Origin of the sequence: Rhizobium sp. 768_B6_N1_8, assembly GCF_051811225.1 — a bacterium.
In the GTDB taxonomy this organism is placed as follows: Bacteria; Pseudomonadota; Alphaproteobacteria; order Rhizobiales; family Rhizobiaceae; genus Rhizobium.
In genome coordinates, this window is sequence record NZ_JBPWPV010000002.1 from 344,303 (window position 1) to 798,586 (window position 454,284).

The 454,284-nt window shown below is 59.4% G+C and carries 434 protein-coding genes and 16 pseudogenes (2 of these 450 only partly in view); 216 read left to right on the forward strand and 234 right to left on the reverse strand.

Annotated elements, in window-relative coordinates:
• Window positions 1–736, reverse strand: partial view of a LysR substrate-binding domain-containing protein gene (locus tag AB8B33_RS25840; protein ID WP_439017541.1) — the 5' portion only. Its footprint begins 134 nt before the window's first position; only the first 736 of its 870 coding nucleotides appear in the window; the start codon lies at window positions 734–736; the stop codon falls past the left edge of the window.
• A gap of 145 nt (window positions 737–881) precedes the next feature.
• On the opposite strand from AB8B33_RS25840, the gene AB8B33_RS25845 reads away from it, so the two are divergent.
• The gene (locus AB8B33_RS25845; RefSeq protein ID WP_439017542.1) at window positions 882–1,739 is read left to right on the forward strand and encodes an urea carboxylase-associated family protein; all 858 of its coding nucleotides are present in this window, start codon (window positions 882–884) and stop codon (window positions 1,737–1,739) included.
• Between the two features lie 36 nt (window positions 1,740–1,775).
• Here AB8B33_RS25845 and AB8B33_RS25850 read toward each other — a convergent pair whose 3' ends face one another.
• Window positions 1,776–3,041 carry a glycerate kinase type-2 family protein gene (locus tag AB8B33_RS25850; RefSeq protein WP_439017543.1) on the reverse strand — a complete coding sequence of 422 codons (1,266 nt, stop codon included), beginning with the start codon at window positions 3,039–3,041 and terminating at the stop codon, window positions 1,776–1,778.
• Window positions 3,042–3,215: 174 nt separating this feature from the next.
• Between AB8B33_RS25850 and AB8B33_RS25855 the strand changes: the two genes are divergently transcribed.
• Complete coding sequence (locus tag AB8B33_RS25855) at window positions 3,216–4,508, forward strand: MFS transporter (protein ID WP_439017544.1); 1,293 nt, start codon at window positions 3,216–3,218, stop codon at window positions 4,506–4,508.
• 77 nt (window positions 4,509–4,585) lie between these two features.
• On the opposite strand, the gene AB8B33_RS25860 is transcribed toward AB8B33_RS25855, so the two are convergent.
• The 3 genes from AB8B33_RS25860 to AB8B33_RS25870 form a co-directional block, all read right to left on the reverse strand.
• A complete protein-coding gene (locus AB8B33_RS25860) occupies window positions 4,586–6,046 on the reverse strand; it encodes an MFS transporter (protein ID WP_439017545.1) in 1,461 nt (486 codons plus the stop codon).
• A gap of 62 nt (window positions 6,047–6,108) precedes the next feature.
• Window positions 6,109–6,945, reverse strand: coding sequence for an alpha/beta fold hydrolase (locus tag AB8B33_RS25865; protein WP_439017546.1), 837 nt, complete (start codon window positions 6,943–6,945; stop codon window positions 6,109–6,111).
• A 13-nt stretch (window positions 6,946–6,958) separates the two neighbouring features.
• Window positions 6,959–8,119 carry an FAD-dependent monooxygenase gene (locus AB8B33_RS25870; protein WP_439017547.1) on the reverse strand — a complete coding sequence of 387 codons (1,161 nt, stop codon included), beginning with the start codon at window positions 8,117–8,119 and terminating at the stop codon, window positions 6,959–6,961.
• Window positions 8,120–8,230: 111 nt separating this feature from the next.
• Between AB8B33_RS25870 and AB8B33_RS25875 the strand changes: the two genes are divergently transcribed.
• Complete coding sequence (locus tag AB8B33_RS25875) at window positions 8,231–9,163, forward strand: LysR family transcriptional regulator (RefSeq protein WP_439017548.1); 933 nt, start codon at window positions 8,231–8,233, stop codon at window positions 9,161–9,163.
• Between the two features lie 5 nt (window positions 9,164–9,168).
• On the opposite strand, the gene AB8B33_RS25880 is transcribed toward AB8B33_RS25875, so the two are convergent.
• The 3 genes from AB8B33_RS25880 to AB8B33_RS25890 form a co-directional block, all read right to left on the reverse strand.
• Entirely contained in the window at window positions 9,169–9,981 is an 813-nt protein-coding gene (locus AB8B33_RS25880; RefSeq protein ID WP_439017549.1) for an inositol monophosphatase family protein, read from the reverse strand.
• A 20-nt stretch (window positions 9,982–10,001) separates the two neighbouring features.
• Entirely contained in the window at window positions 10,002–11,042 is a 1,041-nt protein-coding gene (locus tag AB8B33_RS25885) for a LacI family DNA-binding transcriptional regulator (protein ID WP_439017550.1), read from the reverse strand.
• Between the two features lie 516 nt (window positions 11,043–11,558).
• Window positions 11,559–11,864 carry a hypothetical protein gene (locus AB8B33_RS25890; protein ID WP_439017551.1) on the reverse strand — a complete coding sequence of 102 codons (306 nt, stop codon included), beginning with the start codon at window positions 11,862–11,864 and terminating at the stop codon, window positions 11,559–11,561.
• Window positions 11,865–12,199: 335 nt separating this feature from the next.
• Here AB8B33_RS25890 and AB8B33_RS25895 point away from each other — a divergent pair.
• Window positions 12,200–12,403, forward strand: a pseudogene (locus AB8B33_RS25895) (hypothetical protein); the annotation flags it as partial.
• A gap of 12 nt (window positions 12,404–12,415) precedes the next feature.
• Here AB8B33_RS25895 and AB8B33_RS25900 read toward each other — a convergent pair.
• A complete protein-coding gene (locus tag AB8B33_RS25900) occupies window positions 12,416–13,372 on the reverse strand; it encodes a formylglycine-generating enzyme family protein (protein ID WP_439017552.1) in 957 nt (318 codons plus the stop codon).
• A 427-nt stretch (window positions 13,373–13,799) separates the two neighbouring features.
• Here AB8B33_RS25900 and AB8B33_RS25905 point away from each other — a divergent pair, with 427 nt between their 5' ends.
• Window positions 13,800–15,473 (forward strand): arylsulfatase, encoded by a 1,674-nt coding sequence (locus AB8B33_RS25905; protein ID WP_439018851.1) that lies wholly within the window; start codon window positions 13,800–13,802, stop codon window positions 15,471–15,473.
• A 19-nt stretch (window positions 15,474–15,492) separates the two neighbouring features.
• Window positions 15,493–15,858, forward strand: a complete 366-nt coding sequence (locus AB8B33_RS25910; RefSeq protein WP_439017553.1) for a hypothetical protein — start codon at window positions 15,493–15,495, stop codon at window positions 15,856–15,858.
• Between the two features lie 56 nt (window positions 15,859–15,914).
• Here AB8B33_RS25910 and AB8B33_RS25915 read toward each other — a convergent pair whose 3' ends face one another.
• The 3 genes from AB8B33_RS25915 to AB8B33_RS25925 all read right to left on the reverse strand — a co-directional run bounded on the left by AB8B33_RS25915 (window position 15,915) and on the right by AB8B33_RS25925 (window position 18,837).
• Window positions 15,915–16,703, reverse strand: a complete 789-nt coding sequence (locus AB8B33_RS25915; protein WP_113325725.1) for a hypothetical protein — start codon at window positions 16,701–16,703, stop codon at window positions 15,915–15,917.
• A gap of 202 nt (window positions 16,704–16,905) precedes the next feature.
• Window positions 16,906–17,733 (reverse strand): hypothetical protein, encoded by an 828-nt coding sequence (locus AB8B33_RS25920; RefSeq protein ID WP_439017554.1) that lies wholly within the window; start codon window positions 17,731–17,733, stop codon window positions 16,906–16,908.
• A gap of 93 nt (window positions 17,734–17,826) precedes the next feature.
• Entirely contained in the window at window positions 17,827–18,837 is a 1,011-nt protein-coding gene (locus tag AB8B33_RS25925; RefSeq protein ID WP_439017555.1) for an HAD family hydrolase, read from the reverse strand.
• Between the two features lie 202 nt (window positions 18,838–19,039).
• Here AB8B33_RS25925 and AB8B33_RS25930 point away from each other — a divergent pair, with 202 nt between their 5' ends.
• The 4 genes from AB8B33_RS25930 (at window position 19,040) to AB8B33_RS25945 (ending at window position 24,230) form a co-directional block, all read left to right on the forward strand.
• Window positions 19,040–20,926: a sensor histidine kinase gene (locus AB8B33_RS25930; RefSeq protein WP_439017556.1), complete on the forward strand. Its 1,887-nt coding sequence runs from the start codon at window positions 19,040–19,042 to the stop codon at window positions 20,924–20,926.
• A complete protein-coding gene (locus tag AB8B33_RS25935; RefSeq protein WP_439017557.1) occupies window positions 20,926–21,543 on the forward strand; it encodes a response regulator transcription factor in 618 nt (205 codons plus the stop codon). Before AB8B33_RS25930 ends, AB8B33_RS25935 begins: the two co-directional genes overlap by 1 nt.
• A 101-nt stretch (window positions 21,544–21,644) precedes the next feature.
• Window positions 21,645–22,016 carry a response regulator gene (locus AB8B33_RS25940; protein WP_113320630.1) on the forward strand — a complete coding sequence of 124 codons (372 nt, stop codon included), beginning with the start codon at window positions 21,645–21,647 and terminating at the stop codon, window positions 22,014–22,016.
• 252 nt (window positions 22,017–22,268) lie between these two features.
• Complete coding sequence (locus AB8B33_RS25945; protein ID WP_439017558.1) at window positions 22,269–24,230, forward strand: elongation factor G; 1,962 nt, start codon at window positions 22,269–22,271, stop codon at window positions 24,228–24,230.
• Window positions 24,231–24,742: 512 nt separating this feature from the next.
• On the opposite strand, the gene AB8B33_RS25950 is transcribed toward AB8B33_RS25945, so the two are convergent.
• From AB8B33_RS25950 to AB8B33_RS25985, 8 genes and pseudogenes are all read right to left on the reverse strand, one after another.
• Window positions 24,743–26,473 (reverse strand): TniQ family protein, encoded by a 1,731-nt coding sequence (locus AB8B33_RS25950; protein WP_439017559.1) that lies wholly within the window; start codon window positions 26,471–26,473, stop codon window positions 24,743–24,745.
• Window positions 26,445–26,828 carry a hypothetical protein gene (locus AB8B33_RS25955; RefSeq protein ID WP_439017560.1) on the reverse strand — a complete coding sequence of 128 codons (384 nt, stop codon included), beginning with the start codon at window positions 26,826–26,828 and terminating at the stop codon, window positions 26,445–26,447. The genes AB8B33_RS25950 and AB8B33_RS25955 overlap by 29 nt, the downstream gene beginning before the upstream one ends.
• Window positions 26,825–26,992, reverse strand: a pseudogene (locus AB8B33_RS25960) (SOS response-associated peptidase); the annotation flags it as partial. The pseudogene AB8B33_RS25960 and the gene AB8B33_RS25955, both read right to left, overlap by 4 nt.
• A 98-nt stretch (window positions 26,993–27,090) precedes the next feature.
• Window positions 27,091–27,615 carry a cytochrome P460 family protein gene (locus tag AB8B33_RS25965; protein WP_439017561.1) on the reverse strand — a complete coding sequence of 175 codons (525 nt, stop codon included), beginning with the start codon at window positions 27,613–27,615 and terminating at the stop codon, window positions 27,091–27,093.
• A 68-nt stretch (window positions 27,616–27,683) separates the two neighbouring features.
• Window positions 27,684–28,382 (reverse strand): aquaporin, encoded by a 699-nt coding sequence (locus AB8B33_RS25970; RefSeq protein WP_439017562.1) that lies wholly within the window; start codon window positions 28,380–28,382, stop codon window positions 27,684–27,686.
• A complete protein-coding gene (locus AB8B33_RS25975) occupies window positions 28,364–28,696 on the reverse strand; it encodes a nitrile hydratase (RefSeq protein WP_439017563.1) in 333 nt (110 codons plus the stop codon). Before AB8B33_RS25975 ends, AB8B33_RS25970 begins: the two co-directional genes overlap by 19 nt.
• Window positions 28,693–29,349, reverse strand: a complete 657-nt coding sequence (locus tag AB8B33_RS25980) for a nitrile hydratase subunit alpha (RefSeq protein ID WP_439017564.1) — start codon at window positions 29,347–29,349, stop codon at window positions 28,693–28,695. The genes AB8B33_RS25975 and AB8B33_RS25980 overlap by 4 nt, the downstream gene beginning before the upstream one ends.
• Entirely contained in the window at window positions 29,346–29,696 is a 351-nt protein-coding gene (locus tag AB8B33_RS25985; protein WP_439017565.1) for an SH3-like domain-containing protein, read from the reverse strand. Before AB8B33_RS25985 ends, AB8B33_RS25980 begins: the two co-directional genes overlap by 4 nt.
• A 187-nt stretch (window positions 29,697–29,883) precedes the next feature.
• Here AB8B33_RS25985 and AB8B33_RS25990 point away from each other — a divergent pair, with 187 nt between their 5' ends.
• The 6 genes from AB8B33_RS25990 (at window position 29,884) to AB8B33_RS26015 (ending at window position 34,938) form a co-directional block, all read left to right on the forward strand.
• On the forward strand, window positions 29,884–30,093 hold the full coding sequence (locus AB8B33_RS25990; protein ID WP_439017566.1) for a CbtB domain-containing protein: 210 nt from the start codon (window positions 29,884–29,886) through the stop codon (window positions 30,091–30,093).
• 10 nt (window positions 30,094–30,103) lie between these two features.
• Window positions 30,104–30,844 carry a CbtA family protein gene (locus AB8B33_RS25995; protein WP_439017567.1) on the forward strand — a complete coding sequence of 247 codons (741 nt, stop codon included), beginning with the start codon at window positions 30,104–30,106 and terminating at the stop codon, window positions 30,842–30,844.
• A 74-nt stretch (window positions 30,845–30,918) separates the two neighbouring features.
• Entirely contained in the window at window positions 30,919–33,288 is a 2,370-nt protein-coding gene (locus AB8B33_RS26000; protein ID WP_439017568.1) for a PAS domain-containing sensor histidine kinase, read from the forward strand.
• A complete protein-coding gene (locus AB8B33_RS26005) occupies window positions 33,269–33,925 on the forward strand; it encodes a response regulator transcription factor (RefSeq protein ID WP_439017569.1) in 657 nt (218 codons plus the stop codon). The genes AB8B33_RS26000 and AB8B33_RS26005 overlap by 20 nt, the downstream gene beginning before the upstream one ends.
• Window positions 33,926–34,005: 80 nt before the next feature.
• On the forward strand, window positions 34,006–34,389 hold the full coding sequence (locus AB8B33_RS26010) for a response regulator transcription factor (protein ID WP_439017570.1): 384 nt from the start codon (window positions 34,006–34,008) through the stop codon (window positions 34,387–34,389).
• A gap of 153 nt (window positions 34,390–34,542) precedes the next feature.
• Window positions 34,543–34,938, forward strand: coding sequence for a DUF6130 family protein (locus AB8B33_RS26015; RefSeq protein ID WP_439017571.1), 396 nt, complete (start codon window positions 34,543–34,545; stop codon window positions 34,936–34,938).
• A gap of 197 nt (window positions 34,939–35,135) precedes the next feature.
• Here AB8B33_RS26015 and AB8B33_RS26020 read toward each other — a convergent pair whose 3' ends face one another.
• The 4 genes from AB8B33_RS26020 to AB8B33_RS26035 all read right to left on the reverse strand — a co-directional run bounded on the left by AB8B33_RS26020 (window position 35,136) and on the right by AB8B33_RS26035 (window position 38,915).
• The gene (locus tag AB8B33_RS26020; protein WP_439017572.1) at window positions 35,136–35,684 is read right to left on the reverse strand and encodes a carboxymuconolactone decarboxylase family protein; all 549 of its coding nucleotides are present in this window, start codon (window positions 35,682–35,684) and stop codon (window positions 35,136–35,138) included.
• 54 nt (window positions 35,685–35,738) lie between these two features.
• Complete coding sequence (locus tag AB8B33_RS26025) at window positions 35,739–36,686, reverse strand: helix-turn-helix domain-containing protein (RefSeq protein WP_439017573.1); 948 nt, start codon at window positions 36,684–36,686, stop codon at window positions 35,739–35,741.
• A gap of 47 nt (window positions 36,687–36,733) precedes the next feature.
• Entirely contained in the window at window positions 36,734–37,507 is a 774-nt protein-coding gene (locus AB8B33_RS26030; RefSeq protein WP_439017574.1) for an alpha/beta fold hydrolase, read from the reverse strand.
• Between the two features lie 580 nt (window positions 37,508–38,087).
• Window positions 38,088–38,915 carry a response regulator gene (locus AB8B33_RS26035; RefSeq protein WP_439017575.1) on the reverse strand — a complete coding sequence of 276 codons (828 nt, stop codon included), beginning with the start codon at window positions 38,913–38,915 and terminating at the stop codon, window positions 38,088–38,090.
• Between the two features lie 309 nt (window positions 38,916–39,224).
• On the opposite strand from AB8B33_RS26035, the gene AB8B33_RS26040 reads away from it, so the two are divergent.
• The 4 genes and pseudogenes from AB8B33_RS26040 (at window position 39,225) to AB8B33_RS26055 (ending at window position 42,430) form a co-directional block, all read left to right on the forward strand.
• A complete protein-coding gene (locus tag AB8B33_RS26040) occupies window positions 39,225–40,214 on the forward strand; it encodes an alpha/beta fold hydrolase (protein WP_439017576.1) in 990 nt (329 codons plus the stop codon).
• A gap of 79 nt (window positions 40,215–40,293) precedes the next feature.
• Window positions 40,294–41,262 carry an MBL fold metallo-hydrolase gene (locus tag AB8B33_RS26045; RefSeq protein WP_439017577.1) on the forward strand — a complete coding sequence of 323 codons (969 nt, stop codon included), beginning with the start codon at window positions 40,294–40,296 and terminating at the stop codon, window positions 41,260–41,262.
• 56 nt (window positions 41,263–41,318) lie between these two features.
• Window positions 41,319–41,951, forward strand: a complete 633-nt coding sequence (locus tag AB8B33_RS26050) for a pyridoxamine 5'-phosphate oxidase family protein (protein WP_439017578.1) — start codon at window positions 41,319–41,321, stop codon at window positions 41,949–41,951.
• A pseudogene (locus AB8B33_RS26055) lies at window positions 41,948–42,430 on the forward strand (DUF1348 family protein). The gene AB8B33_RS26050 and the pseudogene AB8B33_RS26055 overlap by 4 nt, the downstream one beginning before the upstream one ends.
• A gap of 326 nt (window positions 42,431–42,756) precedes the next feature.
• On the opposite strand, the gene AB8B33_RS26060 reads toward AB8B33_RS26055, so the two are convergent.
• The gene (locus tag AB8B33_RS26060) at window positions 42,757–45,087 is read right to left on the reverse strand and encodes a PAS domain S-box protein (RefSeq protein WP_439017579.1); all 2,331 of its coding nucleotides are present in this window, start codon (window positions 45,085–45,087) and stop codon (window positions 42,757–42,759) included.
• 177 nt (window positions 45,088–45,264) lie between these two features.
• Between AB8B33_RS26060 and AB8B33_RS26065 the strand changes: the two genes are divergently transcribed.
• The 5 genes from AB8B33_RS26065 to AB8B33_RS26085 all read left to right on the forward strand — a co-directional run bounded on the left by AB8B33_RS26065 (window position 45,265) and on the right by AB8B33_RS26085 (window position 53,964).
• Window positions 45,265–45,657, forward strand: coding sequence for a DUF983 domain-containing protein (locus AB8B33_RS26065; RefSeq protein WP_439017580.1), 393 nt, complete (start codon window positions 45,265–45,267; stop codon window positions 45,655–45,657).
• 9 nt (window positions 45,658–45,666) lie between these two features.
• Window positions 45,667–46,101 carry a DUF302 domain-containing protein gene (locus AB8B33_RS26070; protein WP_439017581.1) on the forward strand — a complete coding sequence of 145 codons (435 nt, stop codon included), beginning with the start codon at window positions 45,667–45,669 and terminating at the stop codon, window positions 46,099–46,101.
• A gap of 256 nt (window positions 46,102–46,357) precedes the next feature.
• The gene (locus AB8B33_RS26075; protein WP_439018852.1) at window positions 46,358–47,188 is read left to right on the forward strand and encodes an alpha/beta fold hydrolase; all 831 of its coding nucleotides are present in this window, start codon (window positions 46,358–46,360) and stop codon (window positions 47,186–47,188) included.
• Window positions 47,189–47,501: 313 nt separating this feature from the next.
• Complete coding sequence (locus AB8B33_RS26080; protein ID WP_439017582.1) at window positions 47,502–52,970, forward strand: AAA family ATPase; 5,469 nt, start codon at window positions 47,502–47,504, stop codon at window positions 52,968–52,970.
• Between the two features lie 115 nt (window positions 52,971–53,085).
• Entirely contained in the window at window positions 53,086–53,964 is an 879-nt protein-coding gene (locus tag AB8B33_RS26085) for an MBL fold metallo-hydrolase (RefSeq protein WP_439017583.1), read from the forward strand.
• A 38-nt stretch (window positions 53,965–54,002) separates the two neighbouring features.
• On the opposite strand, the gene AB8B33_RS26090 is transcribed toward AB8B33_RS26085, so the two are convergent.
• Window positions 54,003–54,362 carry a winged helix-turn-helix transcriptional regulator gene (locus AB8B33_RS26090; RefSeq protein WP_439017584.1) on the reverse strand — a complete coding sequence of 120 codons (360 nt, stop codon included), beginning with the start codon at window positions 54,360–54,362 and terminating at the stop codon, window positions 54,003–54,005.
• 155 nt (window positions 54,363–54,517) lie between these two features.
• Between AB8B33_RS26090 and AB8B33_RS26095 the strand changes: the two genes are divergently transcribed.
• On the forward strand, window positions 54,518–55,636 hold the full coding sequence (locus tag AB8B33_RS26095) for an alkene reductase (protein WP_439017585.1): 1,119 nt from the start codon (window positions 54,518–54,520) through the stop codon (window positions 55,634–55,636).
• A 72-nt stretch (window positions 55,637–55,708) separates the two neighbouring features.
• Here the strand turns inward: AB8B33_RS26095 and AB8B33_RS26100 are convergent.
• From AB8B33_RS26100 to AB8B33_RS26135, 8 genes and pseudogenes are all read right to left on the reverse strand, one after another.
• Window positions 55,709–55,896, reverse strand: a pseudogene (locus tag AB8B33_RS26100) (alpha/beta hydrolase); the annotation flags it as partial.
• An 81-nt stretch (window positions 55,897–55,977) separates the two neighbouring features.
• On the reverse strand, window positions 55,978–56,748 hold the full coding sequence (locus AB8B33_RS26105) for an SOS response-associated peptidase (protein WP_439017586.1): 771 nt from the start codon (window positions 56,746–56,748) through the stop codon (window positions 55,978–55,980).
• A 446-nt stretch (window positions 56,749–57,194) separates the two neighbouring features.
• A complete protein-coding gene (locus AB8B33_RS26110) occupies window positions 57,195–57,602 on the reverse strand; it encodes a hypothetical protein (RefSeq protein WP_439017587.1) in 408 nt (135 codons plus the stop codon).
• Window positions 57,603–57,955: 353 nt separating this feature from the next.
• Window positions 57,956–58,603 (reverse strand): adenylate/guanylate cyclase domain-containing protein, encoded by a 648-nt coding sequence (locus AB8B33_RS26115; RefSeq protein ID WP_439017588.1) that lies wholly within the window; start codon window positions 58,601–58,603, stop codon window positions 57,956–57,958.
• A 170-nt stretch (window positions 58,604–58,773) separates the two neighbouring features.
• Window positions 58,774–60,348, reverse strand: coding sequence for a S8 family peptidase (locus AB8B33_RS26120; protein ID WP_439018853.1), 1,575 nt, complete (start codon window positions 60,346–60,348; stop codon window positions 58,774–58,776).
• Window positions 60,349–60,369: 21 nt separating this feature from the next.
• On the reverse strand, window positions 60,370–61,407 hold the full coding sequence (locus tag AB8B33_RS26125; RefSeq protein WP_439017589.1) for a hypothetical protein: 1,038 nt from the start codon (window positions 61,405–61,407) through the stop codon (window positions 60,370–60,372).
• A 40-nt stretch (window positions 61,408–61,447) separates the two neighbouring features.
• Window positions 61,448–63,139, reverse strand: a complete 1,692-nt coding sequence (locus AB8B33_RS26130; RefSeq protein ID WP_439017590.1) for a hypothetical protein — start codon at window positions 63,137–63,139, stop codon at window positions 61,448–61,450.
• A 346-nt stretch (window positions 63,140–63,485) separates the two neighbouring features.
• On the reverse strand, window positions 63,486–63,719 hold the full coding sequence (locus AB8B33_RS26135; protein WP_439017591.1) for a hypothetical protein: 234 nt from the start codon (window positions 63,717–63,719) through the stop codon (window positions 63,486–63,488).
• Between the two features lie 629 nt (window positions 63,720–64,348).
• Between AB8B33_RS26135 and AB8B33_RS26140 the strand changes: the two genes are divergently transcribed.
• Genes AB8B33_RS26140 through AB8B33_RS26150 form a run of 3 tightly spaced genes read left to right on the forward strand, consistent with a single transcriptional unit; the run spans window position 64,349 to window position 69,793 of the window.
• The gene (locus AB8B33_RS26140) at window positions 64,349–65,101 is read left to right on the forward strand and encodes an ImuA family protein (RefSeq protein WP_439017592.1); all 753 of its coding nucleotides are present in this window, start codon (window positions 64,349–64,351) and stop codon (window positions 65,099–65,101) included.
• Complete coding sequence (locus tag AB8B33_RS26145) at window positions 65,022–66,533, forward strand: Y-family DNA polymerase (RefSeq protein ID WP_439017593.1); 1,512 nt, start codon at window positions 65,022–65,024, stop codon at window positions 66,531–66,533. Before AB8B33_RS26140 ends, AB8B33_RS26145 begins: the two co-directional genes overlap by 80 nt.
• Complete coding sequence (locus AB8B33_RS26150; RefSeq protein ID WP_439017594.1) at window positions 66,530–69,793, forward strand: error-prone DNA polymerase; 3,264 nt, start codon at window positions 66,530–66,532, stop codon at window positions 69,791–69,793. The genes AB8B33_RS26145 and AB8B33_RS26150 overlap by 4 nt, the downstream gene beginning before the upstream one ends.
• 144 nt (window positions 69,794–69,937) lie before the next feature.
• Here AB8B33_RS26150 and AB8B33_RS26155 read toward each other — a convergent pair whose 3' ends face one another.
• A complete protein-coding gene (locus AB8B33_RS26155; protein WP_439017595.1) occupies window positions 69,938–70,783 on the reverse strand; it encodes a class I SAM-dependent methyltransferase in 846 nt (281 codons plus the stop codon).
• Window positions 70,784–71,261: 478 nt separating this feature from the next.
• Window positions 71,262–71,903, reverse strand: a complete 642-nt coding sequence (locus AB8B33_RS26160) for a hypothetical protein (protein WP_439018854.1) — start codon at window positions 71,901–71,903, stop codon at window positions 71,262–71,264.
• A gap of 84 nt (window positions 71,904–71,987) precedes the next feature.
• Between AB8B33_RS26160 and AB8B33_RS26165 the strand changes: the two genes are divergently transcribed.
• From AB8B33_RS26165 to AB8B33_RS26185, 5 genes and pseudogenes are all read left to right on the forward strand, one after another.
• Window positions 71,988–72,200, forward strand: coding sequence for a hypothetical protein (locus AB8B33_RS26165; RefSeq protein ID WP_439017596.1), 213 nt, complete (start codon window positions 71,988–71,990; stop codon window positions 72,198–72,200).
• Window positions 72,197–72,412, forward strand: a complete 216-nt coding sequence (locus AB8B33_RS26170; protein ID WP_439017597.1) for a hypothetical protein — start codon at window positions 72,197–72,199, stop codon at window positions 72,410–72,412. Before AB8B33_RS26165 ends, AB8B33_RS26170 begins: the two co-directional genes overlap by 4 nt.
• 575 nt (window positions 72,413–72,987) lie before the next feature.
• Entirely contained in the window at window positions 72,988–73,431 is a 444-nt protein-coding gene (locus tag AB8B33_RS26175) for a hypothetical protein (protein WP_439018855.1), read from the forward strand.
• Window positions 73,432–73,476: 45 nt separating this feature from the next.
• Complete coding sequence (locus AB8B33_RS26180) at window positions 73,477–74,388, forward strand: HNH endonuclease (RefSeq protein ID WP_439017598.1); 912 nt, start codon at window positions 73,477–73,479, stop codon at window positions 74,386–74,388.
• 532 nt (window positions 74,389–74,920) lie between these two features.
• A pseudogene (locus tag AB8B33_RS26185) lies at window positions 74,921–75,082 on the forward strand (IS5/IS1182 family transposase); the annotation flags it as partial.
• Between the two features lie 38 nt (window positions 75,083–75,120).
• On the opposite strand, the gene AB8B33_RS26190 reads toward AB8B33_RS26185, so the two are convergent.
• The gene (locus tag AB8B33_RS26190; RefSeq protein WP_439017599.1) at window positions 75,121–75,504 is read right to left on the reverse strand and encodes a hypothetical protein; all 384 of its coding nucleotides are present in this window, start codon (window positions 75,502–75,504) and stop codon (window positions 75,121–75,123) included.
• A gap of 34 nt (window positions 75,505–75,538) precedes the next feature.
• Entirely contained in the window at window positions 75,539–76,330 is a 792-nt protein-coding gene (locus AB8B33_RS26195; protein WP_439017600.1) for a hypothetical protein, read from the reverse strand.
• Between AB8B33_RS26195 and AB8B33_RS26200 the strand changes: the two genes are divergently transcribed.
• Window positions 76,329–76,892: a hypothetical protein gene (locus AB8B33_RS26200; protein WP_439017601.1), complete on the forward strand. Its 564-nt coding sequence runs from the start codon at window positions 76,329–76,331 to the stop codon at window positions 76,890–76,892. The genes AB8B33_RS26195 and AB8B33_RS26200 overlap by 2 nt on opposite strands.
• 360 nt (window positions 76,893–77,252) lie before the next feature.
• Here the strand turns inward: AB8B33_RS26200 and AB8B33_RS26205 are convergent.
• A pseudogene (locus tag AB8B33_RS26205) lies at window positions 77,253–77,495 on the reverse strand (ATP-binding protein); the annotation flags it as partial.
• 256 nt (window positions 77,496–77,751) lie between these two features.
• Here AB8B33_RS26205 and AB8B33_RS26210 point away from each other — a divergent pair.
• Window positions 77,752–79,164, forward strand: a complete 1,413-nt coding sequence (locus AB8B33_RS26210) for a TolB family protein (protein WP_439017602.1) — start codon at window positions 77,752–77,754, stop codon at window positions 79,162–79,164.
• 81 nt (window positions 79,165–79,245) lie between these two features.
• Here the strand turns inward: AB8B33_RS26210 and AB8B33_RS26215 are convergent, their stop codons facing one another.
• Window positions 79,246–79,605 carry a DUF982 domain-containing protein gene (locus AB8B33_RS26215; RefSeq protein ID WP_439017603.1) on the reverse strand — a complete coding sequence of 120 codons (360 nt, stop codon included), beginning with the start codon at window positions 79,603–79,605 and terminating at the stop codon, window positions 79,246–79,248.
• Between AB8B33_RS26215 and AB8B33_RS26220 the strand changes: the two genes are divergently transcribed.
• Window positions 79,590–79,826 carry a hypothetical protein gene (locus AB8B33_RS26220; protein WP_439017604.1) on the forward strand — a complete coding sequence of 79 codons (237 nt, stop codon included), beginning with the start codon at window positions 79,590–79,592 and terminating at the stop codon, window positions 79,824–79,826. The two genes, AB8B33_RS26215 and AB8B33_RS26220, sit on opposite strands and share 16 nt — an antisense overlap.
• A gap of 9 nt (window positions 79,827–79,835) precedes the next feature.
• Here the strand turns inward: AB8B33_RS26220 and AB8B33_RS26225 are convergent, their stop codons facing one another.
• Together AB8B33_RS26225 and AB8B33_RS26230 are read right to left on the reverse strand one after the other, a co-directional pair.
• Window positions 79,836–80,399, reverse strand: a complete 564-nt coding sequence (locus AB8B33_RS26225; RefSeq protein WP_439017605.1) for a hypothetical protein — start codon at window positions 80,397–80,399, stop codon at window positions 79,836–79,838.
• Between the two features lie 909 nt (window positions 80,400–81,308).
• Window positions 81,309–82,325, reverse strand: a complete 1,017-nt coding sequence (locus tag AB8B33_RS26230; RefSeq protein ID WP_439017606.1) for a S1/P1 nuclease — start codon at window positions 82,323–82,325, stop codon at window positions 81,309–81,311.
• Between the two features lie 336 nt (window positions 82,326–82,661).
• On the opposite strand from AB8B33_RS26230, the gene AB8B33_RS26235 reads away from it, so the two are divergent.
• Window positions 82,662–83,060: a hypothetical protein gene (locus AB8B33_RS26235; RefSeq protein ID WP_439017607.1), complete on the forward strand. Its 399-nt coding sequence runs from the start codon at window positions 82,662–82,664 to the stop codon at window positions 83,058–83,060.
• Here AB8B33_RS26235 and AB8B33_RS26240 read toward each other — a convergent pair.
• Both AB8B33_RS26240 and AB8B33_RS26245 read right to left on the reverse strand, forming a co-directional pair.
• Window positions 83,051–83,689 carry a hypothetical protein gene (locus AB8B33_RS26240; protein WP_439017608.1) on the reverse strand — a complete coding sequence of 213 codons (639 nt, stop codon included), beginning with the start codon at window positions 83,687–83,689 and terminating at the stop codon, window positions 83,051–83,053. The two genes, AB8B33_RS26235 and AB8B33_RS26240, sit on opposite strands and share 10 nt — an antisense overlap.
• Window positions 83,690–83,699: 10 nt before the next feature.
• The gene (locus tag AB8B33_RS26245) at window positions 83,700–83,912 is read right to left on the reverse strand and encodes a hypothetical protein (protein WP_439017609.1); all 213 of its coding nucleotides are present in this window, start codon (window positions 83,910–83,912) and stop codon (window positions 83,700–83,702) included.
• Window positions 83,913–84,153: 241 nt separating this feature from the next.
• On the opposite strand from AB8B33_RS26245, the gene AB8B33_RS26250 reads away from it, so the two are divergent.
• Window positions 84,154–84,438, forward strand: a complete 285-nt coding sequence (locus AB8B33_RS26250) for a hypothetical protein (RefSeq protein WP_439017610.1) — start codon at window positions 84,154–84,156, stop codon at window positions 84,436–84,438.
• Between the two features lie 174 nt (window positions 84,439–84,612).
• Here the strand turns inward: AB8B33_RS26250 and AB8B33_RS26255 are convergent, their stop codons facing one another.
• The 4 genes from AB8B33_RS26255 to AB8B33_RS26270 all read right to left on the reverse strand — a co-directional run bounded on the left by AB8B33_RS26255 (window position 84,613) and on the right by AB8B33_RS26270 (window position 86,014).
• Window positions 84,613–85,032, reverse strand: a complete 420-nt coding sequence (locus tag AB8B33_RS26255; RefSeq protein ID WP_439017611.1) for a hypothetical protein — start codon at window positions 85,030–85,032, stop codon at window positions 84,613–84,615.
• Window positions 85,033–85,236: 204 nt separating this feature from the next.
• A complete protein-coding gene (locus AB8B33_RS26260) occupies window positions 85,237–85,449 on the reverse strand; it encodes a DUF6719 family protein (RefSeq protein WP_439017612.1) in 213 nt (70 codons plus the stop codon).
• Window positions 85,450–85,500: 51 nt separating this feature from the next.
• Entirely contained in the window at window positions 85,501–85,764 is a 264-nt protein-coding gene (locus AB8B33_RS26265) for a DUF982 domain-containing protein (protein ID WP_439017613.1), read from the reverse strand.
• Between the two features lie 103 nt (window positions 85,765–85,867).
• Window positions 85,868–86,014 carry a hypothetical protein gene (locus AB8B33_RS26270; protein ID WP_439017614.1) on the reverse strand — a complete coding sequence of 49 codons (147 nt, stop codon included), beginning with the start codon at window positions 86,012–86,014 and terminating at the stop codon, window positions 85,868–85,870.
• Between AB8B33_RS26270 and AB8B33_RS26275 the strand changes: the two genes are divergently transcribed.
• Together AB8B33_RS26275 and AB8B33_RS26280 are read left to right on the forward strand one after the other, a co-directional pair.
• Window positions 86,013–86,399 (forward strand): transposase, encoded by a 387-nt coding sequence (locus AB8B33_RS26275; RefSeq protein ID WP_439017615.1) that lies wholly within the window; start codon window positions 86,013–86,015, stop codon window positions 86,397–86,399. The two genes, AB8B33_RS26270 and AB8B33_RS26275, sit on opposite strands and share 2 nt — an antisense overlap.
• Window positions 86,400–86,551: 152 nt before the next feature.
• A complete protein-coding gene (locus tag AB8B33_RS26280) occupies window positions 86,552–86,812 on the forward strand; it encodes a hypothetical protein (protein ID WP_439017616.1) in 261 nt (86 codons plus the stop codon).
• A 184-nt stretch (window positions 86,813–86,996) separates the two neighbouring features.
• Here the strand turns inward: AB8B33_RS26280 and AB8B33_RS26285 are convergent, their stop codons facing one another.
• Entirely contained in the window at window positions 86,997–87,545 is a 549-nt protein-coding gene (locus AB8B33_RS26285; protein WP_439017617.1) for a hypothetical protein, read from the reverse strand.
• 170 nt (window positions 87,546–87,715) lie between these two features.
• Here AB8B33_RS26285 and AB8B33_RS26290 point away from each other — a divergent pair.
• A pseudogene (locus AB8B33_RS26290) lies at window positions 87,716–87,841 on the forward strand (cold-shock protein); the annotation flags it as partial.
• A gap of 145 nt (window positions 87,842–87,986) precedes the next feature.
• On the opposite strand, the gene AB8B33_RS26295 reads toward AB8B33_RS26290, so the two are convergent.
• The 3 genes from AB8B33_RS26295 to AB8B33_RS26305 form a co-directional block, all read right to left on the reverse strand.
• Window positions 87,987–88,277 carry a hypothetical protein gene (locus AB8B33_RS26295; protein ID WP_439017618.1) on the reverse strand — a complete coding sequence of 97 codons (291 nt, stop codon included), beginning with the start codon at window positions 88,275–88,277 and terminating at the stop codon, window positions 87,987–87,989.
• 474 nt (window positions 88,278–88,751) lie between these two features.
• Complete coding sequence (locus AB8B33_RS26300) at window positions 88,752–90,647, reverse strand: ABC transporter ATP-binding protein (RefSeq protein ID WP_439017619.1); 1,896 nt, start codon at window positions 90,645–90,647, stop codon at window positions 88,752–88,754.
• Between the two features lie 24 nt (window positions 90,648–90,671).
• A complete protein-coding gene (locus AB8B33_RS26305) occupies window positions 90,672–92,525 on the reverse strand; it encodes an ABC transporter ATP-binding protein (RefSeq protein WP_439017620.1) in 1,854 nt (617 codons plus the stop codon).
• A gap of 312 nt (window positions 92,526–92,837) precedes the next feature.
• On the opposite strand from AB8B33_RS26305, the gene AB8B33_RS26310 reads away from it, so the two are divergent.
• The 3 genes from AB8B33_RS26310 (at window position 92,838) to AB8B33_RS26320 (ending at window position 97,395) form a co-directional block, all read left to right on the forward strand.
• Window positions 92,838–93,707, forward strand: a complete 870-nt coding sequence (locus AB8B33_RS26310) for an aldose 1-epimerase family protein (protein WP_439017621.1) — start codon at window positions 92,838–92,840, stop codon at window positions 93,705–93,707.
• 278 nt (window positions 93,708–93,985) lie between these two features.
• Window positions 93,986–95,392, forward strand: a complete 1,407-nt coding sequence (locus AB8B33_RS26315) for an FAD/NAD(P)-binding protein (protein WP_439017622.1) — start codon at window positions 93,986–93,988, stop codon at window positions 95,390–95,392.
• A 77-nt stretch (window positions 95,393–95,469) separates the two neighbouring features.
• Window positions 95,470–97,395 carry a PAS domain S-box protein gene (locus AB8B33_RS26320; protein ID WP_439017623.1) on the forward strand — a complete coding sequence of 642 codons (1,926 nt, stop codon included), beginning with the start codon at window positions 95,470–95,472 and terminating at the stop codon, window positions 97,393–97,395.
• An 8-nt stretch (window positions 97,396–97,403) separates the two neighbouring features.
• On the opposite strand, the gene AB8B33_RS26325 is transcribed toward AB8B33_RS26320, so the two are convergent.
• The 5 genes and pseudogenes from AB8B33_RS26325 to cyoA form a co-directional block, all read right to left on the reverse strand.
• Entirely contained in the window at window positions 97,404–98,162 is a 759-nt protein-coding gene (locus AB8B33_RS26325; RefSeq protein WP_439017624.1) for an SURF1 family protein, read from the reverse strand.
• A 46-nt stretch (window positions 98,163–98,208) separates the two neighbouring features.
• Window positions 98,209–98,610, reverse strand: a complete 402-nt coding sequence (gene cyoD, locus AB8B33_RS26330; RefSeq protein WP_025669824.1) for a cytochrome o ubiquinol oxidase subunit IV — start codon at window positions 98,608–98,610, stop codon at window positions 98,209–98,211.
• The gene (gene cyoC / locus AB8B33_RS26335; protein ID WP_439017625.1) at window positions 98,607–99,227 is read right to left on the reverse strand and encodes a cytochrome o ubiquinol oxidase subunit III; all 621 of its coding nucleotides are present in this window, start codon (window positions 99,225–99,227) and stop codon (window positions 98,607–98,609) included. The genes cyoD and cyoC overlap by 4 nt, the downstream gene beginning before the upstream one ends.
• Before the next feature lie 6 nt (window positions 99,228–99,233).
• The gene (gene cyoB, locus AB8B33_RS26340; RefSeq protein WP_439017626.1) at window positions 99,234–101,237 is read right to left on the reverse strand and encodes a cytochrome o ubiquinol oxidase subunit I; all 2,004 of its coding nucleotides are present in this window, start codon (window positions 101,235–101,237) and stop codon (window positions 99,234–99,236) included.
• A 42-nt stretch (window positions 101,238–101,279) separates the two neighbouring features.
• Window positions 101,280–102,426 (reverse strand): annotated as a pseudogene (gene cyoA / locus AB8B33_RS26345) (ubiquinol oxidase subunit II).
• A 377-nt stretch (window positions 102,427–102,803) separates the two neighbouring features.
• On the opposite strand from cyoA, the gene AB8B33_RS26350 reads away from it, so the two are divergent.
• Window positions 102,804–104,135, forward strand: a complete 1,332-nt coding sequence (locus tag AB8B33_RS26350; RefSeq protein WP_439017627.1) for an MFS transporter — start codon at window positions 102,804–102,806, stop codon at window positions 104,133–104,135.
• A gap of 72 nt (window positions 104,136–104,207) precedes the next feature.
• Here AB8B33_RS26350 and AB8B33_RS26355 read toward each other — a convergent pair whose 3' ends face one another.
• From AB8B33_RS26355 to AB8B33_RS26400, 10 genes are all read right to left on the reverse strand, one after another.
• On the reverse strand, window positions 104,208–104,675 hold the full coding sequence (locus tag AB8B33_RS26355; RefSeq protein WP_025669918.1) for a cyclic nucleotide-binding domain-containing protein: 468 nt from the start codon (window positions 104,673–104,675) through the stop codon (window positions 104,208–104,210).
• Between the two features lie 96 nt (window positions 104,676–104,771).
• Window positions 104,772–107,486 carry an ABC transporter transmembrane domain-containing protein gene (locus tag AB8B33_RS26360; RefSeq protein ID WP_439017628.1) on the reverse strand — a complete coding sequence of 905 codons (2,715 nt, stop codon included), beginning with the start codon at window positions 107,484–107,486 and terminating at the stop codon, window positions 104,772–104,774.
• Between the two features lie 194 nt (window positions 107,487–107,680).
• A complete protein-coding gene (locus tag AB8B33_RS26365) occupies window positions 107,681–108,814 on the reverse strand; it encodes a glycosyltransferase family protein (protein WP_439017629.1) in 1,134 nt (377 codons plus the stop codon).
• Window positions 108,811–110,058 (reverse strand): glycosyltransferase family 4 protein, encoded by a 1,248-nt coding sequence (locus AB8B33_RS26370; RefSeq protein WP_439017630.1) that lies wholly within the window; start codon window positions 110,056–110,058, stop codon window positions 108,811–108,813. Before AB8B33_RS26370 ends, AB8B33_RS26365 begins: the two co-directional genes overlap by 4 nt.
• Before the next feature lie 11 nt (window positions 110,059–110,069).
• Window positions 110,070–111,278 carry a glycosyltransferase family protein gene (locus AB8B33_RS26375; protein ID WP_439017631.1) on the reverse strand — a complete coding sequence of 403 codons (1,209 nt, stop codon included), beginning with the start codon at window positions 111,276–111,278 and terminating at the stop codon, window positions 110,070–110,072.
• 95 nt (window positions 111,279–111,373) lie between these two features.
• Window positions 111,374–112,549 carry an ABC transporter permease gene (locus AB8B33_RS26380; protein WP_310382422.1) on the reverse strand — a complete coding sequence of 392 codons (1,176 nt, stop codon included), beginning with the start codon at window positions 112,547–112,549 and terminating at the stop codon, window positions 111,374–111,376.
• Window positions 112,549–113,547 (reverse strand): ABC transporter permease, encoded by a 999-nt coding sequence (locus AB8B33_RS26385; protein ID WP_439017632.1) that lies wholly within the window; start codon window positions 113,545–113,547, stop codon window positions 112,549–112,551. Before AB8B33_RS26385 ends, AB8B33_RS26380 begins: the two co-directional genes overlap by 1 nt.
• 3 nt (window positions 113,548–113,550) lie before the next feature.
• Window positions 113,551–115,455 (reverse strand): ABC transporter substrate-binding protein, encoded by a 1,905-nt coding sequence (locus AB8B33_RS26390; protein WP_439017633.1) that lies wholly within the window; start codon window positions 115,453–115,455, stop codon window positions 113,551–113,553.
• On the reverse strand, window positions 115,455–117,344 hold the full coding sequence (locus AB8B33_RS26395) for an ABC transporter ATP-binding protein (protein WP_113323664.1): 1,890 nt from the start codon (window positions 117,342–117,344) through the stop codon (window positions 115,455–115,457). Before AB8B33_RS26395 ends, AB8B33_RS26390 begins: the two co-directional genes overlap by 1 nt.
• A 183-nt stretch (window positions 117,345–117,527) precedes the next feature.
• Window positions 117,528–118,868: an adenylate/guanylate cyclase domain-containing protein gene (locus AB8B33_RS26400; RefSeq protein WP_113183851.1), complete on the reverse strand. Its 1,341-nt coding sequence runs from the start codon at window positions 118,866–118,868 to the stop codon at window positions 117,528–117,530.
• Between the two features lie 418 nt (window positions 118,869–119,286).
• On the opposite strand from AB8B33_RS26400, the gene AB8B33_RS26405 reads away from it, so the two are divergent.
• Window positions 119,287–120,636, forward strand: coding sequence for a nucleotide sugar dehydrogenase (locus AB8B33_RS26405; protein ID WP_439017634.1), 1,350 nt, complete (start codon window positions 119,287–119,289; stop codon window positions 120,634–120,636).
• Here AB8B33_RS26405 and AB8B33_RS26410 read toward each other — a convergent pair.
• Entirely contained in the window at window positions 120,626–121,801 is a 1,176-nt protein-coding gene (locus AB8B33_RS26410) for a DUF3095 domain-containing protein (protein WP_310382427.1), read from the reverse strand. The genes AB8B33_RS26405 and AB8B33_RS26410 overlap by 11 nt on opposite strands.
• Before the next feature lie 121 nt (window positions 121,802–121,922).
• Between AB8B33_RS26410 and AB8B33_RS26415 the strand changes: the two genes are divergently transcribed.
• The gene (locus AB8B33_RS26415; RefSeq protein WP_439017635.1) at window positions 121,923–122,402 is read left to right on the forward strand and encodes a class I SAM-dependent methyltransferase; all 480 of its coding nucleotides are present in this window, start codon (window positions 121,923–121,925) and stop codon (window positions 122,400–122,402) included.
• Window positions 122,403–122,409: 7 nt separating this feature from the next.
• Here AB8B33_RS26415 and AB8B33_RS26420 read toward each other — a convergent pair whose 3' ends face one another.
• Window positions 122,410–122,865 (reverse strand): Rrf2 family transcriptional regulator, encoded by a 456-nt coding sequence (locus tag AB8B33_RS26420; protein ID WP_439017636.1) that lies wholly within the window; start codon window positions 122,863–122,865, stop codon window positions 122,410–122,412.
• 136 nt (window positions 122,866–123,001) lie between these two features.
• On the opposite strand from AB8B33_RS26420, the gene AB8B33_RS26425 reads away from it, so the two are divergent.
• Window positions 123,002–123,907 carry an NAD(P)/FAD-dependent oxidoreductase gene (locus AB8B33_RS26425; RefSeq protein ID WP_439017637.1) on the forward strand — a complete coding sequence of 302 codons (906 nt, stop codon included), beginning with the start codon at window positions 123,002–123,004 and terminating at the stop codon, window positions 123,905–123,907.
• 12 nt (window positions 123,908–123,919) lie between these two features.
• Here the strand turns inward: AB8B33_RS26425 and AB8B33_RS26430 are convergent, their stop codons facing one another.
• Both AB8B33_RS26430 and AB8B33_RS26435 read right to left on the reverse strand, forming a co-directional pair.
• Complete coding sequence (locus AB8B33_RS26430) at window positions 123,920–124,798, reverse strand: FkbM family methyltransferase (protein WP_439017638.1); 879 nt, start codon at window positions 124,796–124,798, stop codon at window positions 123,920–123,922.
• On the reverse strand, window positions 124,798–126,513 hold the full coding sequence (locus AB8B33_RS26435) for an adenylate/guanylate cyclase domain-containing protein (protein ID WP_439017639.1): 1,716 nt from the start codon (window positions 126,511–126,513) through the stop codon (window positions 124,798–124,800). The genes AB8B33_RS26430 and AB8B33_RS26435 overlap by 1 nt, the downstream gene beginning before the upstream one ends.
• A 192-nt stretch (window positions 126,514–126,705) precedes the next feature.
• On the opposite strand from AB8B33_RS26435, the gene AB8B33_RS26440 reads away from it, so the two are divergent.
• Together AB8B33_RS26440 and AB8B33_RS26445 are read left to right on the forward strand one after the other, a co-directional pair.
• Window positions 126,706–127,800, forward strand: coding sequence for a glycosyltransferase family 4 protein (locus AB8B33_RS26440; protein WP_439017641.1), 1,095 nt, complete (start codon window positions 126,706–126,708; stop codon window positions 127,798–127,800).
• On the forward strand, window positions 127,790–128,557 hold the full coding sequence (locus AB8B33_RS26445) for a polysaccharide deacetylase family protein (RefSeq protein WP_113323672.1): 768 nt from the start codon (window positions 127,790–127,792) through the stop codon (window positions 128,555–128,557). Before AB8B33_RS26440 ends, AB8B33_RS26445 begins: the two co-directional genes overlap by 11 nt.
• On the opposite strand, the gene AB8B33_RS26450 is transcribed toward AB8B33_RS26445, so the two are convergent.
• Window positions 128,539–129,369, reverse strand: a complete 831-nt coding sequence (locus tag AB8B33_RS26450; RefSeq protein ID WP_113323673.1) for an MBL fold metallo-hydrolase — start codon at window positions 129,367–129,369, stop codon at window positions 128,539–128,541. The genes AB8B33_RS26445 and AB8B33_RS26450 overlap by 19 nt on opposite strands.
• A gap of 509 nt (window positions 129,370–129,878) precedes the next feature.
• On the opposite strand from AB8B33_RS26450, the gene AB8B33_RS26455 reads away from it, so the two are divergent.
• From AB8B33_RS26455 to AB8B33_RS26470, 4 genes are all read left to right on the forward strand, one after another.
• Window positions 129,879–130,994, forward strand: coding sequence for an ABC transporter ATP-binding protein (locus AB8B33_RS26455; protein ID WP_439017642.1), 1,116 nt, complete (start codon window positions 129,879–129,881; stop codon window positions 130,992–130,994).
• Entirely contained in the window at window positions 130,987–131,946 is a 960-nt protein-coding gene (locus AB8B33_RS26460; RefSeq protein WP_439017643.1) for an ABC transporter substrate-binding protein, read from the forward strand. The genes AB8B33_RS26455 and AB8B33_RS26460 overlap by 8 nt, the downstream gene beginning before the upstream one ends.
• 10 nt (window positions 131,947–131,956) lie before the next feature.
• The gene (locus tag AB8B33_RS26465; protein WP_439017644.1) at window positions 131,957–133,636 is read left to right on the forward strand and encodes an ABC transporter permease; all 1,680 of its coding nucleotides are present in this window, start codon (window positions 131,957–131,959) and stop codon (window positions 133,634–133,636) included.
• Between the two features lie 84 nt (window positions 133,637–133,720).
• Window positions 133,721–133,930, forward strand: coding sequence for a hypothetical protein (locus AB8B33_RS26470; protein WP_439017645.1), 210 nt, complete (start codon window positions 133,721–133,723; stop codon window positions 133,928–133,930).
• A 2-nt stretch (window positions 133,931–133,932) separates the two neighbouring features.
• Here AB8B33_RS26470 and AB8B33_RS26475 read toward each other — a convergent pair whose 3' ends face one another.
• The 6 genes from AB8B33_RS26475 to pcaD all read right to left on the reverse strand — a co-directional run bounded on the left by AB8B33_RS26475 (window position 133,933) and on the right by pcaD (window position 138,500).
• Window positions 133,933–134,700: an SDR family oxidoreductase gene (locus AB8B33_RS26475; RefSeq protein ID WP_439017646.1), complete on the reverse strand. Its 768-nt coding sequence runs from the start codon at window positions 134,698–134,700 to the stop codon at window positions 133,933–133,935.
• A gap of 62 nt (window positions 134,701–134,762) precedes the next feature.
• Complete coding sequence (locus AB8B33_RS26480) at window positions 134,763–135,809, reverse strand: 3-carboxy-cis,cis-muconate cycloisomerase (RefSeq protein WP_439017647.1); 1,047 nt, start codon at window positions 135,807–135,809, stop codon at window positions 134,763–134,765.
• A gap of 119 nt (window positions 135,810–135,928) precedes the next feature.
• Window positions 135,929–136,540, reverse strand: coding sequence for a protocatechuate 3,4-dioxygenase subunit alpha (pcaG, locus tag AB8B33_RS26485; protein ID WP_439017648.1), 612 nt, complete (start codon window positions 136,538–136,540; stop codon window positions 135,929–135,931).
• 1 nt (window position 136,541) lies between these two features.
• On the reverse strand, window positions 136,542–137,291 hold the full coding sequence (pcaH, locus tag AB8B33_RS26490; RefSeq protein ID WP_439017649.1) for a protocatechuate 3,4-dioxygenase subunit beta: 750 nt from the start codon (window positions 137,289–137,291) through the stop codon (window positions 136,542–136,544).
• Between the two features lie 10 nt (window positions 137,292–137,301).
• Window positions 137,302–137,700 (reverse strand): 4-carboxymuconolactone decarboxylase, encoded by a 399-nt coding sequence (gene pcaC, locus AB8B33_RS26495; protein ID WP_113323682.1) that lies wholly within the window; start codon window positions 137,698–137,700, stop codon window positions 137,302–137,304.
• Window positions 137,697–138,500 (reverse strand): 3-oxoadipate enol-lactonase, encoded by an 804-nt coding sequence (gene pcaD / locus AB8B33_RS26500; RefSeq protein WP_439017650.1) that lies wholly within the window; start codon window positions 138,498–138,500, stop codon window positions 137,697–137,699. Before pcaD ends, pcaC begins: the two co-directional genes overlap by 4 nt.
• Before the next feature lie 93 nt (window positions 138,501–138,593).
• On the opposite strand from pcaD, the gene pcaQ reads away from it, so the two are divergent.
• The 6 genes from pcaQ to AB8B33_RS26530 all read left to right on the forward strand — a co-directional run bounded on the left by pcaQ (window position 138,594) and on the right by AB8B33_RS26530 (window position 143,765).
• Window positions 138,594–139,532: a pca operon transcription factor PcaQ gene (gene pcaQ / locus AB8B33_RS26505; protein ID WP_439017651.1), complete on the forward strand. Its 939-nt coding sequence runs from the start codon at window positions 138,594–138,596 to the stop codon at window positions 139,530–139,532.
• A gap of 67 nt (window positions 139,533–139,599) precedes the next feature.
• Window positions 139,600–140,493, forward strand: coding sequence for an NAD(P)-dependent oxidoreductase (locus AB8B33_RS26510; RefSeq protein WP_439017652.1), 894 nt, complete (start codon window positions 139,600–139,602; stop codon window positions 140,491–140,493).
• Between the two features lie 81 nt (window positions 140,494–140,574).
• Window positions 140,575–141,252 carry a response regulator transcription factor gene (locus tag AB8B33_RS26515; RefSeq protein WP_007821040.1) on the forward strand — a complete coding sequence of 226 codons (678 nt, stop codon included), beginning with the start codon at window positions 140,575–140,577 and terminating at the stop codon, window positions 141,250–141,252.
• A complete protein-coding gene (locus AB8B33_RS26520) occupies window positions 141,249–142,619 on the forward strand; it encodes a sensor histidine kinase (RefSeq protein ID WP_310382447.1) in 1,371 nt (456 codons plus the stop codon). The genes AB8B33_RS26515 and AB8B33_RS26520 overlap by 4 nt, the downstream gene beginning before the upstream one ends.
• 86 nt (window positions 142,620–142,705) lie before the next feature.
• A complete protein-coding gene (locus tag AB8B33_RS26525) occupies window positions 142,706–143,275 on the forward strand; it encodes a class I SAM-dependent methyltransferase (RefSeq protein ID WP_439017653.1) in 570 nt (189 codons plus the stop codon).
• 4 nt (window positions 143,276–143,279) lie between these two features.
• On the forward strand, window positions 143,280–143,765 hold the full coding sequence (locus tag AB8B33_RS26530; RefSeq protein WP_439017655.1) for a DedA family protein: 486 nt from the start codon (window positions 143,280–143,282) through the stop codon (window positions 143,763–143,765).
• 18 nt (window positions 143,766–143,783) lie between these two features.
• Here the strand turns inward: AB8B33_RS26530 and AB8B33_RS26535 are convergent, their stop codons facing one another.
• Together AB8B33_RS26535 and AB8B33_RS26540 are read right to left on the reverse strand one after the other, a co-directional pair.
• Window positions 143,784–144,539 carry an IclR family transcriptional regulator gene (locus AB8B33_RS26535; RefSeq protein ID WP_439017656.1) on the reverse strand — a complete coding sequence of 252 codons (756 nt, stop codon included), beginning with the start codon at window positions 144,537–144,539 and terminating at the stop codon, window positions 143,784–143,786.
• Window positions 144,540–144,653: 114 nt separating this feature from the next.
• Window positions 144,654–145,565, reverse strand: a complete 912-nt coding sequence (locus AB8B33_RS26540; RefSeq protein WP_310382451.1) for an acetamidase/formamidase family protein — start codon at window positions 145,563–145,565, stop codon at window positions 144,654–144,656.
• 231 nt (window positions 145,566–145,796) lie between these two features.
• On the opposite strand from AB8B33_RS26540, the gene AB8B33_RS26545 reads away from it, so the two are divergent.
• Window positions 145,797–146,210, forward strand: a complete 414-nt coding sequence (locus AB8B33_RS26545; RefSeq protein WP_439018856.1) for a YbaN family protein — start codon at window positions 145,797–145,799, stop codon at window positions 146,208–146,210.
• Window positions 146,211–146,256: 46 nt separating this feature from the next.
• Here AB8B33_RS26545 and AB8B33_RS26550 read toward each other — a convergent pair whose 3' ends face one another.
• The 6 genes and pseudogenes from AB8B33_RS26550 to AB8B33_RS26575 all read right to left on the reverse strand — a co-directional run bounded on the left by AB8B33_RS26550 (window position 146,257) and on the right by AB8B33_RS26575 (window position 152,212).
• Window positions 146,257–146,517 carry a hypothetical protein gene (locus tag AB8B33_RS26550; RefSeq protein WP_439017657.1) on the reverse strand — a complete coding sequence of 87 codons (261 nt, stop codon included), beginning with the start codon at window positions 146,515–146,517 and terminating at the stop codon, window positions 146,257–146,259.
• Between the two features lie 326 nt (window positions 146,518–146,843).
• Window positions 146,844–147,545, reverse strand: coding sequence for a hypothetical protein (locus AB8B33_RS26555; RefSeq protein WP_439017658.1), 702 nt, complete (start codon window positions 147,543–147,545; stop codon window positions 146,844–146,846).
• 98 nt (window positions 147,546–147,643) lie between these two features.
• Window positions 147,644–147,985: pseudogene (locus AB8B33_RS26560) on the reverse strand (transporter); the annotation flags it as partial.
• A 77-nt stretch (window positions 147,986–148,062) separates the two neighbouring features.
• Complete coding sequence (locus AB8B33_RS26565; RefSeq protein ID WP_310382454.1) at window positions 148,063–148,851, reverse strand: hypothetical protein; 789 nt, start codon at window positions 148,849–148,851, stop codon at window positions 148,063–148,065.
• A 114-nt stretch (window positions 148,852–148,965) separates the two neighbouring features.
• On the reverse strand, window positions 148,966–150,198 hold the full coding sequence (locus AB8B33_RS26570) for an alpha/beta hydrolase (RefSeq protein ID WP_310382726.1): 1,233 nt from the start codon (window positions 150,196–150,198) through the stop codon (window positions 148,966–148,968).
• 208 nt (window positions 150,199–150,406) lie between these two features.
• Complete coding sequence (locus tag AB8B33_RS26575) at window positions 150,407–152,212, reverse strand: adenylate cyclase (RefSeq protein WP_439017659.1); 1,806 nt, start codon at window positions 152,210–152,212, stop codon at window positions 150,407–150,409.
• 306 nt (window positions 152,213–152,518) lie between these two features.
• On the opposite strand from AB8B33_RS26575, the gene AB8B33_RS26580 reads away from it, so the two are divergent.
• From AB8B33_RS26580 to pcaF, 12 genes are all read left to right on the forward strand, one after another.
• Window positions 152,519–154,144 carry a DUF1254 domain-containing protein gene (locus AB8B33_RS26580; protein ID WP_439017660.1) on the forward strand — a complete coding sequence of 542 codons (1,626 nt, stop codon included), beginning with the start codon at window positions 152,519–152,521 and terminating at the stop codon, window positions 154,142–154,144.
• Window positions 154,145–154,190: 46 nt separating this feature from the next.
• The gene (locus AB8B33_RS26585) at window positions 154,191–156,398 is read left to right on the forward strand and encodes a DUF3604 domain-containing protein (protein ID WP_439017661.1); all 2,208 of its coding nucleotides are present in this window, start codon (window positions 154,191–154,193) and stop codon (window positions 156,396–156,398) included.
• A gap of 72 nt (window positions 156,399–156,470) precedes the next feature.
• Window positions 156,471–157,391, forward strand: coding sequence for a peptidyl-prolyl cis-trans isomerase (locus tag AB8B33_RS26590; protein WP_439017662.1), 921 nt, complete (start codon window positions 156,471–156,473; stop codon window positions 157,389–157,391).
• Window positions 157,388–158,398 carry a HupE/UreJ family protein gene (locus tag AB8B33_RS26595; RefSeq protein ID WP_439017663.1) on the forward strand — a complete coding sequence of 337 codons (1,011 nt, stop codon included), beginning with the start codon at window positions 157,388–157,390 and terminating at the stop codon, window positions 158,396–158,398. The genes AB8B33_RS26590 and AB8B33_RS26595 overlap by 4 nt, the downstream gene beginning before the upstream one ends.
• 64 nt (window positions 158,399–158,462) lie before the next feature.
• On the forward strand, window positions 158,463–158,732 hold the full coding sequence (locus AB8B33_RS26600; protein WP_439017664.1) for a hypothetical protein: 270 nt from the start codon (window positions 158,463–158,465) through the stop codon (window positions 158,730–158,732).
• Between the two features lie 58 nt (window positions 158,733–158,790).
• On the forward strand, window positions 158,791–159,219 hold the full coding sequence (locus AB8B33_RS26605) for a cysteine rich repeat-containing protein (RefSeq protein ID WP_439017665.1): 429 nt from the start codon (window positions 158,791–158,793) through the stop codon (window positions 159,217–159,219).
• Window positions 159,220–159,246: 27 nt separating this feature from the next.
• Window positions 159,247–159,816 (forward strand): OmpA family protein, encoded by a 570-nt coding sequence (locus AB8B33_RS26610; RefSeq protein WP_310382462.1) that lies wholly within the window; start codon window positions 159,247–159,249, stop codon window positions 159,814–159,816.
• Between the two features lie 28 nt (window positions 159,817–159,844).
• The gene (locus AB8B33_RS26615) at window positions 159,845–160,537 is read left to right on the forward strand and encodes a hypothetical protein (RefSeq protein ID WP_405049706.1); all 693 of its coding nucleotides are present in this window, start codon (window positions 159,845–159,847) and stop codon (window positions 160,535–160,537) included.
• Between the two features lie 94 nt (window positions 160,538–160,631).
• Window positions 160,632–161,123, forward strand: a complete 492-nt coding sequence (locus AB8B33_RS26620; RefSeq protein ID WP_439017666.1) for an ion channel — start codon at window positions 160,632–160,634, stop codon at window positions 161,121–161,123.
• Between the two features lie 574 nt (window positions 161,124–161,697).
• The gene (locus AB8B33_RS26625) at window positions 161,698–162,405 is read left to right on the forward strand and encodes a 3-oxoacid CoA-transferase subunit A (protein WP_439017667.1); all 708 of its coding nucleotides are present in this window, start codon (window positions 161,698–161,700) and stop codon (window positions 162,403–162,405) included.
• A complete protein-coding gene (locus AB8B33_RS26630; protein ID WP_439017668.1) occupies window positions 162,402–163,091 on the forward strand; it encodes a CoA transferase subunit B in 690 nt (229 codons plus the stop codon). The genes AB8B33_RS26625 and AB8B33_RS26630 overlap by 4 nt, the downstream gene beginning before the upstream one ends.
• Window positions 163,092–163,101: 10 nt before the next feature.
• The gene (gene pcaF / locus AB8B33_RS26635) at window positions 163,102–164,304 is read left to right on the forward strand and encodes a 3-oxoadipyl-CoA thiolase (protein ID WP_439017669.1); all 1,203 of its coding nucleotides are present in this window, start codon (window positions 163,102–163,104) and stop codon (window positions 164,302–164,304) included.
• A gap of 7 nt (window positions 164,305–164,311) precedes the next feature.
• Here pcaF and AB8B33_RS26640 read toward each other — a convergent pair whose 3' ends face one another.
• On the reverse strand, window positions 164,312–165,199 hold the full coding sequence (locus AB8B33_RS26640; protein WP_439017670.1) for an amino acid ABC transporter substrate-binding protein: 888 nt from the start codon (window positions 165,197–165,199) through the stop codon (window positions 164,312–164,314).
• Between the two features lie 207 nt (window positions 165,200–165,406).
• Between AB8B33_RS26640 and AB8B33_RS26645 the strand changes: the two genes are divergently transcribed.
• The 3 genes from AB8B33_RS26645 (at window position 165,407) to AB8B33_RS26655 (ending at window position 169,469) form a co-directional block, all read left to right on the forward strand.
• Window positions 165,407–166,201, forward strand: coding sequence for an SDR family oxidoreductase (locus tag AB8B33_RS26645; protein WP_113323697.1), 795 nt, complete (start codon window positions 165,407–165,409; stop codon window positions 166,199–166,201).
• Window positions 166,202–166,284: 83 nt separating this feature from the next.
• Window positions 166,285–168,441, forward strand: coding sequence for a glycogen debranching protein GlgX (gene glgX, locus AB8B33_RS26650; RefSeq protein WP_439017671.1), 2,157 nt, complete (start codon window positions 166,285–166,287; stop codon window positions 168,439–168,441).
• A gap of 17 nt (window positions 168,442–168,458) precedes the next feature.
• Complete coding sequence (locus AB8B33_RS26655) at window positions 168,459–169,469, forward strand: DNA topoisomerase IB (protein ID WP_439017672.1); 1,011 nt, start codon at window positions 168,459–168,461, stop codon at window positions 169,467–169,469.
• A 166-nt stretch (window positions 169,470–169,635) separates the two neighbouring features.
• On the opposite strand, the gene AB8B33_RS26660 is transcribed toward AB8B33_RS26655, so the two are convergent.
• The 6 genes from AB8B33_RS26660 to AB8B33_RS26685 form a co-directional block, all read right to left on the reverse strand.
• Window positions 169,636–170,370: a glutathione S-transferase gene (locus AB8B33_RS26660; protein ID WP_439017673.1), complete on the reverse strand. Its 735-nt coding sequence runs from the start codon at window positions 170,368–170,370 to the stop codon at window positions 169,636–169,638.
• 17 nt (window positions 170,371–170,387) lie between these two features.
• Window positions 170,388–170,678 (reverse strand): DUF3175 domain-containing protein, encoded by a 291-nt coding sequence (locus AB8B33_RS26665; protein WP_439017674.1) that lies wholly within the window; start codon window positions 170,676–170,678, stop codon window positions 170,388–170,390.
• A 67-nt stretch (window positions 170,679–170,745) separates the two neighbouring features.
• Window positions 170,746–171,060 (reverse strand): plasmid stabilization protein, encoded by a 315-nt coding sequence (locus tag AB8B33_RS26670; protein WP_113323702.1) that lies wholly within the window; start codon window positions 171,058–171,060, stop codon window positions 170,746–170,748.
• A 121-nt stretch (window positions 171,061–171,181) separates the two neighbouring features.
• On the reverse strand, window positions 171,182–173,905 hold the full coding sequence (locus AB8B33_RS26675) for a response regulator (protein WP_439017675.1): 2,724 nt from the start codon (window positions 173,903–173,905) through the stop codon (window positions 171,182–171,184).
• Between the two features lie 159 nt (window positions 173,906–174,064).
• Window positions 174,065–174,244, reverse strand: a complete 180-nt coding sequence (locus AB8B33_RS26680; RefSeq protein ID WP_439017676.1) for a hypothetical protein — start codon at window positions 174,242–174,244, stop codon at window positions 174,065–174,067.
• 321 nt (window positions 174,245–174,565) lie between these two features.
• Entirely contained in the window at window positions 174,566–174,901 is a 336-nt protein-coding gene (locus tag AB8B33_RS26685) for a DUF2934 domain-containing protein (RefSeq protein ID WP_439017677.1), read from the reverse strand.
• 171 nt (window positions 174,902–175,072) lie between these two features.
• On the opposite strand from AB8B33_RS26685, the gene AB8B33_RS26690 reads away from it, so the two are divergent.
• The 4 genes from AB8B33_RS26690 (at window position 175,073) to AB8B33_RS26705 (ending at window position 179,556) form a co-directional block, all read left to right on the forward strand.
• The gene (locus tag AB8B33_RS26690) at window positions 175,073–175,264 is read left to right on the forward strand and encodes a hypothetical protein (RefSeq protein WP_439017678.1); all 192 of its coding nucleotides are present in this window, start codon (window positions 175,073–175,075) and stop codon (window positions 175,262–175,264) included.
• Window positions 175,265–175,267: 3 nt separating this feature from the next.
• Complete coding sequence (treZ, locus tag AB8B33_RS26695; protein ID WP_439017679.1) at window positions 175,268–177,097, forward strand: malto-oligosyltrehalose trehalohydrolase; 1,830 nt, start codon at window positions 175,268–175,270, stop codon at window positions 177,095–177,097.
• 76 nt (window positions 177,098–177,173) lie between these two features.
• Window positions 177,174–178,637: a phospholipase D-like domain-containing protein gene (locus AB8B33_RS26700; protein ID WP_439018857.1), complete on the forward strand. Its 1,464-nt coding sequence runs from the start codon at window positions 177,174–177,176 to the stop codon at window positions 178,635–178,637.
• A gap of 94 nt (window positions 178,638–178,731) precedes the next feature.
• Window positions 178,732–179,556 (forward strand): endonuclease/exonuclease/phosphatase family protein, encoded by an 825-nt coding sequence (locus tag AB8B33_RS26705; protein ID WP_439017680.1) that lies wholly within the window; start codon window positions 178,732–178,734, stop codon window positions 179,554–179,556.
• A 14-nt stretch (window positions 179,557–179,570) separates the two neighbouring features.
• Here the strand turns inward: AB8B33_RS26705 and tehA are convergent, their stop codons facing one another.
• Entirely contained in the window at window positions 179,571–180,527 is a 957-nt protein-coding gene (gene tehA / locus AB8B33_RS26710) for a dicarboxylate transporter/tellurite-resistance protein TehA (RefSeq protein WP_439017681.1), read from the reverse strand.
• 70 nt (window positions 180,528–180,597) lie between these two features.
• Window positions 180,598–180,936 (reverse strand): carboxymuconolactone decarboxylase family protein, encoded by a 339-nt coding sequence (locus tag AB8B33_RS26715; protein ID WP_113323707.1) that lies wholly within the window; start codon window positions 180,934–180,936, stop codon window positions 180,598–180,600.
• Window positions 180,937–181,056: 120 nt separating this feature from the next.
• Between AB8B33_RS26715 and AB8B33_RS26720 the strand changes: the two genes are divergently transcribed.
• Window positions 181,057–181,989 carry an AraC family transcriptional regulator gene (locus AB8B33_RS26720; protein WP_439017682.1) on the forward strand — a complete coding sequence of 311 codons (933 nt, stop codon included), beginning with the start codon at window positions 181,057–181,059 and terminating at the stop codon, window positions 181,987–181,989.
• 14 nt (window positions 181,990–182,003) lie between these two features.
• Here the strand turns inward: AB8B33_RS26720 and AB8B33_RS26725 are convergent, their stop codons facing one another.
• Window positions 182,004–182,909: a LysR family transcriptional regulator gene (locus AB8B33_RS26725; protein ID WP_439017683.1), complete on the reverse strand. Its 906-nt coding sequence runs from the start codon at window positions 182,907–182,909 to the stop codon at window positions 182,004–182,006.
• Window positions 182,910–183,019: 110 nt separating this feature from the next.
• Between AB8B33_RS26725 and AB8B33_RS26730 the strand changes: the two genes are divergently transcribed.
• Window positions 183,020–183,850, forward strand: a complete 831-nt coding sequence (locus AB8B33_RS26730; RefSeq protein WP_439017684.1) for an SDR family oxidoreductase — start codon at window positions 183,020–183,022, stop codon at window positions 183,848–183,850.
• A 6-nt stretch (window positions 183,851–183,856) separates the two neighbouring features.
• Here the strand turns inward: AB8B33_RS26730 and AB8B33_RS26735 are convergent, their stop codons facing one another.
• Complete coding sequence (locus AB8B33_RS26735; protein WP_439017685.1) at window positions 183,857–184,846, reverse strand: aldo/keto reductase; 990 nt, start codon at window positions 184,844–184,846, stop codon at window positions 183,857–183,859.
• A gap of 280 nt (window positions 184,847–185,126) precedes the next feature.
• Between AB8B33_RS26735 and AB8B33_RS26740 the strand changes: the two genes are divergently transcribed.
• Window positions 185,127–186,017: a LysR substrate-binding domain-containing protein gene (locus AB8B33_RS26740; protein ID WP_439017686.1), complete on the forward strand. Its 891-nt coding sequence runs from the start codon at window positions 185,127–185,129 to the stop codon at window positions 186,015–186,017.
• A 3-nt stretch (window positions 186,018–186,020) separates the two neighbouring features.
• On the opposite strand, the gene AB8B33_RS26745 is transcribed toward AB8B33_RS26740, so the two are convergent.
• The 9 genes from AB8B33_RS26745 to AB8B33_RS26785 form a co-directional block, all read right to left on the reverse strand.
• On the reverse strand, window positions 186,021–186,563 hold the full coding sequence (locus AB8B33_RS26745) for a 3'-5' exonuclease (RefSeq protein ID WP_439017687.1): 543 nt from the start codon (window positions 186,561–186,563) through the stop codon (window positions 186,021–186,023).
• A 133-nt stretch (window positions 186,564–186,696) separates the two neighbouring features.
• Entirely contained in the window at window positions 186,697–187,776 is a 1,080-nt protein-coding gene (locus AB8B33_RS26750; RefSeq protein WP_439017688.1) for an ABC transporter ATP-binding protein, read from the reverse strand.
• A gap of 1 nt (window position 187,777) precedes the next feature.
• Window positions 187,778–189,706, reverse strand: a complete 1,929-nt coding sequence (locus AB8B33_RS26755; protein ID WP_439017689.1) for a glycoside hydrolase family 127 protein — start codon at window positions 189,704–189,706, stop codon at window positions 187,778–187,780.
• A gap of 27 nt (window positions 189,707–189,733) precedes the next feature.
• Window positions 189,734–190,597, reverse strand: a complete 864-nt coding sequence (locus AB8B33_RS26760) for a carbohydrate ABC transporter permease (protein WP_439017690.1) — start codon at window positions 190,595–190,597, stop codon at window positions 189,734–189,736.
• A complete protein-coding gene (locus AB8B33_RS26765) occupies window positions 190,597–191,508 on the reverse strand; it encodes a carbohydrate ABC transporter permease (protein WP_439017691.1) in 912 nt (303 codons plus the stop codon). The genes AB8B33_RS26760 and AB8B33_RS26765 overlap by 1 nt, the downstream gene beginning before the upstream one ends.
• A gap of 82 nt (window positions 191,509–191,590) precedes the next feature.
• Window positions 191,591–192,829: an ABC transporter substrate-binding protein gene (locus AB8B33_RS26770; RefSeq protein ID WP_439017692.1), complete on the reverse strand. Its 1,239-nt coding sequence runs from the start codon at window positions 192,827–192,829 to the stop codon at window positions 191,591–191,593.
• Between the two features lie 40 nt (window positions 192,830–192,869).
• Window positions 192,870–193,904: a LacI family DNA-binding transcriptional regulator gene (locus AB8B33_RS26775; RefSeq protein WP_439017693.1), complete on the reverse strand. Its 1,035-nt coding sequence runs from the start codon at window positions 193,902–193,904 to the stop codon at window positions 192,870–192,872.
• A 175-nt stretch (window positions 193,905–194,079) separates the two neighbouring features.
• The gene (locus AB8B33_RS26780; RefSeq protein WP_113323718.1) at window positions 194,080–194,433 is read right to left on the reverse strand and encodes a hypothetical protein; all 354 of its coding nucleotides are present in this window, start codon (window positions 194,431–194,433) and stop codon (window positions 194,080–194,082) included.
• Between the two features lie 37 nt (window positions 194,434–194,470).
• On the reverse strand, window positions 194,471–195,418 hold the full coding sequence (locus AB8B33_RS26785) for a GGDEF domain-containing protein (protein WP_439017694.1): 948 nt from the start codon (window positions 195,416–195,418) through the stop codon (window positions 194,471–194,473).
• 260 nt (window positions 195,419–195,678) lie between these two features.
• Here AB8B33_RS26785 and AB8B33_RS26790 point away from each other — a divergent pair, with 260 nt between their 5' ends.
• Entirely contained in the window at window positions 195,679–196,650 is a 972-nt protein-coding gene (locus AB8B33_RS26790) for an alpha/beta fold hydrolase (RefSeq protein WP_439017695.1), read from the forward strand.
• A gap of 56 nt (window positions 196,651–196,706) precedes the next feature.
• Here the strand turns inward: AB8B33_RS26790 and AB8B33_RS26795 are convergent, their stop codons facing one another.
• Both AB8B33_RS26795 and AB8B33_RS26800 read right to left on the reverse strand, forming a co-directional pair.
• The gene (locus AB8B33_RS26795; protein WP_439018858.1) at window positions 196,707–197,603 is read right to left on the reverse strand and encodes a LysR family transcriptional regulator; all 897 of its coding nucleotides are present in this window, start codon (window positions 197,601–197,603) and stop codon (window positions 196,707–196,709) included.
• Window positions 197,604–197,656: 53 nt separating this feature from the next.
• Window positions 197,657–198,040, reverse strand: coding sequence for a hypothetical protein (locus AB8B33_RS26800; protein WP_439017696.1), 384 nt, complete (start codon window positions 198,038–198,040; stop codon window positions 197,657–197,659).
• Between the two features lie 336 nt (window positions 198,041–198,376).
• Here AB8B33_RS26800 and AB8B33_RS26805 point away from each other — a divergent pair, with 336 nt between their 5' ends.
• Both AB8B33_RS26805 and AB8B33_RS26810 read left to right on the forward strand, forming a co-directional pair.
• The gene (locus tag AB8B33_RS26805; RefSeq protein WP_439017697.1) at window positions 198,377–199,480 is read left to right on the forward strand and encodes an NADH:flavin oxidoreductase/NADH oxidase; all 1,104 of its coding nucleotides are present in this window, start codon (window positions 198,377–198,379) and stop codon (window positions 199,478–199,480) included.
• A 119-nt stretch (window positions 199,481–199,599) separates the two neighbouring features.
• A complete protein-coding gene (locus AB8B33_RS26810; RefSeq protein ID WP_439017698.1) occupies window positions 199,600–200,718 on the forward strand; it encodes a flavin-containing monooxygenase in 1,119 nt (372 codons plus the stop codon).
• A gap of 37 nt (window positions 200,719–200,755) precedes the next feature.
• On the opposite strand, the gene AB8B33_RS26815 is transcribed toward AB8B33_RS26810, so the two are convergent.
• Complete coding sequence (locus AB8B33_RS26815; protein ID WP_439017699.1) at window positions 200,756–201,223, reverse strand: GNAT family N-acetyltransferase; 468 nt, start codon at window positions 201,221–201,223, stop codon at window positions 200,756–200,758.
• Entirely contained in the window at window positions 201,220–202,209 is a 990-nt protein-coding gene (locus tag AB8B33_RS26820; RefSeq protein ID WP_439017700.1) for a phosphotransferase family protein, read from the reverse strand. The genes AB8B33_RS26815 and AB8B33_RS26820 overlap by 4 nt, the downstream gene beginning before the upstream one ends.
• A gap of 321 nt (window positions 202,210–202,530) precedes the next feature.
• On the opposite strand from AB8B33_RS26820, the gene msrA reads away from it, so the two are divergent.
• The 4 genes from msrA to AB8B33_RS26840 all read left to right on the forward strand — a co-directional run bounded on the left by msrA (window position 202,531) and on the right by AB8B33_RS26840 (window position 207,725).
• Window positions 202,531–203,043: a peptide-methionine (S)-S-oxide reductase MsrA gene (msrA, locus tag AB8B33_RS26825; RefSeq protein WP_025668763.1), complete on the forward strand. Its 513-nt coding sequence runs from the start codon at window positions 202,531–202,533 to the stop codon at window positions 203,041–203,043.
• Window positions 203,044–203,790: 747 nt separating this feature from the next.
• The gene (locus AB8B33_RS26830; protein WP_439017701.1) at window positions 203,791–205,263 is read left to right on the forward strand and encodes a phenylacetate--CoA ligase family protein; all 1,473 of its coding nucleotides are present in this window, start codon (window positions 203,791–203,793) and stop codon (window positions 205,261–205,263) included.
• Window positions 205,264–205,324: 61 nt separating this feature from the next.
• Window positions 205,325–206,539 (forward strand): aminotransferase class V-fold PLP-dependent enzyme, encoded by a 1,215-nt coding sequence (locus AB8B33_RS26835; RefSeq protein ID WP_439017702.1) that lies wholly within the window; start codon window positions 205,325–205,327, stop codon window positions 206,537–206,539.
• Between the two features lies 1 nt (window position 206,540).
• The gene (locus tag AB8B33_RS26840; protein WP_439017703.1) at window positions 206,541–207,725 is read left to right on the forward strand and encodes an MFS transporter; all 1,185 of its coding nucleotides are present in this window, start codon (window positions 206,541–206,543) and stop codon (window positions 207,723–207,725) included.
• A 190-nt stretch (window positions 207,726–207,915) separates the two neighbouring features.
• On the opposite strand, the pseudogene AB8B33_RS26845 reads toward AB8B33_RS26840, so the two are convergent.
• Window positions 207,916–209,104: pseudogene (locus tag AB8B33_RS26845) on the reverse strand (IS3 family transposase).
• A gap of 95 nt (window positions 209,105–209,199) precedes the next feature.
• Between AB8B33_RS26845 and AB8B33_RS26850 the strand changes: the two are divergent.
• The 5 genes and pseudogenes from AB8B33_RS26850 to AB8B33_RS26870 all read left to right on the forward strand — a co-directional run.
• A pseudogene (locus AB8B33_RS26850) lies at window positions 209,200–209,522 on the forward strand (hypothetical protein); the annotation flags it as partial.
• Between the two features lie 278 nt (window positions 209,523–209,800).
• Window positions 209,801–210,511 carry a 7-cyano-7-deazaguanine synthase QueC gene (gene queC, locus AB8B33_RS26855; protein ID WP_439017704.1) on the forward strand — a complete coding sequence of 237 codons (711 nt, stop codon included), beginning with the start codon at window positions 209,801–209,803 and terminating at the stop codon, window positions 210,509–210,511.
• Window positions 210,511–210,867 carry a 6-carboxytetrahydropterin synthase QueD gene (gene queD / locus AB8B33_RS26860; protein ID WP_310382508.1) on the forward strand — a complete coding sequence of 119 codons (357 nt, stop codon included), beginning with the start codon at window positions 210,511–210,513 and terminating at the stop codon, window positions 210,865–210,867. The genes queC and queD overlap by 1 nt, the downstream gene beginning before the upstream one ends.
• On the forward strand, window positions 210,864–211,592 hold the full coding sequence (gene queE, locus AB8B33_RS26865; protein ID WP_439017705.1) for a 7-carboxy-7-deazaguanine synthase QueE: 729 nt from the start codon (window positions 210,864–210,866) through the stop codon (window positions 211,590–211,592). Before queD ends, queE begins: the two co-directional genes overlap by 4 nt.
• Before the next feature lie 383 nt (window positions 211,593–211,975).
• The gene (locus tag AB8B33_RS26870) at window positions 211,976–212,470 is read left to right on the forward strand and encodes a hypothetical protein (protein WP_439017706.1); all 495 of its coding nucleotides are present in this window, start codon (window positions 211,976–211,978) and stop codon (window positions 212,468–212,470) included.
• Between the two features lie 197 nt (window positions 212,471–212,667).
• On the opposite strand, the gene AB8B33_RS26875 is transcribed toward AB8B33_RS26870, so the two are convergent.
• Window positions 212,668–213,222, reverse strand: coding sequence for a hypothetical protein (locus AB8B33_RS26875; protein ID WP_310382511.1), 555 nt, complete (start codon window positions 213,220–213,222; stop codon window positions 212,668–212,670).
• 291 nt (window positions 213,223–213,513) lie between these two features.
• Between AB8B33_RS26875 and AB8B33_RS26880 the strand changes: the two genes are divergently transcribed.
• Window positions 213,514–213,987, forward strand: a complete 474-nt coding sequence (locus AB8B33_RS26880) for a hypothetical protein (protein ID WP_113323733.1) — start codon at window positions 213,514–213,516, stop codon at window positions 213,985–213,987.
• Between the two features lie 203 nt (window positions 213,988–214,190).
• The gene (locus AB8B33_RS26885; protein ID WP_439017707.1) at window positions 214,191–214,457 is read left to right on the forward strand and encodes a DUF2277 domain-containing protein; all 267 of its coding nucleotides are present in this window, start codon (window positions 214,191–214,193) and stop codon (window positions 214,455–214,457) included.
• A 144-nt stretch (window positions 214,458–214,601) separates the two neighbouring features.
• Here the strand turns inward: AB8B33_RS26885 and AB8B33_RS26890 are convergent, their stop codons facing one another.
• Together AB8B33_RS26890 and AB8B33_RS26895 are read right to left on the reverse strand one after the other, a co-directional pair.
• Complete coding sequence (locus AB8B33_RS26890; RefSeq protein WP_113184684.1) at window positions 214,602–214,805, reverse strand: cold-shock protein; 204 nt, start codon at window positions 214,803–214,805, stop codon at window positions 214,602–214,604.
• Between the two features lie 45 nt (window positions 214,806–214,850).
• Window positions 214,851–215,018 carry a hypothetical protein gene (locus AB8B33_RS26895; protein ID WP_439018925.1) on the reverse strand — a complete coding sequence of 56 codons (168 nt, stop codon included), beginning with the start codon at window positions 215,016–215,018 and terminating at the stop codon, window positions 214,851–214,853.
• Between the two features lie 39 nt (window positions 215,019–215,057).
• On the opposite strand from AB8B33_RS26895, the pseudogene AB8B33_RS26900 reads away from it, so the two are divergent.
• Window positions 215,058–215,250 (forward strand): annotated as a pseudogene (locus AB8B33_RS26900) (TSUP family transporter); the annotation flags it as partial.
• Between the two features lie 138 nt (window positions 215,251–215,388).
• Here the strand turns inward: AB8B33_RS26900 and AB8B33_RS26905 are convergent.
• Window positions 215,389–216,207, reverse strand: coding sequence for an NmrA family NAD(P)-binding protein (locus AB8B33_RS26905; protein ID WP_439017708.1), 819 nt, complete (start codon window positions 216,205–216,207; stop codon window positions 215,389–215,391).
• A gap of 80 nt (window positions 216,208–216,287) precedes the next feature.
• Between AB8B33_RS26905 and AB8B33_RS26910 the strand changes: the two genes are divergently transcribed.
• The 5 genes and pseudogenes from AB8B33_RS26910 to AB8B33_RS26930 all read left to right on the forward strand — a co-directional run.
• Window positions 216,288–216,869 carry a TetR/AcrR family transcriptional regulator gene (locus AB8B33_RS26910; RefSeq protein WP_113325613.1) on the forward strand — a complete coding sequence of 194 codons (582 nt, stop codon included), beginning with the start codon at window positions 216,288–216,290 and terminating at the stop codon, window positions 216,867–216,869.
• Between the two features lie 285 nt (window positions 216,870–217,154).
• Window positions 217,155–217,664 (forward strand): hypothetical protein, encoded by a 510-nt coding sequence (locus tag AB8B33_RS26915; protein ID WP_439017709.1) that lies wholly within the window; start codon window positions 217,155–217,157, stop codon window positions 217,662–217,664.
• A 595-nt stretch (window positions 217,665–218,259) separates the two neighbouring features.
• Complete coding sequence (locus AB8B33_RS26920; protein ID WP_439017710.1) at window positions 218,260–220,707, forward strand: caspase family protein; 2,448 nt, start codon at window positions 218,260–218,262, stop codon at window positions 220,705–220,707.
• Window positions 220,708–220,940: 233 nt separating this feature from the next.
• Complete coding sequence (locus tag AB8B33_RS26925; protein ID WP_439017711.1) at window positions 220,941–222,986, forward strand: acyltransferase family protein; 2,046 nt, start codon at window positions 220,941–220,943, stop codon at window positions 222,984–222,986.
• Window positions 222,987–223,263: 277 nt separating this feature from the next.
• Window positions 223,264–223,374: pseudogene (locus AB8B33_RS26930) on the forward strand (antibiotic biosynthesis monooxygenase); the annotation flags it as partial.
• A gap of 296 nt (window positions 223,375–223,670) precedes the next feature.
• Here the strand turns inward: AB8B33_RS26930 and AB8B33_RS26935 are convergent.
• Window positions 223,671–224,372, reverse strand: coding sequence for a DUF899 family protein (locus AB8B33_RS26935; RefSeq protein ID WP_439017712.1), 702 nt, complete (start codon window positions 224,370–224,372; stop codon window positions 223,671–223,673).
• A 421-nt stretch (window positions 224,373–224,793) separates the two neighbouring features.
• Window positions 224,794–225,204 carry a hypothetical protein gene (locus AB8B33_RS26940; protein ID WP_439017713.1) on the reverse strand — a complete coding sequence of 137 codons (411 nt, stop codon included), beginning with the start codon at window positions 225,202–225,204 and terminating at the stop codon, window positions 224,794–224,796.
• A gap of 422 nt (window positions 225,205–225,626) precedes the next feature.
• Here AB8B33_RS26940 and AB8B33_RS26945 point away from each other — a divergent pair, with 422 nt between their 5' ends.
• From AB8B33_RS26945 to AB8B33_RS26990, 10 genes and pseudogenes are all read left to right on the forward strand, one after another.
• Window positions 225,627–226,103 carry an NUDIX domain-containing protein gene (locus AB8B33_RS26945; RefSeq protein WP_439017714.1) on the forward strand — a complete coding sequence of 159 codons (477 nt, stop codon included), beginning with the start codon at window positions 225,627–225,629 and terminating at the stop codon, window positions 226,101–226,103.
• Between the two features lie 246 nt (window positions 226,104–226,349).
• On the forward strand, window positions 226,350–227,018 hold the full coding sequence (locus AB8B33_RS26950) for a GntR family transcriptional regulator (protein ID WP_439017715.1): 669 nt from the start codon (window positions 226,350–226,352) through the stop codon (window positions 227,016–227,018).
• 245 nt (window positions 227,019–227,263) lie between these two features.
• A complete protein-coding gene (gene bioB / locus AB8B33_RS26955; protein ID WP_113324307.1) occupies window positions 227,264–228,265 on the forward strand; it encodes a biotin synthase BioB in 1,002 nt (333 codons plus the stop codon).
• Window positions 228,262–229,407 (forward strand): 8-amino-7-oxononanoate synthase, encoded by a 1,146-nt coding sequence (locus AB8B33_RS26960; RefSeq protein WP_439017716.1) that lies wholly within the window; start codon window positions 228,262–228,264, stop codon window positions 229,405–229,407. The genes bioB and AB8B33_RS26960 overlap by 4 nt, the downstream gene beginning before the upstream one ends.
• A complete protein-coding gene (gene bioD, locus AB8B33_RS26965; RefSeq protein ID WP_439017717.1) occupies window positions 229,404–230,042 on the forward strand; it encodes a dethiobiotin synthase in 639 nt (212 codons plus the stop codon). Before AB8B33_RS26960 ends, bioD begins: the two co-directional genes overlap by 4 nt.
• Window positions 230,039–231,307, forward strand: coding sequence for an adenosylmethionine--8-amino-7-oxononanoate transaminase (locus AB8B33_RS26970; protein ID WP_439017718.1), 1,269 nt, complete (start codon window positions 230,039–230,041; stop codon window positions 231,305–231,307). The genes bioD and AB8B33_RS26970 overlap by 4 nt, the downstream gene beginning before the upstream one ends.
• Window positions 231,307–232,293, forward strand: coding sequence for a beta-ketoacyl-ACP synthase III (locus AB8B33_RS26975; protein ID WP_439017719.1), 987 nt, complete (start codon window positions 231,307–231,309; stop codon window positions 232,291–232,293). Before AB8B33_RS26970 ends, AB8B33_RS26975 begins: the two co-directional genes overlap by 1 nt.
• 444 nt (window positions 232,294–232,737) lie before the next feature.
• On the forward strand, window positions 232,738–234,144 hold the full coding sequence (locus AB8B33_RS26980; protein ID WP_439017720.1) for an NfeD family protein: 1,407 nt from the start codon (window positions 232,738–232,740) through the stop codon (window positions 234,142–234,144).
• Window positions 234,141–234,914, forward strand: coding sequence for a slipin family protein (locus tag AB8B33_RS26985; protein ID WP_113324302.1), 774 nt, complete (start codon window positions 234,141–234,143; stop codon window positions 234,912–234,914). The genes AB8B33_RS26980 and AB8B33_RS26985 overlap by 4 nt, the downstream gene beginning before the upstream one ends.
• A gap of 3 nt (window positions 234,915–234,917) precedes the next feature.
• Window positions 234,918–235,134: pseudogene (locus AB8B33_RS26990) on the forward strand (8-amino-7-oxononanoate synthase); the annotation flags it as partial.
• 86 nt (window positions 235,135–235,220) lie between these two features.
• Here AB8B33_RS26990 and AB8B33_RS26995 read toward each other — a convergent pair.
• Window positions 235,221–235,790, reverse strand: coding sequence for a nucleoside 2-deoxyribosyltransferase (locus AB8B33_RS26995; RefSeq protein WP_113324301.1), 570 nt, complete (start codon window positions 235,788–235,790; stop codon window positions 235,221–235,223).
• Between the two features lie 621 nt (window positions 235,791–236,411).
• Between AB8B33_RS26995 and AB8B33_RS27000 the strand changes: the two genes are divergently transcribed.
• Complete coding sequence (locus tag AB8B33_RS27000; RefSeq protein WP_439017721.1) at window positions 236,412–236,891, forward strand: ProQ/FINO family protein; 480 nt, start codon at window positions 236,412–236,414, stop codon at window positions 236,889–236,891.
• A 328-nt stretch (window positions 236,892–237,219) separates the two neighbouring features.
• Here the strand turns inward: AB8B33_RS27000 and AB8B33_RS27005 are convergent, their stop codons facing one another.
• Together AB8B33_RS27005 and AB8B33_RS27010 are read right to left on the reverse strand one after the other, a co-directional pair.
• On the reverse strand, window positions 237,220–237,654 hold the full coding sequence (locus tag AB8B33_RS27005) for a hypothetical protein (protein ID WP_439017722.1): 435 nt from the start codon (window positions 237,652–237,654) through the stop codon (window positions 237,220–237,222).
• A 72-nt stretch (window positions 237,655–237,726) separates the two neighbouring features.
• Window positions 237,727–238,341, reverse strand: coding sequence for a L,D-transpeptidase (locus AB8B33_RS27010; protein WP_439017723.1), 615 nt, complete (start codon window positions 238,339–238,341; stop codon window positions 237,727–237,729).
• A 185-nt stretch (window positions 238,342–238,526) separates the two neighbouring features.
• Between AB8B33_RS27010 and AB8B33_RS27015 the strand changes: the two genes are divergently transcribed.
• Window positions 238,527–239,177, forward strand: coding sequence for an alpha/beta fold hydrolase (locus tag AB8B33_RS27015; RefSeq protein WP_439017724.1), 651 nt, complete (start codon window positions 238,527–238,529; stop codon window positions 239,175–239,177).
• Window positions 239,178–239,812: 635 nt separating this feature from the next.
• On the opposite strand, the gene zwf is transcribed toward AB8B33_RS27015, so the two are convergent.
• Together zwf and AB8B33_RS27025 are read right to left on the reverse strand one after the other, a co-directional pair.
• Complete coding sequence (gene zwf / locus AB8B33_RS27020; RefSeq protein ID WP_439017725.1) at window positions 239,813–241,282, reverse strand: glucose-6-phosphate dehydrogenase; 1,470 nt, start codon at window positions 241,280–241,282, stop codon at window positions 239,813–239,815.
• Between the two features lie 686 nt (window positions 241,283–241,968).
• Window positions 241,969–242,115, reverse strand: a complete 147-nt coding sequence (locus AB8B33_RS27025; protein WP_439018859.1) for a helix-turn-helix domain-containing protein — start codon at window positions 242,113–242,115, stop codon at window positions 241,969–241,971.
• A gap of 76 nt (window positions 242,116–242,191) precedes the next feature.
• On the opposite strand from AB8B33_RS27025, the pseudogene AB8B33_RS27030 reads away from it, so the two are divergent.
• From AB8B33_RS27030 to AB8B33_RS27055, 6 genes and pseudogenes are all read left to right on the forward strand, one after another.
• Window positions 242,192–242,335, forward strand: a pseudogene (locus AB8B33_RS27030) (helix-turn-helix domain-containing protein); the annotation flags it as partial.
• A gap of 470 nt (window positions 242,336–242,805) precedes the next feature.
• Entirely contained in the window at window positions 242,806–243,474 is a 669-nt protein-coding gene (locus AB8B33_RS27035; protein ID WP_439017726.1) for a hypothetical protein, read from the forward strand.
• 504 nt (window positions 243,475–243,978) lie between these two features.
• Complete coding sequence (locus tag AB8B33_RS27040; protein WP_037107111.1) at window positions 243,979–244,212, forward strand: hypothetical protein; 234 nt, start codon at window positions 243,979–243,981, stop codon at window positions 244,210–244,212.
• Window positions 244,213–245,118: 906 nt separating this feature from the next.
• Window positions 245,119–246,168 carry an LLM class flavin-dependent oxidoreductase gene (locus AB8B33_RS27045; RefSeq protein ID WP_439017727.1) on the forward strand — a complete coding sequence of 350 codons (1,050 nt, stop codon included), beginning with the start codon at window positions 245,119–245,121 and terminating at the stop codon, window positions 246,166–246,168.
• Window positions 246,169–246,401: 233 nt separating this feature from the next.
• A pseudogene (locus AB8B33_RS27050) lies at window positions 246,402–246,533 on the forward strand (DNA polymerase III subunit epsilon); the annotation flags it as partial.
• Window positions 246,534–246,859: 326 nt separating this feature from the next.
• Entirely contained in the window at window positions 246,860–247,357 is a 498-nt protein-coding gene (locus tag AB8B33_RS27055; RefSeq protein WP_439018860.1) for an N-formylglutamate amidohydrolase, read from the forward strand.
• A 30-nt stretch (window positions 247,358–247,387) separates the two neighbouring features.
• On the opposite strand, the gene AB8B33_RS27060 is transcribed toward AB8B33_RS27055, so the two are convergent.
• A complete protein-coding gene (locus AB8B33_RS27060; protein WP_439017728.1) occupies window positions 247,388–248,188 on the reverse strand; it encodes an alpha/beta fold hydrolase in 801 nt (266 codons plus the stop codon).
• A 136-nt stretch (window positions 248,189–248,324) separates the two neighbouring features.
• On the opposite strand from AB8B33_RS27060, the gene AB8B33_RS27065 reads away from it, so the two are divergent.
• From AB8B33_RS27065 to AB8B33_RS27080, 4 genes are all read left to right on the forward strand, one after another.
• Window positions 248,325–248,957: a GntR family transcriptional regulator gene (locus AB8B33_RS27065; protein ID WP_162748173.1), complete on the forward strand. Its 633-nt coding sequence runs from the start codon at window positions 248,325–248,327 to the stop codon at window positions 248,955–248,957.
• Window positions 248,958–248,970: 13 nt separating this feature from the next.
• A complete protein-coding gene (locus AB8B33_RS27070; RefSeq protein ID WP_439017729.1) occupies window positions 248,971–250,494 on the forward strand; it encodes an aldehyde dehydrogenase in 1,524 nt (507 codons plus the stop codon).
• 69 nt (window positions 250,495–250,563) lie between these two features.
• Window positions 250,564–251,946, forward strand: a complete 1,383-nt coding sequence (locus AB8B33_RS27075) for an MFS transporter (protein ID WP_439017730.1) — start codon at window positions 250,564–250,566, stop codon at window positions 251,944–251,946.
• Between the two features lie 387 nt (window positions 251,947–252,333).
• Entirely contained in the window at window positions 252,334–252,894 is a 561-nt protein-coding gene (locus AB8B33_RS27080) for a hypothetical protein (protein ID WP_439017731.1), read from the forward strand.
• A gap of 181 nt (window positions 252,895–253,075) precedes the next feature.
• Here AB8B33_RS27080 and AB8B33_RS27085 read toward each other — a convergent pair whose 3' ends face one another.
• Window positions 253,076–253,429 (reverse strand): hypothetical protein, encoded by a 354-nt coding sequence (locus AB8B33_RS27085; protein ID WP_439017732.1) that lies wholly within the window; start codon window positions 253,427–253,429, stop codon window positions 253,076–253,078.
• A 567-nt stretch (window positions 253,430–253,996) separates the two neighbouring features.
• On the opposite strand from AB8B33_RS27085, the gene AB8B33_RS27090 reads away from it, so the two are divergent.
• Window positions 253,997–254,353, forward strand: coding sequence for a hypothetical protein (locus AB8B33_RS27090; RefSeq protein ID WP_310381453.1), 357 nt, complete (start codon window positions 253,997–253,999; stop codon window positions 254,351–254,353).
• 442 nt (window positions 254,354–254,795) lie between these two features.
• On the opposite strand, the gene AB8B33_RS27095 is transcribed toward AB8B33_RS27090, so the two are convergent.
• Genes AB8B33_RS27095 through AB8B33_RS27110 form a run of 4 tightly spaced genes read right to left on the reverse strand, consistent with a single transcriptional unit; the run spans window position 254,796 to window position 257,097 of the window.
• Window positions 254,796–254,948 carry a helix-turn-helix domain-containing protein gene (locus AB8B33_RS27095; RefSeq protein ID WP_439018861.1) on the reverse strand — a complete coding sequence of 51 codons (153 nt, stop codon included), beginning with the start codon at window positions 254,946–254,948 and terminating at the stop codon, window positions 254,796–254,798.
• Window positions 254,949–254,983: 35 nt separating this feature from the next.
• Window positions 254,984–255,349, reverse strand: a complete 366-nt coding sequence (locus tag AB8B33_RS27100) for a DUF982 domain-containing protein (protein WP_439017733.1) — start codon at window positions 255,347–255,349, stop codon at window positions 254,984–254,986.
• A 12-nt stretch (window positions 255,350–255,361) separates the two neighbouring features.
• A complete protein-coding gene (locus AB8B33_RS27105; protein ID WP_439017734.1) occupies window positions 255,362–256,177 on the reverse strand; it encodes a Ku protein in 816 nt (271 codons plus the stop codon).
• A gap of 11 nt (window positions 256,178–256,188) precedes the next feature.
• Window positions 256,189–257,097 (reverse strand): Ku protein, encoded by a 909-nt coding sequence (locus AB8B33_RS27110; RefSeq protein ID WP_439017735.1) that lies wholly within the window; start codon window positions 257,095–257,097, stop codon window positions 256,189–256,191.
• Between the two features lie 520 nt (window positions 257,098–257,617).
• On the opposite strand from AB8B33_RS27110, the gene AB8B33_RS27115 reads away from it, so the two are divergent.
• Both AB8B33_RS27115 and AB8B33_RS27120 read left to right on the forward strand, forming a co-directional pair.
• Entirely contained in the window at window positions 257,618–257,938 is a 321-nt protein-coding gene (locus AB8B33_RS27115) for a hypothetical protein (protein ID WP_439017736.1), read from the forward strand.
• 73 nt (window positions 257,939–258,011) lie between these two features.
• Window positions 258,012–258,251: a hypothetical protein gene (locus AB8B33_RS27120; RefSeq protein ID WP_113325434.1), complete on the forward strand. Its 240-nt coding sequence runs from the start codon at window positions 258,012–258,014 to the stop codon at window positions 258,249–258,251.
• A gap of 135 nt (window positions 258,252–258,386) precedes the next feature.
• On the opposite strand, the gene AB8B33_RS27125 is transcribed toward AB8B33_RS27120, so the two are convergent.
• From AB8B33_RS27125 to AB8B33_RS27135, 3 genes are all read right to left on the reverse strand, one after another.
• The gene (locus AB8B33_RS27125) at window positions 258,387–259,268 is read right to left on the reverse strand and encodes an MBL fold metallo-hydrolase (protein WP_439017737.1); all 882 of its coding nucleotides are present in this window, start codon (window positions 259,266–259,268) and stop codon (window positions 258,387–258,389) included.
• Window positions 259,269–259,407: 139 nt separating this feature from the next.
• Complete coding sequence (locus tag AB8B33_RS27130; protein ID WP_439017738.1) at window positions 259,408–259,761, reverse strand: RT0821/Lpp0805 family surface protein; 354 nt, start codon at window positions 259,759–259,761, stop codon at window positions 259,408–259,410.
• A gap of 458 nt (window positions 259,762–260,219) precedes the next feature.
• Entirely contained in the window at window positions 260,220–261,422 is a 1,203-nt protein-coding gene (locus AB8B33_RS27135) for a DUF3422 domain-containing protein (RefSeq protein WP_439017739.1), read from the reverse strand.
• Between the two features lie 564 nt (window positions 261,423–261,986).
• On the opposite strand from AB8B33_RS27135, the gene AB8B33_RS27140 reads away from it, so the two are divergent.
• The 9 genes from AB8B33_RS27140 (at window position 261,987) to pepT (ending at window position 270,769) form a co-directional block, all read left to right on the forward strand.
• Window positions 261,987–262,433 carry a hypothetical protein gene (locus tag AB8B33_RS27140; protein ID WP_439017740.1) on the forward strand — a complete coding sequence of 149 codons (447 nt, stop codon included), beginning with the start codon at window positions 261,987–261,989 and terminating at the stop codon, window positions 262,431–262,433.
• Window positions 262,434–262,524: 91 nt separating this feature from the next.
• Complete coding sequence (locus tag AB8B33_RS27145) at window positions 262,525–263,247, forward strand: FadR/GntR family transcriptional regulator (RefSeq protein WP_439017741.1); 723 nt, start codon at window positions 262,525–262,527, stop codon at window positions 263,245–263,247.
• Entirely contained in the window at window positions 263,244–264,410 is a 1,167-nt protein-coding gene (locus tag AB8B33_RS27150; RefSeq protein ID WP_439017742.1) for a PLP-dependent transferase, read from the forward strand. Before AB8B33_RS27145 ends, AB8B33_RS27150 begins: the two co-directional genes overlap by 4 nt.
• 36 nt (window positions 264,411–264,446) lie before the next feature.
• Window positions 264,447–265,706, forward strand: a complete 1,260-nt coding sequence (locus tag AB8B33_RS27155; protein ID WP_439017743.1) for an ABC transporter substrate-binding protein — start codon at window positions 264,447–264,449, stop codon at window positions 265,704–265,706.
• Between the two features lie 93 nt (window positions 265,707–265,799).
• Window positions 265,800–266,735: a carbohydrate ABC transporter permease gene (locus tag AB8B33_RS27160; RefSeq protein WP_113321479.1), complete on the forward strand. Its 936-nt coding sequence runs from the start codon at window positions 265,800–265,802 to the stop codon at window positions 266,733–266,735.
• A gap of 3 nt (window positions 266,736–266,738) precedes the next feature.
• Window positions 266,739–267,569 carry a carbohydrate ABC transporter permease gene (locus tag AB8B33_RS27165; protein WP_439017744.1) on the forward strand — a complete coding sequence of 277 codons (831 nt, stop codon included), beginning with the start codon at window positions 266,739–266,741 and terminating at the stop codon, window positions 267,567–267,569.
• 4 nt (window positions 267,570–267,573) lie between these two features.
• Window positions 267,574–268,632: an ABC transporter ATP-binding protein gene (locus AB8B33_RS27170; RefSeq protein ID WP_439017745.1), complete on the forward strand. Its 1,059-nt coding sequence runs from the start codon at window positions 267,574–267,576 to the stop codon at window positions 268,630–268,632.
• A 71-nt stretch (window positions 268,633–268,703) separates the two neighbouring features.
• Window positions 268,704–269,453 (forward strand): metallophosphoesterase, encoded by a 750-nt coding sequence (locus tag AB8B33_RS27175; protein ID WP_439017746.1) that lies wholly within the window; start codon window positions 268,704–268,706, stop codon window positions 269,451–269,453.
• An 83-nt stretch (window positions 269,454–269,536) separates the two neighbouring features.
• Window positions 269,537–270,769: a peptidase T gene (gene pepT / locus AB8B33_RS27180; RefSeq protein WP_439017747.1), complete on the forward strand. Its 1,233-nt coding sequence runs from the start codon at window positions 269,537–269,539 to the stop codon at window positions 270,767–270,769.
• Between the two features lie 20 nt (window positions 270,770–270,789).
• Here the strand turns inward: pepT and AB8B33_RS27185 are convergent, their stop codons facing one another.
• The 5 genes from AB8B33_RS27185 to AB8B33_RS27205 all read right to left on the reverse strand — a co-directional run bounded on the left by AB8B33_RS27185 (window position 270,790) and on the right by AB8B33_RS27205 (window position 275,568).
• The gene (locus tag AB8B33_RS27185; protein WP_439017748.1) at window positions 270,790–271,596 is read right to left on the reverse strand and encodes a cell wall hydrolase; all 807 of its coding nucleotides are present in this window, start codon (window positions 271,594–271,596) and stop codon (window positions 270,790–270,792) included.
• Window positions 271,597–271,748: 152 nt separating this feature from the next.
• Window positions 271,749–272,789: a sulfate/molybdate ABC transporter ATP-binding protein gene (locus AB8B33_RS27190; RefSeq protein ID WP_310382520.1), complete on the reverse strand. Its 1,041-nt coding sequence runs from the start codon at window positions 272,787–272,789 to the stop codon at window positions 271,749–271,751.
• A gap of 10 nt (window positions 272,790–272,799) precedes the next feature.
• Window positions 272,800–273,687 (reverse strand): sulfate ABC transporter permease subunit CysW, encoded by an 888-nt coding sequence (gene cysW, locus AB8B33_RS27195; protein WP_439017749.1) that lies wholly within the window; start codon window positions 273,685–273,687, stop codon window positions 272,800–272,802.
• A complete protein-coding gene (gene cysT / locus AB8B33_RS27200; protein WP_025668786.1) occupies window positions 273,677–274,534 on the reverse strand; it encodes a sulfate ABC transporter permease subunit CysT in 858 nt (285 codons plus the stop codon). Before cysT ends, cysW begins: the two co-directional genes overlap by 11 nt.
• A gap of 8 nt (window positions 274,535–274,542) precedes the next feature.
• Window positions 274,543–275,568, reverse strand: a complete 1,026-nt coding sequence (locus AB8B33_RS27205; protein WP_113321472.1) for a sulfate ABC transporter substrate-binding protein — start codon at window positions 275,566–275,568, stop codon at window positions 274,543–274,545.
• A gap of 355 nt (window positions 275,569–275,923) precedes the next feature.
• Here AB8B33_RS27205 and AB8B33_RS27210 point away from each other — a divergent pair, with 355 nt between their 5' ends.
• The gene (locus tag AB8B33_RS27210; protein ID WP_439017750.1) at window positions 275,924–276,958 is read left to right on the forward strand and encodes a porin; all 1,035 of its coding nucleotides are present in this window, start codon (window positions 275,924–275,926) and stop codon (window positions 276,956–276,958) included.
• 90 nt (window positions 276,959–277,048) lie between these two features.
• On the opposite strand, the gene AB8B33_RS27215 is transcribed toward AB8B33_RS27210, so the two are convergent.
• From AB8B33_RS27215 to AB8B33_RS27260, 10 genes are all read right to left on the reverse strand, one after another.
• The gene (locus AB8B33_RS27215) at window positions 277,049–277,504 is read right to left on the reverse strand and encodes a PTS sugar transporter subunit IIA (RefSeq protein WP_439017751.1); all 456 of its coding nucleotides are present in this window, start codon (window positions 277,502–277,504) and stop codon (window positions 277,049–277,051) included.
• A 29-nt stretch (window positions 277,505–277,533) separates the two neighbouring features.
• Entirely contained in the window at window positions 277,534–278,226 is a 693-nt protein-coding gene (locus tag AB8B33_RS27220) for a response regulator transcription factor (protein WP_007820889.1), read from the reverse strand.
• On the reverse strand, window positions 278,223–280,934 hold the full coding sequence (locus tag AB8B33_RS27225) for a DUF4118 domain-containing protein (RefSeq protein WP_439017752.1): 2,712 nt from the start codon (window positions 280,932–280,934) through the stop codon (window positions 278,223–278,225). Before AB8B33_RS27225 ends, AB8B33_RS27220 begins: the two co-directional genes overlap by 4 nt.
• A 64-nt stretch (window positions 280,935–280,998) precedes the next feature.
• Window positions 280,999–281,568 carry a potassium-transporting ATPase subunit KdpC gene (gene kdpC, locus AB8B33_RS27230; protein WP_439017753.1) on the reverse strand — a complete coding sequence of 190 codons (570 nt, stop codon included), beginning with the start codon at window positions 281,566–281,568 and terminating at the stop codon, window positions 280,999–281,001.
• Window positions 281,569–281,580: 12 nt separating this feature from the next.
• Complete coding sequence (gene kdpB / locus AB8B33_RS27235) at window positions 281,581–283,641, reverse strand: potassium-transporting ATPase subunit KdpB (protein WP_439017754.1); 2,061 nt, start codon at window positions 283,639–283,641, stop codon at window positions 281,581–281,583.
• A gap of 45 nt (window positions 283,642–283,686) precedes the next feature.
• Complete coding sequence (locus tag AB8B33_RS27240) at window positions 283,687–283,842, reverse strand: hypothetical protein (protein WP_439017755.1); 156 nt, start codon at window positions 283,840–283,842, stop codon at window positions 283,687–283,689.
• A 10-nt stretch (window positions 283,843–283,852) separates the two neighbouring features.
• Entirely contained in the window at window positions 283,853–285,556 is a 1,704-nt protein-coding gene (kdpA, locus tag AB8B33_RS27245; RefSeq protein ID WP_439017756.1) for a potassium-transporting ATPase subunit KdpA, read from the reverse strand.
• Window positions 285,557–285,606: 50 nt separating this feature from the next.
• Window positions 285,607–285,696 (reverse strand): K(+)-transporting ATPase subunit F, encoded by a 90-nt coding sequence (locus AB8B33_RS27250; RefSeq protein WP_016556800.1) that lies wholly within the window; start codon window positions 285,694–285,696, stop codon window positions 285,607–285,609.
• Between the two features lie 384 nt (window positions 285,697–286,080).
• A complete protein-coding gene (locus AB8B33_RS27255; RefSeq protein ID WP_113321486.1) occupies window positions 286,081–286,443 on the reverse strand; it encodes a copper resistance CopC family protein in 363 nt (120 codons plus the stop codon).
• A gap of 75 nt (window positions 286,444–286,518) precedes the next feature.
• The gene (locus AB8B33_RS27260; RefSeq protein ID WP_439017757.1) at window positions 286,519–286,719 is read right to left on the reverse strand and encodes a hypothetical protein; all 201 of its coding nucleotides are present in this window, start codon (window positions 286,717–286,719) and stop codon (window positions 286,519–286,521) included.
• 240 nt (window positions 286,720–286,959) lie between these two features.
• On the opposite strand from AB8B33_RS27260, the gene AB8B33_RS27265 reads away from it, so the two are divergent.
• On the forward strand, window positions 286,960–288,003 hold the full coding sequence (locus AB8B33_RS27265; protein ID WP_439017758.1) for an NAD(P)-dependent alcohol dehydrogenase: 1,044 nt from the start codon (window positions 286,960–286,962) through the stop codon (window positions 288,001–288,003).
• A 6-nt stretch (window positions 288,004–288,009) separates the two neighbouring features.
• On the opposite strand, the gene AB8B33_RS27270 is transcribed toward AB8B33_RS27265, so the two are convergent.
• From AB8B33_RS27270 to AB8B33_RS27285, 4 genes are all read right to left on the reverse strand, one after another.
• The gene (locus tag AB8B33_RS27270; protein WP_439017759.1) at window positions 288,010–288,579 is read right to left on the reverse strand and encodes a DedA family protein; all 570 of its coding nucleotides are present in this window, start codon (window positions 288,577–288,579) and stop codon (window positions 288,010–288,012) included.
• Between the two features lie 33 nt (window positions 288,580–288,612).
• Window positions 288,613–289,974, reverse strand: coding sequence for an FAD-containing oxidoreductase (locus AB8B33_RS27275; RefSeq protein ID WP_439017760.1), 1,362 nt, complete (start codon window positions 289,972–289,974; stop codon window positions 288,613–288,615).
• Window positions 289,974–290,432, reverse strand: a complete 459-nt coding sequence (locus AB8B33_RS27280) for a DUF4126 family protein (protein ID WP_113321460.1) — start codon at window positions 290,430–290,432, stop codon at window positions 289,974–289,976. The genes AB8B33_RS27275 and AB8B33_RS27280 overlap by 1 nt, the downstream gene beginning before the upstream one ends.
• 96 nt (window positions 290,433–290,528) lie before the next feature.
• Window positions 290,529–291,716 carry an acyl-CoA dehydrogenase gene (locus AB8B33_RS27285; protein ID WP_439017761.1) on the reverse strand — a complete coding sequence of 396 codons (1,188 nt, stop codon included), beginning with the start codon at window positions 291,714–291,716 and terminating at the stop codon, window positions 290,529–290,531.
• Between the two features lie 213 nt (window positions 291,717–291,929).
• Between AB8B33_RS27285 and AB8B33_RS27290 the strand changes: the two genes are divergently transcribed.
• Window positions 291,930–292,268 carry a cupin domain-containing protein gene (locus tag AB8B33_RS27290; protein ID WP_112546239.1) on the forward strand — a complete coding sequence of 113 codons (339 nt, stop codon included), beginning with the start codon at window positions 291,930–291,932 and terminating at the stop codon, window positions 292,266–292,268.
• Here AB8B33_RS27290 and AB8B33_RS27295 read toward each other — a convergent pair whose 3' ends face one another.
• The gene (locus AB8B33_RS27295; protein ID WP_439017762.1) at window positions 292,269–293,213 is read right to left on the reverse strand and encodes a LysR family transcriptional regulator; all 945 of its coding nucleotides are present in this window, start codon (window positions 293,211–293,213) and stop codon (window positions 292,269–292,271) included.
• 252 nt (window positions 293,214–293,465) lie between these two features.
• Between AB8B33_RS27295 and AB8B33_RS27300 the strand changes: the two genes are divergently transcribed.
• The 7 genes from AB8B33_RS27300 (at window position 293,466) to mmsB (ending at window position 300,647) form a co-directional block, all read left to right on the forward strand.
• Window positions 293,466–294,677, forward strand: a complete 1,212-nt coding sequence (locus AB8B33_RS27300) for an ABC transporter substrate-binding protein (RefSeq protein WP_113321456.1) — start codon at window positions 293,466–293,468, stop codon at window positions 294,675–294,677.
• A gap of 3 nt (window positions 294,678–294,680) precedes the next feature.
• The gene (locus AB8B33_RS27305; RefSeq protein ID WP_113321455.1) at window positions 294,681–295,466 is read left to right on the forward strand and encodes an ABC transporter ATP-binding protein; all 786 of its coding nucleotides are present in this window, start codon (window positions 294,681–294,683) and stop codon (window positions 295,464–295,466) included.
• Window positions 295,466–296,167 carry an ABC transporter ATP-binding protein gene (locus AB8B33_RS27310; protein WP_113321454.1) on the forward strand — a complete coding sequence of 234 codons (702 nt, stop codon included), beginning with the start codon at window positions 295,466–295,468 and terminating at the stop codon, window positions 296,165–296,167. The genes AB8B33_RS27305 and AB8B33_RS27310 overlap by 1 nt, the downstream gene beginning before the upstream one ends.
• A gap of 4 nt (window positions 296,168–296,171) precedes the next feature.
• Window positions 296,172–297,059, forward strand: coding sequence for a branched-chain amino acid ABC transporter permease (locus tag AB8B33_RS27315; protein ID WP_439017763.1), 888 nt, complete (start codon window positions 296,172–296,174; stop codon window positions 297,057–297,059).
• Window position 297,060: 1 nt separating this feature from the next.
• Window positions 297,061–298,050: a branched-chain amino acid ABC transporter permease gene (locus tag AB8B33_RS27320; protein WP_439017764.1), complete on the forward strand. Its 990-nt coding sequence runs from the start codon at window positions 297,061–297,063 to the stop codon at window positions 298,048–298,050.
• A gap of 110 nt (window positions 298,051–298,160) precedes the next feature.
• Complete coding sequence (locus AB8B33_RS27325; RefSeq protein ID WP_439017765.1) at window positions 298,161–299,756, forward strand: GMC family oxidoreductase; 1,596 nt, start codon at window positions 298,161–298,163, stop codon at window positions 299,754–299,756.
• Window positions 299,757–299,765: 9 nt separating this feature from the next.
• Window positions 299,766–300,647 carry a 3-hydroxyisobutyrate dehydrogenase gene (gene mmsB, locus AB8B33_RS27330; protein WP_113321450.1) on the forward strand — a complete coding sequence of 294 codons (882 nt, stop codon included), beginning with the start codon at window positions 299,766–299,768 and terminating at the stop codon, window positions 300,645–300,647.
• 7 nt (window positions 300,648–300,654) lie between these two features.
• On the opposite strand, the gene AB8B33_RS27335 is transcribed toward mmsB, so the two are convergent.
• The 14 genes from AB8B33_RS27335 to AB8B33_RS27400 all read right to left on the reverse strand — a co-directional run bounded on the left by AB8B33_RS27335 (window position 300,655) and on the right by AB8B33_RS27400 (window position 316,755).
• A complete protein-coding gene (locus tag AB8B33_RS27335; protein WP_439017766.1) occupies window positions 300,655–301,704 on the reverse strand; it encodes a DUF2218 domain-containing protein in 1,050 nt (349 codons plus the stop codon).
• Window positions 301,701–303,689 carry a Fe(3+)-hydroxamate ABC transporter permease FhuB gene (gene fhuB / locus AB8B33_RS27340; protein ID WP_439018862.1) on the reverse strand — a complete coding sequence of 663 codons (1,989 nt, stop codon included), beginning with the start codon at window positions 303,687–303,689 and terminating at the stop codon, window positions 301,701–301,703. Before fhuB ends, AB8B33_RS27335 begins: the two co-directional genes overlap by 4 nt.
• Entirely contained in the window at window positions 303,682–304,557 is an 876-nt protein-coding gene (locus AB8B33_RS27345; protein ID WP_439017767.1) for an ABC transporter substrate-binding protein, read from the reverse strand. The genes fhuB and AB8B33_RS27345 overlap by 8 nt, the downstream gene beginning before the upstream one ends.
• A 3-nt stretch (window positions 304,558–304,560) precedes the next feature.
• Window positions 304,561–305,340, reverse strand: coding sequence for an ATP-binding cassette domain-containing protein (locus AB8B33_RS27350; RefSeq protein WP_113321446.1), 780 nt, complete (start codon window positions 305,338–305,340; stop codon window positions 304,561–304,563).
• 91 nt (window positions 305,341–305,431) lie between these two features.
• A complete protein-coding gene (locus AB8B33_RS27355; protein ID WP_439017768.1) occupies window positions 305,432–307,606 on the reverse strand; it encodes a TonB-dependent siderophore receptor in 2,175 nt (724 codons plus the stop codon).
• Between the two features lie 162 nt (window positions 307,607–307,768).
• Window positions 307,769–308,653, reverse strand: a complete 885-nt coding sequence (locus tag AB8B33_RS27360; RefSeq protein WP_439017769.1) for a helix-turn-helix domain-containing protein — start codon at window positions 308,651–308,653, stop codon at window positions 307,769–307,771.
• Window positions 308,654–308,769: 116 nt separating this feature from the next.
• Window positions 308,770–309,525 (reverse strand): fumarylacetoacetate hydrolase family protein, encoded by a 756-nt coding sequence (locus AB8B33_RS27365; RefSeq protein WP_439017770.1) that lies wholly within the window; start codon window positions 309,523–309,525, stop codon window positions 308,770–308,772.
• Window positions 309,526–309,603: 78 nt separating this feature from the next.
• The gene (locus AB8B33_RS27370; RefSeq protein WP_439017771.1) at window positions 309,604–310,971 is read right to left on the reverse strand and encodes an FGGY-family carbohydrate kinase; all 1,368 of its coding nucleotides are present in this window, start codon (window positions 310,969–310,971) and stop codon (window positions 309,604–309,606) included.
• The gene (gene rhaM / locus AB8B33_RS27375; RefSeq protein ID WP_113321441.1) at window positions 310,968–311,288 is read right to left on the reverse strand and encodes an L-rhamnose mutarotase; all 321 of its coding nucleotides are present in this window, start codon (window positions 311,286–311,288) and stop codon (window positions 310,968–310,970) included. The genes AB8B33_RS27370 and rhaM overlap by 4 nt, the downstream gene beginning before the upstream one ends.
• Window positions 311,285–312,295 (reverse strand): ABC transporter permease, encoded by a 1,011-nt coding sequence (locus tag AB8B33_RS27380; protein ID WP_439017772.1) that lies wholly within the window; start codon window positions 312,293–312,295, stop codon window positions 311,285–311,287. Before AB8B33_RS27380 ends, rhaM begins: the two co-directional genes overlap by 4 nt.
• A complete protein-coding gene (locus AB8B33_RS27385) occupies window positions 312,292–313,281 on the reverse strand; it encodes an ABC transporter permease (protein ID WP_113321439.1) in 990 nt (329 codons plus the stop codon). The genes AB8B33_RS27380 and AB8B33_RS27385 overlap by 4 nt, the downstream gene beginning before the upstream one ends.
• Window positions 313,282–313,291: 10 nt before the next feature.
• On the reverse strand, window positions 313,292–314,827 hold the full coding sequence (locus tag AB8B33_RS27390) for a sugar ABC transporter ATP-binding protein (protein ID WP_439017773.1): 1,536 nt from the start codon (window positions 314,825–314,827) through the stop codon (window positions 313,292–313,294).
• A gap of 72 nt (window positions 314,828–314,899) precedes the next feature.
• Window positions 314,900–315,895, reverse strand: coding sequence for a rhamnose ABC transporter substrate-binding protein (rhaS, locus tag AB8B33_RS27395; RefSeq protein ID WP_439017774.1), 996 nt, complete (start codon window positions 315,893–315,895; stop codon window positions 314,900–314,902).
• A gap of 47 nt (window positions 315,896–315,942) precedes the next feature.
• Entirely contained in the window at window positions 315,943–316,755 is an 813-nt protein-coding gene (locus AB8B33_RS27400; protein WP_113321437.1) for a DeoR/GlpR family DNA-binding transcription regulator, read from the reverse strand.
• Between the two features lie 209 nt (window positions 316,756–316,964).
• Between AB8B33_RS27400 and AB8B33_RS27405 the strand changes: the two genes are divergently transcribed.
• Complete coding sequence (locus AB8B33_RS27405; RefSeq protein ID WP_439017775.1) at window positions 316,965–319,061, forward strand: bifunctional rhamnulose-1-phosphate aldolase/short-chain dehydrogenase; 2,097 nt, start codon at window positions 316,965–316,967, stop codon at window positions 319,059–319,061.
• Between the two features lie 50 nt (window positions 319,062–319,111).
• The gene (gene rhaI, locus AB8B33_RS27410) at window positions 319,112–320,404 is read left to right on the forward strand and encodes an L-rhamnose catabolism isomerase (RefSeq protein ID WP_439017776.1); all 1,293 of its coding nucleotides are present in this window, start codon (window positions 319,112–319,114) and stop codon (window positions 320,402–320,404) included.
• 18 nt (window positions 320,405–320,422) lie between these two features.
• Here the strand turns inward: rhaI and AB8B33_RS27415 are convergent, their stop codons facing one another.
• The 4 genes from AB8B33_RS27415 to AB8B33_RS27430 all read right to left on the reverse strand — a co-directional run bounded on the left by AB8B33_RS27415 (window position 320,423) and on the right by AB8B33_RS27430 (window position 323,705).
• Window positions 320,423–320,881: a carboxymuconolactone decarboxylase family protein gene (locus AB8B33_RS27415; RefSeq protein WP_113321434.1), complete on the reverse strand. Its 459-nt coding sequence runs from the start codon at window positions 320,879–320,881 to the stop codon at window positions 320,423–320,425.
• A gap of 127 nt (window positions 320,882–321,008) precedes the next feature.
• Entirely contained in the window at window positions 321,009–322,277 is a 1,269-nt protein-coding gene (locus AB8B33_RS27420) for a flavin monoamine oxidase family protein (protein WP_439017777.1), read from the reverse strand.
• A 45-nt stretch (window positions 322,278–322,322) separates the two neighbouring features.
• Window positions 322,323–323,012: a RibD family protein gene (locus AB8B33_RS27425; protein ID WP_439017778.1), complete on the reverse strand. Its 690-nt coding sequence runs from the start codon at window positions 323,010–323,012 to the stop codon at window positions 322,323–322,325.
• Window positions 323,013–323,042: 30 nt separating this feature from the next.
• Window positions 323,043–323,705, reverse strand: coding sequence for an HAD family hydrolase (locus AB8B33_RS27430; protein ID WP_113321431.1), 663 nt, complete (start codon window positions 323,703–323,705; stop codon window positions 323,043–323,045).
• Window positions 323,706–323,869: 164 nt separating this feature from the next.
• Between AB8B33_RS27430 and AB8B33_RS27435 the strand changes: the two genes are divergently transcribed.
• Window positions 323,870–324,739 carry a sigma-70 family RNA polymerase sigma factor gene (locus AB8B33_RS27435; protein WP_439017779.1) on the forward strand — a complete coding sequence of 290 codons (870 nt, stop codon included), beginning with the start codon at window positions 323,870–323,872 and terminating at the stop codon, window positions 324,737–324,739.
• A gap of 266 nt (window positions 324,740–325,005) precedes the next feature.
• Here the strand turns inward: AB8B33_RS27435 and AB8B33_RS27440 are convergent, their stop codons facing one another.
• Together AB8B33_RS27440 and AB8B33_RS27445 are read right to left on the reverse strand one after the other, a co-directional pair.
• A complete protein-coding gene (locus AB8B33_RS27440; protein WP_439017780.1) occupies window positions 325,006–325,839 on the reverse strand; it encodes an IclR family transcriptional regulator in 834 nt (277 codons plus the stop codon).
• A 533-nt stretch (window positions 325,840–326,372) separates the two neighbouring features.
• Window positions 326,373–326,588 (reverse strand): hypothetical protein, encoded by a 216-nt coding sequence (locus AB8B33_RS27445; RefSeq protein ID WP_113301678.1) that lies wholly within the window; start codon window positions 326,586–326,588, stop codon window positions 326,373–326,375.
• A 130-nt stretch (window positions 326,589–326,718) separates the two neighbouring features.
• On the opposite strand from AB8B33_RS27445, the gene AB8B33_RS27450 reads away from it, so the two are divergent.
• Together AB8B33_RS27450 and AB8B33_RS27455 are read left to right on the forward strand one after the other, a co-directional pair.
• Entirely contained in the window at window positions 326,719–327,342 is a 624-nt protein-coding gene (locus AB8B33_RS27450) for a TetR/AcrR family transcriptional regulator (RefSeq protein WP_439017781.1), read from the forward strand.
• Between the two features lie 75 nt (window positions 327,343–327,417).
• The gene (locus AB8B33_RS27455) at window positions 327,418–327,603 is read left to right on the forward strand and encodes a hypothetical protein (protein ID WP_007825756.1); all 186 of its coding nucleotides are present in this window, start codon (window positions 327,418–327,420) and stop codon (window positions 327,601–327,603) included.
• Here AB8B33_RS27455 and AB8B33_RS27460 read toward each other — a convergent pair.
• Both AB8B33_RS27460 and AB8B33_RS27465 read right to left on the reverse strand, forming a co-directional pair.
• Window positions 327,600–328,040: a DUF1810 domain-containing protein gene (locus tag AB8B33_RS27460; RefSeq protein WP_439017782.1), complete on the reverse strand. Its 441-nt coding sequence runs from the start codon at window positions 328,038–328,040 to the stop codon at window positions 327,600–327,602. The genes AB8B33_RS27455 and AB8B33_RS27460 overlap by 4 nt on opposite strands.
• 73 nt (window positions 328,041–328,113) lie before the next feature.
• On the reverse strand, window positions 328,114–328,407 hold the full coding sequence (locus AB8B33_RS27465) for a hypothetical protein (RefSeq protein ID WP_113323296.1): 294 nt from the start codon (window positions 328,405–328,407) through the stop codon (window positions 328,114–328,116).
• 272 nt (window positions 328,408–328,679) lie between these two features.
• On the opposite strand from AB8B33_RS27465, the gene AB8B33_RS27470 reads away from it, so the two are divergent.
• Together AB8B33_RS27470 and AB8B33_RS27475 are read left to right on the forward strand one after the other, a co-directional pair.
• A complete protein-coding gene (locus AB8B33_RS27470) occupies window positions 328,680–330,050 on the forward strand; it encodes an amidase (RefSeq protein ID WP_439017783.1) in 1,371 nt (456 codons plus the stop codon).
• A gap of 70 nt (window positions 330,051–330,120) precedes the next feature.
• A complete protein-coding gene (locus tag AB8B33_RS27475) occupies window positions 330,121–330,981 on the forward strand; it encodes a sugar phosphate isomerase/epimerase family protein (protein WP_439017784.1) in 861 nt (286 codons plus the stop codon).
• On the opposite strand, the gene AB8B33_RS27480 is transcribed toward AB8B33_RS27475, so the two are convergent.
• Window positions 330,978–331,868 carry a helix-turn-helix domain-containing protein gene (locus tag AB8B33_RS27480; RefSeq protein WP_439017785.1) on the reverse strand — a complete coding sequence of 297 codons (891 nt, stop codon included), beginning with the start codon at window positions 331,866–331,868 and terminating at the stop codon, window positions 330,978–330,980. The two genes, AB8B33_RS27475 and AB8B33_RS27480, sit on opposite strands and share 4 nt — an antisense overlap.
• 116 nt (window positions 331,869–331,984) lie before the next feature.
• On the opposite strand from AB8B33_RS27480, the gene pobA reads away from it, so the two are divergent.
• The 4 genes from pobA (at window position 331,985) to AB8B33_RS27500 (ending at window position 337,002) form a co-directional block, all read left to right on the forward strand.
• Window positions 331,985–333,157 (forward strand): 4-hydroxybenzoate 3-monooxygenase, encoded by a 1,173-nt coding sequence (gene pobA / locus AB8B33_RS27485; RefSeq protein WP_439017786.1) that lies wholly within the window; start codon window positions 331,985–331,987, stop codon window positions 333,155–333,157.
• Between the two features lie 397 nt (window positions 333,158–333,554).
• Window positions 333,555–334,682, forward strand: coding sequence for a tartrate dehydrogenase (locus AB8B33_RS27490; RefSeq protein ID WP_439017787.1), 1,128 nt, complete (start codon window positions 333,555–333,557; stop codon window positions 334,680–334,682).
• A 36-nt stretch (window positions 334,683–334,718) separates the two neighbouring features.
• Window positions 334,719–336,197, forward strand: a complete 1,479-nt coding sequence (locus AB8B33_RS27495; protein WP_439017788.1) for an NAD-dependent succinate-semialdehyde dehydrogenase — start codon at window positions 334,719–334,721, stop codon at window positions 336,195–336,197.
• A 10-nt stretch (window positions 336,198–336,207) separates the two neighbouring features.
• Complete coding sequence (locus AB8B33_RS27500) at window positions 336,208–337,002, forward strand: HpcH/HpaI aldolase family protein (RefSeq protein WP_439017789.1); 795 nt, start codon at window positions 336,208–336,210, stop codon at window positions 337,000–337,002.
• A gap of 19 nt (window positions 337,003–337,021) precedes the next feature.
• On the opposite strand, the gene AB8B33_RS27505 is transcribed toward AB8B33_RS27500, so the two are convergent.
• From AB8B33_RS27505 to AB8B33_RS27530, 6 genes are all read right to left on the reverse strand, one after another.
• Window positions 337,022–337,747 carry an SDR family oxidoreductase gene (locus AB8B33_RS27505; RefSeq protein ID WP_439017790.1) on the reverse strand — a complete coding sequence of 242 codons (726 nt, stop codon included), beginning with the start codon at window positions 337,745–337,747 and terminating at the stop codon, window positions 337,022–337,024.
• A 12-nt stretch (window positions 337,748–337,759) separates the two neighbouring features.
• The gene (locus AB8B33_RS27510) at window positions 337,760–338,821 is read right to left on the reverse strand and encodes an ABC transporter ATP-binding protein (protein ID WP_439017791.1); all 1,062 of its coding nucleotides are present in this window, start codon (window positions 338,819–338,821) and stop codon (window positions 337,760–337,762) included.
• A 61-nt stretch (window positions 338,822–338,882) separates the two neighbouring features.
• Window positions 338,883–339,089, reverse strand: a complete 207-nt coding sequence (locus AB8B33_RS27515; RefSeq protein WP_439017792.1) for a DUF2160 family membrane protein — start codon at window positions 339,087–339,089, stop codon at window positions 338,883–338,885.
• Window positions 339,090–339,093: 4 nt separating this feature from the next.
• The gene (locus tag AB8B33_RS27520) at window positions 339,094–339,930 is read right to left on the reverse strand and encodes a carbohydrate ABC transporter permease (protein ID WP_113323263.1); all 837 of its coding nucleotides are present in this window, start codon (window positions 339,928–339,930) and stop codon (window positions 339,094–339,096) included.
• A gap of 4 nt (window positions 339,931–339,934) precedes the next feature.
• Window positions 339,935–340,810, reverse strand: a complete 876-nt coding sequence (locus AB8B33_RS27525) for a carbohydrate ABC transporter permease (RefSeq protein ID WP_439017793.1) — start codon at window positions 340,808–340,810, stop codon at window positions 339,935–339,937.
• 96 nt (window positions 340,811–340,906) lie between these two features.
• A complete protein-coding gene (locus tag AB8B33_RS27530) occupies window positions 340,907–342,340 on the reverse strand; it encodes an extracellular solute-binding protein (protein ID WP_439017794.1) in 1,434 nt (477 codons plus the stop codon).
• A 295-nt stretch (window positions 342,341–342,635) separates the two neighbouring features.
• On the opposite strand from AB8B33_RS27530, the gene AB8B33_RS27535 reads away from it, so the two are divergent.
• The 6 genes from AB8B33_RS27535 (at window position 342,636) to AB8B33_RS27560 (ending at window position 348,612) form a co-directional block, all read left to right on the forward strand.
• Entirely contained in the window at window positions 342,636–343,520 is an 885-nt protein-coding gene (locus AB8B33_RS27535; protein WP_439017795.1) for a sugar phosphate isomerase/epimerase family protein, read from the forward strand.
• Between the two features lie 64 nt (window positions 343,521–343,584).
• Complete coding sequence (locus AB8B33_RS27540) at window positions 343,585–344,799, forward strand: ROK family transcriptional regulator (protein WP_439017796.1); 1,215 nt, start codon at window positions 343,585–343,587, stop codon at window positions 344,797–344,799.
• Window positions 344,800–344,825: 26 nt separating this feature from the next.
• Window positions 344,826–345,803 carry a tagatose kinase gene (locus tag AB8B33_RS27545; RefSeq protein ID WP_439017797.1) on the forward strand — a complete coding sequence of 326 codons (978 nt, stop codon included), beginning with the start codon at window positions 344,826–344,828 and terminating at the stop codon, window positions 345,801–345,803.
• A complete protein-coding gene (locus tag AB8B33_RS27550; RefSeq protein ID WP_439017798.1) occupies window positions 345,803–347,077 on the forward strand; it encodes a D-tagatose-bisphosphate aldolase, class II, non-catalytic subunit in 1,275 nt (424 codons plus the stop codon). Before AB8B33_RS27545 ends, AB8B33_RS27550 begins: the two co-directional genes overlap by 1 nt.
• 24 nt (window positions 347,078–347,101) lie before the next feature.
• Window positions 347,102–347,827 carry an SDR family oxidoreductase gene (locus tag AB8B33_RS27555; RefSeq protein ID WP_439017799.1) on the forward strand — a complete coding sequence of 242 codons (726 nt, stop codon included), beginning with the start codon at window positions 347,102–347,104 and terminating at the stop codon, window positions 347,825–347,827.
• Between the two features lie 11 nt (window positions 347,828–347,838).
• Window positions 347,839–348,612, forward strand: a complete 774-nt coding sequence (locus tag AB8B33_RS27560; protein WP_439017800.1) for an SDR family NAD(P)-dependent oxidoreductase — start codon at window positions 347,839–347,841, stop codon at window positions 348,610–348,612.
• Between the two features lie 89 nt (window positions 348,613–348,701).
• Here the strand turns inward: AB8B33_RS27560 and AB8B33_RS27565 are convergent, their stop codons facing one another.
• Window positions 348,702–349,187: a MarR family winged helix-turn-helix transcriptional regulator gene (locus AB8B33_RS27565; protein WP_439017801.1), complete on the reverse strand. Its 486-nt coding sequence runs from the start codon at window positions 349,185–349,187 to the stop codon at window positions 348,702–348,704.
• Between the two features lie 49 nt (window positions 349,188–349,236).
• On the opposite strand from AB8B33_RS27565, the gene AB8B33_RS27570 reads away from it, so the two are divergent.
• The 6 genes from AB8B33_RS27570 (at window position 349,237) to AB8B33_RS27595 (ending at window position 356,780) form a co-directional block, all read left to right on the forward strand.
• Window positions 349,237–350,751, forward strand: a complete 1,515-nt coding sequence (locus AB8B33_RS27570) for an FAD-dependent oxidoreductase (protein WP_439017802.1) — start codon at window positions 349,237–349,239, stop codon at window positions 350,749–350,751.
• A gap of 190 nt (window positions 350,752–350,941) precedes the next feature.
• Window positions 350,942–352,495, forward strand: a complete 1,554-nt coding sequence (locus tag AB8B33_RS27575) for an ABC transporter substrate-binding protein (RefSeq protein WP_439017803.1) — start codon at window positions 350,942–350,944, stop codon at window positions 352,493–352,495.
• 67 nt (window positions 352,496–352,562) lie between these two features.
• Window positions 352,563–354,338, forward strand: a complete 1,776-nt coding sequence (locus AB8B33_RS27580; protein ID WP_439017804.1) for an ABC transporter ATP-binding protein — start codon at window positions 352,563–352,565, stop codon at window positions 354,336–354,338.
• Window positions 354,335–355,189: an ABC transporter permease gene (locus AB8B33_RS27585; RefSeq protein ID WP_439017805.1), complete on the forward strand. Its 855-nt coding sequence runs from the start codon at window positions 354,335–354,337 to the stop codon at window positions 355,187–355,189. The genes AB8B33_RS27580 and AB8B33_RS27585 overlap by 4 nt, the downstream gene beginning before the upstream one ends.
• A gap of 3 nt (window positions 355,190–355,192) precedes the next feature.
• Window positions 355,193–356,182 carry an ABC transporter permease gene (locus tag AB8B33_RS27590; RefSeq protein ID WP_310382601.1) on the forward strand — a complete coding sequence of 330 codons (990 nt, stop codon included), beginning with the start codon at window positions 355,193–355,195 and terminating at the stop codon, window positions 356,180–356,182.
• A 115-nt stretch (window positions 356,183–356,297) separates the two neighbouring features.
• Complete coding sequence (locus AB8B33_RS27595) at window positions 356,298–356,780, forward strand: helix-turn-helix domain-containing protein (protein ID WP_439017806.1); 483 nt, start codon at window positions 356,298–356,300, stop codon at window positions 356,778–356,780.
• 68 nt (window positions 356,781–356,848) lie between these two features.
• Here AB8B33_RS27595 and AB8B33_RS27600 read toward each other — a convergent pair whose 3' ends face one another.
• From AB8B33_RS27600 to AB8B33_RS27610, 3 genes are all read right to left on the reverse strand, one after another.
• Window positions 356,849–359,128, reverse strand: a complete 2,280-nt coding sequence (locus tag AB8B33_RS27600) for a PAS domain-containing protein (protein WP_439017807.1) — start codon at window positions 359,126–359,128, stop codon at window positions 356,849–356,851.
• Between the two features lie 61 nt (window positions 359,129–359,189).
• Window positions 359,190–359,840, reverse strand: coding sequence for a response regulator transcription factor (locus tag AB8B33_RS27605; RefSeq protein ID WP_439017808.1), 651 nt, complete (start codon window positions 359,838–359,840; stop codon window positions 359,190–359,192).
• A 197-nt stretch (window positions 359,841–360,037) separates the two neighbouring features.
• The gene (locus tag AB8B33_RS27610) at window positions 360,038–360,268 is read right to left on the reverse strand and encodes a hypothetical protein (protein WP_113323280.1); all 231 of its coding nucleotides are present in this window, start codon (window positions 360,266–360,268) and stop codon (window positions 360,038–360,040) included.
• A gap of 457 nt (window positions 360,269–360,725) precedes the next feature.
• On the opposite strand from AB8B33_RS27610, the gene AB8B33_RS27615 reads away from it, so the two are divergent.
• Entirely contained in the window at window positions 360,726–361,373 is a 648-nt protein-coding gene (locus AB8B33_RS27615; RefSeq protein ID WP_439017809.1) for a response regulator transcription factor, read from the forward strand.
• Window positions 361,374–361,424: 51 nt separating this feature from the next.
• Window positions 361,425–361,811, forward strand: a complete 387-nt coding sequence (locus tag AB8B33_RS27620; protein WP_439017810.1) for a response regulator transcription factor — start codon at window positions 361,425–361,427, stop codon at window positions 361,809–361,811.
• A gap of 6 nt (window positions 361,812–361,817) precedes the next feature.
• Here AB8B33_RS27620 and AB8B33_RS27625 read toward each other — a convergent pair whose 3' ends face one another.
• Entirely contained in the window at window positions 361,818–363,353 is a 1,536-nt protein-coding gene (locus tag AB8B33_RS27625; protein ID WP_439017811.1) for a PAS domain-containing sensor histidine kinase, read from the reverse strand.
• Window positions 363,354–363,670: 317 nt separating this feature from the next.
• Between AB8B33_RS27625 and AB8B33_RS27630 the strand changes: the two genes are divergently transcribed.
• The 3 genes from AB8B33_RS27630 (at window position 363,671) to AB8B33_RS27640 (ending at window position 365,829) form a co-directional block, all read left to right on the forward strand.
• On the forward strand, window positions 363,671–364,417 hold the full coding sequence (locus tag AB8B33_RS27630) for a glucose 1-dehydrogenase (RefSeq protein WP_113323284.1): 747 nt from the start codon (window positions 363,671–363,673) through the stop codon (window positions 364,415–364,417).
• Window positions 364,418–364,723: 306 nt separating this feature from the next.
• Window positions 364,724–365,503: an alpha/beta fold hydrolase gene (locus tag AB8B33_RS27635; protein WP_439017812.1), complete on the forward strand. Its 780-nt coding sequence runs from the start codon at window positions 364,724–364,726 to the stop codon at window positions 365,501–365,503.
• Window positions 365,504–365,661: 158 nt separating this feature from the next.
• Entirely contained in the window at window positions 365,662–365,829 is a 168-nt protein-coding gene (locus AB8B33_RS27640; protein ID WP_439017813.1) for a hypothetical protein, read from the forward strand.
• 239 nt (window positions 365,830–366,068) lie between these two features.
• Here the strand turns inward: AB8B33_RS27640 and AB8B33_RS27645 are convergent, their stop codons facing one another.
• Entirely contained in the window at window positions 366,069–366,260 is a 192-nt protein-coding gene (locus tag AB8B33_RS27645) for a hypothetical protein (RefSeq protein ID WP_439017814.1), read from the reverse strand.
• A 674-nt stretch (window positions 366,261–366,934) separates the two neighbouring features.
• Between AB8B33_RS27645 and AB8B33_RS27650 the strand changes: the two genes are divergently transcribed.
• The 4 genes from AB8B33_RS27650 (at window position 366,935) to AB8B33_RS27665 (ending at window position 371,491) form a co-directional block, all read left to right on the forward strand.
• Complete coding sequence (locus AB8B33_RS27650; RefSeq protein ID WP_439017815.1) at window positions 366,935–367,477, forward strand: acyltransferase family protein; 543 nt, start codon at window positions 366,935–366,937, stop codon at window positions 367,475–367,477.
• A 222-nt stretch (window positions 367,478–367,699) separates the two neighbouring features.
• Entirely contained in the window at window positions 367,700–368,035 is a 336-nt protein-coding gene (locus AB8B33_RS27655; RefSeq protein WP_439017816.1) for a hypothetical protein, read from the forward strand.
• 314 nt (window positions 368,036–368,349) lie between these two features.
• Window positions 368,350–370,455: a VCBS domain-containing protein gene (locus AB8B33_RS27660; protein WP_439017817.1), complete on the forward strand. Its 2,106-nt coding sequence runs from the start codon at window positions 368,350–368,352 to the stop codon at window positions 370,453–370,455.
• Window positions 370,456–371,050: 595 nt separating this feature from the next.
• Window positions 371,051–371,491, forward strand: a complete 441-nt coding sequence (locus AB8B33_RS27665; RefSeq protein ID WP_439017818.1) for a hypothetical protein — start codon at window positions 371,051–371,053, stop codon at window positions 371,489–371,491.
• A gap of 84 nt (window positions 371,492–371,575) precedes the next feature.
• On the opposite strand, the gene AB8B33_RS27670 is transcribed toward AB8B33_RS27665, so the two are convergent.
• The 3 genes from AB8B33_RS27670 to AB8B33_RS27680 form a co-directional block, all read right to left on the reverse strand.
• Window positions 371,576–372,331 (reverse strand): SDR family oxidoreductase, encoded by a 756-nt coding sequence (locus AB8B33_RS27670; RefSeq protein ID WP_439017819.1) that lies wholly within the window; start codon window positions 372,329–372,331, stop codon window positions 371,576–371,578.
• Window positions 372,332–372,463: 132 nt separating this feature from the next.
• Window positions 372,464–372,712 (reverse strand): hypothetical protein, encoded by a 249-nt coding sequence (locus AB8B33_RS27675; protein ID WP_439017820.1) that lies wholly within the window; start codon window positions 372,710–372,712, stop codon window positions 372,464–372,466.
• A gap of 140 nt (window positions 372,713–372,852) precedes the next feature.
• The gene (locus tag AB8B33_RS27680; RefSeq protein WP_310382613.1) at window positions 372,853–373,011 is read right to left on the reverse strand and encodes a hypothetical protein; all 159 of its coding nucleotides are present in this window, start codon (window positions 373,009–373,011) and stop codon (window positions 372,853–372,855) included.
• 238 nt (window positions 373,012–373,249) lie between these two features.
• Here AB8B33_RS27680 and AB8B33_RS27685 point away from each other — a divergent pair, with 238 nt between their 5' ends.
• Window positions 373,250–373,888: a response regulator transcription factor gene (locus tag AB8B33_RS27685; protein WP_439017821.1), complete on the forward strand. Its 639-nt coding sequence runs from the start codon at window positions 373,250–373,252 to the stop codon at window positions 373,886–373,888.
• Between the two features lie 419 nt (window positions 373,889–374,307).
• Window positions 374,308–375,069, forward strand: a complete 762-nt coding sequence (locus AB8B33_RS27690) for an SDR family oxidoreductase (RefSeq protein ID WP_439017822.1) — start codon at window positions 374,308–374,310, stop codon at window positions 375,067–375,069.
• 133 nt (window positions 375,070–375,202) lie between these two features.
• Here AB8B33_RS27690 and AB8B33_RS27695 read toward each other — a convergent pair whose 3' ends face one another.
• Complete coding sequence (locus tag AB8B33_RS27695; protein WP_439018863.1) at window positions 375,203–376,039, reverse strand: alpha/beta fold hydrolase; 837 nt, start codon at window positions 376,037–376,039, stop codon at window positions 375,203–375,205.
• Between the two features lie 504 nt (window positions 376,040–376,543).
• Here AB8B33_RS27695 and AB8B33_RS27700 point away from each other — a divergent pair.
• Window positions 376,544–377,266: a winged helix-turn-helix domain-containing protein gene (locus AB8B33_RS27700; protein ID WP_439017823.1), complete on the forward strand. Its 723-nt coding sequence runs from the start codon at window positions 376,544–376,546 to the stop codon at window positions 377,264–377,266.
• Here the strand turns inward: AB8B33_RS27700 and AB8B33_RS27705 are convergent.
• Both AB8B33_RS27705 and AB8B33_RS27710 read right to left on the reverse strand, forming a co-directional pair.
• On the reverse strand, window positions 377,215–378,456 hold the full coding sequence (locus AB8B33_RS27705; RefSeq protein WP_439017824.1) for an adenylate/guanylate cyclase domain-containing protein: 1,242 nt from the start codon (window positions 378,454–378,456) through the stop codon (window positions 377,215–377,217). The genes AB8B33_RS27700 and AB8B33_RS27705 overlap by 52 nt on opposite strands.
• Before the next feature lie 143 nt (window positions 378,457–378,599).
• Window positions 378,600–379,001, reverse strand: coding sequence for a response regulator transcription factor (locus AB8B33_RS27710; protein WP_439017825.1), 402 nt, complete (start codon window positions 378,999–379,001; stop codon window positions 378,600–378,602).
• 755 nt (window positions 379,002–379,756) lie between these two features.
• Here AB8B33_RS27710 and AB8B33_RS27715 point away from each other — a divergent pair.
• From AB8B33_RS27715 to AB8B33_RS27725, 3 genes are all read left to right on the forward strand, one after another.
• Window positions 379,757–381,241 (forward strand): cyclic nucleotide-binding domain-containing protein, encoded by a 1,485-nt coding sequence (locus tag AB8B33_RS27715; protein ID WP_439017827.1) that lies wholly within the window; start codon window positions 379,757–379,759, stop codon window positions 381,239–381,241.
• A gap of 66 nt (window positions 381,242–381,307) precedes the next feature.
• Window positions 381,308–382,204: a LysR family transcriptional regulator gene (locus AB8B33_RS27720; RefSeq protein ID WP_439017828.1), complete on the forward strand. Its 897-nt coding sequence runs from the start codon at window positions 381,308–381,310 to the stop codon at window positions 382,202–382,204.
• 177 nt (window positions 382,205–382,381) lie between these two features.
• Window positions 382,382–382,861 (forward strand): carboxymuconolactone decarboxylase family protein, encoded by a 480-nt coding sequence (locus AB8B33_RS27725; protein ID WP_113320163.1) that lies wholly within the window; start codon window positions 382,382–382,384, stop codon window positions 382,859–382,861.
• Window positions 382,862–382,939: 78 nt separating this feature from the next.
• Here the strand turns inward: AB8B33_RS27725 and AB8B33_RS27730 are convergent, their stop codons facing one another.
• From AB8B33_RS27730 to AB8B33_RS27740, 3 genes are all read right to left on the reverse strand, one after another.
• Entirely contained in the window at window positions 382,940–383,227 is a 288-nt protein-coding gene (locus tag AB8B33_RS27730) for a GNAT family N-acetyltransferase (protein ID WP_439017829.1), read from the reverse strand.
• Window positions 383,228–383,345: 118 nt separating this feature from the next.
• Window positions 383,346–384,032 carry an MgtC/SapB family protein gene (locus AB8B33_RS27735; protein ID WP_439018864.1) on the reverse strand — a complete coding sequence of 229 codons (687 nt, stop codon included), beginning with the start codon at window positions 384,030–384,032 and terminating at the stop codon, window positions 383,346–383,348.
• Between the two features lie 91 nt (window positions 384,033–384,123).
• Window positions 384,124–385,056 (reverse strand): hydrogen peroxide-inducible genes activator, encoded by a 933-nt coding sequence (locus tag AB8B33_RS27740; protein WP_113320161.1) that lies wholly within the window; start codon window positions 385,054–385,056, stop codon window positions 384,124–384,126.
• A gap of 189 nt (window positions 385,057–385,245) precedes the next feature.
• Here AB8B33_RS27740 and katG point away from each other — a divergent pair, with 189 nt between their 5' ends.
• Window positions 385,246–387,429 carry a catalase/peroxidase HPI gene (katG, locus tag AB8B33_RS27745; RefSeq protein ID WP_439017830.1) on the forward strand — a complete coding sequence of 728 codons (2,184 nt, stop codon included), beginning with the start codon at window positions 385,246–385,248 and terminating at the stop codon, window positions 387,427–387,429.
• A 379-nt stretch (window positions 387,430–387,808) separates the two neighbouring features.
• Window positions 387,809–389,614: a diguanylate cyclase gene (locus tag AB8B33_RS27750; RefSeq protein WP_439017831.1), complete on the forward strand. Its 1,806-nt coding sequence runs from the start codon at window positions 387,809–387,811 to the stop codon at window positions 389,612–389,614.
• 24 nt (window positions 389,615–389,638) lie between these two features.
• Here the strand turns inward: AB8B33_RS27750 and AB8B33_RS27755 are convergent, their stop codons facing one another.
• The 4 genes from AB8B33_RS27755 to AB8B33_RS27770 all read right to left on the reverse strand — a co-directional run bounded on the left by AB8B33_RS27755 (window position 389,639) and on the right by AB8B33_RS27770 (window position 392,982).
• Window positions 389,639–389,839, reverse strand: a complete 201-nt coding sequence (locus AB8B33_RS27755; RefSeq protein ID WP_113320158.1) for a hypothetical protein — start codon at window positions 389,837–389,839, stop codon at window positions 389,639–389,641.
• A 139-nt stretch (window positions 389,840–389,978) separates the two neighbouring features.
• Window positions 389,979–390,998, reverse strand: coding sequence for a quaternary amine ABC transporter ATP-binding protein (locus AB8B33_RS27760; RefSeq protein WP_439017832.1), 1,020 nt, complete (start codon window positions 390,996–390,998; stop codon window positions 389,979–389,981).
• Entirely contained in the window at window positions 390,991–391,878 is an 888-nt protein-coding gene (locus tag AB8B33_RS27765; RefSeq protein WP_113320182.1) for an ABC transporter permease, read from the reverse strand. The genes AB8B33_RS27760 and AB8B33_RS27765 overlap by 8 nt, the downstream gene beginning before the upstream one ends.
• Before the next feature lie 105 nt (window positions 391,879–391,983).
• Window positions 391,984–392,982 carry an ABC transporter substrate-binding protein gene (locus AB8B33_RS27770; protein WP_439017833.1) on the reverse strand — a complete coding sequence of 333 codons (999 nt, stop codon included), beginning with the start codon at window positions 392,980–392,982 and terminating at the stop codon, window positions 391,984–391,986.
• A 544-nt stretch (window positions 392,983–393,526) separates the two neighbouring features.
• Here AB8B33_RS27770 and AB8B33_RS27775 point away from each other — a divergent pair.
• The 14 genes from AB8B33_RS27775 (at window position 393,527) to AB8B33_RS27840 (ending at window position 410,525) form a co-directional block, all read left to right on the forward strand.
• Window positions 393,527–394,261, forward strand: a complete 735-nt coding sequence (locus AB8B33_RS27775; RefSeq protein ID WP_439017834.1) for a GntR family transcriptional regulator — start codon at window positions 393,527–393,529, stop codon at window positions 394,259–394,261.
• Window positions 394,251–395,087, forward strand: a complete 837-nt coding sequence (kduI, locus tag AB8B33_RS27780) for a 5-dehydro-4-deoxy-D-glucuronate isomerase (RefSeq protein ID WP_439017835.1) — start codon at window positions 394,251–394,253, stop codon at window positions 395,085–395,087. Before AB8B33_RS27775 ends, kduI begins: the two co-directional genes overlap by 11 nt.
• Window positions 395,088–395,092: 5 nt before the next feature.
• Window positions 395,093–395,848: a 2-dehydro-3-deoxy-D-gluconate 5-dehydrogenase KduD gene (gene kduD / locus AB8B33_RS27785; RefSeq protein ID WP_439017836.1), complete on the forward strand. Its 756-nt coding sequence runs from the start codon at window positions 395,093–395,095 to the stop codon at window positions 395,846–395,848.
• A gap of 87 nt (window positions 395,849–395,935) precedes the next feature.
• Window positions 395,936–396,619: an amino acid ABC transporter permease gene (locus AB8B33_RS27790; RefSeq protein WP_113182982.1), complete on the forward strand. Its 684-nt coding sequence runs from the start codon at window positions 395,936–395,938 to the stop codon at window positions 396,617–396,619.
• Between the two features lie 9 nt (window positions 396,620–396,628).
• A complete protein-coding gene (locus tag AB8B33_RS27795; RefSeq protein ID WP_439017837.1) occupies window positions 396,629–397,282 on the forward strand; it encodes an amino acid ABC transporter permease in 654 nt (217 codons plus the stop codon).
• Window positions 397,266–397,994 carry an amino acid ABC transporter ATP-binding protein gene (locus tag AB8B33_RS27800; protein ID WP_113202056.1) on the forward strand — a complete coding sequence of 243 codons (729 nt, stop codon included), beginning with the start codon at window positions 397,266–397,268 and terminating at the stop codon, window positions 397,992–397,994. Before AB8B33_RS27795 ends, AB8B33_RS27800 begins: the two co-directional genes overlap by 17 nt.
• A 205-nt stretch (window positions 397,995–398,199) precedes the next feature.
• The gene (locus tag AB8B33_RS27805; protein ID WP_310382631.1) at window positions 398,200–398,994 is read left to right on the forward strand and encodes a transporter substrate-binding domain-containing protein; all 795 of its coding nucleotides are present in this window, start codon (window positions 398,200–398,202) and stop codon (window positions 398,992–398,994) included.
• A gap of 227 nt (window positions 398,995–399,221) precedes the next feature.
• Window positions 399,222–402,848, forward strand: coding sequence for a hydantoinase B/oxoprolinase family protein (locus AB8B33_RS27810; RefSeq protein WP_439017838.1), 3,627 nt, complete (start codon window positions 399,222–399,224; stop codon window positions 402,846–402,848).
• A gap of 186 nt (window positions 402,849–403,034) precedes the next feature.
• A complete protein-coding gene (locus AB8B33_RS27815) occupies window positions 403,035–403,565 on the forward strand; it encodes a winged helix DNA-binding protein (protein WP_439017839.1) in 531 nt (176 codons plus the stop codon).
• Entirely contained in the window at window positions 403,562–405,394 is a 1,833-nt protein-coding gene (locus tag AB8B33_RS27820) for an ABC transporter ATP-binding protein (protein WP_439017840.1), read from the forward strand. Before AB8B33_RS27815 ends, AB8B33_RS27820 begins: the two co-directional genes overlap by 4 nt.
• 52 nt (window positions 405,395–405,446) lie before the next feature.
• On the forward strand, window positions 405,447–406,967 hold the full coding sequence (locus AB8B33_RS27825; RefSeq protein ID WP_439017841.1) for an ABC transporter substrate-binding protein: 1,521 nt from the start codon (window positions 405,447–405,449) through the stop codon (window positions 406,965–406,967).
• 61 nt (window positions 406,968–407,028) lie between these two features.
• Window positions 407,029–407,952, forward strand: a complete 924-nt coding sequence (locus AB8B33_RS27830; protein ID WP_439017842.1) for an ABC transporter permease — start codon at window positions 407,029–407,031, stop codon at window positions 407,950–407,952.
• A 3-nt stretch (window positions 407,953–407,955) separates the two neighbouring features.
• Window positions 407,956–408,804 (forward strand): ABC transporter permease, encoded by an 849-nt coding sequence (locus AB8B33_RS27835; protein WP_439017843.1) that lies wholly within the window; start codon window positions 407,956–407,958, stop codon window positions 408,802–408,804.
• A complete protein-coding gene (locus AB8B33_RS27840; RefSeq protein ID WP_439017844.1) occupies window positions 408,801–410,525 on the forward strand; it encodes a M14 family zinc carboxypeptidase in 1,725 nt (574 codons plus the stop codon). The genes AB8B33_RS27835 and AB8B33_RS27840 overlap by 4 nt, the downstream gene beginning before the upstream one ends.
• A gap of 14 nt (window positions 410,526–410,539) precedes the next feature.
• Here the strand turns inward: AB8B33_RS27840 and AB8B33_RS27845 are convergent, their stop codons facing one another.
• The 6 genes from AB8B33_RS27845 to AB8B33_RS27870 all read right to left on the reverse strand — a co-directional run bounded on the left by AB8B33_RS27845 (window position 410,540) and on the right by AB8B33_RS27870 (window position 417,933).
• Window positions 410,540–411,895, reverse strand: coding sequence for an amidase (locus tag AB8B33_RS27845; RefSeq protein ID WP_439017845.1), 1,356 nt, complete (start codon window positions 411,893–411,895; stop codon window positions 410,540–410,542).
• 69 nt (window positions 411,896–411,964) lie between these two features.
• Window positions 411,965–413,479 carry an ABC transporter substrate-binding protein gene (locus AB8B33_RS27850; protein WP_439017846.1) on the reverse strand — a complete coding sequence of 505 codons (1,515 nt, stop codon included), beginning with the start codon at window positions 413,477–413,479 and terminating at the stop codon, window positions 411,965–411,967.
• 19 nt (window positions 413,480–413,498) lie between these two features.
• A complete protein-coding gene (locus AB8B33_RS27855; RefSeq protein ID WP_439017847.1) occupies window positions 413,499–415,208 on the reverse strand; it encodes a dipeptide ABC transporter ATP-binding protein in 1,710 nt (569 codons plus the stop codon).
• A complete protein-coding gene (locus AB8B33_RS27860; RefSeq protein ID WP_439017848.1) occupies window positions 415,205–416,056 on the reverse strand; it encodes an ABC transporter permease in 852 nt (283 codons plus the stop codon). The genes AB8B33_RS27855 and AB8B33_RS27860 overlap by 4 nt, the downstream gene beginning before the upstream one ends.
• Entirely contained in the window at window positions 416,053–416,991 is a 939-nt protein-coding gene (locus AB8B33_RS27865; protein WP_439017849.1) for an ABC transporter permease, read from the reverse strand. The genes AB8B33_RS27860 and AB8B33_RS27865 overlap by 4 nt, the downstream gene beginning before the upstream one ends.
• Window positions 416,992–417,042: 51 nt before the next feature.
• Window positions 417,043–417,933 (reverse strand): proline iminopeptidase-family hydrolase, encoded by an 891-nt coding sequence (locus AB8B33_RS27870; protein ID WP_439017850.1) that lies wholly within the window; start codon window positions 417,931–417,933, stop codon window positions 417,043–417,045.
• Window positions 417,934–418,058: 125 nt separating this feature from the next.
• Between AB8B33_RS27870 and AB8B33_RS27875 the strand changes: the two genes are divergently transcribed.
• Window positions 418,059–418,841 carry a helix-turn-helix transcriptional regulator gene (locus AB8B33_RS27875; protein WP_439017851.1) on the forward strand — a complete coding sequence of 261 codons (783 nt, stop codon included), beginning with the start codon at window positions 418,059–418,061 and terminating at the stop codon, window positions 418,839–418,841.
• A gap of 54 nt (window positions 418,842–418,895) precedes the next feature.
• Entirely contained in the window at window positions 418,896–419,810 is a 915-nt protein-coding gene (locus AB8B33_RS27880) for a proline iminopeptidase-family hydrolase (RefSeq protein WP_439017852.1), read from the forward strand.
• A 42-nt stretch (window positions 419,811–419,852) separates the two neighbouring features.
• On the opposite strand, the gene AB8B33_RS27885 is transcribed toward AB8B33_RS27880, so the two are convergent.
• The 9 genes from AB8B33_RS27885 to AB8B33_RS27925 form a co-directional block, all read right to left on the reverse strand.
• The gene (locus AB8B33_RS27885; RefSeq protein WP_439017853.1) at window positions 419,853–420,764 is read right to left on the reverse strand and encodes an ABC transporter permease; all 912 of its coding nucleotides are present in this window, start codon (window positions 420,762–420,764) and stop codon (window positions 419,853–419,855) included.
• Window positions 420,761–421,861, reverse strand: coding sequence for an ABC transporter permease (locus tag AB8B33_RS27890; RefSeq protein WP_439017854.1), 1,101 nt, complete (start codon window positions 421,859–421,861; stop codon window positions 420,761–420,763). Before AB8B33_RS27890 ends, AB8B33_RS27885 begins: the two co-directional genes overlap by 4 nt.
• Entirely contained in the window at window positions 421,858–423,381 is a 1,524-nt protein-coding gene (locus AB8B33_RS27895; RefSeq protein WP_439017855.1) for an ABC transporter ATP-binding protein, read from the reverse strand. The genes AB8B33_RS27890 and AB8B33_RS27895 overlap by 4 nt, the downstream gene beginning before the upstream one ends.
• A gap of 3 nt (window positions 423,382–423,384) precedes the next feature.
• Window positions 423,385–424,485 (reverse strand): BMP family ABC transporter substrate-binding protein, encoded by a 1,101-nt coding sequence (locus AB8B33_RS27900; protein ID WP_439017856.1) that lies wholly within the window; start codon window positions 424,483–424,485, stop codon window positions 423,385–423,387.
• A gap of 22 nt (window positions 424,486–424,507) precedes the next feature.
• Window positions 424,508–425,887: an amidohydrolase gene (locus AB8B33_RS27905; protein ID WP_439017857.1), complete on the reverse strand. Its 1,380-nt coding sequence runs from the start codon at window positions 425,885–425,887 to the stop codon at window positions 424,508–424,510.
• A gap of 1 nt (window position 425,888) precedes the next feature.
• Window positions 425,889–426,548 carry a glutathione S-transferase family protein gene (locus AB8B33_RS27910; RefSeq protein WP_439017858.1) on the reverse strand — a complete coding sequence of 220 codons (660 nt, stop codon included), beginning with the start codon at window positions 426,546–426,548 and terminating at the stop codon, window positions 425,889–425,891.
• Window positions 426,545–427,390 carry an aromatic ring-hydroxylating dioxygenase subunit alpha gene (locus AB8B33_RS27915; RefSeq protein WP_439018865.1) on the reverse strand — a complete coding sequence of 282 codons (846 nt, stop codon included), beginning with the start codon at window positions 427,388–427,390 and terminating at the stop codon, window positions 426,545–426,547. The genes AB8B33_RS27910 and AB8B33_RS27915 overlap by 4 nt, the downstream gene beginning before the upstream one ends.
• Window positions 427,390–428,031, reverse strand: coding sequence for a Rieske 2Fe-2S domain-containing protein (locus tag AB8B33_RS27920; RefSeq protein WP_439017859.1), 642 nt, complete (start codon window positions 428,029–428,031; stop codon window positions 427,390–427,392). The genes AB8B33_RS27915 and AB8B33_RS27920 overlap by 1 nt, the downstream gene beginning before the upstream one ends.
• 150 nt (window positions 428,032–428,181) lie before the next feature.
• Window positions 428,182–428,466 carry an acylphosphatase gene (locus AB8B33_RS27925; protein WP_439017860.1) on the reverse strand — a complete coding sequence of 95 codons (285 nt, stop codon included), beginning with the start codon at window positions 428,464–428,466 and terminating at the stop codon, window positions 428,182–428,184.
• A 191-nt stretch (window positions 428,467–428,657) separates the two neighbouring features.
• On the opposite strand from AB8B33_RS27925, the gene AB8B33_RS27930 reads away from it, so the two are divergent.
• A complete protein-coding gene (locus tag AB8B33_RS27930; RefSeq protein WP_439017861.1) occupies window positions 428,658–429,215 on the forward strand; it encodes a DsbA family protein in 558 nt (185 codons plus the stop codon).
• Between the two features lie 186 nt (window positions 429,216–429,401).
• Here AB8B33_RS27930 and AB8B33_RS27935 read toward each other — a convergent pair whose 3' ends face one another.
• A complete protein-coding gene (locus AB8B33_RS27935; RefSeq protein ID WP_439017862.1) occupies window positions 429,402–430,664 on the reverse strand; it encodes a DUF763 domain-containing protein in 1,263 nt (420 codons plus the stop codon).
• Between the two features lie 219 nt (window positions 430,665–430,883).
• Here AB8B33_RS27935 and AB8B33_RS27940 point away from each other — a divergent pair, with 219 nt between their 5' ends.
• Together AB8B33_RS27940 and AB8B33_RS27945 are read left to right on the forward strand one after the other, a co-directional pair.
• Complete coding sequence (locus AB8B33_RS27940) at window positions 430,884–431,465, forward strand: BA14K family protein (RefSeq protein WP_439017863.1); 582 nt, start codon at window positions 430,884–430,886, stop codon at window positions 431,463–431,465.
• Window positions 431,466–431,653: 188 nt separating this feature from the next.
• Complete coding sequence (locus tag AB8B33_RS27945) at window positions 431,654–432,196, forward strand: hypothetical protein (protein ID WP_439017864.1); 543 nt, start codon at window positions 431,654–431,656, stop codon at window positions 432,194–432,196.
• Here the strand turns inward: AB8B33_RS27945 and AB8B33_RS27950 are convergent.
• From AB8B33_RS27950 to AB8B33_RS27985, 8 genes are all read right to left on the reverse strand, one after another.
• Entirely contained in the window at window positions 432,193–432,816 is a 624-nt protein-coding gene (locus AB8B33_RS27950; protein ID WP_113320115.1) for a response regulator, read from the reverse strand. The two genes, AB8B33_RS27945 and AB8B33_RS27950, sit on opposite strands and share 4 nt — an antisense overlap.
• A gap of 1 nt (window position 432,817) precedes the next feature.
• Window positions 432,818–434,206, reverse strand: a complete 1,389-nt coding sequence (locus AB8B33_RS27955; protein WP_439017865.1) for a sensor histidine kinase — start codon at window positions 434,204–434,206, stop codon at window positions 432,818–432,820.
• Between the two features lie 58 nt (window positions 434,207–434,264).
• Entirely contained in the window at window positions 434,265–434,435 is a 171-nt protein-coding gene (locus tag AB8B33_RS27960; protein ID WP_439017866.1) for a hypothetical protein, read from the reverse strand.
• Between the two features lie 377 nt (window positions 434,436–434,812).
• Window positions 434,813–435,790 carry a glycosyltransferase gene (locus AB8B33_RS27965; RefSeq protein ID WP_113320112.1) on the reverse strand — a complete coding sequence of 326 codons (978 nt, stop codon included), beginning with the start codon at window positions 435,788–435,790 and terminating at the stop codon, window positions 434,813–434,815.
• A 121-nt stretch (window positions 435,791–435,911) separates the two neighbouring features.
• Window positions 435,912–436,655 carry a hypothetical protein gene (locus AB8B33_RS27970; protein WP_439017867.1) on the reverse strand — a complete coding sequence of 248 codons (744 nt, stop codon included), beginning with the start codon at window positions 436,653–436,655 and terminating at the stop codon, window positions 435,912–435,914.
• Window positions 436,648–438,141, reverse strand: coding sequence for a glycosyltransferase family 2 protein (locus AB8B33_RS27975; RefSeq protein WP_113320111.1), 1,494 nt, complete (start codon window positions 438,139–438,141; stop codon window positions 436,648–436,650). The genes AB8B33_RS27970 and AB8B33_RS27975 overlap by 8 nt, the downstream gene beginning before the upstream one ends.
• A complete protein-coding gene (locus AB8B33_RS27980; RefSeq protein ID WP_007823215.1) occupies window positions 438,138–438,767 on the reverse strand; it encodes an HAD family hydrolase in 630 nt (209 codons plus the stop codon). Before AB8B33_RS27980 ends, AB8B33_RS27975 begins: the two co-directional genes overlap by 4 nt.
• Entirely contained in the window at window positions 438,764–439,438 is a 675-nt protein-coding gene (locus tag AB8B33_RS27985) for a hypothetical protein (RefSeq protein WP_439017868.1), read from the reverse strand. Before AB8B33_RS27985 ends, AB8B33_RS27980 begins: the two co-directional genes overlap by 4 nt.
• Window positions 439,439–439,676: 238 nt before the next feature.
• Between AB8B33_RS27985 and AB8B33_RS27990 the strand changes: the two genes are divergently transcribed.
• Both AB8B33_RS27990 and AB8B33_RS27995 read left to right on the forward strand, forming a co-directional pair.
• Window positions 439,677–441,182, forward strand: a complete 1,506-nt coding sequence (locus tag AB8B33_RS27990; RefSeq protein ID WP_439017869.1) for an oligosaccharide flippase family protein — start codon at window positions 439,677–439,679, stop codon at window positions 441,180–441,182.
• 254 nt (window positions 441,183–441,436) lie between these two features.
• Window positions 441,437–441,823: a hypothetical protein gene (locus AB8B33_RS27995; protein ID WP_439017870.1), complete on the forward strand. Its 387-nt coding sequence runs from the start codon at window positions 441,437–441,439 to the stop codon at window positions 441,821–441,823.
• Window positions 441,824–441,891: 68 nt separating this feature from the next.
• Here AB8B33_RS27995 and AB8B33_RS28000 read toward each other — a convergent pair whose 3' ends face one another.
• Both AB8B33_RS28000 and AB8B33_RS28005 read right to left on the reverse strand, forming a co-directional pair.
• Window positions 441,892–442,266 (reverse strand): GFA family protein, encoded by a 375-nt coding sequence (locus AB8B33_RS28000; RefSeq protein ID WP_439017871.1) that lies wholly within the window; start codon window positions 442,264–442,266, stop codon window positions 441,892–441,894.
• A gap of 12 nt (window positions 442,267–442,278) precedes the next feature.
• Window positions 442,279–442,542 (reverse strand): hypothetical protein, encoded by a 264-nt coding sequence (locus tag AB8B33_RS28005; protein ID WP_113320106.1) that lies wholly within the window; start codon window positions 442,540–442,542, stop codon window positions 442,279–442,281.
• 310 nt (window positions 442,543–442,852) lie between these two features.
• Here AB8B33_RS28005 and AB8B33_RS28010 point away from each other — a divergent pair, with 310 nt between their 5' ends.
• The gene (locus tag AB8B33_RS28010) at window positions 442,853–443,116 is read left to right on the forward strand and encodes a hypothetical protein (RefSeq protein WP_113320105.1); all 264 of its coding nucleotides are present in this window, start codon (window positions 442,853–442,855) and stop codon (window positions 443,114–443,116) included.
• Window positions 443,117–443,188: 72 nt separating this feature from the next.
• Here the strand turns inward: AB8B33_RS28010 and AB8B33_RS28015 are convergent, their stop codons facing one another.
• Window positions 443,189–443,743 (reverse strand): hypothetical protein, encoded by a 555-nt coding sequence (locus tag AB8B33_RS28015; RefSeq protein WP_113320104.1) that lies wholly within the window; start codon window positions 443,741–443,743, stop codon window positions 443,189–443,191.
• Between the two features lie 198 nt (window positions 443,744–443,941).
• Between AB8B33_RS28015 and AB8B33_RS28020 the strand changes: the two genes are divergently transcribed.
• Entirely contained in the window at window positions 443,942–444,238 is a 297-nt protein-coding gene (locus AB8B33_RS28020) for a hypothetical protein (protein WP_113320103.1), read from the forward strand.
• Here the strand turns inward: AB8B33_RS28020 and xth are convergent.
• Window positions 444,192–444,989: an exodeoxyribonuclease III gene (gene xth / locus AB8B33_RS28025; RefSeq protein WP_439018866.1), complete on the reverse strand. Its 798-nt coding sequence runs from the start codon at window positions 444,987–444,989 to the stop codon at window positions 444,192–444,194. The two genes, AB8B33_RS28020 and xth, sit on opposite strands and share 47 nt — an antisense overlap.
• A 496-nt stretch (window positions 444,990–445,485) precedes the next feature.
• Between xth and rpsU the strand changes: the two genes are divergently transcribed.
• Both rpsU and AB8B33_RS28035 read left to right on the forward strand, forming a co-directional pair.
• Window positions 445,486–445,722 (forward strand): 30S ribosomal protein S21, encoded by a 237-nt coding sequence (rpsU, locus tag AB8B33_RS28030; RefSeq protein WP_112545267.1) that lies wholly within the window; start codon window positions 445,486–445,488, stop codon window positions 445,720–445,722.
• A 69-nt stretch (window positions 445,723–445,791) separates the two neighbouring features.
• Window positions 445,792–445,986: a hypothetical protein gene (locus AB8B33_RS28035; protein WP_113320102.1), complete on the forward strand. Its 195-nt coding sequence runs from the start codon at window positions 445,792–445,794 to the stop codon at window positions 445,984–445,986.
• A 72-nt stretch (window positions 445,987–446,058) separates the two neighbouring features.
• Here AB8B33_RS28035 and AB8B33_RS28040 read toward each other — a convergent pair whose 3' ends face one another.
• Both AB8B33_RS28040 and AB8B33_RS28045 read right to left on the reverse strand, forming a co-directional pair.
• Window positions 446,059–447,327 (reverse strand): acyltransferase family protein, encoded by a 1,269-nt coding sequence (locus AB8B33_RS28040; protein ID WP_439017872.1) that lies wholly within the window; start codon window positions 447,325–447,327, stop codon window positions 446,059–446,061.
• A 196-nt stretch (window positions 447,328–447,523) separates the two neighbouring features.
• On the reverse strand, window positions 447,524–448,153 hold the full coding sequence (locus AB8B33_RS28045; RefSeq protein ID WP_113320100.1) for an alpha/beta fold hydrolase: 630 nt from the start codon (window positions 448,151–448,153) through the stop codon (window positions 447,524–447,526).
• 313 nt (window positions 448,154–448,466) lie between these two features.
• Between AB8B33_RS28045 and minC the strand changes: the two genes are divergently transcribed.
• From minC to minE, 3 genes are read left to right on the forward strand one after another with little or no spacing between them, the layout of a single operon-like run.
• Window positions 448,467–449,210, forward strand: coding sequence for a septum site-determining protein MinC (gene minC, locus AB8B33_RS28050; protein WP_439017873.1), 744 nt, complete (start codon window positions 448,467–448,469; stop codon window positions 449,208–449,210).
• Window positions 449,211–449,240: 30 nt separating this feature from the next.
• Entirely contained in the window at window positions 449,241–450,056 is an 816-nt protein-coding gene (minD, locus tag AB8B33_RS28055) for a septum site-determining protein MinD (protein ID WP_113320098.1), read from the forward strand.
• Entirely contained in the window at window positions 450,053–450,310 is a 258-nt protein-coding gene (minE, locus tag AB8B33_RS28060) for a cell division topological specificity factor MinE (protein ID WP_007823242.1), read from the forward strand. The genes minD and minE overlap by 4 nt, the downstream gene beginning before the upstream one ends.
• 88 nt (window positions 450,311–450,398) lie before the next feature.
• Here minE and AB8B33_RS28065 read toward each other — a convergent pair whose 3' ends face one another.
• The 5 genes in view from AB8B33_RS28065 to AB8B33_RS28085 are tightly spaced (at most 50 nt apart) and all read right to left on the reverse strand, a layout consistent with a single transcriptional unit that may run on beyond the window.
• Window positions 450,399–451,286 (reverse strand): MurR/RpiR family transcriptional regulator, encoded by an 888-nt coding sequence (locus AB8B33_RS28065; RefSeq protein WP_439017874.1) that lies wholly within the window; start codon window positions 451,284–451,286, stop codon window positions 450,399–450,401.
• 50 nt (window positions 451,287–451,336) lie between these two features.
• Window positions 451,337–452,383 (reverse strand): ATP-binding cassette domain-containing protein, encoded by a 1,047-nt coding sequence (locus AB8B33_RS28070; protein WP_113320096.1) that lies wholly within the window; start codon window positions 452,381–452,383, stop codon window positions 451,337–451,339.
• On the reverse strand, window positions 452,380–453,129 hold the full coding sequence (locus AB8B33_RS28075) for a glycerophosphodiester phosphodiesterase family protein (protein WP_439017875.1): 750 nt from the start codon (window positions 453,127–453,129) through the stop codon (window positions 452,380–452,382). Before AB8B33_RS28075 ends, AB8B33_RS28070 begins: the two co-directional genes overlap by 4 nt.
• Window positions 453,130–453,152: 23 nt before the next feature.
• Window positions 453,153–453,962 (reverse strand): carbohydrate ABC transporter permease, encoded by an 810-nt coding sequence (locus AB8B33_RS28080; RefSeq protein ID WP_439017876.1) that lies wholly within the window; start codon window positions 453,960–453,962, stop codon window positions 453,153–453,155.
• On the reverse strand, window positions 453,952–454,284 hold the end of the coding sequence (locus AB8B33_RS28085) for a carbohydrate ABC transporter permease (protein ID WP_439017877.1). 537 nt of this gene lie beyond the right edge of the window; 333 of the gene's 870 nt are visible here — the last part of the coding sequence; its start codon lies beyond the right edge, outside the window; the stop codon is at window positions 453,952–453,954. The genes AB8B33_RS28080 and AB8B33_RS28085 overlap by 11 nt, the downstream gene beginning before the upstream one ends.

Consider the following 454,284-nt stretch of genomic DNA (forward strand, 5'->3'; position numbering starts at 1 on the left):
CCGCCGCGATCTCCTCTGCGATCAGCGCGGTTGGGCAAAGTCCGATACCCTGGCCGCTGATCAACGAGCCGATCATGAGATTGAAGTCGGCAAAAACAGGTCCGGCCTTCGGCGCGGAATTGATGCCGGCGCCTGACAACCAGCGCGCCCAGGCATCGATCGTCTCGTCGTGCAGGATTTCACAAGCAAGCAGGTCAGCTGGCTTGTGAAAGGGGCCATGCCGGGCGAGGAATTCCGCAGAACAGGTTGGTCTGGTTGCTGCATCCAGGAGCTTGATGGCGCTGGGGCCTGGTCGCACGCCGTGGCAGACCAGGAGATCGGCACCTGCCGCTTCGGGCGTCCTGGCATCGAGCGCATAGACGATGTTGATCCTGATATCGGGATAAGCAATTCTCAGTCTCGGCAGCTGCGGAATGAGCCATCGCACTGCCATCGAGGGAATGCACGCAACGCTGACCGGGCGGCTGTTTGCTTCCAGCCTCAACTGCCCGGCGGCGACTTCGATATGCGCCAACGCATGCGTGACGGCTGCCCCGAATTCCCTGCCCGCGGCTGTCAGTGTCACGCCCCGGCTATGCCGCAGAAACAAGGGGATGCGGAGCCAATTCTCCATCGCCCTCACGTGCTGGCTGATGCCGGCCGGTTTCAGGTTCAGTTCGGCAGCCGCCCGGACGAAGCTTTCGTGGCGTGCGGCGGCTTCGAATGCCCGCAGTGATGCGAGGGGAAGGTTTCTCATGTCAGGATGACTAAGCAAAACTTGCCCATAGGGCAAGAAACATCTCGGTTGCCCAATGGCGCAACCTCGCTAAGAGTGCTCGGCGACTTATTGTGTGTCACCGGGCGCAGCACCGGAAGATCGCCAGCAGAGCGGAACTAACCGGATGTCGAAGCAGTCGATAGTGCCAATTCCTTCTGACGCAGCCGAGCGGCGGTCAGCACCGCCCGTGGTCGTCTATCCCGTCGAAACGCTGCCGTCTGCGGATCTCGGTCTGCTCGAGGCCGCCCGCGAAACGCTGACGAAGGTCAGCGAGGTGATCGTGCCACCGCGCGAGGCAAGCAGCTTCCACGTTCCGCAGGGGCATTTCTTTCGCATCGTCAGCATCGACGGTCCGCAGGTCGGTGACCTCAATCTGTGGAACGCTGCCGATCTCACCGAACGGTTTTTCAGCGGCAAGACACGGGCTCTGCACGCAACCCATGTCGGTGTCGGCGATCGTCTCTGGAGCACATTGCCGTATCTGCGCCCTATGGCGACGATCACCTATGACAGCCTCGGCTGGTATGGTTGGGATGATGACGGTGCCGGCATTCATGATGTCATCGGCACACGCTGCGATCCTTATACGAACCGATTGCTGAAGGGTAGCGACTACCACCATTGCTGCCATTCGAACCTGACGCGGGCGCTCGCTGCCGACAGCGGCATGCCGCTCGAGCAGGCCGAGATGCATGTGCATGACGTGCTCAACGTCTTCATGTGCACCGGTTTCACCAGGGACACGCACCAGTATTTCATGAAGGCCAGCCCCGTCAGGCCCGGAGATTTCATCGAGTTCTTCGCCGAGATCGATCTTCTCGGCGCCTTGTCGGCCTGCCCGGGTGGCGATTGCGCCGCAAGCCATTCCAGCGATATGGCCGCATGCTATCCGTTGAAGGTCGAGATATGGAAGCCCGATCCCGCGACACTCGCCAACTGGACGCCGCCGGCGCGAAATCTCTATCCGAGGACGCATCGATAAATCGGTAAGTCGCACGGCTCTTTCATCGAAGAGTGGTCAGACGATCAGGATTGCCCTGAAATCATTCACGTTGGTGCCGGTCGGGCCGGTTTCGAAGAGGTCACCGATCGCCTTGAAACCGGAATAGCTGTCATTGCCGTCGAGCACCCGGCGCGGGTCAAAGCCGGCGGCGCGCAGCCGCTTGACGGTACTGCCGTCGGAAAATGCGCCGGCATTGTTTTCCGAGCCGTCGATGCCGTCGGTGTCGGCGGCAAGCACATGGATGGCGTAGTGCCCGTCGATTGCCAATGCGAGCGCCAGCGCGAATTCACCGTTGCGGCCGCCTTTGCCACCCTTGCCACGCAGTGTCACCGTCGTCTCCCCGCCGGAGAGAATGACGGCCGGCTTCGTGAAAGGCCGGTCGCGGCCGGCGACCTCGCGAGCGATCGCCGCATGTACCAGCGCCACGTCGCGCGATTCCCCTTCGACGGAATCCGACAGGATCGCTGGCGTGATTCCCTGCGAACGTGCAAGTTCGGCGGCTGCCTCCAGCGATACGCCGGCCGATGCGATGATGTAGTGCTCATGGCCGGCAAAGGCCGGATCGTCCGGCCGTGGCGCATCGGCCTTTGGGGAGTTCAGATGATCGATAGCCGCCTGCGGCAGCTTGAGGCTGTACTGCTGGATGATCTGAAGCGCATCGTGCCGGGTCGAACCGTCGGGAACGGTCGGGCCTGAGGCAACATGGGCGGGATTGTCGCCGGGAATGTCCGAGACAATCAGGCTGACGACGCGGGCCTTGGTCGCAGCAGCCAGCCGCCCGCCCTTAATGGTCGAGAGGTGTTTGCGCACGACGTTCATGGCCGAGATCGGTGCGCCGGAAGCCAGAAGCAACTCGTTCAAGAGGATCTCGTCCTGCAGCGTCAGCCCTTCGGGTGGGGAAGGCAGGAGCGCCGAGCCGCCGCCGCAGATCAGTGCGATGACGAGATCGTTTTCACCCAGGCCGGCGACGGTTTCCATCAGTCGTCTGGAGGCGGAAAGGCCGGCGGCATCGGGAACCGGATGAGCAGCTTCGATGATCTCTATATGATCGGTCTCGCAACCGTAGCCATAGCGGGTGACCACCACGCCTTCGAGCGGTCCATCCCACACGCTTTCCAGCGCGCGTGCCATCTGCGCGGCCCCCTTGCCGGCGCCGATTACGACTGTCCTACCATCAGGTCTCTCCGGCAAATGCGCGGTAATACCTGTCAGCGGATCGGCGGCGCGCACGGCGGCTGAAAATAGCGAAGTCAGGAAATTGCGGGGGGAGGGCATGGACATGATGATCTCTCTGGAGACACGGGCAGAAAGGATGGCTTCCACGTTTGTAGGCATGGCTGTCGACATATCGCTTGTCAATGCAGGAGCCGTCCCCATCCGTTCGGTGTGATTGATAATCGTCCGGAGGTGGCTATCTATTGGCGAGAAAAGCAACAATCATTTGGAGAATTTGCAATGGTCAACGAACAGCAGTTGATCTCGAAGATTACCTGGCGGCTCATGCCATTCCTCGGAATCCTTTACCTCATTGCCTATATCGATCGTCAGAATGTCAGCTTCGCCAAGCTGGAAATGGTCGGCGCTCTCGGCATGAGCGAATATGCCTATGGCCTTGGCGCCTCGCTCTTCTTTATCGGCTATTTCCTTTTTGAAGTACCGAGCAACCTATTCCTCGACCGGTTCGGCGCACGCGTCTGGTTCGCCCGTATTCTCGTATCCTGGGGCATCGTTACCATCCTGCTCTCCTATACGCAGAATGCGACAATGTTTTACATCCTGCGTTTCCTGCTCGGCGTCTGCGAGGCGGGCTTCTTTCCGGGCGTCCTCTATCTTTTGACGCTCTGGTTCCCCTCGGATTATCGCGGCCGCATGGTGGGTCTCTTCATGATCTTCAGCGCACTTGCCAATGCCGTCGGCGCGCCTGTTGGAGGCATGTTGCTCGATCTCGACGGCTTCCTCGGCCATGCCGGCTGGCAATGGGTCTTTCTGGCGACAGGCATTCCGGCCGTCATTGCTGGTGTCATTACCTTCTTCTACCTCTATGACCGCCCTGAAAACGCGAGGTTCCTCAGCAATGAGGAGAAGGGCTGGCTGGCAGACCGCCTAGCGTCGGAAAATTCCGGCATGGATCACAATGCCGAGAACGGCTTCAGGGCACTCATCGACCCTCGTGTCCTGTTGATGGCTCTCTGCTACATCGCCTTCCCGCTTGCCGCCTATGGTCTCAGCTACTGGCTGCCGACCATCGTGAAAGCCTTCGGCGTCAGCAACACTGTGAACGGTTTGCTCAACATCATTCCGTGGATACTCGTGGCGATTGCGCTCTGGGCGGTGCCGACTGCCGCCGACAAGGCGAAGGCGAAGACGCCTTATATCGTCATCCCCGCCTTCATCGGTGCGGCCTGCCTGCTGCTCTCGGCGCTTGTTCCGAACAACACGCTGCAGTTTATCTTCCTCTGCATTGCCGCGGCCGGCATCTTCGCACCACAGCCGGTCTTCTGGAGCCTGCCGTCCCGCTTCCTTAAGGGCGCGGGTGCTGCGGCGGGCCTGGCAGCCATCAATTCTGTCGGCAATCTCGGCGGCTTCGTCGCTCAGAACGTCGTGCCTTGGATCAAGGACGAAACCGGCAGTACGATTGCGCCGATGTTCTTTCTGGCTGTCTGCCTTGCGGTCGGCGCCCTGCTCGTCTTTGTCGTCGCTACGGTGATCGCGCGCAAGGAGCATGATGCCGTGCCGCACGGCGCCTGAGGCCTTAGAAATGTCGAAGCCCCGGCATCAAAGATACCGGGGCTTCTTTCCGCGAATGCAGCCGGACGGGGCATGAATTAGGAGGAAATCTCCTCGAGCCTGCGTCCACCGGTCTCGATCATCTGCGTTGCCGCAAGCGCGCCGATAACGGCGACGATCCCGAACATGATGAAGACCGACTTGATGCCCTGTGCGCCGACCATGTAGCCGACCGTCGTCGGACCGACGGCTGAGGCGATACGCAGCCATGATGTCGCAAGGCCCGTTCCGACCGCGCGCATGCGCGTCGGGTAAATTTCCGGCGTGTAGAGGTAGAGTACGGCGTTGACGGAGCCGACGACGCCATAGGCAAGTGTAGCCAGCAGAATGAGTGACCAGAGGCTGCTCGCACCACCGGCGGCGAGTGCGGCCAAGAGAACGGCACCGACGAGGAAGGAGACGACGGCCCAGGTGCGTCGCCCGATACGGTCGATGCAGAAGGCGCAGGCGAGCAGTATGACGACCTGTGCGACATTAGTCATCGAGGCTGCCCGCAGCGCACTGCCGAGTTCCAGTGAATAGACGGTGTGATAGAGCGTCGGCATCCAGTTGTTCAGGCTGTTGGCGACAAAGAACGAGCTTGCCCAGAGGATCCAGGCGACGATGGTGCGCATACGGAAGGTCGGTGACAACAGTTCCCGCCAACGGCTGCGTGTCCGGGGCGCAGCGGCCTGGCTTTGACCGCCGAGCGCCAGCGTCGCTTCGTTATAGGCGCGATCGTCGAAGGAATAGCCGGGATCCTTGCGCCGCGCACTTTCCTCGGCCTGGCGGATCACTTTTTCGGCTTCGTCCAACCTGCCCTGGCCGATCAGCCAGCGCGGCGATTCCGGCAGCCGATAGAGCATATAGGCAATCAGCAGACCCGGAATCCCGCCAAGCAGGAACAGTGATTTCCAGCCGAAGACCGGCACGATCAATGTGCCGACCTGGCCGGTCACCATCAGGCCGATCGGAAAGATCAACTCGTAGAGCATGAAGTTGCGCCCGCGACCCTTGGCGCGCAAAAGCTCGCTGATATAGGTGGCCGCGACTGGCATTTCGCCGCCGACCCCGATACCCTGAATCAGACGGCAAATGAACAGCATCTGGAAATCGCCGACCAATATGCAGGCGAGGCTCATGACCGACATCAGCGCGGTCGCCGACGCGGCCATGTGAACGCGGCCGAGCGTCTCCGCAAGGCGGCTGAAGAGGAGGGCGCCGACGAGTTGGCCGATGTAGCTTGCCGCAATCATCCAGCCGATCTGCGCCGGCGTCAGTGCCCAGAGTTTGATCAGGATCGGCAGAACAAATGCCAGCGAAAGAGCATCGAAGGCGTCGAGGAATGTAGCGCTGCCCATGATGATACGCGCCCGGCGGTGCCAGGGCGTAAAGGGGATCGCTTCGAAGCGTGCAGTCAAAACCGCGGCGCGGCCAGCCAACCGCGTCTGCTGCGGGTCGTCGTGCGAGACCTCGCCTGCAACCCGGCCGGCAACCAGTATGCTATTGTTATCGCGCATATCATCCTCCCAGATCAGCACGGTTCAACACGCCGGCGGCGCCCCCTGCCGCCAGCTTTGCCCTAATGGGCGGCAGCTTCAATCATCTTGGCGATCGCATCTGCGATGACATCGCTGCATTCAATTGGCGTCAGGTGCCGGGCGCCCGGCAGGATCGTCAGGGACGCTCCGGGGATTGCCTTTGCAAGCTGGCGCGCACTCTCGACTGGGGTCGCATAGTCTTCTTCGCCGACAATGACGGAGACCGGGAAATGAAAACCGGCAAGCGCGCTGCGAAGATCGGCATCGCCGAGCATGATGCAGGTCGCTTCATAGGCATCGAGATCGTTGCGGACAAAGATCTCCATCATCTCCTGGATCTTGCGCGGATTTTCCGCCCTGAAACGGTCGCCGAACCAGCGGGTTGCCTGGAAGGCGGCCATCGAGGCGAGGCCTTCGGCCCGCGCTTTCTGAGCCCGTGCCCGCCATTCCTGCGGTGCCTTTTCTCCATACCAGGCCGTGGTATCGATAAGGGTCATTGCCGCCACCCGTTTCGGGTGGCGGGCGGCAAAAGCCTGCGCGATGCAGCCGCCCATGGAGCAGCCCGCAACGACCACCTTGTCCCAGCCGACCTTGTCAAGCACCTCGGCGATGTCATTGGCGTAGCGTTCGATTGCTTGGGAAAGGGGCGCGCGGCTGCTCCAGCCATGCCCGCGGCAGTCGATGCAGATTATCTCGGCCTGCGCCTTCAGTCCGGAGACGACATCCGTCCAGATGCTGCCGTCAAGGGCGAGCGAATGGATCAGCAGCAGGCGTGGCTTTCCCGGCGTGCCGTATCGCCGAAAGGCGATAGTTGCCTCATCCGAGACGGTCACGAACTCGTAGTGACCGTCCATCGTGCTGGTTTCTTGCTGCAACATTGCGCTGTTCCGATCAGCCGGCCATAGCCAGTTCGTTTTCGCCGACAAGCGGCACGTTCCAGGCGTCATAGCCGTAGAGCCATGTCGTATCCTCGTTTCCGCCCGACATCCATGTGTTGGCGCTGGAGATGGCCTGAATGCGAGACGTACGCGGCTTGCGGTTGGCCTCGTAACGGCGGAAGGCACTTTCGATGTCGTCATTGTCGACGGCCTCAAGGCAACGCGCCAGCACGGCGGCGTCTTCGATCGAGGTTGCCGCACCCTGCGCCATATAGGGCGTCATTGGATGGCAGGCGTCTCCGAGAAGTGCAACGCGGCCATCGCTCCAGCGCGGCAGCGGTTCGCGTTCGAGAATTGCCCATTTGTGGCAATCCGGGCAGGCGTTGAGTACCATCTGCACTTCCGGATGGAAGCCATCATAGGCAGCTCTCAACTCCTTGACGTCACCCTTTGCCGACCAGGATTCGGCCGTCATCCAGTCGGCCGACTCCGGAACGCTGGTAACGAAATACAGCGAGCTGCGATCTGCGGCTGTGTAATAGATCACGATGTGCCGGTCGACGCCCCACCATTTCGTTCTTGAAGGCGCAATCTTGCCCCCATTCATCAGGCTGGCATCGAAGACTGCGCGATAGGCGATACGTCCCTTGTGCAGCGGCGCATCCGGGCCGACGATGATCTCGCGCACCAGCGAGTGAACGCCATCAGCGGCAATGACCGCATCGGCTTCAACCTTGGTGCCATCGGCGAAGGAAAGGCTGACGCCGCCGTTCTTCTGATCGAGGCCGACGAGCTTCTTGCCGAGATGGACGATCTCAGGCGGAAGCACCGAGTAAAGCGCTTCATGCAGATCGGCACGATGCATGCAGAGGAACGGCGCACCGTAGAGGCTCTCCGGCATCGGCAGCTCGCGCTTGATCTCGCCGGTGTCCCAGACGCGGTTGAGATGGGAATAGGGTTCGAAGGCAATCTTCTTGAGGCGATCCAGCACGCCGATGCCGCGTAGCACATGCGACGAATTGGGCAGCATCTGGATGCCGGCGCCGACGCGCGCGAATTTCGGCGCCTGCTCGTAAACCTGGACGTCGATACCGACCTTGCGCAGTGTCGCCGCAGCGGCAAGTCCGCCCATGCCGGCGCCAATGATTGCGATCTTCGGTTTGCTCTTGGCCATGTCGTCTCCTCCGTGTCTCGGTCAAGTTGGGAAGAGCCTAGAGGCGTGACATCAGCATGTAAAATATTTATATTGTTCAACACATAAACTCTAAAAGTCCCAGGATATCCAGTGGAGCTCAGACATCTCAGATATTTCGTGGCCGTCGCCGAGGAGGGGAGCCTCAATCGCGCTGCCGAGCGCCTGCATATCCAGCAACCGCCCCTCGGCCAGCAGATCCGTGATCTCGAATATGAGCTTGGCGTCCAATTGTTCGACCGGTCTCCGCGCAGGGTCGCACTCAACAGTTCGGGCGAGCTGTTCCTTGAAGAGGCACGCGATATTCTGAGAAGGTCGCAATTGGCGATCGACAATGTACGACGCTTCAGCCAGGGCGAAAGCGGCCGGCTATCGGTCGGCTTTACAAGCTCGGCCTCTCTGCACGTGCTTGCGCCACAGTTCCTCCAGCAGTTTCGCCGGGCCTTCCCGCTTGCCGAGATCGTGGTCGAGGAGAGCGAGACCTATGAGCTCATTCTGGCCCTTCAGCAACAGCGCGTCGATGTCGCGTTGCTGCACATCGACGCGAGGCGCTTTCCCGAGCTGACGGCACGGGCTCTGTCCGAAGAGGATATGCTTGTCGCAGTCCCGCGCAGCCACGCCTATGCAGAGGCGGAAGATGAACCGCTGACGCTCGATATGCTCCACGGTGTCGATATGGTCGTCTACCGGCGCACGGACGGGCCTGGAATATTCGAACGGCTGATGGAAACCTTCCAGACTGCCGGCGTTGCACCGCGGATCGTCGATGAGGTTTCTCGAATCATCGCCGCCATCAATCTGGTGGCCGGCGGCCGTGGCCTGACGGTGGTGCCGGCGTCCATGCGCGTGCTTCATCGGGAGTCTGTGGTCTATCGGCCGCTATTGCCCGGCCAACTACCGCCCCTGCCATTATACGTCGCCCACCGCGCCGATGCGCGGCTTGCCCTCATCCGCAATTTCGTCGATCTGACGGAGAAGATCGCATCAAGTTCATCCGCGACCAGCGAGGCTGGGCGAACAACCTAGTAGGTTTAGGCCAATTCATCCTGCAGAGAGCGGCTGACAAGCGTCAGGAGATCGTCTCTTACCCTGGGCGCTGCGGCGATGACCGGGCCGCCGGTCAAAAGTGTGCCCTTGCCGGGGAAGGCTTCGGTCCAGCCGCCGGCTTCGCGGATCATCAAGAGCCCGGCCGTGCAGTCCCAGGCGTTGATATGCGGTTCATAATAGCCAGCGAGCCGGCCGCAGGCGACCTGCGCCAGCATGAGCGCACCGGAGCCGTTGCGGATGAACATGCCGCCCGCCACCAGCAGCAGGTGGATGAAGATCGACACCTGCTTCAGCGGAATGCGGAAATTGGCGCCCACACCGAGAAGCCCGGTGCCGATGCTGGTGGCCTTGTCGACGCTGATTGCCTTGCCGTTCAGAAAGGCACCTTCGCCTTTCCTCGCCACGAAAAGATCGCCCGATGTCGGCTGGCAGATGAGGCCAAGCACCGTCTCGTCGCCTTTCATGACGGCGATCGAGATGCACCACTGATCGATGCCGTGCACGAAGCAGCTCGTACCGTCGATGGGGTCGACGACCCAGAGGTAGCCCGAGGGGCCTTCCGCCAGTCCTTCCTCCTCCCCGAGCACGCCATCATCGGGAAATGCGGCGGTGATGCGGTCGCGGATCATCGCCTCCACGGCCTTGTCGGCCTGGCTCACCACATCCTGGCCGTTCAGTTTATGGCCGGTTTCCAGTGATGAAAGATCGGAGAAGTAGGAGAGCGCCTTTCCCGCCGCATCGAGGATCACGTCCTTGGCAAGTACGAAGCGGGCATCATCAGGAAATTCGCAGTGCATGGGAATCTTTCGGAAGGGAATCAGGGTCTGAAGCTCTGGCGGATGACGAACTCTGGAATGACGCGTTCATAGCCCGGCGGCAAGTCCGGATTTCCAAGGCGTCGCTCCATCAGTTCGACGGCGCGCATCGCCATGACGAGCGGGTCCTGGCGGAAGGTGGTCAGCTGATAACTGAGCCAGGACGCTTCGGGAACGTCGTCGAAACCGATGATGGCAACATCCTCCGGAATCCGCAGCTTCACCTCCTGCCGCACATAATCCATCAGGCCGAAGGCGATCTGGTCGTTGGCGCAATAGACGGCGTCGGGGCGTACAGAATTCGAAAACAGCGCCCGCCCCGCGGCGATGCCGCTCTCATAGTCGGAATCCGCGCCACGGCCGATGAAGACCTCGGCGCCGAGCCCTTCCGCCGTCGACAGAAAGGCGCTCTCGCGCTCGATAATGCTCGGCGTACCGGTGTTGGAACCGGCAACCGCCAGCCGGCGCCGTCCGGCCTCGAAGAACACCGTCGCCGCCTTGCGGGAGGCTTCCGAATTGCCGGCGCGCACATGGTCTGCATCCGGTTCGGAACGGCCGATGACGACGAGCGGCTGGCCATTACGCTGGGCAAGCTCGAAGAAGCTGGCAGGCGGCGAGCCCGACAGGATGATGATTGCCTCGGCGCGGTGGCCGATCAGCATCTTCTGGGCGGCCAGCAGTTCGTCCTCGGTCTGGCCAGTGTTGATGAGGATCGGTATGCTGCCGCGCTGGATCAGGAATTTGGCAAGGGCGGCGGCAAGATGGGCGCGGAAGCCGATTTCGGGTTTCGTGGCGATGATGCCGACGAGGCGGCTCTGATTGGCCAGCACGCCGCGCGCAAGATCGTTGACGTGGTAGCCGAGCTCCTGGGCCGCACGCAGCACCTTCTCGCGCGTCGCGGGCGCAACGCTAGCTCCCGGCGTAAAGGTGCGTGATACGGCCGAGCGGGAAACGCCGGCAAGCTGCGCCACCTGTTCGGCACTCACGAAGCGCATTCGTTCCTTCTTCGGCGTCTTGCCGTCATTCACAGGACCATCCCTCATCGTTTTCCGTCAATGCCCCGCGCGCGACAAAACATCCGCCTCCCAAAACCGCCCGTATCAGCATTGAAAACTGATGCTGGACGAGCCGCAGAAGGACGGGTGATGCGATCTGGCAGTCTCCGCCAGCACATGTATAGAGGAGCGATGGCAGTAAGTTGACATTGGTCCGCGCCGGAGAGGCTGGCCATGTTTTGCCGTTTCAGGAATCTGTCCCGGTCCATTTCTCTGCCCGTTGCACAGGTGCAATCATGTCGCACAGCCGTGCAATTGCCCGGGCCGACAACTAGCGGCGGTTCTTTGCAGACGCATGACAGATGGAGGATTTTTCCGCCTCGGCGGATGGGTCACAACTGATGTTGCGGACAGCTTTCGTCAATTCTGGGGAGCATGGCCGAGATTGCAACTGCAATCCCGGCCGGGGGGGGCGAAAGGCAGCGGCGATGACCAAGGATCAGGTCAACGCTGCTTCAATGCTGTACGGTATTGGGCTGTACGGTATTGGTTGTCTCGAAGCCGCTAGTCGCAGACCCGGACGGTTTCGGTGTGATATCCGCCGTCGTAACGGTTACGAACGTCACGGTCCTCGTACCAGCATCTCGGCGGCGGCGGGCCTGCATCGTAATAGCGAGGGCCGTCGACATAGCGAGGACCACTATTGACTATCGCGCCACCAATCAGGCCGCCAACGACACCTGCGGCAAGGCCGCCGGCAATGGCACGACCGGTATTGTCGTGGTGATGATGATCGCGCGCCGCAGCAGGCTGAATAGCCGAGCCTATAAGGGCCGTCGCAATCAACAGACTGCTAACAATTCTCTTCATAACATTCTCCTTAGTCGCAAATCGCCCCTATAGAACATAAAATGCTCCACGGCGGCGTTTGTTCGTTCAAATCTTGCACCTTTTGAGGCAAGCCCGCCAAGAAACGATGCGTGGGGCCTCAATTTATGTTTTGCACTGAAATCCTCACGGCGAATTCCACCGAGTCAAACGCGCAATCGCAACTGCGGGCATCAGGAAGTCCGCGAGAGCTGTTCTACGATCCGCCGGATTGCCTCCCACTGATCTCGCCCGTATGGTCCGAAACCGTATTCCGCCCATTGCCCGACGTGGGGCCTTCTTTGCAGGGGCATTCATCTTCAGCCGGAGGAACGGCAATGAGCAAGGATTGGCGTGACGATTTGAGCATGAGGCTGGAAGATTTCGTCGACACATTCGTGGTGAAGGGCGCAAAGGCGCCGGACGTCTTTGACGCCATCCAGAATGCACTCGACGCGCTAAGAGCCGCGTACGACCGCGACCCGGATACCCCGGAGGATCAATCGGATGACGTGATCGAGGAACCATCGAACGACTGGCCAGAATGCCTCGCCTTAGTCCTTCAGGATTCGCTTGACGCATCTGAAGCCAACGTGGCTGGTGGACGTGTCCTCTGGTTCCGCATGGCGGGCGGCGGGACGGTAGCGCCGGCAGTAGTTCGGCGCGCAAAGATGCGATCCGCCTTTCAGCACCCGCCTTGGAATTCGTATTTCCGGCTCGCGGGGATCGAAGCTCGCCTCTCGATCGCCGCCTCGGGGATTCCGCGGAATGCAGCATGATTTCGCCGCAGGCTCCGAATGGCGAGGCGACCAGAAATCCGACGTCCATTCCCAGACGTTGCCGATCATGTCGTGGATGCCGTAGCCGTTCGCCGGGAACGATCCGACAGGTGATGTTCTATCCGCTCCTGTGGGCTTTGTGCTCACTGTGGGAAACGCGCCCTGCCAGATGTTGGCCATGAGCTTTCCGTCAGGGATCAATTCGTCGCCCCATGCGAATTCGGCGTCCTCGAGACCTCCCCGAGCGGCCAGCTCCCATTCGGCCTCGGTCGGCAGGTCCTTCCCGGCCCAGTGGGCATACGCTAGGGCGTCGCTATAGGCAACATGGACGACCGGATGGTCGAGCTTCCCGCGGATATCGCTGCGGCCGCCATAAGGATGCCGCCAGTCGGCGCCGAACTTGAACGCCCACCACTGTCTGATGTCGGCGCCGACGACGGTTTTCGGCTGAGTGAATACGAGCGATCCGGCGCGCAGCATCTTGGGGATCGCGCCGGGATAGTCGGAAGCCTTTGGAGTCTTTTCTGCGACGGTGACATGGCCAGTGGCTTTGACGAACGTGGCGAACTGACGGTTGGTCACGGGCGTCACGTCGATCCAGAAGCCGTCAACCTTCACCGGATGGGCGGGGGCTTCTTCAGGATAGTGCCTGTTCGATCCCATGGCGAACGTTCGGGCAGGCACCCAGGCGAAGCCTTCAAATTCCGTTTCGTGTGCGTCCACTGCACTCATGGTCCTGCCCATCGCTAGAACCTCCGCCTGCGAGCATCTTATGACACGCGGTCGCGGTTGCTGCCTATTGTCCTTTAGGGAGGTCTCGACGCGGGGCGCGGGAAATGCGGCGCGGACGGCTCCCATAACTGGCAACTCTTAGCCCCGACGGATTCCCCAAAGGGCAATATCTGCTCCCGCCAATACAATGTAGAAAATGGATGGAAGAGTGGAAATCCCTCTTCCGCAAGTCGAGGGTCACCGTGCGGGCCGGGGAGCCGCGTCTTTACCGAAAAGATCTGGTCCAATTTGCTGGTCAGTAAACTTGGACGTCGCCGACAAGCCCTCTTTTGCTCTGACTTGTCTTTCAACTAACCTTGGCCGCCAATGCGGCCCCGTGAGGGAGGCATTAGAAATGAGACGGACTACAAAGTTCTTCACAGCAGCAATGGCGGTCGCCGGCAGCCTGCTATCGAGTACCGCTACGATGCACGCGCAGGAGACCAGAAAGCCCAACATCCTGTTCATCATGGGTGATGACATCGGCTGGATGCAGCCGAGCATCTATCACCAAGGTCTCGCGGTCGGTGAAACGCCCAATATCGACCGTATCGGCCGGGAAGGGGCGAAGTTCATGACCTACTATGCCGAGCAGAGCTGCACGGCTGGGCGGACCGCGTTCATCACCGGCATGCAGCCGGTGCGCGTCGGCATGGTTCTGCCGGAGATTCCCGGAAGCCCGTCCTACCTGCGGGCCGGCACGCCTCACCTCGCCAAGTTCCTAAATGATCTCGGCTACTCGACAGGTGAGTTCGGCAAGAACCATCTCGGAGATACCACCGAATCCCTGCCGACGGCACACGGGTTCCAGGAATTTTGGGGCTACCTCTATCACCTCGACGCCATGCAGGGGGTGAGCTTCCCCGACATCAACAAGACCCCAACCGAGCAGGGGATTGCACCACCATGCAGGAACACGCCGATTCCCGGGATAGCGGAAGACCCGGCGGCGGTGGACGCCAAGACCACGACCTGTCTCACCCCGCCGCGCCCAATGCTCGCATGCGCATCCTCCGACGGATCCCCGGCAAATCAATCCTGTAAGGACGAGGGGCCGCTGACGCTGGAGCGCTCAAAAACCATTGACGAGGAGATCTCGGCCAAGGTCATCGACTTCCTAGACAGGAATGACCCGAAGAAGACCAACAAGCCCTTCTTCGTCTGGTACAACCCGGCCCGCATGCATATCACGACAGTGTTGCCCGACAAATATCTGAACATGGTCGGCGAAGTCGGCGGCAAGGACTGGGGCGTCAACGAAGCCGGCATGAAGCAGATGGACGACAACATCGGCTACGTTTTGAAGAAGCTCGAGGAGATAGGAGAACTCGACAACACGATCATCGTCTTCACCACCGACAACGGCGCCGAGACGATCACATTCCCGGACGGCGGCACTACCCCGTTCAAAGGCGGAAAGCTCAGCACTTGGGAAGGCGGCATGCGGGCGCCGCTTGTGGTTCGCTGGCCGGGGCACATCGAGCCCGGTACGGTCAAGAACGACATGTTCTCGGCGCTCGACTGGCTGCCGACGTTTGTGAACATCGCAGGCGGCCCGAAGGGCGATGGTCTTAAGAAAGAGATCGAGGCGGGTACGTATCCCGGGATCGTCAAGACCACGCTCGACGGTATCGACCAGCGTGACTACCTGGAAGGCAAGTCTCCATCCGCGCGCGACAGTTTCTTGTACTATTCTGGCAAGGAGCCGTCGGCTGTGCGCTACAAGAACTGGAAGATGTATTTCGCCATGGTCTCCGACGATCCGGCTGGCTTTATTGGCGGGGTGATGCCGTACGCCTGGACACAGGTCGTCAATATCAAGCGCGACCCGTTCGAGACCTCGGTCGGGCAGCAGATCAAGACACTCTTCGGTATGGGCGGTGCCATCGCTTCGCCGTCCACCGCCTATGTCTATGACTGGAACATCCTGCCCATCGGGCAGCAGTTGTGGCTGAAGCATCTCGAGACCTACATCGACTTCCCGCCGCTTCAGAGCCCTGCAAGCTACAATCTGGAGCAGGTCATGCAGCAGGTCCGGGAGATGAAGACAGGTCACGATTGACGCGGGCGGTAGCGTAACGATGTCGGAGCGGACACCCTTCAGGGCGTCCGCTCCGCGCTTCACCTGTCAGGTCCTTGGCTCCCCCGATCGCCTCTATGCCATCGGCACGCAACGGATTAGGAGCCTCCGCGAGATTGATGAAAACGATGTCGCCCAAGCCTGGCTCGGGGAGCTGACGAAACGAGAACTTCTCTTGAACAGTGCGTTGCACCTGTCTGTTCTGGCCGGAATTGGCGTGACGGTTCTGCTGCTGTTTGGCTTCGGTGTCGCCTTCATGAGATACCGCCACGAACCGGGAGCCGCCGCGCTGTTCATGGGCGGCTCTTTGTTTCCTGGGGGCGTTGCTCTTCCGGCTTCTGCAGGACATCAGGCTGTCGCAAGCTGAGCACGACGACCGTCAGTTGCGATGATCGCCGAATTGCTCAAGGCGCTCTCGCCTCATCAGAAATGGAAGGACACCCCGACGATCGGCCCCTGTTGGACGACGTCGAAGACAAAACCATCGTTTTCGTAGTTGACGCCCAGTGCGCGGTATCCGGCCACTGCCGAGATGGTGTCGTTGAATTTGTAGCCGAGGCCGAGGCCCACGTCCCAGTCGACGTCGGCGCCGCCACCGCCCACCAGACCCCATCCCGTGAGATAGATTTCCGGGGTGAAGAAGTAGTTCCCGCGCAGGCCGACAACGGCATCCACCCACGTGGCACTGTCTTCCCGCTCCACGCCGGCCAGAAGTCCGCCATTGAAGGAGATGTCTGTCTCGACCGACCAGACTTTCACGCCGCCGACCACGTCAAGGTGGCCATTCTGATCTTCGAGCACCGCGTAACCCACGCCGAGAAGTCCTGCGAAGGTCTTCGATGTCACGTCGACGCTGTCGGCGAAGATGCCGCGGGGGGTATGCGCATCCGCACCCAGTTTGGTGTAGATCACGTCACCGACGATGCTGAAGCGATCATATCGTGCTTCGCCTGTCGCCATGAAGGCGAAGTCGAGATTGTCGAGAATGTCACCGAAATCGGCATCGATGTCGACCTCGGGAAGCCCGAATTGCCGTACGTCCCCTGAAATCCCGGCAGCCCAGAAGTATGGAGCGACCGTGAATTCCCAGCCGCTCTGGGTCTCGACCGTTTTCGCTTCGGGCGTGAGCGGTGTGAGATCCGCGGCATTGCCGATCGATGCGGCAGAGACACCGGCCAGCAAGACTATCGCATGCAAGTGAATGGTCTTCATGAGAATCCCCCGATCTCGTTTGAACGCAGCACTGCTTCGAGTGAGGACTGTGTGGCGGGAAATGGATTCCCGCAACATGAAACACCTATTGGGGGTTGCTGGCGAGAAGGGAAAACCTAAGGGTGTGGCCCGCCGGCATCAGGCCTGTCTCCCGCTGGGAGGAGAGGGAAACGCGGCCAAAGTGGCGTTTCCCTGTTGAAGATCAATAGCAAGGCGGGTACGGATAGTAGCCGCATTGCTGGTCGTTGTAGTAGGGATAGTAGGGGCGGGCTGCAGCGGCCCCGATAGCGGCACCGGCGACCACGCCGGCTGCGACCGGAGCACCGCGATACCAGGCGCCGTGGTAGACGGGTGCGTGCCAATAGGTGCCTCCGACACGGTTGATGTTGGTGTCGCCGATATGCACGTCGTCTCCACGGAAGTCGCCGCGGAAATTACTTCCCGCGAAGTCTCCGCCGTGGAATCCGCCGCCCCCGAAGCTGCCGCCGCCATGGAAGCCACCGAAGCCCCCGCCGCCAAATCCTCCTCCACCCCCGAAGTGATCGATGAACAGCGCGGCCGGCCCAGACACACCGCTTAGGGTGCCCTCCAGAATGGTGATGTCGAAGGTCAGCGTCGTGCCATCGAGTTTCGGGGTCTTCAGCGTCACGACGGCGTCGCTGACGTCCGATCCATCGCCGCCCAGCACCGACACAGTCGCATTCGGTGGATCGACTGCGAAATTGTCCTTCCCCTCATCCCATTGCATGATGAACTGTTCGGTTGCCACATGACCGGCGGCTCGCACCGGTCGGTCAGCAAAGACGATCGAGTTTGCGGAGACACCGGTCAGAACGAGCTTGCCGTTTTCGATTTTGGCTCCGGCCGAATTGATGACCGCCAGCGACGGCACCGGGCCGGTTGGCGTGACTATCCCAATAGACTTTTCCAGCGGTACGTGCGGCTTCTTCGGGGTGTCCTGCGCAAAGACCGCGGAGGTCAGCGCAAAACTTCCTGCAAAGATCAGCGTAGCGAAACGATCGATTTTCATGGTGATATCCTCCCAGCGGCGACGGGCGGCATGCCCGTCGCCTGATGAACCCATTTGGAATCTGCTGTCACAAGTCTTTGAGGCGCATCATCCTTAGTCCTTGAACATCTGCTTCCAGTCCGCCTTCATGTCGATGACGGTCCAGCCGGTGATCGCCGCCGCGTCGAGCGCCTTGTCGAGGCGGCCGAATTCGGTATTGCGGTCGTAGGCATATTCGCGCTCCGCATCAGTGTGATGAACGAGCATGCCGAGACGCGCAGGCGCTCCCGCCATCGTCGTCCATTGCAGCATTTCGAGATCGCCGTCGGAATTGCCGAAGGCGGCAATCGGCCGGCGGCCGATCTGCTCGTTGATCCCAACCGGCTTGCCGGCCTTGTCATCGATGAAATTGACCTCTGGCAGGCGCCGCAAAGTCGGCATGTCGTCCTGCATCTTGAACTGCGTCTTGATCGAGGAACCGATGACCTGCTCCGGCGGGACGCCGTATACCTCCTCCGTCCATGGCCGCATGAACTCCACGCCACCACCGGACACGATGAATGTCTTGAAGCCATTGGCGCGCAGATAGGAAAGCAGCTCGACCATCGGCTGGTACACGAGTTCGGTGTAGGGCCGCTTGAACTTCGGGTCGCGTGCCGCCGAAAGCCAGTCGGTGACGACTTTCTGGAAATCGTCGTTCGTCATTCCCGCGTGGGTGACCATGATGAGTTGCAGGAGACCTTTTTCGCCCGATGCGGCAAGCGTTTTCATATCGCCTTCGAGTACCGCCTTGAACGGCTGTACATTTTTCCATTCCGGATGCTGCGGAGCGAGCGTTTTCACGCGGTCCAGGGCGAAGGCAAGCTGCGTGTACATGGGATGCTCGACCCACAGTGTGCCGTCATTATCGAACACTGCGATCCGTTCGGGTTCGGGGACGAAGTCGGGTGAACCCGGTTTGGTTACCTTCTCGACAAAGGCGACGATAGCTGCCTTGGGCGCGGTATCGTTCCACGATGGCAGGGGGTCGCTCTGGGCCTGTGCCGAAGCCGCGAGGAAAAGCGCTGCGATGACAATCGAGATCGCGCTCCGTGCCAAGTTGACGAGGTGGCGGACAGTAAACATTGGTCGTACCCCCTAAGGTGAGAGCCCGCGCCCGGCGGGTTGCACTCTACCCAGCGCTTTCCAAGTCTACCGAATGCGTTCCTCCGCCGATATTGCCCTTTGGGGAATCGAAGAACTCCAGCGGCAATCAACAGTGGTGCTTGCAGCGGATGACGCCACACCAAAAAGGTGTTATCGTCGCGCAGCTTTGGGGGGACGACCAATGGCCTTGGGCCAGGGGGCAGGTCGATTGCGGTGCGCTGGTGTCTTGCTGGCGTGGGTTTTGTTGATCGCTTCGAACTGCTGCGCCATCGCGTCGGAGACGTCGCAGGCAATCGTTGATCGGGTTCCACGGGTTCTCATTCTCTACCCATACGACGAGAGGCTCGTGGCGACGACTGTTGCCGGAGAGGCGTTGCGAAGCCGCTTGCTGCAAGCCACAGACAGCAGGATCGACCTGTTTTCGGAGTTCCTTGATCTGTCGAGGTTCCCGGAATCTGATCACGTCGCGCGCATGGCGCGATACCTTGCGGAGAAGTACGCCAATTACCGCCCGGATGTGGTCGTCGCGCTCGGCAAGGAGTCTGCCAGCTTCATATCGACCAACCGCGCAAGGATCGCTCCCGATGCGAAGATAGTGGCGGCAGGCTTCGGCAACTCCACTGCGGAGAACATCGATCTACCCGATGACGTGATCGGGGCGTTCACGACATTCGACATTCTGAAGACGGCTGAAATGGCCCGCAGCCTGCAGCCCAGTGCCCGTCATCTCTACATCATCGGCGGATCGTCGGAGTTCGACCGAGGATGGCTGGCGACGGCGCGCGCCGATCTCGACAAGTTCTCCAAGTCGTACGAAACGACATACCTCGAAGATTTGACGATCGATGAATTCATCGATCGTGCAGCCCATGTCCCCCCCGACAGCATCATCCTGGCGCTGACGGTGTTTAAAGATCGGGCAGGGCGGAATTTCATCCCGCGTGAGGCGATCAGGCAAATAGCAACAACGGCCAGCGCTCCAGTCTATGCCCCCTATCAGACCTACATCGGCTACGGCGTCGTCGGCGGCAATACCGTCACATTCGACACTTTGGGCGTCACCGTCGGAAATCTTGTCCTCGATCTCATGGCCGGGCGGGTGGTCTCGGATATTCAAGCGCCGCAGACATACGTTGTCGATGCCCGGCAGCTCCGGCGTTGGAGGCTTTCGGAGGGGAACCTGCCTGCGGGCACCGTCCAGATGCATAAGGAGCCAAGTCTTTGGGAGGAGCACTGGCTGGTGGCGACGGGGGCGTTTGCCGTCGTTTTGATGCAGGCGGGCATCATCGCCGCGCTGCTGCTCGAGCGACGCCGTCGCCACGATGCGGAGAGCAGGTCACGCCTTCACCTGCTCGAAGCTGTCCATCTCAACCAGTCCGCAACGGCCGGCGCCTTGTCCTCGTCGGTCGCCCACGAACTGAACCAGCCTCTGGCGGCCATCCGAAACAATGCCGAGGCTGCGTCGGTGCTGCTGCGAAGTGGCAGCCCCGATCTGGAGTTGATCCAGCAGATACTTCTCGACATCCAGGAGGACGATCAGCGTGCGGGCGACATCATTGGCCGGATGAGAGGATTGCTCAAGAAGAGAAGCGAGATCGATTGGCAGGAGTTCGACCTGAACGACGTGGCTTCGAGTGCAATCCATATCATTCATGGCGAGGCCGAACGCAGGGGGATCACGCTCAATACAAATCGACCGACGACGGAGCTGCCGGTGCGGGCGGACAAGGTCCATGTGCAGCAGGTCGTTCTCAATCTGGCTACCAATGCGATGGACGCCATGTCGGACGCTCCAGCCAAAAGAATGCTCACCTTTGCGACAGGAGTGGCGAACGAGAAGGCGGAGCTTTGTGTCGCGGACACAGGCAACGGCATTCCCGAAGACAGGTTGTCCAGCATCTTCGAGCCGTTCTACACGACCAAGCAGGCGGGCACGGGGCTGGGTCTTTCCATAGCGCGCGCCATTGTCGAGACCTATGGCGGCACAATCTCTGCTAACAACCGGCCTGAAGGCGGGGCCATCTTCCGCGTGGTCCTGCCTCTTTCTCGACGAGTGGAACGAGGCTGATGAAACCGGTCGTCCATATCGTCGATGACGACGAATCCTATCGAACGGCGACTGCACGCCTGCTCTCCGCCTTTGGTCTCAAGGTTGAAGCCTATGAGTCCGGAGATCAGTTTCTTGACCGCCTCCCAACTTGCGAGCCCGGCTGCGTTCTCCTTGACTTGCAGATGCCCGGCTTATCCGGACCGCAAGTTCAACATCGACTCTCCGCGCTTGCACCTCTTATCCCGGTCGTATTCCTGACGGGCGAAGGTGACATAAAGGCAGGCGTCGACGCGATGAAAGCAGGCGCACAGGACTTCTTGGAAAAGACCAGCTCGGCGGCGGTGCTGATGGAGGCGATCGAGCGAGCGCTAGCGCAATATGAGAGGCGACGGGCCGAGCACGACCGTCTGCGGAAACTGAGAGCCTTGATTGCGAGCTTGAGCGCGCGTGAAGCCGAAGTCTTTGGGCTGCTCATCCGTGGCCATCTCAACAAGCAGATTGCGTATGCCCTTGGCATATCGGAGCGAACGGTGAAGGTGCATCGCCATCAGGTCATGGAGAAGCTCGGAGCACGCTCGCTGGCGGAGGTCGTATCGATCGCCGCTGACATCGGTCGTACTGCGACCCCGGGGTGATCGGACAATCTTCCCCTTAGGGCAATATCAAGCAACCGCCGACACGCCTACAATGACAGACAATTGCGTATCTCGCGCACTGTCACGCATGGGGGCATGAGGTGGGAAAGCTGCGCCGCACTGTCGCTGTCGTCGACGATGATGCGAGTCTACGTCGAAGCGTCGGGCGGCTCCTCAATGCCTACGGATTTGCGGCTGTCGAATATGCTTCGGCGGAAGCTTTTCACGTCCGCGATCCGAAGACGCCGATCGACTGTCTCGTGCTGGACATCGACCTCGGAGGCATGTCCGGCATCGAACTGCAGCGCAGGCTGAAAGGGGCTGGAGCGAAGCTGCCGATCATCTTCATCACCGCCCTGGAAGACATGCGCCTGCAGACCGAGGCGGAGCAGGCTGGATGTATCGCATATTTGCGGAAGCCCTTCGCGGGATCCGTACTCATCGACGCAATCAAGAAGGCGCTCGGATTGTGAGTTCTTGATCGAGGAGAGACCGCCACGACGGCAGGGCAAAAGGCGGACCAGTTATTCACCTTTGGCAGGGAGGCTGAACATGGAACGGCTCAGACACTGGCGGTCGATGGGACATCAGCCACAGAATGGATCAGCCTCAAATGCAAGTCCAGGTCAAAGTGTTGTGAAACTGAACACCTCTGGCGCCTTGCAGCGGTTCAGGGCATCCTGTGATGGCTGAAAATTGTGTTTATGGCAGTTGGAGGAATGCCGATGCGCTGCTTTACCGTGCTTGGACCCTCGCAGACCGGAAAATCAACAGTCGTGGAAAAGCTCGGCTCCCTGGAGGGGGCGCCGAGAAAATCCAGCTCCCCTTATGGATTGAACCTCACAGAATTCACCTTTGGAAACGAAGCGTGGTGTGCGCTGGATGCGCCAGGACCCAACGAAGCGTTGGCGCATGCACAGCACGCGCTTCTTGCCAGCGACGCCTGCATCCTGTGCGTTTCATCGGCACCCGAGGAAGTTGTACTCGCCGCGCCCTATCTGCGGATAGTCGAAGCCTCGGGGACGCCTTGCATCCTCTTCATCAACCGAATGGACGAACCGAGAGGGCGGCTGAGGGACGTGATCGCCGCGCTTCAAGACTACGCCAACCACACGCTTTTGCTTCGCCAGATCCCGATCCGCGAGGGGGACAGGATCATAGGCAGTTGCGATCTGATTTCGGAACGGGCGTGGCGCTACCGGGAAGGCCAGACTTCGGCGCTGATCGCAATCCCCGAAAGCGCCGCCGAGCGCGAGCACGAAGCGCGCAGCGAGCTCCTGGAACACCTGTCCGAATTCGATGACTGGCTTCTCGAGGAACTGATCGAAGATCGCGAGCCGCCCAGCGACGCGCTCTATGCCATCTCATCGCGGGTTCTCAGGGAAAACAGGATTATCCCGGTCCTGATCGGTGCCGCAAGTCACGGCAACGGCGTGATGAGGCTGATGAAGGCGCTGCGCCACGAGGCGCCGCCGGTAGGGGTTCTTCGGCAGCGTCTCGCTCGTGCAGGCAATGTCGATGAAAACAAGCTGACCGCCGTGAGCTTCCATGCCTACCATCGCCAGAATGTCGGTAAGACAGTGCTCGTGCGCGCGCTTGGCGAGGGATTGCGGCAGGGCGCATCACTGGGCGGCTCCAGCCTCGGCGCAGTACAGGATCTCGCAAACGGGCGGTCCAATTCGGCGGTTCTGCCTGCGCCGGGGGATGTGTTTGCGACGGTCAAGTCCGATCACTTGCACGTCCCTTCGCTCTTGACATCAAACGCGGTGGTTGCCCCACCTGAATGGACGGAGCCACCCACGCCGATGCTTGAAAGGATCCTAGTTCCGGTCAGCGATCGCGATGAGAATAAGCTTTCCGAAACGCTGGCAAAACTTTCCGAGACGGATCGCGGTCTCAAAGTCTTGCAGGAGGAAGGCACCGGCGCTCAACTCGTCCGCGCCCAAGGGCCGGTGCATCTGCGTGATCTCTGCCGGACGCTGTCCGATGTCTTTCACATCGGCGTAACCGATCGAACGCCCAGCCCGATCTACCGCGAGACAATTGCGAAACCATCTGAGGTTCATTACCGTCACCGCAAACAGACCGGCGGTGCCGGACAGTTCGCGGATGTGAAGCTGAGTATTCGCCCCAATGAGCGCGGCCGGGGCTTCACTTTTAGCGAAACGGTCAAGGGTGGCGTCGTTCCGCGCAACTACATCCCTGCCGTCGAAGCGGGTGCGCGCGAAGCGATGGAGAAAGGGCCGCTCGGCTTCCAGGTCATCGATATCGGCGTAACGCTGTACGATGGTCAGCACCATGCCGTCGACAGTTCGGAACACGCCTTCCGGACTGCGTCGAAAATGGGAGTGCGACAGGCGCTTTCCGAAGGGGCGGCCGTTTTAATGCAACCGGTCTTCCGCAGCGAAATTCACATTCCGTCGATCTATTCCGGCAGCCTCGTCCAGATCGTCTCCGCTCTCAAGGGTCAGGTTCTCGGTTTCGACCGGGATGAAACCGCTAAGGGATGGGACATCTTCCGGGCACTTATTCCAGGCGGCGCGCTTGACGATCTGGCGCGGGCACTGCGCTCGGCGACGCAGGGCATTGGTTATTTTTCCAAGACCTTCGATCACTTCGAGGAGCTATATGGCAAGGAAGCGGACGCCATCGTGAAGGCACACGAGAAACCGGGCGTCGCACACTGAAACGTTCGCGCCACTTCATGCTCGTTCGCAAAATGGGGCTCATGTCGTTTGGCAGTTACCCGTGAGAAGCGCCGTTTTTGCCGCGTCTCGAATTAAGTGTCGAGGTATCCTCTTGAAATCGTTGCATTCGCGGCGCTCACCGAAACTTCGCCGCCGATAGACCCGAGCAGGGCTACACGATGGGGCCTGTTGGCGGGAAGCGGGACGAACTCTTCAGCAAAAGCCGGTGAGTGCGAGCTGTTACCGGGCAGGCCCGGAAAATGTCATGTTCGGTGACATTGTGTCAGGTCGCGTGACGCGTGATAGCATCATGACTCGCGACACGGAGTTTGACACCGATCGACGGCAAAACTAGGCCTTTGCAAGCACCAATACGACACGCTTTATGACACATACGACACGATGGATGACATTGCCAACGTGAGGCCGCATCATTGCGTTGCGCGAAACGATTTTCGGATCTGATCGAGGCTAGCGGACGGAGGTTCGGTCCGGCGTAAATAGTCGGTTCGTTAGGGTCTTCTGAGCTGGTCGGTGGGTACACCCGCGTTCTCGCGCATAAGTGCCTCAGCTTCCGTTCGAAGATAGAGCACGAAGTTGTCAGCTCTTACGACCGGCACCTGAAGCTTAAACATACGCCGCGAGACGGCTGCGCTCGATAGATTGTAGTTTTCGCCTAGCTTAGCCGAAGACACATATTTCTCATGGAATGCCCGGACCTCTTGACGATCGAAGAACAGCGTCCTCGATCGGTATCTCGACACTCCAAGTCGATGCCCTTGGATTAGGCCGCTGCGTACAAAAGTGTGAAAGATCGGCACGCCCACTCCCAGCTCGGCCGCCACCTCGTCTGAGGTTACCCAGCGTTCATCGACGGCGCTCAAGGCGCGGATCTCGTTCGGATCTACGAGAATTTGCGCCAGCCCCACGGCACTTCGATCGTAGAAGACAGTGGTCAGCTCCTGCGCCAACAAGAGCTCAACGATGCGGAAGTATTTGATGGTAGCTTGCGACACCGCTGTGGTGAGAGGAGAGAGACCGTTGGGTTCTGCGACAGGCGCGACCTTTTGAGCGGCCTCTACTAACTCATGGAGACTTGCAATGGAGTATCGCTTCAGTGTGCTTGACGTCACCTCTGCGAAAACCTCGTCATGCTTCACGATGCCTGCCTTGGCCAACTGCCGGAAGACTTCACCTGTCACAATGCCAAGCACCTGGGCAGCTTTACCAGCCGGGACAAGGTCTCTAAACATTGCTGCGGCAGCTTCGACCGATGAGGCGTGAAAAATTGACTGCCCGTCGTCAGCATTTTCGATATGTCGAAGTATCGCTCTTAAGTGGGTGCGCGTCTGAGGGACTTGAACCACTGCCGCCTCAAAGGGCACGTGTTTGGCTTCGACCGCCCGTCCGAAGATCTTGACACCCGGGGAAAGGGGCAACGTCTCCTCTGCCATGCGCACAAGTTCATCCCGCACAATATCATATTCAGGGTATGGCCGGGATTTTCCGATCGCCTGGTTGACCGTGCCGAAGATATTGTTGCCGCCCCGCAGCGGGTGGCTGGTGTCGAGATCCCCGACGACTATTTTGCCAAAATCCCGGACACCTTCGAAGTTGCGCTTCAGGAAGTTAAATCCACTCTGCGCGGCAAGATGCCATTGGGTTTCGTCATATGCTTCGAGGTTGGCGAACTTGCCGAACGTTGTGAATATGCCGAAGAGTTCTGATATGTCCCCTGCCGCTGCCAGTGGCAGTTTGTCGAGAAGTTCGCCGTGTCCCTTCTGGCCATTTAGGCGATCGAGCGCAAACTGCTCAAACTCTGAAAATTGCCTGGTCTCTTCAGAAGCGGTCGCCTCCCGAATAATTAGTGCGGACTCGGTGAGTTGGTAGGCAATATCAAAAACCTTGCTGTTAGTCTGGTCCGGCAAGGAGATAATTGGGACGTTGTGAATAGGGCAGGCGCGGATGAAACTAAACTGCCAGTGCACGCGGATATACGCGGCGGCGTTGAGGGGGCCCGTCGAGGTCAGGCGGTCATTCTGGATGCATTTGGGACATAGCCGCGTCCGATATCGCAGCACGATTGGGCTGCGAACTGGTTCGCCGCGGATGATAGCGCGTGACTTGCTCTTGCTGATCAATGCATTCTGATAGAGCTTCTCCGGAGAAACTTGGGCGAATTCGGCAAGCCGCTCTAAAGCAGGGCGCTTGCCGTTAATAACGTCGCTGAGATCGAAGCCCATACCCGGCATAGCTCGACATCGCTGCAAGGTGGTGCAGTTCCTGTAGAAGATCTTCGTACCCCGTCTTCTCTTTCCTCGCCTTCCGGATCTTCATGCGAATGGCGACGGCCATCTCTCGCCACGCTGCAGGCAGCGGCAGATGACGGCGCGCCATGGCATAGCGCTGGTCGGGATCGTCCGTGATGCGGTCAAGGGCATCAGCCCAGAACTCACCGTTCTCGGGAGCTGGCCCTGGAGCTTGCATTATCGTCGTGCCGCCTGGTTCTTGGCGCGTGGCGAAATCCCACATCTGGCGATCGAGCGCTCGCGCTTCTTCGTCGGTTGTCGTTTCGACCCACAGCAGTCCTGCAGTCATAGAAGACTGGCCTGGACGGGTTCACCCTCTTTCGAGATGATGGTGGATCCGTATGGCTCGTGTGACGTGATCATGATTGCATCGTCCGGTGCCGGGCGCGCGAGATGCTGCGCCTCTTCCCACGGCGCATTCATCCAGATATCCGTCTCCTCCTTCGTCATCAGCGCCTCGGCGGTCCCGTCTTCCGTCCAGATGTCGAAACCTTCGTAGTCGGATCGAAGCTTTCCTGCGTTCGGATGTGAAAGTAAAACTTGGCCATCGGTCACGGAGAGTAGTGGCTGAACACGAAGTCCTTCGAACGATCAAGCTTAGTGTGGCATGCAAAACAGGACTTCAATAGTCCTTCATTTTGATTAGCGATGCCATTCTCGAACTGCGCGTAACCCCAGCCGCCGCTATCGGCGAACCTCTTCGAGTCCTTTACGCTTATCTGGACGTTGGTGGGATCTCCGGCAACGAACGATTGCGGCGCAGGGAACACCGCGTCGTTCTCGGGCGACGATTTGTAGACGTACGCCAGGCGAGCGATCACGGATCCGTCAGGAAAGGGCCGCGTGCCTTCGCGAAACGCCTTCACAGCAATGTCATTTCCCAGGATGCCACGGATGTCATTGTTCTTCCCGGCTTCATGGGCCACCGTTATCATCTTCCAATCGCGGTATTCATCAGGGAGACTGACACCGTAGATTGGAGACACGTTCTCCGCGGCGTCGCCGGCGGCAGCCACACCCACGCAGCAAACGATGCAGCCGGAAACAAGGGATCGAAAAGCGTATCTCTTGGGCATTGAGGTCTTCTTCCTTGAGAGAGCTATTGCGACCAAGCCGTTGAACCCGAGTGCCGGAAATGACTGACTCACAGTCGCCGCGGGTTCGGGTAGAACAACGACACCATCTGGGCAGCCAAGCTTCCGCTTGCGACCTGAATCACAATGAAGGTGACTACAGCAAACACTGAAATGTTGCCCGGAGCCGCAAGCAGGCCGATCGCTACTGCGGGATTGGCGATGGATCCTGTAGGCGTGGAAACAATCGCGGCCATCAGCCACAGTCCAACCGCAAACGGTCCGATGAATTTGCTTGTGCTCTTCGTGGAGCAGAAGACGATCGTCATCAGGCCGAAGCTCGCGATCCCTTCGCTTGCCAAAGAGGACAGGCTCGGTGGATCGAACGTAGCGCTGCCGGGTGTCACGCCGAACAGCAGCCCCGAAGCCAAGGCGCCCGCAACGCCTCCAAGGATCTGCGCGGTGACATACCCGACAGTGCAGTCGAGACGCCGTTGGTTCCTCCTCCATTGGACGAGCGTAATCGTCGGATTGAAGTGGCCGCCCGAGACCGCACCGAACGCTAATATCAGAGCTATCAGACTCCCCGATATCGCGATGGAAGACGACATGACGGAGCTTTCCTTCTGAAGTCCGGATCCAACGACCGCGACCATCAGAAGGAATGTTCCGATTCCCTCTGCTGCCGATCGCCGGAGGACGGATACCGTGCTGTCGTCCTCGAAGAAACACGACGATCTCCGGACAGCTCTCAGGTGTCTGCTCTCCATCGCGCTTCCACCTCCGCCATCCTTGCAGCCAACTCTTCCGGCGTGATCAACTGCTTCTGGAACCCGATGTTCGCAAACGCGGCGATCCAGCGCTCGTAGTAGGTCAACTTTCCAACCAACTCCGAGCCGAGAGACTCGACGCCACGCCGCTTCTCCTCGGTGTTGATGATCTTGTGGAAGTCGAGGACGTCCGCAAGTGCGTGGCAGCGCTTCTCCCATGGGAGGAGTTCGTGCTCGACCTTGTCGATCTTCGGAGCTTCCAGACCGCCGATATCGTTAGGCAGACGCTTCACCAGTTGTTCGCTGCCACTCATGCCGGAACTCCCTGAGTTGGCGACTTGATCTGAATGACACCGATCATCGCATCGCGGGTGACGAGGTCAGCAAGCTGTTCCTCGCTAAAATCCACGGTTCCTGACGGGCGCATGGGCAGCACGAGATATCGCTGGATCGCGGTGGAGTCGCTCACCCGGATCTCGACGTCGTCGGGAATGTAGGTGCCGAATTCTTCCAGCACCTTTCGGGGCTCGTACACGGCGCGCGCCCGGTATGGCTTCAACTTGTACCAGTCCGGCGGCAGTCCGAGGACGGGGCGCGGATAGCAGGAACACAGCGTGCAGACGATGAGGTTGTGGACCTTCGAAGTGTTCTCCAGCACGATCAGTTGGGTTTCGTCGTAGAAGCTGATGCCCAACTCCTCACAGGCTGTCCGGCCGTTCGCCAGTAAACGTGCTCTGAACTCCGGATCCGTCCACGCTTTCGCCACCACCTTTGCACCTAGAGCAGGGTTCCTCGAATCGAGAACTTCGATCTGCCTTCTGATCTCGTCGGCTCTGAAATAGCCCCGTTCGATCATGAGTTCCCGGAATGCCGTCTCCATTATGTCGTAGTAGCCTGGCGCTTCGCCCGCAATGATAGGAGCGTGGTCATGATCATGCCCGTGATCGTGGTGTTCGTGTTCGGTCATTCACCTATTCCTTCGAGCCAGGTTTCGAAGACCTCTATGCGTAAGTTGTCGCTTGGCGATCCCGCATAGGCGCTCCAGATTTCGGTCATGGGCACTGCGATGCGGTAGTAGTGCCGGACGGTGCCTGCATTGCGGCCGAAGCCTTCCTCCTCGTTGTTGACGGCCATCGGTTCCATCACTGCTTCGACGACTGCGGTCTTGCCGCGAAGGTACGTCGGCACCCGGTAATGTCCGACGGGCGCGCGGGTCGATACCCTGACGTGCTGGCCAACCGTGAAGACGGCAACCTGTCCCCATGCTGGCACGACGCCTGAAATCTTGCTGACTGGTGTTCGAGCGGACTTCATCCGATCCTCCATGATGTCTGCGAACACTAGGGCCGTTGACGGCATTTCATCTTTCGAAATTGTGCGATCGCGCAGGGACGGGAACACAGGCGCTGTCGTGCGAAATCGTACGCTTTCGATAAACGCGCACTTGGGACGCGGTCATGATGACTGCCGCATTGGTCTTGATCGAAAGAGGAACCCCAAGATGACCCACATCGTCGTCCATCCCGTACCCAGCCCGACGCCCATCTCTGTGGGGGAGCTGCTTCCTTGGACGTTCTTCATGGGGCTGCTTCTCCTGATGGCCCTCTATTTCGTAGGCGCGGAGCAGGGTGCTACTTCGCTGATCCAAGGCGACAGAGTGCATGAGTTCGTTCACGACGGCCGACATCTCCTCGGCTTTCCTTGCCACTGAGGTGACTGTCATGATCCAGCGACTTTTGATCACGGGAATGCTCTCCGGCCTGATCGTAGCCCTTATCGCCTTCTCTTTCGCCCGTGTGTATTCCGAGCCGTCAATCGAGCGCGCGATTGCCCTTGAGGAGACTTCCCACCACCAGCATGCAGACGCCGACGCGGAGAGCGTCGGTCGCAGCGTGCAGCGCAACGCGGGCCTATTCGTGGGCATCGCGAGCTACTGCATTGCGCTGGGAGGTTTCCTCGCCATTGGCGTTTCGTCTCTTCATGGTCGGCTGAGAATGCGTCCGCGCTCAATGGTGTGCACGCTCGCGGCCGCCGGATACATCGCGCTCGTGCTGGTTCCGCAGCTCAAATATCCGGCAAGCCCGCCCGGTGTAGGAACTGCTGAAACCATTGGCATCAGGACGGAATCCTACTTTGTTCTGGTGATGGCGTCGGCTTTATCCATGATACTGGCGGCGTGGATCGCGTACCGCCTCGCGCATCGAGCAACGTTCCCGCTCGCCGTGGGTGCGGGTGCCGCGACGTTTGTCGCGCTCGCGTCGGTATGGATCGCCACGATGCCCGGTGTCTCCGAGGTCCCGCGTGCCCTTCCAAGGGGCTTGCTCCTAGAATTCCGAGTGAACGCCGCAGCACTGCAATTGATCGTTTGGGGCGGGCTTGGCATCGTTTTCGGACAAGTCGCGGAGTATGTGGTCGGCTACGGACGTGCGGACGCATCTCGCCGTATAATCCCAAACGCTTGACCGCAGCTCCGGGTCTGGCTTTCCCTGCTCCGCAGGCATAGCATCTCGCTACTTGAGCGCGGAGCATTCGCATCATGAACGATCTCTCGGAGCAACCAGTTTCGGAGTCGGCGGACGGTGACCCCGCGCTGGGCCGCGATGTTCGTCAGTTCTTGGCGGCTGCATTGCGCTCCGCAACCGGAGCCGCAGTTTATCTGGTGCAGGTCGAGCGAGCCGAGTTTGCTGTGATCGCCGTGGCCCGCTGGATTGACGGTAAAACCGCCGTTAGTCAGGCCTCCAACACCCGAGAGGCCCTATCGGACCTCGACCAAGGGGTCATTCGTCAAGTTATTGCAACGAAATCCACCACCGCCGTTGTCCACGGCGCGAAGGGCGGCTGGATAGTCTGCATCCCGGTTGATCTCCGACATCGGTCGGAGGGAGCTCTGTACGTAATCCATGAGGATTTGCCATCCGCCGATCTCATCGAGCAGCTTGAATGGCTTTCATCGGCTTTCTCAACGTCGCACGGTCCGGACGACCTACGGGAAGAATTTGGATCGGCTCGCGAGGACGCTGTTCAAGTCGAGTGCGAGTTGAGGCGGAATCTCGACATGATCCCGGCTTTGACCTGGGTGGGCGGCCCTGGCGGGGAACTTCAGGAAGCGAGCAGCCAATGGCACGAGTACACGGGAATTAGCCGCGAGGATGCGCTTGGACTGGGCTTCCTTGCCTCCTTCCACCCGGACGATGTCGAAAAGGTAATCAAGGCGTGGACCGAGCTTCTCGTTACCGGGAAGCCGGGTGGCATCGAGGCGCGCATATTGCGGCACGACGGAGTGGCCAGGTATTTCATGCTCAGAGCGGTCCCACATTTCAACGACGATGGCACCATCCGAAAATGGTACGGAGTGAACGCCGACATCGACGACTTGAAGCGAACCCAGTTCGAACTGGCGAAGAGCCGCGCCGCTCTTGCAGAGGGGCAAAGGATGGTCCAGTCGGGCACATGGTCGTGGGATGCCTCGACTGACACTTTCTCATGTTCGCTTGAATGCGCGCGTATCGTCGGACTTGAGCAGGAGACCATAAACGCCGGGGACTTGAGGTCCAAGGTGCACCCCGATGACCTCCCGCTGTTTGACGGTGCCTACGAAGACATGCTTTCGGGCCATGACCTGAACGTGTCCCACAGGATCGTCATGCCAGACGGCGAAGTGCGCTTCGTCCATGGTCGCGGGCGTCTGATCGCCGACGAGAACGGCAACCGTAGCGAATACATCGGAACGATTATCGACATCACGGAATCGAAGCGGGCCGAGGAGCGCATACGCACCACCCTGGCTGAGGCCCAGCGGGCGCAGGCATCGCTTGCCGAAGCACAGATGCTCAGTCACGTCGGAAGCTTCCATATCAAGCCTTTGAAAGGCGAGGCCATGTGGTCGGCAGAGACCTACAACATATTCTGTCTCGATCCGGCCCTGCCTTTGACTCACGAAGCGGTGATGACGAGGGTCCATCCGGACGACCGCGAGCGCATCGAAAAAAACTTAGAAAAGGTTATACGTGACCGTGACCCATGGGAGGCCGAATTCCGGCTGCTGACACCGGACGGTTCGATCAAGCATGTCCACTGTATGACCCGCGTCGAGCCGGACCCCGAGCAGGAGCCCGAGGTGTTCGGGGCGATCATCGATCTGACGGATCGCGTGAACGGTGAGGAGGCGCTCAGGAAGGCCCAGGCCGACGTCGTCAGAATGAACCGCCTGACGGCAATGGGCGCCGTAACCGTGAGCATCGCCCACGAAATGAACCAGCCGCTCATGGCCATCGTCACGAACGCGGCAACCTGTCTGAGCTGGCTCAGCCGTCCGGAACCCGACCTGGAGGAAGCGAAGGTCGCAGCGGAACGGATCGTCAGGGAAGGAAAACGGGCGGGAGACCTCCTTTTGAACGTTCGCAACATGGCCCGCAACTCGCGTCCCTCGATCGCGATGGTCGATATCAACGAAGTCGTTGGCGACGTCCTGACGATGATGCGAAGCGAACTTCGCAGCCGTCAGATCAACGCATCCGTCTCGTTGTCGCCGACCGTCGGCGCGATCCGAGGAGACAAGGTTCAGCTTCAGCAGGTGCTCCTAAACCTCATACTCAACGCGGCAGAGGCGATGACGGAAACCGCGCATGGGAGGACGATCAACGTGATGAGCGTGGACCTCGGTTCCCATCTGGCGGTTCGGGTGGAGGACAACGGCCATGGTCTCGACCCCATTGCGTCAGAGCATATTTTCGAAGCATTCTTCTCCACCAAGCCGGAGGGGACCGGCATGGGGCTGGCGATCTGTCGGTCGATAATCGAGGCGCATAGCGGGACGCTTTCGGCACAGCCGTTGGCGTCAGGGGGAACGGTCTTCGAATTCACGATACCGTATGCAAGGGGGGATCATGAACCAGAAGCAACGTGAAGACGCCTCGGCGCTGGTCGTCGTGATTGAAGACGATGCGGGCGTCCGGGAATCGCTTTTGGGCCTGTTGCGTTCGATGAGATTCAACGTTGCCGCATTTTCGTCAGCGACAGAGTTCTCGTCCAAGGGGCAGTTGGCAAATGTCGGCTGCATGATCCTTGACGTCCGCCTCCCGGGTCAAAGCGGAATTGAGTTCTACGAGGAGGTGAGGGCTGGTGGGTTCCACCGTCCAGTGATCTTCATGAGCGGCCATGCCGACGTGCCGATCGCGGTTAGGGCGATGAAGGCTGGCGCCGTGGAATTCCTGACGAAACCAGTCCGCGAACAGGATCTCCTGGATGCTGTTCATTCGGCGCTGAAGCGAGACAGTCGCTCCACGATGAAGGAGGAAGCAGCGGCGAATGTTCGGGCAGACTTCGAAAAGCTGTCCAAGCGTGAGCAGGAGGTTTTGATCCTTGTCGTGGAAGGCCAACGCAACAAGCAGATCTCCGCGGCGCTGGGCATCACGGAAGCGACGGTCAAGTTGCACCGAGGAAACGTCATGCAGAAGATGCATGTCCAGACGCTACCGGAACTCGTACGTCACTTTGATCTACTCGACCTAGACGAGCGGCGAGAGATCTCGACCAAAGGCTAGGTTCCTGGCATTTTTTCCAGACATAAGTCGCATTGTGAGCATGCTGACGCGATCATAGGATTACAAAAAAGGATCGGTCAATGGTTGAAGCTCCACAGTCCTCTCTCGTGGTTTGCGTCGAGGACGACGAACCAGTTCGCGACGCTCTCCGAGGACTGCTGCGTGCTTCGGGAATGCGGGTTGCAGCGTTTGCTTCGGCGGAAGATTTCCTCGCTTCTTCGGATCTTCAGAGCGCGTCCTGTCTGGTGACGGACATACAGCTTGGCGGCATTTCAGGATTGGATTTATTGGACAAGCTTTCCGGGATGGCGATCACCATACCCTCAATCCTTATCACCGCGCATTCGGATGTCGCCGTCGGCGATCGGGCCCGCAATTCGGGCGCTATCAAAATCTTCCTGAAGCCCGTCAATCCCGCGGATCTTCTCGACGCCATCAGGACTGCGTTGGCTGAAACTCCGTAGACTGCTTCGGCGGACGGCTTTTCCAACCACATCACACCGCATCTCACGCCATCTCGTTCGACTTTATCGGCTTCCAGACGGACAATGGGCGGTGTGGAGGACGGCTCATCTGTCCAAACGCCACCATCGAGGCAATGAGCTTGGAGAGCCGTCATGACGGATGGGTATCCCCTGAGGCCGAGCGCCCGCGAGATCCGTGGTCCATCGCCGCTTATCGGCATAGAGAACGAACCTGAGCCGATCCTCATCGTCGATCCACCGCTCCCGGAGCCTCTGTCGCGAGGTCTCGTATTTATCCAGTACCGGGCGGAGAACGTACGCATCGTCCCGGTCTTCGGTAAAGGCGCGCTACAGGTTTCTCCACGGATTGGGCATGTCCACATCACTGTAGACGATCTTCCATGGCACTTCGTCGATGCCAGCGGCGAGACAATAATCATCGTCGGACTTTCGGCTGGAGAACACAAGGTCATCGTTGAGCTTGCCGATCCGAACCATCACGTGATCACGGCCCAGACGGTCAGTTTCGTGATCCACGAAAGGAAGTAGGTAGAAAGGATTCGACGTCCAAGGGCGATCGCACGCGGACCCGCCATGCCCCCGCGCCGCCTGTACCCTCTCAGGCCGCGATGCCCGAAGAACAGACCCTCGCGCTTTCCCCGCCGCGAGGGTCTGTTTTCTTGGTGAGGCAAATGTTTGCAAGCGTAAGCCCCGTCAGGCGGTTTCACTTGACGGGGCAGAGGATCTCAGGCGGCCTGACGGTCGACCTTCGGGAAATCCACATCGGTCTTGAAGACCTCGTTCATGTAGTTCGTGAAGGTGCTCGCGGCGACGTGAGCCACGATTTCCAACAGCTCGCCGTCGTCGAATCCCGCCGCCTTTACTGCCTCGACTTCCTCGGTGGAGACAGCGCCTCGGGCTTCGGCGACCCTGACGGCAAACTTCACAGCAGCGTCGGCCTTCGCTTCTGATGACCCGCCGCGGCGAGCCGCGAGGATCTCCTCCAGGCTCAACTTCGCCACATGGGTCCCCGTGTATGTGTGCGCTGCGAGGCAGTATTCGCAGCCGTTGATCTGGGCGATGGCCAGCGCGATCCGTTCGCGGATCTTCTTATCGAGCTTCCCCTTGCCGAGCGCGCCATTGAGGGCGGCGTAGGCTTCCAGGACGGCGGGACTGTTCGACATCATCCGGAACACGTTAGGCAAGGCCCCGATCTGCTTCTTGATCGCCTCGAGCGTGGGTTTGGAAGCTTCCGGAGCGACTTCGAGAGTTGCAGGGATAGGTATTCGCGACATGATTCACTTCCTTCCATGGTGTCAGATGCTGCATTTCGCTGCTACGAGCCGACTTCAATGAAGATCGTGCGGCAGGAATCCGTCGGGTTGAGCCTGATGTTCGATGACCGTGCTGGCGCCGACCAATGCGTCCGTCACGCTCGCCAGACTAGCTGCCCGGCGCGATGCCCGCCATTTTCCCGGCGTGACCGAGGTGATCTTGCGGAAGACCGTTGTGAAATGGGGCTGGTTCTGAAACCCCGTCTGAAGTGCGATCTCCACGAGGGACAGATTGGTGCAAGCGAGCAATCTGGCGGCGGCCTGAATTCGCATCCGTAAGAGGAATTCATGTGCGCTCATCGAGGTGGCTGCCTTGAACGTAGCCGCGAAATGCGCGCGCGAAAATCCTGCGACGTCGGCCAGTTCCTCCAGAGATATTCGCCGATCAAGGCGCGACTCCGCGTAGCGTCTCACCCGGTTCAGTCGCCATGCCGAGAGGGGATGAACCCGCGGCAGTGACTGGTAGTGTTCGAACGCCAGCCGAGAGAAGTCCCGCGTGAGTTCACATCGCCGCGCCGGCGAGCTTTCTGAAATCTCGCCAATCAGCTCCGCCAGGCGGATATCGCGAATGTTGAACCTTCCGCCGACGACGGGACATGGGCCTTGATAAGGCTTTCGCAGAAAGGTGAGTACGTACAGGCAGGCGTCGGACTGGAGTTCGACGGCGATTGGATCCGGACCTTCGACGAAGGTCACGCTATCTTCGATCATCACTCCTTGAAACAGGACGTGGCCCTTCTGCTCGAGACGAAGCTCGGAGTCTCGGGCCGCGACGACGAACGTACCGACACCGGAACCCAGCGAGGTCGTAATCGCGCGATTGCCGTTCTCACGCGTCAGCTTCGCTAGCGAGATGTTCGGGTCTGTCACGCTGAAGTGCTCGACATGCAGGCAGTCGTCGATGGTTTCGAAAACGTCACGTATCCGGCCCAAGCTCACCTTGATGGCGATATCGGTCTGCATCGGCTGCTCCTCTCGAAAGGGCGCGAATTGATGTGATGGTCGTGCTGCTATTTGGCGGCCGCGGCCCGCTCGATCATCGCGGACACCAGATCGGGATGGGAGATCATCACTACGTGTGACGCGCCCTTCACGCCGACCGTCTCCTTCGCTCCCGCCCGCTTAGCCATAAACTCGTGAAGCTCACTCGGGATGTTCTTGTCGGCTGTTCCGTAGATGAAACGCGAGGGCAGCTTCTTCCAGGACGGATCTCCGGAAGGATCGTTGAGAGCCTCGGCCGTGACCGGGCGCTGTTCAGCACCCATCAGCGCCGCCTGCTGCTCCGGGACGTCCGCGGCGAACTGCTTCCAGAACTTGCTCTGCAAGATGTAGAGATCATGCTTGCCATCCGGTTGGAGGACGGGGGGAGCAAGAGCGTCGCCGAGTGTCCCGGTGGGGAACTTCTTGCCAAGACCGCCCGCACTCTCACCAGTGTCCGGCGCGAGGCCTGCCACGAAGACGAGAGACTTGACGTTCGTTCCTTCGACCGCGACGTCCGTGATCACTGAGCCGCCATATGAATGACCAACCAGGACGACAGGCCCGTCGATGGACTTCAGGACCGCCGAGACGTAGTCGGAGTCGTATTTCAATCCCCGCAGCGGATTGGCCACCGCGATGACTGGAAACCCATCCTTCACCAGCTTGGCGGCGACGCCGTCCCAGCTCGCTGATTCCGCGAAAGCTCCGTGGACGAGCACGATCGTGGCCTTCGACGCCGCCATTGCGTAATGGCTCACCACGAGAGCCGCGACCATTACTGAACTCGACAGCCACTTTTTCATTGAAGGTTTGTCCCGCTTGGCGCTCAGCATTCGGCAGAGCAGTGTTCCGTTGAGAGAAACCTACTACGCGGTGCTAGACCTATGTTGTGAGATGTCGCGATGCGCTGTGAGAAGTGGTGCGGCAGCGGTGTTGCAGGCAGCATGAAGCTGGGGTTCGATAGATGGCTTGGACTGCCGTTGATGTCTGCGCTCGCGCCCGCGAAGTCGCCTGTCGGGATTTATCATCCAGACGGCAATCACCAGGGTTCTTCAGCCGATGGATTCTTTCAATGTTCCGCAGCAGCTGTGCCACGTGCTGAGCTATGAAGGTCCAACGTCGGAATGGAAACGTGCGTTTTACGCTGACGGAGCAGTACTGGCAGAAGACCGCACCTTATCTAGGCCTTGAGCGGGCCGACGGACACAACATTCCGATATTTGCACCGGCCTCAAAGGAACCGAAGTGCAGACCAAGCTGGAACTCTGGACACCCATCAAGCCCATTAAGATGTGGCTTCGCTAGACAAGATGTCCATCAATACGGGTTTATGGCGAGCTTGAGCAAACATGCGTCGAGCGGCATGTCGAGTATCGCGTCAAACTATAGAGCGTTTACAGCCATATCCACCGCGCTGAGCAGATCCTGATGCCGCACTGGCTTCGTCAGGAACTCGATCGCGCCAGCCTTCATCGCGCGGACCGACATCTGAACGTCTGCATTTCCACTGATAAAGATGATGGGGTAGCGAATTCCCGTCTGCAGAAGGTCCGCCTGGAAGTCCAGGCCGCTCCGACCGGGAAGGCAGACGTCGAGGATCAGGCAGTCTGGTTGGGGGGAGCGTCCACTTTCCTGATAGGCTTTGACGGAATCAAACGCGGCGACGGTGAGGCCGACCGACCGAAGAAGGGTCGAAATCGCGCGGCGGACGCTTTCGTCATCCTCGATCAGGACAATGTAGGGCGCTTCTGGTCTGGTGATCGCTCGCGTGTCGACTTCGTGTACCGCTGGCAAGGGAACCGCGTCGGGCCGAATGCTGCCGCGGGGGATGTCGTCCCTGATCAGCATGTAGCCTCGTCTGACGATGGTCTTGATCATGTCGCCGTGACTGCCCAAGGCACGTCTCAGCGATTTGATTTGGAAGCGGAGGTTGCATTCCTCGACCACCATGGATGGCCAGACCTCGTTTAGGATCTCGTCCTTGCTCACGATGCCGCCATTCGACTTGAGTAGAACCATAAGAAGATCGAAGGCGCGTCCGCCGATCTCCTGCGGCCGCCCGTCCATCAGAAGCTGACGCGAATGCGGTAGGGCGCAGAAGCGGCCGAAGCGAATGGAACCGTGCAGATCGTCACGGGATGCCTCGCCGGAATACCTGGGTGTGTGTGCGTGTGCCGCCTGCTCGAGCGTATCGTTGAACTGGACTTGCATGGCTGTCCCCCCGCCTGCTCCAATTGTTCACTGCACTGCTGATTGCGGAGAAAGCCTAGCTCTGGTTCTAAGCTGCAACAATTCGCCTTAGGTCCATTCGGCCTCGGACAAGGTCGTGAGGAACTAGACCAAGGTCTAGGAAATCGAGGGGGTCGGCGAGTTTCATCCTCATAAAGTCTCACGCGAACTCACCACGCCTTACGACAACTTGCTCGTCCTCCAAGGTCATCAAGCGTAGCAAGTTAACAACGACTGGAGCTCTGCGAGGGCCTGGATCGATTTGATTTCACCATCACCCTGGAGGCTGAAATGAACAGAATGATCTTGAGCCGGACCGTATTGGCACTTGCATTCGCGCTATCTGCGTCAACGGCCGTACCGACCGCATCCTTTGCCGCCAAGAAGGCTGCCGTCACACACAAGCTGGTGGTCCCGCAGGTGACCTATCATACCGTCGATATCGACGGCACAAAGGTCTTCTACCGCGAGGCAGGACCTGCCGATGCTCCGGTCGTGCTCCTGCTGCACGGCTTCCCGACGTCGTCCCACATGTTCCGCAACCTCGTCCCGATCCTTGCGGACAAGTATCACGTGATCGCGCCGGACTATCCCGGCTTCGGGCAGAGCGACGCACCCGATCACACCAAGTTCGAATACACATTCCAGCACTACGCCGACATCGTCGATAGTCTCCTCGGCAAGCTCGATATCAAACAGTACGCCATGTACGTCATGGATTACGGCGCTCCGGTCGGATACCGCCTCGCGCTGAAGCATCCGGACCGGGTGTCGGCCCTGATCGTGCAGAACGGCAACGCGTACGAGGAGGGCCTGAAGGAGTTCTGGGACCCGATCAAGGCGTACTGGAAAAACGATACGCCCGAGAACCGCCAAGCTCTGATGGTTCTCTTCAAGCCGGAAACCACCAAATTCCAGTATACGGACGGCATGAGCGACCTCGCGCACATCGACCCCGACAACTGGGGCCATGATCAGCCGCTGCTCGATCGTCCCGGCAACAACGACATCCAGCTCGACCTCTTCCACGACTACGGCACCAACGTCCCGCTCTATCCGGAATTCCAGAAATTCTTCCGTGAAAGGAAGCCGCCGACGCTGATCGTCTGGGGCAAGAACGACAAGATCTTCCCTGCGGACGGGGCATCGCCATACCTTCGCGACCTGCCGCATGCCGAGATGCATCTCCTCGACACGGGGCACTTTGCCCTGGAGGACAAGCTGCCGGAGATGGCACCGCTCATTCACGATTTCCTCGATCGAAAACTCAGCCGGGATTAGATCGAGGCCTAGCCACCACGCACGCCTCCCTGCGTGGTGGCGCCCTTTTGCGTGACTGTCCAAACAGATGGAGCGGAGAATGAACAAGCACGATTACAATTTGTCACGACGTGGATTCTGCCTTTGCTGCCTCGGCGGCGCAACCTTCGCTGCCACGGGGGGATGGCTGACTCCGTCTGAAGTCTTCGCCGCGGCCAAGAGCCTCGTCGTCCAGATCCGCGAGGCTGCGGCCGCTGCTGACATCACGACGACGAACCTCCGGAGTGGCATCAGCGCATTCTCGGGTTCTGGCGGCAACATGGGTGTTCTGGTCGGCGAAGATGGCAAGTTGCTTGTCGACGCCGGGATTACGGCTACGCGCCCGAAGATCGAGAAGGCCCTCGCTGATCTCGGTCCGCAGCCGATCAAGCACCTGATCAATTCGCACTGGCACTTCGACCATACCGACGGCAACGAATGGCTCAATTCGGAAGGCGCCATGATCATGGCCCACCCGAACTCGCTGAAGCATCTGGCCGTCGCCACGCGTGTCGTGGACTGGGACTTCGACTTCCCGGCGTCGCCGAAGGGCGCGCTTCCCACGATGCTGATGAAGGGCGACGAGGAGACGCTCAAGCAGAACGGTCAGACGATCAAGCTGAAGTATTATGGCCCGGCCCATACCGACAGCGACATCTCTGTCTTTTTCCAGGAGGCGAACGTCGTCCATGTGGCCGATACCTTCTGGAACGGCGTATATCCCTTTATCGACTACTCGACAGGCGGCAGCATCGACGGGCAGATCCAGGCTGCGGAGGCGAACGTCAAGATGGTGGACGACCAGACGATCGTCATTCCGGGCCACGGCGAGATTGGCAACAAGAAGGACCTGATCGCCTGGCGGGACATGCTCGTCGGCATCCGGGAGAATGTCGCCAAGTTGAAGAAGGATGGACGCACCGCCGAAGAAACGATCGCCGCGAAGCCCACGGCGAAATGGGACCCCGTCTTCGGCAACTGGGCGATCTCGCCGGCGCTGTTCACCCGACTTGCCTACGAAGGCGTCTGAGTGGAAACTCCTCGCGGCGGCGCCGGCCGCCGATCCTACAAGGAGGGCAGGCGGCCGTGGACACCGGAAAGCACTTCTCTAGCGATGTTGCCTTTTCGCGCTCGGTGAAGGAGATCCAGGAGCGAAAAGGCTCGCGCCGATCCTATGCTCGGATCGAGGAACGTGGCGGCTGGGCGACAGCCATCACGCCTGAACTCAAGGACTTCATCGAAAAGCAGATTAGCATCTTCATGGCTACTGCGAACAAGGACTGCCAGCCTTACATCCAGCATCGCGGCGGTCCGCCGGGCTTCCTCCGTGTCATCAACGAGAAGACCCTCGGGTTTGTCGACTATGTCGGAAACCGCCAATACATCACGCAGGGCAACCTCGTAGACAATGACAAGGCGCAGCTCTTTCTCATCGATTACGGTAGCCGATCGAGGGTGAAGATCTGGGGCACCGCCAGTGTGGTCGAGGGCGACGCGGAGCTGCTCGAGCAGTTGATGCCAAAGGGATATCAGGCAAGGCCGGAGCAGGTGATGCTGTTCAACGTGGAGACTTGGGATGCAAACTGCCCGCAGCACATTCCGCTCCGGTTCGAGGCCGACGAAGTTCTGAAGGCGATCGAAACAAGAGACGCGCGGATAATGGAGCTGGAAGCCGAGATCGCTCTCTTGAAGGCCGCTCCGCCCACGGACACCCGATAAGTTCGAAAGGATCCAGAAATGTCCGTCCGCCCCTGCCTCCGTTTACGTTGCAGTTCGCGATCGAGAAGGTGCGGCTGGCCGAGGACCGCTGGAACACGCGTGACCCATCTACGGTCGCCTTGGCCCATTGCATCGACAGCCATTGGCGGAACCGCGCAAAGTTCGTCGTTGGGCGCCCGGCGATCGAAGCTCTCCCTGCACGCAAATGGGCGAGGGAACTAGAATACCGCTTGATCAAAGAACTGTGGGCATTTTCCGGGAACCGGATCGCCGAGCTTCGCATGTGAGTTCAATGACGACAGCGACAGCTGCTTCCGAGCTTACTGCAACGAGAACTGGGAATTCGACGCCGATGGCCTCATGAAATTTCGGCATGCCAGCATCAACGAGCACCCTATCAAGCCCGAAGAGCGCGCCTTTAAGTGGCCGCTCGGAAGAAGGCCCGACGGTCACCGAGACTCAGCCACTTCGGATTCTGAGGATTGGTCGCATCCCACGTGATCTCGTCTGAACGTGCTCGTGTCCGCTAAGACGCCAGAAAATCTCGTGGCGACCTTGAGATCCTGGACGCAGCGATGAAAGGCGCGACTGTTACGGAAGCCGCAGGATTGTTCGCCTCGGTGCATGGGGCTGAGATCGTTCTGACTTGGCGGGCTCGATCTTCGAACTGACTACGGCAGTCTCCACTCGGAGGCGGTCTGCGGACCATTCGCTAGCCTGGGGTTCGAGCAGCAGCAGTGCGTCGCCGGATGCGAATTGAATGGCCGCATCCATATCGCTTACACGAGCTTGGACCCACGCCCAGCTATCCTTCAAGAGCATCGGATTGCGCTGTCGAGGATGACGGAGGCCGCAGTGTAAAGCTGAAGGTGCTACCCTTGCCCTTTTCCGTCGCCACCCAGATGTGACCTCCATGTGCCTCGATGATCGAACGACAGATGGACAAACCCATCCCGATCCCAGTCGCCTTCGTCGTGAAGAAGGCTTCGAACGCGCGTTCGGCGGTGTCAGGATCGAGCCCTACGCCGTTGTCCGAAACGCTGACCTCGACTAGGCCGTCGCTCTGCCGCCTAGTGAAGACGTGGAGCAAGCGCCGCCGATCTTCCAGCGTCGCCATTGCGTCCGCGCCGTTCATGACCAAATTGATCAGGACCTGCTGAAGCTGGATGCGATCGCCGTTCACCGCATCTGCTTCGTTTTCGTAGTCGGTTTCCACAACGACGCTTTTTTGGCGGAGCTCGCTCTTCGTCAAGAGAAGCACTTCCTCGATCACGCTGCGGATGCTCAGGGGCTCAACTTTCGGCCGCGAATTTCTTGCCAATGCAAGGATGCCGCTCAGCACCTCACCCGCCCGATGGCCATCCCTGAGAACCCAGTCCATCGCCTGCATTGCCTCGTCGATGTTCGGGGAACTTCCCTTCAGCCAACTCATGGACGCCGCGGCGTTCGTTACGATAGCCATGAGGGGCTGATTCATTTCGTGCGCCACCGATACCGCCAGTTCGCCGATCGCCGTGAGGCGGCCCATTCGCGTCAGATCCTCCTTTGAACGTCGCAATGCTTCGGCGGTTTCGTTTCTATGGGTCACGTCTCTGAAGACGAGCACTGCGCCCTTCATGTCTCCATGGGCGTCAATGATCGGGGCGCCCGAGACTTCGATTGTGAGCACTGATCCGGCTTTCGCCCGAAGCCCGTACTGGTTGCCTATTGCAAGATCGACCTCAAGACCGAGGACTACGGATACCGGGTCGATGATGAGTTGGTTGGTCTCGTCTATCAACTTGAATACGTCTTCAACCGGTCTGTTGGCGGCTTCCTGCAGCGTCCAGCCCGTGAGTTTTTCGGCCACCGGGTTGAGGAATGTTAGGTGTCCTTGGTCGTCTGTCGATATCACGGCGTCGCCAATACTTGAGAGTGTCGCTGCATAGCGCCGCTCGCTTTCTTGAATCCGATCTTCGGCGACCTTGTATTCTGTTAAATCGCGCACGGTCCCTACGTATTCCGTGACCTTGCCTGATGTGTCCAGCACGGCTCGGGTTCGACTTTCCACAAAGGTGGTAGTGCCACCCGGGAGGACTATGCGTCTCTCGGCATATGTGTCGCGCGCGGCACTCGCTCGGGCGGCCCGCAATGGCTCAATGGAGGCCCTGTCCTCCGGATGCACACGTTCCAGCATGGCAGCGAACGTTGGCGGATGAGTCGCGTCCGCAAGCCCGAAGATTCGCGCGCATTCATCAGACCATGCGAACGTATCGGTATCGGGTCGCCAGGACCAGGTGCCCGTGCGGCTCATCTTCTGTCCTTCCGCGAGTGCTGCTGCCGTCCGGGTGATCTCACGTTGCGCCTCTTTTAGGTCTTCAACATCGGTGTTGATCCCATACCAACGGATGACCTTCCCATTCTCGTCGCGAATGGGAACCGTGCGAATTAGGAAAGACCGAGCCTCGCCATCGGCCCGCATCATCCGGGTTTCGACCTCTCCGGGCGTTTCTTCGGATAGGGAGCGCATCCAGACATCCATCACCTTCGGTAGGTCGTCAGGATGGAATACCCGCGTGTATCCGAACCCGGAAGACTCCTCTTCGGTCAGTCCGAAGTACCCGGACCATTCCCGGTTCACAGCCTCTAGGGTCCCATCAGGCCTGCAATGCCATGCATGTGCGGGAAGCATATCCCATGAAAGTCGGAGTTCGCGTTCGGCGAGGCGGGCGTCTTCGCGAGCGCGATCGAGATCTCTCAAGAGTCTTGCCCGATCGACACGCAAGGCCGCGGTAGAAGCTAGGAATTCGAATATATTCGTTCTTTCCGAATCGAATGCAGCCGAGGTAGCGCTCTCAAGCTTCAAGACGCCGAGAACTTCCTTATCGGCCACCAAGGGCACCAGAAGCCCACACATAGCACCAGAGTCATGCCCGTCTTCATCGTTGCTTGCGATTGCCGCAGTCATTCCCGTTTCTAAAACTGACATGATCGGGTCGGGAGTTTCAGCATCGGGGCCGTCTCCTGAGAAGATCACCTCTGCCCGTTCGATATCTTCGAACTTCAGGCACACAGTCGCGAGCGCATCAGCGATACGGCTGCGGTCCGCATCGGCGGATAGCGCTTGCAGCAATCGCATGCCTTCCGTCGCATCCATCGTCCGTTCCGCCCAGATGGAACCCGGACACAGAGTATCAGGACGCGAGAGATCGGCAAGTTGTCCGAAAGTTTCGTCAAAGTACGATCGCGTGCGGACATCCCGCGGATGGTTCTCGACATCGAATGACACGGATGACTTAATAGAGGCCAACGCGGTTCAGCGGGGAAGGCACAGATGGACAACCCTTATCCGCCCCTATCGCCGCTGAAGATAGGGATTCGCGGTCTGTGCCCCAGGTGTGGGCGTGGCCACTTGTTCAACGGCTTCCTCACCTTGCGCAGGGAATGCGAGGTCTGCGGACTAGATTACTCGTTCGCGGATCCTGCCGACGGCCCGGCTTTCTTCGTGATCTGCTTTGCATGCATTCCAACGGTGTTGCTGTCTGTCTGGCTCGAGGTGGCGCACCACGCGTCGATCTGGACGCAGATCTTTATCACCGGTCCGTTTCTGATCTTGACGTGCATTCCGCCCCTGCGTCCGCTCAAAGGCTGGCTCGTCGCCAGCCAGTACTTCTACAAGGCCAAGGAGGGGCGGTTATCCAGAAGTCACGAAACGAGCGAGGATTAAGGAGCAACAATGCCATCGAAGCCCATCGAGCACCGAACGACCCATGCATTCGAAGAGACACTTGAAACCGTTCTGAACGCGATAGCGAAAGCGGGAATGACCGTTTTTACCGAAATAGATCACGCGAGGGCCGCAACGGACAACGGTCTCTCGATGCCCCAGACGCGGGTGATTATCTACGGAAATCCCAGAGGCGGAACGCCTGTCATGCTGGGTTCCCCGCTGACCGCGCTCGATCTGCCATTGAAGATGCTCGTACGAGAGCTGCCCGGCAACAGATCTGCGATCGCTTTTCGACCCGTGGCAGAGGAATTCGAGTCGCTGGGTGTGAAGGCGGAAGCCGCAGCTCGCTTCGACGAGGTCCAGCGGCTGGTCGCCGAAGCTGCGTGCGGCAATTGCCCAACCAGAACTCCGGACGACGCGGCGGTCTCAGGTCGATCATGAACGGCCGATCATCCCAAACAGACTCTTTCGAAAGACCAGTGTCAGCCTCGACGTAACAATCGCGTCGTTCGATGAGGAGCGGCGATGATCCACTCGTCGCAACAGGAGGATCGCTCAGATGACTTCGGAGCCAGCTATTTCCCTCACCAGGCGGGACGCGTTGCTTGTCGGATCGGCCGCCGCCGTTGCCCTCGCAGTCGGGTCGCCTGCTTCTGCCGCCACCAAGCTGAAAGAATCCAGAACGGAGGACAAGTTCATGGGAACAGTGAAAGTAAAGGACGGAACGGAGATCTTCTACAAGGACTGGGGTCCGAAGGACGCCCAACCGATCGTGTTCCACCACGGATGGCCGCTCAGCGGCGACGACTGGGACAACCAGATGCTCTTCTTCCTCGGTGAAGGATTCCGGGTCATCGCCCATGACCGCCGTGGTCACGGCCGCTCGTCGCAGAGCCGGACGGGCCATGAGATGGACACCTACGCGGCTGATGTTGCCGAGGTCGTCGAAGCCCTCGACCTGAAGAATGCCATCCATATCGGCCATTCGACAGGTGGCGGCGAAGTCGTGCACTACGTGGCCCGTGCGAAGCCGGGACGCGTGGCGAGGGCGGTCATAGCCGGAGCGGTTCCACCCGTCATGTTGAAGTCCGACAAGAATCCGGGAGGCCTGCCGCTCGACGTGTTCGACGGTCTGCGTCAGGCGCTCGCCGCCAACCGGGCGCAGTTTTATATCGATGTCCCCACTGGGCCGTTCTATGGCTTCAACCGTCCGGATGCTAAGATTTCGCAGGGGCTCATCAACAACTGGTGGCGGCAAGGCATGATGGGTGCGGCGAACGCGCACTACGAGTGCATCAAGGCATTTTCGGAAACGGACTTCACTGACGATCTGAAGAAGATCGATGTCCCGGTCTACGTCATTCACGGAACCGACGACCAGATCGTTCCCTACAAGGACGCGGCCGAGCTTTCGGTAAAGCTGCTGAAGCACGGCACACTGAAACTGTACGATGGGTATCCGCACGGGATGCTGTCGGTTTATCCCGAGGTTCTGAACCCGGATATCCTGGCGTTCATCAAGGCCTAATCTTAGGAGCCGGGAGCTGGCGTTCGCCGCTCCCGGCTACCTGCCAAAGGCTGAAGTTTTCGATCTCACGCAAACTCACAACATCTCCCTTCAACTTTTTAGCCCGGCCCACACGCACGGAGTACCTTGCCGCTATCATCAACGGTTGCGAGTTGCTCGCAGACGATGATCTGCGCAACAGGGAGAAATGTTTGCGTCGCTACGCGCGAAATGGTCTAGCATCGAGAGTGGCTGACAAGCGGCAGGCGCCTGATCCGCAGGTGCTCGTTGGCACTGGCATTCCACCGACAGTCGGGCCGCCCGGAGCATCGTGATGAAAATGTCTCGATACCAGCCGCAGCTACTTTGCCAGGACGAAATCTTCGCCCTCTATCGCGGCTGGTCAACGGAGAGACAATCTTCCGTTCTGATGGTTACGCCGACCTCCCCCAGTCCCCCGATAAAAACAGTCCAGAAGCTTGAACGCGAGCTCTCTCTCGCGGGAAAACTAGATGAGGCTTGGGCAACCAAGCCGCTCGCACTCGAGCGTAATGAAGGGCGACCTGTCCTGGTCTTGTCCGACCCCGGTGGCGTGCCCTTCGGAACTATGCTCGGAAAGCCCATCGAGGCCGAGCGGTTCATGGTTGTCGCAACCAACGCTGCCGCGACACTCCGGGAGCTTCACGCCGTAGGGCTCGTCCACAAGGATATCAGGCCGGATCATTTGCTCGTCGATGGATCCGGCAAAGTCTGGCTGACGGGGTTAGGGAGAGCTGGCACCGCTGTTCCTAGCGATCAGGCAGAGGGCGGCAGCGATCTCGATGCGTCGGGGCTGCCTTATATCTCGCCCGAACAGACCGGGCGAATAAAGCGGTTGGTGGACGAGCGCAGTGACCTCTACTCGCTTGGCATCGTTCTCTACCAGGCGATGACGGGTGAGCTTCCGTTCGTTGCGATTGACGCCATGGAGTGGATCCATTCGCACGTTGCACGACAGCCCATTCCACCCCGCCAGCGAAACGACGAGGTCCAACCCGTTCTCGAGGCAGTCGTACTGAAGCTTCTCGCAAAGAAGCCTGACGAGCGCTATCAGACCGCCGCGGGTCTGGAGGCGGACCTGAGGCGCTGCTTGCATAGCTGGATCCAGGATGGGCGAATTGTGGATTTTGAAGTTGCATCCGGCAATGCCAACGATCGACTTCGAGTTCCCAGCGGTCTATACGGGCGATCCGATCAGCTAGAGCTGATTGAAGCGGCCTACGACCGGGTGCGGCTGTCGGGGAAGGTGGAGACGATCCTTGTCTCCGGTCCTGCTGGCGTTGGAAAATCGTCCATCGTTCATGAATTGCGAAGAAAGCTTTCACAGACGGGAGGCCTTTTCGCTTCAGGGAAGTTCGACCAATATACTCGCGGTATCCCGTATGCCACGATTGCGCAGGCATTCAGCGATATAGTCCGCCAGATGCTCAGTTCGGGCGACGCAGATCTCGCCCGGTGGCGTCAAGCCCTCCTGGAAGCGCTTGGGCCGAACGGCCAACTGATGATCAACCTCATTCCGGAACTCGCCCTGGTCATCGGGGAGCAGCCCGATGCACCCGATCTCGCTCCGCAGGAAGCGAAGGCACGGTTCCATCTGATCTTCCGGCGTTTCCTTGCGGTGTTCGCCAGGCCTGAGCGACCACTGGTCCTATTCGTCGATGACGTGCAATGGCTCGATGTGGCCACCATCGAAATGCTCGAACAGATCACCGTTGAGCCGGACGTCCGGCATCTTTTGCTCATCTGCGCCTACCGGAACGACGAGGTCTCCGAGGAGCATCCCTTTGCCAAGACACGAAATGCGATGCGCGGCGCCTCGATCAACGTGCACGAGATAACGCTCGCCCCGCTCACCTTGACGGATCTCCAGAACCTCATTGCTGATGCCCTGGGCGCGCCCGCCTCTTCGGTTGCGCCGCTGGCAGCACTCGTATTCGACAAGACCGAGGGAAATCCCTTCTTCGTGCTGCAGTTCCTGACCGCGATGGAGGAGGAGCGGCTAGTAACGTTCGACAGCGCGCTCTCGCGGTGGGTCTGGGATGAGGAAAGGATCAGCAGCAAGGGTATCACCGACAACGTGGCCGAGCTGGTGGCGTCGAAGCTTCAAAGACTTCCTCGCCTTACCCTCGAGACAGTCAAGCTGATGGCCTGTCTGGGCAACGGTGCGTCCTTGCAGACGCTTTGTATCGTAACGGGAAAATCGAAGCAGCAGATACTCGCGGTTTTGTGGGAAGCCATCCAGGCACGGCTTGTTTTGCGTGTGGAAGACGGCTTCGTATTCGCTCACGATCGGGTGCAGGAAGCCGTCTATCGTCTGGTCCCAAAAGACGAGCGACCGATGATCCATCTCCGAATCGGCCGATCCCTGATGTCGATGATGGCTCCGACGCATCTTCGCGACCGGATATTCGAAGTCATCGACCAGATCGACAGGGGCCTGGCACTCATCACCTCGGAGGATGAGCAGGAGCAGGTCGCTGGCCTTCTTCTGGAGGCTGGAATACGTGCGAAGACGTCCGCTGCCTATCCTTCGGCACTTAGATATTTCCGGACAGGCTCTAGCCTGCTGCAAAACGCGGAATGGCAAACGCGGTATCCATTGAAGTTCGCCCTGGAGCTTCATCGCGCCGAGTGCGAGTTCGTTACAGGCGATCACGACGCAGCGGAAGCCCGGCTGGTCGAACTCTACAAGCATGCAACGTCGCGTGTTGACGAGGCCGCAGTCGTGCGTCTCCTCTCTTCCCTTTACGTCGCCCGGGGGGAGCAAACAAAGGCCGTCGATGCCGGATTAGCTTTCCTTCGCAGCATGGGCATCGACTGGTCGGCGCATCCCATGGAGGAGTATCTTCGCAGGGAAGTCGAAACGATGCGAGGACTTCTCGCAGGGCGGCGAATAGAAGAGCTCGTGGATCTGTCCCGCATGTCCGACCCGGACTGGCTCGCGACCATGGATGTTCTTGCATACATGATCCTTCCAGCTCTCCTGACCGATCAGAACCTCGAGGATCTGATTTATGTCCAGATGGTCAACCTTAGCCTGACCTACGGAAACTGCGACGCGTCATGCTATGCATATGTATCCATAATGATTCCCCTCGGCCTTAGGTTTGGCGACTATGAGTCTGGAGGCCGTTTCGGAGACCTCGGGCTCGAACTCGTTGATAGGCACGGCCTGGACCGCTTCAAGACACGCGCGTATACCTGCTATGCTGCATTCGTGGTGCCTTGGGCGCGCCGTATCAGCGTATCCGAGGACTACAGCCGCGCCGCTATCAAGGTGGGGCAGTTGGCGGGCGACCTTGTGTTCATCGTCACGACCGCGCAGCTCCTGGTTTCGCATCTCCTCGTTTCCGGAAGAGATCTCGCCTCGGTTCAACACGAGGCTGAACGGTTTCTGGCTTCAGCGAGGAAGGCTGGTTTTGGTCTCGCCGCCGACTCTGCAATCGGCCAACTGCTCCTTATTCGGTCCCTTCGTGGGTTGGATGAGTTCGAGGGGGCGGGCGACCTCAGCCTGCCCGAAGAAACGGCGTTCCAGCATCACCTGCAGGATGCAGGCGACCAGCTCGCTCTGCCGCTTGCATGGTACTGGATACAGAAGATTCAGGCGCGCTACTTGGCGGGTGACTACTCCGGAGCGATTGAGGCCGAGACCGAGGCCCGCGCCAACCTTCGCGCAGCACGGTCGTTTATCGACGTTGCCGAATATCACTTCTACGGCGCTCTGGCGCATGCCGCTCAGTGTGATGGCGCGACGGAAAGCGAGAGATCCGTACATCTTGATGCGATTAGGCAGCACCAGCTGCAGACCGAGATCTGGGCTAAAAGCTGTCCCGAGAACTTCGACAACCGCCGGGCGTTGATTGCTGCGGAGGTTCTCCGGCTGGAAAGCGACAGTCTCGATGCGCTACGCCTTTATGAAGAAGCGGTTCAGTCCGCACAGCGGTATGACTTCACGCAGAATGAGGCCATCGCAAATGAGCTGGCATCGAAGTTCTGCGCCTCACATGGGTTAACGACCAGCTCGGATGCCTTCCTGATAAACGCCCGGGCTTGCTTTGCGAAATGGGGCGCGGCTGACAAGGTCCGGCAGATCGATCGCTCAAGGCGGGTAGCCGACTTCCAACGAACCCAGCCGTCGAGCGTCAACCAGATCCAGCATCTGGACCTCGCAGCCATCGTTGAGATGTCTCAAGCGGTGTCCGGAGAGATTGTCCTCGACCGCCTCATCGAACGTCTGATGATTACCGTGGTGGAACATTCGGGCGCTGTCCGAGGACTGCTCCTCCTCTCGCTAGAGGAGGGAATGCGGGTCATTTCGGAGGCGATCACCGATCGCAGCGGCGTTTCAGTATCCCTTTATCCGCAGGGTATAGTCGATTTCCCGGAAACCATCGTAAGCTACGTGTCCCACACCCAGGAGGTGATCATCCTCGATGACGCGCAGGATGCGGATCTGTTTTCAGGTGACGATTACATTCGCCGGGTCGGCGCGACATCAATCCTTTGCCTCCCGCTGGTCAAGCAGAAGCAGCTCGTTGGGATTCTGTATCTCGAGAACAGCTTATCCTCACATCTGTTCACCCGGGAACAGGTGACAATCCTACGGCTCCTGGCATCTCAGGCAGCAATTTCTCTGGAGAACGCCGCGTTGTACCGGGACGCCCGAGAAGCCCAAGAGCAGGCTCGACGCGTGGCGGAAGAACTTCGCGTTTCGTACGACATGATCCCGGCACAGGCCTGGAACACGCAACCCGACGGACTTTTCCCGGTATTCAACAAGCAATGGCACGACTACACAGGGGTCTCACCTGAGGCGGCCCGCGAAGGTGGTTGGGTGGACACGTACCATCCCGACGACAGAGAAAAGGTAGTTCGCAAGTGGGCCGAGCTGGTCGCGACCGGAACGGCAGGACAGATCGATGCGAGGATTATGCGTCATGATGGAGTCGCACGCACCTTCCTTGTGCAGGGCACGCCCGTGCGTGACGAGACCGGAGCGATCATAAAATGGTACGGCACCCATACCGACATCGAGGATCTAAAGCGCATCGAAGAAGCTCAGGAGTTGATGGCGCGCGCGGGGCGCCTGACGGCCCTAGGTGAGCTGACGGCATCCATAGCCCACGAGGTTAACCAGCCGCTCATGGCAATCGTCACAAACGCCGCGACGTGCCTGCGATGGCTGAGCGATGACCAACTCGATATCGGCGAAGCTCGGGGGGCTGCGGAACGGATCATTCGGGATGGGCATCGAGCAGGCGATATCATCACGAGCATCAGGGCGCTGGCGAAGAAATCGCCGCTCGCCATGGCGAAAGTCGATGTCAATGGCATGGTGGAGGACGTGCTTGCTCTCACCCGCGCCGAACTTCAGCGGCACGGGATCGCGCTGGAGACGAACCTCCAGGCCAACGGCGAATCCACGGTCGGCGACCGGATCCAGTTGCAGCAGGTCGTGTTGAACCTGATCCTGAACGCGGTTGAGGCAATAACTTCAGCCAATTGCGAGGCAGGGAGGATAACCATGGGAACGAGGTGTTCCGATGACAAGATCATCGTCAGTGTGGCCGACACGGGACCGGGGATTGAACCGTCGATGTCCGATCAGGTCTTCGACGCGTTCTTCACCACCAAGTCGGGCGGTCTTGGTATTGGACTTTCCATCTGCCGTTCGATCGTCGAGGCGCATGGAGGTCGTCTGTGGGTCACCCCGAACGAACCAGCAGGAAGTGTATTTTCCTTTACGCTCGGGACAGCGAAGTGACCACAGCACAGTCTCGATCACGACGATCGGGCTCACAAGATTTCACAGGAACACACTCGCATTTCGACAGCCAAGGCGGCAAGATCCAGGGCGACGCACTTCTAAGGAGACTGTCATGGCATCAGAGATGGGCAAGCTTCCGCCGGGCGTCCTGGCAGATGGCTTTCACCAGTTGAAGCATGGTCGCTTTGACATCACGGTGCTGAGTGACGGATACATCACGCTGACGTCCGACATATTGATGCCGGATGGCCATCCTGACGAAATCGGTCGCATCCTTGGCCGCCTCGGTGGAGGCGTCGACAGCGCTGCGCTTCAGACGAACATCCCGCTCATCCGGCACGGAAACGACCTCATCCTGATCGATACCGGGGCGGGCGGTAATTTCCAGCCGAGCGACGGAAGGCTTGCCGCCAATCTCGCATCGGTTGGCGTGGATCCTGCTTCGATCACGAAGGTGGTTTTCACCCACGCCCATCCCGATCACTCCGGCGGAACGACGACGGCCGACAGGTCTCTGCTCTTTCCCAACGCCCACTACTACGTCAACGAAGCCGAGTGGTCGTTCTGGGCGGATCCCGAATATGAGGCGAAGATGCCGAAGCCACTTCACGCCTTCGCGCGCGGCGCTCAGCGCGATCTCCTCGCCGTCAAGGATCGGCTGACGATGGTGAAGCCTGGGGATGAGATCCTCTCCGGAATGAACGTGGTCAGCACACGCGGGCACACGCCAGGACACATCTCCCTGGAACTAGCAGGAGACGGAAACCTACTAATTGCCGGAGACGTAATCCCCAACGATATCATCTCCTTTGAGAACCCGCGCTGGCATTTCGGCTTTGATACCGAACCGGAGGTCGCGATCTCGAATAGGGCGGCCTTGTTGGACAAGGCGGAGAACGAGAAGCTTCGGATGCTAGGATACCATTGGACCTATCCGGGAGTCGGATATGTCGAGCGGAAAGGGTCGGCATATCGGTTCTTACCGGGGTGAGGGCTCGGCTTGCTACTATGGGTGTCTGTCTATGGGCGCTATGCCGCCTCTGATGCCCGGTTTCGATTTCGGACGATCATGGCAACTTCGGAAGAGTGACGTGTCCCCCATTCGCACAACGGGGCGAGGACTTCGGCCAAGCTATGGCCGAAGTCGGTCAGCTCGTACTCGACATGAGGCGGGACTGTCTGGAAGTCGATACGACGAATGACGCCATCGTCAACCAACTCCTTCAGATGCTGGATCAACATCTTCTCGCTTACATTCGTCACGAGCCTGCGGAGTTGACCGGTGCGTTTGGCCCCGCTGGCCAAATGAAAAAGGATAAGGGGCTTCCATTTGCCACCAAGGATTTCAAGAGCCGCTTCCAGACCGCAATGGAAATTCGTCTCGCTCATTGTGATCTCCAAATTCGGACACTTACGAAATAGTCAGTACTGGATTGCAGGTAGGCTTGGTCTTACTTGAATTCGGCGATGGTGTCGACGGGCATCGTCATTCCCAATTCAGCGCGCAAACCCGCGGACAGCGCTGCCAACATAGGTGAACAGACATGAGCAATCCAAGCCAGCCCTTGCTGGATCCAATCCGCCTGGGCGACGTCGATCTACCCAACCGCATCATCATGGCATCAATGACCCGCGCCCGTACGGACAATCCCGGCTTCGTTCCCAACGAGCTTCAGGCGCGATATTACGCACAGCGCGCATCTGCCGGGCTGATCCTCACGGAGGGGACTTGGCCGAGCCGCGAAGGCGTCGGCTTCATAAACGTGCCGGGCCTCTACACTCAGGAACAGGCGGATGGTTGGCGCCTAGTCACGGACGCCGTCCACCAGGCTGGAGGACGTATCTTCGTCCAACTCGGTCACATCGGATCGTCATCACATCCGGACCTGCTCGATGGCGCTCTGCCTTTGGCCCCATCGGCCGTGAACCCGGGATTGAAGGCGTATACGCCATCCGGCTTCCAGGACACCGTGACGCCCCGGGCGATGGATCTGAGCGATATCGCCCGAACTGTCGAGGACTATGCCAAAGCTGCCCGGCTGGCACAGTCTGCTGGCTTCGATGGCGTCGAGCTGCATGGCATCAGCACCTATCTGATCCCGACCTTCCTTTATGAAGCGCTCAATCAGAGAACGGACGACTACGGCGGTACAGCTGAAAATCGCGGACGGTTCCCCCTTGAGATTGTCGATGCCCTCGTAGACACCTGGGCGCCAGGACGCGTGGGCATCAAGCTCAGCCCCGCTTTGACCGGGTTCGGCAATTTCATCGCTGGAGCCGAAACGCTGGCGACCTTCGAATACCTGATCGGTGAATTGTCGAAGCGCCATCTCGCTTATCTGCAACTGATGAACCCCATAAGCGATCTGACAGGTTCCCCTGTCGAAGTTCTCGGCCAAGGCGTCGCCAAGCATTTCCGGCCGCTTTATTCCGGCAATCTGATTGCCAATGGCGGCTACACCTTCGAGACTGGTAATGCTGTTATCCGTGATGGCTTCGCCGATGCTGTTGCCTTTGCAGCGCCGTTCATCTCCAACCCCGACCTGGTCGAGCGCTTCTCCAAAGACATCAAGCTCACCCCCAGCAATTCCGATACCTACTACAGCGGGGGAGCAGTGGGCTATTTGGACTATCCGACCGCGACCGAACGAGCTGTCGCGTAGTAGGCCTCAGGCCCTCCCAGCTAGCGCTGGGGTCGGGGGCCGTCTTGCGGCGGCCTCCGGCGAGCATGCACCTCAACGCGCCTTGACCGAAGCAGCTGCCTTCCGGATCACGTCGATGACGAATGCTAGGACAGCATTCGGACATGGATGCTCTCCACTTCGGTCAACGTGGCGTTCATTCGTTTCGACACCCAGCGCTGAAGATCGGGATGCACAGTGTGGTCCTCGGTGGCGAGAACATACCAGCTCGGCCGCGAGTTCGATGAAATCTGGAGGTGCAATGCCCGAAGCCAGCAGTCTCGTATGCCGCTGCGACGCCCTTTCGCGCAGAGCGTTTGGCGTCAGAGAAGGCTCGCCTGAACGGGTTCCCCTTCCTGCGAGACAATGCTGGATCCGTATGGCTCGCGTGACGTGATCATGATTGCATCGTCCGGCGCCGGGCGCGCGAGATGCTGCGCCTCTTCCCACGGCGCATTCATCCAGATATCCGTCTCCTCCTTCGTCATCAGCAGGACGGGCATCGCCTTGAAGTGCACGGGCTTTACGATTTCGTTCGGGTTCGTGGTCAGGAAGCCGTAAAGGTCGTCCGTCGTAAGCCCGTCCTTGACTTTTCGGACGCTGGTCCACTGCGGCACATGGATCCCGGCGAAGAACATCAGCTCCTTGCTTTCATCCCTTCCGAACCAGGCATTCGGAACTTTCCCTCCCGGCTCCTGACTGGTGGGATCGGGTTCTGCGAAAGTCGTCACGGGCACGATGCATCTGTGTTCGATGCCGAACCATTGCCTCCAGTGCTTGAGATGGAGCTTCCGGACGTTGGTCACGCCGCGATCTGGCTCCATCCTGATGAGTTCGTCCATATCGAAGGGCTTCCGCTTCGCCGCGAGTTTCGCGGCCCGGCCCTCGGCAGCTTCCTCTTGGACGCGCGTCGGAGATGGCAGTCCCCAGCGGGCATGGACGAGCTGCTTGCGGCCATCCGCGGTGTTGCGGACGATGGGACCCATTTGGCCGGGGTTCATCTGATACCTGGGCATGAGGTTGATCATGCTCTCGGCATCGATCGCCCACTTCCGAACCCAGTCTATGTCGTCCATGCGGTAAAGGTTACACAAGCCAGCCACCTCCCGTCGGTTGGGATGCGCAACGTAGCCGACCGAAATAAAGGTGCCAACACTCGCGATCTGGAAAGCGCCGACGACCGTTCCTATTTCATGTCGTATAGGAATTCAGGGAGGTTATCATGCCAGAACCTGCCAATCGCGCGGGAGAAAGTCCGCTTGTCGAGATCCTGCCCCCGGCGCGGTTTTCGCGCTGCGGAAGCGTCGTCTGCGATTGCTGCCATCAAAGAAAGAGCAAGGACGAGTTCGACGAGGATGCTTTCGGCATCTGTTCTGAGTGCATTTGCTCAGATGCGATTGTCGTCAACCTTGTGGTCGGTCTTCGCGAGAGTGACCATCAATAATCAGTTGCGTCGCGGTTGCTCACTGCACATCTGTCCTTGGAGCACCTGCGGGCTTCAATGTTTTGCGAACAATCGGCCCGAATTGGGTCCCGACCATCAAGACACATAGCCTTCATCTCTGGCGAGGCAATAGAAGTCCGCAAAAGCGACATCGATGTCGCCCTTGAATGGAAACTTCATCGGTTCGGTCACACCGAGTTCGCCATCGCAATGGCAGACACCGCAAGCACGATTGTTCTCTCTGTCGATCGCGATGGTGAAGGCACCGACAGGGATGCACGACGCCATGTCGACCGTGCCTGCTCCATAGAATTCATATTTTCCATTGCCGTCTGCCGTCACCAGGAATGCTGGACCGCGGCGTCCTAGAGCCCCGACCAGCACCGTGCGAATGTCGCGATGGATCCGGTCAATGTTCAAAGCTTCTGGTGGTGTCCAATAAGTGCCAGTCGGATCCTCATACGGCTCCACTTCGCACAGGTTATCGTTCGGCAGATTACTCATGGCCGTCATCCTCCTCCTTGGCGGTGATGTTCTTATTATGTTCTCTTTCTTAAAGGAGTCAAGGACGACGTTTCGGAAATGCTAAAATGCCATCGGTCTTCGGATTCGCGGATGAATCCCGCAAAGCTACAATGACTGCTTCGGGCCAGCAGCAGTCGCTTGCCCGGCATCCTGGAGCGACCGATTTTAGGGCCGCTTTCGGACTTGCCGCTTCGCCGCCCAACTTGAGGTCCTTTCGAGCAGTCCTAGGCCGTTCTTATGCTGTCCAAGAGGAGTGGCGAGAAGTCAGGATCGCCGGCACAATGTATTGCGTTGATCTCTTCTTTGTATGGTGCGCGGAATGATCGCTCATGTTACGATCTGCCGCGCAATTCTCCCAACCGATCTGCAGTGAGCCTCTGGACGGTGTGCGGATCTACAAGGCTAAAGCAGAGATCAGCGCGCAGCAAGGTTGCCCCGCTTACCATCACCAACGAGTCACTATCTTCGAGGGCTTCTTTCTTACCTGCTTGCTCGACGCGGCGCGCGAAATTTACTTCTGAGCCCACCACGAATGAGAAGTCTCGCTGATTGTCATTCACGAACATGACTTCCCCTGTGTGCAAGCCGATCCTAACGCGGCGAGTCAGCAGGCTGTTTGCGCGGCGCCACGCGTTGTTGGCCGACACTTCAAACGAGACATCGGCAGCCGCCACAAGTGCGCGTAGCGCGGTCTCCCTCGGATGCATCTGGGTGCCCAGCCACAATGCAAGCACGCCATCTCCAGTGAAATTCTGGACGATTCCGCCGCCTTGCTGAACCGCGCGGTGAACCATCGCCACGTGTTCGATCAGAAAATGCGTCGTTTCGATGAGTCCCAGCGCGCTTGCGAGACCCGTCGAGTCCTCCACATCGGTGAACATAATGGTGGCAGTCGTGCTATGAAAGTGTATCGGCATCGGAGACACGAGTGCCGACTCTTTCCCGCGCGGGGCCGTTTGGGCAGCTATTCCGGTGTTCATTGGGGCAGCATCCAGTGAGCCAATTCTTTGAATTGGCTCAAATATAGCTGCCCCACGTCTGTGAAGTGTCAGTCTACACTCAGCCGAACGTCAGAAATCCATCAAAATTCCGTTCCTTGCGTCGATGAGTTCCTTGGCGTTGCTCCGACTTGTCGGGCAGCGGCGTTCCGTCAGGTATTCAGCAGCTTTCTGAGATCCAGCAGACCCGCGCCGAATTGCTTCTTGGGATCGACCTCTTCCACTCCATTTGGATTGTCCGTCTTAATCCGCGCTCCTTCCTCAAGCCATGGCCACGAGGCAGTCGTTGTCCCCGCTTTGGCCAGCAACTCCTTGACCTCTCTGCCTGTGAGGAACCTTTTTTCTTTGACGCGATACTTTGACTGTAAAAGAGCTACGGCTCCCGCCACTATGGCCGATGATGCAGATGTTCCGCCAAAAACGGTATAAAGCGATGCTCTATCGCGGTTTTCCACGCTGGCCGGTTGAATATCCTGCAGTAGTCCCCCAGAGTAACCGTGCCGACCCGGAATATCGACGGTGAAGACGCCCTGTGGAGCGAATTCCACGTTCTCAATGAGTCCGGCGTAGAGGTCAAAATCGTGCTCGCGCCAGCGTGCCGCCTCCCTGTCCAGCCTGGTTTGGTGTCTGGTGTAGACTTCCTGATCATCCGAGGGCGCCGCTATGGTGATACCGTTGTCGTTACTGATACAATAGTTGGAATAGGCGGATCGCCTTCCCCGGTATGTCACCGCGCCTACCGTGACGATACCATTCTCTCCGGTAGCTTTGCATGCGGGATATATTGGCTGATCGTAACCATCGTTGCCAGCGGCACAGATGATAGGAATTTCATTACTGATCGCCTCGAGAAGTATCGCGAAATAATCCCAGGCAGCCTCTGCCTCTTCCGAGGTGTACCGGCTGTCCTCAAATTCTCCTGGGAGGTGCTGGTGGCTCCGATATGGATCTGGCACCTCTCTTGGGAAATGGATCACGGAGACCTTTTTGTCCCAGGCATATAGGAACGCCATAATAAGCTGCTCGGCATCCGGTCTCGCAGAGATCTCTATCGGCATCAGCTTTGCGCCGGGGGCGACGCCCCAATACGAGATCGGGCCGTCGCCATCGTCGAGGTTTATGGGCTTTGCCGAGGCTGTGGATCCATCCCTTGCGGTAGGTTTTGGCGGCGCCCCCACAATAAGTCCGGCGCAGGCGGTGCCATGCGCTGAATATCGCAAGCGGGAAATCTGCGGGGTCTGCTGCGTGATGCCACGTCCGCACTTAAGACGCTGGATAAGCTCCGCTGCACCCGGATTGTCCTTTGCGAGCCTCTTCGCCCTATCCCACATCTCATCGCTGACTAGGCTGGCATCAAGCATCTTCTCCGGTCCGCGCCTAAGGTGAGGGATGGCGTCCGACGCTGGCATTTCGGGCCGATTCTCTTCCGGATCCGAATAGCGCAGGCCGAAAGGATGCACGGCGAAGCTGACGGCACCGAAGATCCGTGGCGCGAGATTTGGATGACGGTCGTTAACGCCGGTGTCAATTTGAGCAACGACCGCGCCTTCCCCAGGGTTGTCGGTTTCCAGAGCCGCCCAAGCGTCTGCCTCGAGGACATAGGCTCCCTCTTGTTCCGGCACGCGAAGATTTTCGATCTTCTTCGACTTGACGGCTCCGATGGCGATTAAGTGCCAAAGGTAATGATACCAGTTATAGCATTCCTGGCCTTTTCCCTTTTCCTTCATCTCAAGCACGGCACACCTCCTTCACCATTCCCGCATCGCGCGGCGCATGGTTTCGTCCATGGCTTCCACCAGATAGGGTGTGATCCGTTCCGCGAGCTCTTCGCCAGCATCCGTGTCGCTGGCATAGTGTAACCCCGCCCATTCCCTGTTTTCAGCGACCCGGCGCGCGCGGGTGTACAGGGCGGTGACACCAGGATGCTCGGGCATCATCCGTTGAAGGACATTTGCCACCGCAAGTGACTGAAAGGAGTGGTTAGACGGGTAGGATGCGTGTGAAGGAACTGGGATAAACGGCCGCAGCCTGGGCTCTATAATATTCGGTCGCGCCCGATTGAACCTGTCCTTGTAGATCAGGCCGATTTCCATCGTGATATCGAGGATCGATGTAATGAGACCGCGAGTAGCCTCAAAGCCGCCGGCGCTGTCTATTCCCAGCGGCGCCGTATAGTCGCCGATTCCGAATGAGGCCTGCCGGATGATTTCTTCACGGCGAACGGGATCATTCTCCCGCCTTGCCTGAAGTCTGAGCAGAACCGATGCCTCCCGTAGTGTCTCTGACGGTCCGGGCGGTGGTGGGATCAATAGGTTTTCCCACACCGCGCCCAGGTCGCCGTCTTCACTTCTCAGGCCTATTCTGAACAGGCTCCGCCTCTCATGCCATGGCGGCAAACCTTCCGCTTCGTTTCCCCCGCCGGGACCTGGGCCGGGGCCCCTGCCTCTCCCTCTACCTCTTCCTCTGCCGGCACTCGGACCTGACCTGAAGCCGGAAGCTAGCTGGAGGGCTCCCCCCTCGGCATCATCGGAAATCGTTATGACTATTTGGTCATCGATCATCGAAAAGAGACAGCCTTTCCGAAGGTAAGCTTCTGCCTGTAGGTCAAATCCTTTATTCCGAAGTAATTTTAGTATTTCTTCTGTATCTTCCGCGTTCTGTTGGCCAAACATCACGGGATAGTGACGGATGGCAGATCCTTTTGTGAGATACCTGGCTTTGTACAGTTCGTCATTCAGCGCTTCTATTGTCATCGCATTTACCCCCGCTCTTTTACTGTCTTTCATGCCGGCGAGCGCCGGTTCCAGCCTCGGTAGGATCAAGGCATCAGGCTGCGGCCGGTGCCGCATATCCGGGAAGAGCTATTTGAGAGAGCCCGCTTTGAATGATTGAAACCCCGAGCACGCCCGCTATCGGGTAGTCCTGGTCCGAAATCTTTTCGGCAGAGAAGTTAGGTTCTCGTTTGCGAAGGAAGTCGACTGTTCGAGCCGCCTCCGCCCATTGCCCCAGGTGTCCGTAACAGGCAGCCGTATATCTCAAAGCAGGCATATAGTTGGGCTGTTGTGCGAGGACGCGCTTGCCGTGTTCTATGCCTTCCTCGAACCGCCCATTTAACGTCGACAGAATGCAACAAGTCGTGTCGATGAGATATCGATAAGGTGGCGGCCCGCACAGGGCGCGTGCACGCATCGCATCTTTGTATCCGAGTTCCACATCGCCGAGATAGCCGAGCGTCAGAGCGCGCAGGTCCCAGCAGATCGACTGCGCTGGATTGATGGTCACTGCGCGATCCAGGAGTTCCAATGCATATGGATACTCGTGGAAAAAGAACGAATAGGTATGCGCGGTCAATGCCAAGGTAATAGGGTTGAAGGAATCTGTCTCAATAGCACGACGTGCATGTTCACGAACCTGGTCATGAAATTCAGGCGACCGGCGGACCCAGCTTTCACCGAGCCGCGTGCAGAAGACAAATAGCAACCATCCAAGATATGTGCTTTTGGGATCCAGTGCATAGGCTTCGGCAAGCATGCGTTCGGCAGCATCGACATCGGCATCAGGCATGCCGAGGACCTGCCTGATCGCTGTGAAGGCTAGCCGCGATGCTCGATGTCGGCAGTCTGTGCGAATGAAACGTGGATTGAGAACGAGATCGAGAACGGCGAATACAGCGTTATTGGTAAACGCCATTAGTCGCAAATTCTCCGACGCTCCCACATCCGCAAGGTCGAGGAACTCCGTATGTGTCCACAGCAGTTGGTTGTCGCCAGGCGCAAGCAAAGAAATAGATACGCATACGTTGCTGCCAAGCACCGACGTCTTCGCTTGAAGAAGCCATTCTGGCAGAGCCTTTTCCGATGGTGCGCGCAAAGTCGTACTCGGCACCCTGAAGTCGACAAGGTCGACGACTTCGAAATTCAAAACGGAGCGAGCAACGAGATCGAGCACCAGGTTACCGACCACGGCGCCAGCAACGTCGTTAGGCTGAGTGTCGAATACGAGACCGATGCAAGGGCGCGAGGCGGCGAGGTGATTGTTTGGCTCTCCGGCGGTGGAACGAGTGGGAGCTGACGACTGTTCGGCGAGAAGGCGACGCCACTTGCTTCGCTGCTCGCGAAGCCATTCTTCAAATTCGGGGTCTCGAATATCGAGGCCTTCCAGAAGATCGTCCGTTGAGGCACTCCGCGACCGATCATTCGAGTAGTCGAGGTCGATGGACTTCAGATCGAGCTGGACAAGCTCTCGGTCGGCCGTGAGCACTTCAAGGCCTGCATTGCGCAGGGATTTTCGGAGTTCGAACAACTCTTGGCGCAGACTTGCCGCTCCTTGCTCCTCGCCCCGAGTACTCCACAGTTTGCTTTGCAACCACTTTCGACTGCGGGTACCGTTGGGAGCGAGCGCGAGCAACGCCAGCAGCGCCTTTGCGCGTTTCCCATACAGGGCCACATTCATCCCACCGGCACGCTCAATCGCGAACGGTCCGATCAACCGGATGACAATGCGGTCACCAGGGCACACTTGCGGCCCCCCAAACATAGTTAGTACTATATCTGCGCTAACATTAGCATTCTCTAATTCGTTTGCAATAGGCCCGTATATTTAATATTATGACTTTTAAACGATAAAGCGCTCTTACGTTTAGTATTTCTTTGCACATTCACGAAAAATGAGCGTTATTTAGCCTATTTATCTTTCGTTTTCCGTCGGAAGCATGCGCATTTTTGCAAATTAATTATGGCGGCGACTGCGAAATGCTCACTGCGCGTTTTATGCCTATAATTCTAATTAGGCCTATGAACGTTCCGGACCTTCCCCCTGATTTGAGATTCCGAACGCTTACCCCAACGCGGAATGAGTTGCGCGTTCAGCCGACCCGTTGCAACTCCAGAGTCCATGGTGCCGCAGGGTCGAACACGGATTGATGAGCGGCCAGCCCGCCTTCGTCGAAGTCCATCTGCATCGTGGCGAATAGCCAGTCGACGGGCATAACGCAGGGCAGGGCTTCGGCCGTCAGCACCTCGATCAACTCGCGCTCCGTCGATAGGCCGCTACGTGCCGGCTGCTGGTGCCGATCAAGGGTCCAGAGATATTTTGTCATCAAGTTGAATCGATCCGTGTCTTCAGTTGCGACGTGCTCTACATAGCGTCATCGAACAGGGCAAGCTCATGCCAGGATGTGGTTCTTGGCTGTCGGCAACTTCGTCTCATCGAGGCAAGGAAACCGCGTCTGGCACTGGTCGCCGTCCGGCCCGGTTAGGCGATCGCATCCCATCGCGGCTATTCGCCGAAGCTTCGCGAATGTGATGCTGGCTCCATGCTTCTTCAGAATGTCGGCGCGGATAAAGGTTCCCGACCGTCCGCAGGAACGGCACTCGACTTCGATCTCCGGATCCCGCATCTGTCGCAAGGTGCATGACAGATCGAGTGGCTTATTCGATTTCGAAGGCATCGGGTCTCCATGGAAACGGCCGCGTCGTTAGACCGACGTGGCGTGGATGGCAATACTTCGAGCCCCGAAAAAATTTTTTAATAAACCCGGTGACTTACCGGTTTTCACTACAGCGCTGATTTGTCGAAGGAATCTCTCGGATTGCTAAAACGGTAAGACGATATTCCTATTTTTGAGCATCTTGACGTAGCTTCTGTGAAGGAACATTACAAGAACATCCACATTCAAACGACATGATGTCGTCAGTCTCAACGCGATCTGAACAGGATTCGTGATCGATGTCCGCTGTCCGCGCGCACGTCATAGCCGATCTTCGGGAACGCATCAGCTCCATCGAGAGCCATGCGGTGAAGCAGGTTGGGTGCCTGGAGTTCGGCGTGCCCGAGATTGATGCCGTTCTTCCGGGAGGCGGATTGGCCCACGGTGCTCTCCACGAGTTCGCTGGAGGCGGGGCGGGAACAGTTGATGGAGCCGCGGCAGCGCTCTTCGTGGCGGGGATCGCGACCCGCACTACAAGGCCGATCGTCTGGTGCCTGACGAGGCCGGATCTGTTCTTCCCAGCGCTGGCGCAGGTCGGCTTGAAGGCAGACCGGGTGATCTTCGTGGAGTCCCACAAGGAAGAAGACGTGCTGGCGAACATGGAAGAGGCACTCGCCTTTGGTGGCCTCGGAGCCGTCGTGGGCGAGATCGGCCGGCTTCCGATGACGGCATCGCGCCGTCTACAGCTTGCGGCGGAGAAGACAGGAACGATGGCGCTGGCGGTCAGACGGTGGCGGCGGCAGACCGAGGCAAACGACTTCGGCCAGCCGACGGCGTCGACCACACGATGGAGGGTGAGTGTCAGGCCATCGGAAGAGCTTCCAGTGCCGGGGGTGGGACGGCCGAGATGGTTTCTTGAACTGATGAGATCGCGTGCGGGCGAGTGTGCCGAGTTTCTTGTAGGAGCCTGCGATGACAAGGGTCGTATCCATCTATCTGCCCGACCTGCCGACGGATCGCATTCGTCGAACCGATCCAGCTATTCCGCCTGAGCAGGCGATTGCCGTGATCGCCAAGTCGGGATCCAAGCGCTGGGTGTCGGCCGCCGATGCCGCGGCAAAGAACGCTGGCGTTCACGTCGGAATGCAGGCGGCCAAGGCGCAAGCTCTGTTTCGAGGCCTGACGATGGTCGACGCGGACCCTGTAGCCGATGCGGCAGCGCTCGAACGGATCACCTACTGGGCGCTCACACAGTATTCGCCGATCGTTGCCGTCGACGGCCTCGATGGGATCGTGATGGACACCGAAGGCGCCGACCATCTGCAAGGCGGCGAGGAACCGATGCTGGCGCGGATCGCCAACCAGTTCCGAGCCAAGGGACTGACGGCGAGGGTTGCAATCGCCGACACATGGGGAGCGGCCAACGCCTGCGCCCGTGCAATCTCTCGCGAGGTCGTCATCGTTCCCAGGGGCGAGACCGTTCGAGCCGTGGAGAAGCTTCCGCTTTCCCTTCTGCGCCTGCCGGACAAGATCGTTGGCGATCTCCGCACTCTCGGCTTCAAGACGATTGGCGAACTCGCAAACACTCCGCGGGCGCCGTTGACGCTTCGTTTCGGGCCTGAGGTCGGCCGACGCCTCGACCAGTTGTTCGGCCGCACGCCCGAGCCTATCGATCCCATTCGAACTGCCGATATCGTCGAAGTCAGCCAGGCGTTCGCCGAACCCATCGGTGCCGCGGAGACCATCAACAAGTACGTCGGACGGTTGGTCGCCCAGCTCGTCGCCGAGCTGCAGAAGAGGGGCCTCGGTGTCCGACGCACCGACCTCATCGTCGAAAAGGTGGATGGAACCCGGCAGGCCATAAGGGCAGGGACCGCAAGACCTGCCCGTGATGTCAGTTGGCTGACCAAGCTCTTCAGGGACCGAACCGAGAAGATTGAGCCAGGATGGGGCATCGAGAAGATGACGCTGGTCGCCGTTATGGCGGAACCGCTTGAGGAAACGCAGAAGGCCTCATCCCTGGTTCAGGAGGAGGTCGCCGATGTGACGCCCCTGATCGACATCTTCGGAAACCGCGGAGCGCGAGTCTATCGGGTGGCCCCTGTCGCCTCCGACGTTCCCGAGCGGTCTGTGAAGAGAGTTGGTGCCGCATCTGATCCGGCAGAGGCAACGTGGGTCACCCATTGGAAGCGACCCGTCCGTCTGCTGGCGCGACCTGAACAGGTCGATGTCATGGCGCTGATGCCAGACCACCCGCCCGTCTGGGTCATGTGGCGTGGCAAGCGACGGAAGGTGAAGGCCGCCGACGGGCCGGAGCGCATCTTCGGAGAGTGGTGGGAGCGCAATTCCGAGATGGCGGCGGTGCGCGACTATTTCGTGGTCGAAGACGATGCGGGCGAACGGCTCTGGATCTATCGATCCGGCGATGGCGTGGATACGGAGACAGGCAGCCACAAGTGGTTCGTACATGGAGTTTTCGCATGAGATACGCGGAGCTTCAGGTCACGACACATTTCTCTTTCCTCCGAGGCGCGAGTTCAGCACAGGAGCTGTTCGAGACTGCAAAGCTATTGGGCATTGAAGCCGTCGGCGTCGTCGATCGGAATTCATTGGCCGGAATCGTCCGTGCCCTCGAAGCGTCGCGATCGACTGGCGTCCGGTTGGTCGTCGGCTGTCGGCTCGACCTGCAGGACGGGATGTCGATCCTCGTCTACCCGACGGATCGCGCCGCCTATTCCCGGCTGACACGCCTTATCACGCTCGGGAAGTCCCGCGGTGGCAAGAACAATTGCATTCTGCACCTTGAGGACGTCATCGCATACTCGGACGGGATGATCGGCATCCTTGTGCCGGATATGCCAGACGACGCTTGCGCAGTCCAACTCCGGAAGATGGCGGAGATCTTCGGCGACAGGGCATATCTGTCGCTCTGTCTGCGGCGACGGCCGAACGACCAACTGCGACTACATGAGCTGTCCAACATGGCGGCGAGGTTCAAGGTGAAGACCGTGGTCACCAACGACGTGCTCTTCCATGAGCCGGGCAGGCGACAGCTTCAGGACGTCGTCACCTGCATCCGCAACAATACGACGATCGACGAGGTTGGCTTCGAGCGCGAGCGACATGCCGATCGGTATCTCAAGCCGCCAGAAGAGATGGATCGCCTGTTTCCGCGAAACCCGGACGCTCTCCGGCGGACGATGGAAATTGTCGACCGTTGCAAGTTCTCCCTTGAGGAGCTGACCTACCAGTATCCAGAAGAAGCCATCGTGCCCGGCAAAAGCGCGCAGGAATCCCTGGAACACTATCTCTGGGAATGCGTGCCGAACCGATATCCTGAAGGCCTGCCGCCCGATGTCTTGAAGACTGTCCGGCACGAGCTCGACCTGATCCAGAAGATGCAGTACGCGCCGTATTTCCTCACAGTCTTCAGCATCGTGAAATACGCCCGCAGCCAAGGCATCCTCTGTCAGGGCCGAGGATCAGCCGCGAACTCGGCCGTCTGCTACATCCTCGGTATCACGAGCATCGACCCGTCGACGAATGATCTACTCTTCGAGCGCTTCGTTTCTCAGGAACGTGACGAGCCGCCGGATATCGACGTGGACTTCGAACACGAGCGGCGCGAGGAGGTCATCCAATGGATCTACAAGACCTACACCCGCGAGAAGGCCGCTCTCTGCGCGACGGTCACACGATACCGGGCGAAGGGCGCAATCCGCGATGTCGGCAAGGCGCTCGGCCTTCCGGAGGACGTCATCAAGGCGCTTTCGTCGGGCATGTGGTCGTGGTCGGAAGAAGTGCCGGACCGCAACATCCGCGAGCTTGGACTGAACCCCGAGGATCGCCGTCTTGCACTGACCCTGCGGCTGGCGCAGCAGCTCATGGGCGCGCCGCGGCATCTTGGTCAGCACCCCGGCGGCTTCGTGTTGACGCATGATAGGCTGGACGATCTCGTGCCGATCGAACCTGCAACCATGAAGGATCGCCAGATTATCGAGTGGGACAATGACGACGTCGAGGCGTTGAAATTCATGAAGGTCGACGTGTTGGCATTGGGCATGCTCACCTGCATGTCAAAGGCTTTCGACCTCATCCGCGAACACAAGGACGTCGATCTCGACCTCGCGAAGATCGAGCAGGAAGATGCCGCCACGTATGCGATGATCCGGAAAGCGGATACGCTGGGCACCTTTCAGATCGAATCCCGCGCGCAGATGTCGATGCTACCGAGGCTTCGACCGCAGACCTTTTATGACCTCGTGGTCCAGGTCGCGATCGTCAGACCCGGCCCGATCCAGGGCGACATGGTTCATCCGTACCTCCGGCGACGTGAAGGTAAGGAAAAGATCGAATACCCGACGCCGGAACTGGAGGCCGTCCTTGGGAAGACTCTCGGCGTGCCACTGTTTCAAGAGTCCGCGATGCGTGTCGCCATGGTCTGCGCCGGGTTCACGGGCGGTGAGGCCGACCAGCTCCGGAAGAGCATGGCCACCTTCAAATTCAGCGGCGGCGTCTCGCGGTTCAAGGACAAGCTGGTTTCTGGCATGATCAAGAATGGCTACACGCCGGAATTCGCCGAGAAGACCTTCGGACAACTCGAAGGGTTCGGATCCTATGGTTTCCCGGAAAGCCATGCGGCATCGTTCGCCCTCATCGCCTACGCCTCCAGCTTCGTGAAGTGCCACTATCCCGACGCGTTCTGCGCCGCGCTTCTGAATTCCCAGCCCATGGGTTTCTACGCTCCCGCGCAAATCGTCGGATGCGCCAAGAACCATGGTGTGCAGGTTCTCCCAGTGTGCGTGAACCGATCTCGCTGGGATTGCACGCTCGAGCGCGTCAGCAATGGCGACCGCCATGCTGTCCGTCTCGGAATGCGGATGGTCAAGGGACTGGCGATGGCCGATGCCGCCCGCATTGTCGCCGCCCGGATGAACAAGGATCTCGAGAGCATCGACGACATGTGGCGGCGTTCGGGCGTTCCGTCGGAGGCTCTGAAGCAGCTTGCCGACGCCGATGCCTACCTGCCGTCTCTGAAGCTCGAAAGACGTGATGCCATCTGGGCGATCAAGGCCTTGCGCGACGAGCCACTACCGCTGTTCGCTGCCGCTGCGGAGCGCGAGATGAAAACGATCGCGGAGCAGCAGGAGCCGGACGTCGCACTTCGGCAGATGACTGCTGGTCACAATGTCATCGCCGACTACAGCCACACGGGGTTGACGCTGCGCGAGCATCCGCTCGCGTTCCTGCGGAAGGATCTGCAGAAGAAGAACATCGTCACGTGTTCGGAAGCGATGAACGCTCGCGACGGCCGCTGGCTGATGACCGCGGGACTTGTTCTCGTCCGGCAGATGCCTGGATCGGCGAAAGGCGTGATGTTCATCACCATCGAGGACGAGACAGGTTCTGCCAACCTTGTGGTCTGGCCATCATTGTCCGAGAAGCGCCGCCGCGTGGTGCTCGGATCGTCGATGATGACGATCAATGGCAAGATCCAGCGGGAAGGGGATGTCGTCCACCTTGTCGCACAGCAGCTATTCGACCTGAGCGGAGATCTTTCCGGCCTGGCCGACCGCGATATCGACTTCAAGCTACCAACGGGCAGGGGCGACGAATTCGCGCATGGCTCTCCCGGAAGTCCGGATTCACGAGACTGGCCAAAGCCTGTGCCGCAGCCGCGCGACATTTTTGTCAGAGATCTGCACATCGATACCCTGAAAGTGCGAGCTAGAAATTTCCACTGAGTTTGACGCCCGCAGCTCCCGCTCGAATTCTTTGATACCGCGCCAGTTCAGTCGGGCTCAAACTGTAGGTCGCGTCACTGTCGGCGCGGGAATCCGAGGTCATCGCGATACATTGCGAGCCAATTCCTGGGCGGAGGAGGGGGCTTAGCACTTTGACACGGTACCCAGGCTGAGTACCCACATTTCGCGGTAGCAGAGATCGGGGTCTGAAATCAGGCGTTCCGGCTCTTCGCCGATCGCTTTCCATTGGCGATGATCCGCTTCAGACAAGTCGCATGTTCGGGCGAGCCCGGATAAGAATTCGAGATTGTTGCGAATGTATTGCCGCTCCGCGGGCCTGAGCGGCTGACGGCGCTCCGCGAGAGTCGTAACTGCAGAGACATTCTCGAGGCCCGCTGCTCGAAACCACGCCGATACGCGTGTTCCCCTCATCGCGCCGGACATCTGTACATCATCAGACAGCGCGTCAAGTAGACGCCAAATCAGTTTGGGATCCTGCGGCTGATACTGCCAAACCGAGATATCGACCTCCTTCACTGCAACGAGTCCGCCGGGCTTTACGACACGGCAGAACTCAGCGATCGCTTGTGTTAGCTCTTCGTCATTCAGATACTGGACGACGTTCGCGCTCCAGACCGCATCGAAGGTGCCAGTCTCGTAGGGCAGCGCGAGGATGTTACCGATTCGCGCGCTTATCGGACAGGCAAACCGCTGGCTTGCAACCAAGCCTTCGATCGCCTCGAGATTTTCGCGTGCTAAATCACAAGCCTCAATATGCCCCTCTACGCCAAGCAACTCTGCCATTAAAGGCAGGAAGACTCCATTGCCCGCACCCGCGTCAAGCACTGACCAGCCAGGTCGGATGCCGACGGCACGAAGGGTGGCATCATATTCGTCCTTCAGCGCCATGTAATGAACGTCAAGGTGTCCTCCACCGCTGAGCTTATGCCCAGTCGACGTGATGTGTTCGGAATTTGAAGCGTTGCTCATCTGCCTGCTCGGTCCGAGTTCACAACAACTGCTTTTATAGGAATGTAACCTGTGGCGCGGTCAGTCTGCCATACGCCCCAGCCCAGATCGAAATCCGGTTCGCGCGCTGATCGCCATATTAGCGGGTTAGAAAATACATATCGTCTGGGACTGTCAACTGGCGCCCTGACCTCCTTCTCAAAAATCCATGAGGTGGGCTTCTGGAAGACGAATTTGATTTCGGAAAACGAACCAGAGTTGGGTGCGCAGTACGCTGAGCAATGGAAGCGAAGCGCCATTCTGCAGAAGGGCGGCACCAAAGCGTGTACGATGAAAAGAATGCCGAGGTTGCCCGCAAGGCCGTTTCCGAAGACCCGATTTTAAGTACCGGAACGCCTTTGGCGACTGTTGGGAAGGCGTAGAGGACCGCGTGAGGAAACAGCACGCCGCTACACGTCGCCTCGGCCAGTAGTCCAAAGTAGGAATTAGCGTCGACGACCTACCGCAACAGGCCTTCGCTCCCGAATTCATCCCATCCGCTTAGCCCAGTCGCCGCTTCGTCAGCACTGTTCTCGGCTTTCTTGGTCTTCTTCTGCTTCTTAAGCGAGCGGGTCAGCTTCGCCTGATAGGCCGCGCGCCTTCGGTTTTCGGCCTTCGCCGCGGCATCCTGTTCCCGCCATTCGTCCACGGCGCCACGGTCGAGCAGATCCTCGACAACACGTGGGTCGAATACGTGAAAAGTAATCCGCCTCGCTCGCCCCTGTAGCCGAACGGTTCTCGTCCCAGCACTTGGAAGGCGACCATCTCCTAGCCAACGCTTTCGTTCAGACGCAGTGATCGTCAAGATGTCCTCGATCTCCCGGGGAATGACCGGTAACTCTACCATGTCCTTCAGCGCCTGAGAGACGGCCGCAGACGTGGCCCGGAACGCCGTCTTCGATGCCTCCGGCATGATCAGGATGAGCCCGCTTGCCTGCATATCCAGCGACTTCCGGACCGGGGACGGTAGCCGGGAGCGGATTTCCTGCAGGATTCCTTTCACCCTGACACCAGATCCGAGGGTCGCCCCCACGGGAAGCGGCCACTCCCTGATCAACTCGGGATCGTCGCTTTCCTTGCTTTTCGTCTTCGTCTTGGGCATCCCGCAGCAGATGGTGTCGAAGGGGTCGCGCGTCAACGGAACTTGGGATGATTTCCCACGTTTTCGAAGCGAGGAGGAGCCCCCATGTCTATGCCAAACGAACCCATTGTGCCGCCACCATCGCCGCCGCCGGTCGACACGCCACCCCGCGATCCCGACCGGGTACCCGGCGAGGAACCGCTTCCCGACCCCGAACCCGACGACGGCGCCTCTCGAAGCGTGCGGGCTTCCGTCCATTGCCCAACCTGGAGCCTTCTCTGCAGGGGTGTTCGTCTTCAGCAGGAGGAGAGGCGTTGACCACGGATTGGAGCCACGATCTGCGCCTTAAACTCGAAGATTTCGTCGACACGTTCGTAGTCAATGGCGCGAAACAGGTCGACGTCTACAACGCTATTCAGAAGGAACTCGACTCCCTGAGAGCCGCGTATGACCGCGACCCGGATCCCACTGACGATCCCAGCGACGTGTTCGACGAACCTTCGAACGACTGGCCCGCTTCCCAAGACTGACCACGTCTTGCGGCCAGTCTGATTCCCTGTTCAGGAGCCGCATCGCTGAAATGCTTTTTTGCGGTATCGACAAAACATCTCGATCGGATCGCAAGGGACTATCAACAGGGCCTGCTGATATTCGAGAGGAAGGCTGTTGCACAGTCTCTTTTCACGATGACGCCATTGGTTTCGGCATTCGCGGCCGTCCTCTGGTACTTAGGCATGTTCGCTTGGCTTATGGACTTCAACCGCGATACGCGGGTAGTCCCCTTTTTCCTCACCGGTCTTTTTTCGCGGTGGTCATTAACTACACCGTCCGCTACCGCACCCGCAGGAAGGTCGAATACGAGGTGAACGGCATATCGCTGCTTACGCTCGGAGTGCCCGGTCGACTAGGGTGCCTCGCCATAGGCCTCCTAGTTGCCCATGTGGGATTGTGGACATCGGCGTCTATCAGTGAGCACCAACGGGATAGCATCGGCCCCAAAGCGGCCGTCGGCCTTCAACGATAATCAAGTCTCCGTTGTAGGCCCCGGCGACGCCATGTAGTCTCGCGCCAAGCCGACAGGTCGGCGATGACACGCAGCGATTCGATGGCAATTCTCTTCAAGACTGCAATCAGCGAAAACTCGGCATTCGAAATGATCGAAACGGCGCTATCGGGCGCGTACCAGTACGACGGCTACCTCAATGTCGTCGGCGATGCCGGCGAGAAGGCTCTGTCCTGGGGTCCGGCAATGCTTGCCGAAGAATTCAAGGCAGAGGTCAGCGAGATCCTGAGGCAGACCTGGGATGCCGCCCGCTTTTGGGTGGTGTACGAGCGCCGCGATGACCGGAAGGATTCGGAAGCAACCGAAATGCGCAACGTGGCGTTTCGCCTGACCCGGGGATACAGCGGTGTAATCGTTGTCACGCTCAGCCTGCTAGGGAAACGCGATAATGCGAACGATCTCGAACTGGTCTTCGTCTGCTTCGAACAGGACTTCCACAGACGGAGTTTTCGAGTGCGCTTCGAGGGGAAACCCGTTCCCAACTAGGATTGGCGCGAGATCGTATATGCGGTGCGACAGCAGGGGCGGACATTGAAGGGGATTTTCGACACCAAACGGGACTCGGGTTACAAAGACGATCTCGCGTTCCGATATCACTTTCCCAAACCATACCGTCACATCGCTGAATCCTTGGTCGGCGATTGGATCATCTATCGAGAACCGCAACGCAACGGTGGTCGCCGGGCTTACGTCGCGACAGCGAAGGTCGTCGCCATCCAAGATGATCCTGAAGATCCCAGTCACGCTTACGCGGTCATGGCTCTGTATGAGGAATTCGACGAGCCCGTGCCGTTCGTTCGTGACGGCCGTTACTGGGAGGCATCGCTGCGTTTGATACCGGATCGGACGCGCGTCGGCGCCTACCTGCAAGGCAAATCGATCCGTACAATTCTCGACGCCGAATTCGCTGCGATCGTGCGAGCGGGCCTTTCCGAAACCTTGGCGGCCGACAATGCGATACGCCTCGAACTCGATCCTGGGCACGTGGACGGCCCCGCCCGGGAGTTGCTCGATCTCCCGCTTATCGAGCAGGAGCGCCGCATCGAGCAGATCCTGATGAATCACAAGATCCGGGAAGCAAGCTTTCGACGGAAGGTCTGCGATGCCTATGACAGCCGATGTGCGATCACGGGTCTCCGGATCGTCAATGGCGGCGGCAAGTCCGAGGCCCAGGCTGCGCACATATGGTCGGTGGCCGAGGGCGGGCCGGATGTCATTCAGAACGGGATCGCGCTCTCGGCCACGGTGCACTGGCTGTTCGACAGGCATCTGATTTCGCTGACTGACGACTATCGAATCCTTGTCTCACACAACAAGGTGCCGTCGGAGTTGCGGACGCTGTTCGCGAAGCAGATGGATCGGATCCATTTGCCGAAGGACGCGAGGCTGTGGCCGCATCCGGCGTATGTGGCGCGGCATCGGGAGCGGTTCAGTTCGGTTTGATTGCCGCCCAAGGATCTTATCGGTTTTAAGGGAAATCAGTAGCTGAGTGACATCGATAATTCGACGGTAGATTGGACGCCTATCGCTGTCATCTCCAGATCTCAATATTCTACATTTTCTGTGTATCGTGCCATCTCTCGCCGACGATTCCGCAACAATTCACGAAGAATGTCGTATCAGATATGTATGTTTTTCCGTCTCTACTGAACGTATAGCCGATGTCGACTCTCGTTTCTCTTATTCCAAGTATCAAGGGCAATACCGATTCGATTGGATTTTGTCCGGAGCTCGCAGAGCAACAATCTTTAAACGTATCCAGAAATTGTTCTGCTGTCGTAATGTCAGAGGGAATTGTATTCCTTTCGTCAGACAAAACTCTATCAATTCCTATCTCGATAAGTCGTCCGTTAGTAAAGAAGGAAATTTTCTCATAACAAAACCCAATTATGTTTAGGGAAATAAAACCCGCGATCAAAGCGAGCGCAACGAAGCGAAAATTGCTCACGGTAAAACCTTCCTTGCTTCCAATCGCTTCGCGGTCCAACCACAACGATGGGTCGTCGAACGCTTCTTCGCTTGGATTAGCCGCAATCGACGGCTGTGGAAAGACGCAGAGACTACCATCCAATCCGCCATCGCCTTCCTCTACGCAGCAGCCGTCATGATCCTTGTCAGACGTACCGCACGCCACTAATGAGCAATTTCGGGACGGACTCTTAGAATTTTAACTGATTACGGAACTTTTCTAACCATTACTTGATTCACACAGCCATTGTGAGTCCGCTCAACAATTTCAACCTCAAGATAAACTGCAGCTTCAATGATTAATATTCTATCGTGCATAATATCAACCCTCTTAGCTGTGTTTTTCTTTGAATTTTGACAGTCAATATATTTAGAAACCGCAATAAAAAGCTCGTCATTCCTGTCTAAAAGACCGAAATTTTCGTATTCTCTCTTTGAGTAAATTTCGTATAGATATGAGTTCTTTTCTATTATTACGTTTTTATATAAGTAGAAGCCCGCGGAAACAATCAACAAAACAAGTAACACGTCACTTATGCGGAGGACGTGCTTCCAAAGTCCTTTTGCATTTTTGTATCTCGTTGCAGGCATGCTTTATAAACCCTCAGACCCCATCGCCCCATCATCATTCGGCGGCTTTACCCAAACCCAACTCCTCGTCTGTCGGGAGCTGATGTCCGATAGACGCGGATGGTGGGCAAAAGGCAGGCCTCGGGGCATTATCGATGAGGACCACATACTGCTCGAACGTCGGTATCAGCTTGTATTTGACCGCAAGATTATAGCACGTGTCGAGGGCGCTCTTGCCCATGAAGCATTTGTTGACAGACCTGACTTTCTCCGCAGCGCCAGGCTCGTAGTATCCGCCCATGAGATCTATCAGCGGGTCTGCCACCATCCCGTTTTTGCGCAGCTCTTCAGAAAATGATTTGCGGGCATAGAGCATCAAGGCAATGGAGTTGTGCGCAGCATACCACCCAAGCCCGTCTTTGGTTGCCGGGAAGTACGATGGAGGATAAAGACCTCCAAAAAATTGACTCGCCAATCTTTCCAGCGCAGCGTCATTTCCCTGGCGGGCATCTTTCCATAGTTCCCGCCAGGCCTGATCGCACTTTCCTTCCGTGTACAGCTTCAAGAGACGTTGTTCCTGCGTGGCAGAAAGTTGATCCCTGGCAACGGCTGGCGCTGGCAGCTGAATGAGGCACGATGCAAGCGAGAGAATTGCAAGGAGCTTTCTTGTCGCTCGGGTATTTCGCACCATGTGTCTCCATCGCAAGTGTTTGGGACTGTTCAGAGGGAAGAAAGCGGCCGAATCGTGCCCGTCAGTCCACAGCCCCATCATCATTTGCTTCGTAAAGCGGCGACGGGCTATGAATTCCTCGAAATAATCGGCCGGTCGATTCTGCGAGGCATTCATGGGCGGTTCAACGGAGTCAGAAAAATCGCTGCTCGCAAGGCTCTTTTGGATCTTAGTAGCTGTCTGGCTTTTGCTTGGCCTTGTTTCGTCGTTTGTCTTGGTGATCGGGTTAAATTTCATACCGTCCACCGAGTGGGCCGCGGCGACGCATCACCTGCGCATGATCTTGGGCCTCGTGTCCGCCCCTCTTCTTGTCTGGGTCGTTTGGAAAGGTGGCAAAAAAGCTAAAGCGAGCGAAGTGAAACGTATTTTCGTAGTCTCATGCAGCCCGTTTTTTGGTTACTTTCTGGGAGGCAATATTCTCTTCATTTGGCCGTTACTGCTCCCGCTGATCGCAGGCCATGAAGTTGCGCTCCCGTTTACCGTACTGCGAGCAACCGATATCGGTGTAAAGTACTGCCATTCGCCAGTCATATTGGCAGACATGCCTTTTTTTGCCGATGGAGTGTGCCACGTCCCGGAGAGCATCAGAATTAGCCTGTCACCGGGCAGCCGCATCGTCGTACGAGGTTGGGGAACGCGTCTCGGTGTGTACGCGCATGACTTGAGCCTGGCGGACTGAACGGACATCCCTTCTAGTCAAAGGTCTCGCCCGCTTTCGGCTCCCATCGCCCCATCATCATCCGGCGGTGGAGTTTCCTGCCTTGGCAAGTTTCACTCACTATAGACGGCCGCTCGTATCATTTAAAAAGGAAAAGCTCCTGTTCTTGCTCCACGCGTTCATGTGAGTAGCAACCTTTCATCCATCCGTAGCTGATTGCCGTTCCCCGAAGCTTTCCCAGTGTCAATCAGCACCGAACATTGACCCCTTTTGCTTATCCAATTTTGACCCCCTGTGCTGTAGATCAGCACTTGGTCTGCCAGGCGCTGGCCGGGGTTGCAGAGGGAAGGCCAAGTGCGGGTGATGGAGGGCTCTTTGGCTTTAGCTTTGAGAGCGGTTCTTGAAGCGCCAGGATTCGTTTCCGGTCTCGACAATCTCACAATGGTGCGTCAGGCGGTCGAGAAGTGCCGTCGTCATCTTGGCATCGCCGAACACCGTTGGCCATTCACCGAAGGCCAGGTTTGTGGTGACGATGATCGAGGTGCGCTCGTAGAGTCTGCTGATCAGGTGGAACAGGAGCTGACCTCCGGCCTGAGCGAAGGGTAGATACCCGGAATTTCCCAATTCAGGCAATCGGGCGCCAAACCCGCCAAGGTTGCTCTGAATTCCGAGTGATCTGGTCTGGGTCCTGCGAGCTACCCCCCTTCTCGTTAGGCTACTTCGGGTGAAGGCTTTGCCTTAAACCGCAAGGACTGATAAACTTATGCGAGCAAGCTTGTGTTTCAGTTGCCTGCTAGGTAGCGACAGCGCCTTTTGAGCAGTAGCACCCCAGAATTGCGTTGCCGCCCAGTCTTTGCCACAGCAAACCGGGAGAAGCATCATGAGGCATGGGAAAATCAAAGGAACCAACGGCCCAGACCACTTGGTCGGCAGCGTCTATTCCGATGACATCGTCGCGAAGAAAGGCGACGACCTCATCAATGCGCTGGGGGGCGACGACAGCATCAACGGCGGAGGGGGCTACGACACGGCGGTATTCTCCGGTTCCGTCACAGACTACAGCTTTCAATGGTTGAGCGACGGCCGTCTTCAGGTTTCGGGACCGGACGGGATCGATCTGCTCACCGGCATCGAGGCGCTGCAGATCGGCACCGATACCTACGGCGTCCCGGCAGGCGTGACCTTCACGCTGGTCAAGGGGTCTCCCGTCCCGCCGGGCGACGTGTTGCCGGGCGGGATTTCCGACAATGGCAAGGTACTGTCCTTCAACGAGTTCAGCCCCGATTTTACCTCAAGCAAGGTCTTCCTTTGGTCTCATGGGCAGCCGCATGAAATTGCCAGCGCCGCCGACCATTTCGTCATAGCGGGGCCTGTCTCCGGCAACGGACGCTTTGTCGCCTATACCGAGGCTGATCTGGACATCACGACGACAGACACCTTCGTCCTCGATCGAAAAACCGGAAGCCTGACCAACATTACACAAGGAGCGGATGGCACCAGCTCCATCACCTCCTTCTCAGACGATGGACGGATTGCGGCTCTTGACAGCGCGGCGACCAACCTCGCGCTGGACACCAATGGCGCGATGCGGGACGTGCTGATCTACGACCGGGGCCACGGCGGCAGCTTCGTGAACATCACGAACGGCGCAGACGGCGGCAGCTTCAGCCCGGCCCTGTCCGGTGACGGCAAGACCGTGGCGTTCCATAGCTTTGCTACCAATCTCGTCCCTGGCGAGTCTGATGATAATGGTCAAGGCGATATCTTCGTATTCGATCGCACAACCGGAAAGATGGACAACATCACCCACGGAGGAAACGGGCCCAGTAGTGCTCCAGTGCTCTCGGAACATGGCAACAAGGTCGCCTTCTCTAGCGATGCGACCAACCTGGTGGCGGGCGAGACCGATTCGAATAACAATACCGACATCTTCATCTTCAATCAGAAGACCGGCACCATGGACAACATCACACACGGTGCCAACGGAACCTCCTTCGGGGCGTCCATTTCCGACGATGGTCGCTACGTGACCTTCTCCAGCAACGCGACCAACCTCGTGCCCGGCGAAGCCGATCTGAACGGGAGCACGTTCGACGTCTTTGTGTACGACACCCACACCGGCAAGATCGAGAATCTCACGTCCGGAGCCAATGGCGACAGCTTCGGCGCAGCCATTTCCGGCGACGGTTCTACGGTGGAGTTCGCCACTTATGCGACGAACCTGACCCCCGGCAGCCAAAGCGGCTTCCAGAATACTGTCGTCGCGGACGTGGGGGACTACTGGTTTGCCTGATCGTCGTTCGCGAGAGATTGAAAGCCTTCTTGGGCTGCGTCAAGACAACGCTGAACATCCGGTTTCAATACAGATTCCGACCTAGGTGCCTGAACCACGACCGACCAGCGGACGTGCGGTTTGCACCCATTCGATTGACTGCCGACTCTTCGCGGTCGTTGCGCGTCGTCGCGGCTGCCGCCCATCGTCTGGCAGGACCTTGAAGCCAGCGCCTCTAGCGACGTTCACGAAGGCGCTCCTTGCTTTCGAGGCATCGTGATCGCCCTGCATGGCCCGAAGGCAGGTTGCTAGTGCGTGCTGCCAGCCTGTGTCGTTGGGCTTCTTTCGCCACTGGTTCGCTATCAGGATTCCCATAATGTCTTCCACTGTCCTGGCGATCCTGGGGCGATCCGACCCCGGCAGAAAAATGGCGACTTCTCTAACGCATGTCCAAGTGCACACAGGAAGACCACCTGCTAATGTCGAAGGCGGTCCGTGAATGGTATCGGTACCACGAGGTGGAGTGGGACAATCAAGCGTCCTCGTTTTTGTGTGATGCCGCCATCGAACTCTACAACGAGGGCTGTCGCTCGGTAGAGGAGATGGCGACCGTTCTGATCGGCACTTACGTCGGGCTGGTCGCCACGCGCGTCAACGCGCCATCTTCGAGCTCAGTGCATTGACAGGCCAAATTAGATCGGGCTGAACTCGACGAATTCGCACTGCATGTGATCCGACCGCGTCTTCTTCCAGTCGTAGACATATTCCCCCTGGTCGATTGCCGAGCAGCTCATTCCAGGCAACACGGTACCGGATGGATTGGTCGCCGCTTTCCGAGCGATGTAACGCCAGAACAAGCCCGAGCTGTCGGACTGGTCCTTCTCGATACGAGAGAGTTGGACGACACCGCATGGACCTTCGGGCTGCGATGATACGACCCAAGCTCCACCGTTTGCGAAGTCGGAGACCCAGACGAACTCCTGCGTGAACGGGTTCGAGCTGACCTGGCAGGTCCGGATATCCTTCGCGTGGTCGGCCCTGGTGATCTTCAGGAAGTTCTCCTCGGTCGGATGATCGCACATGCTTGCGAGAGCGCGGAGCGTGTCGAGCATACTGGGGTTCGCCTTCGCGTCTTCTCGCAGACGGACCATGCCTTCATTGAACTTCGCGGCATCCGTCGCGATTCCAGGATTGCGGGCGAGAGCGTCATCAATGGAAATCTGACCGGTGGCCATGCCGAGCCACGCGCCCATCATGTTGCATTCCTTGGGATCGGAGAATTCCTTCACAGCACCCGGATAGTTCTTGCGAGCCTCGTCGAGCTTCTTTTCCAGATCGGCAGCCTTCGCTTTCTTGCGGACGGCCGTCTGGAGGAAGTCGCACCGGAGGCGCTGCTGGCCCGCCTGAAGCTTGCAGCTATACGTCAGCGAGGAATCCTCCTGCTGGTTATAGAGCAGCCATTGGTGGGATAGTCTGCGGCGACGGCATCGAACGCCACCACTCCGACTGCAAGCATTATCAGCGTTTTCATCGATTTTCCCCCGTCCTCATCTTTGCTCCGGCAGGAAGGGGAATTCAACCCTGACACGCCGCATCTTGTGACCTGCTGAGCGTTCCACGAATCCTTTCTACGACTCGTTCTGGTGTCTAGCTTTTCGGTGCTCGCGCTGTCGCATAGGCCGCTTCGCTACCGCAACATTGTCTCCGAGCATGCTCTTCCTGAACTGACGAGGATTCGACATGCTTGCTGAACGTCATACGACACCGGAATCCAACCCCGTCGACGCTGCTATGGCCTGGCACGGAGGGGATCCGCGCGCAACCATTGATGCTCTCTCAAGGATCGCGAACGACTGTGCGAACAGCTTGCAATCGCCCGGGCATGCATCAGCAAAGGCTATACGCGCGGTTGGCTGCCCGGCGCTGAATTCGAGGGGTGATGACGATAACTGCGGAGACGAGCAGCGTCCCGGGTTTCGTCGCAGAACTCGTGAAGGCGGCGAATGAAGTCGACCGCCTGACCGCGGGCGAAATCGAGCGCTTGTTGCTTCGTGCGATAACCACGGTGCGCGATCTGCGCGAGCGAGCTGGCATCCCCGGGAGCGGTACCGAACACGATGCAATAGTCCACCTGGACATCGCGTCGCAAACGATGGAGCCGCATCTTAAGGCTGCTGGGTCGAGTTCTGAATAGGGTCGGTGTATGCCGGATCAAGCGCCTGATTTATCAAATGCGCCAGGCGAAACCCCGCCAGCCTCACACGTTCCTGCGCGACATCGGCGAAGGCATCGCGATAATCCTTGCCGATATCGACCGAGCGCTTGGGATCGCCGCGCTTGTAAGTCAGACGATCCTGAGAGTATTGGCAGTTTTCGCCAACCTCTATGCAGTAGAGGACGTCAGGGCGCAGTGTGATCTGAAAGGACTCGTTGGCCCATTGCCACGGGTCTCCGCCGACAATGCTCTTCTCGTCTGTCAGCGTTGTGTTGGCCTGAAGGCTGTCCACTGCGCGATAAGTGATCGTGCGCTTTCCCCAGGTTTTCTTGAAGTCAGCCCGCTGTCGCACATGCTCAAAGAGGCCTGCCTCCAATAGGCAGTTGTCCCACACGGCATGGAGGTTATCCGGTTTCGGCGACGTGCCGCCGCACTTCCCCTGCAACTCGACAACGATCGAATTGCCTCCGCGGTCGTCTTCGAAAGAAACATGCAACGGCTGATGAATGTCACCGAGCCAGTGGCCAACCGCCATCAGCGCGAATACTCGCTCCTCGTTGGGTTTCGACGTGTCTTTGAGGATATCCAGGTCTCGCCTAATGCCGGAGAGAATGCATTCTCCGTTCGCCGGGCAATTGCCATCGACGATCGATTTCGTTGACCTCTCGACATTGATGAAGTGATCGTCCGGATGTTGGCGAGGAATCTCGTCCTCTTCGAGGCAGCCAAGATTGAAACTCGTGTAGTGGCGGTCGGGCATATTCCCGCGTCCCTGAACGTCGATGCCGCCCTTGTCGATTTCGAACAGACTACGGAGTTCCTTGCGTGTGGCGTCTGTGAAGTTGCGATAGGCGAGATCGCATACCGTCAGGTGACCGAATTTACCCCAGGCGTGCGCGGGCGCCGTGGCTCCTAACAGCGATGCGACGAGTACGCAGGCTCCAAATATTAAGTTTAGCACGCGCATGATTACCGTCCCCCTTGGCAATGAGCAGCACGCAGCGGCCGCCGGGCATGAATATGCTCGGATCGTCCTGTTGATAGCTTAAATTGAAACTGTATTTCACGTGTATAGTCCGCATTAACTCGTATCACGAGTAATCAACTTGTCAAGACGTCATGTTTAACGCGGCACAATACTGTGAGCCTAGCGTGGATAAACTCCCGTGAACATCGGTTGGCCGCAGGCTGTTCGGAACAACCTCATTGAAGCATTGCTCACCGATCCGTCAACCCTTGGAGAGATCCGAGGGTTTTCGACTGCGAGCTGCCAGCGAAGGCCACAGTTGAGCTGATCTCGGCGGTGCTACGGGCTCAAAACAAAAACTATAAGCGCGACATCTGCCACGATCGCATCGAGCTGGTGCCGACGTTCAAAAACAGTTCCGATAAAACAGTCGTGGCAATAGCTCATACGGTCACTATAACCGGTGCGTTTGGCGACACGATCATCGAGGGCGAAAGCAAACTCGATACCAAGATCCCACCGGGCAAGACCGTCGAAAGCGAAAATATCTTCTTCTGGGAAGACAATCAGTTCATCCAGGGCGAGCCTTACGACAAACCCACCGGACCGGTTTCCACAGGAACGGCCAAGGCCACGCTCAATGTCACCAAGGTTATCTACTCCCACGGTACCTCGAAAACCTTAGGGCACATCGAGAACGTTGCGGCTATCCGGTCCTCAACGCCTCATTGCTGAGGACCGCACTTCGCGTCTTCAGCGCCGAGGACGGCGTCCGGATCGAGTAACTTGGCGAAGTCCGCTGACTTTCTGTAGAGCTGCTCGGCAGTATCCCGTGCGATCTTGGCGTCGGCAAGGACAGTTGACAGGACATCCGGTCCGGTGGAGCCAATCTCTAGTTCACGAACGATCTCGGAGATCATCGAAGCCTTCAGATGGATGTCGTTCTGAAGCGCCGTCTCGAGATCCTGCCCCTGGGTTTCGGCAGCCACTCCGAGACGAGCTCCGACGTCGTTCAGGTTCTTGGAAAGACACGCAGTCGTATCCTTGAGAGCTTGGATATCATCGTATAGCTTCGGAGGAACGCGGCCATCGCCTTTCAGGCTGTTTTCGACGGTGTCGTAGAAATCGCTCTTATCGTTCTTCAACTGGTAGAACGAGGACGAAAGTCGAAGCATCGCCTTGGCGAGCAGATATCGTTCGTTGGCGGCGATCTTCTTGGCGGCGGCCTCGTCGAGCTTGTCATAGATGTTCATCAGATCGACGAGGCTTTTGGTGTAGGCGGAAAAGGAATCAGCTGCAGAAGCCGCGATCGACAGATGCGCGGCACCCACGACGTAGAGCACCTTGCGTGATCGGCTGAACATATCCGCCACCTTATTGAGAGGATCGTTTCTTCGAACTGCGAAGGAGTAAAGACCCCACGATGATGCAGATCGCGCCCCATGCGATGGCCACAGTCGGAAACCACGCGAAGCTTGAGTTTGGAACGAGCTCGGCGCGGATCAACTGTGTCCATAACGCCATCAGGAAATAGGCGCCTCCGAGAGCCATGGCGGGCACGCCGAAAATGTATTTGAAGATCTTCATATGATCGACCCCTCGAGCACGAAGATCATATCACTGCTTTAGATTGTATTGAAGAGGTGCGTCGAAGTTTACAGCTATTCATCAGCCGTTGTTTGCTTGATCGATTGAATGAGACCACGGTCGCCGCGGTCCACGGTAGCGCAGCCTGCTAAGCCCGCGAGAAAGCGGTGGGCCGAACTCACACCTTCGGTGCATCTGCCCCGACTACGTCGATGATTGCCTTCACTAACGGTGGCACCGTATGTCCCGCGTCTTCGAGCTTGGCTGCCGTTCCCCGAAGCTTTCCCAGGAATTTGTCGACAGACCACTGGTGCAATGCCCCTCGCCAGAGCACACCTGCACCTTCCTTACAGCCGAACCTGACGCATCGGAATTGGACAGCCTCGGAGGGCGTACAAGTGAAGCCGTATTTCTGGAGCTTGCTGGTCAGAAGGGCGCGATTGCCGCCTGGCTCGCTTGCCAGTTTCCCCACCCATTGCTCAAATTCAACAACACGGTGCGAGTGATCGCCATTACCTGGTCCTGAGGCGTTTGCGGGGTAACACCAAAGACCTAAGACCAGCAGTAAATAGAGTCGTTTTTGCAAGGTGATCTCCAGGATTTCCGCTGGAAACTCAGCTTAGGATTGTCAATCTGTCAAGTTGGTTGCGGGCATCAGCCTACGACGGGCCCACCGCCCCACCATCAAAAGAGGGGGTCCTCATTCACGCAACGCTCGCACGGCGATGAGTTTTAGCGCAAGGAACGCCATAGAAGCGAACGATGCGCCAACCAGGCAAGCAAACCAAAAGATATTGAAGCGGCGGGGTCCCAACAAGAAATCGCCGAGCTTGCATTTGGCGGTGAAACAATACTCGGGAGCGTAGGCAATACCAATTGTGAAGACCGCCGCCACGATCATCGTAGATGCAATAAGACGCGCCGCTTTCGCATTGGAAAGTATCTCTCGCGACGGAACGTAGGCGTCCCATTGCCGCTGAAGGAATAACGCAAGAGTTAGACATGGCAGCGCCGTCACTGAGACAGCCAGCAATATCGAAGAAAGCGTGCGAGCGAAATATATCTGGAAAATGTTCGCGTTTATGAAGGCCAGGATTGGGAACCCTACCAGTGCAATCATCCAGTGCTTCGGCCGCTCGAATAGCAAGAATAGAAGGCTCACTAGCGCTAGCAGTGCGGGCACTGGTGGGAAGTATACGTGGGTGACAATAAAGGTCAGCATGGAAATCCGACGTTGGTTTTGTCGGTGTGTATACGGCCAGCCGGTCACGGCGGCCAGTCCCCGTCGCCCATCATCGAGCGGACGGCGGGAGCAGTGCATTGCTCAACGAAACTTTGGTACGCATTCCACTTCATTGGGTTGACCAAAGCCCCCGCCCGTGACGAGCTTCATCTCCGAGGGCGGGCATGAATCGTCCGTGACGATTACCTGTTGCCCTTGCCTGAGAGCGCCCTTGTCGGGAACCTTGTCAACAAGCGGGGGGCCGCAACCGACGAGCGCGGATAGACACAATATGAGAAGCGCACCACGCGTCATTAGTTACTCGAGCTCGCGATTGTTTGGTGAGTAATAATGGCCGCGGATGTTTTAATGAATTGAGGCGACCGCGCCGACACCGGCTTCATTGGCTGCTCGAAGGATCGCACTTCTCAACTCGTCGCTGCTGGCTTTCCCGGTCATAACGTCGAGACACGCTTTCACCGCGGTTAGAAATTCCTCGCCATCATCTGATGGCCACTCCTTGATCAAAGCGTTGGCAGCCTCAAGAGCGGTTCGAACTATCAGCCGGCGGCCTGGATCCTCGAAGATGAGGATGACTTGATCAAATTCGGTCGACATGTCGATTTTCATAACGCAGTAACTCCACAAGAAGCCTGGCTAACCCGTTTCGCGCGAAAAGCTAAACGTGAGGGTGCAGACTGTCGCGTGAATACCGCGTGACATGTGCCGGCGGTCACAGCGTCGCGCTCTTGGCCTGATCCAGAATCACGACGATGAACTCGGCGCTGTCCATCACAGTTGGAACGATGCCGTTCCCGTGGATGAAGATGACGAACCAGTGTGCGCTGTCGAGCTGTATTGCGATATGGAACCAATTCATGGACTTGCCTCCTGTTCGCCAGAAGAACAGCACGGCTCTGGCCCGCCTCGCACTGCGGATTATCTGCGATGAGATCGATCGGCTGACAGCAGCTCTTGAATGTATTGAGCGCGAAGTCGCCTTGCGCTCGAAGGAAGACGTCGACGTTTCGCGGCTGATGACAATTCCCGGCATCGGGCCGATCACGGCAACGACGTTAAAAGCGTATGTGCCGGATTTTTCTTCATTCAAGTCGGCCCGCCATTTTGCGTCATGGCTTGGGCTTACGCCGATAGCGCAGGCGAGCGGCGGGAGCGTCAGAGCGGGAGCTATCTCAAAGGAAGGAAATCCTATTTTACGATGGTATCTTGTTATGGGAACGATGTCGGTCATACGCCACGCCTGAAAATCCTTAGATATGTGTGACTGGTGTAGCGCTTTCCGTACTCGGTAGTCCGCGTTGTCCGGACTGCAGCCACAGGAGGCGGGATTGGTAAATTGGCCGGCACTCAAGGAATGGGTGAGCTCGGAAGGCGCAAGCGGTAAGTAAACCGCCTCGTGCATCACTTCATCACTCACTGCCGCGTTGAGACTGATCCTTCATTTGAAGATCCTCTGCTGCGCTACCGGGTCTCGCTGCCCGAGCCCCAGCGGCATTTTCTGGATGCCCTGAAGGATGCCGTCGCTAGGAAGGTGATCAGGAGCCCTTCGGTCCAGCATCTTGAATTCAAGGGGCAGAGCAAGGTCGTCCCGGTATTCGAGGTCTTGATGTCCGATCCGGAATGCCTACTGCCGTCATCGGTCTTCAAGGCTTACTGAGCCGACGCCAATCCTATGAGGATCATCTGCGACCAAGTAGCTGCGATGATCGACATGGGCCTGATGAAGACCTACGAACGCCTGTTCAGTCCGCGGATGGGTTCGGTTTTCGACATCCCTGGGGCGGTCGCCTGATCGGGGGCGCTTTCGCTCTGCGGGTTTGCACTCAGCCGAAGCTCGTGGATCACGCTGGAGCAAAAGAGTCCGCAGCCTGTTGAACTGCCGTAATTCTTACCTGCCCTTCCGCGATCGACCGCTCGATCGCCTCGGGCGCGCGCAGACGACGGCGCATCAAATTGAGATTTACGAGGATCCCGGGCTCGTTGTTGTTTGCGGCCAAGGTTTCCAGCACGAACGATCGATCGAACGCGATCCCGAAATAGACGTGATCAATCGTATCGCCCCACGTCGGATCGATGACCTCACCAGCCTCGTTGACCAGCCATGCGTGGTGGATCGGGATTGGCAGATTCCCGTCGATTGCATAGCCCTCAGCATAGAATACGTCCTCGCGCTGAATGGCATTAATGGTTGCGTTATTGAAGCAGGCACCACGTGCGCCCATGCGCAGCCATACGGGCTTGCGAATTCCCGCTGGGAATTCTTGTCCGTGCTTCAGGAGGGCGGCAGCGTGCCCGAAGTTCGGTTCCGACGACGCGACTGAGCGAATGTAGTCCCCGAGCGCGTCTAGGAGTGCACTTTCCAACGCTTCAGCTTCGCGATGAGTATTCATTGCAGATCGCCTTTCGTCGTTTGTCTCCCATCAGGCTCGTGTAGAGATCAAGCCCTGTCAACCTCGGGAGAACGAGGTTTTTCACACGGGTTGGCGTCAAGGGCGATTGCGCGCATCTCATAATCGTCGGCTAAAACTTGCATGCGAGCGGCATTGGTTGGAGCTAGCAGATGGCAACTGGAACAATCAAATTCTTCAATGACGAGAGGGGTTTCGGCTTTATCACGCCAGATGTGTTCGTACATGTTTCCGCAGTGCACGGTTCAAGCGTCCTGCGGCAGGGAACAAACGTCTCCAGTATCCCTCGCTGCAAGAGAGTGCCTGCCAGTGCCGCTTTGAGTTCGGCATATCCGCTGGTGTCGTGGTACGGTCTCGTCATCGCTTAGCTCCTGATTTACGTTAGGAGCTTCACAAATCAGCTTGCAAGCGACAACCGACCCGTCAAGTAGCCTGGGCTTCCTTGGCGTTTCGGCGTCGCCAATCATATTGAGGCCGAGGTCCCAAGTTCATCTCAGGGAGCAGAGCTGGCATCTCCCTCAGTCCATAGGCGCGAGCCTTCATCCGGATTTCGGTGATCCCTCGAAACTGATTTTCGAACAGGCTTCTGATTGCACCACTCCATTTGGAAGAGGACAGCGACCGGACGATTTTGAACAGGTCGTGACCATCGAGCGCGGCAGACAGCCCAGCATCGTGTTGCTTGAGGGAGCCCGACACTTCTGTGCTGACCATCGTGGGACGCGACCCTCCCCGCCGATGGCATCGGGCCGCGGGCCCAATCAGGTTTGCGCCTCAGGTTGTCGCGTTAGAATCAAGGCGCTGCCGGTAAGGGGCAAACAAGCTGAGCGTAGGGGCCGAGGGGTACGCCATGCATTGGGATGACCATCCCCCGTCACTGCAGGCGGGTCTGCAAGACCAGCCTGACTCGCGGCCCGGAGAATCGCTGGCATCTACTTGGAGATGGGGTGTCTTGTCGATCCTCGCTGCGGCATCAACAACTGATCGAGGTGACGGTAGGAGACCAGACCTAGATTTGACCGGGGCCGGCCTGACGCTTTGGCGGCCGATACTTGGCTCAGATAATCCGTTACCGGTCCGGCTGGTGACCTCTCTACGATCGTTTTTGGCGTTCCGCATCGGCGACTTCGCCGGATGGCAAAAATGTCATGTTTCATGTCGCAGTGTCATGTTGCGTGTCGTAAATCATCAGGTCGCCGATTCCGTCACCGTCTCTTCCAGCACGTCCTCGGGAATATCGTCGAAGGAAGCGTAGTTGAGGTTATAGAGCTTTGAATAAAGCTTGCCGTTTTTCATGAGCTGCTGGTGATTGCCGCTTTCGACGATTTCGCCATTCTGCAGCACGATGATGCGATCGGCTTCGCGGATCGTTGCCAAGCGGTGGGCGATGACGAGGCCGGTGCGGTTTTCGAGCAGCTTTACCAATGCCCTCTGGATCAGCATCTCCGTATAGCTGTCGATATTGGCTGTCGCCTCGTCGAGCACGAGGATCTTGGCGTCCGCCACTAGCGCGCGGGCAAAGGAGAGAAGCTGGCGCTGGCCGAGCGAAAGATTGCCGCCGCGCTCGCCGAGCATGCTGTCATAGCCCAAGGGCAGGCGCATGATGAAGTCGTGCGCACCGACGGCCTTGGCAGCCTCGATCACCTGCTCACGGGTGGCTTCCGTCTTGTGATAGCGGATGTTTTCGAAAACTGTGCCCGTGAAGAGGAAGGGCTCCTGCAGCACCATGGCGATCTGCTGGCCAAGAGAATCCTGCGTCAGCTCGCGCACGTCATGGCCGCCGACCACGACCTGTCCCTGTTGCACCTCATAGAAGCGGTGGATCAGCGACATGCAGCTCGACTTGCCCGAACCGGTCGGGCCGACAAGAGCGACCGTCTCGCCGGGATTGACCCTGAAGCTCACATGCTTGAGCACCGGATGCTTGGGATTATAGCCGAAGACGACATCGCGGAATTCGACAGAGCCGTCCATGTCGGGTGAAAGCACCTTGGCATCCGGAGCATCTTTGATTTCGACCGGCACATCGAGCACGTCGGTCAACCGTTGGCCCGATGCCATGGCGCGCTGCATGACCGAATATTGGAGCGTCAGCGAGCGAATAGGGTCGAAGAAGCGCTGGATGTAGAAGAGGAAGGCGACGAGCACACCGACGTCGAGCGCCTGGTTCAACACGCGCGCACCGCCGACGACGATGACGAGCGCCATGGCGATGCCTGTCAGCGTGTCGACGATCGGCACCATGATCTGGGCGTAACGGGCTGCCGTTAGATGCGTCAGCAGGTTGGCATGCGCCTTGTCATCGTAAAGCGTGAAGTTGACCTCCTGCCGGTCCATGCTCTGGACGGCGCGGACGCCATGGATCGCTTCGGCCAGCGCGCCGTTCGCCACTGAGTTCGTCTCATGCGCCGCCATGAAGGACTTGCGGGCGAGCGGCAGCCAGAACAGGCGCACGACGAAGAGTACCGGGAGTACGGACAGCGTCAGCAAGCCGAGCTTGAAGTCGAGATAGAGCATTACGAAGACGATGCCGAAGAGCAGGAAGATATCGCCGACCGAGAGTACGCAGGTTTCCAGGAATTCCTGCATCGAGTTGACGTCGCCCTGCAAGCGCGACATCAACCGGCCGACTTCAGTCTTGTCCATGAAGGAGAGCGATACGCGCTGGAGATGGGAGAACATCGCCTTGCGGATATCGAAGAGCACGTTTTCCGCGACGCCGCCAACCAGCGTTTCCTGCCAATAGCTGGCGCCGTAGTTGATGAGGATGGCGATCAGGAAGGCGACGATCGCTAAGGTCAGTGCGGAACCGCTGTCGTCCGGCTGCATGCCATGGTCGATGGCATAGCGGATGATCAGCGGAATGAGAAGCTGCATGCCGGTGAAGACCAACACCGAAATCACCGATAAAATGACATCGCGCCGGTAGGGATGCACGAAGGCCCAGATGCGCTTGACGATGTTGGAATCGAAGACCTTGCCGAAGATTTCCTCTTCGACGCGCTGCGATCCGACGACCGCCCTTGGCGGGCGTCTGCCATCCTCGCGAACGTCAGCACGCTCGGTTTCCAGTTCCTCGGCCATCTTGTTTCCTCCTGCGCCGGTTTCTTACGCGCTCAAAGCGTCGTCGCCCGGTCGCACCTGCAAATCGTAAAGTGCCTTGTATCGTCCACCGAGCGTCAGGAGCTCGTCATGCGTGCCCTGCTCGACGATGCGGCCGTCCTCGATGAAAAAGATCTTGTCAGCATGCATCAGCGAGCTAAGCCGATGGGCGACGATGATCGTCACGCGGTCGGCGGCATAGCGGCGCATGGCACTGCGGATGCGCTGTTCGGTCGCCGCGTCGATTGCTGCGGTCGAATCGTCGAACACCATCACAGCGGGTTTGAGCATCAGCGCGCGGGCGATCGAAAGCCTCTGGCGCTGGCCGCCGGAGAGCGATACGCCGCGCTCGCCGACGACGGTGCCGTAGCCCGTCGGCAGGCCGAGCACGTAGTTGTGCAGCTGCGCGCTTTCGCTGGCGCGCTCGATGCGGCCTTCCTTGGCCCAGGGATCGCCATAGGCGATATTGTTCTCGATCGTCGTGGTAAAGAGGAAGGAATCCTGCTGCACGACGGCGACGGAGCGGCGCAGCGACTGCAGCGTGGCCTTACGGATATCTTGCCCGTCGATGGTGATCTTGCCGGCGGTCGCATCGTAGAAGCGTGGGATCAGGTGCGCGAGCGTCGACTTGCCGCTGCCGGGCGGCCCGACGATGCCGATCGTCTCGCCGCGCTTTGCCTCGAAACTCACGTCGTGCAGTACCTCATGCATCGGCGAACTCGGATAGGCGAAGCTGACATTCTCGAAGCGCAGCGTGCCGTCTGTTATCTTCAACTCCTTCGCATCCGGCGCGTCGCGCACGGCGATTTCGAGATCCAGAAGGTCAAAGAGACGCGTGCCGCAGGTCGACGCACGGGCGAAGGCGTTGACCATCAGGCCGAGTTGCCGCACCGGCATCTGCAGGATGGTCATGAAAGTAAGGAACGAGGCCAGCGTACCAACGGTGATCTCGCCGGAGTGCACCTTACCGCCGCCAACCCACAGCACCAGCCCCATGGCCACAAAGAAGGAAAAGGTCATGGCGCTGGTATTGATGACGCGGATGCCAACACGCTGGTGGGCAAGTTCCAGCGCATTCTTCGAGGCTTCTTCGAACTTCGACAGTTCGTGGTCCTGGGCTGCGAAAGCGCGCACGACGCGGATGCCGCCGAGGTTCTCTTCCATGATGCGTGTCAGCACCGAAAGCCGCTGCTGCAGGTCGAGCCAGGTGGCGCGCAGGCGAAGCTGCGTGACCGAGGAGCGCCAGCCGACGAAGGGCACGAAGGAGAGCGCCAGCAGACCGAGCACGACATCCGTCGTCAACAGCATATAGGCGCCGATGCCGATCAGCATTGAAAGCAGGAAGACGCGCACGAGGGCGGTCGAGAAATACATGCGCACGCCCTCCAGATCGAGCAGGCCAATCGTGATCAGGTCGCCCGAATGCACGCTGTCATGGAAGGAGAAGGAGAGGCGCTGGATTTTTTCATAGCAGGCAAGGCGCAGTTCGTAGCCCATGTGGTGGCCGACGGATTCGCTGTAGTAGTTCTGGATCATCGTGAAGATGCCGCGCAGCACGCTGGCGCCAAGCAGAAGCAGCGCCGTTGTCAACAGTGCGTCCTGCGCCTGCTGCCCGAGCGTGCCGCCGTGAAGCGCCACCTGCGTATGGTCGACCGCCTGGCCGAGCAGGCGGGGGATCAGAAGCTGGAAGGTGGAGGCGATCAGGGTAGCGCCGATGGCGAGGCCGGCTTGCCAGGGATGGCGGAAGGCCATGACGGTGATGCGGAACAGTGTGTAGAGGCCCTTGCCCCACCCTGCCGCGGTTGCAAGCGCCATCGAAGCCGAAGGCTTCGTCGCGCGTATAGACGCATCGCTGCTCACGGTATTTTTTCCAATAGATGTGTGCTCGGACCAAGTGGCCCGGAAAGAAGGCAAATCCATGAAGGGATTGATAGCGCACCCACATTTGCCGATTCCGACAGGGGGTTCAAGTAAAGAATTCACCAGTCGGTTATTTTTACGTGAGCCTTCCTCGCATTGGACGGTAACGCTACCGTTGGGGCCTGCCGACTGCACGCAGCAGGCGCATTTTTCTGCCGGGAAACGAAAGTCCCGTAGCGGCGCATCGCCAGTGGAAATCCGTGTGCCGCGCATGTATGGTCCGCTCGCCAACCAGCACGAAGAGGGCGTTCGATGTCATCCACGGTCCGGATCGCAAATCAGTTTCTCACTGTTGACGTTTCCTCGCTCGGCGCCGAAATGCAGGCGCTGACATCCAGCGACGGCCGCTCCTGGGTCTGGAACGGCGATGGCGCCTTTTGGACGGGCCGTTCGCCGATCCTGTTTCCGATGGTTGGCAAGGCACCGAACGACATTCTAAAGGTTGGCGGTCACAGCGCACCGATGGCCCAGCACGGCTTTGCCCGTCGCAGTGAATTTGCGCTGGCGTCCTGGTCCGAAGCGAGCTGCCGATACGAGCTTGCCGCTTCAGAGGCGACGAAGGCTGTCTATCCTTTCGATTTCCTGCTGGCCGTCATCCATAGCGTCGAAGGCCGAGCCCTGACCGTTGCTGCCGAAGTCACCAACCGCGATATCAGGCCGATGCCTTTCGGTATCGGCTTTCATACTGCTTTCCGCTGGCCGCTGCCGGGTGCCGAGAACAAGCCGCATACAGTCACGCTGGACAATGGCGCCGAGCCGGCACTCGTCAGGCTTGAGGGCGGTCTGATCTCGCCGAAGAAACTTGCTTCGCCCTTCAAGTCCGGCAGCCTGGTGCTCAGCCATTCTATGTTCGAGCAGGATGCGATGATCTTTCCGGAAGGCGCAGGCCCCGGCCTGCGATATAAGGCTGAAGGCGGCCCATCCATGCATTTCAGCTTCGAGAACCTGCCCAATCTGGCGCTCTGGACCAAGCCTGGCGCTCCCTTTCTCTGCATTGAGCCCTGGCACGGAACGGCTGCAGAAAATGGCGGCCCGGACGATTTGGAGGGTCGCCCCTATACAAAGGTGCTTGCTCCGGGCGAAACGGTGCGTTTTTCCTTCGCCGCCGAAATCCTCGCATAGGCTCGGACCCCATTTTCCATTTTGGATCAGGGTGTTGGGTAGGTGGTAAAATAAACTTCTTGCCACCATGCGCTTTTCGCGCTTTCATACACGACTAGTTTAATAGACTATGGGGCGGACTGAGAATGTCTTCTCCGGCCTGGAATGGTTCCGAATGGAACCCGATTTAGCGGCGAACGTTTTGCATGGCCGCATGAACCTGCCCAACGCAGGGCTTCAAATGTTCTGCGTTGAAACCTTGATCGAGACACATGCGGATGAGCCGCAAGGGAGTTGAGATGACGGTTCAGGGACTTTTTTCCGGCAAGGCGAATGCGGCTGCCCAGATTTCCGCCGTGCCGCGCATTGCGATCGTTGGCCGCGGGTTTTCCGGCATGATGATGGCGGTGGCGCTGATGCGCACTGTGCGCACGCCGTTTCACCTCCAGCTTTTCGATCCGAACTCTACGGTCAATGGCGGCCAGGCGTTGGCGTCAGCAAGGTCCTCGACCATCCTTAATACGCGGGTGCGTGATCTCTCCGTTTCGCTCGGCGATCCCGACGATTTCAACGACTGGCTCTGTAGCAACGCCGAATTCCGCGCCGCCGTGCCAGCCGCAATCCCCGGTTTCCGGCAGATCTTCGTACCCAGGGAAATCTTCAGCGACTACGTCTACCAGCGCTTTTCAGAAGCGCTCGCTGCCCGCCGGGACATCACCGTCCAGGTTTGCCATGATCCGGTCGTGGCGATCCGCAGGAGCCATGGCAGCCGATTCCTGCTTGAAAGCGCCAATCCGTCTAATCCGCTTTTCGATACCGTGATCCTCGCGACAGGATACGGCCTGCCTCGACCCGAGGCCGAGGAGCAGGAGGTTTCACCGGTCAGGGCGCAGCGCCTCGTCGCTCGGCCGCATACAGTGCTGCTCGGCAGCGGCATTCGCGTCGTGGACCAGCTGCTGCAGCTTCGCGACGCCGGGTATGCCGGGCAGGTAACTATCATTTCACGGCACGGTTTCCTGCCGCAGAGCCATACGCCGAATTCCGCCGATCCGGTCTTCCCCGCTGAGGCGCTACCGCAAAGCCTGCCTGACATTGTCAGCTTCATCCGCCAGGCCTGCCGCGAGGCGGAAGAAGAGGGGCGAAGCTGGCAGTCGGTCATGAACGGCCTTCGCAGACACGCCCGTTCGCTCTGGCGATCGCTGCCGGCGCGTGAGAAGCGGCAGTTTAACCGGCATCTGCGGGCGATCTATGACAGTCACCGCAACCGCCTGCCGGAGACCATGCATCTGCGCCTCAAGCGGGAGCTTGCCGAAGGCCGCACGGTGCTCAGGCGCGGCCGCGCCGGGCGTCGAGGTTTCAGCGGCCTGTTCTTCACGCCGGCCGGTTCGTCGAGCGAGGAGGTCATCCACGCCGAACGCATCATCGATTGCCGCTGCCATGCGCCCGATCTTTCTGCTCCTCTGATCCAGAGCTTGCTCGCGGCGCGTCTCGCTATGCCTGACGAGCTTGCGCTTGGACTGGCGGTCAATGCCCGCGGCGAAACGTTCCTGGACGACGGCTTGTCGATCGATGGGCTTTTTGCGGTCGGCCCGCTCGGCCTCGGCAGCCTGCCGGACATCGATCTTGTGCCTGAAATCGTCACGCAGGCCTATTCGGCGTCGGAACGAATTGCGGAACGCTTCTATCCGCAGAGCCAGGCGGTCTGAGGGAATTCGTCGTTTCAGCGGGAACCATCGGCCCGAGCCGGCGTTATAGTGCGCTGGTAAATCGCTTAGAGGGGCAGATGGAAGCGGTGGATCGATATGATACGTCTCTTCGGGACGAGGGACGTTTCCGGGTGCTCGTCGATGCAATCACCGACTACGCGATCTATATGCTGAGCCCCGAAGGTTATGTGACGAGCTGGAATTCCGGCGCCCAGCGTTTCAAGGGGTATCGCGCTTCCGAAATCCTCGGCCAGCATTTTTCCCGATTTTATCTCGATGCCGATCGCGAAGCCGGCCTGCCAGCCCGCGCCCTGGCGATTGCCACGAAAGAGGGACGCTTCGAGGGTGAGGGCTGGCGCCAGCGCAAGGATGGTACGCGCTTCTGGGCACATGTCATCATCGATCCGATCCGCCATTCCTCGGGCGAGCTGATCGGCTTTGCCAAAATCACCCGTGACCTGACGGAGCGCAAGGCGACAGAGAACGCATTGAAGCGCAGCGAAGAGCAATTTCGCCTTCTCGTTCAGGGCGTCTCCGATTATGCGATCTACATGCTCGACCCCGAAGGCAACGTGACGAGCTGGAATTCCGGTGCCGAACGCATCAAGGGTTATAGGTCGGAAGAGATCATCGGTCGACACTTCTCCACTTTCTACACGGATGAGGATCGCCTTAACGGGTTGCCTCAGCAGGCACTGGCCACCGCCAGCCGCGACGGACGGTTCGAAAAGGAGGGCTGGCGCCAGCGCAAGGACGGCTCCCGCTTCTGGGCCAGTATCGTGATCGACGCGATCAAGGACGATTTCGGCGAGATTATCGGCTTTGCGAAGATTACCCGCGACATTACCGAGAAGATGGAGACACAGCGTGCGCTGGAGCGGACCCGCGAAGAACTTTTCCAGGCACAGAAGATGGAGGCGATCGGCCAATTGACCGGCGGCATCGCGCACGACTTCAACAATCTGCTGATGGCGGTGCTGGGCAGCCTCGAAATCCTCAAGAAGCGCATGCCGCAGGACCCTGCATTGTCGCCGCTTGTCGACAATGCCATGCTCGGCGCCCAGCGCGGCGCGGCGCTGACCCAGCGCATGCTCGCCTTTTCCCGCCGCCAGGAGTTGCAGGTGGAGACGATCGATGTTTCCGAGCTTCTGCGTGGCATGATGGACATGGTCGCGCGATCCCTCGGGCCGGTCTCCTCGCTTGAAACCGAATTTCCCGAGAGCCTGCCGACGATCGCGACTGACCCGGCACAGCTTGAGACGGCAGTGCTCAACCTCGTCGTCAATGCCCGCGACGCCATGCCTGGCGGCGGGCTTATTAGGATCAAAGCCACTGAAGAGGTCGTGTCTGGCGGCGGTACCATGCCGGCCGGCCATTATGTGCGCGTCGCTGTTGCCGATGAGGGCGAAGGCATGGACGAAGAGACGCTGAAACAGGCGGTGACCCCGTTCTTCACGACCAAGGGCGTCGGCAAGGGAACGGGTCTCGGCCTTTCCATGGTGCAGGGGCTCGCCGGTCAGTCCGGCGGCAGGCTCGTGCTGAAAAGTCGGCTCGGTGAAGGTACGACAGCTGAACTCTGGTTTCCTGTTACGGGAGCCGAAAACATTGTTGAACAGCCTGAACAATCCGTGCCCGAAGCCGCAAATAACTCACGGCCGCTACGCATTCTTGCAGTCGATGATGACGGGCTAGTCCTGATGAATACCGCGCTGATGCTGCAGGATCTCGGCCACACGGTGATCGAGGCGACGGCCGGCACCGACGCGCTCGATATTCTTCGCAACGAAAACGTCGATCTCGTTATCTCCGATCATGCCATGCCGCGCATGACAGGCTCGCAGCTTGCGCTGGCAATCCGCAGAGAGTGGCCGAAGATGCCGATCATCCTCGCAACTGGTTTTGCCGAGATTCCTGAGGGTTCTGGCATTATCGATATACCGCGCCTCGGTAAACCCTTCTCACAGGCGCAGCTTGCGGAGGCGATCAGCCGCATTGCCCAATAGATCTGTCGTTAAGACATTCTGCGAAGCCTGACTTCATTCCGCACGATATAGACGAGCAGCCCCGCCACCATGATCGCCAGCACATACCAGGTGATCGCATAGACAAGGTGGTTGTTCGGAAAGTCGAGGACCGTCAGCCCTCCGACGGGTAAGCCGCCGGCGTTGGGTGTCGCGTCAGCGTCGATGAAGAAGGGGGCAACGTCCGCAACCCCACGCTTTTCGGCGATGGCTGCGACATCGCGCGAATACCAGCGGTCGGCAGCCGGATCGTTGGAGCGCAGCAAGATGCCCTTCGGCTCGGTCATGCGCATCAGCCCAGTGACGGTTGTCGGCCCCGTGATCTGGCTTCGCGACCGTGAGGCGGGGTCGCGACGGTCGGTCGGTACGAAGCCGCGATTGATTGATATCGCGCTGCCGTCCGCGAGCCTGAACGGCGTCAGCACCCAATAGCCGGTGCCGAGCGCTGTTGATGCTGTGACCAGCGTTTCCTTGTCGTTTTCGAAAGTGCCTGTAGCCGTCACTCGCCGGTATTCGTCATCGGCGGCGCTGACCTTGCCCCAGTCGGCGCGAGTCGGCGGGGTGACGGGTTCGGCGTGGACGCGCGCATCGACGCGAGCGATGAGATCGAGTTTCCAGGAGAGGCGATAGACTTGCCAGGTGCCGAGCGCGATCAGGGCGGCGACGAGAGCCAGAAGGCCGAGCCCAAGGATCGCAAGGGTTAAGGCCGAACGCGGCCTGTCCTGTTGGTCGGAAGAGATATCGGTCATAGGTAAACCGCAACGGGCGGCGTTGCCGCCGCCCGTTCCTTTGCCTTTATGGCATGTTCTTCATCATTTCAGGGCTCATCGGCATCATGTTCGTATTCAGATGATACATGACCCAGAGCGAACCCGAGAGAGCGATGGCGACGATGATGATCGTGAAGATCAGCGCCATGATCGTCCAGCCGCCTTCCGACTTCGTGTTCATGTGCAGGAAGAAGATCATGTGAACGACGATCTGCACGGCGCCGAGCACCATCACGAAGATGGCGGTCACGACATGATTTGCGAAGACCTCTCCCATGACCAGCCAGAAGGGGATGGCAGTCAGGATGACGGAGAGAATGAAGCCCGTCACGTAGCTCTTGAAACTGCCGTGACCGGCCTGGTGCCCATGGCTGTGGCCGTGGTGAGCCTCGTGGGCATCCTCATGTGCAGGTGCTTGCGAACTCATCCGAGAACTCCCATCAAGTAAACGAAGGAAAAGACGCCGATCCAGACGACATCGAGGAAGTGCCAGAACATCGAAAGGCACATCAGACGGCGGCGGTTGGCTTCATGTAGGCCATGCATGGAGACCTGCACCATCAGCGTGATCAGCCAGATAATGCCGAAGGTGACGTGCAGACCGTGCGTACCGACCAGCGTGAAGAAAGACGACAGGAAGGCGCTGCGCTGCGGACCGGCGCCCTCGTGGATGAGGTGCACGAACTCGTAAAGTTCGAGGCCGAGGAAGGCCGCGCCGAAAAGGCCGGTTACGGCCAACCAGAACAGCGTTTCCGCCTTTGCGTTTCGCTCCATCTGCAGCATGGCAAAGCCATAGGTGATTGAGGAGAGCAGCAGCATCGAGGTGTTGATGGCGACCAGCGGCAGATCGAAGAGATCGGCCGGCGAAGGGCCGGCTGCATAGCTGCGGCCGAGCACGGCATGGGTGGCAAACAGCACTGAGAATATCAGGCTATCGCTCATCAGATAGAGCCAGAAGCCCAGATTGGTGCTGTTCTCCGGATGATGGTCTTCCGTCAGATAGAATTCAGGCTTTTGGGCCGTGTCGATAGTATGATCGCTCATGGTCTCTTACACCTGTTCGGCAAGCAACTGCGTGCGCTTGCCTTCCGTTTCGGTGACTTCATCCGCGGGGATATAGAAGTCGCGGTTGTAGTTGAAGGTATGGCCAATCGCGACGACGAGCATGGCAACGGCTGAGACGACCACCAGCCACCACATGTACCAGATCAAGCCGAAGGCGAGCGCGATACTGATGGCGGACAGAATCGCACCGGTGCCGGTATTCTTCGGCATGTGGATCGGCTTGAAGCCGCCGAGCGGACGCTCATAGCCGCGATTCTTCATGTCGTACCAGCTGTCGTGATCGTGCACGACCGGCGTGAAGGCGAAGTTGTAATCCGGCGGCGGTGAAGAGGTCGACCATTCCAGCGTGCGGCCGTTCCACGGATCGCCACTGTCGTCGCGCAGCTCTTCGCGCCTCATGAAGGAGACGACGATCTGGATCAGGAAGGACGCGATGCCAAGCGCGATCAGGCCAACGCCGAAGGCAGCGATGATGAACCAGATCTGCAGCGACGGATCGTCGAACTGGCTCATGCGGCGGGTGACGCCCATCAGGCCAAGCACGTAGAGTGGCATGAAGGCGAACCAGAAGCCGATCTGCCAGAACCAGAAGCTCATCTTGCCCCAGAAGGGATCGAGCTTGAAGCCGAAGGCCTTCGGGAACCAGTAGTTCACGCCGGCGAACATGCCGAAGAGAACGCCGCCGATGATCACGTTATGAAAGTGGGCGATCAGGAATAGCGAGTTATGCAGCACGAAGTCGGCCGGCGGGACGGCAAGCATGACGCCGGTCATACCGCCGATGACGAAAGTCACCATGAAGCCGACCGTCCAAAGCATCGGCACCTCGTAGCGGATACGGCCGCGATACATGGTGAAGAGCCAGTTGAACATCTTCGCCCCTGTCGGGATCGAGATGATCATCGTGGTGATACCGAAGAAGGAGTTGACGGAAGCGCCCGAACCCATCGTGAAGAAGTGGTGCAGCCAGACGAGGTAGGAGAGGATCATGATCACGCAGGTGGCGTAGACCATCGAAGCGTAGCCGAAGAGGCGCTTGCCGGAGAAGGTTGCGACCACTTCCGAGAAGATGCCGAAGGCCGGCAGAACCAGGATGTAGACTTCCGGGTGGCCCCAGATCCAGATGAGGTTGACATACATCATCGGATTGCCGCCGAGGTCGTTCGTGAAGAAGTTCGTGCCGGCATAGCGGTCGAGCGACAGGAGAGCGAGCGTTGCGGTCAGGATCGGGAAGGAAGCGACGATCAGGATGTTGGTGCAGAGTGCGGTCCAGGTGAAGACTGGCATCTTCATGAAGGTCATGCCCGGGGCACGCATCTTCACAATGGTCGCAATCAGGTTGATGCCTGACAGCGTTGTGCCGACACCGGCCACCTGCAGGCCCCAGATGTAATAGTCGACGCCGACTCCAGGACTATAGGCGGCGCCCGAGAGCGGCGGATAAGCGAGCCAGCCTGTCTGAGCGAATTCACCGATGAAGAGCGAGATCATGATGATGATCGCGCCCGCCGTCGTCATCCAGAACGAGAAGTTGTTCAGGAACGGGAAGGAAACGTCGCGGGCACCGATCTGCAGCGGCACCACGAAGTTCATGAGGCCGGTGACAAAGGGCATCGCCACGAAGAAGATCATGATGACGCCGTGGGCGGTGAAGATCTGGTCGTAATGGTGCGGCGGCAGCGGGCCTTCATTACCGTTGAAGGCGATCGCCTGCTGCACGCGCATCAGGATGGCATCAGAGAAGCCGCGCAAAAGCATGATGACGGCCAGGATCACGTACATGATGCCGATCTTCTTGTGATCGACGCTGCAGATCCAGTCGCTCCAGAGCGAAGCCCAGAACTTGAAATAGGTGATGATGCCAAGCACCGCGATGGCGCCGATGACGACGCCGATGAAGGTCACGACCAGGATCGGCTCGTGATACGGGATCGAGTCGAGGGTCAACCGGCCGAAGATGAACTTCAGGAGGTCAGGATTGGAAAACATGGAACAACCCGTTCATTATGTCTTGCGACGCAAAGCGCCAGGTTAATTGTTATTGTTGTTGCTGAGCCGGCGCCGGAGTGCCGCCATTGTTCATGCCGGGCATGGAATGGCCGTCATGCTGCATGTCCATTCCGGGCATGTTCTGCATGCTGTTGCCATCGGCGCCAGCGGGCGCTTCCGTAGCTGGGGCTGCGGCCGCCGGTTCGACGGTGCCTTCCTCGGCATGGCGGTTGTCGTAGGTCAGCTTTTCGCGGTTTTCTTCGCTTTCCTTGCCGCCGCCGCCCATCATGTCGATGTGCATCATTTCGCTCGCACACATCTTGCCGGGCGTGGCGCACATGTTAAGGATCGCGTCGTAAAGATCAGCATCGGCGCCGGCGTAATAGCGCACCGGCTCCTTTTCGCTCGGCTTTTCGAGCTTCAGATAGGCGTCGCGGTTGAGCATCGTGCCGCGCTGCTTGACCTGCGCAACCCAGGCATCAAAGCCCTGCTGGTTCAGTCCGTGGAACTTGAAGCGCATGTGCGAGAAGCCTTCACCGCTGTAATTTGCGGAGAAGCCGTCATACTCGCCTTCCTTGTTGATGACGGCATGCAGTCTCGTTTGCATGCCGGGCATGGCATAGACCTGGCCGGCAAGGGCGGGGATGAAGAAGGAGTTCATCACCGAGGAGGCGGTGATCTTGAAGTCGATCGGCACGTCGACGGGAGCTGCTAGCTCATTGACCGTCGCAATGCCGAGGTCGGGATAGAAGAATAGCCATTTCCAGTCGAGCGCCACCACCTCGACGGTCAGCGGCTTGGTATCCGCCGGAATGGCACGGTCCGTATCGATACGGTCGAGCGGGCGGTAGGGATCGAGCTTGTGCGTGGAGATCCAGGTGACGGCGCCAAGCGCGATAATGATGGCGAGCGGCGCCGACCAGATCACGATTTCAAGGCGCGTGGAATGATGCCATTCGGGCGCGTAGTCCGCGGCCGCATTGGTGCGCCGGTAGCGCCAGGCGAAAAACAGTGTGAGGAAGATCACCGGAATGATGATCAACAGCATCAGCACCGTGGAGACGATGATGAGGTCACGCTGTTGGGTGGCGATATCGCCTGAGGGCGACATGACCACCATGTTGCATCCTGCCAAAAAAAACAGCGGCAAGATTAATAGAAGGCGGGAAAACTTCTGCAGTTTTGGCACGTCTCTAAGCTCTTTTTGTTTCGTTCGATTGCCGACTAAAGCACTGGCACGATGAGCGATATGAGGTCTTTGGTCGCAGTGCAACATGCATTTTGCACCGCGGGAGAAGTCAGCTTCCACGGCGCCCCGCAAATCCTGATAAAAGTGAGAAGGAAATTTTTCCGGCGCCGCTTCGTGTATAGCTGAAAAGCGTGGCTTTGCCCAATAAAACTCTGGAATAGGTCGGGATAGGTATCACGCGATTTTTCCATCGCATCGATTTTTGAGAATTCGGCGTCAACTATTTGCGCAACAAGGACTTGATAAGCTGCAAATATGGAACAAGATCAGCTTGAGGTGCTTTGCAAAAAGCACCTTAAACGAGGGAGGCGTTTCATATGGCTACTGCCACACATTTAGGACCATCATCTTCATCGCTGGAGCGGGATGCGCGGCGCATTCACGATGACAAGCCGGTTTCGCCCGGCAGCATCGCCATCGGCGTGGTGATCGGTCGCATGTCGGAGTTTTTTGATTTCTTCGTTTACGGCCTCGCATCCGTTCTCGTCTTTCCGCAACTCGTCTTTCCCTTCGCCCCGGACCGGCTGACGGCCACGCTCTATTCTTTCGCGATTTTCTCACTGGCCTTCCTCGCCCGTCCTGTCGGCTCCGTCGTCTTCATGACGATCGACCGCTTCTATGGGCGCGGCACCAAGCTCACCATCGCGCTTTTCCTGCTTGGCGGCTCGACGGCATCGATCGCCTTCCTGCCGGGCTACGATGAAATCGGCTACTGGTCGATTGCGCTATTGGCGCTCTTCCGGCTCGGGCAGGGCTTTGCGCTCGGCGGCGCGTGGGATGGCCTTGCATCGCTGCTTGCCCTCAATGCGCCGCCGAATCATCGCGGCTGGTATGCAATGATCCCGCAGCTCGGCGCACCGATCGGCTTTGCGCTGGCGAGTATCCTGTTCGGTTACTTTGTCGCCAACCTCTCCCCGGAAGACTTCCTCTCATGGGGCTGGCGTTATCCGTTCTTCGTCGCCTTCGCGATCAACGTCGTCGCGCTCTTTGCCCGCCTTCGGCTTGTCATGACCAAGGATTTCGGCACGCTCTTGGAACAGCATGAGCTTGAAGCAGCACCAATCCTCGACGTGCTGCGCGTCCACGGCCGCGATATCCTGATCGGCGCTTTCGTGCCGCTTGCAAGCTTTGCCATGTTCCACCTCGTCACCATCTTCCCGCTCAGCTGGATGAGCCTTTACGGCAACCAGCGGATCGGTGCCTTCATGGTGGTGCAAGTCATCGGCGCCGTGGTCGGCTTCGTTGCCATCATTGCCTCGGGTGTGATTGCCGACCGCATCGGCCGGCGTAAGCAGCTTGCGATCTGCGCTGTGCTGATTGCGATCTTCAGCTTCATCGGCCCGTTCCTGATTGGCGCCGGCAACACCGGTCATGACGCCTTCCTCATCATCGGCTTCGGCGTGCTCGGCCTTTCCTTCGGCCAGGCGACCGGCTCCATCTCGTCGCGCTTCGGCCGCGGCTATCGCTACACTGGTGCGGCCTTCACCTCCGATCTTGCCTGGCTGATCGGCGCTGGCTTCGCACCGCTGGTGGCGCTCAGTCTGTCGAGCCAGTTCGGCCTGCCCTTCGTTGGCTACTACCTGCTCTCGGGCGCGATCTGCACGCTGGCGGCTCTTGCATTCAGCAGGGCGCTGGAGCAGCGTGAGTAGCGCATAGGCATAACGAAATGGCCCGCCTGGGAAACCAGGCGGGCCTTTTTGTTTGGGATCTATTTTCGGGTTCTACTGCGCCATCTGCGGCTGCTTGGCAGCGCGCGCGGCGGTCAGTTCGGCAGTCGTGTGGTTGAGACGGTCGGCGAGCACGCGCATGATCTCCACGGCCATTTCCGGGAAATCGCTCAGAAGCTTGAGGAAATGTTCCTTGCTGATGCGCAGGACTTCGAGCGGCGAGGTGGCGCGCACGGTCGCGGTACGCGAGACGTCGCAGAGAATGGCAATTTCGCCCACGATGGAATTGACCTCAACATCGGCGACCTTGATTTCGCCGGCAGGTGAGGAAACGATGATATCGGCGGTGCCTGACAGTACGACATAGGCGGCGTCGCCAACATCGCCCTGACGGAACAGGTTCTGGCCGGCGTTGTAGGTCATACGGTCGGAGGTGAACGCCAGGAGCTTGAGTTTCGCCGGTGCGATCCTCGAGAAGATCGGCACCCGCCGCAGCATTTCGACTTCATCTCTCAACAGCATGAGCGTTATAACCCCCTGCCGCATGGTCCTTGATCATGCGCTAAAAACCAATTCCAAGCGCCTTGCGAGCGCCGTCTCTGCCGCCCCAATAGAATATTACGATAACAGTTCCTTGAACATCCCGTTTTTCTCGGAAAGTTCCGGATAGTTGCCCGCCTCGGCAAGATCGCCGCGATTGAAGAGCAGAATCCGATCGAAGATTTCCGCAAGCTTGGCGTTGGACAATACCCAGATGATCGCCGGGCGCTTGCCTTCCTCGTGCAGGCCTTCGATGATGTTGTGGGTGATCTGGTCCTGGATGCGTTGGTCGAGCGCCGGGATCGGCCGGTTGAAGATGAAGTAGTCGGAACGCTTGAGCAGGGCGCGGGCGAGATTGAGCTTCTGCCGCTGCACCCCCGTCAGGCGCTTGCCGCCGGAGCCGACGTCAAATTCGAGCCCGATCGACAATACGTCGTCATAGAGATCGAGCGCATCGAACAGTTCACCCATGATGAGGCGGATGCGGTCGGAGGCATCGGCCTGCTGATAGGCGATGCGGCCGAAGAGCACATTGTCCATCAGGCTCGCGGATGCCGTGAAGCGGCTGATGTCGTAACGCTCGATCAGCTCGGCGAGATCGTCGGGGATGTTCTGGTGGAACTGCTTGCGGGCGCTGACGATCTTGTCCATCAGCGCCTGGGTCAAGAGGCCGAAGCGGTGCCGTGGTTCGATATAGGCGAAGCTCAGGCGGATGATGCTTGCCCGGTCTTCCGGCGTCGCATCCTCGAAGCGCTTGCCCTGCAGCTTCTGCAGCAGCGCCTGGTAGGTCGGAATGTCGTCCGCCGTCATGAAGGTGAGCTGCTGGAAGAAGGGGTGATCCGGCGGCAGGTCGTGGAAGAGTTCCACCGCGTTCTCGGCGATTTCCAGGCCCATAGCATAGAGATCTGTGCTGAGCCCGGTATCGCGGAAGAGCTGCTGGAAATAGGGATGGCCGGCAAGCCGGCGGTTGTTCATCAGCGGCCGCTTCATCGTGCCGAAGAGCAGGTTTTCGCCGACGGTCGCCTGTGTGTTGTAAGCGTCGAAATCGAAGGGCACGACGATGGCGTCGAGGTTTTCCCTGGCAAGCCGCTCGCGCAGCGACGTCCGAAGCTTGACGATATGGCTGCCGAGCGCAGTATGAACCTCGGTGTTGACGGTGGAACGCAGCGCCAGATCCAGAATGTCCTGCGACATCATGACGGCGTCGAGCACCGGCCGGATCGCCTTCAGCAGGTCTTCAGGCCCTTTTGCGCCGGCAGCATCGTAGTCGACCCAGTCGCTGTTGAGATCGAGCGTCGGATTGCCGGCCTTCTGCGATTCAGCCACATGCCATTTGTATTCCTGCGCGGCCTTGCCGTCATATTCGGGCTCTTTCATCGGAGCATGCTTGAGGCCGTAGACCAGATTGTCGCGGAGCGTGCCGTGGAAGAAGTAGCTTTCGGCGGACGCATAGGAGATGCGCCGGCCGGTGATCGATTCCGGCAGATCCAGCAGGTCCTGCCCGTCGATGGTGATGCGACCGGAATCCGGCCATACGAGACGGCCGAGCGCTTCGGCGAAGGCTTCTGCACCGCTGCCGTTCGGCCCGACGATCGCAACCGTCTCGTTCGGTTTGATCTCGACCGAGACGTGGTCGACGAGGCGGGCGCCGCTGTCGTCGCTGACAGAGAGGTTTGTGACGACGAAGGCACTGGTCAGCGGTGCGACCGGCGCCGTTGCAAGCTCCTGGATGCGGCTGTCGATCAGCGGCTCGACATTGAACTGCTCGTAGACCTGCGCATATTTGACCTGCACGTCCTGGCGCATCTGGTCCCAGTCGATCAGTTCCTTCAGCGGGCCGGGCAGGTCCTTATAGGCGGAAATGACGGCGACGAGCTGGCCGATGTCGAGCCGACCCTGCAGAGCCAGATAGCCGCCAATCGCGTAGAAGAGGAAGGGTGTGACCTGGGCGAGGAAGTTGTTGATGAACTTGACCAGGAACTTCCACTGATAAAGATCGTAGCGGATCGAGAAGATGCGGCCGAGGCGGGTTGCGATATCGGCGCGCTCGAAGTTGGAGGTGTCGTTGCCGTGGATCGTGCCGATGCCGTCAACGATCTCCCCCACGCGCCCTGAAAGTTCACGCGCGGTCAGCTGCCGCTGACGGCCGAGTTCGAGCAAGCGCTTGCGCATGCGGGGAATGACGATCGCCTGGACGCCGACGATGCCCGCCGCGATCATGCCGAGCCAGAAATTCTGGATGATGATGAAGGCAAGCGCGGTGATCGCCTGGCCGCCGAGCAGGGCGGGCGAGACGAAGGCGTCGCCCGTGAAGCCGCCCATCGGCTCCACCTCGTCCTTGATCATGGTGGCGATTTCGGCCGATTTCACCCGCTTGAAATGGGCGGGCGGGAAGCGCAGCACGCGATCGATAAGCTCGAAGCGGATACGGCGCAGCATGCGTTCGCCGAGCCGACCCTTGTACGTATTGATATAGAACTTGAAGAGGCCGTTCAGCACCACCAGCGCCAGGAAGACGAGGCTCAGTGCCATCAGCATCTGGAAGCGGTTGAGCTCCAGGCCCTTGAAGAATTCGACATGGCCGATCAGCGGAATGTCGTAGGCGATATGCATGAAGATCTGTCGCGCCCCCGGCCCCTCGAAGCCGTCGCCTTGAATAGGTCCGTTGACGATCTGCTTCGGCAGGTCGAAGGACAGGAAGTAGGGCACCATGGAAAATGCGACGACAAGCAGAATCCAGAGCTGCTGCAGCCGCGTGTTCTTCCAGATGTAGCGCGCGAGGCTTTTTTCCATGGCTAACCGTCAGACTGTGGGAAAAGTCCGTACAGCGATCCTGGTGCTGGGAAAGGGGGAATCTCCGAGTACAGGACCATGCAGTCAGACCGCCGATATCGCAACGAAAACAAGGCGGAGCGGACTGATGTCGAAACGCCGATTCTCGCCGGAATTTTTCTTATATCACATGAATTTTAGAATAGGCGAGGGTTTCAGCCGATCATTGAACGAATGATGGCGGCACTTTTTGCGGCTCCGTCGAGATCGAGGGAAATGGCCGGACGCGGTGGGGCGGCAAGCGCCCGCTCGACCGCAGCTTTGACATCGTCGAGGGTCAGCCCCTGCTCCGGTAGGATTTCGGCAAGACCGAGCGCCTGCAGCCGTTCGGCGCGCACGGTCTGCTCCGTTTCGCCGGCGGCCACGAAGGGGATGAGGATCGAGCGGCATTGCGTGCGCAGGAGATCACCCACCGTGTTGTAGCCGGCCTGCGAGATCGAGACTTTGGCGCCACGCAGCAGCGAAGGGAAATCCTTGCGGAACCGTACCAGCGTGACATTGGCGGGTGCATCTTCAGACAATGCGGAAAAATCGGCTGCGGGAAGGTTGGGGCCGGCAATCAGCAGCCAGCTGATATCGGCAGGCAGGAGTGCGGCCGCATCGCGCGCGGCGCGGATCAGCTCCAGCCCGACGGCGCCGCCGCCTGCCGAAGCGATGATGTCGAATGTCTCGGATGGTTCCGGCGCCGGCGACGGAGCAACGAGACCGGTATAGCGCAGCCGATCGGCGATCTCAGCTGTCAGAGGGAAAGTATCTTCCAGCCGCACGAAGTCAGGATCGCCATGGACGAACACGGCGTCGAAATGGTCCTTGACCAGCTTGACGGTTTCCTCGTCGCGGCCGGGCTTGCGGTTTTCTTGTAGGATGTCGCGCACGGAACTCAAAAGCTTCGGGCGCGGGCTGGCCTTTTCGATCGCCTCGAGCAGCGGCAGCAGTTCGAAGCGCATCTGCCGGCGCCCGAAGGGAAAAGCCTCGATGATGACAACGTCAGGCTTTTCCTCGTCGAAGGCTTTGAGAAGCAGGTCGCGGCGATTGGAGAGGAATTCCTCGTTGGCTGGCTTCCCATCGGCAGCAGCAAGACCGGAAAAGCCGATATTGCTGGCGACGACCGGCGGCAATTCGACTGTTCTGACACCCTCGCCCGGAAAACCCGGCACGGGCAGGCCGCCGGTAACGACCGTTACCTCGAAACCATCCTTCACCAATGCATTGGCGATACGGCTCGCACGCGCAATATGGCCGATGCCGAGCAGATGCTGGACATAAAAGAAGATGCGGGGAGCCCTCATGACGCCTTCTGCCATTCTGCCTCGAACAGGCCACTCAACTGCCGGATGCTGGAGTGATAATCGAAGTGGCCGCGCACGCGCTCCTCGGCCGCGTCGCCCAACCGCTTGCGCAGATCGGGATTACGGATCGCCGTCTCGAGTGCTTTTGCAAGCGCTGACGGATCTTCCGGTGGCACGACCAGACCGTTCTCACCATCGCTCAGCAGTTCCGGTACGCCTGAGACATTGGTGGAGAGACAGACGAGCCGCTGACTGGAGGCTTCGACCAGCACATTGGGCAGTCCGTCGCGGTCGCCATTGGTGGCGATGCGGCAGGCGAGCGTGAAGAGATCGGCGCGGCGATAATGCTCAAGCACATCTTCCTGCGCCAGCGCGCCTTTCCAGGTGATGCGCTCGGCAAGGCCGAGTTCAGCCGCAAGTTTCTTCAGCTTGGAAAGCTCCTCGCCGCCGCCGATATGGTCCATGTGCCAATTCAGTTCTTTCGGTAGCAGGGAAAGGGCGCGCAACAGTACGTCATAGCCCTTCTTTTCCACTGCGCGGCCGACGCTGAGGATGAAGGCGGGGTCGGCGGGATCGCTGCCATTGCGGTTCGAACGCTCGCCGGCGAAATGGCCGAAGCGGGCAAGGTCCAGGCCGTGATAGCTCAGATGTACCGCATCTTTGCGGCCGGTCAGCGCTTTCATATGCTCGTAGCCGCTGCGGGTGCAGGTCACGGCCCAACGGGCGCTTCCAAGCTTCTGGCCGAGGTCCCAGTCGGGCGAGGTCCAGATATCCTTGGCATGGGCCGAGCAGGTCCAGGGCGTGCCTGTCAGAATGCTCGCATATTCCGTCACGGAAGCTGGCGTGTGTATGAAATGAGCATGCAGCCATTCGCCGTTGTCAGGCCATTCGCGCGCCAGCACCAGGGCCTGTCCGAGCCGGCGGAAGCGGTTGCGAGAGATATCGCGCGGCAGATCGGCGAAGAAACGCTTCATCAGCGCGCCGAAGCCTGGTTTCGAAAAACCGGCGAAAAGGCCCTTCAGCACACGGATCGGCTCTTCGTGCAGATATTCCGGCAGATAGACGACGCGCGCCTTGATCTCGTCATGGACAGGATGACGCTTCTTGTCGGTCGGCCGGCGCATGGAAATCAGCGTCAGGTCGAAGCCGGCCTTTTCGAGACCGAGCAATTCCTGGGCGATGAAGGTTTCCGAAAGGCGGGGATAGCCTTTCAGCACAACGAGGATCTTGCGGCGTGGCGGCAAAGGATGGCTCTTTATTCTGCGCCGACGAGGGAAAGATGGCGTCCTCGGCTGTCCAGCCATCCGCCAACGGTGCGGGAAATATGATCCAGCCCCTCAAGGTGCATGTTGCAGCCGCTCTTCGACGGCGGCAGCCGCGAGGGCAGGCGCTTCAGCGTCTCCGCCATGACGGAGGGGTCGGCCGAGTGCTCAGGCAGCAGCATGTCGATGAGACCGAGTTCGCTGGCGCGGCGGGCGCGCAGAAGCTGCTCCTCGCGCGGGGCGACGCGCGGCACGATGAGCGCCGGCTTGTCGAAGGAGAGGATCTCGCAGTAGGTGTTGTAGCCACCCATGGCGACGACGGCGGTCGCGCCGTCGATCAACTCTTCCATGTGATTGTCGAACTCGATCACCTCGATATAGGAGATCTTCTCCCCTTTTTTGACCAGCTTTGCACGTTCGGCCGCCGGCATGTAGGGGCCGAGCACGACAAGCGCCTTCTGCGTCAGCGTCTCGTCGGCCTCATAGGCATTCATCACGTCGTGAACGAGATCGGAGCCGTCGCCACCGCCGCCTGTCGTCACCAGGATATAGTCATCCTTACGAGCATTCAGCGAGTTCTTGCCCTTGGAGACGCTGCGCTGCAGGAAACCGACGAAATCCATCTTGCGGCGGACCCCCGGGGGCACGTCGAGGCCGACAAGCGGATCGTAGAAATCCGGTGGCCCATAGACCCAGATGCTGTCGTAATACTGGTCGATCTTCTGCATGACGCTGTTTCTCTTCCACTCGGCTTCAAGCAGATGTGGTGCGTCCATGATCTCGCGCAAACCAAGCACCAGAGTGGTGCCGCGCGACTTCAGATAGGCAAGCGTTTCCTCAATCTCGCCCTTCAGGCCCATAGGCTCCTTGTCGACGATGAAGATATCGGGCTGGAAGGTTTCGGCGGTATGACGAATGCTCGATTCGCGCATCTTCAGCGTGTCCTGAAGATCGATATGGCTGGCGAGCGACGTATATTCACCATTGCGAAGCTTGATGACGCTCGGGATCTTCACGAAATCGACTCGGGCGCGGTAATCGAAGGCGCCGGCAATCGTCGCGCCCGAGATGATGAGAATATTCAGGCCGCGATAATCCTCGACGAGGGCATGGGCGATCGTGCGGCAACGGCGCAGGTGGCCGAGGCCGAACGTATCGTGGCTGTACATGAGGATGCGCGCATCTTCGAGGCGTCTGGCCATGTGGGTGCCCTCTGAGGTGGACGACATACTTCTACCACCCCCGTAAATCGGAGGCCACGAGGCGGCGGACGCGAAGCACCCCGCCGAACTCGACGTTATTTGTAGGGATCTGCCGCATCGCGCAAGCCGTCTCCCAGAAAATTGAACGCCAAAATCACCAGCACCACCGGAACGATCGGGAACAACAGCCATGGGTAGAAGGCGATCACGCTTACGCTCTTAGCTTCCGTCAGCAGGATGCCCCAGCTGGTGATGGGCGGCCGCAGGCCGAGGCCGAGGAAGGAAAGCGCCGTCTCACCGAGGATCATACCCGGGATGGAAATCGTGGCGGATGCGATGAGATGCGACATGAAACCGGGCACGAGATGCCGGCCGATGACACGGGGGGTGCTGGCACCCATGAGCTGGGCGGCCTGGACATAATCTTCCTCACGCAGTGCCAGAAGCTTGGAGCGCACGGCGCGGGCGAGACCTGTCCAGTCGATGATGCCAAGAATGACGGTAATGCCGAAATAGATGACGATCGGGCTCCACGTCACAGGCATGATGGCGGCAAGCGCCATCCAAAGCGGCAGCGAGGGCAGTGATTGCAGCACTTCGATCAGGCGCTGCACGATGAGATCGAAGACGCCGCCCCAATAACCGGCAAGGCCGCCGATGACGATGCCGAGCACAAAGCTGATGGAAATACCGATCAGCCCGATGGTGAGCGAGATGCGCGCGCCATAAAGGATGCGCGAAAGCACGTCACGGCCGAGACGGTCGGTGCCGAGCAGGAACATCTGCCCGCCGATTGCCGGACAAACGAGATGATAATTGGAAGCGACAAGCCCCCAGAGTTTGTAGCCATCACCACGGCAGAAGAAGCGGATCGGCTGGATGTCCTTCTGATTGTCGGTATAGAGACGGTGCAGGGTGTCGATATCGAGCGTCATCTGCCGGCCATAGACGAAGGGGCCTACGAAATTGCCCTGGCTGTCGAAAAGACGGACGCGCTGAGGCGGCGAATGGATAAAGTCGACGTTGCGGGTATGCAGCCCGTAAGGCGCCAGGAACTCGACGATCAGGATCATCAGGTAGACGGCGGCAAGGAAAATGCCGGATGCAAGCGCCAGCTTGTGGCGCTTGAACTTCCACCACATGAGCTGCTTCTGCGAGGCGAGGTGGATACGCGACTGCGCTGATGTCATCGTCTCCGTTGCGATCGGATCGAACGGGGCGGTCGAAACATAATGCGGCAGCGGTGCACCGGGTGCGGGTAGGGGCGACATTATTTGGTGCTCCTGCCTTGCAGACGGATGCGGGGATCAAGGAAGCCGAGTGCGATATCGGAAATCAGCACGCCGATGACGTTCAGGAAAGCGAGGAACATCAGGAACGAGCCGGCAAGGTACATGTCCTGGCTCTGCAGCGCCTTGATCAGCATCGGCCCGGTCGTCTCCAGGGACAGCACGATGGCGACGATCTCGGCGCCTGATATGATCGACGGCAGGATCGAGCCGATATCGGCAACGAAGAAGTTGAGCGCCATGCGCAGCGGATATTTGATAAGGGCGCGTATCGGATGCAGGCCCTTGGCGCGCGCCGTCGTCACATATTGCTTCTGCATCTCGTCGAGCAGGTTGGCGCGAAGGCGGCGGATCATGCCGGCTGTGCCGGCCGTTCCGACGATGACAACGGGGATCCAGAGGTGAGCAAGGATCGACCTCGCCTTATCCCAACTCATCGGTTCGTTCAGATATTGCTGGTCCATCAGATGGCCGATGGAGAGCCCGAACCAGACATTGGCGAAATACATCAGGATCAGCGCCAACATGAAGTTCGGGATGGCGATGCCGAGCAAGCCCAGGAAGGTCAACCCGTAATCGCCCCAGCTATATTGATGGGTCGCCGAATAGATGCCGATCGGGAAGGCGATCAGCCAGGTGAGAAGGATGGTTGAGAAGGAGACGAGGATCGTCAGCCACAGGCGGTCGCCCACAACGTCGGAAACCGGCAGCTGATATTCGAAGGAATAGCCGAAATCGCCGTGCAGCATGCCGCCGACCCAGAAGAAGTAACGCACGATCTCCGGTTGGTCGAAGCCGTATTGATGGCGCAGCTCCTCGATTTCCTGCAGGTTTGCAGTCTCGCCCTGGGCGCGCAGTTCGGCGATCTGGCTTTCGAAGAAGTCACCCGGCGGCAGTTCGATGATGACGAAGACCAGCGCCGATATCACGAGCAGGGTCGGCACCATGGCGGCGATACGCCAGAGGATATAGCGGATCATCGCTCAGGCCTCCTTGAACCAGAAGGTGTCCGGCATGTAGACGCCGAGGAAGGAGGTTGGATCGAAGCCGTAGAGCGCGTGCTCCGGCACGTTCTGCATTTTGGCGGATCTGAGGATCGGCTGCAGCGTGCTGTTGATGAGGCCGATCGAAAAGACCTGCTGGGTATAGAGGGACAGCATCTTGTGCCAGATAACCTCACGCTCTTCCGTCGTGGCACTTGCGCCCCACTGATTCAGGAGATCCACAAGCTCGGCCGCCTCCGGCAGATCGGGCGCCTTGCCCTCCTGACCGGCCGAAAGATAGTACATGCCCCAGAGCGGCCATTGAAGCTGGTCATCGAGCGTAGGGGCTAGTCCATAGGGAGACATGTCGGCGGTCGGCACGCCGTTATCCAGCCCGTACCAGATCGACATCATGATCGAGCCGCTCATGGCGCGATTGCGGAAGACGTCGCGCTGCGAGGTGCGGGTGAAGAGCGCCAGACCGATATTGGCCCAGTGATCGTGCACGAGTTCCAGAACGTCCGTGTCGAGATTGCTCTCGCCGGCTGTCTCGACGGTGATCTCGGCGCGGCGTCCGTCAGGCAGCAGGCGGATGCCATCGCTGTCGCGCTTGTCGAGGCCGAGTTCGTCGAGCAGCTTGTTGGCGGTGTCGGGGTCGAAATTCACATAGGCGTCGGCATATTCCTGCTTGAAGAGCGGGCTTTCGGGCAGCACCGTATCGGCACTCGCCTTGCCGAGGCCGTAGAAGGCCACCATGTTGATCTCATGCCGGTTGATCGCCAGCGACAAGGCTCGGCGGAAGCGCACGTCGCGAAAGAGCGTGCGCCAGGCTTCGTCGGCGACATTGAGGTTCGGCAACAGTGTGATGCGCGAGCCGCGCGCCATCTTCCAGAGATTGACCTTCACCGGGAAGCGCTTTTCAGCCTCTTTCAGGAAGGTGTAGTCGTTGAAGTCGATGCCGGTCGCCTGCAGGTCGGATTCGCCCGCACCCGCCTTGGCAGCGATGATCGAGGAGGAGGATACGTTGAGGATGAAGCGGTCGAGATAGGGCAGTTGCATGCCGTTCTCGTCCACGCGGTGGAAGAACGGATTGCGCTCGAAGACGAACTGATCGGCCGGCGGAGCCGTGCGGTTCTGCCAGGGATCGAGCGTCGGCAGATCGGGATTGTTGGGTCGGGAAGCGAGGGCCATCTTGATGTGCAGATCGGCCCACTTCTTGGCGCGGTTCTTTTTCATCAGCTCTTCGAGCTTGGCCTTGTCCTGAAAGCCTTTGTGGAACTGTTTCAGGTAATGGCCTGGGCCATAGATAACGAGCGGCAGAGGTCCGGCAAGCGCCGACAGAAAAACCGGGTTGGGCTTGTCCCAGCTATAGCGCACAGTCAGCTCGTCGAGCACTTCGAAGCGCGGCAGGGAGCCGTGCGGACGCAGCTCCAGAGCGCCGCCGCCGGGCGTCAGTTCCTTGTTGAGGATGACTTCTTCCCACCAGTAGCGGAAGGCTTCCGCCGTGAAGGGATGACCGTCCGACCATCTGTGCCCCTCGCGCAGACGGAAGGTGAAGATCGTGTCATTCTCCGAGGTGAAGTCGCGCAGGATATCGGGCTGGAACTGCAGCTTCGTGTCATAGCCGACCAGCCGGGAATAGCCGTAGACCGTCATGTAGCGGATATCGCGCACACCGCCGATGATGGTGCGCACATTGCCGCCATAGGTGCCGGGCACGCGGCCCATGTCCTTGAGATTGACGATACGCGGCTCAGTCGGAATGCGCTCAGCCATTGGCGGCAGACTGCCGTCAGCGACCCTGGCCTTCAAAAATTCTGGCTCGGCGACCTGCTGGGCCCGAAGCACCGAAGGCGCGATGACCGAACCGATCAGGCCACCGAGAAAGATGCGGCGCGTCACCATCAGACTAGCTCCTTCGCATCGGCGCCCTTGCGGGCGCGCACCAGATGGCCGCCGCCGAGATCGGCATAAGCGAGTTCGGAGGCGTCATCGTGGTCCGCCCGGAAGACAGGCCCCCAATTTTGCTTATCGGCCGCTCCGTTTTCCTGCAGCGCCTTGAAGTCGAGCGGCCGGTCGAGATCCGGGAATGGAACGGCGGCAAGCAATGACTTCGTATAGGGGTGAACCGGATTGCGCAGAATGATCTCACGCGGGGCGATCTCGACGATACGGCCCTTGCACATGACTGCGATGCGGTCTGCCATGTAGTCGACGACTGCGAGATTGTGCGAGATGAACAGATAGGTGAGCCCCAGTTCTTTCTGCAGATCTTTCAGAAGGTTGAGGATCTGCGCCTGCACAGACACGTCGAGGGCCGATACCGGTTCGTCGAGGATGAGAAGCTTGGGGCCAAGGGCGAGCGCGCGGGCAATCCCGATGCGCTGGCGCTGGCCACCGGAGAAGCTGTGTGGATAGCGGTTGAGGTAGCGCCGGTCGAGGCCGATCGCGCCCATCAGCGCCTCGACCTTGGCCCTGCGCTCGGCGCTGTTGCCACGATCGTGGATTTCGAGCGGCTCGCTGAGGATATTGCGCACCGTCATGCGCGGCGAAAGCGAAGAAACCGGGTCCTGAAACACCATCTGGATCTTGGTGCGCAGGTCCTGCAGTTCCGAACCCTTGACGGAGAGGACGTCGATGACATCCTTGCCGTCGTTGAAGACGACCGCGCCGCTGTCAGGCGTGATCGCGCGCATGAGGATCTTGCTGACGGTCGTTTTGCCGCAGCCGGATTCGCCGACGAGCCCCAGACATTCGCCACGGCGGATATCGAAGCTGACGTCGTCGACAGCGTGCACGACCGTGGCTTCCTGGCCGCCGAAGAAGCTACGCTTGCGTGTCTTGTAGGTCTTCGAAAGGTTGGCGACGGAAAGGAGCACGCCGGGCGCTTCCTTTTCGACCGGCTTCTTCTTGCCGATCATCGATTCCAGGTTGACCGGAACCTCCCGCAGAGCTTTCAATCGCTCGCCCGGCTTCATGTCGAAATGCGGAACCGCAGCCATCAGGGCCTTGAGATAGGGATGTTGCGGATTGCGGAAGATTGCCTCGACCGGGCCGGCTTCCATGATCTCGCCGTGATAGATCACCACCACTTCATCGGCCATATTGGCGACGACCCCGAGATCGTGGGTGATGAGCAGCATGGCCATGCCAAGCTTGGCCTGCAGGTCGCGCAGCAGTTCGAGAATCTGGGCCTGGATCGTCACGTCGAGCGCGGTGGTCGGCTCGTCGGCAATCAGGAGCGCTGGCTTGCAAATCAGCGCCATGGCGATCATGGCGCGCTGGCGCATGCCGCCCGAAAGCTCGAACGGATACATGTCGTAGGTGCGTTTCGGATTGGAAAAGCCGACGAGGCCAAGCATTTCCTCGGTGCGCTCGCGCGCTTCCTTCTTGTCGGCATTCGTGTGGATCAGCAAAACCTCGCCGATCTGATTACCGACCGTGTGGAGCGGTGAGAGCGACGTCATCGGCTCCTGGAAGATGGTCGCCATACGGCGGCCGCGCAGGTCGCGCATTTCGGCGCTATCACGCGACAGGGAGAGAATATCGGTCGCCTTGCCATCCAGCGGGTCGGTAAACAGGATGCGGCCGCTCGCATGGGCCGGTGCCGGCAGGATGCCCATGATCGACTGGCTGATAACAGATTTGCCGGAGCCGCTTTCGCCAACGAGGGCAGTCACTTTCCCCGGCAGGATGCGGAGATTGGCTTCCTTTACGACGCGCAGTCGGTCGCCGAAAACGGAGAAGGCGACGTCCAGATTCTCAATACGCAACAGATCGGCTGCAGACGCCATACCAACGAAATTCCCCAGTCTTTTGTGTTCCCGTTAAGGCACACTATCGTACCGTAAACGGGGTGTCTAGTTGATGACAGGCATGGGGAAAAGCAGCGCATGGCGTCTATTTTACAAGGCGCTTGATGCGAGGGTTCTCATGTACGGTGCAGCGGCTAAAGCGGCTGCAATGTTCGCGCGTGATTACTGAATGAATTTTTCGATCGGCGTACGTTTTACCTGTTTCTTGTCGCGGTGAAGCATGATGACCTGTTCGGCTTCCGAAAGGCCGTTCTGAACGGATTCGCGGAAGCCCTCGTCGACATGGAGGCCGGATGCCGGCGCCCGCGGTTGCAGCACCGTCACCTTCTGGCGAATGCCGCGCAGCTTTTCCTCGCCGAGCGTGATCCATTCGCCGCCGCAATAACCAGCGAAGGCCTGGCTCGCGACGACCTCGCGGCTGTATTTCTTCGTCAGCACCTGCAGGCGCTGCACCTCGTTCACTGCAGAGCCGAAGGCGGAGAAGGTAAGGCGGTCCTTCAGGCCGACATTGCCGAACATGACGTTGCCGACATGCAGGCCGATGCCGTAGCCGATCTTCGGAAGGCCCTTCGCCTCGCGATCCTTGTTCAGTTCGGCAACCCGCGCCTGCGCATGATGCACTGCTGAAAGCGCTGCCTCGCAGGCGATCTTGGACGGGTCCTTGTGGCGACCGCAGGGATAGACGGCCAGGAAGCCGTCGCCGAGGAAACTCAGGATTTCGCCGCCGTTACGGTTGAAGGGCGCGGCGATCGCGTCGAAGAACTGGTTGAGCGTATCGATGTAGGCCTGCCGGCCTTCCTTCTCGGCATACATGGTCGATTCGCGCATATCCGCCATGACGAGAGCGGCGCGGATCGTCTCACCATCGCCACGGCGAACCTGGCCGTTCAACACGCGTTTGCCAGCATCGCCGCCGAGATAGGTGGTCAGCATATTGTTGGCGAGCTTGGCAAGCACCGCCATCTTGGCGGCAACCGCCAGATGGTTCTGCATGCGCAGCAGCGCGTCGATCATATCGTCGGAAAAACCGGCCGGGCTATCGGTCGACCAGGAGCCCATCATGCCCTGTACCGAACCGTCGCCGAAGGGTTGCACGAAGGCGAGGTAATCGGTGACCTTTTCCTGCCGGAGATCCTCAAAGATCGGAAATTCGCTCGGGCCGTCAGGCATGATGCGGCGGCGGATATGCTGCAGATTGTTGTCGAGAAGATGGAAATAAGGGCTCTGCAGGAAACGGTCCGGCTTCTGGCCGGCCGGCATGCGGAAGCCCTCGATGGTCACGCCGCTGGAGCGCTTCCAGGTAAAGCTCAGCGCGTCGTAAAGCGGATGCAGCATCGAGAAGGTCAGGTGCACGCGCGCGAGTGGCAGGCCGGCGGCCGCAAGCCGCTCGCAGAAACCGCGCACGATGTTTTCAAGGTCGTCACCGGCCAGCGAAGAATTCGTCAGCCATTCAGCAACACGGTCCAACAAAATGGAGGATACGCTGGATTCGATCGTGCTCATTCTTGGTATTATCCTCATGGCGCACGTCCATCCCGAAAGGCAAAAACAACCCGGACCTGCCCATTCAGAATGAGCAGATCACAAAGAAATCAGGATGTACGAGCGGTATTATCGTGTCAACGATTGCCGATGACCGGCTATGACACCCGCCGGCTTCCGACCTCCTGGAAACGGGCGAGCAATCTTTGCAAAGTGGTTCATTATCATTTGCCAAAATAGGCACGCTGAAAGTGCGAAACAATGGGATTCTGATTTTTTTTGTGCGTCCCGGTTGCCGGGATGGCGGTCCCGAGTCATTTCGGCCACACCCTGTTGAAGAATCCAAGGCGCGGCACGACCAGACACTGCGAGCGGGCTGGGTTTAATTTGCCGCGATCATGCATTAGATCAGCGTTCGGATTCACTTTTTGCAAAAGGCATGGCCTTGGACGCACGCTCTTCCACCTTCGAGACGCTTTCAAAGAAGATTGAGGCCCGCACTGCGCGCGCCGCCATCATAGGTCTTGGTTATGTCGGCCTGCCGCTGGCGATCGCTGTGGCGCGCAGCGGCTTTGCCGTGACCGGCTTCGATATCGATCCGAAGAAGATCGTCGCGCTGGATGCCCGCCGCTCCTATATCGATGCGGTGACGAGCGAGGCGTTGACGGCCGAGATCGATGCAGGGCGTTTCTCTTCGACGACCGATTTTGCCAGCCTTTCGGATTGCGACGTGATCGTCATCTGCGTGCCGACGCCGCTCACCAAACATCGCGATCCCGATCTTTCCTTCGTGGAAGCGACGTCGCGGTCGATCGCCGCCCATCTGCGGCCGGGCCAGCTCATCGTACTGGAATCGACAACCTATCCCGGCACGACCGATGACATCGTGAAGGTCATTCTCGAAGGGACCGGGCTGAAATCCGGCTCCGACTTCTTCGTCGGTTTCTCGCCGGAGCGCGAAGATCCCGGCAATCAGCATTACCACACCGCGACGATCCCGAAGGTCGTTGCAGGCGACGGCACGCAGGCCCTGTCCCTGATGAAATCTTTCTACGGTGCTGTCGTCTCGACCGTCGTCCCGGTCTCCTCCAATGCAACGGCGGAAGCGGTCAAGCTCACAGAGAACATCTTCCGCTCGGTCAATATCGCACTCGTCAACGAGCTGAAGACCGTCTATGCGGCAATGGGCATCGATGTCTGGGAGGTCATCGACGCTGCCAAGACCAAGCCGTTCGGCTATATGCCTTTCTATCCCGGCCCTGGTCTCGGTGGTCACTGCATTCCGATCGATCCTTTCTACCTCACCTGGAAGTCGCGTGAATACGAGCTGCCGACACGCTTCATCGAGCTTGCCGGCGAAATCAATTCGGCGATGCCGCGCTATGTCGTCGGCAAGCTGGCCGAGGCGCTGGATATTCGTGCCGGAAAGGCGCTCAGCCGCTCACGCGTCCTCGTGCTTGGCCTCGCCTACAAGAAAAACGTTGCCGATATCAGGGAAAGCCCGTCGCTGCGCCTGATTGAAATCATCGAGGAGCGCGGCGGCAAGGCGGATTATCATGACCCTTTCGTCGGGGAGATTCCGCCGACCCGTGAATATCAGGCGCTGAAGGGCCGGAAATCTATCGACCTGACGCCGGAAGCCATTACGGGATACGACGCAGTTCTCATCGCGACCGATCACGACATGATCGACTATGCGGCTCTTTCGAAGAGCGCCAAACTGATTGTCGATACCCGAAACGTCTTCAGCCGGCTCGGCCTTGCAGCCGATCACGTCATCAAGGCGTAACGAGCACGCCGGAAAGCTGCTTACCGGTGATCTGGCTGGCGGCGACGGCGTAACCGCCGGCAGCGCCATCGATGAAGTGCATGTGGTCGCGCGACAGCGGCGTCGGTACGAAGCAGGTCATCAGTGCCGATGACTGGCGGTGCAGGCCGTAACGCGCCACGCCCTTTTCCTGCGCCTGCTTCAACAGCATCTCGATGCGGGCGAGGTGGGCCGCGTCGACGTCGATGGTCATCTTCAGTCCGTCGTCGAATTTGCGGAAATCCGAATTGCCCGAGACGTCCTTCTTGTAGCGGCGCGCGTTGAAATGGGCGAAGGTGATGCCGAATTTGTGCAGGAAAACGGTCAGGCCGATCTGCAGGAGAATGAAGAACTTTTGCCGCAAGCGTTTGCCCTCCGGCGCCGTGGCATTCACCTCGCGATTGATGCCCTTCATCGAGAAGGCAAGCTCTGGCCCGTCTTCCGGCACGGGATGCCCGCTGCGGTTCTGTTCGGCTGTGATGGAAACAATGCCGGCAACGAGAGCCTGAAATTCCGGCCCGGGACCGTCTTCGCCGGGCACGGCGATGATCGAGACGATCTCGCCGTTGCGGGCCTCGATCGGGCTCCAGCGACAGGAGAGGCCGCTCAGATCCGGCCGTGTGCCGGGCGCGGCTTTTTCGACGCCGTACCGGCCCATCTTCATGTTCTTCTCGGCCCAGATCGTGCCGCCGCCGGAAAACATCGCATAGGTGACGTAAGGACTTGCCGAATAGCGGGCGACGCGCACATCGAGACCTTCCATGCGGATATCGGCGATCGGCACGATGGCGATACGAAGATCGAGGTCAAGATCCTCCTTCACCCAGACCTGCGTTGCGGCAAGCGCCTCGCGCGCTTCCTTCTCAAGCGAAGCGGGCAAGGCAATCAGCGCGCCGTCGCCGGCAAAGACAAAGGGATAATCGCCCTTGCCGACAGCATTCAGCACCGCGGAGATGACGCTGGCGCCGGCCATGTTGACGTCCTTGTAGCGGCCGCCGGAAATCGCTTTCGTCGAGCCGACGATATCGGCCATCGCCAGCACCCACCCTTCGGGCAGCGGCTGGTAATTGCTCTCATCGGTCACGCCTTCGAAGTCGCTGAAGACCGGCACGTTGGCGAAGAATGCGTCGTTGGACATCTCGTTCATGAGGCCGAGTTTATCACAGACCCGTGTTGCCGCTGCAATGGCAATTTGCGTTTCCGGCAATCGACTTACACTGCATCGATATGGTAGCACCACTGACATATTTTATGACGGACAGGACAAGATGAGCCGCCTCGACAGCTTCATTCGCCGATTGACGGCTCAGCGCGATATTCTCAATGCCATCATCGATCTGGTGGAAGAGGTGGAGGGGCCGGTGCTCGAATTCGGCCTTGGCAACGGCCGCACCTACGACCATCTGCGCGAGCATTTTCCCGATCGCCGCATCATTGCCTTCGATTGGGAAATACGCTCCTATTCCGCCTCCACGCCGCCGGCCGAAAATATGGTGACGGGCAATATCCGCGATACCGGCCAGGCGTTCCTCGGGATCAATGCCGCGCTCGCCCATGCCGATATCGGCACCGGCCATGACGAGATCGATGCCGTGACGCTGACCTGGCTGCCGCAATTGATGGCTGGCGTGCTTACCCATCACGGCATCGCCGTCAGCGGCCTGCCGCTGGAACATCCCGAGCTTTTGCCGCTGCCTCTGCCCGGCGGCATCAAGGAAGGGCGCTATTTTCTCTACCGCCGGAAATAATCCGGGCTTATGAGGCGCAGGAATAGGATGTAGCCGAAAGCGCGGCAAATTTTGCCTCGAAGTCGGCCGCGATTTTGTCCAGCGTCACGCTGCCCAATCGCCGCAGGAGCAGGGCCTGTGCCTCCTTCATCGCATCGTCGATAGCGGCATTCACGGCCTGTTCCACAAGGCATTTCGGTTGATCGTCGGCTGGGCCGATGGCGAAAAGATGCGGCTCGCCTATGGCGTGGTAGACATCGAGCAGGGTGATTTCCGACAACGGACGCACCAGCGTCCAGCCCCCGCCATGCCCCTTTTCGGAACGGACATAGCCCTGTTCGCGAAGGCCGGCCATGGTGCGACGGACGACGACGGGATTGGTGTTCAGCATCTTTGCAATCATTTCGGAGGTCGCCGAATGCTCGTGCCTATCCATGTGGATCAGCACGTGCAGCATGCGTGAAAGGCGGCTGTCATTGCGCATGAGATTCTATTCCCGTCGATCGAATGGGCCATTATCACAAGCAGATCGTAACAAGACAAGTAACATGATGCTTGACTGCACCGTTTCATGTAACTTATGTTGCTTCATGATCGGGGCGGCGTCAAAGGAGAGTTTCATGTCATTCGAGGTCATCGTCATCGGCGGTAATTTCGCCGGCCTGTCTGCGGCCATGCAGCTTGCCCGGGCGCGCCGCCGCGTTCTGCTGATCGATGCGGGCGCGCCGCGCAATCGATTTTCGCAGGCGTCACATGGCTTCCTGGGCCAGGACGGCCAGACGCCGACAGCGATCATGCGGGAGGGAAAGCGGCAGCTTTCGCTTTATCCGACCGTCACCATTCGCGACGGGGAGGTTGTTCAGGCGCGTGCCGATGGCGACGAATTCGTCATCGGCATCACGGGTGGTGACGAAGAAAGGGCAGCGCGCATCGTCCTGGCAACCGGCATAAGCGACACGCTGCCTGAAATCCCCGGGCTGCGGGACCGATGGGGGCGCTCCGTGCTGCACTGCCCCTATTGCCACGGTTATGAGGTGAGCGGTGGTAAGCTCGGCGTTCTCGCAAACCATCCGCATTCGGCACATGCGGCCATGCTAATTCCCGACTGGGGAGAGACAACCTATTTCACCCAAGCGCTGTTCGAGCCGGATGAAGGGCAACTCGCAGGGCTGACCGCTCGCGGTGTACGGATCGAGCGCAGCCCTGTCGTGGAATTATTGGGCGACACTCCCAGGCTTGAGGCCGTTCGCCTCGCCGATGGCCGGGTCGTGCGGCTGGACGCTGTGTTCGTCGCTCCGAAAACGGCAATGGCAAGCCCGGTTGCCGAACAACTCGGCTGTGTCTTCGACGACGGTCCGTTCGGTCCGCTCATCCGGACCGGCGATAACAAGGAAACAACCGTCAAGGGTGTCTTTGCCGCCGGCGATGCGGCAAGCGCAATGCATAACGCCACGCTCGCTTCCGCTTCAGGCGTGCTCGCCGGTGTGCATTGCCATCAATCGCTGGCGATGCAGTCCGCCCGATAGTTCTTCTTCGGTCTAAGGCAGGAACAGCACGTCATATTGATCGAATTCGCCCGGCAGATCACGGACTTTCATCTCCTTCTCGCCGTCCTCGAAAACCACGAGGCAATCCTCGTAGAAGCCTGCGAGCGTGCGAATGAAGGCCTTTGTGCCCTCCTGGCCGTAAAAGAGCGGTGTGAATTCCATATAGAGAGGCGTGCGGCGGGCAAGCAGCGGCAGCATTGAGCGGCAGGCAACCGGCTCGTAACCCTCGATATCCATCCAGACGAGGCCAATGGCAGTCTGGTCGATGCCGAGCTCGTCGAGGATGCCGGTCACGGACCGCACCGGAACGCTGATCTTCTGGTCACTGGGGCTCTGGCGGATGGCGCTGCTCTTGCCGTGATTGGCGCTGTTCAAAAAAAAGTCGATCTCGCCTTCACTTTCGCCGGCGGCGCAGTTGACGAGGCGCACCGTGTCGATAAGACCGTTCTGGCGGATATTTTGTTCCAGAAGGCGGAAATTGCGCGGATCTGGCTCGACGCTGACGATCCCGGCAAATGCGCGGGCGAGCGCAAAATAGACTGTCTGTGTGCCGATATTGCCGCCGATCTCCAGCAGCATGCTGTCCTTCTTCAGCAGGCCGCGCTCGCGCAGGATCACGAGCAGCCGGTCGACTGCCTCGCGTTCGAAATGGCCCTTCCGGAAGACCTTGCGGCCGATATAGTCGGCGGGTGAAAAACTCATCAGATGATCGCCGGCATCGATCGTCATGGAGGTGACACGTGGCCCGATATTCTCGATCAGCAGCCGGCGGCCGGTGCGGGTGTCAAAGAAACGTGTGGCCAGCACATTGCGCGCCTTACGCAAACGGCGCTTCCAATATTTGCCAGTAAGCCATGCATGGCCGGACATTATTGTCTTTCCTTGAGCGGTTCGGCGGCTTTCTCTCTCGGAATGACGTAGACTTTCAAGGGGAGCGCCCGGCCACGCACATTGATTTCGCAGCTTTCGACCGTTTCCAGATCAATGCCGGCGCCTATCGCGACCGGCTCGGAAATGACGATCGCAGCGTTAAGCTCCTTGGCCGCCGTCTCCAGGCGGCTTGCGACATTGACTGTATCGCCGACGGCCGTCAGGCTGCGTACCCGCCCATAGCCCATCGTGCCGACGACTGCCGGGCCGGTGTGGATGCCGATAACGATCTGCAGCGGCAAAGGCAGTTCGTCGGAAAGTTCGGCGGCAAGCTTTTCCACCTCGGCAACAATCGCGGTCGCGGCAGCTACCGCCTGCCGGCAGGCTTCCTCAGGCGTGGTGTTGAGGCCGAAGAGTGCCATGGCGCCGTCGCCGATGAATTTGTCGAGCCGCCCGCCGGCCTGTTCCACCGCCTTGCCGACGATCCCGAAATAGCGGTTGAGCAGGAAGACGACGTCGAAGGGCAGGCGGGTTTCGGTCAGCGTCGTGAAATGGCGCATGTCGCAGAAGAGCACGGCGATCTCGCGTTCGCGACCGGGGCTGGTTTCCTGGCTGTTGGCGGGAAGGGCAGCCTCTGTCTGCGGCACAAGCAGCGGCGCGACGGTCAAGTCCCTATCCGGGCGGAGCTGACAGGCGAGGCGTACGTCGGGTGCCGCATTGATGCGCTTCAGAGTCGTCTGTTCCAGCTTGTCGGGCGGCGGCAGGGTCCAATAATCGCCGAGGATCTGCACGCGGCAGGTGGAACACTGACCCTTGCCGCCGCAGACCGAATAATGTGGCAGGCCGCCAAGCCTGCTTGCCTCCAGCACTGTGAAGCCGCGTGGCACGCGCACGGTCTCGCCGCCGGGATAGTGAACTGCGACCTGGTTCGCCCGCTCTTTCAGTCTGCGGCGCGCCCGTGCCAGGATGACGAGGGCAAGCGCTGCGGAGAAGCTGCCGTAGAGCCCGGCGCGGATCGTCGCGATTTTCTCGCGCGCCTCAGGATCGTTGTAATAGCGGGTATTGATCGTTTCCAGGTAATGTCCGGATTCGGCCTCGATATAAGAGGGATCGGACAGCGTGCGGCCCATCTCGACGAAACCGAGCAGCGCCAGCACGGGCAGGAGGATGGCGATGGCCAGAAGTAGCGATGAGGAATTGTCGTACCAGGGCCGATAGCGCAGCCAGAAATGTATGCCGATACAGCCGTGGATCCAGACGGCAAGCAGGGCGAAAGTCTGGCGTACGCCGTCCTTCGGCGAGTTGATCCAGAGCGTGCGAACGATCGTCTCATAATTATCGGTATAGCTGTAGAGCGCATGGACGATGCGTGTGCCGATGACATGGTCGATGAGCAGCAGAGGAATCAGAAGGCCGAGAACGATCTGTGCCATTTCGTTCTTCGGCATGACGAGGCTGCGACGCATATAGAGCCCACGCAGCACGAGCGTCATGTGGACGAGGACCGAGCCGTAGAAGAGCAGTGTGCCCAGCGGATTGCGCCAGATCGCCAGAAACAGCCGGCGCGCATCGTCGGCTGCCGTCAGCGAAACAAGCCCCAACGCATGGTTTGACATATGCAGGAAGATGAAGACGAACATCACAAGGCCGGAACCGAGCCTGGCCTTCCTGATCGTGCGCTCCGAAAAAATCCCTGTGGCCCAGACCGTCGTCATCAATTCCTGTTCTTGAAGCTCAAATCGCAAATGCACTAGAGAAGACGAAAAAGGGCGGAATTATCGTCTCGTCTAATCACGATCGCTTCGGTATGTCTGCCTGTATCGTTCAAGGATAGTGACAATAGCGGAAATTTTCGCTTACGGCGCGAGCGCCGATTGGAAACACACTGTCATACGCGGAGTGTCGCGATGCGGATTGCCTTCTACGCGCCGATGAAGTCGCCGCACCATCCGGTGCCGTCAGGTGACCGGTTGATGGCGCGGCTGTTGATCCGGGCGCTGGAAATGGCCGGGCATTCGGTCGAGGTTGTGTCCGAATTCCGCATCCATGCTGGCACGCCGGAAGCGGCGGCCGAAGCGCTGGCGAGGGCCAAAGAGGAGCTTGAGCGGCTTCGACGCAAATGGCGGGAGGAGCCGAAGCCGGAGCTCTGGTTCTGCTATCATCCCTACTACAAGTCCCCCGATCTCTTCGGACCCGCGATCGCGGCGGAATTCACGGTTCCCTACGTTACGGCGGAAGCCTCCTATTCGCGCAAGCGCGACGGAATGGGGTGGGCCTTGCTCCAGAAATCGGTGGGCGAGGCGATCCGCTGTGCGGCGGTCAATATCGCCTTTACCGAACGCGACCGGAAAGGATTGGAAGACGTCTTTCCCGAAGCGCGTATTGCCCGAATAAAGCCGTTCATCGACACAGCGTTTTTCGAGACGGTAACGCCTGCTCCCGATCCGCAACGCTTGGTGAGCGTGGCCATGATGCGGGCCGGTGACAAGATGGAGAGCTACAAGATGCTCGCTGCGGCACTGCGCATGATCGAGGATCGGCCCTGGACGCTCGGCATCATTGGCGACGGTCCGTTAAGGGCTGAGGTGGAGGCGCTGTTTGCGGGTTTTGCCCCCAGTCGTATCGACTGGCTCGGCCAGAGGGAGCCGGAAGAGATAGCCGAACTGCTTTCGAAGAGTGGCATCTATGTGTGGCCAGGCTGCGGCGAAGCCTATGGACTTGCCTATCTCGAAGCGCAGGCGGCGGGTCTTCCTGTCGTGGCGCAGAAGACCGCCGGCGTGCCTGCCGTGGTGGAGGCCGATATGACCGGGCTACTGACGCCTGATGGCGATATGCAAGCCTATGCGCGAGCCATTGCCGTACTGCTGGATGACCGGGCGCGCCGTGACGTCATGGCATCCGCCGCCCGCCGCTTCGTCCTCGACGAGCGTTCGCTTGCTGGCGCGTCGAAAGAACTGGATTTGATCCTACGTAATCATGCAGGAGCAGCATATGATCGATAGCAGTATCCTCGAGCCGTTGTATCGGGAGCTGGAGCGCTGGCGCGACGCCGGCCGCGTGGCAAGGCTCTGGCTGCGGGATGACGATGCAATCGAGCCGACGGCGGCGCTGGAGCGACTGCTCGCCGAGACGAAAAACTACGGCATCCCGATTACGCTTGCGATCATTCCGGCCCTTACCGGCGCACCTCTCGCTCAGCGGCTTGCGGACGAGGCGCATGTCAGTGTCGCGGTTCACGGCTGGGCGCATCACAATTATGCCGGACCTGACGACAAGAAACAGGAACTCGGTGGATCACGGCTGGAAGAGACCATTCTCGGCGAGCTCTATGAAGGCTTCCTGAAGTTGAAGGATCTCTACCCGACACGCTTTCTGACGATGCTGGTTCCGCCCTGGAACAGAATCGACAAGGGTCTCATTCCTAAGCTGTCGGCGCTCGGCTTCGAATCCCTTTCGACCTACGGACGCGTCAAGGGCGAAAGCCCGCTTGCCGTCGTCAACTCTCATGTCGACCTTATGGACTGGCACGGCACCCGTGGCGGGCGGCCGATGGCAGACCTGATCGGCGCACTGGTCGCCGAGCTGCAGGACAGGTTCGAGGGCAGCAGCGAGCCGATCGGCGTGCTCGGGCATCATCTGGTGCATGATGCGGCCGCCTGGGATTTCCTTGCCGAACTCTTTGAGGCGACCGCAGGCCACCCCGCTGTGGAATGGGTTTCAGCAGGCACGTTGGTGAAGGATCAGATGTCGACGACCTGATTGTCGCGGGCGGCAAAGGCACCGGCAAAGGCGGCCTGCGCCTCGCTTTCCATGACGGCAAGCTGTTCATCGGTGCGCGACGGCGCATGATGGAACAAGGCGAAGCGCTTTGCGCCTGCCATCTTCGCAAGTTCAGTGCCGTGCTGCCACGTAGAGTGGCCGAAACCCTTGAAGCGCTGCATCTCGTCTTCGTTATAGGTGCAGTCGTAGACGACGAGATCGGCGTCCTTCATCATCTCAAGCGCCACCGGATCATGCGTGCCCGGAATGTGCTCGATGTCGTAGATCAGCGCCACGATGCGGCCCTTCCAGTGGATGCGATAACCGATCGCACCGCCCGGATGGTTCAGCATGTATGTCTGCATTTCGACGCCTTCATGCGGGGTCAGCGTCTGGCCCGCATGGAAATCGCGGAAATTCATCGTCGCCTGACAGATATCGGTCTTTACCGGAAACCAGGGCGGGCTGATGAACTGCTCGACCATCTCGCGCGTGCTCATCTTGCCGTCCAGATGGCCGGACCAGATGTTGACGTTGATCGACGGGTAGTAGATCGCCTTGAAAAAGGGCAGGCCGATGATGTGGTCGTAATGGCAGTGACTGAAGAAGAGGTCGACATCATGGACCTCATCCGCAAGAAGCGAAAGGCCAGCCTCGCGCAGTCCCGAGCCTGCGTCGAAGATCATCCGGTGCTCGCCGCAGCGAATTTCTATGCAGGAGGTGTTGCCTCCATATCGGTCGAATTCCGGGCCTGACACGGGAATGCTTCCCCGAACGCCCCAAAATTTTACCTGAAACAGATCGTTACTCATTTTCCTTCAAACCAGCTTTCCCGCTTCGTCATCGTAGTCACCATCGATCCCGATGCGAAGCTGCAGAATTCCACGGGTTTGCCTATATCCCCTCGCACTCTTCTAACGGCTAGCCGAAGAAGAAGTAGATTTTCCTAAGCAATCGGCTTTTGGCTCAGAATGCAAGCCGGTATGGTTCGTTTTCTGTAAACGTTCCGGCGTATGCGAGGTCGCGACATTTCCCGCGGGATCATGCGACTTAAATGGTTGCGCGCGACCGAAAATGCAAATCCCCTGCTTTTGGCGGTGCTGAAGCCGCGGAACGGCCTGAAAAATGCGTCGAAGTTGGACAGCGGCAAAGCGCGGCGGCGTGAAGGCTGCGTGTCTTAGTAGTGGACCCCGGCACGAGACGCCAACGTCCGCTTCTGCAGAAGATATTGTCATAAAACTGAAATAGATCTGTCGCAGAGCTGTCATCCGGGGTGCCTAAATGTCGCCATACTTTCTTTAAAGCGACATTTGGTCTGCCCATGAACGCCCCCTCAATTCGATCGTCCTCTGCCGTTGCCGCGGCGGGCCTGGAATTGAGCTACGGGCGAACGCAGATCCTCAAAGGCATTGATTTTTCTCTGGAAAAGGGCAAGACGCTGGCGTTGCTCGGCCCTTCGGGCTGCGGCAAAACCACGCTTCTTAGGCTGGTTGCAGGCCTGCTTGCGCCGACCAAGGGGGCTGTTTCGATTGCCGGTACCATCGTTGCCGATGATACGACCGGCGCCTTCGTTCCCCCGGAGAGGCGCGGGCTCGGCATGGTCTTCCAGGACTATGCGCTCTGGCCGCATCTAACGGTCGGCGGCAATGTCTCCTTTCCGCTTGAAATGCGCGGCGTCGGCAAGGCGGAGCGCCATACCCGGACGATGCGCGCCCTTGAGCGCGTCGGCCTTTCGGCCTATGCCGACCGGCGGCCAAGCGATCTCTCCGGCGGCCAGCAGCAGCGCGTGGCGATTGCGCGCGCCATCGTCGCCGAGCCGCAGCTTATCCTTTTCGATGAACCGCTTTCCAACCTCGACCGCGAACTGCGCGAAAACATGGTGGGCGAGCTCGCCGAGCTCATCTCCACACTCTGCCTGACGGCGATCTATGTGACGCACGACCATAGCGAGGCGCTGACGCTGGCTGATGAGGTCGCGGTCATGCGCTCCGGCCTTATCGAGCAGCTTGCCTCGCCTGACGACCTGATCGAGCGGCCGGCCACACCCGAGGTTGCCGACTTCCTGCGGCTTGGCTGCCTCGCCGATATCGCGCGGCGCGGACGCGCCTGGTACTTCAAGGACAGCGACATCGTGCTGACCGAAGCCGAAGGAGTTGCCGGCGACGGCGCTCGCGTGCTGATCCCGGTCGCCTGCATCTCGGCCGGTGAAGCCTCTCCCGATCGACTAGCCGCCACCGTGCTGCGTTCGCAGTTCCGCGGCGATGGGCATCTGGCAAGCGTTTCGCTCTCCGGTCTGCCCGGCTTGGAATTGCAGGTTCTGAGCCGCGCCAAGCTGCGTGCCGGCGAGACGGTCGGCCTTTCGATCGACTCAGCGCAAATCCGTTGGTTTCAGCAGAAAATACACCAATCCATAGAGGAGAAACTGGAACATGTTTAAGTCATTGAAGAGCATCACTTTTGGCGTCGTCGTCGCCGCCCTGATGGCCGGTGTCGCCCATGCCGACGTCACCGTTTATACCGCCGGCCCGCAGAGCCTCATCGACAAGCTGTCGGCCGGCTTCACCAAGCAGACCGGCGTCAAGGTCAATGTTTTCCAGGCAACGACCGGCAAGGTCATGGCCCGTATCGAAGCCGAAGCCGCAAACCCCGTTGTCGACGTCGTCATCTCGGCTTCCTGGGATACGGCCAACGACTTTGCCAAGCGCGGCTGGCTCGTCAACTATTCGAGCCCGAACGCAGCCAAGGTTCCGGATTTCCTGAAGTCCGAGGGCGCCGTTGCACAGGGCATCTCGGCTCTCGGCATCGTCTGGAACTCCAAGAGCGGCACGCCGAAGCCGTCCGAATGGGCCGACCTGACGAAGCCGGAATACAAGGACCTCGTCAATATTCCGGATCCGGCGCAGTCCGGTTCATCCTTCGAACTGACCGCTGCTCTCGGCGGCCAGGACGACTGGAAGCTCTTCAAGGCTCTGCAGGCAAACGGCGCCATCATCGCCGGCGCAAATGCTGACGCCCTGAACCCGGTTCTGCAGGGTGCCAAGGCCGTCGTATTCGGCGCTGTCGACTACATTGCTCTCGCTGCCCAGAAGAAGGGCGAGAGCATCGAAGTCGTGTTCCCGAAGTCCGGTACCGTCATCGCGCCGCGCCCGGCCATGATCATGAAGTCGTCCAAGAACCAGGAAGACGCCAAGAAGTTCATCGACTACATGCTCTCTGACGAAGGTCAGGCCCTGGTTGCCGGCGAAATGCTGATGCCGTCGCGCACCGACGTTGCCGCCAGCCGTCCGCTGATCAGCGACCTGACGCTTCTGAAATACGACACGGCTGCTGTTTACGGCAAGCGTAAGGAAACGCTGAAGACCTTCGCCGATCTCTACGGCGCCAAGTAAGGTCCAGACAATGCGAGGAAACGGCATCGGCGGCACGGCTCCGGCCGCCTGGCTGGCAACGGCAGGTCTCATTGTCGTCGTTGCCGTTCCCTTCATCGCAGTGGTACTGCAGGGCATCTTCCCCGAACTCGGACAGGGCTCGTTTGCAAGCCCTTTCTCCTCGCTCTATGCGACGCTCGCCGACAGTTCGCTCATCCGCATGGGCGGCAACACCATCCTGCTCGGCGCTTGCGTGGTGTTTGCTTCGGCGCTCGTCGCTGTGCCGCTCGGCGTCTTCCGGGCCCTCTACAGAATTCCCTTTGCGCCTGTCTGGGACGTGCTGCTGCTCGTGCCCTTCATGATCCCGCCTTATATCGCCACGCTCGGCTGGATCATGACCCTGCAGCCGCGCGGTTATCTGCAGCAGCTTGCCGGTTTCAATCTGGCACCCTTCCTGTTTTCGATCTTCGGCATGACGCTGGTCATGGCCTTCAACACCTTCCCGGTCGTCTATTTCGCGGTGTCGCGCACGGTCGAGGCCGTCGGCGCACGTTATGCCGATGTCGGCCGCGTCTTCGGCGCGTCGCCGGCACGCGCCTTCTGGCGTATCACGTTGCCACTGTCTGCGCCTGGCCTCACGGCGAGCTTCATGCTGGTCTTTGCCGCTGCGATCGAGGAATATGGCACGCCTGCAGCGCTCGGTCGCCGCGCCGGTTTCCAGGTGCTGGTCACCGGCATCGACCTTCGTGTCACCGACTGGCCGATCGATCTGCCGGGTGCAGCGATCCTGTCGCTGGTGCTGGTCGCCATGTCGCTCGTCACCTTCCTCTTGCAGCGCTGGATTCTGGCACGGCGCTCCTACCAGACGGTCGGCGGCAAACCGACGGCAAAGGACAAGCGCCCGCTTGGCACGCTGAAGCTACCCGTCATGATTGCCTTTAGCGTCGTGGCGTTTCTCGCGACCGGCGTACCGCTGCTGGCAATCCTTGCGACCGCGCTAGCGCGAACGATCTCCGGCGGCCTTGCTCTCGACAATGTCAGCCTCGACAATTTCATGGCGGTCTTCGGTAATAGCGCTGGCGCCGTGACGGCGCTGATCAACAGTTTCTCGCTGGGTATCGGCACGGCGCTGATCACGGGACTGATCGGCGTTACGGCCGCCTATACTGTCGTTAAGACGAAAATCTCCGGCCGAATGGCCATCGATGTCATGACAATCCTGCCAAATGCGCTGCCAGGTATCGTCGTAGCCGTTGGTCTCATCCTCGCCTGGAACATGCCGGGCCTGCCGTTTACGCCCTACAATACCGGCCTCATCCTGCTGCTTGCCTATTGCTGCATCCTGCTGCCGCAGCCGGTGCGCTACACGACGGCGGCCTTCCAGCAGATCGGCGACAATCTGGAGGCGGCTGCCCGCGTCTGTGGCGCGAGCGGCATCACGGCCTTCCGGCGTATCCTTCTGCCGCTCGTCTTTCCAAGCCTTGCCTCTTCGATGCTGCTGGTCTTTGCGCTGGCCTCGCGCGAACTCGTTGCCTCGGTCGTCGTCGCACCTGTCGGCATGCAGACGATCGCGACCTTCATCTGGCGGCAGTTCGAACAGGGTTCGATCGGCCTCGGCATGGCCATGGCTTTCATCGCCATCTGCATCACGACATTACTGCCGCTGATCCTGATGGGGCTGATGCGCCGCGGCAATATGGTTGCGGATTGAGGCGCGCCTGAAGACAGATTTATGGGTGCTTGTCTCCTGACCCGATCGCTGAGATAATTTCGGCGGCGACCTTGGGAATGCCGCATGGCGACACTCGCAGAGATACTCATAGGCCTCGGTGCCGGCGTCATCCTGATCGCCTCGGCGATCGCAATTTCATTGTCCTGGAACAGTGTCTGGCAGAAAATCTTCCCCGCGGTCAACCTCAACGCTCATGATAGCTTCGAGAGTAATGATAGCCGCTCCGAGGGCGACCACACCGGATATCATCACGGGAGTCATGGTGGCCACTAGGCTCAAAGCGAGGCAGTAATTCCGCCGTCTACCATCAGCATATGCCCGTTGACGAAGGACGACGCATCCGAGGCAAGAAAGACGGCTGCTCCAACCAGCTCCCCGACATTACCCCAGCGACCCGCCGGCGTGCGGGTCTCAAGCCACCCTGAGAACTTCGGATCGTCGACCAGTGCCTGATTGAGCGGCGTCTTGAAATAGCCCGGCGCGATGGCATTCACCTGAAGACCGTGTTTGGCCCAATCCGTTGCCATGCCACGGGTGAGATTGCGGACGGCGCCTTTGGTCGCAGTGTAGGGCGCGATACCGGGCCGTGCGAGTTCGGCCTGCACCGAGGCAATGTTGATGATCTTGCCGCGGCCGCGGCCGATCATCGCCCGCGCGACCGGCTGACTGACATAGAAGATGCTGGAAACGTTGGTGCGGAAAAGTTCGTCCCACTTTTCGACCGGGAAGTCCTCCAGCGGCGTGCGAAACTGCATGCCGGCATTGTTGACGAGTATATCGATCGGGCCGATTTCCGCTTCGATATAGTCGATCGCCGAACGGCAGGCCTCGGCATCGGTTACATCGAAGGCAGCGCTGACGGCATGGCCTTTGTTTTCACGGATCGCTTTGGCTGCCGCTTCCGCTTTCTGGGCATTGCGCCCGTTGATGATGACTGAGGCCCCGTGCTCGGCAAGCCCGAGCGCCAGCGCATGGCCGATGCCCTGGCTGGAGCCTGTCACGAGCGCTCGGCGGCCGGAAAGATCGAAGAGGGGAAAGGTCACGGGATCACTCCTGAAATCACCATCCCTGCATAGCCGGTTTTACCGACTGAGTGCAAAGGTGATCAGTTCGTCCCTAGACGCTTGATATTACCAACGAGTTCCGTGGCGAGCCGCAATGACGCGGCAGTCGCCATGACCATCTGCGGCAGCACCAGCCATTCGAGCGTCCAGGCGGCGCCCGATCGCTCCTGTTCATGGACGAGCGAGTGGTGGATCGCTGAAAGCTGCGTGGCGTTGAACCGGGCAAGCGCGACCAATGTTTCGGCGGCGACCGGATTCTGCTTGTGGGCCATGGCCGAGGATGTGCCGCCGCCCGCAAGCTCGATCTCGCCTCCGGCTTCGGCGAGCAGCGCCACGTCCTGTCCGAATTTGCCAAGGCTGCCCGAAATCAATGAGTAGAGATTGGCGAGATCGGCAAGGCGGCTCCGCCGGCTCTGCCATTGCGGCTCATCGGTCAGCCCCAGTTCCAGTGCCAGCGAGGCGCGCACGGCGGATGCCTCGGGTCCGAGTTTTTCGAGCGTGCCGGCAGCACCGCCGAACTGAACGGGGAAGGTCTGCTCCGTCAGCCGGTCTCGATAGGTCTCCAACGGCAGCCGCCAGGCGGCTATGCGATCGGCAGCGGTGATAGGGATCGCGGCCTGCATGCGCGTATGGCCCATCAGGCGGTTGTTGCCGAGTTGGCGCTCGAGTGCGGCAAGTCCCGTGACCACCGAATGCAGGCGTGCGCCAAAGAGGAAGCTCACAGATTTCAGCCGCAGCATGAGGCTGGTGTCGATGACATCCTGGCTGGTCGCCCCAAAATGGACGTGCTTTGCAACCTCTTCCCCTGCTGCCTCCCGAAGCTGCCGAACCAGATCGGGAATGACGACGCCATCTCGGGCGGTCGCGGCTTTTAGGCTTTCCATGTCGGGGGTGAAACCTGCACAGGTCTGGCCAATCTCCCGTGCGGCTTCAGCCGGAATGACGCCGTGTGTGGCCTCGGCACGAGCAAGCGCTGCCTCGAAAGACAGCATTGCCCGGATATCCGCTTCGGCGGAAAAATACGGGGCTATTTCACTGTCGCCGAGCAGGCCGGAGAGGAAGGGATGATCGAAAGGGGAAGTGGTCATTCGGAGTCTCGTTTCATAACCGCCCGTCTGGCCTGTCGCGCCATCAAGCTCAGGACAAGTTAGGGCAGCACGAGGCTACTTGCCCGGCACATTGTGGACAAGTAGCGTCTGCGTGCGGGTCAGATGTCGAGAAACACCGTTTCCTTCGGCCCCTGAAGATAGATGTCGAAGGTCAGGTTCGCACCGTCGCGGGTTGCGATCAGCGTGGGCACACGATCACGGTGCTCGATGCGCGCCAGGATCGGATCGGCGGCGTTGGCTTCCTGCTCTTCCGGGAAATACATCCGTGTGTGCAGGCCGATATTGATGCCACGGGCAACGATCCAGAAGGTGACGTGCGGCGCCATCTTGCGCCCGTCCTTGAACGGCAACTTGCCGGGCTTGATGGTCTCAAAGCTGTAGACACCGTCTTCCGCGCGGGTGGGGCAGCGGCCCCAGCCGGTGAAGTTCGGATCGGCTGTGCCGCGCATTTCCGAGGGACTGTTATAGAGGCCGGCACTGTCGGCCTGCCAGATCTCGATGACGGCATCGCGAACGAGCGCGCCGGCCCCGTCGAAGATACGGCCGCTGACAGTGATGCGCTCACCGAGCGTCTTGTCATTGACCATCTGAATACCGAGGTCGGTATCATAGACGCCGGTGATGTCGCAGAAATTCGGCGTCAGGCCGATATGCACATAGGGGCCGGCGGTCTGGGATGGGGTTTCCTTGAGGTAGCCGAGTTCCTGCATGTCAGTTCCCCTCCAGCTTGTTTTCGAACATGGTCGAGCGTCGACCGCGCAACACGATATCGAACTTGTAGGCGCGGCTGTCCATCGGGATCGTATTGCCCCAGTCCATCGGAGCGATCAGCTGCTCGATCGCCACCTTGTCCGGGATCGAGCCGACGATCGGACATTTCCAGATCATCGGATCGCCTTCGAAATACATCTGGGTGATCAGGCGCTGCGAAAAACCGTGGCCGAAGATCGAGAAATGGATATGAGCCGGGCGCCAGTCGTTGACGCCGTTCGGCCAGGGATAGGCGCCGGGCCGCACGGTGCGGAAGAAATAGCGGCCTTCCTCATCGGTGATGAAGCGGCCGCAGCCGCCGAAATTCGGGTCGATGGCGGCGAGATAGGTTTCCTTCTTGTGGCGGTAGCGGCCGCCGGCATTGGCCTGCCAGAATTCCACGAGAACGCCAGCCTGCGGCCGGCCGCGCTCGTCGAGCACCCGGCCGTGCACGATGATCCGCTCGCCGATGGCGCTCTCGCCGGGCCGGGCGAAATTATGGATCAAGTCGTTATCCATCTCGCCAATCATCGAATGGCCGAAGACCGGGCCGGTGATTTCCGAGATCGTGCCATCGAGCGATAGCAGCGCGCGCTGGGGCGAGCGCAGGAGCGAGGTCTTGTAGCCTGGCGCATAGGCCGGCGGGTGCCAGGCGCGGTCACGAGCGAAAAAGGCCCCGGTTTCTGGCTTGCGGTTCGGTAAGTCGGACATTCTCTCCCCCTCAGGCCGCCTTGCCGGCGTCCATCTGCTCGAAAACCTGCTTTGCGATCTTGATCGCATGATTGGCCGCCGGCACACCGGCATAGATTGCCACATGCAGCAGCGCCTCGCGAATATCCTCCCGCGAGGCGCCGGTATTGGCGGTGGCGCGCACATGCATTGCCACCTCGTCATCCTGACCGAGCGCGGCAAGCAGCGCGATTGTAATCATCGAGCGCTCGCGTTTCGTCAGCTCCGGCCGGGACCAGACATGGCCCCAGGCAGCCTCGGTGATCAGTTCCTGGAACGGCCTGTCGAACTCGGTTGAGGCCGCCTGCGCGCGGTCAACATGAGGATCGCCGAGAACGGAGCGGCGGGTTACCATGCCCTGGTGATAGCGTTCGGACGCGGTGTCGCTCATGGGCTCTTTTCTCCAATGGATGAGAGGAAGGCGCGGATGATCGCCGTCAGCGCTTCCGGCTGCTCGACAGGCGGAATATGGGCGCAATCCTTGATGACTTCATAGCGCGCGTCAGGGATCAGTTTTGCCGTTGAGAGCACCAGATCCGGCGGCGTCGAGCCGTCCTGATCACCGACTACGCAGATGGTCGGCACTTTGATCTTGCGTGCGACTTCGGTGAAATCGGCGTCGCGGATCGCTGCGCAGGTGGCGACATAACCTTCTACCGGCTGGCGGATCAGCATGTTGCAGTAGCCGGCATAGGCGATGTTTTCCGGTCGGCGGAAGGCTGGTGTGAACCAGCGCTCCATCACCATGTCGACAATGCTGGCGATGCCGTTCCTCTCGACTGCGGCGATGCGGTTGTTCCAGCTTTCGACCGTGCCAATCTTGTGGGCTGTGTCGCAGAGAATCAGCGCCTTCACGAGATCCGGACGACGCTGGTAGAGCGATTGGGCGATAAGGCCCCCGACCGAGAGACCACAGATGACCGCATCCTTGACCGAGAGAAGGTCGAGAAGGCCGGCAAGGTCGGTGGCATGATCCTCCATGGCGTAGGGCACCTGGCCGACATCGGAGAGGCCGTGGCCGCGCATGTCATAGAGGATGATGGCAAAGTCGCCGGCAAGACGGACGATCACGTCGCGCCAGATTCGGAAGTCTGTGCCAAGCGAATTGGCAAAGACGATAACCGGCCTGTCAGCCGGAGCCCCGATGAGCTGGTAGTGGATCGTTACATCGTTGATACTGGCAAACTGCACTTTAAATCTCCTCCATACGCAATTTGGTGAGTTGATCCGGTTAAGTAAAATGATATTTTCCGGCTTTCCAATAACTCATGGGTTATGAAAACAATGATCGATGGCCGCATCAAGTTTCGCCATCTGCAGGCCTTTGTCGAGGTGGCGCGGCAGAAAAGCGTGATGAAGGCGGCCGAGCTTTTGCATGTCAGCCAGCCGGCGGTAACCAAGACGATCCGTGAGCTGGAACAGGCGCTCGGTGTCGGCGTCTTCGAGCGCGATGGGCGCGGTATCCGGATCACGCGCTACGGCGAGGTCTTCCTGCGCCATGCGGGTGCTGCGCTGACGGCGCTGCGGCAGGGGCTTGATTCCGTCTCGCAGGAGCAGTTCGGCGACGCTCCGCCGATCCGTATCGGCGCGCTGCCAACGGTCTCGACGCGTATCATGCCACGGGCGATGGACCTGTTTCTGAAGGAAAATACCTGGAGCCGGGTGAAGATCGTAACCGGCGATAATGCCGTGCTTTTGGAGCAACTGCGCATCGGCGATCTCGACCTCGTCGTCGGCCGTCTGGCGGGAGCAGAAAGGATGGCCGGCTTCTCCTTCGAGCATCTCTATTCCGAACAGGTCGTCTTTGCCGTGCGCGCCGGCCATCCGCTGCTGGCCTCCGGCAAATCGCTCTTCGCTGAACTCGGCCGCTATACGCTTCTGATGCCGACCCGCGGTTCGATTATCCGGCCGGTGGTTGAGAATTTTCTGATCGCCAATGGTGTCGCCAGTCTGCCAAGCCAGATCGAAACGGTCTCCGATGCCTTCGGCCGTGCTTTTGTGCGCGACAGCGACGCGATCTGGATTATTTCCAACGGCGTGGTTGCGCGCGATATTGCCGATGGCGTGCTTGCCGCCCTGCCTGTCGATACCAGCGAGACGAAGGGGCCGGTCGGACTGACGGTGCGTACGGATTCCATTCCTTCGCTGCCGCTGTCGATCCTCATGCAGACGATCCGCGAGGCGGCGCTGGAAATTTCTGGTCAGCCCGCACCTGCGCACTAACCTTCAAGACAGCAGCCACCTTTGTTCGTAGACTTGTTGCCCCTGGCTATCCAAGGAGGCGGCAGTAATGAAAACAGGCTTCATCGGTCTCGGCGTGATGGGCACGCCGATGGCGCTTAATCTCGCGCGGGCAGGCCGCGACCTCATCGTCTGGAACCGTTCGCCGGAAAGTGTGGAAAGGTTGCGGGCGGCCGGCGCCGAGGTGGCTGCCGATGTGGATGCGGTGTTCGGCAAGGCCAGCACCGTTATCCTGATGCTGGCGACAGAGGTGGTGATTGACACGGTTCTCGGGCGTGGCACGCCTGATTTTGCCGCACGCGTCGCGGGGCATGTCATCATCCATATGGGAACGACGGCGCCGGCCTATTCGAAAGCGCTAGAAGCGGATATCCGCGCAGCCGGCGGCCGGTATGTCGAGGCGCCCGTTTCGGGTTCGCGCCGGCCGGCGGAGGAGGGCGAGCTTGTGGCCATGCTTGCCGGAGGGGCTGACGTGATCGAGGAGGTCCGTTCGCTGCTGACGCCCATGTGTCGGGAGGCGGTCGTCTGTGGCGCGGTGCCGAATGCGCTGTTGATGAAGCTCGCCGTCAACATCTTTCTCATCACGTCGGTCACGGGCTTGGCGGAGGCGGCTCATTTTGCCGGCAGGCAGGGGCTGGACATGGGGATTTTCAGGGCCGTCGTCGATGCCGGCCAGATGGCGAGCGGAATATCACGCATCAAGAGTGGCAAGCTGGTGGAGCGGGATTTCTCAGTGCAGGCGGCGATCCTTGACGTGTTGAGGAACAACAGGCTGGTGGCCGAAGCGGCGCGGCAGGCGGGCATCGCCTCGCCGCTGCTCGATGCCTGCCATACGCTCTATGCCGAAACCGAAAGCCTGGGTTTCGGGCGCGAGGATATGGCGGCCGTCATTCGCGCCCTTGAAGCGCGAACCGAGGCAATCAGCCTGCCTTTCGGGGATTGACGCCACACCGCTCTGGCATTTGGCGTCATGCTGACGCAATCTTGCCTGTGCAGAGAGCAGCTTTTGAAGTTGGACGGTTAAATGCGCGTCTTGCTGGCGGAAGATGAACCGGAAATGGCCGCCGTGCTCGTGGCGGCGCTCCGCAACAACAATATCATCACGGACCACGTTTCTACCATCGAGGCGGCCGAGGAGGCCGTGCGGCTGAACAGCTATGATGCCCTGCTGCTTGACCGCAGCCTGCCTGACGGCGACGGGCTGGAGCTGATCGCCGACGCGCGCCGTATCCAGCCGGCTGTCCCGGTTATCATGCTGACGGCGCGCGGCGATCTGAAGGACCGGATAGAAGGCCTCGATCTCGGTGCCGACGACTATCTCGCCAAACCCTTTGCGGTCGAGGAGTTGATGGCGCGTTTGCGGGCCATTCTGCGCCGTCCGGGTAATATCGAGATCGAGAGCTTGTGCCTTGGCCGGCTGCATTTCGACCTGCGCAACCGCGAGGCGCGTGTCGGCGAGATGGCGCTTGAACTGCCTCGCCGCGAATTGCTGGTGCTGGAAGCGCTGATGCGTCGGGCCGGCCGCACGGTTGAGCGCTCCAGCCTCGAGGAAGCGGTCTACGGCATGGACGACGAGATCCAGTCCAATGCCCTCGACGCGCATGTTTCGCGCGTGCGCCGCAAGCTCGATGCGGCGTGCGCCGGGGTCGAGATCCATACGATCCGCGGCGTCGGTTATCTGATCCGGCAGGCCCGGCCATGAAGAAGATGAAGTTCTATTCGCTGAAATGGAGGCTGATCCGCCGGCTGGTGGCGCTGCAGGCAGCGACCCTGGTGCTAATTGCGATCGCCTTTGCCTTCGTCTTCTGGATTTCGGGCATGAGTGGCATCTTCGCACCCGATGAACATGCAATCGATGCGGTCACGGAATCGATTGCCTGGAACGCCGACGGTTCGATGCGTATCACCAACACCGACGATCTGGGTTATCAGCGCGACAAGGCGGCCGACTTCTGGTTTCTGGTACGCGATCAGCAGGGACGCATGGTCAGCGAAGGCAATGTGCCGGCGCAATATCTCGCCATCGCCGCGTCGGGTACCGATATCGCCGAAGCCCGTTTCAATGGGGACGAGGACAATCCCGCGACGATTGCCGCGCGCCTGCAGAAAATAAAGACGGATCACGGCGATCTGCTCGTCATCGTCGGCCGACAGGGCAGCCTTTCGGCCGGCAAACTTCTGGTCGTCTTCATGGCAATCGCTTCCGGTATCGTGCTTCCGGTGATTTTGCTGACAGGCCTCATAACACTGGCGGTCACACCCTTTGTGGCGCGCGGCATCCACCGCGGATTGAGCGAAGTGGCGCAGGCAGCACAAGGCATCGACGGGACGACACGCGGCTACCGCCTGCCGCTCGAAAACGTGCCGGAAGAAGTTGCGCCGCTGGTGATTGCCATGAACGAGACGCTGCAGCGTCTCGACGACGACCACAACAAGCAGCGGCGCTTCATGCTGGCCGCTGCCCATGAGCTGCGCACGCCGATCGCCATCTTGCAAAACCGGCTGGAAACCATGCCGCCGACGGAGGCGACCAACCGGCTGCTGGAAGATGTCGCCCGCCTTTCGACGCTAGCCCAGCAGCTGCTCGACCTGCAGCGGCTTAATCAGGAGCCGGTACTGGATTGCTCGATCGACCTTGCGACCGTTGCGCGGCGGCAGGCCGCCGAGCTTGCACCGCTGATCATTGCCGCCGGCTATCAGGCGAATTTCGAGTTGCGTTCGATGCCGGAGCGCATCCTCGGCGATGAGACGGCGCTGGAACGGGCGATTGCCAATCTGGTGCAGAACGCCATCCAGCATGGCGGCAGGAGCGGTACGATCACGATTGCGGTCGAGCGCCCTGCACAGATTTCCGTCAGCGATGAAGGCCCTGGTATCGCGCCTGAGGACCAGGAGCGGATCTTCGAGCCCTTCCAGCGTGCGAACGGTCGCAGCCAGGGCATCGGGCTTGGCCTCCATCTCGTGCGCGAGATCGTCAAGCTGCACCACGGGCGCGTATGGGTGTCGAATGCGGAGAGCGGTGGGGCAAGCTTCAACATGAGCTTCGAGCCGACGGTCCAGACCGCATGAATCTTTCCGATGGCGCGGGTGCACGTCATGTTCGCATCATTTGAAAGGGGAATACCGTAGACGGACATTCGATGCTGGAGACCCGCATGCAACAGCCGCCGCTGGCCGCCTTCTTTAGCGCGCTTCTCGCCGAGCCCAGGAAAATCGGCGCGATCGTGCCCTCGGGAGGGCGGCTGGCGCGGCTGATGACCAGCGAAATTGAGCCTTCCGCAGGCAAGGTGCTGGAGCTCGGTCCCGGCACAGGGGTTTTCACGGAGGCGCTTCTGAAACGCGGCCTGCCGGCGCGAGACCTCACGCTGGTAGAACTCGAAACCCGCTTCATCGCTCCGCTGCAACAACGGTTTCCTGACGTAACGATACTCCAGCGCGATGCGCGCGAGCTTGCCGCCTGCAAGGCGGAGCTTGGACCGCAGGCGGCAATCGTCAGCGGATTGCCCTTTCGCAATATGCCCTTGGAAATCATCCGCGCCATTGTCGGCGGCAGCTTTGGCCTGCTGGAACATGGCGGCGCCTTCTACCAGTTCACCTACGGCCATGCCTGCTCTGTACCGGCAGACGTGCTCGATGACTTCGGGCTGCGGGCAGAGAGGCTCGGCCGGGTGCGCCTGAATATCCCGCCCGCCAGCGTCTTTCGCATTTCGCGCCGGCCGGAGTGACGATATGACCGTGCCGAACTTCGTGACCTTTATCCTTGCAACAGGCCTCTGCGGCGTGATGCTTGTCGCGATGCTGGAAAAACTGGTTCCGGTCGTCCCGTCCGCCGGCATCTACCTGTTCTTCGGGCTGACGGCAGGCTCGGAATTTTCGGCTGTGATCCCGCTGGTCATCATCTCCGCCTTCGGTTCGATGGCCGGGTCGCTTTGCTGGTACTATCTGGCGCGCTTCTCCGGTGCCTCTCCGGGCCTTCGGTCGTTGTCGGTATGGCTTGGGCGCTTCACGGTAGCACGCAGAGCCTCGGGCTGGTACGCGGAAAGCATGACGCGCATGGCGCTGGTGCAGCTCGTGCCGGCCGCACGGGTCTATTCGGGCCTTGCTTCGTCGGTGGTCTCGATCGATGCCATCCGTTTTGCGGTTGCCACATTCATCGGCTGTCTCATCTGGAACGGCGCGCTGATTTCGGCCGGCTGGATGGTCCGGCATTTCTAAAGCGTTGCGCGACATGCGTTAGCGCAGCACGGTACGCAGCGCGGCCTGGGTTTCCTTCAGGAGCGGCAGGTAGCGGGCGACCATCTCAGCCGCCGGCACATGGGCGGCCGGCGCGCCGATATTGATGGCGGCGACCGTCTGGCCGCGATCGTTCTCGACAGGCACGGCGATGGAGCAGAGGCCGAGCTCCAGCTCCTGATCGATGAGGGCATAACCCTCGGCGCGGACCTTCCGGAATTCGGCCATCAATTCCCCGGGATCGGTCTTCGTGTTCGGGGTGTTCGCTTTCAGCTCGCTCCTGGAAAGCACAGCCCGGGCTTCGGCCTCCGGTAGGGCTGCAAGCAAGACACGACCCATCGAAGCACAATAGGCGGGAAGGCGGCTGCCAGGAGTGAGGTTGATCGACATGACACGGCGCTGCGAGGCGCGGGCGACATAGACGATGTCAGTGCCGTCGAGCACTGATGCGGATGCGCTCTGACCGGCTTTCTCGGAGAGCGCGTCAAGATGTGGCTGGATGAGCACCGGCAGCGGGGTTGCCTCCAGATAGGCATGCCCGAGCCGCAGGATCTTCGGCGTCAGAGTGAAGAACTTGCCGTCGTAATCGGCGTAACCCAGCTCGGCGAGCGTCAGTAGCGAGCGACGCACCGTGGCGCGGTCGAGGCCGGTGAGCTTCGCCGCGTCGGTGATTGATAGCCGACGATGCATTTCGCCGAAAGCTTCGATCACCTTGAGACCGCGGGCGAAGCCGCTGACGAAATCACTTTCCCGCATGGATTTGTCTGATTTCCTCGTGATGGGTCAGAAGTTAAGGCTTGCCGGATCTTTGGCCGGATCGAAGATGATACGAGCTTTCGATCCCTGGCTGCCTTCGCCGGTGGCGATCGGTCAGCGCGCTGGAAGCCATTTCTTCGCAACCCGGCAGGCAACCGTATATGCGGGGTCGAAGACGTTGCCGATGTCGTAACGGATCACCTGGCCGAGCAGATGGCTGGCCGCCACCGTGGTCAGGCCGTAGTCTATAACAAGCAGGTTCAACATCTCGGTCGTCGCATGCTGCAGAGCCTGGTCGAGCGGCCTCGCATTGCCGATGGTGATGACGTCATCAGCAGTTTCAGCCCTCGGCCAGGACATTGGCCTTCCCTTTTCAACCGTCAGCCGGACAGTGACTTCGAACGTCGTCTCTACACCGGTGCCGACGATTTCGCCGTCACCCTGGACCGCATGGCCGTCGCCAAGAAAGAACAATGCGCCGGGCGCGAAGACGGGGAACCAGATCGTCGCGCCTGGACCGAGCACGCGATAATCCATATTTCCGCCATACGCACCGCTCGTCGCCGTTGAGATCGCCTGACCAAAGCTCGGCGCCACGCCGAAACATCCGATCATCGGTGACAATGGCAGGACCAGATTTTCGATGCCGGCAACAGGTTCCTTCAGTTTCACAGTCATCGCTTGCCGGTCGATATCCCACAGCGTCTTTTCAGATCTTGGAAGGTCGCGAACGGCCTCGGGATCAATGACATTTGCCGCCAACACGCTGCGCGTGAACCCAGTATCCCTCGTGGGGTTCATGTCCAGGATTTCGACCTTGAGGGCATCTCCGGGTTCGGCACCCTCGACGAAGACCGGCCCGTTCATGGGATTTGGACCGTGTGCCTGCCGGACGTCATTCTCGTCATAACCCCAAGCGTCAAGTGTGCGGGTTACGACTGTGTCGCCGCTCGCGATCTTCAAAGCCGGAGGCATGGTTCCAATAACGTTGTAAAAGGCAGTTGCGACGAAATGGTGGGTCGTCATTCTATGTGTTCCGCTCGGGTGTTGGGAATGGGTGCGCAGGGTGATGTGCTGGTTCGACGAACTTACGCGTCTGTTGGGCAACCGTCGACGTGAAATATTCGGGCTTCCATGGGTGTGTGGTGAAATATGGCGCCGAGACTCCAAGATGCGAGGCAGCAGGAGATTTTGATCTTTTCGTTGCAGGCCATCGTGAGGCTGACGACCTGATAAGGAGTGCGTGAATTGAGTTCTATGCCCGGCCCGCCGCGCAGTTTGTTCCAACGGGCGGTCTACATTTGCCTTGGCCTGCTGATGGTCGGTCTTGGAATTATCGGTGCCATTCTTCCGCTCATGCCGACGACGATCTTCCTGATCCTGGCTGCGTGGTTTTTCAGCCGGTCATCCCCACGCCTGGAGGCCTATCTGATGCGCAGTCGATTTGGCGGCTCGCTGCGCGACTGGCGTGAAAATGGCGCAATTTCCAGGAAATCCAAGATTTTAGCCTTGATGGGGATGTCGGCCGGATATGCGATATTCTTCGTTACCTCGAAGCCATCGGTTTCTATTGCAATCATCGTCGGTGCATTGATCCTGGCTTGTGCCACCTACGTCGCTTCGCGGCCAAGTTCCAGCCGATGTAGCGAGCCGGATGAAAGCGGCGGCTAATCTACGTTTACGACAAGAGCCACTTTACAACGAACCTAAACTCAAATTATACGGCGCGCTCGCTATTGCTCCCATACCCCAACATTCCCATCTGAGCGCCATGCCAAAAACTCATAAGCACAAGTTCCTGCGGGAACAATACCGACGCATGCTTGCGTCCGACCACCATATCGATCCACGCTGGCGCGACAGTTTCGACGCGTTCCTGACGGATATTGATCATCTGGCGCCGAACACCGGAAGCCGTCGAATTATTGGTCGCAGGAACCTCAAGCTCGGTTTCGTACCCGGAAATGTCGAATGGCATTGGGAGAGCACGACACTGCCGGCATCGCGGGAAAACAGAGGACGCTAGGCCTGACGCACGACACGGCCGAAAGCAATCCCGCCAAATCGAGCCTTCGCGCAGCTTTGGCCGTGTCTTATCCCTTTTTGAGCGTTTTCTCTTCTGCCAGTCTTGCCTCGGCCGGCCTACCAACAATCTGACGTCATTATGAACCGGATGGCCGCCTATCCATGGAGGCGGAGCGGCTTTTGCACGAGGCCGGTAGGTCGCGTGATCCTGCTCTTTTGTTATGTCTCTGAAGGCCCTTTTTTGCGGTCGACGTCATCAGATTTGTCCATCTTGTGCCGTTAGATTTGTCTACAGAAAATCTGCAGTGATTTCAATTGCATATAGGCGCCGGCCATCGGTGGGTTTGAAACGCGGGATCGACGGTTGTCGGCGTCGAAATTTCGGGTCTGCACGTGGAGCACCGCCAATCGGAACCCGTCGCTGAAGACGACATAGTAGTCACAGATAAGCCAGTAAATCTCGTCAAGTGGTCCGTTAGGATGAACAAGTGCGGGCAACTTTTCCTGTGAACCGTCCAAGTTGAAGAGATACGGCCGCAACGGTCCGTGCGAGAAACCGCTTGGCACCGTCACATCGCGTTTAACTCCGATGATCGCGGTCGAATCATCAAGCCAGGCGAAGGGCGCGGTCCTGGAAAGAAGGTCTCCCGGGAGCCGTTCATTTACGATCTGGGCGCGGGCGCCGCGCGTCACGTCACCAAGCCAGAGACCTTTGGTGTACCCGACGGCAAAAACAAGCCCGCCGTTTGGCGAAAGCGAGGGCGGAAGAAATCTCGGCCAACCTTCCGGAATCGGCATGCATCGCAAGGTGTGGAAAGTCAGTGGCCCGGCAGGTGTCGGTTCGAGCATTTCGAGGGTGGGGCCCCAGTTATCGCCATAGCAACCAATCTGTTCAGGAGCCGCGATGGCTTCGACCTCAGCGCCAAAGGCCGCAATCATGGCCACCGCCGCGAACGAAATGATCGATGATGCGTGTTTCACCTTGATGGCCGCGGGGGCGTCGACGGCTTGACGACAGGGGACTGACTTACTTCGGAAACAGGAACGTCAGCGCCACCCGGAAGCCCAGTCCATTGGCCGCCCCAGACGATTCCGCTCGCGGTCGGTTTCGAAGGCGAGAAGAAGAAGCTCTGCGTGATGTCACCAAGGCCAAACTGTATTCCCGACGGTCCGGCGATGTCGTTTTGCCAGGTTACCGGAAGTATGGTGCGGGAGATAACGTTCCAGTCTTCGTTGATCTCGATGGGAATGACCGGCTGGATATTCACGGTCGCCTTATCCCCGTCGTCGGGGCCATAGCCGTGATCGTAGTTGAACTGGAAGGGAACGCTGATCAGCGAGGCGATCGGATTGGAGAGCTTCTTCGCAAGGTCTTCGTTTGACTGGGCACGAGCATATCCCAAACTCAGTGCAAGCGCCATGACAGCTATCGCTACCGAATATGCCGTTCCCTTCATTGATGTCTCCCCGTTGAACCAAAATCTGACTTGGCGACTTCCTAAAAGTGAAACGCGACGCCGATGATCGGCCCTTGCTCCACGACGTCGAAGACGAACCCATCGTTGTTGTAGTCCACGCCCACAGCCCGGTAGCCCGCGACAGCGGATATCGTGTCGGTGAACTTGTACCCGAGGGTGAGGGCGACATCCCAATCGAGATCGGCACCACCGCCGCCAACGAGACCCCAGCCTGTCACGTAGATTTCCGGAGTGAAGAAGTAGTTGCCCCGGACACCCGCAAGTGCGTCGACCCAGGTGGCCCCGTCGTCCGCCTCGCGTCCACCCAACAGTCCGCCGTTGAACCCGATGGTGGTATCCACGGACCAGACGCGGACGCCGCCGACGATGTCGAGGTGGCCAGACTGGTCCTCAAGCACGGAATACCCGGCCCCGAGCAGTCCGGCAAAGGTCTTCGACGTCACGTCGACGCTATCCGCGAGGATGCCGTTCCTAGTATGCGCGTCGGCCCCGAGCTTGGTGTACATGATGTCGGTGAAGATGCTGAAGCGATCGTAGCGGGCTTCGCCAGCCGCCATGAACGCGAAGTCGAGGTTCTCTAATATGTCGCCGAAGCTAGAGTCGATGTGGACCTCAGGCAGACCGAACTGCGCCATGTCGCCGGAAAGTCCTGCTGCCCAGAAATAGGGTGCGGCGGTGTAAGTCCAGCCGCTCTCGCTCTGGACAACCTTAGCCTCCGGAACGCCTGGTGCGATGTCGGCCGTATATGCCGAAGACGCAAAACCAACGCCGGCGCACAAGACGACGGCCTGTAACCAACGAACCTGCATGCTTCCCTCACTTGCCTGAGACGGAATCGCCCCGAACCCGCCTGTATCCCCAGTGATCTACGCCCAATAAGTCTCTTATGCCTATGTATGTTACAGTAGCCTCTGTCCGCGAAATCAGCGTTTGCAGCTCGGCGTCGGTCTTGTTTGGTCACAGTTCTTGGTGGCGGTCGGCTGCGGTTTGTTGGCGGTGCCCGTCAGCCCCCCGACTTGATTGGCGTAGTTATCGCGCGTGTCCTGGTCGACGACCGCGATCGGAGCGGCGAGAACCAGACCAGCCACATTGCCCGCCGCGCTGGCAGCCCCTGTTGTGGCCACCAAAATCTGGTCCCCAAGTCCGACGTGACTGTCGGTTAGTGTCTGTCCTTCGGAAATGCGCTGACCGATGAGTTGCACGATCTGAGGTGATTCGGCGAACTTGCCGTGGTTCATGCTGTCACCGGATTTGATCTTGGTGAGATCGATGACCATGATCTTGTTGTCCTCCAGTTCCTTCTTGTAGGGAGCCTGCTCCGGATCGATCGCACCGAGGCGGGAGACGTCGCCCCATACCCGACGAGAGAAGGCCAATGCCTTGTCGTCGCGTGACACGAACAGCGTAAACTGGGGATGTTGCTTGCCCATGTCCGCAATTTGCTGGCTGAACACATCGACGTCGACATCTGGAGCCGCCAGCATGACGTTTTTGAATTTATCAGGCAGCCGACCGTTGCGAATGGCCATCTGCCGCAAGGATTCGAGCGCCAGCCAGTTTCCCATGGAATGGGCAAGGATCGAGACCTCCTTCACCTCCGGGTCCTTCGCGAGATACTGGAAAAGCGTCTCCAGGGCGTTGCGCGTATAGTTCGTGCTCTCGCGATCATAGCCGTAGGCGAGCAGGCTACCGCGCGACGGCCATGTCACCAGAATGGGCGCGCTATGGACTCCGGAATCCTGGACAATCTGCGCGAAGCGGTAGACGGCGTCCTCAAAGCGGTTGTTGAAACCGTGAATGAACACGAGGACGCTGCCGTCTGGGGTCTTCTTGACGCTGGCGTTCAGCCATTTCTTTGCCTCGTCGATGCTGAGGTCCTCGGCCTTCACCGTGGCGAAGTCGGTCGCTGGGTTGGACGGTAGCCTCTTCGGCCAGGCGACCTGTCCTTCCTTGCGGACTTTGCTTGGTGGAATGGAGATCGTCATGTCGGCGAAGGCCGGAGTACGCGCACGCTCGCCGTTGAACATCTCGCCGGGGACGGTCGATCGGGTTCGGGTCGTGGCGATCAGCATGTCGACCTTCGGCGATTGCGGCGAGGTATTCGCCACCGGCGTCAGCACGTCCTTGGGATGACCTCCGCATCCGGGTAGTGCCATGATGACTGCACATACAAGAAGCCAACGACACCAGCTCCTTGGGGCCGACGCCCATGCAACGCTGCTCTGACTACCCACTGATCGCCCTCATCCAAATGAACAACAACAGCCCCTTGACGGTTTATAGGTCCGATCACCTCCCTGGTCCCGTAGCATCGGGTAGGCTCTGCGAATGTTTGGTTGGCGTTGTCGCAAAACCGCCACATCCTCAACGGGGTTGATGAGTGGATGAGGAAGCCGACGGAAGCATCATGGTGGACTCCACTTCGTCCACAGCGGGTAGTCCTGCCGTACGGATGTCTGCAATCATCCTGGCTCGATCGGCAGGCTGGAAATTGCGTGATTTCAGTTCGGCCACGATGTTCGGGATGAAATCGGGACGCATTTTGTTGAATAGCGCTGCCTCTCGCCGGGCATCGTCGATCATTCCCGCGTCGACATAGATGACCGCAGCAACCGCATGGTAGAGCGGAAACCTCTGCAGATCGGCCTCCTTGATTTCGACAAGCGCCGTTTCATTGTCGTGGAGCATGTACGCCGCGAGCGCACGAGTTCCGTGATAGTAGTCAGCCCCTCTGGGATTGAGTGCCAGCGCCCGATCGAGCAGTACCGCTCCACGCTTCCATTGCCCACTCATGGCAACACGGGTTCCAAATTCTCCCAGCAATTCAGTGTCGTTGGGATTGGTCTCCAAAGCCTGCTCGCCGACTTTGAGGGCTTCCGGAACCTGGTTGTTGAAAAACAAAGCCGTCATCAGCGCCTGCATGGCACGGACATCGTCCGGATCGTTTTGAACGCCGCGCCGCGCTGCTTTAAGGCTGCGTTCGATCGGCGTTGCAGCGTCGGTCCTGGTATTGAACCTGAAACGCCCCTCGTCGAGATAGACGATGGAAAGCATCGCCGATGCGGTTGCAAAGGACGGATAGCGGGCCACTGTTGCCTCAAGGCAATCTCGGACCTGTGCATGCCGCTCGGCACTCAATTCGGCCCGATACCTGTAGAAGCTCAAGGTGCATGCCCGCGTGCCGAGGCCGTCTGCCGGTGGGTTGGCGGCATCGGCTTTTGCCATTACGCCGTAGGGCTGCGCGACCGCGGAGGCGACCTTGTTGGCGATGTCCGACTGAATTGCGAACTCCTCGCGTGTCCGGATGTCGTCGTCGTAAGTTTGCGACCACAAAATCTCGTTGGTTTCGGTGTCGATCAGCCGCGTGGTGACCCGCACAAGATTGCCGGAAACGCGAACGCCACCTCCGAGGAAGAACTGGGCGTCCGGTTCGCTGCCGGTTTGAGGACTCCCGCCTTCCGGACCCCGTGATTTCAGTGCCTCCCGACTGAAGACGGTGATTTCCTTGAATCGGGGGAAGGCGGTCAGCAACTCTTCCGTCAGCCCGACCGTGTAGTTTTCCGCATTCGGACCATCCCCGAGATTGACGAACGGCGCGATGAACAGGGTGGGTCCATGGGACGATGCGGGACGGAAATGAAATTGCTGGGCCAGCGCGTAGCTGCTTCCGATGACCACCGCTCCCAGTGCGAGAGCCAGCCATCTCCGTCGCACGGCAGGCAGGCGGAGGCCAGAGCCTGCCGTCGCCATAGCAGCGTCTTCCTCAGGCCTGACCACGACGCCATCTCGAGCCGGATCACTCCAGCGGATAGACGGTGCATATCCGCCTTTCGGGATGTCTATCAGGATCGGGTCGTTCTGACCCGCAACGAGGTAGTAGCGCTCCAGTATCCGACGCAGCCGTCCGGCCTCGATGCGCACAACCGGGTCGTCCTGCGTGAACCCCGCGCTGCGTTTGAACACCTCCACGGCGATGGAATAGCCCTTGATACGGTCCGCGCGACCAGCAAGGGCCTCCTCCATCACATAGATGAAAAACGCGACGCTTCGACCCGATGGAGGGAATTCGGGACTTTTGACGATGCGGTCGAGCTGAGCCCGTATTTCTTCGGGACTGGGAGCAGGACGATGCGAGGCAGCGGCGGCTCCTGGTGGCAATTCGTTCTGCACGGCCTCGCACCTCACCCGCTCTTGAGGGACTCTCTACCACAGATTTCATTACCGTCGTCAGATGTAACTTACTGCAGATGTCGACCGCCGTCCACGTAGATACTTACACCACTCAAGTTCCTACCTACCCGAAGTTCCGCCATCCCAAGAAATGGCTTCGAACATTACGTCCCGTACCACCAGCTACCCCGTATGTTACCGTTACATACTTGCGCATTCGCGATGCACGGTCACGATCAGTAGCTCCGTGTCCTAAGTCAGCACGACAGAGCCGCTGGATGATAGGTCTGCAACCGAGGGAACATCATGACGACGCTTAAAAGAACGGTCTCGTTACTCGCAGTCGCGTTGACCACTTCGAGTTTTGGCCAGGTAGCGTTCGCTCAGACCACCTTCGAGGTGCCGAAGATGATAACGACCCCGGATAAGGTCGAAACGCGGATCGGCACGCTCGACTTCAAGGACGGCGCGCCAACGCCGGAAACCGCGCAGAAGGTTTATGACACCCTCGACTTCACCCGCGGCCTCGACGCCTTTCTCAACAGCTATGGCGGCGCATCCGCGCTCGCGCTCGAGCGCGGATTCCAAAGCATCGGTGCCAATGACAACGACGTCGTCATCTTTCCCGAACTGATGGACGCAAAATCGCTGTTCCTCACGGCCAACGCCGACACCGTTTACTACCTCGCCATCATCGATCTTTCAAAGGGGCCGATCGTCATCGAGCAGCCACCCAAGGGGCTCGGCACCATCAACGACATGTGGTTCCAATGGGTCATCGACATCGGCTTTCCTGGCCCGGACCGCGGCGAGGGCGGGCGATATCTGCTAATTCCACCGGGCTACGACGGCCCGCTTCCCGACAGCGGCTTCCATGTGGCCCGTTCCAAGACCTTGCATGCTCTTTACGCCGCCCGGGCCTTCCTGACCGAAAACGATCCCAAGCCGACGGTCGACCTGATCAAGAAGACGCTGAAAATCTACCCGTACACGCCGGGTGGGTTCGGGACGAGCATAGCCACGGCCCTCGAGGGCAAGGTCAGGCTCGCGGCAAATCCGCCGATCCCCGAAACCACCTTCATCGACGCCAGCGGCAAGGCTTTCAACACGATTCCTCCAAACGACTTCTCATACTTTGAGATGATCAATGACAACATCCAAGCGGAACCGGCGGACTCCTACAATCCGGAACTAGCCGGGCAACTGGCGGCGATCGGGATCGCCAAGGGTAAGGACTTCAAGCCGGACGAGCGGATGAAGAAGATTCTCGCGGACGCCGCGGCAGTCGGAAACGCTTCGGGGCGCGTGCTCAACTGGCGTCCGAAGGACTCGCTTGGATGGAACTACTATCCGGACTCGTCATGGGCCAACATGCTGTGGCAGGGCGGTGCGAACTTCGAGACGCCGCCGCCGATGCTGACCAAGGACGGCCTGTTCGATCCGCTTCCACCTACTGGCGCGCGCACGCTCGATTCGAAGGCGGCCTTCTACTACGGTTACACCATGGACTCCCCTGGCATGATCATGCGACTGCCGCGTGTCGGCTCGCAGTATCTCATGGGCTTCCTGGACGGAGAGCAAAGGGCGCTGGACGGCGGCAAGACCTACAAGATCACCTTGCCAAAGGGCATACCGGAAGCGGCCTTCTGGTCCTTCACGGTCTACGACAACCAGACCCGCTCGATGCTCGATACGCCGCAGCGCTATCCACGCGCCGGTAGCCAGACCTACCCGTCGCCCGCGGCGGACGCAGCCGCGGATGGCTCTACCACGATCTATTTCGGCCCCGATCAGCCGAAAGACGTCAAGCGAGGCAACTGGGTGCAGACGGTTCCCGGCAAGGGCTGGTTCACGATCCTGCGGCTCTACAGCCCGCTCGAACCCTTCTTCACGAAGGAATGGCGTCCAACCGAAATCGACCTTGTCCGCTGAATTTCCAATGACGACAGCAAACCTTAACTCATGAAGGGTCGAAGCAATGCGCAGGTCGAATCTCCTAATTCTCCTGTTATCTTCCACGGTTTTAACGGTGGGCGTCGGAGCGGCTTCGGCGCAGGAGCGGCATGCATACTTCGGGCAGACCCACCAGCACACGAGCTGGTCATTGGACGCTTACATCATCGGCAACACGGTTACCGGACCGGAAGAGGCCTACCAGTACTCGATGGGCCAGACCATCAAGCATCCGGCCGGGTTCGACGTGAAGATCAAGACACCCCTCGATTTTCAGGGAGTGACCGATCACTCGGAATATGTCGGCGTCATCAGACTTGCCAACGATCCCACGTCTCCGGTCAGCAAGCTGCCGATCGCCGCGAAGTTGAAGGTCACCAAAGATAATCCCGCTACGAAGATTTTCTCGTTTCTGGCGAACAGCATAGCCAGCGGCAAGCCGCTCTCCGAGCTGGTGAACCCGGAGCTTACTGGTTCAATTTGGAAGCAGAACGTCACCATCGCTGACAAGTACAACAAACCGGGCCAGTTCACTGCATTCTGCTCGTACGAGTGGACATCAATGCCCAATAACCAGAACATGCATCGCAACGTCTTCTTCAAGGACTGTGCGAAGGTGCCGCCCGCGCCGTTCTCGGCTCTCGAGTCAGACCATCCGGAAGACCTCTGGACCTGGATGGACGGTCAGCGAAAGGCCGGAAACGAGGTGCTGGCCATCTCCCACAATGCGAACCTGTCGAACGGCATCATGTTTCCCACCGATGTTGACAGCAAGGGCAATCCGCTCGACGCCGCCTGGGCGCAACAACGCATGACCAACGAGCCGTTGACGGAACTCAAGCAGGCAAAGGGTGCGTCTGAAACTCATCCCGATCTCTCGCCGAATGACGAGTTCGCCAACTTCGAGATCATGAACTACCTGATCGGGATCGATAACAGTACGGCTAAAATTCACGGCAGCTATGCCCGTGAAGCCTACGAGAACGGTTTGGCCCTGCAAGCGACCCGCGGCTACAACCCCTACAAGTTCGGGGTGGTGGGTGCTGGGGACTCGCACAACACGGCCACGGCCTATTCGCAGTCGAACTTTTTCGGCGATCATGGCCTCATCGACGCGACCCCTGCCGCCCGACTGGCGGGTACGGTCGCGTCGGGAATGAATGTCCTCGAAACAGGAACCTCTGGTCTGACCGTCGTCTGGGCGGAACAGAACACCCGCGACTCCATCTTCAATGCCATGCAACGCAAGGAGGTCTACGCCACCAGCGGCGTGCGCATCCAGGCACGGATGTTCGGCGGCTGGGATTATGACAAGGGCGTTCTCGCCAATGCGGATTGGGCGAAGACCGCCTATGCTAGCGGCGTGCCGATGGGCGGCGATCTTGCTGCCGCCGACGACAAGGTTCCTTCCTTCATCGTGTCGGCGGTGAAAGACCCCGACGACGGCAATCTCGATCGCATCCAGATCGTCAAGGGCTGGACGAAACAGGGACAGATATTCGAAAAGATATTCGACGTCGCCTGGGCTGGAAACCGCCAGCCCGATCCGGTCACCGGGAAACTGCCACCGCTTGGAAGCACGGTCGATATCACAAAGGCGACCTACACCAACGACATCGGCGCGGTGGAACTGAAGGCCGTATGGACAGACCCGGAGTTCGACCCCAGCCTGCACGCGTTCTACTACTCGCGCGTTCTACAGATTCCGACTCCGCGTTGGAGCACGTATGACGCCGCCAAGCTCGGGATACTTCCGCCCAGCAACGTGGCCGCGACGGTTCAGGAACGCGCCTGGACGTCGCCGATCTGGTACACGCCAACACCCGCGGCCGTCGCTAAGGCCGAGCGCGGCCTGACCGTCGAAGACCTGACCAAGGCAGGAGCTGTCGCGCTCACAGATGATCAACTGAAGAAACTCGTCGTTGGCAAGACGGCAAAAGTTCGCAACAGGGTGACCGGGAAGACTTTCGATGTTCTGTTTGGGGAGCATGGACAACGCGTCATCACCGAGTTGAACGGTGGCGCGCCGAGCGCGGACGACGTCTTGCAGATCATGCATCCGAGCACCTCTGGATCGACGGCCGACTACGAGATCAAGAATGGCCACATCATCACCACGATCGACGGGAGCCCGTTCGAGCTGACCGTCTACACATCGGGAGATAAATTCGTGGCCGCCAGAAGCAATGAATTCGGCTACGCCAACTATGAAGTCCAGGCCGTCATTCAGTAAACGGAGGCAGTCGCTGTGGAACTGTTTCCCATCGCACCTGAAGCCAGTCATGTATGGATAAGGGAGTCGCCAATGAGCGGGTGGCGGCGAGTCCTCCGCGAACCGCTGCTCCATTTCCTCGTCGTTGGTGCGGTCCTGTTCGGCGCATACCACCTGCTGACGCCGTCACAGGAAGAGGCGGCGAATACGAACCAGATCGTTCTGACGAAGGACGACCTGCGGCAACTGGCGATCAGTTGGCTGGCGCAGGGACGCTCGTCCCCGACACCCGAGCAGATTCGCAGTCTCGTCGACCAGAAGGTGACGCAGGAAATCCTCTTCCGGGAAGCCGTAGCTCTCGGTCTTGATCGCGACGACGAGGTGGTCAAGCGCAGACTGGCGCAAAAGATGGACTTCCTCGCCTCCGACGTAGCCTCGATGCAGGAACCGACGGATGCCGACCTGAAGGCATGGTTCGAGAAGAACGCGGAGACCTTCGCGCTGCCCGCGCATGCTACCTTCCGCCATCTCTACTTTTCCACGGACCGACACGGGAAGCGTACCGAGGAGGCCGCGACGGAAGCTCTGACTGCCATAGTGGGCAAATTGCCGGACTCGAGCGAAGTTGCCGCGGTCGGCGACCCCTTCATGTTCCAGAACCACTATGGCGACGCGACTCCCGACCAGATGTCGAAGGAGTTCGGACCCGAGTTTTCCAAGGCTCTGTTCCAGCTTCCGGCGGGCAAGTGGGTCGGTCCCGTCAAATCGGGCTACGGATGGCATCTCATCTGGATCGACTCCATCGAGCCGGGACGCATTCCGACCTACGCTGAGGTAATGCCCAACGTGAAGGCCGGCTGGGTTCAGGACCAGTATCAAGAAATAAAGCGCGCCTCCCTGGAGGAGATGCGGTCCCGCTATTCTGTCATTGTTCCCCCAATCGAAGCAGCAGACTTCCAAGACTTGCAGGTTCCCCCTGGGTACAATCTGGGACTTGAGGTGTCGGCACAATGAACGTCAGGCGAATAGTGGCAACGATATTCCTGGCTGTCACTGCCTTCCTGGCGCAAGCTGGGCTGGCTACAGCACATGAGATACGACCCGCCTATCTTCAGATCGACGAGATGACGGCCAACCGCTTCAAGGTCGTCTGGCGCACACCCCTGCTTTCGGGCATGCGCCTTCCCGTGGCCTTGCGGTTCCCCGACAGTGTTCGCAACGTGACGCCACCTGCCGAGCGCGAACTTCCGGATTCTCTTGTGGAGAGCCGCATCGTCGAAACGGTGGACGGGAGCCTTGCGGGCAAGCGCGTCGAATTCGTAGGTCTGCAGGCAACGATTACCGACGTGCTGGTGCGTACCCGCCTGCTGGACGGGACCGTGATGACGGCCATGATCCATCCATCCCAGCCGTGGGTCGACGTCACGGCTCGACCTGGACGGCTCGATGTGGCGAGGATATTCATCGTGCACGGCATCGAGCACATCCTTTTTGGCTACGACCATCTTCTCTTCGTCCTGGCGCTGATGTTCATCGTACGAAGCTGGCGGGCGCTTTTGTGGACGGTGACGGCGTTTACCGCGGCGCATTCCATCACACTGACGCTGGCAACACTTGGCTTTGTGCACGTTCCCGGGCCGCCCGTGGAAGCCGCGATCGCGTTCAGTATCCTGCTGCTCGCCTGCGAGATCATTCAAATCCAGAATGGGCAGGCCGGCCTCACTGCGAAACGCCCTTGGCTAGTCGCCTTTGCGTTCGGGCTGCTGCACGGGCTGGGTTTCGCGGGGGCACTGTCTGAACTGGCCCTTCCGTCAGGGGACATTCCGCTTGCCTTGCTGTTCTTCAATGTGGGCGTCGAGATCGGGCAGTTGATGTTCATCGCCGCTGTGATCGGGTTAATCGCGTTGGTGAGGCAGACGAGATATCCGGAGTGGCTGAGACGGAATGCCTTCACGACGGCGACATACGCAATCGGTGCGATGTCGGCATTCTGGTTCGTCGAGCGGGTGGCTGCGTTCTAAATCGGGAGCCGAATACGTCATGAGCGCCTGATGTCAGGCGACATATACGAATGGATAAAACCGCATGGGGAACGGTGTTGGATTCGTAAAGCGCGCCTTCGAGAAGCGCGACAAAGTCATTGATGAACTCGCCGCGCGCAACGAGGGGTTTCGCGACCTCTGCGACGATTTCGAAATTGCCGTCAACGAGAAAGAGCGATGGGAGCAGTCCACCTCTCCGGAGCGCGACGAGCGGCTCGCCGAGTACCGGGAATTGATCGATAGCATGCGGATCGAGATCGGAGAGGCACTCGACAGGGCCGCGATCGTTCAGTTCAAACCGCGAAGACGATAAAGACCACCGCATATCAAAGCATGAGTATTTCAGATCAATCGCTCCAGGGATGGAAACAATGATGAGAGAAAGAATTGCCATATTTGCGTGGGTGGCGCTTACCGCCTTCCTCGCTCTGACCGCTGTCGGGAGGGCAGACACGATCAGCTACGCGGACGCGGTGACGACCCTTGCAAAGGAATGCGAGGCCGACATCAAGAAGTTCTGCAACGGCGAGAACCTTGGAAACGGCCGCATCCAGGCGTGCCTCGAGAAAAACGCCTCGAAGGTCTCACCGACCTGCACATCGACCCTCGGAAGCGTCATGACGTCGATCGCGCAGCGTCAGCAAGCGCAGGCGTCGGTGTTCAAGGTCTGCCAGCATGACATCTCCCAGTACTGCAATGGCGTGAAGGGCGACGGCAATATCCTTTCCTGCCTCGTCGAGACGAAGCGTGTCGACAACCGGGCATGCAACCAGGCAATCACCGACGCTGGATGGCGTTGAACCATAACCGAGGACAGGGGAAACAAGATGATAGTTCATGGCCTTCGAATAACTTTGGCACTCGGCCTGCTTCTGGCCCCGTGCATTGCTTCCGCCCAGCAGCTCGACAACGGTCAGATCATGAGCACGCTCGGGCAAGTGAAGTCGGCAGCACCCGCAGTCGACGTCGCGCTCCTCGTGGAGGAAGCCAACGCCAATGTCGGCAAGGGCGTCGCAGCACTCCCTAACTGGAGCAAATTGTCGGAGCTGTCGCAGTTGATCGTGGAGATCGATTTCGAGAACAACTCGACCGCCATAGAGCCAAAATCCTATCGGACGGTGGGCCTGATTGCGGACGCGCTGCACCACCCGGACCTGTTCCGATACAAATTCCTGATCGTCGGGCATTCCAGCTCGACAGGAAGCGCCAAGCACAATCTGGAACTCAGTCAGAAGCGCGCCGACGCGATCAACGAGGCGCTGTCAACGACCTTCGCAGTTTCGCCTGATCGCCTGTTCTCGGTTGGGGCCGGTGAGGAATGGCCGATCGATCCCGGTCATCCGGAGTCTGCCGACAACAGGCGCGTTCAACTGATCAATCTTGGGCTCCTGAAATAGGGAGTGGTCATGATCAAACGGAGGATGCATGATGCTAAGACTCTCAGCAATAAGCATGATCGCCGTCGCGGCGAGCCTTCTAGCGATATCGCCGGTCTTCGCGCAGGACGCCATTTCGGCTCCAGCGGAAAAGACGATAGGCGCGACCAAGTCAAAAATGGTGCCGTCGCTTGCCGTGCTGAATTCCGGTGGGGCGAAGCTCGAGGGTGGCAAGCTAACGATGAGTGGCATCTCGGCGGTGTCGATCGTGTTTGCCGACCGCCCGGTCCGATCGGCGGGCCACGTGCTGACCTCCGAGTTCATCAAGCAATGGGGTGAGGGGCCCGACAGCTTCGCGAAGGACCCACCCAACGCAACGATATCGGTGCTCAGCGCCAAGGGTGATTCCGTTGCCGACGCCGTGGTCGTCCTGAAGACGCCGAAGCTTGAGGGCGGAGACCTGACGTTCGACGTAGCAGTGCTCGAAGGGGACCTCGCCGGAGCCGATGGGCCCGCATCGCTATTTATCGACTGGTTCGCGGCACGTGGTCCCTATGGGGGCGTCGCCGTGGGAGGCGCTGGGTTCCGCGCGCCGGTTTGGCGTGGCGGATGGTACGCCCATCCAGGCGCGTACTATGGGGCGGGCGTCGTGGCGGGGGCGGCGATTGGTGCGGCCGCTGCGGAGCGACGTTATTACCCGCCTCCGGCGTGTGGCTATTATCCGTATCCGCCCTGCTACTAGCACTTAGGGCAAAATCCATGCTCGCGCTGGGTTCGGTCGTGGGACGCTCGCACGACGCGTCCCACCGCAGGCTGAACACTGAGGACGCAAACGATTGGACCATCTCACCCACCCGAATCCAGTTCTGGAGATTCTTGTAGGCACCGTGTTTTTGATCGTTGTGATCTTTGTGCATGGCGTCGGAATCCGAAGCATCGGGCTTCAGTTCAGCAAGTCCTGGGCACACGTCACCGCAGCCACGCCGCATTGGCGGCTGAATTTGATGCTCGCCGTAACAATCGCCGCGCTAGCGGTTCTGCACTTCGCGGAGACTCTTATTTGGGCAGTTCCCCTGTATGTCAGGGACATTATCCCTTCGATGCGCGATAGCTACTATTACGTCCTCGAAAGCTATACCACTCTCGGCGAGGGCAACGTCAGCCTTCCAGACCGATGGCGTCTGCTCGGCCCGATCATCGGGATGTCGGGCCTGTTCACCTTCGGTTGGACTGGAAGCGTTCTCGTTAGCATCATGACCGATTTTGGCAAGTTCGACCGACTGCAGGCGAGGCGGGAGCGGGTGGAGGAGGGCAAGACGGAGTTGTGAGCAGGCTCGATCTTCGCGATACGCCTGCACCTTCTCGCCATCGGCAACGCTCCCCGCCCCGCCCAGACCTCATCGCTACGAGGCGCGATGATGGCCGTCGCCATGAGCTTGGGCATCATAATCACTGCTTCGCGCATGACCGAGAGCCTCTGGCGGTAGCTCGCAATCGTGCAAGCGTCCGCCGCAAGGGACAGCGCCTCGGGCATCGCGACAGCATTGTCGAGCAGTAAGGACAGCGTCTGAAGATAACGCGCAAGCGCCGCCTTGATCATCAACGGACCAAAGACCGGCATTTTGATCCGCGCTGCCGATGCGAGCCCGACAATGGCGCTCCGGCGCGAACGCGATGATTTTTGGCCAAATCTATTGGCACCTGACTGCCAAACCTGGGTCTCTAGGGACAGAACTTACGTCCCGGATTCACGCGTGACAGTTCCGCACGCGAATTTATTCTGTGCGATATACGAACAAATATCAAATAACGCACAAAATTCTTGCCGTCGGGATGGCTCTCGCTTTATGCCTGTTGTCAGGGAGGCACGAGGAGGCCTCATCCGGCAAGGAGAGATCCCGCATGGACAAGACAATCGGGAGCGCGGCTGACGCCGTCTCCAAAATCGGCGATGGCGCCACCGTCATGATTGGTGGCTTTGGAGGTTCGGGTGCGCCGATCGAGCTCATTCACGCCCTGATCGATAAGGGCCCGAAGAACCTCACGGTCATCAACAACAATGCCGGCAATGGCCGCATCGGTATCGCCGCCATGATCGATGCCGGCATGGTCAGGAAGATGATTTGCTCCTTCCCGCGCTCGTCCGATCCGCGTGCCTTCACCGATAGATACCTTGCCGGAGAAATCGAGCTGGAGCTCGTGCCGCAGGGAACGCTCGCCGAGCGGATCCGCGCCGGCGGAGCCGGCATTCCTGCTTTCTATACACCGACCGGCTATGGGACCGAGCTTGCAGAAGGCAAGGTCATCGCCGAGTTCGACGGCCGCCACTATGTGCAGGAACGTTGGCTGAAGGCCGATTTTGCGATCGTCAAGGCGCATGTCGGCGATACCCATGGCAACCTCACCTACAACAAGGCCGGCCGGAACTTTAACCCGCTGATGTGCATGGCGGCTGCCAAGACGATCGCGCAGGTCTCGAGCATCGTGCCGGCCGGCGGCATCGATCCTGAGCATGTCGTCACACCCGGCATCTTCGTCGACCGCCTCGTTGAGATCGCCAATCCGCAACAGGAAGAAGAGCTTATTCGAGCCGGGGTGGCCTACGTATGACCGTCGACATTAGAGAAGACATCAAGCTCTCCAACGCCCAAATCGCCTGGCGGGCGGCGCAGGACATCGCCGACGGCGCCTATGTGAACCTCGGCATCGGCTTTCCGGAAATGGTTGCCCGCTATCAACCGCCGGGCCGGCAGGCGATCTTCCATACGGAAAACGGCATCCTCAACTTCGGCGAGGCGCCACCGTCAGGCGAAGAGGATTGGGACCTTATCAATGCCGGCAAGAAGGCAGTGACGCTGAAGCCGGGTGCAGCCTTCTTCCATCACGCCGACAGCTTTGCCATGGTACGCGGCGGCCATCTCGATGTCGCGATCCTCGGCGCCTATCAGGTCGCTCAAAACGGCGATCTCGCCAATTGGCGCGTCGGCGCCAAGGGTGTGCCGGCCGTCGGCGGCGCCATGGATCTGGTCCATGGTGCCAAGCAGGTCTGCGTCATCACCGAGCATGTTACCAAGAATGGTGAGCCGAAGCTGGTCGACAAATGCACCTTCCCGCTGACGGGGGTGGCTTGCATCACCCGCATCTATACGAGCCATGCCGTCATCGACATCAAGGACGGGCGTTTCGTGCTGCGCGAGAAACTTGCCGCGATGTCGGTCGAGGAACTGCAGGCCATGACCGGTGCGCCGCTCCATATCGAGGGGCCGGTTGCCGATCTCATCGTTCCCAAACTCTGAGGACAAGTCCATGACCGAAGCCTTTATCTGCGATTATATCCGCACGCCCATTGGCCGTTATGGCGGCTCGCTCTCCTCCGTGCGCGCCGATGATCTCGGCGCCATTCCGCTGAAGGCGCTGATGGCGAAGAACGCTTCCGTCGACTGGGAAGCGGTCGATGACGTCGTCTTCGGCTGCGCCAATCAAGCGGGCGAGGACAATCGTAATGTCGCCCGAATGTCGCTGCTTCTCGCCGGCCTTCCGGTCTCTGTGCCGGGCACAACGATCAACCGGCTCTGCGGCTCGGGCATGGATGCCCTTATCACCGCGGCGCGCGCCATCCGATCAGGCGAAGCCGAAATGATGATTGCCGGCGGCGTGGAAAGCATGTCGCGAGCCCCCTTCGTGATGCCGAAGGCCGATACCGCTTTTTCGCGCTCTGCCGAAATCCACGACACGACGATCGGCTGGCGCTTCATCAATCCTCTGATGAAGAAGCAGTATGGCGTCGATTCCATGCCGGAAACCGGCGAGAACGTTGCCGAGGATTACAAAGTGAGCCGCGAGGATCAGGACGCCTTTGCCGTACGCTCACAGGCCAAGGCTGCGGCCTCTCAGGCAAGCGGTAGGCTGGCCAAGGAAATCACCTCGGTGACCATCCCGCAGCGCAAGGGCGATCCGATCATCGTCGAGAAGGACGAACATCCGCGCGCAACCAGCATGGAAGCGCTCGCCAAGCTGCCAACGCCCTTCCGTCAGGGCGGTACGGTAACGGCCGGCAATGCCTCCGGCGTCAATGACGGAGCGGCTGCCCTCATCATCGCTTCGGAAGCTGCGGCCAGGAAATATGGCCTGACGCCGATTGCCCGTATTCTCGGAGGTGCGGCCGGGGCTGTCCCGCCGCGCGTCATGGGCATCGGCCCCGTCCCGGCTTCGCGAAAGCTGATGACGCGGCTTTGCATGAGGCAGGAACAGTTTGATGTGATCGAGCTCAACGAAGCCTTTGCCAGCCAGGGGCTTGCCGTTCTACGCGAGCTCGGCATTGCCGATGACGATCAGCGCGTAAACCGCAATGGCGGTGCGATTGCGCTCGGCCATCCGCTCGGCATGTCGGGTGCCCGCATCACCGGCACCGCGGCACTGGAGCTTGGTGAAACCGGCGGTCGTTATTCGCTGTCGACCATGTGCATCGGGGTCGGCCAAGGCATCGCCGTGGCGCTCGAACGGGTCTGAGAGCGGCCTATTCGGGGATCGACTGCATCATGATTTCGCTGCGCAGGGCCGGTGCCTCGGCGCCGAAATAGGTCTTGAGCAGCTTTGGGAAATCGTTCGAGGTGTAGAGGCCCGTCAACGTGCGGTCGACGAGAAGCCGGAAGTCGGAATCGTCCCGCCGCATCGCGATGCCATAGGGCTCATGGGTGAAAAGGCGGCTGCCGAGCTCGAGTTTGGAAGGGTTGCCCGCCCGGTCGGCAAGGCCGATGAGAAGGGACCGGTCGGCAAAATAGGCATCGATCTTGTGCTCCTCAAGCGCCTTCAAACCGTCCTCATGCGTCGGGAAGTCGACGATGCGGGTCTGCGGCACGTCGGGACCAATGGCGTCGCGCAGCGTTGCACCGGTCGTCGTGCCGGCGCGCACGCCGATCGAGCTCTGAGCGGGCGACTTCAGGTCGACAGCGCTGACGGGGCGCTTGTCGAGAAAGAGAATCTGCAGGTAATCGGGTGAATCCTTGCGCAGGAGCGCACTGGCACCCGTCAGGAAGATAGGCTGGGAGAAGTCGACGTTTTCGCGTCGTGCAAGATTGATCGTGGTCGCACCGCAGAGCAGATCGATCTTGCCGTCCTTCACCGCGCCGAAACCATCAGACAGCGTCGTCTCGATATAGTTCTTCTTGAGGCCGGAAACGTTAAGGCCGATCTCATCGGCGATGCGGCGGCAGAGATCGATCGCATAGCCGGCAGGGCTGCCGTCCGCCTTCTTGAAGGAGAAGGGCTTCTCGTCGGCGATATAGCCGAGACGGATGATCTTGCTCTGCCTGATCGTGTCGAGTGTCTGGGCATCTGCAGGCCCGTATGCAGAAGGACCGAGGGCAAGGCCCAGAAAAAGCAGCCATCTCACGCGCTTGAGCATGTCTTCCCCTCAAAGAGCCGCAACCCTCACCGCGGACCGAAGGCTGAGACTATGGCCTGCCGGTCATTTGTCAACGGAAGCACCCGTTGCCGCAGGCTTGCCCATCTCGCTCTTTCGTGCATTGCCCTTCCACGATCTCGCCTGCTAAGACTGGCACATATCGTTTCATCACCTATGTCCTTGGTTTTTCGGGAGGCTATCGTCGCCATGGCAGATCTTGCTCAATTGCTTGCATCCATCAGAATTCCAGACCTCGCCGGCAAGGCCGTGCTGATCACCGGCGCCTCGACAGGCATCGGCGCTGCCGTCGCCCGCGCTCTGGCCGCCCAGGGCGTCAAGGTCGGCGTGCACTACAATGCCAGCCGTGAACCGGCCGAAAAGCTTGCCGAGGAGATCAGGGCAGCTGGGGGTACGGTGCATCTGGTGCATGGCGACGTCTCGCGGGAAGGTGAGACGGAGCGTGTCGTCGAAGAGACGGCCAAGACCTTCGGCCATCTCGACGGCCTGATCAACAATGCCGGCGGCATGCTCGGCCGCAAGCCGACTTCGGAATATACCGATGAGCATTATGAGAAGGTCATGAACCTCAATGCCCGCTCGGTGCTGGCGGCAACGCGCGCTGCCCATCCCTGGCTGAAGAAGCAGGGCGGTTTCATCATCAACACGACCTCGATTGCGGCGCGCAATGGCGGCGGCAATGGTGCAATTCTCTATGCGGCTTCGAAGGGTTTCGTCTCGACGATCACCCACGGCCACGCCAAGGAATTTGTCGCCGACAAGATCCGTGTCAATGCGGTCGCGCCGGGCGTCATCGCCACGCCCTTCCACGAGCGCTATACGAATGACGAGCAGATGGAACTGCAGCGCAAATCCATTCCAATGGGCTTCGTCGGCACGTCGGAAGATTGCGTCGGCGCTTATCTCTTTCTCGCCTCGCCGACCTTGTCAGGTTACATCACCGGTCAGATCATCGAGGTCAATGGCGGCCAGCTAATGCCCTGATCTGGACCAAAACGACGCAAACTGAGGGAACTTTCGCACTGCAATGACGTTTCCCGCTTGGCCATTCATCAAGCGGGGGCGTCATGAGCTTTTCCTTTTCCGAACTCGACTTCCTGAAACCGGAGCTGGGGGCGGAATATATCGGTTCAGGCACCCATTTTGCGGTTTTCTCCGCGCACGCAGAACAGTTGGAACTCTGCCTGTTCTCTCCCGATGGCAAGAAAGAGATTGCCCGGTTGCCGCTGCCGAAGCGCGAGGGTGATATCTGGTCTGGCTACATTGCCGGCGTCGGCCCTGGCACGGTCTATGGCTACCGCGCGCACGGTCCTTACGACCCGAAGAACGGCCATCGCTTCAATGCCAACAAGCTGCTGCTCGATCCGTATGCCAAGCAGGTGCTCGGCGATCTCAAATGGAACGACGCGCTCTATGGTTATACGATCGGCAAGGACGATCTTTCCTTCGACGAGCGCGATAGCGCGCCTTACATGGTCAAGGGTGTCGTTCAGGATCCGGATTTCGACTGGGCCGGTGAGGAAGCGATCCGGCGGCCATGGCCGGAAACAATCATCTATGAGGCGCATGTCCGGGGACTGACGATGCTGCATCCGAAAGTGCCGGACAGATTGCGTGGCACCTTTCTCGGCATGTGCAGCGATCCGATCATCGATCATCTCGTGAAGCTCGGCATTTCCGCGATCGAGCTGCTGCCGATCCAGTTCTTCCCGAACGACCGCTATCTCGAAGAGAAGAAGCTCACGAATTACTGGGGCTACCAGACGCTCGGTTTCTTCGCACCGCAGGCACGCTATCTCTCGGGTGACAAGATCATTGAGATCAAGACCATGGTGAGGAAGTTCCATGCCGCCGGCATCGAAGTCATCATGGACGTCGTCTATAACCACACGGCCGAGGGCAGCGAGAAGGGGCCGACGATGTCTTTCCGCGGTCTCGACAACGCAAGCTACTACATCCTCTCGCCCGACGATCCGCGCCATACTTTCGATACGACAGGCACCGGCAATACGCTGAACGTTGCTCATCCGATGGTCATGCGCATGGTGCTGGACAGTCTGCGTTACTGGGTCGGCGCCATGCATATCGATGGTTTCCGCTTCGATCTTGCCAGCACGCTCGGCCGTCAGGATATGGAATTCGACCGGCAGGGCCTGTTCTTCGGCGCGATCCGCCAGGATCCGATCCTTGCCGGGGTCAAGCTGATCGCCGAACCTTGGGATGTCGGAGCCGGCGGCTATCAGGTCGGCGGCTTCCCGCATCCTTTCCGCGAGTGGAACGATAAGTTCCGTGACGATGTACGCCGCTTCTGGAAGGGAGACGGCGGAATGGTGTCGGAGATCTCGCAGCGCATCACCGGCTCGGCGTTGCAGTTCAATCACTCGGCTCGCGGGGCGACATCATCAATTAATCTGCTGTCGGCGCATGACGGCTTTACGCTGATGGATACGGTTTCCTTCGACGAAAAGCACAATGAGGCAAATGGCGAGGACAATAGGGACGGTCATTCAGACAATCATTCGGACAATATGGGTGCCGAGGGCGTGACCGATAACAAGGACATCAACCGGCTGCGAGTACGCCGGCGCCGTAACATGATGGCGACCTTGATGCTCTCCCAGGGCGTGCCGATGATCCTTGCCGGCGATGAGGTCGGCAACAGTCAGGGCGGCAACAACAATGCCTATTGTCAGGACAATGAGATTGGCTGGACGAAATGGGACGGCCTCGATGATCCGTTCCTTTCTTTCTGCCGCAAGGTCGTCGCGTTCCGCAAGGCGCATCCGGTGCTGAGGCAGGAGCGCTTTCTGACAGGCGACAGTACCGAGGACGGGCGGATCGAAATCGCCTGGTACAAGCCGGACGCCAGTTTCATGGATGACGGCGCCTGGAACGACGACGGACTTCAAGTGCTCGGCGTCTATCTCTCGACGAGTGCACATTCCCCCGATACCGAGGAGATGGATGATCTCTATCTGGTCTTCAACGCCGGCGGTGATTGCGAGGTGCATTTGCCCGAGGTCAACGGCCTGAAGCACTGGGCGCGTGTACTCGATACCGGCGCTGAGGAGGATGCTTTCAAGCTCCATGAGCAGGAAGGTCCCGTCATGGTTTATGCCCAAAGCATTGCAGTCTTTGCGCCGAGGGGGCAGACGCGGCCGCCAAAGGATGCAAGCAAGGCCGAACGGCGCAGGTGGTTCCATTTCGGTCGGCGGAGCAGATGACGGATCAGTAGCAAGCAATGAATGCCGACGTCATCACTGAGCTTGGTCTGATTTATGTTAGCGATACCGAACCGGGTATCCGCAGACGACGAAAAGGCAAGGGCTTCAGCTATACGCTGCCAGACGGGAAAACACTGGCCGACGAGATCCAGCGGGCCCGTATCCATGCGCTCGGCCTGCCGCCGGCCTATGAAAATGTGTGGATCTGCATTGACGAGAACGGTCATCTGCAGGCCACCGGCTTCGATGTCCGTGGCCGCAAACAGTATCGCTATCACAAGGATTGGCAGGCCTTCCGCAGCACCGGCAAATTCCATCAACTCATCGAGTTCGGCAATGCACTGCCGAAGATCCGGCGAACGGTGCTGCGCCATCTCGATACCGGCGCAGAGGACATCAACGGTGTGCTTGCAGCCCTGACGATATTGCTCGACGAAGCGCATCTGCGCGTCGGCAACCAGGCCTATGTGAAGGAGAACGATACCTATGGTGCAACAACGCTGCTGAAGCGCCATTTGAAGATCGTTGACGGTCGCATCGAATTGAAATTCCGCGCCAAGGGCGGCAAGCGCGTGCAGCGCAGCCTCAAGCATCCACGCCTGCAGAAGATATTGGAAGAGATCGCCGATCTGCCGGGCAGGCAGCTCTTCGTCTGGAAAGACGCGACAGGTGCGCTGAAACCGATCGATTCCGGCCGGCTGAATGCCTATCTCGCTGACATCTCGGGCATTGCCATTTCCGCCAAGACCTTCCGCACATGGGCAGGTTCGCTTGCCGCTTTCGGCGCGGCGCGCAACGCCATATCGGAAGGACGACGGCCGACCGTCAAGGAGATGTCGGAAGCTGCGGCCGACGTCCTGCATAATACGCCGGCGATCTCGCGCTCCAGCTACATCCACCCGGCAATCATTGCGCTTTCAGCCAAGGATGAGACGCTGGAGGAGGGCTGTAGCGAACCCCTGCGTGGGCTTCGGGCGGATGAGAACCGCATGCTGGATTTCCTGACGCGCCACACCACTCCCGAGTGAATAAAAAGAACCCGCGGCGAAGCCGCAGATTACGCGTTCAACAGGCGAGTATGGCGACACGTTCTCGTGGCGGCCCTCCTCGACCTCTCGACATTTCAAATTCTGGATCGAAGACAAAACCGATGGCAATGCCGATCGTTCTCGAAAAATTGAAAGCAATGCCTGATCAGGGCGCATCCATGTCGAGTTCCGGATAGTGGCGGAAAATGCCTTCCGTGCTGAAAGGCAGGCGGCGGTCGGATTTCAGATAGCGGGCGATGTTGGGGCGATGCTCGACGCTGTCATGGAGGGCGGCTAGCAGCGGATATTTGCTGCGGTAGCTGCCCATCGCCTTTGGAAAGGCATAAGCGAGACCCTCGACGATCTGGAAGAGCGACAGGTCCACATAAGTCAGTGCATTGCCGGCTACATGTTTGGAGCCATGGGGATTCTGCCGCAGCACGCGCTCGAAATAGCCGAGGAATTTTGGGATGCGCTCCTTGATGAAATCGGCCGAGCGGGCCTTGGCTTCTTCCTTCTGGTCCTCGTAGTAGAGCGAGGTGGCAATCGGGTGATGTGTGTCATGCACCTCGGCGACGAAATCGGTGATCGTGAGCTGCAACCCGTTTACGACATAGCGCAGCCCTTCGTCATCAGGCGCCAGGCCGAGTTTGGGGCCGAGGTACAGCAGAATGTTGGCGACATGCGGAACGATGAGATCGCCTTCCTTGAGGAAGGGTGGGGCGAAGGGAATATGCGCTTCGCTATTGCTCTGCATGATGCTCAGCATCGCGCCGGTGCCGCGCCCGCGACCGGACTGGCGGGTAATGTCGATATAGTCGGCACCCGCTTCCTCAAGTGCCAGCCGCACAAATTCTCCACGGCCTTGGATGCCGTCCCAATAATAAAGCTCGTAAGTCATTTGCCCTCGTAATGTCTTTAACGCCTTGTTTCGCGGCCGAAATCCTTGCGAAGTTCGTCCTTCGTCTTTTCAAGTGTGCCCTTCTGCTTCTTCGTCAACTGGTCTCCGGCACGGTTGATGTAGAAATTCAGCATCGACATAGCCGACCGGAAGGGGCTCGATTTGCGCCGGTTGCTGTTTTCGGCCGAGTGTTTCAGGGAAGCGGCGATCTTCTTCGGATCGTTGGATGTGAAGACACCTTCCTTGAGGTCCATGGCGTCACTGTTTTCGGTGACACCCTGTGACCATTTCTGCTTGCTCTTCGCCATTGCGAGTGTCCTTTAGAGCAGCGGCATGCGGCGCGAGGCCACACCGTGCTGGTGTCTGATGGTGCCGTCAGTGATGGGTGGGGTGTTCGTTGCGCTTGCGGGTGGCGGCTGCCTTCTTGGCGGAAGCGGAACGTTCTTCCTTCGAGCGGGATGCGGAGGCGTGGCCGCCGATCCGTCCGCCCTTTTCGGAGGATTCGTTCGTATCCTTCTTGCCGCGCCCGGAGCCTGATTTGTTGCCGCCGCCGCTTTCCTTGTTGACGGTTGCCCATGCACGGCGTTCAGCCTCCCCTTGGGAGACGCCGCGGTCCTCATAGCCTTCCTCGATATGCTCGGCCTTTCTCTTCTGCTTATCGGTATAAGCGGATTTGTCACCTCTCGGCATGGCTGCCTCCTCTGGTTCGAAAGAGGCTCAACCGCTGGCCATCTAAAAAGTTCCGAGGCCGTCCCGGCCGCCGCCCGTTTGGGAAATATCCGCAACTTGAAGGTCCTGACGCAGTCAGGGCCTAGGCAATGGGGCGCTGGCGGGCAGCGGTCTTCACAGCGCGGTCGAGTGCTGCGGTGGTAAACGGCTTTGGTAGCAGCACGGAACCGGAAAAGCGGTTCGCATCCGGCAGATTGCTGTTGCCAGTCGCAAAGACGAGGCCGACCGACGGGAAAGCTTTGCGCGCCAGCGCTGCGAAGGCCGGGCCGGACATGCCCGGCAAGCCGACATCGGCAACGATAATATCTGTATTCGTATCTGCGCTGCGCAGGAGTTCGATGCCCTGTTCTCCGCTGTCGGCTTCGATCACGTCATAGCCGAGATCCCGCAGGATTTCGGCAGTATCCATGCGGATGAAGGCATCGTCCTCGACCAGCAGAAGCTTCAGCCTGGCCTGGACGATCTCGCCCGGTTGCTCGCTGCCCGGCAGCGGTGCCGGGTTAGTATGGCGGCGTTGCGCCTGGTTGACGAGGACGTGGCGGACTTTCCGCGCCAAGGCCTCCCGTGTGTATGGCTTGGACAGGAGCTCCAGGCCAGGATCGAGCCGGCCGCCATGGACGATCGAGTTTTCGGTATAACCTGACGTATAAAGCACGGCGACGTTGGGCAGGCGCTCGCGGGCCATGCGTGCGAGCTCCGGGCTCTTCAGCGGACCAGGCATGACGACGTCGGTAAAAAGCAGGTCGATATGCGCGCCGCTTTCGATCACGGTCAACGCGCTTTGCGCGTCCTTGGCCTTCAGTACGTAATAGCCGAGATCGGTCAGCATCTCGACGACGGTTGCACGCACGCCCTCATCATCCTCGGCGACCAGAATCGTCTCAGTGCCGCCGGTTGCGGGAACGTTGTCGCCAGTTGTGATCCGGTCCTCGCTTTGGAAGGAGCGGGGAAGATAGAGCTTCACCGTCGTACCTTCGCCGATCTCGCTGTAGATCTTCACATGACCACCGGACTGCTTGACGAAACCGTAGACCATGGAAAGGCCGAGACCGGTGCCCTTGCCCTCCGGTTTGGTGGAGAAGAACGGTTCGAAAGCCTGCGCAATGATCTCCGGTGGCATGCCTGAGCCAGTGTCGGTCACAGCGAGCACCACATATTGGCCGGCTGCGACCTCCGGATGAGTGCGGCTATAGGAATCGTCGAGAAAGGCATTTCCCACTTCGATCGTCAGTTTGCCTGCTCCATCCATTGCATCGCGGGAGTTGATCGCAAGGTTCAGCAGTGCGTTCTCGATTTGGATCGGGTCGGCAAAACTGTTCCAGAGCCCGCCGGAGAGCATGGTCTCCACTTCGATTTCCTCACCGAGCGTGCGGCGCAGCATGTCATCCATGGCAGAGACGAGGCGGCCGATATTGATCACCTTCGGCTCCAGCGGCTGGCGGCGGCCGAAGGCGAGAAGCTGGCTGGCGAGCCGCGATCCGCGCTCGACGGCGGATAGCGCGTTGGAGATGCGCTCCTTGGCCCGGCCATTATTCGTCACATCCTTGCCGAGAAGCTGGAGATTGCCTGAAATGACCTGCAGCAGGTTGTTGAAATCGTGCGCGACGCCGCCGGTGAGCTTGCCGATCGATTCCATCTTCTGCGCCTGCTGCAGGGCTGCTTCCGCCTGCTGGCGTTCGAGGATTTCGGCGGCGACACGGACCTCAAGCGTTTCGTTCAGTTTGCGAAGCTGGGCCTCGGCCCCGCGGCGCTGGACGATCTCAAGTTCGGCAGCGCGGATGAGCCGGGCGTTGTCGATTGCGACGGCAGACTGGCCAGCCAGGCTGACGAGGCTTGCCTCTGCAGCATCCGAAAAGCGGGCGGGCTGGCTGTGACCGAAGAACAGCCCGCCAATGACGTTGCCGTCGCGTGACTTGACCGGCACGGCGAGATAGCTGCGCACAGGCAGGTGGCCGCTCGGCATACCGGAATGTGGCGCATTCTGCCCGTAGCGTGGATCAAGCAGGATATCGTCGGAGCGCACGACGCCCTCGCCGCTGAAAGTCGGTGCAAAAACCTTGGTGTTGCGCGGCATCGGAAACTTGTCGAAATGTTTCCGGTCGACACCCGACAGCGCGTAAAGCATGTAACTGCCGCCTTCACCATCATCGACATTGTAGAAGAAGGCGCCGAATTCGGCGCCCGTCAACGCTACCCCTGCATCAACCGCGATCTGTGTCAGGCGATCGACATTGAGTTCGGCGGTAATCGCCGAGCCGGCCCTATTAACGACGGCGAGTGTTGCGGATTTTTCCCGCGCCTCATCCAAAGCGATGCGCTCTCGGTGCTTGGCAAGCACCTGGTCCGTCACTTCCATCGTCGCGCAGAGAATGCCGGCGACCTTGCCGTCATCGTCCCGTAGCGGCGTATAGGAAAAGGTGAACCAGGTGTCTTCCGTCTGTCCCTCGCGCCGCATGGGAACGTGCAGCTCCTTGTAGAGCTGTGACTGACCGTTAAGCGTGGCTTCCACGATCGGCTCGAACTGCGGCCAGATATCCGACCACACCTGCTGAAATGGCTTTCCGAGGGCGGCAGGATGCCGTTCGGGAAAGATCGCGACATAGGCGTCGTTATAGATGAAGGCGAGTTCGGGACCCCAGGCGACGAATTTCGGCTGGCGTGAATTGACAACCATTTCCGCGATATGCCGGAGTGAACTCGGCCATGCTTCGACTGACCCGATCCCTGCAGCATCCAAACCATTCCGGCGCAACAAATTCCCGATTTCGCTATCGCCTTCCGGCCAGCGCCCCCCAACCCGTGCCATCAAAAATCGCTTTCAATCTTACTATGGCATCACCCGAGCCGGGTCTGCCGGTCCACCGTCGACAAAATAGAGGCGTCGGGCAGGAGGGAAAGAGCGAGCTGCAAATATCGTTAACCGAGCAAAGCGTCCGATTACTCGCAAAAAAGCTGTTTATGTTTGTTATTCTTGGTCCAGCTTCTGCGAGGCGATGAAGGCGCGGCTCAGAGCAAAAGAACGAATCTGGATCGGCTTGCGCGGATCGCGAAAAAATACGCCGACTATATTATCAACCAGAAGGATGAGCCCCAGCGCGAAACCGACATAGAGCAAAGCGGCGATCAGAAGAAGCGACATCTCCATCCCTCACACCTGTGCTGGAAAACCCCGGCCGGAGGCCGCAGGAACTGGGATGGCAAGGGCATGGGCGAAATGGTTGTTCACGGCAACTTCCCCTGTTTGCCCATAAACAGCCGGAGGATACTCTTGTTCCCCGTTTCGAGGGGTGGACGCAGCCTTTTTAAAAAGCTGTCCAGACGGACGTTTCATTCGGCTTGTGGTCACCCCCGCATAGAAGCTGGCGCTTCATGAGTTTCTTAGCGCGCAACTAATTCAAACTTATGACAAAAAAAGCTAAGGGGCGCCGCGAAGGCGCCCTTTTCATTGCAATTTGAATATTTTTCTTCAGGAAGCCGACTTGCGTACGGCTGTCCGCTTCGGGGCCGGTTTGACGATGCCGTTGGTCTTTGTGTTTGTTGCCGCCTTCTTGGCAGGTTTCTTGGCTTCGCCGCCATTCGTGACCTCAGCCGCTACTGCCGGTGCCGCCGTCTTGGCTGCCGCCGCCCGCTTCGCTCGAGGTTTCACTTCCTTGCCGTTTGGAGATTTTGAAGCCCCCTTGAGCGTGTCATGCTCGGCCCTTGCTTGTTCCCAATGGATGGAATCCCGTCCCGTCGGGTGTCCCTCTTCTTCCCAGAGGGCATATGCACGTTTCTTTATCCACTCTTCCCGAGTTTCTGCCATCGCTGATCTCCAGTCACAACATGCCGTCGTTCGAACGCGATACCGTTGAAAAGGTTCCAGACTATGGGGCCGGTTTCAAGTGGATTTGCCAAGTAAATTGGGAATATTTTTGCGTTGCAGTATTTATAGGCAATAACTCGTTCTAGTTGCCTTGATATTGGACACCGCTCGATGTCTGAGCTGATCGAGGCTGGCAGCGTCGGCGCTTTCAAGCGTGAAGGCGGGGCCGAGTTTCTGTGCGACGTTCATGGCGGCAATCCGTTGGCTTTCACCCTCAACCGATCGCGCTACGGATTGTTCCTGCCCGTTCGGAACAACCCGCAGCCTCAGGAATTTGATGCTGATGGAAATCACACGGGGTGAGGGATGAACCAGATTTCACAGACAGGCGCGATCACGGAAGGCACGGGACGTTGGGGCGCAGAGCTGCTCGCGGGTGGGGGCGCGCGTTTTCGTCTCTGGACGCAGGGTGAGAATGCGATCTCGCTGCGGCACCGCGACCAGGATATCCCGATGCAGGACGTCGGTGGCGGCTGGTTCGAAGCCACTGTTGCGGAAGCATCCGCCGGCGATCAGTACATGTTCGTCCTCCCTGATGGAAAAGCAGTGCCGGATCCGGCGTCGCGGGCGCAGGCCGGCAACGTGCATGGGCCGTCTCTGATCGTCGATCCAAGCTACCAATGGCAGAATCCGCGCTGGCGCGGCCGTCCCTGGCAAGAGGCCGTCATCAGCGAAATCCATATCGGTGCCTTTACGCCCGAGGGTACGTTCCGGGCTGCGGCGGAGAAGCTGAAGCATCTTGCGGAAATCGGCATCACCGCTGTCGAAGTGATGCCGGTTGCGCAATTTGCCGGCAATCGCGGCTGGGGTTACGATGGTGTGCTGCAGTATGCGCCGCATTCCGCTTATGGCACGCCGGCCGATTTCAAGGCCTTCATCGATACGGCGCATGGCCTCGGCATCATGGTGCTGCTCGACGTCGTCTACAATCATTTCGGACCCGAGGGCAATTATCTTCACAGCTATGCGCCCGGCTTCTTCCACAAAGACCGGGAAACGCCCTGGGGAGCGGCGATCGATTTCGGGCGGGAGCCGGTGCGGCGCTTCTTCATCGAGAACGCGCTCTACTGGATCGGTGAATTCCGGCTGGATGGGCTCAGGCTCGATGCCGTGGAGCAAATCCATGATACCTCTGAAAAGCATGTGCTTTCGGCCATGGCCGAAGAGGTGAAAGCCACCTTCGCCGACAGGCAGGTTCATCTCGTCGTCGAAGACCAGCGCAATCTCGTGGAACTGCTGGTCCGTGACGAGAACGGCGCTCCCAAAGCTTACGAGGCCGAATGGAACGATGATTTCCATCATGTGGCGCACATCATCGCGACCGGCGAAACCATTGGCCACTACAAGCCTTTCGCCGATCAGCTCTGGCATAAGCTTCGCCTGGCGCTTCAGCATGGCTTCATCTATCCGGATCGAACCGATCCGCCGGAACTCCCTGTCGGCGATCGTCGCTACCTGCCGCCGACCGCCTTTGTCGATTTCCTGCAGAACCACGACCAGATCGGCAACCGCGCTTTCGGCGAGCGGCTGGTGAGCCTTTCCGATCCCGATATGCTGGACGCGCTGACAGCGATACTCCTGCTCTCACCGCACATTCCCTTTCTCTTCATGGGGGAGGAGTATGGGGAGAGGCAGCCCTTCTATTTCTTCACCGATTACGCGGGTGAGCTCGCCAAAATAGTCCGCGAGGGTCGTATGGCGGAAGCCGAGGGTTTCGGCGGATTGAAAGCCGGTAGGATCGCGGCCGATCTGCCCGATCCGAACGCCCTTTCGACTTTCGAGAATTCGAAACTCGGCTGGCAATGGCGGGAGAACGAAGAAGGGCGGAAAAGCCTGGCTTTCGTCGCTGAGCTCCTGAAGCTGCGCAAGACCTATATCGTGCCGCTGCTGCGGCAGAGCTGGGCCATCGAGAGCGGCGCGCTTGAGGCGTCCGAAGGGACGGTCGCCATTTGGTGGAAGTTTGCGAATTTGACCTTGGCGTTGCGCGCCAATTTGTCGGGGCAGGGGATGGTCTTGCCGTCGGTCGCCGGGACGGTAATCTACGAGCGCTACGGCAAGGAAGCAAAGCCTGCCGAGAATGGCGCGCTGCCGCCGCATTCCGTCGTCTTTGCCATCGATATTGAGCCGGCAAATTAAGCATCTGAAAATTTCGCGCTGGGAGCGGGCCGCGTACTGATTGAACGCAGACGATTCGCGGCTATATCCTGTGGCGATGTTCCAACTGCTGTCGACCTACTGGCCGCATATCCTCTTCGTCATCTCCATTGCCATGGGGGCAGCGGCGGCGATCCACGCCACCATGACCAAGGAAGAGGTCCGGGCCGCGACCGGCTGGGTGGGTGTGATCCTCCTCTCGCCGATCATCGGCGCGCTGCTTTACATGATTGCCGGCATCAACCGTATCCGCCGCAAGTCGCTGAGCCTTCGCCGCGACGCGTTGCTGCCTGCCGCCGATCTGGACGAGCTCGAAAAGTTTGACGCAGAGACCGATGCAGTCATCAGCCAGTTCGGCCGGCGTTTTGCTGCCCTGCAGACGCTCGGCGATCGCGTCACGCGCTATCCGTTGACGACGGGCAATACGATCGACATGCTGGAAAATGGCGACGAAGCCTATGCGGCGATGAAGACCGCAATCGAGGGCGCCGAGCGCAGTATCCTGCTGGAAACCTATATTTTCGACCGTGACAGGATCGGGCTGCGCATCGCCGATGCGCTGATTGCAGCCGTCAAGCGCGGCGTGGAAGTGCGCGTGCTGATCGATGCGGTTGGTGCGCGCTATTCGGTGCCGAGCATTCTCGGATACCTGAAGGACGGCGGCGTGACCGTCGATGTCTTCAATGGCAATGTCATCATGGGCCTGAGGTTGCCCTACGCAAACCTGCGCACACACCGCAAGATCCTGATCGCGGATGGAAAGATCGCACTGACGGGTGGCATGAATATCCGCGAAGGCTTCAGCGAGGAGGCGGTCGGCGGAAGTTTTGCCCATGACACGCATTTCAGCGTCAGCGGCCCGGCGGTTGCCGATCTCTTCGACGTCGCGGCCGAGGACTGGCGTTTCACGACAGGCGAAGTTCTGAACAGTGAAGTCTGGCGCGGCGACCGACTGGAGCGCAAGCGTGGCGATCCGGTCTTCTTGCGCGTCGTCGCTTCCGGACCGGACCGGAGCGTGGAGACGAACCATAAGATGCTGATAGGTGCCTTTTCCGTAGCGCGCCAGTCGATCCGGATCATGTCGCCTTACTTTCTGCCGGATCGGGAGTTGATCAGTGCGCTGACGACGGCAGCCCGGCGTGGCGTGGAGGTTGATATCGTTGTGCCTGCCGCCAACAATCTCGTTCTGGTCGACCGGGCGATGACGGCGCAGTTCGACCAGATCGTCAAGAATTACTGCCGCATTTGGCGTTCGACCGGCAGCTTCAGCCATTCCAAGCTTCTCTCTATCGACGGAACCTGGGCCTATGTCGGTTCCTCCAATCTCGATCCGCGCTCGCTGCGGCTGAATTTCGAAGTCGATCTCGAAGTGCTGAATGCCGGCTTTGCTGCCGAAATCGATGAGCGCATCGACGATGCCATCAAGTCCGCCACGCCGGTTACGCTCGAGGGGCTGTGGTCGCGGCCCTTCCTGGTGCGGCTCCTCGAAAAGGTGCTGTGGCTGGGTTCCCCATATCTTTGACAGAGTTTTCGTGATTGCGGCATGGCAAGTTTTGCTGCGCTGCCTATAATCCTGAAAAAGAGCTTTTCGAGCAATGGAGCCGGCGTTCCTTCCGATGCAAGTCAAGAAGAAAGACAGTCTGCCCGCCAGTATCATCGCTTCCATCAAGAATAGGAAGAAGCGCGTTGAGACCTGGCGTGCGGGGCCGAAACCGCGCAATGACGGTACGCTGATCGCCTCCTACAATGTCCATAAATGCGTCGGCACTGACCGACGCTTCGATCCGGAACGCACGAGCCGTGTCATCCATGAGATCGATGCCGATGTGATCGCACTGCAGGAAGCCGATACACGCTTTGGCGAACGGACCGGCATTCTCGATCTCGCCCGGCTGGAGCGCGAGACCGGGCTGGTGCCGGTTCCGATCCCGGGTGTGACGAAGGCGCATGGCTGGCACGGCAATGTCGTGCTTGTCCGCAAAGGTCTGGTGCATGATGTGCATCAGGTGAAGCTGCCGGGGCTGGAACCACGCGGCGCGCTGGTTGCGGAAATAGAGCTCGAAGCTGGCGGAACGCTGCGCATCATCGCTGCCCATTTCGGCCTGCTGCGGCATTCGCGGGCGCAACAGGCAAAGACGCTGGTTGATCTCATCAGTGACCGTCACGAAATGCCGACCATCCTGCTTGGCGATCTCAACGAATGGCGGCTCGGCGACCGCTCGTCCCTCAATACCTTCCAGATGGCATTCGGTCCGCTGCCGCCCGCCGTTCCGAGCTTTCCTGCCGGCTTGCCGGTCCTGGCGCTCGACCGCATCATTGCCAACCGGAAAGGTATCATCTCCGCCGTGGAGGTGCATGACACTCCACTTGCCCGCATGGCGTCCGACCACCTGCCGATCAAGGCGGTGGTCGATCTGCAGCAGGAAGTGGCAAGGGTTTAGCGCTGTGCAGGCTCTCAGGCCCGGACGGGAGCGGGAAGAAGCTTGCCTCTCACCAGCAGCCAGAGCGTTCCGACTGCAATGATCGCAAGCGCGATGTTGACCAGCACGAAGATAACGGGCGCAAGCTCGCTGATCGCGCCGGTGTCGCCGCGTGCCGTCATGCGCAGTGCTGCTGTCGAAAGCGCAGTAAGGCCGAAGGTGAAGGCCCAATAAGAGCCGGCGAAAGGTTGTTGCATGATCCAGGGCAGCTGGCGGCCGATGATCAGGACCTGCAGGATGGCGTAGCCGAACATGGCATGCGCGAACATATCGGGCATGCCGGTCGTCACACTCAGATAGGCGGCGCTGCCGACGGCGGGCGGGGCAAGCTGGATGCCCAGAGTCGGGCGCAGCGGTGCGGCTAGCTCCGGCGCCATCAGCAGCCGGTGCAACAAGACGGATTCGATCGCCAGCCAGGAAAAGAGACCGGCGCCGAAGGCGAGCTGGCCCCAGTCGGAATAACCAAGCGTGCCTGCAGCGATGGCGGTGACGAAAGAACCGGCAACAGTCGGCAGATAAAGAACCGGCGTGTTGGTCACCGGATCACGCCCACCACGCCAGAGCAGACCGGTTCGCCACAGCAGGAAAAACAGGGTGATGGCGAATCCCGCCAGAGCCAGAACTTCAGTTGCGATGCGCGAATAAGGAAGGATCGCAAGTCCCGCCAGCATGGTCGCGACGCCGATCAGACCGACGAAGCAGCACTGGATGGGATGTTCAAGTTCCGCCGTCACCTCCTTCGGCGCGACAAACCATTTCGCGGCGTAGAGGAGGATGAGGACGAGCCAGATGGCAAAGCCAAGAAGGCTGATGGCTTCGCCCACGCTGGCCGGAACCGGCCAGATGGCTGCGGCCGCGCGCCAGCTGTTGCCGAGCCCGACAACGCCAAGAACAATGCCAAAGAATGCAGCGGGTATGCGGGGGAGCGACATGTTCGTTTCTCCGGATTGGTCCGGCAGGGTCATGCCCTGCCGGTGCGGCAAGCGGTTCACTTTGGATGTTTTACTTTGCAATGGCGTCGGCAGCGTCCATCACGCGGGCCGAATAGACAAGAGCCGCACCGGCATTAACGGAGATCGCGACACCGAGGGCCTCAGCAATTTCCTCCTTGGTGGCGCCGACTTTCTGGGCTTCGGTCGTATGTACGGCAATACAGCCATCGCAACGGACGGTGACGGCGACGGCAAGGGCGATCAGCTCGCGCTGCTTGGCGTCGAGATGGTTGGTCTTCTGTCCGGCGGTCGAAAGGGTTTGATAGCCTTTGATCGTCTCTGGCACGATCCTGGCGATTTCGCCGATCCGGCCCAGGAGTTCGCCGCGATATTCCTTCCAATCCAACATGAAAATCATTCCTTCTCATATCAGCGACGGCGTGATTGCCTCGGCTGTCGGAAGTGACTATGACCTTCAAAGATGATAGTTTGAATGCTCAAAAAAGTCATTTTCTAGCGCGATCGTCTCATGGATGTTTTAAGCCGCCTTATCGAACTCGCCCGCCTGCAGCCGACGCTCGACATTCGCTGCCGGCTGCAGGGCGCGTTTCATATCGACCACGAACCCGTTGCAGCAGGTACGCTACCGTTTCATCTGATCCTCGGCGGCGATTGTCTCATTCACCTCGGCTCCGGTCGTGAAATCACCTTGGGCTCCGGCGATTTCCTGCTGCTGCCGCGCGGGGATGCGCATACGATCGTTGGCTTGCGGCCACGCGGCGAAGCACAGCCCCTGCGCATCGCCGCGGGTGGCATGCTGCCTTTGCGCGAAAACGGCGAAGGCGAGGCCGATGTCGACCTGCTCTGTGGTCATTTCGATTGCGCGCCGGGATCGGCTGCCTTGCTGCTCGATAGCCTGCCTGACGTCTTTCACGTATCGCTCACCGAAGAGTCGGAGGAGCTGCTGAAGACGTTGGTCGCCTTGCTCTATAGGGAGACCGCTGAAGAGAGGCCGGGAGCTTTGGCGATCATCACCGCGACCTGTCTCTCGCTTTTCATCATGGCGGTGAGGGCGGGCAAGGTCTCGCCCGTCGCGTCCACGGGGCTGCTGCAATTGCTTGGGGATGCCAGGCTCGGCAAATCCGTCGTGGCAATGATGTCCTCGCCGGCCTTTGGCTGGACGATCGATGATCTTGCCCGTCATTCGGCCATGTCGCGGGCTACCTATGCCCGGCAATTTCGCGAGCGCGCGGGAATGACGGTCGGCGCGTTCCTGACCGATATCAGGATGATGCTGGCGAGTGACCTGCTGCTCAGGACGCGCCGAACGGTTGCAGATATCGCTGCAGAGGTCGGTTATGAATCGGAAGCCGCCTTCGGCAAGGCTTTCAAGGCAAGACGCGGCATAACGCCGGCCCGCTTCCGCTCTGCGGAGCAGACAAGACAGAGTGGGCAGGGGTGATGCGCGCGGGGAGGCTAAGCACCTTGTCGCTCGACTTCGGTCAGCACGGATATGAAAGCCCTGAGGCTTTGCGGCACATGCCTGTGACCGGGATAATAGAGGCAGAGTCCGGGGATCGACGGACACCAGTCGTCAAGCACAGAGATAATCTCACCGCTGGCAAGATAGGGCCCCGCGACCCTTTCCGGCACATAGGCGATGCCGAGCCCTTTGGCCGCCGCTTCTGCCATCAGTTCTACGTGATCGAGCGTGAGCGCACCCGATACCTCGACAGTCACTTCTTGGCCGTGTTTCTCAAATTCCCAGCGGTAGAGTTTGCCGCTCGGCATACGCAGGCGGATGCAGCGGTGTCGCTTGAGGTCCTCAGGCGTCTTCGGTCGCTTGTGGTTTTTCAAGTAGGCTGATGAGGCAACCGCGAGGAAACGTGCCTCGCCGCCGAATTCGACCGCTATCATATCAAGCGGCACGGATTCCCGCAGGCGGATGCCGGCATCGAAGCCGTCGCCGACAATATCGACCAGTCGGTTTTCGGTGACGATATCGAGCGATATCCCCGGATAGCGTTCGAGAAAGAGAGGAATGGTGGCATTCAACAGCACGCGGGCGGCAATTTCGCTGGCGTTGATGCGTAGCGTACCGCTCGGCTGTCCGCCGAATTCGCCGACCGCATCGAGCGCCAGATCGAGATCGCGCAAGACCGGCTTCAGCCTGTCGAGAAGCATTTTGCCGGCTTCGGTGGCCGCGACGCTGCGTGTCGTGCGATGCAGCAGGCGCACGCCCATCCGCGCCTCCATATTGCGCATCATGTGGCTCAGCGTCGAAGGCGACAGGCCGAGTTCACCGGCCGCCTTGCGAAAGCTGCTGTGGGTGACGATTGCCGAGAAGGCATTGAGGTCATCAAGTGTCGGTCGATAACTCATGGGTATTTTTCAACAGCTCATGCAGATTTGAACGGATTATCACATCAATAAACGTCTCTATCTTTGCTGTCATCAAGCCGCGATCCAGCGGCGTCAGAAAGGTAGAGACGATGACAAAGACATGGTTCATCACTGGCACATCCTCCGGTTTCGGCCGGATCATGACCGAGAAGCTGCTGGCGCGCGGCGACCGCGTCGCCGCAACCTTGCGCAAGCGCGAAGCCCTGGCTGAGCTTGAAGCGCAGTATGGCGAGCGGCTCTGGGTCGCGACCCTCGATGTCACCGATGACCGGGCCGTTCATGCAGCCGTCGACGCCGCCTTCGAACAGATGGGACGCATCGATGTCGTTGTCAGCAATGCCGGCTATGGCCTGTTCGGCGCCTCCGAAGAGGTGAGCGATGCACAGATCCGCCATCAGATTGATACCAACCTGATCGGCTCCATTCAGGTGATCCGGGCGGCCTTGCCGCATCTGCGTCAGCAGGGCGGTGGTCGCATCCTGCAGGTCGCTTCGGAAGGCGGGCAGATCGCCTATCCGAATTTCAGTCTCTACCACGCGACCAAATGGGGGATCGAAGGCTTCATCGAGGCTGTGGCGCAAGAGGTCGCCCCCTTCGGCATCGACATCATCATTGCTGAACCGGGGCCGGCGGGCACGGATTTTGGCGCCGGCCTCGTCAGGCCGCAGCAGATGGATATCTATGAGGACACGCCGGCCGGCCAGGTACGCAGGGCAATTGCTGACGGCTCGTTCAAGATCCTGGGCGACCCCGTGAAGATGACCGACGCGATGATCGCGGCGGCCGAAAAACAACCGGCCCCCAAAAGGCTTGCGCTCGGCAGCACGACCTATCAGTCGATCCGCAAGGCGTTGAACGAGCGGCTTGCCGAGCTGGAAGCGCAGAAGGACATCACGCTGTCGACCGACATCGACGCGTGAACACCCTCAGCGATCGATCGTCGACATGATCGTGTCGTTATAGCGCTTGCCCGAGACCTTGCCGGGGGCAAGCGCTTCATCGAGCGCCTTCATCTGCTCGGCATTGAGCGCGATGGAGGCGGCGGCGATATTGTCTTCCAGATAGGTGCGGCGCTTGGTACCGGGGATCGGCACGAAGTCGCTGCCCTTGTGCAGGATCCAGGCGATCGCCACTTGGCCGGGCTTGACGCCGAGCGCGGATGCGACCGAACGCACCGCCTCGGCTGCGCGGACGTTCGCATCGTAGTTCTCGCCCTGATAGCGTGGGTCGCCGCGGCGGAAATCGCCTTCCGGATACTCTTCGGCGCGCTTGACCTCGCCGGTCAGGAAGCCGCGGCCGAGCGGGCTGAAGGGCACAAGGCCGATGCCGAGTTCCCTCAACGCCGGAATCACGTCGGCTTCCAGATTGCGCTCCCACAGCGAATATTCGCTTTGCACGGCCGACACTGGGTAGACGGCGTGGGCGCGGCGAATATTGGCGACACCGGCTTCGGAGAGGCCGAAGTAGCGAACCTTGCCTTCCTTGACAAGCTCGGCGACCGTGCCGGCGACATCTTCCATCGGGACAGCCGGATCGACGCGGTGCTGGTAGATGAGGTCGATGTGGTCGGTGGCAAGACGCTTGAGCGAGCCTTCGACGGCACTGCGAATGGTTTCCGGCCGGCTGTCACGCTCGGCGCCAACCTGCTTGCCGTCTTTCAGGCGGAAGCCGAATTTCGTGGCCAGCGTCACCTCGTCACGACGGCCCTTGAGAGCTCGACCGAGAAGTTCCTCATTCTTATAGGGGCCGTAAACCTCGGCCGTATCGAGGAAAGTGCAGCCGAGCTCGATGGCGCGGTGAAGGGTTGCGATGGATTCCGTCTCATCAGCCGGGCCGTAGGACTGGCTCATGCCCATGCATCCGAGGCCGATGGCCGATACTTCAAGTCCCTGGCTGCCGAGTTTGCGCTTCTGCATCGTGATGCTCCTGCTTCTCAAATAAGGAGAGGTCTATATAGACCTCGGTGCAGTATTATGAATGCGCGAAAATCCCGATAAGCTGCGTGAGCGTTCAGCAGTCCCGGCGCTGCCGGTTGTCTTTGCCGTCCGATGCGAAGGTGACAAGGCGAATGGCATCCATCAGGATGGAGACGATTTGCTTCCACATGGCTTCACTCCTTTTCCTGTTGTTCTCCTCCCCTTGCGCCCGGTCTTCAAACGAGCTTATCGTTGACTTCGGATGACTTGAGGTTATGGGATGAAACGTGGTCGGCTGCCACTGACGGCATTGCGAAGCTTCGAGGTCGCCGGACGGCTCGAGAGCTTCACGCTTGCGGCCGAGGAGCTGTTCATCTCGCAGGCAGCCGTCAGCCGGCAGATCCGCGAGCTGGAACAGCTACTGGGTGAGCCGCTCTTTGAGCGGCGCCATCGAAGTGTCATCCTGACGGGACGCGGTCGGAAGCTGCTTGCCGTGCTCACTCCTTCCTTCGACCGGATCGATGAGTGCCTGGAGGATATCCGTAGAGCTTCAGTGTCTGCGGATCTGAAAGTCAGCGTCGAACCTTCCTTTGCCGCTTGCTGGCTCGTGCCACGGCTGCCGGAATTTCGCAAACTTCATCCTGACGTCGAGATATCGCTCGATGCTGATCCGCGGACGATCGAATTCCGTACCGGGCAGGCGCAGATCGCGATCAGGCACAGCGCCACCGTCACCGCATGGCCACGGACAGAAAGCCGGCACCTGATCGATGTCCGGATGCTGCCGGTGATCGCCTCCGATCTTCTGGAGCGTGGCCCACCGATCTCCTCTCCGCATGACATTTTTACTTACGGGCTTTTGCATGAGGAAACCCGCGACGCCTGGAGCCGGTGGTTCGAGGCGGCCGGCATCGCCATGCCCGAGACGGCGAGGGGGCCAGTCTATGCTGATGACGGGCTCGTTCTGCAGGCGGCGCTGCGCGGCCAGGGCGTTGCACTCCTGGATGAAGCCTTTGCCGAGGAGGAAGTCCGGGCTGGCCGCTTGCGTCAGCTCTTCGACGTCGCTGTTCCGAATGGCGCCTACTGGCTGGTTGCCCGCAGCTTCGACCGTCTTGCGCCCCCGGCTGCGGATTTTGCGCGCTGGGTGACCGAGAGCTTTCACAAACGCTGACCTCTACCCGCCTGTCGCCATCCGCTTCTTGGCAGCCTCGCGGACAAGCTTCCATCGGGTAAGCTCAAGCGCGGCGTCCGCCAATGCGCGATGCGCTGGGATTGCCGCTTTGCTTTCCTCGACGATGCCGTCGATGAGCTTCGATAGCTCTGTTTCCGTGATGGTCGCTCCTGCTAATTCACGCGCCGCGGCCATAAAGGCGTCACGTGATTTGCCGAGCCGGAGGGCATGCCGAGGAAAGCCGGCGGCGCGCAGGAGAACGCTCAGCCATTTCCCATCCCACGACGGGGCGCTCGCATAGAGATCGTGCCCGGTCAAAACCTCGACCATTTCACTGGCGACCTGCTCTACCGGCACGCCCTCCGATGCAAGCAACTCCCGAGAAATCCCATGGATTGCTTCCGCATCGGCCGCCCAGTCGTCCCAGTCGGCGGCGGGACGGATCAGGGCCGAGCGCGCGCGACCGTCCTCGAACACCCAGGCAATTTCGATGGGAACACTTTTCTTGCTGAGGGACGAGGCCTCGAAATCCAGGAAAACGATCAATGCAACGCGACAGGCGGGTGCTGTCCTCCAGCGAAAGACTTGTCCCGGTCGACCGGTGCTCATCGCCTCGAAATCTATTCAAGCTTTTGGGACCGGTTCGAGCGAACAGGACGCAGCCTATAGCTGCCTGCGTTTATTTGTCGAGCCGCATGCCATTGGCATCAAAGATGTGCAGATCGGCGGGATCGCAGGTGAAGGCGAGTTGGCTGCCGGTCTCAATGTCAACCGCTCCTCTGTATTCGACCGTCAAAGGCTGGCCGTCGCCAAGCTGGCAATAGAGGAATTGCGTGCCGCCGAGATACTCGTCGAAATCGACTCTCGCCCGCAACACGTCATCCTCCGGTCCCGAGACGATGCTCAGATGCTCCGGCCGCGCGCCGAGAGTGATCTTCTGGCCCGCCGCTAATCCAGCGCCGCCGATCGGCGAACGAATGCGATTTCCGGCCGCCAGGATGGTGCCGTCACCTGTCCAGCTCGCCTCGAGCAGGTTCATGCGCGGCGAGCCGATGAAGCCCGCGACGAAGACATTGTTCGGCCGTTCATAGATCTCGCGCGGCGTTCCCGATTGTTCGATATGCCCATCACGAAGCACGACGATCTTGTCGGCGAGTGTCATCGCTTCGGTCTGGTCGTGCGTTACATAGATCATCGTATTGCCGAGCTCGCGATGGAGTCTCGCGATTTCGATGCGCATGGAGACGCGCAGTTCCGCGTCGAGGTTCGACAACGGTTCGTCGAAAAGGAAGACATCCGGCTTGCGGACAATCGCGCGACCGATTGCTACGCGCTGCCGCTGGCCGCCGGAGAGCTGGCCCGGCCGGCGATCGAGGAGGTGATCGATCTTCAGGATCGCCGAGGCCGCCTTCACGCGGGCCTCGATTTCCGATGCCTGCGTTCTTGCCATCTTCAGGCCGAAGGCGAGGTTTTCGCGCACACTCATATGCGGATAGAGCGCGTAAGACTGGAAGACCATGGCGATGCCGCGATCGGAGGGATCGAGATCGGTGACGTTGCGTCCCTTGATCTCGATCTCGCCGTCGGTGACATCCTCCAGCCCTGCGATCATGCGCAAGAGCGTCGATTTTCCGCATCCCGAAGGGCCGACGAAGACGACGAAGGATCCCTCGGAAATGGTTAGGTCAATGCCATGGATGACTTCCAGATTTCCGAAACTCTTGCGAATTTCGGTCAACACGACGCCCGTATCCGCCATGTTATTCACCGCGCGCCTCGCCCGCTCTGACCCAGACGAGCATCTCGCCCGGTTCACGATTGTCCCAGAAAGGATAGGGCACGAAACGCGCGCTCGCCTGTTTTGCGGCAGGCGGAGACGTACGGTAGAGCGCAGAGCCCCAATCTGCCGTGTCGCGGCTGACGGGAAGGTCGAGCGCGACGGCGCCGCGAAGGCCGGCAATTTCTGATGTCTTCGCCTGCGAGACATCGGCGGAAAGGGTAATGCCATGCAGCCCCTCGCCATTGTCTGTTTCTTCGACGCAATAGACGAGCGGACCGCGCATCAGCGCCGTGCGGCCGGCATCCTGGCGGACCAGTGGATTGGCAAAGAGCTTGCGGGCAGCCAGCGGGATCGACAGATCGACCTTGTCGCCGCTCTTCCAATCCCGTTCGATCCGGGCATAGCCGTCCGTTAGCACGGATGCCAGATCGAGCTTTTCGCCGTTGATGGAAAGCGTTGCACCCTCCGCCCATTCCGGAATGCGCAGCGACAGCGCGAAATGCGCGGGACGGTCGAGCGTCAGGTCGAAATGGATCGCGCCATCCCAGGGATAGCGGGTCTGTTGCGAAAGCTCGACCTTGGCGCCGGCGAGATCGAAGCGTGCCTTGCTTTCCCCGTAGAGATGGACGGCAATTTCATCCTCGGCGATCGCATACATGTAGGAGCCGACTGAGGCGAGCAGACGGGCGATGTTCGGCGGGCAGCAGGGGCAATGGTGCCATATCCAGCGGTGATGCTTGCCCGCGCTTTCCAACGGGTTCTCATAGAAGAAACGGGTGCCGTCGAGTGAAAGGCCGGCCATGGCGCCATTGTAGAGCGCTTGCTCCATGATATCGGCATAGCGCCGGTTCGGACCGCGGCCGAGCATACGGTTTGCCCAGAAGACGAGGCCGACCGAAGCGCAGGTCTCGGCATAGGCGCTTTCATTCGGCAGGTCGTAATAGTCGGTAAAACCTTCATTGGATGCGGCTGGGCCGATGCCGCCGGTGACGTACATCTGCTTGGTCGTCAGATCGTCCCAGAGGGTTTCGAGTGCAGCCGTCAACGTGTCGTCATTATATTCGGTGGCGATATCGGCCATGCCCGCAAAGAGATACATGGCGCGCACCGCGTGGCCGACGACCTTCTTCTGCTCGCGCACCGGCAGATGCGCCTGGCCATATTCATAGGTCTTCTGGTGGAAGTCGGCGGCACTCCGGCCATCACGTGCCGCTTCGTCGGTGAAGAAATGCGGTTCGGTGCCGCGCTCGTCGATGAAGAACTTCGAGAGATCCAGATATTTCTTTTCGCCGGTGACGCGCGCGAGCTTGACCAGGGCAAGTTCCACCTCTTCGTGGCCGCAATAGCCGGGCATCTGGCCGGGGCCATGGCCGAAGACGGTGATCAGGTAATCTGCATAGCGGCTCATGATGTCGAGCAGCTTTTTCTTGCCGGTCGCCTGGTAATAGGCGACAGCGCCTTCGATCAGGTGACCGGCGCAATAAAGTTCGTGATGGTCGCGCAGGTTTGTCCAGCGCCGGCCGGGCTGCACGCGCTGGAACCAGGCATTCAGATAGCCGTCCTTGTCCTGCAGCTTCTCATACATGTCGATGATCTCATCGACGCGAGCTTCGAGCTTCGCATTGGGCCGCCGATACAGCGAATAGGCGACGGTCTCGATCGACTTGCCGAGATCGCTGTCCCAGAACATCTGCGTCGTGCCGCCCCAAGGGCCAATTGGAATAACCACGCCGGGGCTTGGCTGGGTCACGTCGATCGCCTGCAGCATGCCCGCCTCGACACAGCGGTCGAGCAGCGTTTCGGCGGTGGAATCGCAGATCGCATCCTGGCGATCGCCAAACAGGCCCTGCAACTCGACGCTCGGCACGGGCAGGGGACGGAACTGGCGGTCTCTCTTCAGCTTATTCATGGCTTCATCCATTTCGTTGAAAGGTCATCATTTCACCGCGCCGGCCATCAGCCCGCGCATGTAGTAGCGTTGCAGGAGCAGGAAGACGATCAGGCAGGGGATCGTCATGACGACGACACCGGCCTGAACCGCGCCCCAGTTGATGGCGCCGAGGCGACCGGCGCGCACCGCCGTCATCAGGACGGGAAGCGTGTATTTCTCGTTGCTGGAGAGCAGCACGAGGGCGGCCAGGAATTCGTTCCAGGCATTGAGGAAAGCAAAGATTGCGACCGTCGCAATACCCGGCAGCACCAGCGGCAGAAGCACGCGGACGAGCAGTCTGAGATCCCGCGCGCCGTCGATGCGGGCTGCTTCCTCGATCTCCTTCGGCACGGCATCAAAGGCATTGCGCATCATGAAGACGGAGAAAGGAAGTTGCAGCGTGACGTAGACGAGGGTGAGGCCCAGCAGCGAGTTGTTGAGACCGAGCTTCGCTAGGATGATGAAGAGCGGCGTCAGGATCGACTGGAACGGGATCATCAGCGTCGCGATGATCAGCACGAAAAGTGCGTTCTTCAGCGGGAAACGGTAGCGCGAGAAGCCGTAGCCTGCGAGCAGGCTGACGATGACGGTCAGCAGCACTGTCGCCAGCGAGACGAACAGTGAGTTGATCATGTGCTGCCAGATGCCGGCGCCGAACGTATCGAGCAGCGCATAGGCATCGAAGCTGACCCCGGTCGTCGGCCAGGGCGGCAGCGGCGGCAGGCTTGCCTCCGTGCCATGCCGGAAGGAAGCGAGCAGCGTGATGATGAAGGGCGCCAGGAAGAAGATCGAAATGGCGATGCCGGCGACATGGTAGGCCGATTGCGATCTGAAACGCTTGCGGGCGCGGCGTTCCCGTGAGGAGATCATCAGCGTTCCTCCCCGACGCGCAGCAGCCAGAGCTGGACGATGGAGATCGCAACCAAGATCGCCAAAAGCACGATCGAAAGGGCGGATCCGTAGCCCAGATTGAAGGACACGAAGGACTGGTTGAAGATGTAGTAGACGACCGAGATCATCTTGTTCTGCGGCCCGCCCGACGTCATGATGTAGAACTGGTCGAAGGCGAGGATCGAGCCGGTGACCGAGACGATCAGCGCCAGGGCAATCGTCTTTCGCATCAGCGGCAGGGTTAGATGGCGAAAGCGCTGCCAGCGCCCGGCCCCATCGATGCGGGCTGCCTCCGTCAGTTCGGACGGAATGGCCTGCAGGCCGGTCAGCAGGATGATCATCGTAAAGCCCGCGATCTTCCAGACGACCATGACGATGATGGTTGCAAAGGCGGTATCGAAGCTCGCCATAATATTGGGGCTTCGCTCGACGAGGCCGAGCGCGCGAAGGGCAGGGCCGAAGAAGCCGCTATCGACATTGGCAAGCCAGACCCAGAGAAGCGAAGCCGTCGCGAGCCCCACGACGACGGGCAGGAAGATGATCGTCCGGTAGGTGCTGACGAAGCGGCGCTCCTTTTCCACGAAAATCGCCAGCGGGAAGGCGATCGCAAAGATCGCGATGGTCACGATGACGGTGTAATAGGCAGTGAAATTCAGGGCCGCCATGAAGCGGCTGTCGTTCCACATGCGGGTATAATTGGCAAAGCCGATCCAGCGCGAGGCACCCATCAGCGGCCAGTTATGCAGGCTCATCCAGCCGGTGAAGAGCACGGGCATTACGAAGAAGACGATGACGAGCGCCATGGCCGGCGCAATGTAGAGAAAGCCGCGCCATTGCGTCTTTCGCCGTTTTCGGACAGCGCGGATGCGCTGCGGACCGGAACCGGTCATCAAAACCTCCGCATTTTACGATTTCTTCAACCTGTGGATCGGCCGGGGAACTGCCACCGTCCCCCGGCCACGGCCGGGAGAGTTATTGGCCGCTGTCGATGATGGACTGCATCTCGGATTGGGCATTCGAGAATGCGCCATCGACGTCGTCACCGAAGATCGCGGCGTTGGTGAAGGTCGCCCAGGGTCCGTTGGCGCTGTTGATCAGATCGTTGAACTGCAGCGTATAGGGTGTCTTGGCAACGGAGATCGCCTTCAGGCCCACCTGCATGCGGGGGTCGAGCCCGGCAAGAACCTGATCGGCAATGTCGCCGCGTGTCGGCAGGCTGCCGTATTTCGCCAGGACTTTCTGGCCGTCCATCGAATAGATATATTCGAGGAATTCCTTGACCGCATCGATCTTCTTCGTGCCCTTGGTGATGACGAAATTGTCGCCGCCAGCAAAGGACGAAGTCTTGCCGTCGACGCTGGGGATCAGCGTCACGCCGAAGTTGATATCCGGATACTGGGTGACCAGCGTGCCGATGGCGAAGGCGCCGAGGCTCTGCTGGCCGATCTTGCCGTTTGTGAAGGTCAGGAAGTTCGTGCCGTTATCGCTCGCAGCACTTGCCGGAACAAGATCCTTCTTCACCATATCGCGATAGAAGCCGACGGCCTTGCGCATCTGCGGCGTATCGAGCGTTGCAGTCTTGCTGTCCTCAGAGAGGATATCGGCACCAGCGCCCCAGACGAGCGGCGTGAAAGTGAAGATCATGCAGCCGCCACAGCCGCCGCCCGAGAAGTAGAAGCCGTAGGTATCATCGCCCAGCTTGCGGATCTTCTCGGCGTTGGCTTCGATTTCCTCCCAGGTCTTGGGCGCCTTTTCGGGGTCGAGGCCGGCCTTCTTGTAGAGGTCCTTGTTCCAGGCAAAGACAGAGGTTTCGACCGACAGCGGCAGACCGTAGATCTTGTCCTGATAGGTACCGAGTTTGACATGCGACGGTGACAGCGAATTGAAATAGGGCAGGCTCTTTGCCCAGTCCGTCAGGTCCTCGAGCTGGCCCGCAGCTGCGAAGGCCGGGTTATAGATCAGGTCCATCGACAGGGCGTCGGGCGCCTGACCGCCGGCGATTGCGGTTGCATATTTCTGCACCAGTTCGCCGAAGGGCACTTCGGTCGTGACCACCTGGTTTTCGTGGCTCGCATTATAGGCCTCGACGACCTTCTTGAAGGCATCGCCGATACCCGTGCGGACCCACATTTCAATCTTTTCGGCAGCCGAGGCTGTCGAGACCAGGCATAGGGTGGCAATACTGGTTGCCACCAATAGACGCTTCATCATGGCTCTCCTCCCAAGTTGGCGCGTCTCCTTCGCGCCGTTGCTATATTCCGAGGGTGTCACCCCCGCATGATTGCCGCACGACGAGACGGCACGGCAATTTCCTGATGCCGGGCTCCACCGAGCGTCCCTCCGCAAGCGCCAGAACCGTCAATCCGGCCTGCCGCCCCAGTTCCTTCAACTCCATATCCACCGTCGTCAGCGGCGGTCGCGTCTGGGCGGCGACAATCTCCCAATTGTCGAATCCCACCACCGAAACATCCTGCGGCACCCTGATGCCGCGTTCGCGCAGTGCATCGATGACACCACGCGCAATCTGATCATTGCCGCAGAAGATGCCGTCGGGCCTTTCGCCGCCGCCGCTCCACAATCTTGCGACGGCTTCGTGGCCCCAGCTTTCCGACCAGACCCCGAACAGGACCGGCCGCTCTTCTCCCGCGACCCTGCGATAGGCATCGGCACGCTCGCGCACCGAGAAGAAATTCTCCGGTCCGGTGACATGCACCATCCGCTTGCGCCCGAGCTTTGCCAGCCACTCGACGGCAAGCCGCGCGCCCTGCGCATCATCGGAGCGGAAGGTGACACTTCCGGGCGCTCCTTCCGTAAATGCGTAGACCACAGGCACATTCAAATTCGACAGATCGACCGGTAACCGTCTATCCAGACGCTTTCCTGTCGCGATGATGCCATCAACCTGTTTGTCGAGCATAGCCTCGACATGAATCTGCGCCAGCGCCGGGTCCTCCTCAATCGCGCACAGAAAGACCGAAACGCCATGGTCGACGAGAGCATCCGATATTCCTGCCATGACCGGCAGGGTAAAACGGCCATAGGTATCGTTGGTGAGAAGCCCGATCGTGAAACTACGCTTGCTGAGCAGGCCTCTCGCCAAAGCGTTCGGCCTGTACCCGATCTCCGCCGCAATGCGCTTGACCCGCTCGCGCGTTTCCAGTCCCATCCGCCCCGTATCGTTCAGCGCCTTCGATGCCGTCGAGATGCTGATTCCAGCGGCAGCCGCGACATCATGGATGGTGATCCGGCCTCTTTTTCCTCCTGTTGTGTCCAGCAACTCCTCCATCGAACTTGCGATGAGAAAAGCTTTTCCCTGTAAAATTGTCAAGTGAGAAAAGGTTTTCTCAGCTATCGTTGACCAGGTCTAGGGCCGATGAGCAGAGATGAACTGGTATCAATGATGAGCCGGCTTCTGATCGGAGGTAGGCGCGTTGGGCTTGTCAGTCTGTGATCGCAATCACTTACAGGTATCCGACATGGTCGCCGAATGGGATATCCTCATCCAGGTTGCCGCTGCCGATACGTTCGCTTTCGCCGGACAGGCGTTCTTCGTCCGGATCGGAAGCCTCTGCATGGGGGTGGGAGGAATGATGGTCCAGATGCCGATCCGCTGCCGGATCATCATCCGCATCGATACGATCTTCATCGCTACCAGCGGTATGGTGATCGTCTTTTTTCCCATTGCCGGCGGTGATCTTTGCCTGTCGCTCGGCGACCCAGGCATTGTCAGGTTCGGAGCCGATGGAGGTGCTGTGGTTCACGTGTGTGGCCGAGGAGGCTGCCGTGGGCGAGGTGGGCGCAATCTTTTCGACCATTGAAACTCCCTGGCTTATGGCCCGACTGGCGGCCTGGCTATGATGTCTGTCGCCCAAGCGGGTGCGCATGGGGATCGATGCTGATCTGGTCGCGGCCCCTCATCTTGGCCGCGTAGAGCGCCAGATCGGCCCTGCGATAGATATCATTGGCATAGTCTCCGCTCATGACGCAGGCAATACCTGCAGAAAAACTGTAGCGGAAGCTGAGCTGGTCAGCCAGCGGGCGAGACTGCCTCACGGCAACCAGCATGCGATTGACGATCTCTGCCGCTTCTTCGGGAACCGTGTTCGGAAGAACCAGAACAAACTCTTCACCGCCGACGCGACCAAGAATATCCGTCTTGCGCACCATTTTCTGTAGCGTAGCGGCGAAATCCTTGAGAACGGCATCGCCGGCAGTATGGCCGAAACGGTCATTGATATATTTGAAATTGTCGATGTCCAGAACCGCGAGGCAACCGACCTTCTCTTGTTGATTGCCATAGCTGCGCACCAGCTCCTCAAGCTTCGACATGACGAAACGTCTGCTCGGGATACCGGTCAGCTCGTCGGTCTGGGAGGCTTTGATCGCGCTGTCGCGATCTTGCCGCAGCGTCCTCTGATCGGAGCGGATCGATGTCACGTCACTTGCGACACAGAGCATCCAGCCATTGGTCTGCATGGTCTCGGTCATCCACAACCATCGGCCGTCATGAAGATCGGTCTCAAAGGCGCGAAATCCGCTTTTGCCTCGACGGGCAAGCGTCGACAGCAGCCAGCTCTCAAAGTCAGCCGCGGCAATAATCGTTCCGCGGCGGGCGTTAAAATTGCGCCGCATCAGCTCGGACCAGAGTGGTTGTTCGTCCTCTGCGATAAACCAGGCATCGCGAAATGCGCGATTGGTAAAACGCAACCGGTCATCCTGGTCGTAGACCGCAACCATGACGCCCGCAGCTTCCATCAGCTGCGCCATTTGCAACATCGCTTCCGTGTCACCCAAGGTCATCATGCCCTCAGAACAGATCATCATCTGCTTGAACTATCTGCCTGGCGTGAAGAAACAGTTAGCTGGTTTGCATATGCACAGGTGGTTCTGCGCCGTCACCGCTGGCTGGATCGCGATTGCGCCCGTAATGGACTGCGAACTCTTCCTGTAAGTGGAATAATACCTTCCACGTTCTGCCGATTAACGGATTCCGGTGAATGGCTATGTTGGTGCCAGGCCAGCAAGGGCTGTTGGTGAATTTGTCAAAACGGAGAACTCAGATGAACAGACTGATCCTTTCCCTGATGCTGGCTACCGTCAGCATCGCTCCCCTTTCCCAAGCCGTCGCCGCTCCTGCCAAGCAGGTTGCGATCACCCAGCAGGTGCCGGTGACAGTGCACTATCGTTCGGCCAAGATCGATGGCGTCAACATGTTCTATCGTGAAGCCGGCCCGGCCGACGGCCCGGTCGTCCTGCTTCTGCACGGCTTCCCAACATCCTCGCACATGTTTCGCAACCTCATTCCGCTGCTGGCAGATCGCTATCACGTTATCGCACCCGACTATCCGGGCTTCGGTCAGAGTGATGCACCCGATCACGCCAAGTTCGCCTATACCTTCGGCCATTATGCAGACATGGTCGATACGCTGATGACCCAGCTCGGCGCCAAGAAATACGCCATGTATGTCATGGATTACGGCGCACCGGTCGGCTACCGTCTGGCTCTCAAGCACCCGGAACGGGTGAGCGGGTTGATCGTCCAGAACGGCAATGCCTATGAAGAAGGCCTGCGCGAATTCTGGGATCCGATCAAGGCCTACTGGGCCGACGATTCGAACGAGAAGCGCGAGGCGCTCTCCAATCTGGTAGTCCTCGAGACCACCAAGTTCCAGTACACGGACGGCGTCAAGGACCTGACCCGCATCAGCCCCGACAACTGGGTTCACGATCAGGCCTTGCTCGACCGGCCGGGTAACAAGGATATCCAGCTCGACCTCTTCCACGATTACGGCACGAACGTCCCGCTCTACCCGCAGTTCCAGGCCTTCTTCCGCGAACGCAAGCCGCCGACGTTGATCGTCTGGGGCAAGAACGACAAGATCTTCCCGGAGGTCGGCGCACATCCTTACCTGCGTGATCTTCCGGACGCTGAAATGCACCTCCTCGACACAGGTCATTTCGCCCTTGAAGACAAGCTGGATGAGATGGCGCCCCTCATCCGCGATTTCCTCGATCGCAAGATCGCAAAGTAACAATCGCCTACATGAAGGCCCGCGCATTCAGAGATGAATACGCGGGCCTTTAGTTATCAATTGAAGTGCCTGTTGGATCTCAGCTTTTCCACCGAAAAATCGATGAAGCTTCGCACTTTTGCCGAAGCATACCGGCCTTCCGGATGGACGACATGGATCGGCAAAGCCTCCTCCTCATGCTCAGCCAGGATCGTGCGCAATTCGCCGGCCTCAAGCTGCGGCGCAATCTGGTAGGACAGAACGCGCGTCAGGCCCCAGCCGGAAGCCGCCGCCGAGATGGCAGCCTCGTTGGTGCTGCAGAAGAGACGGGGACTGACGTGGACGGTTGACTTCCTGTGCATACCAAAACGCCATTCGAGCGACGTCCACGCACTGGTAGAGGCGACAATGCGATGGTTCGACAGATCGCCGGGCGTCATCGGAACGCCATGCTTTTCAAAATAGACAGGGGATCCGCAGATGACGCGTCTCACCTGGCCGACGCGCGTCGCGGTGAGGCCGGAGTCGGGCAGATGACCGATGCGGATCGCGACATCGATACCTTCTTCGACCATGCCGACAACACGGTCGACGAACAGGCCGCGACCGATCACATCAGGGTAGAGATCCAGATATTCGGTCATTAGCGGCAGGACGAACATTGTGCCGAACATGGCAGAGGTAGTGACGGTGAGAGTGCCCGTCGGTCTGCCGTAGGCGCCGGCTGCGGCAGCTTCCGCCTCCGAGAGATCGGCGAGCAGCCTCTGGCAGTCTGCAAAATACTGGGCACCTGCTTCCGTCAGCTTGACGGACCGCGTCGTGCGCGTCAGCAGGCGCGTACCGATGATATCTTCCAGGGCAGACACCATGCGAGTGACTGCGGGAGGGCTCATGTGGAGTTGCCGTCCTGCGTCTGCAAAGCTCTCGGCCTCCGCGACCTTCACGAAGACCCTCATTGCCTGCCATCGATCCATGCGGTTCACACTGTCTTCAAAAGCTTAAGTCCCTGACAGAGATTTAAACGCTTTTATTCCGATCGCAATCTATCGGGCCCATAGCGGCAAGCCGCTGAACGTCCGGCTTTTGATCTCGCCGTCGACGGCTTCAGCTTCTTGACGAGGGCTCGCAGTTCCGAAGCGATGTCGGGAGCGCCGAAAGCCTTCAATTGCCGACTTGCGAGGGCGCCTGCCGCTCCGTCACCGGCTTCTATCGCCAGCGCGAATTTGACGGCGATTTCGACAAACAGGTCGAAACTGCCTCCGCGCTTTGCAGCGTCGATTTCAGCTCCACTTAGCGCCATTTGCTTCGCCTCGAGCTCCAGGGATCGAAGAGCGTCGAAATCGCTTCTCGAACTTGCAAGTGCAAGTTCGATTTGTATGCGCACCAGGGGAGTGATGAGGTTCTTGCTCAAGCCATTCTCCATAGGCTGCGATAGCCATCGTCTCTTCGGTCACCGTTTCGAGCCTGCCGGAAGATATTGCTTGACGCTTGGTAGGCGGGGCCGTTCGCAGACGGAATATTGTTGGTGGAGCAATACACCCGGCCGCAGCCAGCCTGAACTGACATTCTGCTGAAGGCTTTCTTCCCCCTGACGCAACAATCGGACGAAGCTACCTCGCGAAGCCTCTCCGCAAAACGGACCCACACCAAAGAACAGTTCCTGACATTGGGAGGCTCTGCTAACCGTCGCAAAGATCCGACTGAGTGCTATAAACCAAGACAACCGAATACTGCTTCGAGGAACGTCATGCCCCAACCCGTCCTGTTTTCCCCCTTCTCCGTGCACAATCTCGAACTCGCCAACCGAATCGTGATCGCGCCCATGTGCCAGTATTCGGCCGTCGACGGCTGCATGACGGACTGGCATCTGATCCATCTCGGACAGCTTGCGCTTTCCGGCGCGGCATTGCTGACTATCGAAGCGACCGCTGTCGTTCCCGAAGGACGCATTACCTTTGCCGATGTCGGCCTTTACGATGACGCTTCCGAGGCCGCGATGGCTCGTACGCTCGAAAGCATCAGGAAATGGTCGGATATGCCGATTGCCGTGCAATTGGCGCATGCCGGCCGCAAGGCCTCGACCGAGGTTCCCTGGAGAGGCGGCGGTCAGTTTTCGCCGACCGATCCGAACGGATGGCAGACCGAAGCGCCTTCCTCAGTCGCTTTCAACCCGAACTATGTGCCGCCGACTGCACTCGACCGCGATGGCATGAAGCGTGTCCGCGATGCCTTTGCAGCTGCCGCACGGCGGGCTGCGAAAATCGGCATTGATGCCGTCCAGATCCATGGCGCCCATGGCTATCTGCTGCACCAGTTCCTGTCGCCTTTATCGAACCAGCGAACTGACGAATATGGCGGCTCGCTGGAAAACCGTGCTCGATTTCCGCTGGAGGTTCTCGATGCGGTGAGGGATGCCTTTCCCTCCGATCGGCCGGTGACGATGCGCGTTTCCGCCACAGACTGGGTCGAAGGCGGTCTGGAGATTTCCGAGAGCGTCGAATTTGCCAGGATGCTCGAAGCGAGAGGCTGCGATGCCATCCATGTATCGAGCGGCGGCCTGCATCCCTCTCAGGCAATCCCGATCAGCCCGAGCTACCAAGTGCCGCTCGCCCGGGCAATCAAAAGCGCCGTAAAAATGCCGGTCATCGCCGTCGGTCTGATCACCGAGCCGACGCAGGCCGAGGCAATCGTTGCGACGGGCGATGCAGACCTCATCGCGCTTGCTCGCGCCGTCCTCTACGATCCGCGATGGCCGTGGCACGCAGCCGCCGAGCTCGGCGGGCAGGTGAAAGCGGCCAATCAATATCTCCGTTGCCAGCCGTCGCAGCTCAAAAACCTGTTTGCAAAATAAGATGGAGCGGGAATATCCCGCGCGAGGATAACGCTGGCTGCGTGATCGTCTAAGCTGCTGTCTGGCATTACGATTATGATGTACCCTTCCTGCCACGTTAAATGGGCAGGGAGGGGCTCATGACCGTTGCGGGCACAGTAATTGTCGGCGCAGGCCCCGCCGGGCTCGCCTGTGCGGCAGCGCTCGGGGCCAATGGCCGCTCCTCTATAATCCTCGAACGTGCGGATAATCTGGCTGCCTCGTGGCGAAGGCATTATGACCGGCTGCATCTGCACACCGCCAAGGCGCATTCAGGGCTGCCCGGAATGCCCATGCCGAGGGCGTTTCCAAGATATCCGTCGCGACTGCAGGTGATCGACTATTTCGAAGCCTATGCGCGCGCCAACGATATCAGGATACGGTTTGGCAAATCCGTCATCAGCGTCAGGCAGGGCCAAGACTGGATTGTCGAGACGAATGACGGAGACGCCTTGGAGGCCGAAACCGTCGTGATCGCGACCGGGCTTTCCAAAGCTCCCATAAAGCCGGTCTGGAAAGGCCAGGAAAGCTTCACCGGAAAGCTCCTGCATTCCTCCGAGTTCAGCAATGCGGGAGCACTCGGCGCGCGCAGGGTGCTTGTCGTTGGTTTTGGCAATTCGGCCGGCGAGATCGCGCTCGAATGCGCTGAGGCGGGTCTTGAGGTCGGCATGTCGGTGCGTGGGCCGATAAACATCGTTCCGCTGGAAATGTTCGGAATTCCAACCGCGACAATCGCCATCGCACAACAGCATTTTCCATACGGATTCGCTGACGCAGTCAATGCACCATTCCTGCGCTTGCGCTATCGCGACATGGGAAAACTGGGGCTGCAAAAATCCGCCAAGGGTCCTCTGACCAATATGGCGGAGAAAAGCCGCACGCCCCTGATCGATATCGGAACCATGGCTGAGATCAGAGCTGGCAAGATCAGAATATATCCAGGCATTGAAAGCTCGGATCGTCAGCAGGTGCACTTCGTCGATGGCCGATCGGCGGATTTCGATGCGATCATCCTGGCAACGGGCTATCGGCCCTCGCTGGAGACAATATTGCCTGATTTCGCCGAGAAGTTTGAGGGCGCGGAAAGGCCGAAAAGAGGAGAGCTCCAGCCCGGGAATGACGGCCTGTATTTCTGCGGATTCAACACGGCCTCCACAGGCCTGTTGCGTCAAATCGGCATCGAGGCCGTCAGCATTGCCCTATCGATAGCAGAGCGCTGAAGAGCCCAAGACTTTGGGAGCGCTTGGTCTGTCCCGCTCAGAGAAGCGGGCGGCACAAATCTATTTCATCCCGGATCGGAATCCCGTGATCGCCGATATCGGGAATGGCGGGCTTCAGTAATCGCGCCTCATGAACTGCGCCAGGTCGAACCCGCCGCAGCTCGAAGCCTCGCTGTTGGTAGAAGCGCAATGCGGCGAGGTTGTCGTTGGTTGTCATGACCCAAAGGCACCCAATACCCTGCTCGCGCAAAACATCGGCCAAGGCTTCGATCAACAGGGTACCGACCCCCTGGCCGGGAGAGACCGCGTCCAGCGACATCAATTCTGCGTCGTTGCCCTCTAGCCGATACGTCGCCAGCCCGCGCTCGGGGTCGGCCACCAGCGCCGGAAGCGTCAGCAAGTCGAAGGCTTCGCCGTGAGCGATGATCGTCGTGCTACCCCATCGTTGCACGAGGAGTTTCGAAATCCAGTCAGCATCCTCTTTGGTAGCTGCGCGAGCCGTCATGCCTCATCATACCAAGGGTCAGGCCCTGTGACCATCGTGTGGAGGTTCCGGATCAATCCGTCGGGGCCATTCTCGGTGACTTGATCCACGCCCAATTTCGTTAGCCAGCACCACATGCTGACCCGATGGAAGAGCGTATAGAGCCAAAGCGTCCGGTCGATATCGGGATGATCGACCGGACCATAGCCTTCAAGAATGGGTCTATGGCTGCGCGGGTCTTCATGTGCCGAACAGAAGAGGGCCTTGGCAAGATCAAAGAGCCTGTCTGCCGCCCGTGCATTACCGAAATCGATAAGCCCGCTGAGCTGGAGCCGGCCTATGTCGTCACGCAGGGCCAGCACATTGCCTTGGTGAAAATCGTCGTGGCAGAGCACGGCGCCGCTGCTTTCCTGCAGAAGGCCGAAGTTTCCTTCTGCCAGCTGTTGCAGACGGCGCCCGAGATCGGCATCGCCGCCCAAATCGCGGAAGCGCCGAAACACGTCTTCGAACGCTGACGTCATATAGTCCGCATTCGTCGATATCGGTCTGTGGATCCCTTGGCCGAGTACGTAGCCATAGGCAGGCATTGGCATCGCATGGATGCGTCTCAGCAACTCTCCCATCTGGCGGTAAGCATTCTCAATATCCGGCTCAGCCATCCAGTCACGCAGCGAGCGGCCGGGTAGCAGCGGCAGCAAGGCGTAGCGCAACGGCAAGAGGCTTCGCGACTCGTCGATCTCCAGCCACTTTGGAACGAGCGCTGTCAGCTCCGCGCACCAACCCGCCACAAGCCTCTCCTTCGCCGGCCCCCATTCGGGTTCGTCGGGATAGATTTTCAGCACCAGCGGTTCGCGGTTCGCGCCTGCAAGATCGATCCTGTAGACTTCCGTACTGCCGCCGTGCAGACGGGAAAAGCCGCCGGCGATAAAGCTGGGATCGAGGTTTTGGACGATCCGCTGAACTGTTTCCCTATCAAGCTCCAGGGTCACCCGTCTTTCTGGTGCCATGTTTAAACGCCCCCTGTGCGACGCCCGTGGCTGATTTTGAGAGGCGGTGCCAGAAATCACGAACCAGAAAACGCCGCCCGGATGACCGGACGGCGCAACGACCGATTCAGAGTGCTTTGACTTGTCTTGCTGGTCAATCTCGTTCGGCGCAAATTATGCTTTGAGCTGGACGAGTTGCTGGAAACCGGAATGTGTTTCAGGGAAGATCCCGACGCCGCCGCAGTGGACTGGCGATCATTGAGCCGAATACCCATATAGGCGTCAGCGGAGCGCACCTGACGATTCCCGCCCATCTTGCGCACATTTGGAAAGGACATGTCCATGACAACAGAACGTGCAGTACTTGCTGGCGGCTGCTTCTGGGGAATGCAGGACCTTATTCGACGGCTGCCCGGCGTTGTTTCAACGCGTGTCGGTTACACGGGCGGTGAAGTCCCCAATGCAACCTACCGCAATCACGGCAACCATGCCGAAGCGATAGAGATTATCTTCGATCCGCAAAAGACGAGCTATCGCGATATTCTGGAATTCTTCTTCCAGATCCATGATCCGTCGACCCGCAATCGCCAGGGCAATGACATTGGCGCAAGCTATCGGTCGGCAATCTTCTACGCAGATGAAAACCAGCGGCAGACGGCCGAAGATACGATCGCCGATGTGGATGCTTCCGGCCTTTGGCCAGGCAAGGTTGTGACGGAAGTCGTTCCCGTAAGCGATTTCTGGGAAGCCGAACCGGAACATCAGGATTATCTCGAGCGCATTCCAAATGGCTACACATGCCATTTTGCCCGCCCCGGCTGGAAATTGCCGAAGCGGCAGGCGAATGTCGCTTAAACCGGCAAACAGTCAAGAGAATTGACCGAATTTGATCAGCGGTAGCCTTTCCGGGCCGCCGTTTGATCTATGAGATTGTTTCAATCGGTTTCGGATGGTTTCAGCACCTATTCGGACACGTCGGAGACTATTGCATCGCGCAGTTATGCACTGGACTTTCCAGCGCAATGCGGTCGCACCTACCAGATCAAAATCGCTCTGAAACGCTTCTGTAAGCCTTATGTATTCTCGATAACTCCTGGCTGCGGCGCTGAGTGACGTGCCGAGGCAAACCAAAATTAATACCCAATCCAGGCAATCTTGGCTTTCTACCACCCGGCTGATGACGATCACCTCGCGGAGCTTCGGTGAGCTGCGAGCCCTACCTGTTTGCATTGGGCCAAGAGCGTGAAGATGGCGACATACAGGAGGGCACGACGCTACCGTGAAGCCTCGCCCATTTCCGGAACCATGGTTGTCCCGGCCGAGGCCCTGCCAAACTAAAAGCCCAGCAGGGCCGCGTCTTTACGTTTGGGGAGTTACAGCGATCGGCTTAGCAATCGGCTTTGCACGCACTAATTTCAATCTCATTGTATCACTCCATTGACAGTTTGTGCGGATGCGCTAGCGTATTTTTATCGCGATGGCGATAAACGGTAGCGACGACAAAATATTACGTGCTAAAGTTGGTGTCAATCAGCGGTAATGTCAGCATTGCTGTCGTATTTATCAAAATAACCTTTGTGTTTTGAAAAAGAGAGTCATCCGATGCGTGAATTTAATTCTAGCGTTGAAGTGGTTCTATTGAATGAAAGTCTGATAGAGATAAGGGATAGACGTACTGGTTTGCATTTAATATTGGAGGATGAGGGGCAGGCTCTGCTCGTGAATGGGGAGATCGCCCCTTCAGTTCTAGCCACTCTAGGCCCTATCGGACTGCTTGACGAAATGACGAGCGAGGAAGCCTCCAAGCTCCAATTGCCGTTGCGCAAAGCCCTTCGCTTTGAGCTAAGGGAGCAGAGGCTGGTCGACTTTTTACAGTTCGCGCAAGAACAGGTACCCCATTACAAAAATTCTGTAATGTATGATCTCAAGCGGATTAGAACGCTGGCAGACCTTCCGCTGATACCTGAGCTGAAGAAGCATCATCTGAGGGAATCCTACGATGACCTGCTGGCTGCAAACGCGAACATCCCTGATGGCCTCGCGGCTGGAAAATATGCATTCGCAAGAACCAGCGGTACGTCTGGCGAGCGGCTGCAGATTATCTCCGATCTCGAACTGGATCATGTGCCGCCTCAATTCGAGGAGGTCTGGAATTTGGAGCTCAATGGACGGATCCCGAAAACAGCAATTCTAACTTCACCGGTCTGTTCGGCCACGGAATGCCAATTAGGCAGGTCATCCATGAGTGATCGAACGAGGTTCGGGATTGTGCTCTACCTAAATTCGGCGGAGGATTTGTTTTCTGCTCCCGATGACTTGGCGAGGAATATCAGGGACGAGCTGGAAGAGTTTCAACCAGATTTCATACTGGCAAATCCTGTATACCTGCTCTGGTTCGGCAGAGCCGCGCAAAGACTTAATCTTGTTCTTCCGCGCATTTCCCTGATCCTGAATTCCTACCAATACATCTCGAACCGGCAAAGGCGGTTGATTTCGGAGATATTCCAAGCTCCGGTTTACAACACTTACACCGCAACGGAATTATGCGGGTGCATGCTTGGCGTGGAGTGTTCTCGCGGTCATCTCCATGTTTTTGAGGATCATTCGCTCGTGGAGATCGACAATCAACGCGTAGGAGAATGTCCTGGGGTCGGTCGAATTTTGGTGACCACCACCGCAAATCGGATCATGCCGTTGCTGCGTTATGATCTCGGTGACCTTGGACGCTTGCTCGATGACGAATGCGGATGTCCACTCTCCGATTGGCAGACAATGGAACTCCATGGACGGGCACGAGACGCTCTCTTGCTTGATGGATCGATCGTTACGACAAAACAGGTGGATGATGTGCTCTCCACCGTATGCAGTTACGATTATTATACCTGTCGGCAGGTTTCGACGTCGTCGGTTGCCTTCGATGTCATTGAATCACCGGACGCGAATTTGTCAGTTGCCGAGCTGCGTGACCGCTTTCGGGCTACGTTTGCTGTCCAATCAGTTGAGATAAACAAAGTAACGGCGCTCAGACCGGAGCGCTCGCTGAAGTTTCCTTTGACTGTTCGGGAAGCTTTCTAGCCGGCTCAGTTGCTGACTGCACCGAGCTCGGCGCTAAGCAAACCTCTGGGAGAGTGTAGACGTGCTCGCGATCCAGGCTGATTTTCCCATCCTTGCTCAAAGGTCGCATGGGCGCCCGCTAGTCTATTTAGATTCCGCCGCGACCAGTTTGAAGCCTCGGCAGGTGATCGACGCAGAGCGGCGATATGCGACCGAATATTCTGCAAATGTTCATCGAGGAAAGCATCGATTATCCGAAGAAGCCTCTGACGCGTACGAGGATGCGCGCCAGAAGATAGCCAGGCACATCAATGTCGAAAGTCCCACGGTCATCTTCGTACGAAATGCCACCGAGGCAATCAATGTCGTTGCCAGGGGAATAGGTTTGCGCAAGACCGACAAGGTTGTTGTTCCCATAGGCGAGCATCATTCAAACATGATACCTTGGATGCGCGAGGCCACCGTGTGCTGGATGGAGCAAGCCCTCGACCGATCCATCGACATCGATCTATTCTCTAAAATTCTGGATCGAGAACGTCCGCGTGTGGCGGCTTTCAGCTACGTATCGAACGTCTCCGGAGCCGTAAATCCGGTTATAGAGCTATGCAAAATGGCCCGAGATCGCGGCGTGGTGACGGTCCTGGACGCCTCTCAGGCTGTGCCCCATGTCAATATCGATACCGCCAAAATCGGGTGCGATTTTCTTGCGTTCAGTGGTCACAAGATGTTCGGACCAGTTGGAACCGGTGTTCTCAGTGGCAGAAGGGAGGTACTCGAGCGCCTGCAGCCTCTGATGATCGGTGGTGGAACTGTTGAGAAAGTAACGGTCGATGGCTTCGTGTTGCGTGCACTTCCATATCGGCTCGAAGCCGGAACGCCGAACGTCAGCGGTGCCGTTGGACTGGCGGCGGCATGTGAATATATCGAGAAACTAACTTACGGCGAACTTCACTCGCATCTGTCGGCGATCGACAGCCGGTTGAATGAATTATTTGAAGAGAATGGTATCAATACTCTTCGTTCACAGGCCCCACGTATCGCGCCAATAACATCGCTGTGGTTCGAGGAAACAGCGATCCATGCTGACAACGTGGCAATCGCTTTGAGCGACAACTTCAATGTGATGGTTCGTTCGGGGTTCTTTTGTGCCCATCCACTGTTGCAGAAATTTGTTGCAAATGGCGGATTGGTTCGCGTCTCACCTCACGCATACAACTCGCTCAAAGACGTCGAGCTTTTTTTCGACGCGCTTACGGCAGTTAGACGGCGCTTCCTGGTCTCGCAGGGGAGCCATTGAGATGGGGATCCAAGCCCGAGGCACGATCATTCTTCTGGCGGCAATTCAGGCGCTTTCGGTATCCGCAGGCTCCATCATCCTCGCCTTGGGCACCATTGTCGGAGCGGACATGGTTACCGATGGATCCTATGCGACGCTTCCATACGCTTTGCTGCTCTTTGGCGCTCTGATCTGCACTGTTCCTGCCTCACGTCTGATGTTCGCGTTCGGCCGCAAGGTAATCTTCCTGGTTGGCGCGGGTGTCGGATGTGTCAGCGGCATCCTGATGGCGATAGGTGCTGCCGGACACAACTTCCTACTATTTTCTTTAGGCGCATTTCTTTGGGGCCCGAACGCTGCAATCATCCTGTACTACAGGTTTGCTGCAACCGAAGCGGTTGCTGAGGGCCAGAAGGGGCGAGCAATATCTTACGTACTGTCGGGGAGTATCATTGGCGTTTTTCTAGGCCCCACCGTAGCTCTCCGTGTCAAAGATATCATCCCAGGTTGGGAATACTTTGGCTCATTCGCGTTCATTTCGTTCCAATGTGTCCTAGTCGCGGTATTGCTTTTCTGTACTCAGCTGATGCCCCCATATCCCAAACAAGACCTGAAGGGCCGTCTTGCGGCAGTTGTATTTTTGGCTCCAGGAATTTTCGCCGGGGTAGCCAACAGCATTGTAGCGTTTGGCGTCATGGTCCTCATCATGACTGCCGCGCCACTTGCTATCATCCATTTTGGACACGGGATGGACATGTCGGTGACCGCCATTCAATGGCATCTGTGCGCGATGTATGCCCCCTCTTATGTTGCGGGAATCTTGCTGGATAGATTTGGAGCTGTGCCTGTTTCAATTTCCGGCATGCTTTTTTTCGTAGCGACCGTGGTTGTGTCCTGCCTTGAACCGACGGCGTTTAATTTCACGCTGGCCCTCATTCTCCTGGGCATAGGCTGGAACTTCATGTTCATGTCGGGGACATACCTGCTGAGCAAGCATGGGCACCCGGACGAGCGTTCCTGGGTTCAAGCTGTAAATGAACTCCTATGCGGGAGTATCGTAGCATTGGCGGCTTTTCTCGCTGGCGTCGTGTTCACTCATGTGGGTTGGAATTTGCTCGTCATTAGTAGCATGCCCCTACTTGGCCTCTCCCTGGCAGCAACCCTGCGGGCTCTCTTGCGCCAGCGTCGGAGCAGTCGGTCGGTATGAGCGATCGAAAGGCTGTTCATTCGGCCTAAGCCGGTAAAGCTTCAGTGATTTTCGGAATACCCGAAGGATCGGTCCCATTGGTGTCGCTGTTCGCAGGGGCGGCAGCGTCAAGCGGTCCTTGGACGGTAGCCGCCGATTCGCCAATGCAAGCGAAAAGGCGCTGTCTTAAAGTTGACCTGCCACGGAAGTTTCATCCGGCTGCGATTAGAGCCTTGGCGGTTTTGGATACGCCAAATGGCGCGGTGTGAGCAACCGGCGGAAACGCGAAGCTTTCACATTGCGTAGCGTTGGAGCCGGTTGCGCGATGATCCCAGCATAGTCTGCCGGGGTCTGGTATCCGAGCGATGAGTGCGGCCGGAAATTGTTGTAGTCATCGACCCATTCCGCAATGGCGCTGCGGGCATGGTCGAGACCAAAGAACAGACTTTCATTCAGCAATTCGTCGCGCATGCGACCGTTGAAACTCTCGACATAGCCGTTTTGCATCGGTCTTCCCGGCGCGATGTAGTGCCACTCGACCTTGTGATCCTTCGACCAAGCAAGGATGGCATTCGAGGTGAGTTCGGTCCCGTTGTCGGAGACGATCATGCCGGGTTTGCCCCGTCGCTCGATCAGTGTCGTCAGTTCGCGAGCAACACGACGGCCAGAGATCGAGGTGTCCGGGATCGCCGCCAGGCATTCGCGCGTGACGTCGTCGACAACGTTGAGCACGCGGAAGCGTCTGCCGCAGGCGAACTGATCGTGGACGAAATCCAACGACCACCGGGCATTGGCCGTCGCTTCGACCAGTATCGGTGCACGCATGCCAACAGCACGCCGCCGGGCCTTCCGCTTTCGAACGGAAAGACCTTCCTCGCGATAGAGACGGTAGATGCGATTGACGCCGGACGGCTCTCCTTCGCGCCGAAGCAGGATGAACAGCCGCCAATAACCGAAACGTCGCCGTTCATTGGCGAGATCGCGCAGCTTCGCCCGCAGTTCGACCTCCGGCGATCGGCAGGAACGATAACGGACCGTCTTTCGGTCTGCGGATATGATCTGGCAGGCCCGCCGTTCCGAAAGGCACATGACGGCCTTCAGGTGCGCGACGGCGTCACGCTTGGCGGCAGGCCCTACCATTTTTTTGAAAGAAGCTCGCGAAGTGCGGCCGTATCCAGCATCTGTTCGGCGAGCAACTTCTTCAGCTTCGCGTTCTCCTCCTCCAATGCCTTCAGACGCGTTGCCTCGGACACTTCCATGCCGCTGTATTTGGCCTTCCAGTTGTAAAAGGTAGCCTCGGAAATCCCGTGCTTGCGGCTCAGATCAGCCGCTTTCGCTCCCGCCTCCTGCTCCTTCAGCACCGCAATGATCTGCTCTTCCGTAAATCTCTGCTTCTTCATAAGTCCGTCCTCAATAAGGCCGGACTCTAATCCATTCTGGAGGAAATTCTCAGAGGCAGGTCAAAGTGGCCAACTGCCACATTCTGATCGATGCCGGGAAGGTCGACATAGTCAGCATCGGTGTGATCTATGGTTATGCCTATGAGGGGCACTGCTACAAGCTCCCGAAGCCGCGGATCATGTATCTCCCGGTCAAAGCCGAAAAAATACCGGGGGACGACTGCGGATGCGATTGCGGCTACTCCAACGCACTTGGCTATTCCGTCTGGTCGTTGGACAAGCTCGAACGCGTGATCGCGCTCGACGTCCGCTCCGACGACATCAAGACGCTGATCCTTGATGAAAACCGGCTGGCAATCGTTCACCGCTCGCCTACGCACAGACGCAATCGCTAGCGCCGCAGCGGCCTCGCGATTGAGACCACGCAAGTATCCGGACTGAGATCGGGCTGATCTCCCTTTCGAAGCCTGGAGGGGGATCCGACATCACCCGCTGGTCTCGGTCCGACACTGCGCGGCGATTTGAAAACCGCTGCAACCTGCCTTTATCTAGAGGGGCCTCCGCGTCCTCTGCGCAGACGTGCCGCCGTCGATGGTTCCTGCCGACAAAGTTATAGACATCGCAGCATCAGAAGTTTAGTAGGTGCCCGCTAACCGGTCGCAGCCCACCCGGTTCAACAAAACAAGGGATACTAAAATGAAAGTACTTGTCGTCTGCTCAGGCGGACTCGACTCCATTTCGCTTGCATACAAGATTGCGGCGAACCACCAGCTGATCGGTCTGATTTCCTTCAACTACGGTCAACGGCATGTCAAAGAGCTGGAATTCGCGGCTCTCTGCGCACGAAGGCTCGCCGTGCCACATGACATCATAGACATATCGAACGTGGGTAAGCATCTGACCGGCTCCGCCCTTACGGACGATGTCAAGGTTCCTGATGGGCACTACGCCGAAGAGACGATGAAGGCAACGGTCGTGCCGAACCGCAACGCCATCATGCTGTCGATCGCGTTCGGCCTTGCTGCTGCTCGCCACGCAGATGCCGTGGCGATTGCAGTCCATGGCGGAGACCACTTCATCTACCCAGACTGTCGGCCGGGCTTCATTTCGTCGTTTGAGGTCATGCAACAACATGCCCTTGAGGGATATGCCGATGTCAGCTTGCTCGCTCCCTATGTGAACGCCACGAAGGCCGACATTGTCACAGATGGTGCGAAGCATCGGACGCCTTTTGAAGAGACCTGGTCTTGTTATAAGGGCGGCCGTTTCCACTGCGGGAGATGCGGTACATGCGTCGAGCGTCGTGAAGCTTTCCATCTCGCCGGTGTCGAGGATCCGACCGACTACGACGATCCGGATTTCTGGATTGCTGCGACCGGTGCATTCAGAGCAGATGAGGCAAAGTAATGTACCGGATTACCAAGGAATTCCATTTCTCCGCCTCGCATCAGCTGTCCCACCTTCCTGGCGACCACCAGTGCGCGCGTCTCCATGGCCACAATTACATAGTTGAGGTCGAGCTTGCCGCCTCTGAGTTGAACGAGGATGGCTTTGTCCGCGATTATCACGAGCTTTCGCCACTCAAGCGCTACATCGACGAGAGCTTCGATCACCGGCACCTCAATGATGTACTGGGCCATGATCGGGTGACATCCGAATGGCTCGCCAGGCATTTTTACGACTGGTGCAAGCAACGCCTGCCCGAGACGTCTGCCGTCAGGGTGAGCGAGACGCCGAAGACATGGGCGGAATATCGTCCATGACAGGCAGGGAACAAAAGATCCGCATCAGCGAAATCTTCGGACCGACGATCCAGGGGGAAGGGCCGCTCATCGGCCTTCCAACCGTCTTCGTCAGAACGGGCGGCTGCGACTATCGCTGCGAATGGTGCGATACCCTTCATGCCGTCGACAGCGCCTTCCGCGACGAGTGGACGCCAATGACGGTCGACGATATCTGGTCGAAAGTGGAATTGCTCTCTCAAGGCTGTCCGCTGACGATTTCCCTGTCCGGTGGAAACCCGGCAATTCAGCCGCTCGGGCCGCTGATAGCTCGGGGAAAGCGCGATGGCTATCAGTTCGCTTTGGAAACGCAGGGATCGATCGCCCAAGACTGGTTTGCAGAGCTGGATCATTTGATCCTCAGTCCCAAACCACCGTCCAGCGGTATGGAATTCAAGCTGGACGAACTAAAGGATTGCGTGGCGGCCGCACGCAACGGTCCCGGGATCGCGCTGAAGATCGTCATCTTCGACGACGCTGACTATGCCTTTGCAAGGTCTGTCGCGAAGGAGTTCAAAGAGCTTCCGATCTTCCTGCAGCCAGGCAACCACACGCCGCCGGTGGAAGATGAAGCCTTGATCGATCTCGAGGGTATTCTCAAGCGTATGCGGTGGCTGGTCGACAGGGTCGCCTCAGACCGGTGGTTTAATGCGCGCGTCCTCCCGCAGCTCCATGTCCTGCTCTGGGGAAACATGCGGGGTGTCTGATCAACTTTGAGGAAGGTTACGGCCCGCCGCGCAGGAGCGGGAGTACCGATCTGAGGGCGGTGGTCCTCCCGAGGCTTTAAGTGTCTCGATACAATGTCTCGACTGGGATCGTCACGCCCGTTAGTACCTACAGGTGCTCGGAGGCTTCGCTCAGCTTCTCTGCGATCGGAGGGTTGCGCGGCCCCTTTCTCAATCTCTCGCCCTCGCCAAAGACCGGAAAAACAAGCTCATTTTAGTGTTTGCTGCGGCATCGGGTAGCAGTCGGTTCGCAGCCGCTAAATTGACCTCATTGCTCCGCGACTTTTGCTCGACCGGGTGCCGAAAGCTCAAGGCATCCGGCATGGCGCATACCCCATGCGCCAAATAAATCGGAGGAGAAAAACATGTACAGACTTGCTTCTCTCGCGGTCGCCGCAGCACTTGGTGTCGGCGCCTTCATTGCCGCGTCAAGCGCCGATGCAATGACCATGCAGGACTGCAGTGCCAAATATAAAGCGGCGCAGGCAGCCAATAGTCTCAATGGCATGAAGTGGAACGACTTCCGCAAGGCGCAATGCGGAGCAGATACCGCCGCAGCGACACCAGCAAAGCCCACTGCAGCGACGCCCGCAAAGCCCGCCGCGACCGACGAGCCGACGACCGCCAATACCGAGAATGCGGCCGAGCCCGCGCCGACCAAGGCCGTGGTTCCGAAGGGCGTGGTCTTCCCAACGAAGGTCGATGCAAAATATGCGAGTGAGACACCCGGCAAGGGCCGGATGCATACCTGCCTCGATCAGTACAATGCCGATAAAGCCAACAACAGCCTGAACGGCCTGACCTGGATCAAGAAGGGCGGCGGCTATTACAGCATCTGCAACAGCAAGCTAAAATCCTGAGGTCACATATCGCATGGATAGGCGTCGCGATGACGCGACGCCTCATCTCCACGTAAGGAGGACGCAATGAGTCTTCTCGACAATACCGGCAGCCTCATCGGCAATGCCGTCAACAGTCATCCCGGCGGCCTCAGCGGCTTGATGTCGGAAGCCTTCACCGATTTCGGCGGGCCTGGTTAGTTGCGATCGAACGCGCATCAGTTCTCGATCTGTTGGTCCGAAACAACGCTGACGATGACCTCGTCGCTTCCGTTCGGATAAAGCGGCAGGTCGAGCGTAATCGCTTCCCGGCGCTCCGGGGACGATGCTTTGAAGAACTTTCTGGCGCGCCCCTGTCCATTCCCTTCTCCGGACGCTTTAGCATGCGTCTCGCTGACCAGGCGTCGTTCGAAGGCCGCAGCATCGATTTCCGCGAACGCCATGGTGCAGCTTTCGACGGTGTTGTCGCCTACGGACGCCCGTGCCACCACCAGCGCCCTGAATGGTACGTCTTCGCCAGCGCTCAGGTTCCAGCCTTCCAATGCGACAGGATTTTCCACCGGCACCAGACTTGTAGTCATATCCTCCGCAAGTGCTGGCCAATCCCGTTCCTTTGCTACGGCGACCGTCCGTTGAAAATCCGTTCCCCGGTTGAGGCAGCGTTCATTGAACTGGTCAAAGGGATCTGGCTCGTCTGCCGCAACGACATCGGCAATGCTGGCAAGAAGAAACGTAATTGCGAAGCCATATGTCATCCATCGCATTAAAACCATGGGGTCTGCCTGTGGCCTTCGTCGGTTGTTACTGCGCCGCCTATATCTATCATCCCAATGAAAAAGGAAAAATCATGTCTCTCCACACCGGGGCTAAGTAATCCCGCACTCCGGCAGACATTTGATCGCCCTTAACCGGCTGGAAGATCAACCGACAAACACCTACATGTTGAGATAGCAAAACATCGCGTTCGCGACTAATCCAAGCGGCCAAGAGCCAGGCGATGACAAAGGCTTCATATCAGCGCGTCCTTCAGGACGGCACCAAAGTAAAGAAACGAGACCCGCCATATGATTTTGCTGATAGTCGCGGTGGTGATCGTTATCGTCTTCTTCTTTCTGTTTCCAAAGCCGACGCTGCTTACCCTCACCGCACTCGTGGTCGTGGGCGGCGGTGTTGCGACCTTCATCTACTTTCAGCAAACAAACCGCGATGGAGCGAGCGCCTCGATAGAAGGAACAAGCAGTGGAACTAAGGGATGCGTAGATCCTGCCAGGCCCGTTTTCGTTCGGCTTTTCAACGGTTCTCGTCAGCAGGTGGATGTCGTCCGCTTCCGGCTGATCGCAAAACGTCGCGGCTTCAGCATTGAGTATTATTCCGACCACCTCACGAGCTATAAAATTATCGAGCCTGGCGGCACCTATGACGACTGCTGGGCGCTAAACCAATATCGAGGCCTGCAGACTTTGCCGGATAAACTGACGCCACAGGAACTGGATTGGTCGGTCGAAATATCATCGGTTGAGTTCGCAAGTAATCGGTAGGCGTGGCAGCTCTGCCTTTGTAGAGGCCGAGTTAGAAGCGAGCTTGTGAACGATCTTTTCATGGCCGAGTTAACGGCGCTGTCTACTCAATGTGATCGGTGACTGGGAGTTGCCGCCCAGTCCGTTGCAATTAGCGCTCACGGAACTAGCTTTTATACCCCGTACCCTTTGAAACGGCGGCGTGACGAAAAGGAAAGCAAGGCATGTGCCGAAATATCAAGCCCCTCTTCAACTTCGATCCACCAGCGACGGACGAGGAAATCCATGATGCGGCGCTTCAGTTCGTACGCAAGTTGAGCGGAACCACCAGGCCATCAAAACGCAATGGGGCCGCTTTTGAACACGCGGTGATGTCGATCGCGAAATGCGCCAAGGAACTGCTTAATTCGCTGGAGACCTCTCAACCTCCTCGCGACCGCGATGAAGTAGCCGCGAAAGCGCGGGCACGGTCGGCGACCCGGTTCGCCTAAGAAAGCCTCCTTGCAATTCCTCCATTGCTGGTGGTTCGCCCTTCACCTGGAATACGTCAGCGATGTATAGGTCTTAAACAAGCGGGGCGCCTCCATGGACGCCCCGCAATCAGTTGTCTCTTGCGATAATATATCTCGTGCAGATCAGAGTGGTCTGACGTTTTCCGCCTTCGACTTGCCGGTCTTCCGATCCTGGCCGAGATCGTAGGATACGCTCTGGCCTTCCTTCAATGCGTCGCCATATTGGAGCGCGGAGACATGGACGAAGACATCGGGTCCTCCGCTTTCCGGCGTGATGAAGCCGAAGCCCTTGTCCTGATTGAAAAACTTAACCTTGCCAGTCGGCATGACATCCTCGTGTGTTTGCACTTGTTGTGGAGCGGCAGCCTAGCCTCAGCATTCTGCCAGATCAACCCGTTCCGAACCTTCGGTCTTCTCGGCATCCTCATCTGTTTGCGACGGCGCGATGGAGTGGAAAGCCGCCAAGAAGATCGCATCGGCAAAGAGTGCCGTCCCACCACGAACGAAATAGGCAAGGCTGTAGCCGCCGAGATCCGTCATACAGCGGTTGACGGCTTCCCCGGCGGGCTCGTCGGCTTCATGCTCGGCCTCCTCGGCGGCGGTGGATCCATCCCGGCCACGCCCGCTGCTCCTTTACGTGGTCGGGGTCAGGCAGCCGCACGTTGTGATCGGCACGGGTGCGCTTGCGGTTTCGGTGAACGCTTTTGCGAACTTTGCAAGCCATGCGATCAAGGGGTCATGTCTGGTGGGCTGCGCGGCCGTCTTCTCCGCGCCGGCGTTGTCGGCGCCCGTGATAGTGGGGCCTCATTTCAGGTCGGGGCTCACCGGGCTTCCATCGGTTCGGACTTCTTTCGGAAGACGGCGATGTTGTCGCTGAGCCAGCCCGCAACCGATCGCGGCGTTTGGCCCGTCAACTCGGAGAATGTGGACGTCGTTTCGGCGAGCACAGATTCCCGGAACATACCGTCAAGTCCAAGGAGCAATCGGCAACCATTTCACTTACGCCCGAGGCGATCAGGACGCCGCGATGCTCGTCGTGGGTCCGATGCTGATACAACACGGTCTCACCGAGGAGGCGCGACAGTTCTTCGGCAACCTCCGGCATACTCACCGTACCGGGGCCAGTCAGATGATAGGCGCGCTGCGAGTGAATGTGCTCATTGTCGAGAAGAGCGGCACGCGCGGCATCGGCGACATCGCGAGTGTCGATGAAGTTGACGCGCCCGTTGCCAGCCACGCCACCCCATGAGCCATCCGCGACCGGGGCGCTGGCCCGGGCCAGAATGTCGACGAATGAACTTGGGCGCAAAAGCGTGTAGCCAATGTTATGCGCAGCCAAGTGGGCTTCGATCTGCATGTGCCAATCGAACGGATGCAGCCGAGACGGAGGTCCCATGACCGACAATTTGACGATGTGAACAACGCCTGCGGCCACGGCTGCGTCGATCAATGCGATTTCGTTGGCAACCTGCCGCGGGGACGTGCCGTGGGAAAGGAAAAGGCGCTCCACACCGCGCAGCGCGCCGGCAAGAGTGGCAGGTATATCGAAGTCAACTTTGGCCAAAGCGACCCCGGCCGGTAGGTCCCGCGTGTCTGGATTCCGCGTCAGCGCCACGATATCGACGGGGTCATTGACCAGGTTTGCGATCAAAGTGGCGCCGACCCGACCAGTAGCGCCGGCCACTGCAATGCGCGGCCTGCTTACTTCACTCGAGGGAGGATTGAACATTTGAGTATCCTTGCTATTTTGGAACGAACGGTCCATCATTTGTGGAACGATCGGTCCATGATGTCAAATGAGAAATTGAAATGAGCGGAAAACGCCAGTTCGACGAGACTTCGGTAATCAATGCCGCCATGGATGTGTTCTGGCGACATGGGTACGCTGCATCGTCCATCGATCAGCTAACGACGGCAATGGGGTTGTCCCGCTCAAGCCTGTACAAGCGATTTCGAGATAAGGATGGGCTTTTCCGGGAGGTGCTTTCAACTTATGCGGAGCGCGTCGTGCATCGCATGAGGGCCGTCCAGGGAGATACCAGACGCGGCCAGCTTGAAGCTCTACTAAGCGAGTTTCTTCCGAACGATGCCAGAGCTGCGCGACCTAAGGGTTGCATGCTGGTCCGATCGTGCACCGAGATGGCAGATTTACCGCTAGAAGGGCAGGTCGTTGCCTTGGAGGGCCTCACGCGGCAGCGGGCGATCTTCGAGGAGATTCTGCGAGAAGCGGTCGCCAATGGCGAGTTGCCATCAGCGGCGGATACCGATGGCTTGGCGTGGCATTTTCTCGGCGTTTTGCAGGCCGTAATGAACCTGCCACAGGCAGGCGCGAACGGCCGCGTGCTGCGGGGCGTCATCGACCTCGGGATGTCGGCATGGCCGCTGAAGTAGCGGATGCGGGGAATGCACGGGAGCGTGGTTTGGCCCAGATGTACGACAGATTTGACGCGTACGCGCACGGGAACGAAATTATCGAAGACGATTATGAGCGCGATTGCGAGTGGCATCCCAAAGCAGGTCACGTCGATAAGCTCCTCACCGGCTTCTCAAAGCAAGTGAGCCGATCACAAGCGCCATCCGCCTGCTGGTCTGCGTCTCCCCTCAATCGACCTTGACAAGCGCATCCACGTCGAGACCCTACTAGGCTCGCAACATCTTAGAAAAAACGAGGGTAGGATGAGGTTCAGCAGACCGGCAGTCGCAGGCGTGGTTGGCGTGGCAGCGTGTGTGTTTGGCGCGAGCCTTGCGGCATCACCCGCGCTCACGCAGGAAGTCGAGCCGCCCGCTCCATGGGTCAAGCTTACCAGTTCGCATGCCGGAGCGGTCGGAACATGCTCTGTCGTTGATGCGACCGACAACGAGGCTTGTTATATGGTCCGGTGCGACGCCAAGAACGGTCTCATTTTCGAGATCGGTGACGCCACTGTTGGTGAGATGGGCCTGCGATCGGCGCGCTTCGAGATTGGGAGGTACAAAGAGACGATCCGCCTCGACGGGAACAGTTCCGATCGGCGAACGATTGTTCTCTCAAAGCATCCGAAGCTGCTTGCCGCCCTCACATCTGCCGCTGATTTCGCCACTATGTACTCCGTCAAGGCCGATGTGGAATACAGCACCGGCTTTGAACTCACGGGGGCGCGAGACCAGATATCTCGCCTGGCAAGGGGCTGCCCAACCAAGCCGTGACGACGAGCAAGGGTCCGGACAGACCATGACGCCCGATTGCCCAAAGCTCCGCCTTACGGTCACGCGTCCGATGATGCCGCAGGACTCCAATTGGCGTTTCGGTCGCTTCGAAAAACACGACCGTCTTCACCCGGACCCTGGCCGTAGAAACCGCATCTGAGATCGCCTGGTCCGGGTCTGCCTTGGACGGAGCTCGGCGGCTCGAAGGTCTTGCCAACGCAAGTTTCGGGCGGGTTCGCCAGCAAGCTTGCCGGAGAAGTCGGCGGCCACTCGACGGCACGATATCTCGCGAATGGCCAGGGGAGACAGTTTTGTCGTCAGGCTACGCTTTCGGGGGCTCATCCTATAGACGCTCCAACCCTGTGCGACACCGTCAAGTTGATGTCGGCGGCTTGCGAAGGGTCCGAGCCGTCTTCAGTTTCGCTTCAGTTACGGCTAATCCCGCGCTCATAAACGATTGCTAAAGAGTGATGCGAAGCTTGCCAACCGTCTCTGGCGAAGCTGATAGGGCTGGCCCTTGCGGGGGCTCACAGTGAATTTGCATCACATCTTGATTGGAAAAACCGGTATGCCTTCTCTACTTCGGACAATAGGAATGTCGTCTGGAAAGGCGATCTGGACATTTTTTGCCGTCGCGCTTGTTCTGGCCGGCATCGCTTCCGTAAATCCGGTCGAAGCGCAAGGTTCCCCTGAAAAGAGAATAGCCTTCGTCGTGGGCAATGCCGGCTACAAGGCGGGCGCCCTGCCGACGCCGGCCAACGATGCCGGGCTGATTGCGCAAACGCTGCAGGCCGCCGGCTTCGACGTAATCGGCGCGCGCGACCTCGACCAGAACGGATTGCGCGACGCGATGCGGGACTTTCTGACGAAAGCGAATGCATCGGGACCCAATACCGTCGTCTTCGTCTATCTGGCGGGCTATGGCGTGCAATATCAGGGCGATAACTATTTCGTGCCGGTCGACGCCCAGATCGCCAGTGCCACGGATGTGCCGGTGGAAGCTCTGCGCATAACCGATTTTTCGAGATCGCTGGCCGGTATCAACAATCGCGGCAGCATCGTCGTGCTCGATGCAGCAAGAGCCAATCCATTCGTGCAGTCCAATCAGCCGCTGGCCGGTGGTCTGGCGCTCGTCGATCCGGACGCCAATCAGCTGATCGCCTTTAATGCCGCGCCGGGCACGGTCGCCCCGCAGGAGGCCGGCCCCTATGGTTCCTATGCCCATGCCCTGGCGGAAATGATCCGCATCGGCGGGCTTCCGCTCGATGATGTGTTTGACCGGACACGGTTGCGGCTCAGCGATCTGACCAAGGGCGCGCAGATTTCCTGGAATGCTTCCAAATTCAAGAACGCCTTCACGTTTTTCGATCGTGGTCCCAATCCGCCGGCCGCCCAGGTGTCCAGCTACAGCAATGTCGCAATCCGGACGAAGCCGATCAGCGATTTCGACGAGCGGGATGCCTATTTCGCCGCGCTCGACCGCGACACGATGCGTGGTTACGAGGATTTCCTGGCAAGCTATCCGAACGACTCCATGGCAAGGCGGGTGCGTGCGATCATTGCAGCGCGCCGCGAAGCGATCACCTGGCGCGAAACCTGGAATGCGGATACGCCGGAGGCCTATTGGTCCTATCTGAGACGTTATCCGCGTGGTCCCCATGTCTGGGATGCCCGCCGTCGTCTGGAACATTTCGAGGCAGCACTCGAGCCGCCCCCGTCATTTTCGGTGATCGAGTATGACGTGCCGCCGCCACCACCACCGGAAATCGTCTATGTCGACCGGCCTGTCTTGTATTTCGATGATGCCGACTTCGGTTATGCGCCGCCGCCGCCCGTCGTCTTCCTGGAACCACCGCCGCCGGATTTCGTAACGCTTGCGCCGCCCAGGCCACCGGTCGATCTCTACGTGCTACCGGCGCCGGTCTTCGTTCCGATCCCCGAATGGGTGGAACCCCCGCGGGATATCGCGCCGCCCGAAAACAACATTATCTTCAACAACATTCACAATACGGTCGTCAACAACACGGTTGTCAACGAGAACGAGGCCGCACCGGCTGCGCCCGGATTGACGACAGGAGAAAAGCTCGCCGGCGCGGCCATCATCGCCGGAACGGGTGCAGCTGCGCTCCACGTTGCCTTGCCGCCCTCGATACAGAAAAAGGCTGCCGTTTTGCAAAAGCAGGCCCCGGCCGGAGCCGAGAAACCGACACCTGCAGCCGGTTTAGCGCCGGTGCCCGTCCCTTCGGTCCAGTCCCAGCCCCAAATACAGACAAAGACGGGCACACAGGCACAACAGCTGCAGACACAGACCGGAAGTGCCGCCACCCAGGCGCTTTTCGGCGCCAACGGCGAGCCGCTGCCGCCCGCCGGCACGCCGGCGAACAAGCCACAAGCGGCCCCGGCAGGAAAAATACAGCCGCCCGAAGCGGAGCCCAGTACCGCGCATAATCCGACGACGGCCGCGCATCCACCACTTCAGAGCGCAAATCCCGACGCGCATGCCCTTCCGGGTTCAAAAGGCCAGCCGCAGTTTCCCGAGGCCAATGCGCCTGCCGTCAAAGGTCAAAGCCAGGTCGCCAAGACCCCGGCACCACCGGCAGCCCCGAATGCGAAACCGAAGGGAGGTGTCGCAGGCCCGGAACCCGACGCTCACAGCCTGCCGACAAAGCCTGCGGCGCCGGCAACTATTGACAACACACCAGCAAAACCCAGCGTTCCCAACAACAGCGAACCGCAGCTCGGCAATCAGCGCCATGTTGTTCCGCCGCAGTCCCGAGAGGAAGCTTCGCCGCCATCCTTGCCTAGGGAGCCACATGTTGCAATGCCGGCGCAGGCACGTGCCGCAAAACCACAGGCCGAACCCGAATTACGGGTCGAACCCAAGATACAGGCTGAACCCAAACCGCAGGCGGAGCCCAGGCCTCAGGCTGAACTCAAGCCCCAGCCTCAGCCCAGGCCGGCGATCGTAGAGCAGCAGGCGAAGAGACCGGAGGCCGCCGAAAAGAAGAAATGCGGTGCTTCGGATTTACCTCCATGTCCCTAGGGCAGTTGGCATAGAAGAGAAATTCTCTCCCGGCTTATTCCCGCGCCCTGATGTTGGAATTCAGGACACTTGCCGCAAGCCAGAAAGAGCGTCCTGTGACCAGGGCGGGTTGATAGCGATCATAGCGATCTGCCTTGGGGTCGCGGTTCTGCTGGCTCTATGGGCCTTGAAATACCTCAATTCTTACGGATAGCTCCATCCATTGTTTACCGGATACGCAAGTGCGAAGGTCTGTGACGTTGTTTACAAAGGGAAAAAATCCCGTTCCAAGCGCGCCACACAATGGAGCGCACCTGGCATACCGACCTGATATCGACGGATTACGCGCCCTTGCCATCCTACCGGTTGTTCTTTTCCACGCTGAAATTCCCGGCATCAGCGGCGGATTTGTCGGCGTCGATGTCTTTTTCGTCATTTCCGGCTATCTGATGTCGTCGCTGATTGCCGGCGAGATGGCGAAAGGCGAGTTCAGCCTCCTGAATTTCTATCAGCGGCGCATCCGTCGTATCTTCCCGGCCCTCTTTGCGATGATGGCGACTTGCGCTGTCGTCGCCTGGTTCGCCCTCATGCCTCTGGAGCTTTCATATTTCGCCAGGAGCATGACAGCCGCCGCCCTCTTCATGTCGAACATTCAGTTTGCAAAAGAGGTGGGCTATTTCGATATCGGCGCGCAGATGAAGCCGCTGCTGCATACGTGGTCGCTTGCGGTCGAAGAGCAATTCTATATCGCCTTTCCCCTCGTCGTGATCTTGCTGCAGAAGGTCGCGCCGCGGCGGATGGTTCCTTTCGCGCTTGTCGCCCTCGCCGCATCCTTCGCCGCCTGCATCGGTGTGTTGAATCGCGATCCGACAGCGGGCTTCTACCTTTCCCAATATCGCGTCTGGGAACTTCTGATCGGCGTCATCATCGGCCTCAAGGCCATCCCCGAGGTGAAAAGCGAGACGGGCCGGCAGGCCTTGGCGGCGATCGGACTTGTCCTGATCGGCATCGCGGTTTTCGCCTTTACCGAGAAAACGACCTTTCCGGGCTATGCCGCATTGTTGCCATGCCTGGGCGCCGCCTTCATCATCCATGCGCGCGCAGGCAGCGGCATCGTCGGCCGGCTTCTTTCGCTGCGTCCGCTGGTCTTTATCGGGCTGATTTCCTATTCGCTCTATCTCTGGCATTGGCCGATTATCGTCTTCACCCGCTATTTCGCGGGTCACGAGCTGACGCCGCTGCTGCGGTGCGCCGTGATCCTGGCATCGATGCTTGTTGCCGTCGCCTCCTGGCGGTTCATCGAAAAGCCGTTTCGTGGAAATTGGGGGCTGCTCACCGGCAAGCAACTGCCGGCAATGGCGGCCGCGGTGATCGGGCTTACGGCCGGCGCCGGGCTGCTTCTGGTCATGAGTGGTGGCGCACCGGGCCGATTGCCGGTCGACGTTCGGTCAATCTATGCGGCCACATATGACCGAAGCCACTTCTACATGGACGGCTGCTTTACAGAGTCGGATCACAAAGGTCCGTCAAATGCCGATATCGAAGCCGGCAAGGTCTGCGGCCTGGGCGATCCGAATGATGCTGGCCCCGACTTTCTGGTGTGGGGTGACTCACACGCTGCCGCGATGGCGCCGGGCATCGATGCCGCCGCCGCTGCCGCGGGCTTTGGCGGCAGGTTCGCTGCCCATGCGTCATGCCCTCCGCTGACCGACGTTGCGCTTGCGGGCAAAAACGATACGCGACGCTGCACGGCCTTCAACGATTCAGTGCGCGACCTCATCAAGCGGGAGCATATTCCGCTCGTGTTCATGCTCGCCTATTGGCCGAAATACGTTCACAATTCCGAACTACCGAACCAGGGGGACTATTTCGATCCTTCAATCCCCCCGTCTGTGGCCGATTACTCGACGCCGATTGCCACGGCCCTGGATAAGACTCTGGCCGAGCTGAAGCAGGAAGGCGTCACGGTCGTGCTGGTTATGGACGTGCCGGAGATGGGGCGTTTCGTGCCCGAGGCTCTTGCCAAGGCCAAGCTCGACGGCACCTCGGCGGATATCGCGCCACCCCTGTCCTACGTCGCCGAACGGCAGGCGCTCGCCCGCTCGATGCTGGAGAAATATGCCGATAAATATGGTGCAATTGTCGTCGATCCGCTGCCGGCCTTTTGCAACAACGACCGTTGCCACGCCTCGCGAAGCGGCGTGCCGCTTTACATGGATGCCGACCACATCACCGCGTCAGCGGCCAAGAGCCTCTTTTATCTTTTCGCGCCGGTGTTCAAGATGGCGCAAAACATTTGAGGTTGCAGCGGGCCGGCGGCTCGCTGGTTCGGCCTGGCAGGTGATGACACCGATCGCGAGGATTGCGACTGGCGGCGAAATCACCCCGCAAGCGGAACACTCGGTCGTGGGGCCGTCGGTCGCGCTTGTCCTTCGGATCGCTTACGCCCGAGCTCCTCAGGCTGCCTTGCTCACGCCCTCGCGTGACGCGAATTCCCGCGCGCGGAACTAGTGCAAAGATTACAGCCGCAAACGTATGTGGCGACAACAAAGGCACATATGGCGGCTCGACGAGCCCGATCCTGATTTTGCCGAACGTTTCAAGCGGCTGGACACGGTCTCCAGCAGCGGATTCCACACCTATACGGTCGCGGATCTCGTGCTCCCGAAGCGCGAAACGGTGGGGTGAGCTATAGAGACCGGGGTCATTTCCGGATGGAACGCGCCCGGCCGACAGAAATCCGGCGGAGGGACCTTCCCTTTGCCGGCGCTGAGCACGCTCGCCCTCTCCGGTTTGACAAAATTGCTGAGCCTGCCGATCTGGAGGCAGCACACATGGACCAGTGACGATTGGGCCTCCGCCCTCTTTGTGGCGCGCACCCGATTTACGATAGGTGCGGCGGCAACGTATCTCGATTCTACCGCAAGACCGATCTCACCGACGCGCCGATTCGGTGCCGGAACTGTCCTGAGCCGCGCATCATTCTAATAGGACAGCTTGGGATACCAATGCGGCGCCCGGCCCTCCGGGGTGGAATCGAGGATCGTCCAGATCGGCATCAGGTCGGGCGCGCCGCGCGGGTCCTGACCGGGATCGGCTGTGGCGCCGCCCATCTCGCCGCTCCAGAAATGCCGCATTGTCCCATCCCGGCGGGTGAACACGTTGAAGGCCGCGTCATCACTGCCGTCCTTGCCGAGCGCATGGTAGTCCCGGCTGAACTCGCCGCTCGTATCCGAATAGAGTGGCAGATAGTGCCAGCCGCGCTCCCTCGTGAAATCGGTGAGGCGCTGCAGCGGCGAGCGGGCCACGACGGCGAATGCGACGCGCTGCTGGATGTCGGGAACCTCACCGTCCCAGGAAGAGAGCAGCGACGTGCACATCGGGCAGGGCTGCTCCCGCTCCGGGCCGAACATATAGCTGTAGACGACGAGCGTTTCCTTGTCCGCGAACAGCTCCTCGAACGAGATCCTGCCGTTCACGCCCTCGAACGTATAGTTCTTCGGCACAGGCCCGCCCGGCGGCAGATGGCGTCTCTGCTCGGCGACACGCTCGATATGGCGGCGGAGTTCGATTTCCTCGGCGAGAAGCGCGTTCCGCGCCTCCCTGTAGGCGGCGCTTTCGTTCGGAAAGTACACGCCGTTCTTTCTCGCAAGTTCGATTGCTGGTGTGAGGCTCTGCATATCCATGACATTCCTCCATCTGTAATGGTCGGGCAGGAGACTTGACCTTGCTCCGGTTGATATAGTCACCAAATTGCGGGCGGCCATGGCTCGCCCATATATAGGACGTGCGCCAGCGGTGTGATCCTACAGGCGCATCTGAAAAGTGATCCTGAATTCAAGGGAGCAAGAGGTCAGCGTGGTTTCTGGTCGAAGGGCCGGAGGATGCGCGCGTCACGATCCTTGCTGGTGCACCGATGGATCCCGCATCGATTATCGCGCGGCGAATGTCGTATCGGCCAGCGGTTTTCGGGTAGTGCGTTGCGAGTTCGGCTACATGGTGGCACGCCGCACCTCCGCCGATCGCAAACCGCTGCCTCGCGCCGAAACGCTCAATCGGGAATACAAGGCGGCGATCGCCGATCGAACTGAGCCCGCTTCTAGCGGCCTATTTCTTAGGCCCTATTGCAGCCCGCATCCTTGGCATTTCAGGATCAATTGCGCGGCGATTTACCGAAACGGATATTGAAATCCGCAATGAATTCTGACGCATAGGCGTGTCGTAAAGCCGCGCATTCGGCCAGCGGCGTACGACAAATATGCAGGCAATCACGAAGGGTGTGAAGATCAGAAACCGAACGACAATCAGCCCCGTGCGCACATCCGGCACTATGTCGCGGTCGGCAAAATAGACAAGGTCGTAAATCAGCACGCCGATCAGACACCAGGTTGCGACGAGCCGGGCTCGCTCGGCCGCGTATTGCCTGAGGAACAGGGTCTCTATCTCCGGCGCGAAGCGTAGAAGACCAAAGCCGCGCGCGAGCTGACTTTCTACCTGTTCAAGCGTTACGAGGCGCACGGCCAATGCTCCGGCTGCAAAGATCCCAGAAAACTAGGCGAGCAAGCTAAATATTCGGCTAAAATCGTATGGTTACTTGCCGTAACTGGCGGCAGGCATGGCGCCACGCCTGGCCGTCCACGGCCGAGGGACAACCTCATTCCGAGCTGCGGTATCGGCCGTCCATCATGCGACATTCCAGCAATGGCGATGCCGTCTTGCCGGCCGGCCCCGACCACCTATTTGATGAGATCAGGCTGGCGGAGCAACAAGAAGAGGTTTCGGCTATTTTTTCCGACGAAACGACCGAAATCATCCCTCCGGAAAATGACAGGGAGCAGCCGGATGGTCGTATCTGTCTCTGTTGCCGACGTGCCCGTCGATGGATGGACGGCTGTGGCATCTGCGAAGAATGCCTTGAACCATGATTGAGGAGGGGCGGTATGGCCATTCGTAGCGCCGGGCTCCTCCTGTTTCGGCGCCGTTCTGACGAAGTCGAGGTCCTCCTCGTCCACCCCGGAGGGCCTTTCTGGGCGAAGAAGGACGAGGGCGCCTGGTCCATTCCCAAAGGACTGGTCGAGCCGGGGGAGGACGAACTCGCGGCTGCGAAGCGGGAAACCCTTGAGGAGTTGGGGGTCGTGGTCGATGGTGACTTCAATCCGTTGGGCGAATACCGGCAGCCGGGTGGCAAGGTCGTTGTCGCCTGGTATGTGGAAGCCGACCTCACGCTGGACCTGAATAACATTCGAAGCTCGGAGTTCCAGATGGAATGGCCTCCGAGGTCCGGTCGGATCCGGAGGTTTCCAGAAGTCGATCGTGCGGATTGGTTTTCGTTGAAGGACGCAGCGGTAAGGATGCTCAAGGGGCAGCGGCCCATGCTCGACGACCTTCTCGCGCGTCTTGCGAAAGCCGACGTCTGACAGCGGCCTAACCACGTGACTGTGGAGGCGACTGCATACCGGATGGAATCGGAAACCTTAGGCACGTTGGGTGTCTTCCGGCAATCACCTGGTTGATCGACAAGGGCAAGTCGAGTTTCGGATTTTGAACAGGCAGATCGCCTGCCTCTTCGAACAGCACTGGCCGCCTTTCCCGACCCGTTTGCCGGGTAATCTTGAGCTGCTTGTGGCCTCGACAGCGCTGCTCTATGAAATTATCTATAAAACATGACCATGATCACCGAAGACACGATCGCCAATCGTATCAGCCGCGTTCTCGCCGACCGCATCATCACGGGCGCGCTGGAACCCGGCAGCAGGCTCAGGCAGGATCATATTGCTGAAGAATTCGGCACCAGCCATGTTCCGGTGCGGGAGGCGTTCCGTCGCCTGGAGGCGCAGGGGCTCGCAGTGAGTGAGGCACGCCGTGGCGTGCGGGTCGCGTCGTTTTCGCTGGCCGAGGTTCAGGAGGTCGCCCGCATGCGCTCTGCCCTGGAGGCGCTTGCGCTTCGCCATGCCGCGCCGCATTTGACTCGGTTCATCCTGGATGAGGCGGAAACGGCTATGATTGCCGGTGACGGTGCGGTCGATATCCGGGAATGGGACGAGGCGAATCGCCGGTTCCACAGGTTTTTGCTCGCACCTTGCGACATGCCGCGGCTGCTTGCGGCGATCGACGATCTCCATATGGTAGGATCACGACTTCTGTTTGTGAGCGGGCGCGGCGGCTGGTCGCCTCGGGTTGATGTCGATCACCATGCCATTCTCGATCATCTCCGTAAGGGCAAAATCGAGCAAGCCATTGTGGTGCTCGATCGGCACGTGCAGAGGATCGGCCAAAAGCCGATCCTGTATGCCTCGGGTGCAACGGGCGCGGCATTTGCCATTGAAGGCTGAGCCAAAGCCGAGCTGACCTTTTCATCGTTCGCTAACAAAGCATTCGGCGACTGTGTCGCGCTGACCGACCTGCGCCTCATCGATGGTGCTCGAAGTGTGTGTCGTGGAAGCCTCCGCGCTTTCCGACGATGCTCTTTCGGGTGCCAACATGATCAAAACATTCGCGCAAAGAGCTATTGCAAAATGCTGCCTTTCATAAAATTATAGATAAAAGCAGATTCTATCTATTGAAAGGTGACCAGGTGATGGACGATGTGGCGCTGCCGGTCAGTGTATTTGAAAACAGTTCGCCGGTTGGCCCCCCCATCTCAAATGAGCAGGCGGGAATTATCTATAACTTGCCGTTCAATGATCTTCTTTATCGTGCCCAACAGATTCATCGCGCGCACTTTGATCCCAATGCCATTCAGATGAGCAGGCTGCTGTCTATCAAGACCGGTGGCTGTGCCGAGGATTGCGGTTACTGCAGCCAGTCCGCTCACTATCCGACGGGTCTCAAGGCGTCGAAGCTGATGAAAGTCGAGCGCGTGCTCGGCGAGGCGCGGAGGGCAAGGGAAGGCGGTGCGACGCGCTACTGCATGGGGGCCGCGTGGCGCAATCCCAAAGAGCGCGATATGGAGGCGCTCGTCGCCATGGTCGAGGGCGTAAAGGCACTCGGGATGGAAACCTGTATGACGCTTGGCATGTTGACGCCGGCGCAATCCGAAAGGTTCGCCGAGGCCGGCCTCGATTACTACAATCACAATGTCGATACGTCCGAGCGCTATTATTCGGAGATCATCACCACCCGCAGCTTTGAGGACCGGCTAGACACGCTCGCCAATGTCCGCGATGCCGGGATCAAGGTCTGCGCGGGCGGCATTCTCGGCATGGGCGAGACAATTGAAGACCGGATTTCGATGCTGGTGACGCTCGCCAATCTGCCGGCACCTCCGGAAAGTGTGCCGATCAACATGCTGATCCCGATCCCGGGCTCCAAGCTTGCCGATGCAGCGCCGGTGGACCCGATCGACTTCGTCCGCACCATTGCACTCGCGCGCATCCTCATGCCGCGCTCGCATGTCCGCCTGTCGGCCGGCCGCACCGATATGAGCGACGAGACACAGGCTCTTTGCTTTTTCGCCGGGGCCAATTCGATCTTTGTCGGCGACACGCTGCTGACGGCGGAAAATCCCGGCGAGGATCATGACGCGGCCCTCTTCAGCCGGCTCGGGCTGAAGCCGATGGAACTGGAGCAGTCTCGTTGAGTTCGCCGGCGCTCGCCCGCTATGAGGTCACGCTCGCGGGCCTTCAGCGCAAGTCGCGACTACGCACGCTCACCCCGCAGCAAGGCGTGGATTTCACCTCCAATGACTATCTCGGGCTCGCCAATGCCCCCCGCCTGAAGGCAGCGATTGCAGGCGCGATCCAAAGGGGCGTGCCAGCCGGTGCAGGCGGTTCGCGGCTTTTGCGCGGCAATCACGCCGAACATGAGGCGCTTGAGGCGGAAGCGGCTGCGTTTTTCGGGGTCGAGAAGATCCTCTATTTCGGCAGTGGATTTGCGGCCAATGTGGCGCTCTTCTCGTCGCTGCCGCAGCGCGACGACCTGATCGTCCACGATGCGCTGATCCATGCGAGCGCCCATGACGGCATCTCGGCCAGCAAGGCGGAGGCGGTCGCGGTGCCGCACAATGAGGTCGACGTTTTCGATCAGGCGATCCGACGCTGGCGCGAGCGCGGCGGCAAGGGGTGTCCCTGGATTGCGGTCGAGAGCCTCTATTCGATGGACGGGGATCAAGCGCCGGTCTTTGAGCTCGCCGAGCTTGCCGATCGGCATGATGGCTTCCTCGTCGTCGACGAAGCGCATGCCACCGGCATATTCGGTCCCGGCGGCCGCGGTCTTGCTTCGGGGCTGGAAAGCCGCGGCAATGTTCTGGTCCTGCATACCTGCGGCAAGGCGCTCGGCGTCTCCGGCGCGCTTCTTGGGCTGCCTGCTGTCCTTGCCGACTATCTCATCAACCGCGCACGCAATTTCATCTACTCGACCGCCCCGTCGCCGCTGATGGCATCAGGAGTGCGGGAGGCGTTGCGCATGATCGCCGACGAGCCGGAACGGCGCATGCGGCTGGAGCGCCTCAAAAACTTCGCCGGCGAACAATTGTCCTGTCGGCTCGGCATCATCCCCAGCGGTTCGCAGATTCTGCCCGTGATGCTCGGCGACAATGCCCGCGCGCTCCGGATCGCGGAGCGCATGCAGGCGGATGGCTTCGACGTACGGGCGATCCGGCCCCCGACCGTGCCTGGGGGTACGGCTCGGCTGAGGGTTTCCATTTCGCTCAATGTGGATGAGGAGCAGATTGTGGCCTTGGTTCGGAGGCTGGCCGCGGCGATCGAAGAGGACAGGCCATGATGCCGCGGCTCGTCGTCTCCGGCACTGATACGGGTATCGGTAAGACCGTCTTTGCTGCAGGCCTTGCCGCGGCATTGGAGGGCTATTACTGGAAGCCCGTCCAGTCGGGGCTTGAGGACGAGACCGACGGCGAGACGGTCATGCGGCTCGGCGGCGTGCCGCTCACGCGCATCCTGCCGGAAGCCTATCGCCTTGCCACACCTGCCTCGCCGCATCTTTCAGCCCGTTTGGATGGCGTTGCGATCAAGCCGGAAAGGCTGGTGCCGCCGATGACAGACCGGCCATTGGTGATCGAAGGGGCGGGCGGGCTGCTCGTGCCGCTCTCGGACGATCTGGTCTTCGCCGATATGTTTGCCCGCTGGCAGGTTCCCGTCATCCTTTGCGCCAGGACATCGCTCGGCACGATCAACCACACGCTGCTGTCACTCGAAGCTCTGAAACATCGCAACATTCCGGTGTTCGGCATCACCTTCATCGGCGACGAGAACCAAGAAACGCAGCGCATTATCGAAAAAATGGGTGGCATTCGCTCACTCGGCCGGCTCCCCTGGCTCCAGGACATTACGCCCGATGGGCTTCGCACGGCGTTCCGCGGCAATTTCGATCTCGCTTCCTTTGCGGAGGTGCCCGCATGACCCGCTCGGCCGTCTGGCACCCCTTCACCCAGCATGCGCTCGAACCGCCGATGAAACGTATCGCATCGACCGACGGCGCCTATCTGGTCGATGAGGATGGTCATTGCTTTCTCGACGCGATCTCGTCCTGGTGGGTCATCACCCATGGCCACCGGCATCCGGTGATCATGGCGGCGATCCGGGCGGCGACGGAGGCTTATGACCAAATCATTTTCGCCGAATTCTCGCACGCGCCCGCCGAACGATTGGCCGAGGGATTGATCGAGATCGCTCCACCGGGGTTAAGCCATGTCTTCTATTCCGACAGCGGTTCGACCTCGGTCGAGGTGGCGCTCAAAATGGCACTCGGTTATTTCCACAACAGGGGAGAGGCGCGCGATCGGATCGTAGTGGTGGAGGGGAGCTACCACGGCGATACGATCGGCACGATGTCGACCGGCGAGCGAGGCGTTTTCAACGCCGCCTATGAACCGCTACTCTTCGGCGTCGACCGGCTTGCTTTCCCGGAACCGGGCCGAAAGCAGCTGACGCTCGACATGTTCGAGAACTTTTGCCGTTCGGCCCGGGTCGCGGCCCTGGTGATCGAGCCTTTGGTCCTCGGGGCGGGTGGCATGAAGATCTATGATGCCCGTACACTTGCCGGCCTGAAGGAAATCGCCCTGCACCATGGCTGCCTGCTGATCGCCGATGAAGTGATGACCGGTTGGGGCCGGACGGGCACAATGTTCGCCTCGGAGCAGGCCGGCATCACGCCCGACATCCTATGCACATCCAAGGGGCTGACGGGCGGCGCGCTGCCGCTTGCGGCAACCCTCTCCACCGGCGACATCTTCGATGCCCATCTCTCCACCGACCGGCGCAAGACCTTCTTCCATTCCAGCTCCTATACCGCCAACCCGATCGCTTGTGCGGCCGCCGTCGCCAATCTCGAAATCTGGCGGAACGAACCGGTCTTTGAGCGTATCGAAAATCTCACAGCACTGCACCGGCAGAACCTGCAGCGTTTCGAGGGCGACAAACGGTTCGCCAATATACGGCAGTCAGGAACGATCGCAGCGCTCGATCTCGTCGTACCCTCTGGCGGTTATCTCGCCGAGGCTGGCCCGCGCATGCGGCGACTATTTCGCGAACGCGGCCTGCTGATCCGTCCGCTCGGCAACGTCATCTACCTGATGCCGCCCTATTGCGTGACCGCAGACGATCTCGGCCGCGCCTATGACGCCATAGATGAGATCGCGTCGATCGTTCTCGGGAGCACGGGATGATGTCGGATCGTTCTTCCCGCATGGCCGGTTTCGGGCATGCCGTGCCGGCTCGCTGCGTCGACAATGCCGAGATCGAAGCGCGCCTGCGCCTGGAAACAGGCTGGATCGAGCGCCGAACCGGCATCCGCACGCGCCATTGGGCCGAAGAGGGCGAGACACTGAGCGGCCTTGCCGCCGAGGCCGGACGGATGGCGCTCGACGATGCCGGGCTCGCCCGTAACGAGATCGCACTGACGCTGCTCGCGACCTCGACACCGGATCATCTTCTGCCGCCCTCGGCACCGCTGCTGGCCCATCGGCTGGATCTGGAAAAATCCGGCGCGATCGATCTCGCCGGCGCCTGTTCGGGCTTTCTCTACGCGCTCACGCTGGCGGACGGTTTCGTCCGAGCGCATGGCCGTGCCGTCCTGGTGGTGGCCGCCAATATCCTGAGCCGCCGCATCAATCCTGCCGAGCGGGCAAGCGCCGTCCTCTTCGCTGATGCGGCTGGCGCCGTGGTGCTGGCCCCCTGCACGAATGGGCGAAGCGGCCTCCTCTCCGCCGATCTCGTATCGGACGGCAGCGGCTATGGCCTGATCAACATCCCGGCCGGCGGCAGCAACCGGCCGTTCTCTCCCGAAACCAGTGCGGAGGATTTTCTGATGACGATGCAGGACGGCCGCGAGGTCTTCTCGCGCGCCGTCGCCTTGATGACCGAAACCTCGAAGCGGGCGCTGGAGCAAGCAGGAATTGTCGCGGCCAATATCGACCGGTTCGTTCCGCATCAGGCCAACGCGCGCATGTTCGACGCCGTCTCCGGCAACCTCGGCATCGCGCCCGAAAAGACGATCCGCACGATCGAGAGCTTCGGCAATTCGTCGGCCGCGACTATCCCGCTTTCCCTCTCCATCGCCCATGTCGAGCGACGGTTTGTGGGAGGAGAAAAGCTGCTGCTCACCGCCGCCGGCGCCGGCCTGATGGGTGGTGCCGTGGTTTTTGGCATGTGACCAAACGATAATTCTGGAAGGAACACACAGTGGAAAAGGACGTGGGCGCGAAGCTGCATGGCATCCGGGTGAGAGACGCAAGACTGAACCACCACGGATCGATCACGACGAACGGCTCTCTCGACATGTCGGCTACGACGGAACTTGCCAACAATGATTACGGACTTCCAGCAGGTTTGACATCGAGCGAAGCGGGTCCCTTAACGGGATGTAGGTTCAAATCTTTTCCGGACTCAAGGAAGGCCGGATAGCAAAAATCTTTCTCATGAGTGGATTCACATTGGCCGCAAAGCCTCGCAACACAAACGCCACTAGTGTGTTCAAGTGCAATACCAGTTACTGGCAACCGATCGCCTTCAGATTTGACATACGCTTTGCGATCGCCGTGGCTGGTGAAGAAACTTCTGCCTTATCTTTTGGTAAATCTGGCGTATATTTGAGTGTATGAATATTGATCGGGTGACCGTGCGGCCCCGGAGGTATTGCCGAGAGGCAATCCGTATTTTCGCTTTGGCATTGATCTGGGGTTCAGCATTCCTGTTTTCCGTCGCCCCGATAGCGGGCTCGGAACGCGTCGCTTTACTGCTGCGATTGAATGGCGCCGTCAGCCCGGCGTCCGCCGACTATGTGATACGCGGCATCCAGCTTGCCAACGATCGTAAAGTGGCGTTGGTCGTCCTGCAAATGGATACGCCCGGCGGTCTCGATACGTCGATGCGGGACATCGTTCGGGCAATCCTTGCCTCGTCTGTGCCGGTCGCGAGCTACGTGGCTCCGAGCGGTGCCCGCGCGGCCAGTGCCGGCACTTACATCCTCTATGCCAGTCATATCGCCGCCATGGCGCCGGGTACCAATCTGGGCGCCGCAACGCCCATTGCTCTCGGTGGGAGCGGACAAGACAACGGCCAGAACGGCGACAGCAAGGAGCGACAGTCGCGCAACGCTGGAGAGGCAAAGGCAGTGAACGACGCTGCTGCCTATCTTCGGGGGCTGGCCGAGTTGCGCAATCGCAACGCCGACTGGGCGGAAAAGGCGGTACGCGACGCAGCCAGTCTCTCATCGACTGCGGCCGAACGCGAAAAAGTCGTCGATTTCGTCGCGGTCACCGTCGACGAGCTGATGGCGAAAGCCGACGGTCGCACGGTACGGGCAGGAGGAACGGACATCCGGCTTGATACGACGGGCCTCGCTGTCCAGACCATCGAGCCTGACTGGAGAACACGCCTGCTTTCGGTCATCGCCGACCCGAATGTCGCACTCATTCTGATGGTTATCGGCATTTACGGCCTGATATTCGAGTTTCTCACGCCCGGAGCGGTTATCCCGGGAACAGTCGGCGGCATATGCCTGCTGCTCGGTCTCTACGCCTTGGCAATGCTACCGGTCAGCTATGCCGGCATCGGCCTCATCGTGCTTGCGGTTGCTCTCTTTGTCGCGGAGGCGCATGCACCGACATTCGGCGTCCTCGGCCTTAGCGGTGTGGTCGCCCTCGTCCTGGGCGCAACCATTCTCTTCGATACGGATGTGCCCGATCTGAAAGTGAGCCGACAGGTCCTGGTTGGTATCGGTGTTTCAGCCCTCGCCTTCAGCCTCATTGTCGTTCGCCTTGCATTCGGCGCGCGCCGGCGTGCCGTGGTGACCGGTGCGGAGCAGATGATCGGCATTTCAGGGAAGGTCTCCAGTTGGACGGGCACGACCGGCTACATTGTCGCGCATGGAGAGCGCTGGAGCGCCGCCTCCGCCGAACCGCTCACGGACGGAGACGACGTGACGGTCATTGCCAGAAATGGGCTAACCCTCGAGGTCACCCGTGATCCCCGCAAGAAAGAAAGCAAGGAGGAGCGCACATGACCATGATTGGAGGTTTCATCTTCTATATCGTCGCAGTCGTCCTGCTGCTGATCGTCCTGGCGAACGCGATCAAAATCTTGCGCGAGTATCAGCGGGCCGTCGTCTTTACACTTGGTCGATTTACCGGCGTTAAAGGCCCCGGATTGATCCTACTTGTTCCCTACGTACAGCAAATGGTTCGGGTCGACCTGCGCACGCGCGTGCTCGACGTCCCCAGCCAGGACGTCATCTCCCGTGACAACGTTTCGGTTCGAGTAAGCGCGGTGATTTACTTCAGGGTCATCGATCCGGAGAAGTCAGTGATTCAGGTCGAGGATTTCATGGCAGCCACGAGCCAGCTTGCCCAAACGACGTTGCGCTCGGTGCTCGGCAAGCACGATCTCGACGAGATGCTCGCGGAGCGCGACAGGCTCAACGAAGATATCCAGAGAATGCTCGACGCCCAAACAGACGCCTGGGGCATCAAAGTGGCCAATGTTGAGATCAAGCATGTCGACATCAACGAGTCGATGATCCGTGCGATTGCCAGGCAAGCTGAGGCAGAACGCGAGCGGCGTGCGAAAATCATAAATGCCGAGGGCGAACAGCAGGCCGCGGCAAAGCTGGTGGAAGCGGCTGAAATGCTGGCCAGACAACCGTTGTCAATGCAGCTGCGCTACTTGAGCACGCTGAACGTTATTGCCGGGGAAAACAGTTCGACGATCATATTCCCGTTCCCCATGGAACTCATTCACCTCCTGGACGGCAAGGCAGGCAAACCAACTGAATGAGCACATGAGGCGCTCGAAGCGGAAGCGGCTGCGACTTATGGGATTGAAAGGGTGCTCTGTTTCGGTAGCAGATTTGCGGCCAATGTCGCGCTCTTCTCGTCGCTGCCGCAACGCGACGATCTGATCGTCCATGATGTGGATGATCCATGCCAGCGCCCATGACGGCATCTCGGCCAGCAAGGCGGAGGCGGCTGCCGTGCTGCACAACGACGTCTACGCTGATCACCTTGATGGCGACGCTGTGCATGCAGAGAGCCCGAAAGGTTTACCCTAGACCCAATCCATCAAGTGCCGGGACTGAGCACTTTAGCGCAGCTTCTCAACGGCGACGGCAAGACACGTCCTGAACGCGGCAAGGTCCGTATAGAGCGCATCCCGCGCCGCGTCTCCGACGATGAGGACGCCACCGCGCCGCTCGATCCCGGCGTGCAGCATGAGATTGTCGGCCAGGCCAAAATCCTCGATCGCAATCCCGTTCGGGTCACGTAGTCGACCTTCCCCATCATACGCGACGGCCCCGCCATAAAGATCGCTCACTCGTCCGCTGTGATCGCGTGCAACATTCGTGTAGGCAAATACAGGCTTACCGCTTGCGCACATGAAGCCGAGTTCGAAGGCCGTCCCGGTATCGGCGGCAATGCCACGAAAGGGTGTCAGATTGGCGATGATTGCGTCAGCCTGGATCATCATCTTCTCGTCCACCGCGTTTATCGCTGCGGCCCGCTCGCGCTTCGAGTTCGTGTGCGGGATTTCCAGATCGCCGGGCGAGAGCGGGAGAAGTCCCGCCTCACGGGCAAGTGCTGCCTTGCGGTCGAGGATCTCGCGGGCGTTGGGAAGGAAGACCTCGGGACCGGCGAGATAAACTTTTCTTGTCATAAATTGCACCTAAAAGTGATGGGCTCGGCAACAGATACCTTCTCGCTGTACAGCGAAGAAGGATCACAATCCAGTGGGCGAAATCCGCCACCGGCACGGCGCGTATTAGCGCGTACAAATCGTGCTCCGGCGTTGCGGCCGGAATGTCGGGACGGGAATTCAGCGCCCCGAACCAATCCCATTCCCCATGACGTCGATGACATCCTCAAAGTTGGAGGGCATGTCGACTTTCGCGCTGATTGTGGTGATACTTCGCCTTCAAGCTTCCATGTGATCTCCGCCGGATGGTCCCACCGGAGATCGCACTAATCATCCAGCAATCAGTGCAGATTGAACATACAAGGGCGTGCAAGGCCGGCCGTCAGTTGCGAGAGTTGTGTCGGTGGAACGAGGAAAGCTGTAATGGCTTTAATTGCGCGGCAACGCCCATCGAACGTCTGATGACCGGCAGGGATTGAAGGATCGCTCCCTGGACATGACAGGAAATACTGTTCGCTTTGACGCAATTGACTCTGGCTCGCGCACGCATAGTCAATATGTCGGGACGCGAGCCCGGGTTATTCATGCGCTCGTCAAGATCATATGCCACCCGAGCGGCAAGAACGGCATTTCGGAGGAATGATGGATAAGCCCTGGTCTGAGAGCTGCGGCCCGGTCGCGGCGAGCGAGCGTGATGTTCAAAAGGCGAGCGCGATCAACGCGCTTCTCGTGCGACCGATCGACGTTCTGCCGCAAAAGGCAGGCGATCCCATCCGCCCATTGGCGGTTGGGATCTTCAGCGAGATCCGGGCGCTGTTGAAGCCGGACGTCGGGGTGACCAGGCTCAGACGTGTGATTGCAGTTTATGTCCGCTTGAAGCGCTATTATTTCGCAAGCGCCCAGCCTGACTCCATGCGCCACGATCTTGCCGGCGCGCCGGTCGAACCGGTTTCCGCTGCGGACAGACTGCAGGCGCAGCGGCGCTTTCTGGAAATGAAGCGGACCCGCATGCAGCCCGACGCGTTGGCTGCGGTGCCGCACGTTGCTGCTGATCCTGAGCCGACAAAGAACGACCTGATCCGCGCGGCGCTTCTCAAACGGCGGTCGTTGGGCGCAAAATAATCGGTCGGATCCGGCGCCGTGGCGGGACAGAGCGCATATGAGGCTTTCGTTGCGTTGCAAGGTGACCGAATAGCATCGGCACAAAGACGTTGCTTGGCGCGCCACGCATATGAACCGGAACAAACCACTTATCTATTCACCGCGATACCGACGCTTGGCCCACTCTGAACGTGCGTCAAATTACTGGTCCTATCAATCGATCCGACTTTACGTGGCGCCCCGGGCTCGGAAGTGGCGAGGGACAGTCGATCGCGGGTTCTTTGGCGTCCGTGGGGTCCCTCGGGGCGTTCAGCATGAGACAACTCTCGGCATGTTAACTTTGTTTTAACTATGTGAAATATAACCCCGGCTTCGTCGTGTATAATACCCTCTCAATGGACTGGGTGAAGGCATGGCAACGAATAGATATTCGGCCTTTGCGCCGATCGGACTCAAATTTCATAACAATCAGCCGCAAATTGTCATCCGGAATCTCACCGACGCGGCACGTGTTCTCATACAAGACTGGCCCCTTGACGATGGCGAGGATTATGTCATAGCCGTCAAGGCATGCGCTGATGCGCTCATCGGTGAAATAAGCGCTGAAGAGTTCCGGCAGACCCTTCTGAGCGCTGCCACCGAGGCCGGTATTTCCGTTCTTTCGCTTGTCTACGACCTGGCTCTGCGCGATGAGCCCGGCGAACCGCGTCGGTCTTCGCAGGGCCAGTGAAGCATAAATCTCGATTTCTTGGCCACCATTGTCGATCGACCCGAGTGCGGTCATAGAGTTGTTTGGCAATCATGACATCGGCCGAGACTAGGCAAGTCCCCGACAGTTCGGTCAAGCGAAATTCGACTACTGCTGGACGATCACCTGGGTCCCCGGCCGCACCATCTCATATAGCTCCTCGACGTCTTCGCGATACATCCGAAAGCAACCGCTCGACGCGTTGGTGCCAATAGAGGAGGGATCGTTGGTGCCGTGTATGCGTAGCAGGCCGTCGGCAAGATAGATCGCTCGGGTACCGAGCGGATTTGAGGGACCTGGCCCTACGACGGCTGGCAACCTTGGATTTTTCTGTCGCATGCTTGCAGTTGGCCGCCATTCGGGATGTGCTCGTTTGGATACAACCCGCGTCGATCCGTACCATTGTTTGCCTTCGCGGCCGACTGCGATGGGGTAGGCAAATTGTTCACCCCATGCCGTCGTGTAGACAAGCGTATGGTCGCGTGTCGCGATCACGATCGTTCCCCGCGCTGTTTGTGTCGACTGTCGCCTGCGCTCACGCGAGGGTTCCTGATATCGAGGCGTTGGTTCGTAGTAAGGGGGAGGTGGCGGATAGGGACTATATGGATCGTCATAATAGTAGCCGCCGTAATCGTCGTAGCCGTCGTACAGCTCGTAGTCTTGAGCTTGAGCTTTAAATACCGTCAGCAAAAGGGCCGCAGCGAGGAATGCCACCAATCTCATTTTATGCCATCCGCTTGTTATACAAGCATGATTGGGCCGAACTCTGTGGCGGCACTATGGCCGCCGCTTGGTAAGATACTATAGCGTTCTCGCTCCGACGCCGTCACAGTGCTAGGTTTAGTCAAGGCCTTTAGATAGCTAACCTGGGTCGCCTGCTTTCCTTTTGATCGAGATACCATCCCGAAATGACTGACACCGTTGTTCTTCTCCACGGCATCAAGAGGACCAGCGCTTCCATGCGCAAGTTTGAAAAGCACCTGCAGACCCAGGGCTACATGACTCGCAACGTTGACTATCCTTCGACCCGTTACCCAATCGAACGACTGGCGGAGATCGTTTCAGCGGAAGTCGAAGATGCGGCTGAGAGTAACTGTGAAGGCCGTCTTCACCTGGTAGGACATTCAATGGGCGGGTTGGTCATCAGGGCCATGTTGAAGGACTACCGGCCATCAAATCTCGGGCGCGTGGTGATGGTCAGCACACCGAATAATGGCAGCCAAGTCGCAGATTTCCTGCAGAAGGTGCCATTGTATAAGGCGGCCTACGGTCCTGCCGGTCAGCAGCTCGCCACCGATCAGAGCACGTTCGCCCATATTTTCGGTCCGGTGGATTTCGAACTGGGCATCATTGCCGGAACCCGAAGCATCGATCCGGTTTCGTCCTTGATCATTGGCTATCAAAAAGCCAATGACGGCAAGGTAACTGTAGAAAGCACGCGTCTTGCAGGAGCCGCCGACCATATCGTAATCGCGGCCAACCACACATTCATTCCATCGAACAAAGTCATGTGGGCGCAAGCCATCTCGTTTCTTCGAGACGGCAAGTTCCATCGATAGTAAGAAAATGGCAGCCAGACACCCTCTGAACTTTCAGAATGCCGCTTTCCCGCAGCGTGCCCGCTTTCACACACATGCGAGGCAATGTCGAAGGGTGATCGGCCTCCGCGTATCGCAGGCGTGGCCGCTTGCACGGTCTTCTTCTTGACCGCTATCCCAATCGTCGAGTTCTGACGCGATCACCACAGCCCAGCCAATTTACCAAGGCGGCGGACCGTCGGTATCGAGTTGCCATGCCAATCAGCAAGGCGATAGTGATCCGCGGGGGGCATTTGCACGATCCGGCCTGTATCGAAGCTCTGGAGCGAGCACTTGCCAGGACGACGTTGCAGCGGGTTGCATAGCTCGTTCGCCGCTCAGCAAACAAAGGCTGTGATCGGCGTCGCAATGCTGAACCGAATACTCGCCTGCAGACGCCCGAAATCCGTTCGCGGCAAGGCCCGACCGCGGCGACGAAATAATGGATGTCAAAGACCGAATTCCGCACAAATTCAGATCCACGCACCAATGCCACTCTCAAGCATTCGCGGTCGAAACTCGGTTTCCTGCACATCTCTGACAACGTCATTGTGTTGGGATTTTTCGCAATTGGTCGGCGCCATTCTGGTCGCTAGCATCGATCCAACCATTGACCGTCAATCACGCTTTGCCGCATCCCTCCAGGCGCGCTCGAACGGTAGGCGCCAAGCGTGCGGGGCAATGAGTTGGTGGATCGACTTCGGCCCCCAGCCGCCTTGGTCGTAGAGGCGTACGGGCGGCGGGTTATCGAGGAGAGGTTGGGAAACCTCCCAGAGCCGCTCAATACCCTCGGCCGTAGTGAACAGCGTATGGTCACCGCGCATGGCGTCGAGGATCAGACGCTCATAGGCCTCCAGAACTTCGCCAATCAGGCCGGTTTCGCTCATGGCGAATTGCAGCGAGAGCTTGTCGAGCCGGAAGCCCGGTCCAGGGCGCTTGCCATAGAAGGAAAGCGACACCTTGGAGGCATCAGCAAGGTCGAAGGTGAGGTGGTCAGGGCCCTGTGCCCCCACGCCAGAGCCGGCAGGGAACATCGATTTCGGGGGCTCGCGGAATGCGATCGAAATAATGCGCTGCCCCTCGGCCATGCGCTTGCCGGTACGTAGGTAGAAGGGCACGCCCGCCCAGCGCCAGTTGTCGATGGCGCATTTTAGGGCGATGAAGGTGTCAGTGTCGCTTTCGGGATCGACGCCAGGCTCATTACGGTAGCCAATGTATTGACCGCGCACCACGTCCCTCGGCTCAATCGGCAACATGGAGCGGAACACCTTGTTCTTCTCTTCCGAGATTGGCGCAGGCTCAAGGGCAGTAGGCGGCTCCATCGCCATGAAGCCGAGGATCTGGAAGAGGTGAGTCACCACCATGTCACGATAGGCGCCGGTGGTCTCGTAAAAGGCGGCGCGGGTGGAAAGGCCGAGCGTCTCCGGAACGTCGATCTGCACATGGTCGATGAAGTTGCGGTTCCAGATTGGTTCGAACAGGCCGTTGGCAAATCGGAAGGCCAGGATGTTTTGCGCCGGCTCCTTGCCGAGGAAATGGTCGATGCGGAATATCTGCTTCTCGTCGAACACTTCGTGCAGCTTCTTGTTCAGTGCAACGGCACTGGCAAGGTCCGTGCCGAAGGGCTTTTCCATGATGATACGGGAGCGTTCAGTCAGCTTAGCCTGGGCGAGGAGTTGCACGGCCAGAAGGGCGGCACTTGGTGGCACGGATAGATAATGCACGCGCCGCGTCTCGGCGCCCAGTGCTTCCTCGGCCCTGTCGACCGCTTCCTTGAGAGCATTGGCGCCGGCAGCGAGCGGGACGTAGTCGAGCGATGCGGCAAACGCTTCCCATTCGGACTGCGAGAACTTGCGAGTCAAGAACTTTTCCAGCGAGTCACGGGCGATGGTGCGGAAGGCATCGGCGTCGATGTCGTCGAGCGAGACGCCGATAATGCGGCACCCTGGGATGAAGCCCGCATTGGTGAGGTGGAACAGCCCGGTCAGTAGCTTGCGCCTTGAGAGATCGCCCGTTGCGCCGACGAGCACGACGACCTGTGGATAGCCGGGGCCAACCCGAGTTGAATTCTTGCGCAAAACACTCATCCTCAAGTCTTCCGTTGTCCCTTGGGGATGGAGGTCGACCCCAGCTCCGCGCTGCCGCGAAGCGGCTATCTTCGTGCGTGATGCCATGACGTTGAAGCTCACCCCTCTAAGGTTAAATAGAGGCATGGATTGAGGAGCGGAGCAAGGGGGCGGCAATACCCTCCCGAAGTGCCGCGTTTTAGCGACTTCGGTCGCTCCTTGTCGACTTTCTTGATGGCAATGTCTTGAGCACCTCAGTCAGTAAGATGACCCAACTCAGAGGCGCAGGGCGGTTATTGACAGAAAATCCAAAGCTGACAGCACTCGGGGCTTCGATATCAGTTGCCTTTGAATGCCGTTTGTCAAAGATCGAGTTTTGTAGTCAGGGCAGCGTGCCATCCGAAGGTGACGCCACCGCCAGCCAGCCATTGAACCCGTCGAACCTTGCTGCGTATTAAGGCCAACAGGATGGTCACGAGGTCGAACCCTATCAAGGCGGCCATTTTGATCGCTGGCAGAGCTTGGCTACGATCGAGCAGCGGCCAATGCATCCAACATGATAGCGATCCTCGCGAGATCGTCTTCGTTTAGCACTTCGACTGCGGAAGCAATGCGCTCCTGAAGATTACGTTTGGTGCTCTTCGCGGGCTTGTTCACCTCGTTCGATAAGAGTTCGTCGAGGCTCGTCTTTAAGACCGATGAGATTTTTACAAGCGAGCGAGATCGGGCTTCCGGGTTCCGGAAATGTAATTGCTATATCTACGCTCGCTCAAATCAACGCGTCGAGCAACCTCGGCATTCGAGATTCCAAGCTGTTCAGCACGTCTCTTCAGGTTCGAAGAAAAAGTCTCCATGCCCACATTTGGTTCATGACGGGCACCACGGGTCCATGTGCAATACGTTGTGAGATTAACGAACAAAACGTGGTGTATTACGGAACTACGCCAGCTATCCTACTTCGTTGCGGTGGCCGAGGAGCTGCATTTCGGCAGGGCGGCAGCCAAGGTGCATATCGCCCAGCCGGCGCTGTCGAACCAGGTGATGGCGCTGGAGAAGGAACTCGGCGTGCAGCTGAAGGCGTTCCTGCCGGAGATCGCGATTATGCCCACCCCATCAGCCAAGCATCGTTCTACCAGCGCCCAACCGGGTGCTGTCGGAGATGGCGCTCTGAAGGACAATTGCGTGAGCTAAGGGCATAGCTTGAAGGTATGGTGGACGACGGTGAGTCGCAACTGCTGCCAGCTGAAGGCGGCGCGGAAGAGATATTCTGCGTTGTCGCCAGTTCTGAACTAGGTCCTTGAAAGGCAAGCCAGTCGACATCACTTCAGGTGTGATCGGATCGTTGCACCGATAGCTCCATTGCCAGGGCTTTATAGGAACTGTGGTTGCCGACGACATGATGTCGTCAGCTTGCTCGATGGCGCCAGACCGGCGGAAACGGAGTTCCCTATCATTCAAGTTCGAGGCAAACTGAAGCGGAAAGTGCTGATTCCGTCTGTGCGTGCCTCTTCGCAACTCACATCTTCTATTCAACGAGGTGACTATTGACGCAGTTCTTCGAAACCACTCAAGGGATCATGGCAATGGGAGCGTTCATCGGCGCTGGCAGCCTAGTTGCTGGCTCCTTGCTGGCCATCGTTATTGGTTTTGCGAAGTCTGGTATCAACCGGCGCCCGAAAGCCGAAGCTAGAAACCTTGCGATGATGACGGTATTGGCCCTGGATGACTTTGTCGGAGCCAGCTATGCGGCCGTTCACGACGTGCCCGAATTCAATCCCATGGATGAAGGCGAATTCGCGTTTCACGTTCCAGATCCAACCCTCGCACTTCCGCAGGGCGCAAACTGGGACCTTCTTGGTCCCGAGCTTTCAGATGAAATTTTGTGGTTGTCGAACCGGGTGAAAACGCTTTCGTATGCGTTAGATAGCCTCGACCTTTCCGGGCCCGGATACAATGGCTTCTTCGAGCGGCGCCAAGAAGGTTATGCTGGTCTGGCGGCTGAAGCGATGGATATCATTGAACGTATGCTCGAAGAGTTTGACCTCACCCTGCCTGCCAAGCCCGACTATTATCGCCAGCGCGAAGGTCTCGTTTCAGCTATTCAAAAGGCTGGAGAAAACAATTCGCTGCGTCGAAAGGCTGGCACTGTCGCGCACTCGAATGGGTCGAATGTGTTGCAGCTGTTCCCAAAGGCGAATGACGACGCCGAGTAAACCAAGCGAATTCGTCGAACCCGTGTACAGGTAGGCCTCCTCAGCACGGCCTCTTGGCGAGCTTCTTGGGGCATTCCGGCACGGTCAAACTCCCCCTCCGGACAGTGAGTAGCAATTGAATGCCGTTGAGCGAGGCAGGCTACTTCGGCTGGATGGTCCGCCGCTGCATAGCTGCATTGCACAAAAAATGTTTTCCAACTGGTCAAAAAAAGAGCATAACGATCATAGCTGATGCAACACGACGGCTTTCCTCCCAGTTCCGTCGTTTCAGCTGTTCCCCTCTGGAGGTTTATACCTTCACAATTAATGGGCCACGGTTCTCCGTCGGCCCTCTTTTTTTGCCCGCGAACATCGTGTGTCGACGCCGGATAATTCCCGAAGTCTTCGACCTTAGATGTCCGATCGCTTCCGAGGGCATCGTGCTAGGTTGACGAAAGCAGTTTTCACTACAATAGGACCTGGCCGAACCACGTGGTAACGCCAGAGAACATGAACCGGAGTACAATGGTGACCGAACCGACCGTAGCAGATGCAATAGACCGCGTTTATGTTTCGATTCAGTCTGACAATGCTGACATCGACGCGCATATAGCGACCCTCAAGGCAGCGTTGGCCCGGGAGGGTTTGAAAGAGGCCGTATTCGACCCGGCAAGGCTCGTGCAGAACAATCGTTCTGGTAGGAAGCTCATGCAGGCTTACTTTCGGCAGCGCGGCGTGACGGTAAAATTCTCAGCTTAGTAAAGCCTCCCAGTGACGCCAGAGGTGCACGGCACCTTTTGCAATGTTCGATCAGGGTGTCTCGGGACCGCGACAGGGCGGAAGCTGAACTCCATGAACAGAACGTCGACCCGACAAGGGCGAGGGGACGAAGAACGTCATCCCTTCACCAATCGATCGCCAGGGTAATCCCCGGCCGCGACGGCTCGGTAGAAAACTTATAGGGCGCTCAACCCGTTCCCGGGGAGCGCCCTTTTTGTTGCTCAAAGCGCAAAAACCGACAGAGTCGGCAGGCGATTTGACGTGCGGCGGAGATACCGGAGGGACGGCGTTGCGTAAAGCGTTTTTTACTGCAGATCTGCTATCTCGCAACCATCGAATGGAGCACCATTTTGCGTGGAGAAGTGTAGCCCTTTATGGGAGGTGATCATGACGCAAAGATTTCGAATATTAACGATCGGCTGCGTGCTGGTCGGGATAGCCGCGTTGGTTTCGGCGTGCACGACAGCCCACACTTCAAATCGCGGCGATTTTCAATATCAACCAGGGCATTCCAGGAACCCCGCCTGCAGCCAGGGTTTCAGGCCCACAAATGCGCTTTCTTGCGCTTACTGACTATTCCAAATACATGTTGCCAGCTGATCAAAGAGCTTTACTAAATTCCTGCTCAGTATCCCTTCAATCGACATCACAACACGCGACGGAAAGGATGAAATCCTGTCCCTCTGGAGTGCTGTTGAACTCGGCGGGGACTAAGCTGCACCGAACGAGGGTCATCGCGTAGTTTCACGCCGTTCGACGATTTCGATGGTGACAATCGAATTTTTCGCCATTTCATTTCCGAGTCCAGCACATCACTTAATTCCCAAAATCCACGCGAGAGGGCGTCGGCAAACTTGGCCGACCTGGCCCGAGGGAAAAATGATCATGACAAACTCCGATGTCGAGTTCGGATTGGACACGTTTGGTGACGTAACGCACGATCCAAACGGCCTACCTGAAAGCTATGCCCAGGTCATTCGCAACGTCATCAAAGAGGCCGTCCTTGCTGATGAGGTCGGTATCGATTTCTTTGGTATTGGCGAACATCACCGCGAAGACTTTGCGATCTCCACTCCTGAAACCGTCCTGGCTGCAATCGCAACAGTGACCGATCGGATCAAACTTGGCTCGGCGGTGACCGTATTGAGTTCCGACGACCCTGTGCGAGTGTTTCAGCGCTTCGCGACTGTCGATGCTGCCTCGAATGGCCGTGCAGAAGTCATCCTGGGGAGGGGGTCTTTCACCGAGTCCTTCCCACTATTCGGATATTCGCTCGACGACTATGAGACGCTCTTTGAGGAGAAGGTCGAGCTGTTTGCCCGGCTTCTGGACCAGCAGCCTGTGACCTGGTCCGGCACGACCAGGGCGCCATTAACCGGGCAACGGGTGTTTCCTCTCGTGGAGAAGGGGCCATTGAAGACCTGGCTTGGCGTTGGCGGCAGTCCGAACTCCGTAATCCGGGCTGCCCAATACGGTCTACCCCTGATGTTGGCTATTATCGGCGGAAGTCCCTATCGCTTTGCACCCTACGTCGACCTGTATCGCCAGGCGCTGGAAAAGCTGAACCTACCGACGCTTCCTGTTGGCGTTCATTCGCCAGGCTACATCGGGCAGACTGATGCCGAGGCAAAGGCCGAGTTCTGGCCTCATTATCGGGCAATGCGGGATCGCATCGGTCGTGAACGAGGTTGGGGGCCCGTCACGGAAAGAGAATACGAAGCGGAGATCGATCAGGGTTCGCTTTACGTGGGCTCGCCGGACACCGTGGCCGCAAAGCTTGCTCCGGTCATAGAGACGCTCGGTATTCAGCGGTTTCAGCTGAAGTACAGCATTGGCACGATGCCACATGAGTCCCTTGCGCGGAGCATCAAGCTGTATGGGCAGGAAGTCGTTCCGGCCGTGAAAGCGAAAATCGCAACGCTTGCTGCAGCGTGATTGCGGTGCGAATTCTTGACGGACCGGCGAGGCGAACTTTAAGGTTCCGAAAATAGTTGGCAAGCCTGTCGAACCGCCGCCGGATTGGTCTCTGGACTTTTCCGGGAGCGGGCCGAAATATCTAAGCATGTTGTGATAGCGGCGGGATCGCATTAACTCCTGCAAATCAAAAATCTCGCATCCGGGTCATAGACCTCGAAACAAGTGGGAACGGCCCGAATGACGTTTGCGAGATCGGATGGCAGGACGTTGTGCTTGGGCGTGACGGAGGATGGCGAGTAGATGATGAGCGCGGCTCACTGCTTATAAATCCAGGGCGACCGATCTCTCCTTATACGATGGCAATCCATCACATCTTGGACGCCGAAGTGGCGACAGCACCTTTCTGGAAAGAAGTCGCCTCCAGCGTCTTGCGGCCGGAAGGCGGGGCAATTGTATTGGCTGCGCATCGGGCAGCTTTCGAGCAGCGCTATTGTATGCCTAGATTTACCGGTGGAGCGGCCTGGATATTGGATATGTACGTGGAAATGCGCACTTCGTCTGTGGCCTCAACTGCCCAGGTTTTCCAACCAGACGCTCCGGTATCTGCGTATGCCTCAGGGATTGGTGCACACGATCGGCCTTCCCGCCCATCGCGCGATTTGGCATCGCAGCCGTCGCCGAATTTGATGCGTTTGGTTGCCGCACCCACATATCGCGCCCCAGCGCCGAGGACTTGGGCGCTCGGGTTGAGAACTATCACGCACCTTACCACCGGAAGCTGGCAGCAATGCTCGACGAAGTGGTGGATCAATTCGGTTCAGCGATACTGCTGGACCTGCACGCCTTTATGGCGCCATCCGATAATGACATTTGCCTGGGCAATCTTAAAGGTCGATCGAGCAAAGCCGATACACTCGATGCGCTCTATCGCCTCTGCATCGGCGAGGGTTTCATAACGGCGCTTAACGAACCATTCGCCGGTGCTTACATCTTGAGACGCCACCATCGTGCATCTGTCGAAGCGATCCAGATCGAGCTTCGCTATTCCAATTATATGGACTGTTCGAACATCGATGCGCCAGGCAGACCGGAGCTTGACGAGGCAATGCTCAAAATCCTTAGACCTCGACTGCAAAAGATAGTCGCGTCACTTTCCGCTCAGCGAAAGATGTCTCCTTCAAGAGGCGATCGTGGTCGAACTTTGTAAAACCCAGGCAGCGACACGAAGAAACCCCTCCTACCGATCGAGTGAGATCGTCTTTGGGTGGGCAGAAACAGGGGCTGCGAGAAATTGATCAAGTAGGGCGATAACCTCGTCGGGCGCTTGCAGTGGCGGTACATGCGCACAGCCCTTGAGTATGGATAATCTGGCATCGCGAAGCCGTCCGACCAGATCATAGGCCATCTCTGGTGGTGTTGCCCGATCTTCATCTCCGACAATGACCAGTGTCGGGCATCGCACCGCCGAAACGCTGGCCGACAGATCAAGCGAAGCGAGTGCGTTGCAGGCCTCGCAAAAAACACCCACATTCGTGCGGAGAAACGCCTGGCGACGATCCTGCATTAGATCAGGATGGCTTTCTTGAAATTCGGCGGCAAACAATCTGTTCATCGCGGTTTCGGCAATCGCGGCAAGCCCGGCCGCTGACGCGGCCGCCGCCATCTTTCGAAACGCCTCCCTGCCCTCGTCCGAAAATCTTGCCCCGCAGCCTATCAGAACAAGACGGGATACTAGCGCAGGATGCCTGATCGCAGTCTGGAGCGCCACGAATGCGCCGAAACCATTTCCGATCAGGGCAGCTTCCCCATTCGCCGCAAATGCTTCGATCAGGCTTGCGATACGATCGGCGGTTTCGTCAAAACCTTCCAAGCTCGCGGGCGATCCGCCAAAACCTGGAAGATCGGGGACGATCACTCGATAATGCGCAGTGAGCGCGGGCATTATCCGATCGAAACTTTCACGGTCGGACAGCAACGAATGAAGCAGGATCAGCGGCTGTCCGCGACCGGCCACGTAAAGGTGCATTTTCTTGTCCATCAAAAATCCACAAATGCGTCCGTCTTGATATTTCATAAATCCCATTTTCGTGTATTGCAAATCCTTATTTTTCAGGTGTAAGACTCGTCTTGTGAAATATCACGAAACGCGCTTATTCCAGAGGCGGGATACGAACTTGCTGCTCAGAGAAAATATCTACGACGCGCTTCGCACCGAAATCTTGACCTGCCGCTTGATGCCGGGCGAGGAGATCCGCGAACAGGATCTCGCTGCCCGTTATGAGGTCAGCCGACAGCCGATCCGGGAAGCATTATTGCGATTGCAGCAGGATCGGCTGGTGACTGTGCAGCCGCGCCAAGGCTATCAGGTCAATCCGATTTCGATGAAGGATGTCCGGGATCTCTTCCAGTTCCGCCTTGCACTGGAGCCCGCATGTGTCGCGGCTGCGATCGAGAGCGCCGACGATCAGACACTGTCGGCCCTCGATCGTTTTCGATCCATCGGGCCCGAAGAGGATTTTATCGATTACAACAGAGCCTTTCATGATGCGCTCGCCGCAGCCTCCGGCAATAGCCGAATGGAGGCCGCCATCAGGGATGTTCTTGATCAGGCCGACCGCCTGGTCCGCCTTTCCGTCAGCGCCATCAAGGGACGAGACCCGCAAAAGCTCGTTGGTGAACACGGCGCTATCATCGAGGCCGTGCAGCGGCGCGATGTCCGCGCCGCGCGCAAACTTATCAGTGCCCATGTGATTGATGGCCAGAAGCGTGTCCTATCCGCCCTCGGGCGGAGCGCTGTCAGGTCTTGATTGGAGAAAACCCATGAACCAGACGACCCGTGATCCTGCTGTGGAGACCCACGGTAATTTCGTAAATGGCAAGGAAATCGAAGCTGGCAACGGCACGTTCATCGATGTCCGCAACCCGGCGACCGGGATGGTGATCGCGCGCATCCCGAACTCGACACCTGCCGATATCGATCGTGCGATGAAGAGTGCCCGTGCAGCTTTCGAAGGCCGCGAATGGGGTGGAATGGATATTCGCGCGCGAGCACGCCTCGTCAACAGGCTGGCCGATGCTTTTGAGGCTAACCTTGAGACCCTGTACCGCCTGGAGACGCTGAATAACGGCAGGCCGCTCAATGAGACGCGGGCGCAACTCTCGCGGCTTCCGGATTTCTTCCGCTACTTTGCTGGCCTTGCAATTGCCCGCCGCGACGATGTCATTCCGGTCGAAGGGTCCTATCTCAACTACACGCTGCGCACGCCGATCGGCGTCGTCGCCAACTGCACGCCGTTCAACCATCCGCTGATGATCATGTGCAAGTCCCTTGCCGCGGTTTTGGCATCTGGATGCACGACCGTCGTGAAGCCGTCGGAATATACCCCGCTGACCACCTTGAAACTTGCGGAGATCTTCGTTGAGGCCGGCCTCCCGAGAGGTGTGTTCAACGTCGTCCTTGGCTACGGCCCCGAAGCCGGCCGATTCCTGGCAGAGCACCCCGACATCAACAAGCTCGTGCTCACCGGCGGCACGGAAGCAGGCCGGATTGCAGGCAGCGCCGCAGCGAAAGTGTTCGCGCATCAGACGCTGGAGCTCGGCGGCAAGACGGCCGTCATGGTGTTTGACGACTTCGACGTCGATCAGGCAGTGAATTATGCCGCCTTTGGCGCCTTCATCGGGGCGGGCCAGACATGCGTGTGCGGCAGCCGGCATCTCGTCCAGGAATCGATCTACGATGCCTTTGTCGAAAAACTTGCCGCCAAGGCGCGCTCCCTCCGGATCGGAAACCCGTTCGATCCTGAGACCCAGCTTGGCCCCGTTATTTCGGCCAGGCAACGCGAGCGTGTCCTGACTTATTCCCAGCTCGGCCGGGAGGCCGGAGCCCGCGCGGTCGCGGGCGGCGACGTCGCAAACGTACCGGGATTTGAAGGCGGCTATTTCGTCCAGCCGACCGTGTTTGCCGACGTCAAGGCGGATATGCGCGTCTTTCAGGAAGAGGTATTCGGGCCATTCACAAGCGTTACGCCCTTCAAGGATGAAGCGGAGGCGCTGCGCCTCGCCAATGATTCGCCCTTCGGTCTCGGAGCTGCAATCCGCACCCGCGATGTTGCCCGCGCACACCGCGTCGCCGCCGGCGTGAAGGCTGGAATTGTCTGGGTCAACGACCACCACCGCCTGGATCCGGCATCTCCCTGGGGAGGTGTCGGCGAAAGCGGCATCGGCCGTGAGTTCGGGCTGGAAAGCTTCAACGACCACTTCAACGTCAAGAGCGTCATGGTGGCAACCGTAGACAAGCCCTTCGACTGGTACAGCGCCACCGCAACGCAAACCCGTCTGAACTGACGGATAGCGCGAGGCGGTAGCGGAGGAATTCTCCGCCTCGCGACCCACGATTGATCTCAGGAGGAGATAATGTCGACCATCGTCAATGCAGGTGGGCGCCTCGATCGGCTGCCCACCGGTAGGTTCCACTATCGAATCATGTGGCTCATCGGGATCGGTATGTTCCTCGATGGCTTCGACATCTACCTTGCCGCGACCGTGCTTGGAGCGACGCTTGCAAGCGGATTTTCGACTCTCGGCCAGAATGCCTTTTTCGTTTCCGCAACCTTTGTCGGGATGATGCTTGGCGCATTCGCGACGGGTTTCCTCGGAGACCGCTATGGACGACGCTTCACCTATCAGATCAACCTGCTTCTCTTCGGCTTGGCCTCGATCGCCGCGGCTTTTGCTCCAACCATGAACGTGCTGATCTTCCTCCGCTTCCTGATCGGCGTCGGATTGGGCGCGGAAAATGTCGTCGGCTATTCGACAATGACAGAATTCGTGCCGTCGCGCACGCGCGGACGCTGGCTCGGCCTGATGGCGGTCTTCGTCGTAACAGGACTGCCCGCCGCCGCGCTTCTGGGCTATCTGATCATTCCGCTCTTCGGCTGGCGAACGATGTTCGTCATCGGCGGCGTCGCCGCGCTCGCTATCTGGTACAGGCGTAAAAAGCTGCCGGAATCCCCGCGATGGCTGGAATCGGTCGGTAGGACAGGTGAAGCGGAGGAGCTCGTATCCAGGATCGAGGCCGAGATTTCAGAGGGCCGGCCACTGCCGCTTCCAAGCCCGGCGGCGGTGCTGCCGCGCGTCGAGATGTCGGCGCTCTTCCGGCCGCCGATGCTGTCGCGCATGTTCGTCGGATGCGTTACACTGGTAGTGGTGAACACACTGCTTTACGGCTTCGTGACCTGGCTTCCCACCTTCTTCGTCAGCCAGGGCCTTAGTACGACGAAATCCTTCGGCTTTGCTCTTCTCATGGGCCTGGGCGCTCCCGTCGGCTCGGCCATCGGTGCCCTTACCTCGGACGCATGGGGCCGCAAACCGACAATTATCGGTGCATCCCTGCTCGCGATCGTCTTCGGCATCATCTACCCGCAAGTATCCGACCCTGTCTGGCTGCCGGTCATCGGTTTTGCGCTGACCGTGCCGATCTATATTCTGGTCGCACTGCTCTTCGGCATCTATATCCCCGAGCTGTTTCCGACAGAGGTGCGCCTGCGCGCTTCCGGGATATGCCAGACCCTGGGGCGAGGAGCCACCATCGTAACGCCCTTCATCGTCGTCTCGCTTTTCCAGTCGCATGGAATATCCGGTGTGCTCGTCATGATGATCGGCCTACTGGCGCTTCAGATCATCGTCGTGGCTGTTTTCGGCATCGAACCGAAGGCAAGGCGCCTGGAGGAACTAACGCAGCCCGAAACCGATCGCGCTGTCGAGCGCGTTCCCGTCGGGAGACAAACGCCAAGCTGATATCATTTCCATCGCCGGGCAGATGCGGTCTGTCCGTTTCGCTTGTTCCAGTTCAAAATCCTGCCGGCTCAACATTTGGGCCGCATCTTTTACGGCTAGGGCGCTGCCCGTATTGGGAGACCATCTGACGCTTTCGTCGGATTCGCACTTCTTCTCAATGCATAACATGTCAACGGACGGAGCACAGTAAAGTGAGCCAGAAATAGGGTGCATTGACGCTCGGCTTCCGAGCACAGGCCCAATTCCACTCACGAGTTTCCCCATGGCCCTTGAAAATCTCCCGGCTCTCGCCGTCTCGTTCTTCGAGGCGCTCAATACGCGCGACAAGTCTCGATTGGCACCTTGCTTCGCAGAACCGGTGTCTGCCTTCATAGACGCCTATATCCTATGTCTGCCATCGAGGAGTGGTATCGCGATGAGCCGTGGTGGAGGGCCGATCTCCGCGCGATGCGCATGGTTTTTGCTGATGATCGGCTCATCGTCGGCGTCGTTTTGAGAAAGTGCAAAGCGACACCGCTGAAGCTTGTGCAATACGACTTTCATTTCCGCTTTGCCGGTGGGTTGATCCGACTCCTAGAGGTTCTTCCAAGCCGGACGCTGCCGCTTCCCTATCCGGTCGATACGTTCGTCAAGGCAGTCAACGCAGCGGACTTGGAAGGGCTTGTCTGCTGTTTTGCAGAGGACGCCCTGGTCAACGACCAGCTGTCCGAATATTCCGGAAAACGAGAGATTGTCGACTGGGCGATGCGCGACATCATCGCGGAGAATCTGACACTTTTTGTCCTGCGCGAAGTTACCAGTTACGACATTTCGAATCTGACGGTGGAAGTCGATGGTGATTTCGACAAGCGTGGACTGCCGGAACCACTGGTATTGAATTTTTATGTCACGATCTTCGACACGAAAATCGTTCAGCTTATTATGCTCCGGAATCAAAATTACCTTTGACCTGTTGGCATCCTCTGCTCCGGCTGGGTCTGGTCAGCAATCCATTGAGCACAGGATGAGGCCTCCTCGTCCTGGCAGGTCAGTGTGATCGCAGCCCGGCGGGACGATGTGGCATGCAGATGCGCGAGCGGCGCTTCGAAGATCGTGTGCCGCTCGCCGGCAGGGGTCGATGCAACCCTCATCAGGAGCAGACTTCCACCAGCACGCGATGGCCGTACCGGTTGAGGCGCCATTCCGGCTGGCAGTAATCCGGATAGTAGTCGTCATCATCGCCGAAGAACAGACGATTTCTATCATGGAAGGCGAAGCGACCGTCGCGTTGTCCGTCAAAATGGCCTGGGCCGCCAAATTGATGTCCTCCGAAGCCGCGCCCGGCGAAATTTCCGCCGCCGAAGTGGCCGCCACCAGCCGAGAAACCGGCACCGCCGTGGCCACCGCCTTCGTGAGCGAGGGCAGGTGTGGTTGCTGCAATAGAAGCAGCAGCCAGTGTTAGCGTAACAAGGCCGGTCGGGATGATCTTACGAAACATAACCATAGTCTTATTCCTTGCAAAGCGGTCTGTCGTGAACCGCAAGAAATATATGTGCAGTGAAATTGGCCTCTCCTAGCCGCGGATAGATCATATCTTGGTCACAACTGATCGCGAGAAAGATATGGAATAATTTCGAATTGCCGAAATTCTTCCAAGGCAAGGCGTTCGCAAACTGATTCTCAACGCTCGCGAAGATTCTCCATTATCGGGTGACGAACCCGGCCTTCAGTCGCATCGCTCCGTGTAACCAGTGGCACAGGTGCCCTTGCAGCAGGCGGCCATGGGCGCTGCCGACGAGGAACCGTGCGGCATGGGGAATGACGAGATCGGCTTCGTTGCTTTCGCTGATCGTCGCTCGGCACGTGCAACCCAAGTTTGTCACAGTCATGGCAAATGTTGGAAATCCACCTAGACATAGGTCTGAACAAGCCTGAACAGGCGTCTGATTTTCGAACTGCCATTTTCGGGCGATCGTCTGACCGCTGCCTAAGACGGCCGGTAGTTGATGGTCACCCCCACCATCGATTGCCGACCATGATTGAGGTAGATCAACCCTAAAGGAGAATTAAGATGAACAGCAGATTCAAGATTGCCTTTGTTGCAGCCTTTGCATCTCTGGCTCTGGCTGGCGTCAGCCGTGCCGAAAGCATCGCGATGAACACAGCCCCCGAAATTGCCCAGACCCTTCGTTCCTTCAATTCCGACTTCAATGTTCGTTACGTCGGAAACTGGGACAACGATCCGGAACATGAGACCCGCGGCCTCTCCGCACCGGGCCGCACGGACAACCAGTTGCGCGCGATCCTAGCCTCGATCAGCGAAAATAAGGATCTTGTTCGCAAGCTGAATCAGGATGATGTAAAAGTCGACAATATCGTTGACGCCGAACAGGCCGCCGACGGCAGCGTTACCTTCTTCGTACGCTAAGACGCCTCACAGCATGGACAATGATCGTCAGTCCATGCTGCAGGACCAGCCGGGCAGCGGAAATCTCTACCGATACCGGAGAATGGTTATTCAGGTATTTTAGACTATGTTCCGGTCTGCCCGGCTGCCAGAATTGGCCCAACTCGTCAGTTCGCTTTCCATGGGGGCACAACTGCGTGCTCGTGCTCTTGGGGATTTAGGTGAGATAAAAAGGTCAAGGCGCAGATCATTCGCCTTTTGGGACCGGAGATTGCGGCCGGCGGCAAATAGTTCCATCAACTGGGCGACGCCTCAGACGTGTGTTTTCAATGATTTAGTGAATAACTAAAGGCTAGTGGGTTCGATTCTCCTCAAGGCGGCCATTGGGCCATCGAAGGGCACGCTACAGCTGACATCGACATCAGCACGCGTCTGCTACTGCGCATGCGCAGTAATCGAATTGCTAGGATTTTTTCAGCAACTCTGCCGCATCAACTTCTAAGACAGTGGCCAGGCTATCCACCACTTCGATAGTCTGGCTGTAAACGCTGCGCTCCAATGAGCTGATGTAGGTTCGGTCGAGGCCGGATTGATGAGCAAGCTCTTCTAGGGACAGGCCTTTGGCTTATCGAAACAGCCTGAGATTCCGACCTAGGTGCCTGAACCACGGCCGATTAGCGGGCCTGCGCTTTGCCCCCATTCGCCGAACCTCTGGGTCTTCGCGGTCTTTGCACGTCGTCGCGGCTGCCGCCCGTCGTCCGGCAGGACCTTGAAGCCAGCGCCTCTAGCGACGTTCACGAAGGCGCTCCTTGCTTTCGAGGCATCGTGATCGCCCTGCATAGCCCGAAGGCAGGTTGCTAGTGCGTGCTGCCAGCCTGTGTCGTTGGGCTCCTTTCGCCACTGGTTCGCTATCAGGATTCCCATAATGTCTTCCACTGTCCTGGCGATCCTGGGGCGATCCGACCCCGGCAGAAAAATGGCGACTTCTCTAATCGGTATCGATGCGATGTAGTCCATCGGCGCACCTCCTTAGCCAGTCTTGCTGGTCTTCAGATCTCCTTCGATCGACTTCCGCAGGGCATCCATGATGTTGATGACGTTCGAAGCGGGAGCTCCGGCCTCCGTCTTCTTACCCTTGGCAGTCTTCCTCGGCTTGAGGAGTTTCTTCTTCTCTTCAATGAGTTTCAGCAGGCTTTCCTGTATCGGGTCGCTGACCATGTCCGGCGACCAGCGTGCCGACTTTTGCTTAATGAGTTGTTGGATCAACGGAATGAGATCCGGGTCGGCCTTCTCGTCGATGTCTTCAAAGTAATTCTCTTCCGGACGAACCTCGTCGCCGAAGCGCAAGCTCCACAGCACGATGCCTTCATCGCGGGGCTCGAGGATCACGGCTCGTTCCCGCCGACCCATGACGAGCTTCGAGACACCTACGACCTTGTCGGCCTTCATCGCGTCGCGGATCACCGCAAAAGCCTCGTTCCCGACGGCATCGTCCGGCATCAGGTAGTGTGCCTTCTCCAGATAAACCCATTCGATACTGTCGGCGGGAACAAACTTCTCGATGTCGATTGTCTTCACCGTCTCGAGCGCTACTGCGTCGAGATCATCGTCGGTCAAGATGACGTAGTCGTTCTCGCCTCGGGCGTACCCTTTCGCTTCGTTGTTCTCCTTCACCGGCTTCCCGGTCACCGAGTCGATGTATTGGGAAACCACGCGGTTTCCGGTGTCCTTGTTCAGGGTGTGGAAACGGACCTTCTCGGATTCCGATGTCGCCGGGGTCATCGCCACCGGGCAGGTGACCAGTGAGAGCTTCAGGTAGCCTTTCCAATAATATTTCGGGGCCATGACCGATCTCCTCATCCAGCCTTGCGCTGCGCGGCGGATCTCGAAGAGGGTGTCTTCGAAGCCGTCCCACGCGCGGCAGGCTGCCGTCCTGTGCCAGCATTGGCATTGGCGGCAGTGCGTTTCGGTTTTTCCGCCGCAGCCTTCATCATCCCGGCGCTTTGGCGAAGAGCGGCCAACAGATCGTTGGGCTTGGAGACCTCGACCTTCTTCGGCTTTAGTAGCGAGCGGCCTTCTATCTTCGCCTTCACGAGATCGGCGAGGGCGGCTTCGTAACGGTCTTCGAATGTGGCCGGATCGAACTCGCCCTTCTTCGTGGTGATGATGTGCTTGGCGAGGTCCATCATCTCGCTTTGGATCTTGATTCTCGGCATCTCCTCGAACGCCTTCTTGGAAGACCGAACCTCGTAGTCGTATTGCAGCGTGGTTGCGATCAGGCCTTTTCCATGAGGGTGTATGAGCACGGTTCGCATCCGGCGGAAGAGGAGCGCGCGTGCAATGGCAGCCACCTTAGACTTCGTCATGCCGTCGCGTAGGGCGGCAAAAGCGTCGCCACTCAGTTTGTCGGGGGTGAGATAGTAGGGCTTGTCGAAATAAACGTCATCGACATCCGAGCACGGAATGAACGCCTCGATCTCGAGCGTCTTGTTGCTGTCGGGGATTGTTGCGGCAACTTCTTCCGGATCAATGATGATGTACCGACCGTTGTCGATCTCGAAACCCTTGGTCTGCAACTCTTTCGGAACAGGATCCTTGGTCTCGCTGTCGATGAAGATGCGGTTTACCCGATTTCCCGTCGCCTTGTTGATCGTGCTGAACGTGATGCGGTCGGAGGTGCTTGCAGCCGTGTAGAGTGCGACACCACACGACACTTCACCGAACTTGAGGAAGCCCTTCCATTGGGCACGCATGCCACTTGCCATGACGCTTGCTCCGAATCACTTAGCCGCGACTCAAAGACGTGCGAGAGTGATTCGTTCCGACTCGAAACGAATCATTTTTCAATGATTTAGGAATTTTTCTTCGTAAATCGATTCTGGCTCGTACCAGGGTTGTGAAGGCTTCTACCATTCCCCAATCGAGAAAGGCGTTGCCCGCTTCGGTCACCCCACGCATCTTTTTGGAATCTCAGGCGTTCTCCTCTAGCTTTTCGACGCTCGCGCATCCGCGCTCCGTTGCATGACTCTGTTCGCTACCGCAACATTGTCTCCGAGCATGCTCTCCCTGAACTGACGCGGATTCGACATGCTTGCTGAACGTCATACGACACCGGAATCCAACCCCGTCGACGCTGCTATGGCCTGGCACAGAGGGGATCCGCGCGCAACCATTGATGCTCTCTCAAGGATCGCGAACGACTGCGCGAACAGCTTGCAATCGCCCGGGCATGCATCAGCAAAGGCTATACGCGCGGCTGGCTGCCCGGCATGAATGAGAGGGGTGATGACGATAACTGCGGAGACGAGCAGCATCCCGGGTTTCGTTGCAGAACTCGTGAGGGCGGCGAATGAAGTCGACCGCCTGACCGTGGGCGAAATCGACAGCTTGTTGCTTCGTGCGATAACCACGGTGCGCGAGCAAGCTGGCATCCCTGGAAGTAGCACCGAATACGATGCAATCGTCCGTCTCGAACTCGTCGCAACAAGCCTGGCCACGCAGACCCAGGAGAAAATCACAGCCGCACTTCTCGAAGCCGCTGACATGGTCCGAACTCTGTGGATTGTCGTCGACAGCATGACAGTAGTCAGTCTCAAGCCTTCATGATGAGGTATCACCGATTGTCGTTGACTCCGGTCGACGAAGGGAACAACGAGTGAACAAACAAGGAGGCCTTCTGATGTCGAGCGCTGAGAAATTCATTATCGTGCCGTACAAGAAGAACCGCGGAAATCTCGTTCCGGGGGAGATGCGCCAAGCTTCGAATGCTACCTCTGCGGAGAAAATCGCAGCGTCCATGTCGGATAGGTTCGTTGGCGTTGCGGCATATGCAGTGATGGTCGACGAAGAGACCGGTGACATGAGCTCACCCCGACTGCTTGCAAAGCATGGCGAGATCGCTGATCTGAACGCTGCCTGAGTCCGAACGCAAACAGACAGCACGGAAATCGAGGTCACATCGATCCCTTTCGCAACGCTCGTCACTTAACGCGTTCCGGGATGAAGCTTTGGTTGCCGGCAATTGCTTCCCAACTCCAGGTCCGGCAATTCCGAGTTACTTCGCTGCCGGGACGCTCGGCTCCCACGAGAAGTGATCGCCGTCGGCTGCGATGCGACCCACACCCGGGAAGGGGAAGTGCGGCGTGAATACGAGTTCGTTGTCCGTCGCTAGTTTCTTCAAGGTGTCGATGCGGTTCTTCTCGCCGCCTTTTTCGTCATTGTCGAACCCAATTAGCCATTCCGGTTTTACAAGCGAGATGATCGAGCTGTGCACCGTGTCTCCGATGTCCAGCAGCTTACCCTCGCCGGATACGATTTCATAGCCGACATGGCCTGGTGTGTGGCCCTTCAAGCTGACCGAGGTTATTTGTGGCACGACCTCCGCGCCCGGCTTGAAGGTCTTCACGTTTCCGTCGATCACCTTGACGATGTTCGCAAGCTGGGCGTTCTTCTCGGCGAATGCCCATTCCGCCGAGGACATGCGGATCGTTGCCTTGGGGAAAGCCAGCTTCCCGTCCTTAACGAGACCGCCCATGTGGTCGGGATGCGAATGGGTTATCAGAATGTCGGTAACCTCTTCCGGCTTGGTGCCTGCCTGAGCGAGGGACTGCTGCAGCGCCCCGCCAACCCCAGTATCGATCAGGATCACGCGCTTTGGCGCTTTCACCAACAACGCGTCCACGCTCAGCGTGACGGTATCGGTGGGCGCACCTGCTGCTTTGAGTACTTCACCAGTTTCCTCTGGGGAGTGTCCGACACCGAAGACCTTGCCGTCGTTCGGCAGTACGAACTGGGCATCGTGCAACGAAACCAGATCGAGGGAGCCAATCTTGAAGGTTTTTGAGTCCGGCTGCTGCGGAGGCATTTGCGCGGAGGCGGAGGCTGCGATAGCCAACGCCAGAGACGAAGCCACGAACAATGTTTTGGAATTCGGCATGACGAGATCCTTCACGTCGGGCGCGATGAAGTCATTTAGTCTCTATTACCAAGCCGGGTAACCTCGCAAATTCGCGAAGATACCACCGCTGCGGCTCTAGCGGATACAATTCAAGGAGCTGGGGTAGGAGTAGGATACCCTACTGCCCGCCCAATTTCCAACTGTCCCCAGACGGGCAAGCTACACCGTTTAAGTGCGTCATGCCGTCGAGCGATTGCCGACTGGTTACAAAACCGCGACATCCGTCCGGTCCATCGTTACTGGCATCGATCTGTTCGATAACACCCGCGCTGCCTGTCGATGGGTTGGCCCAAGCGAGCGCAGTTGCCCCGACAGCACTGCGACCGACTGTATCTGCGATCACCGCTTGATCGGTCAAGGGCGCCTGGCGCGGGATTGCCGACCGGGCGAGGGGCGTCTCAAGCGGCTCGATATGTGAGCATGCCGTCAAAGCCGCGATGCTCATGGCCGAGATGAAGTGCTTCGGATTCATCGCCCGGATAAAGCGTTTTGCTTTTTGTATTTCAAGTTACTAATAGTTCACATTCTGGCGAGGTTTCAGTGATTGCCTTTACCGGAGAATGCTCCCGCAGCGGACGCAGCCGCTACTTCTCGCGCAACGCTGATTAAGGCTGGCCCTTTGGAATGGGCGAAACACGATTTCTGATTGGTCGACTTTAAGGACGACAGGTCGCCACTGATCCTTACCTGCGCGAATGCCCATGCCGTGCAGATTTTTCGCGTTTCCATCAATATCGATGAAGCTCGCAGAATATCGCGAAGTACACCGGCACAGTTAACTGGCAGCAGCCTATGTTTGTAATGTGTGCTGAGGACGATTCCCCCACATCATAAAGTTTCCGGCTGCAGACCTACCGTCGCGAGCGGCGTCTGACGATTTCCTCGCGTCCGGTGGCCGCTCTGCAAAGAACTTCGCGTGGAATTGAGTGTTCAGTCATGCGCTGAAAGCGCGTGTTTTACGCGCAGTATGGAGATGGCAACGGCTCCGATAACGAGTGGGATCGACATAAGCATCACCAGCGGGCGGATGTGAAAGCCAGCGTGATCGGCGGTCTCGAAGGCGACTTTGAGCAGACTTAGAAGATAGTAGCTGATGGCAATGATAGAAAATCCTTCCACCGCTCTCTGGATCTTGACCTGTGTGGCCGCCCGGTCTGCCATCGCCTGGATCTGGATGGCATTCTGATATTCGATCTCGACTTGTATGCGTGTCTGCAGAAGGTCGATCAGGTGCATCGTTGCGTGGGAGAGCTGATCTAAGCGCAACGCGGTCGCTTCGCAGGTTCGAACGGCAGGCCGGAAGCGCCGCGCGACGAAAACTCCAAACCGCTGAAAGCCCGGAACATGAGATTCGCGTAGCTCGCCGATGCGTTCCTCGACGATTTTTGCGTAGGCCGACGTTGCACCGAAACGATTGCGTGTTTCGGCAGCCGCCGAAATGATCTGGGCGGACAGCCCGGAGATTTCGTCGAGCAGTTTCTTGTGCTCTGTGGTCGGCGTCGTCTGGTTTCGGTTCGTCAATTGCACGAGCTTCTTATCGTAATCTCCAAGTAGCGGAGCTAGCCGGCGGGCTTCGGGAAGACCGAGCAGGGCCATGGACCGATAGGTTTCGATCTCATAGATCCTCCGAACCATTCTACCGAGGCGGTAGGCATTCAGATCCTTATTGAAAAGAAGGATGCGGCTCGTCTGGTCGTCCTGGACACGAAAATCCGAACACACCTGCGCCGCCCCGCCGCCGATCAACGACGCAGCGGTATCGCGAAATCCGAGCTTTGAAAGGGTTGATCCGAGTTCCGCTGGTGCGGGGCCGAGCACGAGGATACCCACCCGGGATATGAGCCGTGGCGCGTCCATCTCTACCAGCGCCGCAATGTCATCGACCGAAAGGCTGGAAACCGGCCACGCGTCGGCTTCTGCGCTCAATTGGGTGACACGCGTGATAGTCACGAACTCAGTGTGGTGCTCTACCTGTGTTGGCGGATCGTCATTGTTGTCTCCGTCGGGTAGATAGCGGCTGCCATGTAAGGCGGGGAGGGCGGACGGCATGAGCGCGATGTGTTCAACAAAGGCGGGGCCGGTAAAGTAGATGGAAGGCCGGGCATGGAGCTCGGCATTGAAATCCGACGTCATATAATCTCACCGCAGGAAATGGCCGAAACCGCTAAGAATTCGCCCTCAACGAAAAATCATTGTTCGATCGAAGTGCAGCTTTCCAAAGCAGTCAAATCTGAGGAGGTCAATCGTCCCGGATACTGCTAATCGATTTTACTTTGGCTCGACACTAAGACGCATCCGAATAAGACCTTCAAGGGCCGCCCGAAAGAGCTCCAGGAAGATCACTGGCGTTGAGCAGAGGACCGGCACGAGGCCACCGAACAGGAAGCCGCGGATGTCACGGATGCAAACCAGCATGCATCCGATCAGTTCAACGATGGCGACAAGGCCGAATCTCCGACCGACATTAGCCCGCCGTCGACCGTAAGCCCGGACTGACAGAGGAGCCGCCCAAAAACCAAGGGAGTCAGAACTCCTGAAACCCACCAGCGTGTGACGTCTCCCCGCGGACATCGCCCGTGCTCGCGTCATTCTGGCAATTCTTCGCAACTTGTATTAGCATCCAACCTTCGGTTGGCTTGTCCCTAAAATGCCGCGCTATCTGGAACCAATTCCGAACTGGACGCCCGACGAGCGGCCGTGAATGGCAGGTTCGCCGTCGACGCCGTACCATTCGCCAGCGGTGCGACTGGCCTACGCGTTCGTGGGGGTGCTTGTTGGCATAACCCCGGCGGCCTCGGCAATGCCACGGCGTTGGCGAACCTGCCGCAGATTCAAGGCGAACTGGGGCTTACGCCTATCGAAGGCGCGTGGCTCCCTGCCGCCTGGGTGAAGGTCAATGTTTCTTCCAACCTGATCCTGTTCAAGTGCCGTCAGCAATTCGGGATACGTCGGTTCGCCGAACTCGGATTGATGGCCTATGTCTTGGCGACCGTTCTTCAGCTTGCCGCCCACAACTATTCGATGACCTTATTTGTCCATTATCCTCAAAGCCTCCCGAACTGGGCACTTCGGAAACTCTTAGGGGTTGTTTTCGGAAGTTTCCGGTCGTTTTTCGGAAAATCGGGTCGGGCTCTACAATCGTAAATACCGCCTTGACGCCTCTCCATCTTTGAGAAATGCTAAGATGTCAGACCAATTTCTGGGTCGGCTGCCTTAGAAAAGAACTTGGGGAACCATGAAGGCAAATGGTGGCGACAGGCCGGTAATCCGGCCGCTTCCGGCGATGGACCGCGCCCGTCAGGTGACGGAAGCGCTGGCGCATTATGTCGAGGATGCCCGGCTTCAGGCGGGCGACCGGCTGCCGGCGGAGCGTGAACTGATGGCAGCCCTTGCCGTCGGGCGGTCTACCATTCGCGAGGCAATTCGGCATTTTCAGGCGCTCGGCGTCATCGAGACGCGCAAGGGCAGCGGAACTTATCTGCTGAAACCGGTTTCTCGCGATACGATTCATATGCCGCTATCGTTCGAGACGCCGCATCTGCGCGATGTCCTGCTGCAGACGCTGGAGGTTCGCCGCGGCATCGAATGCGAGGCCGGCATGGTGGCGGCTCGGCGGCGCACGGCGAAAGATCTCGTCGTCATCGAGGAAAAACTCGACGAGATGGAGCGGGTGCATCTTTCCAAAGGCGCCTCAGGTCCGGAAGATCTCGCCTTCCATTTGGCGGTCTACGACGCCACGCACAATCCGCTGTTCCGTCAGCTTCTCGAACAGATGCGCGAGACCTTCGAGCGTTTCTGGACGCACCCTTTCGACCGGCAGGATTTCGCCCGCCGGTCCTTTCCCTTTCACCGCACCCTTTTCAACGCCATCGCCGCCCAGGACACCGAGGCGGCACGGCGTGAGACACTGAAAATCCTCGACGTGGTCGAGGAAGACATCAAGGAAATGTCCCGATGACTGACGGCCTCGAACCGTTCGACCTCGCTTCGCTGATCACCGCCCATGACGAGGGCAACTTCGCCGAGGCGGTCGTTCCGCCGATCTTCCAGACCTCGCTTTTCACCTTTTCCGACTACGACGACATGATCGCCTCCTATCGCGGCGAAAAGGTGCGCCCGATCTACACGCGCGGGCTGAACCCGACCGTGCGCATGTTCGAGGAGATGCTGGCAAAGCTCGAAGGTGCGGAGGATGCGCTGGGTTTTGCAAGCGGCATGGCGGCGATCTCGTCTGCGGTGCTCAGCTTCGTGGAGCCGGGTGACCGTATCGTCGCCGTTAAGCATGTCTATCCCGACGCCTTCCGCCTGTTCGGCACGATCCTGAAGCGCATGAAGGTCGAAGTGACCTATGTCGACGGCCGTGACGAAGAGGCCATCGCCAAGGCGCTGCCCGGTGCCAAGGTCTTCTATATGGAGAGCCCGACGAGCTGGGTGATGGAAGCTCATGATGTCGGCGCGCTGGCCACACTCGCCAAAAAGCATGGCGTCGTCACCATGATCGACAATAGCTGGGCGAGCCCGTTCTTCCAGCGGCCGATAACTCTCGGCGTCGATCTCGTCATCCATTCGGCCTCCAAATATCTCGGCGGCCATAGCGATGTCGTTGCCGGTGTCGTCGCCGGTTCGAAAGAGATGATCGCGCGCATCAAGGCCGAATCCTATCCCTATCTCGGTGGCAAGCTGTCGCCCTTCGATGCCTGGCTGCTGATCCGGGGCCTCCGGACCCTGCCTTTGCGCATGCGGGCGCATGAGGCGGCGGCCATGACGATCGCGCAGCGCCTGCAGGCGCTCGACGTGATCGAGCAGGTCTGTCATCCGGGCCTCGCCAACCGTCTGCCCGCCGGCCTCAACGGCACGTCGGGTCTCTTCTCGTTCATATTCCGCGAAGGCATCGACATCAGAGCCTTCGCAGATCACCTCAAGCTTTTCAAACTGGGCGTAAGCTGGGGTGGGCATGAAAGCCTGATCGTACCGGGCGAAGTTGTGCTGCAGCAGAAGGCACAGCCCAATTCCGCACAAGCCTTCGGCATCAGCCCGCGATCTGTGCGCCTCCATATAGGCCTCGAAGGAACCGAGGCACTGTGGAGGGATATCGAGGAGGCGATTGCCGTCGCCTCTTAACCGAAACCTCACAACAACTACGGAGGGGAACCAAAAATGAAAAAGCTTATTCTCTCAACGCTCTTCGCCACGATGATGGCGGGCACAGCTTTCGCGGACACGACGCTGAAGCTCGTCGAAGTCATCACCAGCCCCGAGCGCACCGAAACGCTGAAATCGATTGTTGGCAAGTTCGAAGCCGCCAACCCCGGCACCAAGGTCGACATCATCTCGCTGCCCTGGAACGAAGCCTTCCAGAAGTTCGCCACCATGGTTTCGGCGGGCGATGTGCCCGACGTGATGGAAATGCCCGACACCTGGCTGTCGCTCTATGCCAATAACGGCATGCTCGAAAGCCTGGAGCCCTATCTTGCAAAGTGGGAGCACACCAAGGAGCTGACGCCGCGCGCTCTGGACCTTGGCCGTGACGTCAACAACACCGCCTATATGCTGCCCTACGGCTTCTATCTGCGCGCCATGTTCTACAACAAGAAGCTGCTCGCGGAAGCTGGCGTCAAGGAACCGCCGAAGACCATGGAGGATTTCACCAAGGCCTCCGAAGCCGTCTCCAAGCTCTCGGGCAAATACGGCTACTGCATGCGCGGTGGTCCGGGTGGCCTCAACGGCTGGATGATCTTTGCCGCTTCCATGGCCGGCGACAACAAGTACTTCAAGGAGGACGGCACGTCGACCATGAACAGCGAAGGCTGGGCAAAGGGTATCGAGTGGATGGTCGATCTCTACAAGAAGGGTTATGCCCCGAAAGACAGCGTCAACTGGGGCTTCAACGAAGTCGTCGCCGGCTTCTATTCCGGCACCTGCGCCTTCCTCGACCAGGATCCGGATGCGCTGATCGCGATTGCCGAGCGCATGAAGAAGGAAGATTTCGGCGTCATTCCGCTGCCGAAGGGCCCGGCCGGCAAGTCCTATCCGACCATCGGCTACGGCGGCTGGTCGATGTTCACGACGAGCCAGAACAAGGATCTCTCCTGGAAGCTGATCGCGACCCTCGAAGGGCCTGAGGGCAATATCGAGTGGAATAAGAAGATCGGCGCTCTGCCGGCCTATACTGCCGCGGAGAAGGATCCGTTCTACGCCGGTGACCAGTTCAAGGGCTGGTTCGAGGAGCTCGCCGACAAGGACACCGTTCCGACTGTCATGCCGACCTACCTCGAGGAATTCGCCTTCTTCAAGGATTCCATGGCGATCAAGACCTCGCAGCAGGCACTGCTGGGTGACATCTCCGCCAAGGACCTCGCCGATCAGTGGGCCGATTACCTTACCAAGGCGCAGCAGAAGTTCCTCGCCAAGAAGTAAGGTCAACTGCGCAAGCGGCGGCGGAGATTTTCCGCCGCCGCTCATGCAACGACAGACGGCGCGCCGAAGCGCCGCAAGGGGAAGTATCGGGTAATGACCATCACCGCTGACACGCTCGAGACGCGCCGCGACCGCCGGCCATGGCTACGCCGCCTGGCGGATGCCTCGGAGCCCTATCTTTACAGCGCGCCTTCGCTGATTCTGATCATCGCGGTCATGCTGGTGCCGCTCGTGGTCGGCGTTTCCTATGCCTTCCGTGACATACAGCTGCTCAACCCCTTCTCCGGCGGGTTTGTGGGAATCGAACATTTCCGCGAACTGTCCCGCGACGCGGCGTTTTATGGTGCCCTCAGAAATACGCTCTGGTGGACCGGCGCTTCCGTCATTCTGCAGTTCATCTTCGGCCTCATCCTCGCACTTCTACTCGACAAGCCATTCTGGGGCAGGGGTATCATTCAGGCTCTGGTCTTCCTGCCCTGGGCCGTGCCGTCGTTTCTTGCCGGCCTCAACTGGGCCTGGCTCTTCAATCCAGTCATCGGACCGATCCCGCACTGGCTCTTTGCACTTGGGCTGATGAACGAGCCGGGCAATATCCTCTCCGATCCGCAATATGCGATGTGGGGACCGATCATTGCCAACGTCTGGTGGGGCATTCCCTTCTTCGCCATTACACTGCTCGCTGCCCTCCAGGCGATCCCGCGCGATCTCTATGAAGCTGCCTCCATCGACGGTGCCGGCTGGTTCCAGCGCTTCTGGTCAATCACCCTACCGTTCCTCGCGCCGACGATCGCCATCACCGTGATGCTGCGCACTGTGTGGATCTCGAATTTTGCCGATCTCATCGTCGTCATGACCGGCGGCGGTCCGGCGGACAGAACACAGATCGTCGCCAGCTACATCTTCACCCAGGCCTTCAAGCGGCTCGATTTCGGTTATGCCTCTGCGATCGCGCTGGTGCTGCTGATCCTGCTTCTCGCCTATTCCATGCTGATCATCCTGCTGCGGCAGAGCCTGCTGGCCAAGGATTGAACCATGAGACGATCTATTCTTCCCACTGTCGCGCACCGCCTGGCGATTCTCGTCTATGTCGTTTTCGCGCTTTTCCCGCTCTTCTGGCTCCTGAAGGTCTCGGTCACGCCGAATGACTTGCTCTATACCGAGGGTGTGCGCATGTGGCCGTCGCGGACCACGTGGGAACATTACAGCTTCGTGCTGGAGCACAGCGCCTTCCCGACCTTTTTCAAAAACAGCGTCATCGTCTCGGCTTCGACGGCGGTGACAGTGACGATCTGCGCCTCCCTGTCAGGCTATGCGCTGTCACGCTTTAACTTCCGTGCGAAATACTGGATCGTGGCGCTGATGCTGCTGACCCAGATGTTCCCGCTCGTCATGCTGGTGGCGCCGATATTCAAGATCCTGTCGCCGCTGCATTTGACGAACAGCCTGACGGGTCTCGTTATCGTCTACACAGCCTTCAACGTGCCCTTCGCAACCTTCCTGATGCAGTCCTTCTTCGATGGCATCCCGAAGGATCTCGAGGAGGCGGCGATGATCGATGGCGCCACCCAGTTCACGGCCTTCCGGCAGATCATCCTGCCGCTGACCCTGCCCGGCATTGCGGCGACCCTCGGCTTCGTCTTCACGGCGGCCTGGAGCGAGCTTCTCTTCGCGCTGATGCTGATCAACGGCAATGACGCGGCGACCTTCCCGGTCGGCCTTCTTACCTTCGTTTCGAAGTTCTCCGTGGATTTCGGGCAGATGATGGCGGCAGGCATCATGGCGCTTATTCCGGCCGGCCTCTTCTTCCTGCTCATCCAGCGTTATCTCGTCCAGGGCCTGACGGCCGGCGCGGTCAAGGGTTAGTCACATGGCATCGATCGACATCAAGAATATCCAGAAATCCTATGGTCATGTGTCCGTGCTGCACGGCGTCGATCTGGAGATCAAGGACGGTGAATTCGTCGTGCTGGTCGGCCCGTCCGGCTGCGGCAAGTCCACGCTGCTGCGCATGATTGCAGGCCTCGAAGAGGTGACCGGTGGCGAGATCCGTATTGCCGGCAACCGCGTCAACGAGTTGCATCCGAAGGATCGCGACATCGCCATGGTGTTCCAGTCCTACGCGCTCTATCCGCACATGAATGTCGCCGGCAATATGAGCTACAGCCTCAAGCTCAGGAAGACGGCGAAGGAGAAGATCGCCAGCGCTGTTGCCAGTGCCGCCTCCAAGCTCGGTCTCGACCCGCTGCTCGAACGCCGGCCGAAAGCGCTGTCCGGCGGCCAGCGCCAGCGCGTCGCCATGGGCCGCGCCATCGTGCGCCAGCCGAAAGCCTTCCTGTTCGACGAGCCGCTGTCGAACCTCGATGCGCGCCTGCGCGAGCAGATGCGCGCCGAAATCAAGAAATTGCATGGCGACCTCAAGGCAACCTCGATCTACGTGACCCACGACCAGATCGAGGCGATGACGCTGGCGGACCGGATCGTCGCCATGCATGGCGGGGTCGTGCAGCAGGTCGGCAGCCCCTTGGAGCTTTACGACCGCCCCGCCAACCTCTTCGTCGCGGGCTTCATCGGCTCGCCCGGCATGAACTTCCTCGATGCGAGCTATGAAGCAGGCGGCGTGAAGCTGAAGGATGGCACGATCGTGCCGCTCAACACGTCGCTGCCCTTGTCGAACGGCGAAAAGGTGACGCTTGGCATCCGGCCTGAACATGTCGTCATGACAAATGATGGGGCCGGGATTACCGCCGACGTCGAGCTCGTTGAGCCGACCGGCTTCGGCATCATCCTGCATCTTTCGCTGCATGGTCTGCCGTTCAAGATCTTCACGCTCGATCGTGAGGCGTTGACTGCGGGACCGAAGGTCAATGTCGCCTTTCCGGCCAAGCATCTGCATGTGTTCAACGGCGAGGGCAATCGCGTCGATTGAACGGAAGGAAGGCGATAGAATGTGGCTGTCGCTTTCGCCATACTGCTGTCCTCAGGGATCGAGGGGGCGATATGCTTGTTGCGCAGATATCCGATATCCACGCCAGTCCAGATAGTCCGTCGCTGCTCGCATTCGAAAGAGCAATCGATTGGTTAAAGGCTTTCCGGCCGGATGCGTTTGTCCTGACCGGTGATCTGGTGGACGACGGATGGCAACAGGGCTATCGCCAGATTGCGGAAAGCCTGAATGCGCTGGATTTCCCTACCTATCTCCTGCCGGGTAACGGTGATGATCAATCGGTGATGCGAGCCGAGCTTGCCGAAGTTGGTAACTGGGCAGGCGCGGCGGGGCCGATGCATTTCCGGGCGGCTCTCAATGATACAACCCTTGTTGGCGTCGATGTAACGGTAACCGGCCAAAGCCATGGCGATATCCGGCCGCATCTGTCGTGGCTGAAGAGTACGCTCGCCGATGTTGCGACGCCTTTTCTCCTCTTCATGCACCAGCCGCCGTTCGGCATCGGCATAGAAGTGCTCGATCAGGTCAGGTGCAGAAATGATGATGATCTTTTTGAGCTTTTGAACGCGGGCAGATCTCCGCCGCTTGGAATTCTCTGCGGCCATGTTCACCGGCCAGTTTCCGCCAGAGTAGGCTTGATTACCCTCCAGACATGCGGTTCGCTTTGCCCGCCCAATCCTCTTCTTCTCGGGGATCGGGCTGATCTTGCCGTTCTCGACGCTTCCTCCTTTCTGGTGCACGAGGTCAGGAGCGACCGGCTGCTATCGCATGTGGTATCGATGCAGACGATTGCCGGCGCTTAGTCCGCTGGGAGCCGAAAAGAGCTTTCATCTCATGGCCCTCGATGGCTATATGATCAGATGATGATCATGCTGGAATGGATATTATGACAGACACTGTTCTCGACCGTTTTCTCCGCTATGTCGTCATCGACACCCAATCCGATCCCGCCTCATCCACGCAGCCGACCACCGAAAAACAGAAGGATCTCGGCCGGGTTCTGGTTGAGGAACTCTTGGAGATCGGCCTTTCGGATGCGCATCTTGACGAGCACGGCTATGTTTATGCGACCATTCCGGCCAATACCGACAAGCGCGTGCCGGTCATCTGCTTCTGCTCGCATATGGACACAGCGCCTGACTTCACCGGCAAGAACGTCAAGCCGCAGATGGTGAAGGCCTATGCGGGCGGGGATATCCAGCTTCCCGGTGATCCGAGCCGGGTGATCCGTGTTTCAGAACATCCTGAGCTGAAGAACCAGATTGGCAACGATATCGTTACGACCGATGGAACGACCCTGCTCGGCGCCGACGACAAGGCGGGCCTGGCGGAAATCGTGGCTGCCGCGCAGATCCTCGTCGATAATCCCGGGATCAAGCATGGGACGATCAAGATCCTATTCACGCCGGACGAAGAGGTCGGCCGTGGCGTCAACAAGGTCGATCTGAAGAAGCTCGGTGCGGAATTTGCCTATACGATGGATGGCGAAACCGCCGGCCATATTGAGGATGAGACCTTCTCGGCAGATAGCGTCGATATCGTTATCGCCGGCGTGGCAATCCATCCGGGTTTTGCCAAGGACCGGATGGAAAATGCCATCAAGATTGCCGGCGCGATTATCGACCGGCTGCCGAAGGAGATCGCCCCGGAGACGACCGAGGGGAAGCAGGGCTTCATCCATCCGACAGGGGTGGCTGGCTCGATGGAAAAGGCTGCGATCAGCCTCATCATTCGCGATTTCACCGACGAGGGTCTGACCGAAAAAGAGACCATGCTCGAAGCGATCGTCAAGGATGTGATGAAGGCCTATCCTGGCTCTACCTATCGTTTTGACGTGAAGGAACAATACCGCAACATGAAGGTTGTGCTCGACCGTCATCCTGAGATCGTCGAGAACGCCGTCGAGGCGGTGCGCCGGGCGGATATGACGCCAGTGCGCGGCAGTATCCGCGGCGGCACCGACGGCTCGCGTCTTTCCTTCATGGGCCTGCCGTGCCCCAACATTTTCGCTGGTGGTCACGCCTTCCACTCGCCGCTCGAATGGGTTAGCCGCCAGGATATGGAAAAGGCCGTCAGGACGATCGTGGAGCTTGCCAAGGTCTGGGAAGAGCGCGCCTAGCGCTCTTCATTCTTCCGCAATCAGCCGCCGTTTGCCGAAATGCCTGGTCGCAACATCACACTGTCATAGGCAGGGCGCGGTGTCGGGATGGCGATAGGCGTGCCGGGTTCAGGCTCGATCGCGGTCGCTGCTGGTATCGGCAACGGGTTGGTACTTGCCGTTGCCGCGGGGTCTGGGGACGGGATCGGTACCGGAACATCTGACGGGATCAGCACCTCGAATTGTGGCGGCAGCATGCTTTCGCCGGGTACATAATTCATCGCGACTTCGTAGGACGGCAGTGGTGGCGGCGTTTCGAGCGTTCCATCTTCGTCGCGCTTCTCGTAGAAGGCGTTGCCGCCCGCGACCGTCACATAGTGCATGTTATTGTAAGGAAATTTCAATCCTGCGGTGTGGAAGAACATCGCGTCCTTCACGGCCGGATGGCGTTCGCCCTTCAGGATCGCGTCAGCCGCGGTCGCAAGCTCAGGCTCTGCCTGCGGCTTGACCTCGCGTGTCATGACACCGGGCGCAAACTGCCTCTTCTGGGCGACGACGCCACAGATGGAATCGGCATAGGCGCCGGAGGTCAGCCTGTTCATGACCACACTGCCGACAGCCAGATAGCCATCCTCATCCGAATGCTGCGATTCGAAGTACATCGCCCGCTTCAGGCAGTCGCGATCTTTTGTGGTGTAATTGAAAGTGACCTTTGCCGGTTGAACCTGTTTCGATTTGGCTTTAACCGGCGCTGCCGCCGGTTTCGGTGTCGTCGTGCAGCTCGCGGCTGCCAGTCCTACGAATAAAATCCCGACCAGGGATTTTCCAAAGGAAATCTCCGCCCTCAACGCCAGGTGCCTCCTATTGGAATTAGTCCAGCCCTTTTCGATCTAAGCGAAAACGTTTTTACCCGGCATGTGACAAAAATACAAACAACCGGAGATCACAAAAATAACAAAGGGTTCCCGCCGAAATACGATTCTGGCGGGAACCGGTGATATCAATTCCGGAAAAGCTTCCAGCGTGTCGGCTTGAAGGCGACGCGGGACCGGTCGAGCCTGTCGGCTTCGCTCGGCGGAAGCTCGATCTCGATATGCGGGCGGTCCTTGCCGATGTCGAGTTCGATATGGCGGGTACCTGCGACGCGCCGGCTGGCGACTGGTTGGCCGGCGATGCAGTTCTCGGCGGATTCGCAGAGCCGGACATCGTGCGGGCGGAAATAGAGCTGCGCAGCACCATCGGCCTCGCTCTCGGCATTGAGGCCGAGCGAGCGACCCTCGAAGTGGATATCGCCGCCGGCGACCTCCACCTGCAGGCAGTTCGACTGGCCGACGAAGCCGTAAACGAAGGGTGAGTTGGGGCTGTCATAGACCTGGTCCGGCGTGCCGACCTGCTCGATTGCACCCTGGCTCATGACGACGACGCGGTCGGCAAGCTCCATCGCCTCATCCTGATCGTGGGTGACGAAGACGGTGGTGTGGCCGGTGCGGTCATGGATTTCGCGTAGCCATTTGCGTAGGTCCTTGCGCACTTGCGCATCGAGCGCGCCGAAGGGCTCGTCGAGCAGCAGGACGTTCGGCTCGACCGCCATGGCGCGGGCAAGGGCCACGCGCTGGCGCTGGCCGCCGGAAAGCTGCGCCGGATAGCGCTTTTCAAGACCCGAAAGCTGTACGAGGTCGAGCAGTTCCAGCGCTCGCTTGCGGATTTCCGCTTTCGGCGGACGGCGCGATGCATTGCGCACCTTCAGGCCGAAGGAGACGTTGTCGAGCACTGTCATATGGCGGAAAAGCGCATAGTGCTGGAACACGAAGCCGATATTGCGTTGCTGGACTGTCTTCCTCGACGCATCCTCTTCGCCGAAGAAGATCTGGCCCTCGGTCGGGCTTTCAAGGCCGGCGATAAGGCGCAGAAGCGTGGTCTTGCCGGAGCCGGAGGGGCCGAGCAATGCGATCAATTCACCTGAGCGGATATCGAGCGAGACATCGTGCAGCGCCGGAAAGCGGTCGAATTCCTTGCGTATGTTTTGGACGCGTACTTCCATTCTAATTCCTTCAGTGCCGCCGGCTGGCGGCGATTTCGGCGCTATAGCGCATTTCCAGCAGCGTCTTCAAAACAAGTGTGACGAGGGCAAGCAAGGCCAGAAGCGAAGCGACCGCAAAGGCCCCGGTGAAATTATACTCGTTGTAGAGGATTTCCACCTGCAACGGCATCGTATTGGTCTGCCCGCGAATATGGCCCGATACGACCGACACGGCGCCGAACTCACCCATAGCGCGGGCATTGCACAGCAGCACGCCGTAGAGCAGGCCCCATTTGATATTCGGCAGCGTGACGTGCCAGAAGGCTTGCCAGCCGCTTGCGCCGAGCGAAAGGGCCGCTTCCTCATCCTGCGTTCCCTGTTCCTGCATGAGCGGAATGAGCTCGCGCGCAACGAAGGGAAAAGTGACGAACATGGTGGCGAGGATCAGCCCCGGCGCCGCAAACAGGATCTTGATATCGTTGGTGCTCAGCCACTGGCCTAGCCAGGTGTTGGCGCCGAAGAGCAGCACGAAGACGAGGCCTGAAATGACCGGCGAGACCGAGAAGGGCAGGTCGATCAGTGTGGTCAGGAACGCCTTGCCCTTGAACTCGAACTTGGCGATCGCCCAGGCGGCGGCAACGCCGAAGGCGAGGTTCAGTGGCACACTGACGCCGGCGACGATCAGCGTCAGGCGGATGGCCGAGAAGGTTTCAGCATCCTGAAGGGCTGTGAAAAATGAACCGACACCCTTGCGGAAGGCCTCGACGAAGACGGCTGCGAGCGGCAGAAACAGGATCAGGAGCAGGAAGAGCAGCGAGATGACGACCAGCACGATGCGGGCGACCTTGCTTTCGGTGACGGCCGAATGAACCTTGTGCGCCCCGGCCGTCGAGGTGATTGCGACGGAATCAGACGCCATAACCGTACCTCCGCCTGCTCCAGCTCTGGATGAGATTGATGACGAGCAGCATCGTAAAGGAGATGATCAGCATTATAGCAGCAATACCCGTTGCGGCCGCGTAATTATACTCTTCGAGCTTGATGACGATCAGCAGCGGGGCGATCTCCGATTTGAATGGCAGGTTGCCGGCAATGAAGATGACCGAGCCGTATTCACCGACGGCACGGGCGAAGGCAAGGGCGAAGCCCGTCAGTACTGCGGGTGCAAGGCCCGGCAGCAGCACGCGTGCGATTGTCTGGAAACGATTGGCACCGAGCGTGGCGGCAGCCTCCTCCACTTCCTTGTCGATCTCTTCCATAACCGGCTGGACCGTTCGCACGATGAAGGGCAGGCCGACGAAGATGAGGGCGACGACGATACCGGCCGGTGTAAAGGCGATCTTGATGCCGAGTGGCGTCAGGAACTGCCCGACCCAGCCGTTCGGAGCATAGAGGGTTGTCAGTGCGATGCCGGCGACAGCCGTCGGCAGGGCGAAGGGCAGGTCCACCATGGCGTCGATAATGCGTTTGCCGGGGAACCGGTAGCGAACCAGGACCCAGGCAAGGATGACGCCAAAGACGACATTGAGACAGGCGGCGATGAAGGCGCAGCCGAAGCTGATGCGCAGCGCGCTCAGCGTTCGCTGGTCGAATGCAATGCCGAAGAACTTCTCCCAGCCGAGTGTGCTCGACCGCCAGGCAAGGCCGGACAGCGGGATAAGGACGATGAGGGTAAGCCAGATCAAGGTAAGGCCGAGCGCCAGTCCGAAACCCGGAATGACGCTCGGCCGCTTGAACCGCCACCGTGTGGGGTTATGTGCGCTCATAAGACCTATTATTGGGCAGGCTTGTAGATCTGGTCAAATACGCCGCCGTCGCCGAAGAATTTCGGCTGTGCATCCTTCCAGCCGCCGAAGTCGTCAATCGTGGCGAGTGTCAGCTTCGGGAAGCGGGCAATATCAGCCGGATCGGCTGCTTCCGGCTTGATCGGGCGGTAATAATGCTTTGCCGCGATCTTCTGGCCTTCATCCGAATAAAGGTAGTTCAGATAGGCTTCCGCGACCTTGCGGGTGCCCTTCTTGTCGACGTTGCCATCGACGATTGCGACAGGCGGATCGGCGCGGATCGAGAAGGCGGGGGTCACGATCTCGAACTGATCGGGGCCGAGTTCCTCAAGCGAGAGATAGGCTTCGTTTTCCCAGGCGAGCAGCACATCGCCGAGGCCGCGCTGGACAAAGGTGGTCGTAGCGCCACGTGCGCCGCTGTCGAGAACCGGAACGTGCTGCAGGAGTTTGGTCACATAATCCTGCGCCTTGGCTTCGTCACCGCCGTTCGCCTGCTTGGCCCATGCCCAGGCCGCAAGGAAGTTCCAGCGAGCGCCGCCGGAGGTCTTCGGGTTCGGCGTGATGACCTGCACGTCGTCCTTGATCAGATCACTCCAATCCTTGATGCCCTTCGGGTTGCCCTTGCGCACGAGGAAGACGATCGTCGAAGTGTAGGGGGTCGAATTGTTCGGGAACTTGGTCTTCCAGTCAGCCGGGATCTTCCCCGTCGCCTTGGCGATCGCGTTGATATCGCCTTCGAGAGCGAGGGTCACGACGTCGGCGTCAAGGCCGTCGATGACCGAGCGCGCCTGGGCGCCGGAACCACCATGAGAGGCCTGGATCGTTACGGCTTCGCCGGTGTCGGCTTTCCACTTTGCGGCGAAGGCGGCGTTGAAATCCTTATACAATTCGCGTGTCGGATCATAGGACACGTTCAGAAGCGTCTGGTCGGCGAAGGCCGGTGCGACGCTGCCGATCGCAAAGCTGCCTGCCATGACCGCGGCCGCGATGAGCCGGGTGAGCCTTAAAGTCTGCATGGGAACCCTCCGTGGTTATGCGCTAAACTCTATCAACTAGGTCGTATAATGAAACGAAGATTGTTCCGGTTCCGGGGACCAACCTTAGAAAGCCATCCCATTTTCAGCGGATGATTGCGAACGGGACGTGCTGTCAGTTGGCCGCGGCCAATTAAGGCGCCACGCCACAGTCGTGATTTTTCTGCCACAGTTCGATCCTGAAAGTGGCATTGGTGTGTCGATTTTTAGTCATCTTTTGCAGCACTGACGTTTTCGAGTGCCTACATGGATTTCCGGTCGTTGGGATTCGGCGACCGATGGTGGGGGTGTCCTTGAAGCACTGCTCGCCTCCTTCAAACCGTAAAAGGTCTTTCTGATGTCTATTAAAACTATCCTTCTTGGCTCTGTCGCCGCCCTTGCAGCGGTTTCCGGAGCACATGCAGCCGACGCTATCGTCGCAGCCGAGCCGGAGCCCGTAGAATATGTTCGCGTTTGCGACGCCTACGGGACTGGCTACTTCTACATCCCGGGCACCGAAACCTGCCTTCAGATTAGCGGTTACATCCGTTTCCAGGCTAACGTTGGCCAGAATGCCGGCGCCTCCACAACCAACCCGAACGACTCCGACTGGGATGCCGTTACCCGTGGTCAGGTCACCTTCCAGACCAAGAACGACACCGAGTACGGCACGCTCACGGGCGTGATCACGCTGCGTACCAACGCTGACAATGCCACCAACCAGACCACCACGCTCGACGAAGGCTACATTGATATCGCCGGCTTCCGCGTTGGTAAGCAGTACAGCTGGTGGGATGACGATCTGAGCGGCGAGACGGACACGCTCTCGAGCAACGAGACGACCCACAACTCGATCCGCTATCAGTACGAGACCGACAACTTCGCGGCCGGTATCTCGGTCGACGAACTTGAAGAAGCCTATGCCGAGAAGCCGGGCGAAGGCCCGAACAACTTCGGCGTTGCAGCCCAGGTTTCCTTCAAGAGCGGCGCATTCAGCGGCTACCTGCTCGGGGGCTACGATTCCGACAACGAAGAAGGCGCCATCCGCGCAATCCTGTATGCCGACATCGGCCCCGGCACCCTCGGCCTCGCTGGCATCTGGGCTAGCGGCGCCAACTACTACTACGAAGAGTCCGAATGGACGATCGCTGCAGAGTACAAGGTGAAGCTCACCGACAAGTGGGCCGTTACCCCGGCCTTCCAGTACTTCGACAAGATCGATCTCGATGCTGACGGCAAGGGCTTCAGCGGCGGCAGCGCCTACACGACCGGCGTGACCGTCGACTACCAGATCGTTGAAAATCTGCGCAGCAAGCTCAGCGTTCAGTATCACGACGAAGAAGACGGCGACGACGAAACCTTCGGTTTCCTGCGTCTCCAGCGCGACTTCTAATAAAAAGGGGCCGAAGCGGCCCCTTGTCATCGATTTGCCTTCCCCCCGCTACGGCGGGGAGAAGGTCGAAAACGCGAAGCGAATTTATCCTTACACCCGCGAATCCGCGATGAAATCCGAGTAGAATTCATCGACACTTCTGGCCTTGCGCATGGCCGCCAGGACGCCTTCCGATTGAAGCCTGCGGGCGATTGCGGCAAGCACGTTCAGATATTCCCCGCGATTATTTTCCCCGAAGAGCAGTACGAAGGCGATGTCCGTCGGGATATCGTCGATCGCATCGAAATCCAGCGGCTGCGCGAAACGGATCAGCAGGCCACGCGGGCTCGTCATACCGTTGATGGCTGCATGGGGAACGGCAATGCCGTTGCCGATGCCGGTGGAGCCGAGCTTCTCCCGCGATTCGAGCGCTTTCAGCACGGTCTGACCGTCAATGCCGAAGGCGTTGCCAGCCTTTTCGGCAATCGCCTGCAGCGCGCGCCACTTGGTCGTCACCGACAGGCCGATGAAGGTGTGCTCCGGCCGGATGATATTAGAGAGGTTCATTTCATTCTCGATGCTGTACGAGGCGGGTATCAGTCAGGCTCGCGGAGCCGATAGCCGACGCCGGTCTCGGTGGTGATATAGTGTGGCTGGTCGGGAATCTGCTCGACCTTTTGCCGCAGCTGGCGCACATAGACGCGCAGATACTGCACGTCCGCCGCCGGCCCCCATACCTGCTTCAGGAGAAACTGATGTGTCAGCACCTTGCCGGCATGCTGAGCAAGTACGCGCAGGATGTCGTATTCCTTCGGCGACAGCTTGATCTCCCTGCCGTCGACCTTGACGATGCGCTTGACGAGATCGATCGACAGCCCGCCCGTCTGAAAGATCGCCTTTTCGCCCTGTTGCTGCAGCCGGTGGCGGAGCGCCACGCGGATACGGGCACCGAGTTCGTTGACGCCGAAGGGCTTCGTCACATAGTCGTCAGCACCGCTTTCCAGCGCCTTGACGATGCCGGCCTCGTCGGTACGGCTCGACAGGATGACGACAGGCATGGTGAGCCCGTCCTCGCGCCATTCCTGCAAAAGGTCATGGCCCGGCATGTCGGGAAGGCCGAGATCGAGCACGATGAGATCGGGCTGGTCGTCCTTGACGGACTGGCGGGCCGCCCCGGCATTCGGCGCCTCATGAACTTCATAGCCCTGCGCGGTGAGGCCGACGCGTAAAAGCTTGCGGATCGGGGGCTCGTCGTCGACGACGAGAATCTTGACGGCTGAACCGGTCATTTGAGTTCATCCAGTTTGGGAATATCATTCGGTTTGGGAAGGCGGATGGTGAAGACAGCGCCGGACCGGTCCGTCCGGTTGCCGGCGGTGATCGTCCCGCCCATCGCCTCGATGAAGCCCCGGCATATGGAGAGGCCGAGACCGGTGCCGGCGCGCACCTGATCGCCCTTGCGCACACGGTAGAAGGTGTCGAAGACACGGGTAAGGTCTGCAGGGGGAATGCCCGGGCCTTCGTCGGAGACCTGTACGACGACATTATCGGCATCCGCCCAACCCTCGATGCGGATGACGGAACCCTCGGGCGCGTATTTGGCGGCATTGTCGAGCAGATTGAAGAGGACCTGTTCGAAGAGAACAGGATCGACGCGAACCATGGGCAGGTCAGCAGCGATGGTCATCTCCGTCCTGTGATGGTCGAGGATCTTGGCAGCCCTTCGCAAAGCGGTGCCGGCGATGTCGCCGGCATAGTGCAGCGCATAATTCGGTTCCATAGCACCGGATTCGATCTTCGTCATGTCGAGCAGGTTGGCGATAAAGCGGTTGAGGCGCTCGGATTCATCGACCACGGTCGAGAGAAGATCGGTGCGGTCCTCCGCCGGCATGGAATCGAAATAGTCGCGTAGCGTGCCGGACGCGCCGAGGATAGCTGCAAGCGGCGTTTTCAGATCGTGCGAGATCGAGGTCAGCAAGGCAGACCGCAGGCGATCGGCTTCCGCCGCAAGCTTGGCGCGATCGACATCGGCGACGAGCTGAACGCGCTCGATGGCGAGTGCCGCCTGGTCCGCAAGAGCGTCCAGAAGACGCTGCTGCTCGGGTGTCAGCAGCGGGCCGTCGCGGCGGTCGCTGTCCAGCCCGATGACGCCGACGGCGGTGCGGCCGGTGCGCAGCGGTACATAGAGGCGCTTGGCACCGGGCAGAGTATCGGCGCCGCGACCGGCGGCATGATTATGCTCCCAGGCCCAGCGGGCGGCGGCAATATCGGCGTCGTCGAGCGTATCGTCGGGCGGATAACCGGCTTTGACCGCGATGGAGTTATCCTCCGGCAGAAGCAGAACGACGCGCACCTTGAGCATCGAGGCGATTTGGAAGGCGGTTGCCCAGAGAACGTCATCGAGCGTGCCGGTGCCGGCGAGCTTTTTGGAAAAGAGATAGAGGTCTTCCGTCGTGCGCGCCCTCTGCCGGGCGGCGACCGCCTGCCGCTGCACCGTCGCCGTGAGATTTGAGGCGATAATGGCGACGCCGAGGAAAAAGAAGAGCGCCAGCACGCTTTCAGGATCGCTGATCGTCAGGGTATAGCGCGGTGGCAGGAAGAAGAAGTTGAAGGAGAGGGCACTGACGATACAGGTATAGAGCGCCGGCCTCAGGCCATGGATGACCGCTGATGTCAGCACCGCCATTAGGAAGACGAGCGCCAGATTGCGTACGTCGAGAACCTGGTCGAGCACCACACCGACGGCCAGCGCAACGGCGACATAGGCTGTCGAGAGGATATAGGCCCTGAAATTCAGTGTCGGCGCGCTGGCAGCCGCCTTGACGCCGCGCTGCGAAGCCGTGTCTTTCTCGTTTCCGGAAATGACATGAACGCTGATATCGCCGGCCCGCCGGATCAGCTCGTCGGTCGTCGAACGGTTCCACCACCCCTCGCGCCAGGCCGGCTTCTGCGGGGCGCCGATGACGATGTGGGTGACGTTGTTGGCGGTGGCGTGCCGCACCAGCTCTTCCGCCACTTCGCGACCGGGAATGGTGATTGCTTCACCGCCGAGCTGTTCGGCAAGCCGCAAGGTGGCTGCGATCGTGTCTCGCTGCGTTTCCGAAAGATTGATGGAGCGATTGGTTTCGATATAGACGGCGGCCCAGGGGCCACGTAGGCGCGAGGCCATGCGCGAGGCATAGCGGACGAGCGAGGCAGAGCGGGGATGCTCGTCGATCGACACCAGCACGCGTTCGCCGGCGGCCCACGGGCCGGAAATCGCATGCGCCTGCATATGGGTCAGCAACTGGTCGTCGACGCGCTGGGCGGTCTTGCGCAGGGCGAGTTCGCGCAGCGCCGTCAGGTTGCCGGGCGTGAAATAATTGGTCAGCGCGCGCTCGGCGGTCTTTGCCACATAGACCTTGCCATCGTGAAGACGCTTGATGAGGTCGTCGGGTGTCAGGTCGATGATCTCGATATCATCAGCCATGTCGATCACAGAGTCCGGGACGGTTTCGCGCACCCGGATGCGGGTGATCTGCGAAACGACGTCGTTCAGGCTCTCCACATGCTGGATGTTCAGCGTCGAATAGACATCGATGCCGCGGTCGAGCAGTTCCTTGACATCGAGATAGCGCTTCGGATGGCGGCTGCCCTCGGCATTGGTATGGGCGAGCTCGTCGACGAGAACGAGATCGGGCTTGCGGGCGAGAATGGCATCGAGATTCATCTCTTCGAGCGACTGGCCGCGATAGGCGATCTTCACACGCGGAACGATCTCGAAACCGGCAAGCAGCGCCTCGGTCTCTTTGCGGCCATGGGTTTCGACGACGCCGATCACCACGTCAAGGCCATCGGCCATCTTGGCGTGGCCGGAGACCAGCATTTCATAGGTTTTGCCGACGCCCGGTGCAGCGCCCAGGAATATCTTCAGACGCCCGCGCGACTCCGCCCGGGCCTTTTCGAGAAGCGCATCGGGAGAGGGCCTGCCGGCCTGGTCGCGGTTGTCGTCTGGCATGCGGTTCGGTCTTTCTTCACGAGCAAGCCCCGGCCCGCTTGTCGCGCTCCGGGGCTCTCAACCTTTACTGAGTCATAGAAGCATCAAGGCTCTGGTTCAACGCCAGAACATTGACGGTCGGCTCGCCGAGCAGGCCGAGTTCGCGGCCCGTGACGGCTGCATCGACCAGCGCCTTGACCTTGGCTTCATCGACACCGCGGGCTTTGGCGACACGTGGCACCTGGAAATAGGCGGCATCCGGCGAAATATGCGGATCGAGGCCGCTGCCTGAAGCGGTGACGAGGTCGGCGGGAACCTCGGCATTCGGGTTGGTCGCCTTGGCAGCCTCATAATCGCCTTTCACGCGATCGATCAGCTTCTGGCTGGTTGGGCCGAGGTTGGAGCCCGAGGATGCAGCGGCATTATAGCCATCGCCCGCGGCGGAAGGGCGGCCGTGGAAATACTTGTCGCTGGTAAAGGCCTGACCGATCAGCGTGGAGCCGGTGACCTTCCCGTCCTTTTCAATAAGGCTGCCATTTGCCTGGAAAGGGAAGATGGCCTGAGCGGCACCCGTCATGGCAAGCGGGTAGAGAAGGCCGGTGATAGCCGTGGTGGCAACAATCATGACGATTGCCGGACGAAGTTCTTTCAACATTGTTGTAACTCCTTAGGCGAGGCCGACGGCCGTGATGACGATGTCGATCGCCTTGATGCCGATGAAGGGGACGATGATGCCGCCGAGACCGTAGATCAGCAGGTTGCGGGAGAGCAGCGCGCCGGCGCCGATCGGACGGTAGCGCACACCCTTCAGTGACAGCGGGATCAGCGCGATGATGATCAGCGCATTGAAAATGATCGCCGACAGGATGGCGCTCTGCGGCGTGGCGAGGCCCATGACATTGAGCACGCCAAGCTGCGGGTAGAACGTCAGGAACATCGCCGGGATGATGGCAAAGTACTTGGCGATGTCGTTGGCGATCGAGAAGGTCGTCAGCGCGCCGCGTGTCATCAGCAACTGCTTGCCGATTTCGACGATCTCGATGAGCTTCGTCGGGTCGCTGTCGAGGTCGACCATGTTGCCGGCCTCACGGGCTGCGACCGTCCCGGTGTTCATGGCCACGCCAACGTCGGCCTGTGCGAGGGCGGGAGCGTCGTTCGTGCCGTCGCCGCACATGGCGACCAGCTTGCCCTTGGCCTGCTCTTCGCGGATGAGCTGCAGCTTGTTCTCAGGCGTTGCCTGGGCGAGGAAATCGTCCACGCCGGCTTCGGCGGCGATGGCGGCTGCGGTCATCGGGTTGTCGCCGGTGATCATGACGGTCCGGATACCCATGCGGCGAAGCTCGTTGAAGCGTTCGCGGATGCCGCCCTTGACGATATCCTTGAGCTGGATGACGCCAAGCAGCTTGCCGTCGCGGGCAACGGCAAGCGGCGTTCCGCCGGCCTTGGCGATCTCGTCTGATATCGACTGCAGTTCACGGACGATTTCGGCGCCGTTCTTCGAGGAGGCATCGCCATTGACGTAGGTCAGCACCGCATCGACAGCGCCCTTGCGGATCGCGGAGCCTTCAAGATCGACGCCGCTCATGCGTGTCTGGGCGGTGAAGGGCACGAAGGTGGCTTTCAGGCCGGCCATGTCGCGGCCTCGGATCGCGTATTTCTCCTTGGCGAGCACGACGATCGAGCGTCCCTCAGGCGTCTCATCGGCAAGCGAGGCAAGCTGGGCCGCATCGGCGAGATCCTGTTCGGAGATGCCGCGGACCGGGCGGAAGCTGGTGGCCTGGCGGTTGCCCAGCGTGATCGTGCCAGTCTTGTCGAGCAGCAGCGTATCGACGTCACCGGCGGCTTCGACGGCGCGGCCGGACATGGCGAGCACGTTGAAGCGGACGAGGCGGTCCATGCCGGCGATACCGATTGCCGACAGCAGGGCGCCGATGGTGGTCGGGATCAGCGTGACGAAGAGGGCAACGAGCACGATGATCGGGATCGAGCCACCGGCATAGGCGGCAAAGCTCGGGATCGTCGCCGTGGCGAGCACGAAGATCAGCGTCATGCCGGCGAGCAGGATGTTGAGCGCGATTTCGTTCGGGGTCTTCTGGCGCTCGGCGCCTTCGACGAGCGAGATCATGCGGTCGAGGAAGGTCGAGCCGGCAGCAGCGGTGATGCGTACGCGGATCCAGTCGGAAAGAACCTGCGTACCACCTGTCACGGCCGAGCGGTCGCCGCCGGATTCACGGATAACAGGGGCGGACTCGCCTGTTATGGCCGCTTCGTTGACGGAGGCGACACCTTCGACGACTTCGCCGTCCGAGGGGATGATGTCGCCAGCTTCGACGAGGACGAGGTCGCCGACCTTCAGGCTCGTGCCGGGCACCATGCGGTAGCCGCTACCGTTGTTGGCGGTCAGCAGCTTGGCCTGGGTCTCGGTACGCGCTTTGCGCAGCGAGTCGGCCTGCGCCTTGCCGCGGCCTTCGGCGACGGCTTCAGCGAAGTTGGCAAACAGCACAGTGAACCAGAGCCAGAGGTTGATCTGGAAGGAGAAGGCGAGATTGCCGTTGCCTGAAACGAGGTCGCGCAGGAACAGGACTGTGGTCAGTGCCGAGACCGTGGCCACGACGAACATGACCGGGTTCTTGGCGAGGGTGCGCGGGTTGAGCTTGGTGAAAGCAGCGCCCACGGCCGGAATGAGGATGCGAGAATCCAGGATGCTCGCGGATTTTGCCTGGCTCATAAGAGACTCCAGCTTTGAAACGAGGATGGCGAACCGGATTGCCGGTCAGCCCTGTAAGATTCTGATCGCGCAGACGATGACGAGCAGGCCTGCCATCATCACCAGGATGATGTCGGAGGCGCGTGGCGTCCGCTGGGCTCCACGCCCCGACAGACCGGGACGTGGATGGAAGGCTTTTCGAAGCCTGTGACGGATGATCATGACACCCACCTCAGAAGGTCTGGCCGGCAATGGTGACCAGGTGCTCGACGACGGGGCCGAGGGCCAGTGCCGGGAAGAAGGTGAGACCACCGACGATCAGGATCGTGCCGATGAGCAGGCCGACGAAGAGGGGGCCATCCGTCGGGAATGTACCTGCCGAGGCCGGAACCGTCTTCTTCGTGACCAGAGAGCCGGCAATCGCAAGAGCCGGAATGATGACGAGGAAGCGGCCCATCAGCATGCCGATGCCGAGCGTAATGTTGTACCAGGGCGTATTGCCCGTCAGGCCGCCGAAAGCCGAGCCGTTGTTGGCCGCAGCCGACGTATAGGCATAGAGGATTTCGGAGAACCCGTGCGGGCCGGCCGTGCCGATCGAGGCGACTGCCGAGGGCAGCACGCTGGCGATCGCGGTGAAGACTAGCATGGCGAGCGGCAGGCAGAGGATGGCGAGAACGGCCATCTTCATCTCCTTCGCCTCGATCTTCTTGCCGAGATATTCCGGCGTGCGGCCGACCATGAGGCCTGCCACGAAGACGGCGACGATGATGAACATCAGGATGCCGTAGAAGCCGGCACCCACACCGCCGACGATGACTTCGCCGAGCTGCATGTTGATCAGCGGGATCAGGCCGCCGAGCGCCGTGAAGCTGCCATGCATGGCGTTGACCGCACCACAGGAGGCGGCCGTGGTGATGACCGCAAACAGCGAGGACATGGCGACACCGAAGCGGACTTCCTTGCCTTCCATGTTCCCGCCCTGCAGACCGAAGGCATGCATTAGCGGGTTGCCGGCAGCTTCCGCCCAGTAGGTGATGCCGACGCCGACGATGAAGAGCAGGCCCATGGAGGCGAGGATCGCCCAGCCCTGGCGCTGGTTGCCAACCATGCGGCCGAAGACGTTGGTGAAGGCTGCACCGATCGCAAAGATCGACACCATCTGGATCATGTTCGAGATATTGTCGGGGTTCTCGAAGGGATGGGCGGAGTTGGCATTGAAGAAACCGCCGCCATTGGTGCCGAGCATCTTGATGGCAAGCTGCGAGGCGACGGGGCCGACGGCGATCGTCTGCTTGGCGCCTTCGAGCGTTGTCGCATCGACATAGGGGCCGAGCGTCTGCGGCACGCCGAGCCAGACATAGGCGAGCGTCAGCACGATGCAGATCGGCAGCAGAATGTAGAGCGTGGCGCGGATCATATCGACCCAGAAATTGCCGATCGCCTTGCCCGATGCGCGCGAGAAGGCGCGGATGAACGCAACGGCAATCGCCATGCCTGTCGCAGCCGACACGAAGTTCTGGACGGTGAAGCCCATCATCTGTGTCAGGTAGGACATGGTGCTTTCGCCACCGTAATTCTGCCAGTTGGTATTGGAGACGAAGCTGACGGCGGTGTTGAAGGAGAGTTCCGGACCGACGGCGGCCATGCCGGCCGGGTTATAGGGCAACGCGCCTTGCAGGCGCATCAGCGCATAAAGCACGATGACGCCCATCAGGTTGAACATCAGCATGGCGAAGGCATAGGAGGTCCAGTGCTGGTCTTCGCGTTCGCTGGTGCCGGCAACGGCGTAAAGTCCTCGTTCGATCGGAACGAGGACCGGTGAAAGAAATGTGTGCTCGCCGCTGAAGACACGCGTCATATAGCCGCCGAGCGGTTTGACGAGCATGAGGACGATCCCGCAGTAAAGCAGAATCTGAAGCCATCCGTTGAGGGTCATGGGAGGAAACTTTCAGTACCCGGCTGCTTCAATCAGAAGCGCCGGCTCTTTCAGAAACGTTCTGGGCGGATGAGAGCGTAGGTGAGGTAGACGGTGAGAAACACGGTCACGGCACCGCTCAAGATATAATCGAGGGTCATCTGTTCTCTCCTGTCAAAGCCTGTCGCAGGCGCGCGTATAGGCAAAGCAAAGTCCGAAAAATACGATTGCAGTGCCGAGTAGAATTATATCCATCATCGATCTTGACTCCGGTTTGTTATTCTTGGAGTCAGACAAGACAAAGGGCGCCGGCTCAGTGGAAGCGACACCTTTTATGCTTTCTGGCGTGGAGATGATCTTTGCGATCTCTCGGACATTAATATGCGGCCGAAGTGCATAAACGTTCGAGATTGCATCGGGGGCATCAATATAAAAATCTTATAAATGCCTTTATGCGGTCAAAACGCGCTTATGCGGCCGGATAGACAAAAAACGCCGTGCCCGGACGGCACGGCGCTATTTCGAACAGCTTGATATCGGAAGGTTCAGGGATCGACCCGGAACTGGTAGTGCCCCTCAGCACTGTGGCCGTCCATCGAGAGTACGCGCCAGTTGAGCGTATAGACGCCAGGCGCCATGGACGGATCGAGCGGGACCTTGAAGACGGAGCCTTCCGGTCCCGAAAGAAACGGCTTGCCGGTCGGCAATGTCAGGCCCTGGGCATCGAGAAGGGTGGCGGTCGAGCGGGCGAGATCAACAGGGCCGGTGAAGGTGAGCTCGAGATTGGCCGGCACCAGCTTTTCTTCCTGCTGCGGCGGCGGAAGCGATGCTTCTTCGATCGCCGCAGACGCCTCGTTTGCGGCAAAGAGAAGAGATGCGAACAGGCAGAATGACACAATCGATTTCATGACGGTCTTCCTTACATTGCCGATCCGCATGGTGTCGGGAGCGTCATGCACCCGCCGCGCCATGCCGTCGCATGCTTAATAACGCTGCGGAGGGCGATTTCGATCCCGCGCCCGTGCAATAACCCGCACTGGCTGCAGCAGTGGCTGCGGCTGGTGGCCTTGCTGGAGTGCAGCAACAGTCTCGTCCACCAGGTTGTGCCAGAATTCGCGGAGCTGTCGCGTGATCTGCGAGTTGGAAGACAGGTTTCTGCCGACATTATCGTTGTCGTGCGTCATCGCTTTACTCCTTTCCACTTTATCGTGGTCCTTGATGGTAAATGTAGTCCTCGCCGGGCCTTTCCGGAATCATACGGACGTCTAGTGCGAGCTTATCTTTCGGGTGATAATCATGTGAGCATTTCGTCACATAATGAGCAAAAGCCTGATGGAGATGATTGAATTGCTGGGCCTTGCGGTCTTATAGTCGCCGCAACGGCGCCCCATGAATCGCGGGAGCCATAGGGAAGGAAACCGATCATGACCAAAGTCCGTGCGCTGGTACTGGAGCGCCAGCATGAGCTTGCGCTTCGCGATATCGATCTGCCTCTGGAGACAGGGCCTGGGCAGGTGAAGATCAAGATCCACACCGTGGGTGTCTGCGGCTCCGACGTGCATTATTACACGCATGGCAAGATCGGCCCCTTCATCGTCAACGAGCCAATGGTGCTCGGCCATGAGGCGGCAGGCACTGTGGTCGAGGTCGGCTCCGGTGTGACGCATCTGAAGGTCGGCGATCGCGTCTGCATGGAACCCGGTATTCCCGATCCCAATTCCAAGGCAAGCCGGCTCGGCATGTACAATGTTGATCCGGCCGTTGCCTTCTGGGCGACGCCGCCGATCCACGGCGTGCTGACGCCTGAGGTCGTGCATCCGGCCAATTATACGTTCAAGCTGCCCGACAATGTCAGCTTCGCCGAAGGCGCGATGGTCGAGCCTTTCGCGGTCGGCATGCAGGCAGCCACCAAGGCGAAGATTGCACCCGGCGACACGGCCGTCGTCCTCGGTGCCGGCCCGATCGGCACCATGGTTGCGATTGCTGCTCTTGCCGGCGGCTGCGCCCGCGCGATCGTTGCCGACCTCGCCCAGCCGAAGCTCGATATTGCTGCACAGTACCAGGGCGTTATACCGGTCAATATCCGCGAAAAAAACCTCGCCGAGGAAGTCAGCCGACTGACCGATGGCTGGGGTGCGGATGTGGTCTTCGAATGCTCGGGCTCACCGAAGGCCTGGGAGACGATCATGGCGCTTCCGCGCCCCGGCGGCGTCATCGTCGCCGTCGGGCTGCCGGTCAACCCGGTCGGCTTCGACGTCTCGACGGCCTCCACCAAGGAAATCCGCATCGAGACGGTGTTCCGCTACGCCCATCAGTATGAGCGCTCGATCGCCCTTCTCGGATCGGGTCGTGTCGACCTTAAGCCGTTGATATCAGAGACCTTCACCTTCGAGGATTCGATCAAGGCCTTTGACCGCGCGGTCGAGGCGCGTCCGACGGATGTCAAGCTGCAGATCGTCATGGACTAAGGCCCTTTACGGGTACTTGATCCCAAATTTCCTCTTGCGAAGCACCAGCGCCGCGCCCGCGATGAGGGCCGCGGCGCCGAGTGCGATCAGCAGATGATGATGCAGCGGCAGGCGACCGAATATCTGGTGAATCCCGTGCCCAAAGGCATAGCCGAGTGCCGTGAAAAGCTGGCCCCAGATGAGCGCCGCCAGAAGGTTGAGCACGAGGAACCTCTGCGTCGATATATGCGTCGTGCCGATGACGATCGGGCTGATCGTCCGCAATCCCACCAGAAAGCGGAACGCAAAAATGAAGCCGGTCGGATATTTTTCGAGAAGTTGCGTGACCCGTGCGAGCGCCGGCGTCTCCATCACGCGGCGAACGAAACTCCATTGGGCGGCATAGCGGCCGGCAAAGAACCACATCTGATCTCCGGCGAATGATCCCGCCGAGGCGGCCATTGAGGCGGCCCAATAGGTCAGAAGGTCGCGATGCGCGATGACGCCGCCGAGAAAGGCGGCAGTTTCACCCTCAAAGGCGGTGCCGAGAAAGATCGCCGGGAGGCCGTAATTTTCGATCAGCAGTTCGATATTCAATGACCGGTCTCCCGCTGATTGCGATCTTCGGGATCAGATCGCCTTCAAATCACCCAGCAGCGTCGGGATCAATTCCGAAACGGTCGGGTGTATCGGCACGGACCACCGCAGCACCGGATAGGTCGTGCCGGCATTCATGGCATCGATGAAGCCGTGGATTGCCTCGTCGCCTTCGATGCCGAGAATGGCTGCACCCAGGATTTCCTTGGTCTCGGCATCTGCGACCACCTTCATGAAGCCCTTGGTTTCGCCGCGCTCATTGGCGCGGCCGACCCTGCTCATCGGCCGCGTCGAGACCATGATCCTGCGGCCTGAGGCGCGTGCCTGCTTTTCCGTCATACCGACGCGGCCAAGCGGCGGATCGATATAGAGGGCATAGGCCAGAATGCGGCTCGAAACTTTGCGGTCGCCACCGTCGAGCAGATTGGCGGCGGCGATCTCGAAGTCATTGTAGGACGTATGGGTGAAGGCGCCGTGGCCGTTGCAGTCCCCGAGCGCCCATATGCCTTCGACATTGGTGGCCAACCGGTCGTCGACGGTAATGAAGCCGCGCTTGTCGGTGGCCACACCCGCGGCATCGAGGCCGAGGTCGTCGGTATTCGGCGTCCGGCCGGTGGCGACAAGCACATGGCTTGCCTCGATCGTTTCGGAGTCGGCTGTGACGGTCACACCATCGGCGCCCTTGGCAAAGCGGATGTCCTTGACGTCGGTATGGATCTTTATGCCCTCGGATCTCAGGATTTCGGCGATCGCATCGGAAATATCCTCGTCCTCGCGGGAGGCGAGTTTCGGGCCGCGCTCGATCACCGTCACCGCCGTACCGAAACGCCGGTACATCTGTGCGAATTCCAGGCCGATATAGCTGCCGCCGATAATGGCGAGATGCTTCGGCAGGCTGTCGAGATGGATGATGCCGGTGCTGGTCAGATAATCGATATCGGCAAGGCCCGGCATATCGGGGATCGTCGGGCGGGCGCCGACATTGAGGAAAATCTTCGGTGCCGTCAGCGTCTCGCCGTTGACGACGACTTCTTTCTGGCCTGTGAAGCGGGCATGGCCGTAGATGACTGTCATAGTCTTCATGCCACCGAACCAGCCGCTTAAACCGTTGCGCGCATCCATTATGATCGTCTCTGCGCGATGGCGCACGGTCTTCATGTCGATTGCGATTTCGCCCGGGATCTGCACGCCGTAATCGGCGCCACTCCGCGCCACATGGGCAGCGCGGGCGCTTGCTACCAGTGTCTTCGTCGGCATGCAGCCTGCATTGACGCAGGTGCCGCCGAGGAACTTGCGCTCGATCAGCGCCACCTTCATGCCCGTTTCCGCCATGCGGGCGGCGAGGAATGGGCCGGCCTGGCCGGCGCCGATGACGATTGCGTCGAAGCTCTTCATCAGACTGCCCACGCGATGATAATGGCGCCAATGACAGCAACGGCATCCTCGATCAGGGCCGCCGGACGATCCTGGCCGAAGGAGGCCGCGAGCTTGCCGCGGGCGGCTGCACCGCCGAGCGTGCCGATGACCGCGCCGATGATGCCGGCGATCAGGCCGGCGAAGAGCAGACTGCTTGCGGCGCCGATGACGGCACCGCAGAGCGCGCCGACGATGATGCGGGTGGCGAACTGGATCGGCACCTTGCGCGAGGGGGTGGAAGGTAACTGGTCGGTGATGAGCTCAATGATGGCAAGCGCCGTGAATATCCACGGTGTCCACTGGTAGCCCATGAAGGCAAGCGGCGTCTGAGAGATATCGAACCAGCCGAGTGCCGCGCCCCAGGCGATGGCGGCAGGTGCGGTCATGGCGCGAAGACCGGCAATGACGCCGATCAGAAGTGCGAGCAGCAGAAACATATGCAAATCCCCCTTGCACCGCAGGCCTCTCTGCCGCGGCAAGGGGAGGTTTGCACATTGTTGTCAAGGTTGCAATTCGCCTCGCGCGCGACTGAATTAGTTGGAGAAGGCGGCAATGCCTGTGATCGCACGACCGAGAATAAGCGCATGAATGTCATGCGTTCCCTCGTAGGTGTTGACCACTTCGAGATTGACGAGGTGGCGAGCGACGCCGAACTCGTCGGAAATGCCATTGCCGCCCAGCATGTCGCGGGCTGCACGAGCAATCTCCAGTGCCTTGCCGCAGGAATTGCGCTTGAGGATCGACGTCAGTTCGACGGGCGGATGACCTTCTTCCTTCATGCGGCCAAGACGCAAACATCCCTGAAGCCCGAGCGAGATTTCGGTTGCCATATCGGCAAGCTTCTTCTGGATGAGCTGGTTGGCGGCGAGCGGCCGGCCGAACTGCTGGCGGTCCAGCGTATATTGCCGGGCCGTCGCATAACAGGCTTCAGCTGCACCCAGCGCGCCCCAGGCGATGCCGAAGCGAGCGGAGTTGAGGCAGGTGAAAGGTCCTTTGAGGCCGCTGACGTCGGGTAGCAGATTCTCTTCCGGCACGAAGACATTGTCCATGACGACTTCGCCCGTGATCGAGGCGCGAAGCCCAACCTTGCCCTGGATCTTCGGGGCTGAGAGACCCTTCCAGCCCTTTTCCAGGATGAAACCGCGGATGAGGCCATCCTCGGTCTTTGCCCAGACGACGAAGACATCGGCAATCGGCGCGTTCGAGATCCAGGTCTTGGAGCCCGTCAGGCTATAACCGCCATCGACCTTCTTTGCCCGCGTCGCCATGGAGCCCGGATCGGAGCCGTGATTGGGCTCGGTCAGGCCAAAACATCCGATCCATTCGCCGGTCGCAAGTTTCGGCAGATATTTCTTCTTCTGCTCTTCGGAGCCGAAGGCGTCGATCGGCACCATGACAAGCGAGGACTGCACGCTCATCATCGAACGGTAACCACTGTCGACCCGCTCCACTTCGCGGGCGATCAGGCCGTAAGCGACGTAGCCGAGACCAGCGCCGCCATATTCCGGATCGATCGTGGGGCCGAGAAGGCCGAGTTCGCCCATCTCCCGGAATATTTCCGGATCGGTCTTCTCATGGCGGAAGGCTTCGAGGACACGGGGGCCGAGCCTTTCCTGCGCATAGGCCTGGGCGGTCTCCTGTACCATGCGCTCCTCGTCGGTCAGTTGCTCCACCAGCCGGAAAGGATCGGCCCAGTCGAAAACCTCGCGCGTGTGCTCCATGTCCAGTCTCCTCACCGCTGTTCAGGGCCATTCTAAAGGCATGCCTGATTTAAAGTCGCATAGACCCGCCCGTTTGCGGCGTCAACAAGGCGGTCATCGTGCCAAAGATGCAGCACCCATCTTTTCAAACGGCGGCTGGTGCGCCAGTTTGCGCGCGACGGATTCTCGCCAGATAGATTCTGGCCAGATAGATTCTGGACTGAGGAGGCAGGCATGTCATCGAGCGATCTTTTCGTATCGGCCGAAGGTGCCGAATGGGTAAACCCCGAGCCAGGTGTGACCCGCCGCATCATGACCTATTTGCCCGAGATGATGATGGTGGAAGTGGCCTTCGAGGCTGGCGCCGTGGGGGCTGCCCATTTCCATCCGCATATCCAGGCAAGCTATGTTGCTGAGGGAAGCTTCGAGGTGACGATCGATGGCCGCACTGAAGTCTTGAAGCAGGGCGGCAGCTTCATCGTGCCGCCCAATCTGGTCCACGGCGTCAAGGCGCTGGAAAAGGGTCGCCTGATCGACACCTTCACGCCGCATCGCGCCGAATTCCTGAAATAATCACACCTCTGCCTTCACCTTTCGCGCTGTGCCGATGTAGGGCGGGATGAAACAGGCGTCTTCGCTGCGTGCCGTTTCCCGCAGGAAGTCGATGACGGCGCGCACACGTGGCGCCTGCTTCAAATCTCTGTGGCAGGTGATCCAGTAGTGCCGCTTGAGGTCGATCTCGTCGGGCAGCACGCGCACCAGTTCGGGATAACGACAGGCGAAGAAATAGGGCAGGATGCCGAGGCCAAGGCCGTTTCTGGTGGCCGTCAACTGCGCGAAGATGCTGGAACTCTGGAATTGCGGCTTGATGCGCGGATGCACGTCGCCAAGATAGTCGAGCCCCGGTGCGAAGATCATTTCCTCGATATAGCTGATGAAGGGGTGGTTCAGCAGGTCATCACGCGTGCTGATGGGTGCAGCGCGAGCGAGATAGTCGCGCGAGGCGTAAACCTGCAGATGATAGTCCGTCAGCTTCTCGGCAAAGTAGGGGCCGCCTTTGGGCTCGTCGAGAACGACGGAAATGTCCGCCTCCTTGCGGGAGAGCGACATGATCTGCTGGATGGTGACGAGTTCCAGCGCCAGATGCGGATGGCGGGCGGCAAATTGCGGCAGGACGGTCGCAAAGAAGAAATTGGCAAAGCCTTCGGGAGCGCTGAGGCGCACGAGGCCGCGCTGGCTGAGCGACCCATCGGCGAGATCGGCCCGCAGCCGTTCAGTTTCCTGTTCCATCTTCTCGGCGGTTTCGACAAAGCGCGTGCCCATGGCGGTCAGCACGTAGCCGCGCGGATTTCGCTCGAAAAGCTTGACCTTTAGCGCAAATTCCAGCCGGTCGATGCGCCGGGAGACGGTCGCATGGCTGGAGCGCAACTGCCGCGCGGCCGTTGAAAGCTGGCCGGTGCGGGCAACGGCTAGAAAAAACTGCAGATCGTCCCAAGTAAATTGCGAAGCATGGCTCATCGGCGTCGCCCATCCATCTACGTCTTTGGTCTAATGCCGCCGGGAAAGGAGAGCGCTGTGACTGTCGCCACAGCGGCATTATGGCGGCTTCTGTTCAAAAACGAACAGATACTGTTTGGAATTAGATGTAAACCGGCAGTTGCCTCATCGAGGAAATTCCGTGATCGTAAGGGCGGAGCGGCCGCTTTGAGGAGGGCGGGTCGCCAAATTTGAACAGATTCGTTATCTGGCCAATCTCTGGGAGGAGAGACTATGCGAAAGAATTTCATTGCGTCCGTTGCATTTTTGCTTGCAAGCAGCACCGCCGTGTTTGCCCAGAGTGCTGCCATTTCCGATGGTAAGGTCAAGATCGGCATTCTGAACGACCAGTCGGGCGTTTATGCCGACTTCGGTGGCAAGTCCTCTGTCGAGGCTGCCAAGATGGCCGTCGAGGACTTCGGCGGCAAGGTGCTCGACATGCCGGTCGAAATCGTCGATGCCGACCACCAGAACAAGCCTGATATCGCTTCCAACATTGCCCGCCAGTGGTATGACACCGAGCAGGTCGACGCCATCATGGAGCTGACGACCTCTTCCGTGGCGCTTGCTGTGCAGGCCATCGCCAAGGAAAAGAAGAAGATCGATATCGTTACCGGTGCTGCGACAACGGATCTCACCGGCAAGGCCTGCTCGCCTTATGGCTTCCATTGGGCCTATGACACCCATGCTCTGGCCGTCGGCACCGGCGGTGCGCTGGTCAAACAGGGCGGCGACAGCTGGTTCTTTCTGACAGCGGACTATGCCTTCGGTTATTCGCTGGAGCAGCAGACCACCGATTACGTGAAGGCGAGCGGCGGCACGGTCGTCGGTTCGGTGCGCCATCCCTTGTCGACCCAGGACTTCTCGTCCTTCCTGCTGCAGGCGCAATCATCAGGCGCCAAGGTCATAGGCCTTGCCAATGCCGGTCTCGATACGTCGAACGCCATCAAGCAGGCTGCTGAATTCGGCATCACCCAAGGCGGCCAGCATCTGGCGGCACTGCTCTTCACGCTTGCCGAAGTTCATGGCTTGGGCATGGAGGCCGCACAGGGCCTTACGCTGACGGAAGGCTATTACTGGAACCGCGATGACCAGAGCCGGGAATTCGCCAAGAAGTTCTTCGCCCGTACCGGCAAGATGCCGAACATGGTCCACACCGGCACCTATTCGGCTGTTCTGCAATATCTGAAGGCGATCCAGAAGGCCGGCACGGATGAGACGGAAGCCGTCGCCAAGCAGCTGCATGAAATGCCCGTCGATGATGTCTTCGGCCGTGGCGGCACGGTCGGCCCGAACGGCCGCATGATCCACGACATGTATCTGCTGCAGGTCAAGAAACCCGCGGAAAGCAAGGAGCCTTGGGACTACTTCAACGTCCTCGCCACCATTCCGGGCAAGGAAGCCTATATCGACCCCGCCAAGAGCGGCTGCGATCTGGTGAAGTGAGCGATGGCGGTTTCCGCAATTGAAACTCAGGCCAAGCCGCGGGTGGTGCTTTCCGCCCGCGGCCTGCGCCGTGATTTCGGCGGCTTCACGGCCGTCAAGAATGTCGATCTCGATGTGCATGATGCAAGCGTGCATGCGCTGATTGGGCCAAATGGTGCAGGCAAGACGACGGTGTTCAACCTGCTCACCAAGTTCCTTCAGCCGACATCAGGCACGATCACGCTGATGGGGACCGACATCACCAGGACGCCACCGGATCGGGTGGCGCGCATGGGCCTCGTCCGCTCATTCCAGATCTCCGCCGTCTTCCCCCATCTTTCCGTGCTCGACAATGTGCGGGTCGCCCTGCAGCGGCCAAACAATCTTTCCACGCAGTTCTGGCGGCCGCTTTCGGCACTCGACAGCCTGAACGACCGCGCCGAGCAACTGCTTGCCAGTGTCGGGCTTTCCAAGGAACGCGATCATATCGCCGCCGATCTTTCCTATGGCCGCAAGCGCGTGCTTGAAATCGCCACAACGCTGGCGCTCGATCCGAAAGTGCTGCTGCTCGACGAGCCGATGGCCGGCATGGGCCAGGAGGATGTCAGCGTCGTCTCCGCCATCATCCGCGATGTCGCCCGCGAGCGGGCGGTGTTGATGGTTGAGCACAATCTCTCTGTCGTCGCCAATATCTGCCGGCATGTGACCGTGCTACAGCGTGGTGAAATCCTCGCCGAGGGCGACTACGCGACCGTCAGCCAGGACGAGCGCGTGCGGCAGGCCTATATGGGCACCGAGGAGCACCACTGATGGCGCCGCTTCTCGAAATTCAGGGTCTGAATGCCTGGTATGGCGAAAGCCATGTCCTGCACGGGATCGACATGACGGTCGGTGAGGGCGAGATGATCACCATTCTCGGCCGCAATGGTGTTGGCAAGACGACGACTTTGCGCACCATCACCGGTATCGTGCGCTCCCGAAAGGGTAGGATAAGCTTTGCTGGCACGGATATGATGCAGGTGCCGCTGCATAAGACCGCACATAAGGGTATCGGTTTCGTGCCGGAGGAGCGCGGCATCTTCGCGACGCTGACGGTTTCGGAAAATCTGATGCTGCCGCCTGTGGTGGCGCCTGGCGGCATGACCCTCGATGAAATCTACGAGCTTTTTCCAAACCTTTATGAGCGGCGCACGAGTTCCGGCACCAAGCTTTCGGGCGGTGAGCAGCAGATGCTGGCGATCGCCCGCATCCTGCGCACCGGCGTGCGCCTGCTGTTGCTCGATGAGCCGACCGAGGGGCTAGCGCCTGTTATCGTCCAGCGTATCGGCGAGGTTTTGAAGACGCTGAAGGAGCGCGGCATGACCATCGTGCTCGTCGAACAGAATTTCCGCTTTGCAAGCCGTATTGCCGATCGCTTCTATCTGATGGATCATGGCCAGATGGTCTCGGAATTCCCGGTCGGCGAGCTGCCGCAGCGCATGGATATGCTGCACAAGGTTCTGGGAGTGTGACGCGATGACGATGATCTTCGGCATTCCCTTGCAGGCGCTGCTCGGCCAGCTGCTGATCGGCCTGATCAACGGGTCTTTCTATGCACTTCTGAGCCTTGGCCTTGCGATCATTTTCGGTCTTCTGCGCGTCATCAACTTCGCGCACGGCGCCCAGTACATGCTTGGCGCCTTCGTCGCCTATCTGCTCTTGAATTATCTCGGTATCGGCTACTGGCCGTCGCTGATCCTGGCGCCCGTCATAGTCGGGATAGCCGGCGCTGTTGTCGAGCGTCTCTTTCTGCGCCGGCTCTACGATCTCGATCCGCTCTACGGCCTGCTCTTCACCTTCGGTCTGGCGCTCGCCGTCGAAGGCACGTTCCGTTATCTCTACGGCTCTTCGGGCCAGCCCTATGCAACGCCGCCCGCACTTGCCGGCGGCATGAACCTGGGATTCATGTTCCTGCCGATCTACCGCGGCTGGGTGGTGGTCGTTTCGCTAGTGATCTGCATTGGCACCTGGCTCTTGATCGAAAAGACCAAGCTCGGCGCCTATCTGCGCTCGGCGACGGAAAATGCCACTCTGGTGCAGGTCTTCGGCGTCAACGTGCCGGTCCTCTTGACCTTCACCTATGCGCTCGGTGCCGGTCTTGCTGCCTTTGCCGGTGTGCTTGCTGCACCCATCTACCAGGTTTCGCCGCTGATGGGGTCGAACATGATCATCGTCGTCTTTGCCGTGGTCGTCGTCGGCGGCATGGGCTCGATCATGGGCGCCATCATTACCGGCTATGTGCTTGGCATCGCGGAAGGCCTGACCAAGGTCTTCTATCCGGAAGCCTCCAATATCGTCATCTTCGTGATCATGGCGATCGTGCTTCTCATCAGGCCCGCGGGCCTCTTCGGTCGGGATGCGTGACATGGCTGACATCACCGAAACCATCCGAACGGAAAAGAGCCGCACCGCACTTTCGGTGCAGACAGGGTTCCTGATCATCGGGATGCTACTTCTGCTGCTGGCGCCCTTCTTCTTCTACCCGATCTTCCTGATGAAGCTGCTCTGCTTCGCGCTCTTTGCCTGTGCCTTCAACCTGTTGCTCGGCTATACCGGCCTGCTTTCCTTCGGCCATGCGACTTTTTTCGGCGGGGCTGCTTATTTCACCGCCTATACAGTCAAGAGTTGGGGATTTCCGCCGGAACTCGGCATTCTCGTCGGCGTTGCCGGGGCGGCACTTCTCGGCCTCGTCATGGGCTTCTTCGCGATCCGCCGGCAGGGCATCTATTTTGCGATGATCACGCTGGCGCTCTCGCAGATGTTCTTCTTCTTCTGCCTGCAGGCAAAATTCACTGAAGGTGAGGACGGCATCCAGTCCGTGCCGCGCGGTCATCTCTTCGGCTTCATCGATCTCAACAGCTCCACCAACATGTACTATTTCGTGCTGGCGGTGTTCGTGATCGGACTTCTGATCATCTGGCGCTTCATCAATTCGCCCTTCGGCATGATCCTGAAATCGATCCGCGAGAACGAGCAACGGGCGATCTCGCTCGGCTATTCCGTGGCGCGCTACAAGCTCGGCGCTTTCGTGATGTCGGCAGCCCTTGCCGGGCTTGCCGGATCGGTCAAATCGCTGGTCTTCCAGTTTGCGACGCTGACGGATGTCGCCTGGCAGATGTCGGGCGAGGTGATCCTGATGACGCTGCTCGGCGGCATCGGCACGCTGATCGGCCCGGTTTTCGGTGCCGGCCTCGTCGTGACGCTGCAGAACTATCTCGCCACCTCGGAATTTCCGGTGACGATCATCACCGGCGTGGTCTTCATGATCTGCGTGCTGATCTTCCGCCGCGGCATTATCGGTGAATTCTATGCCTCGCGGCTCGGGCGTAAACTGGGCTTTGTCTATCGTCGCTGAACGGGCGGACCTCCTCTCCTGCAACGGGGGAAGATGTACAGCAGCGCCGCGAAATCCCGCCTCCTCGGCGCTGGGGAGGCGGGACGCAGCCACATCGGAGTGCATGATCCATGGATCGCTATGACTATATCATCATCGGCGCAGGCAGCGCCGGCTGCGTGCTCGCAAACAGGCTGTCAGCCGACCGCAATACAAGGGTCTTGCTGCTGGAGGCGGGTGGCAACGACAATTATCACTGGATCCACATTCCCGTCGGCTACCTCTACTGCATCAACAATCCGCGCACCGACTGGTGTTTCACGACAGCGCCCGAGGACGGGCTGAACGGACGAGCGCTGAACTATCCGCGCGGCAAGGTGCTCGGCGGCTGCTCCTCGATCAACGGCATGATCTACATGCGCGGCCAGGCCCGCGATTACGACCTCTGGCGGCAGATGGGTTGCACCGGTTGGGGCTGGGATGATGTCCTGCCTTACTTCCGCAAGTCGGAGGATCATTATCAGGGCGAGGATGAGATGCATGGCGCTGGCGGCGAATGGCGCGTGGAAAAGGCGCGCGTGCGCTGGGCCGTGCTCGACGCCTTCCAGCAGGCGGCCAGGGAAGCCGGCATTCCGGAAACGGCGGATTTCAACCGCGGCAGCAACGAAGGTTCCGGCTATTTCGACGTAAACCAGCGTTCCGGCATCCGCTGGAATACGACGAAGGCCTTTCTGCGCCCGGCGATGAAACGCGGCAACCTGACTGTGATGACTAAGGCGCAGGTGCGGCGGCTGCTGGTCGAGGAAGGCGCCGTCGTCGGCGTCGAGTTCCAGCATGGCGGTACGGCCAAGCGGGCTTATGCCGCGAAGGAAACCGTGCTGTCGGCGGGCTCCATCGGTTCGCCGCATATTCTGGAACTTTCCGGCATCGGCCGCGGAGAGGTTCTGCATCAAGCCGGCATTGATGTGCTGACCGAGGTCAAGGGCGTCGGCGAAAACCTGCAGGATCATCTGCAGCTTCGACTGGCCTATAAGGTAACAGGCGTGCCCACGCTCAACGAAAAGGCGTCGAAGCTGATCGGTAAGGCGGCGATCGGGCTCGAATATCTCATGCATCGGTCCGGTCCGATGGCGATGGCGCCGAGCCAGCTCGGCATCTTCACCCGTTCCGGCCCGGACAAGGAAACGCCGGATCTTCAGTACCACGTGCAGCCGGTGTCGCTCGATAAGTTCGGCGATCCCGTCCACGCCTTCCCGGCGATCACGGCGAGCGTTTGCAACCTCAGGCCGGAAAGCCGGGGATCGGTGCATGTTTCCAGCCCGGATTTTGCCGCGCAACCGACCATTGCGCCAAGATACCTCTCGACGCAGCGCGATCGCGACATAGCTGTTCGTTCGATAAAGCTGACGCGCAGGATCGTCGCACAGCCTTCTTTCGCCCGTTTCCACCCGGAGGAATTCAAACCGGGGCCGAGCTATCAGAGCGAGGCAGAACTGGAAAAGGCGGCAGGCGATATCGGCACGACGATCTTCCATCCCGTCGGCACCTGCCGCATGGGTGTCGACAGGGAAAGTGTCGTCGATCCCCGGCTGAGAGTGCGGGCGCTCGGCAAGCTCAGGATCGCCGATGCCTCGGTGATGCCGGCCATCACGTCCGGCAACACCAATTCGCCGACGATCATGATCGCCGAAAAGGCGGCCACCATGATCATCGAGGACAACAGATAGGAGATAAGCATGGCAAGGATCGGATTTATCGGGCTTGGCAATATGGGCGGGCCGATGGCCGCCAATCTTGTCAAGGCCGGTCATAAGGTTCTCGGCTTCGATCTGGCCGCACCAGTGCTGAAGGCAGCCGAGGAGAGCGGCGTGAAGCCCGCCAGCCATGCCAGCCAGGCGGTCAAGGACGCTGAGATCGTCATTACCATGCTACCGCAGGGCAAGCATGTGCTCACGGCTTGGGCCGATATCCTGCAATCGGCGGCACAAGGCACACTGGTGATCGATTGCTCGACCATCGATGTCGAAAGCAGCCGCAAGGCCCATGAGATGGCGAAGGCCACGAGCTGCCTGTCGCTCGATGCGCCGGTTTCCGGCGGGACGGGTGGAGCGAGCGCCGGCACGCTGACCTTCATGGCCGGCGGCTCGGAAGAGGCCTTTGCCAAGGCAAAACCGATCCTCGAGGCCATGGGCAAGAAGATCGTCCATTGCGGCGAGGCCGGAGCAGGGCAGGCTGCGAAGATCTGCAACAACATGATCCTCGGTATTTCCATGGTCGGCGTCTGCGAGGCTTTTGTACTCGCCGAAAAGCTCGGCCTCTCGCATCAGGCGCTCTTCGACGTTGCCTCCACTTCATCTGGCCAGTGCTGGTCGATCAACACCTATTGCCCAGTGCCGGGACCGGTGCCGACCTCGCCTGCCAACAATGATTACAAGCCGGGTTTTGCCGCAGCTTTGATGCTGAAGGATCTCAGGCTTTCGCAGGAGGCCGCGCTCGCGAGCGGTGCCTCCACGCCCCTTGGTGCGGAGGCCGCACAACTCTATGCGCTCTTTGAGAAACTCGGCAACGGCGGCAGGGATTTCTCAGCCATCATCGAGATGTTCCGCGAAAAGGCGTGAGGCGGATTTACCGCTCCCAGTAAGCGCCGATGCTCATTTTGTGGCGGTCGTGGCCACGTTCGGTCTTGAGGAAATCGCGGATACGCTTGGCCTCGGATCTTTCGCAGCCGGCCCAGACGAAGGTGTCGGCATTGGCGTCCGCCAGCGCATCCTTGATGGCGCCCTCGATCAGACCCATCGTGCCGGCGGGCGCGCCGTTGCGATGCATCCATGTGAGATTAACGGTGCCGGCTGACGGCAGCGGAAGCTCTTCCGAGCGACCATCGACTTCGAGGAAAATCCGCAACTGCGTTCCAGCCGGAACTTCCGCGGCAATGCGCGAGATGGCGGGCAATGCCGTTTCATCGCCGGCAAGGATCATTGATGTGGCTTCCGGCACACCGCCGCCGCCCGGGCCGAGCGCGCCGGCAATGTCACCGGGGTTGGCATTCAACGCCCATTCGGCGCCGGGCATGTTTTCCCCTTCATGCAGCACGAAATCGATATCGATTTCGCCGCGCTCCAGATCGATGCTGCGGAATGTGTAGATGCGCACGGTCAGCGCATCCTCGCTCTTTGCCCATTCGATGCGGCCGTCCGGGCGCAGTTTCGGCCAGACGGGCGTGCGACCCTTCGGCGGAATGAGCAGACGGAAATGCAATCCGCCGTGAGCGAAATGCTTGGCATCGTCGCAAGCGACAGTCACCCGACGCATATGCGGGCTGATGTTGCGGGCGCTGACCACGCGGATCTCGCGCAGGTCCGGCAGGCGGTCCGCTTTTGGCGCGTCCGACCATGTGAGCTCCAGAGTCTCTTCTCCCGCGAATTGGAAGAGATGCTCGGCAAGCACCGAGCGGACATTCTGCAGCGCACGGGCACTCTTGCAGGAGAGTTCGATCGCAAGCTCCGGGCCGTCGTGGCGGATGTCCGCCTTGCCGATCGTCATCTCCAGCGTCACCAGATCGCCGTCGCGTTTGACGGTGCTGTGTTCGACGAAATGCGAGCAAAGCTCGTCGAGCATTCGGCCGGGATCGACGGCGATTGCGACGCCGGATGCAGTGAAACGTTCAGCCATCATTGTTTGATGTCCTTTCGCGAAAGCAGCCAGATGAGATAGGGCCCGCCGATCAGCGCCGCGAAGAGGCCGACCGGCACTTGATAGGGGTAGATGACGACGCGGGAGAGCCAGTCGGCCGTCATCAGCACGCCGGCGCCGAAGAGCACGCTTGCGGCAAGCTGATGGGTGGGCCGATGAAAGCAGGCAAGCCGTGCAAGATGCGGCGCGATAAGCCCAGTGAGGCTGAGCGGTCCGACGAGGAAGGATGCGGTCGCCGTCATCAATGCGGCGAGGATCGCCAGCGCCAGCCGGCTTGCGCCGACGCGAAGGCCTAGCGCGCGACTGGAATTGCCGCCAAGCGGCAGCATAGCCAGCCAGCGGCCGAGGAAGGGCAGTGGTGCCACCAGCACGATAAGAGAGATCAGCGCCGTCCAGGCTTCGAAGGCTCCGGCGCGGTTTGTCGATCCGGAAAGCCACGTGAGCAGAATATAGCCGCGCATGTCACCCTGCGCGAGTACCATGGTGACGATCGCCATACCGAAGGCACCGATGCCGACGCCGGCAAGTAGCATGCGCTCCGGCGAGAACTGCGCGCGAGCCGAAATGGCGATCATCGCCCCGAAGGCCGCGAGTGCGCCCAGCGCCATGGCAAGCAGCATGACGACGGGCGAGGGGAAGCCGAAGAGGAAAAGCGCGATGGTCAGCCCCGCGCCGGCGCCGCTGCTGATGCCGAGCACTTCCGGACTTGCGATTGGATTGCCGGTCACGCGCTGCATTATGAAACCGGCTGTCGCGAGCATGCCGCCGGCGCCGGCCGCAACGATGGTGCGCGGCAGGCGGAAGGGCAGCAGATCGGTGAAGAGCATCCCGGTGGCGAAATGCCAGCCGTCATCGGCTGGACCGAGGGTGAGGAAGACGATAAAGAGCAAAATGATCGCAGCAGAGAGCCCAGCGAGAGTGACCAGAGGCTTGGACAGCCTCTTGAGGGCCGCAGCCGACTGCGCGGCGCCGACCGAGACGGAATGGACGCGCGGCAACAGGAAAAGTAGCAGCGGTCCACCAAGCAGGGCCGTTGCGGCGCCGGTCGGGGCAAGATCGGCGAAGCCCGCGCCGAGGATCTGTGTCAGGCAATCGGTGAGGAATAGCAGACCGGCACCCGTCAGTGGTGCTGCGATCATCAGGCTCCCGGTGCTGCGTGCGCCGAAGAGCCGTGCGATTGCGGGGGCAGCAAGGCCGAGGAAGCCGATGACGCCTACTTCGGCGGTGACCGAGGCTGCGAGCCAGACGGCAAGAGCGAGGATGGTAAAGCGCGCGGAATGTAGTGCGAGCCCGAGGCTCCTGGCGCTCTTATCATCGAGTGTCAGAATGCGAAGTGGCCGTACGAGCAGCATGGCGGCAGCGAAACCGAGGATGAGGCGCGGCCCGAGTGAAAGCACGCCAGTCCAGTCCTGCTGGCTGAGCGAACCGGCGCCCCAGATATAAATCGACATGGCATACTCGCCGCGCGCCAGGATGAGCGTAACGCTCAAGGCAGCGGCAATCATGCTGACGATCATGCCCGAGAGCGCGACAGTGACCGGATCGAGCCCGCGTCGCCAGCTGAGCGCCAGCACGATTGCGACGGCGCTGAGCCCGCCGCCGAAGGCGACAATCTCACGCGAAAACCCGATCAGCAGTGGCGAGAAACTGAGGGCGGCCGTCATCGCCAGTTCCGCGCCAGAGGCAATGCCGAGCGTCGAGGCATCGGCGATCGGATTGCGCAGCACGCGCTGCAGCAGCGTACCGGAAAGGCCGAGTGCTGCACCCGCGATCAGCGCCAGCACGGCGCGAGGCAGAATGCTGTTCCAGAGCAACACGCCATCGAGCACAGCGGCTTGAGCGGTGTCGCCGGGTACCTGCGGGCGCGTTGCGATCAGAAGCGTGAAGGCAGCGACGCAGAGAACTGGTAGCACGATTGCGGCAAACGGAATGCTCTGGCCGCGGGCAGGTCGGGCGAGACTAACCATACCATGCATGGCCAAGCCCCTCCTGCAAAAGATCGGCAAAGCGCAGGGCTGCCGGCAAAGCGCCGTAGGGATTGATGGAGTCGAGCATCAGCACGCGCTTCTCGCGCACCGCCGGCAGCGCATTCCAAAAGGCACTGGTCGAAAGGGTCTCGATCGCATCGGCCGGGTGCGGTGGGATCATCACGATCCAGGCATCCGGCATGGAGGCCAGCGTTTCGATACCGACGGGGGCGGCAGCCGAATAGCTGGTATCGCCCTGCCAGGCATTGGTGAGGCCGACGCGCTTCAGCACCTCGCCGAACATGCTATCCGAACCAAAGACGCGGAAATGCCTGGCGTCACCAAGATTGATCGGGATCACGGGCCGGCCGTCGCCTGCCGCAAAACCCGTCTTGTAGCGGTCGAGCTTGGCAGAGATCTCTTCCGTGAGCTGCCTTGCGGCGGCAAGCTGCAGCCGTTCGCCGATCGCGATCGTTGCCTGTTCGGCAAGCGCGTAAGGGCTTTCGCCCGGCTTGTAGATCGCGTGACTTTCAACAGGCGCGATCGGCTGCATGCGGGCATCCGCCCAGGCATAGAAATTCGAATTGAAGATCAGCTCCGGGCGGGCAAACCGCAGCACTTCCAAATTCGGCGTGCCACGCAGGCCGAGATCGGCGACACCATCGGGAATGACAGGTGTCACCGCCACCTCGTGGAACTGCCGCAACTCCGTTCCTGCAACGACATTGGCGCCGATCGCTAGCAGGGTTTCGAGCAGAGCCCAATCGAGGGTCGCGACGCGCAGGCTGTCACCCGCCCGCAGGAGCGCGGGGGCCGACAGCGTAGCCGCCGCACCGGCCAGAAACTGCCTGCGGAAGAACAATGCCATGGGCTACAACAGATAGCTGACCGGCTCGTTGCGAACCGGATGCGGGAAGACACCCATGCCGACACCGAAGATCGACTGCAGTTTGTCGGCCTGCATGATCTCGGCGGGCGTGCCTTCGGCGGTGATCTTGCCGTGGTTGAGTGCGATGATCGCGTCGCAATAGCGCGCAGCAAGATTGATGTCATGCAGCACGATGATGACTGTGAGCCCGCGCTCGTGGCTGAGTTCCTGCACCAGCGAAAGCACGCTTGCCTGATGGGCGAGGTCTAGCGCCGACGTGGGTTCGTCGAGTAGCAGGCAGCGGGCGTTCTGGGCAAGCATCATCGCGATCCAGGCGCGCTGGCGCTCGCCACCGGACATGCTGGCGACCAGGCGGTCGGCAAAATCTTCAAGCTCGGTGCGGACGATCGCTTCCTCGACCATCTCGCGATCCGCTGCGCTGAAGCGGCCGAGCGTGCCGTGCCAGGGAAAACGGCCGAGCGCCACGAGTTCACGCACGGTCATGCCGTCGGTCGCCGGCGTGAATTGCGGCATATAGGCGACATGGCGGGCAAAGGCGCGGCTGCCCCAGTCAGCCGCCGCCTTGCCGTCGAAGGAGATCGAACCATTCTTCGGGGCAATCTGCCGGGCGATGGTCTTGAGGAGTGTGCTTTTGCCGGAACCGTTGGGGCCGACGAGGCCGTAGATGCGGCCGGCCTCAAGCGTCAGATCGATGCCGTTGAGGATTGTTCTGGCGCCGATGGCATAGTCTATTCCGGAAAGGCTCAGGAAGGACGTGGACACGAGGAAACTCCGGCTTGGCTGCAAAGGGTTCGGGAGGGCCGAGCCCTCCCTTTATCGCAGCTTCCTGAAAAACTAAACTCTATTTGTCAACTTACCATTTCTTGCTGAGCTTGAAAGTGACCGTGCGCGCGTCGCCATAACCGCAGACCGTCAGGCCGCCGCAGCTTTCGACATATTCCTTATCGAAGAGATTGGCGACGTTGAGAGAGGCGCCCCAGTTTTCCTTTTCGTAGCGGATCGCCGCATCGACGAGAGTAGCAGCCGGCACTTTTTCGGTATTGGCTTCATCAGCCCAGGACGTTCCCTGGTGACGGACGCCCGCACCGAAGCTCAGGCCTTCCATGGCGCCTGTCGTGACCGTGTAGTCGACCCAGAGCGAGGCGGTCACCTTCGGCACGATATAGGGCGACTTGCCGACAAGAGTGGGATTGGCGTCGTTTTCCGTCACTTCCATATCTGTATAGGCAAGCGAAGCGAGGACCTTCCAGTTGTCGGTGAGGTTGACCTTGCCTTCCAGTTCGGCACCGCGCGAAACGACTTCGCCAAGTTGGCTCTGGGCGAAGGTCGCAGGGTTGGTGACCGTGTTGTTGCGCTTGGTGATGTGGAAGACCGAGGCCGTGAGCGTGCCGTCGATGAAGGTCGGATCATACTTGATGCCGCCTTCGAACTGCTGGCCTTCCTCTGGCTTCAGCGCACCGGATACGCCTGTGCCGATCAACGGATTGAAGAAGGTCGCGGCGCTGACATAAGGCGTCAGGCCGTTGTCGAATTCGTAGGCCAGGCCGACACGTCCGCTGACGGCACTGTCGTCGGAATTGTAGGTCGTTCCGACGATCGCATCGGAATCGGTGTCGACATAGTCATAGCGGCCGTTGAGCGTCAGCAACCAGCCGTCGCCGAAGTGGATCTGGTCCTGCCCATAAATGCCGAGCTGCCTTTGCGTGACGACCTGGTCGATCTGTGTGCTGTTGGCGGGCTGCGGCAGGCCGTAGATCGGATCGGTGGCGCTGATCGGTGTTGCAGAGATCGGCCATGTCGGCCATTTCTGCAGATTATCGAGGTTGTAATATTTGTAATCGAGGCCGACGAGCATGTTGTGCGTAGCGCCGCCAAATTCGGCTTCGCCTTCCAGCCGGTTGTCTATGCCGAAGGAATCGACGCCGGAACGGCCTTCGAAACCGATGCGGCCAAGCAGATAGTCTGGGCCAGTCGGCACGCCGCCAACCCAGCCGTTGAGGTATGGACCGATCTCGTGCTTGTCGAGGCGGCCGTAACGCAGGTTCTGCGAGAACTTGATGCCGTTGTCGAACTCGTGCTGGAACTCATAACCGATCATCTTCTGGACATAGCTGCCGTCGTCGATGTCGGGTTCGCCATAGAAGGCATCGCGTGGGATCTTGCCGAAGGGTGCGTCCTTGACCGTACCGACATAGGGGAAGAAGCCGTTGCCGGTATGGACCTGGTCGAGGCCGCCGAGATAGCCCCAGACCGTGAAGCGTGTCGCATCATCAGGCGCGATTTCCAGTTGCGGCATAATGAAGCCACGGAAATCATGCGAGAAATCCGAATAATTATCGCCGCCTGCAACCTTGCCGGTGATGCGGTAGGTCATCGTATCGCTAGAGCCGACCTTGTCGGAGATGTCAAATCCCGTAAAGGCGTTGCCATTACTGTTGATGCCGATATCGGTGTAATAGAGCGGCTCGTCGAGCGGGCGCTTGCGCACGAGATTGATGATGCCGCCCGGGTTGGCGCCGCCATAGAGAACCGAGGCGGGGCCTTTTAGAACATCGACACGCTCCAGCATGAAGGGATCGATCTGGAAGCCGCCGAAGCCGTAGCTGAAGAGGGTGAGGTTGTCGAAGAAGACGCCGGTCTGTGTGGCGTTGAAGCCGCGAATGTAGAACCAGTCGGTATCGGGGTCGTTGCCATAGGGCTGGGCGATGACGCCGGGCGTATAGAGCAGTGCTTCATCGACCTTGTTGGTGATGCCGCGATCGTCCATTTCCTGCTTGCCGATGACGGAGACCGACTGCGGAATTTCGTTGATCGGCGTATCGCTCTTGGAGCCGGCAGACGAATTCTTCGCGACATAGCCTTTGACCGGAGCGGTGGCGCTATCGCTGCCGCCCTGGAGGACGATCGGCGCCAGTTGCGTCGGGCTGGCGTCCTGACCAAGAGCGGAGGATGCCGCCATGATGCTGGTGACAGCCGTTCCTGCCAGTAGATATGCCCTGAAGGTGAGCCCCTTGGTCTGCGCTCGCATAGATTACCCCACTCGTGCCGCGGCTTTTCCTGCCGCGGTATGGCCTTGAATAAGTCGAGTGTTTAACTCAAATTTAATCGGGCGGATTGTCGCGATCGGGTGGAAATTGAACGTTCTTGGGCAATTTTCCGCGCTGCACGCAAATGCTCTGATGTGTTGCAATTACGCAATCTGCGCCTTTTTCCAGTTCGCCGGCGTGGTTCCCAAATTCTTGCGGAAGACACGGGTGAAATGGGCCTGATCGGCAAAGCCGGTTTCCACAGCGATGGTTGTCAGGGGGTATTCACCGCGCACCAGCAGGTGTTTTGCGCGGTCGAGGCGGACATTGGTCTGATATTGATGGGGTGCAACGCCGGTCGATGCCTTGAAGGCGTGGCTGAAATGCGATTGCGACAGGCCGGTGACGGATGCCAGCTCTTCCAGGCGGATATTGCGCAGGCAATTTTCCTCGATGAAATCGGTGGCGCGGCGCAATTGCCAGCCGGCAAGCTTGCTGCGCTTGCGCGGCTGCACCTTGGTGAGCTTCAGCACATCGATGATGAGGGAGAGCGACAGGCCGTCGCCGTAGAGATCATGCAGCGGTTGCGGATTAATGCATTCGGCGGCAATCAACTGGGCGAGCGACAAAAGGCGCTCGTCGGAAAACAGGAGCTGGGCATTGGCAAGGCGCTGCGGATCGAGATCATCGCCGAGCCTTCGGCTGATGGTCTCGACATCGAAATGGATGTCGAGATGGCGCAGCGAATGCACATCCACCAGATCGGCCCAGACTTCCATGTCGGCTGGCACGTAGGAGATCGGCCGCTTTTCGGTGTCCTGCACCGTGCCGTGGGTGCGTGGCGAGAGCTTTACCCGCGAATTGCCCGGCCCGCGCTTTTCAAGGAGGATGAAAAGCCGCGGGTCGCGCGACACGTAATAGCCACCGGAATGGGGAGCGCAGTCCACATCCCAGACATCCGCCACGATGCCGTTCCACACCCGGCGATTGACGCCCTTCGTGACGGAAAAGCCGTGAATCCTGTTTTGCATGCGCGGTTGAAACGTCATTTCCACTTCCGCCTCCGGCCTGACAGCCGAATAAACCTTCGTATTAAACTCAAGTTTATTATAGGAGGCGGAGCAGGATGACAATCACCCAGTTTATGCTGGCGGAAATACCGATCTCAGGCGACCGAGAAGGTCAGCCTTGCGCCGTCGCCGAAGCGGATGTCGATCTCGCCGGGTTCGGTGAGTTCAACGGCGCCGCTGAGCGTGCCGGTGGTGACGAGCGCGCCCGATTTCAGCGAATCTTCTGGCCGCAACGGGTCGTTCGCGTAGTCGACCAGCCAGGTCACGACGTCGCCCTTCGGATGTTTGGCAAGACCATCATAGATCGTCTTGCTGTCCTGCGTGACCTTCAACGGCGTGCTTGCGGCGATATCGATGAAGCTCTTTGCAACGGAGGGTCCGAGCACGTAGCCGCTATTGCCGAGGCGGTCTGCTAGGAAGAGGAGGAAGGACACGCTGCCGCTTTCTTTTACCGCGCTGACGAGCAGCTCGGCGCCGAGATAGGCAGTGGAAATCGCGTCCAGAACTTCGGCGCGGCTGTAGGGAGCACCCTTGCGATAGGGTAGATCCTTGCCGAAGCGCACGGCGATTTCGGTTTCGAATTTCAGGCCCGGATACCAGGCAATGGTCGCACCCGATACGGCTTCGGCATAGGGATGGAGAGGTGCGGTGACCGGCTGGCCCTCGGGCGAGGCCGTGACCTTCCAGGCGTTGCTCGCGACCTCTTCTTCGGCCTTCAGGAAGTTTTGCGCTTCCATAGCCTTGTGCAGGTCGCTCGGCAGCGGAAAGGCGCTCGTCGGCTCCTGCTTTCCGGCCTGGCGCAGGCTGTAGAGTTTGGCGGCCAGTGCGCGCGGGTCGAATGATTCAGTCATGCTGTTTCCTCCATCAAATCGAAAGGTGCCACACTAGCGGCGCGGCCGACATGAACAAGGCCAGTCTTGGAAACACTGTTATTCCATCGCGGCGTACCAGCGCTCCCGATAGGCGGAGAGGCCCGGAATTGCCTGGGGTGAGAAGTGTTTTTCCACACCGGATACCGGCTTGATGCCGGCAAGAAGGGCCGCCCCCTGGCTGGTGCCGGTCGAGCCCGGCAGCGCCATCGTATCGCGGCCGGTGATTGCAGCAATCAGCGACAGATAGGTCTCGTTCAATGCGAAAGGGCCCTCGACGATGATTGGGCCCTTGGCGCCAATCAGCCCCAGGCAGGCCTCCGTCATCAATGCGAGATAGAGGCAGGCTGCGGCATAGCGCTCCTGCCGGCTCGCTCCGTCCGCGTGGATCCAACGGCTGACCTTGCCCGGAAAGGGACCGGAGCCCGGTGCCACATTCGGTAGCAGCAAGATGCCTTTCGCCACGACATCAGCGATGGCGGCTTTTGCCTCGGCATCGCCGACCTGACCGATCTCGGCCGAGAGAATTTCGAATTCGCGGCCGCCCATGAAGCGGGAAGAGGGTACGGCGCGGCCATAGGCATCCACATTGGCGAGCGCATCGCGCTTGGCGTCAAGATGGGCCAGATCACCCCCGACACCGAAATTGATGACCCAGGTGCCGGTCGAGACCACGGCAAAGGGCGCCTCGCGGGCGACAAGATGCGGCAGGAGCGACGCATTTGAATCATGAATGCCGCAATAGACGGGCACGGAAAGACCGATCTCAGCGGCGATATCGGGCAGAACGGGACCAAGTGCATCAAAGGCCGAATGGATCGGCGCCATCCGGTCGGGAATGGCAAGCGTATCGACCAGCGAGGAGTATGCGCCTGTCTTCGGATTCCAGAGGTCCGTATGACAGCCGAGCGAGGTTGCCTCGTTCGCAGCGACACCAGTCAGCCGCGCCGACCAATATTGTGCATAGGTGAGGATGGTGGCGACCTTGGCGAATTCTTCGGCAAAAGCCGTCTTCTGGTAGTGAAGCTGCGCGCCGATATTCAGGCCCATCGAAAGACGGGGCGAGAAGGTCTCGGTAAAAGATGGCCGCAGCGCATCATAGGCGTTACGGATCTCAGGCGGATATTCATGCTCATAGTCGATGACGGGCATTGCCAGCTTGCCATCCGCGCCGAGCAAGGCGGCGGCTGCGCCATGGGTGGTGATCGAGATCGCGTCGAAACCCGGCTCGCTGGCAAAGGCTTTCAGCGAAGCAAGCGCGAAGCTCCAGAGCGTTTCGATATCATAATGCGGATAGAGGCCGTCGCGGATGACCGTATTCGGTTGCTTGCGGACGGCGATTTCGGCGCCCGTCGCGCTGTCGAGAACGACGACCTTGGCGTTTGTCTTGCCGATATCGAGAACGGCGATGTGGCGGTAGTCGCTCATGGCATATGGAAGACGGTCACGAGGTCACTCTGGACGGGAGAATTATCCGGATTGGATGCCATGATATCGGCCATATGCGCCCACCATTTCTTCATGACCGGATGGTCCGGCAGGCTTGCCATCGTGTGATCCTTCGGCCGGGTCAGCACGCCGAAAAGCGTATTGGTCTCGCGGTCGAGATGGATGGAATAGTCGCTGGCACCAGACTGGTGCAGCAGGTCGACCAGTTCCGGCCAGATCTCGTCATGCCGCTTCCTGTATTCGGCCTCCATGCCGGGATTGAGCTTCATCTTGAAGGCGTGTTTTTCCAGTGTCATTTGGCGCTCATGGCTTTGATGCGGCGGGCGATGATCGGGATCGCGATGGTGATGATCAGGAGCAGGCCGATGAAGATCGACATGACGATGCCGGGCACGTTCAACAAGCCAAGACCGAAAGTCACGAGACCCATGACGAAGGCGGCGATGACGACGCCGCCGATCGTACCGGAGCCGCCGAGAATCGAGATGCCGCCGAGCACGACCATGGTGACGACTTCGAGTTCCCACCCTTGCGCGATCGACGGGCGGGTCGAGCCGAGGCGCGAGGTCAGGCAGACCGCAGCGACACCGCTCATCACGCCGGTCAGTAGGAAGAGGATGAATTTCACGCGCTCGACCGGAATGCCGGAGAAGCGAGCTGCGAAATCATTGTTGCCGATCGTATAGACCTGCCGGCCGAAATTCGTGGCATGCAGCAGGATCGCAAAGAGAATTGCCAGCACGATGAACAGCACGAATTCGAAGGAGAAGACCCAGACGACGTAGCCCTGGCCGAAATAAGCGAAATCCGCCGGGTATTTGCCATAGGCCTGGTCGCCGAGCGCGATATAGGAAATGCCGCGGAAGAGGCTCATCGTGCCGATGGTGACGACGATCGACGGCAGTTTCAGAACAGAGACGAGGAAACCGTTGAAGATGCCGCAGAGAAGCCCGGTGCCGATGCCGATCAGCACGAGGCCTGGCGTGCCGACACCCATCTGCGCCGCAGCGCCCATTGCTGTCGAGGCGAGCGCGATGATGGCGGCGACCGAGAGGTCGATCTCGCCGGCGATGACGAGCAGCGCCATGGCAAAGGCGATCATCGCCTTTTCGGTGAAGTTGAAGGTCGCGTCCGAGAGGTTCCAGGCATCGAGGAAATAGGGCGAGGCCACGGAATTGAAGATGAAGATCAAGACGGCGACCCCAAAGAGCAGCACTTCCCAGCTCGCCATGATGCGCTTGAAGGGCGTGCCGAGGCGATCGGGAATGACGCGCTTTTCCGGATTTGCGGAAACCATGCTCATGCTGCGACCTCCGCTGCTGCGCGATCACGCAGGATGATGCGGCCGCGATTACGCTCGCGCCTTGCATTGAAGACGACGGCGAGGATGATGACGGTTCCGGAGATCGCCATCTGGGTGAAGGGCGAAATGCCGATGACGGGAAGGGCGTTCTTGATGACGCCGAGGAAGAGTGCGCCGAGCACCGTGCCGGCAACCGAGCCAACACCACCGGCGATCGAGATGCCGCCGATCACGCAGGCCGCGACGCTGTCGAGCTCGAAACCGTTGGCAATATCGACATAGGCGACCGCATAGCGCGATACCCAGAGATAGCTGGAAAGCCCGGCGAGCGCGCCCGAGAGCACGAAGGCCAGGAATTTCGTCTTGCCCGTATCGATACCGGCATAGACGGCAGCCGTCGGATTGCCACCGGTCGCATAGGCCGAACGGCCGAACTGGCTGTAGCGCAGCAGCATATACATCAGAGCGACGATGATGATGGCGACCCAGCTTAAGATCGGCAGTCCGAGGATCGGCGTGCGGGGAACGGCAAGGAAGATCGGCGTCATCTGGTGCGCATTGACCCAGGCGCCGCCAGACAGCACGAAGGCCATGCCGCGATAGATGGTAAGCGTGCCGAGGGTGACGACGATCGGCGGGATTTCGAGGCGCCAGACGAGGAAGCCGTTGATGGCGCCGAGTGCTGCGCCGATCACGATCGCCGCAAGGATGAGCACGATCAGCGGCAGGCCGGGAAAGGCCGCGTTCATCATCGCGATTGCCATGCCGGTGAAGGCGAGGTTGGCTGCGACCGAAAGATCGATCGATTTCGTCAGGATGACCGTCATCTGGGCAAGCGCCAGGATGATAAGGATTGCCGTATCGTTGAAGATACCGGCGAGATTGTCGGGAGTGGCGAAATCGGCTGCGCGCGTCGAAAAGACGGCGATCATCACCACGATGATGGCGAAGAGCAGGGTTTCGCGTTTTCTGATTAGTCTCATCATGCTCGTCCCCTCATGCGTTTCCGGTCGCCGCACGCACCAGCGCTTCCGGCGAAAGCTGATCGCGCTCGAAGAGCCCTGCCGACAGGCCCTCCTTCATGACCAGTACGCGGTCCGACATGCCGATGATCTCGGGCAGTTCGGAGGAGATCATGATGATGGAAAGGCCTTCGGCCGCGAGTTCGCTGATGAAGCCGTGGACGGCTGCCTTCGAACCGATATCGATGCCCTTGGTTGGCTCATCGAGGATGATGACCTTGGGCATGGTGGCCAGCCACTTGCCGATGACGACCTTCTGCTGGTTGCCGCCTGAGAGCGTACCAACAGGCACGGAAAGGGCCGCAGCGCGCAGATCCAGCCGCTCGGCATACTTACGGGCGAGCGCGAATTCTTCTGCCGCCTGCAGGAAGCCCTTGCGCGAGGTGCGCGTCAGCGACGGAAGCGTCATGTTCTGATAGATCGGCATCGGCAGCGCAAGGCCGTGGCGGCCGCGCTCTTCCGGCACGTAGACGATGCCGGCGCGGATGGCGTCATGCGGGGAATTGATCGAAATTTCCCGGCCTTCGAGCGTCAGCCTGCCGGAGAGTGGCTTGGTGATGCCGAAGAGTGATTGGGCGAGTTCCGAGCGTCCGGCGCCGATCAGGCCATAGACGCCGAGGATCTCGCCCTTGCGCAGCGTCAGTGAAATATCGCGGAATTCGGTGCGGTGGCTGTATTTTTCGACTTCGAGCACTGCGCCGCCGATTGCCACATCGATCTTCGGGAACGCGTTTTCGACATCGCGGCCGACCATCATGCGAACGATTTCGTCCTGCGGCGTTTCCTTCAGCTTCCCATGGCCGACAGCGCGGCCGTCGCGGAAGACGACGTAATTGTCCGCGATCTCGTAGAGCTCATCGAACTTATGGCTGATGAAGAGGATGGCCTTGCCGCTTGCCTTGAGACCCTCGACGATACGGAAAAGATCGTCGATCTCCTTGCGGGAGAGCGCTGCGGTCGGTTCGTCCATGATGACGATGCGGGCCTCGATCGACAAAGCGCGGGCGATCGCCACGAGATGACGCTGCGCAATCGAGAGGTCTTTCAGGCGGATCGTCGGATCGATATTGCTTTCGAGCGAGGTCAGCAGCGTTCTGGCGCGGCTGTTCATCTCGCTCCAGTCGATGGTGCGCCAGCGTGTGCGCGGCGCATGGCCGAGGAAGATATTCTCGGCGACCGAAAGCTCGTCGAAGAGCACGGTCTCCTGGTGAATGGCGGTCACGCCGGCATCGATCGCGGCTTGTGCTGTCGCGAAGTGCACCGGTTTGCCGTCGACGATGATTTCGCCCTCATTCGGACGATAGATTCCGGTCAGGATCTTGACGAGTGTCGACTTGCCGGCGCCGTTTTCGCCGATCAGTGCCGTCACCTTGCCGGGATAGAGCGCGATGCTGACATTATCGAGCGCCTTCACGCCCGGGAAAATCTGCGAGATGCCGCGCATTTCCAGAATGCCGGTTGCGTCATCGGGTTTTGGGTCCGAGACGGGGTGTTGAAGGGCAGAGGTCATCAGCAAGCTTACCACCATCGAAAGAGAAGCCCGGCGGCAGAGCCGCCGGGTGTCCGTTCATGATCTCTGAAATCAGAAGACCTTGGAGAACTGGTCGATGTTCGAGGCATTGTAGACAAAGGGGTCTGCCATAGCAGCTTCGCCATTGTCGCCAATCTTGATCTTGCCCATGCGGCCGGCTTCGATTTCGCTGCCCGGCTTGCCGTCGGCATCACCCTTTGCCAGGTGATAGGCGATCTGCGTTGCAGAGTAGCCAAGGTCGATCGGGTTCCAGATGGCGAATTCCTTGGTCGCGCCGGACTTGATCGCGCCAGCCATTTCAGACGGCAGGCCGAGGCCAGTCACGTAGACCTTGCCGACCAGACCCTTGTCTTCGACGACCTTCGAAGCAGCCAGAACGCCGACCGTCGTCGGAGCGACGATGACCTTGACGTTCGGGTTGGACTTCAGCAGGCCTTCGGCTTCACGATAGGACTTGTCCGAGAGGTCGTCGCCGTAAACCGTGGTGACGAGATTGAGGCCCGGGAAATCCTTGAGCTGCTTCTTCATCTGGTCGATCCAGATGTTCTGGTTGGTCGAGGTCGTCGTTGCCGACAGGATGGCGAAGTCACCCTTGCCGCCGTCAAGATGATCCTTGGCGAGCGTCAGGCACATCTTGCCGATCAGTTCGTTCGACGACGGGTTGAGCTGCAGGATGCGGCCTTCAGGGGCAACGCCGGAGTCCCAGGAAATAACCTTGATACCGCGCTGGGTAGCCTTCTTCAGCGCAGGAACGACGGCATCCGGGTCATTTGCCGAGATCGCGATGGCGTCAACGCCCTGCGCAATCAGCGAGTTGATAACTTCGATCTGACCTTCGGCCGTCGTGCTTGTCGGGCCGGTGTAGATGACTTCCACGCCGCCGAGTTCCTTGGCCGCTTCCTGGGCGCCCTTGTTGGCGGCGTCGAAGAAGCCGTTGCCGAGCGACTTTACGACCAGGCCGATCTTGATGTCCTTGGCGCTTGCGGCGCCAGCCATCATGGCGACGGCAAAAGCCACACCGATTGCAAGTGTCTTTGCAAATTTCATGTCATGTCCTCCCACTAAGATTTAGACTTCCACACCTCGCCGACGCCTCATGCGACCGACGAGGAATCCTCCTTCACAGCCTGGGCCATCGGGCTCGCGACCACGAGCCGGACGCCGGCATTCTCGATCATGCGAGCCGCTTCCTCCGAGATGCCGTCATCGGTGATAACCACGGATACACGGTCTAGCGGGCAAAGAATGAGGCTCGACCGGCGATTGAATTTGCTTGAATCGACCATGACGATGAGTTCGTCGGCCTGGTGCATAAGTTTCTGCTCGCTCTGAATGATGAGGGCATCCGCTTCCATGATGCCGAGCGGGCCGACGCCCTGGGCGCCGATGAACATGCGCCGCGCATAGAAATTGCGGATCGCGTCATTGTCGAAGGGCGACAGGATCAGGCTCTGTTCACGATAAATCGCGCCGCCCGGCACCGTCACTGTGTTCTTGGAGTGCTTCACCAGATGTTCGGCAATAGCGAAGGAATTGGTCATGACCTGCATGCGATGGCCGGCCATGTAATGCACCATCTGGAAGGTAGTCGTGCCGCCATTGATGATAATGGCATCGCCCGCTTCACAGAGATCGACGGCCGCGCGTGCGATTGAGCGCTTTTTATCGATATTGACCGATTCTGATACTCGGAAGGGACGGCCCGCAAGATTTCCGAGCTGCGGGGGGTGCACGGCTTCCGCGCCGCCACGAACACGCCGGATCTTGCCCTGCACGTGAAGAGCCGCAATGTCGCGCCTGATCGTCGCTTCAGAAGCGTCCGTCAGCTCGGAAATGTCCTGAATCGTAACGACGGACTTTTCCTGAACGGCGCTTAAGATAATGCGATGGCGTTCGCGTTCGTGCATTGGGCTCCTCCTCTTGTCATATTTATTTCGTATCCGTTAAAGCCTGTCAATCAGAAACGATCATAAATTTTCATATTGCGATGCAGCATAATCGAATTTGATCGTTTTCGATTGACAAGCGCCATTTTGATGCGCGATACCGTGAGCGAAAGGGCGTGCTGATCGCGGCGCCCCACAGGCCTATAAACAAGCCTATATGGGAGGATGACATGGCGGCAAAGGTTCGACTTCTCGAGAACCGGTGGGATGATGCTTATGCGGCGGGCCTCGATGAGCCCGGCAAGCTTCTCTATCGCTCGAATCTTCTCGGCGGCGACAAGCGCATCACCAATTATGGCGGCGGCAATACCTCGGCCAAGGTCATGGAGACCGATCCGCTTGATGGTGGCAAGGTTAAGGTGCTCTGGGTCAAGGGCTCGGGCGGCGACGTCGGGACGATCAAGCTCGACGGGTTCGCGACCCTCTATCAGGACAAGCTGGAATCGCTGAAGGGCATCTACAAGGGTGTCGAGGACGAGGACCGCATGGTCGGCTTCCTGCCGCATTGCACCTTCAACCTGAATGCCCGTGCCGCCTCGATCGACACGCCGCTGCATGGTTTCGTGCCCTATACGCATGTCGACCATATGCATCCGGACGCGATCATCGCGATCGCCGCCTCCAAGAACTCCAGGGAGTTGACCAAGCAGGTCTTCGGTGATGCGATCGGCTGGCTGCCCTGGCGCCGTCCGGGCTTCCAGCTCGGCCTCGATCTCGAAGCTTTCGTCAAGGCGAACCCAAGCGCCAAGGGCGTCGTGCTCGAAAGCCACGGCCTCTTCACTTGGGACAACGATGCCAAGGCCTGCTACGAGCTGACGCTCGATATCATCAACAAGGCGATCGAGTGGTTTGCCGGCCAGACCGAAGGCAAGACGATCTTCGGCGGCGCCGTCGTTGAAAGCCTACCGGTCGCCGAGCGCCGTGCCATCGCCGCCCGTTTGATGCCGGAAATTCGCGGCCGTATCGGCAAGCAGGAGCGCAAGCTCGGCCATTTTGACGATCAGGATGCGGTTCTGGAATTCGTCAATTCGAAGAACCTGCGTCCGCTGGGTGCGCTCGGCACCAGCTGCCCTGACCATTTCCTGCGCACGAAGATCCGCCCGCTGATCGTTGATCTCGATCCGGCAAAACCCGATGTCGATGCAATCATCTCCGGTCTCGACAGGGCGCTTGAAGACTACCGCGCCGACTATTCCCGCTATTACAATGCCTGCAAGCATGACAATTCGCCGGCCATGCGTGACGCCAATCCGGTCATCTTCCTGGTGCCGGGCGTCGGCATGCTCTCCTTTGCCCGTGACAAGGCAACGGCCCGTATTGCCAGCGAATTCTATGTCAACGCCATCAACGTGATGCGCGGTTCCTCGACGGTCTCCGAATATCAGGGCCTGCCGGAGCAGGAAGCCTTCGATATCGAATACTGGCTGCTGGAAGAGGCCAAGCTGCAGCGCATGCCGAAGCCGAAGAGCCTGGCCGGCAAGGTCGCCTTCGTTACCGGTGGCGCCGGCGGCATCGGCCGCGCAACGGCTGCACGTCTCGTTGGCGAGGGCGCCTGCGTGGTGCTTGCCGATATCGATCAGGCCGCACTTGAGACGACCGAAGCCGAATTCGTGAAGAAATACGGCGCTGACGCTGTACGTACCTTGAAGCTCGACGTCACCAAGGAAGACGGTGTCATCGCCTCTTTCGCAGACTCCTGCGTTGAATTCGGCGGCATCGATATCCTCGTCTCGAATGCCGGCATCGCTTCCTCGGCGCCGATCGAAACGACCGAGCTATCGACGTGGAACCGCAACATCGACATTCTGGCGACCGGCTATTTCCTCGTCTCGCGTGAAGCCTTCCGCCTATTCCGTCGTCAGGCCCTCGGTGGCAATGTCGTCTTCATCGCATCGAAGAACGGCTTGGCTGCGTCGCCGAATGCCGCCGCCTATTGCACGGCGAAGGCTGCGGAAATCCATCTTGCCCGTTGCCTGGCGCTGGAAGGTGCGGACGCCGGCATCCGCGTCAATACCGTCAATCCGGATGCCGTCCTTCGCGGCTCGAAGATCTGGAGCGGCGAATGGCGCGAGCAGCGTGCTGCCTCTTCGAAGATCGAGGTGGATGATCTGGAGGAACATTACCGCAAGCGCTCGATGCTGAAGCTCAACGTGTTCCCGGAAGATATCGCCGAAGCGGTCTACTTCCTGGCATCTGATCTTTCGGCCAAGTCGACTGGCAACATCATCAACGTCGACGCAGGCAACGTTCAGAGCTTCACGCGCTGATAGCGAGCGGCGGGCCTTGCCCGCCGCAACAAAATCTCTGGGAGGAAGACATGACTGAATTCAGGATTGCGCCGGATCTGGTCGCAACGGAAAACGACAAGCGCGCCGCAGCGCTGAAGACAGATTATGAAGCGCTGGGCGCAACGCTCGCCCGTCGCGGCGTCGATATCGAGGCGATCACCCGCAAGGTGTCGGAATTCTTCGTTGCCGTGCCGTCTTGGGGTGTTGGCACTGGTGGAACGCGCTTTGCCCGCTTTCCTGGGACCGGCGAACCGCGCGGTATCTTTGACAAGCTCGACGACTGCTCGGTCATCAACGAACTGACGCGCGCGACACCGAATGTTTCGCTGCACATTCCGTGGGACAAAACGGACGCAAAGGAGTTGAAGGCAAAGGGCGATACGCTCGGCCTTGGCTTCGACGCGATGAATTCCAATACGTTTTCCGATGCGCCAGGACAGGCGCATTCCTATAAATACGGCTCGCTCAGCCACACCGATGCGGCGACGCGCGCCCAGGCGGTCGAGCACAACCTCGAATGCATCGAGATTGGTAAGGCAATCGGCTCCAATGCCCTGACGGTCTGGATCGGCGATGGCTCGAACTTCCCCGGCCAGAGCAATTTCACCAAGGCGTTCGAGCGCTATCTCGCGTCCATGGCCGATATTTACAAGGCTCTGCCGGACGACTGGAAGCTGTTCTCCGAACACAAGATGTACGAGCCGGCCTTCTATTCGACCATCGTACAGGACTGGGGCACCAACTATATGATCGCCCAGACGCTTGGCCCCAAGGCACAGTGCCTGGTCGACCTCGGCCATCATGCGCCGAACACCAATATTGAGATGATCGTCGCGCGGCTGATCCAGTTCGGCAAGCTCGGTGGTTTCCATTTCAACGATTCGAAATATGGCGACGACGATCTGGATGCCGGTTCGATCGAGCCGTACCGCCTTTTCCTCGTCTTCAACGAACTTGTCGATGCCGAGCAGCGCGGCGTCAACGATTTCAATCCCGCCCACATGATCGATCAGTCACACAATGTGACAGATCCGATCGAAAGCCTGATCAACAGCGCCAATGAAATCCGTCGCGCTTACGCGCAGGCCTTGCTCGTTGACCGCAAAGCGCTGGCGGGCTTCCAGGACGATAACGACGCGCTGATGGCGACGGAGACGCTGAAGCGCGCCTACCGTGCTGATGTCGAGCCGATTCTGGCGGAAGCTCGCCGCCGCAAGGGCGGGGCGATCGATCCGGTCGCCACTTACCGCGCGAGCGCTTACCGTAAAAAGGTCGCCGCCGAGCGCCCAGCCTCGGTTGCCGGCGGCGGTGGCATCATCTAAGCGAACGGAAGCCGTCAATCACGGCTTCCACTGCCCCGCGACCTGCCGGGTGGCAACGTTCAGCCGGTTCCAGACATTGATATTGGCAATTGCGATGACGAGGGCTGCAAGGCTCTTGCCATCGTAATGGCGCGTGCATTCCTCCCAGACCTCATCCGGCACCGGATCGGCGCGGTCGCTGAGGCGGGTGACGGCCTCGGTGAGCGCCAGTGCTGCGCGTTCGGCATCGCTGTAATAGGGGGCCTCGCGCCAGCCTGCGACGGCAAAGAGCCGCTCGTCGGTTTCTCCGTGCTTGCGGGCGATGCGCCAATGGCCGTCGATGCAGACGCTGCAGCCGTTGATCTGGCTGGCCCGCAGATAGATGATTTCCAGAAATGCCGGCGCAAGGCCGGCCTTGGCCGGCAGATTGCCGAAGGCGGCCAGCGCCTGCATAGCTTCCGGGATGACGAGGGCGGGATTTCCCATTCTCTCTTGCATGCTCAATCTCCTGATCGTGTTCGGTTTGACGCAGAGCCGGCCGGTTGCCGGTTTTCGTTCGTCATGCATTTGACGGATCAGGGTCAGGAAGTGTGACGTATAGAGCGAAATCTGATTGATGTTTTACTTAGCGGCGGTTGACGCCCGAGGTTTCGACAGGAACCAGCAGAGCCGCCATTGCCTCGTCGGCGGCGCGCTGGCCGCTCTCATAGGCGCCATGCGCCGTTGAGAAATCGGTCGTATGCGTTGCCTCGCCCGCAAAGAAAATCCTGTCGTCGAAGGATTGGGCGAGTTGCAGGCGTGCGTCCGCATGACCGGGCAGGGCATGGCTGTAGCCGCCGCCGATGGAAGGGGTTCCCGCCCAGTTCGAAGCCGCAAGCGGCTTCAGATATTTTCGCACGTCCGAGCCAAAGAGGCCGGCTAGCTCGTTGATCGCGTGGTCGAAAGCCGCTTCGCCACCCGTCGCGGAACAAGCCCTGGCTCCCGCCCCACCGAGGAAACATTCGAGCACTGGATTGCCGAAGGGGCGGATGTAATAGGCGCCGGTCGTGTTGTCACGCGGATTGCCGAGCACGTGGGTCTCGTCTTCGAAAGGGCCGCCGTCGAGGATTTCGAGATAGAGTTTCTCGTTGTTGCCGAGCGGTAGGAGCGATGCCGCCTGCCGCCAGGGGTCGAGCACGGACGGAAGGTTGATCGCACCGCCCGCGAGAACATTCGACGAGACGGTGAAGATGACGGCGCGTGTCCGGATCGTCCCGGCGGAGGTTTGCAGGACGATTTTCTGTTCGCTCAGATCAAGGCTTTCGAGGGTGGTGCCGAGCCGCAATTCCGCGTCGGAAGGAAGCGCTGAGGTAATCAGCTGCCCATAGCCATCGGGGACGCGCCAGTTGTTGTCGGTGGAGGCGTCATCATACGCGACGTAGTCTCTCACCGATATGTGCTCCAGTTCCTCGCCGGATATGTAGCCGCTCAGTGCCTGCAGATAGGGCGTCCAGGATGAATTCGGGTCGATCGCATCGGCTGCGCAGTCAGAAGCCGGTGGGTTGTTCCGGATCTCTTCGTTCCATTGCGCAAAGGCGTTTCGGGCGGCCGCACGATCTTTCCCGGAGAAACCGAGATTCTTAAACTGTTCGCCCCAGGCCGTGATGCGGCGGTCGACCGTGAAGCCGAGCTCGGCGGCAATCCTGGTCCAGGGATTGCGATCGGCCGAGTGCAGCCATCCGCAGCCGAGATCGACTGGCCCAGCGCTCGTGGCATAAGTCCAGGCCCGTCCACCGGCGCGGGGCAGTTGCTCTAGGATGGTGATGGAATGACCGCGGCTGCTAAGGCGGCGTGAAGCCCCGATCCCGGCAGCTCCTGCGCCGACGATAACGATATCCGGATCAGAGGTGGTCATGGCGTGGATATAGCGCCTTGCAGCCGCGGCTGTCCATTGTCACGATCATGCATGGACTTTATAGCGCAGGACGACGACGCCATTGTCTTTGGTCTCCGCCGATATCAGCGAGAGCCGGGTCTTGCCCGCCAGTCCCCCGTCGAAAGTAACGACAGGCTGGCCGCCGCTGCCATCCAGGGCCGGGGCGACAAGCAGATAAAACTCGTCGATGAGGCCCGCAGCAAAGAAAGCGCCGTTGATCGCTGCTCCGCCTTCGAGCAGCAATTTGTGGATGCCGAGTTCCTTCTCCAGTACATCGAGCGCTCCAGGCAGATCGATCTCGGCCGAAGGCGAGATTATGTAGGAGATGCCGTCGGCGGCGAGCTCCGCAAGATGGGCGTCCGGCACATCGCTACCGAGGATGACGACGATATGGTCGCCATCGATGTCAGGCCGCGTGAAATGCAGCTTGCCCGACGTGTCGAGCGCGATCGCGTAGTTGTCTGCTTTGCGATCGGCGAAATGGTTTTGCCGTTCTGCTGAACCTGCCGATTGCGACGGATGCGGCTCTCCCTTGGCCATTTCGGCCATAGTCACGCGTCCGACGATCCAGGCGTCACCCTGCAGGTCTTCATGTGCCTTCTGATAGAGAGCCGTCCATTCCTTGCGGCCGCCATCCGGGCTTTCTGTCCACTTGCTCGGATGCAGGCCGCCGTCGAGCGACGACATCATCAGGCAGATGATTTCCGGTTTCATGGGCGATTCCTTTCCGGCGCGGCAGGCAGGTCAAAACTTTATCGAAAGATGGCCGCTATCGGCAATGACAACGGTCGCATCGCCATAGTGTTCGATCTCGGGATAGCCCTGCAGCGAGTGTTTGTGACCGGCAGCAGTGATGACCATGATGTCGGCGCCCGCCGCCGTTCCTGCCTTCACGCCGGCTTCAACGTCTTCGAAGACCAGGCATTCATGCGTTGCAAAACCGAGCTTTTCGGCGCCGAGGATATAGCATTGGGGGTCGGGTTTGCCGACAGTCACATCTTCGGCCGTCACGATGGCCTGCGGCATGGGAAGCCCCGCGGCCTCAAGCCGTCGCTCGGCCAGGCGACGCGGCGAGGAGGTGACGATCGTCCACCGGTTCGGCGGCAGCGACGCCAGGAAATCGGCGGCACCCGGAAGGGCAACGACGCCTTCGACGTCCTGGATTTCCTCTTCGGTGATCTGTGCGGCTTCCGCTTCCGCGTCGACGCCCGGAAGGTTCAGCCGCCTGATCGTGTCGATGCCACGCGATCCATGCATGATCGGCAGGAATTTTTCCACATCCAGCCCGTGCCGCTCGGCCCAGCGGCCCCAGACGCGCTCTGCCGACGCAGTGGAACTCAGGATCGTGCCGTCCATGTCGAACAGGAAGGCGGCATATTGTTTGGAACTGTCAAATCGGGAGGACATGGGAAACACCGTAGGGAGGGATCTGCCTGCCATCAGCCAATGAAAAATGCGGCAGGTCAAGTCATGAGCCCAACTTCGCGGGACTTGATAGGATAGAGCTCCTGTCACATCGTCCGGCTTCCGCTCGTCATGGCTTTTGACGCAACAGGATTGGGAGTGGATTGATGGACGAGAAAAAATGGCTGGCCGATGAATTCGAGGCAAACCGCGGGCATCTGCGGGCCGTCGCTTTCCGCATGCTCGGCTCCCGCCCAGAAGCTGAGGATGCGGTGCAGGAGGCGTGGCTGCGCCTGACAAGGTCGGACAGGGGCAGTGTGGATAATCTCGGCGGCTGGCTGACAACGGTCGTGGCGCGCATCTGCCTGGATATGCTGCGTTCGCGCAAAACGCGGCGCGAAGAGCCGCTCGACCTGCCGGCGCATGGCGCGATCGTGGATATCGCCAGCAATCCGGAGCGCGAAGCAGCTTTTGCCGATTCGGTCGGCATCGCCCTGCTCGTCGTGCTGCAAACCCTCTCGCCCGCCGAACGCGTCGCCTTCGTGTTGCATGACATGTTCGATCTGCCCTTCGAAGAGATCGCTGCTGTCATCGGGCGGAGTGCGGCCGCCGCCCGGCAGCTTGCCAGCCGTGCCCGGCGCAGGGTGCAGGGGCAACCGGAAACGCCTGATATCGATCTGGCGCGCAAGCGCAGCATAGCCGAAGCCTTCCTAATCGCCTCCCGCAACGGTGATCTGGAGGGGCTGCTTGCGGTCCTCGCGCCGGATGCGGTCTTCCGGCCAGATGCGGCCGCGACCCGTCTCGGCAATGTCGTGCCGCTTCGCGGCGCCGGTGCCATCGCCGAAAGCTTCAAGGGGCGGGCGACATCGGCGAAAGTTGCGCTTGTCGATGGTGAAATCGGCCTCGTCGTCTTCATCGAGGGCCAGTTGCGCGTCGTGCTGGCGCTGAGTTTTGACGGCGACAGGATCTCGGCGGTCGATGCGATCGCCGATCAGGATCATCTGCGCGATATCGGCTATTCGATCCTCGAAGGCTAGCGATCACAATCAGTGAGTTTTTTCAAATAGATGGCCTCCGATCGGGCGGAGAGCAACGCTGGCCCAGCGGTGGGCGATCTGCCACAGCCCAACGGGCGTCAGCCGCGGCGCGCGCCGACGCGTGCGATCACGCCTTGCGATTTGTGCCACGGAAGCATCGAGAAGAGATCGATGAGGCAGCGAAATACTATGCGAACAAGGAGCCGCCCTTCCTCGCGAGCCAATGACGGTCCGGATGGCGCTTGCCGTGCGACTGAAGCCGGCGCTTAATGGCTACGCCAGCCCATCAGCTTCTCGATCTGCTCAGCCGAGTTGCGCACCTGTGCTGTATAGTGGCCTTCGTCCGAAAAGGCCTTTTGCTCCGGCAGAACGATGGAAATGGTGGCGACACACTGGCCCTCACGATCGCAGATCGGCGAGGCGATGCAGGCAACCGCATAATCGGATTCGCCAGCCTGGATCGACAGGCGCGATTCAAAGGCCTTTCCGGCGGATTCCGATAGCGTGGCGGGATCGATTTCGGCGCGTCCCGTCGGCGAGGAGCGGGCGCATCGCTTGAAGAGCTCGACACGCTCGTCTTCTTGCAGGTGCCCGACCAGCAGGCGGCCAGACGCTGTCCAGTTAAGCGGCACACGGGTGCCGACGCGGGAGGCGACCTGGAAATGGCTGGGGCCATCGGCCATGGCGAGAACAAGCATGAAATCGCCGTCACGGCCGCAGACCTGAACGGTCTCGCCAGCCTGTCGGCAGAGGTCGTGCATTTCATGCGTCGCGACGCTCATGAAGTCGAGCGATCGCGCATAGGCGAGGCCATAGTGATAGAGCCGCGAGCCGAGCCAGATTGAACCGTCGGATTGGCGCGTCAGCATGTTTTTTTCGACCAGGTCGTCAACGATGACATAGACGGTTGAAAGCGGCGCCTTCACGGCCTTGGCGATGGCATAGACGCCGGCCGGCGACCCCGTCTCGTAAAGATGGTCGATCACCTGCAGCGCGCGGTCGATACCGCTGACGCGTGCACGGCGCGCGCCCTTGGCACCGGTCTCTTCGGCCGGGTCTTCATCTTCGGAGTGGATTGCGGGTGATGTCTTTCCGTCCAATTCAACATACCTCTGATATCATGCGAACCTGTTACATTACTATGGCATAGCCGTTTGCGAAGCAAATCGCAAAATCTTTGGATATAAAAACCTTTGGTAGCCGCCGCAGATAGTTCTTGAAGGGCGGCGAGTGTTGTCACCGGATTGGCTGCGATTGCAAATCTATTTGCGGGCGCCTTATCGTGGATCGTCGATTTTGGAACCGGAACAACAAGCCGCAGCCCGAGTTTTTATCCCATAGCGATACCGGCTGATCGGATGTGGGCCAAGTCTCCTGCCAGACATTGCGGTCAGCGGTGGCAAGTCGACGCCCCTTTTGCGGCTTGCCGAAGCCACCGCCGGTGCGTGTCGTCATGAAGACGGCGTCGCCGGCGGCGAGCGTCTCAAGGTCGCGGGAAGAAATATTCGGGAAATCGATGTGGATGTGCGCGCTCGTCGCATCGCAAGGGCTGCCGCCTGTTGACAGCGGCAGCCCGTCTGGGAACAGGGCTTATCCCCAGTGCCGATCGGGCCTTGTAGGGCCAGCGGTCAGATCAGCCGAAGCAGGGCATCGCCGGCAGATTCGCGCGGCTGGCAAAGGACCCGATCATATCGCTCGCCGTGGAGGGACGCGGCTCGCGTTTACGGGCAGCCACCTCAAGGAGTTGCTTGAAATCTTCAAGCTTCACGCCATCGGCGCGGAGCACCATGGCGATCAGCGGGTCGTGAAGGGCTTCGGAAATGGTCAAATCTTCTCTGGTCTTTCTCATGGTACGGTCCTCCTTTCGTGGGCGGTCGCCCGTGTTCCACTCCTGCTGCCAAGCGCTCCTGGCATTGACTTCTGCAAAGAGTGGTGTTACCGGTAAGTAACAATGCATTTGTTACCGATCGGTCACATCGATGTCAAGGACTTCGTCCGCGAAAAAATCAGAATCATTGAATGAAATCTCGGTAGCCGCTTCAGACGATCGAATCCCCCCGCGGGAGCGTATTGTCACGACCGCTTCGGAGCTTTTCCGTGAGCGCGGCATTCGCGGCATTGGCGTGGATGCCATTGCGGATGCTGCCGCCACCAACAAGATGACCCTCTATCGGCATTTCGGCTCCAAGGACGAGCTGGTCTGCGAAACGCTACGCCGCGCCTCCGAAAAGGCCGAGAAGATCTGGCGCGATCTTGAAGCCGCCCATCCCGGCGATGCGCGCGGCCAGTTGCTTGCCTGGGTCGAGGACCGGGCTCACTGTCTGAACGGCGAGCCCGCAGGTTGCGATCTCGCCAATGCCGCGATCGAATTGAAGGGCGAAGGCCATCCGGCGCACGAGTTGATCGAGCGCCACAAGGCGATGCAGCGCAATCGTCTTGCGGCACTTTGCGTGGCTGCCGGCGCGCGCGAGCCGGAACTTCTTGCCGACACGCTGACGCTGCTGCTCGAAGGCGCGCGCGTTACTCGCCAGGCCATGACGGACGGGGGCTGTTCCTGCCATTTTGAAAAAGCTTGCAACGTGGCGATTTCCGCCTTCGGCTGATATTGACGCGGCCAGGGAACCTTGGGGGTTGCGTGGCCGTTTTTCTGCTGATCTGGGAGCAATCTGGAGGCAGAGATGAATTACACTTATCTCCGGCGCCTATATGCCAGACGTGCCGAGCTTGAAGCCAAGCTCGAATTGCACGACGCACGTTATTGCTTTGGCGAAGAGGAAGTAGACGACGGTACGGAAAACGATCTGAAACAGCGCATCCAAGAAATCTCGGAGGAGATTGCGGCACTGGAGTATTCTCCTGGCTAGCCGTTGCCGGCGCTCAGGATCGAAATGGTCCGTTCGTCGAATTTCCCGTCGTAAAAATGATCGATCGCTTTGTGAAAGGGCGAGCCGTGATCGCTGACCGCGGCAAACAGCGTCATGGACGAGCGCAGCTTCAGATCATCCGGGGAGCCCATGATATCGTGAGCGCTGCGGTCATTGACGGAGAGGATAGCCTCGACACAGCGCAAAAGGCGGCTGCCGAGGATCGGATCAGCGAGATAGGCTGAGGCTTCCTCCGCGGAGCGAATGGCATATTTCTCCGCCATGGAAGAGGTTCCGAGACCGGCGATTTGCGGGAAGATGAACCACATCCAGTGAGAGCGCTTGCGACCGGCTTCCAGCTCCGCAAGAGCCTGTTTGTATATGCCGTTCTGCGCTTCGATGAAGCGGTGGAGGTCGTAGTCTACGTCACCGGCCATGGCTCTTTCCCGTTCCTATGCTTCTCATGCACGTTAGACGAAAAATTCCATGCCCGGCGAAAATCGCTGGCTCTTAGCAGACCCTGTCTGCGTAGGGGCTCGTTTCACGGCAATGGCCGTAGCGCTGGTGGTGTGGCACCAGACTATCACCCGGAGGTGCCGGCTCTTCAATAGCCGAGGTCGTCATCGGATCGGTCGCTGATGTCTGTGCCGACGGTGCTGTGAAGCCTACAAAGCTTAGCAGTACGAGGGCGCCTACGACCACGATCCGCTCCAGGACCGACAGCTTCTGTGCGCTGACGTGGTCGGCGTAGTCGCGTTCAGCTTCGCCGTAGCTCACGTCCTCCTTCACATGCTGGTGCACCATATCCTGGTGACCGGAGGTCCAAGTTTCAGATTGTGTCATTTCAAGTCTCCTGCAATGCACCGGGATGCGGCTTGGGAAGGCAAGCTAATGGCATGCCTATCCGCCTCACGCGTGCAGCACCGCATGTGTGTCTTAACTGCGGTAAATTGAAGAGGGCTAAAGCAAACTCAGTGTTCACAAAATCGTACTAATCATCGTGAAAAGCCGTGCAAGGGCTGGTCCTGCGAAATGATAGGCGGTAAATCCTGCGTGATATCCACAGGACTCTCCCCATGGCCCCTTCTTTCGGTGCGATGTCTATCGCTCAGCTTTCCCTTCTCATCCAGAGCGGCAAGGCCGATCCGGTTGATGTCGCAGAGGCGATCTTCGACGGCATCGAGCAATACGCCGACAAGGCGGTCTTCACCCTATTGTTGCGCGAGCGGGCGATGCGAGAGGCTCATGCTTCCTCGAAGCGCATCCGCGACGGCCGTTCGCTCGGTGCGCTCGACGGCATTCCGATCGCCTGGAAAGATCTTTTCGACATCGAGGGCGTGGCAACTACGGCCGGTTCGGTGGTTCTGGCGGGCGATGCGCCTGCTAAACAGGACGCTGCGATCGTGACAACGCTCAAGAGGGCCGGCATGCTGGCTATCGGCCGTACCAATATGAGCGAATTTGCTTTTTCCGGCCTCGGCATCAATCCCCATTACGGCACGCCGGAAAACCCTCACAGCAAGGACGAGCCGCGCATTCCCGGTGGGTCGTCCTCCGGCGCCGGCGTGGCGGTTGCCGCAGGCCTTGTACCGGTAGCGATGGGCACGGATACCGGCGGTTCGGTGCGTATTCCCGCCGCCCTGAACGGCATCGTCGGCTACAAGGCGACGCGCGGGCGCTATGCCATGGAAGGTGTCTATCCGCTGGCTACGAGCCTCGACTCGCTTGGTCCCCTCTGCCGTTCCGTGCAAGACGCCGTCTGGGTCGATGCTGCAATGCGCGGGTTGACGGCGCCGACGGTCGCCCGGCAGTCGCTGAAAGGTGTGGAAATCGTCGTCCCTCGCAATATCGTGTTTGATGGCCTGGGTTCGGGCGTCGCCGAAGCCTTCGAGGGCGGAGTGGAGCGGCTGCGTAGCGCTGGCGCGCATATCAGTCCGATCGACATTCCGGCCTTCGAGGAAATCCTGGCACTGATGGCAAAACATGGTGCCCTCGTCACTGCCGAAGCCTTCGCTCTCCACCGCGAACGGCTTGCAGGGCCGGAGGCTGCGCGGATGGATCATCGTGTCGTCCTGCGCACGCGGCTCGGCGAGAAGACCAGCATGGCCGATTACATTGCTATTCTTGCCGAGCGCACGCGGCTGATTGCCGAAGTCGATCGGCTCGTCGGCAACCGCTTCCTCGCCTTTCCTTCGGTCGCCCACGTGGCGCCGCCCATCGCGGCACTTGAGCGCGATGACGAGCTTTTCTTCGCCGTGAACGTCAAGACGCTGCGCAATACAGCGCTCGGCAATTTCCTGGACTGGTGCGGTGTTTCCATTCCTTGCGGCAACGGCGAGGCGGATATGCCGGTCGGTTTCCTTCTATCGGCGCCGGCAAACCGTGATGAGGCATTGCTTGCCGTTTCGCTGACGGCAGAAGCAGTCATTCGCGGCGACCGGATCTAGGCGATTGCGGGCTTGATGCGGCGCGTCATTCTTGCCAAAGTCCTCGCGAGGAAACGGGAGGAGATGAAAGATGCAGGTTTTGCAGAACGGTCGGTTTGCGGTTTCCACATGGTCGCTTCACCGGATGCTGGGTGCAACCTACCCCTATAGTCCCGATCCGCAGAAAAGCGCGGCACGCCAGGAGCCCTATGGGGCAGGCACCGTGAACCTGCTCGAAGTGCCGGGCATGCTCGCCGAACGCGGACTTGGCCGGCTGGAGGTCTGTTCGTTCCACCTGCAGAGCCTGGACGCCTCTTATCTCGCCGAATTTCGCGATGCGCTGGAGGCCTCCAGCATCCTTTTCCAGACGCTGCTCGTCGAGGATGGCGATCCCAGCAATGCCGAGACGGCGGAACGTGATATAGGCTGGATCGCCGGTTGGATCGATATCGCAAAGAAGCTCGGCGCCGAGCGCATCCGCGTCATCGCCGGCAAGCAGGCGCCGAATGAGGAAAACCTTGCGCGTTCCGCGCGGCATCTGAAATGGCTCGCCGGGCAGGCGGAGGGAAGCGGCGTGCGTGTCGTGACCGAAAACTGGTTCGCCCTTCTGCCCTCACCGAAGGAAATGAACTGGCTGCTTGATGAACTCGACAGCAAGATCGGCCTCAATGGCGACCTCGGAAACTGGGCGGCACCGGCGAAATATGAAGGGCTGGCGAATATCATGCGTAGGGCCGAAATCTGCCACGCCAAGGCCGATTACAATGCCTCTGGGCTTGATGCTGCAGATTACCGTCATTGCCTGGAAATGTGCGAAAAGGCCGGCTATGCCGGACCCTACACGCTGATCTACGACTCGCCGTTCTTTGCGGATGAGTGGGATGGCATACTCCTGCAGAAACGCTTCATTGAGGACTTCCTTGAGGATGCCCCGGCGCGTCGCACAGCCTAGGCTCGTTCCAGCCTGTTCTTCTCCCGCTTGCGCCAATCCTTGGGCGTCTCGCCCGCGTGCTTGAGGAAGAAGCGGGAGAAATAGGCCGGGTCGGCAAAGCCAAGCCGATGGCTGACCTCCTGAACGCTCGCGAGCGTGAAGATGAGCTCGCGCTTAGCCGCGTCGACGAGTTTGCCGGCGATCAGGTCGTGAGCCGTCTTTCCGGTCATCGAGCGGACGATGCGATTGAGATGGGTCGGCGAAATGCCGATTTCCCTGGCATAGAATGAAGCGGGTCTGTGCGAACGGAAATGCTGTTCGATGAGGCCAGCCAGTTGCTCCATCCGCCGTTCGTTTTCATCGGCGGGGAACTGGCTGATATCCTCCTGATGGGAAATTCTCGCCGTCAGCCGCAGCGCCAATGCGGCATAGGAGGCGAGAAGCTCGCTGCGGCCGCTGCGGTTGTACCGATATTCATCGCCGAGCCGCCTCAGGCTCTGCATGAGATAGGCGGCGTCGGGGTCTTGCGGATCAAGCGCGGTGAGATGCGGGGCTGCAAGCCACTCACCGAGGCGGCTGCGGTCGCCGGGAAGGTGGCTAAGATTGGCGCTCAGCATGGTGATGACGAGGCCGTCGATATCCCGCGAAAAACGGAAGCCGTGATCGAACCCGGGAGGAATCGTGACGACCGCTGGCGGCTGGATGGCATGGCTCCGCTCGCCGAAAATGGCATCGGCTGCGCCGGCATCGATGTACAATATCTGAAAGAAACTCGCGTGCCGATGCAGTTTGATCTCCCAATGGTGCAGGCTGCTACGCGAGGGAATTGTTTCGCAGTGCAGCCAGAAATCGGGTTCTTTGCCCGATGTCCCGCCGTAGAGCTCATAGGTCGGCACATGTCTCGTCATGGGCTTCCTTCCGTTCCCATGTTCGTTTTGTGCAATTTTTCGGTGGGAAAGTCCATTGCCGCTCGAAGGGCTAAAGGTCAGAATTTGGCAGAAAGCAAATTGCAGGGAGGAAGCAATTGCGTACCCAAATCGCCATTATCGGCTCAGGCCCGTCGGGCCTGCTGCTCGGCCAACTTCTGACGGAAGCCGGCATCGACAACGTCATTCTCGATCGGGTGGGCAAGGACTACATTCTCGGCCGCGTTCGCGCCGGCGTCCTGGAAGAGGGCACCGTTCGTCTTTTGGACGAGGCACGGTCGGCTGCCCGGCTGCATGCTGAAGGCCTGCCGCATAACGGCTTTTCACTGGCTTTCGACGGGCGCGATCACCGCATCGATCTCTACGGCCTGACCGCCGGCAAGCGCGTCACAGTTTACGGCCAGACCGAGGTGACGCGTGATCTGATGGAACAGCGCGAGGCGAGCGGTGCCTTGACCATCTATGATGCCGCCGATGTGACGCCGCATGATTTCGATGGCCGCACTCCCTTCGTGAGCTACGAGAAGGATGGCGCTACTCAGCGTATCGACTGCGATTTCATCGCCGGCTGCGACGGCTTCCACGGCGCAAGCCGCAAGGCGGTTCCGGAAAAGGCGATCAGAACCTTCGAGAAGATCTACCCCTTCGGCTGGCTTGGTCTGTTGGCCGATGTCGCTCCGGTCAATCATGAGCTCATCTATGCCAATCATCCGCGCGGCTTTGCACTCTGTTCCATGCGCTCTGTGACCCGCAGCCGCTATTACATCCAATGTTCGCTCGATCAGAAGGTCGAAGACTGGAGCGACGACCGCTTTTGGGACGAGTTGCGCCGCCGCCTGCCGGCCCATTACGCCGAGGCGCTGAAGACCGCGTCATCTTTCGAAAAGTCAATCGCGCCGCTGCGTTCCTTCGTGGCCGAGCCGATGCGCTTCGGCCGCCTGTTCCTGGTCGGCGATGCCGCCCATATCGTGCCGCCGACCGGCGCCAAAGGGCTGAACCTTGCTGCGAGCGATGTGCACTATCTCTTCGAAGGTCTGAGGGAGTTCTACGGAGATCGCTCGAGCGTCGGCATTGATGCCTATTCGCAAAAGGCGCTTGCTCGCGTCTGGAAGGCCGTGCGCTTCTCCTGGTGGATGACGACGATGATGCATCGTTTTCCCGATACCGGCGATTTCGACCAGAAGATCCAGGAAGCGGAACTCGACTATCTCACCCATTCCCGCGCTGCCTCGACGGCGCTTGCGGAAAACTACGTCGGATTGCCGTTCTGACAGGATCCCGGCTGCCTTCGCAGGGAGGCGCTCACCCGATGTCAGCGGAACGGATGCGTCCACTGTGTGCTCGCACCGGGCTACAGTTGAAGCGGTATCCCGTGTCTCGATTTGATCCGCGCTGCCTCTTGTTGCATATTTTCGCCGTGTCTTGCCGCGCCCAACATGCGCGTAGAAAATATCGCAACAATATCGTCGAGAATCTTGGTTGCCTGTGCAAGAACTCAACAGCCATGAAAGCAGGATCGCCGACGGGGTGAAGCTGCAATGCATTCCCGAGGAGATCGAGGTCGAGGGCGTGGCCAATGCCTGTTGCTCGCCTCCCACGACAGCCGCATGATTGCCAAGCAGATGCTGCTGATCAATGGCGGCCTCATCTGACTATTAAGGGGGTCCCATGAACGCCAATACCAATACGCCGCTCCGTCGCTACCGCATCGCCTCCGTTCCCGGCGACGGCATTGGCCCAGAGGTCATCGCCGCCGGCCTCGAAGTGCTCGAAGTGCTGGCCGCCCGCAGCGGCGCTTTCACACTCGACATCGACCATTATGACTGGGGCAGCGAGCGCTACCGCAGGACCGGTGCCTTTATGCCGGAGAATGCCTTGTCTCTGCTGAAGCAAGCCGACGCCATCTATTTCGGCGCCGTCGGCGCGCCTGACGTGCCCGATCACGTGACACTCTGGGGCCTGCGTCTGCCGATCTGCCAGCGTCTCGACCAGTACGCCAATATCCGCCCGACCCGCATCTTCCCCGGTGTGAAAAGCCCGCTCAGGGGGGTCGAGGAAGGCGATCTCGACTGGCTGATCGTGCGTGAGAACTCCGAAGGCGAATATTCCGGCCATGGCGGCCGCGCCCATATCGGCCTGCCAGAGGAAGTGGCGACCGAAACCTCGATCTTCACGCGCCGCGGCGTCGAGCGCATCATGCGCTTTGCCTTCCGCGAGGCGCAGAAGCGCCCTCGTAAGCTGCTGACGGTCGTGACCAAGTCCAACGCCCAGCGCCACGGGCTCGTGCTGTGGGACGAGATTGCCGCTGAGGTCGCCAAGGACTTCCCCGATGTGACCTGGGACAAGGAACTGGTCGATGCCATGACCTTCCGCATGGTCGCAAAACCAAAGAGCATCGACACGGTCGTTGCGACCAACCTGCATGCCGATATCCTCTCTGACCTCGCGGCCGCGCTCGCCGGCTCGCTCGGCATCGCACCGACGGGCAATGTCGATCCCGAACGCCGTTTCCCCTCGATGTTCGAGCCGATCCATGGTTCGGCTTTCGATATTACCGGCAAGGGCATCGCCAACCCCGTCGCAAGCTTCTGGACGGCATCGTTGATGCTGGAACATCTGGGCGAGGCGGTTGCGGCAAAGATACTGATTTCAGCGGTGGAACAGGTCTGCGCTGCCGGCATTCTCACTCCAGATCTTGGCGGCAAGGCAACCACGGCGGATGTGACGCGCGCCGTTTGCGAAGCGTTGCGGGGATCGAACTTCGCCCCCGATGACGAGAATATTCCGGCCGTCTGATCCCCGGCAACCGCGTTTCATGGAAGGTATCCAGTCATGAGCAACAGACTTTCGGGCTACAAGCTCCGCCGTCCGGAGCTTTTTCGCGAAGCGAATTATATTGGCGGCCAATGGGTGCAGGCCGATAGTGGCCGTACCTACGACGTCACCAATCCTGCGACCGGCGAGGTGATCGGAACCGTGCCGGCCATGAGTGCTGTCGAGACGAACCGTGCGATCGATGCCGCCTACAAGGCGCAGAAGGCATGGGCGGGACTGACAGCCGAGCAGCGCGCCAATCATCTCTGGAAGCTGGCAGAGCTGATGCACGAGAATCTCGCGGATCTCGCGGCGATCATGACGATCGAGCAGGGCAAGCCACTCTCCGAAAGCCGTGGCGAGGTCGTCTATTCCGCAAGCTTCATCGAGTGGTTCGCCGAAGAGGCGAGACGCGTCTATGGTGACACGATCCCTTCGCCGGTTCCGGGCCGACGCCTGATCGTGCAGAAGCAGCCGATCGGCGTCTTTGCGGCGATCACGCCGTGGAACTTTCCCTCGGCGATGATCACCCGCAAGGCCGGTCCCGGCTGGGCCGCAGGCTGCACCGGCGTCATTCGTCCGGCAAGCCAGACGCCCTATTCGGCGCTGGCGCTTGCCGTGATGGCTGAAGAGGCAGGCTTTCCGGCCGGCGTCTGCAACGTCATCACCGGCCCTTCGTCGGACACCGGTCCTGCGATCACCGCCAGTCCGAAGGTGCGCAAGCTCACCTTCACCGGCAGCACGGCGGTCGGCGCCAAGCTGCTCGCCGAATGCGCGCCGACCATCAAGAAGACCAGCATGGAACTTGGCGGCAACGCGCCTTTCATCGTCTTCGACGACGCCGACCTCGACGAGGCGGTCAAGGGCGCCATGGGCTCGAAGTTCCGCAATACCGGGCAGACATGCGTCTGCGCCAACCGCATTCTCGTGCAGGACAAGGTGCATGACGCCTTTGCCGAAAAGCTCGCAGCCGCCGTTGCCAAACTGAAGCTCGGCGACGGCATGGAGGAGGGCGTTACTCTCGGCCCGTTGATCGACGAAGCTGCGCTCAAGAAGGTCGAGGCGCATGTCGATGACGCCGTCAGGCATGGCGCGAAGATCGTCTCCGGCGGCAAGCGCGATCAGCGTGGCGGCAATTTCTACCTGCCCACCATTCTCTCGGATGTCTCACGCGAGGCGGAAATCTTCTCGGATGAAACTTTCGGTCCGGTTGCCCCGCTTTTCCGCTTCAAGACGGAAGAAGAGGCGATCGAAATGGCCAATGACACGCCCTTCGGTCTTGCCGCCTATTTCTACGCCCGCGACGTCGCTCGCATCTTCCGGGTTGCCGAGGCTCTCGAATTCGGCATTGTCGGTATCAACGAGGGACTCATCTCGACAGCGGTCGCTCCTTTCGGCGGCATGAAGCAGTCCGGCATCGGCCGGGAGGGTTCGAAATACGGCATCGAAGAGTTCCTCGAGGTCAAATACATGGCCATTGGTGGCCTGGCGAACTGAGGAGAATGCCATGAGTGCAGCTGATATCGACGGCTTTGCAGCCCGGATCCGGAACCACGAAAGCCAGATGATTTCTGCCTGGGTGGGCATTCCCGATCCGCTGTTGGTCAATCATCTGGCTCAGGAAGCCTTCGATGCCGTTGTGCTCGACATGCAGCACGGCATGTGGGACCTGCCGTCTGCAGCTGCCGCTGTCGGCCATGTGCGTATCGCCGGCAAGCCGGCGCTCGCCCGCATCCCGGTCGGTGATTTCGCCTCTGCCTCGCGCCTGCTCGATGCCGGTGCGTCGGGCATCATCGCGCCGATGATCAATTCGGCCGAGGATGCGAAGGCCTTCGTGAAGGCCACAAAATATCCGCCGCTCGGCGAGCGCAGCTGGGGGCCGTCTTTGGCACTCAACCACACCGGCCTTTCGGCTGACGACTATCTCAGGACCGCCAATGTTTTGACGGTCGCAATCGCCATGATCGAGACGCGCGCGGCGCTCGAAGCGATTGACGATATCCTTGGCGTGCCCGGCATCGATGGTATCTTCATCGGCCCGTCGGATCTCTCCATCGCACTATCGAACGGGGATCAGGTGGCGCCGAATGCCGCCGAGATCGACAGTGCCATGCAGCATGCCGTCGCGCGTTGCGGCGCGCACGGAAAATTCGCCTGCGCCTTTGCCGGTGACGGCGAGCGCGCCGGCGAGCTTCTGAAATTCGGCTTCGCTTTCGTCATTGCCGGAGCGGAAACCGCGCAATTACGATCCGGTGCCCGCAAACAGATCAACGCCGCCAGGAAGATTGCTTCCGGCGGCTGATCCGTAGGCATATAGGGTTTCACGCGATCATGTAGCCGCCGTCGATGGGCATGGAGATGCCGTTGACCATCGCGGCTTCGTCCGAGAGCAGGAAGAGGATCACCTCTGCCACGTCCTCGGGCTCTGCGAACCGGCCGACCGGGATGCGCTTTTGCATTCCGGCGGCTTTCTCCGGATCGCTCCAGGCCTTGATCGCCATCGGCGTCAGCGTCACCGTCGGATGCACGCCATTTACCCGGATGCCCTGCGGCGCCAGTTCCTTGGCCATGACGCGCGTCAAGCCGTCCAGACCGCCCTTCGATGCACAATAGGCCGCATGATCCGGGATACCCACAAAGGCTGCGACAGAGGAGACGTTGACGATGGCTCCAGGGCGGCCGTTCTCGATCAGGGACCGCGCATACTCTTGTGCGACGATCATCGGGGCGCGCGTGTTGACTGCAATCAGGTGGTCAAAGGCTTCGACTGTGGTTTCGAGAAAAGGCTGCAGCTCGGTTGTTCCAGCGCAGTTGATAAGGAAATCTACCGGAAGTGCGGCGCGCGCCGCCTCTCGCGTCGTCTTTGCGTCGGCAAGATCGACCTGAATCGCTTCGCAACCAAGGTCTTCACGTAGGGAAACGACATCTTCAGCACTTCTGGTGAGTGCCGTAACCTTAGCCCCACGCTTGACCAGCATCTCTGCGACAACGCGGCCGATGCCCTTGCCGGCACCGGTGACGATCACTTTTTTGCCTTCGAAATTCATTTGTTCCTCACCTTACAATCGCTGTCCCGTTGCCTGATCAAAGATGTGAACACGGCGCGGATCAATATGAAAATGCAGCGTCCGGCCGGGTTCGACCTCGATGCGCTCACGGATCAGGGCATCGATCGGCACTCCTCCCACACGGCCGAAGATCAACGTTTCTGAGCCGGTCGGCTCGTATACCGACACCTCCACCGGAATACCGTCATCGCTGATGGTTATGTGTTCCGGGCGAATACCGTAGGTTACGGCCTTGCCCTCCTCTGCGTTCACGCGGTCCATGGGGAGGGTAACGCCTTGATCAGTGATGACAACCTGCTTTCCGTCGCGAGTTGCGATCTTGCCCTGGAGAAAGTTCATCGACGGGCTGCCGATGAAACCAGCGACGAAGAGGTTTGCCGGAAAGTCATAGAGATCAAGCGGCTTGCCAACCTGTTCCACCCGTCCGTCGCGCATGACGACGATCTTGTTGGCCATCGTCATGGCCTCGATCTGATCGTGCGTGACATAGACGGTGGTGGTCTTCAGCCGCTGGTGCAGTTCCTTGATTTCGACGCGCATGGTGACGCGAAGCTTGGCATCGAGGTTCGATAGCGGCTCGTCGAACAGGAAGACCTGTGGGTCGCGGACGATGGCTCGGCCCATGGCGACGCGTTGCCGCTGTCCGCCTGACAGCTGCTTCGGATAGCGGTCGAGATAACGCGTCAGGTCCAGGATCTCGGCTGCCCTACCGACCTTTTCATCGATCTCCGATTTCGGGCGTTTCGCCATCTTTAGTGGAAATCCCATGTTCTCGGCGACGGTCTTATGAGGGTAGAGCGCGTAGCTCTGGAAGACCATGGCGATGTCGCGCTCCTTCGGCGGGGCGTTGGTGACCACGCGACCGCCGATGCGGATGTCGCCGCTGCTGACGGTCTCGAGACCGGCGATCATGCGCAGCAGCGTTGACTTGCCGCATCCCGAAGGGCCGACCAGCACGACGAATTCGCCATCCTCGATATCGACGCTGACGCCATGCATCACCTGAAGAGCGCCATATCTCTTGGTGACGTCGCTGACCTGTACGTTTGCCAATGTCTTTTCTCCCTAATCCAGCACGGCTTGCGTCTTGATAGTGTTGATGGAATTCACCGGCTCACCCCTTCCAGACGATGTAGGCGCCGAGTACGGCGGAGATTGCCACCGCGAACCATACCGAAAGCCCGAACGGTTCGATGAACCGCAGCCAGAACAGAGAGAGCGCGACCCAGATCACGACGGAGATGAACAGCCGGTCGAACCAGTTCGTCTCGATCGGCAGGAAGCCCGGCTGTTTTTCGTTGTTTCGAGAATCCGAAGCCATTTCGCTATCCTTTCACTGCGCCGAAGGTCAGGCCGGCAACGATGTGACGCTGCACCACCGAGAAGACGATGAGCGCCGGGATCAATGTCAGCATCGAGATCGCCGCCATGATGCCCCAGGCGGTTCCTGTCGTCGTCACGTATTCCGACAGGCCGGTGGTAAGTGTGCGGGCGTTGAAGTTGGTGAGTGTCGCAGCGAGCAGATATTCGTTCCACGCGAAGACCCAGGTGAGGATGAGCGTCACCGCAAGTCCCGGTCGCGCCAAGGGAAAGACGATGTCGTAGAGGACCATCCAGGGGCTTGCGCCATCCATATAGGCCGCCTCGTCCAGTTCCTTGGGAATGGCCTCTACCGTCGGACGCAGGGTCCAGATGGCAAAGGGAAGGTTGAAGGAGCAATAGACCAGGATCATGCCAAGCCTGGTATCCGCCAGCGAAAAGTCGCCGATCCTGTAAACCTGCGTCAGCAGCAGGAAGAGCGGCAGCAGGAAGACCGCCGGAGGCGCCATGCGGTTGGTGATGGTCCAGAAGAAAATGCTTTCCTTGCCTGCGAGATCGAAGCGCGTCAGCGCGTAGCAGGCAAGAAAGCCGAGGGTCGTCACCAGGATCGCGTTCCCCGACGAAATGACCAGCGAGTTGATCATATATCGCCGCAAGGTCTCGTTCGTCAGCACGTCCTGGTAGTTCTTCCAGAAGAAGCTCCGAAGGATAACGTCCGGCGTGGAAAACAGGTCAAAGGGCTGCTTCAGCGAGATGACGAAGAGCCAGTAGATCGGGAAGAGGGTTGCAAAGCTTATCAGCGTCCACAAGAGAACCGAAAGCCAGGGGTTTTGCCTTTTCATCGCATCAGCCTCTCTTCGAACGGGGAGCAATCAGGCCGACGTAGAGCAGCCAGCAGACGACGATGGTGAGATAAAGTACGACGACCGAGATGGCTGAACCGTAGCCGTAATTCGTTTTCGGAAAGACTTCCCTGAAGATGTGAACGCCGATATAGCGCGTCGACGACCCCGGGCCGCCTCCGGTCAGCATCAGGACTTCGTCGACCGTGCGCAGCGCGTCCATGAGCCTGATGAACACCGTGGCCAGCAGGGCAGGGCGGATCAGAGGGAGCGTGATATGCCAGAAGATCTGGCTCTTGCCGGCGCCATCGATCTGGGCCTGCTCGAAGGGATCTGGCGGAAGCGAGACCAGGGCGGCAATCAGGGACAGGGTGACCAGCGGCGTCCAGTGCCAGACGTCCATGATGACAGTGATGGAGAAGGCCGCGAGCGCACTCTGGCCGATGTTCAGATCGTAACCGAACCAGCTTCGCAGCAGATATGGGATGATGCCGATCGACGGTGTCGTCATCAGCTTCCACACCGATCCGACAATGATGGGCGCCATGATCAGAGGCAGGGTGTGGATGGTGCGGAAGAACGCTTTTCCCGGAAAGTCCTTCATCAGTGCCTGCGCGAGAATGTATCCGAGGACGAGTTCGGAAACGACTGCGAAGAAGACGAAGGCGATCGTGATGCCCAGCGAGGCCAGGAACTGTTTGTCGAAGACGAGACTCCGGTAGTTCGAAGCCCAGTTGAAGACCATCAGCGGATTTGCGGCGAAAGGGTTCCACTGGTGAAACGAAACCCAGACGACGTAAATGAAAGGAAAGATGCCGAAGAGCCCGAGGATCAGGATCGTCGGTGACAGCAGCAGCCATCCAAGCTTTTGTGAATGCATCGCCTCATCCTCTTTGGCACCCTTGGGGCGGCCTATCGAGCCAGGAAAGGAGCGGGTCGCCAAGCGAAGACGACCCGCCAAGGTGGGGAGGATGATTTATTTGCGATAGCCGAGCGAGGTGAGCTCCTCTTCCGTCTTGGCGGCCATCTGGTCGAGGCCTTCGTCGGGCTCGATCTTGCCGGTAAGGATGTCGAAGAAGATCGGCAGGGTTGCTTCACGCAACTGGGCATGGAACGGATACGGAGGAGCGCCGGCGAAGAGTTTGCCCTGATCCTTCAGCATCGTGTAGAAGCCGCCGAGCTTGACGTCCATCGCCTTGACCTTCGGGTCGTCGAAGGTCGCCTTGTTGGTGATGCGGGGTGCTGCGATTGCCCAATCGGGCTGCACATCGTTCTGACCCATGAATTCGAGGAAGAGCAGAGCTGCTTCCTTGTTCTTGGACGTAATCGGCAGGCCGAAGGCGCCGCCGTCATAATAGCCGATATAGCCCTTTCCGGATTTCGCATCTTCCAGAACGCCCGGTTCGAGTGGCGGCAGGGCAAAGCCTACTTTGTCGACCACCTTCGACTGCGCAGGATCGCTCGCGATCCATGCGGCGTTCTCGCCGTAGATCAATCCTTGAGCAACACGGCCGGCAGCGAAAGTCGTCGCCGTTTCCGTCCAGGTCGACTGGGTCGATTCCGGCGGGGCTATGTCGCGCAGATGCAGCCAGTATTTCAGCGCGGCCTTCGCCTTGTCGCTGTTCATTGCGCCGCCATGCTCGACCGTCGCTGCGTAGTTGTTGCTGGCGTCGATGCCCCAGTTGTAAACGCCGAAAGTCGGCGCGATGGATTCGAAATATTCGTACCAGGACGCGGCGTGACCTGTATGCGCCTGAGCGGTGGTGCCCCAAAGCTCAATGCCGTTATCCTTGCCATATTTGGTGAAGAACTCGGCGATCTGCGTGTAGTCCTCATGCGTGGTCGCCGGCTTCAGGTCCTTGCCGGTTTCCTTCTTGAAGGCTTCCTTGATCTTCGGATCGTCGAAAAGGTCCTTGCGATAGAGATAGGTCTTCAGGAAGGCTTCCATCGGGACGCCAAAGAGATCGCCCTTCTTGTCCTTGAAGTAGTCGGCGAAGCTGGTGAAGTTCGCGTCGTCGTAGGTCGGCGCCTTCAGATCCGCCTGATCCTTCAGCGTCTGGGTGATGTTGACGAGGAAATTCCGGGACAGGTACGAGTAGATGATGTCCTGTTCGATGTAGACCATGTCATAGATGCCGGTTTTGGCCTCCATGTCCTTGATGGCCTTGTCGTACATCTGATCCCAGGACGTCGTCTCGATCTCGACCTTGATGCCGGTCTTCTTCTCGAATTCCGGGGCGAGCACGTTCTTGATGTAGTTCGATGGCGGCGTGCTTTCGGTCACGCCGTGCAAGGTCACGCCTTTGAACTTGGCGCCGGCGTCGGACCAGAAGTCTGCCCATGCCGGCGAAGCGGCGGTGGCGAGGCTGAGCGTCAGCGCAAGCGCGCTGGCCTTCAGAGCGTAATTCATTTCAATCCTCCCAGATAGCAGCGAGATCATTTCGCCGGGCCATTGTGTAGACGAAAAATGCTGCTCACGCAATATTTGTTGTCCAAACCTGCAAATATGTCAGCTATGTGTTTGATTTTGGTTAGAACTAATTCTGGCGAAAGTAACAGATGCAGGGTCCTTTCACTAAAATGCTGCAATGCAATGAATTTGTTCGCAAAAGCAAAATTGTAATCTGTGAATTTATTTGTTGCGTTGCCATACTAAATGGCATAGCTGTGGCGCTACGAAAGGCTTTCAGCGGAGGAAAAAAGCTATGCGCCGATTGGGTATCCATTCATTTGTATGGACAGGCGGCCAAACACAGGAGGGCCTCGAAATGGCTCTTAACAAAACGGCCGAGCACGGATATCGCACAATCGAATTCGCTTATCTGCGCCCCGAGAAGTTCAATCTCGATCGTCTCGCAAAGCGCGCGCAATCGCTCGACGTCGAGATCGGTGTGACGATGGGCCTGCCGATCGACAGGGATATTTCGAGCGAGGACGCCGCTGCGGTATCCGCCGGCAAGCAGACGCTCGCCGATGCCGTGCGTGCGGTCCGTGACATCGGCGGAAACAAGCTTGGTGGGATCCTCTATTCCGCGCACACCAAGTACAACCGCCAGCCGACGAAGAAGGGCTGGGACAACAGCGTCGCCGCAATCGCTGCGACTGCGGATGTCGCGAAGGATGCGAGGGTCGATCTCGTCCTGGAGATCGTGAACCGCTTCGAAACGAACCTTCTGAACACGGCGGCCCAGGGATTGAAGTTCATCTCCGAGACCGGATCGGACCATGTCCGACTGCATCTCGACACCTTTCACATGAATATCGAGGAAGCAAATCCGGCTGCCGCGATCCGGCTCGCCGGCGACAAGATCGGCTACTTCCACATCGGCGAGAGCAACCGCGGCTATCTTGGCGACGGCGTCATCAACTTCGATCTCATCTTCGATGCCTTGCTCGATATCGACTACAAGCGCGACATCGTGTTCGAAAGCTTTTCGACCGCTGTTGTCGATGAAGGCCTGTCACTCGCCTGCGCAATCTGGCGCGACACGTGGACCGATAACGACCCGTTGGCGGCTCATGCCAAACGCTATATCGAACTGAAATACGAAGAAGCCAAACGGCGTCGCGTCACGAACGCACGCCCCTGATAATCCTTCTGCCGATCTGCTTCGTAAGTGTAGGCTGGAGCAGTCGATTTGAAGAGAAATGAACATGAACGACACCGTCTCCATCGGAAGCTCGCCGCGCAGGATCAGGCAGAACAACATCGTCGCAGCCCTGCAGACGATCTACAGCCATCGCCGCCTGAGCCGGGCCGACCTGGCGCGGAAGCTCGGGATGAACCGTTCATCATCGGGGGAGATCGTTGCCGAACTGACGGAAAGCGGCTTTGTCCAGGAGTCGGACGAGAGCGGCAAACAGCGCTCGGAGCAATCCCGTGCCGGCCGTCCGGGAATCATGCTCGAGCTGGTTCCAGATGCCGCATTCTTCGTCGGCATCGAGCTTGGCGTCGAGCATATATCTGCTGTTGTTGTGGACTTTTCCGCCGATGTCCGGGCCTGTCGCAGGCTGGCCTTCCACGCGCAGTCCTCGACAGTGGAGGAGGCCGTGGCATGTGGCGTCGATCTCATCATCGGCGCCATGGCGAAAGACATGATCCAGCGCTGCAAGGGGCTTGGCATATCCGCGCCGGCGCATATCCGGCCGGAAGGAATTGTCACGCTTGCGCCGATCATTGGCTGGCGGGAGGTGCCGTTGAAAGAGATCGGCCGCAGTGCCTTTCCGGCCGAGGTGCCGATCGCGGTGGAAAACGACGCCAATGCTTTCGCGATCGGTGACAGCTATCGTCATGGTGTTTCCGGCGTAACGCTCTTCCTGCTCATGGAAACCGGCGTCGGTGGTGGGATCATGATCGATGGAAAACTGTTTCGTGGCGGTCATGGCCTTGCGGGCGAAATCGGCCATACTCTCGTGCCGGGAAGCGGCGGACAGAAATTCGAGCAGCTGATCGGCCGCGAGGTACTGATCCGGCAGTATCGGGAGGCGACCGGCCGCACCGACGCCGATCTGCAGGATTTCCTCACCGATGTTCGCGATCGTGTTCCTGATGCTGTGAACATAGCGGAGATCTGGTCGCGGCATCTTGCCTACGCGCTGCTGCAGGCCTGTCGTCTGCTCGATCCTGATAGGATCGTGCTCGGCGGTTCGGTTGCATCGCTCTATCCGATGGTCGCGGCCCGTGTGGCTGTCCATATGTCGGAAGGCCAGAACATTCCTCTTCCGACCCCCGAGATCGTCGTCGATGGCGACGCGGAGTTCGGTTCCGCCTTCGGGGCGGCATGCATGCTGCACCAACGCTTCCTTTCTCTCGAAAACGAGGAATTCGGTGGCGAAGACGGTGCACTACAACGATCTACAGCGATTTAGCGACACCTATCGAAAGCAGGATTGCAATGGTTTCAGTGCTGGCTCCGGACCATCTCGGTCCCACGGTTTGCGTCGGCGAGATCCTCGTGGAGATCGTTGCGACGACGGTCGGAGAAGGCTTTCGTGAGGCTCAGCCGCTCGTCGGTCCGTTTGCCAGCGGGGCGCCGGCGATCTTCATCTCGCAATGCGGCCGGCTCGGCGGAGCAGCGGCGATGGTGGGGGCAGTCGGCAACGATGATTTCGGTCGCGTCAACATTGATCGCCTCAGGCGGGATGGCGTCGATGTGTCTACTATTTCCATCGACACTGACTATCCGACCGGGAGTGCCTTTGTCCGCTACCGCAAGGACGGTTCCCGCGACTTCGTCTACAATATCGCGAAGTCCGCGGCCGCCCGCTTCGGCTGGTCTCAGGGTGTCAGCGATCTCATCAACCGCATCGGACATCTCCATGTGATGGGTTCGGCGCTGTCCGTTCCGAGCGCGCGGGAGGTAATCGACAAGGCGGTCGACATCGTGAAGGCGCGAGGCGGAACGCTCTCGGTCGATCCGAATATCCGCAAGGAATTGCAGCTCGACGAGGATACCGAGCGTCGATTTGCCAGGCTTGTCGCCACCGCCGATCTTCTCTTGCCGTCAGGGGAAGAGCTTGAGCGGGCCGCTGGCATCTCGGGCGAAGCCGAGGCGATCCACCGTCTTTTCGAAATAGGCGTGAAGGAGATCGTGCTGAAGCGCGGAGCGGAGGGCGCGACCTATTTTGGCAGGGACGGCGACCGCATCGACGCTCCTGCATTTCTCGTCGAAGAGGTCGATCCTACCGGCGCCGGCGACTGCTTCGGCGGGGCCTACCTCACCTGCCGGCGGCTCGGAATGTCTCCGGGCGAGGCTCTCACCTATGGTTCGGCCGCAGGTGCGCGCAATGTGACGATCCGCGGTCCGATGGAAGGCGCAGGCACGCGCCAGGAACTCGACACATTCATCGCCTCGACGAAAAGGCGCTCGTAATGCAGATAAAACTGAACGAACTGGCTGCACTCAGGGCTCTGGGCCACCCTGCAGGGATCACCTCGGTCTGCTCGGCCCATCCGATCGTCCTGCGGGCAGCGCTGCGTCATGGGCGTGACCATTCGAGCACGGTTCTGATCGAAGCCACCTGCAACCAGGTCAACCATCTGGGCGGCTATACCGGAATGACCCCTGCGGACTTTGCGGCTCTCGTGTTGCGCATCGCCAAAGAGGAGGGTTGCCCGGAAAACCTCATCGTGCTTGGCGGCGACCATCTCGGACCGAATCCCTGGCGGGAACGTGCGGCCGAAGAAGCCATGGCTGAGGCTGAGAGGATGGTGGCGGCCTATGTCGATGCCGGGTTCCGCAAGATCCATCTGGACGCATCGATGGGCTGCATGGGTGAGCCCGCCGGATTGGACGACGAGACGACCGCTCATCGCGCTGCCCGCCTTGCCGCTGTCGCGGAGACCTCGGCAAGGCGGGCAGGGGGCGCCATGCCGGTTTATGTGATCGGCACGGAGGTTCCTCCTCCCGGCGGCGCGGATCACGCGCTGACCACGATCGAGCCGACTGCGGCTTCGGCCGCCAGGCGGACGATCGATGTCCATCGCCGCGTTTTCGCCGAGGCCGGCCTTACGGAGGCGTTTGGGCGTGCCATCGGCCTGGTGGTGCAGCCGGGCGTCGAGTTCGGCAACCACAATGTCATCAGGTACGACCGCAGCAAGATCGATAAATTGAAGCAGGTGCTCGAGGACGAGCCGCAATTCGTGTTCGAAGCGCATTCCACCGATTATCAGGGCACCGGTCCGCTGACCGCGCTCGTTGAAGACGGGTTTCCTATTCTCAAGGTCGGGCCGGAACTGACCTTCGTTCTACGCGAGACCCTCTATGGGCTGGACCTGATCGCCTCCGACCTCGTGCCTGATTATGGCGATCGTCCGCTCTACGCTGCGATGGAGGCGCTCATGCTGGCAAATCCGGAGAATTGGAGCCGTCACTATCATGGCACGGAAGGCGAGCAGCGCTGGCTTCGGCATTATTCGCTGTCCGATCGCATCCGCTACTACTGGACGTCTGAACAGGCTCAATCCGCCGTCGCGCGTCTTTGCGACGCGCTTGCCGGAAAATCCGTACCGCTCCCGCTATTCTGGCAGCACATGCCGGCCGCCGAGCGGTTTTCCGACGGGCCATTGGATCCGGAAGAGGTCCTGATCTGGCGGGTGACAAAGAGTCTTGCCGAATATCATGCAGCATGCGGCGCAGGGAGATAGGGCCGCCCAACCGAGGAGGAAAGAATGAACGAGTTGAAAGGGAAGGTCGCTGCGGTCACGGGCGCGGCATCGGGTATCGGAATGGCGTCGACCGAAGCGATGATCGCCGCGGGCGCGACGGTCGTTCTCGTTGACCGTGACGAGAAGGCGTTGAAGTCGGCCTGCGAGCGTCTTGGCGAACAGGCGATACCTGTTGCCTTGGATCTATTGGACCCGGAGGCATGCGCCCAGCTTCTTGATCGCGTGTTGTCGAAGGTGGGGCAGCTCGACATTCTGCATGCCAATGCCGGCACCTATATCGGCGGTGACCTCGCGGATGCGGATCTCGACGCCATCGACCGGATGCTGAACCTCAATGTCAATGTCGTCATCAAGAACGTCCGCACCGTCATTCCACACATGATCGAACGCGGCACCGGCGACATCGTCATCACGAGCTCCGTTGCCGGCCATGCGCCCGTCCCATGGGAGCCGGTCTATTCGCCATCGAAATGGGCGATGCACTGCTTTGTCCAGACGATGCGCCGCCAGCTTCTGAAAAACGGCATTCGCGTCGGTTCGGTTTCCCCGGGGCCGGTCATCAGTGCGCTGCTTGCCGACTGGCCCGAGGAGAACCTGCGCAAGGCGAAGGAGGCCGGCGCTCTGATCGAACCCAAAGAGGTGGCCGACGCGATCATGTTCATGCTGACGCGTCCGCGCAACGTGACGATCCGCGACATTGTCGTTCTTCCAAGCGCATTCGACATCTGAGGGGCCGAACCATGAGTTATCAAGAAAAATTCCGTCTCGATGGTGAACGCGCGGTCGTCACCGGCGGCGGGCGCGCCATTGGACTTTGCTGCGCCCACGCGCTTGCCGAGGCCGGTGCTGCCGTCGTCGTGATCGAGCGTAATGAATCGGACGCAGAGCAGGCTCTGTCTCTCAAAGACAAGGGATATGACGTCGATCTGCGTCTCGGTGACGTGACCGATTCCGCCCGCATGGAGGCGATCGCCAATGAACTCGCCGACAGCGGACGGCCGGCGACGATCCTGGTGAACAATGCCGGGATCGGCCAGAACGGGATTGCCGCAGAAGACGTCACGGATGCCGATTGGCTGCGGATGATGAATGTCAACGTCAATGGCGTCTTCTGGTGCTCGCGCTCCTTCGGTCGCCATATGGTGGCGATGAAGCGGGGCGCGATCGTCAATCTCGGCTCGATGTCCGGCATCATCTGCAATCGGCCGCAGCCGCAGACGGCCTACAACGTTTCCAAGGCTGCCGTTCACCACCTCACCCGTTCCATGGCCGCTGAATGGGCTCAGCACGGTGTCAGGATCAATGCGGTCGCTCCGACCTATATCGAAACGCCGATGGTGGCTGCAGTCGAAGCCAATCGCGAGCGGATTCCGATCTGGCTCGCCGATACGCCAATGGGACGAATGGGGACGCCGGAAGAGGTCGCAAGCGCGGTTCTCTTCCTCGCATCCGGTGCGGCAAGCCTGATGACGGGAGCAATCGTCAACGTCGATGCGGGATTCACCTGCTGGTAGACCGGGTCGGGTGAGAGTCTTCGAGGTGCCTGCGATCCTGCTGACGCCTCGCTTTCTTCCTCCAGCCTGCCCATCTGCACGGTGGTTCGTCAGCTTTTGACCGGATCATCCTTCACGGCATCGGCAAACTTCCGCATCAGGCGGACCAGATTGTCCAGATCATCGGGATCCCATGTCTTGAATATCTCGATCCCTATCCTCTCGCGCGCCGCATCGACCCGATCCGTCATCGCTTTGCCCTTCGCAGTAACGGTCGCTTCGCTGACGCGACGGTCCGACGCGCACGGCTGACGCTTGACGAGACCGAGGCTCTCCAGCTTGGCGACCTGACGGCTGACCGTCGTGTGGTCCCGGCCGGCGCGGTCGGCCAGATCGACCACGCCGATCGGCCCCAATCTTTCAATGCCCACCAGCAAGGGGAAGAGGGCGCGGTCGAGCGAAATTCCCGCCTCCTTGACCATTGCCTCATCCCGTTGCGGCCGGTTCATCACGCTGACGATCTCAAGCAGCGATCCATGAAGTTCATGGATGCGTTTTGAGATATGTGTATTTTGCACATTTTTTGTTGACGACATTCCTGCGCTCCTATTATGTGCGTAATACACATAAATAGGAGCTGCAGCAATGACAGAAGATGACGCAATCGACGTATTGATTTGTGGTGCCGGCGCGGCCGGCCTGACCCTGGCGATCGATCTCGCCCGGCGAGGTGTATCTTTCCGGCTGATCGAGAAGATGGATGATCCGTTCCAAGGTTCGCGCGGCAAAGGGATACAGCCTCGAACCCTGGAAGTGTTCGAGGACCTCGGCATTGTCGACAAGATTGCCGCATCCGGCGGTTACTATCCGCATCAGCGCGAATATCACGGCGACGGCAGCATGAGAGATGTCGCGCTTGTCGAGGCCTGTGAGCCGGTCCCATCGGAACCCTACGGAATGCCTCTGCTTGTGCCTCAATTCCTGACGGAGAGGGCGATGCGGGAGCGTCTTGCCGAACTCGGCCATGCTCCGGAGTTCGGCTGCGCGTTGTTCGCCTTCGAACAGGATGGGCAGGGTGTAACAGCAAGACTTGCCAATGGCGGCGAAGAACAGACTATCCGCGCATCCTATCTCGTCGGCACCGACGGCGGCCGAAGCTTTGTGCGCCAGGCGCTCGCCGTCGGCTTTCCCGGAAAGACGCTCGGCGTTCGCGCCATCGTTGCCGACGTGACATTGACAGGCCTTAGCCGCGATGTCTGGCATCGCTTCAACGAGGGGTCGATGGAGACACAGATTTCCTTTTGTCCGTTGACCGAAAAAGGGTCTTTCCAGATGCAGGGACCAGTGCCTCTCGAAGGCGACATCGACCTGTCGGCCGAAGGGCTTACGGCGCTGACTGCCGAACGGACCGGTCGTACGGATATCCTCATCCAGTCTGTCTCCTGGGCATCGGCTTTCAACATGAATGCCCGGCTTGCCGACAGCTATCGTGTCGGTCGCGTCTTTCTCGCCGGAGACGCCGCCCATACCCATCCGCCGACGGGCGGCCAGGGTCTGAATACCAGCGTTCAGGACGCCTACAATCTCGGCTGGAAGCTGGCAGCCGTCCTATCAGGCGCCCCGGAGACGCTTCTCGATAGCTATGAGGAAGAGCGCCGTCCGGTCGCGGCAAGCATGCTGGGACTTGCGACCAGATTGCTCGAAGACATGAAGCGTGGCGAAATTCGGCGTGGCCGTGAGGTTCGGCAACTGGACATCGGCTATCTCGGTGCGAGCCTGTCGCTCGAAGACCCCCAGCGTCAGGCTCGCATCCTTGCCGGCAACCGCGCTCCCGACGCGCTGCTGAAAGGCGCCGCAGGACAACCCGCGCGGCTGTTTGACCTCTTTAAAGGCCCTCATTGGACGCTGCTGGAATTTGAAGTGGAGACGGTTGGCCTCCAGCCACGCAAAGGACTGCATATCCAAAGCATCGGGCAGGGCGGCGAGCTTATCGATAACAAGAACCAGTTCCGCGACAATTACGAAGTTGCGTCAGGTGACCGGATTCTTGTCCGTCCGGATGGCTACGTCGGCGCGATCGTCTCGCAGGGCGAAGTGGCGGCATTGGAAGCCTATCTTCATGATGTAGGGTTGAAAACGGGGGCGGCCGCCAGGCGATGAAAATGCCTCCGCGGTATCGCTTCGCCAGCGAAAGCAGAAATATTTATGGCGCGGAATCTTCAAAGCTTTTCAGTAACACGCCGCTATGATTGTGATGACAATGGGCGTTCGATGACGGTTGCGCGCTGGGCAATAGCTGCCTTGCGCTTCCGCCATCCGCGGCCGGTATGACGCAATCACGGATCACTCAATGCCGATAATCTTGTTCGCTTCGATATTCTCACGTTTCAACCGGGTTATCAGTCTTCGCCTGCTTGCACTTTTGCTTGGATCGCTGATCTGCGTCGCGGCCGGTCATGCAGAAGACATCCTGCGGATTCCCTATTCGTCTGATATCGGCACCCTGGATCCGGATAATGGTTTCGAAGTCGCCGGATTGACGACGCTGGACAGCATTTATGAGGGCCTCGTCAAATACGAGGCGGGTTCGACCAGGATTGTCGGATCACTGGCAAAGAGCTGGGAGATCTCCGGCGATGGCTTGACCTACACGTTCCACCTCGTCGAGGGCGCCAAGTTCCACGACGGCACGGCCTTGAATGCCGATGCCGTCGTCACCTCGTTCAAGCGCCGCCGCGACGGCGGTTTTGTGCAGAACTACACACTCGCCAACTTGGCAGATATCGCAGCATCAGACAGTTCCACTGTCGTCATCACGCTACGGCACGCGCAGCCCTCATTCCCGGATGGCCTTGCAAGCCCGTGGGGGCCGAAAATCATCAGCCCGGCCGCGATTTCTGAGCATGCCAAGGGTGATTTTGCGACGGGATGGCTGACCGAGCATGCAGCTGGGACCGGGCCGTTCAAATTGGCCGAGTTCAAGCGTGGCGAACGCTATGTACTCGCACGGAACGAAGACTATTGGGGCGCCAAACCCTATTTCAGCAGGGTGGAACTGCCCGTCATCCCCGACATCGGCCAGCAAATTCTCAAACTGAAGACTGGCGAAATCGATGGCGTGCCAACCAATTACCCCTTCGCACAGCTCGGCAGCCTGCCGGCCGATCTGGAAATAACATCCGCCCCCAGCATGACGCAGTTCGAGGCTTTCGTTAAGCCGGGATCGCCGCTTGAAGATGCCGAGGTTCGCAAGGCGGTTCTGACCGCGATCAATCCGAATTTGTGGGCAAGCGATGCCTTCGGGCAATATGCCCAAGTCTCGAAATCGCTCTTTCCGAACATCATGCTGGATCCGGCACAGCCGGTACAGTTTCCGACCGATTTCGATGCTGCTAAGTCCACTATCGCCAAGCACGGCCCTGTCGCGCTCAACATCGGGCTTTATAGCGCCAATCCGAGCTATGGGCGTATCGCCGACCTGATGATCGCGCAGCTATCGATGATCGGCGTCGAGGCGACCTCCCATATCATGCCGCCGGGGGCAGCCTATGCCATGAAGGGCGATCCGGCGGCTCCCGATATGCTGTTGATCATCGCCTCTCCGGATGCGGCCCATCCCGATAGCCAGGCAAAGGCATTCTTCACCAAGGACGCGCCGCTGAACCTTTATGGCAGCGCCCTTCCGGAGGCGGACGCCGTCATCGCCGAAGGTGCCTCCGCAACGGATATGAGCACACGCAACACACTCTATGAAAAGGCAGGGCGCATGTATTTCGACGCCGGCCATTTCATTCCGCTCGTCGATGTCGACGACGTGGTCGTCCATCGCAAGGGTCTAAAGGATCTCGGTCTTCGTCCTGTCTTCCCGAGAGGCAGCATCGACTTTTCAGGTGTGAGGCGCTGATGGTTGAGCGCACGACTTTCGGCAGGATTCATGGCTGCATTTCCACCTGCGGGGAGCTGTGGAGGCTGTGACCAGGGCTGCGCTCTCCATCGCTGATCTGCGAGTCGTCCTTCGGCGAAATGGTCGCGATCACCTCGTGCTCGACGACATCAGCTTCGAGGCTATGCCGGGCGAGATCATCGCGGTCGTCGGCGAAAGTGGTTCCGGCAAAACCACCCTCGGCGCGGCAATCCAGGGCCTGTTGCCGGCCTCCAGCGAAGCTGATGTCATCGGCTCCATTCATGTTGCCGGCACCGAGATCGTGGGAGCAACGCCGCGGGTGCTGCGGGCTGCCCGTCACGGGCTCGTTCGCGCCATTCCGCAGGATCCGATGGGTGCGCTCAACCCGACGATGACGATTCGCCATCAGCTGCGGGAATCGGCAGGCGGAGACGATAACTTCATCAGGGATTGGCTGGGCCGGGTCGGACTCTTGGATGCGGACGCCATACTCGATGCATTTCCGCATCGCCTATCGGGCGGGCAGCGCCAGCGCATCCTGATCGCGATGGCGCTGATGGCACAGCCGCAGGTCCTGATTGCCGATGAATCGATCACCGCGCTCGACTTCGCCCTGCAAAGCAAGATTCTCGAACTGCTGCGCAAGGTGGCGCGAGAGCAGCAGACCACAGTACTTTTCATCACGCACAATCTGACCGCTGCAGCATCGCTCGCTGATCGCGTGCTCGTGCTCTACCGGGGTCGTATTCTGGAGATCGGCAGAACCGGCGATGCGCTGACCCATCCCGGCCATCCCTATCTGGCCGGCCTGCTTGCGACCCAGTTCGATTTCGATACGGATCGCCAGCGCTCCCTGCCTACTCTGCCGGCGGAGCGACTGAGCCTTGCCGATCCTGAGCATGTTTGCTGCTATGCCTCCCGGTGTCCCGTCATTAGGGACGAGTGCATAACCAGCCGGCCCGAACTCATGCCGCTTTCTGTTACCGAACACACTGCCGCCTGCTTCTTCCCTGACTCGGCGCAATCCAGCGCACGTCAGTATCGCTTCACGGAAGCCTGGCCAACCGTTGCGACAGCAAAGCCGGTGGAGGCGCTGCGACTGTCCAATGTCAGCAAAAGCTTCACGTCGACTATTGGCCCGTTCGGCCGGCGCCGGCAGCGGAAGGTGCTGGAATCGGTCAATCTCTCGGTCGGGCTTGGTGAATGCGTCGCCCTGCTCGGCGAGAGCGGCGCGGGCAAATCGACGATCCTCAGGCTCGCGGCCGGGCTTCTGTCGCCCGACAGCGGCGAGATTGTCCGGGTCGACGATGCCCCACAGGTTGTTTTTCAGGATGCAGTTGCCTCGCTGACACCCTGGCTGCCGATCGGTGAGCAGATCGGCGATCGGTTAAGGCATCTCGGTCTCGGCAAGGAAGAGCGTCTCGACAGGGTCGTCGAAGCGTTTGCGTTGGTCGGCCTCGATGAGGGCCTGATGTCTTCGCTGCCCGCCAGCCTCTCCGTCGGTCAATGTCAGCGTGCCGTGCTTGCCCGCGCGATCGTCGTACCGCCGAAACTCTTGCTCTGCGACGAGCCGATCAGCGCGCTCGACGTGTCGCTTGCTGCCACCACGCTGAACCTTCTCGGAGAGATCAGGCGGCGGCTCGGCATGGCTGTGCTGTTCGTTACCCATGATCTGGCCGCCGCCAGAATAATCGCCGATCGTATTGCCGTGCTGGGAAAGGGCAGGGTGACGCAGGAAGGGGATCCCGACACGATAACTGCCGGCTTCAATCCTCTATCGATGAACGCCATTCTGGCCTCGATATCGAGAAGGCATGCGAGCACGGGGGGGCACGACGCATGAACGTTCCGGAACTCCTCCCCGAGGAGCGGCTCGTCCGCTGGCCTGTCATCCTAGGGCGCATCGGCTGGATCGATCGGATCGGGGTGTTCGGAGCGATTGCTATCACGATCATCGCCCTGTTCGCGACGTGGCTGACGCCGTTCAATCCTCAGCTTCGCGTTGCGCCCGCTTATCTGCCGCCTTCATGGGAGCACTGGTTCGGGACGGATGAGATCGGGCGCGATCTTTTTTCGCGCATCGTCCTCGGTATCCAATACACATGGCTGCCCGCAATTGTCCTCATTCTCGTCAGCCTGATCGTTGGTGGATGCATCGGCATGGTCCCCGGCCTCGTCAGCCGCAGGCTCGACATTCTGGCGCAATGGCTGGTCGACTTTTTCCTCGTCTTGCCGTCTACGCTTGTGGCTCTGGCGGTGATCGCAACGCTCGGCGCGGGGCTGACCAATACGATGATAGCGATCGGCATCGCCTGGTGGCCCTGGTACGCGCGCATATCTCGCGACGAACTGCGCCGGCTGAACGCCCGCCCACATGTGGAGGCTGCAAGAATTGCCGGCATCGGCGGCCCGCGTCTGCTGCTGCGCTATATCCTTCCCGGTGCCATTCCGGCCCTGCTGGTCGCCGCGACGCTTGATGTCGCCAACGTGATCATGACGATGTCGCTGATGTCCTTCATCGGGCTCGGCCAGCCGGCGCCGGCACCCGAACTGGGGGCTATGACATCCCGTGCGCTCGATAGCCTCTCTGTCTATTGGTGGCTTCCAATGTTGCCGGCAGCGGTCATTTTTCTCATCTGCCTCTTCGCCAATCTCGCGGGAGATGGTCTACGGACTGCATTGCGAGGGGCCTAGAATATGCTGGCATATTTCCTCAGGCGCATACTGGGTCTGGCTGCCGTTCTCCTGATGATGAGCTTTGCGGTATTCTGCCTGCAAAGCATCATTCCCGCCGACCCCGCGCGCGCCATCGCCGGGCCGCTCACACCTCTGTCAAACGTGAATGCGCTTCGCCAGCAGCTCGGCCTCGATGATCCTATTGTCGTTCAATATGGCCGGTTCCTGTCGCGGCTGGCGCGGGGCGATCTCGGGGCGTCGGTCCGGACCCGTCAGCCGGTCGCCGCCGACATCAGGCAATATTTGCCGGCATCGCTCGAATTGTCATTGGCGGCTCTCTGCATCGGGCTTTTGCTGGCAGGCATTCTCGCGGTGCTACCTCATATTGTCGGTGGCTCCGGCGGGCTGCGGTTTCTCTTCATTGCGGCAGGTTCGGTGCCGATTTTCATGTCCGCCTTGCTTCTGGTCTATGTCTTCTGGTTCCGTCTCGGCTGGCTGCCTGGGTCCGGCAGGATGAGCGATGCTGATTTCGCCGGCCCAAGCGGCTTCAATCTCATCGATGCGCTTATCGGCGGCAGGGGCGACCTCAGCCTGGATGCGATCCGGCATTTGTTTCTGCCTGCCTGCGCTTTAGCACTACCGATCGCCGTCGCGGTAGGGAGAAGTCTCAACAGCGCGCTGCGCGAGGTGATGCAGCAGGCCTATATCGGGACTGCGCGGGGGAAGGGGCTTCGAGAGACAGCGGTGGTCTTGCGCCATGGTCTTCGCAACGCCGCCTCGCCGACTCTGGCGATGATCGGTCTGCAGATCCGGCTTCTGTTCGGCAACCTGCTGATCGTCGAGCTTGTCTTCGGGTGGCCCGGCCTCGGGCTCTATATGGTCCAGTCCCTGACCAGCGCCGATCTTCCGGCCGTTCTCGGCGTCACCATCGTTCTCGGAACCTTCTATATCCTCGTGAACATCATCGTCGAAATCCTGCAGACGCTCGCCGATCCGCGTATCGAGCTATAACACGCTTGAAACCTATCCCTTCGGCGTAGTGCGCTAGACCTCAACCTTATGGATTTCCCAGGCGATCAGAGTTCATCTGGATATGGCGATCCCGCCAGCTGCATGGGGCGGTCTGATGGATGATGAGATCAGGTTGAAGCAAGGCGTTTCGGCGGTGTCCCGGTACTGTCATTCGTCCGAATCCCGTGTTCGGTCGCAGGCCTCAGAGGCAAATATTCCGGAGAAGAGCCACCGCAGGACCGGGCTCAGCGATTGGCAGGTCAAACGCGTCACCGACTATGTCGATGCAAGATTGGAAGGGCCGGTTCGCGTCGACGATCTGGCGGCTGCGGCAAAGCTCAGCCCCGGCCATTTCCGCCGCGCCTTTTCGATCAGCTTCGGCATGTCGCCCTACGCCTTCGTCATGCAGCAGCGGATCGAACGCGCCCGGACATTGCTGCTCGCCTCCAAGCACGAAATGGGTGATATCGCCTTTGCTTGTGGCTTGTCGGACCATGCGCATTTCAGCCGGCTGTTCCGGCGTTTTGTCGGAACGACACCCAGCCAATGGCGGCATGAGCTCGCGAGGCAAAGCGCCTCTCAAGACGGCATCCGGTAGTCCCGATCACCTTTCGCCACGATCAACCGGTCCGCGAGAACCAGTCGTGCTGCTTGCGTCGCCGCCGGTCATGCTGACAGGGATTCGAGTTCCCTAACCGGTGGCCTGATGTGGATTTCGCGCGGCGCCGGCTTGGCCTGAAGGTCCCGCACCGGCAGGCTGAATGTGATCGATGCACCGCCGCGAATGCCATTCTCGGCCCACAGTCGTCCCCCGTGGGATTCGATGATGGAGCGGCAGATCGCAAGGCCCATGCCCATTCCGTCCTGCTTTGTCGTATAAAACGCCTCGAAAATTTTCTCGGTGTCGCTGATCCCGGTACCCCGGTCGCTCACCTCCACCTCGACCGTATCGTCGTCCCTCAGCCTTGACTCGATTTTCAGAGTACGGGCTCTGGGCTCGATATCGTGCATCGCTTCGATGCCGTTGCGGATGAGGTTGAGCATTACCTGCTCCAGCTGCACATGGTCCGCGCTGGTGACAGGCAGATAAGGGTCCAGATTGATATCAACCTTCACCTTGTTGGAGGTGAGCTTGTCGGCGATCAGTTCGCAGGCATCGTTGATCAGATTGTTCAGATCCACGGCGGTTCTGGGGTAGGCGGTCTTGCCGAACAGCGCCCTGATGCGGCTGACTACTTCGGCGGCCGCATCGGCATCGCGCACGATCCAGTCGGCGGAACGTAGCGCGCGTTCGAGGTTCGGCGGCTCCGCATTCAGCCATCGGCGGAACGCGTTCGCATTGGCCACCACCGCCTGCAGCGGTTGATTGAGCTCATGCGCAATCGAGACGGAAAGTTCGGACATGCTGGCGGCGCGCAGCGCCCTTGCCAGCCTCTCGTCGGATTGGCGCAAGGCCTCCTGCGCGCAAACCTCGTCGTCGATGTCGAGATTGACGCCATACCAGCGAATGATCTTGCCGTTCTCGTCGCGCAGGGGTTCGACGCGTGAATCCATCCACCTGTATTGGCCGTCCTTGTGGCGAAGCCGGCCCTTGTGGTTGATAGGCTGACCCGTCGCAATAGCATTCCTGAATGCCTCTGCCACTGCGGCGCGATCATCCGGATGGACCAGATCCGCCTGGGCGGCGACCTGTTCCGTCGTCTTTGAGTGAATATCGCCTTCGTTGAGCCCCGCCCATTCGGAGAAGCGCTTGTTGAGATAGCAGGGAAGCCCTTCGGGGGTCATGAGCCAGATCAGCGACGGCACCGTATCGACGATCAGCCGCAGTTCCGCTTCCCGTTGACGGGCTGCTTCGTGCGCTTCCATCTCGTCATGGATGTCGAGGCAGACGCCGTACCACTGAATGATCTGACCGTCAGCGTCGCGCAGTGGCTCAGCCTTGCCGTCAATCCAGCGATAGACGCCATCGAAGCGCCGCTGCCGATACTTCAGCGCGAAGCGCTCGCCGGTTTCAAAAGCCTGCGACAGGCTCCTCTGGAATAGCGCTCGGTCTTCAGGGTGAATGGCCTCGATGATCGCCGTCGCGAACCTTTTTGTGTCTGCGGGATCGTTGCTCGCAAGCGAAATCCCGGTCCAGCGCATAAGCGGCTTGTTGATATAAGAGGTCTCGCCGGCGGCGTTTGCGCACCAGACGAGGGCCGGCACCGTATCGATCATCTGCTGCAATTGCTGCTGGCTCTCCCTGAGGGCAGCTTCCGCCTTTCGTTGATCGTCGATGTCGACCGAGGTCGCGAACCAGGCGGTGATGCGGCCTTGTTCGTCACGCGACGCGATGGCGGAATCGCGCAGCCACCGGTAGGTTCCGTCGGCGCGCCGGACCCGCTGTTCTTCGAAGATCGGCTCTCCTGTCCTGAGACTGTGCTCCCATCTTGCCATGCATCCTTCGACCTCGTCGGGATGGACGAAAAGGCTCCACCACGAATGGTTGTCGAGCTTGGCGATCCTGCTCATTTCCTCGGCACTCACGCCGACAAAATCGAGCGCTTTCGGGTTCAGGAAGCGCAGGCGGCCGTCGGGATAGGCCGACCAGCCGAAGCCGGGAATGTCTTCGATATTGGGCTGGATATTCTTGTAAACGCGGTCGAAGAGGCTCTGCGGCTTGAAGACATTGATGAAAAACCAGAGCGCGGTGGCGCAGCAGGAGAACATGACGACCCGGGTGGGTTCGTCATTACCGAAATTGGCCGGAGAGAGAACGACAGCCGCTGTCAGCAAACAGCCGATGAGCAGCACGGCCAGACCTGTGCGCCAGCTTGTATAGAGCCAGATGGCGACCATTGCGACGAGAATGCCGGAGGGATCCGCGAAAAGCCCCGCCAGCAGGATGCCGCTGCCGCCAATAGCCATGGCCGTGACGATCCGTTCTTTTGACGATGTCAACTGCATGGAAGTCCTCTTCGCTTTTGCTGTCGTTACTTTTTACGTGACCTAGCGCTGGTGGGTAATTTCAGCCATCGCTCATTCGAACATGCGAAGGCAGCGCCTGCCAGACATTGAAAAGCTGCGCCACCGAACTGACCTGCATTTTCTTCATCATATTGCTGCGGTGAAGCTTCACCGTAAATTCGCTGATCCCGAGGGAGAAGGCTATCTGTTTGTTGACCTCGCCGGAGACGACCAATTTCAGAACCTGGCGCTCGCGAACGGTGAGGGTTTCAAACAGGGAAACGTATCGATCGGCTGCAGACAGTGCGTTCCTGCGGCTGACATCGGTGGCGATGGCTTTGGACACGGCATCGAGAAAGGTCTGGTCCCGCACAGGTTTGGTCAGGAAATCCTGCGCCCCGGCCTTCATCGCCTGCACGCTCATTGCGATATCCCCGTGCGCCGTTAGAAACAGGACGGGTGTCGTAACGCCATTTCGGGTCAGATGATGCTGCAGGTCCAGACCGCTGATGCCGGGCATGCGGACATCCAGCACGACGCAACTCGGGCGGTCGGGCAGCTTTGCATCGAGAAATTCCCGGCCCGATAAAAATGTCATCGCGTCGATGCCGACCGAATTCAGCAGGTTCTCCAGAGCCGCGCAAACGGTCGCATCATCATCAACCAAAATCGCGATCGGACTTTTCGACCCCTTGGAGGTGGTCACCCCCATGCATGATCCTCCAACTGCCAGCAGACATGCCGCTTCCCGGAACTGAACGAGAATACCGCTACAGATCGGGAAATTGAAGGAGGGGGCGACTAAACCAAATATATATCGCAGAGCGCATTTTTATACGCCTGGTTTCTTGCCGGTTTATTTTCTACTTTTGAGGGAATGAGGCCAAGCTGGAATGCGCCTCAGTTCAGCTAGCGAGATGCAACCCTGAATGCCGTCGGCCGATGCTGGAGTGATACGGCCAGCGTTTCGCCATTCACGACAAAATATGCGACCTTCGGTTCGGCTTGCGATGAGGAGGATGTCGCAAGCGGCACGTAGATTTTCGCGGACGCCTTGGGCGCCGATGTCGCTCCATAGCCGAGATACACCAGTATCCCGATGATCAGGCCGCCGATGACCAAAAGCGGAAACTTCGGCATCTCGAGGCGCCTGTATTGAGAGCTTGGGTCGTGCCTCATGATCATCGCCTTTGATTGATCTTCGACATGATCAGCTTACAGGCGGTTTGCGGGCCGGGGAGTTATACGAAGGTGTGCGCAGGGGCAACGAAGGTGTGTCTTGCGATAGTTCTACGCGGGTTTATCGAGCTTGGGTCACTTGACGCAGCTGGCGGACTACCTGTTTGCAATTACGAGAGAATTTGACAGACCTGTGGATCGATCTTTCAGCCCAACCTAGACCCTTGGCGTATTTTTGTGATGGGGTCCACGTGTTAGTATGGCAGGCAGGTTACCACGTCGCCAAATGCAATTCCGACGTGGGCCTTGGCGGATGGGAATCCCTTCATGAATGCTGCGGAACGAGGCAGCGTCAAATTGGCCGCGATACGGCAGTAGGGGAGATATGCAAAGCCGTCGTTTGGAGGCGCAGAAAGCCATGACGATCGATCAAGTCAGCACGAGGGACGAGCCGGTTGTCTGTATCGTTGACGACGAAGGCCCTGTCAGGGCCTCGCTGGTGGACCTTTTCGAGTCGGTGGCGATGAAGGCCATCGCATTCGAGAGCGCTTCGGATTTTCTGGAGCGCTGCGATATGGGGCAGGCGGGCTGCATTCTTTTGGACGTGCGGATGCCCGGCATCAGTGGCTTGGACTTCCAAGACCAACTCGCCGCCGCCGGCAACACCATGCCCATTATCTTCATGTCGGGTCACGGAAGTATCCCCCTGACCGTAAAGGCGATGAAGGCGGGAGCAACGGACTTCCTGATCAAGCCATTTGCCGGCAGCGCCGTGATCGCCGCAGTTGGCGAAGCGATCAGGCGGGATGCAGAGAACCGGAAAGAGGCCGCTATCCGCACCCAGGTGCAAAACTGTGAAGCCAGGCTTACTCCGCGCGAGCGGGAAGTCTTGCATTATGTCGCAGCCGGATTGATGAACAAGCAGATTGCACATGAAATGCAGATCAGCGAAATCATGGTGAAACTGCATCGGGGACGAATGATGAAAAAGATGCAGGCAGGCTCCCTTGCAGAGCTTGTCCGCAAATTTGACATGTTGAAACCGGATCTCAAACTGTATCAGTAACCTGCGCGGCGCCTAGCTCATTGCCCGAAAAAGAAGAATTGTACTGACGCAATGGCAAGTTCCCCCAATAAGACTGTCGCTGTCATTGATGACCATCGCTATCTCAGGGAATCCCTCAAGGATCTGCTCGAGGCGGCCGGTTATGAATGCGAGCTCTACGAGTCCGCCGAGATATTCCTGAACGAAAAAGGTTATTCGCTCGTTGATTGCATACTTGCTGACGTCAGAATGCCGGGAATGTCCGGCGTCGAGATGCTTCAGGCATTGAGCAGGATGCCATCCCACCCGCCTGTCATCATCATGACTGCGCATGGGGACAAAGACGTCGAGGCCGCCGTCTTTCAGGCGGGCGCGATCGCCTTTCTGAAGAAACCCGTCAATGCCGACTTGCTCATGTCGTGGCTGGAGCGCGCGATCAGCGACTATCGTGCAGGCTAGTCGTCATCATGCGTGAGCGGCCTGTTCGACTTCAACCGGCAGGGTAAAGACGAATTTCGCTCCGTGTGGGTCGGCTTGCTCAACGCTTAGCCGCCCGCCGTGAGATTCGACGATGGAACGGCTGATTGCCAGCCCCATTCCCATCCCTTGGCCTTTTGTCGTGAAGAAGGGCTCGAATATTCTGTCGGGGAATTCGACGCCCGGGCCGCGATCGCTGATCTCTATCTGCACGGTATCTGTCGCACGGCGGGCGCGAATGTGCAGAACGCGGTCATCACCAGCAGAATCCATGGCCTCCAGGCCATTGCGGATAAGATTGATCAGGACCTGTTGGACCTGAACCCGATCGAAGGCGACCGGCGGCAGGTCGCGCTCGAGCTCGATATCCATGCGCACGCGCCGCCGCATCGCTTCCTCGGCCATGAGGTCGCGTGCTTCTCTGACCACGCTATCGAGTGCGGCGTAATCTCTCGACGTTTCAGAGCGTTTGAACAAAGCGCGGATGCGGCCGACGACTTCGACGGCCGAATGTGCGCTTGCCGAGATGCGCTCAACTGCTTTCTGCGCCCGTCCGATATTGGGCGGTTCCGCCGAAAGCCAGCGCTGGCTGACATCCGAGCTTGATATGACGGCGGCGAGCGGCTGACTGATCTCATGGGCGATCGAGGCGGAAAGCTCGGCAAGGCTCGCCGCCTGGCTTGCACGCGCGAGGTTCTGCTGGGCGAGGCTCAAGGCCTCCTGCACGCGAACCTGATCCTCGACATCGATGGACAGGCCGTACCATTCCACGACCGCACCGTTTCTATCGCGAAGGGGCTCGAACCGGCCTTCCGTCCAGTGGAACATACCGTCCGGTCCGCGCCGTCTATATCGCATCATGAAAGGCTCGCCCACCCGGATGCAATGCGCAGCCCTGCGCTGCACCTCCGGGCTATCCTCGGGATGGACAAGTTCCTGCGCTGCCCGTGCAAATTCCTCGAAATTCGCTTTGGAAAGGCCCAGCTCCTGCATATAGCGCCTGCTGACATAGGAGAGATCGCCCGCCGGTGTCCAGCTGCAGATGTGGACCGGCAAGGCATCGATGAGCCGCTGAAGGTGCCGTTCGCTGCGTTGCAACGCCTCTTCGGCGTGTACCTGATCGTCGATATCGTGGCAGAGGCCATACCACTGGCTGATGCGTCCATGCCGGTCGTGTATCGAATCCGCGCGGCTCGACATCCAGCGATAGACGCCGTCGTAGCGGCGCAGCCGGTATCGTGTGGAAAAGCTTTCGCCGGTGGCGAAGCAATGATGGAGCGCGTCCCTGAAGCCCGAGGCATCATCTGGGTGGATCGCCATCTCGATCATTGCATCCAGCCGGCTTATGTCCGGTAACTGTAAATCGGCAATATCCCGACCGAGGTAATCGATCATCTGTTTGTTGAAGAAGATCGGCTCGCCATCTGCGGTCAACCGCCAGATGTGAGACGGCACCCTATCGACGAGTTCGGCGAGCGCCCGTTCCCGTTTGCGCAATGCTTTGACGCTCCGGCTGACGATCATCCCCTGCTCCCGGCGACACATTCACGTCTCAACAGGCTGAAGTGCCTGCAGCAGGATTTTATCCTACGATACAGCGGAAAACGAAAGCAATTCATACGGGAACGATGCGTCTTGGCTGCCAGTCGCTGCCGATCTGCCTGGATGTCGTCGCGCCGGATGACGAACTGGATGCGTTCATCCGCTAAGCGGGTTTCGTGATAGACGATCGGCCGCGCCCGCTCATTTGTCCGTTGCAGGCAAAGTTCCTTGTCCTCGGACCCGGCTAATAGCGGCCAGCGCAACTGTTTATCTCCTGCGCATCAACAAGGAGAATTCAGATGCCAAGCCTAAAGGATAAGGTCGCCATCATCACTGGTGGCAATAGCGGTATAGGAAAAGCGACGGCGCGGCTTTTCGCCGAGGAGGGGGCGAAGGTCGTCATCACCGGACGCCGCCAGGATGTCGTCGAAGAAGCGGTTCGGGAGATCGGTAATGGAGCAATCGGAATTTGCGGCGACGTCGCCAGCATCGATTACCATCGCCGGCTCGCGGCTGAGGTAACGGAGCGTTTTGGCGCCATTGATGTTTATATGGCCAATGCCGGCATCATCAATCTCGCGGCGTCAGAAACGGTCAGTGAGGCCGAATACGACCAGCATTTTGCGGTGAATACGCGCGGTGTCTTCTTCGGTGTTCAGACCATCGCTCCGCATATGCGCGATGGCGGAAACATCATCGTCACGAGTTCTCTGGCCGGGACGAAGGTTTTGCCGAACCACACTGTTTATGCCGGTACCAAGGCTGCGCTCGCCGCATTTGCGCGCAATTGGGCGATCGAATTCAAATCGCGCCGGATCCGCGTCAACATTCTCAGCCCCGGTCCTGTCGAGACCGAGATCCTGGGAAAACTCGGCGTCAACGAAAGCAACCGTCCGCAGTTCGAGCAGCAGATGGCGGATCTGATACCGGCAGGACGTCTCGGGCGCCCCGAAGAACTGGCTCAGGCCGCGCTCTTCCTTGCGTCGGCCGGCACTTTCGTAAACGGAATCGAACTCCACGTCGATGGGGGTATGTGCGTGGCCTGACGCCAATGTCGGATTTTTGCGCGACCGGCTCGTATGCGGGCCGTAGCAATCTCTTGTCCCGGAGATGGCACCCTAGGCGGAGCCCTGTGTCGGTACTGATGGGAAAGTCTTAGAACGGAGGTTTGGGTTGTTGCAGAACGCTCGCCGATACAACGATATGGCTGCTCACGTTGGCGATCGCGGCGCCTGGCCTGACGCCCGAAACGTCCTTCATCCAGTTGGTCGTCACCAGTTGAACAAAAAGTGACTCGACATATGGATTGTGTCATATTAAATTGCGCACAATTCAATAAAGGAGACCAACCGATGCATAGAATCTTGAAATCCGTATTCGCACTCGGCGCACTGGCAATTCTCGCCGCCCCTGCAGCCGCTGAACCAGCAAAGCCGACGGTGGTGCTCGTGCACGGCGCCTTTGCCGATGCATCGAGCTGGAACGATGTCATCGCTCGTCTGGAAAAGGATGGTTATCCGGTTGTCGCCGTTGCCAATCCGCTGCGCAGCGTAAAGTCGGATGGTGATTATGTCGGCCGCATCGTCGCCGGCATAAAGACCCCGGTCGTTCTCGTTGGCCATTCCTATGGGGGTTCAGTCATTAGCGAGGCTGCTGCGGGGACGAAGAATGTCGAAGCGCTGGTCTATGTCGCTGCCTTTGCTCCTGACAAAGGCGAGTCCGCCGCAGACCTCTCGGGCAAGTTCCCCGGCAGCACTCTGGCGCCGACGTTTGCCGAGCCGGTGGCATTGGAAAATGGCGGAAAGGATCTGTATATCCAGCAGGGTAAGTTTCATGAGCAGTTTGCTGCTGATGTGCCGGCAAAGACCGCAAAGCTGATGGCAGCAACCCAGCGCCCGATTACCGAAGCAGCCTTGACAGAGGGAGCGCCCGGCGCGGCGTGGCAGACCATTCCTTCCTGGTTCATCTACGGTGATGCAGACAAGAACATTCCCGCCAAAGCTCTCGGCTGGATGGCAGAGCGGGCTCACTCCAAGGAGACCGTCGTGGTCAAGGGTGCCTCCCACGTCGTAATGGTTTCTCATCCGGACAAGGTTGCGAAGATCATCGAAGACGCTGCTTCTGCCAAGTAACGCTAAAACTTCATCTTGTTCTTGAATGGGCTCCGTCCTCGTTGGCGGAGCCCAAATGCTGTTGTCGGTGCGGCCGAAGTGGTAGACAATCTGAAATTGTGTAGTTTATGCCGATGCGGTGTTTCGTATTTGCCTTGGCAATTGGAAACAACGTACCGATGTCTTATGAGCACCTGGAGCGGGATATTCCAACAGTCTGCATCGTTGACGATGAGGCCTCTATCCGCGCCTCTCTGATCGATCTCTTTGAAACGGCCGGCATGCGGGCAGTCGCCTACGAAAACGCCGATGATTTCCTCGATTGTGTCGATCTTTCTCAAGCTTGATTGCATTCTGCTCGACAAAATCGTGGCGGGATGGTCAACGTGACGCCCTTGATGCATCGTCGGCAATCGCACGCGGCTCAAGAAACAGTAAAGTCTGTCACGGCTCATTAGACATGCAGCTCAATCGCTCAGGCCGGCCAAGATCGTCCGCCTAAACCTGCCGCCGTCTTTGGATGTGACGCCCCGATCAGGCCGGCAAATCCTGGTGGCCGGACGACCGTCAGCTCGACAACCCGACTTCAATAATCGATTGAATGCTGCAGTTGAGCAATAGTTTCCGCCAGCAGAACTTTTACTACGTCTTTAAGGCCCTCATTTGTGATCTGAGGCTCTTCAAGCTTAGTCTGCGCCGCCACAAGCATGGCAATTCGGTCTTCCACGTACTGAGCTGCAGACTTGGAAGAATTATTGCCCCTATGCATCATATTCATCATTCGCCCCCTGCGAAAAAAATAATATATCTGACGGTTTATCCTCAATCAAAAGATATTCCATGTCAATTTCTGCGATGCAGAGCGGTTAAATATTAAGGTTATCATGGATATCTGTTTTTATACATCCGACGCCAGAGCCGCGGGATGATTATTTTCAGAATAGAACCGGAATATTTTTGAAGACCGTGCGGCTTCGCGCGATCCTGCAGCTCGCCCTTCTAAAGTAATAACCAGTAGTAGAAATTTTCTCGCGGGAGTCGAGGCTTAGATGTGACTTTTTTTGGGCTATGTCAGAATATCGTTAATATCAATCAGGCTGTCGAACTATAAAACACTTGCCTGGCGGTTATGCATCGAATGGTCACGAGGTCCCCACAGTAATCCGAACCATTCTTTGTCGGTGGTGATACGGAAGCCGCGATCCTCCACCGGCAACGCCGGCGAGGTGAGCCAAGCTCTGCAATGACTGACCACTATCGCCCAGGCCGGCTTCCTGTTTTCTGAAGAAGTCACCTTCCATTGGAGAAACGGTCAATATTGTCTCCGCACGAGGACAGGAGTATATCCTCTGCCAGCAATATCAACCCAGACAAGCGTAGGTATAGGATCGCGCGTTGCAAATATGCGACCTATGGTGTACTCAGCTCGCGGGACGAGGCTTGGGGGGAATATTGCGATACAAGCAACTGGACGCGCTGCGAGGGATTGCGGCCTTAACGGTGGTTTTCCATCATCTCTTTATGGCCTTTCCTGGATCTGAGGCTCATGTAAACGTTCTCGACCTATCGAGTTGGGCATTCTGGGAGACCTGGGTGAAATACACCCCGCTCCGAGCCTTCGCCAACGGAAGGCCTGCCGTTGTCCTCTTTTTCGTCCTCAGCGGATTTGTTCTGGCGGCGAGCTTTGAGAAGCAGACGATCTCGTATCACGGCTATCTGACCCGAAGGTTTTGCAGGATCTATTTGCCATTCGTCATCGCAATCGCCTTTGCGGCTGCCCTCTTTGTGCTGTCGCCAGGTGGACCGATAGAAGGCCTGACCGAGTGGTTTAACTCAAGTTCGTGGACCGCTGCACCAAGTCCTGATGTGGTGGCCGGACACCTTGCGATGACGGGACGAGATGCGCATATTCAACTGAACAACGTCATGTGGAGCTTGATCCACGAGCTGCGAATCTCTGTCCTCTTCCCGCTGATCGTTTTATTGGCCATATAGAACCGGCGGGTCGCAATCGTCGCGCTTGCATCTCTTTGGCTTGTCGGTGAGGCCGCGGGTTGTTTCACCCAAGAGGGAAGCATCCTGGCGTCGATCCTCGACACTGCGGGATACATTCTCTTCTTTGCCATAGGCGCAACCTGCTGCTACCATCGGCAGACGCTCGCAGCGACCGCCGGAAAACTGCCGCTCTGGGCCACTGCCATTGCGGCGCTTGTTTTGATGGCGATCCCGGCAGGTGCTCTAGCGTCCGAGCTCTTTTATGGACTGGCCTCCGTTGCATTGATCGGTGCAGCAATCGGGCATGAAAAGGCCCAATCGTTTTTTACCTCCTCTCCTCTTTTGTGGTTAGGCACCATTTCGTACAGCCTCTATCTCTTTCATCTCTCCATAATCCTGTTCGCTCTTCGCCATTGGTACGGGGCGGTCGACAGCCGATTGCTCGTAGCCGGGATCATTGCTGCAAGCCTGTTGGCCGCTCAACTCGCTTACTGGCTGGTTGAGAAGCCATCGGACCAACTTGGACGAGTCCTTTCCCGCAGGCAGAAACCGGCCTGAAACACGGCTAGCGTCATAGGACAACGCCCTTTTCTCTCTCTTCGGCCGAAATCCGGGGCCACCGCAAAAGGAGTCGGCAGCCACCATGCGAGGCATGGTTGTGTCACATCGCTCTTAACATTCTTCAGATCGCCATAATTCCGAGATCATATCGCGTCAATTGCGAGATGGCACGATAAGCTGTGCCAGAATCGGCATATTCGAAGTATCGAAAATATTGCGATATCTTCTGGATAATAACTCGGGTGGCCTGCCGGCCGTTTCTGTTTAGGATGCGCAGCAGAATCGGCGGAAACGCTTTTGGAGGCGCACGGATGCCAACGGTCACCGGAACGGATGGAAACGATACGTTGATCGGCGGCAAGGCCGCCGAGGTGATCATCGGCCTTGCCGGCGACGATGTTATCTACGGCAATGATGGCAACGACATCATCGATGGCGGCGCCGGCTCCGACCAGCTCTATGGCGGCGCGGGTGACGACACGATCAAGTCATGGCGCCATGAAGGGCCGGATTATATAGACGGCGGCGCCGGCATCGATACGCTGGCGCTGAAGCGCAGCTACGAATATGTCGTCGAGCACATCGATATTTCCACGGCCGAGAAGATAGCCACGCCCCAGGATCTCGGCGAAGGAACTGTAATCGTCAACATGGAGCGCCTGAACATCACCGGCGGATACATGGGCGACCATTTCGTCGGTGGCGCGCTGGGCGACGAGATCCACGGCTGGAACGGCGACGATACGCTTGAAGGCAATGGCGGCGACGACTACATCGACGGCGGCGCCGGCAATGACGTGCTGATCGGCGGATCGGGCCACAACACGCTGATTGGTTACAGCGGCGACGACAAGTTCGTCTCCGGTCCGGACGCGGTCGACATCATCGACGGCGGAACGGGCAACGATTATCTCGTGCTGGATCGCCGCGCCGTGTCCGCGGATCTCACGCTCGATCTGTCGCTTCCGACGGCCGCCGTCCAGGCGCTGGGCGACGGCACGACAATCAGCGGCATCGAGCAGATCGAATTTTATGGCGGTAGCGGCGCCGATACCGTCGCGGGCGGCAGCAACAACGATACCTTCAGGGGCGCCGGCGGCAATGACAGGTTCGATGGCGGGGCAGGCCTCGATATGGCCGATTACGTCGGCCCCTTCGCCGATTATGCGATCGACCGGGTGCTCGGCACGGTCGCAAGCACGGCCGAAGGCACCGATACGCTCGTTCGTGTCGAGAAGCTGCATTTCCTTGACGGCATCTACGATTGGGAAACCGGCGTTTTCAAGCCGTTCAACAGCACTCCCGTATTGACGGCAGGTGAGCCCAGTAACGGACTAATCGAAGCCGGCCACAACGGCCCCGGGCTCAGTACCGCCAGCCTGCAGCTGACGGCATCCGATCCCGATGCAGGCGATACCATCTCCTACGTCACCGACGGCTGGACCAGTCTCGGCAGCGGACAATGGAGCCTTTCTGGCGTTTACGGCACGGCAACCCTGAACACGGCGACCGGACAGGTGGCCTACCTGCTGGACAACAACCGTGCGGCAACCCAGGCGCTGGCGGAAGGCGCTGCGGCACAGGACAAGTTCGACCTGACGATCAGGGACAGCCATGGGGCGAACGCCACGCAGAGCATAGAATTCTCGATCGTCGGAGCGGACGACAATATCGTCGGCGCGACGATCCACGGGACCGACGGCAACGATATCATCACGCCAGGCACAACCGTCGCCGGCCAGCCGCTCGTCACTGCCAACGACGACACGATCTACGGCGCAGGCGGTAGCGACTATATCGATGGCGACGCCGGCGCCGACAAGATGATCGGCGCAAGCGGCAACGATACCTACTTCATCGACAATGCCGGCGACCGCGCCGTTGAAACGGCCGATGGTGGCACCGACACGATCCAGGCCACCATCAGCGTCGATCTCCACGACCATGCCTTTGTCGAAAACCTGCGTCTAAAGGAAGGCGCCGGCGCTATCGGCGGCACCGGCAACGATCTCGCCAACCTCATCACCGGCGACGCCTCGGCCAATGTGATTGCCGGCGGCGCCGGTATCGACAGCCTATATGGCAAGGGCGGCGCTGACACTTTCTATTTCAACGAAATGGGCGCGGCAAACAAGGATTCCATCTGGGATTTCGACGCCGACGACAAGATCAAGCTCGGCTCCGCCTTCGCTGGCCTCGACAGCAATCATGACGGCATTCTGGACACGGACGCCTTCATGATCGCCTCCAAATACGGCGCCACGGCCACCGCCGATCACGCGCAGCTGATCTACAATGCGGCGATCGGCAACCTTTCCTACGACGCGGATGGCGCCGGTGGCCAGGCAGCGCAGGACATCGTCTTCATCGGCGCCAACAAGGCCTTCTTCGACCACTGGGATATCGTTCTGGTGTGAGAACCGGGAGGGCGGAGTTGCTCGGCCTTCGACCTCTCATCCGCTGCCGCCGCCCGATCGGATATTTCTGGGGCGGGAGTTGTCCTCATCCGTCGCTGCCCGGGCGCAAGTGTGACGGCTAGAAGCGAAGTAGGAAGTGGAGACGGATGCCGATCCGACACCATAAGTCCTTCTCGCCGGGGGCCATAGCATCCGCAGCGGGCAAGCGGAAGTGGGGCAGCCGGAAAGTGCACTCGAACGTGCAGATTGCGACTGACTGAAGAAAGCCGCTGCTCAGGTGCAAAATTCACCTACATAGCCCTATGAGATCGCTGATTACCTTTTGATGAGCTTTGTTGCGCCGCTCCCCATTGCGCTTGCGCTGATTTTCGTGGTCGTTGTCCAGGAATGAGCAGTCGACCCGCGGTCGACTGGAACGACAGGCGACAGGATCGGGCGTCCAGGCCATGAAGGCCGGTGCCAGCGACTTTCTGCCAGCCGCTCTGGCATTCCAGCGGCTCTTCAACACGCTACCGCGGCTCCCAAACCTTGGTTTGGGAAGTAAGCCCTAGCCTTGGATGTTAATTTTGAGGCCCGCTTATCCAAGGAGGTTGCGATGCAGGTCACGAAATTTATTGTCTACATCATGGTCGGTTTCAACATATTGCTTGCCGGCTGGCTGGCCCTTTACATGCTCTACGATCCCGAAAGCTGGTATTATTTTGTCCCGGGCGTCACGGATACCGGGATGTACAACCAGCATTTCATTCGCGATATCGGCATCATCCAGGGCTTCATCGCGCTTGCATTCGCCTTTGGCGCCTGGAAGCCGAGCCGGCGGGTCGAGCTGTGGGCCGGCGCGACGCTCTGGCTGATCGCGCATGCCACCTTCCATCTGTGGGAAGTCGCTGTCGGCATTTGCTCCTCGTCGGTGATCCTGAGGGACTTCCCGGCGGTGAGCCTGCCCGCGATCTTCGGGATACTCGCGACGCTCTGGGCAATTCAACAGGCCATTGCCTCCTCGAACCGGCAGGCAGTTGCAGGAATTCGCGTGTAACGCGGATGCGTAAGCCAAAGAGGAAAGGAGGCGCTTCTGCGCCTCCTTTTGTTTCCAGCCGCAACATGTGCAGAAACATTGCCGCTAGGCGGCCATCATCGATCGGGAAAGCCAGTCGTGGAATGTCATGGTCCCGACAAGAGCACCAGCTCCGGGAAGGAGCGTGGTTTTCGCAAGCTCCACGCCGAAGAATGGCGCTTCGGGATCGATCGCGATCGAGCGCGGATCTTCGCTTGCCGTCAAAATTTCTCGCGCCAATTGGTCCAGCTGTACGGATTCAGGGCCGGCGATTTCAACCATGTCATTGCGGGGTGCATCGATCATGATCCTAGATATCAAAGTTGACGCTTCATCCGCTGCGATCGGTCTCACCAGAGAGGGCGACAGCCGGAAACCATTGCCGTCGGCTGCCAAATCGATGATGCCGTTGAAGAATTCGAAGAATTGGGCGGACCTGATAATGGTATAGGGCAGCCCTGAGGCCCGTATGAGATTTTCCTGCACCATCTTTGCGCGGAAGTAGTCGTTTTCCACCAGCCTGTCCGTCGCGACGACGGACAGGGCAAGGTAGTGCCCGACGCCGGCATCCCTCGCTGCTGCCAGCAGGTTCTTTCCCGCCTGCTTGAAGAAGCCAAGCGCGTTTGAATCGCCGAATGAGCCGGAATTGGTGACATCGATCACCACGTCCGCATCGGCAAGCGCCGCCGTCAGCCCTTCGCCGGTATAAGCATCGACGCCGGTGCTGGTCGACACTCCACTGACGGTTTGACCCGCCCGTTCCAGTTCGCGAACGATCTTGGATCCCATCATCCCGCTCGCACCAACAACCTTAATTTTCATCTCACGCCTCCGGGGAGATTGTCTGCCATGCCGAAAGGATAGCTGTTTCCGGGGACGGATCGATAAAACGAAGTTTTGGGTTGACCCGAAGCAGGGGCAGCCTGCGTTCGCTCACAGCTCCTGTCCCAGGGATTAATGCCCGTGGGAGTTCTCAAGCTCGACGACCCGGATTTCGTTGGCGCGTGCAATCGCCGCGTCGAGCTGCTCACGTTCTTTCTTCAGGAAACGAAGCCAGTCCTCAATGGCCTCAAACCGAGTCGGAAAACCGCCGGACACCGCTTCGCCCTTGGCAAATTTCTCCAGCGTAAAATCCCAGTTCGCTTCACGAACGATCGCATATTCTGCGCCGTCGTTCTGCTCGATAGGTTTCATGTCTGCCACGGGCTCCTTCCTCGATATTCTCTCAGGTGAAAAGGCTGGACTTTCAGCGGGATAGGGTCAACGCAAACCAAGGTTTGGCAAACCAATGTTAGGGATGCCAGGCGCTGCATCGACCAGTATCTGAGCATTCGTGAGCCGTGTTAACCGGGCACGATGGAGATGATGAACGCAGGGGTTTTTCCGGTTTCTTCCTGCGGCCAACGAAATGGCAGCCGAGCGTCCAACCCATCCGGCTTACGTCGTCGAGCAGGCAGGACCGGCAGCGTTTGCTGCCGGTCCTGTTCGGTTTTGACGACCATGGAGACCTCGGAACAGATGGTCGGGCGATGGTAAACCAAGGTGTACCGTCCGCCGGCGCGTATCCTATGGTATCGATTGGCGTCTCATTGAGCAGGCAGGCACCATCCAGGCCGGCGCTTTGGTCTTTCTTGATCTAGCTGCTGGCATGGTTTGGTGACCGAGTGCCGACAAAGGGTAGAACAGAGGGATACAGGCGCGTTAGGCGGGGGATCTCTCAGATACCAAAGAGGTAATTCGATGCAAAACGCCCAGGTAAAGACGGACAAGAGCGCCGAGCCGGTCGTTTATGTCATCGACGATGATGCCGAGATACGCAGCGCCCTCGTGGATCTCTTCACGGTCACGAACAAGCGCGCATCAGCCTTTCCAAACGGCCTCGAATTTCTCAAATGGGCTGATGTAAACGCGCCCGGCTGTGTCGTCGTCGATATGCGAATGCCAGGGGGGTCGGGCCTCGACCTTCAAAGCCAGCTTCTGGCGCTCGGCAGCAAGTTGCCGCTCATTTTCCTCACAGCCCACGCGGATGTTCCATCGAGCGTCAGGGCAATGAAAGCAGGCGCGACCGATTTCATCACAAAACCGTTCATCAACCAGGTTCTCCTCGACGCTGTCGATCACGCCATCAGGATAGACGATGAACGCCGCAAGTCGAATGAAGAGTTGAAACGCGTCCAAGCGCTTGCCGATAGCCTGACACCGAGGGAGCAGGAGGTCATGCATGCCGTGGCGAGCGGTTTGATGAACAAGCAGGTCGCCTATCAGCTCGGTATCAGCGAAATGACGGTCAAGCTTCACCGTATGAGCCTCATGCGCAAGATGCAGTGCCGCTCCCTGGCGGATCTGGTGCGCAAGGTCGAGCAGCTTCAGCGGGGCTGAATGCCTTCACCGCCCCGCGCTCGAAGCAATCGGCCATTCGAGCGAAAGCTCGACCCTTTGCAGAATCCCCGAGGCCGCTTGGCCGGCATTTCCTCCTGAATTTCTGGTCAATCGCATGGGCTGCTGGCAGATCCCCAACGTATGTTTGGGTATGCGTCAGACCACAATCGCTTAGGTTTGGATCCTGGTCGCTGATCCAAGGCAGCCAACTATCCCAGTAGAATCCAGGACCGAGGCGATGACGCAACCTATTCATTCTACGGAGAAATCGCCTGAGCTTCTCAAGGTGCTCATGGGTTTTGTGGCTGCTGACGCAGCGCCCTGTCCGGACAAAGCTGGTCTGAACTAACAACCGCCCGCCTCGTTTGCGCGGCGGAGCGTTCTTTCAACTCTTTGGTACAGCAAAAAAGGAGCAGATTATGAAAATCGTTGTTATCGGCGGAACCGGTTTGATCGGTTCGAAGCTCGTCAAGCGCCTCCAGGCCAAGGGCCACGAGACTATTGCCGCCTCTCCCGCGTCCGGCGTCAATACGATTACCGGCGAGGGCCTTGCGGATGTTCTGAAGGGAGCGCAGGTCGTGGTCGACCTCTCCAACTCTCCGTCTTTCGAAGACAAGGCAGTGATGGAATTCTTCCAGACTGCGGGTCACAACATCGCGTCCGCTGAAGCGGCTGCCGGTGTGAAGCACCATGTCGCTCTGTCCGTTGTCGGCACGGAACGCCTTCCGGAGAGCGGATACATGCGCGCTAAGCTTGCCCAGGAAAAGATCATCAAGGAATCTGGGATTCCTTATTCCCTGGTTCACTCGACGCAGTTTTTCGAATTCATGTTCGGTATCGCTCAATCCGGTGTGCAGGGTGACAAGGTTCACCTTTCGCCGGCCATGATGCAGCCGATCTTCTCGGATGATGTTGCCAACGCGCTCGTCGATGTCGTTCTCGGCAACCCGCTGAACGCCACCGTCGAAATTGCCGGTCCGGAACCGATCAAGATTGCCGATGCCGTCACCCGTTATATGCGCCAGATCGGCGACAAGCGTGAGGTCGTCGCCGATGACCAGACCCGCTATTTCGGCGCCTTGCTGAAGCAGGACTCCCTTATGCCTGGCAGCCAGGTACGGATTGGCAAGACGCGTTACTCTGAGTGGGTCAAGACGGCCACGCCGCCTCCGGGTCACTGATCGGATATCAGTATAGTCGTAAAAATAGTCGAAGCCCCGAAAGGGGCTTTGATCGTTTTGGGTAGGTCATTGTGGCCGAAGGCTTATCACATGCAGTCTGAAAGGAGGCGCCTCGACGGCGCCCCCACAGCCATCATGCCTTGAAGAAGCTCAGCAGATCTGCATTGACGACGTCGGCATGCGTCGTCGCCATGCCGTGCGGCAAACCCTTGTAGATCTTCAGCGTGGCATTCTTCAGCAGTTTTGCGGAAAGCGGCGCGGAATCGGCAATCGGGACAATCTGGTCATCGTCGCCGTGCATAACGAGGGTCGGGACTTCGATCGACTTGAGGTCTTCGGTAAAATCCGTTTCCGAAAATGCCTTGATGCCGTCGTAGTGAGCCTTGGCACCGCCGGCCATGCCCTGACGCCACCAATTCTGGACGATTGCCTGCGAGACCTGGGCGCCCGGACGATTGAAGCCATAGAACGGACCGCTGGCCAGGTCGATGTAGAACTGCGACCTGTTTGCCGCGAGCGCTGCGCGCAGGCCATCAAAGACTTCGATCGGCAGGCCGCCCGAATTGGCCGGCGTCTTGACCATGATCGGTGGGACGGCGCCGATGAGGACGAGCTTGGCGACCCGACCCTTGCCGTGACGGGCGACATAATGGGTTGCCTCGCCGCCGCCGGTCGAATGGCCGACATGGATCGCGTTGTGGAGGTCAAGGTGCTGGACGACGGCCGCGGCGTCGGCGGCATAATGGTCCATGTCGTGACCGTCGCTGACCTGGCTGGAGCGGCCGTGTCCACGGCGGTCATGCGCAATGACGCGATAACCCTTGCCGAGGAAGAAAAGCATCTGGTTATCCCAGTCGTCGGCGCTGAGGGGCCAGCCATGGTGGAAGACGATCGGCTGAGCGTCCTTCGGACCCCAGTCCTTGTAGAAGATCTGGACGCCGTCTTTCGTGGTGACGTATTCATTGCTCATGGCATGTTCTTCCTTCGATTTCTTCGGCTCGTCGGCCATTGCAGGTGGGGAAAATTTCAATGTTGCGGCAGCGACCGCAAGTGTAATCGCTCCCGTCATCGTATCTCGGCGCGTTGGCCGGAAATGTTGCGGGTCCATATAAGTCTCCTTATTCCAAGATGCTTGATAGGCGTCGCGAAATGTTTGTTTTGGGAGGAATATTTCCGCCGAGTGAGGCTCGATGACGCTATCCTTTATATGGCCTGTGAGAAGCTATACTTCCGTTTCATTTATGGTGGTCCGTACGCCCGAATATCAGGCTTGAGCGTCAAGGGATTTGAAGGCGGCGTTTCAGGACATCGTAAACCTGCAGATTTTCCGGTGAAACCTAAACGGACGTTTGATCGTCCGGCAGGCGCTCTTCGACTATGAACGGAGAGGGGCGCCATCAACGACAAACTCATCGCAAGCCATTGTTATATCTGGCTGAGCTTTGCCCCGTGGCGGTGCCAGACGGAGAAGCCCATGCAGCATATCCTCGTTGTCGATGACGATCACTCTGCGCGCAGCCTCATCAGTGATTTTCTCATGCAGCAGGCGTTTCGCGTTACTGCCGTCAGCAGCGGCGATGAACTGCGGAACATGCTCTCGACGAATATGGTCGATGCATTTGTCATCGATCTGAATCTCAAGGGAGAGGACGCCCTGAAGATCGTGCAGCAGCTGGCGACACTCTCGACGGCGCCCATCATCATCACCAGTGCCGACCGCGTCGAGGAAACCGACAAGGTGCTGGGATTCGAACTTGGCGCAAGCGATTACATCGTCAAGCCTTTCGGTCTGCGAGAATTCCTGGCACGGCTGAAGGCGGCCATGCGCGTGAGGCCCGCGCCCGAGGCCGGCCGGGAGCGTCGGACCTATATGTTCGGCGACTGGACGCTCGCCATGCGCCAGCGGGCGCTTACACGGCCGGAATTCGGCGAGACGAAGCTGACCGCCGCCGAATTCAATCTCTTGGTCGCATTCCTGAACGCGCCGAAACAGGTCCTGTCCCGCGAAAAGTTGCTTGCGGCGAGCCGTGTCCATTCGGAGGAGGTCTTCGATCGAAGCATCGATGCGCTGGTTCTGCGCCTGCGACGCAAGCTGGAAACGGAACCGTCAAACCCGAGACTCATCAGGACGGCACGCGGAACCGGCTATATTATGGATTGCAGCGTGACGGTGGATGAGCGTCCGAGGCTCAAGTGATAAACGAAACTTAGCCATCTGATGTCAGAGCCCGATCGGTGGAAGGCGAAGCGCATGAACTTCGACCGGCTGTTCGAAGCCTCGGAGGTTATAGGCACCCAGGCATTCCGTCTGATCCGCACGAAGTCTGCTGATATCAGGACAGGGCGCTGCAGTTCCTTCGTCAGAGCTTCAAGACGGGAGGCAATGTTCACGGCCGGGCCGATCACGGTAAAATCCAGTCTCTTCTTGGAGCCGATATTGCCATACATCACCTCTCCGAGATGAATGCCCGTGCCGTAGCGGACCTCATGTCCGAGAGCTGTTCCCTGGAGCCCTTTGATCGCCTCTTGCGCCTCGGAAACGGCCTGCAGGAGATCGGTACAGGCGTCGGCCTGCTCAAGGGGAAAGACGGCCAGCAACCCATCCCCCATGAACTTGAGGATTTCGCCGCCATGCCTTTCGATCGGATCGGCGATGGCATCGAAATACTGGTTCAGGATGGAAATAACCTCATCGCGTGGCCGACGATCGGAGAGCTTCGTGAAGCTTCTGAGATCGCAGATCATGATCGCTGCATTTATCGACATGCCGCTTCCGCGTGTCGTTGCGCCGTCCAGAATCTGTTCCCCGGCATGCGGGCCGACATAGGTTTGCAGCAGCGTCAGCGCCAGCTGGTTCTTGAGGCGAATTTCGCTGACCAGTGAAAACAGCGGAAGGATTTCTCGAAAGAACGCTATTTCCTCGCCCGTGAATCCGCCGGGCTCGCTCGTCGAAAACGTCGCGAGGTGTCTCTTGCCCTGGGTATGGTCAAGAGGCCAGGCGAGGTAATCGGTATGGCCTTCCTCCCTCAATTCTTCGAAGACGGGAAATTGATGCGGTCCGTGGATCTGAAGCCGCTGCCGGATTTCCACGCCGCTTTTGATGACGACACGAAACGGACTTCTGAGAAAGGCGTCGGTCGCCTCGACATCGTAGCCGATCGTCGTGATATCCGCTTGCCTGTCATCCTTGACCCAGACCACGCGCGTTCCGAGCCACTGGGGATGATGAACACGAAGATGGAGACTGGCGCGGCTGAGGGCGACGCCACAAGCAACAAGACGGTCACAGAGTTGCAGAAATATGGGCTCGATCTGCAGCTCGTCTCGCACGCCTGATATCAGCCAGTTCACGAGGGTATGGCGGTTGGCGCTGTCAAGCTTATGCATTTTGCTCCTCGTTCATCACCAGCGCCCCTTGCCTGGGCTGAAGCTCGAAGCCCTGATGTTGCTGCCGCGCAGATGGTGAGCATAGTGACGAATGGTTTCGCAGTCCTGAGCGAAATTGATTTGGATATATGCCGTGGCCGGGATCAACGCTTTGCAGCAGAGGCTACGAATTCCATCAGGTCTTTGGAGCTCAGCGGTTTTTCCAGAAACGCAGCTGCGCCCGATGATCTTGCGGCTGCTTCCGTGCGGTTGTCGGCAAAAGAGGTCATTATGCAAACCGGCGGACCGCCATCCCGGACCACGGCTGAGAGCAGTTCAAGGCCGCTGGTTCCGGGCATTCTCACGTCCGCCAATATGCAGTTCACATGATGCATGTCGCCGGAATTGAGGAAGGCGTCCGCGGACGCATAGGTCCGGCTTTCAATGCCGGTCGCTTCAAACAGATCCTTCAGCGATTCCAACAGAAACTGATCGTCGTCAATGATTGCGATCGTCGTTTTTTGCCCGGATTGCATAAGACCTCTGACAACATTGAGCCGGTTCATCCGGCATTTTGAGGATATTGGTACACCCTATAAATTGCTGGCATCAGTGGAACAGATGGTCTTTCAAGATGGTATGGATCTGCTCGCCGACCCCCGACATCGTTGATGCCAATGGAAGCCTTAGCGACTATCTGTTTCCCCATGAGGCAGCCCTCAGCCTGCATCCTATGGTAATAGATATTAGTCGCCTTTCAACTAAACAGAAGTTTGTCTCCGGCCAGAGATTCGCTCCAGCTGGCTCAATCAAAGGTTCTTGGAAGCGCAATTTGAAAATCCGCGACGATATCAGCCAGGTTTTCAACCGTAGTGGTATCGACAAATATTGCTTGGCCGATCGGTGGCGATGGCCCGATGGATTCGCACTTAAGGCTGTCGAACAATGGATGCCAGGTTTGGTGTCAAGCCCACTCTTGTTTTAGTAGTCAGGCAGGCTGGCGAGTGGCTAAACTAGGGGTCGTGCACTTATTGCCAAAGGCCCGATCATGCTTCGCCTTTATGACGGTCGATTTCCTGGAAGCGCGTGGAAAATCCGTATTCTACTCAATCGGCTGGAATTACCGCTCGAACTCAGAAGCCTCGATCTCGACGCGGGCGAAACCAGGACGCCGCCGGCAGGCTTTCCGAGAACTCGGCGTCGGGCATAGCCCGACCGGACCGAGCTTAAAAGCTATCTCTTTCCGCCTGGCCGGTCGTTAAATTCCAAGCGACGACGGGTGGGGGTGTTTCCTTGCAATTTTTGTCGATGAGAAGAGCGGATGCCGCAGGAAATCGTTTCGTTCGTCGTCTTGCTGAATGCCCTGGGCATAGCGGGCATCGTCGTATGGCATCTGCAGGGCCGTTCCCGGCCAAATGCGCGCCTGATCGTGCAGATCGCCTTCTTTGCCGCGATGACGATCGTTCTCCTGCTGGCAGGGATTGTTCCGTTTCGGTTTGACCCGCCGCATCTGGAAAGCATGAGCGCACTTTTTGTCTCTGCCAAGATCCTCTGGTGGGTTCATCTCTCCTGGGCCGTCATCGGCTTCCTGCGCATCTACATCGTGCTGGATGGCAGGCCGCGAGAAGCAAGGCTCATTCAGGACCTCTTGGTCGCGGTGGTTTATCTCGGTGTCGCCCTGTCGGTCATGGCTTTCGTCTTCGGGGTTCCGATCGGAACGTTGCTCGCGACGTCAGGCGTCATCGCCGTCATCCTCGGTCTTGCCTTGCAGAATACGCTGGGAGACGTGTTCTCGGGGATCGCTCTGACGCTCGGACGTCCCTATGTCATCGGCGATTGGATTTTGCTCAGCGATGGCACGGAAGGACGGATCGTTGCCAGCAACTGGCGCTCGACGCATCTGCTGACGGCCGCCCACAATATCGTCGTCTTGCCGAACAGCGTGCTTGCCAAACTTGGGCTGACCAATATCAGCCAACCGGATGAAAACCACCTGATTACGCTGTCGATCCGAATTGTTCCGACACGCATGCCGCACATCATCCTCGGCGTCATGCAGACGGTGCTGGATAGCTGCAATTCCATCATCAAGGACCCGCCCCCGGCGGTTTCGCTTGTCGGCATCGATGCCAGCGCGGTTTATATCGAACTCTATTTTCAAGTCACCAGTCCGCTGCGGCGAGGCCTCGCCCGCAGTGAAGTCATCGATCTTGTGTACCGCCACTGCAAGTCCAGCGGACTTCAGCTTGCGATGCCGCTCAGCAAGGTCATCACCGCAGACGAGCCCGTCGCACAGAATGCACTGGTCTCCAGCGCAGGCCCGGCGCAAAGTCTCATCGAAGCGATCCCCGTTTTCTCTGTACTGACAGCCGACGAGATAACGACGCTTGCGGCATCTGCGGTCAAGCGCACGTTTGCTCCCGGTGACGAGATCGCGAAAGAAGGAGACTCTCTTGCCAGCCTGATGATCATCCGGGCAGGCATCGTTTCGATGCTAAGAGACGGCAGTGAGACGGCGCGCCTGGCGCCTGGCGATTTTTTTGGCGAAGGGGGCTTTCTTGCCGGGATTGGAGAGAGCCATGCGCTTCAGGCGGTAACACGGGTGACCGTCTATGAAATCGGCAAGGAGGCTTTTGCACCGCTCCTGCACGAGCGCCCCGAACTCGCAGAAGACCTTGCGGCAAATCTCGCCTATCGGGAGGCATTGAGCGAGAATATCGGCAATCACGCCATGCAGCATGACCGCCGTCGGTCCTATCTGCTGCAAGCCATCCGATCCGTATTCCGCAACCATGCACATGGGTGACCATTGCGGCGCCGCAGCCGATATCCGGGCGGCTGCTTATCTGCAGGTCGAATTCGTGGAGGCGAGATGGGCAATTTGCTGGGCGAAACCGCGGGGCTGATAGCTTTTGTCAGAACCGTGGAAACGGGATCCTTCAGTGCTGCGGCGCGCAGCCTGCAGACAACGCCCTCGGGCGTATCTAAAAGCGTTTCCCGGCTGGAGAGCCTGCTGGGGGGGAAGCTCTTTCGTCGTTCGACACGTATCCTGACGCTGACGCCTGACGGAGAAACCTTCTTCGGAAATATTGCGCCACTTCTCCGGCAGATCGAGGAATCATCGGATGTCTTTCAGGCGGATCGCGGCGCGACCGGCCATTTGCGCGTAAGCCTGCCGAGCGAGCTTGCGAGGCTGCTGATGCCACCCATCTTCACGCGTTTCCTGCCGCAGCATCCCGGCATAACGCTCGATCTCGGGACGACGGATCGCCACGTCGACCTGATTCGCGAAAACTACGATATCGCCTTTCGCGTCGGCAAGGTCGCGGGAAGCGACCTGATGATGCGAACGCTGGTGCATCTGGAAATGGCGCTGGTTGCGTCTCCTGCCTTTGTCGAAACGTGGGGACGGGTGAACTCGGTGGAGAGGTTGCGTGAAATTCCCTTCGCGCGGTATGCGATCGACGGCCACACATATCCCATTCACTTTGCCAATGGCGCGACGATGATACCGACGGGCCAGGTGGACCTCGACACGGCGACGGCGATGCGAATTGCGGCATTGAGTGGGGCAGGTGTTGCTTATCTGATGAAATGCATCGTTCAGGAGGAACTGGATCGAGGGGAACTGATCCAGCTTCTGCCCGACCTTGAGCTGGAGACGATGCCGTTCCAGGCTGTCCACGCTTTCGGTCGAATGCCGACCTACCGGCTGCGCCTCTTTTCGGATTTCATCGAGACCGAAATCCGGAAACATGCATCGCGGTAAGCAAGCTCGCGGTCAGCGACGGGTGACTGATAAGACCGCCCCTATGTCGGGCTCATCCCCCAACCGATGGTTAGCTACCGTTTTTCCGTGCGCTTGCTACTCATTTTGTGACCGCATGCAGGCGCTTGCCTTGGCGGTCGGCTCCCCAAATCAGTAATTTTGAAGGACGAGGATGACATGACGCAAAGACTGAATTACGCCCAACTTTCGCCGGAACTCGTTAAAAAGCTGACCGCCTTTACCATGGAGCTGAAAGAGAGCTCCATCGAGCAGACGATAAAGGATTTGGTCGAAATCCGCGCGTCCCAGATCAATGGCTGCAGCTTCTGCGTGGACATGCATTCCAAGGAAGCAAAGATCCACGGCGAACGCGAGCTCCGTCTCTATCACGTCGCCGCCTGGCGTGAATCGACGCTGTTCAGCCCGCGCGAGCGTGCAGCGCTTGCCTGGACCGAAGCGGTTACCAAGCTCTCCGACACCGGGGTTCCTGACGAACTCTATGAGAAGGTCCGCGGCCAGCTTTCCGAGAAGGAAGTTTCCGATCTGACCTTCCAGGTCATGGCCATCAACGCATGGAACCGGATCAGCGTTGCGGTCAAGGCCGTGCCGGGCTCGGCCGATAAGCTTTACGGTCTGGACAGGGCTGGGCTGGAATAAAGCGATCGGCCAATATCGCGGTCGTATGGGAATGCGGCCGCGAGGGAATTGAGCCCGTGTAACTGCTGCCGGCGTCTATCAGCCAGTGATCAGATCATTGTGTTCCGGGTGCTTTGCGGCGTAGCGCGCCATGAACTCGCATTGTGGGATAACCTTCTGGCCGTTTTCTCTGATCAGCGCGAAAACCCCATCGGCAAGCTTCGTTCCGATTCCGGCGCCAGAATATTCGAACGGAACTTCGGTGTGGGTAAGGACGATCTTGTCGCCTTCCATCCGATAGTAGGCCATGGCCATTGCATCAGTGTTGATTGGCAGCTCATAGCGCTGCATCCGGCTGTTGTTCTGAACAAGAAGCGGCAAGGTCATTCTCCGTTCTATGGTGGCGTCAGCCTTCCGTCATCTCCCAGTTTCGTCAACACAAACGATCGTTTGGCTAGTCATCGTGCTTCCAAACACCTCAAATGCCCCACGTGAAGCCGATGCTCTATGTTAGAGTGGTGCGATGCTCAAAGCGCGTAACGCGGAAATTCTGTTCCAGCGATGCAGCAATGTGATCCGCGCCTGGAACGCCGCGAACGGATTTCCACCTGATATCGTAGATTAGCTCGCGATGTCCGTCGTCGAAATCCCTAAGCCCCGTGAAGCTTGCTTCGGAGAGTGCAGGCGTTGCCGCCGTCACATCTGGAATCCCGGCGCCGCCTTCCAGTTTGATTGCGATGGTGCCCTTCTGCTCGCCCGAAATCCAGCGGTCCACATGCTTGAGTGGAGAGAGGATCAGCACTGCCAGAAGGGTCACGATGGCGCCGACCGCGATCTGCCCGCCACCAAAACACAGGCCGATTGCCGTTATCAGCCATAAAGTCGCAGCGGTGGTGACGCCGGTTGCAATGTCGCCGCGCCGCAGGATCGCGCCTCCGCCGATGAAGCCCACGCCGGTAAGGATGCCGAGCGGGAAGCGCAGGATATCCATCGAACCGTTTACGCTCTGGCTCGTCGCCAGGAGGATATTCGCCTGGATCATCGAAAGGCAGGCGGCGAGCCCAACGAGGATGGTCGTGCGCAATCCCGCGGGATGTCCGCCTCGCTCCCTGTCGAGGCCGATGAATGCGCCGGCGATGACCGTTGCTGCCAGACGGAGCGCAATGTCCGTCCAGTTCGGCGTCATGGGCATCAGTTCGATCAGATCCAACTCAGCCGTTCCCCTGTTATTAGTGCAGGAAGCTAGAGCGCGACCGGCGGACCGGCCAGTGGGACAGCTAAAATCACCCTTCGATACCGGGTCGTGTGGGATCGACGTGTTGATGCAGGCTTGCGGCCGAGTGGCGGATAACCTCCGAAATCTGCAGCAGTTGTTTAACCAGAGGCGTCGAATTGCGCCAGATGATGCCGATCGTTCTTAGGGGCTGGGGTCTGCGGAACCGGGAGATGGAAACATCGGCCGAGCGCGTCTCCACCGGCACCGCCATTTCCGGGATCAGGGTGACACCGATGCCGGCGCTGACCATTTGCACCAGCGTCGAGAGCGAACTGCCCTCCATGATTTCCCGTGGGCGCGTCGATTGTATACCGCAGAAGGACAGGGCCTGATCACGAAAGCAGTGGCCCTCTTCCAAAAGAAGCAAGCGCATTTCGCGCAAGGCTTCAGGTTCCGGCACGGGCTTGCCTTCGTCCTCGCGGTGCCGGACCAGCAGGAACTCCTCTTCAAACAGCTTGATTTCGGTTAGCGATGGTTCCGATACCGGCAATGCGACGACCGCTAGGTCCAATTCGCCCTGCGCCACTTCATGCACCAGTCTCGCCGTCAGCGTCTCGCGCACCTGGATCTCAATATTATCGAAGGTCTTGTTCAGATCGCTGATGATCGCCGGCAGCAAATAGGGGGCTATGGTCGGAATGATCCCGATTCTCAGCCGCGTCAGCAACCTGTCCTGTGACGCGCGGGCGAGGTCTCCAAGTTCGTCAACGGCACGCAGAATATCGCGAACCCTGAGCCCAAAGAGTTGTCCGAAGGCAGTCAGCCTGACCTCCCGCGCACCGCGTTCGAAAAGATTTCCGCCCAACTCCTCTTCAAGCTCCTTGATCTGCATGGACAAAGCGGGCTGCGAAATCGCGCAGGAATCGGCCGCATGCCGGAACCGGCCGTGACGTGCCAGGGCTTCAAAATAACGAAGCTGTTTCAGTGTAACGTTGGTCATAAGGCAAACTTATCGCGCTCATCAGTAAATCCAACTTAAAATTATCATACGCTTCCGATAAAAGAAATGAGAGGGAGGATGCGTGCCGACTCCGGTTGACCGGAGTGAGGTGCAGGCACGCAATCAGGCCCAATAGTTTAACGGACAAGGCGGCTGTCGAACGGTCGCCTGGAGCAACAGGAGAAAACTATGGACCAGAAACCTGACAGCGCGGGTAAATGTCCCGTTGATCATTCGGGAGCAAGTCGCAGAGGCAATCGCGACTGGTGGCCGAACCAACTCGACCTGCAGATGCTTCACCATCATTCCGGCCTTTCGGATCCGCTGGGCAAGGATTTCGACTATGCCGAGGAGTTCAAGAAGCTCGATCTCGACGCAGTGAAGAAGGATCTTCATGCGTTGATGACGGATTCGCAGGATTGGTGGCCGGCCGACTTCGGTCACTACGGCGGTCTCTTCATCCGCATGGCTTGGCACAGCGCCGGCACCTACCGTATCACTGACGGCCGCGGTGGCGCCGGTCAGGGCCAGCAGCGTTTTGCGCCGCTCAACAGCTGGCCTGACAACGTCAACCTCGACAAGGCCCGCCGCCTGCTCTGGCCGATCAAGCAGAAATACGGCAACAGCATTTCCTGGGCCGACCTCTTGATCCTTACCGGCAACGTCGCGCTCGAATCCATGGGCTTCAAGACCTTCGGCTTTGCCGGCGGCCGTGCCGACGTTTGGGAGCCGGAAGAGCTCTACTGGGGTCCGGAAGGCACCTGGCTGGGTGACGAGCGCTATAGCGGAGAACGCGAACTGGCAGAACCGCTCGGCGCTGTGCAGATGGGCCTCATCTATGTCAACCCGGAAGGCCCGAACGGTACGCCCGATCCGCTCGCATCCGCTCGCGACATTCGCGAGACCTTCGCCCGCATGGCGATGAATGACGAAGAGACCGTGGCGCTGATCGCCGGCGGCCATACCTTCGGCAAGACCCATGGTGCCGGCGACCCCTCGTTTGTCGGCGTCGATCCTGAAGGCGGAGAGATCGAGGCGCAGGGGCTCGGTTGGACGAGCAAGTTCAACAGCGGTGTCGGCCGCGATGCCATCGGCAGCGGTCTGGAAGTTACCTGGACGACGACCCCGACCAGGTGGAGCAATAACTTCTTCTGGAACCTGTTCGGCTATGAATGGGAGCTGGAAAAGAGCCCGGGCGGTGCCCACCAGTGGGTCGCAAAGGGCGCTGGTGCCACCATTCCGGATGCGTTCGATTCTTCGAAGAAGCACCTGCCGCGAATGCTCACCTCCGACCTCGCACTGCGCGTCGATCCGGTCTACGAGGCGATCTCACGCCGCTTCCTCGAAAACCCGGATCAGTTCGCAGACGCCTTTGCTCGCGCCTGGTTCAAGCTCACCCATCGCGACATGGGCCCGAAGGTCCGCTATCTCGGCAAGGAAGTTCCGGCAGAAGACTTGATCTGGCAGGATGTCATCCCGGCCGTCGATCATCCCCTTATCGACGATGAGGATATCGCCGACCTCAAGGTCAAGGTCTTAGCCTCCGGTCTCACCGTTCAGGAACTCGTCTCGACCGCATGGGCGTCCGCTTCGAGCTTCCGCGGCTCCGACAAGCGCGGCGGTGCCAATGGCGCGCGCATTCGCCTTGCGCCGCAGAAGGATTGGGAAGTCAACGAACCGGCACAGCTCGCCAAGGTTCTCGGCACTCTCGAAGGCATCCAGAAGGACTTCAATGCAGCCCAGACCGGCGGCAAGAAGGTGTCGCTCGCCGACTTGATCGTGCTTGCGGGTGCAGCTGGTGTCGAAAAGGCGGCCAAGGCCGGTGGCCAGGGCATCGTCGTGCCGTTCACGCCGGGCCGCATGGATGCATCGCAGGAGCAGACGGATGTTGCTTCCTTCGCAGCGCTTGAGCCGCGTGCTGACGGGTTCCGCAACTACGTGAACAGCAACCGCCTGCAGTTCCTGAAGCCGGAAGAAGCCCTCGTTGATCGCGCCCAGCTGCTGACGCTGACCGCGCCTGAAATGACGGTTCTCGTCGGTGGCCTGCGCGTGCTCACGGCCGGCAAGCCCGAACATGGCGTCTTCACCGCGCATCCGGAAGTGCTGACGAACGACTTCTTCGTCAACCTGCTCGACATGGGCACGGTCTGGGCTCCGGTCGCCGGCAAGAACGGTGTTTATGAAGGCCGCGACCGCAAGACCAATGCGGCCAAGTGGACCGGTACTCGCATTGATCTGATCTTCGGTTCGCATTCGCAGCTTCGCGCGCTTGCGGAAGTCTACGGCCAGTCCGATGCCAAGGCGAAGTTCGTGAAGGACTTCGTTGCCGCATGGAACAAGGTCATGAACGCCGATCGTTTTGATCTCGTCTGATTGAAAAAAACCTGTCTGGACGCGGCGTCTCCGCCGCGTCCAGGCGTCAAATACAGGTGAACATCGCTGTTCGCTTGTTGCGCACTCGATGGTCCGTTGCAGCTGGCCCAGCCAGACCGATTACAATCACCTCTTGAAACGAATCCGATAGAGGGCGGCCCACAGGCCGGGATCAGTTACACAAAACTGATTGATTGAGACCATTCGATATCGACAGCACCGCGCTGCGATTGCCAAGAGCCATGCCCGCCGCTACGCCGTTCTGCAGCTATTGCTCGATTCAGATTTTCGCGCTTTTTCGCAAACCGTATACTGCACCCGGTATTATGTTAGAAGTTTCTTTAATTCCCCTTCAATCCGATTTCGCTATCATGGCCATATGAGAATAAGCACCATCACCAACTGGGCCTACGGGATAACCGTGATCCTCACGGCGCTTTCGGCTGTTGCTTTCATCATGTCGTCGCGTAGCGCCGACGACGAGCGGCGTGCGGTTGAAGAACATCTCGCTCTCGATACGCTGACCGAACAGCTTGAGATGGGTGCCGAAGTCTCCAGTGATGAAGCAAGGCTCTACGTCATGCGCGGCGAACAGCGCCACCTCGATGCCTTCAAGGCGGACGAGGAGACCGAACGGCGGCGCGAAACGGCGGCCGAGCAGATTGCGGCACGGGATATATCTGTCGTCGAGCGGAATATTCTCGAGGGCATAGTCAAACAGACTGAGGCACTTGACACGGTAGAAGCCGCCGCTGTCGATACTTTCCAGAGGGGAGACAGACAGGCAGCGCAGCAAACACTTTTCGGGCCGGAACATGAGCGGTTGCAAACGGCTCTCCTGGAGTCGGCCGGGCATCTGCGCGATATCACGGCGACACGCACGGGAGCAGCACTTGATGATGCACGCCGGCGCAGCGACCAATGGAGCCTTGTCGCCAAAGTCATGCTGGCGATGACCGGTCTGCTTTTCCTTGCCGTACTCTACTTCATCCTGCGGCGCCGCGTGGCCATGCCTCTGGTGCGCATGACCGGCATCGTTACACGGCTCGCGAGGCAGGATTACGCTGTCGAGGTCCCTGACGACCACCGCCGCGATGAAATAGGCGAGATGAACGAGGCCATCCAGATCTTTCGCGAAAACGGGCTTGAACGTGAACGCCTGGATGCGGAGCGGCGGGCTGACCAGCATACCAAGGATCTCATCCTGCAGATGATGCATCGCCTTCAGGCTTGTGAAAATCAACATGAGCTGGCCGATGTCGTTGCGCGCTTCGCGCCGCAGATCTTTCCAGGCATTGCCGGAAGTCTTTATATCCTCGACGAGGATAAGTCCGCTCTCGCGCAAGCCGGCACGTGGCTGGAGCCTGTCAACGCGCAGGCGGCCTTTCCGGCCAATGCCTGCTGGGCACTGCGACGCGGCCGCCCGCATAGGAGCGGCATCGGCGACGGCGATGTGCCCTGCCAGCATGTCGAGGGGAGTGGTGTTGCGGCCTCCTGTTTCCCGTTGACGGCACAGGGTGATATGATCGGTCTCCTCTATCTCGAGGAGCGTCACGCGCAGGCGCCAGTGCTGGACAATGTCCGCCTCTATCTGGAGCTGATCGCCGAGAATGTCGGGTTGGCGGTCGCCAATCTGCAGTTTCGTGAAAAGCTGACTGATCTTGCTATCCGCGATCCGTTGACCGCGCTCTTCAACCGCCGTTTCCTCGACGACATGCTGCATCGGCGTGGGCGCGACAATGGCCAAGAGCCACTCGTCTGCCTGATGATCGACATCGATCACTTCAAGCGTTTCAACGACCAGTTCGGTCACGATGCCGGCGACATGGTCATGCAATATGTCGGGCAGGTCCTGCGCAGCGCTGTCGCCGATATCGGCAACGCATTCCGTTTTGGCGGGGAGGAGTTTACCATATTGCTGCCTGACTGCAGCGAAGAGCATGGTTTCGAATTCGCCGAAAAATTACGCGCGCAGATCGGCGGCGCGGCACTTTCATACTCAGGTCAGATCATTGGCGCAGTGACGGTATCAATCGGCGTGGCGGTGTCACCTGCAGAAGGCGCAGTCGATACGCTGGTCAGTCGCGCGGACGCGGCCCTTCTCGACGCCAAGGCCAAGGGCCGCAATAAAACTGTTCTGGCAAGCAATTTGAGCAGGCGATCGCAGGAAACGCTACGCGCCTGAATCAGGAAAGAGGCAGTATGCAGGTCAGTTGCCGGTGACGCCATGCGGCGCATTTTCGGCGATCTCGCGGGCGGCGCCATAATCGCGCTCGTGGGCGGAGCGGAAGCGGTGTTCGGTGCGGCCGGTCAGATCACGATAGTAGCGGTCGGTCATGCCATCGGCATAGGTGCCGGTATCGGCGTCGAATTCTTCAGTCGACGGCTTGATCGAGAAAAATTTGAACATCTTTGAGGTCCTCCACAGCGTGCTATCAATCCGGACGTGTCGTTCGGTTCCTTCTCCAAGATCATTATAATGAAAAAATTAACCATGTTTAAACAAACGGCATGTGTTTGGCTGCATGCCGTCTGATTGCTTAAGATTTTCATGCCTGGTGCAAAAGCAGCGCCAGCAACTGCTGCAGCGAAACGCCGCCCAGCGGCTGACCCTCCTGTGATATGACAGTGGCAGAGGAGACGTCAGCGCGAGACATTTCGCGCAATGCCCCTTCGATATCCATCTCTTCGGAAAGCTGCAGCTGGCTTTCGACCGGGATTTGCTTCGCGACGGCACCGATCTTGATGACCCGGCCGCGATTGACCTCCTTCACGAAGGCGGCAATGTAATCATTGGCGGGATTGAGGACGATTTCCGCCGCCGAACCCTGCTGGATGACTTCACCGTCGCGCAGGATGGCGATTTTCTCCCCGAGCCGGAGAGCTTCGTCGAGATCGTGGGTGATGAAGACCACCGTTTTCTTCAGGTCCTTCTGCAGATCGAGGAGGACGGTCTGCATGTCGACGCGGATCAATGGATCGAGCGCCGAATAAGCCTCGTCCATCAGCAGGATTTCGGCATCATTGGTGAGTGCACGCGCCAGGCCGACACGCTGCTGCATGCCGCCGGAGAGCTGATTCGGATAGTGCCCATCAAAGCCATCCAGGCCGACGCGCTTGATCCAGGCATTGGCCCGCTCTTCACGCTCCGCCTTCGCGACGCCCTGGATCTCCAGACCGTAGACGGTGTTTTGCAGCACGTTGCGATGCGGCAGCAGGCCGAAACGCTGGAAGACCATCGCGGTCTTCCGCCGGCGGAATTCGCGAAGCTGCAAGGCATCCATGCGGCAGACATCCTCGCCACCACAGAGGACTTCGCCGGAAGTCGGGTCGATCAGCCGGTTGATGTGGCGGATCAGCGTCGATTTGCCAGAGCCGGAAAGACCCATGATGACGGTGATCTTGCCGCCGGGGATGGTGATGTTGATGTCTTTCAGCCCCAGCACATGACCATGCACTTTGTTGAGCTCGGTCTTCGACATGCCCTTGCTGACGGCTTCCACATAGTCGCGGCCGTTCGGGCCGAAGATCTTGAAGAGGCTCCGGATCTCGATCGAATTACTAGCCATGCACGATCTCCCGGTGCTTCTGGAGTCGCAGGCCATAGGCCTGGCTGATCCGGTCGAAAATGATGGCAATGCCGACGATTGCGAGACCGTTGAAGACGCCGAGGGTGAAATACTGGTTGGAGATGGCCTTGAGAACCGGCTGGCCAAGCCCTTGAACGCCGATCATGGAGGCGATGACCACCATGGCGAGCGCCATCATGATCGTCTGGTTGATGCCGGCCATGATGGTTGGCAGCGCCAGCGGCAGCTGGACGTTACGAAGCTTCTGCCAGCTCGACGAACCGAAGGCATCGGCTGCCTCCAGCACATTCTCGTCCACCATGCGAATGCCGAGATTGGTGAGGCGGATCATCGGCGGCAGGGCGTAGATGACGACGGCAATGACACCAGGCACGCGACCGATGCCGAGAAGCATGACGACGGGGATCAGGTAGACGAAGCTCGGCATGGTCTGCATGACGTCGAGGATCGGATTGACGATCCTCTGCATCGCATTCGACCGCGCCATCAGGATGCCGAGCGGCAGGCCGATCACGATCGAAAGCACGGTACAGACGAAGATCATCGACACGGTCTTCATCGTATCCTGCCACATGTCGAAATAGCCGATGACGAGAAGCGTCAGAACGCAGCCGACAACGACCTTCCAGCTGCGGCTGGCAAACCAGGCAATGGCGGCAAAAACAATCAGAATGATTGGCCAGGGTGTGCCGGTCAGCAGCCGTTCGGCCCAGATAAGAAAACTCTGCAGCGGGCTGAAGGCTGCCTCGATGCTGTCGCCATAGGCGCGTGTGAAAGCACGAAATCCTTCATCGACGCTCTTCTTCAGCTCGCGCAGCACGTCGTCATTCATTGTCGGAAATTTCCAGAGCCAATCCATAGCCGTTCCCAAAATAGATAGCGGCGGCGGCCGATTGTTGTTTTGGCCGTCGCGCCGAAGGATTGTCTGGGCAGCGGCAACGCTGCCCATGTCATGTCTGAGTGATTAGAGCGAAGCCTTGATCTTTTCGGCGGCTTCCGGGGAGACCCAGTCCTTCCAGAGAGGCTCATTATTCTTCAGGAAGTATTTGGCACCGTCTTCGCCGGTTGCCTGATTGTCGGTCATCCAGGCGATCAGCTTGTTGACGGTGTCATTGGTCCAGGCGCGCTTCTTCAGGTAATCGATGGCAGGGCCGCCGCGATCGGCAAAACTCTTGCTGATCAGCGTCTGCACGTCATCGGCCGGCCAGGCATTCGGCTTGGGATCGGCACAATCGGCAATCGAGGTGCAACGCTTCCATTCGGCCGCGTCATATTCCGTGCCGTATCCGAGTTTGACCATCTCATATTTGCCGAGCAGCGAGGTCGGCGCCCAATAATAGCCGACCCAGGGCTGCTTGCCTTCATAGGCCTTGGCGATCGAGCCATCGAGTCCTGCGGCAGACCCGGTATCAACGAGCGTAAAGCCTGCTTTCTCGCCATCATAGGCCTTGAAGAGCTGCGCGGTGACGACAGTGCCGCCCCAGCCCTGAGGGCCGTTGAAGACCGCGCCCTTGCTCTTGTCTTCCGGTGCCGGGAAGAGTTCGGGATGCTTGAGAAGGTCGGGGATGGTCTTAACGTCGGGGTGGGCGTCGGCGATGTATTTGGGGATCCACCAGCCCTGGATTGCGCCATCGGAGAGGATCTTGGCGCCTGCGACGACCTTGCCGCCTTCAAGGCCACGCTTCACCAACTCCGGCTGAAGGCTGACCCAGGCTTCCGGGGCGATATCCGGTTCGCCTTTTTCTGCCATGGAGGTCAGGGTAGGGACGGTATCGCCAGTGACGATTTCGGCCGTGCAGCCGTACCCTTCCTCAAGAATGATCTTGTCGAGGCTTGCGGCGACTTCCGCGGACTGCCAGTTCATGCTCGCGATCGTGACATTGCCGCAATCGGCTGCAAAAACGCTGCCGCTCGCGAGCATCGTGCCGGCTGCGAAGATGGTGGATGCCAAAAGTACTTTCATTTTTTTGTTCCCTCTGGTCGCGATGCATCTTAACCCGGGCGCCGGCGGCACCGCGTGCGCCGACCCTTGCATTGAGCCTGCTTTAGGACCGCAACGGCCATTCTGGTTGCGTCAGAAAATGGCGTATTAGAGCCTTCTTTCAAGGCTGTCTTAAATACGGCGTCGCTGACGGAACGATGGTGGGGCCTAGTCGCGCCTTGGTTGCGCGTTTCGTTCTAAGGGCTATCGGCCAAGAGTTCAGACCACCATTCGATTGCGACGGATGGTCCGCGAGAATCGCTTCAGACAGATCGCGTCAACACTCTCGTCCTCTGTGCGCCTGGCAGATTTTCCACCGCTGCTTCGTTTTCCACAACCGTAAAACTACGGCTCATCGACGCGCTTGCCAGAAGTTGGATACTAATATATTACTTTTACATCAGACCGGCTGGAGGCGGTCCTCGATGATTTCAAACACTCGATTGCTGATCTGTTGCTTGGAAGGAATGCGATGAATTCGCCCTCCGGAATCGCGCGCAAGAAGCGCTCCCTGCAAGGAGTCACGGTGCTTTCTCATCAGCGGGCGGCTGCCCCGCGGGCAGCGACGCTGGTCTACAATGCACTTCTCGATGACATCGTCTCGCTGCGTCGCAAGCCGATGGAACTGCTGAACGAGAAGGAGCTCGAAGCGCAGTTCGGCGTCAGCCGCACGCCGATCCGCGAGGCGATTATCCGACTTGCTGATGACGGCCTTGTTGATGTCTTCCCGCAATCCGGCACTTTCGTCTCCCGCATTCCGCGCCGCGCGCTTTACGAAGCGATCCTGGTGCGCAAGGCGCTGGAGGACACGACGGTTTCGATCGCGGTCGAGAAGATGACGCCGCCAGGCCTGCGTGCGCTGGAGCGTAATCTCGCTGATCTTGATGCCTGCCACCGCGAAGGCGATGTCGCGACCTTCCACGTCATCGACAATGATTTCCACCAACTGATCAGCAATATCGCCGGCTTTCCCGGCATCTGGACGATCATCCAGCAAGTCAAGGTTCATAGCGATCGTTACCGCCTGCTGACGCTGCCGCAGCAGGGCCGTCTGACGCGCGTCATCGAGGAACATGCCGCGGTCATCGATTGCATGCGAGCCGGCGACAAGGACGGCGCGAAGGCGGCGATGGAGTTCCATCTCGGCAAGCTGCTGCACGAAGTCGAAGAGGCAGAGATGCTCGACCCAGCCTATTTCATTGAGGATGCCCCGTACGCGGCGGCATCCGGAGGAGAGAAGGACAATTCCAATGCAGATTGACGTACGACACGCCTCCCATCCTGAAGCTGTCAGGGACTTCGATACGGAAACGCTGCGGCGCCACTTCCTGGTCGAGACGGTTTTTGCGCCTGGCGAGATCAGCCTGACCTATTCGCATTATGACCGCATGGTCATCGGCGGCGCTGCGCCGCTCGGCACGGCTCTGGTACTCACGGCGCCAAAGGCGATCGGCCAGGACACGTTTCTGGCAGAGCGTGAACTTGGCGTTCTGAACGTCGGCAATTCCGGCAGCGTGATCGTCGACGGCACGACCTACACTTTGGCAAAGTATGACTGCCTCTATGTCGGCAGGGGCGCCGTCGATATCAGTTTCGAAAGTGCCGAGGTTGCCAATCCGGCAAAATTCTATCTGGTCTCGACGCCGGCCCATGCCAGCCACCCGACCGTGCTGCTGACGCGCGACAAGGCGCGGCATCTGACGCCGGGCGAGGCGGCAAGCGCCAACAAGCGTTCGATCTATCAGTATATCCATCCAGAGGTTTGCCAGTCCTGCCAGCTGACCATGGGCTTCACCAGCCTGGAGACCGGCAGCATCTGGAACACCATGCCGAGCCACACGCACGACCGGCGCATGGAAGCCTATCTCTATTTCGACCTCGATGCCGATCAGCGCGTCTTCCATTTCATGGGAGAGCCGCAGGAAACGCGTCACATGCTCGTCGCCAACGAACAGGCCATTATTTCGCCGCCCTGGTCGATCCATTCCGGCGCCGGCACCAAGAATTACAGCTTCATCTGGGCAATGGCCGGCGACAACAAGAGTTTCACCGACATGGACCATATCGCCATCGGCGATCTGAGGTGATGGCGATGCATGCTCTTTTCGACCTTTCGGGAAAAACTGCCGTCGTCACGGGTGCCAATACCGGGATCGGGCAGGGCATTGCCGTCGCGCTGGCAGAGGCTGGTGCTTCGATCGTCGCCGTCGGCCGTTCTTCGATGGATGAGACCGAAGCCCTGGTGGCGAAGGCGAGTACGAAATTCCACGTCATCAAGGCCGATCTCGGTACGATCGAGCCGGTCAAGCCGATCGTTGTTGAGGCACTGGAACGCTTCGGGGCGCTCGATATCGTCGTCAACAATGCCGGTATCATCCGCCGTGCCGACGCGATCGACTTCACCGAGGAGGACTGGGACGCGGTGATGAACGTCAACCTGAAGACGGCCTTCTTCCTGTCTCAGGCGGCTGCCCGTCACATGCTCGAAAAAGGGCGCGGCAAGATCATCAATATCGCCTCTCTTCTCTCCTTTCAGGGTGGCATACGCATCCCGTCCTACACGGCCTCTAAGAGCGGCCTTGCGGGTCTGACCCGGCTGCTCGCCTGCGAATGGGCGGGCAAGGGCGTGAACGTCAATGCCATCGCTCCCGGCTATTTCGTGACCAATAACACGACGGCGCTCCGTGAAGACGCCGATCGCAATGCCAGCATCCTGGCCCGCATCCCGGCCGGCCGCTGGGGAGAGCCCGGCGACATCGGCGGTGCGGCCGTGTTCCTGGCATCAGCGGCATCCGACTATGTGCACGGCACGGTGCTGCCGGTCGATGGAGGCTGGCTGGCGCGCTGACGCGACAGCCGGGAGGAGACATGACGCTTTCCTGCGGGAAGGCGAGGCTGCGCCAGTGGAGTTGGCTTGGCCGGAATGGAGGAGGATATGCAGTACCAGTTCGATTTTTCGGCCTTGCTGCCCTACTGGAGCGATTTCCTGTCGGGCGCGCTTGTCACGATCGAGATCACCGTCTTTTCGGTGATCATCGGTCTGGTGATCGGTGTTGCCTGCGCTATCGCCCGTCGCTCGGATATCGGGCCGTTGCGTGCCCTCGTCAGCATCTATGTCGAGACGGTGCGCAACACGCCGTTTATCGTGCAGATCTTCTTCATCTTCTTCGGCCTGTCCTCGGTCGGAATCCGTCTGCCGATCATCGCGGCAGCCGTCTTCGCCATGGTCATCAATGTCGGCGCCTATACGGCCGAGATCGTACGCGCCGGCATGGATTCCATCCATCCGAGCCAGATCGAGGCCGCTGAAGCGCTTGGCCTGTCGAAGCTGCAGATCTACCGCGACATCATCCTTCTGCCGGCAATCGAGCGCGTTTACCCGGCACTTTCCAGCCAGTTCATCCTGATGATGCTATCGACCTCGATTGCCTCGCAGATATCGGCCGAGGAGTTGACGGGTGTCGCCAACAACATCCAGTCGAACACATTCCGCTCGCTGGAAACCTACATGGTCGTCGCCGTTCTCTACATCGCCATCACCTATCTGATGCGGGCAGGCTTCTACGGCCTCGGTCTCATCGCCTTCCCGCGCCGTCGCCGGCTCGGCACGTCGCTCTAGAGGTCGCCAATGCTCGGTGGGTTTTCCTTCAATCACCTGATCTATCTGCTGGATGGACTTGTCTGGACGGTGGTGCTGTCAGCACTCGCCTTCCTGCTGGGCGGCATTGCGGGCTTCTTCGTGATGCTGTGCCGCATCTCCCGCTTCCTGTGGGTGCGGCGGGCTGCCCTCATCTATATCCAGATCGTTCAGGGCACGCCGCTCCTGATCCAGATGTTCATCCTCTATTTCGGCCTCGGGGTCATCAATATCTCGGTCCCGCCGCTGGTGGCGGCCGGCCTCGGCATGATGATCTATTCGAGTTCCTATCTCGGCGAGATCTGGCGCGGCTCGGTCGAATCCATTTCGCGAACGCAGTTCGAGGCCGCCGAATGCCTCGGCCTGACCCGCTGGCAGGCGCTGCGAGATGTAATCCTGCCGCAGGCGCTCAGGATTGCCACGCCGCCGACGGTCGGCTTCCTCGTCCAGCTCATCAAGAATACCTCGCTCGCCTCTGTCGTCGGCTTCCTCGAGCTGACGCGTGCGGCGCAGGTCATCAACAACTCCCTGTTCCAGCCCTTTCTGGTCTTCGGTATCGCAGCGCTTCTCTATTTCGCTGTCTGCTACCCGCTGTCGGTCTGGAGCCGCTCTCTCGAGAGGAAGCTCAATGTCGGTCGCCGTTAAACTCACCAATGTCGTCAAGCGCTTCGGTGCGCTGGAGGTGCTGAAGGGCGTCTCCTTCGAGATCAATGCCGGCGAAGTGGTGGCGCTGATCGGCCAGTCCGGCTCCGGCAAGAGCACGGCGCTGCGCTGCATCAACCGGCTGGAGACAATCCAGGATGGATCGATAGAGGTCTGCGGCCATCGCGTCGAGGATCCGAAGCTCGATCTCAGGACATTGCGCCGCGATATCGGCATGGTGTTCCAGAGCTACAATCTCTTCCCGCATATGACGGTCGCGGAAAACATCATGCTGGCACTGCGCCGCGTGAAGGGCATGCGCAAGGACCAGGCCTTCGAGATCGCCAAGCAGGTACTCGCAAAGGTCGGCCTGTCGGAAAAGATCGATGCCTATCCGGAGCAACTGTCAGGCGGCCAGCAGCAGCGCGTCGCAATCGCCCGTTCGCTCGCCATGCAGCCCAAGGTGATGCTGTTCGACGAGGTGACCTCGGCTCTCGACCCGAAGCTGACGGGTGAAGTTCTACGCGTCATGGAAGATCTTGCGCGCGGCGGCATGACGATGATCGTCGTCACCCACGAGATGGGTTTTGCCAAGCGCGCCGCCAACCGCGTCATCTACATGCACACCGGCAAGGTCTGGGAGACCGGTGGCGCCGACATCCTGAGCAATCCGCAGACGCCCGAACTGAAGGAGTTCATGGCTGCAGAGCTATAGAGCAATTCCAGCAAAACTGCGTAGCGGTTTGCATCCGGAATTGCGTGAAAACAAAGAGATGGAGCATTCCGCCATTCCAGAAAACGGGATGCTACAACCCCGCCATTGCGGGAGGAAATTGCCTGTCCCGGATGAGCCGGCACAGGTTTGAGAGGAGGCCCGACAGAGAGCGGGCAGAGGCAATCAGGTAGAGGAGACTTGGAGTATGCCGAAGACAATGATTTCGAAACTGGCACTGTTGGCCGGCGCAGGCCTGCTGGCGCTGGCAAGCGTTGCCCATGCCGACGTGCTCGACAATATCAAGAAGGCCGGCAAGGTTCGCATCGCGGTCGCGATGGGCATTCCGGAATATTCCTTCGTCGATGAAAACCTTAAGCCGACCGGCTCGGACGTCGAAACCGCGAAGCTGATTGCCAAGGATCTCGGCGTCGAACTGGAACTGGTGGAAATCACCAATGCTGCCCGTGTTCCCTCCGTGCAGACGGGCAAGGCCGATATGGTCGTCTCTTCGCTCGGCATTACCGAAGAGCGCAAGAAGGCGATCGACTATTCCGTTCCCTATGCGACGCTCGCGCTCGTCGTCGCTGCCCAGCCGAGCGTTGAGATCAAGAACTATGCCGATCTCGGCGGCAAACGCATCGGCGTCACCCGCGCCACAACAAATGACCAGGACATCACGGCCAATGCAAAGGATGCGGATATCGTCCGTTTCGAGGATGACGCAACACTGATCACCTCGGTCGTCTCGGGTCAGGTCGATATTCTCTCCAGCCAGTCGGCCGTCATCAACGGCATCAACAAGAAGATGGCCGATCATCCGCTGCAGGTGAAGTTCACCCAGAAGGAAACCAACCTCGGCATCGGTATTCCGAAGGGCGAAGCCGGCCTCAAGACTTGGCTCGACCAGTGGGTGAAGACCAATTTCGACAACAAGGTGCTGCGCGATATCTATCGCAAGTACCACAATGCAGAACTGCCCGACGATCTGACCTCGCGTTGATCGGATAGAAGCGTTGGCGCCTAACGGCGCGGCCCTCGAAGATCGGTCACTTCCACCAATCCTGTCGCCGCGGTCCTCGGGCCGCGGCGTTCGATTTTATGCGCCTGAATATCCAGCCTGTGATACGCCCTGCGTCCATGATGCCGCGGCGACTTAGTCTTCTGTAAAATGTTGACGATTTATCGATAATTTCTTAGTGATATTGGAAACGAACGGCGGAGGCGATATTGTCGGGCATTGCGGCTGGTAGCTGGGACTTCTGGATCGACCGTGGAGGCACCTTCACCGATATTGTCGGGCGCGACCCCTCCGGTGCCCTGCATGCCCGCAAAGTGCTGTCCGAAAATCCGGAAGCCTATCGCGATGCCGCCGTCCACGGCATTCGCCTGCATCTCGGCCTGAGCGCGGATGAACCAATCCCGACCGGGCTGATCGACGAGGTGCGCATGGGCACCACCGTCGCCACCAATGCGCTTCTGGAGCGCAAGGGCGAACGTCTGGCGCTGGTAACGACAAAGGGTTTCCGTGACGCTCTGCGCATCGGTTATCAGGAGCGCAAGAAGATCTTTGCGACCGAGATCATCAAGCCGGAAGCGCTCTATCAGGATGTGGTCGAGCTCGAAGAGCGCGTATTGGCCGACGGTACCGTCGAGACAAAGCTCGATGAGGCCGCGACCGAAGCGGCCCTGCGCGATCTGCGCGCCAAGGGTTATCGCGCCGTCGCCATCGTCTTCATGCACGCCTATAAATATCCTGATCATGAGGCAGTCGCTGGGCGCATAGCCCGCGCCATCGGCTTCGAACAGGTTTCCGTCAGTCACGAGGTCTCGCCGCTGATCAAGCTGGTCGGCCGTGGCGATACGACCGTTGTCGACGCCTATCTTTCGCCGGTGCTTGGCCGCTATGTCAGTCAGGTCTCGGACGAACTTGACGTGGCGCGTACCGGCGCGCGCGTCATGTTCATGATGTCTTCGGGCGGCCTGACTGCAGCCAACATGTTTCAGGGCAAGGATGCGATCCTGTCCGGTCCGGCCGGCGGTGTGGTCGGTCTTGCCAAGACCGGCGAGCAGGCGGGTTTCGGCCACGTAATCGGCTTCGATATGGGTGGCACCTCGACAGACGTCGCGCATTTCGACGGCGAGTATGAGCGGGCCTTCGAGACGGAAGTCGCCGGTGTTCGTGTGCGCGCGCCAATGATGCTGATCCATACGGTGGCGGCCGGCGGCGGTTCGATCCTGCATTTCGAAAGCGGCCGTTTCCGCGTCGGGCCTGATTCCGCCGGCGCTTTCCCAGGTCCAGCCTGCTACCGCAATGGCGGCCCGCTTGCGGTGACCGATGCCAATGTCATGGCCGGCAAGCTGTTGCCGGATTTCTTCCCGGCAATCTTCGGCCCGAACCAGGATAAGCCGCTCGACGTCGCGACGGTGCGGCAGAAGTTCGCCGAGCTGGCAGCCGAGATCGGCGACGGGCGCAGCCCCGAAGAAGTGGCTGACGGCTTCATCCGCATTGCTGTCGCCAATATGGTCGAGGCGATCAAGAAGATTTCCGTGCAGCGCGGTTATGACGTGACGCGTTATGCGCTCAATTGCTTCGGTGGCGCTGGCGGCCAGCATGCCTGCCTGGTCGCCGACGCGCTCGGAATGAAGAGCATCCTGCTGCATCCGATGTCGGGGTTGCTGTCGGCCTATGGCATGGGTCTCGCCGATATCCGCTCCACGCGTCAAAAGGCGCTCGGTGTGACGCTCGATGCGGCCGCACCCGCAGAGATGACCGCGCTTGGCAGGCAATTGCAGGGTGAATGCCAGCCGGAGCTGGTGGCGCAGGGCGTCGAGGCCGGCAAGATCAAGACGGTGTTGCGCGCTCATATCCGCTATGCCGGCACCGATACTCTACTGGCCGTCGAGGCACTGTTCCCGCAAACTGATGACGCGGCGCGCCTTCGCAAGGAGTTCGAGATCCTGCACAAGCGCCGTTTCGGCTTCGTTGCCGAGGACAAGCCGCTGGTCGTGGAAGCCGTCGAGGTCGAATGCATCGGCGGTGCCGCCGCCGAAATCGATGTCGATCGCGGGGAAGCAGGTGAGGGCGAGGCTTCGCCCATCCGGCGAACCCTGTTCCATTCGCAGGGTGAAAGCCATGATGCGGCCGTCGTCCTGCGTGATCGTATCCTCCCCGGCCAGACCGTGACCGGGCCGGCCATCATCATCGAACCGAACCAGACCATCGTCGTGGAAGATGGCTGGCAGGCGAAGCTGACGGCGCGCGATCATGTCGTGCTGACCCGCATCAAGGCGCTGCCCGAGCGCACGGCGATCGGCACCAAGGCCGATCCGGTCATGCTGGAGATTTTCAACAATCTCTTCATGTCGATTGCCGAGCAGATGGGGGTGACACTGCAGAACACCGCCTATTCCGTCAACATCAAGGAACGGCTCGATTTTTCCTGCGCCGTTTTCGATGCGGACGGCAATCTCGTTGCCAACGCGCCGCATATGCCTGTGCATCTCGGCTCCATGGATGCGTCGGTGGCGACCGCCATCCGCGAAAATCCGGTCATTCATCCGGGTGACGTCTTCCTGATCAATGCGCCCTATAATGGCGGCACGCATCTGCCTGACCTCACCGTCTGCACGCCCGTCTTCGACGATGCCGGTACGCGCATCCGCTTCTGGGTGGCAAGCCGTGGTCACCATGCCGATATCGGCGGTATCTCGCCGGGCTCGATGTCGCCGCTTGCGACGCATATCGACGAAGAAGGCGTCTACATCGACAATTTCAAGCTGCTCGATCGCGGCCGTTTCCGTGAGGACGCGCTTGCCGATCTGCTCACCGGTGCGCGCTATCCAGTTCGCACGCTGGCGCAGAACGTCAACGACCTGAAGGCGCAGGTTGCTGCGAACGAAAAGGGCGTGGCGGAGCTGAAGAAGATGATTGCGCTCTTCGGCGAGGACGTGGTCGACGCCTATATGGGCCATGTGCAGGATAATGCCGCCGAAAGCGTGCGGCGTGTGCTCGACCGCCTGCCGGACGGCGAATTTTCCTATGAGATGGATCAGGGCTGCAAGATCGTCGTCAAGATTTCCATCAACAGGGAAAAGCGCGAAGCGACAGTCGATTTTACCGGCACCTCAGCGCAGCGCCCCGACAATTTCAATGCGCCGGCGCCGGTGACGCGGGCGGCCGTGCTCTATGTCTTTCGCGTGCTGGTCGAGGCGGATATTCCGATGAATGCCGGCTGCCTGCGGCCGATCCGTATCGTCATTCCCGATGGTACCATGCTGACGCCGGAATACCCGGCCGCCGTCGTTGCCGGCAATGTCGAAGTCAGCCAGGCCGTGACCAACTGCCTGATCGGCGCGGTCGGCGCCATGGCTGCTGCTCAGGGCACGATGAACAATCTGACTTTCGGCAATGACAAATACCAATATTACGAAACCATCTGCTCCGGTGCGCCGGCAGGCCCGGGGTTCAATGGTGCAGATGCCGTGCACACGCATATGACCAATTCACGCCTCACCGATCCGGAAATTCTGGAGAGCCGTTTCCCGGTCGTGCTCGAGGATTTCCATATCCGGCCGAATTCCGGCGGGCGCGGTCAGTGGCATGCCGGCAATGGCACGCAACGCACGATCCGCACGCTCGAGAAGCTGGAATTTGCCGTCCTCTCCGGCCATCGTCGCGTCGCGCCGTTCGGGCTGAAGGGTGGCGAAGACGGCCAGACCGGCCGCAATTATGTTCGCCGCAATGACGGTACGATCGATGAGCTGATCGGCGCTGCCCATACGGTGCTGGAAGCGGGCGAAGCCTTCACGATTGTGACCCCGACGGGTGGCGGATATGGGCCACGCAATGCCTGATTTTGGTTCGGCTAAAACGGTTTAAAATCAATGGAATAGATGTTCGTCCCTGCATGTCGAACGTGCAGGAAAACAAGATCCGGGAAACGGCGGCGGAATAGAGGAATCTTAGCGATAATTTGTTGACAAATTATCGCTTCCAGCTAACCTGCCACACGTACTTCAGTTCTGAGATGAGAGAGTTCATTGGATAAACCGAAGGAACGAAAAGCGCCCCGCGAATTGATCGTGTCGTCCGCCCATCTGGCGCTCGGCAGTTCACCGGCCCTCTCCGAATTAGAATACGGATCGATCCTCTTTTCTCACGCTTTCAATCGCTGGATGGTGCGCTGCATGGCGGCTGCCGGCGTGCCGAGCCTGTCGCCGGTCGAGATCCTGATCATCCATTCCGTGCGTCATCGCGGTCGTCCGAAGACGCTCTCCGATCTCTGCCTCGTGCTCGATATCGAAGACACACATGTCGCCAATTATGCGGTCAAGAAGCTCGATGCGGCCGGCCTGGTGAAGACCGGGAAATCCGGCAAGGAAAAGGTGATCCAGGTCACCGACCAGGGCCTGGAAGCGCTGACCCGCTATTCGGAAATCCGCGAGCGGTTGCTGGTAGAGGCGACCAAGCTCTCGGGTCTTTCACAGGATGAACTTTCCGACATTGCCTCTCATCTGAGGGCCTTGTCGGGATACTACGAACAGGCAGCGAGGTCAGCGGCAACTTTATGAGTAGATCGACCGAGAGCAACAGCGCCGCCATCCCCGTCGTCCTCTCGGTCCGTTCACTATCCGTCGACTTCAAGTCCGGCCAGTTTCAGGCCGTCAAATCGCTGAGTTTCGACGTCAAGCCGGGCAAGACGCTCGCCATCGTCGGAGAATCCGGCTCGGGTAAATCGGTAACCTCGAGGGCGATCATGCGCCTCACCGATTTTTCGGGCGGCCGCATCAGCGGCGGCGAAATTATCTTCCAGAGCCGCAATGGACCTCTCGATCTCGTCACCGCCAATCCCGATCGCATCCGGCAGATAAGGGGCGGGGAGATCGCGATGATCTTCCAGGAGCCGATGACCTCGCTCGATCCGGTCTTTTCGATCGGCGATCAGATTGTCGAAGCCATCCTCCTGCATCAGAAAACCACGCGCGCGGAAGCCAATCGTATTGCGCGGAATATGCTCGAAAAGGTTCGCATTCCCGACGCTGATGCAATGATGCAGCGCTATCCGCATCAGCTCTCCGGCGGCATGCGTCAGCGCGTGATGATCGCCATGGCGCTCTCCTGCCGTCCGAAGCTGTTGATTGCCGACGAGCCGACGACCGCGCTCGACGTGACGATCCAGGCGCAGATCCTCAATACGATCCGCGAGCTGCAGCGCGAACTCGGCATGGCGGTGATCTTCATCACCCATGATATGGGTGTCGTCGCCGAAATGGCCGATGATGTGATCGTGCTGCGTCACGGCGAGAAGCAAGAAGAGGCGCCGGTTCGGGCGCTGTTTTCCAATCCGCAGCATCCCTATACGCAGACCCTGCTTGCCGCCGTGCCGCGTCTCGGCAGCATGTCGGGCAAGGCGTCCCCGAACAGCGAGGCACTGGAAGCCGTTCGTTCCGATAGCAAGCCGCCGCTTCTGCAGGTCGATGGTCTCACGGCGCGTTTTGCGGCGCGCAGAAGCCTGTTTGGCAGGCTGACACATCGCATTCATGCGGTCGAAGGCATTTCCTTCGAGATCGCCGCGGGCGAAACGCTGGCGCTGGTCGGGGAATCCGGCAGCGGCAAATCGACGACCGGGCGAATGCTGCAGCAGATCATGGAGCCGACTGGCGGCAAGATCCGTTTCCGTGGCCGCGATATCTCTGAAATGGATCCGCGCGAGAAGCGCTCCCTGCTGCAGAAGGTCCAGTATATTTTCCAGGATCCCTATGCAGCGCTTGATCCGCGCCAACGGGCCGGCGCCAGCATTGCCGAGCCCATGATCGTTCACAAGCTGCAGCCGGACAAGGCGGCGATCGAGGCGCGAACGCTCGCTTTGCTCGATCGCGTCGGCCTTCCGCGCGATTACAGAACGCGGTTTCCACACGAGCTTTCCGGCGGCCAGCGCCAGCGTGTCTGCGTCGCCCGGGCGCTTGCCAGCGATCCGGAACTGATCATCGCGGATGAATCCGTGTCGGCGCTCGATGTTTCGATCCAGGCGCAGATTCTTGACCTGCTTCTGGAACTGCAGCGGGAGCGCGGCCTTTCCTACCTTTTCATCACCCATGACATGGCTGTGGTCGAGAAGATCAGCCATCGTGTCGCGGTCATGTATCTCGGACAGATCGTCGAGATTGGCACCCGACAGGAAATATTCGAGAACCCGCAGCATCCCTATACGCGCAAGCTGCTGGCCGCGATCCCTGTGCCCGATCCCGATCGCAGCATCGACACCACGCTTTTGACCGGCGCGATACCGAGCCCGGTCCGCAAGATCGGCGATGAACCGGCGCTTCTGCAATATCGCCGTTTTTCGCCCTCGCACTTCGTTGCGGCCGAGCCGCAGAAGCTGTCCGAAACCCTCCCATAGGACAGACCGCTACAAAACAGTCACCGCACAATAAAAATGGGGAACTAAAATAATGGGATACCGAAAGCTCTTCCTGGCAGCCGCACTGTCGTTCCTGCCGCTTACCGCAACCATCGACGCCGCACACGCCGCCGGCACGCTGACCGTCGCGCTCGAACGCGATGATGGCAGCTGGGATCCGATCGACACCTTCACACTGACCTGGGGCCGTATCGGCAGCAACATCTTCGACGGTCTCGTCCAGCGCAGCCCTGACCTGAAGCTGCTGCCCGGCCTCGCCACGGCTTGGGAATTCCTCGACGACAACAAGCGCATCCGCTTCACGCTGCGCAAGGGCGTCAAATTCCATGATGGCGAAGATTTCAATGCGGCTGCCGTCAAGTTCACCTTCGACCGGCTGCTCGGGCCGGAAGGCGCCAAGGGGCCGCAGCAGGCAAACTATACCTCGATCGGCGAAGTGAAGATCGTCGATGACAATACGGTCGACTTCATCCTCAAGAGCCCGGATCCGGTGCTGATCACCAAGCTTGCCGGCTACGGCGGCATGATCGTGCCGCCGGCATATATCAAGGAAAAGGGCGACGAATATTTCAACCTGCATCCGGTCGGTACTGGTCCGTTCAAGTTCGTCGACTACAAGCCGAAGATCAGCCTGACACTGGAGGCCAATCCGGATTACTGGGGTGGCGCACCGAAGCTCTCTGGCCTCGTCTATCGGTTCATTTCCGAAGCCGCGACCCAGGTTTCCGAGCTGCAGTCGGGCGGTATCGATATCGCCACGCTCGTGCCGATCAGCCTGATCGATACGATCAAGGGCGACCCCAAGCTGGAAGTGGAGAGCATCACCGGTCCTGATGTCTCCATGCTGCGCTTTAATAATACCGACGGCATCACCAAGGATCCGGCGGTCCGCAAGGCGCTCATCCAGGCCGTCGACCGCGACGCCATCATCGAGCAGATCCTGCAGGGCAATGGCAAGCCGATTGCGAGCCTCCAGAGCTCGCTGTCGCTTGGCTACAATCCCGACCTGAAGCCGTTGCCTTTCGATCCCGCTGCCGCGAAAGCTGCGCTCGACAAGGCGGGTGTGAAGCCCGGCACCAATCTCGAGCTTTCCTTCGTCGGTACGGATGCGACCTTCCGCGAAGTGTCGCAGACGGTCGCCGCCTATCTTCAGGCGGTCGGCATCAATGTTTCGCTGAAGTCCTACGAAACCAACGTCTACTACACTGATATCATCGCGCACGGCAAAACCGGCTCGCTCTATCAGTTCCAATGGGGTGGTTGGACCTTCGACTTCGACAACACGGCCTATCTGCTCTATCACAGCGGCCAGTTCTGGAATCCCTACATCAAGGATGCCAAGCTCGACCAGCTGCTGGAAGCGCAGCGCTCGACCTATAATGTCGATGAGCGAAAGAAGATCCTGGGCGAAGTTGCGGCCTATGCCGCCGACCAGGCCTTCGAGATGCCGCTCTACAACGGCAATACGCTCTATGCGATCAACAAGCGGGTGAAGAACCTGGCGCCGACCCCGGACGTGCGTTTCCGCTTCGTAGACGTATCGGTCGAGTAAACGAACCCCGCTCGACTGCCTGTCTGTGGGCAGGCAGTCACATCCTCCGCAGGGTCATGCCATGCCAGCCTATATTGCCAAACGCCTCTTGCAGGCTCTCTTTGTCGTGATCGTCGTCACGCTGCTCGTTTCCTATGCGATCAGGCTGTCCGGCGATCCGACGGCCATGCTCGTCAGCGGCGGTTCTGCCGTCACCGAGCAGGATCTGCAGAATATCCGTGCCGGCCTCGGTCTCGACCAGCCGTTCCACATCCAATATCTGAATTTCATGTCGGGCGTCGTCACAGGCGATTTCGGCAAGAGCTTCTTCGGCGGTACGCCAGTCTGGAGCCTGATCGCGCAGGCCTTGCCGGCGACGCTGCTATTGTCCTTCCTGTCGCTCATCCTGTCCTTCGTGATTTCCATCCCGCTCGGCATCCATGCGGCTGTGAAGTCAGGCTCGTGGGCAGATCAGGTCGTCCGCATCCTGTCGCTCGTCGGCCTGTCCTTCCCGAATTTCTGGCTGGCGATCATGTTGGTGCTGATCTTCTCGATCAAACTGGAATGGCTGCCGTCGAGCGGCTTCCTTGCCTATTCGGGCCTTGTGCTGCCCTGCCTGACGCTGGCGCTGATACTCTCGGCGGTGAACGTGCGCATCGTGCGCTCGGCCATGCTGGAGACCTTGTCGGCGCAATTCATTCTCGTCTCCCGCGCCAAGGGGCTGAAGGACAGGGTGGTGCTCTACAAGCACGCCCTGCGCAACTGCCTCATTCCGCTGCTGACCTTCGTCGGCCTGCAGTTCGGCGACCTGCTCGGCGGCGTCGTTATCGTCGAGCGCGTCTTCAACTGGCCGGGCATGGGCAGCCTTGCCTTCGATGCCATTTCATCGCGCGACTATCCCGTGTTGCAGGGCACGATTACTGTGCTGGCGCTGCTGATCGTCCTGATCAACCTTGCGATCGATATTGCCTATGGCATCATCGATCCGCGTATTGGGAGGAAGTGAGCCATGGCATCCTCCTCGGCTAAATCGTCCTTCTTCCGTCACACGCCGCTGGAACTTCTCTTTGGCATCCTGTTCACCGGCGGAATGGTTCTGCTTGTGGTCTTCTCCGACGTAATCTTCGGGAACAAGGCCGACATGATGGATCTTCGCGCCCGTCTGCTGCCGCCGTTCGTCAGCCTCAACCATATATTCGGCACCGATCCCCTCGGCCGAGACGTACTGGCGCGCATTGCCGCCGGCGGCAAGATCTCGCTGATCGTTGGAGTGCTATCGGTCGCGGGTGCCACCGCCGTTGGCACGATCGCCGGTCTGATCGCCGGCTATTTCCGCGGGGTCGCCGACATGATCCTCATGCGCATCGCCGATGTGCAGCTCGCCATGCCCTTCATGCTGATGGCGCTGACCTTCATCGCCATCGTCGGACCTGGCCTGCCGATCCTGATTTCGCTGATGATCATCGCCCAATGGGTGCAATATGCGCGACTGGTGCGTGGTCTCGTCCTCTCCTTGCGCGACCGCGAGTTCATCCAGTCGGCACGGGCGATCGGGGTCGGGCGCATGCGGATCATCCTCGTGCATATCCTGCCGAATATCGTCGGCCCGATCATCGTGCTGATGACGCTGAACGTCGCCAACAACATCTTGCTGGAAAGCAGCCTGACCTTTGTCGGTCTCGGCGTCGATGCCTCCATTCCAAGCTGGGGCGGCATGCTCGCCGACGGGCGCACCTATGTGCAATCCGCCTGGTGGGTCAGCGTCTTTCCGGGCTTTGCCATCATGTTCACCGTCCTCGGGCTCAACCTGCTCGGTGACTGGCTCCGCGACTATCTCGATCCGACGAGGGAAAAATGAGCACCATCCTCAATCTCGAAGTTCCGCGCACGCTCGACGTGCTGGTTTCCGAACTGACCGCCAATCCTCCGGGCACGCCTGTTGAGGCCTGGGTCTTCGACGATGCGCCGTCACGGCAGGCCGCCGAAGAGAAACTCGCCGCCGCCGGCATCACCGCGCGGATCCGCAGCTCCTACAAGCCGCTGGTCTATTTCTTCCTTGAAGAACTGCATATTCCCTCGCTTGCCAAGGTGGAAATTGGCTACCCGGTCCACCCGGCCGCAGATCCGCAGCGCTTCCTGATCGAAGCCTATCCGCTGGCAGCTCTTGTGGGCGATGCAGAAGTCGCATTTCACGCCAACACGCTTGATCTTACCTACGACATCAAGCTGACGACAAAGGCGGGGGAAACGAAGACCTATACCGTCTTTGCACCGAATGTGGTGGAGGACGACCACGTCGGAACGCCGGTGCTGCGCTGCTGCGGCTGGCACAAGGGCGAACGGCTGAAAACCGATTTCGAGATCCTGTTCCTCGCGGCCGTCGATGCCGTCAAACAGCAGACATGGGAGCGCAAGCAGCCCTATTTCGACCGTCTGCGCATCACGGTCGATCTGCCGGCCAATGATCTCGACCTCGATTTTTGCAGCGAGAGCATCAGTCTGCGCGAAGCCATGCATGAAGAGCTGTTCTTCAGCCTGCGCGAATGCCTGGATGCGGAGATGGGCGCCATGGCTGGACGCGGCGGCGCGCGACCGGGCCAGGTCGTTCCTGATATCCGCAGTACGGACGGTAATCCGCGTATCGTCATGAGTGTGGAGGAATTCGGCGAGCACGAAGAGGCGACTGGCGAGGATATTGACATGGCGACCGCGACGCGGCCGCTGAAGATCGGCCAGATCCGCCGCGAACTGGCGAAGATCGAGGGTGTGCCGATCAAGGCAATATCGTGCGAGGGCCGTGAGGTGCTTGGTCGCTATCACAATGGACCGGGGCCGGCCGTGCTCATCTCGTCGGGCCAGCATGCCAATGAGACCAGCGGTCCGGTTGGGGCGCTACGCGCGGCGCAACAGCTTGCCGCCGATCCCGACCAGCATTTCGCCATCGTACCGGTCGAAAACGTCGACGGATATGAACTGCACCAGCGGCTGATCGTGGAAAACCCCTTCCATATGCATCATGCCGCCCGCTACACGGCCTTCGGCGACGACCTCTCCTTCACCGTGCCGCCGCCGATGTATGAGCGTGAGGTGCGAGGCAAGGCGCTCGAACTCTCATCTGCCAAGCTGCATCTCAATCTGCACGGCTATCCCTCGCACGAGTGGACGCGGCCGATGTCGGGTTACCTGCCGCGCGGCTTCGAACTCTGGACCATTCCGAAGGGATTCTTCCTGATCGTCTGCACGCATCCGGGCTGGGAGGCGATTGGCGAAGCATTGCTCGATGAGGTCGCCAAACGTCTGGCTGAAGACAAGAGCCTCGTCGAATTCAACGCCAAGCAGATCGATTGCGTCCGCCTGCACATGCCGAACGCGCCGTTCGAGGTACGCTACGGTATTCCGATCTTGAAGCAGGTCGGCTCACTTTACCAGGCGCCGCTGACCATCATCACCGAAGCGACTGACGAGACGGTTTACGAGCAGGTCTTCGTCGATTGCCACGAGGCGCAGACGCGAACCGTGCTCTATGCAGTCGAGGCCTATCGCCGGCTGGCTGCAGGCAGTGACTTTCCGTCGGTCTGAGAGAGCGACCCGACCTAGAGGACTGCCGGAAGAGACGGTCGGCGCCAGGCATCGAGCACTGCCTCGACGCCGAGGGCGATCTGCAGGAGCTTTCCATCGCCGCCGACAGGGCCGGTCAATTGCAGCCCAAGCGGCAGATGCCCATCCACACCAGAGGGCAGGCTGAGGGATGGCTGGCCGGTCATGTTGGCGAAGCCGCTGGAGAGCATTTCGCCTTCCTCGCCATCCTCGGTGAATTCCGGATCCTCGATCGGGGCGGGAAAGGGCACGCTTGGCCCGATCAGAATATCCACTTCAGAGAAGGCCGCCTCGATCGCGTCGCGCAGCTTCACGCGGAAGTCCTGTGCCTTGATGTAGTCGACGGCCTTTGCCTCGAAGCCCGCTTCCACCTGCGATCGTGTGCGCAGCGCGTAACCCGCAGGGTTTTCAGCATAGAGGCCCGCATGGATGACCGAGGCTTCCGGCAGGATGATGCGGCGAAGTTCCGAATTGGCGAGCTTTAGCTCCGGAAAGTCCATGCGCTTGATGATCGCACCAGCCGCTTCCAGCCGCTTTAGCGCTTCGGCAAGATTGGCGGCAACCGCCGGCGTCAATTCGGGACTCTCGCAATGAAAGCTGACAGCACCGATCCTGACGCCCGCAAGTGATGGCGGTGAAAGCGGGAAGGTTTTGCCGGCGATTGCTTCGAGCAGCAGGGCCGTATCCGCAACGCTCCGTGCAAGCGGTCCGGCATGATCGAGGCTCCAGGACAGCGGAAAGACGCCGTCGAGGGATACCAGACCGAAAGACGGTTTCAGCCCGACGATACCGCAATAGGAGGCGGGAATACGGATCGAGCCGCCCGTATCGGTGCCGATCGCCAGCGGCAGGATACCGGCGGCGACCAAGGCGGCAGAACCACCGCTCGAGCCGCCGGAGGTGCGGCCGACGTCGTGGGGATTGTTGGTCTGGCCGATATCCGGATGGGCGATGCCATAGGCATATTCCAGCAGGTTGGTCTTGCAGAGAATGATCGCGCCCGCTTCCCGCAGGCGCTGCACCAGCGGTGCATCTTCGCTCGCCATTGCCGGTGGTCGCACCTTACTGCCATAGCCGGTTGGTGCGCCCTCCACTTCGATCAGATCCTTGATGGCGACGGGAATGCCGTGCAGCGGCCCGCGGTCCTTGCCGGATCGCAGCTCTGCGGTCGCTTGTTCCGCTTCGGCAAGTGCCGTCGCATCCAGTCTCTGAGCGGCGGCATTGAGGGCGGGTTCCAGGCTCTCGAGCCGTTGAAGGCTGGCGCGCACCACATCGACCGGCGACAGCGAGCCGTTTCGGTAGGAGCGTCCAAGCTCGGCCACACCGGTGAATGCGATTTCGTCCGCCGTCATCATGATTTCCCGTCGACAGAATGGTCCGCCGCGTTTGGCGCGGCGGACCATGTCACAACGATAACATACTCAGTTCTTGACCGTGTCTTCCAGGAAGAAGCGGCCGAGTGGGTTCTGGTAGAAGTTGTCGATGTTCTTGCGTGCCACGTTGATGTAGGGGCTGTAGTAGAGATCGATCCAGTTGACGTCGTCCTTCGCCGTCTTCTGCAGGTCGATATACATCTGCTCGCGCCTCTTGGGATCAAGTTCCAGGCGAGCCTTGGCGACCAGCTCCTTCACCGCTTCGTTCTTGTAATTGGTCGAGTAGTTGTTGTTGGAATCGTGGCCGAGCACGAAGGTCGTCTTCTGGTCCGGATCGAGAATGTCATTGGTCCAGTAGTTGACCGAGATGTCGTAATCGCCGGCAACGGTCATGTCCCATTCCTGGCTGGGATCGACCTTCTGCAGGTTGGCTGTAATGCCGGCCTTGGCGAGCTGTTGCTGCAATAGCACCGCGGTCTGCTCATCCACCTCGTCGCCGGCGCGGATCAGGTAGTTCAGCGTCAGGTTGGAGACGCCGGCATCCGCCAGCAGCTTCTTGGCCTTTTCCGGATCATAGGGGCGTTGCAGGTTGTCGGCGTAGTAATAGAGAGCGCCCTTCGGAATGTAGGAATTGGCGACCGTGCCCTGACCGAAGGTGACGGCATCGACGATCGCCTTCTTGTCGATTGCGAGATCGAGTGCCTGGCGCACTTCCTTCTTGCCGAGATCGCCATGCGCATGGTTGATCAGCAGATGATCCTCACGCGTCGACGGGTCGATCAGCACGTTGAGGCCGGCATCCTTCTTCAACTCCTCTACACGCGAGAAGGGCACGAAGATGGCCGCATCGAGCTGGCCTGCCTGCACGTTCAGCATGCGGGTATTGTCATCAGGCACGGAGATCCATTCGACGCCGTCGAGCTTCACGCGGTCCGCCTGCCAGAAGTTCGGGTTCTTCTTCAGGATGACGCGGTCGCCGCGCCGCCATTCGTCGACAACGAAGGCGCCGGATGCAATCGGCTTTTCGGCGTAAGCGTCCGCGCCCATGGATTCGATGCCAGCCTTGGAGATGACAGAGGCATTCGGCAGCGCCAGCGTCGAAAGGAAGGGTGCCGACGGATTCTTGAGCTTGATCGTCAGCGTGTGTGGATCGGTCGCGACGGCGGTGTCGATCACCTTGTAGGAGTCGCTCCAGAGCGAGCCTGCGTCATCGCGGATACGCAGCAGGCTGAAGGCCGCGTCTTCCGCCGTCAGCGGCGAACCGTCAGAGAATTTTGCGTCGCGGATCCTGAAGGCATAGGTCAGGCCGTCGTCGGAGACGGTCCAGCTTTCGGCAAGGCCGGGCTCCAGCTTGGTGCCGGTCTTGTCGACGCGGATCAGCACGTCGTAGACGTTGGAGAAGACCCAGTTGTCGATGTTCTGCGCCGTCTTGATCGGATCGAATGTCGTCGAATCTTCTCGACGACCGATGGTAAGCACGCCGGCGGCTTCGGCGTAGGATGCGCTGAGCGTCAGGCCTGCAAGAAGCGCTGCAAGCCCGATTGATTTCCATCTGGTGATCATGCGTTCGTTCCCTTCGTTGTTATGGCATGCGTTTGACGGGTAGTGCCGGCCCCGATGGCAGCTCGTCTTCCAAACTGGTGTTGCTCAGAAGCGGCTTGTCCGGATCGATGTCGGGAATGGCGGCAATGAGTGCTGCGGTATAAGGATGTTTCGGCCGCGCAAAGACCTCTTCCGAGAGGCCTTCCTCGACGATCTCCCCGCGATACATGACGACGACGCGTTCGCACAGATTACGCACGATCGCGAGGTCATGGGCGATGAACATCAGCGTCAGGTTCATCTTGGCGGTGAGTTCGCGGAAAAGCGCGATGATCTGTGCCTGGATCGTGACGTCGAGGGCCGCAACACATTCGTCAGCAATGATGAGCTTCGGATCGACTGCGAGTGCGCGGGCAATGCCGGCGCGCTGGCACTGGCCACCGCTCATGCTGCGGGGTTTGCGATTGGCAAACTCCCGCTCCAGCCCGACAAGATCGAGCAATTCGCCGATCCTCTCTGGAATGGCTGCTGCCGGCACCTTGCCCTGCACCTTCAGCACCTCGGCAAGCATCTGCCCGATCGTGAGGCGCGGATTGAGTGCGTTATAAGGATCCTGAAAGACCATGGCCGTCTCGCGCCGCAGCTTTGCGAGTCCGGCAGCCCGCTGCTGCGCGAGATCGATCCCTTCGAAGGACACATGGCCTGAGGAGATCGGAGTCAGCCCCAGCACGGCGCGTGCGAGTGTGCTCTTGCCGCTGCCGGATTCGCCGACGATGCCGATGGTTTCGCCCGGCATGACCTGCAGGCTGACGCCGGAAACGGCGCTGACCGTCTTGGCACTGCCCTCGAACAGGCTGCCGCCAACCTTGAAACGCACATGCAGGTCGTCGATTTCAAGAAGCGGCTTGGTCGATGCGGCCGAAGACACGACCTGCGGCTCTGGCTTTGGCGCCTCGTCCGGCATGGAGGGATGGCTGTTGATCAGATTGATCGTGTAGGCGTCCTGCGGCCGGGAGAGGATCGTCCGTTTCGGCCCCTGTTCAAGCAGCTTACCGTTACGCATGACGGCGATGCGGTCGCAGGTCTGCGCGACGATGCCGAGATCGTGGGTGATGAGGATGATCGACAGGCCACGCTTTTCTCGGATCTCCAGCAGGAGCTTCAGGATCTGCGCCTGGATCGTCACGTCGAGTGCGGTCGTCGGCTCGTCGGCGATCAGGATCTTTGGATTGCAGGAGAGTGCCACGCCGATCATGGCGCGCTGGCGCATGCCGCCGGAAAACTCGTGCGGGTAGCTGTCATATTGGCGAACGGGATCGGGAAAGCCAACCTGTGTCAGGATCTCGATGGCCGCCGCCCGTGCTTCCTTGGCGCTGAGCCTCTGATGATAGCGGATGCCCTCGGAAATCTGGTCGCCGATGCGCATGACCGGATCGAGATGGCTCGTCGGGTTTTGAAAGATCATGCCGATCTCGCCGCCGCGCACTTCCAGCATCTCGGCGTCGCTTGCCGTCGTCAGATCGCGTCCCTCGAGCAGGACGGTGCCGCCCTCGATCTTGATCAGCGAGGAGGGCAGTAGCCGGACAAGTGAACGGCAGAGCAGGCTCTTTCCCGAGCCGCTTTCGCCGACGAGGCCGAGGATTTCGCCCTTGGCAAGATCCAGCGAAACATGGTCGATCAGCGTGCGCACGCCGCCATCGAGATGAACCTTGACCGTCAAGTCGCGGACGGAAAGGACCGAAGCGCTCATTCGTGAACTCCGAGAAGTTCGCCGAGCGCATCACCCAACATGCTGAAACCGAAGGCAAGGCAGACAATCGAAAGGCCGGGGAAAAGCGTGATCCACCAGGCCGTGGTGATGAAACTCTGGCCTTCGGCAACCATGACACCCCATTCGGCGAGTGGCGGCTGTACGCCAAGACCGAGATAGCTGATGGCTGCACCGCTCAGCAGCACCAGTGTGGCATCAGACATGGAAAAGACGATGGAGCCGGCAATGGCATTGGGAAGCAGATGCCGAAACATGATGCGGGAACGACTGAAGCCGAGGCTGATGGCGGCGACCGCATAGTCGCTGCTTTTCAGAACCAGCATCTGTGCACGGATAAGGCGCGCATAGGACACCCAACCGACCAGCGCCATGGCGATGTAGAAACTGCCGAGGCCCGGCCCGAGAATGGCGATGATCGATAACATCAGGACGAGGAACGGGAAGGCGAGAATGATATCGACGAGGCGCATGAAAACCGCATCGACGATGCCGCCGAAGAAGCCCGCGATGGTGCCGACCGTCGTGCCGATCAGGAACGGGAAGATAAGGCCGATGACGGCGATCTGCAGATCAATGCGCGCGCCCCATATGACGCGCGAGAGGATGTCGCGGCCAAAATTGTCCGTGCCGAAGGGGTGCAGCAGCGACGGCGCCTGCAGTCGTACATCGGCATTTTGCAGGATCGGATCATAGGGCGCGATTACTGGCGCTGCGATCGCCAGAAGCAGAAAGAACAGTAGGATGCCGGCGCCGATGACGAGCGTCAGCCGGCGGTGGAGGAAACGGCGCCAGGCGACGGGAGAGGGAGCAAGGGCTTCGACGCTCATAGCTTAACCCTCGGATCGACGGCGACGGTGACGATATCGGCAATGAAATTGACGAGCACGGTGGCGCAGGCAAAGGTCATGGCGACGCCCTGAACGACCATATAGTCGCGCGAGAAGATGGCGCGCACCAGCAATTGGCCCATGCCGGGCAGAGCAAAGACGCTTTCGACGACGACGGTGCCGCCGATCAGCCAGCCAATGTTGACGGCCAGAAGATTGATTGTCGGCACGAGCGAATTCGGCAGGACGTGGCGCCAGAAGACTATACTCTCAGGCATGCCGCGAGCGCGGGCAGCTGTCGCTACATCGGATTTCAGGGATTCGATCATCGCGGAGCGCAGGCTGCGGGTCAGCACCGTCGAGAGCGACAATGCAATGGTCAACGCCGGCAAGATGAGATGGGAGAGCTTGTCGCCCAGTGTCGTGCCGTAGCCGGAGACGGGCAGGACGCCGAGTTCGACGCTGAAAAGAATGATCAGCATCAGGCCGAGCCAGAAAGGCGGAAAGCCGATCCCGAATGTGGAGATGACGCGTACTGCATGATCAGGCGCCCGGCCAGCGTTGCGGGCGGCAATCGCCGACATCGGCACGGCGATCAAGATCGACAGGATGACGCTTGTCAGGACAAGCGCGATCGTCGGCTCGATGCGCGTGGCGATCAGCGGAAATACGTCGATCTTGTAGAGGATCGACTTGCCCATTTCGCCATTTGCGAGGTTCTTGAGGAAATAGAAATATTGCAGCCACATCGGCTGATCGAGGCCGTATTGGGCGCGGATATTGGCAAGAGCCGTCGGTGTCGCGCGCGTGCCGAGGATATTGCGGGCGGGATCGCCGGGGATCAATCGCACCAGGATGAAGGTGATGACGCTGATACCGAAGATAACGGGCAGAAACTGGACCGGCCGGGTCAGTATGAACTTATAACGATGCATGGCGGCGCTCGCCCCCTTGTCTTCGGCGGGTTCCGATCACCTGATCCTGCATCAGCTTACCCTATGCCGCGAGAGGAAATCGACCAGCGCGGGATAATAGTCATTCGGGTTTTCATAAAACGGCATGTGGCTGGCGTTTGCGAAGACCTTGAGCTCGGCATTCGGCAAGGCGAGCTTCATGCGCAGCGCGCAGGCCGGCGTCAGTTCGTCATGTTCGCCCGTGGTGATCAGCACCGGCGTCGTCACATCAGGCAGATCGGGGATGCGATTCCAGTCCTTCAGGTTGCCGATATAGAGGAATTCGTTGGGACCCTGCATGGTCTCATAGGGACCCATGTTCCAGTCGTCGAGCGAGCGGCGCACGGGTGCCGGCCATTCCGGCAGGCGGCAGACATGGCGGTAATTGAGGATCGTTACAGCCGCCTGATATTCCGGATGATTATAGGTGCCCTGCGCCTCGTGTTTCTGCATCATCGCCACCGTCTCGGGGCCGAGGGCGGCGCGCAGCCGTTCCAGTTCGGAAATCAGGTGCGGCATGTCGGCGACGGTGTCTTCCAGGATCAGCGTCTGCAGGTTCTCCGGATAGGTGAGTGCATAGTCGATCGCCAGCCAGCCGCCCCATGAATGGCCGAGCATATGCACCTTGCCGAGCCCGAGCGCCTTGCGCACCGTCTCAGTCTCCTCGACATAGCGGCCGATGGTCCAGAGCGATTGGTCGGTCGGCCTGTCGGAGGCGCCGGTGCCGAGCTGATCGAAGGCCACCACGCGATAGCCTTTGTCGATGAGACAGGAATGGGCCTCGCGCAAATAATCGCAGGGTAGACCCGGGCCGCCATTCAGGCAGAAGACGGTCTCGCTGCCGTTCCCGAAGCTGTAGGCGACCACCTTGTAACCGTCGACTTCGATCTCATGTCGCGCCTCAGGCTCGATTTCACGCCACATTGACCGCTCCGACAGAAGATTTTGCTTGCTCAATAATTGGGCATGGCTAAATTTTTACCTTAAACCATAGCCTTTGCCAGCTATAAGAAGTGATAGGGTGGGGAACCACCGACCGGGAGCCTGCAATGCTTGATGAAATCGGAACGATCAGACGGCAATTCTCAGCCCATCAGACGTTGGACGGGCGTATCGATCAGGTTTTCGCGGCGATGAAAGAGATCGGTTTCGAGGCCCTGATCTACGACTACACGCCAGTGCCTTATGACATCGACGGGGCGATCATGATCCCGTCGCTGTTGAAGCTGCGCAATATTTCCGAGGACATGCGGGAATACTGGTTCGACCGCGGCTATTTCCGTATCGATCCCGTTCAGCAGGTGGCGCTGCGCACCTCCGCTCCCTTCTTCTGGAATTACGACCGGGATGCCGATACGCTCATCAATCGCTTCATGAGCGATGACACCGCGCCGGTGACGCGCTATCTCAGCGAACGTGACATGTCGACGGGTGTCACCGTTCCCGTCCATATGCCCCGAGGCGACTATGCAACGGTGACCGGCATCCGCTTCGGTGCCAACAGCGATTTTGAGCAGCATGCGCTGCGCTACATCGCCGATTTCAATCTGCTGGCCCATGTCTTCCACGAAGCTGCCTATTCGCTTTTCGATGCCAAGGCGTTGAGCGTCGGCAAGATCCACTTGACGGAGCGGGAGCGCGAATGTTTGCGCCATTCGGCAGAGGGCCTCTCGGCCAAGGAGATTTCGCGCATCATCGACCGCTCGGTGCCGACCGTCGTTATGCATCTCAATGCGGCTGCCAAGAAGCTGGGCGCCCGCAACCGCACGCAGGCCGTCGTGCGGGCCACGCATTACCGACTGCTGGAAGATCGCCCCTCCTATAACTTCTAATAGCTGCCTTCGCCTTTTCGGCCACGCTATGCTTTTCCATCATTGCCCTAGAGGATGGAGATATCTGTGGCCTCAGTTCCGACGAAGGAAGCCTTTCTGCCGTTTCGCGAATACCGGACATGGTATCGCATCACCGGTTCGCTTGATTCCGGAAAACTGCCGCTCGTCGTCGCCCATGGTGGTCCCGGCTGTACGCATGACTATGTCGATTCCTTCAAGGGCATCTCGGAGCTCGATGGCCGCGCCGTCATCCATTACGATCAGCTCGGCAACGGCAACTCGACCCGGTTACCCGAGAAAGGGCCGGATTTCTGGACGCCGGCGCTCTTCCTCGAAGAACTCGATGCGCTGCTGAAGCATCTCGGCATTCAGGATCGCTACGCCTTCCTCGGCCAGTCCTGGGGCGGCATGCTGGGTGCCGAACATGCAGTACGCCAGCCGAAGGGCCTGAAGGCGCTCGTCATCGCCAATTCGCCTGCCAACATGCATACCTGGGTGGCAGAGGCAAACCGTCTGCGTGAGGAACTGCCGCAGGAGGTGCAGGATACGCTGCTGAAGCATGAGGAAGCTCGCACCATTACCGATCCGGACTATGTTGCCGCCTCGCGCGTCTTTTACGACCGGCATGTCTGCCGCGTTTCCCCTTGGCCGCCGGAAGTCGCGCGCACTTTCGCGATCATGGACGAAGACAACACCGTCTACCGCAACATGAACGGCCCGACCGAATTCCACGTCATCGGCACGATGAAGGACTGGACCATCGAGGATCGCCTGCCGCTCATCGAGGCGCCGACGCTTTTGATCTCCGGCAAATATGACGAGGCGACCCCGCTCGTCGTTAAACCCTATGTCGATCGTGTGAAGGGGTGCGAGTGGGTGCTCTTCGAGAACTCCAGTCACATGCCGCATGTCGAGGAAAACGAACTTTGCCTCGACATCGTCTCGGCCTTTCTCACCAGGCATGATTGATCGCAGTCAGCGGCCTGCGCCATCAGTGCGGGCCGCATTCTGCTATCGCTCGAATGGCTCGCCGAGCGAGGCGACGCCATTGAGCTTCAGCAGGCGACGATCTGCCGAGATGATGCCGAGCACGATGATCGTCACGAGATAGGGCAGGCAAGCCAAAAGCTGCGAGGGCACGTCGAGCCCGGTTGCCTGCGCGGCAAGACCCATCAGCGATACAGCGCCGAAGAGGCAAGCTCCGAGGAAGATCCGCCCCGTCAGCCAGGTTCCGAAGACGACGAGCGCAATGGCGATCCAGCCGCGGCCGGCGATCATGCCATCCGCCCAGAGCGGCGTATAGATCGTCGACGCATAGGCGCCGGCGAAGCCCGCCATCATGCCGCCGAATGCGACAGCGGCGAAGCGTACGGCGATGACGGAATAGCCGATGGCGTGAGCGGCTTTCGGGTTTTCGCCGACGGCGCGAATGACGAGACCCACCTTGCTATAGGCAAACGTCGCCCAGATCGCGAGTGTCACCAAAAGCGAAAGCCAAACGACGATATCCTGGGTGAACAACCCGCCAATGAGAGGAATGTCGGACAGGCCGGGAATGGTAATCTTCGGCAATGCCTTGACGGTGAGGCTCTCATAGCTCTTGCCGAACAGTGCCGACAGGCCCTGACCGAGAATGCCGATGGCAAGCCCTGTCGCGACCTGGTTTGCGTTGAAGCCAAGGATGATCCCGGCAAAGACTAGCGAGAGCAGGACGCTGCCGATGCCGGCCGCGATAAACGCCAGAATGTGGCCGCCGCCGTGATAGACGATGATGAATGCGATGACGGCGCCGAACGCCATTAGCCCTTCGACGCCGAGATTGAGCACGCCCGCGCGCTCGACCACAAGCTCGCCAAGCGCTGCAAGCAAAAAGGGCGTCGCTGCCGCCAGCATGCCGGCCAGGATGAACTCGATGGCATTCATGATGGGCTCCTGATAGCGACAGGGCGCCAGGCAAGGCGGTAGCGGACAAAGGCGACGGCGATCAGATAGGCGAGCAGCAGGCTTCCTTGGAAGACGCGGACGGCAGCGATCGGCAGGTTGGCCGAGACCATGGCGTTGTCGCCGCCGATATAGAGGGCCGCCATGACGAGCGACGATATGACGATGCCGATCGGATGCAGGCCGCCCAGATAGGCGACGATGATGGCAGCATAGCCGTAACCGGTCGAGATCGAGCGCTGCAGCTGGCCGAGCGGGCCGGCTACTTCGGCTGCGCCCGCAAGACCGGCGGCTGCACCACCGATCAGGAGCGACAGCCAGATTGCCCAGCCCTCTTTGAAGCCGGCATAGCTTGCGGCACGCGGCGCCAGTCCGCCGACCTGCAATTTGTACCCGATGAAGCTCTTCTGCATGAAGATCCATGCCGCGACGGACAGCAGAACGGCAAGGATCAGCGAGACATTGACACGCGTTCCCTCGATCAGGATCGGCACCATTGCGTCATACTGAAACATCACCGACTGCGGGAAGTTGAAGCCATTCGGATCCTTCCAGGGGCCGAGCAGCAGATAATTGAGAAGCTGCACCGCAACGAAGCTCAGCATCAGCGAGACCAAGATTTCGTTGGCGTTCAGCCGGACACGCCAGAAGGCGGTCAGCGATGCCCAGAGCGCGCCGCCAATGGTGCCGAGCAGCAGCATCGCCGGCCAGATCCACTGGCCGGTCGCATCCGGCCACCAGATCGGAATGGCGGAGGCAAAGATTGCACCGAGCACGAATTGCCCTTCGGCGCCGATGTTGAACACCTTGGCGCGGAAGCCGATCGCCAACCCCTGCGCGATCAGCAGCAGCGGTCCGGTCTTCAGCAGTACTTCGGAGAAGGATGCCCAGGAAAAGAAGGGTTCGATCAGCATCGCATAGATGACCGCAGCCGGATCACGCCCCATGACGACATAAAGGCCGAGATTGAGGATGATGGTGATGACCAGCGCGATGGGCGGGGCAAGCAGGGTGGCGGCAAGCGAGGCGCGCTCCCGGCGGACGAGGGTTGGCAGGGCGACAAACAGAGGTCTGCTCATGCGATCGCTTTCTCGCGCTGCGACTGGGCGCCGATCATGTATCGGCCGATATCTTCGGGTTTGGTATCGCGCGTGACGAGCGGCGGGCTCAGCTTCCCGTGGTGCAGGACCCGGATGAAGTCGCTAAGTTCGAACAGTTCTTCCAGTTCCTCGGAGATGACGAGGATCGCCATGCCTTCGTTGCGCAGCGTGATCAGCCGCTTGCGGATTGCCGAGGCTGCGCCGATATCGACGCCCCACGTGGGCTGGGCAAGGAAGAGCAGTTTCGGTGCCAGCATGATTTCTCGCCCGACGATGAACTTCTGCAAATTACCGCCCGAGAGTGAGCCGGCTTCGGCCTCGGGGCCACGCGTGCGCACGTCGTAGTCCCGGATGCACTCATTGGTGAAGGCGGTCGCCTGCGCCTTATCGAGCAGGCCGCGTCTGACGAGGTTCAGGGTATGGGCGGTCAGCAGGCTGTTGAGGGTGAGCGACATCTCAGGAACTGCGCCACGGCCGAGTCTATCTTCCGGCACGAAGGCAAAACCAAGCTGCCGGCGGGCAGCCGAGTCCAGCGTGCCGACATCCTTGCCCATCATGAAGATCTGATCGCGTTGCTCCCGCGGCAGGATCGTTTCGCCGGAGATCAGCGCCGCAAGCTCGCTCTGGCCATTGCCCGAAATGCCGGCAATGCCGAGGATCTCGCCGGCGCGTACGGCCAGGCTGACCTGGGAGAGCGGCACGGCGAAAGGATCGTCTGGCCTGTAATCAAGGCCGATCAGTTCCAGCCGCTTCTCGCCTTCGGCAAGTGGCAGCGCCGGCATGGGTTCCGGCATGTCGCGGCCGATCATCATGCGGGCAAGGTCGTGGGCGTCATGCTCGCGCGGGTCGATATGGCCGGTCACGCGTCCACCGCGCAGGATCGTCGCCCGGTCGCAAAGCGACTGGATCTCTTCCAGCTTGTGGGAGATGAAGAGGATGGAAACGCCGCCATCACGCAGCCGGCGCAAGGTCTCGAACAGTTTCTCCACGGCCTGCGGCGGCAGAACCGATGTCGGCTCGTCGAGGATCAACAGTTTCGGATCGGTCATCAGGCAGCGGATGATTTCCACCCGTTGCCGCTCGCCGACGGAAAGCGAATGCACATGGGCGAGCGGATCGACCTCGAGGCCGAACTCGTGCCCCAGCTTGCGGATGTGCTCAGCCAGTTCGGCTTTCTTGCCCGCCACGATAAGCCTGATGTTCTCGACCACTGTCAGGCTTTCGAACAGCGAGAAATGCTGAAAGACCATGCCGATGCCGGCACGCCTTGCCTCTGCGGGAGAGGCAAGGCTGAGGTTCTGCCCGTTCCAGGCGACGGTTCCGCTGTCCGGCAGCTCGACGCCGTAGATCAGCTTCATCAGGGTCGATTTGCCGGCCCCATTTTCTCCGAGGACGGCATGGATCGAGCGGGGAACGACGTCGAGGTCGATCTGTTGGTTGGCGTGGACCTGGCCGTAGCTCTTGGAAATGCCGCGCAGCGACAGGAGCGGGCTTATCATGGCTTACTTCGGCAACGGCGTCGTGACACCCTTGACGTGCCAGTCCATCGCGACGATCTGCGCGTCCGTCAGCGTCGCACCCGAAGCAGCACCTTCGCTGCCATCGGCCTTGGTGATAGGACCGGTGAAGGGCGAGAAGCTGCCATCGGCGATCTTTGCCTCGATTGACTTGATCTTGCTCATCGTATCGGCCGGGATTGCCGGGTTCCAGTCGACGACTTCGACCACCTTGTCTGCGACGCCGAGGAAGGTGTTGGCGCCCTTGAAAGTGCCGGCGAGATGGGCTTCGACCGAAGCCTTGAAGAAGGGCGACCAGTCGGTGGCGACGCAGCCGAGATAGGTCTTTTCGGCATATTTCTTCATCGAGGAGTTCAGGTTGAAGGCATAGATGCCGGCTTCCTCGCAGGCCGAGATCACCGAAGGCGTATCCTGCGCATTGGAGAAGATCACGTCGCAACCCTGCGAGATCAGGGCCTTGGCGGCTTCCTGCTCCTTGGCCGGATCGAACCAGGAATTGACCCAGACGACGGAGACTTCGATGTCAGGCTTGACGGACTGCGCGCCGAGCGTGAAGGCATTGATGGAGGTGATGAGTTCCGGAATGGCAAAGGCCGAAACCGAGCCGAGCTTGCCGGTCTTGGAAACGGCCGCCGCCGCCATGCCGAGCAGGTAGGTGCCCTGGAAATATTTGGCGGCGAAGGGTGAGAAGTTCGGCGCGACCTGGAAGCCCGATGCATGCAACACGGTGACCTTGGGATTGCGGCGGGCGATCTGCAGCGCACCATTCTGATAGCCGAAGGAACCGGCGATCAGGAAATGGTTTCCGTCGGCTACCGTCTTGTTCATGATGCGGTCGGCATCCGGGCCTTCGGCGATGTTCTCTATAACGGTGACCTTCACCTTGTCGCCATAGGCGGCCTTGATCGGATCGATGCCGGCGGCAAGTGCATGGCCCCAGCCGACATCGCCGATCGGCGAGGGCACGACGAGGGCGATGCCGAGCGGTTCGTCGGCGGCAAGTGCGGAGCGGCCGGCAAAGGCGGTGGCGAGGCCGGCAGCGGCCGCGCTCTTCATGAGCGTTCTGCGGGTCAGATTGTTGGACATGTCAGTTCCCCTCTTTTGGTTTTCAAAATTCGACGGTCGCGAGCGCCGCTTCGGCGTCCGCAAAAAGCTTGAATTCGTCGAGGTCGGTGAATTCGCCTGCCTGCCAGACGATGCGCCCATTGATCATGGTGAGGTCGGTCGGCATGCCGATCCCGACCTTGGCGATCAGGCTCAGCGGATCGTGGCGCGTGCCGACATAATCCATCCGCCGCGTATCGATCGCGAAGAGATCGGCGGCCATGCCCGGCGCCAAACGGCCGATATCACTGCGTCCGAGTAGGCTTGCGCCGCCCGTCGTTGCGTAGCTCAGGAAGTCGACCGGCGGCGGAACCGGATGACTGCGCGTCGATGCCGTCAGGCATTGCAGCATATAGGCGGAATGGATGCAGTGCATGAGGTTCGAATTGTCGTTCGAGGCAGCCCCATCGCAGCCGAGCCCGACGCGAAGGCTAAAGGCTGACATTGCGGGAATGTCGGTGACCTCGGCGCCGACGAGATAGACCGGCTCGGGGCAATGGGAGACGCCGGTGCCGCTTGCCGCCATCTTGCGCAATTCGTCATGCGTCAGTTCCCAGCAATGGGCATAGAAGGTATCCGGGCCGGCAAAGCCCAGTTCAGCGCAGTAATCTACGGTGCGCATGCCGTGCCGCGCCTCAATGACAAGGCTTTCCCCTTCGCCGACATGCGTGTGCAGAAACACCCCGCGGTCACGGGCAAGTGCAACGGATTCGACGAAGGTCTCACGGTAGCAGTTGACCGGCTGGCAGGGGGCGACAACCACCTGCCGCATGCTGAAGGGGCTGGCATCGTGGTAGCTGTCAATCAGCCGGGCGCAATCGGCGATGAATTCGTCCGTCGTTTCCAGCATGGCATCCGGGATCGTCGACCCCTCGGACTTCGGCAGCGTGTTGCCGCCGCGGCCTGCATGGAAGCGCATGCCAAGAAGCTCAGCCGCCTCGAACTGGCGGTCGATCAGGCGTTTTCCGGCATGGCGGGGGAAGCAATATTGATGGTCGAAGGCCGTTGTGCAGCCATGTTTGATCATCTCGGCCATGGCAGTGACTGAGGAATGGTAGAAGCAATCCTCATTTAACCGCGAGAAGATCGGGTAGATCCGGTCCAGCCATTCGATGACCGACAGTTTCGTCCAGTCGAGATCGGCCCGGTTGCGCACGAAGCACTGGAAGAAATGGTGATGCGTGTTGACGAGGCCCGGATAGACGAACCAGCCGGTGGCATCCTGGACGATCGTGCCGGAAGGCAGGGGCTCCTGCGACAGGTTCGCGCCAATTGCCTGGATCGCCGAACCATTGGTCAGCACGTCCACGTTCCGGCGCACACTTGGTCCGTTGCCCTCGTCGACGATCACAGCTGCGCAGTTCTTCAGGAGGTGGCCGGCCATATCAGCTTTCCTCCTTCGCAGGATGGGGATCGGGCTTTAGCTCGTGCAGTCGGTGGATGCCGGGCATTTCGATGAAGCCGTCAATGCTTCGGATGGCGCGCAGCCACAACCGGATCGTTGGGTAGGGATCGAGCGAGATGCCGCCATCAGGTGCAAGCGCCACATAGGGGAAGCAGGCGATGTCGGCGATCGTGGCACGGTTCGATGCCAGGAAGCGCATGCCACGAAGCTGCTGTTCGAAGAGACCGGCTTCCAGCTCGCGCAATGCTGCGATCCCCTGCGTCTGCAGGGTCTCGATATTGCCCGGGCGCAGCAGCATCTCGTGCAGCCGCGCGCCGCCGAGGTTCGCCGTCAGCCGGTGCGAGAAGGAGAGCCACTGCTGAACCCGTGCCGTCTCCTCAGGCGTGCTGGTGCCTAACCATTCCGGTGCGCTTTTGGCGGCGAGATAGGCGAGGATGGCTGAGGATTCCGTCAGGACGAGATCGCCATCCTGGAGGATCGGTATGGAACCTGCCGGATTGAGCGCCAGGAGCTCGGGTCCGCGATGTTCGGCGCCAGGATGGAAATCGACCGGACGGATGTCCAGCTTGATGCCGAGGATCGCGGCCATCAGGCGGATCTTGTAGCAGCTCGGCGAGAGAATGTAGTCGTAGAGCTTCATTGCGCGACCAACTGTGCACCGTAGGTATAGTTATGGCGCTTGAGCCAGCGTCTGTAGGCGACCGACGTTAGATCGGCCCTGGTCGGGATTTCCATGCCGGGGTCGAGCGGCAGCAGGGAAGGGATCTGGTTTTCGAGGATCGAGCGATCCTGCAGGAAGATCATCTGCTGAAAATGGATGAGGTCTGTCATTGGCGTTTCGTCATCAAAAAGGGCCATCCATGGCCATACGTCGCAAAGGTCTTCTGCAAGCGGCTGCACGAAGAGGGTAATGACATCCCATTCGCCCGGCCGGGGAGGGCAAGTCTTGTAGAGCACCGAGCAGGTCGGCGCCGGCACGCGGTACATATATTCGATAGTGATCCCGCCACTCGCCGACTTGGCGGCCTGCGGCTGGTAGAATTTCACCTGCGTTGCCCAGACCTCATCCTCGTCTTCGCGGATCTCAACCTTGTAATTCTCGACTTCCGTATGTGGCTCGGCGCCGAGAATATCGGTGTGGACGAAAGGGAAATGGGCGATGTCGAGAAAGTTCTCCACCGCCCGCAACGGCGAGCAGCGCACCCGTACCACGCCGACATCGACGAAGCGGCGGCCAGGCTGATCCGCCTCGGGAATGGCAAAAAGCTCCTTGGCGGGATTGCCGAGGGAAGACCAGACATGGCCGTAGCGGACACGGACCGAGAGGTTGCGCCCATCGGACGATGTCACCAGCGCATTGCCATCGGATGTGCGCGCCACTTCGATGGGTTCGCCCATCAGAGCGGTTTTGGTCCCTTTCTCGGTCAGTTGGGAAAAAAGGCCAACCGGATACCACTCGTCGATCATCGCGCCAGCCTTCATCATGCGACCTCCTTGCGCCGCGCTTCCGCCTGGCGGCGCACAGCCTCGGCGATACGGGACGCGGCAACACGGTCTGCCGGGCTGCGATCCTTCTCGATCATGACGTGAACGAGCGTGCGATTGATCTGCTCAGCCAACAGCAGCCGGACCCAGGGAAGATCGGCGATGCGGATAAACCCGTCCGAATCGACTTTGGCCCCAGCGGCGTCTTCGAGTGCGCCAATATCCGACTCCACAGTCAGCGAGCGCAACGGAACGAGATCGTCAAAGCGTGGCGGCTGTGCCGCCGGCTCTCCGACAGCCACCCAGACGACACCATCCGATTCCTCGACCTTGTGGACCGCGACACGGATCGTTTCCGGCGGCACGAGATCGGGATGAGCGGGGATACGAATGCATCCTCCCGCCGGAGAATAGCTCCAGCCATGATAGATACAGGAGAGCGCCTCGCCGCGCACGAAGCCATGGGACAATCGCATCCCGCGATGGGGACAGCGATCCGACGATGCCGATGCGCGTCCGGACTGGCTGCGCCAGAGAGCGATCGATCCCGCCGGTGTCCAGGCCGGCATCACGGTCGCCGGCGGCAGATCAGCAGAAAGGGCGACAGGCGTCCAGGAGCCGGCCGTAGCAGATGGCATAACCTATGATTCCCCAATTTTACCAAGGCTTTAGCGCTGTTGGCCGCGCACTGTCGCCGAGCTTGCGGCCTCAGTTTCCAGAGGCTTGCATAAAAAAATCGCATTGGCAACAATGATTAAATAAAGGGCAGGGGATCAATGCAGCCTGCTTTACGGTGTATCGGCGGGATCTACAATCCTGCGCTGAATCTCATCCACCCAGACGTCGATCGGGCCAAGCGAACACCCCATTTCCAGCATGTCGATCAGTTCCACAGGCCCCGCGACCTCAAGTTCGATTCGGTCGGCGCCGGTGTGAAAGAAATCCTGGGAAAGTCCAAGCTTGTCAGCATGGCGGCGGATCCACGGGATGAACGAGGCGGCATTGACATCGCCGAGGATCGTCATTCGCTCGCGCAATTCGACCTGCCGTACCTGCATCACTGATTTACCCATCATTTTATCCGTGAGGACAGCATAGCGGCTCGATGCATTTGTGAAAGAGGCATGACAGGCCAAACGGTCTTATGCCTTTCATGACACCGTGAATAAATAGAACGGGAAACAACCTTATCATCAGCGACGCCGGCTGCGCCGTTGATTATGGTGGCCGGTAATATCGTTCCGCAGGACAAGAGGACATGAATATGACGACGACTTCCTGGCAGGCAGACCCGCTCGTTTGGGGTTCTGGACCACGGGTTTTCGAGGCCTTTCTGGAGCCGACCTGCCCTTATTCCGTCAGGACGTTCAAGAAGCTGGATACGCTTCTGGAGCAAGCCGGTGCGGAAAAGATCACAGTGAAGATCCGGCTACAGTCGCAGCCATGGCATCTCTACTCCGGCGTGATCGTACGCTCTATCCTGGCGGCATCGACGCTGAAAGGCGGCAAGGAGACTGCGAAGAAGGTCATTGCGGCCGTTGCCGCCCATCGCGAGGAATTCGAGTTCGAGCGTCACGCCGGCGGCCCGAACATGGATGTGACGCCGAATCAGATCATCGAGCGCCTCGAGCGCTATAGCGGTGTTGCGCTGAAGGAAGCCTTCGCCATTCTCGATCTCGACCGGGAGATCAAATGGCACTGCAAATATGCCCGTCAGAACGGTATTCATGTCTCGCCGACATTCATGATCGACGGGCTCGTGCGCCCTGAGATGAGCAGCGGTGATGATGTCGAGGCCTGGGTCAAGCTGCTGATCGGCTGATTGCTCCCTCAGGCAGTAAGGTCGTCGACCTTACGCTCGAGATCGCTGATATAGGCGGAAACCGAAAGGTCTTCGCCTGTCGCATCCATCAGCAACCGACCGGCTCTCTTAAATCTCCGAATTGATGGACATTGTCATTCAGCCAGGCCTTCAGCGGCAGGTAGCCGCCCTCTTCTGGCCTGCGCTCTATGGTCGTTTTCTTGCGAGCGGCGGCGGCTCCCAGCCGAAGACGCTTCGGCCGCCGAAGGTCGAGGATTGCCGGAATTCGCCGGCAACGATTTCCTTGAGGTCCGGGCCGGTGACGTAACGCTCCATGCTGCGCGATTGGTCGTCCAGACGGCGCAGGGCCTGCAGCTCCTCTTCCCGGCCGAGCTTGCCTTTCATGACCGCCGATTTCATCACATTGATTGTTTCGTCGTAGACCTTGAGCGGCACGGGGAAGGGGTGCCTGTCCTTGCCGCCATGAGCGATCGAAAAGCGCGCGGGATCGGAGAAGCGGCAGGGCGCGCCATGTACGACTTCGGCAACGAGCGCCAGCGCCTTGACTGTGCGGGCGCCGACGCCGGGCACGAGAAGCAGATCTTCGAAATCGACCGGTCCGCGATCGGCAGCTGCGGCAAGGTTGCCGTGCAGACGCCGCATATTGACGTCGCTTTCGCGCACATCGTGATGGGCGGGCATGATGAGATGCGGCAGCATCAGCTGTTCGGCTGGCTCCGGCGCGGGTGCAGGATCAGCGGCCAGGGCAAGGGCTGCCGCCTCGCGAATAATGCGGTCCGGGCCAAACGCTGCGAGAAGATCGAGCTGATCGTGGCGGGATTTTTCCGCGCGCCGGTCGGCCAGATTGATGATCTCGCCTTGCGAGCGGCCTTCGATGGCCGCATGCGGAGAATTGACGAAGCTTTCCAATCCTTCCGAGAACCAGTGGTAGCGCCGCGCCTGACGTTTGTCGCCATTCATGCCTTGCTGGACGATCACCCAATGGCCGTCATCGGCGACGATGAAGCCGTGGAGATAGAGATCGAAACCATCCTGCACGGCTGCGCTGTCCACCTTGGCGACCAGGCGGCTTGTCTTGGCCAGCCCGGCGCCGTCCAGCCCGGTGCGGTCGCCGATCGCCATCAGCTCGTCCGGCGTCTTGCGCGATTGCGCCCCGCGTCCACCGCAGACATGCAGGCCGAGTTCTTTCGAAAGCGGCTTCAGCCCGCGTTTCAGCGCGCCGAGCACGCTGGTCGTGATGCCGGAGGAATGCCAATCCATGCCCATGACTGCGCCGAAGGACTGGAACCAGAAGGGATGGGCAAGCCGGCGCAGAAACTCGTCACGTCCGTAGTGGTGGACGATAGCCTCGGCAATCAGCGCACCAAGCGTGGTCATGCGGTTGCCCAGCCATGGCGGCACGCGCCCTCCGTGAAGGGGGAGGTCGGCGCTGCCTGCTCTCTGCGACATGCTTCCTCTTTCTGCCCGCAATCTGCTGCGATCGATCGGATCACCCAATAGAACAGCTATCCGTCAAAATCGGGGCGATGGCAATAAATTCCTATCTCCGAGAGTCCTCCCCATTGCACCAGCAAAATAAGCATCAAAAGACACGATTTTCGACCTGTCCGCGGAACCGAAGCCCGGCGTTCCTAATTTCTATCTGTACCGGGAATGGGAGATCGCGTCATGAAGTCGCTTGCTGCACCATCCATCTGTCTGGCAGTGGTGGGGACCGTTCTGGTTGGCGGTCTCGGAGTTGCGTCCTATGGGTTCCGCGAACCGGAACCCCATCATTTCGCCAATCTCGATGCGCCGCTCTGGACGACGACACCGACACGCGTTGATCCCCAAACACAAGATTACGAGCGCCTTCCGCCCCTCCAGGCCATGGCGGACGACGCTTCGCTTTCAAAGCCTGCCAATCTCGTCGGCATTGCAGCCATCGCGCCGCCTGATGCAGCCGTGGCGGGTGCGATTGAGCAGCCGAAGCAGGAATGGATGGCTGACGGCCGTCATCTCAGCCTGTGCCAGCAACGCTACCGGTCCTATAACGTGGCTGACAATTCATACCAGCCTTTTGACGGCGGACCCCGCAAGCCCTGCGTAATCGAAGACAGAGAGCTTTCCGTCGGACTACCGGCGGCCGATACAAGCCCCAACCCGCATATATCATGGTGTGCCGCGCGCTATAATTCCTATCGCGCCTTGGACAATACCTATCAGCCGTTCAGCGGGCCAAGACGTCCGTGCGTTTCTCCCATTATCTGAGCGAAGGCATTTTTCTTGCCGTGAGAAGGTTGCGTCCCCGAGGCGCGACCGTTGCTTGTGATCCCGGACCAAAGTCCCAGACCGCCTGGTACCTATGTCCGACCGTCTTGCAATTTCGGAACAAGCGGTCAATCTCGTGCTTCCTGCTTTTGAGCAGACACTAGGGAAGAACGACAAGGCAAGTGACGATGGCGATCTCTAAGCGCAATTTCCTGAAGGGCTGCGGCGCGAGTATTCTTGCCGTTGCGCCGTTGAAGGTCGATGTGGCGGGTTCGTTTCTCTCGCTCGCCAGCGAGGTAGCCTTCGCGAAGAACGAAAACGGTAATGGCGGGGGGAATGGAAACGGCAACGGCGGTAATGGCGGAGGGGGTGGAAACGGCAACGGCGGGGGAAATGGAAGCGGCAACGGTGGGGGAAATGGTAATGGCGGGGGGAATGGCAACGGCAATGGCGGGGGGAATGGAAACGGTAATTCGGGCGGCAGCGGCAACAGCGGTGGGAACGGCCGATCCAGCTCGAACGGAGCCGGCAGCACGAACAATGCGCCCTCAACATCTGGAGAACGGGCAACCGAAGATACTGACGGCTCGATCGATGTCCGGCATACGAATGGAATAACCGAAACCCTTCGTGCTGGACGTTACATCATGAAGGACTCGAAAGGCCGCACGATCATCAACAGGCGGGCGACATCGGCTGACAGCACGCGACTGACGCGTCTCTTGCGCTAGCGTTTTTCGCGCCACCGCAACGCGGCTTCCGTCCTGTTCGTGACGCCGAGCTTTGTCAGGATCTGGGTCATGTGATGCTTTACCGTTTTCTCCTGTAGATCGAGACGCAGACCGATATGCTTGTTTGAAAGACCCTGCGCAACGAGATCCATCACCTCGCGTTCCCGAGGGGTAAGCGCGTCCCTGTCCGATGCCTGCCCGCTCAATGAATATTCCATGACTTTGGCCGACATCGCCGGCGACACGTAGCGGGCTCCCTTGAAAACAGTGCGGATCGCTTCCGCCAGACCGCGGGAACCAACACCCTTGAGAATGTAACCCTTTGCCCCGCGTTGCAGCGCTTCGACGAGCGTATCGACTTCCTCTGAGGCCGTGAGCATGAGGATTTTGGTGTCCGGGCTTATCGAAAGGATCTCGTCGATCACCGAGAGCCCGTCCCCGGGCATCGACACGTCGAGAAGCAGCACGTCTGGACGGGTATCGGCGGCGATCATTGCGGCATCAGATGTGTTGGCGCCTTCTCCGACGACGACAAAATCGCTGACCTCGGAGAGGCTACGGGTCACCCCCTCGCGAAAAAGGGGATGGTCGTCTACGACGCCGACTTTGATAGACGTCATTCTATTCCTCCACTTCCATAGGCGCGAAGGTCATAATGACAGTCGTTCCGCCTTCACCGGTTTTTATGTCGAATTCACCGCCAAGGCTATCGATTCGCTCTTTGAGCCCCACAAGGCCGAGGCTCGCCGACCTCACCTGCGTCGGATCAAAACCCTCGCCTCGGTCACTGACTTCGATGCGGACGCCGCCGCCGTGTGATGTTGCCCTGACGGCCTGCTCAGCGCCGCCGCCATGGCGATAGGCATTGTTGAGTGCCTCTTGAATGAAGCGGTAGATACAAATCTTGAGAGCGGGGGCAAGCTCCCGATCGTCCTCGTCAATTGTTGTATCGACGGTGGTGTTGGTCTTCTGCTGGTGGGCCTCGACAACGCGTTTCACGATCTCCGTAGTCGAAGCCTTCTCGATTTGCGGCAGGACCAGCCCCTTGCAGATGTCACGGATCTCCTTCATCGCCTCGGCAAGGCTCGAACGGATCCAGGCGAGTTCCTTCTCGCGCGTCTCCGGCTGGATAGCGGCATCGACCAGCAGGTTGCTGTCGAGACGCAGCGAAGCATAGGCGATGTGCTGGGCGGGGCCGTCATGCAGATCGGCTCCAATGCTGCGCAAATAAGTTTCATTCAAGGCGGCGGCGCGCCGGGAGGACAGTTGAAGCCTGCGTTGCAGACCGCGATTTTCGGCGAGAAGTGCGGAGAGTTCGTCTACTCTGGCTTTGAGCGCTTCACGCTGGACCTCGATCGTATGGCTGCCGCGAAAGACGAGAATGGAGAGAACGAGGAAGAAGATTGCGGTCAGGCCGGCCACGGCCAGCCAGCTCCAGAGCCGCGCTCGTGCGAGGCTGTCTTCCAGCCCTTCGGCCGTCTCATAGAATTCAAGCACGGCCACAGCCTCGCCCGACCAAGGCTGCAAAACAGGATTGTAAATTTCCATGAGCGCCCTGCCGAGACTGCGCTCCTCGGCGCTTTCGGGGTCGCTTGCGACTTCATAACGTGCGACCAGCGAGCCCGCAAATGCCTGGGCGAGCTTGTCATTGACAGGAAATGTCTTCCCCACCAGTTCCTTTTCATTGGAGTAGAGGATCGTGCCATCACGGCGCCACAGCTTGAACGACACGAGACGGCGGCCAAGCGCGCCCTGTCCGAGCGTTTCATCGAGCGCCCTGGCGCTTCCCTCGTCGAGCAGCGATTCCGTCTGCATGTCGGGAAGCAAGGGTGCGACGACGCTATCGACATAGAGCGCTGTTGCAGCCCCGGAATTGTGGATGACGGCATCCTCGATGAGATGGGTGACGATGAGCCCTATGACGAACATTGCGCCAAGGGAAACAAACCCTCCCATGATGAAGAATTGGGAAGCGAGGGAGCGGGCATTCCACCGTATGAGCCAGTTCATTTCCAACCTGATTTGCGACGATCCTTGCAAACTATCGCATCGGCTGGACTTTTCCAGTTCACCTGGCCTGGATGACATCGGCGCCAGGAACGCTGGCGGTCAACTGATCGGTGTCGCCCGACATGGCCGTGCCGAAGACATAGAGCAGGACGGCAAGAAAGATGACGAGTGCCATCAGGGATGCGTTCCACGCGCTGGAAATTCCCGGGATTTCGTTCCTGTCACCCATGACTGAACTCCTCTTTCGATGGAGGGCCGAACGGGTGGGGAGGCAGTGCGTTCCGGATCTGGGACTTCAGTCCGCGCGTCATCAGACCAAAGTCCGAGCGTCGGAACGGCGAGTCCGGAGAAAGATCCAGCGGCTTTGCCGTGCCTGTCATCGCGATCCTGCTTGCGATGGCGGGAATTATCGCCGCACTCGTTGCTATAGCGGATAGTGATGACCGTCGCGGCGGCCAACGGGATGTGAATGCTCGCGATGACAGTTATCGCACGCCTGTGTCAAATGGTTCTCGAATGGCAGTATCCAGGCCAGTCGGTAGCCGTGCCATGAAGACGATTTGAAAGAGCCTACGCCAATCTGGAACGGGCGGATGCTGTCGACCATCAACGCGATAAGGCCTGCCATGGCGAAAGTCTTCCAAAGAACTTAGCGATGGCCGAGAGCGAGGCAGCCCGCATACGCAACAGTCGTTGCCGGCGAAGGGCATCGACGCGCGTTCCCGGTGCCTTCGCGAGCGCCGCCCTGGCCGCCCTTACGGGCTCCACCAGGCTGCCGGCGACATCCGGCAAGGCATCCACTTCCGCCTCGAGGCGCGTGAGGTAGGCGTTCAGACCATCGGCAGCGGCTTGCCGTAGTCGGCGGGTCGGAGCGTTGCGAAGTCTGCGCGTCGCCCAGCGCAGATGTTCTTCGGCATGCCGGTGCAGTGCCTGCGGATGCTTGTAGGCCCTGTGGTCGCCAAGCATGTCGGCGACAAATGCCACTTCTCCGAGCTCGCCGCAGCGCCACCAGAGCTCCATATCCTGCAGATATTGCCAGGCTGGGTCCCAGCGGCCGGCCTTGAAGAAGACATCCGTGCGGATCGTTGCGCCCGGCATCGCGACCATATTGTTGAGCAGCAGCAGTTCCCGAAACGCTTCACCGCTGTTGCTGTAACTCCACCCGAAGCGGCGGCCGGGAATGGGATCACCCTCATAGGTGATCTGCCGGAAACGGCCATGGATCAGGGCAGGGTGGCGCATTGCCGCGCGCCCGATGGCGCGTAACGCCCCCGGCGCGAGACGGTCGTCGGCATGCAGGGTGACGAGGTAATCGGCATTTGCGCCGGCGGTGTAGGCGCGATTCCAGTTGTCCGTGCGCGGCACGGTGTCTCGGTGCAGGGCCGGCTTCAGCAATGGAGATGAGTAGGATGCGATCATTTCCCGACTGCCGTCCGTGGAGCCGTTGTCGCAGATATGGACCTCGAAGTTCGGATAATCCTGTGCCAGAGCGCTGTCCAGCGCCTCCGCAAGTGTCTCAACATTGTTGTAGCAGGGTATGATAATGGCGAGAGAGGGTAATTTGCTCGATATCCCGGCTGTCATGATGAACTCCCGTTTACTAGGTCCCCTGATCCCGCGAACGCGTGTCGAGGGGATCGTTAGCAAGGCTCCGCCCGTCTCCGTCGAAGTGGAACGGCACCGGTATTTTCCCCTATCCTAGCCACTAGCCGGCAAGGGTCACGTCTGCGATCTTGACATCGAACACGTCACGCGCCGGCAGCGTCCGGACATCGAAACCGTGTGCGACCACGCCGTTCAGCATAGGGCAGACAAAGAGCAGGCCGTTATGCGAGAGGCGCGCCCGGTTCTGCAGGCTGTGGGCCAGAGCCAGCTGAAAAACGGCGACGTTGCGGAACGCATAGACGCCTGCCGATGCATTCTCGGAGATGACGACCTTTTCCCTTGCTTCCAGCATCCGGCCATCATTTCCAAGCCTGATATAGCTGTATTGCGGATGGTGGGAGGCAAATGTGAGTGCCAGACCGCCGAGATTGGGTTCGGTTGCAAAGATTGCAGCAATATCCGCATCGCAGTCGAACATGATATCGCAGAGGTCGACGACAACGGGCGCATCCGGAAAAGCGACGAGTGCCACACCGGCCGCAGCGCTCCAGGCAGCGCCACCGCTCATTTCGGACAGCCAGACGATCCGCGCTGCCGGATAGCGTGCCTGCAATGTTTCCCGAGCGTAGCGCCGTGATGCAGGCCTGTCCCGCAGCACGAAAACAGGCACAGCCGCGCTGCTCCACCAGGGACGCGCCTCCAGCGTGGCGCCGAGCAATGTCGTCTTTCCAACCGGCATCTCCGCCTTCACCGAGCCGTCAGGCCGCTCAAAATCATTCCCGGCCATGGGAATGATGATGTTCAGCGGCGCCATCGCGTCCGGCCTGGTTCCGACGTCATGCATAGGCAGGCTCACGGCCCTGCAGATATTCGGCCAGATCCTCGGGCGTACCAAGCCCGTGCATGTTCCTGACATCGATCTCGTAAACGCCGATGCGTGCACCGTTACGGATGGCGTAATTATAGGCCGGGCAGACATAGAACTCGTTGTTGGTGCGATCGTTGTGCACCATCATGTCGAGCGCGCCCTTCATGAAATCGCCGGCGCGGCGGAAGAAGTAGATACCGACTGTTGCCAGTTCGGAGATCGGCTGCTTTTCGGCAACCCTGAGCACGAATCCTGCCGCATCGGTTTCGGCGAAAGACCATTTCGGGTCGCGCTTCGGGTCGCGAAACACGAGGATCGATCCGTCGAGATCGCGCGACATACAGTCATCGATGAAATCGACGATACGCATGTCCACCACCTGGTCGGAATTGGCGATGAGAAGGGGAGCTTCCTCATCGAGATGCTGACGCGCCAGCAGAACGGTGCAGGCGGTGCCTTCGGTGAGTTGATCGACCGAAACGACCCCGACGCCCTGCGAGCGAAGTTCGGCCACCGCATCCGCCTGGCTGTCCAGATGTTCGCGCAGCAGCAGGACCGTTGGTTGTCCACCCGGCGGCAGCGTGTTTTCGAGCACATGCTGGATCATCGGCCGGCCAAGCACGTCGATGAAGGGCTTCGGGCGGGTGAACCCGACCTTGGCGAAGCGGCTGCCCCGGCCGGCGGCCGGCACCACCAGTTGCACGGGTCGCTGGGCCTGTGCTGAGGATAGGCGGCGGACCCCGTTGACCTCGAAATTCTCGATCATTTTCGGGTTGTAGAAGCTGTGGTAGCGGTCCGCGGGAACGCTTGCGGAAACGACGCGGCCGCCATCCAGGATCACCTCGTTTAGCGACGAGCTGACATAGTAGCGGTCATCCACCGTCACCCCGTGCCTCAAGGCGGCAGTCGCGGCCTTGAAAAAAATCTGGGCCTCGCGGAAATAATAGAACCCAGCGATCGCCTTGTTGCTGATCACATCCTTCTCGGACGTGCGGTTGACGAAACCGTCGTCGCCGAGCGTCACATAGGACCAGCGCGGGTGGATCGTCTCGAAAGTGATGACGCCGGCATCCGCCTTGGCTGCCTCGAATTCCGCAATCACGGATGCAAGCCGGGTGTCGATGATCTGGTCGCTGTTGGCAATCACCAGCGGCTCGGTGGGGTCAATCTTGTCGACCGCCATCAGGCAGGTGCAGAGCGCACCGGCCGTCGGGCCTTTCAGCATGACCACCTCGGAACGGCCGTTGGTGCTGAGGTCAAAGATCCGCTCGTAGGAATATTTGACGGCATCCTGCTGGTCGACGAGGAAGAGGAAATGCGCGTCGCTGCCGAGCGACTTCATGTTTTCGATGGCCCATAGGATCATCGGCTTTCCGGCCACTTCGATAAGCGGGCGCGGATAGGCATAGTCTTCCGGGCTGAAATGCGGGCTTGTGCCCGTAGTGGGGAACAGGACGATCATGCCATCACCTCCGATACACGCTTGATCTCCGACACGATCCGGCCGTAGACAACGTCGGCCGGTGTTCCGATCTGCATGACGTAAGCGCCGCTGTCGCGCGCGGCCTTCAGGCCGTATTCATTGTCCTCGAGAATCAGGCACTCATCCGGTCTGAGGCCGAAGCGCTCCATCGTCGTCACATACATTTCCGGATCCGGCTTGGCGCGGGTGACATCCTCATTGGAAACGATGAGGTCGATATATTCTATCAATCCGGCGCGCCGCATCATGGACTCGATGGTGACACGGATCGAGTTCGAGCAGACGGCGATCTTGTAGCCATCGTGCTTGAGACGGCTGAGCGCGTATTGATGGGCAAACACCGGCTTGCAGCGGGTGTAGATCAGCTCCATCGTATAGTCCTGCTTCAGCTCGTGGATCAGTTCGTTGAGCCCCTTCGGCAGGCCATTGGTACGGGAGAGGATCTCCAGCTTGCGGCGGGTTGGCAGGCCATCGAACGTAGTCAGATGCGCCTGGCGGTCGATCGGCATGCCGAAAAGATCGAGCGCCCGGTTCAGCGCCTCATAATGCCATTCCTTGGCATCGATCAGCACGCCATCCATATCGAACAAAACAGCACGGATCATGTGACTTCCTCCTCAACCATCCAGGCAAAGCTCTGCTCGGCTGCATCGGGCAGATCGGTACAGATCATCAGCCGCTCGAGCGGAAGACCACTCTTTGCAGCCTGTCGCAATGCGCCAGACCAGGCGGCCCAGACCGCTTCATGCGGGCGCTTGTGCAGTTCCGGCGAGACCATCGCGACATATTTGCCGCGCCTTAGATCATCGATCGCGCGTTCGATCGAGGCCGGCTTCTCGGTGAAAGAATCCACCCATACGCCCTCACAGCGTTCGTAGAAGGACGGGTAGAGCTCGACCTCACTGTAGCGGGTGAAAACCGGGATATTGCTATCGAGATAGGGCCTGAGATCGGGAACCGACGCGTCGAAAACGAAGGAGCGTTTCGTCACCTCATATTGTTCCAGCATCGGCAGCAGGGCAGGGCAGAGGCCGTCCGCCTTGATATTGATGGCCAGTCGTCCCGGTGCGCCATTTGCTGCATAGCACTCAAGAACGCGCGCGAAGGACAATGCCCCGGTTGTGGCAGGATCGTGTGAAATTACCAGTTCACCATTCAGATCGCGAACATCCAGTTCAACGCCGTGTCCGGCGGCAAATGCCTTGTCGAATGCGCCTAAAGTGTTCCGCTCATGGGGTGCAAGCCACCAGCCACGATGTGCGAGTATCATCATCATTATGTCCCTCCGGCCCAATCGGCCAACAAACGATTTTGTGTCGTCACAAAGGGCGGATTAAATCCATGCATGTGCCGACCAATCTTCATATGCAGGATTGTAATTTCATCTTGACTATGCAGAAGTGAGTATAGATCGTCAATATCGAATATACACCAAAGTTGTTACTTTGGTAACACATGCGGTACGCGTAATAATGACAATATAAACTCAGATAAACTCAAAAGAACATGTGACCATGGGCACATCTAGTACGGCATCACTACCCGGCGCAGGGGAAGACCAGGAGCCGCGTAGTGTCTCTACATCACGGGATGCGCTATGGGTTTCGGGCGCTCGTCTGGTCAGCCAACTCTGCGGTATCGGTACATTGCTGGTCGCAGCCCGCGTCCTCTCACCGGCCGAGGTTGGCGTCTTTGCCATGGTCTCTTCGACCGTTTTGCTGCAATCGAAGATTGCTGAAGCCGGATGGAGCGAATATCTGATTGCTGCACCGCATGATAGGGAACTGCCCGGAACGGTTCTCTATTGCGCGCTTGCAAGCGGACTCGCCTTCACCATTCTCGGCTTGATTGGACTTGCTGTTTCCCTCGTCTGGCTGGCGCCGACCGGGTCGATCTTCTTCACTCTTCTGCTGCTGATGGCGACCATCGTGCCCGGCACCTTCATCATCTGTCAGAGCGGCGTATTGGTCAGGAGGCGACGCCTGCGCGAACTTGCCTTCTATCAGGCGTCCTCGGAATTTTCGGGCCTTCTCGTAACGACCGGAGGGCTATTGCTCGGCTGGGGCATCGTCGCGCTTGCGGCAGGACGCTGTTGCGTCGTGCTTGTCGCACTCCTGATGTCCACCGGCTTTGCGCGCTGGCTTCCGCGGTTCGAATTCCAGCTCACGACTGCCCGCGAGGCGCTTGCCTATTCCACCCGGCTCCTGGCATCGCGCCTCATGCAATTTGCACAAAGTTATGGCGCGGAGTTCCTGATCGTGTTCTTCATCGGCGCGACGGAGGTCGGCATCTATAGAATGGCAAGCCGTATCGTCGGCGCCGTCACAGAGCTGATTTCCGAACCCGTGCGGATGCTGGCATGGAGCTATTTCTCCCGCCAGCAGAACGCGGCGGGCAGCGGGGCGGAAGGCCTCAGCCGGCTTATGGGATTGATCATGGCGGCCACTGCTTTTGCCGCTCTTCCCGTCTTCATGGGCCTTGCTGTCATATCCGAACAACTCGTCAGCGTGCTGCTCGGGACGCAGTGGCTCGCGGCCGCCCCAGTTCTCATTCTGCTGGCAGCTGCGCGCGGCATTGCCGTCATCCAGATGCTCAACGAGCCCGTGCTCAGCATTATCGGCCGGGTTGCCCTGCTGCCGCGGCTGAACATGCTGTTTACGGCAACAAGCCTCGCTTGCCTTGCAATCGCCGGCTGGATCCGACCGGACCTCGTCAATATCGCGGTCGCGCAGGTCGTGGCCGCGGCATTGACAACTTCAGTGTCTCTCTACTTCCTGCAGCGCGGCACCGGATTCCGTTGGCCCTCCTTGTTGCGTCGGATCCTGCCCGCCGGGCTGGGCGCCTGTGTCATGGTCGGCGCCGTCGGCCTGGCTCTCCATATGACAGGCGGCAGCCTGCATCTTCCTTTGGTGGACTTGTTTATGGGAGTTGCGGTGGGAGGCCTCGCCTATGTCGTCATTGCATGGTCCAGCGGTCGTGCCTTAATGGCGGAGCTGAACCATGTGACGGGTGCGCAATAGCGGCATGGATGCGGATGCCTGTTAAACCCAGCTTTCGTTGGTCTCCTTAGCCAATGCTCGAACGCCATGCACCAAAAAATTGTATCCTTGTGGCGATTTATTTCATTCTCAAATGGGCGGGTGAGATCGCCCAACTCGACTGGCTGTTGCTCCTGTTCCAGGCATAAAGCGGTATGTATCGGCGAGCTTCGAACTTATGACGGCTGAGCGCGTTCTCATCTTGCGATAATCGACCCGGCGGATGGGAGGTGCTTATGACGGATATACGTACGCGCGGATTCAAGACGAAGGCTGAGCTTGACGAACATCTTGCCGACATCGAGGAGGCGGCCGAAACGGAACAAGTCATGCCTACGGTCGACCATTCGGTGGAGAAGCAGGAGACCGTCGAGCTCGCAAGATTGCAGGAGGATCTGACGTTGCTGCGCAGACACCTCGCTCTCCTCCGCGAGCAGGCGAAGACCGCGATCTCGGCACGCGCCCAATGGACGGATGCGAGTGCCCATGAGCAGCTTGGAAATTATCCCTGGCTGAAGCTCGCCGGGGTCATTGCCATAACATTCCTCGCGGCCACGCGGTTGCTGCCTCCGTCGAGAATGGCGACGATCCCTCTCGCCCTTTCACGCTTCAACCGAATGTGATCACCCTTTTGAGCTAAAAGCTCGGTGTGCGCAGCAGCCCGTCGCGAACCTTCGACATCGGGCGCCTGTCAGATCCGATCCTCCTCGAACTGTGCCGCGCCCTCGACCGGCTGAAGCCAGGGTTCGCGGCGCTTGATCCAGAGCTCATAGGTGGGCTTGAGGCCGGTCGGCGCATCCTGCAGGGTTCCGAGTTTGATCTCGGCTTCGTCTTCGTCGTAGGCAAAGACCCGCGAACAGCAGGCCGGGCAGAAGCGGCGGCCTTGATGCACTGCGGTTTCCCCGGTGGTTTTGAAGGCGGACGTCGGCCAGATCGCGTAATAGGTAAAGGCTGCGCCACTCTCCTGGCGGCAGTCGGTGCAATGGCAAAGCCCGACGCGCTTGGGTTCGCCCTCCACCTGGTAGCGCACCTGGCCGCAATTGCAGCTCCCGGATCGTATGGTCATCCAATGCCTCCCTTAATGTTTCACCCCGAAAGGCGGTTGATCGTCGTCGAAATTGCCGTTGCTCAAACTGTCGTAGCGATTGAGGCTCGGCTCGCCGCCTCGGGTGCCGAAGGGCGTCAGCTGCACCATCATTTCCCTCGCACGATCGATTGCGTCTTCTTCGCTCAGCGCCGCCGCCTCGGGAAGGCGCACCGTCAGTTGCTCACCGGCGTCGCCGAAGAAATCGACATGCCAGGCCTTCTGCCGATGCGTCACCTTTGCCTCGTTCAGATGCATTGAAACCTCCGTTCGGCTTTTCCACCGGTTTCGCTTCTCTCGGGCATGGAGATCAGTGTATCAACCGATGTACTGGCGATTGGTTCCGAGCCCTCCTTCCTTCGGGTGTTCACTGCCGGCTTGCGGCGTTGTTCACTCAAGGCTTCACTCCGCCGGCACCTGTCGAAGAACATAAGCATTCATTGAAGAGCAGCGATCGATATAGTTTTCGCTCGGCGGACCTACATAGAGATGATCGAACGCATCTATTTGCGGTCCTCTGCGTTCACTCCAAGGACGGATCTTGTTCGAACCCTCGAAAGGAACGCAGATGAGTTTTCCAACCCCGACAAGCAATGATCCCACGCGCCGGTTTCAGGATGCGACCGATGCTGCCCGCGTTGCCCTGGAGGCGCTTATCGCCGATGCCAACGCTGCGGGTTGGAGCACGGATGAAATGGCCGTGGCACTCGTTGAGGCGGTACGGTCTCTCAAAGACGCAAACACCAGGGACCCCGACCCTGCCGACGATCCGCCAATCAGCGACGTCGATGCGAGGCAAGGGCAGATTGGACGTGGCGAGTTATTTGACTGAGTGACGACCAGCGGTCGCTCATAACAGACAAGTGACAGGAAGTGAGACCTCATCTCGCACGACATCGTCTCGTCAGATCCTGATCTGCAACAGGCCCCCTTTGGCTACCTGTCTGCCGTGGCACCAGAACGGATGGATCATGTCACTGATGGTCAGGATGTCGGCACATGGAACAAGCGGCGACCATCCTTCATTGGCATCGAGCCCGACGAAGGCCAGTCTTGTCAGGGATCTTGTGCCTGCCAGCAGATCTTCGTCATCAATGGTGATGTCCAGCAGCAGCACTTCCGGCGCCCGCACGGAGCAATCGACTGCTTCCCGAGCGATTGTCGTCACCGACGTGCTTGCTCCGATATAGAAGGCCATAATCGTATTGTTATCGAAGTCGGCGATGGCGGGAATGAGCAGATTTGCGGGCAGGGCCGTCAGCGTATCGCGTGTACCGTCAAACCGATGTCCGGTTGCGTCCTCGCCTGCGAGACTGCGATTTCCCGAAAATTGATAGAAGACCTCGCGTCGGGTCAGATATTCGACCGTCCAGCGACCGGAATGGTCTGCTGCATTTGAAGTCGCGAGTGCCTCGATCTCCGAGACGACTTCATGGAAGGTGGTGCGAGCGTTGGCCATGGCGATTCTCCTTGAGGGAACAAAAGCGGATGGCGGGTGAATGTTCCTGCGAAAAGAGAATAACTTCCTATGCGGGCCTGATAACCAACGACGCCGATCATGATGCGGTGCCTTCGGTGTGGTCCCGCTGAAAGGCGCAAATAGCGCCATCATATTGACGCAGTGCGCGTTAACCTTTGAAAGCGAAAGGAGATGAGCATGGCCGGACACGATAGCTACTATATCGAGATCACCACGCGTCTTCGGTCGGTGCGTTCTTTCTGCGACTTCCTGTCGAGCGGCGGGACTGTCGGCGTTGCTTCGGCGGACGGCTCACGCTACGGCGACGTCACCACCGATTTGCTTGCAAGAACACGCAAGGAAGCAGATGCCCTCGATCGCATGCGCCGTCAACTCTTTCCGGATCGTGCGGACGAAGAGGTTTCGCCGGCGCTCTATACTTGTGGACTCACCGGCTCGCGCCAGTCGCGTAAGGCAGGTCGAGCTCAATCATGACTGGCGCATGATCGCTTGTATGGTCCCAACTTCGCGGATTGCGCCGCACGCTAGCAGAGCGAAGATGCCCAGCGAGGTCGGGACTGAGAAGAACGTGGTCGATCCGCATTCCTGCATCCCGTTCGAATGAGTTTCTCCAGTATTTCCAGAAGGTGTAGATTCGCTCATTCGGGTGAAGGTGGCGAAGCGCATCCGTCCATCCCTGTTGAACCAACCTGGCATAGGCCTTTTTGACCTCGGGTCTGAACAAGGCATCATCGCGCCATCGTTCCGGGGAATAGACATCCATGTCTGTCGGTATGACGTTGAAATCGCCAATGAGCAGGGTGGGGACTTTGAGGTCCAAGAGCTCCCCGGCATAGTGATGCAGGCGCTGGAACCAGCGCAGCTTGTAGTCGAATTTTGGGCCAGGCGCCGGGTTGCCGTTTGGAAGGTAGAGGCAGCCGATCAACATCCCGTTTATGGCCGCCTCGATGTATCGGCTGTGGCTGTCATCCGGATCGCCCGGCAGGCCACGGCGTGTCAGCACCGGCAAAACGCTTCGCGCAAGGATCGCCACACCATTCCAGCTCTTTTGGCCATGCCAGACGGCACGATATCCGGCGCTTTCGATTTCCCGTCGCGGGAATTTATCGTCAGAGGTTTTCAGCTCCTGAAGACAGACGACATCAGGCGCATCTTCTTCCAGCCATCGCAGCAGTATTGGAAGGCGGCCGATGATCCCGTTAATGTTGTAGGTAGCTATCTTCAATCGACCTCCAAAGAGTGAGGCGGGCCGGACAGGTTGGACGATCGTCTGCCATTCGTCGGCCATGGCGGGAAACCGGAAAAATCGCCATATTCGCCATCCCCGCCGCGTCCGGTTGACACGGCCCGCGCTCGGCAAAGGGAATGTGCATGGCTTCAGAAGGTTCCCGTCAGGCCGCTGGTGGGCGGATCAGGCTGCCTTGCAATACCGTCAGGCCGTTCTTATTTACCTCCCCATCACCCCTATCGGTTTGGTAAGGCCCAGAGAACGACGCGTGCTCTTCTAGAAGAGGTGTGCGCGTTCCAGCCAAAACCTTAGCAAATATCGACCACTGGCTGGTTCATCACACATTGCGGCCGCGTCGACGCAGCGCGGCGGCAAGGCGTGATCCTCTGATCCCTTCAGCCAAGGCTGCCCACGATTGCGCCATTTGCGCAGAACGAATGCCGAGAGATCGCCAGCCGAGCGGGCTCAACACCACTATCCGCAAGGAGAAAACATGCAGGTTATTGTCAGAGACAACAATGTTGAACAGGCTCTCCGCGCCCTGAAGAAGAAGATGCAACGCGAAGGACTATTTCGCGAAATGAAGGAACGCCGGGCCTATGAGAAGCCCTCGGAGCGGCGTGTCCGCGAAAAAGCCCAGGCAATTGCCCGACAACGCAAGGCTGCCCGCAAGAAGATGCAGCGCGAAGGGCTTCTGCCGGCCGCAAGACGCCGCGCGTCCGCACGCTGATGACAGCAGCGCCGCCGCAATATGCCGGCGGCACTCTATTCTGGCCCTCTATTCTGAAAAGGGACATTCATGGAAGAGTTGCGTAGTTTGACGGTTTCCGATGATCGGCTTGACGACTGCCGCGAGGCTATCGGCCCGGATCTGCAGGATCTGATCGATGCGAGTGTCGCCTCCGGTTTTACGATCGAGGAAACATTGATCGCGATCAGCGAACTGGTGGCAGAAGAATTCGCCTCCGCGATGAAGCTCCCGAGCGTTCATTGAGGCGGAAGATCAGAGAATGGTTGAGAGTGCATCAGATCAGCCAGATCCGAGAGACGCTGGAGATTCGATCACTCAAGCGCGCGACACGCGGTCGTGAGAGGGTGCTTCATGACTGTCGCCCACTTTTTCTTCTCCATCGAGGGCGTTTTGCATTTCCTCAAGAACTCGAATGAGCTGCGAGGTCGCCGGCGCCTTATCGCCTGAGGAGACTGTGCCGGAAGCAATATTGGCGGGCGTTTTTTGACCCGTTCGCGATAGCACCGGCAGCAGGCTGACGATGAGTGAGGCGAAGAACTTCTTTCGGCGTTCGGCGACCTCTGCCAACAGGAAGCAAAGAAACAAACAGGCGACGAGCAGGGCAGCCGCCATCGGAACGTGCTCCTCCACCGGATGCAGGAAGGCCGCAAACATCAGGATAAGGGGCTGGTGGACAAGATAGAGCGTAAAACTGCCGCCAGCCAGCCATTTGATCGCCGGGCCTGTCTTCTCGAACAGTACCGGAGCCTCATAAAGCAACGATGCCGCACCGATGAGGTGCAGGACGACCGCAACGCCGATCAGATTGAAGTATACGAAATTGATCGCTTCCTGAGATAGTGACCAGGTCTCGTACATGTTGGTAGCAGCGCGATCGGCGAAAAATTTTAGGCTGAAGAACAGCAAAAGCGACGCGCCGATCATCGCAATGGAGATGGGGCGCCGAAATGGCGGGCGTTCGATGACGCACTTCATCGTCAGCCAGCCCATGAGCCACAGCGGCATATACATCAGGATTTTCGGGCCGGCGACCGCGGCCCAGAGGCACAGCAACGGGATTTTCGCGCGCCGCGGCGAAAAGGCAAATAGCCCGAAGAACAAATAGTACTGAACTTCGAAGCCCAACGACCAGTATGGTTCGCCGCTGCCAAAAACGGCATGGGCAAACCACAATTGATTGGTGAAGGTCACATAGGCGAGCGCGGCTTCGATTGATACCGGAGTTAAAAATCCGGTATTGATGAAGTCATAGTAAAAGGCGTTCGCGTGCATCCCGATGGTGTCGGCCACGAAGATCGCTGCGATCGCCAGCAAAGCAACAGGCATTATTCGAGCGAGACGGGCGACGAGGTATACGCGCCATTCCCTTTCGCTCACCTGCCCGACGTAGCTGATGACAAATCCCGAGAGAACAAAGAAAACCGCGACAGCTTCCCGTCCCCAACCAAGAGGTCCGATCTTGATGGAGGGGAGCAGGAAAACATGCGCATGGGAGAGAAATACGACAACGGCTGCGCCGAGCCGCAGCAGATCAAGATAGATGGAAAGATTGCCGTCAATCTTCCTGCCTTCGATCGCGCGCATGACTGATTTCCCGTCGGATGACAAAGGGCGTGTTCAGCTGGAAGCCGCTTTGTTCAGGAGCTGATTTCTGCGCGGATGCGCGAGGGCGCATTCGATCAAGCAAACCTTTGAAAAATGTTTACTGAACAAGCTTAAATATTGAGGAAACGGTTGATATTAGTGGGAATATCGCGTCGTGCGAGCGTTGATTTGTTCGTTACAACCGTTCTGCCCAGGCCGCCGTATATTCGGACAGTCGCCGCATATGGTCGCCAGCGGAATATCCGGAGATCTTCTTCCGCGGCTTGAGATCGTGGTCGCCATCTTCCAGCCAGAGCAGATCAATCCGGTCTGAGAGCGTATAGGATACGACCTCTTCCCTTGATCCGAAGGGGTCACGCGTTCCCTGGCAGATCAGTGTGGGAGTGCGCAGGCTTTCCAGATGCACGGTGCGGAGCTGGTCCGGCTTTCCCGGCGGGTGAAACGGATATCCGAGGCAAAGCAGGCCCCGGACTTTCTTCGCCGCAAAACTCTCGTCGGCTATCATGCTTGCAACGCGGCCTCCCATCGACTTGCCGCCGATGATGAGTCTGCCGGCATTTAGTTCGCCGATCGCCGCGCGATATTCATCCAGGAGATGGTCGGCACGCGGAGGAGGCTTGACCGCTCCGGTCAGGCGACGCTGCGCCATATAGGCGAACTCGAATCGCGCCACTCTGAATCCTCCGTCTGCGAGCGCTTTCGATAGATCCGTCATCGACGCGGAATCCATCGCTCCGCCTGCGCCATGAGCCAGGAGGATCGTGAAGCTCGCCGTTTCCGGTCCTGTGATCAAAAAGCTGGTCATTCCTTTTCCGTATGCTCTTATTGTGAGTCCATCATACTGGTAGCGTCATTCTGCGAGCGAATGTGCGATTTTAGCAAGAGCATGGCGTTTCATTCGAACCAAGGCTTTCCGATTTCCTGTTGCGTTTGAAATCAAGAAAGGCCCTGATTTTTCGTGAGAAGGCCGAATTGTAACCGGCTGGAGGCGCGAAATTTGTGGGTGGGTCGCCGCCGCTTCGGGGAGCCATTTTTTGGTCCCACCGGCCCCGCGTTAACGATTTGTTAACCATGAAGCAGCTAAAGCTTTTAAATCGAAATTAACCAAGTTTACTAACGTGTTAACCGAAGCGCGCTCCATTCGTATCAAAGGCAGATCGTTTCTTGCGGTCGTGCTGACGCCTGATCTGCCATTCGAGGACTGGCTCGTGCGCCTCGACGACCTCGCTGCGCGCTCCGCTGGGTTTTTCCTCGGCAGGCCGGTGGTTCTGGACGTGAGTGAGCTCTCACTGGATCGTGCCGCGCTCAAGGCAATGGTTGCGGCTCTCGGTGAGCGTGGCGTCAGGGTGATGGGCATTGAAGGTGCACGGCCGTCGCAGCTCGACGCCAGCATGCCACCGGGAATGGTTGGTGGACGCCCGGCTGCTGACGTGGAGATGCCCGCTGCTGATGCCGAGGCGCAAGTGCAGAAGCCAGGTAAGGCGCAGCCGGCCGAGGTGCGGGAAGTTGTTGCGCCGGTTGTGCGCGCTACGCTGTCGTCGCTGGTATTGCACGAACCGGTACGCTCCGGCCAGTCGATTGTCTTCCCTGAAGGGGATGTAACGGTCATTGGATCCATCGCTTCGGGGGCTGAAGTTATCGCTGGTGGCTCGATACACGTTTATGGCGCGCTTCGTGGACGCGCACTTGCCGGATCGATCGGCAATTCGGCGGCGCGAATCTTTTGCCGCAAGCTTGAGGCCGAGCTTCTGGCAATCGACGGGATCTACAAGACGGCGGACGATCTGCCGGCGGAGCTGCGCAGTCAGGCTGCACAGCTATGGCTTGAGAACGACGCGATCATGGCATCGCGACTGACTTAACTGGGTGAATGGTTGAAACAGGAGAGGGATATGGGAAAAGTCATTGTTGTAACCTCGGGTAAAGGTGGCGTTGGCAAGACAACCTCGACTGCAGCGTTGGGGGCAGCGCTGGCGCAAAGGAACGAGAAGGTTGTCGTCGTTGACTTCGACGTCGGTCTTCGTAACCTCGATCTCGTCATGGGCGCCGAACGTCGGGTCGTCTATGACATGATCAATGTCATCCAGGGCGATGCGAAGCTCACCCAGGCGCTGATCCGCGATAAGCGGCTGGAGACACTATTCCTGCTGCCGGCATCCCAGACCCGCGACAAGGACTGCCTCACCGAAGAAGGTGTCGAGCGCGTCATCGGCGAGCTGAAGAAGCATTTCGACTGGGTCATCTGCGATAGCCCGGCCGGTATCGAACGCGGCGCAACGCTGGCGATGCGGCATGCCGATATTGCTGTTGTCGTCACCAATCCGGAAGTTTCCTCGGTGCGTGATTCCGATCGCATCATCGGCCTTCTGGATGCCAAGACGGAAAAGGCGGAGCGCGGCGAGCGGATCGAAAAGCACCTGCTTCTGACCCGCTACGATGTCACCCGCGCCGAACGCGGCGACATGCTGAAGGTGGATGACGTGCTCGAGATCCTGTCGATCCCGCTGCTCGGCATCATCCCGGAAAGCATGGATGTACTGCGTGCTTCCAACCTCGGCGCTCCGGTCACGCTTGCAGACCAGAACAGCGCCCCGGCAAAGGCCTATTTCGAAGCAGTCCGCCGCCTCAACGGTGAAGTTCTCCCGGTGACGATACCAGGCGAGAAGCGGGGTCTGTTCGGTAAGATCTTCGGACGGAGGGCAGCATGAGCGTATTCGATTTCTTTCAGAAGAGGAAAACCGCGCCGGTTGCGCGCGAACGCTTGCAACTGCTTTTGGCACACGAGCGTATGTCTCCCGGTTCGGATCTCGTCTCTCTTCTCAGGGAGGAGATCCTTGCCGTTATCGCCAAACACGTCGAGATCGAGGGCGATCGCCTGCAGATAAGGATTGATCGTGGCGAGAACGTCTCGATCCTCGAGATCGACGTCGAGATCCCCGCCAAAGCCGCCCGGGCGGCATGAGGTTCGAACAGATTTATCCGGGAGATCGAAATGTCTCCCGGATAGTCCCATGATCATCATGCCGATCGGAGGCGGCAGATTTCTGTTACTACAGGATCACCGGTGATAGCCCGCAGTTCGCGCGGAACGCCTTGAAACTACTGAGCGCGCGCAGCGAGTGGCCGTCATCGATGGCGGCGAGGTCGAGAATGACCGCGTTGGCGATCGTCATGGGAACGACGAGCGATTGGGACTCGCCGGCTTCTCCGCGGGAAACCGAGATTTGACGGTCGGGTGCAGGATCGATGCGGGCGCTGAGCAGATCGGTCAGCGCCAGGACCTTAGCGCCTCTTTCTGCGGCAATCTTTCTGATCTGATGGATGAGCGGCGAGGCCTTGCGGAAAGCGAGCAGCCAGACGACGTCGCCAGGTCCCAATGTCGCAAGCGCTTCGGCGATCAGATGCATCTGGCTGGCGAGATCGACTGCCGGATAGCCCGAGCGATTGAGCCTCAGCGCGATGAGCGAGGCGAGGGCGGCAGAATGGCCACGCCCGAAGACGAAGACCCGGCGGCAATCGCGCAGCACTTCAGAAAAGCCTCTGACATCGGCGTCGGAGACGGCGTTGCGCACCTGCTGGAGGGCTGCAATCTCGCTATCGAGAACGGAGGAAAGCACGCCGCCGTCTTCCGCCCGGACGAGACGGGCGGCCATGCGGGCGGCCGGACTTTCGAAATCGCCTCCTCCTTCGATAAGGTTCGCCTGCAGGAAGGTGCGGAATTCAGGATAACCTTTGAAGCCGAGGCGGCGTGCCAGCCGCACCGCTGAAGCTGGATGCACTCCGGCGCGGAAGGAGACGGCCTTGCCGTTTTCCATCGCCGCGCGAATGGGATCCTGCATCATCACGTCGAGAAGGCGCGTGTCGGCTTCGGTAAGCTTTGTCGAGTTGCGGCTGATAAGATCGCCGAGAAGCTGCGGAATTTCGCTCTGTCTTTCCATTGCATCACTTCTTGCGGTGCCGCTTCCGAGACGGGAGCGGTCAGCGGCGTCTAAATTCGACGATCTCCGGCTGAAAGATCGACGCGGCTCCCGCTCTGGTTATCGAAAAACACCGCCTGGTCAAGATCGCATATGACCCAGAAGTTGTCGGCATGGCGGGGCACATCTTTACGCGAGCTGGTGAGGGTGATGCGTCCGGCCGGGCTGTCACAGTGCAGGATGATATCAGAACCTGTCATCTCCGACAGCATGAGCCGGACGGGCAGGGCGGGTTCCGCAGGTTCTTCGGCGCGGATCGCCATGGATTCGGGTCTTAATCCGGCGGTCAGTCCCTGCCGGCCCTGCCAGCCGGGAAGATGTTCGACAGGCAGGAAGTTCATCGCGGGAACGCCGAGGAAGCCCGCGATAAAGCGGTTCTGCGGCTGGTCATAGATTGCTTCAGGAGTGTCGAACTGCAGGAGATCGCCGTCCTTCATCACCGCAATCCTGTCGGCCAATGAGAGTGCCTCGGTCTGGTCGTGCGTCACATAGACGATGGTGGCGCCGAGCTGGCGGTGCAGCTCCTTGATTTCGGTGCGCATGGCGACGCGCAGCGCGTTGTCGAGGTTCGACAGCGGCTCGTCCATCAGGAAGATTGAACTGTTGCGCGCCATGGCCCGGCCCATCGCCACACGCTGACGCTGGCCGCCGGAAAGCGCGCCCGGCTTGCGATTGAGATAGGGTTCGAGCTGCAGTGTCTTGGCCACACTTTTAGCCCGCGCATTGCGTTCGGCCTTGGGCATGCCACGCAGTTCGAGGCCGAAGGCAATGTTTTCGCGCACGGTCATGTGCGGATAAAGCGCATAGTTCTGGAAGATCATGGCAATGTCGCGATCCTGCGGCGCAAGATCGTTGGCCCGCCGGCCGCCGATTTCGATATCGCCCTCTTCGCAGCGTTCCAGCCCGGCAATGAGGCGCAGCAGGGTGGACTTGCCGCAACCCGACGGGCCGACGATGACCACGAACTCGCCCGACTTGATATCCATGGACACGCCGTGCAGGACTTCCGGCCCGCCGAGGTAGGACTTTCTGATGTCGCGAAGGGTGATGCCGCTCATTGTGCGGCCTCCGTCCCGAAGCTGTTGCGAATGGCAATGGCAAGGCTCGGCCGGTCCGTCGTGAAGACCTTGACGCCGAGCGCCAGCACCTTTTCGATCTGCCGTGCCGAATGGGCGGCCCAGCAGCCGAAATCGAGACCGGCTGCCATGATTTCGGCCATCAGAGCGGAATCGGCGGTATCCACATGAACGCCGATTTCGGGGATGTCATGCGCTTTCGCGACTTCGATCACGGCCCTGGCTCCAAGCTGACGCAGTACTGGCGGGCTGACGAGCCAGAGCTTCGGCCGGCTGGTGGCCGCCGAAAGCGCATCCTGCGATTCCACCAGAAAGGAAGAGAAGATCGTCCTTTCGAGCATGCCGTGGCGCGCGAGTGTTTCGACGACACGGGGCACGAAGTTGTCGTAGGGGCGGCCATCGACGCCAGGCTTGATCTCGCAGCGGAAATTTACCTTGCTGCCGGAATAGATCGCACAGAGTTCCTCCAGCGAGATCGGATGTCCGCCGGCGCCGTAATTGATGACGGCGGCACGAACCTCCGCTTCGCTCATGGCGGCGATCGCGCCGCTGCGATCCGTCGTGCCGTCAAGCGTTGCGTCGTGATGGATCATGATCGCGCCATCGGCTGTCGGGTGGACGTCGAACTCCACCTCTTCCAGCGGCATTTTTGCCGTTGCGACGAAACCTTGCGGCGTGCTGTCGCCGAACTCCAGAGTGCCGCCGCGATGCGAAGCGATGCGTGTCATTCTATGCTTGTCCTTGTTCATGATTATTTGACCGCGCCGAGCGTGATGCCGCGCACGAGGTGGCGCTCGACCAGTAGGAAGCCGAGCAGCACGGGCAACATGCTGAGGGTGCAGGCGGCCATGACGAGCGGCCAATCGACCAGGCCTTCGCCGGGATTGATGCGATAAAGGCGGGCAAGGCCGATCTGCAGCGTGTAGAGATCCTCCTTGCCGACGGCGACGAGCGGCCAGATGTAATTGTTCCATTCGGTGATGAAGATATAGAGGCCCATCGAGAAGATGGCCGGCCGTGCGATCGGCACGATCACCCGCCAGAGCACCTGCAGCGGTGTTGCGCCATCCATATAGGCGGCTTCGTCCAGCGCCTTCGGAATGCCCTTGATATACTGGCGCAGGAAGAAGGCGGCAAAGCCGTTCGAGATCGCCGGCAGGATGAGGCCGGCATAGGTATCGAGCAGGCCGGCCTTGGCGAGTGTCAGATAATTAGGGATCAGGCTTATATGGCTCGGGATCATCAGCGTGGCAACGGTGGCGCCGAAGAGCAGGTTGCCGCCGCGAAACCTGTAGCGTGCAAAGGCGAAGGCAGCCATGGTCGCGACCGTAATGCCCAGCAGCGTCACCAGGCCGGAGACGATGATGCTGTTCAGAAGATAGCGAGCGAAATTGTACTCGGTGACGGCACGAACATAGTTGTCCAGCGTGAATTCGTACCTGCCCGTGTAATAGGATTGCACCGTCTCGAAGGACATCCAAATCGAATAGAGCACGGGCGACAGGAAGATCAGCCCGGCAAGCAGCGCGAGGCTGGTGACGACTGGGTTCTCAAGCTTCATAGTGGACCCTCCGGCCGATGACGAGGGATTTGATCAGCGCCAGCACGATCAGGAAGATGAAAAGCAGGACGGCGAGCGCCGAACCCCTGCCGATGTCGAAGAGGGTAAACCCCACGCGATAGAGCAGGTTGACGAGCATGTCGGTAGCACCTGCAGGGCCGCCATGGGTCATGATGTTGACGATGGTAAAGACCTGGAAGGCCTCGATCACGGAAATCACCAACAGGAAATAGGTGGTCGGCATGACGAGCGGCACGGTGATCCGGCGGAACACATGGAAGCGCCGGCCGCCATCGACGGCGGCGGCATCATAGAGCTCCTG

Coding starts and splice junctions, on each gene's coding strand:
- fhuB (WP_439018862.1), bottom strand. CDS start 303,689: ATGGTTAGTCTCGCCCGACCTGCCCGCGGCCAGAGCATTCCGTTTGCC.
- tehA (WP_439017681.1), bottom strand. CDS start 180,527: ATGTCGCTCCCCCGCATACCCGCTGCATTCTTTGGCATTGTTCTTGGC.
- cysW (WP_439017749.1), bottom strand. CDS start 273,687: ATGGCGTCTGATTCCGTCGCAATCACCTCGACGGCCGGGGCGCACAAG.
- AB8B33_RS27205 (WP_113321472.1), bottom strand. CDS start 275,568: ATGCAGACTTTAAGGCTCACCCGGCTCATCGCGGCCGCGGTCATGGCA.
- AB8B33_RS25865 (WP_439017546.1), bottom strand. CDS start 6,945: ATGTTGCAGCAAGAAACCAGCACGATGGACGGTCACTACGAGTTCGTG.
- kduI (WP_439017835.1), top strand. CDS start 394,251: ATGCAGATTGACGTACGACACGCCTCCCATCCTGAAGCTGTCAGGGAC.
- AB8B33_RS26480 (WP_439017647.1), bottom strand. CDS start 135,809: ATGACCACTTCCCCTTTCGATCATCCCTTCCTCTCCGGCCTGCTCGGC.
- AB8B33_RS26875 (WP_310382511.1), bottom strand. CDS start 213,222: ATGGTTTTAATGCGATGGATGACATATGGCTTCGCAATTACGTTTCTT.
- AB8B33_RS27995 (WP_439017870.1), top strand. CDS start 441,437: ATGACGGATATACGTACGCGCGGATTCAAGACGAAGGCTGAGCTTGAC.
- AB8B33_RS26725 (WP_439017683.1), bottom strand. CDS start 182,909: ATGAGTTATCGACCGACACTTGATGACCTCAATGCCTTCTCGGCAATC.
- AB8B33_RS27865 (WP_439017849.1), bottom strand. CDS start 416,991: ATGCATCGTTATAAGTTCATACTGACCCGGCCGGTCCAGTTTCTGCCC.
- AB8B33_RS27380 (WP_439017772.1), bottom strand. CDS start 312,295: ATGAGCATGGTTTCCGCAAATCCGGAAAAGCGCGTCATTCCCGATCGC.
- AB8B33_RS27910 (WP_439017858.1), bottom strand. CDS start 426,548: ATGAAGCTCTACGACTACATTCTCTCGCCGAGCTGCTACAAGATCCGC.
- AB8B33_RS26160 (WP_439018854.1), bottom strand. CDS start 71,903: ATGCCCAAGACGAAGACGAAAAGCAAGGAAAGCGACGATCCCGAGTTG.
- mmsB (WP_113321450.1), top strand. CDS start 299,766: ATGGCAAGGATCGGATTTATCGGGCTTGGCAATATGGGCGGGCCGATG.
- AB8B33_RS26535 (WP_439017656.1), bottom strand. CDS start 144,539: ATGCGGGAAAGTGATTTCGTCAGCGGCTTCGCCCGCGGTCTCAAGGTG.
- AB8B33_RS27695 (WP_439018863.1), bottom strand. CDS start 376,039: ATGAGCAATGAATACGTCACCACGAAAGACGGCGTCCAGATCTTCTAC.
- AB8B33_RS28040 (WP_439017872.1), bottom strand. CDS start 447,327: ATGCGCGCGATCGAAGGCAGGAAGATTGACGGCAATCTTTCCATCTAT.
- queC (WP_439017704.1), top strand. CDS start 209,801: ATGAAAGTACTTGTCGTCTGCTCAGGCGGACTCGACTCCATTTCGCTT.
- AB8B33_RS27480 (WP_439017785.1), bottom strand. CDS start 331,868: ATGACGAGACATGTGCCGACCTATGAGCTCTACGGCGGGACATCGGGC.
- AB8B33_RS25910 (WP_439017553.1), top strand. CDS start 15,493: ATGTCGGAGCGGACACCCTTCAGGGCGTCCGCTCCGCGCTTCACCTGT.
- AB8B33_RS27790 (WP_113182982.1), top strand. CDS start 395,936: ATGCAGTACCAGTTCGATTTTTCGGCCTTGCTGCCCTACTGGAGCGAT.
- AB8B33_RS26275 (WP_439017615.1), top strand. CDS start 86,013: ATGGACTTGCCTCCTGTTCGCCAGAAGAACAGCACGGCTCTGGCCCGC.
- AB8B33_RS28070 (WP_113320096.1), bottom strand. CDS start 452,383: ATGAGCGGCATCACCCTTCGCGACATCAGAAAGTCCTACCTCGGCGGG.
- AB8B33_RS27505 (WP_439017790.1), bottom strand. CDS start 337,747: ATGAATTTCGAAGGCAAAAAAGTGATCGTCACCGGTGCCGGCAAGGGC.
- AB8B33_RS26585 (WP_439017661.1), top strand. CDS start 154,191: ATGCGCAGGTCGAATCTCCTAATTCTCCTGTTATCTTCCACGGTTTTA.
- AB8B33_RS26190 (WP_439017599.1), bottom strand. CDS start 75,504: ATGCCTGCAACGAGATACAAAAATGCAAAAGGACTTTGGAAGCACGTC.
- AB8B33_RS26995 (WP_113324301.1), bottom strand. CDS start 235,790: ATGACAAGAAAAGTTTATCTCGCCGGTCCCGAGGTCTTCCTTCCCAAC.
- AB8B33_RS27260 (WP_439017757.1), bottom strand. CDS start 286,719: ATGACGCACGACAACGATAATGTCGGCAGAAACCTGTCTTCCAACTCG.
- AB8B33_RS26360 (WP_439017628.1), bottom strand. CDS start 107,486: ATGGAAAAAAGCCTCGCGCGCTACATCTGGAAGAACACGCGGCTGCAG.
- AB8B33_RS27705 (WP_439017824.1), bottom strand. CDS start 378,456: ATGCATAAGCTTGACAGCGCCAACCGCCATACCCTCGTGAACTGGCTG.
- queD (WP_310382508.1), top strand. CDS start 210,511: ATGTACCGGATTACCAAGGAATTCCATTTCTCCGCCTCGCATCAGCTG.
- AB8B33_RS26255 (WP_439017611.1), bottom strand. CDS start 85,032: ATGATTGCACTGGTAGGGTTCCCAATCCTGGCCTTCATAAACGCGAAC.
- AB8B33_RS26765 (WP_439017691.1), bottom strand. CDS start 191,508: ATGACCGGTTCCGGTCCGCAGCGCATCCGCGCTGTCCGAAAACGGCGA.
- AB8B33_RS26195 (WP_439017600.1), bottom strand. CDS start 76,330: ATGAATGCCTCGCAGAATCGACCGGCCGATTATTTCGAGGAATTCATA.
- AB8B33_RS27555 (WP_439017799.1), top strand. CDS start 347,102: ATGAACGAGTTGAAAGGGAAGGTCGCTGCGGTCACGGGCGCGGCATCG.
- AB8B33_RS28005 (WP_113320106.1), bottom strand. CDS start 442,542: ATGCATCTGAACGAGGCAAAGGTGACGCATCGGCAGAAGGCCTGGCAT.
- AB8B33_RS26670 (WP_113323702.1), bottom strand. CDS start 171,060: ATGCCGAGAGGTGACAAATCCGCTTATACCGATAAGCAGAAGAGAAAG.
- AB8B33_RS27490 (WP_439017787.1), top strand. CDS start 333,555: ATGAACGCCAATACCAATACGCCGCTCCGTCGCTACCGCATCGCCTCC.
- AB8B33_RS26385 (WP_439017632.1), bottom strand. CDS start 113,547: ATGATCCGCTATATCCTCTGGCGTATCGCCGCCATGGTGCCGACCCTG.
- AB8B33_RS26420 (WP_439017636.1), bottom strand. CDS start 122,865: ATGCGCAATGACAGCCGCCTTTCACGCATGCTGCACGTGCTGATCCAC.
- AB8B33_RS27250 (WP_016556800.1), bottom strand. CDS start 285,696: ATGACCCTCGATTATATCTTGAGCGGTGCCGTGACCGTGTTTCTCACC.
- AB8B33_RS27980 (WP_007823215.1), bottom strand. CDS start 438,767: ATGATCCGTGCTGTTTTGTTCGATATGGATGGCGTGCTGATCGATGCC.
- AB8B33_RS27940 (WP_439017863.1), top strand. CDS start 430,884: ATGAAGTCGCTTGCTGCACCATCCATCTGTCTGGCAGTGGTGGGGACC.
- kduD (WP_439017836.1), top strand. CDS start 395,093: ATGCATGCTCTTTTCGACCTTTCGGGAAAAACTGCCGTCGTCACGGGT.
- AB8B33_RS26295 (WP_439017618.1), bottom strand. CDS start 88,277: ATGGTCAGCACAGAAGTGTCGGGCTCCCTCAAGCAACACGATGCTGGG.
- AB8B33_RS27070 (WP_439017729.1), top strand. CDS start 248,971: ATGAACCAGACGACCCGTGATCCTGCTGTGGAGACCCACGGTAATTTC.
- AB8B33_RS27535 (WP_439017795.1), top strand. CDS start 342,636: ATGCGCCGATTGGGTATCCATTCATTTGTATGGACAGGCGGCCAAACA.
- AB8B33_RS26595 (WP_439017663.1), top strand. CDS start 157,388: ATGAACGTCAGGCGAATAGTGGCAACGATATTCCTGGCTGTCACTGCC.
- AB8B33_RS27950 (WP_113320115.1), bottom strand. CDS start 432,816: ATGACGTCTATCAAAGTCGGCGTCGTAGACGACCATCCCCTTTTTCGC.
- AB8B33_RS26945 (WP_439017714.1), top strand. CDS start 225,627: ATGGCCATTCGTAGCGCCGGGCTCCTCCTGTTTCGGCGCCGTTCTGAC.
- AB8B33_RS26950 (WP_439017715.1), top strand. CDS start 226,350: ATGACCATGATCACCGAAGACACGATCGCCAATCGTATCAGCCGCGTT.
- AB8B33_RS26880 (WP_113323733.1), top strand. CDS start 213,514: ATGATTTTGCTGATAGTCGCGGTGGTGATCGTTATCGTCTTCTTCTTT.
- AB8B33_RS25935 (WP_439017557.1), top strand. CDS start 20,926: ATGAAACCGGTCGTCCATATCGTCGATGACGACGAATCCTATCGAACG.
- AB8B33_RS27190 (WP_310382520.1), bottom strand. CDS start 272,789: ATGGAAGTACGCGTCCAAAACATACGCAAGGAATTCGACCGCTTTCCG.
- AB8B33_RS27240 (WP_439017755.1), bottom strand. CDS start 283,842: ATGATCATCCGTCACAGGCTTCGAAAAGCCTTCCATCCACGTCCCGGT.
- AB8B33_RS26425 (WP_439017637.1), top strand. CDS start 123,002: ATGTCATTCGAGGTCATCGTCATCGGCGGTAATTTCGCCGGCCTGTCT.
- AB8B33_RS26045 (WP_439017577.1), top strand. CDS start 40,294: ATGAACAAGCACGATTACAATTTGTCACGACGTGGATTCTGCCTTTGC.
- AB8B33_RS27985 (WP_439017868.1), bottom strand. CDS start 439,438: ATGATGATGATACTCGCACATCGTGGCTGGTGGCTTGCACCCCATGAG.
- AB8B33_RS27080 (WP_439017731.1), top strand. CDS start 252,334: ATGTCTGCCATCGAGGAGTGGTATCGCGATGAGCCGTGGTGGAGGGCC.
- AB8B33_RS27595 (WP_439017806.1), top strand. CDS start 356,298: ATGGATGATGAGATCAGGTTGAAGCAAGGCGTTTCGGCGGTGTCCCGG.
- AB8B33_RS26150 (WP_439017594.1), top strand. CDS start 66,530: ATGAGATACGCGGAGCTTCAGGTCACGACACATTTCTCTTTCCTCCGA.
- AB8B33_RS26115 (WP_439017588.1), bottom strand. CDS start 58,603: ATGAACACCGGAATAGCTGCCCAAACGGCCCCGCGCGGGAAAGAGTCG.
- AB8B33_RS26890 (WP_113184684.1), bottom strand. CDS start 214,805: ATGCCGACTGGCAAGGTTAAGTTTTTCAATCAGGACAAGGGCTTCGGC.
- AB8B33_RS25880 (WP_439017549.1), bottom strand. CDS start 9,981: ATGCACTGCGAATTTCCTGATGATGCCCGCTTCGTACTTGCCAAGGAC.
- AB8B33_RS28075 (WP_439017875.1), bottom strand. CDS start 453,129: ATGACACGCATCGCTTCGCATCGCGGCGGCACTCTGGAGTTCGGCGAC.
- AB8B33_RS26140 (WP_439017592.1), top strand. CDS start 64,349: ATGTCCGCTGTCCGCGCGCACGTCATAGCCGATCTTCGGGAACGCATC.
- AB8B33_RS27275 (WP_439017760.1), bottom strand. CDS start 289,974: ATGAAGAGCTTCGACGCAATCGTCATCGGCGCCGGCCAGGCCGGCCCA.
- AB8B33_RS27465 (WP_113323296.1), bottom strand. CDS start 328,407: ATGGTGCACCAGCATGTGAAGGAGGACGTGAGCTACGGCGAAGCTGAA.
- AB8B33_RS26125 (WP_439017589.1), bottom strand. CDS start 61,407: ATGAAAGACAGTAAAAGAGCGGGGGTAAATGCGATGACAATAGAAGCG.
- queE (WP_439017705.1), top strand. CDS start 210,864: ATGACAGGCAGGGAACAAAAGATCCGCATCAGCGAAATCTTCGGACCG.
- AB8B33_RS25850 (WP_439017543.1), bottom strand. CDS start 3,041: ATGTCCATGCCCTCCCCCCGCAATTTCCTGACTTCGCTATTTTCAGCC.
- AB8B33_RS26975 (WP_439017719.1), top strand. CDS start 231,307: ATGTCGGATCGTTCTTCCCGCATGGCCGGTTTCGGGCATGCCGTGCCG.
- AB8B33_RS27470 (WP_439017783.1), top strand. CDS start 328,680: ATGGCCCCTTCTTTCGGTGCGATGTCTATCGCTCAGCTTTCCCTTCTC.
- AB8B33_RS27875 (WP_439017851.1), top strand. CDS start 418,059: ATGCTTGATGAAATCGGAACGATCAGACGGCAATTCTCAGCCCATCAG.
- AB8B33_RS25955 (WP_439017560.1), bottom strand. CDS start 26,828: ATGACTGCAGGACTGCTGTGGGTCGAAACGACAACCGACGAAGAAGCG.
- AB8B33_RS27750 (WP_439017831.1), top strand. CDS start 387,809: ATGAGAATAAGCACCATCACCAACTGGGCCTACGGGATAACCGTGATC.
- AB8B33_RS27540 (WP_439017796.1), top strand. CDS start 343,585: ATGAACGACACCGTCTCCATCGGAAGCTCGCCGCGCAGGATCAGGCAG.
- AB8B33_RS26300 (WP_439017619.1), bottom strand. CDS start 90,647: ATGGCCGAGGAACTGGAAACCGAGCGTGCTGACGTTCGCGAGGATGGC.
- AB8B33_RS26915 (WP_439017709.1), top strand. CDS start 217,155: ATGAGGTTCAGCAGACCGGCAGTCGCAGGCGTGGTTGGCGTGGCAGCG.
- glgX (WP_439017671.1), top strand. CDS start 166,285: ATGAGCTTTTCCTTTTCCGAACTCGACTTCCTGAAACCGGAGCTGGGG.
- AB8B33_RS25855 (WP_439017544.1), top strand. CDS start 3,216: ATGGTCAACGAACAGCAGTTGATCTCGAAGATTACCTGGCGGCTCATG.
- AB8B33_RS27740 (WP_113320161.1), bottom strand. CDS start 385,056: ATGACCAACGTTACACTGAAACAGCTTCGTTATTTTGAAGCCCTGGCA.
- AB8B33_RS26265 (WP_439017613.1), bottom strand. CDS start 85,764: ATGAAAATCGACATGTCGACCGAATTTGATCAAGTCATCCTCATCTTC.
- AB8B33_RS28010 (WP_113320105.1), top strand. CDS start 442,853: ATGAGTTTTCCAACCCCGACAAGCAATGATCCCACGCGCCGGTTTCAG.
- AB8B33_RS27795 (WP_439017837.1), top strand. CDS start 396,629: ATGCTCGGTGGGTTTTCCTTCAATCACCTGATCTATCTGCTGGATGGA.
- AB8B33_RS27965 (WP_113320112.1), bottom strand. CDS start 435,790: ATGACAGCCGGGATATCGAGCAAATTACCCTCTCTCGCCATTATCATA.
- AB8B33_RS25970 (WP_439017562.1), bottom strand. CDS start 28,382: ATGGAGAGCAGACACCTGAGAGCTGTCCGGAGATCGTCGTGTTTCTTC.
- AB8B33_RS27845 (WP_439017845.1), bottom strand. CDS start 411,895: ATGACGGCGGACGAAATCGCATTCACCGGTGTGGCCGAGCTTGGACGC.
- AB8B33_RS27455 (WP_007825756.1), top strand. CDS start 327,418: ATGAATTACACTTATCTCCGGCGCCTATATGCCAGACGTGCCGAGCTT.
- AB8B33_RS26040 (WP_439017576.1), top strand. CDS start 39,225: ATGAACAGAATGATCTTGAGCCGGACCGTATTGGCACTTGCATTCGCG.
- AB8B33_RS28000 (WP_439017871.1), bottom strand. CDS start 442,266: ATGACCATACGATCCGGGAGCTGCAATTGCGGCCAGGTGCGCTACCAG.
- AB8B33_RS27840 (WP_439017844.1), top strand. CDS start 408,801: ATGAGCACCATCCTCAATCTCGAAGTTCCGCGCACGCTCGACGTGCTG.
- AB8B33_RS27170 (WP_439017745.1), top strand. CDS start 267,574: ATGGCATCGATCGACATCAAGAATATCCAGAAATCCTATGGTCATGTG.
- AB8B33_RS27165 (WP_439017744.1), top strand. CDS start 266,739: ATGAGACGATCTATTCTTCCCACTGTCGCGCACCGCCTGGCGATTCTC.
- cysT (WP_025668786.1), bottom strand. CDS start 274,534: ATGAGCGCACATAACCCCACACGGTGGCGGTTCAAGCGGCCGAGCGTC.
- AB8B33_RS27895 (WP_439017855.1), bottom strand. CDS start 423,381: ATGATAAGCCCGCTCCTGTCGCTGCGCGGCATTTCCAAGAGCTACGGC.
- AB8B33_RS27040 (WP_037107111.1), top strand. CDS start 243,979: ATGGTGACCGAACCGACCGTAGCAGATGCAATAGACCGCGTTTATGTT.
- AB8B33_RS26060 (WP_439017579.1), bottom strand. CDS start 45,087: ATGGATGCGACGGAAGGCATGCGATTGCTGCAAGCGCTATCCGCCGAT.
- AB8B33_RS26445 (WP_113323672.1), top strand. CDS start 127,790: ATGATCGATAGCAGTATCCTCGAGCCGTTGTATCGGGAGCTGGAGCGC.
- AB8B33_RS27175 (WP_439017746.1), top strand. CDS start 268,704: ATGCTTGTTGCGCAGATATCCGATATCCACGCCAGTCCAGATAGTCCG.
- AB8B33_RS26610 (WP_310382462.1), top strand. CDS start 159,247: ATGATAGTTCATGGCCTTCGAATAACTTTGGCACTCGGCCTGCTTCTG.
- AB8B33_RS27670 (WP_439017819.1), bottom strand. CDS start 372,331: ATGAAAATTAAGGTTGTTGGTGCGAGCGGGATGATGGGATCCAAGATC.
- AB8B33_RS27725 (WP_113320163.1), top strand. CDS start 382,382: ATGACGCAAAGACTGAATTACGCCCAACTTTCGCCGGAACTCGTTAAA.
- AB8B33_RS27090 (WP_310381453.1), top strand. CDS start 253,997: ATGAACAGCAGATTCAAGATTGCCTTTGTTGCAGCCTTTGCATCTCTG.
- AB8B33_RS26665 (WP_439017674.1), bottom strand. CDS start 170,678: ATGGCGAAGAGCAAGCAGAAATGGTCACAGGGTGTCACCGAAAACAGT.
- AB8B33_RS27400 (WP_113321437.1), bottom strand. CDS start 316,755: ATGCACGAACGCGAACGCCATCGCATTATCTTAAGCGCCGTTCAGGAA.
- AB8B33_RS26820 (WP_439017700.1), bottom strand. CDS start 202,209: ATGGCACCAGAAAGACGGGTGACCCTGGAGCTTGATAGGGAAACAGTT.
- rhaI (WP_439017776.1), top strand. CDS start 319,112: ATGACTGAATTCAGGATTGCGCCGGATCTGGTCGCAACGGAAAACGAC.
- AB8B33_RS26625 (WP_439017667.1), top strand. CDS start 161,698: ATGGACAAGACAATCGGGAGCGCGGCTGACGCCGTCTCCAAAATCGGC.
- AB8B33_RS27680 (WP_310382613.1), bottom strand. CDS start 373,011: ATGGTCGTCAAAACCGAACAGGACCGGCAGCAAACGCTGCCGGTCCTG.
- AB8B33_RS26075 (WP_439018852.1), top strand. CDS start 46,358: ATGGGAACAGTGAAAGTAAAGGACGGAACGGAGATCTTCTACAAGGAC.
- AB8B33_RS26545 (WP_439018856.1), top strand. CDS start 145,797: ATGCCCGGCCCGCCGCGCAGTTTGTTCCAACGGGCGGTCTACATTTGC.
- AB8B33_RS27520 (WP_113323263.1), bottom strand. CDS start 339,930: ATGAAAAGGCAAAACCCCTGGCTTTCGGTTCTCTTGTGGACGCTGATA.
- AB8B33_RS27310 (WP_113321454.1), top strand. CDS start 295,466: ATGGCGCCGCTTCTCGAAATTCAGGGTCTGAATGCCTGGTATGGCGAA.
- AB8B33_RS26395 (WP_113323664.1), bottom strand. CDS start 117,344: ATGGCGTCTGCAGCCGATCTGTTGCGTATTGAGAATCTGGACGTCGCC.
- pcaG (WP_439017648.1), bottom strand. CDS start 136,540: ATGCAGGAACTCGGCTACCTCAAGGAAACCCCATCCCAGACCGCCGGC.
- AB8B33_RS27660 (WP_439017817.1), top strand. CDS start 368,350: ATGCCAACGGTCACCGGAACGGATGGAAACGATACGTTGATCGGCGGC.
- AB8B33_RS27295 (WP_439017762.1), bottom strand. CDS start 293,213: ATGAGCCATGCTTCGCAATTTACTTGGGACGATCTGCAGTTTTTTCTA.
- AB8B33_RS27970 (WP_439017867.1), bottom strand. CDS start 436,655: ATGCATGACGTCGGAACCAGGCCGGACGCGATGGCGCCGCTGAACATC.
- AB8B33_RS25985 (WP_439017565.1), bottom strand. CDS start 29,696: ATGAAGTCCGCTCGAACACCAGTCAGCAAGATTTCAGGCGTCGTGCCA.
- AB8B33_RS26600 (WP_439017664.1), top strand. CDS start 158,463: ATGGGGAACGGTGTTGGATTCGTAAAGCGCGCCTTCGAGAAGCGCGAC.
- AB8B33_RS27435 (WP_439017779.1), top strand. CDS start 323,870: ATGGACGAGAAAAAATGGCTGGCCGATGAATTCGAGGCAAACCGCGGG.
- AB8B33_RS27685 (WP_439017821.1), top strand. CDS start 373,250: ATGCAAAACGCCCAGGTAAAGACGGACAAGAGCGCCGAGCCGGTCGTT.
- AB8B33_RS26565 (WP_310382454.1), bottom strand. CDS start 148,851: ATGCAGGTTCGTTGGTTACAGGCCGTCGTCTTGTGCGCCGGCGTTGGT.
- AB8B33_RS26225 (WP_439017605.1), bottom strand. CDS start 80,399: ATGATGGGCGCGTGGCTCGGCATGGCCACCGGTCAGATTTCCATTGAT.
- AB8B33_RS26230 (WP_439017606.1), bottom strand. CDS start 82,325: ATGCGCGTGCTAAACTTAATATTTGGAGCCTGCGTACTCGTCGCATCG.
- AB8B33_RS27360 (WP_439017769.1), bottom strand. CDS start 308,653: ATGACGTTTCAACCGCGCATGCAAAACAGGATTCACGGCTTTTCCGTC.
- rhaS (WP_439017774.1), bottom strand. CDS start 315,895: ATGAAATTTGCAAAGACACTTGCAATCGGTGTGGCTTTTGCCGTCGCC.
- AB8B33_RS27935 (WP_439017862.1), bottom strand. CDS start 430,664: ATGTCGCAGAGAGCAGGCAGCGCCGACCTCCCCCTTCACGGAGGGCGC.
- AB8B33_RS25965 (WP_439017561.1), bottom strand. CDS start 27,615: ATGCCCAAGAGATACGCTTTTCGATCCCTTGTTTCCGGCTGCATCGTT.
- AB8B33_RS26590 (WP_439017662.1), top strand. CDS start 156,471: ATGAGCGGGTGGCGGCGAGTCCTCCGCGAACCGCTGCTCCATTTCCTC.
- AB8B33_RS26815 (WP_439017699.1), bottom strand. CDS start 201,223: ATGACGGCTCGCGCAGCTACCAAAGAGGATGCTGACTGGATTTCGAAA.
- AB8B33_RS26515 (WP_007821040.1), top strand. CDS start 140,575: ATGCGCGTCTTGCTGGCGGAAGATGAACCGGAAATGGCCGCCGTGCTC.
- AB8B33_RS25995 (WP_439017567.1), top strand. CDS start 30,104: ATGATCCAGCGACTTTTGATCACGGGAATGCTCTCCGGCCTGATCGTA.
- AB8B33_RS26660 (WP_439017673.1), bottom strand. CDS start 170,370: ATGACTTACGAGCTTTATTATTGGGACGGCATCCAAGGCCGTGGAGAA.
- AB8B33_RS27880 (WP_439017852.1), top strand. CDS start 418,896: ATGGAGATATCTGTGGCCTCAGTTCCGACGAAGGAAGCCTTTCTGCCG.
- AB8B33_RS26570 (WP_310382726.1), bottom strand. CDS start 150,198: ATGGCACTACCCGGATGCGGAGGTCATCCCAAGGACGTGCTGACGCCG.
- AB8B33_RS26655 (WP_439017672.1), top strand. CDS start 168,459: ATGAATGCCGACGTCATCACTGAGCTTGGTCTGATTTATGTTAGCGAT.
- AB8B33_RS27025 (WP_439018859.1), bottom strand. CDS start 242,115: ATGGAGACTTTTTCTTCGAACCTGAAGAGACGTGCTGAACAGCTTGGA.
- AB8B33_RS26780 (WP_113323718.1), bottom strand. CDS start 194,433: ATGGTCGAAAAGATTGCGCCCACCTCGCCCACGGCAGCCTCCTCGGCC.
- AB8B33_RS28035 (WP_113320102.1), top strand. CDS start 445,792: ATGGAAGAGTTGCGTAGTTTGACGGTTTCCGATGATCGGCTTGACGAC.
- AB8B33_RS27925 (WP_439017860.1), bottom strand. CDS start 428,466: ATGGGTAAATCAGTGATGCAGGTACGGCAGGTCGAATTGCGCGAGCGA.
- AB8B33_RS26380 (WP_310382422.1), bottom strand. CDS start 112,549: ATGTCGCCCCTACCCGCACCCGGTGCACCGCTGCCGCATTATGTTTCG.
- AB8B33_RS26315 (WP_439017622.1), top strand. CDS start 93,986: ATGACGGTTCAGGGACTTTTTTCCGGCAAGGCGAATGCGGCTGCCCAG.
- AB8B33_RS27015 (WP_439017724.1), top strand. CDS start 238,527: ATGACTGACACCGTTGTTCTTCTCCACGGCATCAAGAGGACCAGCGCT.
- AB8B33_RS27800 (WP_113202056.1), top strand. CDS start 397,266: ATGTCGGTCGCCGTTAAACTCACCAATGTCGTCAAGCGCTTCGGTGCG.
- AB8B33_RS27570 (WP_439017802.1), top strand. CDS start 349,237: ATGACAGAAGATGACGCAATCGACGTATTGATTTGTGGTGCCGGCGCG.
- AB8B33_RS26410 (WP_310382427.1), bottom strand. CDS start 121,801: ATGAACGAGATGTCCAACGACGCATTCTTCGCCAACGTGCCGGTCTTC.
- AB8B33_RS27920 (WP_439017859.1), bottom strand. CDS start 428,031: ATGCCATCTGCTACGGCCGGCTCCTGGACGCCTGTCGCCCTTTCTGCT.
- kdpC (WP_439017753.1), bottom strand. CDS start 281,568: ATGTTGAAAGAACTTCGTCCGGCAATCGTCATGATTGTTGCCACCACG.
- AB8B33_RS25870 (WP_439017547.1), bottom strand. CDS start 8,119: ATGGCCAAGAGCAAACCGAAGATCGCAATCATTGGCGCCGGCATGGGC.
- AB8B33_RS25845 (WP_439017542.1), top strand. CDS start 882: ATGTCGAAGCAGTCGATAGTGCCAATTCCTTCTGACGCAGCCGAGCGG.
- AB8B33_RS26760 (WP_439017690.1), bottom strand. CDS start 190,597: ATGATCTCCTCACGGGAACGCCGCGCCCGCAAGCGTTTCAGATCGCAA.
- AB8B33_RS27430 (WP_113321431.1), bottom strand. CDS start 323,705: ATGTCCTCCCGATTTGACAGTTCCAAACAATATGCCGCCTTCCTGTTC.
- AB8B33_RS27565 (WP_439017801.1), bottom strand. CDS start 349,187: ATGTCGTCAACAAAAAATGTGCAAAATACACATATCTCAAAACGCATC.
- AB8B33_RS27870 (WP_439017850.1), bottom strand. CDS start 417,933: ATGTGGCGTGAAATCGAGCCTGAGGCGCGACATGAGATCGAAGTCGAC.
- AB8B33_RS27960 (WP_439017866.1), bottom strand. CDS start 434,435: ATGGGTGACAGGAACGAAATCCCGGGAATTTCCAGCGCGTGGAACGCA.
- AB8B33_RS26530 (WP_439017655.1), top strand. CDS start 143,280: ATGACCGTGCCGAACTTCGTGACCTTTATCCTTGCAACAGGCCTCTGC.
- AB8B33_RS27860 (WP_439017848.1), bottom strand. CDS start 416,056: ATGAGCGTCGAAGCCCTTGCTCCCTCTCCCGTCGCCTGGCGCCGTTTC.
- AB8B33_RS27160 (WP_113321479.1), top strand. CDS start 265,800: ATGACCATCACCGCTGACACGCTCGAGACGCGCCGCGACCGCCGGCCA.
- AB8B33_RS25905 (WP_439018851.1), top strand. CDS start 13,800: ATGGCGGTCGCCGGCAGCCTGCTATCGAGTACCGCTACGATGCACGCG.
- AB8B33_RS27655 (WP_439017816.1), top strand. CDS start 367,700: ATGGCGATCCCGGCAGGTGCTCTAGCGTCCGAGCTCTTTTATGGACTG.
- AB8B33_RS26035 (WP_439017575.1), bottom strand. CDS start 38,915: ATGCAAGTCCAGTTCAACGATACGCTCGAGCAGGCGGCACACGCACAC.
- AB8B33_RS27305 (WP_113321455.1), top strand. CDS start 294,681: ATGGCGGTTTCCGCAATTGAAACTCAGGCCAAGCCGCGGGTGGTGCTT.
- AB8B33_RS25975 (WP_439017563.1), bottom strand. CDS start 28,696: ATGAGTGGCAGCGAACAACTGGTGAAGCGTCTGCCTAACGATATCGGC.
- AB8B33_RS26310 (WP_439017621.1), top strand. CDS start 92,838: ATGTCATCCACGGTCCGGATCGCAAATCAGTTTCTCACTGTTGACGTT.
- AB8B33_RS27900 (WP_439017856.1), bottom strand. CDS start 424,485: ATGTCCAACAATCTGACCCGCAGAACGCTCATGAAGAGCGCGGCCGCT.
- AB8B33_RS27215 (WP_439017751.1), bottom strand. CDS start 277,504: ATGAACCTCTCTAATATCATCCGGCCGGAGCACACCTTCATCGGCCTG.
- AB8B33_RS26740 (WP_439017686.1), top strand. CDS start 185,127: ATGAAACGTGGTCGGCTGCCACTGACGGCATTGCGAAGCTTCGAGGTC.
- AB8B33_RS25950 (WP_439017559.1), bottom strand. CDS start 26,473: ATGGGCTTCGATCTCAGCGACGTTATTAACGGCAAGCGCCCTGCTTTA.
- AB8B33_RS27130 (WP_439017738.1), bottom strand. CDS start 259,761: ATGAATCCGAAGCACTTCATCTCGGCCATGAGCATCGCGGCTTTGACG.
- minD (WP_113320098.1), top strand. CDS start 449,241: ATGGGAAAAGTCATTGTTGTAACCTCGGGTAAAGGTGGCGTTGGCAAG.
- pcaH (WP_439017649.1), bottom strand. CDS start 137,291: ATGTCCGACTTACCGAACCGCAAGCCAGAAACCGGGGCCTTTTTCGCT.
- AB8B33_RS26700 (WP_439018857.1), top strand. CDS start 177,174: ATGTTCCAACTGCTGTCGACCTACTGGCCGCATATCCTCTTCGTCATC.
- AB8B33_RS26145 (WP_439017593.1), top strand. CDS start 65,022: ATGACAAGGGTCGTATCCATCTATCTGCCCGACCTGCCGACGGATCGC.
- AB8B33_RS26095 (WP_439017585.1), top strand. CDS start 54,518: ATGAGCAATCCAAGCCAGCCCTTGCTGGATCCAATCCGCCTGGGCGAC.
- AB8B33_RS27450 (WP_439017781.1), top strand. CDS start 326,719: ATGTCAAGGACTTCGTCCGCGAAAAAATCAGAATCATTGAATGAAATC.
- AB8B33_RS26325 (WP_439017624.1), bottom strand. CDS start 98,162: ATGACCGATATCTCTTCCGACCAACAGGACAGGCCGCGTTCGGCCTTA.
- pcaC (WP_113323682.1), bottom strand. CDS start 137,700: ATGAGCGACACCGCGTCCGAACGCTATCACCAGGGCATGGTAACCCGC.
- cyoC (WP_439017625.1), bottom strand. CDS start 99,227: ATGAGCGATCATACTATCGACACGGCCCAAAAGCCTGAATTCTATCTG.
- AB8B33_RS27560 (WP_439017800.1), top strand. CDS start 347,839: ATGAGTTATCAAGAAAAATTCCGTCTCGATGGTGAACGCGCGGTCGTC.
- AB8B33_RS26830 (WP_439017701.1), top strand. CDS start 203,791: ATGCGTGAATTTAATTCTAGCGTTGAAGTGGTTCTATTGAATGAAAGT.
- AB8B33_RS27495 (WP_439017788.1), top strand. CDS start 334,719: ATGAGCAACAGACTTTCGGGCTACAAGCTCCGCCGTCCGGAGCTTTTT.
- AB8B33_RS25925 (WP_439017555.1), bottom strand. CDS start 18,837: ATGTTTACTGTCCGCCACCTCGTCAACTTGGCACGGAGCGCGATCTCG.
- AB8B33_RS27615 (WP_439017809.1), top strand. CDS start 360,726: ATGACGATCGATCAAGTCAGCACGAGGGACGAGCCGGTTGTCTGTATC.
- AB8B33_RS27415 (WP_113321434.1), bottom strand. CDS start 320,881: ATGCAAGAGAGAATGGGAAATCCCGCCCTCGTCATCCCGGAAGCTATG.
- AB8B33_RS27645 (WP_439017814.1), bottom strand. CDS start 366,260: ATGAATATGATGCATAGGGGCAATAATTCTTCCAAGTCTGCAGCTCAG.
- AB8B33_RS27525 (WP_439017793.1), bottom strand. CDS start 340,810: ATGCATTCACAAAAGCTTGGATGGCTGCTGCTGTCACCGACGATCCTG.
- rhaM (WP_113321441.1), bottom strand. CDS start 311,288: ATGACACTGGAAAAACACGCCTTCAAGATGAAGCTCAATCCCGGCATG.
- AB8B33_RS26910 (WP_113325613.1), top strand. CDS start 216,288: ATGAGCGGAAAACGCCAGTTCGACGAGACTTCGGTAATCAATGCCGCC.
- AB8B33_RS27335 (WP_439017766.1), bottom strand. CDS start 301,704: ATGATGGCTGAACGTTTCACTGCATCCGGCGTCGCAATCGCCGTCGAT.
- AB8B33_RS26785 (WP_439017694.1), bottom strand. CDS start 195,418: ATGACCTTGGGTGACACGGAAGCGATGTTGCAAATGGCGCAGCTGATG.
- AB8B33_RS27755 (WP_113320158.1), bottom strand. CDS start 389,839: ATGTTCAAATTTTTCTCGATCAAGCCGTCGACTGAAGAATTCGACGCC.
- AB8B33_RS28065 (WP_439017874.1), bottom strand. CDS start 451,286: ATGGAAAGACAGAGCGAAATTCCGCAGCTTCTCGGCGATCTTATCAGC.
- katG (WP_439017830.1), top strand. CDS start 385,246: ATGGACCAGAAACCTGACAGCGCGGGTAAATGTCCCGTTGATCATTCG.
- AB8B33_RS27145 (WP_439017741.1), top strand. CDS start 262,525: ATGAAGGCAAATGGTGGCGACAGGCCGGTAATCCGGCCGCTTCCGGCG.
- pepT (WP_439017747.1), top strand. CDS start 269,537: ATGACAGACACTGTTCTCGACCGTTTTCTCCGCTATGTCGTCATCGAC.
- AB8B33_RS26775 (WP_439017693.1), bottom strand. CDS start 193,904: ATGGAGGAGTTGCTGGACACAACAGGAGGAAAAAGAGGCCGGATCACC.
- AB8B33_RS26320 (WP_439017623.1), top strand. CDS start 95,470: ATGGAAGCGGTGGATCGATATGATACGTCTCTTCGGGACGAGGGACGT.
- AB8B33_RS27420 (WP_439017777.1), bottom strand. CDS start 322,277: ATGACCACCTCTGATCCGGATATCGTTATCGTCGGCGCAGGAGCTGCC.
- AB8B33_RS26165 (WP_439017596.1), top strand. CDS start 71,988: ATGTCTATGCCAAACGAACCCATTGTGCCGCCACCATCGCCGCCGCCG.
- AB8B33_RS26070 (WP_439017581.1), top strand. CDS start 45,667: ATGCCATCGAAGCCCATCGAGCACCGAACGACCCATGCATTCGAAGAG.
- AB8B33_RS27530 (WP_439017794.1), bottom strand. CDS start 342,340: ATGAATTACGCTCTGAAGGCCAGCGCGCTTGCGCTGACGCTCAGCCTC.
- AB8B33_RS26245 (WP_439017609.1), bottom strand. CDS start 83,912: ATGAAGATCTTCAAATACATTTTCGGCGTGCCCGCCATGGCTCTCGGA.
- AB8B33_RS26270 (WP_439017614.1), bottom strand. CDS start 86,014: ATGAATTGGTTCCATATCGCAATACAGCTCGACAGCGCACACTGGTTC.
- AB8B33_RS26135 (WP_439017591.1), bottom strand. CDS start 63,719: ATGACAAAATATCTCTGGACCCTTGATCGGCACCAGCAGCCGGCACGT.
- AB8B33_RS27000 (WP_439017721.1), top strand. CDS start 236,412: ATGGATAAGCCCTGGTCTGAGAGCTGCGGCCCGGTCGCGGCGAGCGAG.
- AB8B33_RS27100 (WP_439017733.1), bottom strand. CDS start 255,349: ATGGACTACATCGCATCGATACCGATTAGAGAAGTCGCCATTTTTCTG.
- AB8B33_RS26905 (WP_439017708.1), bottom strand. CDS start 216,207: ATGTTCAATCCTCCCTCGAGTGAAGTAAGCAGGCCGCGCATTGCAGTG.
- AB8B33_RS27280 (WP_113321460.1), bottom strand. CDS start 290,432: ATGTTTCTGCTGCTCGCACTTCTGATCGGCGTCATTGCCGGTCTTCGC.
- AB8B33_RS27730 (WP_439017829.1), bottom strand. CDS start 383,227: ATGACCTTGCCGCTTCTTGTTCAGAACAACAGCCGGATGCAGCGCTAT.
- AB8B33_RS27290 (WP_112546239.1), top strand. CDS start 291,930: ATGTCATCGAGCGATCTTTTCGTATCGGCCGAAGGTGCCGAATGGGTA.
- AB8B33_RS26680 (WP_439017676.1), bottom strand. CDS start 174,244: ATGGAGATGTCGCTTCTTCTGATCGCCGCTTTGCTCTATGTCGGTTTC.
- AB8B33_RS27320 (WP_439017764.1), top strand. CDS start 297,061: ATGGCTGACATCACCGAAACCATCCGAACGGAAAAGAGCCGCACCGCA.
- AB8B33_RS26605 (WP_439017665.1), top strand. CDS start 158,791: ATGATGAGAGAAAGAATTGCCATATTTGCGTGGGTGGCGCTTACCGCC.
- bioD (WP_439017717.1), top strand. CDS start 229,404: ATGATGCCGCGGCTCGTCGTCTCCGGCACTGATACGGGTATCGGTAAG.
- AB8B33_RS26715 (WP_113323707.1), bottom strand. CDS start 180,936: ATGTTGGATTGGAAGGAATATCGCGGCGAACTCCTGGGCCGGATCGGC.
- AB8B33_RS27425 (WP_439017778.1), bottom strand. CDS start 323,012: ATGAAACCGGAAATCATCTGCCTGATGATGTCGTCGCTCGACGGCGGC.
- pcaQ (WP_439017651.1), top strand. CDS start 138,594: ATGATCGATGGCCGCATCAAGTTTCGCCATCTGCAGGCCTTTGTCGAG.
- AB8B33_RS27115 (WP_439017736.1), top strand. CDS start 257,618: ATGACGATAACTGCGGAGACGAGCAGCATCCCGGGTTTCGTTGCAGAA.
- AB8B33_RS27060 (WP_439017728.1), bottom strand. CDS start 248,188: ATGGACAAGAAAATGCACCTTTACGTGGCCGGTCGCGGACAGCCGCTG.
- AB8B33_RS27600 (WP_439017807.1), bottom strand. CDS start 359,128: ATGCAGTTGACATCGTCAAAAGAACGGATCGTCACGGCCATGGCTATT.
- treZ (WP_439017679.1), top strand. CDS start 175,268: ATGAACCAGATTTCACAGACAGGCGCGATCACGGAAGGCACGGGACGT.
- AB8B33_RS26685 (WP_439017677.1), bottom strand. CDS start 174,901: ATGGCAGAAACTCGGGAAGAGTGGATAAAGAAACGTGCATATGCCCTC.
- AB8B33_RS26465 (WP_439017644.1), top strand. CDS start 131,957: ATGCGAGGAAACGGCATCGGCGGCACGGCTCCGGCCGCCTGGCTGGCA.
- AB8B33_RS27855 (WP_439017847.1), bottom strand. CDS start 415,208: ATGAGCGCTTCGGTCCTTTCCGTCCGCGACTTGACGGTCAAGGTTCAT.
- AB8B33_RS28080 (WP_439017876.1), bottom strand. CDS start 453,962: ATGAAGCTTGAGAACCCAGTCGTCACCAGCCTCGCGCTGCTTGCCGGG.
- AB8B33_RS26355 (WP_025669918.1), bottom strand. CDS start 104,675: ATGCTGTTGAGAGATGAAGTCGAAATGCTGCGGCGGGTGCCGATCTTC.
- AB8B33_RS27460 (WP_439017782.1), bottom strand. CDS start 328,040: ATGGCCGGTGACGTAGACTACGACCTCCACCGCTTCATCGAAGCGCAG.
- AB8B33_RS26640 (WP_439017670.1), bottom strand. CDS start 165,199: ATGCTCAAGCGCGTGAGATGGCTGCTTTTTCTGGGCCTTGCCCTCGGT.
- AB8B33_RS26895 (WP_439018925.1), bottom strand. CDS start 215,018: ATGACGGATCTCGGCGGCTACAGCCTTGCCTATTTCGTTCGTGGTGGG.
- AB8B33_RS26770 (WP_439017692.1), bottom strand. CDS start 192,829: ATGATGAAGCGTCTATTGGTGGCAACCAGTATTGCCACCCTATGCCTG.
- AB8B33_RS27575 (WP_439017803.1), top strand. CDS start 350,942: ATGCCGATAATCTTGTTCGCTTCGATATTCTCACGTTTCAACCGGGTT.
- pcaF (WP_439017669.1), top strand. CDS start 163,102: ATGACCGAAGCCTTTATCTGCGATTATATCCGCACGCCCATTGGCCGT.
- AB8B33_RS26240 (WP_439017608.1), bottom strand. CDS start 83,689: ATGTTCAGCCGATCACGCAAGGTGCTCTACGTCGTGGGTGCCGCGCAT.
- rpsU (WP_112545267.1), top strand. CDS start 445,486: ATGCAGGTTATTGTCAGAGACAACAATGTTGAACAGGCTCTCCGCGCC.
- AB8B33_RS26175 (WP_439018855.1), top strand. CDS start 72,988: ATGGCAATTCTCTTCAAGACTGCAATCAGCGAAAACTCGGCATTCGAA.
- AB8B33_RS26250 (WP_439017610.1), top strand. CDS start 84,154: ATGTCCCGCGTCTTCGAGCTTGGCTGCCGTTCCCCGAAGCTTTCCCAG.
- AB8B33_RS27385 (WP_113321439.1), bottom strand. CDS start 313,281: ATGATGAGACTAATCAGAAAACGCGAAACCCTGCTCTTCGCCATCATC.
- AB8B33_RS27300 (WP_113321456.1), top strand. CDS start 293,466: ATGCGAAAGAATTTCATTGCGTCCGTTGCATTTTTGCTTGCAAGCAGC.
- AB8B33_RS27765 (WP_113320182.1), bottom strand. CDS start 391,878: ATGGATTGGCTCTGGAAATTTCCGACAATGAATGACGACGTGCTGCGC.
- kdpB (WP_439017754.1), bottom strand. CDS start 283,641: ATGAGCCAGGCAAAATCCGCGAGCATCCTGGATTCTCGCATCCTCATT.
- AB8B33_RS27445 (WP_113301678.1), bottom strand. CDS start 326,588: ATGAGAAAGACCAGAGAAGATTTGACCATTTCCGAAGCCCTTCACGAC.
- AB8B33_RS26430 (WP_439017638.1), bottom strand. CDS start 124,798: ATGTCCGGCCATGCATGGCTTACTGGCAAATATTGGAAGCGCCGTTTG.
- AB8B33_RS26920 (WP_439017710.1), top strand. CDS start 218,260: ATGTCGTCTGGAAAGGCGATCTGGACATTTTTTGCCGTCGCGCTTGTT.
- AB8B33_RS27390 (WP_439017773.1), bottom strand. CDS start 314,827: ATGACCTCTGCCCTTCAACACCCCGTCTCGGACCCAAAACCCGATGAC.
- msrA (WP_025668763.1), top strand. CDS start 202,531: ATGACAACAGAACGTGCAGTACTTGCTGGCGGCTGCTTCTGGGGAATG.
- AB8B33_RS27610 (WP_113323280.1), bottom strand. CDS start 360,268: ATGCCGAAGTTTCCGCTTTTGGTCATCGGCGGCCTGATCATCGGGATA.
- AB8B33_RS25990 (WP_439017566.1), top strand. CDS start 29,884: ATGACCCACATCGTCGTCCATCCCGTACCCAGCCCGACGCCCATCTCT.
- AB8B33_RS26030 (WP_439017574.1), bottom strand. CDS start 37,507: ATGAAAAAGTGGCTGTCGAGTTCAGTAATGGTCGCGGCTCTCGTGGTG.
- AB8B33_RS27710 (WP_439017825.1), bottom strand. CDS start 379,001: ATGAACCGGCTCAATGTTGTCAGAGGTCTTATGCAATCCGGGCAAAAA.
- AB8B33_RS25945 (WP_439017558.1), top strand. CDS start 22,269: ATGCGCTGCTTTACCGTGCTTGGACCCTCGCAGACCGGAAAATCAACA.
- AB8B33_RS26375 (WP_439017631.1), bottom strand. CDS start 111,278: ATGGCCAGACGCCTCGAAGATGCGCGCATCCTCATGTACAGCCACGAT.
- cyoD (WP_025669824.1), bottom strand. CDS start 98,610: ATGAGTTCGCAAGCACCTGCACATGAGGATGCCCACGAGGCTCACCAC.
- AB8B33_RS26155 (WP_439017595.1), bottom strand. CDS start 70,783: ATGAGCAACGCTTCAAATTCCGAACACATCACGTCGACTGGGCATAAG.
- AB8B33_RS27285 (WP_439017761.1), bottom strand. CDS start 291,716: ATGGAGCACACGCGCGAGGTTTTCGACTGGGCCGATCCTTTCCGGCTG.
- AB8B33_RS27605 (WP_439017808.1), bottom strand. CDS start 359,840: ATGGGGGTGACCACCTCCAAGGGGTCGAAAAGTCCGATCGCGATTTTG.
- AB8B33_RS27405 (WP_439017775.1), top strand. CDS start 316,965: ATGGCGGCAAAGGTTCGACTTCTCGAGAACCGGTGGGATGATGCTTAT.
- AB8B33_RS27315 (WP_439017763.1), top strand. CDS start 296,172: ATGACGATGATCTTCGGCATTCCCTTGCAGGCGCTGCTCGGCCAGCTG.
- AB8B33_RS26415 (WP_439017635.1), top strand. CDS start 121,923: ATGAGCCGCCTCGACAGCTTCATTCGCCGATTGACGGCTCAGCGCGAT.
- AB8B33_RS27225 (WP_439017752.1), bottom strand. CDS start 280,934: ATGCCAGACGACAACCGCGACCAGGCCGGCAGGCCCTCTCCCGATGCG.
- AB8B33_RS26810 (WP_439017698.1), top strand. CDS start 199,600: ATGACCGTTGCGGGCACAGTAATTGTCGGCGCAGGCCCCGCCGGGCTC.
- AB8B33_RS25900 (WP_439017552.1), bottom strand. CDS start 13,372: ATGAGTGCAGTGGACGCACACGAAACGGAATTTGAAGGCTTCGCCTGG.
- AB8B33_RS25920 (WP_439017554.1), bottom strand. CDS start 17,733: ATGAAAATCGATCGTTTCGCTACGCTGATCTTTGCAGGAAGTTTTGCG.
- AB8B33_RS27345 (WP_439017767.1), bottom strand. CDS start 304,557: ATGGCATTGTTCTTCCGCAGGCAGTTTCTGGCCGGTGCGGCGGCTACG.
- AB8B33_RS26460 (WP_439017643.1), top strand. CDS start 130,987: ATGTTTAAGTCATTGAAGAGCATCACTTTTGGCGTCGTCGTCGCCGCC.
- AB8B33_RS27825 (WP_439017841.1), top strand. CDS start 405,447: ATGGGATACCGAAAGCTCTTCCTGGCAGCCGCACTGTCGTTCCTGCCG.
- AB8B33_RS26885 (WP_439017707.1), top strand. CDS start 214,191: ATGTGCCGAAATATCAAGCCCCTCTTCAACTTCGATCCACCAGCGACG.
- AB8B33_RS27885 (WP_439017853.1), bottom strand. CDS start 420,764: ATGAATGCCATCGAGTTCATCCTGGCCGGCATGCTGGCGGCAGCGACG.
- AB8B33_RS26455 (WP_439017642.1), top strand. CDS start 129,879: ATGAACGCCCCCTCAATTCGATCGTCCTCTGCCGTTGCCGCGGCGGGC.
- AB8B33_RS26630 (WP_439017668.1), top strand. CDS start 162,402: ATGACCGTCGACATTAGAGAAGACATCAAGCTCTCCAACGCCCAAATC.
- AB8B33_RS28015 (WP_113320104.1), bottom strand. CDS start 443,743: ATGGCCAACGCTCGCACCACCTTCCATGAAGTCGTCTCGGAGATCGAG.
- cyoB (WP_439017626.1), bottom strand. CDS start 101,237: ATGTTTTCCAATCCTGACCTCCTGAAGTTCATCTTCGGCCGGTTGACC.
- AB8B33_RS26970 (WP_439017718.1), top strand. CDS start 230,039: ATGACCCGCTCGGCCGTCTGGCACCCCTTCACCCAGCATGCGCTCGAA.
- AB8B33_RS27045 (WP_439017727.1), top strand. CDS start 245,119: ATGACAAACTCCGATGTCGAGTTCGGATTGGACACGTTTGGTGACGTA.
- AB8B33_RS27770 (WP_439017833.1), bottom strand. CDS start 392,982: ATGAAAGTACTTTTGGCATCCACCATCTTCGCAGCCGGCACGATGCTC.
- AB8B33_RS27110 (WP_439017735.1), bottom strand. CDS start 257,097: ATGGCAAGTGGCATGCGTGCCCAATGGAAGGGCTTCCTCAAGTTCGGT.
- AB8B33_RS26200 (WP_439017601.1), top strand. CDS start 76,329: ATGGGCGGTTCAACGGAGTCAGAAAAATCGCTGCTCGCAAGGCTCTTT.
- AB8B33_RS27550 (WP_439017798.1), top strand. CDS start 345,803: ATGCAGATAAAACTGAACGAACTGGCTGCACTCAGGGCTCTGGGCCAC.
- AB8B33_RS26980 (WP_439017720.1), top strand. CDS start 232,738: ATGAATATTGATCGGGTGACCGTGCGGCCCCGGAGGTATTGCCGAGAG.
- AB8B33_RS26450 (WP_113323673.1), bottom strand. CDS start 129,369: ATGAGTAACGATCTGTTTCAGGTAAAATTTTGGGGCGTTCGGGGAAGC.
- AB8B33_RS26090 (WP_439017584.1), bottom strand. CDS start 54,362: ATGAGCGAGACGAATTTCCATTGCGGTCTGGAAGCGGCTCTTGAAATC.
- AB8B33_RS27850 (WP_439017846.1), bottom strand. CDS start 413,479: ATGATCACCAGATGGAAATCAATCGGGCTTGCAGCGCTTCTTGCAGGC.
- AB8B33_RS27905 (WP_439017857.1), bottom strand. CDS start 425,887: ATGGCCGGCCACCTCCTGAAGAACTGCGCAGCTGTGATCGTCGACGAG.
- AB8B33_RS26470 (WP_439017645.1), top strand. CDS start 133,721: ATGGCGACACTCGCAGAGATACTCATAGGCCTCGGTGCCGGCGTCATC.
- AB8B33_RS26985 (WP_113324302.1), top strand. CDS start 234,141: ATGACCATGATTGGAGGTTTCATCTTCTATATCGTCGCAGTCGTCCTG.
- AB8B33_RS26645 (WP_113323697.1), top strand. CDS start 165,407: ATGGCAGATCTTGCTCAATTGCTTGCATCCATCAGAATTCCAGACCTC.
- AB8B33_RS26010 (WP_439017570.1), top strand. CDS start 34,006: ATGGTTGAAGCTCCACAGTCCTCTCTCGTGGTTTGCGTCGAGGACGAC.
- AB8B33_RS26730 (WP_439017684.1), top strand. CDS start 183,020: ATGACAAAGACATGGTTCATCACTGGCACATCCTCCGGTTTCGGCCGG.
- AB8B33_RS27735 (WP_439018864.1), bottom strand. CDS start 384,032: ATGCCCATGACGCCGAACTGGACGGACATTGCGCTCCGTCTGGCAGCA.
- AB8B33_RS27585 (WP_439017805.1), top strand. CDS start 354,335: ATGAACGTTCCGGAACTCCTCCCCGAGGAGCGGCTCGTCCGCTGGCCT.
- AB8B33_RS27105 (WP_439017734.1), bottom strand. CDS start 256,177: ATGGCCCCGAAATATTATTGGAAAGGCTACCTGAAGCTCTCACTGGTC.
- AB8B33_RS26870 (WP_439017706.1), top strand. CDS start 211,976: ATGTACAGACTTGCTTCTCTCGCGGTCGCCGCAGCACTTGGTGTCGGC.
- AB8B33_RS26750 (WP_439017688.1), bottom strand. CDS start 187,776: ATGGCGGATACGGGCGTCGTGTTGACCGAAATTCGCAAGAGTTTCGGA.
- AB8B33_RS26520 (WP_310382447.1), top strand. CDS start 141,249: ATGAAGAAGATGAAGTTCTATTCGCTGAAATGGAGGCTGATCCGCCGG.
- AB8B33_RS26805 (WP_439017697.1), top strand. CDS start 198,377: ATGCCCCAACCCGTCCTGTTTTCCCCCTTCTCCGTGCACAATCTCGAA.
- AB8B33_RS26405 (WP_439017634.1), top strand. CDS start 119,287: ATGGCCTTGGACGCACGCTCTTCCACCTTCGAGACGCTTTCAAAGAAG.
- AB8B33_RS27135 (WP_439017739.1), bottom strand. CDS start 261,422: ATGACGTCGGATTTCAATGCCGAGCTCCATGCCCGGCCTTCCATCTAC.
- AB8B33_RS27975 (WP_113320111.1), bottom strand. CDS start 438,141: ATGATCGTCCTGTTCCCCACTACGGGCACAAGCCCGCATTTCAGCCCG.
- AB8B33_RS26025 (WP_439017573.1), bottom strand. CDS start 36,686: ATGCAGACCGATATCGCCATCAAGGTGAGCTTGGGCCGGATACGTGAC.
- AB8B33_RS27635 (WP_439017812.1), top strand. CDS start 364,724: ATGCATAGAATCTTGAAATCCGTATTCGCACTCGGCGCACTGGCAATT.
- AB8B33_RS25980 (WP_439017564.1), bottom strand. CDS start 29,349: ATGACCGAACACGAACACCACGATCACGGGCATGATCATGACCACGCT.
- AB8B33_RS26675 (WP_439017675.1), bottom strand. CDS start 173,905: ATGGCACGGGTTGGGGGGCGCTGGCCGGAAGGCGATAGCGAAATCGGG.
- AB8B33_RS27945 (WP_439017864.1), top strand. CDS start 431,654: ATGGCGATCTCTAAGCGCAATTTCCTGAAGGGCTGCGGCGCGAGTATT.
- AB8B33_RS27690 (WP_439017822.1), top strand. CDS start 374,308: ATGAAAATCGTTGTTATCGGCGGAACCGGTTTGATCGGTTCGAAGCTC.
- AB8B33_RS27125 (WP_439017737.1), bottom strand. CDS start 259,268: ATGCCGAATTCCAAAACATTGTTCGTGGCTTCGTCTCTGGCGTTGGCT.
- AB8B33_RS26085 (WP_439017583.1), top strand. CDS start 53,086: ATGGCATCAGAGATGGGCAAGCTTCCGCCGGGCGTCCTGGCAGATGGC.
- AB8B33_RS26580 (WP_439017660.1), top strand. CDS start 152,519: ATGACGACGCTTAAAAGAACGGTCTCGTTACTCGCAGTCGCGTTGACC.
- AB8B33_RS27500 (WP_439017789.1), top strand. CDS start 336,208: ATGAGTGCAGCTGATATCGACGGCTTTGCAGCCCGGATCCGGAACCAC.
- AB8B33_RS26435 (WP_439017639.1), bottom strand. CDS start 126,513: ATGACGACGGTCTGGGCCACAGGGATTTTTTCGGAGCGCACGATCAGG.
- AB8B33_RS27085 (WP_439017732.1), bottom strand. CDS start 253,429: ATGGTTATGTTTCGTAAGATCATCCCGACCGGCCTTGTTACGCTAACA.
- AB8B33_RS27120 (WP_113325434.1), top strand. CDS start 258,012: ATGTCGAGCGCTGAGAAATTCATTATCGTGCCGTACAAGAAGAACCGC.
- AB8B33_RS27760 (WP_439017832.1), bottom strand. CDS start 390,998: ATGGCTAGTAATTCGATCGAGATCCGGAGCCTCTTCAAGATCTTCGGC.
- AB8B33_RS26720 (WP_439017682.1), top strand. CDS start 181,057: ATGGATGTTTTAAGCCGCCTTATCGAACTCGCCCGCCTGCAGCCGACG.
- AB8B33_RS27155 (WP_439017743.1), top strand. CDS start 264,447: ATGAAAAAGCTTATTCTCTCAACGCTCTTCGCCACGATGATGGCGGGC.
- AB8B33_RS27365 (WP_439017770.1), bottom strand. CDS start 309,525: ATGACTGAATCATTCGACCCGCGCGCACTGGCCGCCAAACTCTACAGC.
- AB8B33_RS27915 (WP_439018865.1), bottom strand. CDS start 427,390: ATGAAGGCTGGCGCGATGATCGACGAGTGGTATCCGGTTGGCCTTTTT.
- AB8B33_RS25860 (WP_439017545.1), bottom strand. CDS start 6,046: ATGCGCGATAACAATAGCATACTGGTTGCCGGCCGGGTTGCAGGCGAG.
- AB8B33_RS26755 (WP_439017689.1), bottom strand. CDS start 189,706: ATGAATAAGCTGAAGAGAGACCGCCAGTTCCGTCCCCTGCCCGTGCCG.
- AB8B33_RS26350 (WP_439017627.1), top strand. CDS start 102,804: ATGGCTACTGCCACACATTTAGGACCATCATCTTCATCGCTGGAGCGG.
- AB8B33_RS25930 (WP_439017556.1), top strand. CDS start 19,040: ATGGCCTTGGGCCAGGGGGCAGGTCGATTGCGGTGCGCTGGTGTCTTG.
- AB8B33_RS27830 (WP_439017842.1), top strand. CDS start 407,029: ATGCCAGCCTATATTGCCAAACGCCTCTTGCAGGCTCTCTTTGTCGTG.
- AB8B33_RS26705 (WP_439017680.1), top strand. CDS start 178,732: ATGCAAGTCAAGAAGAAAGACAGTCTGCCCGCCAGTATCATCGCTTCC.
- AB8B33_RS28045 (WP_113320100.1), bottom strand. CDS start 448,153: ATGACCAGCTTTTTGATCACAGGACCGGAAACGGCGAGCTTCACGATC.
- AB8B33_RS26120 (WP_439018853.1), bottom strand. CDS start 60,348: ATGAAGGAAAAGGGAAAAGGCCAGGAATGCTATAACTGGTATCATTAC.
- AB8B33_RS27475 (WP_439017784.1), top strand. CDS start 330,121: ATGCAGGTTTTGCAGAACGGTCGGTTTGCGGTTTCCACATGGTCGCTT.
- AB8B33_RS26285 (WP_439017617.1), bottom strand. CDS start 87,545: ATGAATACTCATCGCGAAGCTGAAGCGTTGGAAAGTGCACTCCTAGAC.
- zwf (WP_439017725.1), bottom strand. CDS start 241,282: ATGAGTGTTTTGCGCAAGAATTCAACTCGGGTTGGCCCCGGCTATCCA.
- AB8B33_RS26390 (WP_439017633.1), bottom strand. CDS start 115,455: ATGGTGACGCGCCGCATCTTTCTCGGTGGCCTGATCGGTTCGGTCATC.
- AB8B33_RS27665 (WP_439017818.1), top strand. CDS start 371,051: ATGCAGGTCACGAAATTTATTGTCTACATCATGGTCGGTTTCAACATA.
- AB8B33_RS27220 (WP_007820889.1), bottom strand. CDS start 278,226: ATGACCGGTTCAGCCGTCAAGATTCTCGTCGTCGACGACGAGCCCCCG.
- AB8B33_RS27700 (WP_439017823.1), top strand. CDS start 376,544: ATGCAGCATATCCTCGTTGTCGATGACGATCACTCTGCGCGCAGCCTC.
- AB8B33_RS26260 (WP_439017612.1), bottom strand. CDS start 85,449: ATGACGCGTGGTGCGCTTCTCATATTGTGTCTATCCGCGCTCGTCGGT.
- AB8B33_RS27265 (WP_439017758.1), top strand. CDS start 286,960: ATGACCAAAGTCCGTGCGCTGGTACTGGAGCGCCAGCATGAGCTTGCG.
- AB8B33_RS26935 (WP_439017712.1), bottom strand. CDS start 224,372: ATGGATATGCAGAGCCTCACACCAGCAATCGAACTTGCGAGAAAGAAC.
- AB8B33_RS25885 (WP_439017550.1), bottom strand. CDS start 11,042: ATGAGGGATGGTCCTGTGAATGACGGCAAGACGCCGAAGAAGGAACGA.
- bioB (WP_113324307.1), top strand. CDS start 227,264: ATGGACGATGTGGCGCTGCCGGTCAGTGTATTTGAAAACAGTTCGCCG.
- AB8B33_RS26080 (WP_439017582.1), top strand. CDS start 47,502: ATGAAAATGTCTCGATACCAGCCGCAGCTACTTTGCCAGGACGAAATC.
- AB8B33_RS27630 (WP_113323284.1), top strand. CDS start 363,671: ATGCCAAGCCTAAAGGATAAGGTCGCCATCATCACTGGTGGCAATAGC.
- AB8B33_RS27355 (WP_439017768.1), bottom strand. CDS start 307,606: ATGCGAGCGCAGACCAAGGGGCTCACCTTCAGGGCATATCTACTGGCA.
- AB8B33_RS26735 (WP_439017685.1), bottom strand. CDS start 184,846: ATGCAGAAGCGCAAACTCGGCAGCCAGGGACTTGAAGTATCGGCCATC.
- AB8B33_RS27010 (WP_439017723.1), bottom strand. CDS start 238,341: ATGAGATTGGTGGCATTCCTCGCTGCGGCCCTTTTGCTGACGGTATTT.
- AB8B33_RS27325 (WP_439017765.1), top strand. CDS start 298,161: ATGGATCGCTATGACTATATCATCATCGGCGCAGGCAGCGCCGGCTGC.
- AB8B33_RS26365 (WP_439017629.1), bottom strand. CDS start 108,814: ATGAGGGCTCCCCGCATCTTCTTTTATGTCCAGCATCTGCTCGGCATC.
- AB8B33_RS27370 (WP_439017771.1), bottom strand. CDS start 310,971: ATGAGCGACTACCGCCACATCGCCGTTCTCGATATCGGCAAGACAAAC.
- AB8B33_RS27255 (WP_113321486.1), bottom strand. CDS start 286,443: ATGAAATCGATTGTGTCATTCTGCCTGTTCGCATCTCTTCTCTTTGCC.
- AB8B33_RS27720 (WP_439017828.1), top strand. CDS start 381,308: ATGGGCAATTTGCTGGGCGAAACCGCGGGGCTGATAGCTTTTGTCAGA.
- AB8B33_RS27890 (WP_439017854.1), bottom strand. CDS start 421,861: ATGAGCAGACCTCTGTTTGTCGCCCTGCCAACCCTCGTCCGCCGGGAG.
- AB8B33_RS26540 (WP_310382451.1), bottom strand. CDS start 145,565: ATGACGACCCACCATTTCGTCGCAACTGCCTTTTACAACGTTATTGGA.
- AB8B33_RS27545 (WP_439017797.1), top strand. CDS start 344,826: ATGGTTTCAGTGCTGGCTCCGGACCATCTCGGTCCCACGGTTTGCGTC.
- AB8B33_RS26020 (WP_439017572.1), bottom strand. CDS start 35,684: ATGTCGCGAATACCTATCCCTGCAACTCTCGAAGTCGCTCCGGAAGCT.
- AB8B33_RS27515 (WP_439017792.1), bottom strand. CDS start 339,089: ATGGCTTCGGATTCTCGAAACAACGAAAAACAGCCGGGCTTCCTGCCG.
- AB8B33_RS27835 (WP_439017843.1), top strand. CDS start 407,956: ATGGCATCCTCCTCGGCTAAATCGTCCTTCTTCCGTCACACGCCGCTG.
- AB8B33_RS26615 (WP_405049706.1), top strand. CDS start 159,845: ATGATGCTAAGACTCTCAGCAATAAGCATGATCGCCGTCGCGGCGAGC.
- AB8B33_RS27625 (WP_439017811.1), bottom strand. CDS start 363,353: ATGATCGTCAGCCGGAGCGTCAAAGCATTGCGCAAACGGGAACGGGCG.
- AB8B33_RS27955 (WP_439017865.1), bottom strand. CDS start 434,206: ATGAACTGGCTCATACGGTGGAATGCCCGCTCCCTCGCTTCCCAATTC.
- AB8B33_RS26550 (WP_439017657.1), bottom strand. CDS start 146,517: ATGCCATTCGACATTTCCGGGTACGAAACCGAGCTTGAGGTTCCTGCG.
- AB8B33_RS27005 (WP_439017722.1), bottom strand. CDS start 237,654: ATGACCGCACTCGGGTCGATCGACAATGGTGGCCAAGAAATCGAGATT.
- AB8B33_RS28020 (WP_113320103.1), top strand. CDS start 443,942: ATGGCCGGACACGATAGCTACTATATCGAGATCACCACGCGTCTTCGG.
- AB8B33_RS26005 (WP_439017569.1), top strand. CDS start 33,269: ATGAACCAGAAGCAACGTGAAGACGCCTCGGCGCTGGTCGTCGTGATT.
- AB8B33_RS26440 (WP_439017641.1), top strand. CDS start 126,706: ATGCGGATTGCCTTCTACGCGCCGATGAAGTCGCCGCACCATCCGGTG.
- AB8B33_RS25890 (WP_439017551.1), bottom strand. CDS start 11,864: ATGAAGAGAATTGTTAGCAGTCTGTTGATTGCGACGGCCCTTATAGGC.
- AB8B33_RS26000 (WP_439017568.1), top strand. CDS start 30,919: ATGAACGATCTCTCGGAGCAACCAGTTTCGGAGTCGGCGGACGGTGAC.
- AB8B33_RS27820 (WP_439017840.1), top strand. CDS start 403,562: ATGAGTAGATCGACCGAGAGCAACAGCGCCGCCATCCCCGTCGTCCTC.
- AB8B33_RS26015 (WP_439017571.1), top strand. CDS start 34,543: ATGACGGATGGGTATCCCCTGAGGCCGAGCGCCCGCGAGATCCGTGGT.
- AB8B33_RS27590 (WP_310382601.1), top strand. CDS start 355,193: ATGCTGGCATATTTCCTCAGGCGCATACTGGGTCTGGCTGCCGTTCTC.
- AB8B33_RS27990 (WP_439017869.1), top strand. CDS start 439,677: ATGGGCACATCTAGTACGGCATCACTACCCGGCGCAGGGGAAGACCAG.
- AB8B33_RS27620 (WP_439017810.1), top strand. CDS start 361,425: ATGGCAAGTTCCCCCAATAAGACTGTCGCTGTCATTGATGACCATCGC.
- AB8B33_RS26690 (WP_439017678.1), top strand. CDS start 175,073: ATGTCTGAGCTGATCGAGGCTGGCAGCGTCGGCGCTTTCAAGCGTGAA.
- AB8B33_RS26840 (WP_439017703.1), top strand. CDS start 206,541: ATGGGGATCCAAGCCCGAGGCACGATCATTCTTCTGGCGGCAATTCAG.
- AB8B33_RS26525 (WP_439017653.1), top strand. CDS start 142,706: ATGCAACAGCCGCCGCTGGCCGCCTTCTTTAGCGCGCTTCTCGCCGAG.
- AB8B33_RS26795 (WP_439018858.1), bottom strand. CDS start 197,603: ATGGATCGATGGCAGGCAATGAGGGTCTTCGTGAAGGTCGCGGAGGCC.
- AB8B33_RS27640 (WP_439017813.1), top strand. CDS start 365,662: ATGTCTTATGAGCACCTGGAGCGGGATATTCCAACAGTCTGCATCGTT.
- minE (WP_007823242.1), top strand. CDS start 450,053: ATGAGCGTATTCGATTTCTTTCAGAAGAGGAAAACCGCGCCGGTTGCG.
- AB8B33_RS27210 (WP_439017750.1), top strand. CDS start 275,924: ATGTCTATTAAAACTATCCTTCTTGGCTCTGTCGCCGCCCTTGCAGCG.
- AB8B33_RS27715 (WP_439017827.1), top strand. CDS start 379,757: ATGCCGCAGGAAATCGTTTCGTTCGTCGTCTTGCTGAATGCCCTGGGC.
- AB8B33_RS25915 (WP_113325725.1), bottom strand. CDS start 16,703: ATGAAGACCATTCACTTGCATGCGATAGTCTTGCTGGCCGGTGTCTCT.
- AB8B33_RS27150 (WP_439017742.1), top strand. CDS start 263,244: ATGACTGACGGCCTCGAACCGTTCGACCTCGCTTCGCTGATCACCGCC.
- AB8B33_RS27930 (WP_439017861.1), top strand. CDS start 428,658: ATGACGACGACTTCCTGGCAGGCAGACCCGCTCGTTTGGGGTTCTGGA.
- kdpA (WP_439017756.1), bottom strand. CDS start 285,556: ATGACCCTCAACGGATGGCTTCAGATTCTGCTTTACTGCGGGATCGTC.
- AB8B33_RS27075 (WP_439017730.1), top strand. CDS start 250,564: ATGTCGACCATCGTCAATGCAGGTGGGCGCCTCGATCGGCTGCCCACC.
- AB8B33_RS27805 (WP_310382631.1), top strand. CDS start 398,200: ATGCCGAAGACAATGATTTCGAAACTGGCACTGTTGGCCGGCGCAGGC.
- AB8B33_RS26065 (WP_439017580.1), top strand. CDS start 45,265: ATGGACAACCCTTATCCGCCCCTATCGCCGCTGAAGATAGGGATTCGC.
- AB8B33_RS26790 (WP_439017695.1), top strand. CDS start 195,679: ATGAACAGACTGATCCTTTCCCTGATGCTGGCTACCGTCAGCATCGCT.
- AB8B33_RS26110 (WP_439017587.1), bottom strand. CDS start 57,602: ATGAGTAATCTGCCGAACGATAACCTGTGCGAAGTGGAGCCGTATGAG.
- AB8B33_RS26400 (WP_113183851.1), bottom strand. CDS start 118,868: ATGAGCACGATCGAATCCAGCGTATCCTCCATTTTGTTGGACCGTGTT.
- AB8B33_RS26220 (WP_439017604.1), top strand. CDS start 79,590: ATGTCCAAGTGCACACAGGAAGACCACCTGCTAATGTCGAAGGCGGTC.
- AB8B33_RS26210 (WP_439017602.1), top strand. CDS start 77,752: ATGAGGCATGGGAAAATCAAAGGAACCAACGGCCCAGACCACTTGGTC.
- AB8B33_RS26510 (WP_439017652.1), top strand. CDS start 139,600: ATGAAAACAGGCTTCATCGGTCTCGGCGTGATGGGCACGCCGATGGCG.